The organism is Serratia sp. AR11 (assembly GCF_056376275.1).
The window spans coordinates 1440231-1901603 of record NZ_CM150739.1 but is presented as its reverse complement, the minus strand read 5'-3'; the positions used below and the strand labels follow the sequence as shown (position 1 = coordinate 1901603).

General features: G+C 53.9%; 437 protein-coding genes, 2 pseudogenes and 1 other annotated feature (2 of these 440 running past the window's edge). Of the genes and pseudogenes, 177 read left to right on the top strand and 262 right to left on the bottom strand.

Annotated features, from left to right (window positions below; all coding sequences use genetic code 11):
* The 5 genes from rpsA to ansB all read right to left on the bottom strand — a co-directional run.
* Positions 1 to 736, bottom strand: the start of a protein-coding gene (rpsA, locus tag ACSOSI_RS09055) for a 30S ribosomal protein S1 (RefSeq protein WP_012006139.1). The gene continues 944 nt to the left of window position 1, outside the view; the window shows 736 of its 1680 coding nt (coding positions 1-736); its start codon is at positions 734 to 736; its stop codon lies beyond the left edge, outside the window.
* 181 nt (positions 737 to 917) lie between these two features.
* Entirely contained in the window at positions 918 to 1607 is a 690-nt protein-coding gene (gene cmk / locus ACSOSI_RS09050) for a (d)CMP kinase (protein ID WP_012006138.1), read from the bottom strand.
* Between the two features lie 276 nt (positions 1608 to 1883).
* A complete protein-coding gene (gene aroA / locus ACSOSI_RS09045; RefSeq protein ID WP_368460423.1) occupies positions 1884 to 3170 on the bottom strand; it encodes a 3-phosphoshikimate 1-carboxyvinyltransferase in 1287 nt (428 codons plus the stop codon).
* 115 nt (positions 3171 to 3285) lie between these two features.
* Positions 3286 to 4371, bottom strand: coding sequence for a 3-phosphoserine/phosphohydroxythreonine transaminase (serC, locus tag ACSOSI_RS09040; RefSeq protein WP_017892275.1), 1086 nt, complete (start codon positions 4369 to 4371; stop codon positions 3286 to 3288).
* A gap of 282 nt (positions 4372 to 4653) precedes the next feature.
* Positions 4654 to 5700, bottom strand: coding sequence for an L-asparaginase 2 (gene ansB / locus ACSOSI_RS09035; protein ID WP_476706930.1), 1047 nt, complete (start codon positions 5698 to 5700; stop codon positions 4654 to 4656).
* A gap of 148 nt (positions 5701 to 5848) precedes the next feature.
* Here ansB and ycaO point away from each other — a divergent pair, with 148 nt between their 5' ends.
* From ycaO to pflA, 4 genes are all read left to right on the top strand, one after another.
* Positions 5849 to 7612, top strand: coding sequence for a 30S ribosomal protein S12 methylthiotransferase accessory factor YcaO (gene ycaO / locus ACSOSI_RS09030; protein WP_012006134.1), 1764 nt, complete (start codon positions 5849 to 5851; stop codon positions 7610 to 7612).
* Between the two features lie 462 nt (positions 7613 to 8074).
* Positions 8075 to 8935, top strand: coding sequence for a formate transporter FocA (focA, locus tag ACSOSI_RS09025; RefSeq protein WP_012006133.1), 861 nt, complete (start codon positions 8075 to 8077; stop codon positions 8933 to 8935).
* 54 nt (positions 8936 to 8989) lie between these two features.
* On the top strand, positions 8990 to 11272 hold the full coding sequence (gene pflB, locus ACSOSI_RS09020) for a formate C-acetyltransferase (RefSeq protein WP_017892272.1): 2283 nt from the start codon (positions 8990 to 8992) through the stop codon (positions 11270 to 11272).
* Positions 11273 to 11572: 300 nt separating this feature from the next.
* Positions 11573 to 12313, top strand: a complete 741-nt coding sequence (gene pflA, locus ACSOSI_RS09015) for a pyruvate formate lyase 1-activating protein (RefSeq protein WP_012006131.1) — start codon at positions 11573 to 11575, stop codon at positions 12311 to 12313.
* Positions 12314 to 12364: 51 nt separating this feature from the next.
* Here the strand turns inward: pflA and ACSOSI_RS09010 are convergent, their stop codons facing one another.
* The 19 genes from ACSOSI_RS09010 to lrp form a co-directional block, all read right to left on the bottom strand.
* Positions 12365 to 13510, bottom strand: a complete 1146-nt coding sequence (locus ACSOSI_RS09010; protein WP_012006130.1) for an MFS transporter — start codon at positions 13508 to 13510, stop codon at positions 12365 to 12367.
* Positions 13511 to 13725: 215 nt separating this feature from the next.
* Positions 13726 to 14652, bottom strand: coding sequence for a pseudouridine-5'-phosphate glycosidase (locus tag ACSOSI_RS09005; RefSeq protein ID WP_476706929.1), 927 nt, complete (start codon positions 14650 to 14652; stop codon positions 13726 to 13728).
* Entirely contained in the window at positions 14649 to 18485 is a 3837-nt protein-coding gene (locus tag ACSOSI_RS09000) for an amino acid adenylation domain-containing protein (RefSeq protein ID WP_476706928.1), read from the bottom strand. Before ACSOSI_RS09000 ends, ACSOSI_RS09005 begins: the two co-directional genes overlap by 4 nt.
* A gap of 382 nt (positions 18486 to 18867) precedes the next feature.
* Entirely contained in the window at positions 18868 to 19563 is a 696-nt protein-coding gene (locus tag ACSOSI_RS08995; RefSeq protein WP_261422536.1) for an HAD family hydrolase, read from the bottom strand.
* A 20-nt stretch (positions 19564 to 19583) separates the two neighbouring features.
* Positions 19584 to 19808 (bottom strand): tautomerase family protein, encoded by a 225-nt coding sequence (locus ACSOSI_RS08990; protein WP_135344442.1) that lies wholly within the window; start codon positions 19806 to 19808, stop codon positions 19584 to 19586.
* 24 nt (positions 19809 to 19832) lie between these two features.
* On the bottom strand, positions 19833 to 20483 hold the full coding sequence (gene upp / locus ACSOSI_RS08985) for a uracil phosphoribosyltransferase (RefSeq protein ID WP_476706927.1): 651 nt from the start codon (positions 20481 to 20483) through the stop codon (positions 19833 to 19835).
* Positions 20484 to 20610: 127 nt separating this feature from the next.
* On the bottom strand, positions 20611 to 21027 hold the full coding sequence (locus tag ACSOSI_RS08980) for an NUDIX hydrolase (RefSeq protein ID WP_012006124.1): 417 nt from the start codon (positions 21025 to 21027) through the stop codon (positions 20611 to 20613).
* A 12-nt stretch (positions 21028 to 21039) separates the two neighbouring features.
* Positions 21040 to 22221 carry a questin oxidase family protein gene (locus tag ACSOSI_RS08975; RefSeq protein ID WP_476706926.1) on the bottom strand — a complete coding sequence of 394 codons (1182 nt, stop codon included), beginning with the start codon at positions 22219 to 22221 and terminating at the stop codon, positions 21040 to 21042.
* Positions 22211 to 22654, bottom strand: a complete 444-nt coding sequence (locus ACSOSI_RS08970; protein ID WP_012006122.1) for a DMT family transporter — start codon at positions 22652 to 22654, stop codon at positions 22211 to 22213. Before ACSOSI_RS08970 ends, ACSOSI_RS08975 begins: the two co-directional genes overlap by 11 nt.
* 11 nt (positions 22655 to 22665) lie before the next feature.
* A complete protein-coding gene (locus ACSOSI_RS08965) occupies positions 22666 to 23124 on the bottom strand; it encodes a DMT family transporter (protein WP_012006121.1) in 459 nt (152 codons plus the stop codon).
* A gap of 296 nt (positions 23125 to 23420) precedes the next feature.
* Positions 23421 to 24038, bottom strand: coding sequence for a Tat proofreading chaperone DmsD (gene dmsD / locus ACSOSI_RS08960; RefSeq protein WP_017892264.1), 618 nt, complete (start codon positions 24036 to 24038; stop codon positions 23421 to 23423).
* A 49-nt stretch (positions 24039 to 24087) separates the two neighbouring features.
* A complete protein-coding gene (locus ACSOSI_RS08955) occupies positions 24088 to 24948 on the bottom strand; it encodes a dimethyl sulfoxide reductase anchor subunit family protein (RefSeq protein ID WP_476706925.1) in 861 nt (286 codons plus the stop codon).
* Position 24949: 1 nt separating this feature from the next.
* Entirely contained in the window at positions 24950 to 25567 is a 618-nt protein-coding gene (locus ACSOSI_RS08950) for a DMSO/selenate family reductase complex B subunit (protein WP_012006118.1), read from the bottom strand.
* A gap of 10 nt (positions 25568 to 25577) precedes the next feature.
* Complete coding sequence (gene ynfE / locus ACSOSI_RS08945) at positions 25578 to 28031, bottom strand: selenate/tellurate reductase subunit YnfE (RefSeq protein ID WP_476706924.1); 2454 nt, start codon at positions 28029 to 28031, stop codon at positions 25578 to 25580.
* 270 nt (positions 28032 to 28301) lie between these two features.
* Positions 28302 to 29594 carry a serine--tRNA ligase gene (gene serS, locus ACSOSI_RS08940; protein WP_476706923.1) on the bottom strand — a complete coding sequence of 431 codons (1293 nt, stop codon included), beginning with the start codon at positions 29592 to 29594 and terminating at the stop codon, positions 28302 to 28304.
* Positions 29595 to 29704: 110 nt separating this feature from the next.
* Complete coding sequence (locus tag ACSOSI_RS08935) at positions 29705 to 31048, bottom strand: replication-associated recombination protein A (RefSeq protein ID WP_012006115.1); 1344 nt, start codon at positions 31046 to 31048, stop codon at positions 29705 to 29707.
* Between the two features lie 7 nt (positions 31049 to 31055).
* Positions 31056 to 31667, bottom strand: a complete 612-nt coding sequence (gene lolA / locus ACSOSI_RS08930; protein ID WP_037421903.1) for an outer membrane lipoprotein periplasmic chaperone LolA — start codon at positions 31665 to 31667, stop codon at positions 31056 to 31058.
* Positions 31668 to 31865: 198 nt separating this feature from the next.
* Positions 31866 to 35381, bottom strand: coding sequence for a DNA translocase FtsK 4TM domain-containing protein (locus ACSOSI_RS08925; RefSeq protein WP_476706922.1), 3516 nt, complete (start codon positions 35379 to 35381; stop codon positions 31866 to 31868).
* Between the two features lie 120 nt (positions 35382 to 35501).
* The gene (gene lrp / locus ACSOSI_RS08920; protein ID WP_004928318.1) at positions 35502 to 35996 is read right to left on the bottom strand and encodes a leucine-responsive transcriptional regulator Lrp; all 495 of its coding nucleotides are present in this window, start codon (positions 35994 to 35996) and stop codon (positions 35502 to 35504) included.
* 666 nt (positions 35997 to 36662) lie between these two features.
* Between lrp and trxB the strand changes: the two genes are divergently transcribed.
* From trxB to infA, 7 genes are all read left to right on the top strand, one after another.
* Positions 36663 to 37634 carry a thioredoxin-disulfide reductase gene (trxB, locus tag ACSOSI_RS08915; protein WP_017892256.1) on the top strand — a complete coding sequence of 324 codons (972 nt, stop codon included), beginning with the start codon at positions 36663 to 36665 and terminating at the stop codon, positions 37632 to 37634.
* Positions 37635 to 37711: 77 nt separating this feature from the next.
* A complete protein-coding gene (locus ACSOSI_RS08910) occupies positions 37712 to 38593 on the top strand; it encodes a LysR family transcriptional regulator (RefSeq protein ID WP_261408164.1) in 882 nt (293 codons plus the stop codon).
* Between the two features lie 96 nt (positions 38594 to 38689).
* On the top strand, positions 38690 to 39307 hold the full coding sequence (gstA, locus tag ACSOSI_RS08905; protein WP_012006110.1) for a glutathione transferase GstA: 618 nt from the start codon (positions 38690 to 38692) through the stop codon (positions 39305 to 39307).
* Positions 39308 to 39483: 176 nt separating this feature from the next.
* Complete coding sequence (gene cydD / locus ACSOSI_RS08900) at positions 39484 to 41250, top strand: heme ABC transporter permease/ATP-binding protein CydD (RefSeq protein ID WP_476706921.1); 1767 nt, start codon at positions 39484 to 39486, stop codon at positions 41248 to 41250.
* A 2-nt stretch (positions 41251 to 41252) separates the two neighbouring features.
* Positions 41253 to 42989 (top strand): heme ABC transporter ATP-binding protein/permease CydC, encoded by a 1737-nt coding sequence (gene cydC / locus ACSOSI_RS08895; RefSeq protein ID WP_012006108.1) that lies wholly within the window; start codon positions 41253 to 41255, stop codon positions 42987 to 42989.
* A gap of 30 nt (positions 42990 to 43019) precedes the next feature.
* Positions 43020 to 43745 (top strand): leucyl/phenylalanyl-tRNA--protein transferase, encoded by a 726-nt coding sequence (gene aat / locus ACSOSI_RS08890; protein ID WP_012006107.1) that lies wholly within the window; start codon positions 43020 to 43022, stop codon positions 43743 to 43745.
* A gap of 106 nt (positions 43746 to 43851) precedes the next feature.
* The gene (gene infA, locus ACSOSI_RS08885; protein WP_002211347.1) at positions 43852 to 44070 is read left to right on the top strand and encodes a translation initiation factor IF-1; all 219 of its coding nucleotides are present in this window, start codon (positions 43852 to 43854) and stop codon (positions 44068 to 44070) included.
* A 206-nt stretch (positions 44071 to 44276) separates the two neighbouring features.
* On the opposite strand, the gene clpA is transcribed toward infA, so the two are convergent.
* Positions 44277 to 46556 (bottom strand): ATP-dependent Clp protease ATP-binding subunit ClpA, encoded by a 2280-nt coding sequence (gene clpA / locus ACSOSI_RS08880; RefSeq protein WP_012006106.1) that lies wholly within the window; start codon positions 46554 to 46556, stop codon positions 44277 to 44279.
* Positions 46557 to 46583: 27 nt separating this feature from the next.
* On the bottom strand, positions 46584 to 46904 hold the full coding sequence (gene clpS / locus ACSOSI_RS08875) for an ATP-dependent Clp protease adapter ClpS (RefSeq protein ID WP_004928347.1): 321 nt from the start codon (positions 46902 to 46904) through the stop codon (positions 46584 to 46586).
* 359 nt (positions 46905 to 47263) lie between these two features.
* Between clpS and cspD the strand changes: the two genes are divergently transcribed.
* Positions 47264 to 47485, top strand: coding sequence for a cold shock-like protein CspD (gene cspD, locus ACSOSI_RS08870; RefSeq protein WP_012006105.1), 222 nt, complete (start codon positions 47264 to 47266; stop codon positions 47483 to 47485).
* Between the two features lie 76 nt (positions 47486 to 47561).
* Here the strand turns inward: cspD and macB are convergent, their stop codons facing one another.
* Positions 47562 to 49508 carry a macrolide ABC transporter ATP-binding protein/permease MacB gene (gene macB, locus ACSOSI_RS08865; protein WP_112363528.1) on the bottom strand — a complete coding sequence of 649 codons (1947 nt, stop codon included), beginning with the start codon at positions 49506 to 49508 and terminating at the stop codon, positions 47562 to 47564.
* Positions 49508 to 50596 carry a macrolide transporter subunit MacA gene (gene macA / locus ACSOSI_RS08860; RefSeq protein ID WP_476707261.1) on the bottom strand — a complete coding sequence of 363 codons (1089 nt, stop codon included), beginning with the start codon at positions 50594 to 50596 and terminating at the stop codon, positions 49508 to 49510. Before macA ends, macB begins: the two co-directional genes overlap by 1 nt.
* A 227-nt stretch (positions 50597 to 50823) precedes the next feature.
* Here macA and ACSOSI_RS08855 point away from each other — a divergent pair, with 227 nt between their 5' ends.
* On the top strand, positions 50824 to 51792 hold the full coding sequence (locus ACSOSI_RS08855) for a VirK/YbjX family protein (protein WP_329906369.1): 969 nt from the start codon (positions 50824 to 50826) through the stop codon (positions 51790 to 51792).
* On the opposite strand, the gene ACSOSI_RS08850 is transcribed toward ACSOSI_RS08855, so the two are convergent.
* Complete coding sequence (locus tag ACSOSI_RS08850; RefSeq protein ID WP_012006101.1) at positions 51789 to 53453, bottom strand: ATP-dependent endonuclease; 1665 nt, start codon at positions 53451 to 53453, stop codon at positions 51789 to 51791. The genes ACSOSI_RS08855 and ACSOSI_RS08850 overlap by 4 nt on opposite strands.
* A gap of 192 nt (positions 53454 to 53645) precedes the next feature.
* Here ACSOSI_RS08850 and ACSOSI_RS08845 point away from each other — a divergent pair, with 192 nt between their 5' ends.
* The 5 genes from ACSOSI_RS08845 (at position 53646) to ltaE (ending at position 60461) form a co-directional block, all read left to right on the top strand.
* Positions 53646 to 54542: a LysO family transporter gene (locus ACSOSI_RS08845; protein ID WP_012006100.1), complete on the top strand. Its 897-nt coding sequence runs from the start codon at positions 53646 to 53648 to the stop codon at positions 54540 to 54542.
* A gap of 171 nt (positions 54543 to 54713) precedes the next feature.
* Entirely contained in the window at positions 54714 to 56363 is a 1650-nt protein-coding gene (gene hcp / locus ACSOSI_RS08840; protein WP_476706920.1) for a hydroxylamine reductase, read from the top strand.
* Positions 56364 to 56417: 54 nt separating this feature from the next.
* Complete coding sequence (gene hcr / locus ACSOSI_RS08835; protein WP_112363524.1) at positions 56418 to 57422, top strand: NADH oxidoreductase; 1005 nt, start codon at positions 56418 to 56420, stop codon at positions 57420 to 57422.
* Between the two features lie 204 nt (positions 57423 to 57626).
* On the top strand, positions 57627 to 59348 hold the full coding sequence (gene poxB / locus ACSOSI_RS08830; protein ID WP_476706919.1) for a ubiquinone-dependent pyruvate dehydrogenase: 1722 nt from the start codon (positions 57627 to 57629) through the stop codon (positions 59346 to 59348).
* A 96-nt stretch (positions 59349 to 59444) separates the two neighbouring features.
* A complete protein-coding gene (gene ltaE / locus ACSOSI_RS08825; RefSeq protein ID WP_476706918.1) occupies positions 59445 to 60461 on the top strand; it encodes a low-specificity L-threonine aldolase in 1017 nt (338 codons plus the stop codon).
* Positions 60462 to 60497: 36 nt separating this feature from the next.
* Here ltaE and ACSOSI_RS08820 read toward each other — a convergent pair whose 3' ends face one another.
* Entirely contained in the window at positions 60498 to 60845 is a 348-nt protein-coding gene (locus ACSOSI_RS08820) for a DUF1294 domain-containing protein (RefSeq protein WP_012006095.1), read from the bottom strand.
* Positions 60846 to 60998: 153 nt separating this feature from the next.
* Here ACSOSI_RS08820 and ACSOSI_RS08815 point away from each other — a divergent pair, with 153 nt between their 5' ends.
* Entirely contained in the window at positions 60999 to 62438 is a 1440-nt protein-coding gene (locus tag ACSOSI_RS08815; protein WP_476706917.1) for a DUF2867 domain-containing protein, read from the top strand.
* A gap of 168 nt (positions 62439 to 62606) precedes the next feature.
* A complete protein-coding gene (locus tag ACSOSI_RS08810; RefSeq protein WP_012006093.1) occupies positions 62607 to 63617 on the top strand; it encodes an NAD-dependent epimerase/dehydratase family protein in 1011 nt (336 codons plus the stop codon).
* Here the strand turns inward: ACSOSI_RS08810 and ACSOSI_RS08805 are convergent, their stop codons facing one another.
* Both ACSOSI_RS08805 and ACSOSI_RS08800 read right to left on the bottom strand, forming a co-directional pair.
* Positions 63618 to 64454: an N-acetylmuramoyl-L-alanine amidase gene (locus ACSOSI_RS08805; protein ID WP_476706916.1), complete on the bottom strand. Its 837-nt coding sequence runs from the start codon at positions 64452 to 64454 to the stop codon at positions 63618 to 63620. It abuts the gene before it with no gap.
* 146 nt (positions 64455 to 64600) lie between these two features.
* Positions 64601 to 64924, bottom strand: coding sequence for a heavy metal-binding domain-containing protein (locus tag ACSOSI_RS08800; RefSeq protein ID WP_012006091.1), 324 nt, complete (start codon positions 64922 to 64924; stop codon positions 64601 to 64603).
* Positions 64925 to 65084: 160 nt separating this feature from the next.
* Here ACSOSI_RS08800 and ACSOSI_RS08795 point away from each other — a divergent pair, with 160 nt between their 5' ends.
* From ACSOSI_RS08795 to ACSOSI_RS08765, 7 genes are all read left to right on the top strand, one after another.
* Complete coding sequence (locus ACSOSI_RS08795; protein ID WP_476706915.1) at positions 65085 to 65633, top strand: lipoprotein; 549 nt, start codon at positions 65085 to 65087, stop codon at positions 65631 to 65633.
* A gap of 261 nt (positions 65634 to 65894) precedes the next feature.
* Entirely contained in the window at positions 65895 to 66623 is a 729-nt protein-coding gene (gene artP / locus ACSOSI_RS08790; RefSeq protein WP_012006089.1) for an arginine ABC transporter ATP-binding protein ArtP, read from the top strand.
* A 33-nt stretch (positions 66624 to 66656) separates the two neighbouring features.
* Positions 66657 to 67388 (top strand): arginine ABC transporter substrate-binding protein, encoded by a 732-nt coding sequence (gene artJ / locus ACSOSI_RS08785; RefSeq protein WP_476706914.1) that lies wholly within the window; start codon positions 66657 to 66659, stop codon positions 67386 to 67388.
* 8 nt (positions 67389 to 67396) lie between these two features.
* On the top strand, positions 67397 to 68113 hold the full coding sequence (gene artQ, locus ACSOSI_RS08780) for an arginine ABC transporter permease ArtQ (protein ID WP_115182856.1): 717 nt from the start codon (positions 67397 to 67399) through the stop codon (positions 68111 to 68113).
* Complete coding sequence (gene artM, locus ACSOSI_RS08775; protein ID WP_012006086.1) at positions 68113 to 68781, top strand: arginine ABC transporter permease ArtM; 669 nt, start codon at positions 68113 to 68115, stop codon at positions 68779 to 68781. Before artQ ends, artM begins: the two co-directional genes overlap by 1 nt.
* A 206-nt stretch (positions 68782 to 68987) precedes the next feature.
* On the top strand, positions 68988 to 69722 hold the full coding sequence (gene artJ / locus ACSOSI_RS08770) for an arginine ABC transporter substrate-binding protein (protein WP_012006085.1): 735 nt from the start codon (positions 68988 to 68990) through the stop codon (positions 69720 to 69722).
* A gap of 91 nt (positions 69723 to 69813) precedes the next feature.
* A complete protein-coding gene (locus tag ACSOSI_RS08765) occupies positions 69814 to 70431 on the top strand; it encodes a Fic/DOC family protein (RefSeq protein WP_218216333.1) in 618 nt (205 codons plus the stop codon).
* Here ACSOSI_RS08765 and ACSOSI_RS08760 read toward each other — a convergent pair.
* From ACSOSI_RS08760 to ACSOSI_RS08715, 10 genes are all read right to left on the bottom strand, one after another.
* On the bottom strand, positions 70428 to 70595 hold the full coding sequence (locus ACSOSI_RS08760) for a hypothetical protein (protein ID WP_476706913.1): 168 nt from the start codon (positions 70593 to 70595) through the stop codon (positions 70428 to 70430). The two genes, ACSOSI_RS08765 and ACSOSI_RS08760, sit on opposite strands and share 4 nt — an antisense overlap.
* A gap of 43 nt (positions 70596 to 70638) precedes the next feature.
* Positions 70639 to 71766, bottom strand: coding sequence for a 23S rRNA (uracil(747)-C(5))-methyltransferase RlmC (gene rlmC, locus ACSOSI_RS08755; RefSeq protein ID WP_017892231.1), 1128 nt, complete (start codon positions 71764 to 71766; stop codon positions 70639 to 70641).
* 68 nt (positions 71767 to 71834) lie between these two features.
* A complete protein-coding gene (locus tag ACSOSI_RS08750; protein ID WP_041418514.1) occupies positions 71835 to 72314 on the bottom strand; it encodes a YbjO family protein in 480 nt (159 codons plus the stop codon).
* Positions 72315 to 72511: 197 nt separating this feature from the next.
* A complete protein-coding gene (potI, locus tag ACSOSI_RS08745) occupies positions 72512 to 73357 on the bottom strand; it encodes a putrescine ABC transporter permease PotI (RefSeq protein WP_012006081.1) in 846 nt (281 codons plus the stop codon).
* Positions 73354 to 74319: a putrescine ABC transporter permease PotH gene (gene potH / locus ACSOSI_RS08740; protein WP_017892230.1), complete on the bottom strand. Its 966-nt coding sequence runs from the start codon at positions 74317 to 74319 to the stop codon at positions 73354 to 73356. Before potH ends, potI begins: the two co-directional genes overlap by 4 nt.
* Before the next feature lie 25 nt (positions 74320 to 74344).
* Positions 74345 to 75478: a putrescine ABC transporter ATP-binding subunit PotG gene (gene potG / locus ACSOSI_RS08735; protein ID WP_012006079.1), complete on the bottom strand. Its 1134-nt coding sequence runs from the start codon at positions 75476 to 75478 to the stop codon at positions 74345 to 74347.
* Positions 75479 to 75613: 135 nt separating this feature from the next.
* Positions 75614 to 76723 carry a spermidine/putrescine ABC transporter substrate-binding protein PotF gene (potF, locus tag ACSOSI_RS08730; RefSeq protein WP_012006078.1) on the bottom strand — a complete coding sequence of 370 codons (1110 nt, stop codon included), beginning with the start codon at positions 76721 to 76723 and terminating at the stop codon, positions 75614 to 75616.
* Between the two features lie 408 nt (positions 76724 to 77131).
* Positions 77132 to 77611, bottom strand: coding sequence for a type III secretion system chaperone family protein (locus tag ACSOSI_RS08725; RefSeq protein WP_261408175.1), 480 nt, complete (start codon positions 77609 to 77611; stop codon positions 77132 to 77134).
* Between the two features lie 161 nt (positions 77612 to 77772).
* A complete protein-coding gene (gene rimK, locus ACSOSI_RS08720; RefSeq protein ID WP_012006076.1) occupies positions 77773 to 78675 on the bottom strand; it encodes a 30S ribosomal protein S6--L-glutamate ligase in 903 nt (300 codons plus the stop codon).
* A 57-nt stretch (positions 78676 to 78732) separates the two neighbouring features.
* Positions 78733 to 79038 carry a YbjC family protein gene (locus tag ACSOSI_RS08715; RefSeq protein WP_476706912.1) on the bottom strand — a complete coding sequence of 102 codons (306 nt, stop codon included), beginning with the start codon at positions 79036 to 79038 and terminating at the stop codon, positions 78733 to 78735.
* A gap of 241 nt (positions 79039 to 79279) precedes the next feature.
* Here ACSOSI_RS08715 and ACSOSI_RS08710 point away from each other — a divergent pair, with 241 nt between their 5' ends.
* Positions 79280 to 79543, top strand: a complete 264-nt coding sequence (locus ACSOSI_RS08710; protein ID WP_012006074.1) for a GrxA family glutaredoxin — start codon at positions 79280 to 79282, stop codon at positions 79541 to 79543.
* 51 nt (positions 79544 to 79594) lie between these two features.
* Here the strand turns inward: ACSOSI_RS08710 and ACSOSI_RS08705 are convergent, their stop codons facing one another.
* Positions 79595 to 79975, bottom strand: coding sequence for an inner membrane protein YbjM (locus tag ACSOSI_RS08705; RefSeq protein ID WP_012006073.1), 381 nt, complete (start codon positions 79973 to 79975; stop codon positions 79595 to 79597).
* 315 nt (positions 79976 to 80290) lie between these two features.
* Between ACSOSI_RS08705 and ACSOSI_RS08700 the strand changes: the two genes are divergently transcribed.
* The gene (locus tag ACSOSI_RS08700; protein ID WP_012006072.1) at positions 80291 to 81979 is read left to right on the top strand and encodes an aspartate:alanine antiporter; all 1689 of its coding nucleotides are present in this window, start codon (positions 80291 to 80293) and stop codon (positions 81977 to 81979) included.
* A 294-nt stretch (positions 81980 to 82273) separates the two neighbouring features.
* Here ACSOSI_RS08700 and ACSOSI_RS08695 read toward each other — a convergent pair whose 3' ends face one another.
* The 15 genes from ACSOSI_RS08695 to ACSOSI_RS08625 all read right to left on the bottom strand — a co-directional run bounded on the left by ACSOSI_RS08695 (position 82274) and on the right by ACSOSI_RS08625 (position 95737).
* Positions 82274 to 82492, bottom strand: coding sequence for a DNA-binding transcriptional regulator (locus ACSOSI_RS08695; protein WP_261276858.1), 219 nt, complete (start codon positions 82490 to 82492; stop codon positions 82274 to 82276).
* A 98-nt stretch (positions 82493 to 82590) separates the two neighbouring features.
* Positions 82591 to 83739 carry a phage late control D family protein gene (locus ACSOSI_RS08690; RefSeq protein WP_476706911.1) on the bottom strand — a complete coding sequence of 383 codons (1149 nt, stop codon included), beginning with the start codon at positions 83737 to 83739 and terminating at the stop codon, positions 82591 to 82593.
* Positions 83736 to 84221 carry a phage tail protein gene (locus ACSOSI_RS08685; RefSeq protein WP_476706910.1) on the bottom strand — a complete coding sequence of 162 codons (486 nt, stop codon included), beginning with the start codon at positions 84219 to 84221 and terminating at the stop codon, positions 83736 to 83738. The genes ACSOSI_RS08690 and ACSOSI_RS08685 overlap by 4 nt, the downstream gene beginning before the upstream one ends.
* Before the next feature lie 4 nt (positions 84222 to 84225).
* Positions 84226 to 87003, bottom strand: a complete 2778-nt coding sequence (locus tag ACSOSI_RS08680) for a phage tail tape measure protein (RefSeq protein WP_476706909.1) — start codon at positions 87001 to 87003, stop codon at positions 84226 to 84228.
* Positions 86996 to 87118 (bottom strand): GpE family phage tail protein, encoded by a 123-nt coding sequence (locus tag ACSOSI_RS08675; RefSeq protein WP_261096036.1) that lies wholly within the window; start codon positions 87116 to 87118, stop codon positions 86996 to 86998. Before ACSOSI_RS08675 ends, ACSOSI_RS08680 begins: the two co-directional genes overlap by 8 nt.
* Positions 87119 to 87150: 32 nt before the next feature.
* A complete protein-coding gene (locus tag ACSOSI_RS08670) occupies positions 87151 to 87432 on the bottom strand; it encodes a phage tail assembly protein (RefSeq protein ID WP_318438410.1) in 282 nt (93 codons plus the stop codon).
* A gap of 53 nt (positions 87433 to 87485) precedes the next feature.
* The gene (locus tag ACSOSI_RS08665) at positions 87486 to 87995 is read right to left on the bottom strand and encodes a phage major tail tube protein (RefSeq protein ID WP_476706908.1); all 510 of its coding nucleotides are present in this window, start codon (positions 87993 to 87995) and stop codon (positions 87486 to 87488) included.
* Between the two features lie 14 nt (positions 87996 to 88009).
* Positions 88010 to 89179: a phage tail sheath protein gene (locus ACSOSI_RS08660; RefSeq protein ID WP_476706907.1), complete on the bottom strand. Its 1170-nt coding sequence runs from the start codon at positions 89177 to 89179 to the stop codon at positions 88010 to 88012.
* Positions 89180 to 89295: 116 nt separating this feature from the next.
* Positions 89296 to 90195, bottom strand: a complete 900-nt coding sequence (locus tag ACSOSI_RS08655; protein ID WP_476706906.1) for a hypothetical protein — start codon at positions 90193 to 90195, stop codon at positions 89296 to 89298.
* 257 nt (positions 90196 to 90452) lie between these two features.
* Entirely contained in the window at positions 90453 to 90989 is a 537-nt protein-coding gene (locus ACSOSI_RS08650) for a tail fiber assembly protein (protein WP_476706905.1), read from the bottom strand.
* Positions 90989 to 93316 (bottom strand): phage tail protein, encoded by a 2328-nt coding sequence (locus ACSOSI_RS08645; RefSeq protein WP_476706904.1) that lies wholly within the window; start codon positions 93314 to 93316, stop codon positions 90989 to 90991. Before ACSOSI_RS08645 ends, ACSOSI_RS08650 begins: the two co-directional genes overlap by 1 nt.
* A gap of 9 nt (positions 93317 to 93325) precedes the next feature.
* Positions 93326 to 93856, bottom strand: a complete 531-nt coding sequence (locus ACSOSI_RS08640; RefSeq protein ID WP_476707260.1) for a phage tail protein I — start codon at positions 93854 to 93856, stop codon at positions 93326 to 93328.
* The gene (locus ACSOSI_RS08635; RefSeq protein WP_476706903.1) at positions 93846 to 94754 is read right to left on the bottom strand and encodes a baseplate assembly protein; all 909 of its coding nucleotides are present in this window, start codon (positions 94752 to 94754) and stop codon (positions 93846 to 93848) included. The genes ACSOSI_RS08640 and ACSOSI_RS08635 overlap by 11 nt, the downstream gene beginning before the upstream one ends.
* 3 nt (positions 94755 to 94757) lie before the next feature.
* On the bottom strand, positions 94758 to 95108 hold the full coding sequence (locus ACSOSI_RS08630; protein WP_261137864.1) for a GPW/gp25 family protein: 351 nt from the start codon (positions 95106 to 95108) through the stop codon (positions 94758 to 94760).
* A complete protein-coding gene (locus ACSOSI_RS08625; protein WP_476706902.1) occupies positions 95105 to 95737 on the bottom strand; it encodes a phage baseplate assembly protein V in 633 nt (210 codons plus the stop codon). The genes ACSOSI_RS08630 and ACSOSI_RS08625 overlap by 4 nt, the downstream gene beginning before the upstream one ends.
* 113 nt (positions 95738 to 95850) lie before the next feature.
* Here ACSOSI_RS08625 and ACSOSI_RS08620 point away from each other — a divergent pair, with 113 nt between their 5' ends.
* Positions 95851 to 96612, top strand: a complete 762-nt coding sequence (locus tag ACSOSI_RS08620) for a hypothetical protein (RefSeq protein WP_476706901.1) — start codon at positions 95851 to 95853, stop codon at positions 96610 to 96612.
* Positions 96613 to 96634: 22 nt separating this feature from the next.
* On the opposite strand, the gene ACSOSI_RS08615 is transcribed toward ACSOSI_RS08620, so the two are convergent.
* The 11 genes from ACSOSI_RS08615 to ACSOSI_RS08565 form a co-directional block, all read right to left on the bottom strand.
* Positions 96635 to 97081, bottom strand: a complete 447-nt coding sequence (locus ACSOSI_RS08615; protein WP_476706900.1) for a phage virion morphogenesis protein — start codon at positions 97079 to 97081, stop codon at positions 96635 to 96637.
* Positions 97068 to 97544 (bottom strand): phage tail protein, encoded by a 477-nt coding sequence (locus ACSOSI_RS08610; protein WP_476706899.1) that lies wholly within the window; start codon positions 97542 to 97544, stop codon positions 97068 to 97070. The genes ACSOSI_RS08615 and ACSOSI_RS08610 overlap by 14 nt, the downstream gene beginning before the upstream one ends.
* Positions 97516 to 97749, bottom strand: a complete 234-nt coding sequence (gene lysC, locus ACSOSI_RS08605; protein WP_476706898.1) for an Rz1-like lysis system protein LysC — start codon at positions 97747 to 97749, stop codon at positions 97516 to 97518. The genes ACSOSI_RS08610 and lysC overlap by 29 nt, the downstream gene beginning before the upstream one ends.
* A complete protein-coding gene (gene lysB, locus ACSOSI_RS08600; protein WP_476706897.1) occupies positions 97640 to 98068 on the bottom strand; it encodes an Rz-like lysis system protein LysB in 429 nt (142 codons plus the stop codon). The genes lysC and lysB overlap by 110 nt, the downstream gene beginning before the upstream one ends.
* Positions 98065 to 98577 carry a lysozyme gene (locus tag ACSOSI_RS08595; RefSeq protein WP_476706896.1) on the bottom strand — a complete coding sequence of 171 codons (513 nt, stop codon included), beginning with the start codon at positions 98575 to 98577 and terminating at the stop codon, positions 98065 to 98067. Before ACSOSI_RS08595 ends, lysB begins: the two co-directional genes overlap by 4 nt.
* Positions 98561 to 98770 carry an HP1 family phage holin gene (locus ACSOSI_RS08590; protein WP_017894084.1) on the bottom strand — a complete coding sequence of 70 codons (210 nt, stop codon included), beginning with the start codon at positions 98768 to 98770 and terminating at the stop codon, positions 98561 to 98563. Before ACSOSI_RS08590 ends, ACSOSI_RS08595 begins: the two co-directional genes overlap by 17 nt.
* A gap of 2 nt (positions 98771 to 98772) precedes the next feature.
* Positions 98773 to 98976, bottom strand: a complete 204-nt coding sequence (locus ACSOSI_RS08585; RefSeq protein ID WP_261096060.1) for a tail protein X — start codon at positions 98974 to 98976, stop codon at positions 98773 to 98775.
* Positions 98976 to 99461, bottom strand: a complete 486-nt coding sequence (locus tag ACSOSI_RS08580; RefSeq protein WP_017894086.1) for a head completion/stabilization protein — start codon at positions 99459 to 99461, stop codon at positions 98976 to 98978. The genes ACSOSI_RS08585 and ACSOSI_RS08580 overlap by 1 nt, the downstream gene beginning before the upstream one ends.
* 92 nt (positions 99462 to 99553) lie before the next feature.
* Complete coding sequence (locus tag ACSOSI_RS08575; RefSeq protein ID WP_261137838.1) at positions 99554 to 100213, bottom strand: phage terminase small subunit; 660 nt, start codon at positions 100211 to 100213, stop codon at positions 99554 to 99556.
* A 2-nt stretch (positions 100214 to 100215) separates the two neighbouring features.
* On the bottom strand, positions 100216 to 101436 hold the full coding sequence (locus tag ACSOSI_RS08570) for a phage major capsid protein, P2 family (protein WP_476706895.1): 1221 nt from the start codon (positions 101434 to 101436) through the stop codon (positions 100216 to 100218).
* 42 nt (positions 101437 to 101478) lie between these two features.
* On the bottom strand, positions 101479 to 102294 hold the full coding sequence (locus tag ACSOSI_RS08565) for a GPO family capsid scaffolding protein (RefSeq protein ID WP_476706894.1): 816 nt from the start codon (positions 102292 to 102294) through the stop codon (positions 101479 to 101481).
* 142 nt (positions 102295 to 102436) lie between these two features.
* Here ACSOSI_RS08565 and ACSOSI_RS08560 point away from each other — a divergent pair, with 142 nt between their 5' ends.
* Both ACSOSI_RS08560 and ACSOSI_RS08555 read left to right on the top strand, forming a co-directional pair.
* The gene (locus ACSOSI_RS08560; RefSeq protein ID WP_476706893.1) at positions 102437 to 104209 is read left to right on the top strand and encodes a terminase ATPase subunit family protein; all 1773 of its coding nucleotides are present in this window, start codon (positions 102437 to 102439) and stop codon (positions 104207 to 104209) included.
* Complete coding sequence (locus tag ACSOSI_RS08555; RefSeq protein WP_476706892.1) at positions 104209 to 105234, top strand: phage portal protein; 1026 nt, start codon at positions 104209 to 104211, stop codon at positions 105232 to 105234. Before ACSOSI_RS08560 ends, ACSOSI_RS08555 begins: the two co-directional genes overlap by 1 nt.
* Positions 105235 to 105320: 86 nt before the next feature.
* On the opposite strand, the gene ACSOSI_RS08550 is transcribed toward ACSOSI_RS08555, so the two are convergent.
* The 12 genes from ACSOSI_RS08550 to ACSOSI_RS08495 all read right to left on the bottom strand — a co-directional run bounded on the left by ACSOSI_RS08550 (position 105321) and on the right by ACSOSI_RS08495 (position 113118).
* Positions 105321 to 105977 carry a hypothetical protein gene (locus ACSOSI_RS08550; RefSeq protein ID WP_476706891.1) on the bottom strand — a complete coding sequence of 219 codons (657 nt, stop codon included), beginning with the start codon at positions 105975 to 105977 and terminating at the stop codon, positions 105321 to 105323.
* Positions 105952 to 107028 carry a DUF262 domain-containing protein gene (locus ACSOSI_RS08545; RefSeq protein WP_476706890.1) on the bottom strand — a complete coding sequence of 359 codons (1077 nt, stop codon included), beginning with the start codon at positions 107026 to 107028 and terminating at the stop codon, positions 105952 to 105954. Before ACSOSI_RS08545 ends, ACSOSI_RS08550 begins: the two co-directional genes overlap by 26 nt.
* Positions 107029 to 107273: 245 nt before the next feature.
* Positions 107274 to 107801, bottom strand: a complete 528-nt coding sequence (locus tag ACSOSI_RS08540) for a hypothetical protein (protein ID WP_476706889.1) — start codon at positions 107799 to 107801, stop codon at positions 107274 to 107276.
* Between the two features lie 434 nt (positions 107802 to 108235).
* A complete protein-coding gene (locus ACSOSI_RS08535) occupies positions 108236 to 108436 on the bottom strand; it encodes a hypothetical protein (protein WP_476706888.1) in 201 nt (66 codons plus the stop codon).
* Positions 108437 to 108509: 73 nt separating this feature from the next.
* Positions 108510 to 110723 carry a replication endonuclease gene (locus tag ACSOSI_RS08530; protein WP_476706887.1) on the bottom strand — a complete coding sequence of 738 codons (2214 nt, stop codon included), beginning with the start codon at positions 110721 to 110723 and terminating at the stop codon, positions 108510 to 108512.
* A gap of 183 nt (positions 110724 to 110906) precedes the next feature.
* A complete protein-coding gene (locus ACSOSI_RS08525; protein ID WP_476706886.1) occupies positions 110907 to 111185 on the bottom strand; it encodes a DUF5405 family protein in 279 nt (92 codons plus the stop codon).
* A gap of 122 nt (positions 111186 to 111307) precedes the next feature.
* The gene (locus tag ACSOSI_RS08520) at positions 111308 to 111538 is read right to left on the bottom strand and encodes a TraR/DksA family transcriptional regulator (protein WP_476706885.1); all 231 of its coding nucleotides are present in this window, start codon (positions 111536 to 111538) and stop codon (positions 111308 to 111310) included.
* Positions 111538 to 111780, bottom strand: coding sequence for a DUF2732 family protein (locus tag ACSOSI_RS08515; protein ID WP_476706884.1), 243 nt, complete (start codon positions 111778 to 111780; stop codon positions 111538 to 111540). Before ACSOSI_RS08515 ends, ACSOSI_RS08520 begins: the two co-directional genes overlap by 1 nt.
* Before the next feature lie 64 nt (positions 111781 to 111844).
* On the bottom strand, positions 111845 to 112147 hold the full coding sequence (locus ACSOSI_RS08510) for a hypothetical protein (protein WP_476706883.1): 303 nt from the start codon (positions 112145 to 112147) through the stop codon (positions 111845 to 111847).
* A gap of 11 nt (positions 112148 to 112158) precedes the next feature.
* Entirely contained in the window at positions 112159 to 112338 is a 180-nt protein-coding gene (locus tag ACSOSI_RS08505; RefSeq protein WP_017894102.1) for a phage filamentation protein Fil family protein, read from the bottom strand.
* Positions 112339 to 112348: 10 nt separating this feature from the next.
* Complete coding sequence (locus tag ACSOSI_RS08500; protein WP_476706882.1) at positions 112349 to 112858, bottom strand: phage regulatory CII family protein; 510 nt, start codon at positions 112856 to 112858, stop codon at positions 112349 to 112351.
* A 29-nt stretch (positions 112859 to 112887) separates the two neighbouring features.
* Entirely contained in the window at positions 112888 to 113118 is a 231-nt protein-coding gene (locus ACSOSI_RS08495) for a MerR family transcriptional regulator (protein ID WP_071531437.1), read from the bottom strand.
* 140 nt (positions 113119 to 113258) lie between these two features.
* On the opposite strand from ACSOSI_RS08495, the gene ACSOSI_RS08490 reads away from it, so the two are divergent.
* From ACSOSI_RS08490 to ACSOSI_RS08480, 3 genes are all read left to right on the top strand, one after another.
* The gene (locus tag ACSOSI_RS08490) at positions 113259 to 113831 is read left to right on the top strand and encodes a phage repressor protein CI (RefSeq protein WP_476706881.1); all 573 of its coding nucleotides are present in this window, start codon (positions 113259 to 113261) and stop codon (positions 113829 to 113831) included.
* Between the two features lie 49 nt (positions 113832 to 113880).
* Entirely contained in the window at positions 113881 to 115524 is a 1644-nt protein-coding gene (locus ACSOSI_RS08485) for a tetratricopeptide repeat protein (protein ID WP_476706880.1), read from the top strand.
* A 65-nt stretch (positions 115525 to 115589) separates the two neighbouring features.
* Complete coding sequence (locus ACSOSI_RS08480; protein ID WP_476706879.1) at positions 115590 to 116624, top strand: phage integrase; 1035 nt, start codon at positions 115590 to 115592, stop codon at positions 116622 to 116624.
* Positions 116625 to 116757: 133 nt separating this feature from the next.
* Here the strand turns inward: ACSOSI_RS08480 and ACSOSI_RS08475 are convergent, their stop codons facing one another.
* The 3 genes from ACSOSI_RS08475 to ACSOSI_RS08465 form a co-directional block, all read right to left on the bottom strand.
* Positions 116758 to 117726, bottom strand: coding sequence for a threonine ammonia-lyase (locus ACSOSI_RS08475; RefSeq protein WP_476706878.1), 969 nt, complete (start codon positions 117724 to 117726; stop codon positions 116758 to 116760).
* Positions 117727 to 117968: 242 nt separating this feature from the next.
* Positions 117969 to 118481, bottom strand: a complete 513-nt coding sequence (gene eco, locus ACSOSI_RS08470) for a serine protease inhibitor ecotin (protein WP_012006070.1) — start codon at positions 118479 to 118481, stop codon at positions 117969 to 117971.
* Between the two features lie 141 nt (positions 118482 to 118622).
* Positions 118623 to 119462: a 5'-methylthioadenosine/S-adenosylhomocysteine nucleosidase gene (locus ACSOSI_RS08465; protein ID WP_126501468.1), complete on the bottom strand. Its 840-nt coding sequence runs from the start codon at positions 119460 to 119462 to the stop codon at positions 118623 to 118625.
* 136 nt (positions 119463 to 119598) lie between these two features.
* Here ACSOSI_RS08465 and ACSOSI_RS08460 point away from each other — a divergent pair, with 136 nt between their 5' ends.
* Both ACSOSI_RS08460 and ybjG read left to right on the top strand, forming a co-directional pair.
* Positions 119599 to 120351 carry a phosphatase PAP2 family protein gene (locus ACSOSI_RS08460; RefSeq protein ID WP_476706877.1) on the top strand — a complete coding sequence of 251 codons (753 nt, stop codon included), beginning with the start codon at positions 119599 to 119601 and terminating at the stop codon, positions 120349 to 120351.
* A 5-nt stretch (positions 120352 to 120356) separates the two neighbouring features.
* Positions 120357 to 120962 (top strand): undecaprenyl-diphosphate phosphatase, encoded by a 606-nt coding sequence (gene ybjG, locus ACSOSI_RS08455; protein ID WP_135344461.1) that lies wholly within the window; start codon positions 120357 to 120359, stop codon positions 120960 to 120962.
* Positions 120963 to 120998: 36 nt separating this feature from the next.
* Here ybjG and ACSOSI_RS08450 read toward each other — a convergent pair whose 3' ends face one another.
* Positions 120999 to 121841, bottom strand: coding sequence for an aldose epimerase family protein (locus tag ACSOSI_RS08450; protein ID WP_476706876.1), 843 nt, complete (start codon positions 121839 to 121841; stop codon positions 120999 to 121001).
* A 214-nt stretch (positions 121842 to 122055) separates the two neighbouring features.
* Between ACSOSI_RS08450 and deoC the strand changes: the two genes are divergently transcribed.
* The 4 genes from deoC (at position 122056) to ACSOSI_RS08430 (ending at position 127372) form a co-directional block, all read left to right on the top strand.
* Positions 122056 to 122736, top strand: coding sequence for a deoxyribose-phosphate aldolase (gene deoC / locus ACSOSI_RS08445; RefSeq protein WP_012006065.1), 681 nt, complete (start codon positions 122056 to 122058; stop codon positions 122734 to 122736).
* A 145-nt stretch (positions 122737 to 122881) separates the two neighbouring features.
* Complete coding sequence (gene deoR / locus ACSOSI_RS08440) at positions 122882 to 123646, top strand: DNA-binding transcriptional repressor DeoR (protein WP_041418513.1); 765 nt, start codon at positions 122882 to 122884, stop codon at positions 123644 to 123646.
* Positions 123647 to 124617: 971 nt separating this feature from the next.
* A complete protein-coding gene (locus ACSOSI_RS08435; RefSeq protein ID WP_012006063.1) occupies positions 124618 to 125913 on the top strand; it encodes an HAAAP family serine/threonine permease in 1296 nt (431 codons plus the stop codon).
* 91 nt (positions 125914 to 126004) lie between these two features.
* Positions 126005 to 127372, top strand: a complete 1368-nt coding sequence (locus tag ACSOSI_RS08430; RefSeq protein WP_476706875.1) for an L-serine ammonia-lyase — start codon at positions 126005 to 126007, stop codon at positions 127370 to 127372.
* A gap of 63 nt (positions 127373 to 127435) precedes the next feature.
* On the opposite strand, the gene ACSOSI_RS08425 is transcribed toward ACSOSI_RS08430, so the two are convergent.
* Complete coding sequence (locus tag ACSOSI_RS08425) at positions 127436 to 128641, bottom strand: serine hydrolase (protein WP_012006061.1); 1206 nt, start codon at positions 128639 to 128641, stop codon at positions 127436 to 127438.
* A gap of 465 nt (positions 128642 to 129106) precedes the next feature.
* Between ACSOSI_RS08425 and ACSOSI_RS08420 the strand changes: the two genes are divergently transcribed.
* The gene (locus ACSOSI_RS08420; RefSeq protein WP_476706874.1) at positions 129107 to 130474 is read left to right on the top strand and encodes a pyridoxal-phosphate dependent enzyme; all 1368 of its coding nucleotides are present in this window, start codon (positions 129107 to 129109) and stop codon (positions 130472 to 130474) included.
* A gap of 13 nt (positions 130475 to 130487) precedes the next feature.
* Positions 130488 to 131633, top strand: a complete 1146-nt coding sequence (locus ACSOSI_RS08415) for a trans-sulfuration enzyme family protein (RefSeq protein WP_261136355.1) — start codon at positions 130488 to 130490, stop codon at positions 131631 to 131633.
* Positions 131634 to 131718: 85 nt separating this feature from the next.
* Here the strand turns inward: ACSOSI_RS08415 and ACSOSI_RS08410 are convergent, their stop codons facing one another.
* Both ACSOSI_RS08410 and ACSOSI_RS08405 read right to left on the bottom strand, forming a co-directional pair.
* Complete coding sequence (locus tag ACSOSI_RS08410; protein ID WP_261129948.1) at positions 131719 to 132738, bottom strand: isopenicillin N synthase family dioxygenase; 1020 nt, start codon at positions 132736 to 132738, stop codon at positions 131719 to 131721.
* Entirely contained in the window at positions 132683 to 132919 is a 237-nt protein-coding gene (locus ACSOSI_RS08405; RefSeq protein WP_071592999.1) for a hypothetical protein, read from the bottom strand. The genes ACSOSI_RS08410 and ACSOSI_RS08405 overlap by 56 nt, the downstream gene beginning before the upstream one ends.
* Before the next feature lie 112 nt (positions 132920 to 133031).
* On the opposite strand from ACSOSI_RS08405, the gene ACSOSI_RS08400 reads away from it, so the two are divergent.
* The 4 genes from ACSOSI_RS08400 (at position 133032) to ACSOSI_RS08385 (ending at position 136007) form a co-directional block, all read left to right on the top strand.
* Positions 133032 to 133688, top strand: coding sequence for an HAD family hydrolase (locus tag ACSOSI_RS08400; RefSeq protein WP_012006057.1), 657 nt, complete (start codon positions 133032 to 133034; stop codon positions 133686 to 133688).
* Positions 133689 to 133792: 104 nt separating this feature from the next.
* Positions 133793 to 134413 carry a glutathione S-transferase family protein gene (locus tag ACSOSI_RS08395; protein ID WP_476706873.1) on the top strand — a complete coding sequence of 207 codons (621 nt, stop codon included), beginning with the start codon at positions 133793 to 133795 and terminating at the stop codon, positions 134411 to 134413.
* Positions 134414 to 134595: 182 nt separating this feature from the next.
* The gene (locus ACSOSI_RS08390) at positions 134596 to 135015 is read left to right on the top strand and encodes a GNAT family N-acetyltransferase (RefSeq protein ID WP_476706872.1); all 420 of its coding nucleotides are present in this window, start codon (positions 134596 to 134598) and stop codon (positions 135013 to 135015) included.
* Between the two features lie 11 nt (positions 135016 to 135026).
* Positions 135027 to 136007, top strand: a complete 981-nt coding sequence (locus ACSOSI_RS08385) for a magnesium and cobalt transport protein CorA (protein WP_012006054.1) — start codon at positions 135027 to 135029, stop codon at positions 136005 to 136007.
* A gap of 40 nt (positions 136008 to 136047) precedes the next feature.
* Here the strand turns inward: ACSOSI_RS08385 and ACSOSI_RS08380 are convergent, their stop codons facing one another.
* Both ACSOSI_RS08380 and speB read right to left on the bottom strand, forming a co-directional pair.
* The gene (locus ACSOSI_RS08380) at positions 136048 to 137430 is read right to left on the bottom strand and encodes a sodium:solute symporter family protein (protein ID WP_012006053.1); all 1383 of its coding nucleotides are present in this window, start codon (positions 137428 to 137430) and stop codon (positions 136048 to 136050) included.
* Between the two features lie 71 nt (positions 137431 to 137501).
* Entirely contained in the window at positions 137502 to 138434 is a 933-nt protein-coding gene (speB, locus tag ACSOSI_RS08375; protein ID WP_017892214.1) for an agmatinase, read from the bottom strand.
* A 248-nt stretch (positions 138435 to 138682) separates the two neighbouring features.
* On the opposite strand from speB, the gene ACSOSI_RS08370 reads away from it, so the two are divergent.
* The gene (locus ACSOSI_RS08370; RefSeq protein ID WP_017892213.1) at positions 138683 to 139600 is read left to right on the top strand and encodes a LysR family transcriptional regulator; all 918 of its coding nucleotides are present in this window, start codon (positions 138683 to 138685) and stop codon (positions 139598 to 139600) included.
* A 55-nt stretch (positions 139601 to 139655) separates the two neighbouring features.
* Here the strand turns inward: ACSOSI_RS08370 and ACSOSI_RS08365 are convergent, their stop codons facing one another.
* Positions 139656 to 140480, bottom strand: coding sequence for an SDR family oxidoreductase (locus ACSOSI_RS08365; protein ID WP_012006050.1), 825 nt, complete (start codon positions 140478 to 140480; stop codon positions 139656 to 139658).
* A 229-nt stretch (positions 140481 to 140709) separates the two neighbouring features.
* Between ACSOSI_RS08365 and hisL the strand changes: the two genes are divergently transcribed.
* The 9 genes from hisL to hisIE all read left to right on the top strand — a co-directional run bounded on the left by hisL (position 140710) and on the right by hisIE (position 147995).
* Complete coding sequence (hisL, locus tag ACSOSI_RS08360) at positions 140710 to 140757, top strand: his operon leader peptide (RefSeq protein WP_101495319.1); 48 nt, start codon at positions 140710 to 140712, stop codon at positions 140755 to 140757.
* Positions 140733 to 140859, top strand: a sequence feature (His leader region). Its footprint overlaps the gene before it by 25 nt.
* A 70-nt stretch (positions 140860 to 140929) precedes the next feature.
* The gene (hisG, locus tag ACSOSI_RS08355) at positions 140930 to 141829 is read left to right on the top strand and encodes an ATP phosphoribosyltransferase (RefSeq protein WP_012006049.1); all 900 of its coding nucleotides are present in this window, start codon (positions 140930 to 140932) and stop codon (positions 141827 to 141829) included.
* A gap of 4 nt (positions 141830 to 141833) precedes the next feature.
* Entirely contained in the window at positions 141834 to 143141 is a 1308-nt protein-coding gene (hisD, locus tag ACSOSI_RS08350) for a histidinol dehydrogenase (RefSeq protein WP_476706871.1), read from the top strand.
* Positions 143138 to 144226 (top strand): histidinol-phosphate transaminase, encoded by a 1089-nt coding sequence (gene hisC, locus ACSOSI_RS08345; RefSeq protein WP_476706870.1) that lies wholly within the window; start codon positions 143138 to 143140, stop codon positions 144224 to 144226. The genes hisD and hisC overlap by 4 nt, the downstream gene beginning before the upstream one ends.
* On the top strand, positions 144223 to 145290 hold the full coding sequence (gene hisB, locus ACSOSI_RS08340) for a bifunctional histidinol-phosphatase/imidazoleglycerol-phosphate dehydratase HisB (RefSeq protein WP_017892209.1): 1068 nt from the start codon (positions 144223 to 144225) through the stop codon (positions 145288 to 145290). Before hisC ends, hisB begins: the two co-directional genes overlap by 4 nt.
* On the top strand, positions 145290 to 145880 hold the full coding sequence (gene hisH, locus ACSOSI_RS08335) for an imidazole glycerol phosphate synthase subunit HisH (RefSeq protein ID WP_261276808.1): 591 nt from the start codon (positions 145290 to 145292) through the stop codon (positions 145878 to 145880). The genes hisB and hisH overlap by 1 nt, the downstream gene beginning before the upstream one ends.
* 5 nt (positions 145881 to 145885) lie before the next feature.
* Positions 145886 to 146623 (top strand): 1-(5-phosphoribosyl)-5-[(5-phosphoribosylamino)methylideneamino]imidazole-4-carboxamide isomerase, encoded by a 738-nt coding sequence (gene hisA / locus ACSOSI_RS08330; protein WP_012006044.1) that lies wholly within the window; start codon positions 145886 to 145888, stop codon positions 146621 to 146623.
* A complete protein-coding gene (gene hisF, locus ACSOSI_RS08325; RefSeq protein ID WP_017892208.1) occupies positions 146605 to 147381 on the top strand; it encodes an imidazole glycerol phosphate synthase subunit HisF in 777 nt (258 codons plus the stop codon). The genes hisA and hisF overlap by 19 nt, the downstream gene beginning before the upstream one ends.
* Positions 147375 to 147995, top strand: a complete 621-nt coding sequence (hisIE, locus tag ACSOSI_RS08320; protein WP_476706869.1) for a bifunctional phosphoribosyl-AMP cyclohydrolase/phosphoribosyl-ATP diphosphatase HisIE — start codon at positions 147375 to 147377, stop codon at positions 147993 to 147995. Before hisF ends, hisIE begins: the two co-directional genes overlap by 7 nt.
* Before the next feature lie 297 nt (positions 147996 to 148292).
* On the opposite strand, the gene ACSOSI_RS08315 is transcribed toward hisIE, so the two are convergent.
* The 33 genes from ACSOSI_RS08315 to galU (ACSOSI_RS08155) all read right to left on the bottom strand — a co-directional run bounded on the left by ACSOSI_RS08315 (position 148293) and on the right by galU (ACSOSI_RS08155) (position 194478).
* A complete protein-coding gene (locus ACSOSI_RS08315; protein WP_476706868.1) occupies positions 148293 to 150338 on the bottom strand; it encodes an HAD family hydrolase in 2046 nt (681 codons plus the stop codon).
* Positions 150339 to 150347: 9 nt separating this feature from the next.
* Positions 150348 to 152237, bottom strand: coding sequence for a glycosyltransferase (locus ACSOSI_RS08310; RefSeq protein ID WP_476706867.1), 1890 nt, complete (start codon positions 152235 to 152237; stop codon positions 150348 to 150350).
* A gap of 203 nt (positions 152238 to 152440) precedes the next feature.
* Positions 152441 to 153847, bottom strand: a complete 1407-nt coding sequence (gene gndA / locus ACSOSI_RS08305; protein WP_012006041.1) for an NADP-dependent phosphogluconate dehydrogenase — start codon at positions 153845 to 153847, stop codon at positions 152441 to 152443.
* A 137-nt stretch (positions 153848 to 153984) separates the two neighbouring features.
* Positions 153985 to 155175 (bottom strand): polysaccharide pyruvyl transferase family protein, encoded by a 1191-nt coding sequence (locus tag ACSOSI_RS08300; RefSeq protein ID WP_476706866.1) that lies wholly within the window; start codon positions 155173 to 155175, stop codon positions 153985 to 153987.
* Positions 155176 to 155191: 16 nt separating this feature from the next.
* Positions 155192 to 156334, bottom strand: a complete 1143-nt coding sequence (locus ACSOSI_RS08295; RefSeq protein ID WP_476706865.1) for a glycosyltransferase family 4 protein — start codon at positions 156332 to 156334, stop codon at positions 155192 to 155194.
* A 14-nt stretch (positions 156335 to 156348) separates the two neighbouring features.
* Positions 156349 to 157245 (bottom strand): glycosyltransferase, encoded by an 897-nt coding sequence (locus ACSOSI_RS08290; protein WP_476706864.1) that lies wholly within the window; start codon positions 157243 to 157245, stop codon positions 156349 to 156351.
* On the bottom strand, positions 157242 to 158396 hold the full coding sequence (gene glf, locus ACSOSI_RS08285; protein WP_476707259.1) for a UDP-galactopyranose mutase: 1155 nt from the start codon (positions 158394 to 158396) through the stop codon (positions 157242 to 157244). The genes ACSOSI_RS08290 and glf overlap by 4 nt, the downstream gene beginning before the upstream one ends.
* Positions 158397 to 158403: 7 nt before the next feature.
* On the bottom strand, positions 158404 to 160302 hold the full coding sequence (locus tag ACSOSI_RS08280; RefSeq protein ID WP_476706863.1) for a DUF4422 domain-containing protein: 1899 nt from the start codon (positions 160300 to 160302) through the stop codon (positions 158404 to 158406).
* Positions 160303 to 160333: 31 nt separating this feature from the next.
* Positions 160334 to 161074 (bottom strand): ABC transporter ATP-binding protein, encoded by a 741-nt coding sequence (locus tag ACSOSI_RS08275; protein ID WP_112350250.1) that lies wholly within the window; start codon positions 161072 to 161074, stop codon positions 160334 to 160336.
* Positions 161074 to 161841 (bottom strand): ABC transporter permease, encoded by a 768-nt coding sequence (locus tag ACSOSI_RS08270; RefSeq protein ID WP_112350249.1) that lies wholly within the window; start codon positions 161839 to 161841, stop codon positions 161074 to 161076. Before ACSOSI_RS08270 ends, ACSOSI_RS08275 begins: the two co-directional genes overlap by 1 nt.
* A gap of 323 nt (positions 161842 to 162164) precedes the next feature.
* Positions 162165 to 163052 carry a UTP--glucose-1-phosphate uridylyltransferase GalU gene (gene galU / locus ACSOSI_RS08265; protein WP_112350248.1) on the bottom strand — a complete coding sequence of 296 codons (888 nt, stop codon included), beginning with the start codon at positions 163050 to 163052 and terminating at the stop codon, positions 162165 to 162167.
* Between the two features lie 495 nt (positions 163053 to 163547).
* On the bottom strand, positions 163548 to 164570 hold the full coding sequence (gene galE, locus ACSOSI_RS08260) for a UDP-glucose 4-epimerase GalE (protein ID WP_476706862.1): 1023 nt from the start codon (positions 164568 to 164570) through the stop codon (positions 163548 to 163550).
* A gap of 286 nt (positions 164571 to 164856) precedes the next feature.
* Positions 164857 to 166233, bottom strand: a complete 1377-nt coding sequence (locus tag ACSOSI_RS08255; protein WP_112362357.1) for a TolC family outer membrane protein — start codon at positions 166231 to 166233, stop codon at positions 164857 to 164859.
* A 2-nt stretch (positions 166234 to 166235) separates the two neighbouring features.
* Positions 166236 to 167567: an HlyD family type I secretion periplasmic adaptor subunit gene (locus tag ACSOSI_RS08250; RefSeq protein WP_012006030.1), complete on the bottom strand. Its 1332-nt coding sequence runs from the start codon at positions 167565 to 167567 to the stop codon at positions 166236 to 166238.
* A gap of 54 nt (positions 167568 to 167621) precedes the next feature.
* A complete protein-coding gene (locus ACSOSI_RS08245) occupies positions 167622 to 169388 on the bottom strand; it encodes a type I secretion system permease/ATPase (protein ID WP_261136391.1) in 1767 nt (588 codons plus the stop codon).
* 384 nt (positions 169389 to 169772) lie between these two features.
* Positions 169773 to 172742 carry a beta strand repeat-containing protein gene (locus tag ACSOSI_RS08240; protein WP_476706861.1) on the bottom strand — a complete coding sequence of 990 codons (2970 nt, stop codon included), beginning with the start codon at positions 172740 to 172742 and terminating at the stop codon, positions 169773 to 169775.
* 639 nt (positions 172743 to 173381) lie between these two features.
* On the bottom strand, positions 173382 to 174452 hold the full coding sequence (locus ACSOSI_RS08235; protein ID WP_476706860.1) for an acyltransferase family protein: 1071 nt from the start codon (positions 174450 to 174452) through the stop codon (positions 173382 to 173384).
* 102 nt (positions 174453 to 174554) lie between these two features.
* Entirely contained in the window at positions 174555 to 175901 is a 1347-nt protein-coding gene (locus ACSOSI_RS08230) for a cellulase family glycosylhydrolase (protein ID WP_476706859.1), read from the bottom strand.
* 81 nt (positions 175902 to 175982) lie between these two features.
* Complete coding sequence (gene wcaJ, locus ACSOSI_RS08225; RefSeq protein WP_476706858.1) at positions 175983 to 177377, bottom strand: undecaprenyl-phosphate glucose phosphotransferase; 1395 nt, start codon at positions 177375 to 177377, stop codon at positions 175983 to 175985.
* A 122-nt stretch (positions 177378 to 177499) separates the two neighbouring features.
* Entirely contained in the window at positions 177500 to 178873 is a 1374-nt protein-coding gene (gene cpsG, locus ACSOSI_RS08220) for a phosphomannomutase CpsG (RefSeq protein ID WP_476706857.1), read from the bottom strand.
* Positions 178874 to 178933: 60 nt separating this feature from the next.
* Positions 178934 to 180349 carry a mannose-1-phosphate guanylyltransferase/mannose-6-phosphate isomerase gene (locus ACSOSI_RS08215; protein ID WP_476706856.1) on the bottom strand — a complete coding sequence of 472 codons (1416 nt, stop codon included), beginning with the start codon at positions 180347 to 180349 and terminating at the stop codon, positions 178934 to 178936.
* Positions 180350 to 180364: 15 nt separating this feature from the next.
* Positions 180365 to 181522 (bottom strand): glycosyltransferase family 4 protein, encoded by a 1158-nt coding sequence (locus tag ACSOSI_RS08210; RefSeq protein ID WP_476706855.1) that lies wholly within the window; start codon positions 181520 to 181522, stop codon positions 180365 to 180367.
* 43 nt (positions 181523 to 181565) lie between these two features.
* Complete coding sequence (locus ACSOSI_RS08205) at positions 181566 to 182579, bottom strand: glycosyltransferase family protein (protein ID WP_476706854.1); 1014 nt, start codon at positions 182577 to 182579, stop codon at positions 181566 to 181568.
* Between the two features lie 24 nt (positions 182580 to 182603).
* Positions 182604 to 183395, bottom strand: coding sequence for a polysaccharide pyruvyl transferase family protein (locus tag ACSOSI_RS08200; protein ID WP_261413057.1), 792 nt, complete (start codon positions 183393 to 183395; stop codon positions 182604 to 182606).
* Positions 183367 to 184668, bottom strand: coding sequence for a flippase (locus tag ACSOSI_RS08195; protein ID WP_476706853.1), 1302 nt, complete (start codon positions 184666 to 184668; stop codon positions 183367 to 183369). Before ACSOSI_RS08195 ends, ACSOSI_RS08200 begins: the two co-directional genes overlap by 29 nt.
* Before the next feature lie 84 nt (positions 184669 to 184752).
* Complete coding sequence (locus ACSOSI_RS08190) at positions 184753 to 185811, bottom strand: glycosyltransferase family 4 protein (protein WP_476706852.1); 1059 nt, start codon at positions 185809 to 185811, stop codon at positions 184753 to 184755.
* 37 nt (positions 185812 to 185848) lie between these two features.
* Positions 185849 to 186886, bottom strand: a complete 1038-nt coding sequence (locus ACSOSI_RS08185) for a hypothetical protein (RefSeq protein ID WP_476706851.1) — start codon at positions 186884 to 186886, stop codon at positions 185849 to 185851.
* A gap of 286 nt (positions 186887 to 187172) precedes the next feature.
* Positions 187173 to 188309 (bottom strand): glycosyltransferase family 4 protein, encoded by a 1137-nt coding sequence (locus tag ACSOSI_RS08180; protein ID WP_476706850.1) that lies wholly within the window; start codon positions 188307 to 188309, stop codon positions 187173 to 187175.
* Positions 188310 to 188414: 105 nt separating this feature from the next.
* On the bottom strand, positions 188415 to 190592 hold the full coding sequence (gene wzc, locus ACSOSI_RS08175; RefSeq protein ID WP_476706849.1) for a tyrosine-protein kinase Wzc: 2178 nt from the start codon (positions 190590 to 190592) through the stop codon (positions 188415 to 188417).
* Positions 190593 to 190604: 12 nt separating this feature from the next.
* The gene (locus tag ACSOSI_RS08170) at positions 190605 to 191039 is read right to left on the bottom strand and encodes an arsenate reductase/protein-tyrosine-phosphatase family protein (RefSeq protein ID WP_017892181.1); all 435 of its coding nucleotides are present in this window, start codon (positions 191037 to 191039) and stop codon (positions 190605 to 190607) included.
* 11 nt (positions 191040 to 191050) lie between these two features.
* Complete coding sequence (locus ACSOSI_RS08165; protein WP_017892180.1) at positions 191051 to 192187, bottom strand: polysaccharide export protein; 1137 nt, start codon at positions 192185 to 192187, stop codon at positions 191051 to 191053.
* A gap of 452 nt (positions 192188 to 192639) precedes the next feature.
* Positions 192640 to 193533, bottom strand: a complete 894-nt coding sequence (locus tag ACSOSI_RS08160; RefSeq protein ID WP_112348278.1) for a sugar phosphate nucleotidyltransferase — start codon at positions 193531 to 193533, stop codon at positions 192640 to 192642.
* 45 nt (positions 193534 to 193578) lie between these two features.
* Positions 193579 to 194478, bottom strand: a complete 900-nt coding sequence (gene galU / locus ACSOSI_RS08155; protein WP_476707258.1) for a UTP--glucose-1-phosphate uridylyltransferase GalU — start codon at positions 194476 to 194478, stop codon at positions 193579 to 193581.
* A gap of 660 nt (positions 194479 to 195138) precedes the next feature.
* Here galU (ACSOSI_RS08155) and ACSOSI_RS08150 point away from each other — a divergent pair.
* On the top strand, positions 195139 to 196725 hold the full coding sequence (locus ACSOSI_RS08150; RefSeq protein WP_112362374.1) for a TerC family protein: 1587 nt from the start codon (positions 195139 to 195141) through the stop codon (positions 196723 to 196725).
* Between the two features lie 28 nt (positions 196726 to 196753).
* Here the strand turns inward: ACSOSI_RS08150 and dcuC are convergent, their stop codons facing one another.
* From dcuC to udk, 4 genes are all read right to left on the bottom strand, one after another.
* Complete coding sequence (dcuC, locus tag ACSOSI_RS08145; RefSeq protein ID WP_476706848.1) at positions 196754 to 198112, bottom strand: anaerobic C4-dicarboxylate transporter DcuC; 1359 nt, start codon at positions 198110 to 198112, stop codon at positions 196754 to 196756.
* A gap of 196 nt (positions 198113 to 198308) precedes the next feature.
* A complete protein-coding gene (gene asmA / locus ACSOSI_RS08140) occupies positions 198309 to 200144 on the bottom strand; it encodes an outer membrane assembly protein AsmA (RefSeq protein ID WP_476706847.1) in 1836 nt (611 codons plus the stop codon).
* 44 nt (positions 200145 to 200188) lie between these two features.
* Positions 200189 to 200770: a dCTP deaminase gene (gene dcd, locus ACSOSI_RS08135; protein WP_012006010.1), complete on the bottom strand. Its 582-nt coding sequence runs from the start codon at positions 200768 to 200770 to the stop codon at positions 200189 to 200191.
* A 126-nt stretch (positions 200771 to 200896) separates the two neighbouring features.
* A complete protein-coding gene (gene udk / locus ACSOSI_RS08130) occupies positions 200897 to 201538 on the bottom strand; it encodes a uridine kinase (RefSeq protein WP_012006009.1) in 642 nt (213 codons plus the stop codon).
* Between the two features lie 245 nt (positions 201539 to 201783).
* Here udk and ACSOSI_RS08125 point away from each other — a divergent pair, with 245 nt between their 5' ends.
* The gene (locus ACSOSI_RS08125) at positions 201784 to 202413 is read left to right on the top strand and encodes a phosphatase PAP2 family protein (RefSeq protein WP_476706846.1); all 630 of its coding nucleotides are present in this window, start codon (positions 201784 to 201786) and stop codon (positions 202411 to 202413) included.
* A 51-nt stretch (positions 202414 to 202464) separates the two neighbouring features.
* Here the strand turns inward: ACSOSI_RS08125 and apbC are convergent, their stop codons facing one another.
* The gene (gene apbC, locus ACSOSI_RS08120; RefSeq protein WP_017892171.1) at positions 202465 to 203577 is read right to left on the bottom strand and encodes an iron-sulfur cluster carrier protein ApbC; all 1113 of its coding nucleotides are present in this window, start codon (positions 203575 to 203577) and stop codon (positions 202465 to 202467) included.
* Between the two features lie 159 nt (positions 203578 to 203736).
* Here apbC and metG point away from each other — a divergent pair, with 159 nt between their 5' ends.
* Positions 203737 to 205764, top strand: a complete 2028-nt coding sequence (metG, locus tag ACSOSI_RS08115; protein WP_476706845.1) for a methionine--tRNA ligase — start codon at positions 203737 to 203739, stop codon at positions 205762 to 205764.
* Between the two features lie 158 nt (positions 205765 to 205922).
* Here metG and ACSOSI_RS08110 read toward each other — a convergent pair.
* Positions 205923 to 206255: pseudogene (locus ACSOSI_RS08110) on the bottom strand (endonuclease domain-containing protein); the annotation flags it as partial.
* A 244-nt stretch (positions 206256 to 206499) separates the two neighbouring features.
* Here ACSOSI_RS08110 and ACSOSI_RS08105 point away from each other — a divergent pair.
* The 6 genes from ACSOSI_RS08105 to sanA all read left to right on the top strand — a co-directional run bounded on the left by ACSOSI_RS08105 (position 206500) and on the right by sanA (position 212811).
* Positions 206500 to 207723, top strand: a complete 1224-nt coding sequence (locus ACSOSI_RS08105; RefSeq protein ID WP_476706844.1) for an MFS transporter — start codon at positions 206500 to 206502, stop codon at positions 207721 to 207723.
* Positions 207724 to 207859: 136 nt separating this feature from the next.
* On the top strand, positions 207860 to 208267 hold the full coding sequence (locus ACSOSI_RS08100; protein WP_012006003.1) for a CidA/LrgA family protein: 408 nt from the start codon (positions 207860 to 207862) through the stop codon (positions 208265 to 208267).
* Positions 208264 to 208959: a CidB/LrgB family autolysis modulator gene (locus tag ACSOSI_RS08095; protein ID WP_012006002.1), complete on the top strand. Its 696-nt coding sequence runs from the start codon at positions 208264 to 208266 to the stop codon at positions 208957 to 208959. The genes ACSOSI_RS08100 and ACSOSI_RS08095 overlap by 4 nt, the downstream gene beginning before the upstream one ends.
* 137 nt (positions 208960 to 209096) lie before the next feature.
* Entirely contained in the window at positions 209097 to 209981 is an 885-nt protein-coding gene (gene cdd, locus ACSOSI_RS08090; RefSeq protein ID WP_476706843.1) for a cytidine deaminase, read from the top strand.
* A 221-nt stretch (positions 209982 to 210202) separates the two neighbouring features.
* Positions 210203 to 211900: an NAD-dependent malic enzyme gene (locus ACSOSI_RS08085; protein WP_476706842.1), complete on the top strand. Its 1698-nt coding sequence runs from the start codon at positions 210203 to 210205 to the stop codon at positions 211898 to 211900.
* Between the two features lie 167 nt (positions 211901 to 212067).
* Complete coding sequence (gene sanA / locus ACSOSI_RS08080) at positions 212068 to 212811, top strand: outer membrane permeability protein SanA (protein WP_017892166.1); 744 nt, start codon at positions 212068 to 212070, stop codon at positions 212809 to 212811.
* Between the two features lie 245 nt (positions 212812 to 213056).
* Here the strand turns inward: sanA and mglC are convergent, their stop codons facing one another.
* The 7 genes from mglC to ACSOSI_RS08045 all read right to left on the bottom strand — a co-directional run bounded on the left by mglC (position 213057) and on the right by ACSOSI_RS08045 (position 221491).
* Positions 213057 to 214067, bottom strand: coding sequence for a galactose/methyl galactoside ABC transporter permease MglC (gene mglC / locus ACSOSI_RS08075; protein WP_012005998.1), 1011 nt, complete (start codon positions 214065 to 214067; stop codon positions 213057 to 213059).
* Between the two features lie 11 nt (positions 214068 to 214078).
* Entirely contained in the window at positions 214079 to 215587 is a 1509-nt protein-coding gene (gene mglA, locus ACSOSI_RS08070) for a galactose/methyl galactoside ABC transporter ATP-binding protein MglA (RefSeq protein WP_012005997.1), read from the bottom strand.
* Positions 215588 to 215752: 165 nt separating this feature from the next.
* A complete protein-coding gene (mglB, locus tag ACSOSI_RS08065) occupies positions 215753 to 216745 on the bottom strand; it encodes a galactose/glucose ABC transporter substrate-binding protein MglB (RefSeq protein WP_012005996.1) in 993 nt (330 codons plus the stop codon).
* A 256-nt stretch (positions 216746 to 217001) separates the two neighbouring features.
* Entirely contained in the window at positions 217002 to 218039 is a 1038-nt protein-coding gene (gene galS / locus ACSOSI_RS08060; RefSeq protein WP_017892165.1) for an HTH-type transcriptional regulator GalS, read from the bottom strand.
* Positions 218040 to 218168: 129 nt separating this feature from the next.
* The gene (gene yeiB / locus ACSOSI_RS08055) at positions 218169 to 219350 is read right to left on the bottom strand and encodes a DUF418 domain-containing protein YeiB (protein WP_115182891.1); all 1182 of its coding nucleotides are present in this window, start codon (positions 219348 to 219350) and stop codon (positions 218169 to 218171) included.
* Positions 219351 to 219420: 70 nt separating this feature from the next.
* The gene (gene folE, locus ACSOSI_RS08050) at positions 219421 to 220086 is read right to left on the bottom strand and encodes a GTP cyclohydrolase I FolE (protein ID WP_012005993.1); all 666 of its coding nucleotides are present in this window, start codon (positions 220084 to 220086) and stop codon (positions 219421 to 219423) included.
* A 247-nt stretch (positions 220087 to 220333) separates the two neighbouring features.
* Positions 220334 to 221491, bottom strand: coding sequence for a YbfB/YjiJ family MFS transporter (locus ACSOSI_RS08045; protein WP_012005992.1), 1158 nt, complete (start codon positions 221489 to 221491; stop codon positions 220334 to 220336).
* A gap of 106 nt (positions 221492 to 221597) precedes the next feature.
* On the opposite strand from ACSOSI_RS08045, the gene ptrR reads away from it, so the two are divergent.
* Genes ptrR through fghA form a run of 3 tightly spaced genes read left to right on the top strand, consistent with a single transcriptional unit; the run spans position 221598 to position 224526 of the window.
* Positions 221598 to 222515 (top strand): putrescine utilization regulator PtrR, encoded by a 918-nt coding sequence (ptrR, locus tag ACSOSI_RS08040; protein WP_261278591.1) that lies wholly within the window; start codon positions 221598 to 221600, stop codon positions 222513 to 222515.
* Between the two features lie 26 nt (positions 222516 to 222541).
* Positions 222542 to 223669, top strand: coding sequence for an S-(hydroxymethyl)glutathione dehydrogenase/class III alcohol dehydrogenase (locus ACSOSI_RS08035; protein ID WP_012005990.1), 1128 nt, complete (start codon positions 222542 to 222544; stop codon positions 223667 to 223669).
* 14 nt (positions 223670 to 223683) lie between these two features.
* Positions 223684 to 224526: an S-formylglutathione hydrolase gene (fghA, locus tag ACSOSI_RS08030; RefSeq protein WP_017892161.1), complete on the top strand. Its 843-nt coding sequence runs from the start codon at positions 223684 to 223686 to the stop codon at positions 224524 to 224526.
* 474 nt (positions 224527 to 225000) lie between these two features.
* Here fghA and gsiD read toward each other — a convergent pair whose 3' ends face one another.
* The 6 genes from gsiD to ACSOSI_RS08000 all read right to left on the bottom strand — a co-directional run bounded on the left by gsiD (position 225001) and on the right by ACSOSI_RS08000 (position 232242).
* Positions 225001 to 225909, bottom strand: coding sequence for a glutathione ABC transporter permease GsiD (gene gsiD / locus ACSOSI_RS08025; protein ID WP_476706841.1), 909 nt, complete (start codon positions 225907 to 225909; stop codon positions 225001 to 225003).
* Positions 225910 to 225918: 9 nt separating this feature from the next.
* Positions 225919 to 226839 carry a glutathione ABC transporter permease GsiC gene (gsiC, locus tag ACSOSI_RS08020; protein ID WP_017892158.1) on the bottom strand — a complete coding sequence of 307 codons (921 nt, stop codon included), beginning with the start codon at positions 226837 to 226839 and terminating at the stop codon, positions 225919 to 225921.
* A 50-nt stretch (positions 226840 to 226889) separates the two neighbouring features.
* Positions 226890 to 228428, bottom strand: coding sequence for a glutathione ABC transporter substrate-binding protein GsiB (gene gsiB / locus ACSOSI_RS08015; protein ID WP_115182896.1), 1539 nt, complete (start codon positions 228426 to 228428; stop codon positions 226890 to 226892).
* Positions 228429 to 228451: 23 nt separating this feature from the next.
* On the bottom strand, positions 228452 to 230329 hold the full coding sequence (locus tag ACSOSI_RS08010; protein ID WP_411227525.1) for a dipeptide ABC transporter ATP-binding protein: 1878 nt from the start codon (positions 230327 to 230329) through the stop codon (positions 228452 to 228454).
* A gap of 84 nt (positions 230330 to 230413) precedes the next feature.
* The gene (locus ACSOSI_RS08005; protein ID WP_012005982.1) at positions 230414 to 231361 is read right to left on the bottom strand and encodes an isoaspartyl peptidase/L-asparaginase family protein; all 948 of its coding nucleotides are present in this window, start codon (positions 231359 to 231361) and stop codon (positions 230414 to 230416) included.
* Between the two features lie 344 nt (positions 231362 to 231705).
* Complete coding sequence (locus ACSOSI_RS08000; protein ID WP_012005981.1) at positions 231706 to 232242, bottom strand: DUF924 family protein; 537 nt, start codon at positions 232240 to 232242, stop codon at positions 231706 to 231708.
* A gap of 94 nt (positions 232243 to 232336) precedes the next feature.
* Here ACSOSI_RS08000 and moeA point away from each other — a divergent pair, with 94 nt between their 5' ends.
* Together moeA and moeB are read left to right on the top strand one after the other, a co-directional pair.
* Positions 232337 to 233575 carry a molybdopterin molybdotransferase MoeA gene (gene moeA / locus ACSOSI_RS07995; protein ID WP_476706840.1) on the top strand — a complete coding sequence of 413 codons (1239 nt, stop codon included), beginning with the start codon at positions 232337 to 232339 and terminating at the stop codon, positions 233573 to 233575.
* A gap of 2 nt (positions 233576 to 233577) precedes the next feature.
* Positions 233578 to 234333 carry a molybdopterin-synthase adenylyltransferase MoeB gene (gene moeB, locus ACSOSI_RS07990; RefSeq protein WP_476706839.1) on the top strand — a complete coding sequence of 252 codons (756 nt, stop codon included), beginning with the start codon at positions 233578 to 233580 and terminating at the stop codon, positions 234331 to 234333.
* 56 nt (positions 234334 to 234389) lie between these two features.
* On the opposite strand, the gene ACSOSI_RS07985 is transcribed toward moeB, so the two are convergent.
* The 3 genes from ACSOSI_RS07985 to cynR form a co-directional block, all read right to left on the bottom strand.
* A complete protein-coding gene (locus ACSOSI_RS07985; RefSeq protein WP_026142274.1) occupies positions 234390 to 235982 on the bottom strand; it encodes an ABC-F family ATPase in 1593 nt (530 codons plus the stop codon).
* Positions 235983 to 236173: 191 nt separating this feature from the next.
* Positions 236174 to 236590, bottom strand: coding sequence for an MchS3 family protein (gene mchS3 / locus ACSOSI_RS07980; RefSeq protein WP_112362677.1), 417 nt, complete (start codon positions 236588 to 236590; stop codon positions 236174 to 236176).
* 24 nt (positions 236591 to 236614) lie between these two features.
* Positions 236615 to 237517 (bottom strand): transcriptional regulator CynR, encoded by a 903-nt coding sequence (gene cynR, locus ACSOSI_RS07975; RefSeq protein WP_476706838.1) that lies wholly within the window; start codon positions 237515 to 237517, stop codon positions 236615 to 236617.
* Positions 237518 to 237631: 114 nt separating this feature from the next.
* Here cynR and ACSOSI_RS07970 point away from each other — a divergent pair, with 114 nt between their 5' ends.
* The 3 genes from ACSOSI_RS07970 (at position 237632) to ACSOSI_RS07960 (ending at position 239271) form a co-directional block, all read left to right on the top strand.
* Positions 237632 to 238285 (top strand): carbonic anhydrase, encoded by a 654-nt coding sequence (locus ACSOSI_RS07970; protein ID WP_017892151.1) that lies wholly within the window; start codon positions 237632 to 237634, stop codon positions 238283 to 238285.
* Positions 238286 to 238306: 21 nt separating this feature from the next.
* Positions 238307 to 238777, top strand: coding sequence for a cyanase (gene cynS / locus ACSOSI_RS07965; RefSeq protein WP_476706837.1), 471 nt, complete (start codon positions 238307 to 238309; stop codon positions 238775 to 238777).
* 236 nt (positions 238778 to 239013) lie between these two features.
* Positions 239014 to 239271: a YjhX family toxin gene (locus ACSOSI_RS07960; RefSeq protein WP_012005965.1), complete on the top strand. Its 258-nt coding sequence runs from the start codon at positions 239014 to 239016 to the stop codon at positions 239269 to 239271.
* A 193-nt stretch (positions 239272 to 239464) separates the two neighbouring features.
* On the opposite strand, the gene ACSOSI_RS07955 is transcribed toward ACSOSI_RS07960, so the two are convergent.
* Both ACSOSI_RS07955 and ACSOSI_RS07950 read right to left on the bottom strand, forming a co-directional pair.
* Positions 239465 to 239956, bottom strand: a complete 492-nt coding sequence (locus tag ACSOSI_RS07955) for a P-loop nucleotide/nucleoside kinase family protein (RefSeq protein ID WP_476706836.1) — start codon at positions 239954 to 239956, stop codon at positions 239465 to 239467.
* A gap of 174 nt (positions 239957 to 240130) precedes the next feature.
* Positions 240131 to 240478 carry an antibiotic biosynthesis monooxygenase family protein gene (locus ACSOSI_RS07950; RefSeq protein WP_476706835.1) on the bottom strand — a complete coding sequence of 116 codons (348 nt, stop codon included), beginning with the start codon at positions 240476 to 240478 and terminating at the stop codon, positions 240131 to 240133.
* Between the two features lie 178 nt (positions 240479 to 240656).
* On the opposite strand from ACSOSI_RS07950, the gene ACSOSI_RS07945 reads away from it, so the two are divergent.
* The 3 genes from ACSOSI_RS07945 (at position 240657) to ACSOSI_RS07935 (ending at position 243682) form a co-directional block, all read left to right on the top strand.
* Positions 240657 to 241364 (top strand): glutathione S-transferase N-terminal domain-containing protein, encoded by a 708-nt coding sequence (locus ACSOSI_RS07945; RefSeq protein WP_012005962.1) that lies wholly within the window; start codon positions 240657 to 240659, stop codon positions 241362 to 241364.
* A 137-nt stretch (positions 241365 to 241501) separates the two neighbouring features.
* Positions 241502 to 242929, top strand: a complete 1428-nt coding sequence (gene phoA, locus ACSOSI_RS07940; RefSeq protein ID WP_259188162.1) for an alkaline phosphatase — start codon at positions 241502 to 241504, stop codon at positions 242927 to 242929.
* A gap of 180 nt (positions 242930 to 243109) precedes the next feature.
* Positions 243110 to 243682 (top strand): GNAT family N-acetyltransferase, encoded by a 573-nt coding sequence (locus tag ACSOSI_RS07935; protein ID WP_476706834.1) that lies wholly within the window; start codon positions 243110 to 243112, stop codon positions 243680 to 243682.
* On the opposite strand, the gene ACSOSI_RS07930 is transcribed toward ACSOSI_RS07935, so the two are convergent.
* Positions 243679 to 244305, bottom strand: a complete 627-nt coding sequence (locus ACSOSI_RS07930) for a TetR/AcrR family transcriptional regulator (protein ID WP_017892143.1) — start codon at positions 244303 to 244305, stop codon at positions 243679 to 243681. The two genes, ACSOSI_RS07935 and ACSOSI_RS07930, sit on opposite strands and share 4 nt — an antisense overlap.
* A 93-nt stretch (positions 244306 to 244398) precedes the next feature.
* Between ACSOSI_RS07930 and ACSOSI_RS07925 the strand changes: the two genes are divergently transcribed.
* The 3 genes from ACSOSI_RS07925 to ACSOSI_RS07915 all read left to right on the top strand — a co-directional run bounded on the left by ACSOSI_RS07925 (position 244399) and on the right by ACSOSI_RS07915 (position 247909).
* Positions 244399 to 245238 carry an NmrA family NAD(P)-binding protein gene (locus ACSOSI_RS07925; RefSeq protein WP_476706833.1) on the top strand — a complete coding sequence of 280 codons (840 nt, stop codon included), beginning with the start codon at positions 244399 to 244401 and terminating at the stop codon, positions 245236 to 245238.
* 433 nt (positions 245239 to 245671) lie between these two features.
* Positions 245672 to 247249, top strand: coding sequence for a malate dehydrogenase (quinone) (gene mqo / locus ACSOSI_RS07920; protein WP_012005957.1), 1578 nt, complete (start codon positions 245672 to 245674; stop codon positions 247247 to 247249).
* 201 nt (positions 247250 to 247450) lie between these two features.
* Complete coding sequence (locus ACSOSI_RS07915) at positions 247451 to 247909, top strand: helix-turn-helix domain-containing protein (protein WP_261422700.1); 459 nt, start codon at positions 247451 to 247453, stop codon at positions 247907 to 247909.
* Positions 247910 to 247972: 63 nt separating this feature from the next.
* On the opposite strand, the gene ACSOSI_RS07910 is transcribed toward ACSOSI_RS07915, so the two are convergent.
* From ACSOSI_RS07910 to ACSOSI_RS07895, 4 genes are all read right to left on the bottom strand, one after another.
* Positions 247973 to 249016, bottom strand: coding sequence for a fimbrial protein (locus ACSOSI_RS07910; protein ID WP_476706832.1), 1044 nt, complete (start codon positions 249014 to 249016; stop codon positions 247973 to 247975).
* A gap of 11 nt (positions 249017 to 249027) precedes the next feature.
* On the bottom strand, positions 249028 to 251643 hold the full coding sequence (locus tag ACSOSI_RS07905; protein ID WP_476706831.1) for a fimbria/pilus outer membrane usher protein: 2616 nt from the start codon (positions 251641 to 251643) through the stop codon (positions 249028 to 249030).
* Positions 251644 to 251671: 28 nt separating this feature from the next.
* Complete coding sequence (locus ACSOSI_RS07900; RefSeq protein ID WP_476706830.1) at positions 251672 to 252355, bottom strand: fimbrial biogenesis chaperone; 684 nt, start codon at positions 252353 to 252355, stop codon at positions 251672 to 251674.
* A gap of 71 nt (positions 252356 to 252426) precedes the next feature.
* Positions 252427 to 252954, bottom strand: a complete 528-nt coding sequence (locus ACSOSI_RS07895; RefSeq protein WP_476706829.1) for a fimbrial protein — start codon at positions 252952 to 252954, stop codon at positions 252427 to 252429.
* A gap of 515 nt (positions 252955 to 253469) precedes the next feature.
* Between ACSOSI_RS07895 and ACSOSI_RS07890 the strand changes: the two genes are divergently transcribed.
* The 3 genes from ACSOSI_RS07890 (at position 253470) to ACSOSI_RS07880 (ending at position 256602) form a co-directional block, all read left to right on the top strand.
* On the top strand, positions 253470 to 254186 hold the full coding sequence (locus ACSOSI_RS07890) for an EAL domain-containing protein (RefSeq protein WP_012005951.1): 717 nt from the start codon (positions 253470 to 253472) through the stop codon (positions 254184 to 254186).
* A 22-nt stretch (positions 254187 to 254208) separates the two neighbouring features.
* Positions 254209 to 254799 (top strand): LuxR family transcriptional regulator, encoded by a 591-nt coding sequence (locus ACSOSI_RS07885; RefSeq protein WP_153857456.1) that lies wholly within the window; start codon positions 254209 to 254211, stop codon positions 254797 to 254799.
* 180 nt (positions 254800 to 254979) lie between these two features.
* Positions 254980 to 256602 (top strand): FMN-binding glutamate synthase family protein, encoded by a 1623-nt coding sequence (locus tag ACSOSI_RS07880; RefSeq protein ID WP_017892137.1) that lies wholly within the window; start codon positions 254980 to 254982, stop codon positions 256600 to 256602.
* Between the two features lie 93 nt (positions 256603 to 256695).
* Here the strand turns inward: ACSOSI_RS07880 and betA are convergent, their stop codons facing one another.
* From betA to betI, 3 genes are all read right to left on the bottom strand, one after another.
* Positions 256696 to 258363 carry a choline dehydrogenase gene (gene betA / locus ACSOSI_RS07875; RefSeq protein WP_476706828.1) on the bottom strand — a complete coding sequence of 556 codons (1668 nt, stop codon included), beginning with the start codon at positions 258361 to 258363 and terminating at the stop codon, positions 256696 to 256698.
* Between the two features lie 226 nt (positions 258364 to 258589).
* Positions 258590 to 260062: a betaine-aldehyde dehydrogenase gene (gene betB / locus ACSOSI_RS07870; RefSeq protein WP_476706827.1), complete on the bottom strand. Its 1473-nt coding sequence runs from the start codon at positions 260060 to 260062 to the stop codon at positions 258590 to 258592.
* Between the two features lie 20 nt (positions 260063 to 260082).
* On the bottom strand, positions 260083 to 260679 hold the full coding sequence (betI, locus tag ACSOSI_RS07865; RefSeq protein ID WP_012005946.1) for a transcriptional regulator BetI: 597 nt from the start codon (positions 260677 to 260679) through the stop codon (positions 260083 to 260085).
* Between the two features lie 412 nt (positions 260680 to 261091).
* Here betI and ACSOSI_RS07860 point away from each other — a divergent pair, with 412 nt between their 5' ends.
* Positions 261092 to 263131: a choline transporter gene (locus ACSOSI_RS07860; RefSeq protein ID WP_012005945.1), complete on the top strand. Its 2040-nt coding sequence runs from the start codon at positions 261092 to 261094 to the stop codon at positions 263129 to 263131.
* Between the two features lie 204 nt (positions 263132 to 263335).
* Here the strand turns inward: ACSOSI_RS07860 and ACSOSI_RS07855 are convergent, their stop codons facing one another.
* The 3 genes from ACSOSI_RS07855 to ACSOSI_RS07845 are packed head-to-tail and all read right to left on the bottom strand — an operon-like array spanning position 263336 to position 265065.
* Positions 263336 to 263596: a pentapeptide MXKDX repeat protein gene (locus tag ACSOSI_RS07855; protein WP_476706826.1), complete on the bottom strand. Its 261-nt coding sequence runs from the start codon at positions 263594 to 263596 to the stop codon at positions 263336 to 263338.
* 58 nt (positions 263597 to 263654) lie between these two features.
* Positions 263655 to 264443: a molybdopterin-dependent oxidoreductase gene (locus ACSOSI_RS07850; protein WP_476706825.1), complete on the bottom strand. Its 789-nt coding sequence runs from the start codon at positions 264441 to 264443 to the stop codon at positions 263655 to 263657.
* A 10-nt stretch (positions 264444 to 264453) separates the two neighbouring features.
* Entirely contained in the window at positions 264454 to 265065 is a 612-nt protein-coding gene (locus ACSOSI_RS07845; protein WP_476706824.1) for a cytochrome b/b6 domain-containing protein, read from the bottom strand.
* A 147-nt stretch (positions 265066 to 265212) separates the two neighbouring features.
* On the opposite strand from ACSOSI_RS07845, the gene ACSOSI_RS07840 reads away from it, so the two are divergent.
* Positions 265213 to 265926, top strand: coding sequence for a winged helix-turn-helix domain-containing protein (locus tag ACSOSI_RS07840; protein ID WP_476706823.1), 714 nt, complete (start codon positions 265213 to 265215; stop codon positions 265924 to 265926).
* A 3-nt stretch (positions 265927 to 265929) separates the two neighbouring features.
* Positions 265930 to 267396 (top strand): sensor histidine kinase, encoded by a 1467-nt coding sequence (locus tag ACSOSI_RS07835; RefSeq protein ID WP_476706822.1) that lies wholly within the window; start codon positions 265930 to 265932, stop codon positions 267394 to 267396.
* On the opposite strand, the gene ACSOSI_RS07830 is transcribed toward ACSOSI_RS07835, so the two are convergent.
* From ACSOSI_RS07830 to ACSOSI_RS07790, 9 genes are all read right to left on the bottom strand, one after another.
* Positions 267393 to 268055, bottom strand: coding sequence for a fimbria/pilus periplasmic chaperone (locus ACSOSI_RS07830; RefSeq protein WP_112363843.1), 663 nt, complete (start codon positions 268053 to 268055; stop codon positions 267393 to 267395). The genes ACSOSI_RS07835 and ACSOSI_RS07830 overlap by 4 nt on opposite strands.
* A gap of 9 nt (positions 268056 to 268064) precedes the next feature.
* Positions 268065 to 269699 (bottom strand): fimbrial adhesin EcpD, encoded by a 1635-nt coding sequence (gene ecpD / locus ACSOSI_RS07825; RefSeq protein ID WP_115182926.1) that lies wholly within the window; start codon positions 269697 to 269699, stop codon positions 268065 to 268067.
* Positions 269689 to 272169, bottom strand: coding sequence for a CS1-pili formation C-terminal domain-containing protein (locus tag ACSOSI_RS07820; RefSeq protein ID WP_476707257.1), 2481 nt, complete (start codon positions 272167 to 272169; stop codon positions 269689 to 269691). Before ACSOSI_RS07820 ends, ecpD begins: the two co-directional genes overlap by 11 nt.
* A 96-nt stretch (positions 272170 to 272265) precedes the next feature.
* Positions 272266 to 272934 carry an EcpB family pilus assembly chaperone gene (locus tag ACSOSI_RS07815; RefSeq protein WP_112363845.1) on the bottom strand — a complete coding sequence of 223 codons (669 nt, stop codon included), beginning with the start codon at positions 272932 to 272934 and terminating at the stop codon, positions 272266 to 272268.
* An 80-nt stretch (positions 272935 to 273014) separates the two neighbouring features.
* Complete coding sequence (gene ecpA / locus ACSOSI_RS07810; RefSeq protein WP_012005935.1) at positions 273015 to 273602, bottom strand: common pilus major fimbrillin subunit EcpA; 588 nt, start codon at positions 273600 to 273602, stop codon at positions 273015 to 273017.
* Between the two features lie 435 nt (positions 273603 to 274037).
* Entirely contained in the window at positions 274038 to 274661 is a 624-nt protein-coding gene (locus tag ACSOSI_RS07805; RefSeq protein ID WP_476706821.1) for a LuxR C-terminal-related transcriptional regulator, read from the bottom strand.
* A 158-nt stretch (positions 274662 to 274819) separates the two neighbouring features.
* Positions 274820 to 275659: a winged helix-turn-helix domain-containing protein gene (locus tag ACSOSI_RS07800; protein ID WP_476706820.1), complete on the bottom strand. Its 840-nt coding sequence runs from the start codon at positions 275657 to 275659 to the stop codon at positions 274820 to 274822.
* Between the two features lie 544 nt (positions 275660 to 276203).
* The gene (locus ACSOSI_RS07795) at positions 276204 to 277628 is read right to left on the bottom strand and encodes a heavy metal sensor histidine kinase (protein ID WP_259188130.1); all 1425 of its coding nucleotides are present in this window, start codon (positions 277626 to 277628) and stop codon (positions 276204 to 276206) included.
* Positions 277625 to 278296: a heavy metal response regulator transcription factor gene (locus ACSOSI_RS07790; RefSeq protein ID WP_115182929.1), complete on the bottom strand. Its 672-nt coding sequence runs from the start codon at positions 278294 to 278296 to the stop codon at positions 277625 to 277627. Before ACSOSI_RS07790 ends, ACSOSI_RS07795 begins: the two co-directional genes overlap by 4 nt.
* Positions 278297 to 278436: 140 nt before the next feature.
* Here ACSOSI_RS07790 and ACSOSI_RS07785 point away from each other — a divergent pair, with 140 nt between their 5' ends.
* The 4 genes from ACSOSI_RS07785 to ACSOSI_RS07770 all read left to right on the top strand — a co-directional run bounded on the left by ACSOSI_RS07785 (position 278437) and on the right by ACSOSI_RS07770 (position 281046).
* Positions 278437 to 279063, top strand: coding sequence for a hypothetical protein (locus ACSOSI_RS07785; protein ID WP_012005930.1), 627 nt, complete (start codon positions 278437 to 278439; stop codon positions 279061 to 279063).
* Between the two features lie 14 nt (positions 279064 to 279077).
* Positions 279078 to 279683 (top strand): cytochrome b/b6 domain-containing protein, encoded by a 606-nt coding sequence (locus tag ACSOSI_RS07780; RefSeq protein ID WP_218216328.1) that lies wholly within the window; start codon positions 279078 to 279080, stop codon positions 279681 to 279683.
* A complete protein-coding gene (locus ACSOSI_RS07775) occupies positions 279676 to 280443 on the top strand; it encodes a molybdopterin-dependent oxidoreductase (RefSeq protein WP_115182932.1) in 768 nt (255 codons plus the stop codon). The genes ACSOSI_RS07780 and ACSOSI_RS07775 overlap by 8 nt, the downstream gene beginning before the upstream one ends.
* Positions 280444 to 280686: 243 nt before the next feature.
* A complete protein-coding gene (locus ACSOSI_RS07770) occupies positions 280687 to 281046 on the top strand; it encodes a hypothetical protein (RefSeq protein ID WP_476706819.1) in 360 nt (119 codons plus the stop codon).
* A 215-nt stretch (positions 281047 to 281261) separates the two neighbouring features.
* Here the strand turns inward: ACSOSI_RS07770 and ygbI are convergent, their stop codons facing one another.
* On the bottom strand, positions 281262 to 282026 hold the full coding sequence (gene ygbI, locus ACSOSI_RS07765) for a DNA-binding transcriptional repressor YgbI (RefSeq protein ID WP_012005926.1): 765 nt from the start codon (positions 282024 to 282026) through the stop codon (positions 281262 to 281264).
* A 280-nt stretch (positions 282027 to 282306) separates the two neighbouring features.
* Between ygbI and ltnD the strand changes: the two genes are divergently transcribed.
* The 6 genes from ltnD to ACSOSI_RS07735 all read left to right on the top strand — a co-directional run bounded on the left by ltnD (position 282307) and on the right by ACSOSI_RS07735 (position 287951).
* Positions 282307 to 283221, top strand: a complete 915-nt coding sequence (gene ltnD, locus ACSOSI_RS07760) for an L-threonate dehydrogenase (protein ID WP_476706818.1) — start codon at positions 282307 to 282309, stop codon at positions 283219 to 283221.
* Complete coding sequence (otnK, locus tag ACSOSI_RS07755; protein ID WP_476706817.1) at positions 283221 to 284483, top strand: 3-oxo-tetronate kinase; 1263 nt, start codon at positions 283221 to 283223, stop codon at positions 284481 to 284483. The genes ltnD and otnK overlap by 1 nt, the downstream gene beginning before the upstream one ends.
* Positions 284480 to 285112 carry a 3-oxo-tetronate 4-phosphate decarboxylase gene (gene otnC, locus ACSOSI_RS07750; protein WP_261413103.1) on the top strand — a complete coding sequence of 211 codons (633 nt, stop codon included), beginning with the start codon at positions 284480 to 284482 and terminating at the stop codon, positions 285110 to 285112. Before otnK ends, otnC begins: the two co-directional genes overlap by 4 nt.
* A gap of 3 nt (positions 285113 to 285115) precedes the next feature.
* Positions 285116 to 285892 carry an HPr family phosphocarrier protein gene (locus ACSOSI_RS07745; RefSeq protein ID WP_476706816.1) on the top strand — a complete coding sequence of 259 codons (777 nt, stop codon included), beginning with the start codon at positions 285116 to 285118 and terminating at the stop codon, positions 285890 to 285892.
* 106 nt (positions 285893 to 285998) lie between these two features.
* Positions 285999 to 287369, top strand: a complete 1371-nt coding sequence (locus tag ACSOSI_RS07740) for a GntP family transporter (RefSeq protein WP_476706815.1) — start codon at positions 285999 to 286001, stop codon at positions 287367 to 287369.
* Positions 287370 to 287420: 51 nt separating this feature from the next.
* Positions 287421 to 287951, top strand: a complete 531-nt coding sequence (locus ACSOSI_RS07735; protein ID WP_261098878.1) for a GNAT family N-acetyltransferase — start codon at positions 287421 to 287423, stop codon at positions 287949 to 287951.
* 9 nt (positions 287952 to 287960) lie between these two features.
* Here the strand turns inward: ACSOSI_RS07735 and ACSOSI_RS07730 are convergent, their stop codons facing one another.
* Entirely contained in the window at positions 287961 to 288836 is an 876-nt protein-coding gene (locus ACSOSI_RS07730; protein ID WP_375189388.1) for a LysR family transcriptional regulator, read from the bottom strand.
* A gap of 94 nt (positions 288837 to 288930) precedes the next feature.
* Between ACSOSI_RS07730 and ACSOSI_RS07725 the strand changes: the two genes are divergently transcribed.
* Positions 288931 to 289914: a nitrilase family protein gene (locus ACSOSI_RS07725; RefSeq protein ID WP_017892119.1), complete on the top strand. Its 984-nt coding sequence runs from the start codon at positions 288931 to 288933 to the stop codon at positions 289912 to 289914.
* Positions 289915 to 290018: 104 nt separating this feature from the next.
* Here the strand turns inward: ACSOSI_RS07725 and ompX are convergent, their stop codons facing one another.
* A complete protein-coding gene (gene ompX, locus ACSOSI_RS07720) occupies positions 290019 to 290537 on the bottom strand; it encodes an outer membrane protein OmpX (protein ID WP_012005917.1) in 519 nt (172 codons plus the stop codon).
* Between the two features lie 398 nt (positions 290538 to 290935).
* Here ompX and rhtA point away from each other — a divergent pair, with 398 nt between their 5' ends.
* The 7 genes from rhtA to ybiO all read left to right on the top strand — a co-directional run bounded on the left by rhtA (position 290936) and on the right by ybiO (position 298398).
* Positions 290936 to 291823, top strand: a complete 888-nt coding sequence (gene rhtA, locus ACSOSI_RS07715) for a threonine/homoserine exporter RhtA (RefSeq protein ID WP_012005916.1) — start codon at positions 290936 to 290938, stop codon at positions 291821 to 291823.
* A 145-nt stretch (positions 291824 to 291968) separates the two neighbouring features.
* Entirely contained in the window at positions 291969 to 292436 is a 468-nt protein-coding gene (gene nanQ, locus ACSOSI_RS07710; RefSeq protein WP_115182938.1) for an N-acetylneuraminate anomerase, read from the top strand.
* A gap of 334 nt (positions 292437 to 292770) precedes the next feature.
* Positions 292771 to 293274: a DNA starvation/stationary phase protection protein Dps gene (gene dps, locus ACSOSI_RS07705; RefSeq protein ID WP_012005914.1), complete on the top strand. Its 504-nt coding sequence runs from the start codon at positions 292771 to 292773 to the stop codon at positions 293272 to 293274.
* A gap of 528 nt (positions 293275 to 293802) precedes the next feature.
* Positions 293803 to 294546 (top strand): glutamine ABC transporter substrate-binding protein GlnH, encoded by a 744-nt coding sequence (glnH, locus tag ACSOSI_RS07700; protein ID WP_012005912.1) that lies wholly within the window; start codon positions 293803 to 293805, stop codon positions 294544 to 294546.
* 105 nt (positions 294547 to 294651) lie between these two features.
* A complete protein-coding gene (gene glnP / locus ACSOSI_RS07695) occupies positions 294652 to 295311 on the top strand; it encodes a glutamine ABC transporter permease GlnP (RefSeq protein WP_012005911.1) in 660 nt (219 codons plus the stop codon).
* The gene (gene glnQ / locus ACSOSI_RS07690; protein WP_012005910.1) at positions 295308 to 296030 is read left to right on the top strand and encodes a glutamine ABC transporter ATP-binding protein GlnQ; all 723 of its coding nucleotides are present in this window, start codon (positions 295308 to 295310) and stop codon (positions 296028 to 296030) included. The genes glnP and glnQ overlap by 4 nt, the downstream gene beginning before the upstream one ends.
* Before the next feature lie 154 nt (positions 296031 to 296184).
* Positions 296185 to 298398 carry a mechanosensitive channel protein gene (ybiO, locus tag ACSOSI_RS07685; RefSeq protein WP_476706814.1) on the top strand — a complete coding sequence of 738 codons (2214 nt, stop codon included), beginning with the start codon at positions 296185 to 296187 and terminating at the stop codon, positions 298396 to 298398.
* 6 nt (positions 298399 to 298404) lie between these two features.
* Here ybiO and ACSOSI_RS07680 read toward each other — a convergent pair whose 3' ends face one another.
* The 6 genes from ACSOSI_RS07680 to rlmF form a co-directional block, all read right to left on the bottom strand.
* A complete protein-coding gene (locus tag ACSOSI_RS07680; protein WP_476706813.1) occupies positions 298405 to 299412 on the bottom strand; it encodes an alpha/beta hydrolase family protein in 1008 nt (335 codons plus the stop codon).
* Positions 299409 to 300038 carry a GNAT family N-acetyltransferase gene (locus ACSOSI_RS07675; RefSeq protein WP_259188111.1) on the bottom strand — a complete coding sequence of 210 codons (630 nt, stop codon included), beginning with the start codon at positions 300036 to 300038 and terminating at the stop codon, positions 299409 to 299411. Before ACSOSI_RS07675 ends, ACSOSI_RS07680 begins: the two co-directional genes overlap by 4 nt.
* Positions 300039 to 300048: 10 nt before the next feature.
* Positions 300049 to 300612, bottom strand: coding sequence for a TetR/AcrR family transcriptional regulator (locus tag ACSOSI_RS07670; RefSeq protein ID WP_135344497.1), 564 nt, complete (start codon positions 300610 to 300612; stop codon positions 300049 to 300051).
* Positions 300613 to 300800: 188 nt separating this feature from the next.
* Positions 300801 to 302105, bottom strand: coding sequence for a methyl-accepting chemotaxis protein (locus ACSOSI_RS07665; protein ID WP_012005905.1), 1305 nt, complete (start codon positions 302103 to 302105; stop codon positions 300801 to 300803).
* Positions 302106 to 302427: 322 nt separating this feature from the next.
* Positions 302428 to 305436, bottom strand: a complete 3009-nt coding sequence (locus ACSOSI_RS07660; protein ID WP_476706812.1) for a DUF4214 domain-containing protein — start codon at positions 305434 to 305436, stop codon at positions 302428 to 302430.
* 220 nt (positions 305437 to 305656) lie between these two features.
* A complete protein-coding gene (rlmF, locus tag ACSOSI_RS07655) occupies positions 305657 to 306622 on the bottom strand; it encodes a 23S rRNA (adenine(1618)-N(6))-methyltransferase RlmF (RefSeq protein ID WP_017892114.1) in 966 nt (321 codons plus the stop codon).
* A gap of 120 nt (positions 306623 to 306742) precedes the next feature.
* Here rlmF and ACSOSI_RS07650 point away from each other — a divergent pair, with 120 nt between their 5' ends.
* The gene (locus tag ACSOSI_RS07650) at positions 306743 to 307381 is read left to right on the top strand and encodes a flavin reductase family protein (RefSeq protein ID WP_261413114.1); all 639 of its coding nucleotides are present in this window, start codon (positions 306743 to 306745) and stop codon (positions 307379 to 307381) included.
* A 63-nt stretch (positions 307382 to 307444) separates the two neighbouring features.
* Here the strand turns inward: ACSOSI_RS07650 and ACSOSI_RS07645 are convergent, their stop codons facing one another.
* The 4 genes from ACSOSI_RS07645 to ACSOSI_RS07630 form a co-directional block, all read right to left on the bottom strand.
* Positions 307445 to 309301, bottom strand: coding sequence for a M3 family metallopeptidase (locus tag ACSOSI_RS07645; protein WP_375189385.1), 1857 nt, complete (start codon positions 309299 to 309301; stop codon positions 307445 to 307447).
* Between the two features lie 49 nt (positions 309302 to 309350).
* Positions 309351 to 310310: a DNA-binding protein YbiB gene (gene ybiB, locus ACSOSI_RS07640; RefSeq protein WP_261098884.1), complete on the bottom strand. Its 960-nt coding sequence runs from the start codon at positions 310308 to 310310 to the stop codon at positions 309351 to 309353.
* A 39-nt stretch (positions 310311 to 310349) separates the two neighbouring features.
* Positions 310350 to 310982: an FMN-binding negative transcriptional regulator gene (locus ACSOSI_RS07635; protein ID WP_476706811.1), complete on the bottom strand. Its 633-nt coding sequence runs from the start codon at positions 310980 to 310982 to the stop codon at positions 310350 to 310352.
* 63 nt (positions 310983 to 311045) lie between these two features.
* Positions 311046 to 312467 (bottom strand): MFS transporter, encoded by a 1422-nt coding sequence (locus ACSOSI_RS07630; protein ID WP_476706810.1) that lies wholly within the window; start codon positions 312465 to 312467, stop codon positions 311046 to 311048.
* 100 nt (positions 312468 to 312567) lie between these two features.
* Between ACSOSI_RS07630 and ACSOSI_RS07625 the strand changes: the two genes are divergently transcribed.
* Entirely contained in the window at positions 312568 to 313404 is an 837-nt protein-coding gene (locus tag ACSOSI_RS07625; protein WP_375189383.1) for a helix-turn-helix transcriptional regulator, read from the top strand.
* Between the two features lie 2 nt (positions 313405 to 313406).
* Here the strand turns inward: ACSOSI_RS07625 and ACSOSI_RS07620 are convergent, their stop codons facing one another.
* Positions 313407 to 314036: a LysE family translocator gene (locus ACSOSI_RS07620; RefSeq protein WP_085115842.1), complete on the bottom strand. Its 630-nt coding sequence runs from the start codon at positions 314034 to 314036 to the stop codon at positions 313407 to 313409.
* Positions 314037 to 314106: 70 nt separating this feature from the next.
* Positions 314107 to 315021: a DMT family transporter gene (locus ACSOSI_RS07615; protein WP_476706809.1), complete on the bottom strand. Its 915-nt coding sequence runs from the start codon at positions 315019 to 315021 to the stop codon at positions 314107 to 314109.
* Between the two features lie 136 nt (positions 315022 to 315157).
* Here ACSOSI_RS07615 and ACSOSI_RS07610 point away from each other — a divergent pair, with 136 nt between their 5' ends.
* Positions 315158 to 315592, top strand: coding sequence for an Lrp/AsnC family transcriptional regulator (locus ACSOSI_RS07610; RefSeq protein ID WP_012005895.1), 435 nt, complete (start codon positions 315158 to 315160; stop codon positions 315590 to 315592).
* On the opposite strand, the gene dinG is transcribed toward ACSOSI_RS07610, so the two are convergent.
* Genes dinG through ACSOSI_RS07595 form a run of 3 tightly spaced genes read right to left on the bottom strand, consistent with a single transcriptional unit; the run spans position 315593 to position 318562 of the window.
* Entirely contained in the window at positions 315593 to 317791 is a 2199-nt protein-coding gene (dinG, locus tag ACSOSI_RS07605; protein ID WP_261130318.1) for an ATP-dependent DNA helicase DinG, read from the bottom strand.
* A gap of 14 nt (positions 317792 to 317805) precedes the next feature.
* Positions 317806 to 318240 carry a tautomerase family protein gene (locus tag ACSOSI_RS07600; RefSeq protein WP_329906496.1) on the bottom strand — a complete coding sequence of 145 codons (435 nt, stop codon included), beginning with the start codon at positions 318238 to 318240 and terminating at the stop codon, positions 317806 to 317808.
* A gap of 4 nt (positions 318241 to 318244) precedes the next feature.
* Positions 318245 to 318562, bottom strand: coding sequence for a carboxymuconolactone decarboxylase family protein (locus ACSOSI_RS07595; protein ID WP_112363919.1), 318 nt, complete (start codon positions 318560 to 318562; stop codon positions 318245 to 318247).
* A 395-nt stretch (positions 318563 to 318957) separates the two neighbouring features.
* Between ACSOSI_RS07595 and ompC the strand changes: the two genes are divergently transcribed.
* The 3 genes from ompC (at position 318958) to ACSOSI_RS07580 (ending at position 322075) form a co-directional block, all read left to right on the top strand.
* A complete protein-coding gene (gene ompC / locus ACSOSI_RS07590; protein WP_476706808.1) occupies positions 318958 to 320055 on the top strand; it encodes a porin OmpC in 1098 nt (365 codons plus the stop codon).
* Between the two features lie 316 nt (positions 320056 to 320371).
* Positions 320372 to 321223 carry a GNAT family N-acetyltransferase gene (locus ACSOSI_RS07585; RefSeq protein ID WP_476706807.1) on the top strand — a complete coding sequence of 284 codons (852 nt, stop codon included), beginning with the start codon at positions 320372 to 320374 and terminating at the stop codon, positions 321221 to 321223.
* Positions 321224 to 321244: 21 nt separating this feature from the next.
* Entirely contained in the window at positions 321245 to 322075 is an 831-nt protein-coding gene (locus ACSOSI_RS07580; protein ID WP_476706806.1) for a 5'-nucleotidase, lipoprotein e(P4) family, read from the top strand.
* Between the two features lie 64 nt (positions 322076 to 322139).
* Here the strand turns inward: ACSOSI_RS07580 and ACSOSI_RS07575 are convergent, their stop codons facing one another.
* The 3 genes from ACSOSI_RS07575 to ACSOSI_RS07565 all read right to left on the bottom strand — a co-directional run bounded on the left by ACSOSI_RS07575 (position 322140) and on the right by ACSOSI_RS07565 (position 324795).
* Positions 322140 to 322658, bottom strand: a complete 519-nt coding sequence (locus tag ACSOSI_RS07575; RefSeq protein WP_476706805.1) for an N-acetyltransferase family protein — start codon at positions 322656 to 322658, stop codon at positions 322140 to 322142.
* Positions 322659 to 322660: 2 nt separating this feature from the next.
* Positions 322661 to 323230, bottom strand: a complete 570-nt coding sequence (locus ACSOSI_RS07570) for a helix-turn-helix domain-containing protein (RefSeq protein ID WP_476706804.1) — start codon at positions 323228 to 323230, stop codon at positions 322661 to 322663.
* Positions 323231 to 323340: 110 nt separating this feature from the next.
* A complete protein-coding gene (locus ACSOSI_RS07565) occupies positions 323341 to 324795 on the bottom strand; it encodes an MFS transporter (RefSeq protein WP_218215796.1) in 1455 nt (484 codons plus the stop codon).
* Positions 324796 to 324899: 104 nt separating this feature from the next.
* Between ACSOSI_RS07565 and ACSOSI_RS07560 the strand changes: the two genes are divergently transcribed.
* The 3 genes from ACSOSI_RS07560 (at position 324900) to ACSOSI_RS07550 (ending at position 326924) form a co-directional block, all read left to right on the top strand.
* Complete coding sequence (locus ACSOSI_RS07560) at positions 324900 to 325553, top strand: helix-turn-helix transcriptional regulator (RefSeq protein WP_476706803.1); 654 nt, start codon at positions 324900 to 324902, stop codon at positions 325551 to 325553.
* A 168-nt stretch (positions 325554 to 325721) separates the two neighbouring features.
* Positions 325722 to 326645, top strand: a complete 924-nt coding sequence (gene yedA, locus ACSOSI_RS07555) for a drug/metabolite exporter YedA (RefSeq protein ID WP_012005884.1) — start codon at positions 325722 to 325724, stop codon at positions 326643 to 326645.
* Positions 326646 to 326747: 102 nt separating this feature from the next.
* Entirely contained in the window at positions 326748 to 326924 is a 177-nt protein-coding gene (locus ACSOSI_RS07550; RefSeq protein WP_012005883.1) for a hypothetical protein, read from the top strand.
* Here the strand turns inward: ACSOSI_RS07550 and ACSOSI_RS07545 are convergent.
* Positions 326912 to 327007: pseudogene (locus ACSOSI_RS07545) on the bottom strand (LysR family transcriptional regulator); the annotation flags it as partial. The gene ACSOSI_RS07550 and the pseudogene ACSOSI_RS07545 overlap by 13 nt on opposite strands.
* A 233-nt stretch (positions 327008 to 327240) precedes the next feature.
* Between ACSOSI_RS07545 and ACSOSI_RS07540 the strand changes: the two are divergent.
* Together ACSOSI_RS07540 and ACSOSI_RS07535 are read left to right on the top strand one after the other, a co-directional pair.
* Positions 327241 to 327606 carry a toxin-antitoxin system TumE family protein gene (locus ACSOSI_RS07540; RefSeq protein WP_261130343.1) on the top strand — a complete coding sequence of 122 codons (366 nt, stop codon included), beginning with the start codon at positions 327241 to 327243 and terminating at the stop codon, positions 327604 to 327606.
* Positions 327607 to 327608: 2 nt separating this feature from the next.
* The gene (locus ACSOSI_RS07535; RefSeq protein WP_476706802.1) at positions 327609 to 327986 is read left to right on the top strand and encodes an HVO_A0114 family putative DNA-binding protein; all 378 of its coding nucleotides are present in this window, start codon (positions 327609 to 327611) and stop codon (positions 327984 to 327986) included.
* Positions 327987 to 328112: 126 nt separating this feature from the next.
* Here ACSOSI_RS07535 and ACSOSI_RS07530 read toward each other — a convergent pair whose 3' ends face one another.
* Genes ACSOSI_RS07530 through ACSOSI_RS07505 form a run of 6 tightly spaced genes read right to left on the bottom strand, consistent with a single transcriptional unit; the run spans position 328113 to position 333846 of the window.
* The gene (locus tag ACSOSI_RS07530) at positions 328113 to 328892 is read right to left on the bottom strand and encodes a phosphate/phosphite/phosphonate ABC transporter substrate-binding protein (protein ID WP_476707256.1); all 780 of its coding nucleotides are present in this window, start codon (positions 328890 to 328892) and stop codon (positions 328113 to 328115) included.
* 9 nt (positions 328893 to 328901) lie between these two features.
* A complete protein-coding gene (locus ACSOSI_RS07525; RefSeq protein ID WP_112363927.1) occupies positions 328902 to 329681 on the bottom strand; it encodes an ABC transporter permease in 780 nt (259 codons plus the stop codon).
* Positions 329678 to 330613 (bottom strand): ABC transporter ATP-binding protein, encoded by a 936-nt coding sequence (locus ACSOSI_RS07520; protein WP_115182956.1) that lies wholly within the window; start codon positions 330611 to 330613, stop codon positions 329678 to 329680. The genes ACSOSI_RS07525 and ACSOSI_RS07520 overlap by 4 nt, the downstream gene beginning before the upstream one ends.
* The gene (locus ACSOSI_RS07515) at positions 330610 to 331770 is read right to left on the bottom strand and encodes an ABC transporter permease (RefSeq protein ID WP_476706801.1); all 1161 of its coding nucleotides are present in this window, start codon (positions 331768 to 331770) and stop codon (positions 330610 to 330612) included. Before ACSOSI_RS07515 ends, ACSOSI_RS07520 begins: the two co-directional genes overlap by 4 nt.
* Before the next feature lie 46 nt (positions 331771 to 331816).
* Complete coding sequence (gene osmF / locus ACSOSI_RS07510) at positions 331817 to 332749, bottom strand: glycine betaine ABC transporter substrate-binding protein OsmF (RefSeq protein WP_012005878.1); 933 nt, start codon at positions 332747 to 332749, stop codon at positions 331817 to 331819.
* 29 nt (positions 332750 to 332778) lie between these two features.
* On the bottom strand, positions 332779 to 333846 hold the full coding sequence (locus tag ACSOSI_RS07505; protein ID WP_476706800.1) for a fatty acid desaturase: 1068 nt from the start codon (positions 333844 to 333846) through the stop codon (positions 332779 to 332781).
* 474 nt (positions 333847 to 334320) lie between these two features.
* Here ACSOSI_RS07505 and ACSOSI_RS07500 point away from each other — a divergent pair, with 474 nt between their 5' ends.
* Complete coding sequence (locus tag ACSOSI_RS07500) at positions 334321 to 335802, top strand: MFS transporter (RefSeq protein ID WP_476706799.1); 1482 nt, start codon at positions 334321 to 334323, stop codon at positions 335800 to 335802.
* Positions 335803 to 335936: 134 nt separating this feature from the next.
* Here the strand turns inward: ACSOSI_RS07500 and ACSOSI_RS07495 are convergent, their stop codons facing one another.
* Positions 335937 to 337067: a Gfo/Idh/MocA family protein gene (locus tag ACSOSI_RS07495; protein WP_012005875.1), complete on the bottom strand. Its 1131-nt coding sequence runs from the start codon at positions 337065 to 337067 to the stop codon at positions 335937 to 335939.
* A 241-nt stretch (positions 337068 to 337308) separates the two neighbouring features.
* Positions 337309 to 337497, bottom strand: coding sequence for a DUF1127 domain-containing protein (locus ACSOSI_RS07490; RefSeq protein WP_476707255.1), 189 nt, complete (start codon positions 337495 to 337497; stop codon positions 337309 to 337311).
* Positions 337498 to 337674: 177 nt separating this feature from the next.
* Here ACSOSI_RS07490 and ACSOSI_RS07485 point away from each other — a divergent pair, with 177 nt between their 5' ends.
* The 4 genes from ACSOSI_RS07485 to ACSOSI_RS07470 all read left to right on the top strand — a co-directional run bounded on the left by ACSOSI_RS07485 (position 337675) and on the right by ACSOSI_RS07470 (position 340995).
* Positions 337675 to 339123: an aminotransferase-like domain-containing protein gene (locus tag ACSOSI_RS07485; RefSeq protein WP_012005873.1), complete on the top strand. Its 1449-nt coding sequence runs from the start codon at positions 337675 to 337677 to the stop codon at positions 339121 to 339123.
* A gap of 170 nt (positions 339124 to 339293) precedes the next feature.
* Positions 339294 to 340316, top strand: a complete 1023-nt coding sequence (locus tag ACSOSI_RS07480; RefSeq protein WP_012005872.1) for an AraC family transcriptional regulator — start codon at positions 339294 to 339296, stop codon at positions 340314 to 340316.
* Positions 340313 to 340480 (top strand): hypothetical protein, encoded by a 168-nt coding sequence (locus ACSOSI_RS07475; protein WP_476706798.1) that lies wholly within the window; start codon positions 340313 to 340315, stop codon positions 340478 to 340480. Before ACSOSI_RS07480 ends, ACSOSI_RS07475 begins: the two co-directional genes overlap by 4 nt.
* A 14-nt stretch (positions 340481 to 340494) precedes the next feature.
* Positions 340495 to 340995 carry a 2-thiouracil desulfurase family protein gene (locus ACSOSI_RS07470; RefSeq protein WP_476706797.1) on the top strand — a complete coding sequence of 167 codons (501 nt, stop codon included), beginning with the start codon at positions 340495 to 340497 and terminating at the stop codon, positions 340993 to 340995.
* Here the strand turns inward: ACSOSI_RS07470 and ACSOSI_RS07465 are convergent.
* Complete coding sequence (locus ACSOSI_RS07465; RefSeq protein ID WP_135344507.1) at positions 340992 to 341417, bottom strand: NUDIX hydrolase; 426 nt, start codon at positions 341415 to 341417, stop codon at positions 340992 to 340994. The genes ACSOSI_RS07470 and ACSOSI_RS07465 overlap by 4 nt on opposite strands.
* A 114-nt stretch (positions 341418 to 341531) precedes the next feature.
* Here ACSOSI_RS07465 and ACSOSI_RS07460 point away from each other — a divergent pair, with 114 nt between their 5' ends.
* From ACSOSI_RS07460 to sseA, 4 genes are read left to right on the top strand one after another with little or no spacing between them, the layout of a single operon-like run.
* Positions 341532 to 342740, top strand: coding sequence for an SrfA family protein (locus ACSOSI_RS07460; protein WP_476706796.1), 1209 nt, complete (start codon positions 341532 to 341534; stop codon positions 342738 to 342740).
* Complete coding sequence (locus ACSOSI_RS07455) at positions 342740 to 345691, top strand: virulence factor SrfB (protein ID WP_476706795.1); 2952 nt, start codon at positions 342740 to 342742, stop codon at positions 345689 to 345691. The genes ACSOSI_RS07460 and ACSOSI_RS07455 overlap by 1 nt, the downstream gene beginning before the upstream one ends.
* Positions 345688 to 347916 carry a virulence factor SrfC family protein gene (locus ACSOSI_RS07450; RefSeq protein ID WP_476706794.1) on the top strand — a complete coding sequence of 743 codons (2229 nt, stop codon included), beginning with the start codon at positions 345688 to 345690 and terminating at the stop codon, positions 347914 to 347916. The genes ACSOSI_RS07455 and ACSOSI_RS07450 overlap by 4 nt, the downstream gene beginning before the upstream one ends.
* A 42-nt stretch (positions 347917 to 347958) precedes the next feature.
* The gene (gene sseA / locus ACSOSI_RS07445; RefSeq protein ID WP_476706793.1) at positions 347959 to 348804 is read left to right on the top strand and encodes a 3-mercaptopyruvate sulfurtransferase; all 846 of its coding nucleotides are present in this window, start codon (positions 347959 to 347961) and stop codon (positions 348802 to 348804) included.
* Here sseA and ACSOSI_RS07440 read toward each other — a convergent pair.
* The gene (locus ACSOSI_RS07440) at positions 348801 to 349670 is read right to left on the bottom strand and encodes a LysR substrate-binding domain-containing protein (RefSeq protein WP_261130396.1); all 870 of its coding nucleotides are present in this window, start codon (positions 349668 to 349670) and stop codon (positions 348801 to 348803) included. The two genes, sseA and ACSOSI_RS07440, sit on opposite strands and share 4 nt — an antisense overlap.
* A 105-nt stretch (positions 349671 to 349775) precedes the next feature.
* Here ACSOSI_RS07440 and ACSOSI_RS07435 point away from each other — a divergent pair, with 105 nt between their 5' ends.
* Together ACSOSI_RS07435 and ACSOSI_RS07430 are read left to right on the top strand one after the other, a co-directional pair.
* Complete coding sequence (locus tag ACSOSI_RS07435; RefSeq protein ID WP_476706792.1) at positions 349776 to 350345, top strand: DUF4865 family protein; 570 nt, start codon at positions 349776 to 349778, stop codon at positions 350343 to 350345.
* 72 nt (positions 350346 to 350417) lie between these two features.
* On the top strand, positions 350418 to 351635 hold the full coding sequence (locus ACSOSI_RS07430) for an FAD-dependent oxidoreductase (protein WP_476706791.1): 1218 nt from the start codon (positions 350418 to 350420) through the stop codon (positions 351633 to 351635).
* A 44-nt stretch (positions 351636 to 351679) separates the two neighbouring features.
* Here ACSOSI_RS07430 and ACSOSI_RS07425 read toward each other — a convergent pair whose 3' ends face one another.
* On the bottom strand, positions 351680 to 352318 hold the full coding sequence (locus tag ACSOSI_RS07425) for an RES family NAD+ phosphorylase (RefSeq protein WP_135344513.1): 639 nt from the start codon (positions 352316 to 352318) through the stop codon (positions 351680 to 351682).
* On the bottom strand, positions 352311 to 353081 hold the full coding sequence (locus tag ACSOSI_RS07420; RefSeq protein ID WP_476706790.1) for a hypothetical protein: 771 nt from the start codon (positions 353079 to 353081) through the stop codon (positions 352311 to 352313). The genes ACSOSI_RS07425 and ACSOSI_RS07420 overlap by 8 nt, the downstream gene beginning before the upstream one ends.
* Before the next feature lie 138 nt (positions 353082 to 353219).
* On the opposite strand from ACSOSI_RS07420, the gene ACSOSI_RS07415 reads away from it, so the two are divergent.
* Positions 353220 to 353732, top strand: coding sequence for a GNAT family N-acetyltransferase (locus ACSOSI_RS07415; RefSeq protein ID WP_259188056.1), 513 nt, complete (start codon positions 353220 to 353222; stop codon positions 353730 to 353732).
* 155 nt (positions 353733 to 353887) lie between these two features.
* Here ACSOSI_RS07415 and ACSOSI_RS07410 read toward each other — a convergent pair whose 3' ends face one another.
* The 9 genes from ACSOSI_RS07410 to atzF all read right to left on the bottom strand — a co-directional run bounded on the left by ACSOSI_RS07410 (position 353888) and on the right by atzF (position 366488).
* Complete coding sequence (locus ACSOSI_RS07410; protein ID WP_476706789.1) at positions 353888 to 354400, bottom strand: DUF2165 family protein; 513 nt, start codon at positions 354398 to 354400, stop codon at positions 353888 to 353890.
* 146 nt (positions 354401 to 354546) lie between these two features.
* The gene (gene urtE, locus ACSOSI_RS07405; RefSeq protein WP_476706788.1) at positions 354547 to 355245 is read right to left on the bottom strand and encodes an urea ABC transporter ATP-binding subunit UrtE; all 699 of its coding nucleotides are present in this window, start codon (positions 355243 to 355245) and stop codon (positions 354547 to 354549) included.
* Between the two features lie 8 nt (positions 355246 to 355253).
* A complete protein-coding gene (urtD, locus tag ACSOSI_RS07400; protein ID WP_476706787.1) occupies positions 355254 to 356060 on the bottom strand; it encodes an urea ABC transporter ATP-binding protein UrtD in 807 nt (268 codons plus the stop codon).
* Positions 356057 to 357133, bottom strand: a complete 1077-nt coding sequence (urtC, locus tag ACSOSI_RS07395) for an urea ABC transporter permease subunit UrtC (RefSeq protein ID WP_476706786.1) — start codon at positions 357131 to 357133, stop codon at positions 356057 to 356059. Before urtC ends, urtD begins: the two co-directional genes overlap by 4 nt.
* Complete coding sequence (gene urtB, locus ACSOSI_RS07390) at positions 357133 to 358713, bottom strand: urea ABC transporter permease subunit UrtB (RefSeq protein ID WP_476706785.1); 1581 nt, start codon at positions 358711 to 358713, stop codon at positions 357133 to 357135. The genes urtC and urtB overlap by 1 nt, the downstream gene beginning before the upstream one ends.
* Before the next feature lie 244 nt (positions 358714 to 358957).
* Positions 358958 to 360226, bottom strand: a complete 1269-nt coding sequence (gene urtA / locus ACSOSI_RS07385; RefSeq protein ID WP_115182975.1) for an urea ABC transporter substrate-binding protein — start codon at positions 360224 to 360226, stop codon at positions 358958 to 358960.
* Positions 360227 to 360270: 44 nt separating this feature from the next.
* On the bottom strand, positions 360271 to 360981 hold the full coding sequence (locus ACSOSI_RS07380) for a GntR family transcriptional regulator (protein ID WP_012005853.1): 711 nt from the start codon (positions 360979 to 360981) through the stop codon (positions 360271 to 360273).
* A gap of 51 nt (positions 360982 to 361032) precedes the next feature.
* On the bottom strand, positions 361033 to 364656 hold the full coding sequence (gene uca, locus ACSOSI_RS07375; protein ID WP_476706784.1) for an urea carboxylase: 3624 nt from the start codon (positions 364654 to 364656) through the stop codon (positions 361033 to 361035).
* A 2-nt stretch (positions 364657 to 364658) separates the two neighbouring features.
* The gene (gene atzF / locus ACSOSI_RS07370) at positions 364659 to 366488 is read right to left on the bottom strand and encodes an allophanate hydrolase (RefSeq protein WP_476706783.1); all 1830 of its coding nucleotides are present in this window, start codon (positions 366486 to 366488) and stop codon (positions 364659 to 364661) included.
* A 617-nt stretch (positions 366489 to 367105) separates the two neighbouring features.
* Here atzF and ACSOSI_RS07365 point away from each other — a divergent pair.
* The 3 genes from ACSOSI_RS07365 to ACSOSI_RS07355 all read left to right on the top strand — a co-directional run bounded on the left by ACSOSI_RS07365 (position 367106) and on the right by ACSOSI_RS07355 (position 371353).
* On the top strand, positions 367106 to 367717 hold the full coding sequence (locus ACSOSI_RS07365) for a carbonic anhydrase (protein WP_476706782.1): 612 nt from the start codon (positions 367106 to 367108) through the stop codon (positions 367715 to 367717).
* The gene (locus ACSOSI_RS07360; RefSeq protein WP_115182979.1) at positions 367714 to 369210 is read left to right on the top strand and encodes a SulP family inorganic anion transporter; all 1497 of its coding nucleotides are present in this window, start codon (positions 367714 to 367716) and stop codon (positions 369208 to 369210) included. Before ACSOSI_RS07365 ends, ACSOSI_RS07360 begins: the two co-directional genes overlap by 4 nt.
* A 502-nt stretch (positions 369211 to 369712) precedes the next feature.
* On the top strand, positions 369713 to 371353 hold the full coding sequence (locus tag ACSOSI_RS07355) for a methyl-accepting chemotaxis protein (protein ID WP_476707254.1): 1641 nt from the start codon (positions 369713 to 369715) through the stop codon (positions 371351 to 371353).
* 306 nt (positions 371354 to 371659) lie between these two features.
* Here ACSOSI_RS07355 and ACSOSI_RS07350 read toward each other — a convergent pair whose 3' ends face one another.
* The 6 genes from ACSOSI_RS07350 to ACSOSI_RS07325 form a co-directional block, all read right to left on the bottom strand.
* Positions 371660 to 372124 (bottom strand): YehS family protein, encoded by a 465-nt coding sequence (locus ACSOSI_RS07350; protein WP_041418497.1) that lies wholly within the window; start codon positions 372122 to 372124, stop codon positions 371660 to 371662.
* A 103-nt stretch (positions 372125 to 372227) separates the two neighbouring features.
* Positions 372228 to 373127 carry a phosphonate ABC transporter, permease protein PhnE gene (gene phnE / locus ACSOSI_RS07345; RefSeq protein WP_012005846.1) on the bottom strand — a complete coding sequence of 300 codons (900 nt, stop codon included), beginning with the start codon at positions 373125 to 373127 and terminating at the stop codon, positions 372228 to 372230.
* Positions 373124 to 373987, bottom strand: a complete 864-nt coding sequence (gene phnE / locus ACSOSI_RS07340) for a phosphonate ABC transporter, permease protein PhnE (RefSeq protein ID WP_012005845.1) — start codon at positions 373985 to 373987, stop codon at positions 373124 to 373126. Before phnE (ACSOSI_RS07340) ends, phnE (ACSOSI_RS07345) begins: the two co-directional genes overlap by 4 nt.
* A 76-nt stretch (positions 373988 to 374063) precedes the next feature.
* On the bottom strand, positions 374064 to 374996 hold the full coding sequence (phnD, locus tag ACSOSI_RS07335; RefSeq protein ID WP_012005844.1) for a phosphonate ABC transporter substrate-binding protein: 933 nt from the start codon (positions 374994 to 374996) through the stop codon (positions 374064 to 374066).
* 189 nt (positions 374997 to 375185) lie between these two features.
* Positions 375186 to 376019, bottom strand: a complete 834-nt coding sequence (gene phnC / locus ACSOSI_RS07330; RefSeq protein WP_012005843.1) for a phosphonate ABC transporter ATP-binding protein — start codon at positions 376017 to 376019, stop codon at positions 375186 to 375188.
* 119 nt (positions 376020 to 376138) lie between these two features.
* Positions 376139 to 377152: a zinc-binding alcohol dehydrogenase family protein gene (locus ACSOSI_RS07325; protein ID WP_017892053.1), complete on the bottom strand. Its 1014-nt coding sequence runs from the start codon at positions 377150 to 377152 to the stop codon at positions 376139 to 376141.
* A gap of 146 nt (positions 377153 to 377298) precedes the next feature.
* Here ACSOSI_RS07325 and ACSOSI_RS07320 point away from each other — a divergent pair, with 146 nt between their 5' ends.
* Together ACSOSI_RS07320 and ACSOSI_RS07315 are read left to right on the top strand one after the other, a co-directional pair.
* Positions 377299 to 378204 (top strand): GntR family transcriptional regulator, encoded by a 906-nt coding sequence (locus ACSOSI_RS07320; protein ID WP_012005841.1) that lies wholly within the window; start codon positions 377299 to 377301, stop codon positions 378202 to 378204.
* 225 nt (positions 378205 to 378429) lie between these two features.
* On the top strand, positions 378430 to 379788 hold the full coding sequence (locus ACSOSI_RS07315; RefSeq protein WP_026142264.1) for an MFS transporter: 1359 nt from the start codon (positions 378430 to 378432) through the stop codon (positions 379786 to 379788).
* A 25-nt stretch (positions 379789 to 379813) separates the two neighbouring features.
* On the opposite strand, the gene trpS is transcribed toward ACSOSI_RS07315, so the two are convergent.
* Positions 379814 to 380821: a tryptophan--tRNA ligase gene (gene trpS, locus ACSOSI_RS07310; RefSeq protein ID WP_476706781.1), complete on the bottom strand. Its 1008-nt coding sequence runs from the start codon at positions 380819 to 380821 to the stop codon at positions 379814 to 379816.
* A gap of 184 nt (positions 380822 to 381005) precedes the next feature.
* A complete protein-coding gene (locus tag ACSOSI_RS07305) occupies positions 381006 to 381914 on the bottom strand; it encodes a LysR family transcriptional regulator (RefSeq protein WP_476706780.1) in 909 nt (302 codons plus the stop codon).
* A gap of 127 nt (positions 381915 to 382041) precedes the next feature.
* Here ACSOSI_RS07305 and ACSOSI_RS07300 point away from each other — a divergent pair, with 127 nt between their 5' ends.
* Positions 382042 to 382788 carry an SDR family NAD(P)-dependent oxidoreductase gene (locus ACSOSI_RS07300; protein WP_012005837.1) on the top strand — a complete coding sequence of 249 codons (747 nt, stop codon included), beginning with the start codon at positions 382042 to 382044 and terminating at the stop codon, positions 382786 to 382788.
* A 96-nt stretch (positions 382789 to 382884) separates the two neighbouring features.
* On the opposite strand, the gene ACSOSI_RS07295 is transcribed toward ACSOSI_RS07300, so the two are convergent.
* The 4 genes from ACSOSI_RS07295 to ACSOSI_RS07280 form a co-directional block, all read right to left on the bottom strand.
* The gene (locus ACSOSI_RS07295) at positions 382885 to 383412 is read right to left on the bottom strand and encodes a cysteine hydrolase family protein (protein ID WP_012005836.1); all 528 of its coding nucleotides are present in this window, start codon (positions 383410 to 383412) and stop codon (positions 382885 to 382887) included.
* Positions 383413 to 383439: 27 nt separating this feature from the next.
* The gene (locus ACSOSI_RS07290; protein WP_012005835.1) at positions 383440 to 384543 is read right to left on the bottom strand and encodes a suppressor of fused domain protein; all 1104 of its coding nucleotides are present in this window, start codon (positions 384541 to 384543) and stop codon (positions 383440 to 383442) included.
* 164 nt (positions 384544 to 384707) lie between these two features.
* Entirely contained in the window at positions 384708 to 385580 is an 873-nt protein-coding gene (locus ACSOSI_RS07285; protein WP_112364509.1) for an oxygenase MpaB family protein, read from the bottom strand.
* 58 nt (positions 385581 to 385638) lie between these two features.
* Positions 385639 to 386619 (bottom strand): quinone oxidoreductase family protein, encoded by a 981-nt coding sequence (locus tag ACSOSI_RS07280; protein ID WP_218215727.1) that lies wholly within the window; start codon positions 386617 to 386619, stop codon positions 385639 to 385641.
* 120 nt (positions 386620 to 386739) lie between these two features.
* On the opposite strand from ACSOSI_RS07280, the gene ACSOSI_RS07275 reads away from it, so the two are divergent.
* From ACSOSI_RS07275 to ACSOSI_RS07255, 5 genes are all read left to right on the top strand, one after another.
* Positions 386740 to 387630 carry a LysR family transcriptional regulator gene (locus tag ACSOSI_RS07275; RefSeq protein WP_261277394.1) on the top strand — a complete coding sequence of 297 codons (891 nt, stop codon included), beginning with the start codon at positions 386740 to 386742 and terminating at the stop codon, positions 387628 to 387630.
* Between the two features lie 27 nt (positions 387631 to 387657).
* The gene (locus ACSOSI_RS07270) at positions 387658 to 388101 is read left to right on the top strand and encodes an acetyltransferase (protein WP_112350174.1); all 444 of its coding nucleotides are present in this window, start codon (positions 387658 to 387660) and stop codon (positions 388099 to 388101) included.
* A 249-nt stretch (positions 388102 to 388350) separates the two neighbouring features.
* The gene (locus ACSOSI_RS07265) at positions 388351 to 389376 is read left to right on the top strand and encodes a methionine ABC transporter ATP-binding protein (RefSeq protein WP_476706779.1); all 1026 of its coding nucleotides are present in this window, start codon (positions 388351 to 388353) and stop codon (positions 389374 to 389376) included.
* Complete coding sequence (locus ACSOSI_RS07260; protein ID WP_012005829.1) at positions 389369 to 390037, top strand: methionine ABC transporter permease; 669 nt, start codon at positions 389369 to 389371, stop codon at positions 390035 to 390037. Before ACSOSI_RS07265 ends, ACSOSI_RS07260 begins: the two co-directional genes overlap by 8 nt.
* Positions 390038 to 390054: 17 nt before the next feature.
* On the top strand, positions 390055 to 390876 hold the full coding sequence (locus ACSOSI_RS07255; RefSeq protein WP_476707253.1) for a MetQ/NlpA family ABC transporter substrate-binding protein: 822 nt from the start codon (positions 390055 to 390057) through the stop codon (positions 390874 to 390876).
* Between the two features lie 52 nt (positions 390877 to 390928).
* On the opposite strand, the gene ACSOSI_RS07250 is transcribed toward ACSOSI_RS07255, so the two are convergent.
* Positions 390929 to 391573 (bottom strand): TetR/AcrR family transcriptional regulator, encoded by a 645-nt coding sequence (locus tag ACSOSI_RS07250; RefSeq protein WP_115182989.1) that lies wholly within the window; start codon positions 391571 to 391573, stop codon positions 390929 to 390931.
* 175 nt (positions 391574 to 391748) lie between these two features.
* On the opposite strand from ACSOSI_RS07250, the gene bhsA (ACSOSI_RS07245) reads away from it, so the two are divergent.
* Both bhsA (ACSOSI_RS07245) and bhsA (ACSOSI_RS07240) read left to right on the top strand, forming a co-directional pair.
* Entirely contained in the window at positions 391749 to 392006 is a 258-nt protein-coding gene (gene bhsA, locus ACSOSI_RS07245; RefSeq protein WP_476706778.1) for a multiple stress resistance protein BhsA, read from the top strand.
* Between the two features lie 204 nt (positions 392007 to 392210).
* Complete coding sequence (bhsA, locus tag ACSOSI_RS07240; protein WP_012005825.1) at positions 392211 to 392468, top strand: multiple stress resistance protein BhsA; 258 nt, start codon at positions 392211 to 392213, stop codon at positions 392466 to 392468.
* Between the two features lie 90 nt (positions 392469 to 392558).
* Here the strand turns inward: bhsA (ACSOSI_RS07240) and ACSOSI_RS07235 are convergent, their stop codons facing one another.
* The gene (locus ACSOSI_RS07235) at positions 392559 to 393482 is read right to left on the bottom strand and encodes a bifunctional helix-turn-helix transcriptional regulator/GNAT family N-acetyltransferase (RefSeq protein ID WP_012005824.1); all 924 of its coding nucleotides are present in this window, start codon (positions 393480 to 393482) and stop codon (positions 392559 to 392561) included.
* Positions 393483 to 393947: 465 nt separating this feature from the next.
* Here ACSOSI_RS07235 and ACSOSI_RS07230 point away from each other — a divergent pair, with 465 nt between their 5' ends.
* From ACSOSI_RS07230 to ACSOSI_RS07205, 6 genes are all read left to right on the top strand, one after another.
* A complete protein-coding gene (locus tag ACSOSI_RS07230; protein ID WP_476706777.1) occupies positions 393948 to 394619 on the top strand; it encodes a CsgG/HfaB family protein in 672 nt (223 codons plus the stop codon).
* Positions 394620 to 394637: 18 nt separating this feature from the next.
* The gene (locus ACSOSI_RS07225) at positions 394638 to 394994 is read left to right on the top strand and encodes a DUF4810 domain-containing protein (protein WP_012005822.1); all 357 of its coding nucleotides are present in this window, start codon (positions 394638 to 394640) and stop codon (positions 394992 to 394994) included.
* Positions 394991 to 395650, top strand: a complete 660-nt coding sequence (locus tag ACSOSI_RS07220; protein ID WP_012005821.1) for a DUF799 domain-containing protein — start codon at positions 394991 to 394993, stop codon at positions 395648 to 395650. The genes ACSOSI_RS07225 and ACSOSI_RS07220 overlap by 4 nt, the downstream gene beginning before the upstream one ends.
* A 128-nt stretch (positions 395651 to 395778) precedes the next feature.
* Complete coding sequence (gene amyA / locus ACSOSI_RS07215) at positions 395779 to 397269, top strand: alpha-amylase (protein WP_476706776.1); 1491 nt, start codon at positions 395779 to 395781, stop codon at positions 397267 to 397269.
* A gap of 123 nt (positions 397270 to 397392) precedes the next feature.
* Positions 397393 to 398241 (top strand): PA4780 family RIO1-like protein kinase, encoded by an 849-nt coding sequence (locus ACSOSI_RS07210; RefSeq protein ID WP_012005819.1) that lies wholly within the window; start codon positions 397393 to 397395, stop codon positions 398239 to 398241.
* A 143-nt stretch (positions 398242 to 398384) separates the two neighbouring features.
* On the top strand, positions 398385 to 399203 hold the full coding sequence (locus tag ACSOSI_RS07205; RefSeq protein WP_017892038.1) for an AraC family transcriptional regulator: 819 nt from the start codon (positions 398385 to 398387) through the stop codon (positions 399201 to 399203).
* Here the strand turns inward: ACSOSI_RS07205 and ACSOSI_RS07200 are convergent.
* Positions 399200 to 399811: a LysE family translocator gene (locus ACSOSI_RS07200; RefSeq protein WP_476706775.1), complete on the bottom strand. Its 612-nt coding sequence runs from the start codon at positions 399809 to 399811 to the stop codon at positions 399200 to 399202. The genes ACSOSI_RS07205 and ACSOSI_RS07200 overlap by 4 nt on opposite strands.
* A gap of 87 nt (positions 399812 to 399898) precedes the next feature.
* The gene (gene lsrG / locus ACSOSI_RS07195) at positions 399899 to 400192 is read right to left on the bottom strand and encodes a (4S)-4-hydroxy-5-phosphonooxypentane-2,3-dione isomerase (RefSeq protein WP_012005816.1); all 294 of its coding nucleotides are present in this window, start codon (positions 400190 to 400192) and stop codon (positions 399899 to 399901) included.
* Between the two features lie 193 nt (positions 400193 to 400385).
* Between lsrG and lsrK the strand changes: the two genes are divergently transcribed.
* The 7 genes from lsrK (at position 400386) to ACSOSI_RS07160 (ending at position 406444) form a co-directional block, all read left to right on the top strand.
* The gene (gene lsrK / locus ACSOSI_RS07190; protein WP_476706774.1) at positions 400386 to 401951 is read left to right on the top strand and encodes an autoinducer-2 kinase; all 1566 of its coding nucleotides are present in this window, start codon (positions 400386 to 400388) and stop codon (positions 401949 to 401951) included.
* Positions 401952 to 402186: 235 nt separating this feature from the next.
* Positions 402187 to 403371, top strand: a complete 1185-nt coding sequence (locus ACSOSI_RS07185; protein WP_112364516.1) for an MFS transporter — start codon at positions 402187 to 402189, stop codon at positions 403369 to 403371.
* Between the two features lie 60 nt (positions 403372 to 403431).
* A complete protein-coding gene (locus tag ACSOSI_RS07180) occupies positions 403432 to 404325 on the top strand; it encodes a LysR family transcriptional regulator (protein WP_012005813.1) in 894 nt (297 codons plus the stop codon).
* Positions 404326 to 404377: 52 nt separating this feature from the next.
* Positions 404378 to 404839: a GNAT family N-acetyltransferase gene (locus tag ACSOSI_RS07175; protein WP_012005812.1), complete on the top strand. Its 462-nt coding sequence runs from the start codon at positions 404378 to 404380 to the stop codon at positions 404837 to 404839.
* Between the two features lie 58 nt (positions 404840 to 404897).
* Positions 404898 to 405239 carry an HNH nuclease YajD gene (gene yajD, locus ACSOSI_RS07170; protein ID WP_004942039.1) on the top strand — a complete coding sequence of 114 codons (342 nt, stop codon included), beginning with the start codon at positions 404898 to 404900 and terminating at the stop codon, positions 405237 to 405239.
* A gap of 276 nt (positions 405240 to 405515) precedes the next feature.
* The gene (locus ACSOSI_RS07165; RefSeq protein WP_112364519.1) at positions 405516 to 406151 is read left to right on the top strand and encodes a division plane positioning ATPase MipZ; all 636 of its coding nucleotides are present in this window, start codon (positions 405516 to 405518) and stop codon (positions 406149 to 406151) included.
* A complete protein-coding gene (locus tag ACSOSI_RS07160; RefSeq protein ID WP_012005810.1) occupies positions 406148 to 406444 on the top strand; it encodes a hypothetical protein in 297 nt (98 codons plus the stop codon). Before ACSOSI_RS07165 ends, ACSOSI_RS07160 begins: the two co-directional genes overlap by 4 nt.
* A 31-nt stretch (positions 406445 to 406475) precedes the next feature.
* On the opposite strand, the gene ACSOSI_RS07155 is transcribed toward ACSOSI_RS07160, so the two are convergent.
* The 6 genes from ACSOSI_RS07155 to ACSOSI_RS07130 all read right to left on the bottom strand — a co-directional run bounded on the left by ACSOSI_RS07155 (position 406476) and on the right by ACSOSI_RS07130 (position 413530).
* Positions 406476 to 407207 (bottom strand): substrate-binding domain-containing protein, encoded by a 732-nt coding sequence (locus ACSOSI_RS07155; protein ID WP_476706773.1) that lies wholly within the window; start codon positions 407205 to 407207, stop codon positions 406476 to 406478.
* Positions 407200 to 407979: an ABC transporter ATP-binding protein gene (locus tag ACSOSI_RS07150; RefSeq protein WP_476706772.1), complete on the bottom strand. Its 780-nt coding sequence runs from the start codon at positions 407977 to 407979 to the stop codon at positions 407200 to 407202. The genes ACSOSI_RS07155 and ACSOSI_RS07150 overlap by 8 nt, the downstream gene beginning before the upstream one ends.
* The gene (locus tag ACSOSI_RS07145) at positions 407972 to 408970 is read right to left on the bottom strand and encodes a FecCD family ABC transporter permease (protein ID WP_017892032.1); all 999 of its coding nucleotides are present in this window, start codon (positions 408968 to 408970) and stop codon (positions 407972 to 407974) included. Before ACSOSI_RS07145 ends, ACSOSI_RS07150 begins: the two co-directional genes overlap by 8 nt.
* Complete coding sequence (locus ACSOSI_RS07140) at positions 408967 to 410016, bottom strand: ABC transporter substrate-binding protein (protein ID WP_476706771.1); 1050 nt, start codon at positions 410014 to 410016, stop codon at positions 408967 to 408969. The genes ACSOSI_RS07145 and ACSOSI_RS07140 overlap by 4 nt, the downstream gene beginning before the upstream one ends.
* A gap of 170 nt (positions 410017 to 410186) precedes the next feature.
* On the bottom strand, positions 410187 to 412484 hold the full coding sequence (gene bglX, locus ACSOSI_RS07135) for a beta-glucosidase BglX (RefSeq protein ID WP_476706770.1): 2298 nt from the start codon (positions 412482 to 412484) through the stop codon (positions 410187 to 410189).
* A 116-nt stretch (positions 412485 to 412600) separates the two neighbouring features.
* The gene (locus tag ACSOSI_RS07130; RefSeq protein ID WP_476706769.1) at positions 412601 to 413530 is read right to left on the bottom strand and encodes a LysR substrate-binding domain-containing protein; all 930 of its coding nucleotides are present in this window, start codon (positions 413528 to 413530) and stop codon (positions 412601 to 412603) included.
* Positions 413531 to 413750: 220 nt separating this feature from the next.
* On the opposite strand from ACSOSI_RS07130, the gene ACSOSI_RS07125 reads away from it, so the two are divergent.
* Together ACSOSI_RS07125 and ACSOSI_RS07120 are read left to right on the top strand one after the other, a co-directional pair.
* On the top strand, positions 413751 to 414905 hold the full coding sequence (locus tag ACSOSI_RS07125; protein ID WP_476706768.1) for a methionine aminotransferase: 1155 nt from the start codon (positions 413751 to 413753) through the stop codon (positions 414903 to 414905).
* Positions 414906 to 414947: 42 nt separating this feature from the next.
* Positions 414948 to 415727: an ABC transporter substrate-binding protein gene (locus ACSOSI_RS07120; protein ID WP_012005802.1), complete on the top strand. Its 780-nt coding sequence runs from the start codon at positions 414948 to 414950 to the stop codon at positions 415725 to 415727.
* Positions 415728 to 416047: 320 nt separating this feature from the next.
* On the opposite strand, the gene ddlA is transcribed toward ACSOSI_RS07120, so the two are convergent.
* Complete coding sequence (gene ddlA / locus ACSOSI_RS07115; protein ID WP_261098927.1) at positions 416048 to 417151, bottom strand: D-alanine--D-alanine ligase; 1104 nt, start codon at positions 417149 to 417151, stop codon at positions 416048 to 416050.
* 169 nt (positions 417152 to 417320) lie between these two features.
* Here ddlA and ACSOSI_RS07110 point away from each other — a divergent pair, with 169 nt between their 5' ends.
* The 3 genes from ACSOSI_RS07110 to dld all read left to right on the top strand — a co-directional run bounded on the left by ACSOSI_RS07110 (position 417321) and on the right by dld (position 420199).
* A complete protein-coding gene (locus ACSOSI_RS07110; protein WP_006324220.1) occupies positions 417321 to 417524 on the top strand; it encodes a ParD-like family protein in 204 nt (67 codons plus the stop codon).
* A complete protein-coding gene (map, locus tag ACSOSI_RS07105; protein WP_012005799.1) occupies positions 417521 to 418315 on the top strand; it encodes a type I methionyl aminopeptidase in 795 nt (264 codons plus the stop codon). Before ACSOSI_RS07110 ends, map begins: the two co-directional genes overlap by 4 nt.
* A 183-nt stretch (positions 418316 to 418498) precedes the next feature.
* Positions 418499 to 420199 carry a D-lactate dehydrogenase gene (dld, locus tag ACSOSI_RS07100; protein WP_476706767.1) on the top strand — a complete coding sequence of 567 codons (1701 nt, stop codon included), beginning with the start codon at positions 418499 to 418501 and terminating at the stop codon, positions 420197 to 420199.
* A 69-nt stretch (positions 420200 to 420268) separates the two neighbouring features.
* Here dld and ACSOSI_RS07095 read toward each other — a convergent pair whose 3' ends face one another.
* Complete coding sequence (locus tag ACSOSI_RS07095; protein WP_012005797.1) at positions 420269 to 420859, bottom strand: Yip1 family protein; 591 nt, start codon at positions 420857 to 420859, stop codon at positions 420269 to 420271.
* Positions 420860 to 421063: 204 nt separating this feature from the next.
* Here ACSOSI_RS07095 and ACSOSI_RS07090 point away from each other — a divergent pair, with 204 nt between their 5' ends.
* The 7 genes from ACSOSI_RS07090 (at position 421064) to ACSOSI_RS07060 (ending at position 426487) form a co-directional block, all read left to right on the top strand.
* Positions 421064 to 421534 carry an acyltransferase gene (locus ACSOSI_RS07090; RefSeq protein ID WP_476706766.1) on the top strand — a complete coding sequence of 157 codons (471 nt, stop codon included), beginning with the start codon at positions 421064 to 421066 and terminating at the stop codon, positions 421532 to 421534.
* Positions 421531 to 422073, top strand: coding sequence for a GNAT family N-acetyltransferase (locus ACSOSI_RS07085; protein WP_012005795.1), 543 nt, complete (start codon positions 421531 to 421533; stop codon positions 422071 to 422073). Before ACSOSI_RS07090 ends, ACSOSI_RS07085 begins: the two co-directional genes overlap by 4 nt.
* Before the next feature lie 104 nt (positions 422074 to 422177).
* Positions 422178 to 423014, top strand: a complete 837-nt coding sequence (locus tag ACSOSI_RS07080) for a DUF1460 domain-containing protein (protein WP_129939821.1) — start codon at positions 422178 to 422180, stop codon at positions 423012 to 423014.
* 134 nt (positions 423015 to 423148) lie between these two features.
* A complete protein-coding gene (locus tag ACSOSI_RS07075; protein ID WP_012005793.1) occupies positions 423149 to 423961 on the top strand; it encodes a MetQ/NlpA family lipoprotein in 813 nt (270 codons plus the stop codon).
* Positions 423962 to 424116: 155 nt separating this feature from the next.
* Entirely contained in the window at positions 424117 to 424569 is a 453-nt protein-coding gene (locus tag ACSOSI_RS07070; protein WP_476706765.1) for a type II toxin-antitoxin system PemK/MazF family toxin, read from the top strand.
* A 218-nt stretch (positions 424570 to 424787) separates the two neighbouring features.
* Positions 424788 to 425816 (top strand): MerR family transcriptional regulator, encoded by a 1029-nt coding sequence (locus ACSOSI_RS07065; protein WP_476706764.1) that lies wholly within the window; start codon positions 424788 to 424790, stop codon positions 425814 to 425816.
* A gap of 125 nt (positions 425817 to 425941) precedes the next feature.
* Positions 425942 to 426487, top strand: coding sequence for an N-acetyltransferase family protein (locus tag ACSOSI_RS07060; protein WP_476706763.1), 546 nt, complete (start codon positions 425942 to 425944; stop codon positions 426485 to 426487).
* A 32-nt stretch (positions 426488 to 426519) separates the two neighbouring features.
* On the opposite strand, the gene ACSOSI_RS07055 is transcribed toward ACSOSI_RS07060, so the two are convergent.
* From ACSOSI_RS07055 to ACSOSI_RS07035, 5 genes are all read right to left on the bottom strand, one after another.
* Positions 426520 to 427440 (bottom strand): DUF808 domain-containing protein, encoded by a 921-nt coding sequence (locus ACSOSI_RS07055; protein WP_476706762.1) that lies wholly within the window; start codon positions 427438 to 427440, stop codon positions 426520 to 426522.
* A gap of 189 nt (positions 427441 to 427629) precedes the next feature.
* Positions 427630 to 428313 carry an outer membrane protein gene (locus ACSOSI_RS07050; protein ID WP_476706761.1) on the bottom strand — a complete coding sequence of 228 codons (684 nt, stop codon included), beginning with the start codon at positions 428311 to 428313 and terminating at the stop codon, positions 427630 to 427632.
* Positions 428314 to 428345: 32 nt separating this feature from the next.
* Positions 428346 to 428843 carry a GlcG/HbpS family heme-binding protein gene (locus tag ACSOSI_RS07045; protein WP_218215687.1) on the bottom strand — a complete coding sequence of 166 codons (498 nt, stop codon included), beginning with the start codon at positions 428841 to 428843 and terminating at the stop codon, positions 428346 to 428348.
* A gap of 145 nt (positions 428844 to 428988) precedes the next feature.
* Entirely contained in the window at positions 428989 to 429609 is a 621-nt protein-coding gene (locus ACSOSI_RS07040; protein ID WP_476706760.1) for a response regulator transcription factor, read from the bottom strand.
* Positions 429606 to 430928: a sensor histidine kinase gene (locus tag ACSOSI_RS07035; protein ID WP_476706759.1), complete on the bottom strand. Its 1323-nt coding sequence runs from the start codon at positions 430926 to 430928 to the stop codon at positions 429606 to 429608. The genes ACSOSI_RS07040 and ACSOSI_RS07035 overlap by 4 nt, the downstream gene beginning before the upstream one ends.
* A 251-nt stretch (positions 430929 to 431179) precedes the next feature.
* Between ACSOSI_RS07035 and ACSOSI_RS07030 the strand changes: the two genes are divergently transcribed.
* Together ACSOSI_RS07030 and ACSOSI_RS07025 are read left to right on the top strand one after the other, a co-directional pair.
* Complete coding sequence (locus ACSOSI_RS07030; protein ID WP_017892022.1) at positions 431180 to 431404, top strand: hypothetical protein; 225 nt, start codon at positions 431180 to 431182, stop codon at positions 431402 to 431404.
* A 68-nt stretch (positions 431405 to 431472) separates the two neighbouring features.
* Positions 431473 to 432003: a sugar kinase gene (locus tag ACSOSI_RS07025; RefSeq protein WP_261130584.1), complete on the top strand. Its 531-nt coding sequence runs from the start codon at positions 431473 to 431475 to the stop codon at positions 432001 to 432003.
* A gap of 75 nt (positions 432004 to 432078) precedes the next feature.
* Here the strand turns inward: ACSOSI_RS07025 and ACSOSI_RS07020 are convergent, their stop codons facing one another.
* The 3 genes from ACSOSI_RS07020 to ACSOSI_RS07010 all read right to left on the bottom strand — a co-directional run bounded on the left by ACSOSI_RS07020 (position 432079) and on the right by ACSOSI_RS07010 (position 434845).
* Entirely contained in the window at positions 432079 to 432489 is a 411-nt protein-coding gene (locus ACSOSI_RS07020) for a VOC family protein (protein WP_012005787.1), read from the bottom strand.
* 161 nt (positions 432490 to 432650) lie between these two features.
* Complete coding sequence (gene pbpG / locus ACSOSI_RS07015) at positions 432651 to 433580, bottom strand: D-alanyl-D-alanine endopeptidase (RefSeq protein ID WP_476706758.1); 930 nt, start codon at positions 433578 to 433580, stop codon at positions 432651 to 432653.
* A gap of 161 nt (positions 433581 to 433741) precedes the next feature.
* Positions 433742 to 434845, bottom strand: a complete 1104-nt coding sequence (locus tag ACSOSI_RS07010; RefSeq protein WP_012005785.1) for an adenosylhomocysteinase — start codon at positions 434843 to 434845, stop codon at positions 433742 to 433744.
* Positions 434846 to 434940: 95 nt separating this feature from the next.
* Between ACSOSI_RS07010 and ACSOSI_RS07005 the strand changes: the two genes are divergently transcribed.
* Positions 434941 to 435504, top strand: a complete 564-nt coding sequence (locus ACSOSI_RS07005) for a DedA family protein (protein WP_476706757.1) — start codon at positions 434941 to 434943, stop codon at positions 435502 to 435504.
* Positions 435505 to 435506: 2 nt separating this feature from the next.
* Here ACSOSI_RS07005 and ACSOSI_RS07000 read toward each other — a convergent pair whose 3' ends face one another.
* Both ACSOSI_RS07000 and ACSOSI_RS06995 read right to left on the bottom strand, forming a co-directional pair.
* A complete protein-coding gene (locus ACSOSI_RS07000; protein WP_259187862.1) occupies positions 435507 to 436133 on the bottom strand; it encodes a LysE family translocator in 627 nt (208 codons plus the stop codon).
* A gap of 75 nt (positions 436134 to 436208) precedes the next feature.
* Positions 436209 to 437102 carry a LysR family transcriptional regulator gene (locus ACSOSI_RS06995; protein ID WP_261413168.1) on the bottom strand — a complete coding sequence of 298 codons (894 nt, stop codon included), beginning with the start codon at positions 437100 to 437102 and terminating at the stop codon, positions 436209 to 436211.
* Positions 437103 to 437228: 126 nt separating this feature from the next.
* On the opposite strand from ACSOSI_RS06995, the gene ACSOSI_RS06990 reads away from it, so the two are divergent.
* Positions 437229 to 437666, top strand: coding sequence for a PACE efflux transporter (locus tag ACSOSI_RS06990; protein WP_012005782.1), 438 nt, complete (start codon positions 437229 to 437231; stop codon positions 437664 to 437666).
* A 488-nt stretch (positions 437667 to 438154) separates the two neighbouring features.
* On the top strand, positions 438155 to 439618 hold the full coding sequence (gene ansP / locus ACSOSI_RS06985; protein ID WP_115183013.1) for an L-asparagine permease: 1464 nt from the start codon (positions 438155 to 438157) through the stop codon (positions 439616 to 439618).
* 227 nt (positions 439619 to 439845) lie between these two features.
* Here the strand turns inward: ansP and ACSOSI_RS06980 are convergent, their stop codons facing one another.
* Positions 439846 to 440625: a HalD/BesD family halogenase gene (locus ACSOSI_RS06980; RefSeq protein WP_476706756.1), complete on the bottom strand. Its 780-nt coding sequence runs from the start codon at positions 440623 to 440625 to the stop codon at positions 439846 to 439848.
* Positions 440626 to 440736: 111 nt separating this feature from the next.
* On the opposite strand from ACSOSI_RS06980, the gene ACSOSI_RS06975 reads away from it, so the two are divergent.
* Positions 440737 to 441639 (top strand): LysR substrate-binding domain-containing protein, encoded by a 903-nt coding sequence (locus ACSOSI_RS06975; protein ID WP_218215676.1) that lies wholly within the window; start codon positions 440737 to 440739, stop codon positions 441637 to 441639.
* A 15-nt stretch (positions 441640 to 441654) separates the two neighbouring features.
* Here ACSOSI_RS06975 and ACSOSI_RS06970 read toward each other — a convergent pair whose 3' ends face one another.
* Positions 441655 to 442509: an ATP-grasp fold amidoligase family protein gene (locus ACSOSI_RS06970; RefSeq protein ID WP_476706755.1), complete on the bottom strand. Its 855-nt coding sequence runs from the start codon at positions 442507 to 442509 to the stop codon at positions 441655 to 441657.
* A gap of 154 nt (positions 442510 to 442663) precedes the next feature.
* Here ACSOSI_RS06970 and ACSOSI_RS06965 point away from each other — a divergent pair, with 154 nt between their 5' ends.
* A complete protein-coding gene (locus ACSOSI_RS06965; RefSeq protein WP_476706754.1) occupies positions 442664 to 443962 on the top strand; it encodes an oligosaccharide flippase family protein in 1299 nt (432 codons plus the stop codon).
* On the opposite strand, the gene ACSOSI_RS06960 is transcribed toward ACSOSI_RS06965, so the two are convergent.
* The gene (locus ACSOSI_RS06960) at positions 443959 to 444540 is read right to left on the bottom strand and encodes a hypothetical protein (RefSeq protein ID WP_115183015.1); all 582 of its coding nucleotides are present in this window, start codon (positions 444538 to 444540) and stop codon (positions 443959 to 443961) included. The two genes, ACSOSI_RS06965 and ACSOSI_RS06960, sit on opposite strands and share 4 nt — an antisense overlap.
* A gap of 132 nt (positions 444541 to 444672) precedes the next feature.
* On the opposite strand from ACSOSI_RS06960, the gene ACSOSI_RS06955 reads away from it, so the two are divergent.
* Positions 444673 to 445572 carry a LysR substrate-binding domain-containing protein gene (locus tag ACSOSI_RS06955; protein WP_476706753.1) on the top strand — a complete coding sequence of 300 codons (900 nt, stop codon included), beginning with the start codon at positions 444673 to 444675 and terminating at the stop codon, positions 445570 to 445572.
* Between the two features lie 24 nt (positions 445573 to 445596).
* Here ACSOSI_RS06955 and ACSOSI_RS06950 read toward each other — a convergent pair whose 3' ends face one another.
* Positions 445597 to 446451 (bottom strand): EamA family transporter, encoded by an 855-nt coding sequence (locus ACSOSI_RS06950; RefSeq protein ID WP_476706752.1) that lies wholly within the window; start codon positions 446449 to 446451, stop codon positions 445597 to 445599.
* Between the two features lie 81 nt (positions 446452 to 446532).
* Here ACSOSI_RS06950 and ACSOSI_RS06945 point away from each other — a divergent pair, with 81 nt between their 5' ends.
* Positions 446533 to 447471, top strand: coding sequence for a LysR substrate-binding domain-containing protein (locus ACSOSI_RS06945; protein WP_476706751.1), 939 nt, complete (start codon positions 446533 to 446535; stop codon positions 447469 to 447471).
* A 75-nt stretch (positions 447472 to 447546) separates the two neighbouring features.
* Positions 447547 to 448308 (top strand): arylamine N-acetyltransferase family protein, encoded by a 762-nt coding sequence (locus ACSOSI_RS06940; RefSeq protein WP_476706750.1) that lies wholly within the window; start codon positions 447547 to 447549, stop codon positions 448306 to 448308.
* Between the two features lie 79 nt (positions 448309 to 448387).
* On the opposite strand, the gene ACSOSI_RS06935 is transcribed toward ACSOSI_RS06940, so the two are convergent.
* The 13 genes from ACSOSI_RS06935 to ACSOSI_RS06875 all read right to left on the bottom strand — a co-directional run bounded on the left by ACSOSI_RS06935 (position 448388) and on the right by ACSOSI_RS06875 (position 459717).
* Complete coding sequence (locus ACSOSI_RS06935) at positions 448388 to 448558, bottom strand: hypothetical protein (protein ID WP_181575066.1); 171 nt, start codon at positions 448556 to 448558, stop codon at positions 448388 to 448390.
* Between the two features lie 65 nt (positions 448559 to 448623).
* Positions 448624 to 449181 carry a helix-turn-helix domain-containing protein gene (locus ACSOSI_RS06930; RefSeq protein WP_256137858.1) on the bottom strand — a complete coding sequence of 186 codons (558 nt, stop codon included), beginning with the start codon at positions 449179 to 449181 and terminating at the stop codon, positions 448624 to 448626.
* Between the two features lie 65 nt (positions 449182 to 449246).
* On the bottom strand, positions 449247 to 450953 hold the full coding sequence (locus ACSOSI_RS06925; RefSeq protein ID WP_112350124.1) for a PglL family O-oligosaccharyltransferase: 1707 nt from the start codon (positions 450951 to 450953) through the stop codon (positions 449247 to 449249).
* Between the two features lie 224 nt (positions 450954 to 451177).
* Complete coding sequence (locus ACSOSI_RS06920; RefSeq protein ID WP_476706749.1) at positions 451178 to 451567, bottom strand: hypothetical protein; 390 nt, start codon at positions 451565 to 451567, stop codon at positions 451178 to 451180.
* Positions 451568 to 452010: 443 nt separating this feature from the next.
* Positions 452011 to 452988, bottom strand: coding sequence for a reverse transcriptase domain-containing protein (locus ACSOSI_RS06915; RefSeq protein WP_112350122.1), 978 nt, complete (start codon positions 452986 to 452988; stop codon positions 452011 to 452013).
* Positions 452981 to 453508, bottom strand: coding sequence for a fimbrial protein (locus ACSOSI_RS06910; protein ID WP_112350121.1), 528 nt, complete (start codon positions 453506 to 453508; stop codon positions 452981 to 452983). Before ACSOSI_RS06910 ends, ACSOSI_RS06915 begins: the two co-directional genes overlap by 8 nt.
* A gap of 14 nt (positions 453509 to 453522) precedes the next feature.
* Positions 453523 to 453999, bottom strand: coding sequence for a fimbrial protein (locus ACSOSI_RS06905; RefSeq protein ID WP_112350120.1), 477 nt, complete (start codon positions 453997 to 453999; stop codon positions 453523 to 453525).
* A 14-nt stretch (positions 454000 to 454013) separates the two neighbouring features.
* Complete coding sequence (locus ACSOSI_RS06900; RefSeq protein ID WP_476706748.1) at positions 454014 to 454511, bottom strand: fimbrial protein; 498 nt, start codon at positions 454509 to 454511, stop codon at positions 454014 to 454016.
* Between the two features lie 10 nt (positions 454512 to 454521).
* Positions 454522 to 455178, bottom strand: coding sequence for a fimbrial protein (locus ACSOSI_RS06895; RefSeq protein ID WP_218215663.1), 657 nt, complete (start codon positions 455176 to 455178; stop codon positions 454522 to 454524).
* 28 nt (positions 455179 to 455206) lie between these two features.
* Positions 455207 to 455956: a fimbria/pilus periplasmic chaperone gene (locus tag ACSOSI_RS06890; RefSeq protein WP_476706747.1), complete on the bottom strand. Its 750-nt coding sequence runs from the start codon at positions 455954 to 455956 to the stop codon at positions 455207 to 455209.
* Between the two features lie 6 nt (positions 455957 to 455962).
* Entirely contained in the window at positions 455963 to 458509 is a 2547-nt protein-coding gene (locus tag ACSOSI_RS06885; protein ID WP_476706746.1) for an outer membrane usher protein, read from the bottom strand.
* Between the two features lie 54 nt (positions 458510 to 458563).
* Positions 458564 to 459109, bottom strand: coding sequence for a fimbrial protein (locus ACSOSI_RS06880; protein ID WP_476706745.1), 546 nt, complete (start codon positions 459107 to 459109; stop codon positions 458564 to 458566).
* Between the two features lie 83 nt (positions 459110 to 459192).
* Positions 459193 to 459717 (bottom strand): fimbrial protein, encoded by a 525-nt coding sequence (locus tag ACSOSI_RS06875; protein ID WP_218215658.1) that lies wholly within the window; start codon positions 459715 to 459717, stop codon positions 459193 to 459195.
* A gap of 401 nt (positions 459718 to 460118) precedes the next feature.
* Here ACSOSI_RS06875 and ACSOSI_RS06870 point away from each other — a divergent pair, with 401 nt between their 5' ends.
* Both ACSOSI_RS06870 and ACSOSI_RS06865 read left to right on the top strand, forming a co-directional pair.
* Positions 460119 to 460934 carry a winged helix-turn-helix domain-containing protein gene (locus tag ACSOSI_RS06870; RefSeq protein WP_476706744.1) on the top strand — a complete coding sequence of 272 codons (816 nt, stop codon included), beginning with the start codon at positions 460119 to 460121 and terminating at the stop codon, positions 460932 to 460934.
* Positions 460931 to 461373, top strand: the 5' portion of a protein-coding gene (locus ACSOSI_RS06865; protein WP_218215652.1) for a hypothetical protein. It continues 22 nt past the right edge of the window; 443 of the gene's 465 nt are visible here — the first part of the coding sequence; it begins with the start codon at positions 460931 to 460933; its stop codon lies beyond the right edge, outside the window. The genes ACSOSI_RS06870 and ACSOSI_RS06865 overlap by 4 nt, the downstream gene beginning before the upstream one ends.

Below are 461373 nucleotides of genomic sequence, written 5' to 3'. Positions count from 1 at the left end.
GCACTTTAACAGTGATTTCGTCGCCAACGTTGACGATTTCGCTCGGATGCTTAACGCGTTTCCAAGCCATGTCAGTGATGTGCAGCAGGCCGTCTACGCCGCCCAGATCAACGAATGCACCGTAGTCAGTGAGGTTCTTAACGATACCTTTAACTTCCATGCCTTCCTGCAGGTTTTCCAGCAGTTGATCACGTTCTGCGCTGTTCTCTGATTCGATAACCGCACGGCGAGAAACTACAACGTTGTTGCGTTTCTGGTCCAGCTTGATGACTTTGAACTCAAGCTCTTTGCCTTCCAGGTGCAGAGTGTCACGTACTGGACGCACGTCAACCAGGGAACCTGGCAGGAACGCACGAATACCATTCAGCTCTACAGTGAAGCCACCCTTAACTTTGCCGTTGATAACACCGACGACAGTTTCAGCTTCTTCGTAAGCTTTTTCCAGCGTGATCCAAGCTTCGTGACGCTTAGCTTTCTCACGGGACAGCAGAGTTTCACCGAAGCCATCTTCAACAGCGTCCAGCGCAACATCAACTTCGTCGCCTACCTGGATTTCCAGCTCGCCCTGTGCGTTTTTGAATTGCTCAGCCGGGATGGCAGACTCAGATTTCAGACCGGCGTCAACCAGTACTACGTCTTTGTCGATAGCAACTACAACGCCACGAACGATGGAACCCGGACGGGTTTCGATTGTTTTCAGGGATTCTTCAAAGAGTTGAGCGAAAGATTCAGTCATGTTTAATCTTCAGGGTTCTATAGTTTAACGTCCATTTAGCATCCCGCCGAATGGGGTTGTTTCACATACCCCGCCATTGGCTCCATGCCGACAGGGTTTAGGTTACAGGGGTAAAATTTTACCCGATATAGTTCGATACTACCATGACAAATATGACAAAAAGCCAATAACGCCGCCGCGCTTACTGCTGCGGCAACGCTAAAACTTCATGTGCATAAGTCAGCGCACGCTGGATGACTTCGTCAATCGACATGCTGGTTGAATCCAGCACGAGGGCGTCAGAAGCAGGCACCAGTGGCGCGATAGGCCGATTACGGTCACGGTCATCCCGTTCCTTTATCTCGGCTAAAAGACGTTCAAAGTTAACATTAAAGCCCTTTTCCTGCAACTGTAGCATGCGGCGGTGCGCACGCTCCTCAGAACTGGCGTCCAGGAAAATCTTGACCGGTGCATCGGGGAACACCACCGTGCCCATGTCGCGGCCATCGGCAATCAGGCCAGGGGCCTCACGGAATGCCCGCTGGCGGCGCAACAGGGCTTCACGCACACGCGGGAAAGCCGCAGCCTGTGAAGCGGTATTGCCGACGGTTTCAGTGCGGATTTCATTGCTGACATCCTCACCTTCCAAAATAACCTGCAGTTTGCCATCCTGGGCAATAAAGCGAACATCGAGATGTGCGGCCAGTGGAACCAGCGCCTCCTCAGACGTGATATCAACCTGATGATGCAGCGCTGCCAACGCCAGTACGCGATAAATCGCGCCTGAGTCAAGCAAACGCCAACCAAGGGATTCGGCGAGCGCCTTGCACAAGGTGCCTTTGCCTGCGCCACTTGGTCCATCAACGGTTATCACTGGGGCTGTAGCCGTCATTTCTCTCTCCTTCAGGTAGAAAACCTCACAGGGACATAACCTGCCGCCAGCACAATGCGAAAGCATAATTAAAACCGTCCCTGCCGCCCGCCCAATCGGGGCAGTCACGGTGGCGCATTATACGCTGCCAAACGACGAACTGTTACCCTGGAACTGTCTGGTTGTTGAAAATAAGCGTATGACCGCGCAAAAGTATAGCGGACGGATCCAGGCTACGGGCGTTAAAAACAATAAAGGCCCAATCAAGGGCCTTAAAAGAAAGTATCTGACTGCGGATCACGCCAATTGGCTGATGCGCGCCAACTGTTCGAAATAGTCCGGGAAGGTTTTCGCGGTGCATTTAGGATCAAGAATGGTCACCGGTGTATCAGACAACGCCACCAGCGAGAAGCACATCGCCATACGGTGATCGTTGTAGGTGCCTATATCGGCAAACTTCAGCTTGGCCGGTGGGACTACGTGAATATAGTCCTCGCCTTCATCTACCTCAGCGCCCACTTTACGCAACTCTGTCGCCATCGCAGCCAGCCGATCGGTCTCTTTCACCCGCCAGTTATAAATGTTGCGAATGGTCGTTGGGCCTTCGGCAAACAGGGCCGCGGTCGCAATGGTCATCGCCGCATCAGGAATATGGTTCATATCCATGTCGATGCCGCGCAATTCACCGCGGCTGCATTCGATATAATCATCACCCCAGGTAATGCGCGCGCCCATTTTCTCCAGAACATCGGCGAACTTGGTATCGCCCTGAACACTTTTCTTGCCGATGCCGGTTACGCGCACGGTGCCGCCTTTAATCGCGGCTGCCGCCAGGAAGTAAGAGGCGGAAGAGGCATCGCCCTCGACCAGGTAGTCGCCCGGAGAACGGTAGGTCTGGCGACCATTAATGTGGAACACGCGGTAGTTGTCGTGGCTAACCTCGACGCCGAAAGTACGCATCAGGTGCAACGTGATATCAATGTACGGCTTGGAAACCAGTTCGCCCTTGATATGGATATGGGTGTCCTGTTCTGCCAAAGGGGCCGTCATCAGCAATGCGGTCAGAAACTGGCTGGAAACGCTGCCATCGACGGTGACATCGCCGCCGCGGAAACCGCCGCGCAGACGCAATGGCGGATAATCAGTCTGTTCCAGGTAATCAATCTGTGCGCCGCCCTGACGCAGAGCATCGACCAGATGACCGATCGGACGCTCTTTCATGCGCGGTTCGCCGGTCAGCACCACATCGTTGCTGCCCAGGCACAGAGCGGCTGCCAATGGGCGCATCGCGGTACCGGCATTGCCGAGGAACAGTTCAAGCGGCTGGCTGGCCACCAGCGGGCCGCCAACACCGTCCACTTTACAGGTGGTGCGATCGTCTGACAGCTGATAGCTCACGCCCAGCGCCTGCAGCGCATTTAACATATGGCGCACATCGTCGCTGTCCAGCAGGTTAGTCAGCGTTGTCGTTCCCTCCGCCAGCGCAGCCAGCAACAGAGCACGGTTGGATACGCTCTTGGAGCCGGGTAAGTTGACGGTGCCATTGACCAGGGCAACCGGTTGTAACGTCAGGGAATCCACCATGTGAACAAAAATCTCCAAAATCTGATAAACGAAACGGCCCCGGGAAAATGCCGGAGCCGCTTTAATTCAAAAAGGACAACAGCGAAGGCGGCCCGCTCAAGGCAGGCTACCCGGCTTAACCGTGACGACGTTCGAAGTCGACCATAAAGTCGGTTAATGTCTTCACGCCAGCCAACGGCATGGCATTGTAAATAGAAGCGCGCATACCGCCAACCACTCGATGGCCTTTCAACGCCTGCAAGCCAATGGCTTCAGCTTCGCTGAGAAACACCTTGTCCAGCGCGGGATCCGCCAACTGGAAAGGCACGTTCATCCAGGAACGGTTGGCAAGCGCCACCCGGCTGCGGTAAAAATCAGACTTATCGATAGTCGCATACAGCAGTTCGGCCTTGGCCTGATTGCGTTTGTGCATCTCTACCAGACCACCCTGCTCTTTCAGCCATTTGAACACCAGCCCGGACAGATACCAGGCAAAGGTCGGCGGCGTGTTGAACATCGAGTCGTTTTCGGCCAGCACGGTGTAATCGAGGATCGACGGCACTTCGCGGCGCGCCTTACCCAGCAGATCTTCACGCACAATCACCAGCGTCAGGCCGGCCGGGCCAATGTTTTTCTGGGCGCCGGCATAAATCACGCCAAAACGACTGACGTCCAGCGGACCAGATAAAATGGTAGAAGAGTAATCGCCGATCACGACTTTATCGCCAAAATCAGGTAATTCATCGATAGCCACGCCGTCGATGGTTTCATTAGGGCAATAGTGCACGTAGGCCGCATCGTCGCTCAACTGCCACTCTTTCATCGGCTTGATGCCGAGCAGGCCGTCGACGGAAGTTTTCACGTCGATGGCGTTTGGCGTGCAGTATTTTTGCGCTTCGGTGATAGCGCTGTGCGCCCAATAACCGCCGTCGATATAGTCCGCGGTAGTTTTGTCACCCAGCAGGTTCAGCGGCAGCGCGGCAAACTGTGCGCGGGCACCGCCGTGGCAGAACAGGACTTTATAATTGGAGGGGATTTTCAGCAGATCGCGCAGGTCCTGTTCGGATTGCTGAGCAACTTCGATAAACTCTTTACTGCGATGGCTGATTTCCATCACCGAGGTGCCAAGACCGTGCCAGTTGCACAGCTCCTGTTCCGCACGACGCAAAACTTCAACCGGCAGCATGGCCGGACCAGAGCTAAAATTATAAACCTGAGTCATTTCCCCTCACCACATTCACTATTCGCCAATGAAACTGGCCTACCGAAATACGCCCGAACTAACCCATCGGTTTTATCACTCGCGCCCCCTGCCTGCAATGGTTATTCGCCCGCCGCCGGGAAACGCGTTATCCCTGCAATAACAGGCTCTGCCAAATCACCGGTAATTTTTGCAATAAAACGCTGTGACAGCGGCCAATTCAGTGGGTTAACGCGGTTTTTTATGCTGTATTCAGCCGACATGGCTGGGGGCCGCGCAGGCCCCCGAAAGAAGAAAAGGCACTCAGTATTGATTAAACATCTGCTGAATTTGTTTGGCGTCTTTGGTCTGCGTCAGCGCCAATTGCAGCAGGATCCGCGCTTTCTGCGGGTTTAACGTGCCTGCGGCAACGAAGCCAAATTTAGCGTCATCCACTTCGGCATCCTCGGTAGTCGCCCCGGTGGGCACTCTGGAAGAACGCACCACGGCGACGCCGTTATGGGCAGCCGTAGCCAGTGTGTCAAACACCGTTTTATACAGGTTACCGTTACCGACTCCGGCACTGACGATGCCCTGATAACCTTCGGCAATCAACGCCTTGGCAGGCGCATCGGAGGCGTTGGCATAATTATAGATAATGCCGACTTTGGGCAACTCAGTCAGACCGGAGACGTCAAACGGCGTATCCGTGGTGTGCTTGCGTTGCGGTGAACGCTGATAGTCAACCTTGTCATTATGGATATAGCCAAGCGGGCCAAAGTTGGGCGACTGGAAAGTCTGTACCGATGTGGTGTTGGTTTTTGTCACATCGCGCCCGTCCAGCACGCTGTCGTTCATCGCCACCAGCACCCCGCGTTTGGCCGATTGCGAATCTGCCGCCGTCACTACGGCGTTATACAGATTAAACGGGCCGTCGGCGCTCATCGCCGTGGCCGGGCGCATCGCCCCGACAATCACCACCGGTTTGTCACATTTAACCGTCAGATCAAGAAAGTAGGCGGTTTCTTCCAGCGTGTCGGTGCCATGGGTGATAACAAAACCGTCCGTTTTAGCGCAGTCGGCGTTGATTTTCTTCGCCAGCTTCAGCCAAACCTCATCATTCATATCCTGCGAACCGATGTTTACCACCTGCTCACCCTGGATATTGGCGACGTTTTTCAGCTCCGGTACGGCATTCACCAGAGCATCAACGCCCAGTTTGCCCGCCGTATAGTTGGATTTTGTCGCCGACTCGCCGCCACCGGCAATGGTGCCGCCGGTCGCCAACAGGGTAATGGTGGGCAATGCCAACGCAGAACCGCTTGCCCCCGCCAGCAGTAGCGCTACAACGCTGAGTTTCACTGATTTCATTAGGTTTCTCCATGATAGATAACCCGCTGAATTATGGCCCTTATCCTCAAAAAAACTGTGACTTTGCCACCGATTTAGGAATACGTGGAGCTTGGGCGTAAAACCCCGTATCATTGCGCGTTTTTAGTACGCTCAAAAAGTGAAGACAATGACGCAAACTTTTATCCCTGGCAAAGATGCCGCGCTGGAAGACTCTATCGCCCGTTTCCAACAGAAATTAAGCGATCTGGGTTTTAATATCGAAGAGGCCTCCTGGCTGAACCCGGTGCCGCACGTATGGTCGGTTCACATCCGCGATCGCGATTGCCCGCTGTGCTTCACCAACGGTAAAGGCGCCAGCAAGAAAGCTGCGCTGGCTTCCGCTTTGGGCGAATACTTCGAACGCCTTTCTACCAACTATTTCTTTGCCGACTTCTATCTGGGCAAGCAGATTGCCGAAGGCGATTTCGTGCATTACCCGAACGAGAAATGGTTCCCGATCCCGGCCGATGATTCGCTGCCGGCCGGTATTCTCGATGAACGTCTGCATGCATTCTACAATCCGGATCAGGATGTTAACGCCAGCGATCTGATCGATCTGCAGTCCGGTAATGGCGATCGTGGCATTTGCGCCCTGCCGTTTTCCCGTCAGTCAGACCAGCAGACGGTTTATATCCCGATGAACATCATCGGTAACCTTTATGTGTCCAATGGCATGTCTGCCGGCAACACCGCCAACGAAGCTCGCGTGCAGGGCTTGTCTGAGGTGTTCGAGCGCTATGTGAAAAACCGCATCATCGCCGAATCCATCAGCCTGCCGGAGATCCCGGCGGAAGTATTGAACCGCTATCCGGGCGTGGTGGAAGCCATCGCCAAGCTGGAAGAAGAAGGTTTCCCTATCCTGTCCTACGACGCCTCACTGGGCGGCAACTATCCGGTGATCTGCGTTGTTCTGTTCAACCCGGCTAACGGCACCTGTTTCGCCTCGTTTGGTGCCCACCCTGATTTTGGCGTGGCGCTTGAGCGTACCGTGACTGAACTGCTGCAGGGCCGCAGTCTGAAGGATCTGGATGTGTTCACCGCGCCAACCTTCGACGACGAAGAAGTGGCGGAGCACACCAACCTGGAAACCCACTTTATCGATTCCAGCGGTTTGATCTCCTGGGATATGTTCAAGCAGGATGCGGATTACCCGTTTGTCGACTGGAGCTTCAGCGGCAGCACGCAGGAAGAGTTCGCCACGTTGATGAGCATCTTCGATAAAGAAGGCGCGGAAGTGTATATCGCCGACTACGAGCATCTGGACGTGTACGCCTGCCGTATCATAGTGCCGGGCATGTCAGACATCTATCCTGCGGAAGACCTGCTGCTGGCTAACAACAGCATGGGCGCACATCTGCGAGATGTTCTGCTGGCGCTGCCGGGCAGTGAGTGGGAGCCACAAGAATATCTGGCGCTGATTGAACGCTTTGACGACGAAGGCCTGGACGATTTCACCCGCGTGCGTGAGCTGTTGGGGATTGCCACCGGTAAAGACAACGCCTGGAATACCCTGCGCGTGGGCGAGCTGAAATCAATGCTGGCGCTGGCCGGCGGCGATATGGATCAGGCGCTGATCTGGGCCGAATGGACGCAGGACTTCAACGCTTCGGTGTTGAGCCCGGCACGCAGCAACTACTACCGTTGCCTGCAAACCCTGCTGTTGCTGACGCAAGAGCCAGAACGCGATCCGGCGCAGTACTACGCGGCCTTCGTGAAAATGTACGGTCAGGAAGCGGTGGATGCTGCCTCTGCGGCCATCAGCGGCGAAGAGCGCTTTAACGGCCTGTTCGCGGTCGATAGCAGTCTGAAAGCCTTGCCGGCTCATCAGGCTCTGTTAGCGGCCTACGAAAAACTGCAGAACGCCAAGCGCCGTTATTGGGCACAGGCATAATCTCAGTACCTTTTGCGCCGGTGGATCTCTGCCGGCGCTAAACCTCAAAGTCTCTTTTCAAAAATACCACCCTCTTATTTTGGCGGTTAAATAAGCGAGTTTTCTGTTTATTTTTTTCGACTCATTACGCACTTATCGGCAAACAAGACAAATAAAGCGGCAATTGTTACTGGCTGGTGAAATAATAATTAACCGATAATTAAACCCTACCACCTGAAAAGTGACAAAATGCGTTAAAATTTAACCTTATCGAGGCTGTCACAACCGTCTTTTCAAAATTATTTGCAAACATTAAAAAATAGTTTTATCATTAAATTCAATAAGTTAACTCAATAAACCTTGCGATTTATCTGGTTTTTGGCTGCTTTAGTTTCTCGCCTTATGATCCAAATCAATTTTTACCCTATACTGCTTTGTTAGTATCTTATTGCGTTGTTTTAACCCTTAAAAGCGAGAGTTAGTGTGAAAGCTGACAACCCCTTCGATCTGATATTACCTGCAGCAACGGCGAAAATCGCTGAAGATGCAGGTGTGTATAAAGCCACCAAGCATCCGCTGAAAACGTTTTATTTGGCGATCACTGCCGGCGTCTTTATTTCAATCGCATTCGTGTTTTATATCACCGCGACTACCGGCACTGCCGGTGTGCCTTTCGGCCTGGCAAAACTGGTCGGCGGCATCTGTTTCTCTCTGGGGTTAATGCTGGTGGTGGTTTCGGGCGCCGACCTGTTCACCTCCACCGTGCTGATTGTCATTGCCAAGGCCAGCGGCCGCATCAGCTGGTGCCAACTGGGCGCCAACTGGCTGAATGTCTATATTGGCAACCTGATTGGCGCACTGTTCTTTGTGGCACTCATCTGGTTCTCTGGCGAGCACATGGTCGCCAACGGTCAGTGGGGCCTGAACGTCCTGCAAACCGCGGATCACAAGCTGCATCACACCTTTGTTGAGGCCGTCTGCCTCGGCATTTTGGCTAACCTGATGGTCTGCCTGGCGGTGTGGATGAGCTACTCCGGCCGCAGCCTGATGGACAAAATGTTCGCCATGATCCTGCCGGTCGGCATGTTTGTCGCCAGCGGTTTTGAACACAGCATCGCCAACATGTTTATGATCCCTATGGGTATCGTGGTTAAAAACTTCGCCACGCCAGAATTCTGGCAAGCCGTAGGGGCAACACCTGAGCAGTTTGCTCATCTGACCGTAAGCAACTTTATCATCGACAACCTGATCCCGGTCACCATTGGCAACATCATTGGTGGCGGCCTGCTGGTTGGGTTGACTTACTGGGTAATTTATCTGCGTGGTGGTGAACAACAGCACTAAGCTGTTAGTTACCGCGCGCCGAGTTAGAACTCCACAAATAAAGGTAGGTGTATAATGACCGAACTTAACGAGAAGTTAGCCAAAGCTTGGGAAGGTTTCAGTAAGGGTGACTGGCAGAATGAAGTCAACGTTCGTGACTTCATCCAGAAAAACTACACTCCTTACGAGGGTGACGAATCCTTCCTGGCCGGCGCAACTCAGGCCACTTCCACCCTGTGGGACAAGGTTATGGAAGGGATCAAACTGGAAAACCGCACCCATGCGCCAGTTGATTTCGACACCAACGTTGCAGCTACCATCACTTCGCACGACGCAGGCTATATTGCCAAAGAGCTGGAAACCATCGTTGGTTTGCAGACTGATGCACCACTGAAACGCGCGCTGATCCCATTCGGCGGCATCAAAATGGTAGAAGGTTCTTGTAAGGTCTATGGCCGCGAACTGGATCCACAGCTGAAAAAAGTGTTCACCGAATACCGCAAAACCCACAACCAGGGCGTATTCGATGTTTACACCAAAGACATTCTGAACTGCCGTAAATCCGGCGTGCTGACCGGTCTGCCAGATGCATACGGCCGTGGCCGCATCATCGGTGACTACCGTCGCGTAGCCCTGTACGGCATCGATTTCCTGATGGCCGACAAGCTGAACCAGTTCAAGTCACTGCAGACCAAGCTGGAAAACGGCGAAGATCTGGAAATGACCATCCAGCTGCGTGAAGAAATTGCTGAACAGCATCGCGCTCTGGGTCAAATCAAAGAAATGGCGGCCAAATATGGCTGCGATATCTCTGGCCCGGCTACCACCGCGCAAGAAGCCGTACAGTGGACCTACTTCGGCTACCTGGCTGCAGTGAAATCCCAGAACGGCGCAGCCATGTCCTTCGGCCGCGTGTCCACCTTCCTTGACGTGTTTATCCAACGCGACATCGAAGCGGGCAAACTGAACGAAGAACAGGCGCAGGAACTGATTGACCACCTGGTGATGAAGCTGCGTATGGTTCGCTTCCTGCGTACCCCTGAGTATGATGAACTGTTCTCCGGTGACCCAATCTGGGCGACTGAGTCCCTGGCAGGTATGGGCGTTGACGGCCGTACCCTGGTCACCAAAAACAGCTTCCGTTTCCTGAACACCCTGTACACCATGGGGCCGTCTCCGGAACCGAACATGACCATCCTGTGGTCTGAAAAACTGCCGTTGAACTTCAAAAAATACGCTGCGAAAGTGTCTATCGACACCTCCTCCGTACAGTATGAAAACGACGACCTGATGCGTCCTGACTTCAACAACGATGACTATGCCATCGCCTGTTGTGTCAGCCCGATGATTGTCGGCAAACAAATGCAGTTCTTCGGTGCCCGTGCCAACCTGGCGAAAACCATGTTGTACGCCATCAACGGCGGCGTTGATGAAAAAATGAAAATCCAGGTTGGCCCGAAAGAAGCGCCAATGATGGATACCGTGCTGGACTATGACAAAGTCATGGAACGCATGGACCACTTTATGGATTGGCTGGCCAAGCAGTACGTGACCGCGCTGAACATCATTCACTACATGCACGACAAGTACAGCTATGAAGCTGCACTGATGGCGCTGCATGACCGTGACGTTTATCGCACCATGGCTTGCGGCATCGCCGGTCTGTCGGTGGCGGCTGACTCCCTGTCTGCTATCAAGTACGCTAAAGTGTCCACCATCCGTGACGAAGACGGCCTGGCCGTAGACTTCAAAATCGAAGGTGAATACCCGCAGTTCGGTAACAACGATGCTCGCGTAGATGACATCGCCTGTGACCTGGTAGAACGTTTCATGAAGAAAATTCAGAAACTGCGCACCTACCGTAATGCAGTAGCGACTCAGTCTGTACTGACCATCACCTCTAACGTGGTTTACGGCAAGAAAACCGGTAACACCCCAGATGGCCGCCGTGCAGGCGCTCCATTCGGTCCAGGTGCCAACCCAATGCACGGCCGTGACCAGAAAGGTGCCGTAGCTTCCCTGACCTCCGTAGCCAAACTGCCGTTTGCCTATGCGAAAGATGGGATCTCCTACACCTTCTCCATCGTGCCAAACGCGCTGGGTAAAGATGACGACGTGCGTAAAGCCAACCTGGCAGGTCTGATGGACGGTTACTTCCACCACGAAGCCTCTATCGAAGGTGGCCAGCACCTGAACGTTAACGTGATGAACCGTGAAATGCTGCTGGACGCGATGGAAAACCCTGAGAAATATCCTCAGCTGACCATCCGCGTATCCGGTTATGCCGTTCGCTTCAACTCGCTGACCAAAGAACAACAGCAAGACGTAATTACCCGTACTTTCACTCAGTCGATGTAATTGCCCCATCCGGGCGGGGTTTCCCGCCCGGTGGTTAAGCTGAAACCCGGGGCCGGATCTTTCCGGCCTTTTTAATAAATGCATTCCCCTGACTCAGCGCGAGTCTGTTTTGCCAGATGGCTATACTCAATAGAATGGCTATCCGGCAAAACAGTTAACCGGCGTAATAACCGGCCAACAGGAATCGTTCCACCCCAGTCGCCGGGCCCTGCCCGCTTGCTGCATCGCTGATCCCTGTCTGGCGGTTACAAGCCTACTTTTAGACTGCGTTTGACAGTCAATATTGGAGAAAACCCTGCAATGTCAGTAAAAGGCCGAATCCACTCCTTCGAATCCTGTGGCACCGTAGACGGCCCAGGGATCCGCTTTATCGTTTTCTTCCAGGGCTGCCTGATGCGCTGCCTGTATTGCCACAACCGTGATACCTGGGATACCCACGGCGGGAAAGAAGTCACCGTGGAAGAGCTGATGAAAGACGCCGTCTCTTATCGCCACTTTATGAACGCTTCCGGCGGCGGCGTTACCGCTTCCGGCGGCGAAGCGATTTTACAGGCCGAATTCGTCCGCGACTGGTTCCGCGCCTGCCACGAAGAAGGTATCAACACCTGTCTGGACACCAACGGTTTTGTCCGCCGTTACGATCCGGTGATCGACGAACTGCTGGATGCCACCGATCTGGTCATGCTGGATCTCAAACAGATGAACGACGACATTCACCAAAATCTGGTCGGCGTTTCCAACCACCGCACGCTGGAGTTCGCTCGCTATCTGGCGAAACGTAATCAGCGCACCTGGATCCGTTACGTCGTGGTGCCGGGTTGGTCAGATGATGACAAGTCGACGCACCTGTTGGGCGAATTCACCAAGGATATGACCAACATCGAGAAAATCGAACTGCTGCCTTACCACGAACTGGGCAAGCATAAGTGGGTGGCGATGGGGGAAGAGTACAAGCTGGACGGCGTCCATCCACCAAAAGCGGACACCATGGAACGCGTCAAAGGCATTCTGGAAAGCTACGGCCACAAAGTGATGTACTGAGGCCTTGGCTACAACAAAAAACCCGGCGCGCTATGGCCGGGTTTTTTATGCTCAGGCGGCAGCCAGCGGGGTGTGTTGCGGGTCCGGCTTTTTCAACAGCATCATCAGATAGACCAGCGCTACTGCGGCGATCATCACAAACAGCGATTGGTCGGAATAATTTTGCATCAGCAGCGCCGTCATCGACGGGCCGAGCAGGCTGCCGATGGTGTAACTCATCAACAGTGCCTGATTCATCGCCACCAGCTCATGAGGCATCGCTTTCTCACAGGCCCAGGACATCGCGACCGGGTACAGGGTAAACCCGGCACAGCCGAGAATGAATAGCGCCGGTGCCATGGCAGAGTGACTGAGCATCGCCACGCTGGCGAGGATCACCACGAATACCTGAATACGCAACACCAGCAGGCGCCCATAGCGATCAGCCAGGCGCCCTACCGGCCACTGGCCAACAATGCCTGAACTGACCAGTAATGCCATCCAGTAACCGACGTTGGCGTCGCTCATCCCCTGATGGGATAAATACAGCGGCATCAGGCCATACAACGAGCCGAGAACAATACCGGAGATAATACAACCATTGATGCCCAACCGCGCACTGCGGCGTTTCAGCATCGGCCAAACCGCGGCGTGCTGAGGTTCGTCGTGCTGGCTGTTAACCCGGGCAAACAACATCGGCAACATGGCGCTGATCACAATGGCCGTCACCCAGGGCACCACGTTCAACAGTTCGGTAGACACCATACTCAGCAGCAGTTGGCCGACCACCGTTCCCAGGTAGTAAACCATCATATAGGCCGCCAGCAGTTGGCCACGGTTGGTAAGGTTTCCGCTGCGCAATAAGGCGCTCTCAACAATCACCCAAATCCAGGCGCAGCCGATACCGGCAAAGAAACGCCAGCCCATCCAACTCCAGAAATCGAGCGACAACGCCATACCGGCGGTCGCCACGGCGAACACCACGCAGGCGAGGTGATAACTGCGGGTAAACCCAATGCGCTGGATCAGTTTGCCCGCCATCAGCGTGCCAAACAGATTGCCGGTAAAGTAAGAGGAACTTACCATTCCCACCTGCCCGGTTGACAACTGAGCATGGGTTAACCAAAGAGGAACTAACGTATTCAATACGGCAATAGAAACCGTGAGCAACAACAGGCCACAGAGCAGCAGGAGCACTGGCCGGGAATATGCGGACATAGTGAGATTGAAACCGAACGCGCAATGAGAGTGCGCGCATCATGCCACTGGCGATAAAAAAGTCAATCAGCTCTTATCAGTGGATCGCACGATTTGTTTTTTGTCACCCTAGTGCAGGGTAACATCATCAGGAAAGTGCCCCCCATTGACCGCTTAAGGCATGCGCCAATCGGGTTCCGGCGCCGCCCCTTCCCTGAGGCCAACGCCGGCTTTTCTTAGCGCGACCGGTGATAAACCATGGCCAACTGACCCGCAATTTCGGCGGTGTTCACCAATACTGCCGCATTGGCCATGGCCGAACGCCCTTGGGTCGCCTGCTCAACCGCTTTCATAATGAATTTGGTTACCTGGCTGCCAGTTACGCCTTCGGCGGCCGCATCCTCGATGGCGGCCTGGATCGCTGCCTGAACGTCACGGCTGTCAATCGCATCCTCCGGTTTGGTCGGTGCTGCCACCACCATCGCCGCACTGCCCGGCAATGCGCGGTTAATATCAATCGCCTGAGCAATCGCCTCCAGACTGTCCAGCCGTTGCGGACTGCGATAGCCGCTACTGCGACAATAGAAGGCCGGGAAATCGTCCGTCTGATAGGTCACCACGGGAACGCACTGGGTTTCCAGAAACTCCAGTGTACGCCCGATATCGAGGATATTTTTGGCACCTGCACACACCACCGTCACGTTAGTGCGGGTAAATTGGATCAAATCGGAAGAGATATCCATGCTGTCTTCTCCCCCGCGATGCACACCACCAATGCCCGCAGAGGCAAAGAAACGAATACCGGCCAGTTCGGCCAACATCAGCGACGAAGCCACCGTGGTGGCCCCCATGCCTTTTTGCGCCAGCACAAAAGGCAAATTGTTGCTGGATACTTTCGCAATGCCAGGCGTGGTGGCGAAACGTTCGATCTGTTCGCGATGCATGCCCACCAAAATTTCGCCATCGCAGATACCAATGGTCGCAGGAACCGCGCCGCTGCGGCGGACTGCCGCCTCCACCGCCAGCGCAGTCTCCACATTGGCAGGATAGTTCAGCCCGTGGGTAATGACGTTTGATTCCAGCGCAACCACCGCGTGGCGATTTTCCAGGGCGGCCTTCACTTCAGGATGAATAACCAAAGGCAGTAAATTAGCTTGCATCATGACTCACTTATCACATTAACGGAAACAGAGGGAAACAGGGCCGCTTGCAGTTGCGCGACACCTTCAGGCAGCAGCAGTTGGTAATGGTCCACCGCCAGCGAGATCACCCGCGGCGGATTGGCCTGCAGGGCCGGTGAATTTTCAAGTTGGGAATAATGGTCACCGGCCGCTTTAATAACGGTCACCGGTGCCCGAACCTGGCGTTGCTGCAGTTCCTCGAAGTTATAGCCGAAGGCATAGGTTTGCTTGACGATCTCAATGATCCGCACCACCAGTTCCACCTGAAGCTGCGGGAAACAGCGGCAAATAAAACGCACAAAGTCCCCCTCTTCACGGCACTCTGCCAGACAGCGTTCAAACAATGGCCCCTCCACCTGGCGGGCAAAAACGGAAAATAAAATCGCCACAAACACCGGATTGGTGAAGCTGACCTGCTGGTTACCCTCTTGCTCTCGGTCAAATTGCGTTTTCGGCGAACCAGGAGCAATCAGGTACAGCTCCTCCACCACCTGCCCCTCGGCCTCCAGCTGGTAGGCAGCCTCGAAAGCCACGCGTGCGCCGAAGGAGTATCCCCACAGCGTATAGGGCCCTTGGGGTTGCAAGCGTCGGATTTGCGCGATATCTGCAGCCGCCATCTGCTGAATGGACTCCAGTGGCAGCTCCCCTTCGTTAATGCCCAGCGCCTGCACGCCATAAAAGGCACGCGCCTGGCTCAGACTCTCTCCCAGCGCTTTCAGACTTAGCGGATAGCCTCCCAGACCTGGCCAGCAAAAAATCGCCGGTGCCTGCTGTCGATTAAAGGGCACCAAGCGCGACAGCTGTGGCGCGAGATAGGCATTGCGTTCTATCCAGTCGGCCAAAGCAACGATGTTCGGCGTTTGGAACAGGATCTGCATCGGCAATTTAATATCGAGCGCTTTGTTGACCTGGTTGATAAACATGACTGCGGTGAGTGAGTTACCCCCGCTCTCAAAGAAATCATCGTCCGCAGAGACCCTTTCCCACTTCATGACCCGGCACCAGATTTCGGCCAAACGCTGTTGTAATTCGCCCTCCGGCACCACGATTGGCTTTTCGGTATTCAGTTGGCAAGCATACATACGATTAAGCGCTTGTTGGTCGACCTTACCGTTGGCCATCAGCGGCAGCTTGTCCATGACCAGCACGCGGTTCGGGATCATGTATTGTGGCAACTGCGCGGCTAAATCGGCTTTCAGCATTTCAGTTGGCCCTTGCATATGCACCCGATCCTCATCCATGCCGTCATGACTCAGCTGCGACTGGCTGAGCGGGCCGCCGATACAGAAATAACAGCTCTGCATCGGCAACCCGTGGCGGGTCAACAGCGTCCGCATCGCCTTTGCAGCAGGCAAATCGTGCCCGCTTTTCGAGCTATAGCCGGCCGACATCATCCCCAGCCCCAGCGGATTGGCTTGCAGACGATGCAGCGCACGCCCCAGCATAATGTAATGCCCCTGAGCATCGGCATGGTTGTTCACCAGCATGATGCCAAAACCCGCACGCTGGTAGACTTGCTGGTTGATAGCGATAACGTGATGGCGTGCCAGGATCTCTTCATCCATAAAATGCAGCGAGCCCTGGCGATAGTGGTACAGCCCAGGTGACATATCGGCGACGCCCTGCGCATGAACCTGGACAAAAAATTCCGGGTGGTCGACAACGGCCTCCATATTGGCGGGCTGAATGCGATAATCGCCGAAATAATAGTCAGTTGCGGCTCCGTCATACCACTGTGGCAGCGCCCCCGGCTGGGCGCCGGAGGCTGCCTGCAGGCCATATTCTGGCAGCAGTTCATCGAACAGCCCCAACATATGACCGGCCTCCATCTCCAGAACCTCCTGAATATTGTTCTGATAAACCTGATCGATAGCCGCGCGTTTGCCGATAAAGTGGATTTCAAGGCTGCCCGTTGCCTGTTCAGGCAGTTCGCATACGCAATACAAACGGTGGTTTACAGGGTGGTAATAGTAGATCCCCGCCGGCCAGCCAAACATTCGGTGGAGCTCGAGATACATCTGAACCGAATACAGCGCCCCCGGTGATGCGTAGGCGTATTTGGGCAACAATCGTTTTTCACTGGCGAACTGGCCAAAGTTACGCAGCAGCGCGCCAAAATCCTCCACCGACAGCGTTTGCAGGTCGCTCGCCAACATGGCACGCGGGCTGCGCCCCAGAATTGACAATAATTGCGCCTCGGTAACCCGCGTCGTCCCTTCAAAGAAACGGTAACTTTTGCGGCTGAAAGCCCGATAGTTTTGCTGCGCCGTAGCCTGTGCGCCGGCAAGCGCGATTGCGGGCAATGCCCGGCACTCGTCCTCGCTGCGGCACCCCGCATTGGACAGCTGCGCCTTGACCTGTTGCCTGCTGGCCTTCGACTGATGATGCTCGCCGTGGACCCCCTGATCCATCAACGCCGCATGCTGTGAGTCCAACTCGACGCAGGCGATCAGGTTTTGATAATGCGTTCGCTCGTCTTCATTGACCATTACCGCCGCCCTTTTCACCCAGAGGTGACGCTCAATCGCCAGGCGAATTTCATCAAGCTCGATACGGTAACCGCGCAGTTTAATCTGGTTATCTGCCCGGCCGGCAAAGTGATAGCAGCCGAGGCTATCCCGGTAAACCACATCGCCAGTGCGATACATGCGCGCATGTTCCGCAGCAGAGTTAAATGGATTCGTCAGAAACCGTTCAGCCGTTAACTCAGGACGCAGCAAATAGCCATTGGCCACCTGCACACCGGAGATGTACAGCTCGCCTTTTTCACCCTCGGCCACCGGCTGACGGTGCGCATCAAGCACATAAAACGCGGTATCCTCCACCGGCCGACCTATCGAAACGGCGTCCGGCGACTGTTCCAGACTCTCTTTCTCAACCTCGTGCACCGACGCATTGATGGTACATTCCGTTGGGCCATACAGGTTGATCAGGCGAGCTTGCGGCAGGCACTGAAAGAATTGCTTCGCCAGGTTGCGCGTCAATATTTCGCCACCGCAAAAGACCTGCGTTAACACCTGGCAATCCTGCAACAGTGGCTGCTCGACCAGCGCTTGCAGCAGCGTCGGTACGCATTGCAGGCTGGTGATTTGATGACGCAGCAATGTCGCCACCATCATATCCGGATCGCGGTAGCAATCCTTCGGTGCTATCACCAGCGAACATCCCATCGCCGGCGCCAGGATCTCCCACTGCGCCGCATCAAAGCTCATGGGCGTTTTCTGCAAAATCTTACTCTGTGCGCCAAAAGCAAAACGATGGGACAGGTAATGCATATGACGAGAAATATTAGGGTAACTGACCATTACGCCTTTCGGTTTGCCCGAACTGCCTGAGGTGTAAATCACATAAGCCAGCCGCGCGGCATCGGAAGAATCAGCAATGTCAAAAACCGCTTTGGGCAAATCAGAAAGATAAGGGATATCATTGTCGGTAATAATCGTGACATCTGGCCCGATCAGCGTTTGCAATTTTTCTTTGAGATGATATTGGCAAAGAATAACTTTTACCTCTGAGTCGGTAATCATATAACGCAACCGCTCATCGGGATATTCTGGCGCCAACGGCAAATAAGCATAACCGCTGGCCAAAATCCCCCAGGCACCGCTGACCAGAGTAGTGGAAGGCTCGCAGAATAAACCGATACAGACTCTGTCAGTGTTAATCCACTGCCGCAAACAGGAGGAAATACTAAAAACATGATGGCAGAAGTCGCGATAACTCAGTACGCTGTCCGCGTCTTGTACCGCAATGGCTTCGGGTTGCTGGCTGTAGTGTTGAGCCAACTGTTCAAATAGTCCCGCCGAAATATCCATTTTTACTCTATGAACGCCTCACATTTGCCAGGATCCCGGTAGGGTTGTAATGACGACGTGCTTTAGCAACACTCCCCATGCAGGGAAAATGCCGGCCTTATACAATTAGGGGATATCTGTCGTTGTCATTACTGTCGTTATCCATGCAGCTTTTCGGCATTCACCCTCTTTCAGAGTTAATAGTTGCCAGTTGGCAGATGACAACTGACGTCATTTTTTCGCAGGCATGAGCCTGAGCGACTTTTGCCCATATCCTTTGGATCTATTTATTTGTCATGGCGCTAATGGCGTAAGCATGGCGATATTTATCGCCCGTAAACTTTCACCATTAAGAAATAGCGCTGTCTGCGGCCCTGAATAACCCGTAATGCTTTTGCTTTTGCTAGCCTGCTGCTGCGCGACTAACGTCTCTGTGACGGCACCAGTCAACCACGGCGGCAAAAGAGCTTACAATAATGCTGGGCTCGGCCGCGGCCAGTACCTGACGATTTTGAATACCATAATCCACCGCGATCACCTGACAGCCAACCTGATGAGCCATCAATATGTCGTGCGTAGTATCCCCCACCATCACCGCATCGATCGCCCTGACCTGATAGTGATCCAGGATTTTGTTGCCAGACTCCGGCGCCGGTTTTTTCTCCGTTACCTGGTCAGCGCAAACCACCACATCAAACAACGGGGCAATGCCCGCCGCCGCCAATAGCGAATTTGCACTGCGTGCGAACTTATTGGTGGTCACCGCCAGATGAAAACCCGCTCCTTTCAACTGTTGCAGGCCCACAGCGACGCCAGGAAATAACAGCGATGCCGCCATGGGTAAAATCAGCGTCTGAAACTGCCGTTGATACTCCGCCACGCAGTCGGTTACTGTCCGGCTATCGGCCTCCTGAGACAGCAATTGGGCAAAGGCACGCTCCAACGGCAGGCCTATCGTTTCACGAATCAGCTCATCCTCGGCCGGCTGTGGTAATTGCAGTTGTTGAAAGGTGGCACGAAAGGCAGAGACTATCGCTCTCGCCGTATCAAACAGGGTGCCGTCAAGGTCAAACATAATGACTCTGAGTTCAGATTTCATAGATGTCACCTTCTTGAGGGTCAGTAATTAGGGACTTTAATTAAGCAGTCTTTTTTATTTTCTATTTCCGGGCGATAAACCTGCGCCTGCCAATCCTCGGCAGATACCGGCTCTATTGCAATGGAGACGACGCCGGCATCGCACTGTAATGCTTGCGTAATAGCCCGCGTTATCTCCTCTGCCAGTGCATTCTTGGCAGTTTGGGAAAGTACCTGCGGAAAGTGCTGAATTTTCACGTGCGGCATGTCTTTTTCCTTTGTAGAGTTTAATTACCCGTGCCGGGTACCAAAATATCGGTCACCAAAGTCGCCGATCCCCGGTTTCATAAAGGCCTGATCCGAGAGTCCCTGTTCAATGGATGAGGTCACCAGTTGGATGGCAGGGAAGCGGGCAAACAAACGTTCGACCCCCACCGGCGATGCCAATACATTAACAACATAGATATTTTCCAGCGGCACGCCTTGCTCCAACAGAGTTTCGATTGCCATGATCAGCGAACCGCCCGTGGCCAGCATAGGTTCAAATAACAACACGGCGCGTTCGGCAATATCGTCGGGGAAATGTGAGTAGAAGTATTTGGGTAGCTTGCTTTGCGGATTGCGTTGAATAAGTATTTTGCCTATCGGCTGGCCGCTAAACATTCTGCGATACTCGCCCTCAAAACTTTCCCCGGCACGGATAACCGAAACACCGCAAATACCACGGGCAAGTTTTAGCCCCGCATAGGTTTCGCCAATGGGGGTAATCACCTCATTTTTTTCATACGGCAGTAAGGAGGCGACCTGCACCAGCAGTTGGCGCAGCAGTTGATCGCTATAATATTCAAAACAGGCATGCTCCGCCTGTTTATTACGGATTTGGGTGTGCAAATAAGTAAGATAATGACTTGGGGCTAACAGATGAATATTAGAAAGTTTCATAACCTTGTTCTTTTAACAGAGTAATAGATGCATAAGCACCGCCCTTCACCGGGTTAGGTGAAAGGAAGGCTTATATCGATTAAAAATAAAAGTCAGTCTGTAACTTATCAATATCAACAGGGAATAATCAGTCGATAAGATGCCTTTCCTTTAGCTCGCTCAATACTTTTACCGCCGCTTCGGAACAGAGATGGCAGTCCGCATGGGTCAACCAGGAAACTTCTTCTATTTCGGCACTGGCTTTGACTTCACCAATAAAGTCGGCAGTAAAACAATGTATTTTCACCATCACGTCAGCGGGTTTACCATCGGCCTGCCCATGGAATTCGCCCAATGAAATAATACTGTCATTAATTAAATCAACGGAAAGTTCTTCTTTAATTTCTCGGGTAAGAGCCTCGCGATCGCTCTCTCCGATTTCCCGTTTGCCGCCAGGAATATAAAACGTCGTCTTGTTATACGAACGAGCCATCAGGACTTTTTTATCCTGAATATATACCCAGCCTAATTTATCAATAAATTTTGTAGCAGGACGGTTATTCACTCTGTTGACCTCTCACTCCAGGTTAGGTGCATGCTCAAACGACGGCGGCAATTGGGGAGTTGTGGTGAACTGATGTGCGGTGGCGCGGTACAAGGTGCATTTGGTGCGCAACCATAGCAGTTTCATCACATAAACCAGTTTTGGGTTATGCTCCTCTTCCTCCTCCACGGCTCGCGCGGTGAGCTGCCGCCACTCGCGTTCCCATAGCGGATCGCGGATATCGTCATATTCATCGGCATAAAGATGCTGGAGAGATTGTAACTTATCGGGGTGAGCCAAACTATCGGTAGCAAACAACATGCACTGCATCCCGACCCAGTAGCTGCAAAGCACGTCGCGCGCCTCTTGCTCGGGTAAATGCCTGGCGATTTGTTCCATGGCCAACAAAGACGTCAACAGGTGCAGCAGCAGAAAATTCCCCGGCGTGGTCAGGTAGATTAATGTGACCGTCTGATAGAATTGCGCCCACACCTGCTCGAGGCTCTGTTGTGTCAGCCACTCCGGCTGGCGATAAATCTCTTCATGGCCCTGTTCCAATACGCAGGCGATGCGATATTGCAGACCGGAACGCTGTAATTCAGGATGGATACGCGCCTTGATTTCCTCAGCCGGCGTTTCAATAACCGCGCTCTGCCAGGCCAGCATCTCTTCCCGCCGTTGCTGCCAGCAGTTCGCCAAACGTAGCACAGAGTCAAAGACCCTTGGCTCCCCAAGACGTGGGTCGTATTGGGAGCGTCGATGATGGCAGGGTACGTACGAATAGGCCATATAGGCCAAGCCTTCGACGATCATCACCTCATGCTCGGCCAGCAACGCCCAACCCAGATGAATGGTGCCGTGCGTCAACGAGCCCACCCAACCGTCAATCAGTTCCGGCAGATAGCTGACAAGCACCTGTTCACGTCCCTGCTCACGTATCTGCTGCCGGAAAAAGTCGCAATAGGCGCTAAAGCTGCTTCGTTTGCCCAGCAGGCTACGCCAGTTCGCACTATCAATCTGGTACCTGGCTTTTCTTGGTGGCTCCAACCCCATGCCGTAAGGCGTCATGGCGGCATAGCGCCGGTAATACCAGGCGATACGCTCCTCAGGCACGCCCAACCCAGACAAGGCGATAACGGCATGTTTAACATGATTGGTGAGATGCCCGTTAAACTCTATGTCGTATCGCTGATCATCTAACAGTTCATTTATCATGATGATATTTCTCGAGTGTCGATAGGATGATCCCAATGGTGATCAATGCCACTCCCAATAGCTGAATGAGATGACTGCGCCCACCTTGATTAATCACATCAAACAGCACGGCCGAGAACATCTGACCGCCAATAATTAATACCGAAGTATTTAGCGCCCCCATTTTGGGGAACACGTAGCTGCTGGTTGCCACGAACAGTGCGCCACACCCGCCACCAACCCAGGCATAGGCCGGAACTTGAGCCCAATGGAACTGCCCTAGCTGTTGCCAGTAAAACGCCGCCACCAACAGGGTCAGAAATAAGAACCCCACCGAGTGATTCCATAAGGAGGTGCGAAATGCGCCAATAGAGGCACTCAGTTGGCCATTAATAACCCTGGCAGAGCTAATAATCATCCCGTTTAACAGGGCAATAAAAATAAGCGTATCCACGTCATCGCTCCCTAAAGGCTATAGATAATAAGAAAACAGCCGGAAATAATCAGAGCAGAGATATAAAGGCTACTGCGAGTCATTTTTCGTTTTTGTGAGCCGAATAAACCAAAGTGATCTGAGACAAACCCGAATAATAATTGCCCAACCAGGCCAAGAGAAATTGTGCTGGAGAGAGGAATGCCACCGTTAATTGCCATCGTAGCCAAAATGACGGTAAAGGCTCCGGGAATGCCGCCAAGATAGAGCCACCAGGATCGTTTCTGTGGTTTATTATTCGATTCCTGAGGATTTTTTTTAACAAATAATAGAATAAGCAGCAATGAACTCAACATGCCAATACCGTGAGCCACCCAAGAGGCGACGACAGAAGAGGTTTGTTCAGACAGAGCGCTGTTGGCTTGAAACATTAAGGTAAGAAAAAAACCGCTAAGTATAGCGATAAAAATATTTTTAAAATTGCCTATCATAATGTGTAACCTGCGCATTAAAAAACCACTAAGGTGATTTTACAATCCTTGTACAGCAAAGCCTAAGAACGATGCCAAGAAGCTTTTACTCATATAATCCGCAAAAAAAACTACACCCATCGATAAAGCATGTCAATGGAATGTTAAGATTGATTTAATAATTCATTAAACTTAAACATTCAGGGAATTGATGATGGAACAGAGGGGGGAGGCACTGGCGATAACCAGCCCTTTTATGGCTCGATGTGGAGGGTAAGCCAGGAACGGCCGCCAGCTTTGGCGGCCGTTCCTTTGTATCAGAAATGCAGTTCTAAAGATTCAACTTCAGCAGAGCATTCGGTAGCCCAGGCACTCAGAGTGATCTGCGCCAATTGCGCCAGCCCCTGATAGAAAGGATGTTGCGCATTCGCCTGCAGCAATTCCAGATAGCGCGGTGCCCAAGGTAGCAAATGTTTGGTCAGCAATTGCTCCACCAACCCGCCCTGACGCTCTTCGGCTAACCATGCCACCATCATCAACAAGGTGCCGATATGATCTTCCGGCTCATTGCGATCGTGTTGCGCGTCGATACCATTGGAACGCAACCACCTGCGCAGACGCAAAGTAGAATTGCCAAACAGCACGTTCTCTTTGTCCAGATACACCGAACCCCATAACGGAGCCGGTAAGGTGTCAGGCCCGACAAACAGACGTTGGTAAGCCTCTGCCAACGACTCCTCTTGTTCATCTTCAATGCCGGTGGCGATCAGTGCTGCCGCCGTCTGCAACTGCTCGGCGTCGCCATACGGCCACTCTTTGACCCACTCAGATTCAGACAAGGTTGCCAACAGCTGTTGACCGTCTTCACTTTCTGGCGGTGCATACAACAACACACCCAGCACCCGGCCCGTTAAAGCGATATTTTCAAGCGTCATAAATCAAGGATCCTATTAAGGGCACAGCGAACTGTGCCTGACTACAATATTAACCGGCTACCGCCATGCCAACGGTCATATGCAGGCCGTAGAACACACCACGGCCTACCAACTCACCGGCGATAACCAAAATCAAACCTAAAACCATCCCCATCACGCTCGCGTTACCCCGGCGCAACAGTGGACAAATCCAACAGCCTAAACCTGACACCACCAACACCAGCCGCCCAACCATTAACTGGCCATATTGCGGGATCAGCGTGGAGGCCTGCTGTACCGAGCTATTGATACTGGCCAACTCATAGCCTTGCATCATCACCGCGCACAGGCTTGCCAACAGTGCCACCACGCTAAGAATAGCCAGTGAATAGCGGGCTGATACCGCTAATCCAGCCGCACGCAGCAATAAAACGCCCAGCAACGGCCCGCAGATCAGCGTCGTCAGGAAAAAGTTCAGCGTAGTGTAACCGTTATGCCAGGTTGGCACAGTATCGATTTGATACACCCGCGTCATGGCGTAAACAAAGACCACGCCCAGAACCATGGTCACCCACAGCCACACTTTACCCAACGCCGGTGGCATTCTGCCCAGTATCGCCAGCAGCCAATAAAAACCACCGACGGCAAAGAACAACGCGCCACTGGCAATTTCGTTGCTCAACGCCGAAGCGCCAACGCGGTTTAACGAGTTGAACGCACGTAACGGTGACCCCAGGTGTAGCGTAGAAGCGACAAAAGCGATGCCCATCAGCAACCACAAACAGAACATTGAGCGATGAACTGCCCGGCCCTGCTGTTCGTTCAGATTGCCACCGATCATCGCCCCCGCCATGACCAAGGTCGCTCCCACCACTGATTGCCCCAATACGGTAAACAGCATCAGCGGCCATTCATGCCATCCCATGCCCATATTAAACCTCCTTCGGATTGGCCAAATAGCCCGTGGTATCGCCACATGGCCGGCTATTGGCATTGGGTTTCAGCACTATGCTCGGCCGGGTAAAATGCGCCGCCGGCAGCGGAGCCATCTGTGCCAGGGTGCCATGCTGCTGCCGTAATTGTTCGATTGGGCCAAAGTCCAGTGCCCGTAGCGGACAGGACTCCACGCAAATAGGCTTGTTGCCCTCCGCCACCCGTTCATGGCAACCATCGCACTTGGTCATGTGTCCTTTGGCTGCATTGTATTGTGGTGCGCCGTACGGGCAGGCCATATGGCAATAGCGGCATCCAATGCACACCTCTTCATTCACCACCACAAAACCGTCTTCCCGTTTGTGCATCGCACCGGTCGGGCACACTTTGGTACAGGCTGGATCTTCACAATGGTTGCAGGCGATCGACAAGTAATAGGCAAACACGTTTTGTTGCCAGCCTTCGCCATCCTGTTGCCAATCACCCCCGGCATATTCGTAGACGCGGCGGAAGCTAACGTCCGGCGTCAGGTTTTTATAGTCTTTGCAGGCCAGTTCGCAGGTTTTGCAGCCGGTGCAACGACTTGAATCGATAAAGAATCCATATTGCTGAGTCATTGGCTACCCCTTATACCTTTTCGATTTGGATCAGATTGGTATGCTGCGGATTCCCCTTGGCCAACGGCGAAGGCCGGTGGGTGGTCAGGGTATTCATGCAGGCACCGTGGTCGACCCGATCGCCACTCATATTGGCCTGATGCCAGGCTCCCTGCCCCATAGCGACCACACCCGGCATGATGCGCGGCGTCACCTTGGCTTCGACACGGACCTCACCACGCCCATTGAATACCCGCACCTGGTCGCCGGCGATGATGCCCCGAGAGTGAGCATCCAATGGATTGATCCACACCTCCTGGCGGCAAGCCGCCTGCAGAACATCGATATTGCCGTACGAGGAATGGGTGCGGGCCTTGTAGTGGAAACCAAACATTTGCAGCGGGTAGGTGTTACGCAGCGGATCGTCCCAACCTTCAAAGGTAGAGGCATAAACCGGTAACGGGCTTATGGTTTCGTCTTTCTCCAGTTGCCAGTCGTTGGCGATCTCGGCCAACCTGCTGGAATAGATCTCTATCTTGCCGGACGGTGTTTTTAATGGGTTCGCTTCGGGATCCTGACGGAAATTTTTGTAAGCCACGAAATGACCATTGGGATCTTTACGCTTGTAGATCCCCATGCTGCGCAACGCTTCATAACCCGGCAGCAGCGGATCCCGCGCCTGCATTTTGGCGTATAAATGCTGCAGCCACTGCGCCTGGGTACGCCCTTCGGTGAATTTCTGATGTACTTCTGGCCCTAAACGGCGCGCCACTTCACTCAGCACTTCATAAATGCCCTTACGTTCAAATTTGGCAGAGGTGGCGGGTTGAATAAAGATCAGATAACCCATGTTGCCGGCATAGTCATTGGGAATGATATCTTCCTGTTCAACCGTCATCAGATCCGGCAGCAGAATATCGGCATATTTCGCCGACGAGGTCATAAAGTTTTCCAGCACCACTATCATTTCGCACTGAGAATCGTCCTGCAAAATATCGTGGGTTTTATTGATGTCAGAGTGCTGATTGGTGATGGTGTTACCGGCATAGTTCCAGATGAACTTGATCGGCACATTCAGCTTATCCTGGCCACGCACCCCATCACGCCTGGCGGTCATCTCCGGGCCTCGTACAATGGCATCGGTCCAGCTAAAGCAGGAGATCTGCGCTTTGACCGGGTTGGTCAATACCGGCATACGCTCAATGGTAATGGTATAGGTTGATTCACGCGCGCCGCTGTTGCCGCCATTAATGCCGACATTGCCGGTCAGGATCGGCAGCATGGCGATGGCCCGCGAGGTCAGTTCACCATTGGCCTGCCGCTGTGGCCCCCAGCCCTGGCAGATATAGGCCGGTTTGGCGCTGCCGATTTCGCGCGCCAGTTTGATAATGCGCGCTGCCGGAATACCGGTAATTTTCGCCGCCCACTGCGGCGTTTTCTCCACGCCATCGTCACCCACCCCAAGAATGTAAGCTTTGTAGTGGCCATTTGTCGGGGCGTCGGCGGGTAAGGTTTTTTCGTCGTAGCCAACGCAATACCGATCCAGAAACGGCTGGTCGACCAAATTCTCGCTGATCAACACATGTGCCAGTCCGGCGACCAATGCCGCATCCGTGCCTGGGCGAATCGGGATCCATTCATCCTCACGCCCGGCGGCGGTATCGGTATAACGTGGGTCGATAACAATCATCCGCGCATTGGAACGTTCGCGCGCCTGCTCCAGATAATAGGTGATGCCGCCCCCGCTCATTCGCGTCTCGGCCGGGTTGTTACCAAACATCACCACCAGTTTGCTGTTTTCAATATCCGAAGTACTGTTGCCCAGATTGCTGCCATAGGTATAAGGCATGGCGCAGGCGATTTGCGCGGTGCTGTAAGTACCGTATTGGCTAAGGTAACCGCCATAGCAATTCATCAGACGGGCGACCAGCGAGGCATTTGGCGATGAGCGGGTAATATTGCCGCCGACAATACCTGAGGTGTAATTGATATATACCGCTTCGTTGCCGTACTGTTCGACGATACGCTTCAGATTGTTGGCGATGGCGTCATAAGCTTCGTCCCAACTGATACGTTTGAACTTACCCTCGCCGCGCTTACCGACGCGTTTCATGGGATAATTCAAGCGGTCAGGATGGTTCATGCGGCGACGAATAGAGCGGCCGCGTAAACAGGCTCGAACCTGATGGTCGCCGTATTCATCCAGACCGGTGTTATCGGTTTCGACCCAATACACTTCGTCGTCCCGCACGTGTAAACGCAAGGGGCAACGACTGCCACAGTTAACCGAACAGGCACCCCAGACCACTTTGTCCTGCGCGGCTTGCAGCACACTTTCGCTAATTGAAACCGCTAATGCGCGGCGACTAAATGGCAATGCTATGCCACCGACGGCCAGCGCCAGCCCGACGATACCGCTGGATTTTACCAACGTGCGACGACTGAATCCCCCAGACTCCTGACGGTTTGTTTTGTTTTCCGACATAACTCACTCCACGTTTTACCCTGGTATTGATAAACGTCATGCCCTTCACTCAAGGCGGCGAACAGAGGAGACAGATTCGGTGTCTGTTGATGAGCCTGAACAAAAACCCTCCTCTCTGAGTGGATATTACTCAGAAGTGGGTAGTGAACTTTGTCTGCTATCAATAAAGCGGGGGAAGTATCTGAAAGAAAAAAGGCTTTCGAGCAAAGGGGTAATAATTTTCTTATAAAAAAAGCGCCCGCAGGCGCTTTTCGTAACATAACTAACTCGTTAACCGATATATTCCAGGCCACCCATATATGGGCGTAATACTTCCGGAACCTCAATACGGCCATCAGCCTGCTGGTAGTTTTCCAGCACTGCTACCAGCGTACGACCTACTGCCAGACCAGAACCGTTCAGCGTATGCACCAGGCGCGGCTTCTTCTCGGTTTTGCTGCGGCAACGGGCCTGCATGCGGCGTGCCTGGTAATCCCACATGTTGGAGCAGGATGAGATCTCACGGTAAGTGTCCTGCGCCGGCAGCCACACTTCCAGATCGTAGGTCTTGCAAGAGCCTGCGCCCATGTCACCGGTACACAGCAACATTTTACGGTATGGCAGGTTCAGCAACTGCAGCACTTTCTCTGCATGACCGGTCAACTCTTCCAGCGTAGCCATCGAGTCTTCCGGACGGACGATCTGCACCATCTCAACTTTGTCGAACTGGTGCATGCGGATCAAACCACGGGTGTCACGGCCATAAGAACCGGCTTCGGCACGGAAACAAGGCGTATGCGCAGTCATCTTCAGCGGCAGAGATTCCTCTTCCAGGATCTCGTCGCGCACCAGGTTGGTCAATGGTACTTCTGCGGTTGGGATCAGTGCGTAGTTGCTGCTGTCGGATTCTTCTTCCAGCGGTTTGGTGTGGAACAAGTCTTCACCAAATTTCGGCAACTGGCCGGTACCGAACAGTGTGGCATGGTTAACCAGGTAAGGAACGTAAGTTTCCTGGTAGCCGTGTTGTTCGGTATGCAGATCCAGCATGAACTGGGACAACGCGCGGTGCATACGGGCAATTTGCCCTTTCATCACCACAAAGCGTGAACCGGTCAGTTTTACCGCAGCGGCAAAGTCCAGACCACCGGCCATTTCGCCCAGATCGACGTGATCGCGTACCGCGAAATCATACTGGCGCGGCTCGCCCCAGCGGCTGACTTCCAGGTTATCGCTGTCGTCTTTGCCGTCTGGTACTTCATCGTCAGGCAGGTTCGGGATCGCCAACGCATAGTCACGGATTTCAGCCTGCAGCTGATCCAGTGCGGCCTTGGCCGTGTCCAGCTTGTCACCCAGTTCGTTTACTTCGCGACGCAGCGGCTCAATGTCTTCCCCGCGCGCTTTAGCCGCGCCGATGGATTTCGATCGGGAGTTACGTTCTGCCTGCAGCGTTTCGGTTTCTACCTGCAGAACTTTGCGACGCTCTTCTTGAGAACGCAGCAGATCCAGATCGAGTTTAAAGCCTCGGCGAGCCAGTTTGACGGCGACTGCGTCTAGCTCATTACGCAGCAGATTGGGATCGAGCATGCTAATCCTGTGCTTATTGTTATTGAAAGAAAATTTGATGTTTTATTCGGCTGAATTTATAGCCGTATAAAGGAAGAGTGATACCCGCTAACCTTACCGCAACGGCAACGCTAGCGGTAGCGTTTTGTCTGGCTATTTTGATCCTGCTCAGCCAGCCATGCCAGCTTTTCACCAATTTTACCTTCCAGCCCGCGCGTGGTTGGATGATAGTAACGCGTCCTGGCCATTTCGGGTGGGAAGTAATCCTCGCCGGCGGCATAGGCATTGGGCTCATCGTGAGCGTAACGATATTCTGCACCCAGCCCCATTTCCTTCATCAGCTTGGTTGGCGCATTGCGCAGATGCTCGGGTACATCATAATCAGCCATCTCTTTGGCATCACGTATTGCCGCTTTGAAGGCCGTGTAAACCGCGTTGCTTTTTGGCGCGCAGGCCAAATAGACGATAGCCTGAGCAATCGCCCTTTCGCCTTCCGCCGGGCCGACGCGGGTAAAGCAGTCCCAGGCCGCGATGGCTACCTGCATGCCACGCGGATCGGCATTCCCCACATCTTCAGAAGCAATCGCCAGCAACCGGCGCGCCACATACAGTGGATCGCCCCCGGCGGTAATAATACGTGCATACCAGTACAACGCAGCATCCGGCGCTGAACCACGCACCGATTTATGCAGCGCCGAGATCAGATCGTAAAAGCGGTCGCCTTTATTATCGAAACGCGCACTGCGTTCGCCAGAGACCTCTTTCAGTAATTCCGGCGTCAACACGCGAATGCCTTTGGCGTTGATCTCCGCCATGTCCGCCATCATCTCCAGGCTGTTCAGCGCCCGACGAGCGTCGCCGCCAACCAGCTCCGACAACATGCGGCGCGTCTCTTCCGGCAGTTCGATATTCTGGCCGCCAAAGCCCCGGCTGCTGTCCTGCATCGCCTGATCCAGCACCTGGCTGATATCTTCGGCGGTCAGTGCCTTCAGCAAATAAACACGGGCCCGTGACAATAGCGCCGAGTTAAGCTCAAAAGACGGGTTTTCGGTGGTGGCGCCGATAAAGGTGATGGTGCCGTCTTCAATGTGCGGCAGGAAGGCATCCTGCTGGCTTTTGTTGAAGCGATGGACCTCATCGACAAACAGGATAGTGCGGCGACCGGCGTCACGGTTTTGGCGTGCACGCTCGATCGCCTCGCGGATCTCTTTGATCCCGGACGTGACGGCAGAAATACGCTCGACGTCCGCCTGACCATAACGACCGATCAATTCTGCCAGCGTCGTTTTCCCGGTGCCCGGTGGCCCCCACAGAATCATCGAGTGCAGTTGCCCCGCCTCGATTGCACGCGGCAAAGGCTTGCCGGCGGCCAGCAGATGTTGCTGGCCGATATACTGTGCCAGCGTGGTCGGCCGCATCCGCGCGGCCAACGGCTGGAATTCATTCTGGGAAAAATCGAGCGACATATTACTCACGCGGACCTCACTGGCGCTGGTCGTCCAGCGTCACCCCCTTCGGCGGGGTAAATTTAAATTTGCTGGCATCGGCAGCAACATTCTGCTGGCTTTTCAGCGTGTAAGAGCTGCGCTGACCGTCCTGCTCAACCGCGGCAAAACTGCGGATAGTGCCGCTGTTATCCACGCTGATGGCGAACTGTTTCAGGTTGCCGCTGCTGGATTTTGGCGTCAGCTCGAAATCATTACCCTTCTGTTTAACGTTGTACTGTTTCCAGTCATTGGCGTTATTGCGGGTGATCAGCATAAACGGCGTATTGCCGGTGGCATTTTTCAGCCAGGTGGCGGTCACCTGCTCAACAAAGGGGTTGTAGAACCACAGGGTCTGACCGTCTGATACCAGCACGCTCTCATCCGGCGAGGTCATGTGCCAGTTAAACAGGTTGGGACGTTTCACCCAAAGTTCACCTTCACCCTGCTGTACCGCAGCGCCATCGCTGCTGGTCACGGTCTGGGAGAAGCTGGCGTGGAAACTGTTCACTTTCGCCAGGCGACTTTGCAAATCCTGCGCGGCGTCGGCCAGCACGGAGGTGGAAGCGAATCCCGAAAGCAGACAACAGGCAACTAACAGTTTTTTCATTATTCCAGATACCTTATGAAATGCGTTAACCGCAAGGCGGTGCCGTGCGGGTCAAATGAACCCTAACACCTTCACTCTACCCGAAGCCATTCGCCGGCAGATAGGCCAATGTTCCGAGAAGCCGATGGGTTTACGCTTCTTTGCACAAGGGCCGCTAAGCGGCCCTTTTATGATTAAATAACAACGATTAAAACTTCATCAGTCATGCCGTGGCGGTGCCAGCACCTCGCGGTTGCCGTTGTGCCCCTGCTCGCTGACGATGCCCTGCGCTTCCATCTGTTCGATGATACGCGCGGCGCGGTTATAACCGATGCGGAACTGGCGCTGTACGCCGGAGATAGAGGCACGGCGCTTATCCACCACAAACTCCACCGCCTGATCAAACAGCGGATCCAGCTCTTCGTCACCGTCCAGACCGCCGCCAGTTCCACCCTCACCGTCGTCACCGGCGCTGAGGATACCCTCTTTATATTGAGGTCGCTCACGCGCTTTCCAATCCTTAACCACCGCATGCACTTCCTGATCGCGCACAAATGCACCATGCACACGGACCGGAATCGAGGAGTTAGGGGCCAGATACAGCATGTCACCCATCCCCAACAGGGATTCAGCGCCGCCCTGATCGAGGATAGTACGGGAGTCAATCTTGCTGGACACGGTAAAGGCGATACGGGTCGGGATGTTGGCCTTGATCAGGCCAGTGATCACATCCACCGACGGACGCTGGGTTGCCAGCACCAAGTGGATCCCCGCCGCACGCGCTTTCTGCGCCAGACGAGCGATCAATTCCTCAACCTTTTTACCGACCGTCATGATGAGATCGGCAAACTCGTCGACCATCACCACGATATAAGGCTCTTTCTCCAGTACCGGCGGCGTCATGTCCATGCTGTCGGTCGGTTTCCAGAACGGATCCGGGATCGGACGCCCCATGGCTTCCGCCTGATCGACGCGCTCGTTATAACCGGCCAAATTACGCACGCCCAGTGCAGACATCAGCTTGTAGCGACGCTCCATCTCGGCGACACACCAACGCAGGGCGTTAGCGGCGTCTTTCATGTCGGTTACCACATCCGTCAACAGGTGCGGAATGCCTTCATACACCGACAGTTCCAGCATTTTCGGGTCGATCATGATAAAGCGCACTTCTTTCGGCGTGGCCTTATACAAGATGCTCAGGATCATGGCATTGACCCCAACCGATTTACCGGAACCGGTGGTCCCCGCTACCAGCAAGTGTGGCATTTTCGCCAAATCGGCCACCACCGGCTCGCCGGAAATATCTTTACCCAGGACGATCGCCAATGGCGATGGATTATCGCGGAACGCCGGGCAGTCCAGCACTTCACGCAGATACACCGTCTGACGTTTGACGTTAGGCAGTTCCAACCCGACGTAAGGCTTGCCGGGGATCACTTCAACCACACGTACCGCCGAGGTTGACAGTGAACGCGCCAGGTCGCGCGACAGGTTGGAAATACGCGCAGCCTTGACGCCCGGAGCCAAATCCAGCTCGAAGCGGGTGATGACCGGGCCTGGCAAAATATCTACCACGTCGGCTTTCACCCGGTAATCGGCCAGGCTGGCTTCCACCAAACGCGCCTTTTGTTCCAACGCGAAGGAATCCACCGGCTCCACCTCTTTCGGGGCTTCGGTCAGCAAATCCAGCGTCGGCAACGGCGTGGTCGGTTTTTGCAACGGCATTTCGTTACGCATCAGGAACGGGTGGATCAGGCTGTCCATCGCCGGCTGCTGCACAGCGGCAGGCTCCGGTTGCGCCACAGGTTGCTGATAGGCAGGCTGATACGGCTGTACCGGCGGGGTCTGAGGCTGAGCCGGCGCGGCTGGCTCAAACTGACCGAACGGCACATCATCTTCACGCTCGCTTTGCAGCTCAATACGTTCTTCCATCTGCGGCGACAGGGTGAACAGTGGCTCAACCGGGCCATCATCAACCAAATCATCCATCGGTGAGAAGCCGAACGCATTGCGGGTATCTACCGGCGTAGTTGGCGCCACCGATGGCGCGGCGGCTGGCTGGCCATAGCGCTGGCTTTGCTGGTCGGCAAATGCCTGACGCAGCGCGGCCTCCTGCAGAGCAGCCTCATCATCCAGATTATCCGCCTCAGGCTCCCCGCCGTAACGCTGGCTTTGCTGCTCGGCAAACGCCTGGCGCAAGGCTGCTTCCTGCAGGGCTTCATCATCTTGATCTTGCGAAAGATTATCAGCCTGTTGCAATGGCTCGTCGTCCTCACGGGTGCGTTGTTCCTGTTCGGCCATACGCTGCGAAGGCAGCTTGATGCCGTAGGAAGCCAGTTCACGCCGGGTCGGAATGCGCACCGGGTTCGGGCGCGGCAATTCAGGGCCGAGGCCTTGTTTCACCTGCGAGTTCGCGTCACTGGTGGCGGTAAAGGCCGGCATAAAGGTATTGGCGGCAACGGCACCGGCAATTGCCGTCGCTGCGGCGGGCGCCTGAGGTTTCGCGCTGCCAAACGGTGAAACGGCAGGCTCGGCGGCACTGAAACCGGCCGGAGCACTGACATCAACATGATCACGTTGTGCGGCAGAGAAATCAAATGGAGAGCGGTCGTGCGACGGCGATACGGCCGGAGCATCCCAATTCCCCATACGAGGCTCATCGTCATCCCGGTAAGGGTCGACCGGGCGCGTCGTCTTCGGCGTTGGTGTCTCTTCAGGGATTTCAAACGAGTACAGCGGCGGCGCGGTGTTTTCCGCTACCGCGCTCATCGGATGCTGGTTCACCGAGGCCGGAGCCACCGGTGCCGCAGTAACCGACGGTGCCTGAGCGACAACAGGTGCCGCTGTGGCAGGTGCGCTGGCTGGCGCTGGCGCAACCGGTACGATATCCGCATCTTCGTCATCATGAGCCCGCAGGCCGCTGAGCAACGGATCTTCGGCATCTTCCGCCGCCATTTTCGCGGTTTCCGTGACCGAAGGCGCTGAGAACAATACGTCATCTTCCGCTGCATTGGCCGCCGTCGCTGTGGTAGCCGCAGCAAGCGCGGCTTCCTTGTCTGCAGATTCGGGTTGCTCTTCGACGTAACGGTCGTCATCGTCGTGATAACGGTCTTCACGGCGTGAACGGTTGGTCATAAAGGTCGCCGTCCCCAGCACCACGCCGCCGATACGCTCGGCGATCACCAGCCAGGACCAGCCGGTAAACAGTGTCAGCCCCGCAGCCCAAACGCACAGCAGCCCCAGGGTGGCACCAATGCCGTTGAACCAAGGTAACATGGCGTTGCTCAGCAAACTGCCGATCACACCGCCGGAGGCGAAGTAATAGAGATCGTCGACATTCAATGCCGCCAGGCCACACGAAGTGAGCACCAGCGCCAACGTGCCGATCAGGCGCAGTGAAAGCGCAAAATAATCGATGTATTCGCCGCCGCTGCGCTGACGATAAGCCACCCAGCACAACACCAGCATGATCGGCGGTATCGCATAGGCGAGTACCCCGAAGGTGAAGAACAATGTGTCGGCCATCCAGGCCCCGACGCCACCGCCCAGGTTATGAATTGGCTCATGCCACGCGGTCTGCGACCAGCTTGGGTCAGATGGATTAAAACTGACCAAGGCAGCCATGAGGTAAATGGCAAAAATGGCTACCACAATCAACACAGCTTCGAGCAAACGGCGGCCGCTGCTGAGTTTTCTCAAGGTAACTTCTTTATCTTCTGTATATTCCTGGCTCAAGAAAGGCTCTCCAGGTTCCTGTTAGCTGACATAGCAACAGCGCCGAGAAGCTTCCCCGGCGCCGAAACTGTATGAATAAACAGGAGTGTAACCAATTTAATCAGGTTTTGCACCTGCACCCTACCGTGTTTTGATAACCAGACGGTTACTCTGTTTCACTTCTTCCATTACCACGTACGTACGGGTGTCGTTAACCCCCGGCAGACGCAGCAAGGTTTCACCGAGCAACTTACGGTAAGCCGACATATCCGGCACGCGGGTTTTCAACAGATAGTCGAAATCACCGGACACCAGATGACACTCCTGAATTTCTTCAAGTTTCTGTACTGCCGAGTTGAATTGCTCAAACACATCCGGCGCACCGCGGTTCAACGTGATTTCTACGAAGACCAGCAGGGACGCATCCAGATAATGCGGGTTGAGCAAAGCGGTATAACCATGAATAAAACCCTGGCGCTCGAGGCGGCGCACACGTTCTAAACATGGGGTTGGGGATAACCCCACGCGCTTGGAAAGCTCAACGTTCGAAATACGCCCATCCTTCTGCAATTCGTTCAGGATGTTGCGGTCGATACGGTCGAGATCTTTACCCGGGCGTTTCTTATTGTCTGCCATTATTATTGTCTCTCTTATTTTCTTCCCTGCACTTGCCACACCCCAACCAACGTCAATGTGTAAGGGTTCGTTCCAAGCGAAGACCCAATGCCTGTCATATGCTTCACTACCATCATCACCCCTTGTGCAGCCTGTCTGTCAACTCTGCACCGGGTTTTTAAATGACGTTATCGCAAGAAGAATTACCCCCGCTTGCACGGTGTCCCCTCACCTGCCACACGAAGTTTCAGCAACGGCGCAAAATTCCGCACCAACGCTGTAAATACGTACGATTTACTGTAGGGACAGGGATAATTTCTTCTTCCTATGATGTTTTCGCAAATGCGCAGCGGATTGTCAAAGTAAAAGAAGCAAAATCAGAAGAACGTACCGTCATGAAAAGTTAGCACCCCGTTTTTAGTTATGAATCGCTGGCTTGAAAAGCCCGCAGTCAAGGCCCCCCAAGCCGCTAATGGGCTGTTTCCAGTCAATGGCGCAGGGAGCAGCGCTGAGTGGCTTCCATAAGTTAAATTGCTGCATTTTACGCTCGCTTTAGCAGCAATTTAATAATTAATAGGGAAAGGCTATCAAACAAATCGTTAACAACATCCCCTGACGCTTTTTTTAATGCTGCGTTTTCCCTACAATCGGATCCATTGTCCGCCATTGTGGGAAAAGAGGGTATTCATGGGCACGGCTAAACACAGCAAATTATTGATCCTGGGCTCCGGCCCGGCGGGTTATACCGCCGCAGTTTACGCAGCGCGCGCCAACCTGAGCCCGGTATTGATTACCGGTATGGAGCAAGGGGGTCAGTTGACCACCACCACCGAAGTGGAAAACTGGCCGGGTGATGCCGAAGGCCTGACCGGCCCGGCGTTGATGGAGCGTATGCGCGAGCATGCTGAAAAATTCCAGACAGAGATTGTGTTTGACCACATCAACAGCGTTGACCTGCAGAACCGTCCGTTCCGCCTGTTTGGTGACAGCGGCGAATACACCTGTGATGCACTGATTATCGCCACTGGCGCATCGGCCCGTTACCTTGGCCTGCCTAGCGAAGAAGCTTTCAAAGGCAAGGGCGTGTCTGCCTGTGCCACCTGTGACGGTTTCTTCTACCGTAATCAGAAAGTCGCGGTGGTCGGTGGTGGCAACACTGCCGTGGAAGAAGCGCTGTATTTGTCCAACATCGCGGCCGAAGTTCACCTGATTCACCGCCGTGACAGCTTCCGTTCAGAAAAGATCCTGATCAACCGGCTGATGGAGAAAGTGAAAAACGGCAACATCGTGCTGCACACCGACCATACTCTGGACGAAGTGCTGGGCGATCAAATGGGCGTTACCGGCGTACGTATCCGTAGCACCAAAGCGGAAGACCAAACGCAGGAACTTGAACTGGCCGGCGTGTTTATCGCCATCGGCCACAGCCCGAACACCAGCATTTTCGGTGGTCAGCTGGAGCTGGAAAACGGCTACATCAAGGTGCAGTCCGGTATTCACGGTAATGCCACCCAGACCACCATTCCAGGCGTGTTCGCCGCCGGCGACGTGATGGACCACATCTACCGCCAGGCGATCACCTCTGCCGGGACCGGTTGTATGGCAGCGCTGGACGCTGAGCGTTATCTGGACGGCATTGCCGGCGCAGAAGTGCTGTAACCACACACTGTCATTTTGAAAAGCGGCTATCACAGCCGCTTTTTTTGTTCCTGTAAGTTAAGTCGGACGGTGATTCGATGCACAATCTTCTCCATTGGCGTTTATTGGTTGCGGTAGCCGACAGCGGTAAAATCACCCAGGCGGCAAGCCAATGCGGCATGACCCAATCCGCCGCCAGTCAGGCCATCGCTCAGTTGGAAGATGCGCTGAATACCTTGCTGTTGGTTCGCCTGCCGCACAGCGTTGCGCTTACCCAGAGTGGTGAACAAATTGTCGTTCACGCCCGCGCCATGCTGGCCGAGCTGGAGGCAATCCAACACTACGCGCAGCGGGCACAAAGCGCGCACGCCGGAAAGATTCGCCTGGCCAGTTTCCCCTCCGCATTCTCCCTGTTACTGCCGCCGTTATTACGTAAATTCCGCCGTCGCTATCCTGCGATTGAACTGGTTCAATTGGAAGGTACCGACCAGGAAGTGGAAAACTGGTTGGCACTGGAAACCGCCGACGTCGGTGTGGTGTTGAACCCAAATAGAGAACGGCAAAGCTACCCATTGGGGCAAGACCTGTGGCTGGCCGTGACCGCCAGTCATCATCCACTGGCCAGGGGGCGGCAACCGGTGGAGTTCAGCACACTGGCCAAACAGCCGTTTGTGCTGGCTACCGGCGGCTGCAATCTCAATGCGCAACTGTTGGCACAGCAGGCCGGGTTGGTATTAACCGATGTACGTATCACCGTCAGTGACTGGAACACCGCCCTGACGCTGGTTCGGGAAGACGCCGGTGTATCGTTGATGCCAGCCTCGGTGATACCGACCGATCTCTCAGGTATTTGCGCGTTGCCTTTGGCTACGCCGCTTTATCGTCATTTTGGCCTGGTCTGTTCGTTTGGCAGCGCGGCTTCAGCGCCGGTACAGACCCTGCTGCAGTATCTACAGCAGCACCTGCCCGTCAGTAGCTGAGCTGATAACAGGTTTCTGATATTTTAATTATTCAGTGGGCAGCGCCGACGGCATTCTGACGTTCAAGCAATTTCGCTTCTTAGCGCAGGAACTGCCATGAAACTCTACTTTGCACCCGACACCTGTTCGCTCTCCCCACACATTGTTTTACGCGAGCTGGGATTGCCGTTCGAACTGATCAGAGTCAATAACCGCACCAAACGCAGCGCCGACGGCCGGGACTTTTTTCAGGTGAATCCCAAAGGCTACGTCGCCGCCCTGATGCTGGATGACGGGCGGGTGATTACCGAAGGTGCTGCCATCGTGCAATATTTGGCAGATCTGCGCCCCGACGCCGCACTGGCCCCACCTGGCGAGTCTTTCGAACGGGTGCGTTTACAGGAATGGCTGAACTTCATTACCAGCGAGATCCACTCGGGTTCCAGTCCGTTGTTCAACTCGGCACTGCCGGAAGCAACCAAAACGCTGTTTCGCGACAAACTGCGTCGCCGCCTCGATTACCTTGCCCAGGCGCTGAACGAACAACCTTTCCTGCTGGGTGAATGTTTTAGCGTAGCGGATGCCTATTTATTTACCGTGCTGCGTTGGATGTCCCAGTTTTCCATCGAACTAAAAGACTGGCCATCGTTAACCCGTTATATGGCGTTGATCGCCCGCCGCGAATCCGTACAAACCGCCCTGGCCGCGGAAGCTGCAAGTCAGGAGGTGGAATAACCCGGGAGCCGCCGTCTGTTATACCGCTATTTGACCGCTTTATTATTTTCAGTCTGCCGGGTGAAGAGGTAACATTGGCCTTCACTTGTTCGCTTCAGGTTGGGGCAAACACTTTTTTTAACAGTACGTTAACCTTACCTGTCACCACAGGCACCGGCGACGCAGACTAAAAACTGATGAAAAAAACCAGACAGCAACAGTTAACCCGTTGGCTCAAAACTCAGAGCACCCTGGCGCAGCGTTGGTTGCGCCTTTCCATGTTATTGGGGCTGATAAGCGGCATTTTGATTGTCGCACAGGCATGGCTGTTGGCCGCCCTGCTCCACGCCCTGATTATCGAACACGCCCCGCGTGAACAACTGCTCCCCTGGTTTATCTGGCTGGCTGCCACCTTCGCACTGCGAGCGGTGCTGAGTTGGCTGCGCGAACGCGTCGGTTTTATCTGCGGGCAGGTGATCCGCCAGCGTATGCGCCAACAGGTGTTGGATAAACTGCAACAGCTCGGCCCGGCCTGGATCCAGGGCAAGCCGGCCGGCAGTTGGGCCAGCATCATCGTCGAACAAATCGAAGATATGCAGGATTACTACTCCCGCTATCTGCCGCAGATGTATCTGGCGGTGTTTATCCCGGTGCTGATCCTGATTACCGTCTTCCCGATAAACTGGGCTGCCGGTCTGATCCTGTTGACCACCGCCCCGCTGATCCCGATGTTTATGGCGCTGGTCGGTATGGGTGCCGCCGATGCCAACCGTCGTAACTTTGTAGCGTTGGCACGGCTGAGCGGTAATTTCCTCGACCGCCTGCGCGGACTGGATACGCTGCGCCTGTTCAACCGGGCTGAAGCAGAAACCGCGCAGATCGCCAAATCGTCCGAAGACTTCCGCAGCCGCACCATGGAAGTGCTGCGGTTGGCGTTTCTATCATCGGCCGTATTGGAGTTCTTTGCCTCTATCTCCATCGCCGTGGTGGCGGTCTATTTTGGTTTCTCTTTCCTTGGCGAACTTAATTTTGGCAGCTACGGCACCGGCGTTACGCTATTCGCCGGTTTTCTGGTGCTGATCCTGGCGCCGGAGTTCTTCCAGCCACTGCGTGACCTGGGGGCCTTCTACCACGCCAAGGCACAGGCGGTGGGCGCAGCTGAAGCGCTGGAAACCTTCCTCAGCGCCGAAGGCGAGCAAATGGGCAACGGCACGCAAACGCTGGTTACCGATGCGCCACTGGAACTACAGGCTCAGGATTTGGAGATCCTGTCACCGAATGGCGTGCTGCTGGCCGGGCCGCTAAGCTTCACCCTGCCCGCGAACCAGCGTATTGCCCTGGTCGGGTTAAGCGGTGCCGGTAAAAGCTCGCTGCTGAATCTGCTGCTCGGCTTTCTGCCCTATCGCGGTTCATTAACCGTCAATGGGACCGAACTGCGCGAATTGGCGGCCGAAGGCTGGCGTCAGCAGCTTGGCTGGGTAGGTCAGAACCCGCACCTGCCGGCTCAGACGCTGCGGGCCAATATTCTGCTGGGGAACCCGCAGGCCAGCGAAGATCAGTTGCAACAGGCGGTGGAGCAAGCCTACGTCGGTGAGATCCTGCCGCATCTGCCGCAGGGATTAGAGACTGAGGTGGGCGATAACGCCGCACGACTGTCCGTCGGCCAGGCTCAGCGCGTGGCTGTAGCCCGGGCGCTGATCAGTCCGCGTCGTTTGCTGCTGCTGGATGAACCGGCCGCCAGTCTTGACGCCCACAGTGAACGGCGGGTGATGCAGGCGCTGAATGTCGCCTCGCACCAGCAAACCACCCTGCTGGTCACCCACCAGTTGGAAGATACCGAAGATTACGACCAGATTTGGGTGATGGAAGGTGGGCAGATCGTTCAGCAAGGCGATTACGCCACGCTGAGTGCTCAACCGGGCCTGTTTGCCAATCTGATCGCACACCGCAGTGGGGATCTCTAATCATGCGCGTTTTGCTGCCGTTTCTGGCGCTATACCGTCGTCACAGCCTGCTGATTTGTTTAGGCATCGTGCTGGCCATCGTCACGCTGCTGGCCAGCATCGGCCTGCTGGCGCTGTCCGGCTGGTTCCTCGCCGCCTCTGCCCTCGCCGGGCTGGCGGGTCTGTTTACCTTCAACTACATGCTGCCTGCTGCCGGTGTGCGGGGTGCCGCCATTTTCCGCACCGCCGGGCGCTACGCCGAACGCGTGGTCAGCCACGATGCCACTTTCCGCGTGCTGTCCCATCTGCGGGTATTTACCTTTAAAAAGATCCTGCCGCTGTCGCCGGGCGGCATTGCTCGCTTCCGCCAGGCCGATCTGCTTAACCGCCTGGTGGCGGATGTCGATACGCTGGATCATTTGTATCTGCGGGTGATCTCGCCGCTGGTCAGCGCCGCCGCGGTGATTGTGGTGGTGACCTATGGCCTGAGCTGGCTGGACACCACGCTGGCCCTGACGCTGGGCGGCATTCTGCTGTTGTTACTGCTGTTGGTGCCACCGGTGTTTTATCGTGCAGGTAAGCCGATTGGCGGTCAGTTGACCGCACTGCGCGGTCAGTACCGTACCGATTTGACCGCCTGGCTGCAGGGCCAGGCCGAGCTGGTGGTGTTCGGTGCCGTTGAAAGCTTCCGTACCCGTCTGGATGCCACCGAGCAGCGCTGGCAGCGCCGTCAATGGCAACAGGCTTCTCTGGGTGGCATGGCACAGGCGCTGATGATTTTGGCCAGTGGCCTGACGGTCACTTTGATGCTGTGGCTCACCGCGGCCGGAATCGGCGGCGACAGCCAACCCGGTGCGCTGATTGCGCTGTTCGTGTTTGCCGCGCTGGCCTCGTTTGAAGCGCTGATGCCGGTGGCCGGTGCTTTCCAGCATCTGGGTCAGGTGATCGCTTCCGCCACGCGGGTGAAGCAGGTCATCGACCGACAGCCGGAAGTGACCTTCCCGGCCCATGGCCCGGCGACCGAGAACCTTGCCACACTGAGCCTGCAGCAACTCACTTTCACTTACCCCGACCAGCCGCTGCCGGTATTGCAGGATGTCTCGCTGGAGATTGCCGCCGGTGAACACATTGCGTTGCTCGGGCGTACCGGCTGTGGCAAATCGACCCTGCTGCAGTTGCTAACCCGCGCCTGGAACGCCGACAGCGGCCAGGTGCTGCTCAATGGCCAGCCACTGAGTGCTTACGATGAAACCACGCTGCGCCAGATGACTACCGTGGTCAGCCAGCGGGTGCATATTTTCAGCGATACGCTGCGCGAAAACCTGCGCATCGCCGCGCCTGCAGCGACCGATGAACAATTGCGCGAAGTATTGCAGCAGGTCGGCCTGGACAAGCTGCTGGACAACGAAGGGCTGAACGCCTGGCTGGGAGATGGCGGTCGCCAGCTTTCCGGCGGTGAGCAGCGCCGTCTGGGCATTGCCCGTGCGTTGTTGCATCAGGCGCCGTTGTTGTTGCTCGATGAACCGACCGAAGGCCTGGACGCAGAAACCGAACAGCAGATCCTGGCGCTGCTGCGCCGGCACTGCCGGGGTAAAACGCTGATCCTGGTGACCCACCGTCTGTATGGGCTGGAGCACATGGACCGTATCTGCGTGATGGACGGCGGCCAGATTGTCGAGCAAGGCGATCATCTCACCCTGATGCGTCAACAGGGGCGTTATGCCCGGTTCCGCCAACGCATCAGTGGCATACCGCTGTAAAATGGCCTGTAGAGGACGCTGAGACCTTTTATGCGCATAGTTAAGCTGTCACCGCATTCACTGGCGTTCCCCTCTCCTGAGGGCGCGCTGCGCGATCCTAACGGTCTGCTGGCGATTGGCGGTGATTTGACCGCGCCGCGCTTGCTGGCCGCCTATGAACGCGGCATTTTCCCCTGGTTTTCACCGGGGGAAGCCATTCTGTGGTGGTCGCCGGACCCACGCGCGGTGCTGTTCCCAGCCGAGCGCCATATCAGCCGCAGTCTGAAACGCTTTCTGCGCAGTAACCCCTTTCGCGTGACGCTGAATCACGACTTTGCAGCGGTGATCGCCGCCTGCGCCGATCGACCGGAAGAAGGCACCTGGATTGGCCCGGAAGTACAGCGCGCTTATTTGCATCTGCACCGCCTTGGCTTCGCCCATTCAATCGAGGTGTGGCAGGGCGACGAACTGGTCGGCGGCATGTACGGCGTGGCTCAGGGTGCGCTGTTTTGCGGCGAATCCATGTTTAGCCGTACCACCAACGCTTCCAAGTGCGCCCTGATGACTTTTTGCCGCCATTTTGCCGCTTATGGCGGAGAATTGATTGACTGTCAGGTGCTTAACGCTCACACTGCCACGCTGGGAGCGAAAGAGATCCCCCGAAGACAATTTTTGCAGCAGCTCAGCCAACTTCAGCGCAAGCCATTAGCGCCAGAATGCTGGGCACCGCAAGTGTTACCCCCACAGCAGGTTGAACCACCCTCCCCAACAAACTAATTTTGCGGAAACGGTGCAATGTTCACCGACACTTCTTTACATAATGTGGGTTTTTCGGCATTATCTTGCCGGTTAAAAACTAAGGTAGTTAGACCTAGAGGATTCGATGGCCAAAGAAGACAATATTGAAATGCAGGGCACCGTTCTTGATACGCTGCCGAACACCATGTTCCGCGTTGAGTTAGAAAACGGGCACGTGGTAACCGCACATATCTCCGGTAAAATGCGCAAGAACTACATCCGCATCCTGACGGGCGACAAAGTCACTGTAGAGCTGACCCCGTACGACCTGAGCAAAGGCCGCATTGTCTTCCGTAGCCGTTAATCGGCTCACTCGTCGCCAGCCGATGGCGGCACCGAGGATGTAATGCCTCCGGAGCCCTTTCCGTTTACCCCCGTAGCAACGTTCAACATCGAGTTGCAGGTGCGCAGGTAAACTGAGAGGGCTCAATCATTTCTGTTGTGGTGATGATTTTCACCCATAAAAAAAGCGATGCCGAAGCATCGCTTTTTCTTTATCTGACCCCAGACTTAGTGCACCGCGCCTTCGTCCGCCTTGCGCATTGACGCGCTGATAAATTGATATGTCAGTTTCTGGTTTTCCTTGTCCAACTCGACCTTCACCGAGCCGCCGTCCACCAGCGAGCCGAACAGCAGTTCGTTAGCCAACGGTTTCTTCAGGTTTTCCTGCATCACACGCGCCATTGGACGAGCGCCCATCGCACGGTCATAGCCTTTCACTGACAGCCAGTCACGCGCTTCGTCACTCACTTCCAGCGACACGCCCTTCGCATCCAGCTGCGCCTGCAGTTCGACGATAAACTTATCGACAACCTGCTGGATCACCTCGGTCGACAGATGGTTGAACCAAAGAATATTGTCCAGACGGTTACGGAATTCCGGCGTGAACACTTTTTTGATCTCTTCCATCGCGTCGGTGCTGTTGTCCTGCTGAACCAGGCCGATCGATTTACGTTCTGTCTCGCGCACCCCGGCGTTGGTGGTCATCACCAGGATCACGTTGCGGAAGTCCGCCTTACGGCCGTTGTTGTCGGTCAGGGTCCCGTTGTCCATCACCTGCAGCAGCAGGTTGAACACGTCCGGATGCGCCTTCTCGATTTCATCGAGCAGCACGACCGAGTGCGGATGCTTGAGCACCGCGTCGGTCAGCAGACCGCCCTGGTCGTAACCGACATAGCCCGGAGGCGCGCCAATCAGACGGCTAACGGTATGACGTTCCATATACTCGGACATGTCAAAGCGCAGCAGTTTGATATCCATCGCCTTCGCCAGCTGTACCGTAACCTCGGTTTTCCCGACCCCGGTTGGCCCGGCAAACAGGAAGGAACCGACAGGCTTGCGATCGTGGCCCAGACCCGCACGGCTCATCTTGATTGCCTCGGTCAGCGCTTCAATCGCCTGATCCTGGCCAAATACCAGCATTTTCAGGCGGTCGCCCAGGCTTCTCAACACATCGCGATCGCTCGCCGACACGGTTTTTTCCGGGATACGTGCGATACGCGCCACCACCGACTCAATGTCAGAAACGTTAACGGTTTTCTTGCGCTTGCTGACCGGCATCAACCGGCTGCGAGCCCCCGCCTCGTCGATCACGTCGATAGCCTTGTCCGGCAGATGACGGTCGTTGATGTATTTCACCGACAGCTCAACCGCGGCACGCACCGCTTTCGCGGTATAACGCACATCGTGGTGCGCTTCGTACTTGGTTTTCAGGCCGTTGATGATCTGAATGGTCTCTTCCGGCGTCGGCTCGATAATGTCGATTTTCTGGAAGCGACGGGCCAAGGCGCGATCTTTTTCAAAGATGTTGCTGAATTCCTGATAGGTGGTCGAACCTATGACCCGGATCTTGCCGCTGGAAAGCAGCGGTTTGATCAGGTTGGCGGCATCTACCTGCCCACCGGAAGCCGCTCCGGCACCGATGATGGTGTGGATCTCATCGATAAACAGGATGCTGTTCTTGTCCTGCTCCAACTGTTTCAGCAGGGCCTTGAAGCGTTTCTCGAAATCGCCACGGTATTTGGTACCGGCCAGCAACGATCCTATATCCAGCGAATACAGCGTACAGTCCGCCATCACTTCCGGGACGTCGCCCTGCACGATGCGCCAGGCCAGCCCTTCGGCAATCGCGGTTTTACCCACGCCGGACTCACCCACCAACAGCGGGTTATTCTTGCGGCGACGGCACAACACCTGAATGGCACGCTCCAGCTCAGGACCACGGCCAATCAAGGGATCGATACCGCCCACCCGGGCCAGTTGGTTGAGGTTGGTGGTGAAGTTTTCCATACGGTCTTCCCCTCCGGACTGCTCTTCATTCACCGGGTTTTCCGCATTCGGCGCTTGGCCCGGCTCGTCTTTACGTGTGCCATGTGAAATGAAGTTCACTACGTCAAGACGACTGACGTCGTGTTTGCGCAGCAGGTAAGCCGCCTGCGACTCCTGCTCGCTGAAAATTGCCACCAGCACGTTGGCGCCGCTGACTTCGCTGCGGCCGGAAGATTGGACATGGAATACCGCACGCTGCAGTACGCGCTGGAAGCTGAGCGTCGGCTGAGTGTCGCGCTCTTCTTCGCTGGCGGGCAGCGTCGGCGTGGTTTGTTCGATAAAGGCTTCGAGTTCCTGGCGTAATGCGGCCAGGTCCACCGTACATGCCTCAAGCGCTTCCCGCGCGGCAGGGTTGCTGAGTAACGCCAGCAACAGGTGCTCCACGGTCATAAACTCGTGTCTGTGCTCACGCGCTCTGGCGAAAGCCATGTTGAGACTGAGTTCCAGTTCTTGATTGAGCATAAGCACCTCCCCAATAGATTGCCTTATTCAGGCTTTTTCCAGCGTACAAAGCAACGGATGCTCGTTCTCCCTGGCATAACGGTTCACATGCACGACTTTGGTTTCCGCCACCTCGGCGGTAAAAACACCGCAGATCGCCTTGCCTTGATAGTGGACCGTGAGCATCAGTTGCGTTGCGCGTTCAATATCATAAGAAAAGAACTTTTGCAGAACGTCAATCACAAATTCCATCGGTGTGTAATCGTCGTTGTTAAGTATAACTTTATACATAGACGGCGGTTTTACCGCATCGATTTGTTTTTCTTCGGCTAAGTGTTCAAAATTTAGCCAATCGTTGTTATTGCCCATCGCTGCTCATCTTCTCTGCTCTGTCCTTTTATATGGGGACAGGTTCCGGTTATTCAAAGTGGGGTATCCATACTATTTTATCATCTTCGCCAGCATCCCGCCGCACTGGAACGTGCGCAAATATCTCTGACGAATTGTTACCAAACAATGTCAATAGCGTTACCTGCTTCAAACTTTGATGAACTGCTCGCTGCCGACAAAAGCCGATCCCTTGACGTGATAATCATTTGCTCTAGAGTGTAAATTCATGGGCTGGTGGTGTTTTAACCACTTTCAGGCTCATCTGCCGCCTGCCACTGGCGGGTGCGAATTCAGTTATTCATCTCACCGAAAAATAGCGTTGCGAGGGATGTAAAAGCATGGAGACGGGTACTGTTAAATGGTTCAACAACGCCAAAGGGTTTGGGTTTATTTGTCCTGAAGGCGGTGGCGAAGACATATTCGCCCACTATTCTACGATTAAGATGGATGGGTACCGGACGCTAAAAGCTGGCCAGCAGGTCAGTTTTGACGTGCACCAGGGGCCAAAAGGGAATCATGCGAGTCTTATTGTGCCAGTGGAAAGCGAGGCGTTGGCCTAAACGCTTCCACCCAGTCAGTCTGAAACACCGAAAAAAAATGCCAGCCGCCGTATGACTGGCATTTTTTATTGGCTTGCTATTCGCGAGCCAGAGCGTCAATCGGGTTAAGCCGCGCTGCGCTGCGTGCCGGCAGATAGCCAAACACCACGCCAATGGCGGTAGAACAGACAAACGCACTCAACAACGCTGCCGGAGGGAAACTGATCTGCCAGCCCGGTAGCACCAGTTGCACCAGCAGGCCGATGGCAAACGACAGCGTAATGCCCAACGCGCCACCCACCAGGCACACCAGTACCGCTTCAATCAGAAACTGCTGCAGCACGTCCCCGGAGCGAGCGCCGACCGCCATACGAATACCGATCTCGCGAGTACGCTCCGTCACCGACACCAACATGATGTTCATCACGCCGATGCCGCCAACCACCAGTGAAATCACCGCCACCAACGTCAGAAATAGCTGCAGCGTGCGCGTGGTTTTTTCTGCGGTCTGCACCAGGCTGTCCATGTTATAGGTGAAGATGTCCTTCTTGCCATGGCGCAGCGTCAGCAAACGCGTCAACTTCTGCTCCGCTTCCTGGCTATTGTAGCCCTCGCGAATACGTACCGTGATCGAATCGAAATAGGCGTTACCCATCAGCCGGTTGGCCATGGTGCTGTAGGGCACCCAGACGTTCAGCGTCTTGCTGCTGCCGAACATTGACTGCTTCTCCTTCGCCACGCCAACCACCGTCGCCGGCATATTGCCCACCAGGATCACCTGACCTACCACGTCCTTTATATTGGGGAATAACCGGCGCTGAGTATTGGCGTCGATGACCACCGTTTGCGACTGCGATTGCACCTGCAGTTGATCGATACCGACGCCCTGGGTAAAGGTCATGCCGTAAACGCGGAAAAACTGTTCGCTGACCCCGGTAACATTGGCCGCCACATCGACATTACCCAAGCGCAACCGCATGCTGCTGGCAATCGTGGGCGACAGTGCATTGACATAAGGTTGCTCGCGCAGTGCCTCAAGATCGTCGTATTTCAGTGCCTGGCGGAAGGTCGGATCATCGTCGCCGAAGTCCTTGCCGGGGTAAATATCGACCGTATTGGTGCCGATGGACTTGATATCCGCCAGTACCATCTGTTTGGCGGCGTCGCCGATCACCAGGATCGACACCACCGAGGCAATGCCGATAATAATGCCCAACATGGTCAGCGCGGTGCGCATTTTACTTGCCGCCATCGCTCGCCAGGCCATCACCAATGCCTCACGAAAACGGCCGGTCGTTTGCTGCCAGGACGGCGCCGGTGCCACCATCTCCAGCGGTTTGGCGTTCGGGTTGCTCTGCCGTTCCGGGCGTGAATCGGCAATGATCTCTCCGTCGCGAATTTCAATGATCCGCTCAGCCTGCTGGGCCACCGCCGGATCGTGAGTGACGATAATCACCGTATGCCCCTGCTCACGCAGCTGCTTAAGGATGGTCATCACCTCCTCGCCAGAATGGCTATCGAGGGCACCGGTCGGCTCATCCGCCAGGATCACCTGCCCCCCGTTCATCAGCGCACGGGCAATACTGACCCGCTGCTGCTGGCCGCCGGAAAGCTGGCTTGGCCGGTAACCAACGCGTTCACCCAGCCCCAAACGCTGTAACAACGCAATCGCACGCTCGCGCCGCGCTGCCTTACCCAGTCCGGCATACACCGCCGGGACCTCAACGTTATGCGCCGCGCTCAGATGAGGCAGTAAATGATAACGCTGGAAGATAAAGCCGAAATGCTCACGCCGCAACCGGGCCAGCGCATCCCCATCAAGCGTCGCCACGTCCTGTCCGGCCACCCGATAAACGCCGGCGCTGGGCTTATCCAGACAGCCAAGAATATTCATCAGCGTCGACTTGCCGGAGCCGGAGGCTCCCATAATCGCCACCATTTCACCGGCATTGATGCTCAGGCTCACGTCCTTCAGCACCGCTACGGTCTGGTCGCCCGACTGATAGCTGCGGCTGATGCCGCTCAGTTCCAACAGCGCGGCCATCAGAGAGCCTCCGCGCCGCCGCGGCTGACAATCACTTCATCGCCAATGTTCAACCCGCTGAGAATTTGCACGTCGATATTATTACGCAGGCCAATGGCCACCTCGCGCTTTTCCTCCTTGCCCTGTTTCAATATCGAAACATGGTAGCGATTATCGGCGATTTGATCGCCCAACGCTGCCAGAGGAATGACCTGCACCTGGTTGACGCCCGCCAGTTGAATATGCACCTGCGCCGTCATCTGCAGTCGCAATAATCCCTCGGGATTGGGCACTTCAAAACGCGCATAGTAAAAGATGGCGTTATTGACCTTTTCCGGCGTTGGCTGAATATCTTTCAGCACGCCGTCAAAGCGTCGGTTAGGATCGCCCAACACGGTAAACCAGGCTTTTTGGCCCGGCTTGAGGCTGATGACGTCCGCTTCCGACACCTGAGCCTTCACCAGCATGGTGCTGAGATCCGCCAGCGTCAAAATGTTCGGTGCCTGCTGCGCGGCTATCACCGTCTGGCCCTGCAGCGTGGTGATTTGCACCACGTCACCGTCCATCGGTGCTTCTATACGGGTAAACGCCAGATTGATCTTGGCGGTATCCAGGCTGGCCTGATTCCTGGCGATCTGCGCCTGAATGGTCCCCACCTGCGCCTTCTTCACCGCCAACTGTGTCGCCGCCTGATCCAGATCCTGGCGTGACACCGCCTGCAGTTTGGCCAACGCCTGATTACGCTGCAGCGTTACCGCCGCCAGCTGTTGCTCAGCCTGCGCCTGTTGCAATTGGGCGTGCAGCTCACGCAACGTCGCCTCACCCTCACGGATGCTGTTTTGCGCCTGTTGCGGATCAATTACCCCAAGCAACTGGCCTTTTTTAACCCGATCGCCGATCTCGACATACAGGCTTTCCAACTGCCCACTCACCTGCGCACCCACGTCAACCTTGCGTACCGCGTCAAGCTGGCCGGTTGCCAGTACGTTTTGCTGTAGATCGCCCTTGACCACCTTCACCGTTTTAAATGGAGTCGGGGCCGGGTGGCTGAAGTGCCAGGCCGCCATCGCCACGATCGCCACGATCGCCACCAGTACGATTAGCGCCATGACCCAGCGTCGCTTATGTCCTTTAAACCACGTCAAAATAGGTTCCTGCCTGTTGCAATTCATGCTGCCAACAGCGGCAGCGGAGCTAAATTATCACGCACGATGATGAATAACTAAACCTTGGTTCAACACAATGTGGAGACACCCTTGGTTACATTCTGCATTGAACTCCCGTTTAGTGAAGGCTTGGTGAAATAGCGCCATTCAACACAGCCAAGGATTTCATCATGTCTCAGCTCAGCTATCCACTCGTATCTGCACGCCCGCTTAACGGCTGGCAATTGATGACGGCGCTGGCCAATGGCGACAAGGCACCCAGCAAAGCCTGGAAGAAAACATCATTTCGCCTGAAGTTTATCGGCCGTTCATTATTTCGCTGGCCGACCACCAGCGCTCTGCTCAATACGCTGGCATCCAACCCTTTGCTGGATGAGATCCTGAAGGCGCAGCCCAATCTGCCGTGCAAGCTGCATCGCCCGTATCTGGCGGCGAACATGAGCAAAATCGAGAGTCTGTTCGCCCTGCGCGATCATTACGATCTCAGCAAGCAACGCATGCCGATGAAAATGCTGCTCGGTCATCTGAACAAGCCCTTTTTGCTGACCCGCGCCTGCGGCAAGAGTGGTGCCGCCGTTTCACTGGAGCTGGCAGCCATCGACCATCTGAATAAGGAAGGGGAAGCCACCCTGCTGCTGCGTAATGGCAACGGGATTATGCTGGCCGAAATCACCTTTGCATTGATGCACTATCAGCAACAGCCCACGCTGTTTATTGGGGGATTGCAGGGAGCCAATCACCAGGTGCCGCACGCCGAAATACAGCAGGCCACCAAAGAGTGTCACGGGTTGTTCCCAAAACGGCTGGTGCTGGAAGGGATTTGCACTCTGGCGCGCCATTTGGGCATTCAGCAAATTGTGGCGGTCGGCAATGCCACACATATCTACCAAAACTGGCGCTATCACAGTAAAAAGAAAGACCAGCTGCATGCCGATTACGATCAATTCTGGACATCAATGGGCGGCAAGATGCTGGAAAGCGGCTATTTTCTGCTGCCGGAGCAGATCGCCCGTAAACCGATCGAAGAGGTGGCCAGCAAAAAACGTGCAGAATATCGCCGCCGCTATCAACTGCTGGACGAGCTGGAACAGGGGATGGCCGAGCATTTCAGCAACCAACCCCGTTTTGCCGGGGCCTAGTCGGCCCGGCCGCGCGCCAGCCAGATCACGCGTGAGAACATTTTTTTCAGCAATGGCGGCACCGAGTCCGTGCCCCACTCGCCCGCTTGCATCGCCACCTCAATGGCCAGGTCGGGCTTCGACGAGTGATGCACTGCCTTGAGGATCACCTTGCGTACCGGCATCTGAGCATTGCTCGGCACGGAGGCGACCCGGTAATAGACCGGGCTGAAACCTTCACGGAACATAAAGTGTTCCATATCCGGCGCCGGTAACGCGGTCAGCCGGTCACGCTCGTTATCCTCATGGTTATCCAGCATGCCGCGGACGGTGCCGGCGTATTTGCGCCCTGCCTCATCGCCATCCACCAACGCATGCCACTCAATGCCCATACGCCGGGCGAACCTCAGCAGCGGCTTCAGGCCGCACTGGGCGAATTCGATCACCCGTACCCCTTCCGCCTCAAAATGATAACCGCACTGGCGAGCCAGCTCGTTGAGCAGCCAGACTTCGGTTTCGCCTTCTACCAGCAGCCAACAACGGGCGAACAGCGACGACGGCCGGTTAAAGCGAATATGAAAAGAAATGCGTCGCCCATCTTCCGGCCCCAGCCCGCGCGGCCCAAGACGATAAGTGGCCACCCGTCCCGACTCACGCACCAACCGACAAACGTGCTCAACCGGCACCAGGGAGACCAGTTCGCTGGAGTTAGTGGTGGTGATGCGCTGCAGCGGCAGTTGGTTAAGCAACCCCCAGGCTACCGAAAGCATGATCGGATGCAGGCGCGTTTCCGGATCCTCCACCAGCAGCAGCGGCCGGGCGTGCGGATCCAATTTGACGCTGCCCTTGGCCTGTAACAGCGTAGAAAACATGCCCAGTAAAATAAGACGCATGCTGCGACTATTGGGTTCGGCCACCATACGGTTGATGCTGTCCAGTGAGCGCCATGCCTGTTGATCCTGATCTTGATCCAGCCGTTTTCGGCGCGGCCGCGTCACCTGTGACCCCTGCTCGGCAAAGTAGTGTTCCAACAGTTGCTGCATAGCCGCCAGCCCCTGGCGTAGTTCGGCGTTGGTCAACTTTTGCGGGTTGCGCACCAGCTCACGCATCAGTTGATCCAACTGCTGGGCCAACGCCTTGTTATCGGCCGGATGTTCATCATTTAACGTGCTGGGCCGCAGGCGGCGGATAAAACGTGCATCGCGCAGGCGCAGTACCGGGTGGATACGGATAATGGCGTGTGCCAGTTGCTCAATATGGTGCAACTGCATCGGATTACCGTCGGCATCCAGGAAACCGCGCCAGGTGCAAACCGTGCCGTCATCGGCCAGTTCACCTTCGCAGCGATAATAAATGCGGTTCAGGTTATCCCCGCCCTTGACCCACAGCGGCGACAGGTGGCGGTAACGCGGTAGATGAGCATGGCCGATATCTTTCTCGCAGAAGGTAAATACCACCTGCAGGTGCCGATCTTTGGCCTCTTCCTCACCCGGCGGGAAATGGAAATCGTGCGCTTCAAAACGGTACAGCTTGGGTTCCGGTGCCAACAGCAGGGTCAGCGCGTCAAGCAGGCTGGATTTACCCCAGGCATTTTCGCCGAGCAGCAGCGTGTTGTCGTCCAGCATCAGTGACAGCCGGTTAATGCCGCGGAAACCTACAATCTCGATTCGCTCTAAGAACATCTGTCGCCTCCCGTGCGCGCGGTCACCGTCCTTAATGGGGTGGCCTCCTCAGAGCATGGTCAAAAAACCCCTTGCAGGTCAAGCGGACGACGTCAAATCTGCCGCTTTACTCCGGACGTGGTTTTGGTTAGCGTGTGGAGCCTCGCCGCTCATCCAGGCGCCGCCCTCAGAACAAAGGACGCAAGCTTCACCATGTATTCAGGACTGCTGATTATTCTGTTACCGCTGATTGCCGGTTACCTCATTGCGCTACGTAGCCGGACTTTACTGCAAACCATCAACCGCCTGCTGAGCTGGATGGTCTACGTGATCCTGTTTTTCATGGGTATCAGCCTGGCGTTTCTGGAGGATCTGAGCAGCAACCTGGTGTTGATATTCCAGTATGCTTCGGTGTTTTTCCTGTGCATTCTCGCCGCCAGTTTGCTGATGCTGGCACTGCTGGAACGCAAAATGCCGTGGCACAACAGCCATAAACAGGAAAAACTGCCCTCACGCCTGCATATGGCGCTCGAATCGCTCAAGCTTTGCGGCGTAGTGCTCGGCGGTTTCCTGCTCGGCCTGACGCAGTGGCAATGGCTGCAGTTTGCCAACAAAGGCAGCGAATACGCCTTGATCTTCCTGCTGCTGCTGGTGGGCATCCAGCTGCGCAACAGCGGCATGACGCTACGCCAAATAGTGCTTAACCGACGTGGCATGATAGTCGCCGTGGTGGTGGTGATAAGTTCACTGGCCGGCGGTGCGCTGGCGGCGCAACTGCTGGGGCTGCCGATTAAGGCCGGGCTGGCCATGGCGTCCGGTTTTGGCTGGTATTCGCTTTCCGGCATTTTAATCACCGACGCCTATGGCCCGGTATTAGGCAGCGCGGCCTTCTTTAACGATCTGGCGCGTGAACTGGTAGCCATAGTGCTGATCCCGACCCTGGTACGTCGTAGCCGCTCGTCAGCGCTGGGTCTTTGCGGCGCCACCTCCATGGACTTTACCCTGCCGGTGCTGCAACGCAGCGGGGGGATGGAGATAGTGCCACCGGCCATCGTGCATGGCTTTCTGCTCAGCCTGCTGGCACCGGTACTGATCGCCCTGTTCTCTTGACCCTTCTCCGGGGGTTCGCCCCCGGAAAGCGTAATAATTCCCATCCGCACGGTAAAATTGCGCTAAATCAAACTTGCCCTTGGTAGCATCACAAAAGCCTTTTTAAGCCCCGGTTGCCGATCTATGCTCATAAACAAGCATTATAAATGCAACTTTAAAAAGGAAGCGATTATGTTTTGTGTGCAATGTGAACAAACTATCCGTACCCCGGCAGGCAACGGCTGCTCTTATGCTCAGGGTATGTGCGGCAAAACGGCGGAAACCTCCGACCTACAGGACCTGTTAGTTGCGGCGTTACAGGGGCTTTCCGCCTGGGCGCTGCAGGCCCGGGCGCTCGGGATCGTCGATCATGATATCGACAGCTTTGCCCCACGAGCTTTCTTCTCTACCCTGACCAACGTCAACTTCGATTCAGATCGCATTATCGGTTACGCACGCGAAACCATCGCCCTGCGCGAATCTCTGGCCACCCGCTGCCGTCTGCTGGACGCCAGCGTCCATGTTGAACACCCATTGGCCAGTCTGCAGCTGGCCGGCGATGATATGCCTTCGCTGCTACAGCAGGCCGCACAGTTTGCCCTCAATACCGATAAAGCCGAGGTCGGCGACGACGTACACGGCCTGCGCATGCTGTGCCTGTACGGCCTGAAAGGCGCCGCGGCCTATATGGAGCACGCTCACGTGCTGGGCCAGTCCGATGACCAGATCTACGCCGACTACCACGCCTTTATGGCCTGGCTCGGCACCCAGCCGCGCGACGTGGATACCCTGCTGAACAACGCCATGGGTATCGGCAAAATGAACTTCAACGTGATGGCGATCCTCGATCACGGCGAAACTCAGGCTTACGGCGATCCGGTGCCAAGTGCGGTGAACGTGCGTCCGGTGGCAGGCAAAGCCATTCTGATCTCCGGCCATGATCTGAAAGATCTGCGCATGCTGCTCGAGCAAACCGAAGGCCAGGGCGTGAACGTTTACACCCACGGTGAAATGCTGCCGGCGCACGGCTACCCGGAACTGAAAAAATTCAAGCATCTGGTGGGCAACTACGGCAGCGGCTGGCAGAACCAGCAGACCGAGTTCACCAAATTCCCCGGCCCGATCCTGATGACCTCTAACTGCATTATCGATCCCAATGTCGGTAACTATGGCGATCGTATCTGGACGCGCAGCATCGTCGGTTGGCCGGGCGTTAACCATCTGGAAGGGGACGATTTCAGCCAGGTGATCGCTCAGGCGCAGGGCATGAGTGGTTTCCCCTATAGCGAAATCGAACATATGATCACCGTCGGCTTTGGCCGCCAGACGCTGCTCAACGCCGCCGATACGGTGATCGACCTGGTGGCGCAAAAGAAACTGCGTCACGTCTTTTTGGTCGGCGGTTGTGACGGTAGCCGCGATGAGCGCAGCTATTTCACCGACTTCGCCCGCAGCGTGCCACAAGACTGCCTGATCATGACGCTGGCCTGCGGCAAATACCGTTTCAACAAGCTGGATTTCGGTACCCTGGAAGGCTTGCCACGCCTGTTGGACGTCGGTCAGTGTAACGACGCCTATTCCGCCATCATGCTGGCGGTCAAACTCGCCGACACCCTCGGTTGCTCGGTCAACGAACTGCCACTGAGCCTGGTGCTGTCGTGGTTTGAGCAAAAGGCGATTGTCATCCTGCTGACGTTGTTGTCATTGGGGGTTAAAAACATTGTTACCGGGCCAACCGCGCCGGGCTTCCTGACCGACAACCTGATGGCGATCCTGAACGAAAAATTCGGTATGCGCCCGATCACCACCGTAGATCAGGATCTGCAAGCCCTGCTCGGCTAATGCTGCTGTTTCCCGGGGCCGCAGATGTCGGCCCCTTTGCTTTTGAGGTGCCCAATGACCCAACCCAGCCCACTTTGCCCCAACCGCATGCAGGTGCATTCGATCCAGCAGGAAACCGCCGACGTCTGGACGCTCAACCTGATCTGCGATGTTTTTTACCCTTATCAACCCGGTCAGTTTGCGCTGGTCAGTATCCGTAATAGCGAAGACACTCTGCGCGCCTATACGCTCTCCTCTTCGCCCGGCCAGAGCCGTTTTCTCAGCATCAGTGTACGTTGCCTGCCGGACGGCGTGGGTTCGCGCTGGTTAACCGGCGAAGTCAAACCCGGCAACACGCTGTGGCTGTCCGATGCGCAAGGCGAGTTCAGCTGTGAACAACATCCGGCCGATCGTTACCTGATGCTGGCGGCCGGCTGCGGCGTAACGCCGATCATCTCCATGTGTCGCTGGCTGGTGGCCAATCGCCCGGCCTGTGATATCGCAGTGATCTTTAACGTACGCACTCCCGCCGATACCATTTTTGCCGAGCAATGGCGCGAGTTATGCGCCACGCACCCGCAACTGCGACTGACGCTGATGGCCGAACAGGACATTCAACCAGGTTATCTCAATGGGCGAATCAGTGCCGAAGTGCTGCGCCAGGCGGCGCCGGATATCACTGAGCGCACCGTGATGACCTGCGGCCCGGCCCCCTATATGGCTCAGGCAGAACGGCTTTGCCTGCAGCTGGGCGTAGCGGCCGACCGTTTCCATAAAGAGCAGTTCCATACCCCGGCAGCCACCGATGGCGAACAGGGCGAAGGATTAACCTTGCGCACCGCCCGCCCGCTGCGTGAGTTCCGCGTACCGGTCGGCAGCACATTGCTGGCGGCAATGGAAGCTCACGCGCTGCCGGTCAACGCCGCCTGCCGCGCTGGGGTGTGCGGCTCATGCAAAACCCGCATCCTCGAAGGTGACTACACCACCACCAGCAGCATGACGCTGACGGCGGCTGAAATCGCCCAGGGCTATGTGCTGGCCTGCAGTTGCCAACTGCAAGGTGACGTCACCCTCGCCTGATGCTTTCTGCCCCGTCGGCCACGATGGGGCATTTATCGGCAAGCAGGCTTTACCTTCCCCTTCTACACTTTCCCGGTTCCATGTTCGTTACTGCGTTATTTGAGAAAGACTGATAAGTCATACCCAATAGATTTCAAGTCACGGCCAGGCGGCACACGCTGTGGTTTGAAAGATAAAGGGACCTTTACAACGCTTGGGGGAATTATGAAGCAAACTATAGCCACACTGATCGCCAAAACTCTGGAACAGGCCGGTGTGAAACGCATTTGGGGCGTCACCGGCGATTCGCTCAACGGCCTCAGCGACAGCCTGCACCGTATGGGCACCATCGAATGGCTGGGAACCCGCCATGAAGAGGTCGCCGCCTTCGCCGCCGGAGCAGAAGCCCAGTTGACGGGTCAGTTGGCGGTCTGTGCCGGCTCCTGCGGCCCCGGTAACCTGCATCTGATTAACGGTCTGTTCGACTGCCACCGCAATCATGTGCCGGTATTGGCGATTGCCGCACACATTCCCTCCAGCGAAATCGGCAGTGGCTATTTCCAGGAAACCCACCCGCAAGAACTATTTCGCGAATGCAGCCACTACTGTGAACTGGTCTCTAACCCGGAACAGTTGCCCCGGGTACTGGAAATCGCCATGCGCAAGGCGATCCTCAATCGCGGCGTGTCGGTGATCGTCCTGCCGGGCGACGTGGCGCTGCGGATGGCACCGGAAGACGCCAGCATGGTGTGGCACACCCCGGCACTGCCGCTGGTTCAGCCGCCAATGAGCGAACTGAACAGGCTGGCGGAGACCCTGAACAAGGCGAAGAACATTACGCTGATGTGCGGCAGCGGTTGCGCCGGCTCCCATGACGAAGTGGTCAAGTTGGCCGAACGGTTGCAGGCTCCGGTGGTTCATGCACTGCGCGGTAAAGAGCATATCGAATGGGACAACCCCTACAGCGTCGGCATGACCGGGCTGATCGGTTTCTCTTCCGGCTACCACGCCATGATGAACGCCGACACCCTGGTATTGCTCGGTACCCAGTTCCCGTACCGTGCCTTCTATCCGACCAATGCCAATATCATTCAGATCGACATCAACCCCGGCAGCATCGGCGCACACTGCCCGGTCAATATGGCGCTGGTGGGGGATATCCATACCACCCTCACAGCCCTGCTGCCGCAGTTGGAACCCAAGAGCGACCATGCGTTCCTCGACAAGGCGCTGGAGCACTACCGCACTGCGCGCAAGGATCTCGACGGGCTGGCGACGGCCAATGACGATCAGCCGATTCACCCGCAGTATCTGGCGCAACAGCTCAGCCAATACGCCAGCGATGACGCCATCTTCACCTGCGACGTCGGCACACCCACCGTTTGGGCCGCACGCTATTTGAAGATGAACGGCAAACGTCGCCTGCTCGGGTCGTTCAATCATGGCTCGATGGCGAACGCCATGCCACAGGCGATTGGCGCACAGGCCACCGAACCGGGCAAACAGGTGATCGCCATGTGCGGCGACGGCGGCTTCACCATGCTGATGGGGGATTTCCTGTCGCTGGCGCAACTGAAACTGCCGGTCAAGATTGTGATTTTCAACAACAGCGTGCTGGGCTTCGTGGCGATGGAAATGAAGGCCGGTGGCTACCTGACTGACGGCACCGATCTGCACAATCCTGATTTTGCGGCCATTGCCAACGCCGCCGGCATCAAAGGCATTCGCGTAGAGAAAGCTTCTGATTTGGATGGTGCGCTGCAGGAAATGTTGGCGCATCCCGGCCCGGCACTGCTGGACGTCGTCACCGCCAAACAGGAACTGGCGATGCCGCCGCAGATCAAATTCGAGCAGGCCAAGGGCTTTAGCCTGTATATGCTGCGCGCCATTATCAACGGCCGCGGTGACGAAGTGGTCGAGCTGGCAAAAACCAACTGGTTGCGTTAATAATCGTGTCCTCTTTCAGCTAAAACTATCTCCAACAAATTTCAAGTTGCAGCCAATAACGCTGCGGCTTGAAAGATGAAGGGGAAAAGGATTTTTATGCTTATCGATCTACGCAGTGACACCGTGACCCGCCCCAGCGCCGCGATGCGCGATGCCATGGCCCAGGCAGAAGTGGGTGATGATGTTTACGGCGATGACCCCACGGTCAACGCTCTGGAGGCAGAAGCGGTCCGTCTGTCCGGTAAAGAGGCGGCGCTGTTCCTGCCAAGCGGCACTCAGGCCAACCTGGTGGCGTTGCTGAGCCATTGCCAGCGCGGTGACGAGTACATTGTCGGCCAGCAGGCGCATAACTATAAATACGAGGCCGGCGGCGCGGCGGTGCTCGGCAGCATCCAGCCACAGCCGATTGAAGCTAACCCGGACGGCACCCTGCCGCTCGATAAGGTCGCGGCGGCCATCAAACCCGACGATATCCACTTTGCCAAAACGCGCCTGCTGAGCCTGGAAAACACTATCAGCGGCCGTGTGCTGCCCTTGGCGTACCTGCAGCAGGCCTGGCAATTCAGCCGCGAGCATCAACTGGCGTTACACATCGACGGCGCACGTATCTTTAACGCCGCCGTCGCGCTAAATGTGCCGTTGAAAGAGATTGTGCAGTACTGCGACACCTTCACCATTTGCCTGTCGAAAGGGCTGGGCGCGCCGGTGGGTTCCTTGCTGTGCGGCAGCGAAGCCTTTATCCAGCAGGCCCTGCGCTGGCGTAAAATGACCGGCGGTGGCCTGCGGCAGGCCGGCATTCTGGCGGCGGCCGGTCTCTATGCGCTGGAGCACAATGTCGAACGGCTGCGTGAAGATCACGACAATGCCAAATGGCTGGAACAACAACTGCAACAGATTGGCGTGGAGATCGTTGAACCGGGCGCGCAGACCAACGTACTGTACCTGCGCCAGTCACCAGAGCTGGCGGCCAGGCTGGGTCCCTGGATGCGTGAGCGCGGCGTGCTGATCAACAGCGGGCCACTGACGCGCATTCTGACCCACCTTGACGTCAGCCGTCAGGATTTGCAGCAAGTGGTCGATTTATGGCAGCAGTTCCTCAGGCAGCACGCCTGAGTGCTTGTCTGTACGGGGCGTCAACGCGCCCCGCATTCAGAGTATCCAGCGGCCATAAACCCAGTACCAAATCGCCAGCGTCGCCACAATATTCAGCACCACGCTGACGATAAACCAGGTTTTGAACGGCTGTTTCTGGGTTTTATGGCGAAAGACCTGCTGCGCAACTATCGCTCCCACCCAACCGCCCACCAGCCCGAACACCAGCAGCGTGCTTTCCGGCACCCGCTGCCAGCTTCTGCGTGCAGCAAACTTATCCGCACCGTAGACCACCAGCGTCAGCAGGTTAGCCAACAACCACCACATCCAGATCGGATGCAAGAAAAACAAACTGGCGATCAGCGCCAGTCCCAACAGGGCATAACAAACAGCATTGAGTTTCATATCTTCCGGCTTAACGCAGACAAACGGCGGGTAGTGTGACGCCCCCCGTCAGCGGATGCAATGCCCGCATAACCACACAAAAAGTGCATTTAAACCACGAGTTTGGCATCCTGTGACTATGCTAAACAGACTTTCACCGCAAAGGCGGCGCTAATGACAGCTCAACGCGTACTGGTTCTTGGGGCCAGCGGCTATATCGGCCAAAACCTGATCCCCCACCTGATTGAACAGGGACATCACATTACCGCCGCCGCACGTCGTATCGAATGGCTGCAGGAACAGCACTGGCCGCAGGTTAACTGCCAATATGTCGACGTTTACCGGCCGGAAACCCTGGCCGCCGCGCTGTGGGAGATCGACGCGGTTTATTATCTGATCCACGGTATGGGCGACGGCGATGATTTTATTGAAAAGGAACGCCAGGCCGCTGAAAACCTGCGTGACGCGCTGCGCAGTTCCAGCGTCAAACAGGTCATTTTTCTCGGCGCATTGCAACCTGAGGGCGACAGCTCGCCACACCTGGTGGCACGCAAGCTGACCGGGGATATCCTGCGTCAGAGCGGTGTTCCCGTCACCGAGCTAAGAGCCAGTATTATTGTCGGCCCCGGCTCGGCCGCGTTCGAAATCATGCGCGATATGGTCTACAACCTGCCGGTGCTTACGCCGCCGCGCTGGGTACGTTCCAAATCTTCTCCGGTGGCGTTGGAAAACCTGCTGGTATATCTGGCCGATCTGTTGGCACATCCGGCGGAAGAAAACCGCATTTTTGACGTCGCCGGCCCGGAGTACATCAGTTACCAGACCATGTTTGAACGCTTTATCGCCATCAGCGGCAAGAAACGTTGGCTGATCCCGATTCCTCTGCCGACCCGATTTATCTCGGTCTGGTTTATCAGCATGATCACCTCGGTGCCCACGTCTATCGCCAACGCGCTGATCCAGGGGTTGAACCACGATCTGCCCGCCGACGGTAAACCGCTACAGGCGTTAATCCCGCAGACGCTGCAAACCTTCGATCAGGCGGTGACGGCCACCCTGCGGCGTGAGGAGGAAGTGGTCGATTCCGCCGACTGGGGTTACGATCCGGAAGCGCGGGCGCGCTGGCGGCCGGGCTATGGTTTTTATCCGAAGCAGGCGGGTTGCTCGATAGAAACCCAGGCATCCAGCCAGGCCCTGTGGCATACGGTGCAGCAACTGGGGGGCAAAGAGGGCTATTTTTACGCCAATATCCTGTGGCAGATCCGCGCACGTATGGACGATATGATTGGCAACCGCGTGGTGTATGGCCGTCCGCAGCGCGACACGCTGGAGGTTGGCGACGTCGTCGACGGCTGGAAAGTGATCACCCTCAAACCACAGCGGCTACTGGCACTGCTGTTTGGCATGAAAGCCCCCGGCCTGGGCCGCCTCGCTTTCACCATCAAGGATCACGGCGACCATCGTACCCTGGACGTACGGGCCTGGTGGCACCCCGCCGGGTTTAGCGGGCTGCTGTATTGGTTCGCCATGATGCCCGCTCATCTGTTTATTTTTCGCGGTATGGCCCGGCGTATTGCCAAACTGGCTGAAGAGCATCCGCGCAATCAGCCGTAACAGGCGGCATCCAGATGCTCAATTGTCGATCAACCGCACACTTTGCTGCTGCGGTTAGGCCCTTTCCGATTGCATAGAGCACGAAATAACGGAAGAATGGCATCTTATTTGCTGTAGCGCCGCTGAAGGCCGTCAGCATTCTGATTTTTGGTGAGAATAGAGTTTGTTATGAAGGTATTGGTCACCGGTGCAACCAGTGGGTTAGGCCGTAACGCCGTTGAATATCTGCGCCGTCAGGGCATTAAAGTGCGCGCCACCGGTCGCAACCAGGCGATGGGCAGTCTGCTGGAAAAAATGGGTGCGGAATTCATTCATGCCGATCTCACCAATCTGATCTCATCGCAGGCCAAAGCCATGCTGGCCGATGTGGACGTGCTGTGGCACTGCTCCAGTTTCACTTCCCCCTGGGGTACCGAAGAAGCCTTTGAACTGGCCAACGTGCGCGCCACCCGTCGCCTGGGCGAATGGGCGGCGGCCTACGGCGTTTCGCAGTTTATCCATATCTCTTCGCCTGCGGTTTACTTCGACTATCATCATCATCGCAATGTTACCGAAGACTTCCGCCCTGTACGCTATGCCAACGAGTTTGCCCGCAGCAAGGCCGCCGGTGAACAAGTGATCCAACAGTTGGCGCTGTCCAACCCGCAGACCCACTTCACCATCCTGCGCCCTCAGGGGTTATTCGGACCGCACGACAAGGTGATGCTGCCGCGTCTGTTACAGATGATCAAACGCTACGGCAACCTGCTGCTGCCACGCGGCGGTGCCGCGCTGGTGGACATGACCTATCTGGAGAACGCAGTGCATGCCATGTGGCTGGCGACCCAGAAAGAAAATACCCCGTCGGGCCGCGCCTACAACATCACCAACCAGCAGCCGCGTCAGCTACGCAGCGTGGTGCAGCAGTTGATCGACGAGTTGGGCATGAAGTGTCGGATCCGCTCGGTACCCTACCCAATGCTCGACATGATGGCGCGTGGCATGGAAAAGCTCGGCAGCAAAAGTGAAAAAGAGCCGGTACTGACCCACTATGGCGTCGCCAAGCTCAATTTTGATCTGACGCTGGACACCACACGTGCCCAGCAAGAACTGGACTACCGGCCGATTATTTCGCTGGATGAAGGTATCTCGCGTACCGCCCGCTGGCTGAAGGATCACGGCAAGCTGCACGGCCTGTAATTAACGGGCGGCTCCGTATTTCAGCAACAGCGCATCGACAATCGCCTCACTCTCCGCATCCGGCTCACCGCGATAATCGCTGGGCCGGAAATGCATCTGAAACGCCGCCAGCACGTTTTTTTGCTGCCTGGCATCCCAGCGCACATCCATGCCGTAACCGTAACTCGCCAGCTTGGCCATCAACGGTGCCAGCGGCACTTCGGCATGCTTATCCCGCCCGGCCAATAGTTTCTGCACCTGCCCCTCATCCGGCCAGGCACCTATGCCCGCCTGCGCCAGTTGCTGCCAGGGGAATAACGGACCGGGATCCTGCTTGCGCTGCGGCGCAATATCGCTGTGCCCCACCACGTCCGTCGGCTGAATGCCGTAGCGCTGAATAATATCGCGGCTCAGTGGGATCAACAGGGCAATTTGCTGTGGCGTATAGGGCTGCCAGTGGGTAAACAGCAGGGTTTGGTTGAACCCGCGATTGACGATCTCAATACCGATCGAGGTGTCATTGAGGTTGGTTCTGCCGCGCCAACTGCTGGCCCCGGCATGCCATGCTCGCAGAGCTTCCGGCACCAGTTGAAATGCCACCGGTTTGCCCTGAGCCAACGGCGGGTGCGCCGGCAACAGATAATGCGCACTAACGTGTTCATCCGTCAGGGTTTTCAATGAGGAGTGGAAGTCTTCGGCGGTGTAATGCATCACCAGAAAACGAATGCGCTGGTCTGCGCCCTGGGCCTGATGCAGCGTTTCTAGCTGATAGCCACCATGATCGACGATGGTGTTCTGCGGCATGCTTTGGCAGCCTGCGAGCAGCGCCACGGCAAATATCCCTGGCCAAATTTTCACGAATCCCTCCTGTGTTAGCTACGCCGAATTTGTTACCCGGATTGATTAACTTGCATCCAATAATCAAGTTATTCAATAAATGATGACAGAGATGCCAGCCTCATCATTATGACGCCCCGGCAGAAGCCGGGGCGTGAGAGAAGGGATTAACGACTGACTTTCACTGCGGTGCCGCTGACGGTCACCATCAGCATGCTGCTGTCTTTACCCACGGTTTCATAATCGATATCAATCCCGACCACTGCGTTGGCGCCCAACTCTTTTGCCTGCTCTTCCAGTTCCTTGAAGGCGATCAGACGCGCTTTACGCAGCTCTTTCTCATAGGCCCCAGAACGGCCGCCGACGATGTCACGCACGCCGGCAAAGAAATCACGGAAAATATTGGCACCCAAAATTGCCTCGCCGGTGACAACGCCGCAGTACTCGGTAATGGTAAACCCTTCCAGGGTCGGGGTGGTTGAAAGCTGCATTAAAACTCCTTGCTGATTGATTCATGGCATTTATCTGACCATCGTTTTAGCATTATGTTCTGTATTGAAATGGCACGCACTACGAATGCAAGGCCAGAAATCGCATTTATACTGTAGGCTAGTGGTCTTCATGGTAGAGACTTTCACATAAGGTAATGAGATGAAAATAAAAACGATCGCGGCTGTTTTTCCCTTAGCGCTGTTACTGAGTGCCTGCACCACCGTTGAACCGGCATTCAAGGATATCGGCACCCGTACCGGCGGTTGTGTGGAAGGCGGCCCGGATGCGGTGGCCCAGAAATTTTACGATTTGCGCCTGCAACAAGGTGCCGGTACTACCCTGCCGGACAGCAACCGTCTGGCGCAATTGCAGCCTTACCTGAGTAAAGTGCTGTACCAGGATCTGGTAACTGCTAACCAGAATCCGGGCAAACATCAGGTCACCGGCGATCTGTTTACCGGCAATGCTCAGGGGCCGACCAGCGCCACCGTCGCCAGCGCGTCGACCATTCCTAATACCGATGCCAAAAATATCCCGTTGCGCGTTCAACTCAGCTACCAGAAAGACGGTGGCAGCGCAGTCAACTGGCAGGATGAAGTGCTGATGGTGCGCGAAGGCACCTGTTGGGTCGTGGACGATATCCGCTATCTGAACGTGCCACCGCACGCCGCCAGCGGCACGCTGCGTCAGGTATTGGAAAACCAGTAAGCCAATTCAACCACCGGTGCCCTTGGGTACCGGTGGTTAGATAAATGCCTTGATTACGCGCAATATTTGTTCAATTTGAGAAATTTCGCTACCTGCCTCACAGCATGCACGACAAATCCCCCCTTCGAACCTGACTCGCGGTATCTTGTGCTATTCTTTTACTATTCTGCCGCGCAGTAATAAATTTTAACGCACAAAGATTGCATAAGTATTCTGTGGAAGTTAACATTCGCGGCATCAATATCTATTCAATTCTGGCGCATGAGCATTCAACTTAACGGTATCAATTGCTATTACGGCGCACATCAGGCGCTGTTTGACATCACGCTGGATTGCCCAGCAGGGGAAACCTTAGTGCTGCTGGGTCCAAGCGGCGCGGGGAAAAGCTCGTTATTGCGGGTGTTGAACCTGTTGGAAATGCCGCGTTCGGGCCAGTTGCAGATCGCCGGTAACCAATTCGACTTTAAGCAGGCTCCGGGCGAAAAAGCCATTCGCGAGCTGCGGCAGAACGTCGGCATGGTATTCCAGCAATACAATCTCTGGCCTCACCTCACCGTGGTGCAAAACCTGATCGAAGCGCCTTGCCGCGTGCTGGGCCTGACCAAGGCTCAGGCGATGGAGCGTGCCGACAAACTGCTCAAACGCCTGCGCCTGACCGACTTTGCCGATCGTTTCCCGCTGCACCTATCCGGTGGCCAGCAACAGCGTGTGGCCATTGCCCGTGCGCTGATGATGGAACCGCAGGTATTGCTGTTTGATGAACCGACCGCCGCGCTGGATCCTGAGATCACCGCCCAAATCGTCAGCATCATTCGCGAATTGGCCGGCACCGGGATCACCCAGGTGATCGTGACCCACGAGGTGGAAGTGGCGCGTAAAACCGCCAGCCGCGTGGTGTACATGGAAAACGGCCACGTGGTGGAACAAGGCGATGCCAGCCACTTCAAGAATCCACAGACCACCGAGTTTGCCAATTACTTATCACACTAACAATTTTACTTGCTGTAATTTGGGGAGTTTGCGATGAAAAAACTAATAATCGCCGCCGTTCTGGCCGGCATCAGCGTTTCCGCCTCTGCAGCCGAAACCATCCGTTTCGCTACCGAAGCTTCTTATCCTCCATTTGAATTTATTGACGCCGGCAACAAGATCCAGGGCTTTGATGTCGATCTGGCCAATGCGCTGTGTAAAGAGATGCAGGCCGAGTGTACCTTCACCAATCAGGCCTTTGACAGCCTCATCCCAAGCCTGAAGTTCAAGCGCTTCGACGCGGTGATGGCCGGTATGGACATCACGCCTGAGCGTGAAAAGCAGGTGCTGTTTACCAAGCCGTATTACGACAACTCCGCGCTGTTTGTTGCCCAGAAAGGCAAAGTGGCTGACGTCGCTGCGCTGAAAGGCAAGAAAGTGGGCGTGCAGAACGGCACTACCCATCAGAAATACCTGACCGATAAGCATCCGGAAATCACCACCGCGCCTTACGACAGCTATCAGAACGCCATTCTGGATCTGAAAAATGGCCGCGTTGATGCGGTATTCGGTGACACTGCGGTGGTCAACGAATGGCTGAAACAAAACGCGGCACTGGCCGCCGTGGGCGACAAAGTGACCGATAAAGACTACTTCGGTACCGGCCTGGGCATTGCCGTTCGCCAGAAAAATACCGATCTGCAGGGCAAGTTCAACGCCGCTCTGGACAAGATCAAACAGGATGGGACTTACGAAACCATCTACAAAAAATGGTTCCAGCAGTAATCACTCTGATGAATGAAATCCAACCTTTAGCAAGCGCCGCCGGGATGACCGTCGGCCTTGCCGTTTGTGCCCTTATCCTTGGGCTGATCCTGGCGATGCTGTTTGCCGTCTGGGAGTCATCACGCTGGAAAGTAGTTAGCTGGCTCGGCACCGCCTGGGTCACTCTGTTGCGCGGCCTGCCGGAAATTCTGGTGGTGCTGTTCATCTATTTCGGCTCATCGCAGCTGTTGTTGATGCTGTCCGATGGCTTCACCCTGAACCTTGGTCTGTTCCAACTGCCGATCCAACTGGCGATTGATAACTTTGAAGTCAGCCCGTTCCTGTGCGGCGTCATTGCTCTCGCCCTGCTCTATTCAGCCTATGCGTCGCAAACGCTGCGTGGCGCATTGAAGGCCGTGCCGCAGGGGCAATGGGAATCCGGTCAGGCACTGGGCATGAGCACGACGGCAATTTTCTTCCGCCTGATCATGCCGCAGATGTGGCGTCACGCGCTACCGGGCCTCGGTAACCAGTGGCTGGTATTGCTGAAGGATACCGCGCTGGTGTCACTGATTAGCGTTAACGATCTGATGCTGCAAACCAAAAGCATTGCCACCCGCACCCAGGAGCCTTTTACCTGGTACGTGATAGCGGCGGCGATTTATCTGGTGGTCACCCTGATCAGTCAGTACATCATTAAACGCATCGAACTACGCACCACGCGTTTTGAGCGGGGGCCAGCCTGATGTTTGAGTTCTTGCCGGAAATTATCAAAGGGCTGCACACCAGCCTGACGCTGACCATCACCGCGCTGATCGTGGCGCTGGTGCTGTCGCTGGTGCTGACGGTGATCCTGACGCTGAAAACGCCGATCCTGACGCCGCTGGTAAAAATCTATATCACCCTGTTCACCGGTACGCCGCTGCTGGTGCAGATCTTCCTGATCTACTACGGTCCCGGTCAGTTCCCGGCGATCCGCGAGTATCCGTGGTTATGGAACTTGCTGTCGCAACCGTGGCTGTGTGCGATGATCGCATTGGCGCTGAACAGTGCCGCCTATACCACCCAACTGTTTTACGGTGCGGTACGGGCGATACCGGCCGGTCAGTGGCAATCTTGTGAAGCACTCGGCATGTCGCGTTCGCAGTCGCTGCGTATCCTGCTGCCATTCGCCTTCAAGCGTGCGCTGTCGTCTTACTCCAACGAAGTGGTGCTGGTGTTCAAAAGTACCTCGCTGGCCTATACCATCACCCTGATGGAAGTCATGGGCTACAGCCAGCTGATGTATGGCCGAACCTACGACGTGATGGTGTTTGGTGCGGCCGGGTTGGTGTATCTGTGCGTCAACGGCCTGCTGACGCTGCTGATGCGTCTGGTCGAGCGCCGTGCATTGGCGTTTGAACGCCGCAACTGAGTCAGTAGAGCGATACTCTCAAAGCCCTGCCAGCGCGGGGCTTTTTTACACCCAGAACAAATTTTTAATCATTTATATTGCATATTAATTCATTAAATGGCAGGGTTAACACCGACCGACAGCCGCCAAAACCTCTGGGTTATTGTCAGTAAAATCAAGCGGTTACGAGATAAAAACACGCAGTCTTGCAGACAGGAGCTTTAAGCATGAAAAAACTATTGCTGGCCGCCACGGTATTAGCAGGCATCGCCTTTAACGCCAGCGCAGCCGAGACCATTCGTTTCGCCGCTTCCGCCACCTACCCGCCGTTTGAGTCGCTGGATGCCAACAACAAGATCGTGGGTTTTGATATCGATCTGGCTAACGCGCTGTGCAAACAAATGAAGGCCGAATGTACCTTCACCAACCAGGCGTTCGACAGCCTGATCGCCGCGCTTAAATTCAAGAAATACGACGCGGTGATCTCCGGTATGGACATCACGCCAGAGCGCAGCAAGCAAGTTGCCTTCACTCAGCCCTATTATGCCAACTCGGCAATTGTGATTGCCGAAAAAGGCAAATTCAGTTCGCTGGCGGATCTGAAAGGGAAAAAGGTCGGCATGGAGAACGGCACCACCCACCAGAAATACATGCAGGACAAGCACCCGGAGATTAACACCGTCTCTTACGACAGCTATCAGAACGCCATTCTCGAGTTGAAAAATGGCCGTATTGACGGCGTATTCGGTGATACCGCCGTGGTGAATGAGTGGCTGAAGAACAACCCTCAGTTGGCTCCGGTCGGTGAACACGTTACCGATGCACAATACTTCGGTACCGGTCTGGGTATTGCGGTACGGCCGGACAATCAGGCGCTGCTGGCCAAGCTCAACAGTGCGCTGGACGCCATTAAGGCCGACGGCACCTACAAAGCCATTAACGACAAGTGGTTCCCGCAGTAACAGCGGTTCAGGGCGTGGAGTACCACGCCCCACACTTATCTCTGTAGTCTATTCTGTTCATAAAGCAACCCACTTACAGGTGGCGATGATGATGAGCAAATACGATGTTTCAAACTCACAGGGGCAATTTGCCGACGGTGAACGCCAGGAAGTACTGCTCAATAAACTGGGTATAGTTCGCGTGGAAGATATCAACGATGTTGAATTGGTGCTGCTGGAGAAATTATATCACTCCGTTTTAGGCGCTGACTTCCCTCAGGGCAGGATTACCCTGGCCATGCTCAGGCAATGGCATCACCGCTGGTTGGGCAATGTCTATGACTGGGCTGGCCACGACCGCTCGGTCAATATCAGTAAGGACGGCTTTATGTTCGCACCGGCGGCGCAAATCGTTAAGCTGATGGGTCAATTTCAGTCAAACTGCCTTGATCGCTATACCCCCTGCGCCGATTTGGATGAAGCCGCATTAATTGAAGCTATCGCCATTACCCATATCGAACTGATACTGATCCATCCTTTTCGCGAGGGAAATGGTCGGTTGGCGCGTTTATTATCGGACGTGATGGCGGTTCAGGCGGGGTTTGAACCTTTGGATTATGGCTGTTGGGAAAACAATCGGCCGCAGTATATCGCCGCCATTCATCATGGGATGCTGATGGATTACCAACCTATGCAGGAATGGGTTAAACAGGCACTGACAGCTGGCTAAAGTGCCAGATGAAGATAAGCGTATTTTTCGCGTTTTTCGGCCAATGTAGCCGCCACCTGTGTTGACGCCTGCCCGGTTTCAATGGCCGTGGAAGTGGCTACGGCACGTGCAATGCGCTCTGACGACGGCTTACCGGATTGTTTCTGTGGCTGGTGCTTTTTCATGTTTTCCCCTCGCTAGTGGGTTCAGTATAACCTTAATCCTTGGTTACTGCCGAACCAGCAGCGTCAGTACTTCGTAATGGGCGGTATGCGGGAACATATCAAACAGCTGTACGCGCTCGATGCGGTAATCCGGCAACATCTCAATGTCTTTCGCCATGCTCTCGGCGTTACAGCTCGAATACAGAATATAGCCCGGTGCCATCTGGTTCAGATAGTCGCACAGTGCTTTGCCAATACCGCGTCGCGGCGGATTAACCAGCACCAGTTGCGGCACGCTGCCTTCGGCGGTAGCGAACCGGGTAGAATCCAGCGCCTGGAAATCGACGTGTTGCAAACCCAGAGTTTTCGCCGATTGGCGCGCGCAGGCAATCGCCTCGGCGCTAATTTCGATGCCGGTCAGGCGTGTCTCCGGTAGCGCGCAATGCAGGCCAAACCCACCCACACCGCAGAACAGATCCCACATACTGTCGATAGCCAGTGCCCGCACCCAGTCACGGGCGGTGGCGTAAAGCTCGGCGGCCACCTGCGGGTTGGTCTGGAAGAAACTTTGCGGGCGGATATACAACGGCACCTGGTTAAATTGCTCTTCCAGCGCCTGTTGCTCGGTCAGCGGGATCTCGCGCTCCCCTTCCATAATCGCCATATGTACCGGCTGAATATTGGCGGAAATCACCCTGAGCTGCGGCAACTGCTGTTGCAGCCACGGCAGTGCGGCACGCAGCTGCGCCAGCTTGTTGTCTGAACGAAGTACAAAGCGCAGCATTACGCCACCACTGTGGGTACTTTCAGTCAGTAACAGGTACTTCAGTTCGCCACGTTTACGCGCCACGTTGTAGGGCGTCAGGCCGGCGCGGGCGATAAAACTTTTCAGCACATCAAACATCGGCGAGAAACTGGCGGGATACAGTGGACAGGCGCTCAGATCCACCGCCGTGCCGTCACGATGCAGCATGCCCAGTAGCGGACGCTCTACGCTGCCGCTGACTACCATTTTGGCTTTATTGCGAAATGCGCTCTGCTCGCCGGCGATCGGCTCTAGCCACTGCGCAACGTCACGGTCACTCAGCAGTGATTGCAGATGATGCTGTTTGTCCGTCAGTTGCTGCGGGTACGGCTTTTCCAACCACTGACAGGAACGGCAGGTGCCCGCCGTATACAAAGCGCAATGCATGAAGATAACCCTGAGTTCGGGGTGAATAATTAAGGGCGCAGAGTTTATCACTCTACGCCGTTAAAATCTCAATTGCGCACGGCGAAATAACGGCGGCTGGTAGCGGGAACAAACAATAATGCCAGAATGACGACATCGGGGATTTTTTGCAGGATCAGCATGTGCAAGATTTGGCCGCTGGTTTCACCTTCAACGGTAAAGACCTCCGGCAGAAAACTGCCAATGGTGGCCAACAGCAGATAACCAACCACCAGGCATTGGCAGGCCACAAAACCCCAACGCCCCCAGTTGCGGCCGCGCATCACCGCAAAACCGCAACTGATTTGCAGGCACAGTAATAACAGGCCAGCCAGAAAGATCAGGGTGGAATCCCAGGCCTGTGCGCTGGTGCTGACGAACTCCTGAGCGCCATCGACCCCCAGTTCCCCCAACAGCAACAGCACGCTGATGCACTTGATAGCCACCATCGCCGTTCCGGCCACCATCACCGGCACTGGCGCATCTGAATTCATTCTTATTCCCTGCCTGCTGTTCAGCATGTCTGACATGTCCATATTCCGCAACAAAACGCCACCTGTTCAGGTTAAGGATGTACGACGTCGTTTAAGTGGGCGTTTCCCTCTCCAGTGGGAGAGGGAACAATATCAACTTAAGTGACCAGCATTAACCTATTCAAACGAGATATATAAAGTCAGGTAATCAATTGCAATACCAATAATTGCAAAAATAGCAGGTTTAATCAGACTCAGCTACGGGCAGCCTTTTGTAATTCGCGCGATCGCTGTTTTTCCGAGCGCGCCATAAACCACCATGCAATCAGGCCGATAACGCCGACTACCAGCAGGATCAAACTCGCCAGGGCGTTAATTTCCGGATTAACCCCCATTCGTACGCTGGAGAACACCAGCATCGGCAAGGTAGTCGCGCCCGGCCCGGCGACGAAACTGGCAATCACCAGGTCATCCAGCGACAGGGTAAAGGCCAGCATCCAACCGGCGATCAGCGCCGGTGCAATCATCGGCAGAGTGATCACGAAAAACACTTTCAGCGGTGTCGCGCCCAGATCCATCGCCGCCTCTTCGATAGAACGATCCAACTCACGCAGGCGCGAGCTGATCACCACCGAAACATAGGCAGTACAGAAAGTGACGTGCGCCAGCCAGATGGTAAACATCCCCCGTTCCGACGGCCAACCAAAGGCATGCCCCATCGCCACAAACAGCAGCAGCAACGACAGGCCGGTGATCACATCCGGCATAACCAGCGGTGCCGTCAGCATAAAGGCAAAACCGGTTGAACCACGAAAACGGCCAAAACGGACCATTACCACTGCCGCAATCGCCCCCAGCACCACCGCGGCAGTCGCCGAGGCGGCGGCGATAGTCAGGCTGAGCCCGACGGCGCTAATCATCGCCGAATCATGGAACAACTCGGTATACCAGCGCGTGGACCAACCGGCCCACACCGTCACCAGTTTGGAACTGTTGAACGAGTAGATCACCAGCATCAGCATCGGCGCATACAAGAAGGTGAAACCCACTACCAAAATAGCGATACGCCACGGCGAGCGCACTACCGGCAAGTTGTTCATCCCTGCCCCCCTATTTCCTTGTTCTGGTGCTTGTGGAACCAGAGAATCGGTACGATCAACAGCAGCAGCATGACGGTGGCCACTGCCGAGGCTACTGGCCAGTCACGGTTATTAAAGAACTCCTGCCACAGTACCCTGCCGATCATAATACTGTCCGGCCCGCCCAGCAGTTCCGGGATCACGAATTCGCCGACCGCCGGGATAAACACCAGCATCGAACCGGCAATAATTCCGCCGCGGGTCAGCGGCATAATCACGCTGAAAAAGGTTTTCAACGGTTTAGCGCCCAGATCCAGCGACGCCTCCACCAGTGAATAGTCCAACCGCGTCAGCGCGGTATAAATCGGCAGCACCATAAACGGCAGGTAGGAGTACACCACGCCGATATACACCGCCAGATTGGTGTGCAGGATCACCAACGGCTGATCGATCACCCCGGTCCATAACAAGAAGTTATTGAGGATGCCGTTATTTTTCAGAATGCCCATCCAGGCGTAAACGCGGATCAGGAACGAGGTCCACGACGGCAGGATCACCAACAACAGCAAAATATTACGGGTTGAGGATTTGCTGTGCGCCACCGCCCAGGCCAGCGGATAGCCGATGACCAGACAGCAAACCGTCGATACCGCCGCCACCTGCAGCGATTGCAGATAAGCGTCTATATACAGCGGATCGTCGGTCAGTTGCAGGTAGTTGGCAAAATTGAGCGCGATGTCCAGCTTACCCTCTGCCCAGCTCATCAGGTCAGTGTAGGGCGGGACCGCCAACGCCAGTTCCGCCAGGCTGATCTTGAACACGATCAGGAACGGCAGCAGGAACAGCAGCGTCAACCACAGCAGCGGCACCGCGATCACCAGCTTGCGGCCATGGGCCATCTGCAGGCGCTGGAAAAAGGCTTTTAACGGGCCGGGCCCTTTGGCCGGTGGTTCCGGTGGTGTGTGTTCAGCAAGCATTGTCATAATGATTATTCCTCACCTTCTCGACTCACACCGTCAACACGACACAGCTGTCGGCTTCCCAGCACAGGCGCACTTCGTCGCCCCAGGTCGGCATCCCTTTGCGGAAACGGTGGCCGTTTTGCAATTGGGCGCTAATAATCTGGCCGCTGAGCAACTTCACATGGTAGATAGACAGGTCGCCGAGGTAGGCGATATGTGCCACTTCCCCAACCGCAAAGTTGCAACCGTCCTGCGGAACCTCTTCGCACAGCATGATTTTTTCCGGCCTCAGCGCGACCTGGATCGGCACGCCGTCCACTACCGAGGCATCGGAGTCCACCTTTATCGCATGGCGCAAGCCGGGACTTTGCAGGATCAAGCCATCGTCATGGCGCTCTTGCAGCACACAATCAAAAACGTTCACCGAGCCGATAAATTCAGCGCTGAAACGGCTGTTCGGATGCTCGTAGATCTCTTCCGGTTCGCCGATCTGTACAAATTTGCCACGGTTCATGATGGCAATGCGCCCTGCCATGGTCATCGCCTCTTCCTGGTCATGGGTGACCATTACGCAGGTCACGCCAACCCGCTCAAGAATATCCGTCACTTCCAGTTGCATGCGGTCACGCAGTTTTTTATCCAATGCGCCCATCGGCTCATCCAGCAGCAGCAGTTTCGGCCGTTTGGCCAGGCTGCGTGCCAGTGCCACCCGCTGGCGTTGGCCACCGGATAGCTGATGCGGTTTACGCTTGGCGAATTCCTGCATGTGCACCAGCGACAGCATTTCCGCTACCCGATCGGCGATTTCCGCACGCGGCATTTTGTCCTGTTTCAGACCGAAGGCGATGTTTTGCTCTACCGTCATGTGCGGGAACAGCGCGTAGGACTGGAACATCATATTGATCGGCCGCTGGTAAGGCGGCACATGCGACATGTCCTGCCCATCGAGCACAATCTGCCCTTCCGTCGGCTGTTCAAAACCGGCCAGCATGCGCAACAGCGTCGACTTCCCGCAGCCAGATGGCCCCAGCAGAGCGAATATTTCGCCCTTATAGATGGTCAGGCTGACGTCTTCGACCGCGTTTTGGCCGTCAAAGGTTTTGGTGAGGTTACGGATTTCCAGCAGAGGGGTGAAGACCTTCTGCGACTTGGCTTGAGGACGAGGGATGACGTCGTTCAATCGGGGTGCTCTCCGGTGCAAACAGTACAAAAAACCACGGCGATTGCCATGGCCCAAAATGGCAATGCAGGCGGGGAGCACCCGCCTGCCGGTCAAAACAACCCTGAAACCGGCCCAACGGCCGCCCTCTGAGTATTAGCGTCCGCTTTTAACTTTAGTCCAGGCGCGAGTAATCACACGATCCAGCTTCGGCGACTGCACGTTCAGCGTAAACAGCTTGGCGCGCAGATCGGCCGGTGGGTACACGTTCGGATTGTTGCGGACTTCGGCATTGACCAGTGGTGTAGAGTCCTTCACCGCGTTGGCGTAATACACAAAGTTACTGATCCCCGCCATGACATCAGGCTTCATCAGGAAGTTCAGGAACTGGTAGGCAGCGTCCTTGTTTTTGGCATCCGCCGGCATGGCGAACATGTCAAAATAAGTGAGCGCCCCCTCTTTCGGGATCGCATAGGCCACGTTCACACCGTTCTTCGCTTCTTTGGCGCGATTGGCCGCCTGCATCACGTCGCCGGACCAGCCGATCGCTACGCAGATATCACCGTTTGCCAAATCGTTGATGTACTGGGAAGAGTGGAAATAACGGATGTTCGGCCGCAGCTTGAGCAACAGATCGTTGGCTGCACCGGTGTAATCTGCCGCGTTGGTGCTGTTGGGATCCTTGCCCAGGTAGTGCAGCACGGTGGCATAGACCTCACTTGGCGCATCCAGGAAGGAAACGCCGCAGCTTTTCAACTTCTCGAGATTTTCCGGTTTGAGGATCAGATCCCAGCTGTCAACCGGTGCGTCTTTGCCCAGTACCGCCTTCACCTTGTCGACGTTATAGCCGATGCCGGTGGTCACCATCAGATAAGGGATACCGTACTTGTTGTCCTTGTCATTGTGCGCCACCAGTTGCAGCATCTCGGGATCAAGGTTTTTGTAGTTCGGCATCTTGCTCTTGTCGAGCGGCTCGAAAATGCCGGCCTTCGACTGACGCTCAAGGAAATTGGATGAAGGTACCACCAGATCATAACCGGTGCTGCCCGCCATCAGTTTGCCTTCCAACACTTCGTTGGAGTCAAAGACGTCGTACACCACTTTAATGCCGGTTTCTTTCTGGAATTTGGCTAAGGTGTCCGGCGCAATATAGTCGGACCAGTTATAGATGTGCAGCGTTTTTTCCTCGGCTGACGCCGTGACGCTTGCTGCCATCAGCAGGCCGGCAACCACACCCGATAACCACTTTTTACGTAGGGTGACCATCCGTAACTTCCTCCAAAACAGGGGTGAATCATAGAATTGAACTTGTACCGCCAAACGATACAAAACCTTTCCTGATCGAGCGCAATCGTTGCAACCGCGGATTGAATGTCTATGCAGTTGATTGCATACACCTTTTTCAGTTGCCCAGCCCGCATGGTCACCAGGGGAATCGCAAGCCCTTAGCAGAATCAGCAGCATAACCGCTGTTGCCAAAACGCACCAGCCTCCGGGGATAAAACCGGCTTTTATCGATTTTTTATGCAGTTTGTCTGTATGTGATACGCCATTAATGGCATAAACGAAGAGGAATATCTGGCAGCAAAGGGTAAAACACAGAATATATTATTGCGGAAGGGAATAACGGCAGCATGCCGCCAGAGGGACGGCACGCATCATGTACAGTGGGGATCAGTGCAGCATTGGCAGGCGGTCAGCGGCAGCCGTGTTATCTTCTTCGTCACCCATAAACAGCAGATCGTTCGCCCGCGCCTCGAGGATCACCATCGAGATTTGCTCTTCCCCCTGCTGCATAAAGTGGGTGAACTGCTCCAACGTAACGCCAACGGCAATGCTCAGCGACTGACAGACGATCAGTTTTGGCAGATTGTCGTCCTGAATATCAACAAACGCCTTGATGGTCAGCGAACTGGCGTTGATCTGGCTAAGATCGGCCACCAGCGGGATCAGTGCGGTCGGCTTCACTTCGGCCAGGGCGGAGAACAGGATCACGTTGTCGACCAGATCGAGCTTGGCATCAAACACGCCATCGAAATTTTGCATGTGCGGCAGGTGCAGCGCCTGACAGGAATCGCACTCAAAGAATGAAATGCCCGATTGATCCAGCCAGCGTCGCAACAACGCCAAATCAGGGACAATGAGTGAATCCATAATACCAGCCTCACAATATTCAAAACGCGAAAAGGCGCATAGCTTACGGAATATTGCCCCACTACGCCACGATCAATGCGGCTTAATTCGCTATTAGGGTAAATATGGTCGATAAAAAGCCGCAACTCCAGCCACAGAAAGGCGAATTTTTTACGGCAAACTTATCCGCCAGATTTCAACCTGAAACCCGGCCTGCCGCGCTGCTCGATATACTCGATCATCCTGCCGGCGATATCCAACCCGGTGGTGCTTTCCACCCCTTCCAACCCCGGTGAAGCATTGACCTCCATCACCAGCGGGCCACGGGCCGCACGCAGGATATCCACCCCGGCGACATCCAGCCCCAGTGTGGTGGCGGCCTTGACCGCAATCGCCCGCTCTTTGGCAGTGATGCTTACCTTGCGGGCGGTACCACCCCGGTGCAGATTGGAACGAAACTCCCCGGGTTTGGCCTGGCGCTCAATGGCTGCGACAACCTTACTCCCCACCACCAGGCAGCGCACATCACTGCCCTGCGCCTCGCGAATATATTCTTGCACCAGAATATGAGCGTTCAGGCCACGAAAGGCATCAATCACGCTTTCTGCCGCCTGGCGAGTTTCCGCCAGTACTACACCAATGCCCTGCGTGCCTTCCACCAGTTTGACCACCAGCGGCGCACCGCCAACCAGTTCAATTAAATCGCCGGTGTCGTCGGGCGAATGGGCAAAACCGGTGATCGGCAAATCGATCCCCTGCCGTGCCAGCAACTGCAGCGAACGCAGCTTGTCGCGCGCACGAGTGATCGCCACCGACTCATTAAGCGGATAACTGCCCAACAGTTCAAACTGGCGCAGCACTGCAGTGCCATAAAAGGTCATGGCGGAGCCGATGCGCGGGATCACCGCGTCGTAACGCTCCAATTGGCGGCCGCGGTAGTGGATAGTCGGCGCGGCCGGGTTGATGTTCATATAGCAAGAGAGTGGATCGATAACTTCGATGCTGTGGCCGCGCTGTTCCGCCGCCTCCACCAAGCGTTTACATGAGTACAACGTTCCATCGCGCGAAAGAATGGCAATTTTCACTCGTCACCCCAAAAAGGCAAGCCCCTGTCTGGCAGGTATGTCTCCGGTGGCCATTATTCAGGCACGCGGCTCACTGTCGTTTTTATCTTCAGGCGTATCTGGCTTGCGCCGATCGTTCTGCGGCGGCTGACCACCGCGCATCAATGGGCCAAACACCTGCACCACCCGCCAAACCAGAAATGCCGCTGCCGGCACCATCAGCGCCACGCCGAGGAAGATCATTCCCACCGCCGCCTGCTGTGAGGCCAACCAGCCGGGTAATTGAACGTGGCTATGTATACTTAGATAAGCCAGCACCAACAACAGCATGCCCAGCCCTTCCAAAACCAGCACGGTACGCGGTAAGTCACCGAATGAACGCATATTTTCTTCTCCACAAGCTCTGCCTCCAGTGTAGTGAATTCCCATCGGCGGCGACAGCCCCGGCGGCTTAATCGGTTACATGAATCAAATTAACAGGTAATTCCTGCTTTTTTTTCGCCGACCCAACGGGCATAGTAAGCGCCATCAATGCGGGTAATGTTCAGGCTTAAGTCTTTTTCGACCGACAGAATGTCATTGCAGTTGCGATTAAATTATTGAATATCAATCTAAGGAGTGTTGCATGTTTGCAGTTATCTTCGGGCGCCCAGGCTGTCCTTATTGTGTCCGTGCGAAAGAGTTGGCGGAAAAACTGACTGAAGAACGTGACGATTTCAACTTCCGTTATGTTGATATCCACGCTGAAGGCATCACCAAGGCCGACCTGGAAAAAACCGTCGGCAAGCCGGTAGAAACCGTACCGCAGATTTTCCTCGATGAGAAACACATCGGCGGCTGCACCGATTTCGAAGCTTATGCCAAAGAAAACCTGAATCTGTTCCAGTAAGCTTCAGGCAGAACGAGAAAAAGGCGCTCATAGCGCCTTTTTTTATTGCCGTTAGCCACGATGACACTGCCGGTAGGCCTGCAACAGGCCGCGCGCAAACAAAGCCAGCAACGCCCCGAACATGCACCAGAACACCGCGCTGGTGGCATAAGCCAGTTCCTGCCACACCGAGGCAGACGGCGTTAGCCAGAAATGGCGGATGATCAGACACAGCGGCAACGCATACAACGCCCCCAGTAGCGGGCAGAGAATGCGTTTTTTGCTCGATAAGTAGCTCGCGACCACGCCGGGTATCACAAACAGCAACAGGCCGGTCTCCCCCCGGTGTTCATGATCCGTGCTGCCAAATGCCCCACTCTGCTGGCCGAGATACACCAGGCTGAACAGCAGAAAACAGCTTAATATTCCCCACCAATACCGTTCACTCGCCATGCCCCCTCCCCCTTTAACCTCATTACCACACCGTAGAAATCAGCCGTGCCACAATGCCGGTGACGCCTTGTCGTAAACCGACAACGCTAAACTGAACTTTTTCCTTGGCCTAAAGAGAGTTAAATGCTTTCGGCAGGGCATGAACCCAGCTTTATGCTGGCTGTCACGCGCCATAGCGACTAGAATAAACGCCGCCGATCGATGCTTCGAATCGCCTTTCGCTGGTTAGTTATTTATGAAGTCGCTTTTTGACTGAATTTATATCTTATATTTATCTATATCAAGCACTTACTGGTAAACAATAAGTTATCCTACGTGAACATAAACGTCGCTAGTTTGTTAAACGGTAACTACATCCTGTTACTGTTCGTGGTACTCGCGCTGGGGCTGTGCCTCGGTAAAGTCCGTCTGGGCTCCGTTCAACTCGGTAATTCCATTGGCGTTTTGGTGGTTTCGCTGTTGCTCGGCCAACAACACTTCGCCATTAACACAGAAGCGCTGAACCTCGGCTTTATGCTGTTTATTTTCTGCGTTGGCGTGGAAGCCGGACCGAACTTTTTCTCGATATTTTTCCGCGACGGCAAAAATTACCTGATGCTGGCGCTGGTGATGGTCGGTTCCGCGATGGTGATTGCCATCGGTCTGGGCAAACTGTTCCATTGGGATATCGGCCTGACCGCCGGTATGCTCGCGGGCTCAATGACCTCGACCCCGGTTCTGGTCGGCGCCGGTGATACGCTACGTAATACCATCACCAATGGCCCGGCACTGCTGGCAGCGCAGGATCATCTGAGCCTCGGCTACGCCCTGACCTACCTGATTGGTTTGGTGAGCCTGATTTTCGGCGCGCGCTACCTGCCCAAGCTGCAACACCAGGACCTCTCCACCTCCGCCCAACAGATTGCCCGCGAACGCGGCCTGGACACCGACAGCCAACGCAAGGTTTACCTGCCGGTCATCCGCGCCTATCGCGTTGGCCCCGAGCTGGTAGCCTGGGCCGATGGCAAAAATCTGCGTGAGCTGGGTATCTATCGCCAGACCGGTTGCTATATCGAACGTATCCGTCGTAACGGTATTTTGGCCAACCCGGATGGTGACGCGGTATTGCAGGTGGGCGATGAAATTTCACTGGTCGGCTATCCCGATGCCCATGCGCGACTGGACCCCAGCTTCCGCAACGGCAAAGAAGTCTTCGACCGCGACCTGCTGGATATGCGCATCGTCACCGAAGAGATCGTGGTTAAAAACAGCAATGCGGTGAACAAACGCCTGAGCCAGTTGAAGCTGACCGATCACGGCTGCTTCCTCAACCGGGTGATCCGCAGCCAGATTGAAATGCCTATCGACGACAGCATTGTGCTCAATAAAGGCGATGTGCTGCAGGTCAGCGGTGACGCCCGCCGGGTGAAAAGCGTGGCGGAGAAGATTGGCTTTATCTCGATCCACAGCCAGGTGACCGACCTGCTGGCATTCTGCGCCTTCTTTATTATCGGGTTATTGATAGGCCAGATCACCATTCAGTTCAGCAATTTCTCATTCGGCATCGGTAACGCCGCCGGTTTGCTGATGGCCGGCATCATGCTCGGCTTCTTGCGCGCCAACCACCCGACCTTCGGTTACATTCCGCAGGGTGCGCTGAACATGGTCAAAGAGTTCGGCCTGATGGTGTTTATGGCCGGTGTCGGTCTGAGCGCCGGTGCCGGTATCGGTAACAGTCTGGGAGCCGTTGGCGGCCAGATGCTGATCGCCGGGTTAATCGTCAGCCTGGTGCCGGTAGTGATTTGCTTCCTGTTCGGTGCCTACGTGCTGCGCATGAACCGCGCCCTGCTGTTCGGCGCGATTATGGGGGCCCGAACCTGCGCGCCGGCGATGGAAATTATCAGCGATACTGCGCGCAGTAACATTCCTGCGCTGGGTTATGCCGGGACCTACGCCATAGCTAACGTATTGTTAACCCTGGCGGGCTCGTTGATAGTGGTGTTGTGGCCGGGGATCCTCGGCTAACCGATAAGCAATGAAGATGAATCAGTGGCAAAAATATTTTGAAATTTTTATCCCCGGTGAGAACTTTCCTTTCGGGGGGTAGTCTTAATTAGTGCCACTGCTTTTCTTTGATGTCCCCATTTTGTGGAGCCCGTTAGTCCCGCCTATTTAGGTTCAAGACTATCGGGTTTTTTATTGCCTTTAAAAAATAATCCAATATAACAGTCAGTTACAATAAGCCACCCCACCTAATGGCGACAAAGTGGCGACAGCCGTTTTCCGGACACAAAAAAACCTGCTTTCGCAGGCTTCTTGTTAAATCCAAAGTGACCCCTGATTGCACCTAGTTGGATGCGGTGGAGCAATATCAATTTTACCCGGTGACACAATCTGCCGTTGGATAGACTCCAGCGTCACAAAAGTGCAACTGCAGTTTATGTTTTGGCACTGATGGTAGCGCTCTTTAGTATTCTCACTAAGATAGCGGCTTGTGCGGGCATGGGCGGCAGTTCGGCAAAGCGGGCAATGCATCATATTGATATCCCCTTCTTAATATCTCAATTGCCGCGATAATACCCTCCCCGATCGAGAACAAAACAACCTTTAAGTGAATTTACAAAAAATAATTCACATTACGAGACTTCATAAATCACATCAGAAAGCAAAACCTCAAACTCTAGAACCGTAGTAAAGCCGCTATTGCTCAGGCTGTGCGTGGCTTTGCTCACTATCCAAGCCTGTGCGTCGATCACTTCCTTAAACCCGCTAACGCGTACTGGCGTTTCCGGGGTGATGTTAGCGCGGCCCATAGCGAGCAGCAGTGAGAACTCAGCCGCTCCGCGCTGCAGCTTTTCCCATTTGGCTTGCGCGGCCCGCATGGCGGCAACCTTAGTGGCGTAAATCTTGGGGATCACAAACACGTTATCCTCGGCCCCTACCAGATATTCTCCTTTCTTTTCCTCCACCGGTTTACCCGTTTTTTTACTGGCGGCCGGCTTGGCTTTGGGATGCTGTAGCGCCCGTAAATGTTGTTCTTTCGGCTTACGCTGCAGCTTCACTTTCTTTGGCTTTGGCTGCTTGGTGTTGAGCCAACTCGCGGTCACCCCGGTATAGGCATCCCGATCGGCAATACTAAAGCTATGCTGATCGCCATCCTGCCGGGTGATAGTAAACACCGGCAGCGGCTTGCCGCTCACAGTAGTGCCGTTGCCCGGTCGCATAAACAGCAGACTGCCGTTCTTCACCGCAGCCACCGCGCCATTGAGGGAGGCTAACCGGGTAAGAAATGCCGCATCCGTCTCTTGAGTCTGGTCGATGTGGCTCACCTTGATAACCCCCAGACCGGCGGCAATGGTGGCCTTAAGCTTATTGCGGGCCGCCACCTTCAGCACGATATGGCTCAGCGTGGTGTCATGGTAGGACTCATCGCGGCGGGTATTCAGCGACCCACGAAAATCCGCACTCCGGGCGCGAATAGTCAGCGTGTCCGGCGTGCCCCGGTGCTCTACCTCATCCACGGTAAATAGCCCCTTTGGCGTCAGTGCCGCCCCCTTCCAGCCGAGTGACAACGCAAGCACCGCATTACGCTGTGGCATCGCCATCAGGCCGTCGCTGTCGTCCAGCTCAATATCAAGCTGATCGGCCTCAAAGCCCCGGTTATCCGTCAGCGATAAGGAAATAAGCCGTTTGCGGATGTTTTGCGTGATGTCTTTTTCCTGCAGTGATAAAGAGAAGTCCGGGGCAATCAACGCCCCGGCAGGCATAGCAACACCCGTGATCATGATAATAATCCTCCCATTGCACCGGCGGCCTGCCCGGCCATAGCGCCCGCTTTGTCGTACAGTTCCCCGGCTTGCTGGCGCAGATCGCCAAACATCGCAGACAAAGACTCATCCACCCGTTTTAAATCGAGTGTGAACTCGGTACGGCGCGGGCTGCCGTCGGCGAAAAAGTCCGAGTGGCTCTCTGATATAGACTCGATCACAAACATGCCGTAAATCGTACCGCTGCCCTCAATCAGCGGCCACGCCCGCCCCTGCTCCGCCATCAATCGCAACGTTAACAACGAAAAGCGGCCGCCGGTGATCTCCGGCAGCAACACGCCGGACAGGGTAATAGTTTCATCATCCAGCCCCAAAAACTGCGCCGCCGGACGCTGGCCTACACGCGCATTGCTCGGCCAACGGTAATCCGCCGTGCGGTTCAGGGACTGATAAGGCAGCGTTTGCAGCATAAAAACAAACAGCCCTAGCGTTAACATCATGTCGTTACCCTCCGTAATTCATGCGGCTGCGTGCGGCGGCCGCGTGTTTGCGCTGCTCGGCAGCAAGCTGGCGAGACACTTCGCGGGCAATGGCCTGCGCATCCTGTCCCGGTGCGGCATGTACCTGAATAGTGATAGGTGCCGGGGCCATCTGTACCGGCGCGGCTGGCGGTGCTGATGCCATCACCGGCGTCGACAACGACAGCATGGCAGCCGATAGCGCCGCTGTTTTCCGGCGACCGGTGACATTAACCGGGCCGCTGACCACTTCCGGGCCACGTTCGCCCACGATGCCAAACTGACCACGGGGAATGTTGCCGCCTTTGTCAAAAGCTCCCGCATAGCCCGGCCCCGGTGCCAGCATCGGCGCGGGCCGGTTGTAAGAAATGGCCGGGTTGACTTCGGTGTCACCACCGCCGAACTTCATCCAGTTCGGCAACATATCGGTAAGGCCGCTAAACTTGTCTTTCAGGGCTTGCCAGCGTTCGCTGATACCGTCAATGATGCCGTTAATCATGTCCATCCCGGCTTTTTTGAACTTGCCCGGTAAGGCTTTAGCCGACCCCACAAGGTCATTCCATTGCCCGCCCAGCCACGTTTTAAGCCCTTCCCATGCCGCCTTGGTTGACTGTTTGACACGTTCCCATGTTTCCGACGTCGCCGTGGTGATGCTGTCCCATGCACCCAGGGTGGCACTCTTGACCGTCTCCCAGACGGCTTGAAATTTTGGCCCCAGCGTTTCCCAGTTCTGCCAGATGTAAATCGCCCCCATGGCCACCAAGCTGATCACGGCCAGAATCGGGTTAGCCATCATGATGCGGCCCAACCACATCACCGCCGTGCCCACAAAACGCAGACTTTTGACCAGGCCGGCAAACGACACGCGCCCGACGATGGACATCAATCTGAGCATGCCGCCGCCCATCGTCAGCAAAGAACGCCCGACCGCGCCGCCGGTAAACTTCATTACGGGGCCAAGCCCACGCACAGCGGTGGTTATGCCCTTAAACGAAAACTTGGCGGCGAACCTGCTCAGCTTAAATAGCCCTTTAGTTAGCCCCAGCGTCGGCCCCATCAACAGGCTGAGGGCGGTGATCACCGGCCCGGCCAAAAAGCCCACAATAGCCAAGCCGCCAATCACCGCCGTAATGCCCAATGCCAGCTTAAACAGCGTGCCGGACAGCTCCGGGTTTTCCTTTGCCCACTGCCCGGCCACACCGAGCCATTTTGTGGCGCTTTGGGTAAGCTTACGCAGGCCAGAATCTTGCTTATCAAAGACCTCAATCTGAATATCCTCAAAGGCCGATGACAAGTTTTTTAAGTCGCCGTCGAGGTTATCCGTTTTCGTCTTGGCGATGTGCTCTGTCGCTCCCTTGGAATCCGTCACCGTCTGCTTTTTCGCACCCAGCTTGCCGTTGCCTGCCGCCGCAATCAGCTTGATAGCGCCTTTCATCGCCTCTTCACCAAAAATCACTTTCAGGTATTCAGCCTGCTGCGCGGTACCGAGTTTGTTCTTTTTAAACGAACGGTCGATTTTCTTCAGGATGCCTTCGATCGGCAGCATGTTGCCTTTGCCGTCTTTGGTTTTTACCCCCAACTCTGACAGTGCATCCTGTGCCTGCCCAACCGGTGCTTGCAGCCGGGTGAACATGGCACTTGTCGCCGTCCCGGCCATACTGCCCTTAATGCCGTTATCGGCCAGTACGCCCAGCAGTGCGGTGGTGTCCTCAATACTGGCCCCGGCCGCCTCGGCAATCGGGGCGACGTACTTCATCGCCTCGCCAAAATCCATCAGGTTGCTGTTTGAACTGGTAAAGCCCTTGGTCATCACATCCGCAACGCGCTGGATCTCGTCTATCGGCATGTTAAACGCCGATTGCATATTGGTGATGATGTCCGCCGCGTCGGCAATATCCAGATCGGAGGCCAACGCCAAGTTCACCGTGGATTCGGTCGATTTCAGAATGGCATCACCGTTAAAACCTGATTTCGCTAATACCGATTGCGTACGGGCGACGTCCGTCGGTGAAAATGCCGTTGTGGCCCCGATATCCCGTGCCTGCTGGCGAATAGCCGTCAGTTGTTTGTCGTTTTTCGCCAGCCCTAAGGTGGCCTGCGTGTCTGACATCTGCTTATCGAATTGCACGCCCGGTGCCATAAAGCGGCTTTCGGCATACAACCCGGCGGTAGCGACCCCCAGTCCGACGGCGCTTTGGTTGCGAACGGTTGCGCCCAGTGCTTTACCGGCCTGCGCCCGCTGTTTAATGCGGCTCAGTGATTCCTGCTTTTTACTCAACCGTCCCAGTTCAGCACGCTGTCGGTTTAGCGCTGCAGTGGCCTCACTGGCGCTGGATTTTAACCGGCGCTGCTCGGCGCTCAGGTTCTTGGTGGCGATACCGTCTGCATTGAGCGCATTGCGCTGGCGCTGCACCGACTGGCGCAAGCCATTGTATTTTGTTTGCAGCTCGGCAGCGGCGCGTTTGGAGGCTGCCAGCAATCGCGCTTGCTGCGCCGTGGGTTTTTCCGTGGCCTTGAACTGGACAGCCAGCGCGGCCACTTCCGCCTTGGCGGTTTTCAGCGCCTGCCCGGTGACAGCAAGCTGCGCTTGCTGCTTACGAAAACCCTCAATCCGGGCGGCCTGTGTGTCCAATGCCTTGAGAGTTTGTTGCGTGGTTTTGATGTCACCGGCAAGCCTTTGACTTGCCTGTTGGATACTCTTTAGCGGGCGAGTGGCTTGGTCTACGGCTTTCAGCAAGACCTGAAGCTGCAGGCTTTTACTCATCGTGATTCACTCCGCTGCGTTGTAAGGCTTTATGACGCCAGTTCAACAGCTCCGTGAGCGTCATACTGACCATTTCAGACGGCGGCCAGTGGAATATCACCGCAATGTCCGCCATCAGATCATCAACGCCCAGCCGGGCGTCAATTTCTACTCCGCCGACTTCGGCGACAAAAAACCGACAACCTGCCCGGCCAGCGCCACCAAATCCGACAACTCAAGGCGGGCGCATTCTTCTTTGGTCAGGCTCGGGAACGTGACACGCGGCAGGATCACCAGCAGCGCATCAACATCCGCATTCGCTACGGCTGCCAGACCGACGCCGCGCAGTGCGCCTGCCGTGGGTTTAATTACCTGCACATCAGTAATGGTGGTATCACCGCGTTTAATCGGGGTGTCGAGGGTGATCACGTTTTCTTTAGGTTCGTTCATCTTTGTTTTCTCTGTTGTGTTGGGAAAGGCCAGCCCGGCGGGCTGGCGCAGGTTTACAGGCCGATGGCCTTCCGGTGTTCGCCCAGACGGTCAACGCCGTCGACCTTTTCGACCATGTTCACGGTATCGACTTCGATCAGTTCTTTGCCGTCCACGGTCAGCTTGAAATAGGTACATTCGGTAGATACCTTAGTTTCGGTATCCTCGCCTTGCTTGTATTCGCCAAAGTCGAGTTCTTTGTGGCGGCCACGCATGACCACCTCCACGGCGGATACTTCGCCGGTGTCATCACGCTGGAAGGAACCGGCAAAACGCAGCGGTACGGCATCAACTGCGCCCCATTGTTTCAGCACCAGTTCATCAATGCCGCCCATCGCCCACTCAACGGCCAGCGCGTCATCGTCCAGCCCCATATCGACAGGGGCCGCGCCATTCATCCCGCCGCCCCGGTATTTCTCCAGCTTGCGGGTGAGCTTGGGCAGCGTCAGCGATGACACAATGCCCATATAGCTAAAACCGTCGTTAAACAGGTTCAGGTATTTCAGTTTTTTAGGCAGAGCCATAATTCATCCTCTCCTTAACGGTTCACGGACGCGGCGAACGTCGCCAGATAGCGATCAGTGATACGCTGGCGCAGGGTTAAATCTTCCAGCGGCGGCACCGGCGTATAGTCGTAATCGATAAACAGCTTGCCTGCTTTCAGGGTTTCTTTGTCGTTGGCGCTGTCGTCATACCAGCAATCCCCGTCAATAATCAGCCCGGCGGATTTCAGCTCACGGAATTTGGCTTTGATGCCATCAATCATGTCGCGGACAAGCGTTGGCGTGACCGGACGGTCAACCGCCCACAGGTGCGCTTCGGCCATGGTGTCCGCCAGCACCTGCGCGGTGCGGGTGTAGTTTTCGAACTGGAACAGCGGATCGTCAGAACAGGTTCGGGAACCCCAGAATTTAAAGCCGTCTTTGCGGATCAGGGTGGTGACGCAGGCTTGGTTTAACAGGTCAGCATCGGTGCCGGGTGCTTGCAAGTCCCAGAACACGCTGGCCGTGATACCGCTCACCCCATTAACGCCGACGTTAGACAGGGTTTTGTGCCAGCCGGTTTCCGTGTCGATTTTGGCACGCAGGCCCAGCGCACGTGCGGTGGCGTAGGCAATATCGCTTTTGTTGGTGGTAGTGTTCCAGCTCACAAAATCCGGCCAGACAATCATCAGCTCACGCTGGCTGAAATTGGCGCGGTACTTAATCGCATCCTGCACCGTTTTGCAGCCGTAGGCGCTGACATAGCCGAATGCACGCAACTGCTGACAGATACCGGCTAATGCGGTTGCCACTTCCAGCGTGTCATGGCCCGGCACGCCGAGAATGCGTGGTTTAACACCCAGCTCCGCCTGTGTTGATAACAGCGCTTTCATGCCGGTATAGCGGCCCTCGGCGTTAGCGCCGCCGATAATATTGGAGGTGGTTTCTTTGGCATCTTTGCCTTCGGCCACACGGACAACCACCGTGACCGGTTTTGACTGATCGGCAATCGCCAACAGTGAGGCCGCCAGCGTGCCTTTTTTACCGGCTTTGCCGGAAGCGGCCAGCACATCGGTGATCAGTACCGGGGTATTTAGCGGGAATGTTGCTGCGTCGGCATCCTCCGCCGTGCAGACCATGCCGACGATAGCCGTCGAAACGGTGGAAATAACGCGGGTGCCGTCGTTGATTTCGACAACACGCACGCCGTGATGATAGTCAGCCATATAAGCTTGCTCCGTGGTGGGTTGGTGCAAGCATGATGCCGCTAGTTTCTCCAAGGAGCACGTAATGAGGGATGGTTAATGGACGAGACAACAAGTCGAATGAGTTATATTTTTAACTAACTTAATGAGCGAAATACATTTTCCAAATTAGTTTCCACCCTAGCTTTTGTCTTATATTTATTTCTTTTCATCATATCAGCCATATGTTTTTCACACACAACCACATCACAATAACATGCAGCCATTCCGAGGCCAGCCCAATCCTCAAGATCGGTGATTTTTGCTGAATAATTTGGATTAGCCAAGACTTGACGATGCAAGTGAAGATCTAGACTCCTAGTTGGCATACTATCTATTACTGACTTCATCGAAGAAGCATCAAACGGATAATCTGATACGGAAATATTATATTTTTCAAAAACCGCATTAAAAACAGTAAGGATATCAACAGTCAAAATAGCATATAGCAAATTATCCTTGTCTACTCCTTGCGCATCGTCAAACTTCGCTCGTAAATTCTGCAAGTGATTCTTGAAGTTTTCACTATGTATTGTTCGAACAAACTGAGCTGGCTCTATACCTAGACGCTTACTTCCTACCAAAATAGCTCGTTCAATGTTTCTTGTGTGAACATTAAATTCATCAGACTCTTTGTCAGAAATTCCAAATGCATGCCCTGACCCAAACCCGATAATCCTTAGGCCACTTTCTTTTATCTTTGGTATGTACTTTCGAAGGGCGCTTTCCAATTCATATGTCAATACTTTATTTGAAGGGGCCAATGTTTTCCCTTGAGAAAAGTGCCACATCGCAGCCCCCAGTCGACTTCTCCGTTCATTATTGGATATTCTAGCCGTCTCCATATAATGAATGGCGGACAATGGAAATACTGCCGACCCTGATGTTATGACAGCATTGAACTCAGATAATATCTTATTTGCCCTAATGGAATTATCTTTACCATGATACATCCTTGCCAATTCAATCCATTTATTCTGATCAAGATAAACAATCATCAACCAGTCCTTATATAAGGGAAATTTAAAATATACTAACTGAGAATCAATCAGTAAATCAATCCATAAGAGAGCGTTTGTCGTACAAAAAGCATACTCACTTGATCGTTGCTGCCGATCAATATCAGATTATTGATCTACCTAATCAATTGGACGCAATTCAGTCTAACGGGGTAAGGTCAACAGACCAGACGCGGCAACATCAGGGAAAGCCGCAAAGCACAAAGCCCGCACTCATTACGATGCGGGCTTTTTTCTTAGGCGTCGGGGACTGGCGGCCAGTCAATCGCCGGGGCGGTTGAAATATCCAGACGATTCAACATGACACGGTACCTCTTCCAGCTTTCCAACCGGGCTATTTCTGTAGTGTTCACCATATTCAAATCTACCGCATCCTGTAGCGGCGCGATCATATTGGCGGCTGATGCAATGCGGGTTCGCTGCTCAATCCGGGCCTGTTCCTGATGCTCTTCTGACGTGTAAATCCGTTTGGCGATTTTCTTCCCATCAAACACCCAACGACCGGAAATATCCAATTGGCGCGCCATAATATTGTTAGGGACTTCTGCAACACTGAGATTAATCGGCCACAGCGCGCTAACATCTTCTGAATAAGAAAAAATAATGCCTCTTTCATCAAAAGCTATCTTTATCGTATCCTTCCCGAATAGTTTTTGGCACTGATACCAGTCCTCACCACTCTCAGACTTAAGAAATTGAACATTCAATCCGCGCAGCTCAAATGAAACAACTTTGGGTTCGTAAAGCGTAAAATTATTAAATACTAAACTCATTATAATTGACCTATGGTATACCAATTATTATTCACGTTACGCTGCAACGCTCGATAAAACAGATTAGTGTAAGTACCATCGCCTTCTTTTGTGACATCTGCACCAGTGACAACGCACCCCGCTGGCGCTCTGACGCCCCAGCGTCCCGGCCCTGTTTGAGCTTCACCGCCAAGTCTCATGTCGCGCATGAATGTTCCGTTCACATAGTCAATTGTGGCCCTGCTACCAACTTCACGGTTAAAGGTTCCCCAATCAACCCGACCATTAATGTTGTCGTTTAACCAGTTGCTTAAATACCCGTTCCACGCAGTCCCATTAATATTCCCATCGGTTTGATAAGTCGTGTTCCCTACCTTCAGGTTGCCTGCAACGTTGGCATTTCGATCAACCCATAAATCCTCGCCAATCGAAACACCTTTATCAGAACGGAAACTGCTAAGTGTTTTCAACTCACCACCGACAGATACATTGTGACCGAAATTTACATGCCCGCCTTTCACATCAATAGAAAACGGGCGCAATCCGTTAAATGTGCCGTACTGGTTTTTCGCATTCGTCACCATTAAATACAGGCTTTTGCCATCGTTACGCCAGAACGTGCCGTAATCACCGCCGATTAATCGATAATTATCAGCGGTGAGTGACTGAATTTCAGCGGAGGTTTTTACTATTCCGGTCAATTGGCCGCCGGACTTCATTAAATAACGCCCATCCGCCTCTGATTTATTCCAGGCGTTAACGTCCCCCGCCAACAAATTAACGTCGCCGGATAGTGGCTTGCCGTTGACCTTGTACGATCGCAGGGCGTATTTTTGCGCGGCTTGTGCATCCGTTAACGCTCCCACATCGGCAGCCGTTGGTTTATTACTGGTGTGATAGAGCTTTACAAAATCAGAGTATTTTTTAGCATCCGCTGACCGTAACCAAAAATTATTCGTCGCTTTTTCAGATAATAATTGAATCCCACGATGCTCAGTCGCGCTCAAATTTACCAACGTCGAATAAGGCTGCGCGGGATAACCACTGATATTTTTATCGTCAAATTCCAACGTTGATAGGCTGATCCCCTGCTTCCAGAGCGCGGGGACGTCGGTAGCCGCTCGCAACGGTTGCGTAGGTAGCACCGTTGCGCCATCAATGACAAGCGTCCCGGCCATCGTGTCGCCCGTCCGTTTCACATAACGTCCATCAGACTCGGTTTTATTCCACGCGTTAACGTCTGCCGCCAACAGATTAACATCGGCGGACAACGGTTTGCCGTTAACCTTGATAGAGCGCTGGACGTACTTTTGCACGGCCTGTGCATCAGTCAGCGCCCCCACATCGGCCGCCGTCGGCTTGTAGTCCGTGGTGTAAATGCGTGACCATCGCACCCCTTTTTCCGGCCTATTGGAATAGCCGACAAAGCCATGGCCAACACCTGACACCGCAATATAACCCGCCGACGGCGCGGCATCGCAAGGCAGGCTAATAACCCCGGCGGCAATGTTACCGCTGATCGGTGGTTTGTTTTCTGATGACACATTAACCCGGTAAATTTGCGCGATATTTGAATAAGCATCATCAAATTGCCTTCCCCCCATACCCAGCCCAAATGCACCGACGGCCATCACCTGCCCGCCCTCAACGCCGACGTTTTTCGTCGCAGCACTGCCTAAAGCCAGATTGCCACGTGCGGCAGATTTGTCGGTCAGGTCTGACAGATTGGCGCTCTTTTTGGCGCTGGCATCGTTGACAGCTTTAATAGCCTTCGGTGTGGCTGCTTTTGTTTCGTCTGCGCTGGTTGTGGCGCTACTCAGTTGCACCAACCCTTTAGCCGTGGTGCTGGCGTCCGGGTGGTTACGGGTTTTCTCATGCGTTTTGATGGCGTCCGTAACAAAATCTTTGGTTGCCAGCACGGTATCGCCACCAGCAATCACGCTGATAGCGGCGGCGCTGCTGACTATCAGGATCATGCGCAGCGTCTGCGTGCGGCCGCTGCCCTCTTCCAGTTTCGGTTTGTAGCTTTCCGCCATGTTAGCGACTGCTATCAGCGTGCCGAAATCGTCATACAGCCCCATTTCACGCAGCCAGAATCCGCCGACGCTCGCCGGGATAATAAATTCCGCAACAATATGATTTTTTATCGCCTTATCAATGGTCAACCCGTTGAGGGTGGCGCGGTATTTTTCATTGATGAGCTTGGTCTGCGCCGGGTTCGGTGTAGGTAAAGTGCCGTTACCGTCGCCGACGGCCATACGGGTGATTTTTAACTGGGTGCCGCCTGCCGACGCGGCGGCAATTTTGGCCGCCCCGGCGGTGGTAATAATCGCTTTATACTTGCTCATAATTTCCTCTTATCCGGGGTAAACGGTGATGACATCGCCGTCCACGACGGCCGCGCCGACGTAAATCAGGCCGGGAATGTCCTGCAGAATGTTGAGGCCAATCAGGTGGCGGCTCAGGGGTTTGGCATCGGCGATCAGCCGCTCCATTTCTAAATACATTTCTTCCGTGATGCCGGTTTCTAATACGCCAATATCCAGCCGAAAGGTGCCGGGCGGATCGTTACCGTGAAACCATTCAGTAACGTTAATCAGGTAGCCGAGCGGCTCGACCACACGGCGCACGGCCCCGATGGTGCCTTTATGGCGATGGATGAAAAATGCCGCTGCAACCACACCGCGCTTCACCTCTTCCGGCCATGCCTCATCCCAGCGGTCAACGGAAAATGCCCACGCCAGATAGGGCAACAAGTGCACCGGGCAGCGTACCGGGTTCCACAGTTCGCGCAGCGGTACCGGTAAACGCTCCAGCTCGGCACAGGCCGTGGCGGCGGCCACCTCCAATGGGGAAGAACCGACCGGCAATAATCGGTTATTCATCAGCACGCCCCGGATTGATGGTGAAGCCGGTGCAATAGCCCGCCTGCGTCTTATCCAGCACGATATCGGCTGCCGGTTTGATGATGTCTACATGCTCGACACCTTCCACGGTCAACACCGCATTCATGCTGGAACGCCGGATACTGCTCCCCAACCGGCGCACACCTTCCACGTAATTGCGGAGCCTTTCATTGGCAGCAGTGAGGATCGGCGCAACCTCCGGGCCGGGATGGAGGTATAACGTGGCCTCGATGGCATAGCGGGTAATTTTGGCGGATTGCACCGTCACCCGATCAGCGACCGGGCGCACATCCTCATCGTTCAGCGCCACGCTGACGACTTGCAACAGCTCAGAGCTGGCGGTACCGTCGCCGTCGCGTGACAACACGGTCACGGTCACACAGGCCGGTGATGGGCTGATGGCGGTCACATCGGCCACCTGACCATCGGCAGAGCGTGCATGAAAACGGTAAGAGCCTGCCGAACCGGCGGTGCTCATACCTTCAAAGGCATCCTGCAGGCGTAACCGATAATCGTCGTCCGACTCCATGACTGCCGGTGTCGGCGGGATGGTGGTTTCATCCGCCGGGATGATCACCAGACGCGGGGTGTTAAAATTTCCGCCAAACTGGTCAAGGTCGGCCCCGGTGGCATAAGCCAGCATCACCGCTTTGGCGGCATCATTGACACGCTGGCGTAAAATCACCTCACGATAGGCGTTCTCCTGCAACAGCTTAACGATCGGCTCTGACTCCAGCGCCAGCGTGCGGCTGATGGCCGCCCGTTCAGCCTCGGGATAAAGTGAAATTAGCGTAGCCTTACGTTCTGCCAACAGCGTTTCATAGTCCAACACCTCGACCACTGTCGGGGCGGGAAGCAGGCTTAAGTTAATCGTTGCCATGGTTCAGCTCACAGGAATAGACAGCGACAACGCGCCGGGGGTATCGGTGCGGGTGCCGGTGATATCAATCACCATCTTGCCGTCGTAGGTGGTGTTAAAGGTGATGCCGGTCAGCTTTACGCGGGGTTCCCAAGCCAGAATCGCGCTGTAACAGGCGGCCATAATTTGCAGACGCAGCGTGTCATTCTGCGGCTGGTCGAGCAGCTCAGACAGCAACGAACCATAAGCCCGGCGCATAGGACGTGAACCCTGCGGCGTGATCAGAATGTCGGCCACGGATTGCCGTATATGGTCGATATCCGTCAACATGCGGCCGGTGTCGCGGTTCATGCCGAGGTATTTCGCGTTGTTCATGCCGGTTTATCCGTGTTGCCGCCGCCGTTCTGGACGCCGCCGTGGGTATGGGTATGCATTACCACGCCGTTAGACGTGATGCTGCCGCCGCTGTGCTCAATGCTGCCGGTCATCTTCCCGCCGCTTTTCACTTCCAGCGTGCCGGTGGTCAGCTTGTTAGTGCAGATCACCTCAGGGGTATCGAGGGTGATGTTTTTTGCGGCTTTGACCATCACCACCTTGGTGCTGGCGGTGATTGACTCGGACGCCTGTACATTAGCGGTTTTAATACCGGTCACATTCAGCGCACCGCTGGCGGGTTCATACTCCATCACCGCACCATCAGGGAAAGTAATATGCAGCGCATCCGCCGACGCCGACGGGGCCGGGAAGTCATCGGAAAAGATACCCGACAGCACAAAAGCAGTATCCAGTTCGCCACCCAGCGATAGCACTAACACCTGTTCACCCTCTGACGGTGCCCACCACATGCGAGCACGGCCTGCCCGGCAGGTCATCCAGTGAAGCCAGTCAGTAAGGTTGCCGCCGGTATCGACACGGCAAAGACCGCGCTCAAGGTCGACGGCGTTCACGGTGCCAATGCGGATCATGTTGCGCAGCAGGCGCATGATGTTTGGTAAATTTTTCATGCTGAAAGGATGCCGCCCGACGCGGGTGACAGCAACGGAAAGGGGTTGGAAGATCTTAGGCACAACATACCATTGGATTTGCTACAATATTTTCAATTTATTAAAGGAGTAGTATGATGTTTGCAATAGATCAGATATTTCCCGATGGAATAAAATTATTAGTATCTCTTGGGTTTATTTCATTAATTATTTTGCGATGTGGTGGGATATCAGTTTTATTTAGATTCTTGCTAATAACCGCGGGACTTAGGTTTAATCGTGGCGTTCTAGGAAAGGCCGACGACGAAATGTTTTACACTCAAACATTTTCATTACTTAATGGTGTTAAAGTCGAAAACGTCCGAGATGCAAAGTTACTATCGAAAGGATTACTCACCGGGGAAATATCAAAAAAGCAATTTTACTTCGCTTCTCTTTTTGGCGTAGTAGGAAAAATAAAAAGTTCACGCTATGAAACCTGGTTTGTTGTTTTTATGGGGATAATCCTACTATCATTCGCATTTTTCCTGTTGAGCGACCTACCAAAGGTTGGGTATGTAAATTACCATGACGATAAATTATCCGTACAGATTTCCGAAAAAAACATTTTGGTTCCTAATGGCTTCCTTAAAGACCACACAGTGCTAAGCGAAAGCGATTGTATAGAAATAATAAAAACCCACCCCCACGATATATATCGCTCCGCATGTGAATACATATCCCTTGACGACAAAGAAAAAAAAGCAGAGTTAATCGAAGTGATTAATTCTTGGGATCACATGAGAAATGTGTCCATCCTCGCTTTCTTATCAATAATTTTTTTCTTCACAGCCCTAACAGTCGGTTCAATAAATCATAGAGCATTAAGCAATTATCTATTTCAGTTCAGAGGGTAACTTATGCCAATTGCAATAGGCCTCATTCAGATAGATGAGCGATAATAGTTTCCTCTATATACTTAACGTCATCATATGAAAAACCCAGCAGCGGACGCGCTTCATATTTCACGGGGTCACTGTTCGGCGATGGCCGGTCACGCAGGCCATAATGGTGCACATTAGCCATGCGCTTAACTCGCCCGACAAACTCCACCACAGCCTCGTCGCCGCTGCCCCTGGCTTTCATGTAACGCGCGGTGCGCAACTTGGAGAACATCGCCCGATCGCGCAGGCGCTTTGTATTGCGCAATGGCGTTTTACGCGGGGCATACGGGGTGCCGTCCGGTGCCTGCTGCCGCTTGATGTTTTGCTGTTGGCTGGCGCGTAAACGCTTGGACACGGCAACGGCCAACGATTTGCGGGACTGCGGCGACAACGCGGTAATCAGCCCGGCCAGATGGGCGTCAAAGGGGTTAAGCTCGTTCATGCCACTCACTCACTAATTCACCATGTACATAGAGCTGCAGCGGACGCGTGACGTTTTCCGGCAACGGCGGCTCCGGCAGGTGCTTAACGTGCAGCGCACCGCCGTCTTGCTCGTTGACCACCACACGCTCGGTTAACTGCAGAGACACGCTGAAATCGTAAGAGCCGTCGTTATTAAAATCCGTGGCGAAAGTAAAGCCGGTACGGCGCTTTTCTGGGGTGGCCATAATGTCCGGTTGGTTTTCTCGTAGCCACGCCTGTATCGGTACCACAATTAAATCCAGATCGCCGGTGTAATCCAGAAACAGCAGATTCAGCGTGTAGCTGTACTCATGCGACAGCGATGTAGCAAGCGTGGCGGCAATGCTTCCACTTTGAACCCGAACCTGTAGATTTTCGGGATTACGTTGCAGCCATTGAAGGCAATTTGTCAGCTCAGCGCGGAGCTGTTGCGGTTTTAACATGGTGTTGTTCCTGACAGGTTTTAATGGCGTCGACCTGCACCGCGCAGGCCGCCAAGGCGTTTTCAAGCTGGCGAATGTCGCCACTCAGATCGCCGTTATTTTTTGGGCTGCTTGCCGGTATCTGGCACGGGTTCACCGCCTGACAGCCAACGTAGATAATTTGCGGCGCCGGTGAAGCCGGGGCGCTGGTGCAGCCTTGCAACATCAGCAGGCAAAGGAGTGTTGAACCAATCACGTAAGATTTGGTTTTCATTGAGTAATCTCTGTATTTTTTGTTCGCGGGTCAGCGCCAGCCGGTGCGCATTGTTGAGGTCATTTCTCAGGCTTTTCTCTTCCTGCGCCAGTTGGCCGGCCGCTGCCTGCAACGTGGTGATCGCCGTGCGGGTGTCGGTCAGCGCCGTCGAAATCCGGCTGTTTTCCCGCTGCGCTTCATCCAACTGATCACCCAGGGCGATAACCTGCCATTTCAACCAACCGGCGGCGGCCAGCGACAGCAACAGGAACAGCGCACCGATGCGGTTCATTGCGCGGCCCCTGTCAGACAATGGGCCATCTCTGATGCCCGGCGGCGTTCCAGCCCGGCAGTTTTAACCCCATTGACATACACCCAGCGCGGCAACTGCAGGCAGGCACTGTGCCATTCTTGCCGCTTGATGAAACCGGCCAGTGTGGAGCCACACGCCGCCGTCACACCGACGTTAAAGGCAAAGGACACCACCACATCATAAACTGGCTGCGGCATCTTGACCGGCATACAGCGGCCGATGTCACGCTCTACCCGGTAAACATCAGCGACCAGATTGACGGCGGCTTGACGTTCGCTAATGACCTTGCCCGGCACTACCCCGGCGGTGTGACCGATGCCGCTCGTCCACACGTTCGCGCTGCACTGGTAAGGGGAAAGCCGACAGCCTTCAAAATCAGCCAGCAACCGCAATCCGGCCTCCGAGGTGTGCAGAGTGTTGTATTGCGGCAGCAAAGCAGCCAGCGCCAGTACGGCGGCCACGGTGCAACGTTTAGCGATTGAGTTCATCGTATACCCTCCGGCTAACACCCAATTTATTCAGTAACTGATAGCTTTTGCGGCGGTAGTACCAGTTAACAAGAAAGGTACCGACGCCCACGGCAGCCCCGACCATAAAGGCAATATCCTGCGGCGAATACTTGCCGATCCACGCGAGGAAAATAGCCACCGCGTAGGCTAAAAATGAGGTAATTCGCTCCATTGTTAATCCCATAAATTGACAGTTTCACGCTGCGGCGCGGCGGTCACATCCGGCAGCTCGACCGGCTGGCCGTGCGGCAAAATCGCCCCGGCATCGGCCAGCCCCTCATTGAGTGAGTAAACCTGTTCAACTACGCCCTGCGTGCGCCCGTAGTAGCGCCAGCAAATCGCGTCAACGGTGTCGCCCTGCAGGGCGTAGATTTTCATTACAGCAACCCGATGATGCAGTGGGCGCGGTCGGCCACATTGCTGATCGCGTTACGAGCCGAGCGCCACAGTTCATCAATGGACGCCTCGACAACATCCGCTTTGCGCCCGCCGGTGCCGGTGGTGTCCATGCTGCGGTATTGTTCCGACAAAATGGCGGTGGTCATGGTGCTGACCGCGTTGCGGTATTCACTTACCCGGATACTTTCGCCGTCAAGTTCGTCGGCGGGGACATCCTCCAGCCGCTGATAGCCGTCGGCCATCTGATCGCGGCGGTAGGTGAAAAGCTCGGCGTTGACTTCCGCCAGCGCACTTTTAATCGCCAGCCGTAGCCGTGGGGCAGTGATGGTGCCTTCAATGCGCATCACGTCGCGCACGTCTGCCGGGGTGATATCCGGGAAGAAAAAGACGTTTTTAATGATCGGCTCATCCTCCGGGCGCGGGGCTGGCGCGTCCGGGCGTGGTTTTATAATGACGGTGCTCATATGACCTCAAAAAATAGGGGGCGGTGGACGACGGCGTTGACGAGGTGAAACCTGTCGCGGCCATCGTGCCGCCCGGCGCGGGGCGCGTTCTGTTAGCGGCTGGCGGCGGTACGGATCGCCCGCTCCAGCCGTTCAATGTCCTTTTTGACGCCGCAGCCGTTATGCAACTGCAACGCACGTTTCAGGTGGTTTAACGCCAGTTCAGCCCTGCCCGTTTCACGCAAGACGTACCCGGTGATTTTGTGCAGCTTGGCGCGCACTTGGTCGGGCATGTCTTCTGCGTCGGTGAGTTCCATGGTCTGCGTGAGGTGGTCAATATTGACCGACTCCCCGGCCTCATGGGCGCGGGTGGCAGACTCGGCGACGACTTCTGCGATGAGGTACGGCGTGGAGCGGGTGAAGTTGCCCGGCGGTGCCAGCTTGTAGCGCAACGCGTAGCGGGCAATCTCCAACGCGCCGGGGATATCCCCGGCATCCAGTCGCCAAATCATGACCGTCATCAGAATGGCGTCCTGCGCACCGTTACCTTCCGCCAGCACGCCAGCAACCCAAGGGACATAGTCCGGCAGCAGTTGGCGTTTGAGTTCGGCTTTACGCTCTTGCGAGCGTATCTGCTTGAGCTTTCGCTTATCTTCATAGAGTTTAAGCATCATCAGTTCATAGCCGTTGGCATGGCGCAGCGGATCATTTTTCCGCTGCGCGGCCTCGACCGCTGACTGGCGCACAAGGTGACGGCGGGCAGGGCTGGTCATGGTTACTTACCGCCTTTTGCCGCTTTGTCGTCTACCGGCGCAACGTCGGGGCTTTTCACCTCGGCATCGGGGCCAGCCTCCGCCGGTACGGACACCGCTTTCACCGCCTCAACGATGGCACCGGCCAGCGCTTTAATATCCTCGCCGGAAGTTGGCAACGCAGCCTTAGTCTGTGGGTCGGTTGGTTTGGCAGGCAGCAGCGTGATATTTTCCACCAGTGCGCCGCAGGCGTAATCCTCCACTACGTAATCCTCGTTAATGGATTCGTAATTTTCGATGCGGTCACGCTTCGAGTTTTCCACCATATGGCGGCGTTGCGTATCTTCTTGCCAGTAGATTGACAGATTATCCATGCGGGTGATCAGCAGCGCATCTGCCGGGAAATAAGGCACGCGCACGGCAGGCAGGTTGCCGATGCGCTTCTGGCTAATAATCAGGTCAGCGGCCATCGCTTCACTGTTCGGCTGTTCCTGATTGACCAGCGGGAAGTATTTATCCGCCAGCAACTGACGGCCGCAGATCACCACCAGTTCCGGGTCTTCCTGATACCACGGCGCAATCAGGTTGTTGGTCGCGTCCATCACCAGCGCATCGAGGTTGGCGTAATCGCCACCGGTACCCACGCGGATTTTGTCAGACACCACGCTGCCGTCCTCGCCCACAATTTTATCCATCACACGGCTCGGCGCGTTCTCGCGGTACTTTTGCAGCCAGCCCGGCGCAATGTCCTGCAGCAGCGGGAACTTGATGCGGTTGGAGGTTTTCGCGCGGTGGGTGCCATTGAAGCCGATCATGATGCGGTCTAGCGCCTGACGTTTCACAATCGCATCACGCAGGCGGGTCTGGAAATCCTGATAACGCGCCCACAGGTCAAGGGTGTTGTAGCGGATGTGGAAATCGTAGTTCACCTGTTGACAGAGATAGCCTTCCGCATCCAGCGTGGCAAAGTCGGCGGTTTCGCGCTCATCGCCGCCAGCGGTGTCGGTGGTGCTGGCAATGGAGCCTGAGACATCCAACCCGATTTTTTCCCCTTTCATCTCCGGTACCGGCAAGATATTGATACGGGTCAGAAACGAGGAGGAATCCTGCACGCGGGTCATGATGGTTTGCGTGACAGACGGCTCAACGCTGAATTTTTTATCCAGATCGCCGGTGTCGACACCATTTAGCTCGGCAACGCGGGACAGAAAGGCATTAAATTTAAAACGAGTTTGCTTGCGCATTTTTATTCCTGTTTTTATTCGGTTTTATCGGGTGTGACTGCCTTAGCAGTCGGTCAACACATCCTGTGCGCCATTGCCGCCGGTGGCGTCTGGGCGTGTCGGCTGGCTAAAGCTTTCTGTGTTGGAAAGCTGCGTTTTCAGCTCACTGAAAGCACTGTTGCCGGTTTCCACCTGCTCCTTGAGGCCGGTAATCACTTCATTGAGGGCGTCGGTGGTCTGGGTAAAACGCGCCTCCGCCTCCTGCAGTTGCTCGGCCACGGTCATCACTGCGCCTTCCATCTCAGCAAACCGCACATCATCGCCAGCCTGCTTGCGGGTAAACATCGCCTTAATGCGGGAAGAGAATGTGGATTCCAGATCAGCGGCAGACTCAAAATCAAAATGGACTTCCAGCGGCGCGGAAAACTCGACGTCATCGTGGCGGCGGCTGAATTCCAGCATGTCAGTGCCAAGGCTGGCCGGGTCATCGGTAACGGCCAGCCCGATCAGGTAGGATTTGCCAGTCTTGGCAAAGTCGCGGCGGATCTCCATTGAGGTGAAAACCTTTTGGCCAGCGCCGACCATCGACACCAGATCGGCAGTCGGGGCCAGACTGGCATACAGCGCCCATTTGCCGTGTAACAGCGGTTCGCCCGGCTCGTCGATTTTCTCGGCTTTCAGCTCAACGACGCCGCCATAACGGCGAAAATAGCCATCCGGCAGAATCCCCTTGATGTGTTCCATGTTGATACGTGCGCCGAACACCTTCGGGCTGTAGCTCGCGGCCATCTGCTGAATATCCGTTGCGCCGATCTCGCGGCCGTCAACGGTGTCGCCTTCAACGCCGATGCGGAAAAATTTAGAAACTTTCTTTGCCATGTAAACGGCTCCGGTTGTGGTGGTTGGGTTCGGGGCTAGTTTCAGGGGAATGGCATCACGTCTCAACGCGTTGCGGTTGGAAGATCTAAGGCACAACAGGGACTTAAGGCGAGTTGCATCGGGCTTCCGTAGCCTTTGCAGCATGAACACGACACCGACGACAACCATCATCAGCGATCCGCGCCGACAAGCTGCCTTGCTCTACTGGCAGGGCTTCTCTGTGCGCCAAATTGCGGAAACGCTGAATGCCAAAGCACCGACCGTGCAGAGCTGGAAACTGCGCGATAAATGGGACGATATCGCGCCCATTTCCCGCGTGGAGCAGAGCATGGAAGCGCGGTTAATTCAGCTCATCATGAAAACGCAAAAGGAGGGGATCGACTTCAAAGAGATTGACCTGCTCGGCCGCCAGATTGAACGGCTGGCGCGGGTCAATCGCTATTCCATGACCGGCAACGAGGCAGATTTAAACCCGAATATCGCCAACCGTAACAAAGGCGAACGTAAGCCCGTCGAGCGCAACCTGTTCAGCGAGGCCGCCGTGGAAAAGCTGCAAAGCATCTTCATGGAAAATGCCTTCGAATATCAAATGGGGTGGTATCGCGCAGGGCTGCAGCATCGTATTCGCAACATCCTGAAATCGCGCCAGATCGGCGCTACCTTTTTCTTTGCCCGCGAGGCTCTGCTCGATGCGCTGACCACCGGCCGCAATCAGATTTTTCTGTCAGCCAGTAAGGCGCAGGCGCATGTCTTCCGCAACTACATCATTGATTTTGCTCGGCTGGTCGAGGTTGACCTAAAAGGCGATCCCATGGTGTTGCCGAATGGAGCACGCCTGATATTTCTCGGCACCAACGTGCGCACCGCGCAGAGCTACACCGGCAACCTCTATCTGGATGAGTATTTTTGGATCCCGAAATTTCAGGAGCTGCGCAAAGTCGCCAGCGGGATGTCGCTGCACAAGAAATGGCGCACCACTTACTTTTCCACGCCGTCCAGTCTGGCGCACTCCGCGTACCCGTTCTGGTCGGGTGAACTGTTCAACAAGGGCCGCCGTAGCAAGAATGACCATATTCAGCTCGACCTCAGTCACAGCCACCTTGCAGAAGGCGTGCTGTGCGGGGATAGGCAGTGGCGGCAGATTGTCACGGTAGAAGATGCGCTGACCGGCGGCTGTAATCTGTTTGACCTCAATCAGTTGTCTCTCGAATACGCACCATCAGAGTATCAAAACCTGTTGATGTGCGAATTCGTGGACGATACCGCATCTGTGTTCCCGTTCGCGGAGCTGCAGAGCTGCATGGTCGACACGCTGGAAGAGTGGGAAGACGTCAACCCCTACGCCGTGCGGCCGTTCGGCTATCGCCCGGTGTGGATTGGTTACGATCCGTCAGAGGCCAACGGCGGCGATAGCGCCGGGTGCGCGGTGATCGCGCCACCTATGGTGGCCGGTGGCAAATTCCGCGTGCTTGAGCGCCACCAATGGCAAGGCATGAACTTTGCCGATCAGGCCCAGAAAATTGCCGACCTCACGGAAAAATATTGCGTGGAATACATCGGCATTGATGCAACCACCGTCGGGCAAGGGGTTTTCCAGTTAGTGCGCGAATTCTTCCCGGCAGCGCGGGAAATCAAATACACCCCAGAAATCAAGACCGCCATGGTGCTGAAAGCCAAAGACACCATCGGGCGCGGCTGTCTGGAATACGACACCAGCCACACCGACATCACCGCCGCCTTTATGGCGATCCGCAAGACCATGACCGCCAGCGGCGCACGCTCCACCTATACCGCCAGCCGTAGCGAAGAAGCCAGCCACGCCGATGTCGCGTGGGCAATTATGCACGCCTTACTAAACGAACCACTGACCGCAGGCAGCGGCCACAGTAGCCCGAACATTTTGGAGTTTTATTAATGAGTAAACGCAAAGGCCGTAAGGCACTTACCTCCCCTACTCCCGCCACTCAAGGGCAAGACTTTGAGGCATTCTCTTTTGGCGAACCGTCGCCCGTGCTGGATAAGCGGGAAATTCTGGATTACATCGAATGCACCGGCAACGGTAAATGGTACGAGCCGCCGATCAGCTTCGACGGGCTGGCACGCAGTGTGCGTGCCGCCGTTCACCACAGCTCGCCGATGTTCGTTAAGCGCAATATTTTGGCGTCTACGTTCATCCCACACCCCATGTTAAGCCAGCAGGAATTTAGCCGTTATGCGCTGGATTATTTGGTGTTTGGCAATGGTTTTTTAGAGGAGCGGCAGAACCAGCTCGGTAAACCGCTGCAGTTGAAATGCACGCCAGCCAAGTACACGCGCCGGGGAGTTGAGCATGGTGTCTACTGGTTTGTGCAAGACTGGAAAGAAGCGCACCGCTTCAAACCCGATAGCGTTTTTCACCTTATTGAGCCGGATATTAATCAAGAGCTTTACGGCCTGCCGGAATACCTTAGCGCTCTGAATTCCGCGTGGTTGAATGAGTCGGCGACATTGTTCCGCCGTCGATATTTTGAAAACGGCTGCCATGCGGGTTATATCTTGTATATGACCGACGCAGCGCAGAGCAACAAAGATATTGAACGGATGCGCGAAGCAATGCGAAGCACCAAGGGCTTGAACAACTGTCGAAATTTGTTCATGTACGCCCCTAACGGCAAGCCGGACGGCATCAAGATTGTGCCACTATCGGAGGTCGCCACCAAGGACGACTTTTTCAATATCAAAAAAGTCAGTCGGGATGATCTGTTAAGCGCACACAGGGTGCCGCCGCAGATGATGGGCATTATCCCTGATAATTCCGGCGGGTTCGGGGATGTGAAAAAAGCCGCGCAGGTGTTTGTACGTAACGAGCTAACGCCGCTGCAGGAACGTATGAAAGAAGTCAACGAGTGGATAGGCGAAGAGGTGATCCGTTTCATCCCTTATGAACTACCGTCTGACTAATCCATATCCACGCCGTCAAATTTGTGACGGCGCATTATAGACTTCCAATCAGTTACTTCCACAAACAAGTATTGATTTGGATAATTCTACACAATCATGGCACTGGAGATTAATTGTATTTCATCCACCCATGACTTCCAAAGAAATTGATTACTTTGTGGCTCAACCCAAAAAATAACATCCGAAGGATGTCTATACTTTGTATTCGAATACCTCACTTTGGCTGCATTTATAGTTGAAATCGTATGGGGAGTTATATGAGCATTGGCATTTCTCACAGTTTGCAAGTCTTTTATCAAAACTGAACTTGCCACAGCAACTGATATATTCTGTGCATTTGGAGTATTAAGCGAGGTAAATATATGACCTAATTTACCAACATCTCCCCACGTTGCTTCGCCTTGAGGTTTCGCTGATTTTATTTGAGTGACATTCTGGTTGCATGATAATACATTTGCTATATAGAACAACTCATAGTCAGTTAACGTTGAATATTGTGGATGGGTTATATGTTGACCATGTATAGTTTCACCACCTCGAATTGAACCAAAAAGCAGGTCCTTACAAAAGGCCCCCCAAGACTGCCACATCGCTGATATTAGTCCCTCTTGAAAAGCAAACTTATCTATATTCTTTTTACCCTCAATAGATAAAAAATGCCGATCAAAAGCACAATCAAGCCGACTAATCCGCTGGACTAATATATCGTGCACAGATTTAAAATACACGGTCATGGTTATCATAGCTCACATTAATACCCAACGCTTCAAGGATCACACCCACTCTTATAGTTCTGTTTGGTGCTTTCGTTGTACTAGAACTTGTAGCCTTAACATATGTGCCATAAGGGCCGTCCAGTTCTTTTGACTCATGGGCTTGAGTTATCGCAATCAACCTTTCCCTTGCAAGAGGAATATCTACAGCAAAGCTACCTATAGGTGTGGCATCCAATTGTTCTTGTAGGTTTCCAATACCATATTTTGCTGCTATTAAAGCGGTAACTAGAGAGTGTAAAGCATAACTTTTCATCATGAAGCTTTTTCTTAATGGCTCTAACTCTGAAATAATAAATTCAAAAGCATCCATAATCTTAGCGGTATACTCTTGACGATTAACAAAAGAGGCATCGTATTTTTTATATATACCGCTTAGCTGAGTGGGGCTGAGGCTCATCATCCCATTCTCAATAGAAAGAACCAGTTCAGCCAATAACTCAGCATCTTTCATTCTTAATATTTCCCGATCGGTAAATACGCCGAACTCAATAAAAAACTCACTAAGATGATCTGACAGCTCATTTATAAAGAACTTGAACTCCCCCGTAAATGCTGAATGCCTTTTCTCAGCTTCATTCAATGGGAGTGTATAGGCGTTCATTCGCCTAAACATTTGCAGTATTTCTGGACGACTTGCAGTTCTTATAACGTCAGCTGATACTGAATAAGTCATAAATTTTTCTTGCTGTTCAGCTTCCAAGTCTTTAAAAAAACACCCTGAGAACTTACTTTCACCAATGATTCTAAATTTATTATTTATATAATTCTGAATTGTTGTTATTCGTTGTTGTCCATCGACAATTTCTCTATTTGTCTTTTTATTTTCTCGATTATAATATTCATAAAGATAAATCTTCGGGAATGGATAACCTTCTAATATTGTATCTATGAAATAACTCGCTGGTCCTGCAGGCCACAACCCGGCTCCTCTTTGATACTTGTCGTTAACGACAAGCTCTCGTCGAGATAACATTTCAACCAATTCAGAGATGCTGTAATTATTATTTAAAATTTGCATAAGTATCCTTTCTTGCTGCTTTTACGGTTTGAAGTGATTAGATAACATTTCTTGCCGGCGCGCAATGCTATCCCCGCCTCGCCTGCCCGCTTCGTGTGTCGCTTTTCATGCAGGTGCATGATCCGGTGCGATCCGCGCCAGTGCTGGCGCTAAGGGGGTATGAACCACACCGGATTATCATGCAAATTCATGCAGCTAATGCATGCATGGCTACTCTTACGGAAACCGACTGCTTCTAAGTTAAATTAATGCCGGGCTGGAGTATAAGCATCAAAACACTTCAGCATGGCCCGTTTGATTGCCTCCGACACCCCGGCAAGCTCTGTTCCCGTCGGTTTTTCACTTAAGCTTGTCTCAAACTCTCCCTCACCAACTGTCAGAGTAAAACCACTCTCTTCACGACGCAGATTTAAGCTGGTCAACACATGCATTTTTGGGAAAGAGATCGGAGATTTATCAACGGTCAAACCAACGGAAAACAACAGGCAACCAAACTCATTAAGGCTAAGCTCGTTCAAAGCTGTTTTCGCACTTCCGCCGTCTTTCATTGCAGTAATGAACACATATTCTTCCGTCTGGCCATCGCCGGGATGTTTCCAGTAAGATTGTTCAAGCTCCAGAGAATCAGAGAAATTCTGCACTACCAAGCCCGCAATACTCTGCAAAGCCTCTCGTTCTTCCCTTTGCAATTTCACAACTTCATTGTATCTATCTCTAATATCTTGAAATTTAATCATTTTAGTATCTTTGAATGGCTCATAGGCAACCAGCATTTAACCCCCTATACATATGTTTATCAAGGATTTTCACTCACCAAAGAAACCTCAACCGATCATCATGTTCGGGAGTGCGGATAATTTATTCAGTAACCTAACTCACCATAAGCCAAATCTGCGATGGATCTTCGTAGTGCCGTCGAAGACACATTCAAATTTCTAGAAGAAAGCCGAAATATTCTTCTGGCAATCTGGCGAGCAGGCATTTCGAATGTAGATTCAACAGAAAAGGCTATGGTTGCGCTAAATATAAAACCTGCGGTACTAGGCAGGAATGAAATCTTTGATGAACACATTAGGAAAGCTATCCGGAGTTGTGGCCGGAACAGTCATCAACCTTCTTAAGCTCTCGCTCAATGTGCTGTCCCAATAACTAGCCATGCGATGCTGCATGGCTGTCGCCGAACCTTAAGCAGCCTCTAAATCTCGTATCATGCGGTAAGATTAGCAAGCTGCTTGATCGCCTCAGCTTTCTCTGGGGCAATGTTAGTTTTCATCTCCCCTGCCAGTTCTGAAATCCATATCAATGCTATGTCTTTGTCCTTCGCTTGGCTCTCATAACAAACCCCCAGACGGGCAATGAGTTCAATACGTTCCAAAACAACCAATTCTTCCACTGCTGGTAAATGCACCCTGTTCCTCCGATGCTTAATCACTGTATGCATATACAGTATTAACCATAAATTTTGCTTCCGCAACTAATTATTAAAAACCAGCCCAATCATTAACCGGCTCATACTGCATTGAAATATCACCAAATTTGACTTTAGCACCGCGTGCTAGCGCTTCCAGTTCCCAGCGCTGGGCGGCAATGTCGTGCTGGGCCAAATCTGCCCGGATTCCGCTCAGCCGCTCACGTTCTGCCGGAGTCAATCTTGCTGACGGGGCCACTTCTGGCACCTGATAAGGGTCAAAACTACGTTGTGATTTCTTTATCTGCGACGGAATAGCCCGTATACGGCTCATAACAGACCGTGTAACGGTCATATCATTCCAGTCAATCGGTGTTTCCGGTGAGTGTTCCAGCACCGCCACGGCCTCTACAGGCTCACTATCCTGCGAATTTGTAGCGCCTTTGCTATCGACCAACCCACAGTTATTGACAGGACTCCGAGGCGCGCCGGAGGCGCTTTGCAAAGTCAAAGGCTCAACAGCAACGGCTTTAGCAACAATGCGCCATTGTGTTGTCCGGGTTTCATAGATGCGATCTGCGCCAATATGCGGGGCATAAATCCCCGCAATTTTCTGGACTTCTTCGTCATAGGCGTTGAGTTCGTCGGCAACCCTGCGGGCAACACGCACGGTCTGATCGTCGCGGGCAACGTTAGTGCCGCCCTGGGCCAGAATGTAAGCGGCAAAATCACCGGCATCAGCGGCAGCACGTACCGCCTCTACGTTATCGTCAAACTCGTCGGCCAGACTGATAGAACGAATTTTACGACACTCGCGCCACGCACCACGCGACGGCAGGCCAATGAATTGAAATTGAGGAATACGCCACGTTGACGCCCACGCGGTGACAGCGGCGGCCGTCTCGGTCAACAGCTCGCCGGTTTCATGGTCACGCTCGCCATCCAGCGCGTAACCGTCGATATTTTTGGCGATGTATTTGGCGATATAGCCCGCCGCGCCGCCTTTGTTCAAGTGCTTACAGTCAAAACGATTCTTAGCTGCGCCGCGTTCGTCGCCATCTTCGGCCATCGCATAGCGCCGCATGATGTCGATCACCGGTTGGCGCTGCTCTTTGGAGGTAAACAGCATCATATGCCAGTGCGGCGTTGCATCGTGATGCGGCTCGACAACGCGCACACCGTAGACCTGCAGGTCATTATCTTTAAATGCCGTGCGGATATTGCTCCACAGGTTTACAAGGTAGCGCTGGCCGTCTTTTGGCGTGTACGCCTCTTTATCCCAATTGTGGTTAAACTGCACCTTCGGGCTGTTTTTACCGATGGTACGTGTCGGGTGGTATTTGGATGGCGTAGTGATGGTGATAAACATCCCCTTATCGCCTTTAATCTCGGCAGCCTGTTGAACCCCGGCAACTATCGTCATTAGTTCCATGCGGCGGATCTCCGGGTTAGAGATGCTCGCCATTACCTTATCGATCAGGCTGAATCGTTCGCCGGTTTCGACGTTTTCCAGCTCGCGGCTGTTGAGGTAATCAAAGTTAGATTGGCGACGCGCTTTCACTTCACGGATCGCCTGCTTGCTGGCATAGGACGACGCCCCACGGTTCACATTGCCGACAGCAATCAACAGCGCCTCGCGCCAGCGCGTGCGCTGGGCCTTTAACTGGCGCTCCCACCATTCGGCATTAACCAGCCGTGACAGGCTTGCGATTGCTGACCGGGCATCTAGTTTGCCTTTGCGGTATTTGCTCCAGTGCATCGGGGTGATGTTAAAAGCGCGAACCATTGGCGCGGTATGACCATAAAAATCGGCCTGAGTGCTATCTTCCAACAGCCCTGTATTGTCTCCACCGTTGCGCTCAATGAATTCTTCACAACGGCCCTCATAGATAGACAACAGTTGACCGGCCACGCGATCCGCAAGGCGTTTCAGCTCTTTGTCATCCATACCCGGTAAGCCAGCATAATTATCAATCTCCGCCATCCAGCGCGGTGAAGCTGCAAGGTTCATCCCGTTTTTGGCGTTCACAGCCTCAATGCGAGGCCATATGCGGCGCTCAAACTGGAACACCAGCCATTTATTGGCGTCATGCAGCCCTTTGGATTTCAGCAGGTAATCATGGCGTGACAGGAAAATGGCGCTAAGAAAGCGCGGCAGGGGATGGATATTGCGTAAAACAGCTTGCCCCTGAGCATGTTCCTCACGGGTAAGCGGTCTTACCGGCCCGGCGATTGCCGGGCGCGGTGCGTTCCATGGGTAAGCGTAAGCGGGTACCGCTTGGCTCATCGAATTATTGCGCCGTTGGCGTGGATGCAATTACCGCAGTAGCGCTCGTTACATGAGGAACACGGCGAATCATCAACGATGCGCCATTTAACGCCTGCAGCATCCATAGCCCGCTCGTAGATGGTCGCCACGCGTGCGCCTGAATAGTGTTTCCAGATAGTCGGGATAACCACCACCACCGGCTTATCCATTCCGGGCCTCGCATACTGCGAAAGCTTCTTGGCATAGGTTGCTAATGCGACCAATTTCAGCCGCCAGTGAGGCAATGCTGGTTACGCTGGAATTACGCACACCATGATGAATCAGACCGTTCACCAACTGGTTAAGGGTTGGGTAATAACCAATAGCCTCATAACGTTCTTGGCCTTCGTTTTTTCCTTTTTTCCCAACCTTCACCGTATTAAGAATGAATTGCAGGCTATCGCTGGTGATAACAAATTCAGTGCCGATTTTAATTTCCATGTAATTTCCTTAATCGTAATTTTGGTTTTCTGGGCGGCGCATGAATTCTGAATCACTCAAATCGGCCGCAATAAAATGACCTGATGCCAAAAGCAGCAGGCCGAATAAAATAAAGAACCCGGTCATGAAGGCGTCGAACAAATATAAAGACGACCTTTCACCTCGCGGAGATACTGGCAGCCCACGCAGGTATAAACACCGGGAACAGCCTCACGGCGGGCGGGTGGAATCGGGGCATCACATTCTTCACACACGAACGCAGAAGGCAGTGCAGAAGATTTGCGGGCATTAGCGATCTGCGCCTCCAGCAATAGCGCCTGATTCTCCTGTGAGTAATCCATAGAGTCCGCCATCAGTGCAGTTCCTGTGCTTGGTGCTCGATGGTTTCAGCCTCTTGGCGCAGCAGTTCCACCGCTTCGGTAGCCGTTAAGCCGTTCTTAGTAATGTGAGCAGCCAAACGCACCAAACGAGCAGCGGCGAGATCGGCTTGATTCTTACGTTCATCAAGACGGGCGCTATCAAGCAATACGATCACCTGTGAGAATTCGCTCCCTTCCTTGGCCCGGTCTAACCCAATAAAAACCATATTTGACATACTTAATTCCTTATTTTAGGCAAAGCGATGCCCGGCGGGTTAACGCCAGAATTACGCAATGCGGTTAATTAGTGTTTAATTCGCAATCATCATTACTGATAAATCGCGGTAAGGTTTTTGATAAATCAATCAGGTCATTCAGCGCCCATACGATTTGTTTACGCTCTGAATAACTCATTTCTGCAAATTTCATATTTACATGCCGTTCTTTCAATCCAGCATGAAAACAAACAGTTCTGCGGATATGCCCCGGTGACTTATCAAAAGCCTCTTGAGCCACATTCTTTCTATGCGAGAACAAATCACGCTTAATCTGAGAAATGCGCTTAATGCCGATAGTTTTTTGGTCATCCGTTGCCAGTAACATATCAACCCCAATTAACGGCAGAACATACGGCGCAATAGTTGCGCAGGTTTTGCAGTAGACAGACCGCGCAGCAATGCAGCCTGATCATGACGTGGCCGCCAGCGTTTACCGCCCGGCAGTTCAATAAAGCCGTTTTCAAAATGACGCGATGGGCTTTGCTGTTTCAGTAGTGGAGCTATTGAGATAGGCACAGTGATCACCTCAGCTTAAACCAGCGACAACACTCAGGCCGCCGAGCACGTCAACGGTGGAGGCTAGCGCCGGGGTGGATTGGATACGGTTTTGAACGGTCAGGCTGATTAGCGACAAATGGCGGATCGCCGTGTTGACGCTATCGAGTAAAGCGGATTTGCGAGATGCTGTTTTGTGGTCGCCATCTACCGCCGCCGCCGCAACAGAACCTACTGCTGCCGTGGCCTTCAATGCATAGGTGGATATGTTGCCAGCACATGCCTCATTGATTGGCACTGAAGGTAAACAATTCAACTGTGCCAGTAAGGCATCTACCAAGCTGGAATCTTCTGTTGCATCAGTGATTGCCAATAGTTCAGTGCAACTCAGTTGATGCGGTTGTTCTGGATTCAGCTTATTGCGCAGCATCTGCGGCTTCATTTCAATTTGTTCAGCAACCCGCACAAGGTTTTGCCGAACAGCAAACTGGCGACACGCCATATCAAAATGTGGATGTTTCGAAACTTCAAAATCAAACATTTCTCTCCCCTTTTGCGTCTGGCAACATCTCAAACCGTTACCGAAAATTCACATTCCGAGAGAGCATTGAGAGTGAGCTTCACCATGTTGATGAGGACTTTCTCCCGTTTTGCACCAGTTCCTAAACGGTGACGGTATGATGACAAACGCCCATCAGCGAGCATGTCATCAACTGTATTTTTAGATAACCCTGTTAGTTCACAGTATTTTTCTATGGTTACGTGCGGTGTAGGAACCGTGATTGAAATGTTTTTACGCATAGTGCAAGATCCTCCGATGACCTGTGGCGGGTCGCGTTAAGTGGTGGTTAATGGTGTTTAACGCCAAAAACTCCGTTTCGAAGTAAATTTAATACCCCGAATCGGATTAGTCAACGAAATTTACTTTGTTTTGGTGGTGTATGGAATTTAATCAGGGTGCTAAAGCAGCTATCGAAAGGATGGTTGAGGCCTACGGGGTCAAGACAAAACTTGCCTTGTGTGATGCATTAGGTGTTACTGCCAGCGCTCTTTCTAACCGACAAGTCCGTGATTCTTTCCCTGCTGAGTACGTGCTGAAATGTGCTTTAGATACGGGTGCATCACTGCGGTGGTTAACATATGGTCAAGGTGAGATGTTTGAGCAAGATGTGGTAACGGCCCCATCAGCCATATCCGTTCCAAGTAAAACACTTTCTGATAGAAAGCTTTTCGAGGGGGATACTTTACTCGTAGATAAAGCATTTCTTCCAAACAATATAAAAAAACCTCTAATCATAATTAACGGAGACATAAAATATATCGCAACTCAAGTATACGATGATATTTATGATGGAACTTGGTTAATTAGCATTGATAATAACATTAGCATTCGCGACTTAGTTCGTATTCCTGGAAACAAAGTTAACATATCCGACAGGAAGCACTCCTTTGATTGTGATATTAACGAACTTGTCGTTGTCGCAAAAATACTTGTGCTCTGTACACTCGTGTAGTTAAAAAATCAACAATTACGTTATCTAATTAATAAAAGATGAAAATTATATGACTACACAAGAATTCACACTAAGCATTATCAAGATTGTTTTTGAATCTTTAAAATATATTATTTGGCCACTAGTTATACTGTTTGCTCTATTCATATTCAAAAAACCAATTTACGATCTACTATGCAGACTTAAAAATTTCAAACTCAATGCTGGCGTTGCATCTTTTGAAGCAACATCTCCGATTGAAGAGATAAAGGACAATATATTACTTAAAAAATCAACACAATCAGCAACAGAAGGAAATACGAATGCATCCAGCGAATCTAAAAACAATATCATCGAAGAAAATGATTCTAACTTAGAAGAACACTGGCTAGCCTCGCTGTCTAAAAAGCTAAAAAACAATGATATCTCTGGTGCAGAAGAAGTATTTAAGTCACAGCTATCTAAGCTTGATAACAAAGATGATATATTTAATGACACTGCGATATACTTTTATTTTACCTACTCAAGAGGCCTACTGCAAAAATCCTTAGCTGATCTTGAAAATCACATGCTAACAGCTACAAATGAGAAGCAAAAAGTTGAAGGTAGCCGATGGTACACTCTATCGTTAAAGATGACAAAGCAATATGATAAAGCAATCTCATTCTTATTAAATATGCTTAGTGAACTTAAAAACGAAAAATTAAAATCTAGTGTAATATGCAGAATTTCATCATTGTATGTAGATAATCATCAAATAAACTTAGCTAAAGAAATCATAATTGAAAGACTCAAGATATCTAGTAGCAATGAAGATCTTTCTATACTATATAAAGAACTTTCTTCTGTAGAAAGCTCTCTAGGAAACGATAAAGCGTCTGCTTTATGTTTAGACAAAGCATTGCAATATAATCCTGATGATAGAGATGAGATGTTCAATGCAGCTTATAAAGCTGGTGATAATGAATTAAAATTTATTGAAATCAGCAATTACGATATCTTATTAAGACTGGATAGGAATAATGAAGGTGCCCTTAATAACTTAGCCGTAAGAGCGGAGAGCGAGAAGCTTAATTCTATATCCAACAAACTTAACCTTAAAGCTTGCAAACTTGGACATAGTCTATCTTTAGCTAACGAAGGTGTTAAATATTGCGCCGCTGGACTGCTAGATAAAGCAGAAGAGTTTGCAACTGCAGCTTTGGAAAAAGATCCTCCTCACCCGAATGCGTATTCATTATTAAAAGACATTAACAACAAAAGAGAAAAAGAAGAAAAAGCTTGGTCTGAATTAATTGAAAAATCTAACATTTTACAAAAGAAATTCAGAGAGTACACATCACACTATTACCTACCATCTAAGCCATTAATTTCAGGCATGGATCCATATATCAATGGAAATATTCTAGCAAATTTACATCTTGACGAATCAAAAATAATCGTATCTTGGGAAACAATAAACGAGACAACCGGAGCTAAACGAAAGGTAAAAATATCAGCCGAAATGGTTAACACTAGCTTAACTGGATTTTATTCAGAAAAAAATGAAAGCGAACAAACAACTTTATTGAGATTAGCTTCCGAAAAAAATATAAAAATACTTGGATTCATAAATAATATAAAAAATGAACTACTTATTTTTTCTGAAAGCATGGAAGAAAATTTTAGCTTGATAGTTAATTTCAAAAAATCCAAGAATGTTTCACATGAATAAAACCAAACATTGACCACTGGTTTTACATACAGTTTAATACCCTCCGGATTTCAAGAGGGGTTACAATGGCAGTTCGGAAACAATCATCCGGTAAGTGGTTATGCGAGTGCTACCCTGCTGGCCGAGAAGGCCGCAGGGTACGTAAGCAGTTCGCAACCAAAGGTGAGGCAATCGCATTTGAACGCTTCACTATGGAACAGGTAGATAACAAGCCGTGGTTAGGCGAGGCAATTGATCGCCGTAAGCTGAGTGAGGTTGCCAAACTTTGGTACAACCTCCACGGTCAATCCCTCACCGCTGGCGAACGCACCTACAAAAAACTATGCCTTGTGATTGAAGCCCTAGGCGATCCCCCAGCTACCACCTTCGCTGCAAAAGACTTCGCGCATTATCGTGATAAGCGTTTGTCCGGTGAAATCTACTTTTCCGAGAAGTGGAAAAACGGCGCAGAACCTGTCACCGTCAATCTTGAGCAAAGCTACTTAAGCGGTATGTTCAGCGAGCTGGCTCGGCTTGGCGAATGGAACCAACCCAATCCGTTAGAGAACATGCGCAAGTTCACCGTCGCAGAAAAGGAAATGGCGTGGCTTACCCATGCACAAATCACAGAGCTGTTAGCAGCCTGCAGCAGAGGCGATTCTGATTTGCCACTTGTGGTCGAGGTATGTCTCAGCACCGGCGCACGTTGGCGAGAAGCGGAAAACCTCACCCGGTCACAAATAACACCGCATAAGATCACGTTCATCCGTACCAAAGGCAAAAAGAACCGCAGCGTTCCGATCAGCAAAGTACTTTATAAGAAATTGATAACGCGGGGCGATAGCCGACTGTTCAGCGAGTGTTATTTCCGCTTTATGGCAGCGCTCGAAAACACCAGTATTCAGTTACCCAAAGGCCAACTGACACACGTGTTACGCCATACTTTTGCAGCGCACTTTATGATGTCTGGCGGTAACATTCTGGTGCTGCAACGCATCCTAGGGCACCATGATATCAAAATGACAATGCGCTATGCCCACCTTGCACCGGAGCACCTCGAAACCGCCCTACAATTCAACCCATTGGCGACGATGCCAAGTGGCGACAAAGTGGCGGCATAGCTTGGCAATCCCCGTATTTCCTCACCCCACACCGTCATAACAACTTATTGATATAACAATAAGTTATTGATTTTATTATTGCTGTGAGGAAATCGGGTTTTTTATTGCCTGAATAAACCCCGCAGGAGAAAAATCACAGGGTTTGCGAGTAGCTAACCCATTTCGACATGTCCTGATGGGAGATATTTCCACCGCACACTACCATCCCAATGACGGCGTTAGCGGGAAGCTTGGGGGCAATGGCCATAGCCGCAGGTATCAGCGTCCCGGACGCCAGTTCAACCCATAATTTTGCATCTTCGCCAAAGGCCACCATTCCCTCTACCGCTGCCTTATCCGATACCACAACCACTTCTTCGATATAAGCTTGAGCATGGGCCAGCATCATTTCATCAATGACAGGCACGCCGAGGGTAGAGATAATTGAAGTCACCTCAATGTTCACCGGTTTGCCGGCGCGCAATGCCTGGTGCATCGAACTTGCCCCAGAGGTTTCAACCCCCCAAACTCTCATCTCTGGCTTTATGGCTTTTAGCGCAGTAGCCACACCAGCCAGCATACCGCCGCCGCCCACCGCAACCAGGACGTCGGTAAGTTCCGGGCAATCGGCAATGAACTCAAGTGCCAGGGTTCCGTGTCCTTCGGCAATCAGCGAGTCGTTGCAATCATCAATGACTACGTATCCCTGGTCAGCCAAAGCCTTGGCCCGCTCAAACGCAGCGTGAACATCAGATTCCACGATAACAGAGCTGCCCAGTTCACCCACCCGGTCGATGGCGGTTGCCGGGGCACTTTGCGGCATAATAATAGTGACATCAGCCCCAAAGATCTTCGCCGCCTCGGCTATCGCAATGCCAAAATTACCGCCGCTCACCGCCACAAACCGGTTATCTTTAACATTATCCGCCAGGCTCAAAAACTTGTTAAGCACGCCCCTGGCTTTAAAAGAACCCCCCAACTGAGTATTTTCAAGTTTCAGGAAAACCGGCCTCTGTAGTTTTTCAGTCAGTTTCGGTGCTGGAATAGTGGCGGTGCGAATAACTTTCCCATTGAGCCGTTCTGCTGCTTCAGTAATGGCGGTAAATTCAATTAATTTTGTCATTTTTGCCCAGTCAGGTGAATTTTATTGTTGCGCATATAAAGCTGCCATTTTAATCCTGCAGCCTTTATCGGAATACACGTCAAACTACAGACTTTTACTGCCGTTTTCTATTGCTTCACGCCAGGGTGCGATAAACAAAAAAAACCGTCCGAGGGGCAATGGCCAACGGCGCAATGCACTCTCCAGACGGGTTCATTTTCGGTTAATCACTTAGCCGTGCTAATGGTTAGCACGCATCGGTATTACTTCTGTTCTGCCTTGCTGACGGTGTCTTCGGCTTTCCACACGCGGTATTTCACTTCCACGTCTTTCGGTGCGTAGACCACGATTGGCAGGCGGCTGTTGTAACGTTGCATGGCAGCGTCACCCAGGTTGGCAGCGATAAATTTCTGCTGTTTGGTATTGTCCGGGCAAGCCATCATGGTGGAAGCCGGCTCAGACAGTTTTTCCACTACCAGGTAGTCGTAACCCCAACCGGAAAGGGTTTTGGTTTCCAGCGTACCGCCAATCATGTGGCGGTTACAGTCCACTTCCAGCGTTTTGCCAATCAGCAGTTCAACCTTGAAATTCTCTTCGTGTTCCTGCTTCGGCAGGTAAATCACCTGGCGGCTCATGCCCTTTTCGGCTTTCGGGTAAGGAGCGACCTTTTCCAGCGGCTGCTTGCTGATATCGGTGTCTTCGGACGAGGTAGCAGCAATGGCGCTGGCGGAAACGGCCATCAGCAGGCCGGAAAATACAACGGATGCCTTGTTCATGTTTATATCCCTACAATTTATTAAATGCTCCGGGCATAAGCTAATACACTACTGGCAAGCTCGCCAGTAGTTTAATCTTCTTTACAATATGCAATGACCAGTGGCAATAACCCACCAATGGCCATTAATTAGGATAAATCATTAACGAGTTGCGTTTTTGGCGATATAAGCTTTCACCACCTGATAGACATAATCCTGGCACGCCAGGCCAGTCTGCGGATCGTATTTACCCTGATTGGTAATATTGTTGGACAGCACGCGGATGCCGACAAAGGGAATATTGAAGGAAGCGGCGATCTGCGCGGCGGAGGCGGTCTCCATCTCTTCAACCGAGGTATGATAGTTTTCGTGGAAGTAACCAATACGGTCCAGTTCACTGTTCCACACATCGGCGGAACCAATAACCCCTTCAACCACCTTGCCCTGGGTATAGCTACTCTTCACACTTTCAGCTATCGCCAACAGTTTGGCGTCAGCCGGAAACTGACGGATGCTGTGGGCATTTTTATCTTCACCGGCACTGCCTTTCGAAGCCAGTAAATCCATCGGCTGCCATTGTCGCGAGTCACTGCCTTCCCCCGCCGCCTTCTTCGGTGTTTTAAATGCCCCCAGGCTGACCGAATACTTGCCTAATACGATGTCGTACACCTTCAGCGCCGGGTCGTGGCCACCGGCAGTTCCCTGATTGATAATTGCTACCGGATGAAATTGGGTTGCGGCAATAGCCGTCGCGGCCGCTGCATTCGACATGCCTTTCAGGGTTTCTGACACCACCACCGGATAGCCATCCACCGTGCCGCGCCAGAAACGCCAACCGCCAATCTGCTCTTCACGCGGGTTTTCCAGGCGTTGGGCAAAACGTTCTGCCTCTACCGGCATCGCGCCCTGCACCACAATCGGCCCGGTAACCTGCGCTGATACCAAAGGGGAAAAAACCGCACTACAGGCTGCCAACAGCGCCAAATTCAATTTTCTTGTCATCACCACATCATTCCAATAAAAAGCAAACGATTACCTTAGCCGAAAGCCAATAATCCGCCTATTGCTTTCTTAAGCTCGGTACTCTGGGCATTAAGGTTTTCTTAAGACAGAATTATTACAGTGGCAACATCCGTTAATGTCACCGAGCCTGCGCGTGAACCCAAAACCTTCATTAAATCAATCCTCAACAACACCCAAAATTAAGACTAACGCCCTTTACTCCCTGCCGGCATCCTTTTACCGTTGGCAGGTTTTGGGATTGGTAGTCAGTGGCTTGCTGTTCCTTTGGCTGTCGCGAAACGAACAATTGGACTGGGCTGTCAGCAATTACTGGTTCGATGCCAGCAGCGGACATTTCCCTTGGCAGAACGATCGCTGGCTGGACTTGATTAACCACCGTTTGCTGAAAATTGGCGTTATCACCGGTGCGGTGCTGGCGCTGTTTTGGGGCATTTACCGCCGTAACCCGCGCATGATCGTCAGCATGTTGCTGATCGGTATTGGCCCATTGGTGGTCGGCATTCTTAAAGCCACCAGCGCACATTCCTGCCCATGGGATTTGATCGAATACGGCGGCAAGGCGATGTCCTACCCGCTGTTCGGCACCATTCCGACAGTGCCCGGGCCGGGCCGTTGCTTCCCTGGTGGTCATGCCTCCAGCGGTTTTGCAGTGATGGCGCTGTTTTTCCTGTTTTATCCGCAACGCCCGCGCCTGGCCTACTGGTGCTGGTTCGGCGGTATTGCGCTCGGCATGCTGATGGGTTTTGGTCAGGTGATGCGCGGCGCACATTTTCTTACCCATAACCTGTGGGCAGGTTGGTGGGTTTGGCTCAGCCAACTGGCTGTTTATTGGATGGTGAGCGGGTATCTCCGCCGCAAGACGAGGTAAATATTATGGAGCAATTGAATTATCTTCTTTTCGCCTGGATCAACGCGACCCCGGCGTCCCCCGAGTGGATGATTGATATCGCCACCTTTTTGGCGCGCGATCTGATCGCTATCGTACCTATGCTGATCGTTGGGCTATGGCTGTGGGGGCCGCAGAATCAACTGGTGTCGCAGCGTCAAGTGGTGGCCAAGACGACAATTGCTCTGCTGTTCGCCATGCTTGCCTCCGCAACCATTGGCATGCTGCTGCCGCACGAACGGCCGTTTGTGGCCGGTGTCGGTTATACTTTCCTGGCCCATGCGCCAGACAGCTCCTTCCCCAGCGATCACGGTACCGCCATCTTCACTTTCGCTCTGGCCTTTTTGTTCTGGCATCGGGTCTGGTCAGGCATTTTATTGCTGGCTGTCGCGGCTGGCATTGCCTGGTCACGCGTCTATCTTGGCGTGCACTGGCCGCTGGATATGGTAGGCGGCTTTCTGCTCGGCCTGGTTGGCTGCCTGTTTGCTCAATTGGTCTGGAACCTGTTTGGCGATAGCATCGCCGACAAGCTGACGCGCCTGTACCGCTTCCTGTTCGCCTTCCCGATCCGCAAGGGCTGGGTGAAAGAGTAAGCCTGTATTTTGGCCGGGGCGGCATCGCCCCGGCTATCACACCACCCCGGTTGTCACGCAGAACTCACGCGTTTTCCCCGCCCCGATCATCATTCTCGAGTCTTCACTTTGCCCTTGCGGACTACAGGTGGCCGGCTGAATGAACCTGAACAGGCGCTGATTTCCCTGCTGTGTAATACGGCGCAGGCCATAATTGAACTGCTCGGTGGAGAAACGCGTAACATATCGCCTCCCCTTCGACGCCAACATATAGAACTCGGCCTGATCAACATACAGTGACAAATCGTCCGAGCACTGTAGCCCTTCTTCGGTGATGCTCCCCGGTGGCGTCAGCGCCGGCGTCGGCAGGTTCTGCCTGAACACCGCTGCGGGAATACAGCCGTAGTTAAGCTGGCAAACATAACTTAGCGGCAGGGGGCGGTCGGCAAGGTTGGTGATTTGCATATCAATGGAGAATTGAGCACTGTCCGCCGTCAAACGGACCGCCGGACGCAACCGACAATGTTGATGGGCAGATTCCCCACGGCCGTACAGCGCCAGCGTATCGCCCTCAACCTGTAACCAGACAAGCTGCATGTCTAATAATGTCCCCCCCTGAGGTGACCAAGGGGAATGAAAGGCAACACTGCCGTCCGGTTTGCCCCCGAGAGTTTTCACACTGCGACGGCCCGACTTCAACGAGTAACCATCAAAATCGGCATCCCAAATCGTCAGCGCGCGGTAAGGCAATACTCGCAGTGAGCCACGGCGGTTTGCCAGCGTCAGCATCGGCCCTGCGGCTTCACAGTTAAAAGCGGTGACTACAAAATCCGCATTGCGGAAAACTTCATACGGCTGCGCTCCGAACTGGTCTGGCGCCAAATTTATTATCATATCCATACTTTTCCCCTGGGTGTTCACGCGAGTATCCCGCGACCAACGCCTAAAATGTTACTTAAATAACATTTATCTCACCCCATGTTATACGTTAAACAGCCAAAAAACGATGATCTGGCATTCATTTTTAAACATCACTATGTTTGCCGCCAGTTAAATGTTATTATTCTAACATTACTCACATCCTGCTTTGATAAAACCTTAATAAGGAATCGAGATGACTACCGAAAACATTGATTACGCCCGCTATGTCGATCACACCCTGCTGGCGATGGATGCCACTGAAGAGCAAATCGCCAAACTGTGTGAAGAAGCGCAACAGCACAACTTCTACGCCGTCTGCGTTAACTCTGGTTACGTGCCATTGGCTGCGCACCTGCTGCAAGAAAGCGAAGTGAAAATCTGCTCGGTGATTGGTTTCCCGCTGGGTGCCGGCCTGACGGTAACCAAAGCTTTCGAAGCTAAAGCGGCAATTGCTGCCGGCGCGCAGGAAATTGACATGGTGATCAACGTGGGTTGGCTGAAAAGCGGCCTGCTGGATGAAGTTAAAGCCGACATCGCCGCAGTGCGCGAGGTTTGCGCGGCGATCCCGTTGAAGGTAATATTGGAAACCTGCCTGCTCAGCGATGCGCAGATCGTTCAGGTTTGTGAAATGTGTCGCGAACTCGATGTGGCCTTCGTTAAAACCTCTACCGGCTTCAGCACCGGCGGTGCTCGTGAAGAGCACGTCAAACTGATGCGCGCGACGGTGGGCAGTGAGATGGGCGTTAAAGCATCCGGCGCCGTGCGCGATCGCGCAACCGCCGAGAAGATGATCAAAGCAGGTGCAACGCGTATCGGCACCAGCTCTGGCGTAGCAATCGTTTCCGGTGATCAGGCCGCTGCCGGCAGCTACTGATAACCTGAGGCGTCTGGGTACCGGGCGCACGCCGTGATAATCTGATGCGGGGTAATAAGTTCAGCCGATGGCTGGGCCGCTATTACCCCGCATTTGTGTGTTCAGCCCTGATGAAACTTTCTTAACCCTGTGGGAAGACAGACAGATGGAAACGCGGCGCGAAGAACGTCTCAATCGATTAGTCCAGGCGTTAAAGCGCTCTGACAAGATCCACTTAAAAGAAGCCGCCGTCCTGTTGGGCGTGTCAGAAATGACCATTCGCCGCGATCTCAGCGCAGAACCGGCGGCCGTGGTTCTGCTGGGCGGTTACGTGGTGGCCGATCCGCGCAGTAACGGCGTGACCCACTATTTTGTTTCCGACCAAAAAGCCAAGCAGGTCACGGAAAAACGCCGTATCGGCCTGCTCGCCGCGCAGCTTATCAGCGAAAACGACACCGTATTTTTCGACTGCGGCACCACTACGCCGGCGATCATCGACGCAATCGCTGACGACCTGGTCTTCACCGCGGTCTGCCACTCACTCAATACCTTCCTGGCGTTACAGGACAAACCGAACTGCAAGGTGATCCTGTGCGGCGGCGAATTCAAGCCGAACAACTATATATTCACCGCCGTCGGCCGCCACAGCGAGCTGGATCATATCTGCCCCAATATCGCCTTTATCTCCGCCGCCGGTTTGAGCCTGCAGCATGGCGCAACCTGCTTTAACTTTGATGAACTGGAGATGAAGCACCGGGCGATAACGATGTCACAGCAAAAAATCCTGGTGGCCGACCACAGTAAATTCGGCAAAACCAAACCCGCCTGCATCGGGCCATTGACTCAATTCGACCGGGTGATCACCGATCGCCAGCCTGACCCCGAATTTGCGGAGTTTTTCAGCGAAAACGCGATCGCCATTCGTTTTTAATCTGCATCCAGCCGTCGACCCCGGTCGGCGGTGCTCTTCCCCCCCCCCCTTCTATCTCGGCAAGATTTTGGACAAATAACGTGCAATTGATTCGATTATTTTATTATCCCTACCCGAAAGCAGGTTAATAAATTGAAACAGTTTTGCAGGCTTATTCCTTCTGCGCAGATAAATCTTACGCAATATTACTTTTTCACTCTGCATAACAACGCTTTTATATGATAAATCGCAGTAGCGTCCGCGTGATAAATATCAACAATTACGCAACTAACGCGCTTTAAATATAACCAATCCAGCTTATTTATATGATGAATGATTAAGCAATTCTATCCGCTATCCACTTAACTAGTTTACCCACGTTATTAGCTGGATATTCAAAATAAATAAAATAAAAACAATATGTTAAGACAAATTTCGCTTTAAATCGCAATGTGATCTGCGTCACTAAAACCGCTTAATCCGGGTTTTTAGCTAGATCCAAACTCTCGCTTAAAATATATTGCTCGACTTGCTGACAACGGCAGCGTTTTATCTGGTTACAGATTGTTCACGCCAGATAAACCCTGAAACATTGATGAGAGCGTTTTCAGCATGAAATCTTACACAAGCGCGCAACATATGCATGAAAAACCAATATAAACGCATTTAGCCGCACACATTACGCATTTGAGAGCATGATCACGGTTGTTTCTACTGTAAATCGTTATCTTGCCGCCAACGAAAATCGGCAGGCAATGACCTTCCGGCAGCAGTCCCGATACGACGCCCTATATAGGCTAAATATCATTTGATTAGTTATCCGGCACAACTGCCAAGGGTAATTAGACTATTAAACAACCAGGGGGACGCCAACCATCCCCGCAAGCAACATCTGATTCTTACCGATGCCGCCATCTGATATTGCGTCATTCGGATTTAACCTTAAGTTTTGCCTTTAATTTTAAATTAGCGTGTTCACTTCGGAGATATTTATGGACACTACACAGACCGGCACTATAGCCTCTGCGGCTTCTGGCTCTACCAGTACCTGGCGTAAAACCGACACCATGTGGATGTTGGGCCTGTATGGCACCGCGATTGGCGCGGGCGTTTTGTTCCTGCCAATCAACGCCGGTATCGGTGGTTTGATCCCCCTGATCATCATGGCCATCATTGCGTTCCCGATGACCTTCTTTGCGCACCGTGGCCTGTGCCGCTTCGTTCTTTCCGGCAAAAACGCCGGTGAAGACATCACCGAAGTCGTTGAAGAACACTTTGGTATCAGCGCCGGTAAGCTGATCACCCTGCTCTACTTCTTTGCCATTTACCCCATTCTGTTGGTTTACAGCGTCGCCATCACCAACACTGTCGACAGCTTCATTACCCACCAACTGGGGATGGCTTCGCCGCCACGTGCCATTTTGTCGTTGATCCTGATTGTCGGCCTGATGACCATCGTGCGTTTCGGCGAGCAGGCTATCGTGAAGACCATGAGTATCCTGGTGTTCCCGTTTGTCGCCGTATTGATGCTGCTGGCTGTGTACCTGATCCCGAACTGGACCACCGCCATCTTCGATAACGTTTCTCTGTCCGGCGCAGGCACGGGTATGGGTCATGGTCTGGTTATCACCCTGTGGCTGGCGATCCCGGTGATGGTGTTCTCCTTCAACCACTCACCAATCATCTCTGCCTTTGCCGTAGCCAAGCGTGAAGAGTACGGTCAGGAAGAAGCCGAGAAGAAATGCTCCCGCATTCTGGGCTTCGCTCACATCATGATGGTGTTGACCGTAATGTTCTTCGTGTTCAGCTGCGTGCTGAGCCTGTCGCCGGAAAACCTGGCGGAAGCCAAGGCGCAGAACATCTCCATTCTGTCTTACCTGGCTAACCACTTTAATAACCCGATGATTGCCTACATCGCACCGGTTATCGCCTTTATCGCCATCACCAAATCGTTCCTCGGTCACTATCTGGGTGCACGTGAAGGCTTTAACGGTCTGATTGCCAAGTCGATGAAAAGCCGCGGTAAAACCATCAGCACCAACAAACTGAACCGTATCACCGCCCTGTTTATGCTGGTGACTACCTGGATTGTTGCGACCCTGAACCCAAGCATCCTCGGCATGATCGAGAATATGGGTGGCCCAATCATCGCCATGCTGCTGTTCCTGATGCCGATGTACGCTATCCGTAAAGTGCCGGCCATGCGCAAATACAGCGGCCACATCAGTAACGTGTTCGTGGTAGTGATGGGCCTGATCGCCATCTCCGCAATCCTGTACAGCTTCTAATCAAGCCCAGCCGGCGCTACCTTGCGCCGGCTTTTCAGCACGGCCCCCTTTCCTGCATTAACGCCTAACACCTGAAGAAGGAGGCGAGACCATGGTCAGCGTTTTCGATATTTTCAAAATTGGTATTGGCCCATCCAGCTCCCACACCGTCGGCCCGATGAAAGCCGGCAAGCTGTTTGTCGATGAATTGATTGCCAGCCAGCAGTTGATGGATACCACTCGCGTGGTGGTGGACGTCTACGGTTCGCTGTCGCTGACCGGCAAAGGTCACCACACCGATATCGCCATTATCATGGGCCTGGCGGGTAACCTACCGCACGATGTTGATATCGACGGTATCGCCGGTTTTATCCGCGACGTTGAACAACGCGGCCGCCTGTTGCTGGCCAAGGGCCACCACGAAGTGGATTTCCCGCTGCAAACCAGCATGAATTTCAACAGCGATAATTTACCGCTGCACGAAAACGGCATGCGCATCAGCGCCTTCGCCGGTGAACAACTGTTACACTGCAAAACCTATTACTCTACCGGCGGCGGTTTTATCGTCGATGAAGAAAACTTCGGCCTGGCTGCGGCCAATCCGGTTCAGGTGCCCTTCCCGTTCAACTCGGCGCGAGACTTGCAGCAACACTGTAAAGACGCCGGTTTGTCGCTATCCGGCCTGGTGATGCAAAACGAATTGGCGCTGCACAGCAAGACCGAGATCGACGCGCACTTCGCCGACGTCTGGCAGGTGATGCGCGCCGGCATCGAACGCGGTATGAACACCGAAGGTCTGTTGCCCGGCCCGATGAAGGTTCAACGCCGCGCCGCTGCCCTGCGCCGCCTGCTGGTGACCGGCGACAAGAACAATATCGATCCGATGAACGTGGTCGACTGGATCAATATGTTCGCCTTTGCCGTTAACGAAGAAAATGCTGCCGGTGGCCGTGTGGTCACCGCCCCGACCAACGGCGCCTGTGGCATCATCCCGGCGGTGCTGGCCTATTACGACCAGTTTATTCGCCCGGTAAACCCCAATTCCTACAGCCGTTATTTCCTGACGTCCGGTGTGATCGGTGCGCTGTACAAGATGAACGCTTCAATCTCCGGTGCCGAAGTGGGATGTCAGGGCGAGGTGGGCGTCGCCTGCTCAATGGCCGCAGCAGGGTTGGCAGAATTGATGGGCGGCAGCCCGGCACAGGTTTGTATCGCGGCGGAGATCGCCATGGAGCACCACCTGGGGCTAACCTGCGATCCGCTGGCCGGTCAGGTTCAGGTACCCTGTATCGAACGTAACGCGATTTCCGCGGTGAAGGCGGTCAATGCCGCACGTATGGCGCTGCGCCGCACCAGTGAGCCGCGCGTGTGCCTGGATAAGGTGATCGAAACCATGTATGAGACGGGCAAAGACATGAACGCCAAGTACCGCGAGACATCGCAAGGGGGATTGGCGATCAAGGTAGTGGCCTGTAACTGATAAAAAATGAGGGCGCAATCATCAATGACGGCGCCCTCTTCTTAAAGCTTATTGCTGTAACCCTTAACCAAACACGCTACCGAACCACTGGGTCAGCTTCATCATCACCATGTCCCAGATGCGGCTGAAGAAGTTACCTTCTTTCACTTCCTGCATCGCCACCAGCGGATACTGCTCAATGGTTTTACCGTCAAGCTGGAAATCAATGGTGCCGACCACCTGATTTTTTGCCAGCGGGGCTTCCAGCGTCGGCTGGTTCAGCTTGTAACTGGCCTTCAGGTTTTTCATCTGCCCTTTCGGGATGGTAACGGCTGCGTCTTTCGCTACGCCCAATGGCACTTCGCCGACGTCGCCAAACCACACTTTCTGGGTCACAAACGGCTTGTCCGTTTTAATTGGCGTGGCGGTTTCGTAGAAGCGGAAACCCCAGGTCAGCAGTTTTTCACTTTCACTAAAGCGGATACGGTCGCTTGGCGCCCCCAGCACTACCGAAATCAAACGCATTGGCCCGTCGGTAGCGGAGGCTACCAGGTTATGCCCGGCGCCACCGGTATAACCGGTTTTGATGCCATCAACGCTCAGGTTGGTGCTCCACAACAGACGGTTGCGGTTAACCTGACGAATTTTATTGAAGGTGAACTCTTTTTCTTTGTGCAACGCGTACTCATCCGGCACATCGCGGATCAGTGCCTGGCCGAGCAGCGCCATATCGCGTGCGGTGCTGTACTGCCCTTCCGCATCCAGGCCGTGCACCGTCAGGAAATGGGTATTCTGCAGGCCCAGGGATTTGGCGTAGTTGTTCATCAAGCCAACAAACGAATCCTGACTGCCCGCGACATAATCAGCCAACGCGATGCTGGCATCATTACCCGACTGAATGACGATGCCCTTGTTCAGTTCCATTACCGGCACCTGATCGCCCGGCTTGATAAACATCAACGAGGAGCCGCGCAGCGCCGGGTTGCCAGTTGCCCAGGCATCCTTACCCACGGTCACCATATCCTCAGGTTTAATCTTGCCGGCCTTGATCGCCTGGCCGATCACATAGCTGGACATGATCTTGGTCAGACTGGCGGGGTCAAGACGGGTGTCGGCATTGCCTTCCGCCAGGATTTTTCCGCTGTTGTAATCCATCAGCACGTAGGCCTTGGCGTCAACCTGTGGCGCGGCCGGCGCTTCGGCCGCCTGAACAACAGGTACGGCCAGCAACAGTATGCTGACGCTAAAAGTTAATTTTTTCAGAGTGCTAGGTAAGTTTCTTTTCATCATGACGTCGCCAGAGTATCCATTCAAATCATTGAAATAGCGTTAACTTTCAAACATATTCACGTTTTCAGCCAACCAGCGAGAGTGGCCCGGCACGCATTTACCAACCGCAAACTCCCTGCGGCCCCATGACGGGTGAGCGGCGCACCGAAAATGCCCTTGCTGTGAGTTTATTAGATTCATCTTATTTTTGCAGGGTTTAGCATGAATTTTCATCATTTTTACATAACTGTACGCTGTTACGCGTAATTTGGATAAAAAGCCAGCCGTAAGTATTTTTTTTATACTACCCACCGCTAAACGGCTGCACATCTAAACTGCTGAACATCTGCGCCTCCATACGTCCAAATAAGATTAATATATTCCAAAAATGCATATTGAACGGTTATTTATTCTTTTTAATGCGCTTATTGGCAGAGCTATCATCCATATAACGGCTTTTAAACCGCATTATTTTGGAGACACCCCATGGCCATACCTCATTCCGTCATCGATATGATCGGCAATACTCCGATGCTGGAACTGACCGGGTTCGATACCGGCCCCTGTCGGCTGTTCGTCAAACTGGAGAATCAAAACCCCGGCGGTTCGATCAAGGACCGAGTGGCACTATCGATGATCGAACAGGCGGAGCGTGACGGCAGCCTGCAGCCCGGCGGTACCATCATTGAAGCCACCGCCGGCAATACCGGCCTGGGGCTGGCTCTGGTGGCCGCCCTGAAGGGATACAAACTGCTGCTGGTGGTACCGGACAAAATGAGCCGGGAGAAGATTTTCCATTTGCGTGCGCTGGGTGTGGAAGTTTTGCTGACCCGTTCCGACGTGGGCAAGGGCCACCCGGCTTACTATCAGGACTACGCCAAACGCCTGGCGAGCGAGACGCCCGGCGCGTTCTATATCGATCAGTTTAACAATCCTGCCAATCCGGCGGCCCATTCCCGCACCACCGCCCCGGAACTGTGGCAACAGATGGAGCATCAGGTGGATGCTATCGTGGTCGGTGTCGGCTCCGGCGGCACGTTGGGGGGACTGAGCCACTATTTCGCAGAGGTGTCGCCGCAGACCGAATTTGTGCTGGCTGACCCGGCCGGTTCGATCCTGGCGGATTATCTCGATAATGGCCAGATAGGCGAGGCCGGCAGTTGGCTGGTGGAAGGCATAGGTGAGGATTTCGTCCCGCCGTTAAGCGATTTCAACCAGGTGCGCAACGCCTACCGCATCGGTGATGCCGAGGCCTTTACCACCGCACGCGACCTGCTGCGCAAAGAAGGTGTGCTGGCCGGCTCGTCTACCGGCACCCTGTTGGCCGCCGCGCTGCGCTATTGCCAGGCGCAGACAGAACCGAAACGGGTGGTCACCTTCGTGTGCGACAGCGGCAACAAGTACCTGTCTAAAATGTATAACGATCACTGGATGCTGGAACAGGGCCTGTTGAGCAAACCGCAGCATGGCGATCTGCGCGATCTGATCGCCTACCGCCATGACGAGGGCGCGGCAGTGTCGGTGACATCGGAAGATACTCTGGCGATCGTCCATGCCCGCATGCGGCTGTATGACATTTCGCAGTTGCCGGTGCTGGAGGGCGATCGGGTGATCGGTCTGATCGACGAGTGGGATCTGCTGAATGCCGTGCAGGCGGATGCCAAACATTTCAGCCTGCCGGCCTCCCGCGCCATGACCCATTCGGTCAAAACATTGCAAAAGGAAGCCAGCTATCAGGATTTGCTCGCCACCTTCAATCACGGCCACGTGGCGGTGGTGCTTGACGGCGAGCGTTTCCTCGGTCTGATTACCCGCACAGACGTACTTAACGCCTGGCGCCAAAAATTACGTTAATAAGGATGATTGTATGGCCAAGTTTGATACGTTGACCGTTCACGCCGGCTATACGCCGGACGCTACCGGCGCAGTGATGCCGGCCATTTATGCCACCTCCACCTATGCCCAACCGGCACCGGGGGAGCATACCGGCTATGAATATTCGCGCAGCGCCAACCCAACACGTACCGCGTTGGAGAGTGCCATCGCCGAACTGGAAGGCGGCAGCCGCGGTTACGCTTTTGCTTCTGGTCTGGCAGCCTGCTCGACGGTGCTGGAGCTGCTCGATCAGGGCAGCCACCTGGTGGCGGTTGACGATCTGTACGGCGGGACCTATCGCCTGCTGGAAAAGGTACGTAGCCGCACCGCCGGATTGCGTGTTACCTATGTTTCCCCGGCGGACATTGCCGCACTGGAGCAGGCGATCGAACCGGATACCAAAATGATCTGGGTGGAAACGCCGACCAATCCGCTGTTGAAGCTGGCGGATCTTGGCGCCATCGCAGCGATCGCCAAAAAACACGATTTAATCAGCGTGGCGGACAACACCTTCGCCTCACCTTATATTCAACGTCCGCTGGAACTCGGCTTTGACGTGGTGGTGCATTCCGCCACCAAATACCTCAATGGCCATTCCGACGTGGTGGCCGGTGTGGCCGCGGTAGGGAATAACCCGGAGTTGGCCGAACAGCTGGGCTTCCTGCAAAACGCGGTAGGCGGCATTCTCGATCCGTTCAGCAGTTTCCTGACGCTGCGCGGTATTCGCACGCTGGCGCTGCGCATGGAGCGTCACAGTAATAGCGCCTTGCGCATCGCCCAGTGGCTGGAAAGCCAACCACAGGTAGAAGAAGTCTACTATCCGGGCCTGCCGAGCCACCCGCAACACGCGCTGGCGGCCAAGCAGATGAGCAGTTTCGGCGGCATGATTTCGGTGCGTTTGAAAGGTGACGATGCCTTTGCCCGTCGGGTGATCAAGCGTTCAAAACTGTTCACCCTGGCAGAAAGTCTGGGCGGCGTGGAAAGCCTGATTAGCCAGCCGTTCAGCATGACCCATGCGTCGATCCCGCTGGAGCAGCGGCTGAAAACCGGCATCACGCCACAGTTGCTGCGTCTGTCGGTAGGCATTGAGGATGCGGATGATCTGATCGCCGATCTGCAGCAGGCGCTGGCGGAGTAATCGCAGCCCTGATGTAAAACCGTAGGGGTCGAACATGTTCGACCCGATTTAACCCATTGGGCGCTGCATGCGGCGCCCCCTTCCATTAGGCGACAACGTCCTGATAATAGCGCTGCGCCACGTCGGGATGAGAGCGAATGCGCCCCTTCAGGTAGTTAAAACCCACGTCACGCAACAGCGGATTATGCGGATCGCTGGCCGGACCACGCGCCTCGGCCGCCAGATGCGCAGGGAGCTGATACAGCGGCACCACGGCGTCCAGCCGTGCCCCGAGGAAGAAGGCAATCGACAGGCGCTCGCTGCCTGCCGGCGGCGTCTCTACCCGGTGCACCGTGGCACGCAGATAGCCGTTGGTTGCCAACTCCAGCAGTTCACCGATGTTGACCACAAAGCTTTCTTCAAGCGGTTCGGCGTCAACCCAGCGCCCTTCGTCAACTTCAACCTGCAGGCCTTTCTGCCGGTCCTGCAGCAAAAAACTGAGAAAACCGGAGTCTTTATGGGCGCCCACCCCTTGCCCGCTGTCGGTAGCTTCACGCCCCGGGTAGCGGATCAGTTTGATATGTTCATTGGGTTTGTCGCCATAGAGCGAATCAAATGCCTGCTCCGGCAACGAAAGCGCCAGCGCGAAGGCGCGCAACAGTCGCAGCGACATGGCGGTCATCGCCTGCTGCCACTGCAACAGCAACGGCTTCAGTTCGGGTAGCGCCTCAGGCCATTGGTTCGGCCCCTGCAAACGTGCCCAACGCGGAGTCTCATTGGCCAGTTGCAACGCAGGACGCTCCGCGCCGATATCGAACTGTTCACGCCAGTCCGGCTGTCCGCGCGTCAGTTCGGCCGCCGCTCGGTTATAACCGCGGAAATGCGGCGAATGCACCATCTGCACCGCCAGCTTGTCCGCTTCCGGCAGCGCAAAAAACTGCCTGGCATGCTGCTGCAGTTGTGCATTCAACCTGTTATCCACGCCGTGTCCGCGCAGATAGAAAAAACCTACGTCACGGGCGGCCTCACGCAACCCATCAAGAAATGCCTGCCGCTGTCGCCGGTCGCCGTCAAGCTGCGAAAGACTCAGTTGCGGCAGCGTCTTCAACGTCAGTGGTGGCGTCATTATCCTGTTCCTCTTCATCTCCGATAAAAACCGGACCGCTATAAAGGCGAATGATCAGCATCGTTAACTCCTGGATGGCCAGTGCATTAGCCCTATAGTTACCACCCCGCCAGAGACGCCAGCCAATATTGTTGCGTTCTAAGTTATGCAAAGATTCAACAAAGCGTCGCAAAACTGTCATCAAGGTTTCTTATGCTCTGCGCAATTTGTTTGCCGCCACTGGCTGGCGGCTTACGCTATCCGCTATTCTGTATACACCCCCATTTCACTCCCTGCCTGCTGGAGAAATACTGATGGATTTAGCCTTATTCGACCTGGATGAAACCCTGATTGATGATGACAGCGCCAGCCTGTGGATGCGCTGGTTAGTCACCGAGGGGTTTGCGCCGGCGGAACTGGAACAGCAGGAACAGCAGCTGATGCAGCTCTATTATCAGGGCAAGCTGTCGATGGAGGATTACATGCAGGCCACGCTGGCCCCGTTGGCCGGCCTGAACACCCAGACGGTGGCCGGTTGGGTGCAGCGTTATATCCGCCGCGATATTCTACCCCGTGTCTACCCCGCCGCTCGTGAACGACTGCTGTGGCACCGTGAGCGCGGCGACTGCATTTTGGTGATTTCCGCCACCGGCGAACATCTGGTCGCGCCGATTGCCGCACAGTTGGGTGCCGACGACGCACTGGCGATTGGCGTTGAGGTGCAAGACGGCCGCTTCACCGGTAACACTTACGGCACCATGACCTACCAACAGGGCAAGGTAACTCGCCTGAAGAAGTGGCTGGCTGAACACCCGGAGCTGAGCTTCGAGCACAGCCACGGTTACAGCGACTCACTCAACGACAAGGCGATGTTGGAATATGTCGACAGCGCCACGGTGATTAATCCGGACAGAGAGCTCAACGCGCTGGCGGTGGAGCACGGCTGGGAGATTTGCCGCTGGGAGCGCTGAATGTGCCGCCCGGTCGGCAAAAAATGCCTTCCGGTGTGACAACGACTCAATTGTGGCGTACGAATAACAGCTTAGGTTAATTCACCCGTATAAAGAGGCGTTCTATGCTGACCATTTGGGGTCGTGAAAATTCGAACAACGTCAGAAAAGTGCTGTGGTGCGCCGCAGAACTGGAGCTGAACTACAGCCATATCAATGCCGGTGGCGCCTTTGGCAAAGTGAACGATGAGCTCTACCGTTCATTAAACCCGAACGGCCTGGTGCCGTTGCTGCAGGACGATGACTTCGTGCTGTGGGAATCCAACACCATAGTGCGCTATCTGGCGGCAAAATTTGGCAGCGAGCCATTCTACCCGCAGGATCTACAGGCACGCGCCAGCGCTGAGAAATGGATGGACTGGACCACCGCCACCATTGTCAGCCACTTTAGCGTAGTGTTCTGGGGCCTGGTGCGCACCAAGCCGGAACTGCGCGACATGGCCAAAATTGAAGCGGCGATCGCCGCGCTGGAAAAGCACTTCAACATCGTGGAAGAAACCCTGGGCCGCCAGCCTTATCTTTCCGGCGAGTCGTTCGGTATCGGTGACATCCCGCTTGGCAGCTTTGCTTACGCCTGGTTCTCAATGCCGATTGAGCGCCAACCCCGCCCGAACATGGAACGTTGGTATCAGCAACTAACCGAACGCCCGGCCTATCAGCGTGGCGTCATGAGTGAGTTAACCTGAGTTTTCTGCGCCCCTGCCGGGGCGCTATTATTTCTCCGCCAGTTGCCGGAACATCCCCCTGAAGTCATCTGGCCCGCCGCCCCTAACGCACCCAGCGTGCTGACCCCATGTTTATATTAAATTTCAACATGTTGCCTTTTCCACGGACTGTGCTTAAGTTAAGGGTTCACCAAGGAGGAAACATGAACATCACCGTTACCGAGATACCTGACGAAGAGACCCTCAACGTGATCCGTTTGGGGTTGCGGGCCCATAATAGCCCGTATATTGACCCGACCCAACGCAAGCCCCTTGCCGTCTATAGCCAGGATGAAGCCGGTCGGGTGGTCGCAGGCCTGACCGGTGAAACCTGGGGCAACTGGTTGAGCGTGGAATGGCTGTGGGTGGATGATTCGCAGCGCGGCAGCGGGTTAGGTCGCAAGGTGGTGCTGGCGGCGGAACAGGAAGCCAGGGCGCGGGGTTGTCGTTATGTTCGCCTGGATACCTTCAGCTTTCAGGCGCGCCCCTTCTACGAGACACTCGGTTACCAACTACAGATGACGCTGCAGAATTATCCGGTAGAGCACGAATGTTACGTTCTCACCAAAACTCTTTTTGAATAGCAGGTGGCTTGATGGAAACCGCAACCATGGTTGTGAATTGCGTGGCGTACAAGGCCGGTCAACGGCTGGGTGAAGTGACCATTGATGATATCAGCGAGGTGGTCAAACAGCCGGACACCTTCGTCTGGCTCGGGTTGTGGCAGCCGGAAGACGCCTTTATGCGCAAGGTGCAGGAGGAGTTTGGCCTGCACGATCTGGCGATTGAGGATGCGCTTTGCGCCCACCAGCGGCCCAAGCTGGAAGCCTACGGCGATTCACTGTTTATCGTGGTCAAAACCGCGCAGTGGGGTCAGGGCGAAGTCGAATACGGCGAAACACACTTCTTCGTCGGCAAAAACTTCCTGGTTTCAGTGCGCCACGGCGCATCACCCAGCTATGCGCCGATCCGCGCCAAAGCCGAGGAAAACCACAGGCAAATGTGCCGTGGGCCGGGTTTTGCCTTGTATTCGGTGCTGGACTTTGTGGTGGATAACTACCGTACCGTGGTGGCGAAGTTCGAGCAGACCATCGAAGGCATCGAAGCCAACATGTTTAAATCGGAGTTTGATCAGGCCGCCATTGAGAATGTCTATACCCTGCGCCGTCACCTGCTGGCACTGCGCAATGCCGCGATGCCGATGGACGAAATCTGCAATCAACTGATTCGCCTGCATGAAGAGGTGATCCCGAAAGAGCTGCGCGCTTATGTACGCGACGTGCAGGACCATGCGCGCCAGGTGGTCAGCAACATCGACGATATGCGCGAAATGCTGACTAACGCCATGCACGTCAACCTGGCGCTGGTCACGGTTAAACAGAACGAAGTGGTAAAACGACTGGCGGGCTGGGGGGCGATCCTGGCGATCCCAACGGTAATATTCAGCCTGTACGGCATGAACTTCGCCAATATGCCGGAACTGAAATTCCCCTGGGCCTATCACACCATCCTCGGGGTGACCGGCGTCGGCTGCTTCTTCCTGTATCAAAAACTGAAGAGATCCGGCTGGCTGTAAGCGGCACTGGGGCTGCGCACGACAGCCCCGTTTTTACCCTTTACTCGGGCTGAACCTGCGGCAGCGGGCCTGGTCGGGTCAGCAGACTGCCAATCAGAAAGGCCGCCCCGCCCGCCAACAGACCCCCGTAGATTGGGCTGTTGGCCTCAATGCCGTGATAATACATCAGCACCAATACGCTCAGACTGCCGGTCAGCATGCTGGCGATAGCACCGGTGCTGGTGGCACGTTGCCAAAAAATCGCACCGATCAGCGGGATCAACATACCGCCCACCAACAGGTTATAGGCCAGCGTTAGCGCCATCATTACGTCGCGCACCACGAACGCCAGCCCCAACATAATGCAACCCATGACAAACGTCGTGAATCTCCCGGCCGCCAGCCCACCGGAGGGCCGCTTGCGGACAGCCGGCAATACATCTTCCAGCGCGATGGTTGACGATGCCAACAAACAGGCACTGGCCGTCGACATCAGCGCCGCCAACGCCGCCGCAGCCACCAGCCCGCTGACGCCCGGAGGCAGCACCGCCTGAGCAATGGCGGCAAAGGCGCCGTCGGTATTGGTCAGTTGCGGCAGTACCAACTTGCCGGCCATGCCAATCAGAGCACCGGCCACCCCATACAGCACGCAGTACACCCCAGCCCCCAACCCAGCATAGCGAGCAATATTGGTGCTGCGGGCGGTAAATACCCGCTGCCAGATATCCTGACCAATCAGAATGCCGAAGAAGTAGATCAGGAAGAACACCAGGATGGTATCAAGCCCGATCGACGACAGCTGGTAGTAGCTGTCCGGCAACAGTTGACTGAACGCCGCCCAACCCCCGGCCTTGACGATGCTCATCGGCATCAACACCAGCATCATGCCGACAGTCATGATGATAAACTGGATGATGTCGGTTAGCGTCAACGACCACATACCGCCCAGCGTGGAATAAAGCACCACCAAACCGCCGCCGAGCAGAATCGATGCGGTGAACGACAAATCAAACATCACCTGCATCACACTGCCGATAGCAATAATCGAGGTCACGGCCACCATCAGGTCATAAGCCAGCATAATGGCACCGCTGGTGACCCTGGCGGCCGGATGATAGCGCCGCGCCAGCACCTGGCTGACGGTGTAGAGCTTTAGCTTGAGCAAGGGTTTGGCCAACACCAGGCTCAACACCACAATCCCCGCCCCCAGCGCACCACACAGCCACACGCCCGAGATCCCGTAGGTGTAACCCAATTTAACGCTGCCAATGGTCGACGCCCCGCCAAGCACCACGGCGGACAGCGTGCCCAGGTACAAACAGGGCCCCAGATTGCGGCCGGCCACCAGATAATCTTCCTTGGTGGTGGCCCGGCGAACGCCAAGCCAACCCACCGCCCCTATCACCAAAAAGTAAAACACCACTACCAGCAGGTCGAGATTCATCGGTCACTCCGCATGCTTGTTATTATTCGGTATCAGGCGCAACGGCTCCGCCGATCGGGTTATCGGTCGCCTTATCGCGACGGCAGTACACACAGCATTTCAAACAATAGGTTGGCCGCCAGTAGCGCGGTGTTGCCGGAACGATCGTAAGGCGGCGAAACCTCCACCACGTCGCTGCCGACCAGGTTTAGCCCCCGGCAGCCTCTGACAATTTCCAGGCCCTGCCAGACCGACAGCCCGCCGACCTCCGGCGTGCCGGTGCCCGGTGCAAATGCCGGATCCAGGCCGTCGATGTCGAAACTGAGATAAACCGGCGCATTGCCCATCTGCTCGCGCACTTCCTCCATCAGCGGTGCCAACGAGCGGTACCAGCAGGCTTCTGCCGGTACCACGCGGAACCCCTGCTTGCGCGACCAATCGAAATCATCAGCCTCATAGCCGCTGCCGCGCAGGCCAATCTGAATGACCCGTTGTGGCTGCAATAGCCCCTCTTCAAAGGCTCGCCGGAAAGTTGTTCCGTGTGCCAACTTTTCACCAAACATCTCTTCGTTGGTGTCTGAGTGAGCATCTACGTGAATCAAGCCGACCGGGCCATATCGGCTGGCCATGGCGCGCAGCACTGGTAACGTCAGCGTGTGGTCGCCCCCCAGCGTCAGTGGAATGCAGCCGTGGGCCAGAATACCGTTGTATGCCAGCTCAATGCGGCGAACGCTGTCTTCCAGGCTGTAAGGATTGATGGCGATATCCCCCAGGTCGGCCACCTGCAGCCGTTCAAAAGGTGCGGCAGCGGTGCCCATGTTGTATGGGCGGATCATCACCGACTCCTGACGGATTTGCCGCGGCCCGTAACGCGTGCCACTGCGGTTTGAAGTGCCAATATCGAGGGGAATACCGACGAAGGCCGCATTCAGCCCCCGCGCATCGTCGGCAACGGGCAGACGCATCATGGTAGGGATACCGGCAAAGCGCGGCATATCATTGCCACTCTGGGGTTGATTCAGCATGATCTTTCCTTATTCGGCTGTCAGATAATTTCAACATTTGGATAACAAATACAGGCTACCCGCCCCCTGACAGGGCTACCATTCCATCTTTGGGATGTAAGTATTGAAAACACCGATGTTTGTTAACACATTGAAGCATTGGATTTTATTTAACATTCATGCCATAAAAAGACAGTTTTACGGCCGCCAGCTTCATTTTGGGGATGTTATGAAATGGTTAATTGCGCGCTATTACTGCGGAGGAAAGGATGCTCACCAACCTAAGCGATATTGATCTGCGGCTGCTGCGGGTCTTCGTCGCCGTCGCCGAAGCCCATGGCGTCAGCGCCGCCCAGGAAACGTTGCTGATGAACCAGTCGACCATCAGCACCCATCTCGCCACCCTGGAAACCCGGCTGGGATTTCGCCTCTGTCAGCGAGGCCGATCCGGTTTTATGCTGACACCGAAAGGCGAACGCATGCTGATCGCCTGCCGCACCCTGTTCAACGCCGCGCGTGATTTCACCCGCGTCAGTCAGTCGCTGAATGGGCTACTGACCGGTGATTTGCAGATTGGTCTGGTAGATAATCTGGTGTCGCTGCCGGGTAATCCCTTCAGCCATGCCATCAAACAATTTCAACGTCGACATCAGGATGTGCAGTTACAGTGCCGCATTTGCGCCCCCGGCGAAATAGAACAGGGACTGCTGAATCAGCAACTCGATTTGGGCATCGGTTATTTCGGTCAGCAGTTGGACGAGTTGCAGTATCAGCCCTGGATAGCAGAGACGCAGGCGGTTTATTGCAGCAGCGATCATCCGCTGTTTTCGCTGGAGCAACCGGGGCGTGAACAGATTGAAAATGCACGCTGGGTTAAACGCGGCTATTTGTTGGCACAGCAACTTTGTCCGCTGGCACCGTTAAATCTCGGCGCCGTCGCCCATCATATGGAAGGGGTCGCCCATTTGGTGCTCAGCGGCGAGTACCTCGGTTACCTGCCCACCCATTACGCTGCACGTTGGGTAGAGCAAGGCGTATTGAAACAGTTAGGGGGGCAAGCACTGTCTTATCAGGCGGCATTGAGTCTGGTGACCCGGCCGGGGTTGCCGAAGGAGGCCCTGAGCGCATTGCTGGAGGATTTGCAGCGCGCCGGAGAGATTTCAGCCGCTATGGTGTTGATGCAGTAACCCTGCGCGCTGGATAAAAAAATGCCCCGCACTTGGCAGGGCATGTTCGAAACGCTTAGTTGACCGGCATACGCGCCGGATCCGGGTACTGATATTCAAACCCCAGTTCATTGCAGATACGGCTGCCGTCCACCAGACGACCGCCCTGCTCCGTCTCGGCGGCAAACTGCGGCGGCGACAGATTTAACTGTTCAGCCAGAGCCGGGTAGAACTCACGTTTGGTGGGATGGGCCGGGGCGCACAGGTTATAAACGTGGCCGCCTTTCGGCAGTTTCAGCAACAGTTGGATCGCGCCGATCACGTCGTCCTGATGCACCAGATTGACTCCTTGCGAACCGCCTTTGACATCGACTTTGCCCGCCAGGAAACGCCCGGGATGGCGATCGCCCCCCACCAGCCCCGCCAGACGCAAAATATCCACCGAGGTGTTCGGCAGTTCATGCAGCCAACGCTCCAGCTCTGCCAGCACCAGGCCGGAAGGTGAAACCGGCTTCAGCGGCGAATCTTCGCGTACCGTGCCCGTGGTTTCCCCGTACACCGAGGTTGAACTGGTAAACAGAATGCGCGGCACACCGAAGGCCATCGCGCTGTCCACCAGCATGCGCACCGCATTAAAATAGTTTTCGCTGCCTTCGACGGTGCGGCGGGCCGGGAGTGTTATCACCAGCGCATCGACGCGCAGCAGCGCCTCCAGATCCTCCGGCTCGCAAATCAGTTCCGGCGTCAGTTCCAGCTGATAGCATTCGATCCCGCTCATCCGTGCGGCCTCGACGCCATCCGGCGTGGTTTTACTGCCAACAACGTCAAACCCACGGCTCATCAGCGACAGAGCCAGCGGCATACCCAACCAACCCAGGCCAATAATGGCTACCTTTTTCATCAGCTTCCTCTCTTGAAGACTGCAACGCTTTGCCCATTAAGGCTACGCCAGTCGGCGTAGTGATTCAATCCACCGACCTTAAGCTTAGGTAAAGTCGCGTCTTGCTAATAATTCATCCTGTTTCAATAAATTAAATTTATGACGAGAAAAAAGAGTTGCGTGAAAGACAGTGGATAGTTTAGGTTAATTAGCAATTGAGTTTGTAGCGACTTTATACAGAGAAAACATCATGACACGCATTCAGTTCAGCCACCATCATCACCATCACCCTGACTAGTCTTTCAGGCGATGTGTGCTGGAAGACGGTTTTTTAATCTTCCAGTGGCGTGCAGAATGCAAGAGAGAGCCCTCGGAAGATTTCTTCCGAGGGTTTTTTTTTGGCTCCGGACAGACAGATAAAATAATTTTCATAATAAATTCATAAAATTACAGATTAAACAGAGGTTACCATGCTGGATAAAACACGTTTACGGATAGCAATGCAGAAGTCGGGCCGCCTGAGTGATGAGTCTCAGGAATTGCTGGCGCGCTGCGGGATCAAAATCAACCTGCAGCAACAACGCCTGATCGCCTTCGCAGAGAATATGCCGATCGATATCCTGCGCGTCCGTGATGACGACATCCCGGGCCTGGTGATGGATGGCGTGGTCGACCTGGGTATTATCGGTGAGAACGTGCTGGAAGAAGAGCTGCTCACCCGCCGCGCTCAAGGCGAAGACCCACGTTATTTCACCCTGCGTCGCCTGGATTTCGGCGGTTGCCGCCTGTCGCTGGCCACCTCGCTCGACAGTGAATACACCGGCCCGCAAAGCCTGCAAGATGCCCGCATCGCCACCTCTTATCCACACCTGCTCAAGCAATACCTCGACAAACAGGGCGTGCGCTTCAAATCCTGTTTGCTGAACGGTTCGGTTGAAGTCGCGCCACGTGCCGGCCTGGCCGACGCCATCTGTGACCTGGTCTCTACCGGCGCCACGCTGGAAGCCAATGGGCTGCGTGAAGTTGAAGTGATTTACCGCTCGAAAGCCTGCCTGATCCAACGCGATGGCGAAATGCCGGAAGCCAAACAGCAATTGATCGACCGTCTGATGACCCGTATTCAGGGCGTGATCCAGGCGCGTGAATCCAAGTACATCATGCTGCACGCGCCGAGCGAGCGTCTGGACGAAATCGTCGCGCTGCTGCCGGGTGCCGAACGCCCGACCATTCTGCCATTGGCCGGGGCACAGAACCGCGTAGCCATGCACATGGTCAGTAGCGAAACCCTGTTCTGGGAAACCATGGAAAAACTGAAAGCGCTCGGTGCCAGTTCGATTCTGGTATTGCCTATTGAGAAGATGATGGAGTAACGCCATGTCGAACTTCAATACTCTGGTCAACTGGGCAGACTGCAGCGCCGAACAGCGCACGGCACTGCTGATGCGTCCGGCGATCTCCGCCTCGGACAGCATCAGCCGCACGGTGAGCGAAATCCTCGACAACGTGAAGGCCAATGGCGATCAGGCGCTGCGCGAATACAGCGCCAAATTTGATAAAACCGAAGTTGGCGCACTGCGCGTCACCGCAGAGCAAATAACGGCTGCCAGCGCGCGTCTGGGTGATGAGATCAAGCAGGCAATGGCAATTGCAGTCGCCAACGTGGAAACCTTCCACAATGCGCAAAAACTGCCGCCGGTCGATGTGGAAACCCAGCCGGGTGTGCGTTGCCAGCAGGTAATCCGTCCGATCGACTCGGTTGGGCTATATATTCCAGGCGGTTCTGCCCCGCTGTTTTCTACGGTGTTGATGCTGGCGACACCGGCACGCATCGCCGGTTGCCGCCGCGTAGTGCTGTGTTCACCGCCGCCGATTGCCGATGAGATACTGTATGCCGCGCAACTGTGTGGAGTGGAAGAGGTGTTTCAGGTTGGCGGTGCGCAGGCGATCGCCGCTATGGCATTCGGTACCGACTCGGTACCACGCGTGGCAAAAATCTTCGGGCCGGGCAATGCCTTTGTCACCGAAGCCAAACGCCAGATCAGCCAACGACTGGACGGCGCCGCCATCGATATGCCGGCCGGCCCTTCCGAAGTGCTGGTGATCGCCGACGCCGGTGCCACTCCGGCATTCGTCGCCTCGGATCTGCTGTCACAGGCAGAGCACGGACCGGACTCGCAGGTGATTTTGTTGACACCGGAAGCCGCGATGGCGCAGGCGGTACGCGATGCCGTAGAACAGCAACTGGCACAATTACCCCGCGCCGAAACTGCACGTCAGGCGCTGGCCAGTAGCCGACTGATTGTCACCAAAGATTTGGCCGAGTGCGTGGCCATCAGCAATCAGTATGGCCCGGAACACCTGATCATTCAGACCCGCGACGCCCGCGCTCTGGTCGACAGCATCACCAGCGCCGGTTCGGTGTTCCTTGGTGACTGGTCACCGGAGTCCGCCGGTGACTATGCGTCCGGCACCAACCACGTGCTGCCAACCTATGGTTACACCGCCACCTGCTCCAGTTTGGGGCTGGCGGACTTCCAAAAGCGCATGACGGTACAAGAGCTGACGCCGCAGGGCTTTATGAACCTGGCCGCCACCATTGAAACCCTGGCCGCCGCCGAGCAGTTGATTGCCCACAAAAACGCCGTGACCCTGCGCGTTGCCGCCCTGAAGGAGCAAGCATGAGCATTGAAAATCTGGCACGCGCCAACGTTCGCGATCTGACCCCTTATCAGTCGGCACGCCGCCTGGGTGGCAACGGCGACGTGTGGCTGAACGCCAACGAATACCCGATCGCCCCAGAGTTCCAACTGACCGCTCAAACCTTTAACCGTTACCCGGAGTGCCAACCGGCACTGGTGATCGAACGCTACGCCGAGTATGCCGGGGTTAAAAAGGAACAGGTGCTGGTCAGCCGTGGGGCAGACGAAGGTATCGAACTGCTGATCCGCGCATTCTGCGAACCGGGAAAAGACGCCATCCTGTTCTGCCCACCGACCTACGGCATGTATGCCGTCAGCGCCGAAACCTTTGGCGTGGAGCGTCGTACCGTGGCGGCCAAACAGGACTGGCAGCTGGATTTGCCGACCATCGCCGACAGCCTGGACAACGTAAAACTGATTTACGTCTGCAGCCCCAACAACCCGACGGGTAACCTGATCGATGCCAACGATCTGCGCAGCCTGCTGGAAATGGCCAAGGGCAAGGCAATCGTTGCGGTCGACGAGGCCTATATTGAATTCTGCCCACAGGCAAGCGTCGCCGGCTGGCTAAATGACTACCCGCACCTGGCTATCTTGCGCACCCTGTCCAAGGCCTTTGCACTGGCTGGACTGCGCTGCGGTTTTACCCTCGGCAATGAAGATTTAATCGCTCTGCTGCTGAAGGTGATCGCCCCTTACCCGCTCTCCACTCCGGTCGCCGATATCGCCGCTCAGGCGCTCAGCACCGAGGGGATCCGCATCATGCGCCAACGGGTTACCGAGATTGCTGCCAACCGTAGTTGGCTGCTGCAGGCGCTGCAAAACTGCGCGTGCGTTGAACAGGTTTTCACCAGCGACAGCAATTACCTGCTGGCACGATTCACTGCCTCCAGTAATGTGTTTAAAACCTTGTGGGATCAGGGCATCATCTTAAGAGACCAAAATAAACAACCGGGGTTATCCGGCTGCCTGCGCATCACCATAGGCACCCGTGAAGAATGCCAGCGCGTGGTTGATGCGCTGTCTGCCCTGCCCGGTGCAACCAAGACTCGCCAGGAGCCAATGTGAGCCAGAAATTCCTCTTTATTGACCGTGACGGCACGCTGATTGCTGAACCACCAGAAGATTTCCAGGTCGACCGCCTGGATAAACTGGCGCTGGAGCCGGACGTGATCCCTTGCCTGCTGGAGCTACAGCAGGCGGGTTATCAACTGGTGATGATCACCAACCAGGATGGCCTCGGCACCGCCAGTTTCCCACAGGAAACCTTCGATCCGCCGCATAACCTGATGATGCAGATCCTCAGCTCACAGGGTATTCATTTTGAAGATATTCTGATCTGCCCGCACCTGCCGGCAGACAACTGTGACTGTCGCAAGCCGAGGACCGCGCTGGTCAAAGGCTATCTGGAACCCGGCGTGATGGATACCGTTCACAGCTACGTGATCGGCGATCGTCCGACCGACGTGCAACTGGCTGAGAATATGGGTATTCAGGGGTTGCGCTATCAGCGTGGCTCTCTGGGTTGGAAAGAAATTACTCGCCAACTGACCCAGCGCGATCGTCATGCACAGGTTAACCGCGTGACCAAGGAAACGCAGATTGACGTCAACGTCTGGCTGGATCGCGAAGGCGGCAGCAAGATCAAGACCGGCGTGGGCTTCTTCGATCACATGCTGGATCAGATTGCCACCCACGGTGGCTTCCGCATGGATATCAACGTCAAAGGCGATCTGTATATCGACGATCACCACACGGTGGAAGACACCGGCCTGGCGCTCGGTGAAGCGCTGAACAAGGCTCTGGGCGACAAACGCGGCATCGCACGTTTCGGCTTTGTGCTGCCGATGGACGAGTGCCTGGCACGCTGTGCGCTGGATATTTCCGGCCGCCCACACCTGGAATACAAAGCGGAATTCAACTATCAGCGCGTCGGCGATCTGAGCACCGAAATGGTCGAGCACTTCTTCCGTTCGCTGTCCTACACCATGGGCTGCACCCTGCACCTGAAAACCAAGGGCAAAAACGACCACCACCGTGTCGAAAGCCTGTTCAAAGTGTTTGGCCGCACGCTGCGCCAGGCGATCCGCGTTGAGGGCAACACCCTCCCGAGCTCGAAAGGAGTGCTGTGATGGACGTGGTGATTCTGGACACCGGCTGCGCCAACCTCGCTTCTGTCACCTACGCGGTGCAGCGTTTGGGTTATCAGCCAGAGGTGAGCCGTGACCCGGAGATCGTACTGCGCGCCGACAAGCTTTTTCTGCCGGGGGTTGGCACCGCGCAGGCGGCGATGGATCAACTGGAACAGCGCGAACTGATTGAGTTGATCAAGGCCTGTACCCAACCGGTGCTGGGGATTTGCCTCGGCATGCAGTTGCTGGCAAAAAGCAGCGAAGAGAACGGCGGCATCGACACGCTGGGCATTATCGATACTCCGGTAACCCAGATGACCGACTTCGGCCTGCCGCTGCCGCACATGGGCTGGAATCAGGTCTCTGCGCAGGCGGGTCATCACCTGTTCCGCGGCATCGAAGACGGCGCCTACTTCTACTTCGTTCACAGCTATGCGATGCCGATATGCCCAAGCACCATCGCCCAGGCGAATTACGGCGAGCCCTTCACCGCCGCCGTGCAAAAAGACAATTTCTTCGGCGTGCAGTTTCATCCAGAGCGATCTGGCGCGGCCGGTGCGCAACTGTTGAAAAACTTTCTGGAGATGTAGGCAGCATGATTATTCCGGCTTTGGATTTGATCGACGGCAACGTAGTGCGTCTGCATCAGGGCGATTACGGCCAGCAGCGCGACTACGGTAACGATCCATTGTTACGCCTGCAGGACTATCAGCAACAGGGCGCACAGGTACTGCACCTGGTCGACCTGACCGGCGCGAAAGACCCGACCGCGCGCCAAATCCCCCTGCTGCGCAAGCTGCTGGCGGGAGTTAACGTACCGGTACAGGTTGGCGGCGGTATTCGCAATGAGCAGGACGTCGCTGCCCTGCTGGAGGCCGGCGCAACCCGCGTGGTGATCGGTTCCACCGCGGTAAAACAGCCGCAGCTGGTACAGGGCTGGTTCGAACGCTACGGCGCCGATGCCATGGTGCTGGCGTTGGACGTGCGTATTGACGCAGACGGCACCAAACGCGTGGCCATCAGCGGCTGGCAGGAAAACTCGGATGCCACGCTGGAACAGGTGGTTGAGCAGTTCTTGCCTTATGGCCTCAAACACGTGCTGTGCACCGATATTTCCCGTGACGGGACATTGGCCGGTTCCAACGTGGCGCTGTATCAGGAAATCAGCCAACGATACCCGCAGATCGCCTTTCAGGCCTCTGGCGGTATCGGCAATCTGGATGATATCGCCCAGCTGCGCGGCAGTGGCGTTGAGGGTGTGATTGTGGGGCGTGCCCTGCTGGAAGGTAAGTTTAGCGTTGAGGAGGCGATCGCATGCTGGCAAAACGGATAATCCCGTGCCTGGATGTTAAAGACGGGCAGGTAGTGAAAGGCGTGCAGTTCCGCAACCATGAAATTATCGGTGATATCGTGCCGCTGGCGCAGCGCTATGCGCAAGAAGGCGCAGACGAACTGGTGTTTTACGATATCACCGCGTCAAGCGATGGCCGGGTGGTAGATAAAAGCTGGGTATCACGCGTGGCAGAGGTGATTGATATCCCCTTCTGCGTCGCCGGCGGGATTAAAAGCCCGGAAGACGCCAGCCAGATCCTCTCTTTCGGCGCCGACAAGATTTCCATCAACTCCCCGGCGCTGGCCGATCCGACGCTGATTAGCCGCCTGGCGGATCGTTTTGGCGTACAGTGCATTGTGGTGGGTATTGATACCTGGTTCGAAGCCGAAACCGGCAAGTACCACGTTAACCAGTACACCGGAGACGAAAGCCGCACCCGCGTTACTGAGTGGGAAACCCTGGATTGGGTGAAAGAAGTGCAGAAACGCGGCGCCGGCGAAATTGTGCTGAATATGATGAATCAGGACGGCGTGCGTAACGGCTACGATTTGGAACAGCTGCGCCTGGTGCGTGAGGTGTGCAAAGTGCCATTGATCGCCTCCGGCGGCGCAGGCACCATGGAACACTTCCTGGAAGCCTTCCGCGATGCCGATGTCGATGGCGCACTGGCCGCTTCGGTGTTCCACAAACAAATCATTAATATCGGTGACCTGAAAAGGTTCTTGTCCGAACAAGGTGTGGAGATCCGCCTGTGTTAACAGAACAACAAAGAAACCTGCTGGACTGGGAAAAAACTGACCACCTGCTACCGGTAATCGTCCAGCATGCCGTATCCGGCGAAGTGCTGATGCTCGGCTATATGAATCAGGAAGCGCTGGCCGTGACCGAACAAAGCGGCAAGGTCACCTTTTTCTCACGCACCAAACAGCGCCTGTGGACCAAGGGCGAAAGCTCTGGCCACTTCCTTAACGTAGTCAGCATCACCCCGGATTGCGACAACGACACGCTGTTGATTCTGGCCAATCCAATCGGCCCCACCTGCCACCTGGGTAACACCAGTTGCTTCCACCCGGCCAGCAGCGATTGGGGTTTTCTGTATCAGCTGGAGCAACTGCTGGCAGAACGTAAAAACGCCAGCCCCGACAGCTCTTATACCGCCAGCCTGTACGCCAGCGGCACCAAGCGTATCGCGCAGAAAGTCGGGGAAGAAGGCGTGGAGACCGCACTGGCCGCCACGGTGAACGACCGCGAAGAATTGACCAACGAAGCTTCTGATCTGATTTATCACCTGCTGGTGTTGCTGCAGGATCAGGATTTGGACTTGAGCAAGGTGATTGGCCGGTTGCGCGAACGGCATAAAAAGTCAGCGTAAACAATTTAAGTAAAGCGGTAAAGCTGACCTTACACAAGCCCTCAAAAGGGGGCTATATACGAGTAATCTTTATACCCCCTATCAGCTTTGATACCTCACGTATCATCTGATAATTTTTCGTTTAGTTCATTCAGATCGAAAAAATATCTCTTTTACCGAAAATGATTGACGTATAGCTCCACAAACGTAATTTTCAATAGTTGCATATTGATAATAAAAAAGCCACTAAGCAAGTACTTAGTGGCTTTATAAATTTGAAAAACTGTTGTATGAAACTATAACGTTAGAGTTTATATTTTAGTAATAAAAACTATCAAGCCAATCGCGTCCAAGATAAGAATAGTTTGACGCAACATTGTTGAGCCACCCCCTTTCACTCGGGGCTAGTTTATTTTTCCAATAAGCCAGAATACCAGGAACCCAATAATGATGCTTTTTAAGGATGCTAAATGCCTCATCCTCATTTGTCGGAAAAGGTACATCCAACGGTACAAGACTAATGCCATTCCCAGAATGTTCAAATCCATCGAGATGCCGAATTTCTCCTAATAGCTCCAGCTCTCGCATGCTAGGTAATAAGCTTAGCTCTTCAATAACCTCATTAAAAGTACCGACACCTATCTCGTCATAACCGATTACTGATTCACCAGAAGCAATCTCACGCAAAGATTCAAATGCATAGTCTTGGATACTTTTAATGACATCTGTATAAATTTTTTCTTCCGAAGGGTTTTCTTGATAAGAAACAGATATTTTCCCATTTTCAACAAAGTAATCTCGTACAGAGCCATGTGGAGCACTATGCAAATCTTCAAGCAACGGTACGGATTGGATCAGCTTCTTTTCATCATCACCGCTATGGAAACCATTGCAAACCATACCAGCCATATAGCCCGCTTTGTGTACCTTCCCTAACGCATTTCGCCACAACCCAATATAAAATCCATTAATATCAATATTCTTCCCAGCTAATTCAAATAGTTTAGCCATGCCTAACTGCATATTACCTTGCCAACCCAAGTCGACAATAGCGCAACGATTTTGACTGTCAAAAATACCTTTCTCAGAGAAATATTGCAGTGTATTTTCTCTAAGTTCAGCACAATGCTTTAGAATTTCGTCCTTAAGATCTAAGAATAACTCTTGCATTTTACCATAAGATTCTGCAGTGCAGACAATGTCACTTGATGAGTTGAAGTAAACTTTTACTTTCTTCTCAATGTCGCCATCTACATCTATTCCTATTCTTGACAAATAATTTTCCACAGTGCGGCCAACCTCTGAACCGCTCATTAAGAAATCTAAATCTAGCTCGTTCAACTCAGTAATACAAGAAAGAAGTAAGACTCGGCGTGAAACCTGAAAATAACTGATATCAATATTATCAGGCATGAGTCCTGCATCTGCAAAAATAGACCAAGTATTCTTTAGGACATATCCATCCCGAGAAAGAAAATAAATTTTGTCTATCTTACACCTTACCGCCTGCAATGCGATCCATTTGGTATACGCTGCATACAAGATAGCCAAGTAACTTTTACCTATATATCTTGAAGTATTTAAATCATTATAATCTTCAATTCTATTCTTTTGAACTAGTCGTGAAAGTGGAATGACGTTGGTCGTAAAGTGATTGCGATTTTTCTGTTCTTTAGAAAACCATGGGAAATGGACAGTATTGATTCCTCTGCTTTCTGCTCGGGATATATCCCCCCATGCACTATCTCCAATATGGAGAATTTCTTCTCTTGCTACTCCTAAATTCTCTATAACATAATCCCATAATCTCCCACTCCCTTTAGTTTTCATTACTTCACAAGAGACAAAAAGATCTTGAAAACCGTCATATCCGCATCTAGCAAGAATGCGTTCGATCACAGTTTTAGGCAAATACATATCCGAAACGAAAATCACTCGCTTATTTTCACGAATGGCCCTGTCAAATAACTCCTTAACAGAGGAAATAGGAACGACATTCTCTATTTCAGCTTCAACTTCTATTCTCTTTATGGATTCAATCAATTCACGTTCTAATTTAAGGGATAAAGAAAGTTGCTTATATATTTCATCCAGACTGACCTCATCTCTTTTAGATGAAATTTTCGCATTTTTTCTAGCTAAGTTTTCTGCATTTATCCGATGCCAAGAGAACGCTTCTATTTTTTCTTCAGGGAAGATTTCTTTTATTCTTTTCTCGACAATAGAAAAAATATGCTTAGGCGAAGAAACTGTGCGTGTGAGTGCAGTATCAAATATATCAAAAGAAACGACTTTAACCTTTTCAAGGTTTAAATCTTTCAACTCTTTCCCACCGAGTTCTCGGTTTAATGTTTTATTTTTCATGTCCATATTTTATTTAACTCTAAAAATCTTTCTTTTTATAAAAATCACTGGCCTTGCCATTTTAGAGAGAACACTAAATATACGCAGAACTAAATTATATGTATTCTTCGATATTTCAATATGTTCCTTTTTGAAACCCATATGGTAATGCAGTAACTCATGAACATCACTTAAAACTAGCCCATTAAGTTCTTTGATTTCTCGAAGTTGATGTTCTAAATCCGTTATTCGCTTATTAAGATCATGGTTGTTTTTTGCATCATTTAATAGAATACCCGCCTGCCAAGGCGCATCTTCAAGAGACTTGCGTAATAATGCATTACGATAGAGTATATTAAAACGTTGATGCTTGTTCAAACCTTGCGTGACACTATTACCATAAGAGCTATTTTCTGTCTGAACTCGATGATGATAATAGGCTAATTTTTTAGGCAAAACAGCTATATCAGCAACAAGCAGCGCTCGGATATTAAAATCCCAATCGCCTAAAACAGGTAAATCACGATTAAACAGGCCAACTTGTGAGAACAATTCACTACGGAAAACAAAAGAAATAGGGGCAAACGTGTTTTCACCAAGAAGCCGGTATATGTCGATCTCATTATACCAACAGTTAAAGTCCATCTCCTCTATAAACCGAATACTATTGTCTGTTAGAAGCTCTCTGATCAGGGTGGTATGCGTTACTACCCCACCATAAGCTTTATTTTCCTTATCGGTTAAAAAACTAACACATTCTTTGAGGAAGTCGGGATGCCATGAGTCATCATCGTCATGCACAACTGCAAATTCAGATGTAATTTTTTCAGCAGCTTTATCACTCGCAGCTTCCATACCCAAAGCTTTTGGATTGTGAACAACTGTGATCCTGCCTTGCAAAAGTGTATCAAATGGACGGATAGATTCATTAACGATATCTGGATCACCTCCATCATTAATAACATAAAGATACCAATTCTGATAAGTTTGCTCGACAACGCTCGCAATTGCGCGAGAAAAAAGAATTGGTCTATTTTGCGTTCGCATAATAATAGAAACACATTTATCGGACTCTTTACTGTGTTCATAATTATGAGAGAAAGGAAACTCAATTGCTTCAGTTGTACGTTGCAGGCAAGCATCGTACTTATTAGAAAACTGGGAAACGTCCATATGTCCTCTGTTCTTTAACATATTTTCTTGATTTAATAATCCCGATAAATAAAAGTCTGCAATAGTGCTTTCTACTTTTTCCTGCCTTGTGTTAGCCAATAAATAGAGCTCAGGATGAACTGCTGCCATCGGCATTGAAAGAGCAGGTCTTAAAGATTCATTTTCTTCGAGCGCAGCCCCCTTTTTAGCATAAACAAAAATATTCTGTCTATACCACCATGGCAAGCTATTATCATTCCAGAATCGCGGCCGAATAAGATCAATAGGAACAAATCCATTATTAATAAATTCTATAGCCCACTTCTGTGGCCACTGCTCGGATATATGTTCAGTTCCACCTTGGAGAGGAATTGCACCTGAAAATAAAACGACATCAGAAAGTGAGCAAAGCTTGTTTATTAGATATGTTCCACGTGACTCTGATAGATGCTCAATAACCTCCAATGATATTGCTATATCAAACCTATCGTTGATAGATATATCATCTCGCTCTAAATCACAAGATTTAAAGTATCTATCATCAATTAAGAGGTTATCTCGATTAACATAGTCCCCATCCAAACCAAGCAATTTATCTGCACCAAGTTCTTGGCATACCTTTAACCAAGCACATAGGCCACTACCAATATCTACTGCAGATTTAAAATCGTGATATTGATGTATATATTCCAATATTTTCTTTGCAGCCAGATAACTACCGTCGATCTGATTCGCATAAAAGGAATCATTATATTGTGAATCACTCATAAGCAACCTTATTAAAAACTAAATTTGGCAAAAGAATCAGATTTTTTATATTACTCCCATTAAAAATAAATAACGATTTATATGACAGAGTTAAGAAACTATACGCCATACTATAAATAAAAAACCGCCTTCCTAAGAAGGCGGTCTACTATCAAGGAACAATAATGCTACAATAATTCAACGTATCTCACATTAAACACCGATCACTCCATCCATTCGGTATGGAATACGCCTTCTTTGTCGATACGTTTGTAAGTGTGAGCACCGAAGTAGTCGCGCTGCGCCTGGATCAGGTTGGCAGGCAGAACCGCTGAACGGTAGCTGTCGTAGTAGGCAATCGCCGCAGAGAAGGTCGGCGTAGGGATGCCGTTTTGCACCGCGTAGGACACCACGTCACGCAGCGCCTGCTGGTATTCATCAGCAATCTGCTTGAAGTATGGCGCCAGCAGCAGGTTAGCGATATCCGCGTCGTGTGCATAAGCGTCGGTGATTTTCTGCAGGAACTGTGCGCGGATGATACAACCGGCGCGGAAGATCTTGGCAATATCGCCGTAGTGCAGATCCCAGTTGTTTTCTTTGGAAGCGGCTTTCAGTTGAGAGAAGCCCTGTGCATAAGAAACGATTTTGCCCAGGTACAGTGCACGGCGCACTTTCTCAATAAATTCAGCCTTGTCACCGCTCACTGGGGTCGCTTTAGGACCGGTCAGCACTTTAGATGCAGCCACACGCTGGTCTTTCAGTGAGGACAGGTAGCGAGCGAACACTGACTCAGTGATCAGTGACAGCGGCTCGCCCAGATCCAGAGAGCTCTGGCTGGTCCATTTGCCGGTGCCTTTGTTGGCCGCTTCGTCCAGGATCACATCAACCAGGTATTTACCTTCTTCATCTTTCTTGGTGAAGATATCTTTGGTGATGTCGATCAGGTAGCTGTTCAGTTCGCCTTTGTTCCACTCGGCGAAGGTTTCAGCCAGCTGTTCGTTGCTCAGATTCAACGCCTGTTTCAACAGGGAGTAAGCTTCTGCGATCAGCTGCATGTCGCCGTACTCGATACCGTTGTGTACCATCTTCACATAGTGACCGGCACCGTCAGCGCCGATATAGGTCACGCAAGGCTCGCCTTCCGCTACCGCAGCGATTTTCTTCAGGATTGGCGCCACCAGCTCGTAAGCTTCTTTCTGACCGCCAGGCATGATTGAAGGCCCTTTCAGCGCGCCCTCTTCACCACCGGAAACGCCGGTACCGATGAAGTTGAAGCCTTGATCAGACAGTTCGCGGTTACGACGGATGGTGTCCTGATAGTAGGTGTTGCCACCGTCGATCAGGATGTCACCTTTATCCAGGTGCGGAGTCAGGGAAGCAATGGTCTTGTCAGTCGCTTCACCCGCTTTCACCATCAGCAAGATGCGGCGTGGTTTTTCCAGCGATTCAACGAACTCTTCGACGGTGTAGTGCGGCACCAGGTTTTTACCTGGATTCTCGGCAATAACTTCATCAGTTTTATCGCCTGAACGGTTAAAGATCGAAACGGTGTAACCACGGCTTTCGATGTTCAGTGCCAGATTGCGGCCCATTACCGCCATGCCGACAACGCCGATTTGTTGCTTGGACATTGAAGAACTCCTGTCTGAGGATGACCCTGTTAACAACTGTGGCCAACAGGTTTTGTGATGTGGCACACATGTTAACTCAGGAAGCTGCCGCGTGGGTAGTGATTGGTGCGATAGGCTTTATAACAGATAATAAACCATCAGAAATTATACAGTTGTGCCAATAAATGTTGCTTGGCTTGCTGAATCAGTTCCTTTCCCGACTGGCGGTCAATACTGACTTCTGGTGATAGCAATGGTACCAATGCCTCCAGACTGATATCCGGCCTAACCATAGGCCAGTCAGACATCGGCTGTAAACTGGCAAATTTGTTGTCGTAATAATCTGACCATGATAGCGCAATCCCCGCGATACCAAGGCTTGCAGCAATCACCTGGAAATGGAAACGTGAACTGATGCAAAAATCATTGGTGGCGAATGTTAAACCATCTTGCCAAATCTGTTCGAACTGTATGAAATTTGCCTGTGGGAATCGTTCTTGTACCTGACGGAAAAATACACCATCTGAGCCTGGACGAAACTCATAAAAATTGATCGCAGCCGCAGGATTGGTCCGACAAAAACTAGCTACCGCCTTCTGCAACAGCAGCAGCAGATTATCTGTCAGAATTCCGCCTTCGGACAGTTCAGTGTGGATACACAGATGAAGAGTGGGTTGTTCACTTTCGACAAGACGCCCGATAGGAGAACCAGGGAAAGCAAAATAATCGTCCCCAGTAAAGCTCAGGCCTGGCAGCTCGAAAGGTTTCAATACTTCGTAACTGGCTTCGTCTCGTACATCAAACTGATTAAATTGGCGGATGGAGGGGGCGAATTTAGCGGCATTTTCGGGCGAAAGCGGTTGCAATCCGAGTCCGGTTGCGTAGCTGACCAACTGATGTTTTTCGGCAAAGTAAGCCGCAAGTTCGATCAACCGCGCATTGGCTCCCCAGAGTTCATTGATGTAACCGCCCCCTAACAGATGGATACTTTCCGCCGAGATAAATGCCTCGGTCATCAAGCGCTCGCGAAGCGGCAGCTTATGAGGATCAGCAAATTTTTCCTGAACGGACCCATCGTCACCCAGTGCCTGCGCCAAGCGCCAAAGATAATCAACGCATTTAACCCCTGGGAACAACTCCGTAGCTACCACAGCATCCACAGCATCTAGATAGATAACGCTGTCAGGAAACTTTCGTTGCAATTCATTTATCCAATATCGCGTAAGCATGTCATCGCCAAAATTTGGCATACCTGCAGCTGAAACCAAATAAAATGTTTTCTTCAGTATCGATGGAGCCTGAACATCCCTATTATGCCTTTTCGTCCATAATTTCGCGAAAAAAGCCAAAATAGTGCTCCTTAAATTAATAATTCCCGGTGGCAATCGCACGCTGATAGAGTTTCAGCGTGTCATCAATAACCAGTGATGATGCGAATTTGCTCTCAATTCGCTCTCGACTACGAACGCCCATCTCTACACGTTTGTTTGGGCTGGTAAGTAATTTTTCCAACTTTTCTGTCAGAAGTTTGATGTTACGTTTCTCCACCAAACTGCCTGTGTATTCATCAATGATCAGGCTTTGGCATCCACCAACATCGTAAGCAATGCAAGCGCGCCCCACGGACGACGCCTCAAGCAAGATGCGTGGAATACCTTCAGAATAGGTAGAGGGTAGCGCCACAACGTTAGAAGCTTTGATAAGACTGTAAACATCAGAACAACGACCAAGCCAGTTTATCAACCCTTGCTGATGCCATTCTTCAATTTGCGACAATGGAATAGCATCGGGATCGTCAACGATCGAGATCCCTGCCACATTGAGCACAAAATCTACGCCTTTAAGCGCTAAACGCTTCTTCACTTCGACCAAATCACCCAGTCCTTTGCTCCACAACAAACGGCTGGCAAACAGCACAATGGGCTTTTCTCGATTGATTTCCAATGAATAGTGATAGATCTCCGGATTGATACCGGCCCCGTCGATCACTACAGTCTGGCTTTTTATGGCGTCAGTAAGGTCAATGAGCCGATCACGATCGTGCTCATGCTCAAAAGCCAACAAACATTTTTTATTCTTAAATATATGATTATAGGAATGTAATGTCAGAAAACGAATAACGTTCATCGACAACTTATCTTCCATAAATACTCGGCCCAGTCCTACAAAGCCCAAAATGATAGGCTTATTATAAAAACGGGCAAAGAAGCCCCCCATCAGGCAAGGTTTGATGGTGATACAATGCAATACATCCGGGTTAATTTTCTTAAGCAACTGCCAGACCTTAACCAATGAGCCCAAAAAATTAATTGGGTTGATGGAAAGCTCGGAAACAGAAGAGTCATGACAGATAAAACCTTTTTCTGCCAGATTTTGCTGAATGCCGTCTCCCACAAAGTGGCTGACAACATGAATTTCATAGCCAGCAGCTTTAGCTGCCAGGGCTCTTTCAACCCAGTGAAGTTCAAAGTACCAATCTGAGTTGATAAAATAACAAATCTTTTTCATTAAACTCTTACCGGCTAATGTTGTTTACCATTTTTACGTGATATACCGTCAACAATACCGCGCACTACATATTTAATATATTCTATCTTGTTAGCTTGCGAGGTAACAGAAAGTAAATATTTTGCAATACGTAACACGATAGCACCGAGTGAGTATGGCCTTTCATTTTTTTTGAACAACATCCTTGAAAGAAGCAGGTTCCTGACCAAATAGTACACCTTCCATGGTGGGTTGATCCCCCCATTGGCAGGCGGTACATCATGCAAGAACAGCAGCTCTGGTGAGTATCGAAAACGATACCCCTGTTGACTCAACCTGTAAGAGAAGTAAAGATCATCATAATAAATAAAGAGTTCCGACCAGATAGACTCTGTGTTGGCAGCTAAAACGTCTTTGCGAATTATTGCACCAACAAATGACAGCGTCACAACCTCTGACACCTCCAGTCCTGTCGGGGTATAGCGGGCAGGCCTTGCAATATAATCGAGCGTGCGCATCAGCGATGTTGGCATCTTACTGAAGGGCACATTCATTTTACAAAGTACACCCTGCTTATCCAGTACCCGACAACAATATGCTGCATGATTAGTTTGTACCAACTCGGCAAAACGCACCAGCAATTCCGCTTGAGGATAAGCATCATCGTCAAACATAAATACCCAATCAGTATCTATTTTTTGAGCAATGATTTCTGCGCCAAGCTTAAACCCACCCGCGCCGCCATTGTTTTGGTCAGCACGCAGTACATGCAAACGAGCATCCTCAATCCCGTTCAGCCAAGTTTGAGTACCATCGGTTGAAGCATTATCAACAACGACAATATGCTCAAAAGGCAGCGCGGCAGTTGCCATCCAGCACTGTTTCAATTTTTCCAGGCGATTGAAAGTAACAATTAACGCCGTGGTTTTCATCTGATACTGACCGTAAATACCGGCATGGTCATTTTTTTCTCCAGACTGGCCAGATAAATTTCAGCGGTTTTCAACGCCTCAGCAATAGTCACATCCATATCCAGATAGCGGTAGGTTCCCAAGCGCCCGATAAAGGTCATGTTATTTTCTTTTTCTGCCAAATCGACATATTTTTCCAGCAGGCTCATTTCACCGACTTGTCGAATTGGGTAGTAAGGGATATCGTTTTCCTCGCATGCGCGGCTATATTCTTTATAACAAACAGAACCTTCATGCTGCTCCCACGGCGAAAAATATTTGTGTTCAGTGATACGCGTGTAAGGTACTGATTGCTCGCAATAGTTCATTACCGCACAACCCTGGTAATCACCATCCACAGAGAATTTTTCAAAATCTAGCGTACGGTACCCTAAACGACCAAACTGGAATCCGTAGAACGCATCCAGTGGTCCGCTGTAAAACACATGGTCGTATAGCTCGCGTTCCTGCGGCTGGAATTGTACACCGAGAGATACGGAAATATTCGTATGGTCTAAAATACCTTCAACCATTTTGGTATAGCCGTCTTTCGGCATACCCTGATATTTATGATTAAAATAGTTATCATCATAATTGAAGCGAATAGGTAAACGTTTAAGGATCGATGCTGGCAGTTGAGCTGGGGACATACCCCACTGCTTAATGGTGTAGCCTTTAAAAAAGGCCTCGTAAAGCTCTTTGCCGACAAAACGCAACGCTTGTTCTTCAAACGATTGCGGTTCAGTAATACTGCTGTCGCCTTTTTCAGCGATTAATGCCTTCGCTTCCGCTGGTGAACAGGTTTTTTTAAAGAATTGGTTAATCGTATGAAGATTTATTGGCAACGAGAAAACCTGTCCGTCAACCGTCGCTTTAACCCGATTAACGTAGGGCATCATAGTGGAGTAACTATTAACAAAATTCCATACCTGTTCGTTGTCAGTATGGAAGATATGCGGACCATAGGTATGCACCATAACGTCGGTCTTCGCATCACGGGCATCGTAGCAGTTACCTGCGATATGATCCCGGCTGTCGATGATTTGAACCAAATGTCCCTGTTCAGCCAGTTGACGTCCGATTACTGCGCCAGAGAAACCTGCACCTACAATTAGGATTTTTTTGCTATTCATCATTAAGTTACCCAAGAATTACGCGTCTAACTTTGTAGTAGTATTTCGTCATAAAGTTGCGACGAGATGTGCCTATTGGTGCCCATTTATTGAAAGTTGGCATCAAAGCGCGTTTTAATTTGGTCTGCAGCAACACGGGCGTATTGTTCACAAGCTGTGCTGCAGGAGCATGTGAAACCGAGGCGCCAATCAGACGTTCATAAGCTTCTAAAGCCCATGGCGTATTCACGATATTTTTATGATAGTTATCAAAAAAATCAACGTGACGCGTATTCCACGGTTTATTCTCACCGGCGAAGTGAATCATCTTCGGTTTTCTGCGAGCCTCAAGATAATCCATGTAGGTTTTAAACGGTAAATTAGGGAAGAAGTCTTCCGTATTACCATTACCATGATATACGTTCCATTCCAATGGCAAATAGTGTACGCGGCCATGGAACACTTTATTCATTATATCCTGATCAAGGAACCAGTATGTTTTGCTTTTCATCGCATCCATTAGGTTGGAAAACGTATTTTCCTTGTTCATCAAATCAATGTTAAATACCAAAATACCGGCTTGGAAATAGCCATCAGGGTTAACCATCCCCAATGAGTTTGACAAATACTCTTTGGCTGGCATTACACCATCACTAGACTGTGACATTGCACCGAATAAGACAAAACCTTCCATGACAATGTCTTTTACTGCAGCGACCAGATTATTCCCAAGCGGGATGGTCATCAATTCAGCCAAGTCACTTTCAACAACAGTATCTGCGTCAATAAAAATAACTTTGTCAAACTCGGAAAAAAGTTTCGGAATGAACAAACGAGCATAGGTTGCCGAACTAAAATGAGCACGGGTAAAGACGCTTTTTATCTCACTAAAAGCATTAACATCAAAGAAACGAAGGCTGAAGTTTTCAACATCGGCAACTAGAGACAACAAACGACGTTTGTTTGATAAAGAAATACTATTTTCAAGGATAATCAAATCATAATTGAGTTCTGAACTTGCATGCTTAACAATAGAATTAATTAATGCGGCACCACTGATAGAATAATTGTCATCAAAGCAGATTACCACTGGGACATTTTGGGTCGCAAAGATTGGCTTTAAGGTAGCATTAAAAGTTTCTTGTTCGATGAAAGTGCGTTGTAACTCTTTCACTTTAAACGCGTGTTGTTCAATTTGGTACGCGATATAAATGTTCAGCAAACGCTCAGAGACATGACCAACAACTCGTTTTTCTTGTGAGTTATAGTTTTTGAATCGAAGTTTATCTTCTAGCCTTTCCAAAATAGTAAAGAGCCACTTGGAATAGTCATTAAAGATATCTTTTCGCATAACAAACATATTTGTGTAATAACCATCCGTAGCGTTATTAAACTTATCTGCAGCAGAACTATACTCAGGATAAATGTCAGCAAGGATTTCCAATGCAGCATCGTAATCTTCAATATGCAGGTAGTTAGAAACTTTATAATGATGATAGTTGTTCTTGCTACCTGCCGCACTGACATCCCATTTCTTTGGCAAAAGAATATCTACATCCATCAAACATAGAGAAATATCTTTATCGTTTAAACCAAACTTATCATGATATGACGCATCAATTCTTTCATAATTAACTACGCCCCAGTTATCTTCTGGAACCTGTTGATTTTTTGAGAAGTTAAAATGACGTCGATAATGCATAAAACCAACATAGTCTGCCGGTTGCGCATTCTTCCACACCCAATAATGAGCGGTCAACTCACAGTAAAACGGGTTTTTGAAAGAGATGTTATCTCCAGTATCATCACCAGGACAGCCGATCTCATTCGGGTTGTTTGCCTTACCAACGTGAATCGGTTGAATCATCGATGAATCAAGAAACGCGCTTGGTTTGTGATGACAAGTATAAATCTTAATAGAGCTCATTTGAATTACCTAATAGTCAGAATTATAAAACTCAGGCCATTGCTATTTTATATTGAGAGATAACGGAATGGGCATCTCCCATCTCTCTCATTTTATGGTTTTCAATCCAAATGACTTTGTCACAGATTTTCTCAACATCCTCAAGGTTATGACTAACAAAAAGAATTGTAACCCCTTTCTTTTTGAATTCATTAATAGTCTTCAGACATTTCCGCTGAAAAGCAATATCCCCCACAGCCAGAACCTCATCGATTATCAATATATCCGGATCTACCTGTGTTATCACTGAAAATCCTAACTTCGCCAGCATACCACTTGAATAGACCCGAATGGGTTCATCAATGAACTCACCCAATTCAGAGAACTCGATAATTTTGTCCAGACGCTGTTTTAGCTCTTTGCGACGTAACCCCAACAAGGTTGCATTAAGCCGTATATTTTCACGACCGGTGAGTTCAGGATGAAACCCTCCGCCCAACTCCAGCATAGATGCAACACGCCCAACAACGCTAACCGTACCGGACGATGGTTTCATTACACCAGCGACCAAACCAAGTGAAGTACTCTTTCCCGCGCCATTACGACCAATAAGTGCGACAGACTCCCCTTTCTGTACCTGAAAGCTAATGTCTTCAATCGCTAAATAGCTACGACCACTTAGCAAGCTTAATGCTCTACGTGGATTAAAGATCAATTCTTTGATGCCAGATCCAATATGATGATATAATGGATAGCGCTTAGTAACATGTTTAAACTCTATAGCCAAACTCATTATAGTATCTCTGCAAATCTGTACTTTAATTTATTAAATATGCTTGTACCGATGATGACAAATAAAAGTGCATATCCATAGAGCATACCAACCTGGTGGTAATCGATAACCCCATTCATGAAAAGATCGCGCCAACTGAGTATCATATTTGCCAGCGGGTTATAATCAATCAAGAAATGATACTCTTTGGGTATCATATCGCCAGAATAAAGAATTGGCGTACAATAAAACATCAGCATAATACCTAGGGTCACGAATCTTTCTAGATCACGGAAAAAAAGGTTCAACGTCGACAACATCATTGCAATGCCAAAAGTCATCAACATTTGGGCTATACCAATTAATGGAATCCCCCAAATCCAGTCAACCGAGGGACGCATACCGTATACATAGAGAAAGACAATAATCACAGGAATGGTGCATAAGAAATGCAGACACTCCATAAGTACGTTACTGAAAGGGATAACGGAACGAGGAAATACTGTTTTCTTTATTATTTGTGCATTGGCTATAAAAGAATATAGTGAATTTGTAGTTGAACTAGCAAACCATTGCCATGGGAAAAGCCCTGTAATAATAAAGATAGTATAATTTGGTATTTGAACCCTCATTACCAATTTAAAAATAAAGTAATATATCAAGGCAAAAAGCAATGGGTTTGCAATTGACCATAAATAGCCAAAAAAACTACTTTTATATCTTACTTTCAATTCTTTCTCTGTGATGACCGCAGCCAAATCCCAGAGGTAACCTAAGCTATACTTCATATGAAAACTCGATTTAAGATTAAAATTTCCTAACATAAGAAACGTAATACTTATCAACTGCGTTTGCTAGCGAGCGTCTCGCCAGGAAAGGCAAGCTTCAGGGTTCTTCACTATTTACAACCACGCTACCGCCCCTGGCATTATCGCAACCAGAGTGCAAACCAAGCAACCAATTGATTCCACTACATATTCTAAAAAAATCCAGTTTACAGGATCTTTAGGTCTTACCGCAATCACACACAGGTTGCTTGTTACGTTACATTCAGCAGCGCCGTTTTTCTCTAGGAATCGACTGGATTCCTTACATACGAAAACACGTGGTATCAGTGATTGAAAACCCCTTTCACCCACGCCGAAAAATCTTTTCCCTGCGTTGGATGCCGGAGCCCGAACTCAACAAATGCCTTCATATAACCCAATTTATCGCCGCAATCATGGGAGCGTCCAACCATAGCAAAAGCATCAACCGGTTTTTGTTCCATCAACATAGCAATCGCATCGGTTAACTGAATTTCTCCACCAGCACCGTAAGGCGTTTTCTCAAGCAACGGCCATATATCCGCAGCCAATACGTAACGGCCAACCACAGCCAAATTTGAAGGTGCTTTATCCAACTGTGGCTTTTCTACAATTGCACGCATTGGCAGGCTCTCACCTGGATGAATTTCGACACCACTGCAATCGACTACCCCGTATTTGGATACATCTTTTTCCGGCACGGGTTCTACCATGACCTGACTGCGTCCATGTTCCGCAAATCGAGCAATCATGCTAGCCAAATTATCTCTTTTAAGATCTGAGGCAACATCGTCAATTAAAACATCGGGCAGCAGTACCGCAAAACCTTCGTCACCAATCAATGGTCTCGCGCACAAGATTGCATGCCCCAAGCCTTTGGACTGACCTTGGCGTACATGCATCAACGTAACGCCTTTAGGACAGATCGATTGCACTTCTTCCAGCAGTTGGCGCTTGACGCGCGACTCCAGCATGCTTTCCAGTTCAAACGAAGTGTCAAAGTGATTCTCAATGGCATTTTTTGATGAATGTGTAACAAGAATAATTTCCGTAACACCAGCAGCAACGCATTCATTCACAATGTATTGGATGAGGGGTTTGTCTACGACCGGCAACATTTCCTTAGGAATAGCTTTGGTGGCCGGTAACATGCGGGTTCCTAGACCTGCAACGGGAATGACAGCTTTTAGCATTTTTGTGGGAACCCCCAGCAATTACAGTTTCATTACTGCAGTACATATAAAATCAGCGCAATGCCGTTGCATTGCATTGTTGCGTTATAGCACGCAGCAGAAAATGACATCAATTTATTCGGCCTGAAGTATACACCCATGTCAGAAGTTAATACATTAACCACACGTAGACAAAACGCCATTTGTCTACACAACGACCTACCTGCCTAGCAACAAAAAACGTAACAAACTGAAATTAAAGCAAAAATAAATACGCAAGTCTCTAAAAAGACCGCAATTTTTTGATATCAATTGATGAGTAACATAGCATTTATCGAACAAATACCAACCGCAATAACTAGCGTGGTTATAATAATCAATAACAATTAAAAGAAGGTGCAATCGAGAATGATTATTAATTAATGCAAGTCATATCCTTTGCAACCTACCTGTTCCTTAAAAAAAAGTCCGCAGCGTTGAACTGCGGACTTAGTCAGAATGGAGTGCTACCCCAACTCAACTTTTGCGGCTATAGCCTTGCGGGTTATTCTTTTGCCAATTCCAGGTATCGCGCATCATTTCATCGATACCGCGCCGCACTTCCCACCCCAGTTCCTTACGGGCAAGATTCGCGTCAGCCCAGAAAGCCGGCAGATCTCCGTCACGGCGCGGTAAGATCTGATATGGGATCTTCACGCCAGAAGCCTTTTCAAAAGCCTGCACCATTGCCAAAACCGAGTGCCCTACTCCTGCCCCCAGATTGTATGCTTTGAAGCCTTCGACTTTATTCAGATGATCCATCGCCATCAGATGCCCTTCGGCCAGATCCATCACATGGATGTAATCACGTTCACCGGTGCCATCTTCAGTTGGGTAATCACCACCGAAAATGCCCAACTTATCCAGTTTGCCAATTGCTACCTGAGAGATATAGGGCAACAGATTGTTTGGGATACCATTTGGATCTTCACCAATCAAACCTGACTCATGCGCACCGACCGGATTGAAGTAACGCAGGGCAATAATGGAAAACTGGGGCTCAGCCTTGGCAAAATCCTGCAAAACCTGCTCTACCATCAATTTGGAGGTCCCATATGGGCTTGTTGTTCCACCAATAGGTGTAGTTTCCACATAGGGCACAGGAGAGTTAGCGCCATAAACCGTAGCGGAAGAGCTAAAGATAAATTGGTGAACACCTGCACGGCGCATTTCATCCAGTAACACCAGCGTACCGGCAACGTTGTTTTGATAGTACTCAAGTGGCTTGCGAGTCGACTCACCTACCGCTTTCAGGCCGGCAAAATGGATAACCGAATCTATCGCATGAGCGTCGAAAATGCGCTTCAGACATTCGCCATCCTGAATGTCACCCTGGTAAAACACAGCCGCTTTGCCCGTCAACTTTTCTACACGATGCAAAGACTCTTCTGAAGAGTTCGACAGGTTATCCAATACCACCACATCCTCATCGCGCTCCAGCAAAGCCAGAACGGTATGAGAACCGATATAACCGGCTCCGCCGGTGACTAAAATCGCCATATCAACCCCTCTTCCCCAGCCTTACTGGAGGATCCTCACTGGTTAAAAATAATCTATTGGTTCAAAAAATCAGGAGAAAAATGCCAACCCAGATATCAATGCCGGCAGACATGATACAACTTACTCGACTTATCGCCAAAACGTCAGAGCAGTCAAAACGGCTCTCAACCTTCATCCACAGCAATCCAATGGCGTTGCTGTCCGCAAACATAACGTATTGAGACAAAAAAGAGCAGCTCAAGGCTGCTCTTTCGGATAAATAGTCATGATGTGTGTAACTATCTGTTCAGCGGCTCATGGAAAAGTACTGCGCCACGCGTTTTACATCTCTTTCATCAAGGGTTCCCGAATCACTCAGCAACGTAATCCAGGATTTTATGTAGGTGTACTTGGCCGAGGCCAGATCACGTTGGGCACTGTACAACTGTTGCTCAGCATTAAGCACATCGACGTTGACACGCTGCCCCGCCAGCACGCTCTGGCGTGTTGCCGTTACCTGAGTTGTCGCCGACTTCACCGCCAACTCGTAAGCCGCCAATTTGGCGCGGCTGCTAATGCACAAATTATACTGTTTGCGCAGATCGTTAAGCGTAGTGCCCACCTGCGCATCCATTTCGTACATCGCCTGTCCGTATCGTGATGCCGCCTGGCGAGTCGATGCCGAAACCCCACCGCCGGCGTAGATCGGCATACTCACCTGCACACCAATACTGTCAGTGCGATATTTTTGGTTAACCGTATTATCGCTGCTGGAGTCATTCTCAGAATGCGAGGCGTAGAGCTGCACCTGAGGCATAAAACCAGCACGATTTCTCTCCACTTCATATTTCGCCGCATCAACCCCGTGGCGAGAGGCCGCCAACATCGGATTATTCTCGAGGGCAATTTTTTGCCACTCTTCAAACTTTGATGGGATCAACGGCGCCACCTGGAATTTGCCAGGGCGTAGCAGCTGTACGTCATCAAGCTGATTGAGTGGCATACCAATAATGACTTCCAACTCGCGCTGAGCCGCGTCCAGCGCATCACGCGCCTCAATTTCCTGCGCCTCTGCCAAGCTGTAGCGCGCCTGAGTCTCGGAAACGTCGGTAATGGTACCCTCACCCGCGCTCATTAAACGATCGTTCAGCGACAACTGTTCTTTATAGGCCGCCTTTTGAGCTGAAGCTAAAGCGATTTGATCTTTCGAGTAAGCCACTTCCACATAGGCGGAGATCACCCGTACGGCCAAATCAAGAAACTTGCTGCGGTAGCGCTCATCAGACATCAGCGTCTGCGCCACGCCAGCCTTGTAGCGCGCATAAGCCTCATAATCGAACAGCGGTTGTGTCAGCGTTACCGAGCTGGAATAGCTGCGGTACTGCTGCCGTTTGGTGGTTTCAGTGACGTTGCCAAAGAAATCGCTTTGTGGGTACTTTTGCGTTTGCCAGTTTCTCGGTGAGTTCTGGTAATTAAGCGATACCTTCGGCAGCAGCCCCGCCCTGCCGATGTTTTCGTTTTCGTCTCCCGCCTCTTTCTCTTTTATAGCCGCCCTAAAGGTCGGATCTTTTTCAAGTGCCAGCGAATATGCGTCTATAATCCCTATCGAATGAACCGGCGCAGCTATCGCAAACAAGAGGGTACTGATAGCAAGGCCAGCAACCTGTCGTTTAAATTGAATCAAAATTATTCCTCGGTTAATGAAGTATGAGCGCGATCCAAAATAGGTTTAAACAGATAACTCAACAGTGAGCGCGAGCCGGTCTTCACAAACACCTCCACAGGCATCCCCGGTTTGATGTCTTCGCCACTGAGCAATTTCATGCCCTCGGGGGAAACCGTGACCTGCATTTGGTAGTAGGGTTCGCCATTGGCCTTGTCGACCAGACGGTCGGCAGAAACCAACGTCACCGTCCCCGGTATTTTCGGGGTCTTGTTTTGGTTGAAGGCGGTAAACATCAAATCCACCGGCAACCCGTTGTACACTTTATCAATCAGCTCTACCTTGAGGCGTGAATCCACCACCAATGTAGCCTGGCTGGGTACAACGTCCATCAGGTGGTCACCCGCTCCCACGACGCCCCCCTGAGTAAAGATATTTAACCCAACGACAGTCCCATCCACCGGCGAACTGATAGCGGTGTTGCCGAGGTCAAAATTCGCCATTTCCAGCTTGTTTCTAAACTCGCTGGCATCCATCTGCGTTTGCGCCAACTGAGTTCTGACTTCGCGTTGATAGTCGGCAAAGCGTTGGTCGATCCGCTGCTGAGACTCCTGCAACTGTTTTTGTACCTGGCCAATTCGCCCAACGGTTTCATCGATACTGCTGTTCACTTCCGCAAACTGACGCTGGACTTCCAGATAACGGTTGCGCGGTAAATAACCGTCCGCCGCCAGTTGCTTCATGCTGTTCATCTGTTCGCGCAGGCTGGAAAGCTGGATTTGCTTGTTGACCCTTGAGTCCTGCAGGCCCTTCAGTTGGAAACGCATGCCGTCCATTGACTGTTTATAGCCGTCAACTTCGCTTTGTAGCCCTATGCGACGGGAAGAGAATAACTGCGTTTGCAATGCGATGATCTCAGCGACCCGCGGCTGAGCCTGGATGGTTTCAAAAACAGGAGAAAAAGTGACTTTGCTTAATCCATCACGTTCAGCCAGCAAACGCCCTTCGCTGGCAAGCGTGGTGTAATATTGGTCACGAAGCGAGTCAACCTGTGCCTGGGCCTGAACCTGGCTCAACTGCACCAGCACCTCGCCCGCTTTAACCTTGTCGCCTTCTTTTACCGTGATACTTTTGATGATGCCGCTGGCCGGGGCCTGTACGGTTTTACGATTGCCGGAAACGGTCACCGAACCTGGTGACGCGACCCCTTTATCCAAAGGTGCAAACGCAGCCCAGGCGAAGAAGCCAAACAGGCCAATCCCAACCACTAACCACCCCATGCGGGTGAAACGCCGTTCATCCTGTGGGATCTGTTCTGAATACGAGTCTTGCGGCTCGCCAATGTGCGTAGACATACCAACTCCTTTGACTGCAGGCGGCATTTTGGCGCCGCCCGGCAAGTACACAGCTTAATTAATTTGAGTTTTTGGAATATTGCCTTCGTCCGGCTCGGAGTTGACTGCGCGCACCGCCTGCTGTGGAGTTTGCGCCTTCTGCGCATTGGCCAACGCTTGCAGCACCTGCTGAGTTGGTCCAAACGCATTGACGGTACCGTTCACTAACAGCAGCAGCTTGGTGGTCATCGACAACAGGTTGGTTCGATGGGTAATCAGGATCACCGTTTTATTACGCTGTTTAAGGAACAGGATCGCCTGATTCAACGCTTTTTCACCGGCATCATCCAGATTGGAATTGGGTTCATCCAATACGATCAGGGAAGGATCGCCATACAGCGCACGGGCCAGGCCAATACGCTGCTTCTGTCCGCCGGATAATCCCGCCCCGCCATTGCCAATGATCGAATCATAGCCATTAGGAAAACGCAGGATCAGCTCATGGACTCCGGCCAACTTGGCGGCTTCAATCACTTTCTCAGAATCGATGTCGTTAAAACGAGCGATGTTCTCGGCAATGCTGCCGGCGAACAGTTCGATATCCTGCGGCAGATAACCGATGAATGGCCCCAGTTCGTCTTTGTTCCATTGGTAAATGTCGGCATTATCAAGCCGCACAATACCTTCGCTGACCGGCCAGATACCTACCAACAAACGCGCCAACGTGGACTTACCGGAAGCGCTTGGCCCGATAATCCCCAGTACGTCACCCGGCTGGATCGCGAAGCTGACATTATGTAATACCGCATCGCCTTTGGAGCCCGGAGGCGTGGCAGTGACACCTTCAACAGAGATGACCCCTTCCGGCCGCGGCAAAGACATACCCATACCGCGTGGCGGATGTTTATCCAGTAATTTCACCAGGCGCTGATAGGAGAGTTTGGCAGAGCTCCAGCTCTTCCAAACGTTGATCACCTGTTCGATAGGTGCCAGTGTACGTCCCATCAGGATAGAACCGGCAATCATCATGCCGGGGGTAATATGGCCATCTATCGCCAACCAGCCACCCAGTCCCAGCACCAGGGATTGCAACGAAAGACGAACAAACTTGGTTATGGAGGTAACGGTAGTGGCACGCTCGCTGGCGACACGTTGGCTATTCAGAAATCTCTGATGCAAACCGAACCAGCGGCGCTTTAGATTAGGTAGCATGCCCAATGCCTCGATCACTTCGGCATTACGCAAATTTGTACTCGCCAAACTGCTGGACATGATCGATAACTTGCTGGCTTCTCCCAACGGTTTCTTGGAAACCATTTCGTTGACCACCGCCAACGCAACCAGCAGCAGTGAGCCAACCAGGGCGAACAATCCCAACCACGGGTTAAACAGGAAAATCACCAACAGGTAAATCGGGAACCAGGGCGCATCGAAGAACGCAAACAATGCGCTACCGGTCAGGAACTGCCGTACGGTGGTCAAATCACCCAGCATTTGCCCTGCGTCGGAAGAGCCATTTTTCAGATTGGATTCATAGGCCGCGGTGTAAACACGGGTGTTTAATCGCATATCCAACTGACTGCCGATACGGATTACAACCATGCTACGGACATACTCAAGAAGCGCCATCATGCCGAACATTCCCAGCATAATCAGCGTTAACATCAGCAAAGTGATTTCATTACGTGAAGGAAGTACCCTGTCGTAGACCTGCAACATATAGACAGAGGGAACTAACATTAATAAATTTATAAATGCGGTGAATATGCCAACGGTCCAGAAGATTTTACTGCGTGTCCGTATAACATCCGCAATTTCATTACGCGGTATAAATTGATTCACTTTCTGCCCTTACATCATGTGCACTGTCAGTCCAATCCGCATTGATTTCTTCTAAGGAAATTCTTAAAAATAATTAAAAATAAAGAAAATCCTAAAGAAGCCCCCTCAAACATGCTCGAGACTGCAGATACTTTTTTTAACTATAGGTAGAGAAAGTGGATATCGGCAAGGCGGCACACAAAAAAAACTTTGTGGCTCAAACCCAGCAAAACCAGCGAAAACAAAAAGATAAATGGCATAAAAAACGCAGGGGAATTATTGTTAGAAAGAATAAGTTAAAGACGATGACTCCGATCACAAAATAAAAAACGGGGAGATTAACCTCCCCGTATTATTTAATGACTAACAGTTTCCATGGAAACTATTTCTCTACTGAGTTTACACTCACGCGTAATGCAGAGTATCCAACAGTTGCTGATGGTTTTGCCCAGTCAGGTAAACCACGCTGTCGTTGGTATCCAATGTGTGGTTATCGTTGTTATCAATAATCACATAGGAGCTGGCATTATCACCCGAACCACCGAAGACCACAGACGCGACGCCCACTTTCGCGGTCAACGCGTTGCTGCTGCCCAGGCCAAGGATACCGCCCAACAGGCCGATAACGCCGTTGGTCAGGCCGCCAACCAGAGTCCCCAGCAGGGCATCCAGAGTATCGGAAGCACGGGTGCCGTAATCCGCTACCGCAGTACCGCTGGTATCACCAGAAATGGTCAAAGCAGAAGCAGCGTCAACAATCTTGTCTTTGGCGCTATCAAAGTCGGTAATGGTGACACCGGCCTGCGTAGTACTGGACTTCAATTCATAGGTATTCACACCGTTGCCACCGGCCAAGGTGGTGTTACCCAGAACGTTGAAGCTATCCGTAGTCCCGGTACCCTCAACAGTCAGTTGATAACCATTCAGACCCAAAGCGGTCAGTACTGGCGCCAACAGCCCCGTAGTGACCGCACTCAGTGGCAGAATGTTCAGCAACTGAACGATGATACCGTCACCGGTACCGGCATGGTTTGAGTTCAGATCCAAACCGCCAGTATTAGCAGATGCGTTAATATCACGCACGTTGCTAAAACCACTGCCCACAGTCAGATCCAGTAAGTGATCGCCTGTAACAGCAATGTTCTGTACCTGAGCATTTGTGCCAGTCAGTGACAAGATATTGTCAAAACTACCGGTACCGCCAGACGCAATGTTCAGCGTGCTCAGTGCAGTTGGCAACAACAGGCTGCTGCTGCTGTTCAGTGCCAGGGAGCCTGCATTCACATCGGTTGAGCTAACGGCATCGAAAGTGACGTTAAAGTGGTTAGTGGCATTCTGCAGGAAAGTAATTTCCACGCTGCTTGCCGCCGTCGCATTACCGGTCACTTCCAACTGCGCGGAGTTACCGCCGGCAGCATTAATCACTTTCACTGCTTCAGCCAAGCCAGACAACACAAAACCTTGTGAGCCAATGTTGGAGGTAGCAGCCTGAACGACGTTGTTGGTCAAACCGGTAGTGCTGGATTCAGAAACTGCATTACCGGTTAGCAAGCCAAAGTCAAAGGTGTGGTTTGCCGCTGTGGAGCCAGTGTTAACCGTTGCTTTGCCGATGTAGCCAGCCAGGTCAATTTTCTCAAAATTGGTGAACTGCGAAGCATTGCTGGTAATCGTCGCGGTGCGGACAATCGCGTTACCTGACATCACCACGTTTTTGGTAATGAAGTTGGCAGAAATGGTATCAATACCATCGCCGCCGTTGCCAGAAATGCCAGCGCCGACGGTGTTGGCACCGCCAACCGCCGCATTACCCAACCATTTCAGTGAGTCATTACCTGCCCCCAGATTAAAATCACCAGTAGCGGTAGCAACAGTTGCCGCAGCGGTGACCAGGACATCATCTGCACCCGAGCTGGCATTCAGAATAACGTTGCCGTTATTGACGGTAATATCGACACCCGGATTGACACCGTTGTCAGACAGGTTAACCGTCGCCGCGCTGGTGCCGTTAATGGTCAGATTCGCCAGATGATCGGCGAACTTCAGGTTAACAACGCTGGCTGCGTTAGCGGCAAGCTGAACATCAGTCAATACCGCAGTTTCGGCATTGCTAATCTGGTGTGAAGCACCGGTGTTAACAGTACCGGTGGCATTGCCGCCAGCCGCAGTGGTAGTCAGTGATGCAGCCGTTTTGTACAGCAGACTGGTACCGATATCAAATTCAAAACCGTGCTGCTGGGTTACGGTGGCAGCATCGGTCGCCGTAGAGGTACGCAGATCGTTGATAATCGCTTGAGTGATTAATGATTTATCGCTTCCAAGAGCACTATATGTCGCCAATTGTCCAGCTGTCGCCGCGACACCATGCACAGCACTGAAAACATGCTGAATGAAGTCATCGCCAGTCAGTTGACCACCTTTGCGTTGGAATTCGGCAGAACCAACCAACTTGCCAATCAAAGTACTGTAGGAGGTACCGGCGGCCATTTGTTTGCTCCAGGTATCCAGACCCGAAGCATCAACACCACGTTCGGCAACTCCCAGATAAACGGCGGCTACCTGCTCCTGGTACGACAATCCAGGAAGATGCCCTGCCTGGTAGACGGTTGTAGCGCTGTTAAAGTGCTGCTGAGCGGTTTGATCCCCAGCACCAACAGTACCTCTTAAGGCTTGAATAATATCTACCAACACATCAGCACGAGTAGCGCCACCCTGCAACAAAGAAAGATAGCTTGAAGCCTCCGCAGGCGTAGGTGCACGTTCATAACCGAATTGGAAAAGACGGGCGATAAACGCGTCATCAGTCAGCGAAGTGAGATAAGTACGGCCGCTGATGTTCGCCGCTGCAGCCTGAGTCAGAGTCATGCCAGCATTGATTTTTGCCCCGAAATAGTTCACTGCATCAGCAGTGGCGGTAGAACCGACCACATACAAAATTGCCTGAATATCCGATGCCCCCTGCCCCAAAGCACTAGTCGCCGTTGAAGGGTACAGTAGCGTATCGATTTTATTTTCAAATGCAGCTTGCTGAGACAGCAACGTCGAATCGCTGCCAGAATAATTAAGTAACTCATTGACTACATTAGAAACTGCAGAGCTCAACCCGTTAGCCGCCAGATAATCTGTCAGTTGCTGACCTGTAGCCGCAGCGCCATGCTCACGGGTATAAATAATTTGCAAAATTTCCGAGTCAGTTTTCCCGCCATACAATGCTGCCCCTGACGAAGAGCTAATAAACGCTTGTGCTAGCTGTGCAGGCGTTTTGGCACCAGTTTGAAGTTGTTGCCCATAAGTATCGATCTCGGTCAAAGAAGGAGTACGTCCCAATACCGAGTAAAAGATAGCCGCTGCCTGATGCTGAGATACTAAAGAAGCCATAAAAAACTCCTAACCTAAGTAAAATTAAGGTAAAAAATAGATCCCATACAACTCTTGAATACCAGTAATGCTAACTTAGCCACTGACTTAAAAGAGGTTTGGGCTTGCACATAGACTCAACACTGAATTAATAGCAATGAAATTAAAAACTATTTAAATAACTCCTTTAAGCGCCCATAGTTATAAAATTAGTAAAGTAGCTGAAAGCAGGTTCTGTCAAGATAAGACATGAGATTATTATTACTTCGAATAAAAACATCGGTATAGGTGTTAACATTATGGTAAGCAAGGATTTTTAACATTACTGAAAGGCGTCAATAAAAGACCACACATTCAATATATGAATAGTTAGCGATAGGGTTAACAACGCCAATCAAGCGCAAAAACCTTACTAAAAAGGCGGGTATATTGACGGGGACAACATGAAGTAGTTGACGACTTAAGATGGAGTAAATGGGTGAAGTGGCAAATTTTTTGGCTCAACAAATTATCTAGCATGACAAAAAAGCAATAACATATTGAAAAAATTATAAAAACCCGAAAATTGGCAAAAAAAAAGCACCATCGTAAAGAGATACGACGGTGCTTTTTGATATTATCATCTACCCAACTATCCAGAATACTTAACAACGAATGGAATCAAAGTTGAGCAACTTTAATCATGCTAGACTTTACACGACGCCCAAGATTGATAGAGGGCAGCTCGATAAATCTATATACCAAATATGACGCAGGCAGCGTCAGAAGAATACCGATGCTTCCCAGCAGATATCGACTGAAGTTAGAAAAATCAGCAGTGAAATGTTCGTAAACTATCAATAAACTTGGATGAATAAGATAAACTGAGTAACTGATCACCCCCAGCCAAACCATAAACTTGTTATGGATCCTAAAACGAGTCGTCAGAGCGATAAAAATTAACATGCTAAGATAATATGTCACTGTATAACGCATTGTATGGCCAGGTTCAGTTCCATAAGAAAAGAAACTCACTATTGGAATCACACAGACATAAACAGCGATGTAGTACGTAGCCAGTTTTTTGGCAATTAAATCGCCATCAAGTAGATATGAGCGCCATAAACCACCAAACATCATCAATGAGAGAGCCAAGGGCAAAGCGACAGGAAACGCTTCATCCAACTTGCGTCTGGCAATGGCTAAAGCCAAGGCAATAACCAACATGACAAGGGAAGATATGAAGTTAAACCGGACTTTATTAAGCAGGCCCAAAATGAATGAACATACGCACATGAAATAAAAAACAAGTTCGATAAAGAGAGTCCAATAAACACCCACAATATCTTTCACACGTAATGCTGTCTGGAACATCGTAATATTGGCAAAGATCTGATGCCATGGGAATTGCATACCCAAAGCGTGAGACACTACCAAATACAATAATAAGGAAAACCAATAACCTGGATAAAGCCTAAAAAATCGTGAGATAAAGAATGCCTGCACCCCACCATTTTCCCTTCTAAAACTAAAAGGTATGATAAATCCGCTGATAATAAAAAATAACACAACACCTATTTTCCCGAGATCAAACACATGGGAAAAAATAAATTTATCGTACCCGTAGATAGGCACCAGAAAATGAGCAATAACGACACTAATTGCCGCGATTCCTCGTATCGAGTCAACATAATCCAGACGAGCGGGAGTTTTATTATCAGCGGCGGTTTGCAATTTTTCAATAACCTGCATAGAAACCACCTGATTGTGAGCAAAGTGCTTCTCGGTCATATTTAAAAAAACAATAAAATAGAATGAAGAACAAAATAGTAACACCTAATTAAAAAATAAATGTCAACGTGTTGGCACAGCTATAGGCTTATCAGACAAGACTAATACAGGAGTATCACCCTGTAATGTCATTTTCTGGTTATTGATCTCAACGAGAGGATTTACATCAGGCTTTTCTGGTGACGGCCCTGTTACACTACTCATTAAGGATCTCAAGCCACTTGGTTGCTCTGAAGATTGCGCGACCTTGGACTTCTGCCAAGACAGCATCGCATACTGATTACCTTGCCCTTTAAGCGCAATGCTAATCACTCCATCAGCAGATACCTTATAATCACTCACGCTATAATCGCGTGCAACTTTGGCGATCTTTTCATAAGCCAATGCCGCTGCTTTCGGTTTCTCCTTTCTATCCAACAAGCCAAATCGATGTTCATTTATTTTTGGATTATCTCCGTCGTCAATAAGATCGTACCACCACACCCCTTTAATATAGGGGCGCGATTTTGCCAACATAGTGTATTTTACGATATATTGAGCGGCAGCGGCATTACTCAAACCACCAGGTCCATTATATGTTGGAACACCCATTTCAGTAATATATAAAGGAACTGTTTTTTTGGAGAATGCTCTTACTCTGGCTTCAAATTTATCAATGCCGGCAAGATTATCCTCGGGGTTTCTTAACGCCATATCTTCATTACGATACGAATAAGGATGCAGTGATATAGCATCGATATCATTCAGTATCCCTAATTCCATTAACTTATCAAACCAGCTAATACCCCGTTGCCCCAAAGGGTTAAGAGAACCCGCCATCACAATTGCATCGGGGTCAGCACGTTTAATAGCAGCCGATGTTTTCTTCACTAATTGTGCAAAAACCTCAGGAGGAGGAACCCCTGTTTTCTTTTTCAGCCCAGTGCCCACGGTCCACTCATTCCAAACCTCATAGTACTTTACCTTGCCCTTGAAGCGTTTGGCGGTCCAATAAGCATAGTTGGCAAACCCATCGATGGCTTCAGGAGTGGTTGGATAATCAGGAACATTGTAAGCGGCATTACCATAAGCAAGTATAAGTAATGAATTCAATCCATATTTGGAAACGCCTTGCTGGAATGCATCATCTTCTTTGATAAGAGGTCCGACAACTTTGAAATCGCCAGATGTCCTTTCAACCATTCCCCACAGGAACCCAGTGCGAAATGACGTAAACCCATAATCTTTAATAAGGGTAAGATAATTATCTGTCGGCTTAGGGTAGTTCCGTAAATGAACATTCACCCCAATCTCAAAAGCATTAGCACCCTGGTAGGATCCCAGCAGCATGATACCTGCCGCTGCCAATGCTTTAACCATTCTGGTATAACGGCCAGAAAGACAATGACCCGTGTTTGGCTGAAATATCAACTTAACCTCCTGAATAAAAAAGTACTACTCATGAGTTTTAAAAACTAAGGAGCCAGGCATTGATGTATACTCATCAGAAAACTAATAGGCCGTTTTACTGATAAATCCTTTAAATATTGTCAGGAAAACAATTTTCACGTCTAACCAAACACTCCAGTTACGGATATAATCAAGGTCAAACTCAACGCGTTTTTCCATTTTATCTAATGTATCCGTCTCGCCACGCCAACCATTTATCTGAGCCCAACCGGTAATTCCAGGTTTCATTTTGTGACGTAGCATATAACCTTTAATTAACTTGCGGTACTGTTCATTATGCGCAACGGCATGAGGACGAGGCCCAACAATTGACATATCCCCTTTCAGTACGTTAATAAATTGTGGTAACTCATCTAAAGATGTGCGGCGAAGGAAAGCACCGACAGGCGTAATCCTGACATCGCCTTTTGTTGCCTGAATGACCTTATCGCCATTCTCCATAACCTTCATTGAACGGAACTTCCATACCTCTATTGCTTTCCCGTCCATGCCATATCGACGTTGTTTGAAAATCACGGGACCATGAGAAGTGAACTTCACCATAGCAGAAATAAGCAATAAAACAGGGGAAATAAACAGAAGAATAAATATTGAAAGGACAATATCCTCTACACGCTTAATAACCTGATTAACGCCGCTCATAGGTGTATCAAACAATGATACCACCGGCACACCATTGATTTCCTCTGAACGTGACTGCAAAATATTAAAAGTGAAAATATCAGGAATCAACATTACCGAGCATGTAGTATCTGAAAGCTCAGAAACCGTATCTTTTATTAATTTCTCTTGCTCCATCGACATAGCAATATAAATACGGTCAATACGACCGCATTTTGCATCTTCAATAAGTTGTGCCAAATTACCACGTCGTTCAACCAGAGCGTTTAATGGTTCTTCGCTATCATCATAAATGCCCAGAACGCGGAACCCCATCCAGTGTGCATCACGTAACGTTTCCGCCAAACGAATCCCAACCGGCATTGATCCCATAATAGCTACATTGCGAGTGTTAAACCCCAAATTACGCATATAACCTAGCATCAAGCGGATAGTACTACGTGTGATCACCAATCCGCAGCAAACAAGCAGATACCACTGGATATAAACGATATATTCGTTACTAAAGTCGTTAACAAAAGCAACAGCACCAGAAGTCAACAATAAGCTTATCGTCCAGTTTTGCAAAATCAGCTGAATTTCTAATCCTGCACGAACACCGCGCCAAGAACGATAAAAATCAGTAATACCACCTATCATCTGGAAAATAACAATTGAAGTTAACACCATGACCCAGTGTTGCATTGAGAATCGGGTACCAGACATAAGGCAGGATAAGTAAAGCCCGCAGAAAACGATAAAAATATCTGAAAATCGTTGCAACATTGATGTCAGGGATGCATTGGTATGAAAACTCCCACGACGGAAACCATTCATAGATAACGGCCTATTCACTATCATAGTATAGATGCCTTTTGTTAGTTTTCTCTGCAAACTATATTCCTATAAAACCTGGGCAGTTCATGACCCAGGCTTTCAATATAGCGTAATTACAGAGTTTAACTGCGTAGTAAGGCAAGGATCTCTTCTGTTTTCTGCTTCATCAATAATGGGTTTGCCCGCGATTCAACGTTGAGGCGCACCACTGGTTCTGTATTGGAACTGCGAAGGTTAAAACGCCAGTCTGCAAACTCAAGACTGATACCATCGGTTTGATCGAACAATAAGGCATCAGGTTGATAACGCTCCAATACCTTTTTGATTGCCGATTGAGGGTCTTGTAACTGGCTGTTGATCTCACCAGAAGCAGGATATGCAGACATACGATCTTTAACCAGTTGCCCAAGTGTCAAATTTTTGAGGCAAACCAGTTCTGCAACCAGTAACCACGGAATCATCCCGCTGTCACAGTAAGAGAACTCACGGAAATAGTGATGGGCACTCATTTCCCCACCATAAACTGCATCTTCTTTACGCATGCGTTCCTTGATAAAGGCATGGCCCGTTTTTGACATTACTGGCACCCCACCACTAGCGGCAACTACGTCAATAGTGTTCCAACTCAAACGTGGGTCGTGAATGATTTTAGCACCGGCTTCTTTTTCCAGGAACGCGGCAGCCAATAGACCTACAATATAATAGCCCTCAATGAAGCCCCCGTTCTCATCGAACAGGAAGCAGCGATCGAAATCACCATCGAACGCGATCCCCATATCTGCTTTATGTTTACGTACAGCTTGTGCTGTATCTTCCCGACATTCAGGCAGTAGAGGATTTGGGATACCATTTGGGAAGTTGCCATCAGGCAGGTGATGTACCTTGATAAATTCGACAGGAACATTCAAGTTTTTGAACCGTGCCTCAATAGCATCAATCACATGCCCTGCAGCACCATTGCCGGAATTGATAACAAGTTTTAGCGGTTTCAGATTCTTAAAATCAACGTAGCCAAGCAAATGCTCGACATAAGCTTCTTCAATAGATATTTGTCGATAAGTACCGCGAGTGTCAGGGGTAACCGGAGTAAAACGGTTCTCTTCAGCCAGTTTCTGAATATCGCGCAATCCAGTATCACCACTGATGGGTTTCGCCTGGCTACTCACCAGTTTCATCCCATTGTAATCCATAGGATTATGGCTGGCAGTAACTTCGATTCCGCCATCAATACCTAAATGAAAAGTAGCGAAATAAATCTCTTCAGTACCGCTTAGCCCGATATCAAGCACATCAACACCAGCGTCACGCAGACCATCTGCCAGTGCAAGTTTCAATTCCTCACTGGTTAAACGGACATCGCCGCCCACCACAACTTCTTTAGGCTTTAAAAATTCGCCATATGCACGACCAATACGATAGGCAATATCTGCGTTCAGCTCTTCGCCTAATCGACCACGAATGTCGTATGCTTTAAAACAGGTTAAAATTTGAGCCATCTGAAAATCCTTACCAAAAATGTTACACATTTACGTTCTAATAATTGAGACGTAAAGCAATTAATCGTACTTTCCATTATTATCAAATCGAACAATATCATCTTCGCTCAAATAGGAGCCCGATTGGATTTCAATGAGGTCCAACGCAATTTTCCCTGGGTTTTCCAAAGAATGTTCGACGCCTAATGGAATGTAAATAGATTCGTTTTCACTCACGAATTGAACGGTACCGTTCTTGAACACTTTCGCCGTTCCAGAGACGACGACCCAGTGTTCGGAGCGATGATGATGCATTTGCAGAGATAACTTCTCACCAGGTTTGACCGTTATTTTCCGTACCTGGAAACGATCTCCCTGCGCAATTGCATCGTGTTTCCCCCAAGGGCGATACACTTCACGATGTTGTTTACTTTCAGAACGCTTGCTACGTTTCAGATGATTTACAATCTCCTTAACGTCCTGCACTTTATCCTTCTTAGCGATCAAAACAGCATCTTTGGTCTCAACCACTACCAGATTATCAACACCTACGGTCGCCACTAATTTGTGTTCAGCCCTGATATAGTTATTTGAGCAATCGTGCTGTATGACATCACCAAAAGTAGTGTTACCTGCCTGATCTTTTTCACTAATTTCCCATAGTGCTGACCATGAGCCAACATCGCTCCAACCAGCATCCAGGGGGACTACAACCGCATCTTCCGTTTGTTCCATAACTGCATAGTCAATAGACTCGTCCGGACAAGCGATAAACGCTTCGCGATCAACACGGACAAAATCCAGATCCGGAGAAGTATGTTGTAACGCCTGACGGCAAGCTGCAAGAATATCCGGACGATATTTATTTAACTCTTCAAGATAACGACTGGCTTTGAACAAGAACATGCCGCTATTCCACAAATAGTCTCCGCTTTTAATATATTCCTGCGCTGTAGCCAGATTAGGTTTTTCTACAAAGCGTGACACCTGGCACGTTACCGAACCGTCAATGCTTTCACCCTTATGGATGTAACCATAGCCAGTTTCCGGGCCCGTAGGGACAATACCGAAAGTAGCCAGCTTACCCTGGTCTGCATATGGAACCGCCTGAAGAACAGCATCACGGAACGTCTTCTCATCTTGAATAACATGATCTGCAGCCAGAACCAACAATAGAGGATCCTCTCCATTGCCAGTTGCTTGCAAAGCGGCTAACGCTATAGCAGGTGCAGTATTGCGGCCTACTGGTTCCAAAATAATGTTGTGCGATAAGCGAGTAATCTGACGCAGCTGTTCAGCAACAATGAAACGGTGTTCTTCATTACAAATAACGAGAGGATTGGATATCTCTAAGCCATCCAGACGATTCACCGTAGTTTGCAGCATAGAAAACTCGCTACACAACGTTAAAAATTGTTTAGGGAATAACTCTCTGGAAAGAGGCCATAAACGACTTCCGGTGCCGCCAGCCATGATAACAGGATAAATATTACTCATGATAAATCTCACCAATCAGTATTTTATGGTTTTGGCCGTATTAAACTCATGCCATTTGACATTTATATATTCAGCCAATTCGGCCCGAAAACGCTCTGCAGAGAATTTGCATGCCTGCGTACGGCAATCAACGGGGCTGATTTCGTCTTGAATTTTTTCAAACTGCTGCACTGCTGCCACCAAAGAAGGGACATTTTGTTCAAAGAAGAAAATACCGGTTGGATTATCCACCCCATATGGACGAACGGTTTCCAACGCCCCCCCTTTACCAAAAGTGATTACCGGTGTTCCACACGCCTGAGCCTCAACCGGCGTGATACCAAAGTCCTCTTCCGCGGCGAAAACAAAGGCCTTGGCTCGCGACATATGATCCTGCAACACTTCATTACTTTGATAACCCAGGATCTCAACATTTTTCCCAGCTTTAGACTTAATCTTGGCCATCTCAGAACCATCGCCAATCACGATGAGTTTCTTATCTGGCATTGCGCTAAACGCCTCAACGATAAGATCCATACGTTTATAGGGAACCATACGGGATGCTGTGAAATAAAAATCATCTTTATTTTCATTCAATAAAAATCGGTCAACATCAACCGGCGGGTAAATCACATCGGCTTCCCGCCCATAAACCTTTTTGATTCGGCGAGCGATAAAATGCGAATTTGCAATAAAGTGATCAACTCCATTAGCAGTGCGGTAATCCCACATCCGAATTTTGTGCAACAACCACTTTGCCAACTTACCTTTTATCCCCTTAATAAGATTTGCTTCACGAAGGTACTGATGTTGTAAATCCCAAGCATAACGAATCGGTGAATGTACGTAACTAATATGTAATTGATCTGGCCCTGTCAAGACACCTTTCGCTACAGCATGACTGCTCGACAAAACAACGTCATGGGAAGAAACATCCAGTTGCTCTATAGCCAAAGGCATCAGTGGCAAATATTTCTGATAGCTGGTTTTAGCCTTAGGCAATTTTTGTATGAAAGTAGTTTTTGCATGCTTGTTGTGAATCTGCTGCCTTGCGGCATCAGATAAGAAATCGACTACAGAATAAAGAGTGGAGTCTGGGTATATATCAATAAATTCTTTTATTACGCGCTCTGCGCCAGCATAGGTTACTAGCCAATCAGCTACAACACCTACATTCAATTTCTGTTCAGGCATACCCTCTCCCAGCATATTCTAAAATAAAAAATCACAATACATATTAAATTAATGATTTAATTTTCTCAGTGATAACAACCTGCCCAAAATTATCTTTAATTAATTTAACAACATCATGATCAAACTCCTTCACTGGAGGCAATGAACTAATTTTCTCACGTAGGTCATCGATATCTTTGAAACAAAAAACCACATTATCACCGAAAATATTGTTTGCCCAACGGAGGAAATCAGTTTCCACACAAATGATCCGACTTTTTACAGACAATGCATAGAAAAAGCTTCCGCTGACAATCATGTCTGGGTCTGCATGACAAATAATTAATCCTTGTGATGATGAAATTAATTTCTCTGCAGTAACATCATCAATATAACCAGCAAGGATTGATATATTATCGGACGAAATACTTTTTAACTTCTCAACATAGCTTTCATCATCATAGCTACCAGCAATGATTAATTTTTTGTCCAAAGGGAATTTTGTAATTAGCTCTTCCAGCTTTTTATATTTGTTGATTCGCCCAAAGAATACAAAACTATCCTTCTTATCATCACTCAATAACTCTCCTTGTATAAATTCATTATCGGTTTTATACAAAGGATGAGGAATATAATGCATATCAACAGTAGCCGCGACTGGTGAATGGACTACGCCCATTCCAGATATTTTCATTAAGAAATCAGCATAACGCTTAGCCCGAGAGCTATCTTCAATTTGAGTTCCGTGAGGGTATAAATTATGACGAACATAAATAACTTTTTTCGCCACTATCTTGAAGAGTATTATTTTCAGGATTGCCTTTACCATCAAGGAATTTCTTACCTTACCTTGATTATCGATAATGCCAGAATCAAGCCAGTTGATAAAAATCACATCATATCTATGAAATTTAAATTTAGTGAAGCGCTTAACAATGCTTTTGAACGAAACGCCCTCTACTTCACCAAATTGAGAAAGGATATGTTTAAATCTGTTACTGTAATCATTGGTTCCAGTGTTTTCCGGATAATATGCTATCTTCATTTCACAACCAACTTTATTTAGCACCGCCAACATAAGCTATCGGCGGGTGCGAATTAATTACCAGAGATCGTATGGGAATGCTTTGAAGAGACGCTTAGAAACTGTCGGCATATCAATAGGCTTTGCTGGAGTCATTGACAAAGCCTCTTCAATCGTAGCAGCAATAGGATATTCTTTTCTTCCCGTACCAAAATAGTAATCATCATACTTGAACTTGGATTCGCCGCTGTTACCATCAAGGAAAATAGCAGGAATTCCGTACGCCTCAGCAATAATAACACCGTGCAAAGAGCTGGAAATTACAAATTTACTATTCACAATAGCCTGGGTGAAGGCCAATGCACCTTGCCGTGGTGAACAGAGAACATCTGCGTACTTCTCATATTTTTTAAAATCTTCATTCATATGAGGAATAATGATCATCTCACGCTTTAAGGATTCATCAGTCAGAAGTTCTTTACTGAAAAAAGTAGGCAATAGCAATGCTGGATCGCCATACACTTCAGGAACCGAGATACCACGCTTTTGCAATAGTTCACGGGTTAGTGGTCCTCGTACAGCACGCACATCAAGATTGCTGAACTTCATTTGCTCATGACTGATCTTCCCATTAATTCCGGTCCCCCAAACACAATCCCCAGTGTTGGCAAAGTGCATAACTGAACCAATGGAAAGCAATTTGTTCTTTGCATTACTCTTATCAAGGATACCTTTATCTTTAAGAGTCAACATTTGCTCAACAATGACTTTTGCCAAATGGTCACCAGCATTATGGATGCCGTCCTTCGGCTCCCACCAAAAAACTCGCGCTCTTAATTTGTCATTTTTTGAAAAGTTTAGCTTTAACATTAACAATTAATTCCTGATAGGTATTTAGTTTTAAAAGGTCTATTAAAACCTTAAGCTTAATATTTGCATTTTTCCGTGTTTGAGGTGTAACCCATTCGATAATAAAGGCAACACAACTGTAGCTGATAATCACGGAAACTGCAGCACCAGTAGCGCCATAGTTTTTTATAAAGAAATAGTTAAGACAGATACTCAAAAGCAGACCAAACGCGTTTCGTATAATAGCAAAGCGTTCGAGTTTAAATATACTGTAATATAAGCCACTGAGGTTAACGATAACTAATACTGGCAATGAAAGCATCAATACAGCAAAAACAGGAACTGATGCACTGAACTCTTTACCCAGTAAAAATGGAATTAACCACGGAGCGGAAAATGCCAGTAGTAAACTGATAGGAATGCTGGCAAGCAGACCGTACAGATAAAGCTTCTCAAGGTACCTTTCTTTGTCTAAGGACTGACTTTTACTGATGTAAGGAAGAAAAACTCCAGCCAACAATGATGGTATGGTGAGAAGTTGCTCTACTAATTTATATGCGCCCGCATAAATACCCACACTAGCCGTACCAGCCAAAAGTGATAACATAAATTGGTCAGTTCGCATATTTAACTGAACAATAACTACTGATATCCAGAAAAACAGTGAGCGACTGAACAGGTGCTTTCTGATAACTGAACGGTAAAGCCGACTTCTCACTCTGGTAATTTTCATTTTGTGCTTGCGGGTAGCAAACACGCAAAGCAAGTTAATAATTAGATTACTGAATGCATATGTCAGCATAATATAAATTAAGTTGTTCTCACCTGTAAAACAAAGCAAAATTCTCAATAATGCCATAAGGAGAGAAACAGTAACTCTAATTTTCACCAGAGTTGCATTCTTTAAATTCGCTTCAAAATGATAGGTAAATATCTCAAATGGTGAAGCTACAAATGCCAATAAAAGCGCATAAAATTTTATATCATAATTACTGATATACAAATATAAGAAAGCAACAATGAAAAAGAAAAGAGAGCTTGCAAGCTTTATATTAAATGCTTGATTAAATATTAATGCTTCGCGGCTTGGAGACTTTAGTGATGAATAGACCCTACGAATCCCAAACTCAGATACTGTAACCGCCAGTAAATAATAAAGTTGAAAAATTGCGAGCTTACCAAAATCCTCAACGCCCAGGTAACGGATAACAATAACATTAGAAAGCAAAAGAATAAATGTCGTCGCGAATTTCTCCGTAACCAAATAGAATATATTTTTAACAAGATTACTCATTTTTCACACAACCATTGAGAAAATATTTCGAATGCGTTGGGACAAATTAATTATTTCCAAGAAACTAATTAGTTTAAAACATCATCACAACTTATTGATAATATCGTCTAATCTTTTAGCCGATTCATGCCATGAATAGTTTTGGATATTATTGTATCCGGCGTTCTTTAATTCATCGCGTAATTGTTCATCATGAGCAATCTTATCGAGAGCATTGACCATATCTTTATGGTTATAAGGATCAAAATATAATGCACTTTCCGCCAACACCTCAGGTAATGAAGCCTGGTTTGATGATACAACCGGACAACCACAAGCCTGCGCCTCAAGCGGAGGTATACCGAATCCTTCGTAAAATGAAGGGAATACAAATGCCAGAGCACTTTGATAAATACTAACTAACTCTTCATCAGTAACACGGCCTAAAAACTCAACATTAGTCATGTCAATTTCGCCGTTAGCAGAAAAGTCAATGCCTGAGAAATTTTTATTCTTGCCACCAATAATCTTCAGTTTGATGTCAGAGTTTTTTGATATGTCAGAGAACGCGGCTAATAGCCCATGAAAATTCTTATGATAATTTGGGGACGAAACCGATAATAGAAATGGTTCATCTACTAATTTACTTTCTGTTTCTCTGCGAGTAAATATTTCTGATACTGCATTAGAGATCACAAAAGTTTTTTGAGGATCATAATTATAAGCATTTGTGATTTCTTTTTTGGAGAATTCGCTCACAGTCAATAATGCACGACTATTCTTCAGCATTACCGGAATTAGTAGGTTATACATTAGCCTGAATTTCCGCGAATAACTTTCTGGAAATTTTTTATAGGTGATATCATGGTGCGTAACAATCTTGTTTTTATACCATAACGGCGCTGTATTCCCAAGGTTGACGAGCAAAGGACTTCCATTATTTTTCAAGAAAACAGGAAGATCACGCTGTTCCCACTGATGCCCTGCTCTATTACCGATGACTTTAACATTAAGTAGATCAGCAATTTTTTTATTTTTAATATCACCTGGAGAAATAAAGACAACATCGTCTCTAATTTCTTGCAATGCTAAACTGATTTGCTCTGCAAAACGTTGTACACCTGTAAGTTCCTGAGTAAGAAATCTTGCGTTAATAAAAACCATAAATACCTCAATGACGATGCCATTTTACAATATAAACTTAACGTATTTTCTCGTGGAGTTGTTTGGCATCCGCCACTTTATAAAACTCATCCTGTCGGAAGGACAGAAGCAATGCAGAAATGATTATTGAGAAAATATAACCTGGATAGTTTGTAATTGGATTATTATATACGAAATTAATCGAAATAGAGATCATCCAATAAAGAAAAACGCCAGGGAAAAAATATCCACGGCAGACCTTCATGTATAATCTTAGTAAAATCATTGAAGATGCCAGCAAGAAAATAAATATGCCTATGCCACCATAATTCGATAATAAGAAAATATAAATACTATCAAGTGGTATTGCTGCAATATCTCCGGTTGCGGCGTTGCCATTAAGACCATAGCCTGCACCAGTCAATATAGAATATGTATCACTATGCCGAACGTCCTCTATTAAGAGAATCCTTGCCAATATACTTTGTTCTGCATAGTTATTATCGCTAGAATAAAGTGATTTATATACACCTAGATCCGTCATGGTGATATAAAAGAATGTCAGTAATACTATACAAACCATCGCCACACTCGCCAAACTCAATTTCAGCGGTAAAAAACGACGTATAAAAAGATAACCAAAATAAATAACAGCCATAATCATAGCCGTTTTAGATGTAGAACAAACAATACCGGCAGTGACAATAATAATATACTTAAATCTATGTTTGTTGCTCACAAACGGGCTTAATATCAGACCGAAGAACAAAAACTCAGCCAATGTAAATGGTCCACTAAAGAGTCCAATGGCCCTAAAAAACCCACTAGCAGAACGTAAAATCAAACCATTATCTTTGCCTACCTGTGTAAATTGTAGACCTGGATTTACCCCAGCAACAGCATAAAGTATGCCTGAAAAGAAACTTTCCAAAATAGCGAAGATTGCATTGATAACTGTGACGACAATATAGACTTTTATTATTTTAAACAGCAACTGCATCCGATGTTCGCGTTCTAAACAAACAAGAAAAGCACCTACAAGTAATGCACTGTAGGTAAATAATTCAAAACGGAATTGAGTGACAATGTTACCCATTTTAAAATTATTATTGAGTATAGATATCAATACATAACTCAAAGATAGCATTACCATCCCAATAAATAGCAACAAATAGTTGCGGAAACCAGGACCTAATCTAGCCTTGTTAGCCACTAGGTATAGAAGTAAAAAAGCCGGTAATATCAGAGAGTAAATATCTTTATAGATTAATAAAAAACGCGTCGTATTATGGGCAACAATGTTCAACACACCACTGATCGAGAGAACCATCAGGTATGTAATAACGAAGTAGTCGACGATTTTTTTTGATGATAATCCCATATTAGTTTTTATAAACCTCTTTATAATCAGCAGCCAACTGCCCTACATCAAAAGGGTTCACATCAAGTGCTTCAACATGGTGATTTTTTAATGTTCTTAACTTCTCAAGTGTAAAGTCATTCAGCTCATAGATATTTTCATAATATTCAGCTACTTCTGCTACGCCACCAGCGTAGGAGGTAAAGACATGCTTTCCTGCAGAGGCGGTTTCAGCAACAACGCGACCAAAGGGTTCATTCCACATTGTCGGTAAATAGATCATATCAATTTTTGCTAAAAATGATTCAACCGGTACAAAACCGAGTAAATGAACACCAGCACGTTCCGCCTTTTCTTTTAAGTATTCACCCTCAATTGAGGCGGCCAAACGCCCGGCAGCAAAAAACTCAACTTCATTGGGTATCGTCATCTCCTGCGCTTTATCACAGAAGGCGCTGAAACCTTTATCTTCAGTTAAACGACCGATAAATCCAACACGAATTACTGTAGAAGGTTCATTGTCAACGTAAATATTTTTAATTGGATTATAAATATGCTGATGAGCTGCGTTCTGTGCAAAGCCATTATCACGGTGTAGCGCTGATATATATTTACTGATACCAACAAACCTATCTACATTTTTGCTTTTTGATTTTTTTATGACAGATGCTATTTTTATTTTTGTAGACTTTACATCCATATTCTTTCCAGATTGGAATAAAGTACAGTTGTGATGAAACAAGTAATAGTCGCGAGCTGTGTGAACCAGTTTAATATTCTTATTTTTTACAACATCCCAAATTGCTACTGAAAAACCGCTAATATTATTGGTATGAACAATATCGGGGTTAAAATCATCCAACTCTTGTTCAAAGATTTTTCCCATCATTGGGTTAAAGCTGTCAATTAAATGCCAGAGAATTTTTTTAACTCTCCCTTTTTGTACATTATTGAACGGCCAATACAAATTTTTTAGCGGGAGGTAAACTACTTCGACACCGTTCAATTCCGTTTGTTTTCTGGTTTTTTCATCATGGAGACAAACAACGCGAACTCTATCCCCTTTAGAAACCAACTCCTCAGCCAAAAGTTGTACTGACACTTCCGCACCGCCAACTTTAAAAGGTGCATATAATGTATTAACAATTAATATATTCATAATAGCCGGTTTTTTTCAGGCATTGCTGCTCTGTAATATTAAGCAATTCGGATAGAAGCGAGGTTATAAACTCTTTATAACCTCTTTTAGATAGTTGTTACAGACTTATGCGTCTTTACTGGCAGACTTGTACTCGTACTGATAGTAACCGTAGCTACCGTAATAACTGCTGGCACGACGTTCAACGGCGTTGAGAATGATACCTTTGATTTCGATCCCGTTCTGATCGAACCGGCGTACGCTGATCTCGATTTCTTTGACGGTATTCATACCAAAGCGTGCAATCATCAGTGCGGTACCTACATGATGACCGATAATCGCAGCATCTGTTACAGCAAGAATCGGTGGTGTATCAATTAGTACCAAATCATAGTTCTTGTTCGCCCACTCTACCAATTCAGTAAAACGACTGTGCATCAGCAGTTCTGATGGGTTAGGTGGGATCTGACCACGAGGAATAAAGTCCATTCCGCCAATCTGCGTCGGACGAACAGCATTACTGGCATCAATCTTGCCGGAAAGTATATCCGAGAGCCCATTTTGCCAACTGGTATCAAGCAAACTATGTGAATAGCCCTTACGCATATCAGCATCGATAACCAACACTCGTTGACCTGCCTGAGCGATCACTGCCGCCAGGTTGATACTAACAAACGTTTTACCGATATTTGGGCTGGCCCCAGAAATCATTAATACGTTGTTTTTTGCTTCCATCATCGCAAAATGCAAGCTGGTGCGCAGGCTTCGTACTGCCTCAATTGCCAAGTCAGCCGGATTACCAACAGCAAGCAAAGAATTCGCTCGCGCATTTGATTTTCGGTGACTACGTAATAATACTTCCCGGTCTTTCTTCTGTTGCCACTCGGACAACGGAATGCTGGCGTAAACGTTGATTCCACGTTGTTCCAGCTCATCTGGATTCTCGATGCCATGATGCAGCATAGTTTTGAGCATCACGATGCCCACAGAAAGCATCCCGCCCAAGACTATACAAATAAGTACAATCAATGTCTTACGAGGTTGAACTGGTTTTGGCTGAGTGACGGCAGGATCAACAATGCGCACATTACCTACGGTACTGGCCTTGGTGATACTCAACTCCTGCTGTTTGTTCAGCAGCTGCATATAAATTTCTTTGCCAGCATCAACATCACGGGTCAGACGCAAGATTTCTTGCTGAGTTTTTGGCATAACACTAATGCGTTTGTTGATCTTTTCACGCTCACCTTCCAGTGTTCCGCGTTTTTCCATCAACGCACGGTATGCTGGGTGCTCTTTGGTGTAAAGCTTCGAAATTTCAGCTTCTTTGAAGGTCAACTCATTTAATTGGGACTCGACTGAAACTACAGTATCCAGCATGGATTTAGCTTCAAGGGACAGATCGACAGAGTCATTATCCTGGCGGAACTTATTCAGCTTATCTTCAGCAACCTCCAATGAACCTTTGACCTGTGGTAATTGTTCTTTCAAGAAATCGAGGCTCTTGGCTGCTTCTTCCGATTTTCGCTCAACGTTCTGCAGTAAATAGTTTTTTGAGATACTATCGAGCGTTTTGCCTACTAATTCGGGATCGTTACCAAGTAAAGTTAATGCCAGAACGCCGGTATCCTTCCCTTTGTCTTCAACAGTCAAAGCAGAAAGAATACTGTTGATGGTCATTAAGTCACTACGTTGCGAAACGCTAAAAACTGTGCCTGGTTCAGCATCAATTTCACTGACCAGCATAGTGACGCCTTTCTGTTTGACCAACTCACCCGTTTTCCCTTTAAGGAGCTCATCGCCATCCACAATCAAAACGAAGCTGTTTTTGTCAATAACTTCTAATTCAATGTCTTTTTCATTCCAGCTATGTGGAATAGACAGGCGCGACAGTGCAATCCTACCAGGCTCATTCCCAATCAAACGATTCCAGCCTTGGCCGAAAAGAGGAAAATACTTTTGTTCAACTACCGTGTTCAAATTCAGATCTTTAACCGTCTTTCCCAGAACCATACGGGATTTGATCAGCTCTATTTCGGCAGCCGAACCAGGTTGGCCTGACGGTAGCATTTCGGAAAGGTTATTGAGGATTGAATTCCCAGAACTTTGTTCAACCTGAACTAATGCATCAGATTGATAAACCGGTGTTGCGAAAAGAGAATAGACAATGCCGATAACGGCAAATAATGTCGTAACCCCTATAATTAGCCAACGGTGATCTAATAAAGTCCCCAGTAGCCGACCCAAATCAATCTCATCATTACTTGCGCCCGCTGTGGGACCCAATTTGCTATTATCAATCATTGTCATCTCTGGTTAACGATTTAATGCTTTTGCCCATTTCTGCGCAGCTTCCGCCAGAAGGTTGTAAACGAACTCGAACGCTTCGTGGCTCTTCTTGTATGGATCTGGAACTTCGGTCTGACCTAACCAATGGGCAAAAAGCATCGTTTTCCCCCTAACTTCAGGAGCTAAGCGGCACACCGCTTCAATATGATTTTTTTCCATTACCAGTATCAATGAGTAATCACGACACATTTCCTTGGTTAATTGCTGCGCAACATGGTTGTCCAAAGAAAGACCATTTGCCTCTGCCACCGTCACAGCAGCGCCATCTGCAGCTTTACCAACCAGGGCGCCGATACCAGCAGAAGCAATTCTTTTGTGCGGCAATTGTTGTTTCAAAAGCCGCTCCCCCGTAGGAGAACGGCAAATATTGCCTACACATACGACCAAAACAGAATCAAACATGACGTATTCCTCTACGGCCAATTACGAATACGCAAAACACCTTCGGTCAGGTTGTTGAAACCGTCGATAGTTGGTACTAACTGAGATACCAAGCGATTCCAACGAGCAACCGGAGCGGCGGTTACATAGACAATGTCATAGGGTTGCAGCTGGAACTCAGTGCCCATCACCATCGCCGTCGCATCCGACATGTCCAACTGATAGATACTAGCCAACTTCTTGCCCTGTGTGCCATGCAGAGGACGAATAACAAATATCCCTGTAGAGTCGGCGCTGGTTTGAGAAACACCTTGAGTAGTACCTAATGCTTCCGTCAATGTCATACCGCTGCGATCCATTTTGAGCGTCGCTGGGGTTTTAACTTCCCCCATCACAAACACTTTCAGATCGTCGTTACGTGGAATATAAAGAATGTCTCCAGGATAGAGCAGACGGTTTTGAGTGAGATCGCCATTTTGCATCAGTTTCTGCAGCGACAGACTCTGCTCTTTCCCATTGTGGGTAAGGACAATATTACGCCAGTCTGCATTTTCCGTCAGACCACCAGCGGCATTGATAGCATCCATCACGGTCAAAGGTACGTTGGTGATGGCTTGCTGCCCCGATTTGGCGACTTCTCCGGTCACATAGGCTTTCTGAGAGCGGAAAGCAGCGATATTCACGTCAACCTGTGGACTTTCGATGTACTGGGCCAATCGGGAGGCTATTTGATCGCGAATTTGGGTAACTGTTTTACCCGCCACATTCACTTTCCCGATATAAGGATAGAAAATAGTACCATCAGAATGTACCCAGTTACCGGTGTCACTGGCGCTACGGTATTGGCCTGCTGGTGTGGTTAACTCTGGGTGATCCCAAACGGTGACGTTGAGCACATCACCCACTCCGATCCGATATTCATAAGTTAGCAGCGAGGCATCCAGCGGACCATTAGGCTGAGCAACCACTCTTGCCGGGCGGAGAGAATCTAACAATTTGGGTGTCATCGGATAGATATTGACTAACTGATCAATATCAAAATCAGCATCCTCTTGTTTTACAACATCTTTACCGCTTGTAGAAAGGTGGGTTCCTGGAAACACAGTACAACCACTGATTACGCTGATTGATATCAACAGCGGTATCATTTTCAATTGTCGTTTTGCCATCAAATTATCATCACTTTCAAAGTAAATGTATCTGCAAAGCTACAATGCTAGCCGACCATGGCTGCGTCTCTGTAACCTTACCAAAATGCCTCGGTTTATGTACCCGTCCTGAAACGGAGGAAAACCTGTTGCAATAAATCTTTAACGTTTATCTGCTGTTGATGAATACAAAGATATTATTATTAACGAAGTAAAGTATTCAGCTTATGCTCACACTGGCGACTTCCTACAAGCAATAACGGTAATTACCCTTATAAAACAGAAAGTTGCTGAGATTTTACAACCTGATTCACAAAGAAAAACCGCGCAGGCCAAACGGTAAGACAGCCTGTAATAGAATGTATACTAATATAAAAAATGAAACAGCGAAATTACCTAAGATTCAATGGGTGTGGCAAATTGCCCTGACAGCTACTGAATTCGCTGCCAGGTCACAAAATATCGCATAGATCCTAGAGTGACAATTTTTCCGCCCACTCGCGAAATGCCTTGCCTTGGGTGGGGTGACGCAGACCATAAGTAACAAACGCACGCAAATAGCCCATTTTCTCCCCGCAGTTGAACGATTCCCCAACCAACTCTGTCGCTTCGACTGGTTTGTGCTTCAACAGCTCGGCAATGGCATCTGTCAGTTGAATACGTCCCCATACGCCCGGCTCGGTTTTTTCTAAAATCGGCCAAATATCGGCAGAGAGAACATAGCGCCCTACAGCAGAATAATTAGACTTCAACGGAACTTCATGGCCCGGTTTTTCTATGATCGAAGTCATACGCGAGCTTTCACCAGGCTGCAGCTTGTTGGCTTCACACTCAACCACCGAGTAGTCGTGTAAAACATGCTCATCCGCAGCCTGAACCAGCACCTGGCTCAAACCCGTCTGTTCAAAGCGACTAATCATATGCGGCAGATTGTCTTTCTTCAGGTCGGCTTTGGCGTCGTCAAGCAAGACATCCGGCAACAGAACTACAAAAGGTGAGTCCCCTACCAGCGGCTTGGCACAAAGCACCGCATGCCCCAAGCCTTTTGGCTGCCCCTGACGAATATGCATTAGCGTTACGCCTTTCGGTGTAATAGATTGCACTTCATCGAGCAACTGGCGCTTAACGCGCGCTTCAAGCATCGCTTCCAACTCGAAGGAGGTATCAAAATGGTTTTCGATTGCATTCTTGGATGAATGCGTCACCAGGATGATCTCTTTGATCCCCGCAGCAACGCACTCATTGACAATGTATTGAATCAGCGGCTTATCAACGATCGGCAACATTTCCTTTGGAATAGCCTTGGTTGCAGGCAGCATACGCATACCCAGACCTGCAACGGGAATGACAGCTTTTAACTTGGTCATGGTAATCCTCTTGATATCTTATGATCGTCTTCTCAGCCGTAACTCTTACTTGCTGTTCAGCGTTTGTTTTAGCCACTGGGTAAAATCTTCGCCTTCGGAGGCGTGGCGCAGTCCGTATTGTACGAATGCCTTCATATAACCCAACTTATCGCCGCAGTCATGCGATTTTCCGCTCATATGAAAAGCCTCTACGGTTTCCTGCCCCATCAAGGCAGCAATGGCATCGGTCAACTGGATTTCATCGCCGGCACCCGGTAAGGTTTTTTCCAGCAGCGGCCAAATATCCGCAGACAAAACATAACGGCCAACCACCGCCAGATTTGAAGGTGCATCTTCCAGGGCCGGTTTTTCCACCACGGCGGTCATCGGGGTACTCTCACCTGCTGACAACGCCGCACCACCACAATCAACGACGCCGTATTTCGAAACATCCTGTTCCGGTACCGGTTCCACCATGATCTGGCTAAAACCGGTATCAGTGAAACGTTGAATCATTTTAGCCAGGTTTTCTTTACGCAGATCGGCAGTTGAGTCATCCAGCAACACATCGGGTAACAACACAACAAAAGGATCATCGCCGACCATCGGCTTGGCGCACAGAACCGCGTGACCCAGACCTTTAGCTTGCCCCTGGCGTACTTGCATTACTGTCACATCTGAAGGGCAAATACTCTGCACTTCTTCCAGCAACTGGCGTTTGACCCGTGATTCCAGTACCGCTTCAAGCTCAAAAGAGGTATCGAAGTGGTTCTCAATCGCATTTTTAGAAGAGTGAGTTACCAGAACAATATCTCTAATCCCAGCGGCAACACATTCATTAACGATGTATTGGATTAGTGGCTTATCGACCACGGGCAACATTTCTTTAGGGATGGCTTTTGTCGCCGGCAACATACGGGTTCCCAGACCTGCTACGGGAATGACAGCCTTCAATCTTTTTTGCATGTTTTTCATCCACATTCATTAATTATTACATAGCTGAACCAAGCCGCTCATGAAGTCGGAAACGGGATAGTTGAGACACGCTACCGCCCTTGGCTTTCAGCTACCAATGTACTGTCATCGTTCTCTATAGGCGACCAGGTTCAGTCACGTTTTAATGTATATCGAGGGACGTACTCTTTTGTTAAGCGATAGTTAGATCACAAATAAAACAAAATAAATACGTCCTTATAACCAAACGATGATACTTGTAAATGTTTATATGGCTAAGATTCTTATACTATTGCCCTATCGATACAAGCCTAAGATACCTATTGGGTACCCTTTTCAGAATAAGACTACCCACAGGGGTAGACTCAACAAAGTGTAGCAGTCAATGAAATCCATAACGGTTTGATTTTTAAAAATTATATTTACGCTGCTTTTATCAACAAACGTCTACCCCCATATGCCGGAAACTGACTTCCTTTTCAGAAAATCCCCCATTTCTCCTGGTGTCACATTCTGATCCCCTCCTGCATGGATGAATTTTTATGCATTCCTTTTGCTTGGTTTTTTCCTTTCACAGGCAACTCCCCCAGTTTTAATGTTGAATTTTCCTGGCCCAGCACCCATCATTCGTGTGCGGCATAAGCCGTCGAACTTACAGGTGAAATTGGGCGTATGGAATGGATCGCAGATCCAACAATTTGGGCCGGCCTGGCCACTCTGGTCGTGCTGGAAATCGTTCTGGGTATAGACAACCTTATCTTTATCGCCATCCTGGCGGAAAAATTACCAAAACATCAAAGAGATAAAGCCCGTATTGTAGGTTTAATGCTGGCATTGCTGATGCGCCTGGCGCTGTTGGCCTCCATCTCATGGTTGGCGACACTGACTCAACCGTTGTTTTTTGCCGGCGGACATCCCTTCAGCGGCCGCGATCTGATAATGCTGGTTGGGGGCATTTTCCTGCTGTTCAAAGCCACCATGGAACTCAACGAGCGACTCGAGGGTAAAGATGAAGAGCAACAGGGCCAGCGCAAAGGCGCCCGCTTCTGGCCAGTGGTGGCACAAATCGTGGTGCTGGATGCGGTCTTCTCGCTCGACTCGGTGATCACCGCCGTCGGCATGGTCGATCACCTGGCAGTCATGATGCTTGCGGTGTGTATCGCTATCGGACTGATGTTGCTGGCCAGCAAACCGCTGACGCGTTTCGTCAACGCCCATCCGACGATTGTCATCCTGTGTCTGAGCTTCCTGCTGATGATCGGTTTCAGTCTGGTTGCCGAAGGCTTTGGCTACCACATTCCGAAAGGTTATCTGTACGCCGCCATTGGTTTCTCAGTGATGATTGAAGCCTTGAACCAACTGTCGCAGTTCAACCGTCGCCGTTTCCTCTCGACAGCACGTCCCCTGCGCGAACGTACCGCAGAAGCCGTGCTGCGCATGTTGAGCGGCAAGCACGAAGAAGCGGAGATCGACAACCAATCGGCCAACCTGTTGGCCGATAGCGGCAATGAAAGCGGCGAAATTTTCAACCAGCAGGAACGCCATATGATAGAGCGCGTGCTGGGTATGGCGCAGCGTACGGTAAGCAGCATCATGACCTCCCGCCATGATGTGGAATACCTCGAGCTAAATGATCCACAGGAAAAGCTGACCCAATTGCTGGAGAAAAATCAGCATACGCGCATTGTGGTGGTGGAAGACAGCGCCAGCGATGAACCCCTCGGTGTCATTCATACCATTGACGTACTGAAGCAGCAGTTAACCCAGGCACCACTCGATTTACGTGCGTTGGTACTGCAGCCACTGATTTTCCCCGAGCAGTTGACCCTGCTGAGCGCCCTGGAACAATTTCGCCAGGCACAGACACATTTTGCCTTTGTCGTAGACGAATTCGGCTCGGTTGAAGGAATAGTCACGCTGACTGATGTGATGGAAACCATTGCAGGCAACCTGCCGGAAGCCGGAGAGGAAGTCGATGCCCGGCATGACATTGTGCAAAATGATGACGGAAGCTGGACCGCCAACGGTTATATGCCGCTGGAGGATCTGGTGTTGTATCTGCCATTACCGCTGGAAGACAAGCGTGAGTACCACACGTTGGCTGGCCTGCTGATGGAACACAGCCAGCGCATTCCCCAGGAAGGTGAGCAGTTGCGGATCGGTGACTACCTGTTTGAACCGCTGGAAGTCAGTAGCCACCGCATTTTGAAGGTAAAAATCACCCCGTTGTTGGTACCAGAACCAGACTACGAGGTTTAAACCGGGGCCGGGCATCGCCCGGCTGCTATCACAAATGCTGGGGAACCAGTAACTCCGTCGCCACAATCACCACGCTCAACCCAACAATCACCGGTACCGAAGTGCGTTTCACCACTTCGAACGGCGAGATTTTTGCCATGCCGGATACCGCCACCACCACCCCGGAAACCGGCGACAGAGTACGTCCCAGATTCGAAGCCTGCAGCATCGGGATCACCAGATAAGCCGGATTAACCCCCATTTGCGCCGCCAGTTTGGGAATCAGCTCTACGAAAGCATAGAACGGAGCGTTGCCTGAACCGGTGGTCATCGCCGCCAGCATGGTAATCACCACCAGCACCAGCATCATGATGATGCCGCCGGTACCGAATGACTGCGCCAGGCTGATCAGCCCGCTGATAAACCCGACGGTGCTCAGCCCCTGGGCGAACACGCCGGCAGCTACCAGCAGCATCACTACGCTGGCAAAAGCATCCGCCATACCGCGGTAAGCAACTTCCAGACCGCTAAATACCTGCTTGGCACTGAAGCTGCGCAGGAATTCAATTACCGCCGCCAGCAGCATACAGCCAACCAACACGGTGATGATATGCAGTTCCGGTCCCCATTTCCCATCAAACACCAGCACGCCAAGGATCGGGGTAAACGGCAGCACCGCGTAGAACCCCGGCGCATGAGTGGTGATTTCACTCACATCCATAATGTGATGCTGTTCATTGGCCTTCTTGTCGAGGTAACGCTGCCAAAAGAAATGCGCAACCGCCATGCAGACAATCGCCGCAATCGAGATGGGTAACGTAGTTTTAAAGGCGAAATCAACCAATGGCATTTCCGCCGCCTTGGCAGCCAGCACCACGTCACCCGAGGTTGGTGCCAGAATAATCGCCGCAGGTGAAGCACAAATCGCCGCTGCCGCACCACGGCTGATACCCACGTTGACCATCAGCGGGAAGAGCGTAGCCATCAGCAATACGCCCAGGCCAGTGGCAGACGAGACGGCCAGTGACATCAGACAGGCAACAAAATAGGCCGCTACCATCAAAAGGTAGGGGGAGTTGATCATTTGCAGCGGACGGGATGCCAGCTTGACCACCACATCATTGGCGCCAATGTGCGTCATATAGGCCGCAAATCCGCACAGCATCATAATCATCATGCCAAGATCGCCACCACGGCTCATCAGCAGAATTTTGACGTATTCAATGATGTCGGTCGCGCGCCATCCGGTAGATGTGGCGCTGGCAGGCAACAAACTTTTGCCCATCAGGGCACTGATGGCCAACAGTAACAGGCCACCCACCATCAATACGCCAGTGGCGGAGTAACCTTTGATGATATAACGGCCAACGCCTGCCGCGACGACTGCCCCGATCAGAAGCTCTATCATATTCCCTCAACTTATCATTTTCGTTTTTGACCGTACCAAAGCGTATAAATCGCTTAACTGCGCACACTCTGCACAAACTCAGGCACAGACGTCATGATATCCGTCAAAGTTACGGGAGGAAATTATTGGGAAAGGGAAATACTCTGGTGAGGTTTACTGAGAGTGCGGGCCAGGTCACCGCCCGCACTCTCAAAGATTAAAGCTTATCGAGCAGTTTTTTAAGATCCTGGCCTTCGCGCGAATCCTTGTTTTTATCGGCCCACTTGTTCAGCGCATCCTTCGCCCGATTCTGCAGCGTTTTACGCAAGATTTGATCGACCTGCAACTGGTAGTTGAGCTGGTTCCACGGGCCGTAAACCCGCAGCGGGATTGGCGTTTTCTGCAGTTGCTCAATCAGATCGTCGCGCCCTTTCCAACCGCCGGTTACGCGAACGTTAAGTTGCATATCGCACTGTTTACCCGGCATATCCACCGTACCGCCGCCGTTCAGGTTCAGCAGTGAGGAATCGGCAGCCAGCTCGGTGATTTTTACCGTACCCTGGTTCAAGCTGGCTTTAGCCGACAGTTGTTTCACTTCGGTATAACGCTGGTAATCATCCTGTCCACGCACGCTACTGTCATTACGCGCCACGGCCTGCTGAATCAACTGCTGAATATTCAGACCGTGCAACTGCGCGTCCTGCATCGCCAACTGGGCAGTGCCCTGCCAACGGCGTTCAAAAGACTGTGACGTCAGACGATCGCCGGTTAAGTTCCCTTGCATGGTTAACTTTCCGGTTAATACTTGCGGCATATCGAACGCCTTCAGAACGGTACCAAGTTCAACCTGCTTCACTAGCGGCTGCACGGCAATCACCGGCCGACGGCCACGCGCGTCCAGGGTGCCTGGTAAAGCGAAATCACCACCGGCTACCTGCCCGGAGAACGAATGCAGCGTTAACAGACCCTGTCGGTTTTCTGCCTGGGTCGAAAGATGGGAAATATTCATGCCGCGATAGGTGAGTTGATCCACGCTCAAATTGAGCTGTGCGTTAAACTCGCGCAGCACCTCAAGATTTTGCTGCGGGTCATCCATTTGACTGGCAATGACCGGCGAAGAGGTGACGTTCTGTACTTGCGATACTTGGGAACTACTGGACTGCCAGCCGCTAAACGCATCAAAATTCACCGCAGCAGACGTCAGGTTAAGCGTATAGGCCGGTATCTCACCGAACTGGATACTGGCATCACCGCTAAAGGTGCTGTCATTGACCCCCAGGCTCAGTTGGCTTAATGCAAGTTGCTGCGGCGTTTGTTGATATACCACTTTAGTGCTGCCGTCACCTTTAATGCCACCGGCAAGTATGTCAGCCCCCTCCAGTTGGTAACTGAATTGGGTGACATTGGCTGCTATGCGCCGTGGATATTGCTGCAGATCGATATCTGCGGCCAGGTTGAAGGTCAAATCGCGCTGATTGCGGTTAACCCGGCTGGAAAGCTCCATTTGCGCCTGACGTTTGGCATTTTGCTGCAGGGTGAGATTAATATCGCGGACGTTGATCTGTTCGTTATTGGCACGTTGCCAGATCAACAGGCTGTCCACTACCCGCAGATTATCGATATCAAATTTCCACGGAGTATCTACCGACTCTTCGGCATGGCCCGCAGGCGCGATAGGCGCGTCCGGTTGATTTTGTTCTTCACTGTCGGGGGTAAGGCGGATGACTGCGTTTTTCAGCATCACCTGTTTAACAAACAGCTGATGCGACAACAACGGCAGCAGTTTGACATCAAGCCGCATGTTATCCGCACTCACCACCGGCGCTTTGGCTCCGGGTGCAGTCAGCGTCATACGACCGGCCAGAATGCTGAGCTGCGGCCAGATATGCCAACGCAGATCGCCATCCAGCGTCAGATGATAACCACTCTTTTGTTCGACCTTCGTGACCATATAGGCGCGAAAATCATTCGGATTAACCAGCAGTACCAGCGCAGACATCCCCGCCACCAGCACCACCAGTAAAATCACCAAAGTCGTCAGTAATCTTCTCATGCCATCCTCTTGTCAGCGCCACACCGACCGTGCTTCCAGCGCTGTTAATCCTTGTCGATTCGACTGGCTACTGCGCCCTGCTGATCGCGGTATTTTGCATCCTGGCGGCTATTATAAGGACGTGCCGCAGGCCCGGACAGCGGTTCAAAACTCAGTGCGCCAATCAGCATGCCCGGACGCAATGCCAGTGGCAGCTTACCTGAATTATAGAACTCCAGGACAATTCGGCCCTGCCAACCTGGATCGATACGGTGCGCGGTAACATGAACCATCAATCCAAGACGCGCCAGAGAGGAACGGCCGTCCAGCCAACCGACCAGATCGTTTGGCAGCGTGACCGATTCGAGCGTAACCGCCAGCGCCAATTCCCCCGGATGCAGGAAGAAGGCCTCTCCTTCCGGCAGAACGATTTCATCACTCATCACGCGATCCAACGCGGCACTGACTTCATCTTTCGGCCCGCTAAGGTCGATAAAGGCTGCGGTATGGCCACGAAAAACGCGAAACTGATTGCCTAAACGGACATCCACTGTGGCCCCGTTAATACGCTCAATCGGCGGACGCGGTGAAATCACCAGTTTTTCACAATCCAGCCAGGCTTCTATATCACGGTCGCACAGTCTCATTTATTTATCTCCATCAAGGCGTATCACTAAAACAAAAATTGCCACACAACGGGCGAAAGGTCTACGCCGCGGCGTAAATAGTTGCCCGCCGGCCGGAAACACGGGTTTTCCGGCCATTGAACGGCATTATTCAAAGAACTGGCTGATTTTGGCTTTCAGAATATCGATCGCAATGCGGTTTTTACCCCCGCGTGGGACGATAATGTCGGCGTATTGTTTGGAAGGATCGATAAACTGCAGGAACATCGGGCGGACGGTTTTCTGATATTGCGCCATTACCGAATCCATCGAGCGGCCACGTTCATTCACATCACGCTTCATACGGCGCATCAGGCAAATATCCAGCGGCGTATCAACAAAGATCGAGAAATTCATTTCCTGACGCAGACGGATATCCGTCAACAGCAGGATCCCCTCAAGAATAATCACCTTTTTCGGTTCCAGGTGAATGGTCTCTTTCTTACGCGTGTGCTCGGTGTAACTGTACAAGGGTAACTCTATCGCCTTGCCTGATTTCAGCATCTGCAGATGCTGAAACAGCAGGTTGTGGTCCATGGCGCTTGGGTGGTCATAGTTTGTCTTGACCCTTTCTTCCATGGTCAAGTGAGTCTGGTCTTTGTAATAACTGTCTTCAGGAATAACGCCGATATGTTCATCGCCAACCTGATCGCGAAGTTCACGATACAACGTACTGGCGATAAGGCTTTTTCCGGAGGCAGATGCGCCAGCTATACCAATAATGACGCACTGATGCGGCTTGTCAGTCATAAAATTGAAGACCTGATTTCGTAGTGTGAAGGGGGGGAACTAAAACGCGTCAATTATAGGGAGTTAGTGCCCTTAGCGCCAGACTATATTGTCACCGCCAGGCCGCTATATCGGGTTATTTCACCAGAACGGGCCTGTCACGGTTTTAAGATTATTGCGTCTAGGGCAATCCCGCATGACAGGGTAAACTCCGTGGCTTGATGATTATCCTTGAAATAGGATGTTGTATTTCACCGGAGACCGACGTGCTGGACTGGTATTTTCTGACATTTTTTGGCGACAGTATGTTGCTGCTGCCGTGCTCATTGATTCTTTTTGCCGTGCTGGTCGCTCCGCGCACCACCCGGACTGCCGGCTGGCAATGGGCGCTGATCTTCGGCTGCGCCGGCGGTGTGGTATGCGCCTCAAAACTGGCCTTTATGGGCTGGGGCATTGGCATAAAAAGCTATGACTTTACCGGTTTTAGCGGCCACTCTGCGCTAGCGGCCAGTATTTGGCCAGTATTGCTCTGGACGCTGACCGGACGTTTTTCACATGCGGTTCGTAGCCTCGCACTGGTGGTAGGTTTGGTGTTGCCCCTCACTATCGGGTTATCGCGGCTGGCAATCCATGTGCATTCGCCTTCGGAAGTGGTGAGCGGCCTGGTACTTGGCTATCTGGCCAGCTCACTGTTCCTGTGGCTACAGCGTGGCAAGGCGCGCCCGCAGCTTTCCTGGTTACGGATCATTTGCGCACTGGCTTTACCGCTCGCTCTGATGGGCAACCGGCAACCGGCACCGACGCAGGGCCTGTTGGAACATATTGCCACCGCTCTGGCGCATATCGAACGCCCTTACACCCGAGCAGATTTGCACAAACATCTTACGACCCCATAAACAAAACCCCGGTACATGTCCGGGGTTATTTTCTGGCTGGCGTTAGGTTAATTACAGCGCGCGGAAAGAGATTTCCGTCGGAATAGCTTCACCCTGCCAATACATCTGCGCGGCAACGCGACCGGCAAGCTGGCGATACAGCTCGGCAAATTCACTGTCCGGGCGGCTTATCACCGTCGGCTCGCCACGATCCAAATCTTCGCGCAGTGAAATGTGCAGCGGCAGTTGGCCCAGCAGGCGGCTATGGTATTTCTTCACCAACTTCTCCGCCCCACCGGTACCGAAAATGGGTTCGTGGTGTCCGCAATTGCTGCAAATATGCACACTCATATTTTCCACAATGCCCAGTACCGGCACATGAACTTTCTCAAACATCACAATGCCCTTGGCGGCATCAAGCAGCGCGATATCCTGCGGCGTGGTGACCACCAAAGCTCCGGTAACCGGGATGTTTTGCGACAGCGTCAACTGAATATCACCGGTGCCCGGTGGCATATCCAGCACCAGATAGTCCAGATCCGGCCACAGCGTATCCTGCAGCAATTGCATTAACGCCTTACTGGCCATCGGGCCGCGCCACACCATGGCATTATCGTCAGTCACCAGATAACCGATAGAATTGGTCGCCAGACCGTGCGCCAGGATCGGTGCCATGTGTTGCCCGTCCGGCGAGGTTGGTCGCTCGTTTTCGGTCCCCAGCATGTTCGGAATTGACGGGCCATAAATGTCGGCGTCCAAAATGCCGACCTTGGCCCCTTCCGCAGCCAGCGCCAACGCCAGGTTAACCGCCGTGGTGGATTTACCCACCCCGCCCTTGCCGGAACTGATGGCGATAATATTACGCACGCCTTTGATGCCGGCCTGATCGTTGGCGCGTTTCAAAGTGGTAATGTCATGCTTCAGTTTCCAGTCGATCGCCTCAGCGCCGGTCACGCGCAGTAATTCTGCACTGACGCTGTCTTTCAGCACCTCAAAACCGCTCTGCCAGGCGAATGGCATAATCAGTTCGATATGCAACACATGATCCAACAACGCGCAGTGGTGAATGGCCTTCAGCGCGGTCAGATTATTTTTTAACGTCGGGTGTTCAAAGGCGGCCAGTACACCGGTCACCAGGGCACGCAGAACTTCGGGGTTGGTCTGCTCGGGGGATTTTGTGCTCATCCCGGCTCCTTGATTTTAATGGATAGCTTCTCGCTAAGCATATCAGAACTGCAGGCCGGTCGGCGCATGTCTGTATAAAGAAACCGCCCTAGCCGTGGCGAGCGCGATCGGGTAACATCAAAGACCCTTTTTATTCATTACAGAAACCAAGTTCTCACTATGCCTCAAGTCGCGAAAAAATTATTGGTGACGTGCGCGCTGCCGTACGCAAATGGTTCCATCCATCTCGGCCACATGCTCGAGCACATCCAGGCAGACATCTGGGTTCGTTACCAACGAATGCGCGGCAACGAGGTTCATTTCATCTGCGCGGACGACGCGCACGGCACGCCGATCATGCTGAAAGCTCAGCAGTTGGGTATCAAGCCGGAAGAAATGATCGCGGAAATGAGCCACGAGCACCAACAGGATTTCGCCGGTTTTGGCATCAGCTATGATAACTATCATTCAACCCATAGCGATGAGAACCGTGAGCTGTCGAACCTGATTTACGGCCGCCTGAAAGAAAACGGTTTCATCAAGAACCGTACCATTTCTCAGCTGTACGACCCGGAAAAAGGCATGTTCCTGCCTGACCGCTTCGTCAAAGGCACCTGCCCGAAATGCAAATCACCGGATCAATACGGCGATAACTGCGAAGTCTGTGGCGCAACCTACAGCCCGACCGAGCTGATCGATCCGAAATCCGTGGTTTCCGGTGCGACGCCGGTGCTGCGTGATTCCGAGCACTTCTTCTTTGATCTGCCGTCGTTCAGCGAAATGCTGCAGGCCTGGACACGTTCCGGCGCGCTGCAAGAGCAGGTCGCAAACAAGATGCAGGAATGGTTTGAGTCCGGTCTGCAACAGTGGGATATCTCTCGCGATGCGCCGTATTTCGGCTTTGAAATCCCGGATGCGCCAGGTAAATACTTCTATGTCTGGCTGGATGCGCCAATCGGCTACATGGGTTCATTCAAAAACCTGTGCGACAAACGTGGCGATCTGGACTTTGACGAGTTCTGGCGCAAGGACTCCACCACCGAGCTGTATCACTTTATCGGCAAGGACATCGTTTATTTCCACAGCCTGTTCTGGCCGGCAATGCTGGAAGGCAGTAACTTCCGCAAACCGACCAACCTGTTCGTACATGGTTACGTAACGGTAAACGGCGCCAAGATGTCCAAGTCTCGCGGCACCTTTATCAAGGCCGGTACCTATCTGCAACACCTGGATGCCGACTGTCTGCGTTACTACTACGCCGCCAAGTTGTCTTCACGCATTGACGATATCGACCTGAATCTGGAAGATTTCGTGCAGCGGGTAAACGCCGACATCGTGAACAAGGTGGTGAACCTGGCTTCGCGCAACGCCGGCTTTATCAGCAAGCGTTTTGGTGGTCAACTGGCCGACAAGCTGGCCGATCCGGCGCTGTACCAAACCTTCGTTGATGCAGCGCAAAGCATCGCCGAGGCCTATGCCAGCCGTGAATCCGGCCGGGCAATTCGCGAAATCATGGCGCTGGCCGATCTGGCAAACCGCTATGTGGATGAACAGGCGCCGTGGGTAGTGGCCAAACAGGAAGGCCGCGATGCGGATTTACAAGCCATTTGCTCAATGGGCATCAACCTGTTCCGCGTCCTGATGACCTACCTGAAACCGGTAATGCCGTCGCTGACTGAACGCACCGAAGCCTTCCTTAACTGTGAGCTGAGCTGGGACAGCATCCAGCAGCCGTTGCTGGGCCATCAGGTTAATCCATTCAAAGCCCTGTTCAACCGTATCGATCTGGACAAGGTAAATGAGATGGTCAGCGCCTCGAAAGAAGACATGGTGGCGGCGAAAGTGGTCACTGGTCCGCTGGCTGAGGATCCGATTCAGGACACCATTACCTTTGACGATTTCGCCAAGGTGGATATGCGCATTGCGCTGATCACCAGCGCCGACTTTGTTGATGGTTCGGACAAACTGCTGAAATTGCAGTTGGATCTGGGCGGTGAAACGCGTCAGATCTTCTCCGGCATTCGTTCCGCTTACCCGGACCCGAAAGCGCTGGAAGGCCGCCTGACCATCATGGTTGCCAACCTTGCGCCACGCAAAATGCGCTTCGGTATCTCCGAAGGCATGGTGATGGCTGCCGGCCCGGGCGGAAAAGAAATTTTCCTGCTCAGCCCGGACAGCGGCGCACAGCCAGGGATGCAGGTGAAGTAAGCTTCCTAACGAGTCCCCTCACCCTTACCCTCTCCCCAGGGAGAGGGGACCGTTATGCGATGCCATTCAGTATGATCTGGCCTAATATTCTGCTCCCCCTGCTCTGCTTTCTCCCTCTCCTGGGGGAGAGGGCCGGGGTGAGGGGGATCTTTATCCACCGTCAAATACTGCATAATAATCTCAGCCACTCCCTCCCAATGGTTTAACACTTCATCATTCCAAAAACGCAACACGGTAAATCCGCGGCTCACCAGGAAATGACTACGACGGGTGTCATAACTGACCTGTTCCATATGTTGCCCTCCGTCCAATTCAATAACCAGCTTCCGTTGCCAACAAACAAAATCAACAAAATAAGGCCCAATCGGAAACTGACGACGGAATTTCAAACCATAAAAACGGCGGTCCCTTAGTCGTAGCCATACCGTTTTTTCCGCATTGCTCATATTGGCTCGTAACCGACGCGATACGGGCGTTGATTTCCTTTTCATAAAGACCTCCGTCTACACAATAACGCCAAGCAAGGCACTGACCTTGAACCCAGTGTCGAACTTGCGCCTTGCTTCCAAAAATTTCGCCATAACGTTGGGGAAACCACGGGCAAAAACGGGCAAATAATCACGGTGTCGGAGGCTACCGACGTAGCCTCTTTTTTCAGTATCCCCTTTCTTACGGGCCAAAATAAGCTATCTTATCCATACGGGTTTAATTACTGTATGCATAAACAGGTCTGACATGAAGGGATTCCCACCGCTGATCAACACATTGCTGGCCAGCTCGCTGGTATTGACCATTGGGCGTGGCGTCACGCTACCGTTCATTACCATCTATCTCACCGGGCATTTCCACCTGCTGCCGAAAAGCGTCGGTATCATTTTGGGCATCAGCCTGATGATCGGTATTTTCGCCAGTCTGTATGGCGGTTACCTGGTCGACAAGTTCAACAAAAACACCTTGATCCTGACGGCCATTTTGCTGTTCGCCTTAAGTTTTTTCGCTATTCCGTGGATCCCGCGTCCGGGTGGGATCATCGTGGTATTGGCTATCCTGCATACCGCCTATTCGGTACTGGGCATCACCATCAAGGCCTGTTTTGCCGACTGGCTACCGGTTGCACAACGTATCAAAGCCTTTTCAATCAACTACACGCTGGTGAACGTTGGCTGGGCGGTGGGCTCATCACTGGGGGTGATGGTGGCAGGGCTGAACCCATTGTTACCCTTCTACCTTTCCGGCGGATTGGCTTTATGCACAGTGACGGCATTGAGTTTTAGCCTGCACCGACAACGCACTACGCCGCCGGCAGCGGCTGAGGCCGTGCCCTCTGCGCCGCCCAATTTCCGCCAAACGCTGACCATTCTGCGCAACGACCACCGGCTGATTTACTTTACTCTCGGCAGTACGCTTGGCGCGGTAGTTTTTGGCCAGTTCACCGGCTATTTATCGCAATACCTGATTCTGGTTTCCAACGCCGAGTTTGCCTATCAGGTCATTGGGGCGGTGATGATCGTTAATGCCTGCATCGTCATCGCGCTGCAGTATTTACTGAGCCGGGGTATGCGGCAGGAAAACATGCTGCGCTGGCTGGCGCTGGGCACCGTGTTTTTCATTCTGGGGCTGATCGGTTTTAGCCTGGCCGGGCAATCACTCTGGTTGTGGGCCATAGCTATGGCGATATTTACCCTGGGGGAAATTATCGTGATCCCGGTGGAGTATATGTTTATCGACTTTATCGCCCCACAGCATCTGAAAGGCAGTTACTACGGTGTGCAAAACCTCAGCGCTCTGGGCGGTGCCATCAACCCGGTGCTGTGCGGTTTTATCCTCAGCTATGCCGCACCGCAAATGATGTTTGTGATGCTGATTGCTGCCGCATTGTTCAGCCTGCTATTCTTTTTCCTCGGCCATCGCCTGGCACAAAAGCAGCAATACCGCGCAGGCATCATCAGTACTAAATAAAGGCGCACCGGGCTTAACTACGGCTGTCAACCTGCCTGACAGGCATGGCAGCCATAGAGAGAATTCATGGTGTGATTTGTGGCGGAGGTCACAGTTTAATTGTATGATGAATGCATCGGTTAAACGGGATTAAGTTATGGCCAAGCTATTCACTCTGTGCTGGAAATACCTGAGGGCAATTGTCCTTATCTACCTTTGCTTATTCGCTGGCAATGCAATCGCGGCGCTGCTGCCGATCGCCATTCCCGGCAGCATTATCGGCATGCTGCTGCTGTTCGCCCTGCTCTCCACGCAAATTATGCCGGCCAGGTGGGTTAAACCCGGCTGTCATCTGCTGATCCGCTATATGGTGCTATTGTTTGTGCCCATCGGCGTTGGCGTAATGAAATACTATGACCAGATCCTTGATCACCTCGGCCCGCTGGTGGTTTCCTGCATTATCAGCACCCTGATGGTGCTGGTAGTGGTGGGCTACACCTCGCATTATTTCCACCGGGAACGTCGCATCGTCGGCAAACCGGATGCCGCGGAAGGTGAAAAATGATCCATGAAATCTGGTGGTCATTGCCGTTAACGCTGGCAGTCTACTTTGCCGCACGCAAGCTGGCGCAGTGGTTGAACATGCCGCTGCTGAACCCGCTGCTGGTATCAATGGCGGTGATCATTCCCCTGCTGTTACTGACCGGCATCCCATATGAACGCTATTTTCAGGGCAGCAAAATCCTCAATGACTTATTGCAGCCCGCCGTCGTCGCGCTGGCCTACCCGCTGTATGAACAGCTGCACCAGATCCGCGCCCGTTGGAAATCCATTATCGCCGTCTGCTTTATCGGCAGTATGACGGCCATGATCAGCGGCGGTGCCATCGCTTTATTGATGGGGGCGACTCCGGAAATTGCCGCTTCCATCATGCCCAAATCGGTTACGACCCCTATCGCCATGGCAGTGGCGGAATCGCTCGGCGGCATCCCGGCAATCAGCGCCGTCTGCGTAATCTTCGTCGGTATTCTCGGCGCAGTATTCGGGCATACATTATTTAAACTATTGAAAATCACCACTCGCTCGGCGAGGGGTTTGGCCATGGGTACCGCATCTCATGCACTGGGCACGGCTCGTTGCGCGGAAATGGACTATCAGGAAGGGGCATTTGGCTCTTTGGCGTTGGTGATCTGCGGGATCATTACCTCGCTGCTGGCCCCCTTCCTGTTCCCGGTACTGTTACATATGTTCAGTTAAAACGGTTAAAACTTGCGAGACATCTCGCAATTATGCTTTTCATTGCATTGATTTCATCAATAAAGAGATTTGCATCACACTTTATTCACGCAAGGCTGCCTAGAATGTTATCCCGTTAACCTGTAGAGAGAGTTTCTATGCACCCGCGTTTTCAAACCGCTTTTGGCGAACTGCCCGCCACCTTGCAATCCGCCCTGCAGTCTTATATTGATGCGCCTGATTTCCCGGCCATGCTCAAGGCGGAACAAGTGGACGCGATCAAGCAGCGCTGCGGGCTGGATGATGATGCTCTGGCATTCGCTCTGCTGCCACTGGCGGCGGCCTGCTCGTTAGCGCCAATCTCACAATTTTATGTCGGTGCCATTGCCCGTGGGCAGAGCGGCAATCTGTATTTTGGTGCCAATATGGAATTCAGCGGCGCTCCGATGCAACAAACCATTCATGCGGAACAGTGTGCGGTGACCCACGCCTGGCTGCGCGGTGAACCCGCCCTGGCCTCCATCACCGTTAACTACACGCCTTGCGGCCACTGCCGTCAGTTTATGAACGAACTGAACAGCGGAGTCAGCCTTAAAATTCGTCTGCCCGGCCGTGAACCGGCAACGCTTGGCGATTACCTGCCGGACTCCTTCGGCCCGAAAGACCTGGATATCACCACGCTGCTGATGGACCAGGTCGATCATGGTTTCCAACTGGCGCTGACTGACGAACTGGAAAAAGCAGCGCTGGACGCTGCCAATCAGAGCCACGCGCCCTACAGCAACGCCCACAGCGGCGTCGCACTGGAGGCTGAAGACGGCACAATCTACACTGGCCGTTATGCGGAAAACGCCGCCTTCAACCCAAGTCTGCCGCCCCTGCAGGCCGCGCTGATTCTGATGAATGTTTCCGGCGACGACTGTCAAAAGGTGAAGCGCGCCGTGCTGGCTGAGCCAGAAAGTGCCATCCTCACCCAATGGGATGCTACCCGTGCCACGCTGGCTGCCCTGGGCTGCCAAAATGTCAGCCGCATTACTTTCTGATCCTGACTCTGGCGGTGCCGCCCGGCACCGCTGTTAACAGCCCCGCCAGCCAAATACAATGCCATTCACGTCTTAAAACACTTTCTTTAGTTAAATTAGGATTTGATCGTCGATAATTACGCCAATTTACCTCATGATCCGATAACAATTGCTGTACATATTTCGCCGATCTTTTAGGATCACCCTTATAAAGTTATCCGATACGTTGAAGAGCAAAAGTCATGGAACTTGAATACGAAAGCAAACGCCCTCTCTACATCCCTTATGCCGGCCCGATCCTGTTGGAATTCCCACTGCTGAATAAAGGCAGTGCCTTCACCGAAGAAGAGCGCAACCATTTCAACCTGCAAGGCTTGTTGCCCGACGCGGTGGAAACCATTGAAGAACAGGCTGAGCGCGCCTATCGCCAATATCAGGATTTCAAAAACGACAGCGATAAGCACATTTACCTGCGCAACATTCAGGACACCAACGAAACCCTGTTCTACCGCCTGCTGGACTCCCACCTGAGCGAAATGATGCCGATCATCTACACGCCAACGGTGGGTGAAGCCTGCGAGCATTTCTCCGATATTTACCGCCGGGCGCGCGGGTTGTTTATTTCCTACCCGAACCGCGATCGCATTGACGACATGCTGCAAAACGCCACCAAACAAAACGTCAAAGTGATTGTCGTCACCGACGGCGAACGTATTCTCGGCCTGGGCGACCAGGGCATTGGCGGCATGGGCATTCCTATCGGGAAACTGTCGCTGTACACCGCCTGCGGTGGTATCAGCCCGGCCTATACCCTGCCGGTAGTGCTGGACGTGGGTACCAACAACCCACAGCGCCTGAACGATCCGCTGTATATGGGCTGGCGTCATCCGCGCATTTCCGGTGATGAATACCACGCTTTCGTTGAAGAGTTTATTCAGGCGGTGAAACGCCGCTGGCCGAACGTGCTGTTGCAGTTCGAAGATTTCGCTCAGAACAACGCGACTCCGCTGCTGAACCGCTATCGTGACGAAATCTGCTGCTTTAACGACGATATTCAGGGTACCGCAGCGGTTACGCTGGGTAGCCTGATTGCCGCCAGCCGCGCTGCGGGCAGCCAATTGCGTGACCAAACCGTGACCTTCCTGGGTGCCGGTTCCGCCGGCTGCGGCATTGCCGAGCAAATTATCGCCCAGATGAAATCCGAAGGTCTGAGCGAAGACGAAGCGCGCGCCCGCGTGTTCATGGTTGACCGTTTTGGTCTGCTGACCGACAAACTGCCTAACCTGCTCGATTTCCAAAGCAAGCTGGTGCAAAAAAACGAAAACCTGACCGCATGGCAGACCCAAAGCGATGCCATCTCGCTGTTGGACGTAGTGCGTAACGCCAAGCCCACCATTTTGATCGGCGTTTCCGGCCAGCCGGGTCTATTCACCGAAGAACTGATCCGCGAAATGCACAAGCATTGCCCGCGGCCGATCGTAATGCCGCTGTCCAACCCGACTTCACGCGTGGAAGCCCGTCCGGAAGACATCATCAACTGGACCGAAGGCGCTGCGCTGGTCGCCACCGGCAGCCCGTTTGCACCGGTACACTATAAAGAGCAACAGATCCCGATTGCCCAATGCAACAACTCCTATATCTTCCCGGGGATTGGTCTGGGAGTGTTGGCCTCTGGCGCGACCCGTGTAACGGACGCGATGCTGATGGCCGCCAGCCGGGCACTGGCCGAGTGTTCGCCGCTGGCCACCGACGGGCATGGCGCACTGTTACCGGATATTGACGATATTCAGGGCGTGTCAAAATGCATCGCGATGGAAGTGGGTAAAGCGGCTCAACTGCAGGGAATGGCGGTAGTCACTTCTGAAGAAGCGCTGTCGAAAGCCATCGAACACAACTTCTGGCGACCGCAATACCGCAGCTACAAGCGCACTTCATTCTGATTTGCACAAGCAAGATGATAAAGTCCGGCTCGCCGGACTTTTTTATGGCCGAAACGCCTAAAAATGCGGCGCAATGCGTGCCAGAAGGGGGACAAGCTTGCTTCAAGTAGTCAGGTAAAGTAGCCTTGAACCATCTTTTTTGGCCACGGTGCGCGTAAGGCAATAACATGTGGAAACGCCTGATAATCGGCTTGTTTGTCATCGCTGCATTGCTGATGCTCTCGGCTATCGCGCTCGATCGTTGGATCAGCTGGAAAACGGCACCTTTCGTCTATGACGAACTGCAAGGGCTGCCCCATCGCCAGGTCGGCGTAGTACTGGGTACCGCCAAATATTACCGTACCGGCGTGATCAACCAATATTACCGCTACCGCATTCAGGGGGCGATCAACGCCTACAACAGCGGCAAAGTTAAATACCTGCTACTGAGCGGTGACAATGCCCAGCAAAGCTACAACGAACCCATGACCATGCGCCGCGATTTAATCGCCGCCGGCGTGGCGCCCAGCGATATCGTGCTGGATTACGCCGGGTTCCGCACCCTGGATTCGATCGTACGTACCCGCAAGGTGTTCGACACCAACGACTTTATCATCATCACCCAACGCTTCCACTGTGAACGTGCGCTGTTTATCGCGCTGCATATGGGGATCCAGGCGCAGTGCTACGCGGTACCTTCACCAAAAGATATGATGACAGTGCGTGTGCGCGAGATCTTCGCCCGCCTTGGCGCGCTGACCGATTTGTACATCCTCAAACGTGAACCGCGCTTCCTCGGCCCGCTGATCCCGATCTCCGCCATGCACACCATCCCGGAGGACGCCCAGGGGTATCCGGCGGTATCACCGGAACAATTGGTCGAGCTGGAACACAAGCTGGAAGCGGAAAAGCAAAAGGCCAAACAGCCTTAATTGCCCCTCAGTAAAACAAAAGGCGGCCAGGGCAGTAATGCTTGTAAGTTAAGGTGATATTGTTCCCTCTCCTTTGGGAGAGGGTTAGGGTGAGGGGATACAAACCAACGCAAAAGCCCCTCACCCCGGCCCTCTCCCTTGGGAGAGGGAGACGCCCACTTAAACAACGTCGTACATTCTTATTCAGAACTTTGCTTAACTGACCGGCATTACAGCATTTGCTGGCCGTTTTTTCGCAGAGACTTTTACTTCTTCTTGGCGTACTTCAGTGAATCCAGCGCTACCGCGAAGATAATGATGCCGCCCTTGATGATGTACTGCCAGTAAGGGTTAACACCAATGTAGGTCAGGCCGTAGTTGATGACGGTGAAGATGATCACCCCGGTCACCACTCCCAATACCGTACCGACCCCACCGGCAAAGGACACCCCACCGACCACGCAGGCAGCAATCGCATCCAACTCATACATAAAGCCGAGGTTGTTGGTGGCACTGCCGATACGGCCCGCTTCCAGCAAGCCACCAAACGCATAGAACACGCCAGACAGCGCATAAATCATGATCAGGTTCAACGGCACGTTCACGCCGGAAACCTTTGCCGCCTCAGGGTTGCCACCGATGGCGAAGATGTTTTTGCCGAAGCGGGTTTTATTCCACAGGATCCAGACAAAAATAATCGCAATAATGGCGTAGAAGGTAATGTACGACAGCTTAAAATCGCCAAAGCGCAGGAACCCCTGAGCAAAGGTGGAGAACTTGGGATCAAACCCCGCCACTGGCGATGCACCAACAGAGTCGTAATACAGCGAGTTAATGCCGTACACGATAATCATGGTACCCAAGGTGGTAATAAACGGCGTCACGTTCAGGTAGGCGATGATCAACCCGTTCACCAGACCAATCACCGCACCCACGGCACACACCAGCAGGATCACCAGCGGGATCGACCAGGTTTCCATATGCGGAAACACCTTGTTGACGTTATCCATCGACTGCAACAACGTCGCCGCGATCACCGCCGCCAACCCAACCTGACGCCCGGCGGACAGGTCCGTCCCCTGGGTAACAATCAGCCCTGCCACACCCAGTGCAATAATAATGCGCACCGAAGACTGCGTCAGAATGTTGCTCAGGTTCATTAAGCTGAGGAAAGTCGGATCCTGGATAATAATAATTGCCAGCAGCACCAGCAATACCACGTAAATGCCACCTTCCTTAAAATAGGTGAACAAAGTTTTCTTATTCAGCGCGTTCATAATTCTGATCCTTAAAGGTGCAGGGATGCGAGACGTAAAATTTCATTTTGCGAGGTCTGTTTGGTGTTAACGATGCCCGCAACCTGACCATTACTCATCACTAGTATTCTGTCGGTAATTCCCAAAAGCTCCGGCATTTCAGACGAGACAATAATGATCCCCTTGCCCTTCTTCGCCAGTTCGGTCATCAACTGATAAATTTCGAATTTGGCGCCAACGTCAATACCGCGCGTCGGTTCATCCAGCATCAATATTTCCGGTTGGGTCAGCAGCCAACGGCCGATGATCACCTTCTGCTGGTTACCGCCGGACAGCGAGCCGATGTTGGTATGATGACCCGGGGTCTTGACCCGCATTGCATCGATCACCCATTGGGTGTCGCTTTTCATTCGGGCATTATCCAGCAGGCCGATTTTGTTTTTATAGTTACGGATATTGGAGATCAGCGAGTTAAAACCGACATCCAGATAAGCGTAAATCCCGGTGGAACGGCGCTCTTCCGTCACCAGAGCAAAACCGTGGTTAATCGCTTCATTGGCGCTGTGGTTGTTGATGGCCTTGCCGTGCAGCTTGATGGTGCCCGCAATTTTTTCGCGGATGCCGAACAGCGTCTCCAGAATATCGGTACGCTTGGCCCCCACCAATCCGGCAATGCCGAGGATCTCACCCTGATGCAGATCGAAGGAGATATCGCGAATCGAAGGCTGGCGCATTGAGGTCAGGCCCTTCACCTCCAGGATCACCTCGCCCGGCGTATTTTGCCGATCGGGGAAACGCTGGCTGAGCGATCGCCCCACCATCATCGAAATGATCTTGTCCATATCCAGCCCTTCCAGCGGCTGGGTGGCGATCCATTGGCCATCGCGCAGGATGGTGATTTCGTCGCACAGTTGGAAAATCTCTTCCATTTTGTGCGAGATATAGACGATGCCGCAGCCGCGCTCTTTCAGCTTACGGATAATGGTGAACAGATGATTCACCTCTTTTTCCGTCAGCGAGGAGGTTGGCTCATCCATAATCACAATCTTGGCGTCGTAGGAGAAAGCCTTGGCAATTTCGATCATCTGCATCTGCGATACCGATAACGTGCCCACTTTATCCCGTGGGTTGATATCAATATCCAGCTCGTCGAATATCGCCTGGGTGTCCTTCAACATTTTGTCCTGATCGACAAACATGCCCTTGGTCGGGTAGCGTCCCAACCACATGTTATCCATCACGGTACGCTGCAACACCAGGTTCAACTCCTGATGCACCATTGAAACGCCGTGTTCCAGCGCCTCTTTGGAGCTTTTGAAGTCAATTTCCTGGCCCTGAAAAATAATACTGCCGGCATCTTTTTTATAAATGCCGAACAGGCATTTTAATAATGTCGATTTCCCCGCGCCGTTCTCCCCCATTAATGCATGAATGGAGTGCGGACGAACGCGCAGATTCACATTATCCAATGCCTTGACGCCGGGAAATGACTTACTGATATCGGTCATTTCCAGCAGAAATTCGCGTGGGCTGTCGGCCATAAATACACCTGGCTATGTTACCCGTCGCCTTTCAAGACTCAGCATGGCTAGCTGCAACTTGAAATTCATCAGGTATAGGCTGTGATTTGAAGAATAAATTTCCCCGCCTGCGGCTTTCCTGGTGTTGGCGCTGGGCAGCGCACCTCAGGCGGGGTCATTCAGAACTTACTTAATAAACTGAGACAGGTTGTCTTTATCTACGCCAACGTAAGCAATGCGCACCACTTTATTTTCAATCTTATATTGGGTGCCATCGGCGGCCGGTTTGCCCGCAGCCAGGTTTTTCGCCAGTTCGAAAGTGGCTTTAGCCTGATTGTCGGCATCGTTCAGTACTGTCCCTGCCATAGCGCCGGATTTCACCATCGCCAGGGCTTCAGGCAACGCATCCACACCGAATACCGGAATGCTGGACTTGTTATGCGCTTTCAGCGCTTCTACCGCGCCCATTGCCATCGCATCGTTGTTGGCAATCACCACTTCTATTTTGTTGGCATTAGGGCCGGACAGCCAGGCATCCATCTTGTCTTTGGCCTGGGCGGTGTCCCACATTGCGGTGTCCATCTGCAATGCCTGCGTCTTGATACCGTCGTCGTTCAGCGTTTTAGTCACGTAGGTGGTACGCGCTTCAGCATCCGGGTGGCCTGGCTCACCTTTGAGCAACACATACTGAATCTGACCATCTTTGTTCAGATCCCAGTTCGGGTTAGCCTTCCAGTGCTTCTCGATCAGTTTCCCCTGGATCACCCCGGACTCTTTAGAGTCGGTCCCCACGTAATAAGCTTTGTCATAGCTGTCCAGCGCTTTACGGGAAGGCTCTTTGTTGTAAAACACGATAGGGATATCGTTTGCGCGCGCCTTATCAATCACCACCGGGGCGGCTGCCGGGTCAACCAGGTTGATCGCCAGTGCTTTAACGCCCTTGGCGATCAGCACGTCAATCTGATCGTTTTGTTTGGATTGGTCATTCTGCGAGTCATTCATCAGCAGGGTGACGTCCGGAGAGGCCTTGGCGTCTTTCTCGATAGCCTTGCGTACTACCGACATAAAGTTGTCGTCATATTTATAAATTGTGACGCCAATACGGGTATCTGCATGTGCTGCGGCGCCAAACATCATGGCTGCGGCCGTCGCGGCCAGGGTGAAAACCTTCTTATTCATTGTGTGTCTCCGGTTTATGTAGGGTCTTGCTCGGTATTAGGCCAAAGGTAACCGGTGGCGAGTGCACAACCGGGCCTGGCAGTTTCCCTGTCATCCGTGAATCATGTTATTCCTGAAAAGTGTGGTGCCAGCGCGAGGTAAAGAACAGCAGCGGCAAGTGCCTTTACGCTGGAAAACGACTAGAGCATAGACGGCGTGATGTTAATAATCTGTGAATTTTCTCACAGATTGAAAACGGTTACACAAGATTAAATGTTCAGAGAGTGACCGCTGCCTCAATTTGCCACGGAGCCACAGAATGGCGGCGTACCAGAGTGGGCATAAACAAATGGCGGTCCTGCGGCTCCAGCCGCCCTGCCGCGCCCAGCAGGGCCAACTCGGTGGCCAGCGTCGCCATGGTGACAATGGGATAACGCACCGTGGTGAGCTTGGGGCTGGTATAGCGTGCAATGGGGATATCATCGAACCCCACCAGCGAGAAATTTTGCGGTACTGTGATAGCGTTTTCTTTCAGCACCGCCATGGCACCGGCGGCCATGGCATCGTTGTAAGCAAACACCGCGCTCAAATGCAGGTTACGCCCGAGTAACTCGACCATTGCCGCTTCCCCACCCTGCAAATCCGGCGAACCATAGGCACGCCAATTGTCCGGCGTAACCAACCCAGCCGCAGCCATCGCCTGCGTATAGCCCTGCTGGCGCAGCGGCCCGTCTTCTATCGGGTGGTTGGAGCCCAGATAGCCAATGCGCTGATGCCCCTGCGACAGCAGCAAACGCATTGCCATCTCCGCGCCGCTGACGTTGTCCAGGCCAACGCAGCGATGCTCATAGCCGGTAATGATACGGTTGATCAACACCATGCCCGGCACCTGGTCGAGGAAAGTCATCAATTCGGCATCACACAGCGCTTTTGCATGCACAATCAAGGCATTACAGCGCTGACGAATCAGCACTTCGATAGCGTGACGCTCTTTGTCTGCCTGATGATAACTGTTGCCGATCAGCAAATATTTGTGGTGTTGCTGCGCTACGGTGTCTACCGCTTTCACCAGCGCACCAAAGAAGGGATCGGAAACGTCCATCACCACCACCCCGAGGGTATCGCTGCTCTGGGTGGCCAGCGCCTGTGCATTGGCGTTGGGCCGATAACCCAGTTCAGCCACCGCCTTAAGCACCTGTTCACGCGTCTCTTTACTGGTCAGGGCGCTGTGGTTCAGCACGCGAGAGACGGTCGCCACGGACACGCCCGCACGCTTCGCCACGTCGCGAATGGTGGTTGGGTGAACAGAGGTCATGAAAAATCCTGAGGTCGGGGTAGTTGACAGTGGCGCTATCCTACCCCGTTTGTCATCCTCCTCTGCGTGAATTCCGTCACAGGAAAGAAAACGTTTACATACATTTTTTTAACCTACCTGCGCCAGATCTCAATTCACTCCCTTAGGCTCCGTGTTACCGGCGGCCAGAGAGGTCAGTTTGCGCCATAGCCATTCCACCGGTCCCTGGGCGAAGTAACGCAACCACAGGTTAGAAAACAACAGGTTAGCCAACCAAACCAGCGGCACAAACGCCAGCAGTTGCAGGCGATCGAACTGTTGATACAGGCCAAAGCGATAGAACAGCGTGGTACAGATCAGCGTTTGCAGCAGGTAATTGCTCAGCGCCATGCGCCCAACCTGCGTCAACCCATGCCCTATGCGCAGCCGCGACAGCGTCGGCCAGAAACCGTAACACAGTGCCAGATAGCCCATGGCCTGCAGCGGAGCGCCCAGTTCGCGCGGTACCTGCAATAAAAAGCCGCTCCAGCGGTAGTCCCAGTGAAGATGCCATTGCAACGCCACCGCCGGCAGTTGGATCAGCAATGAAAGCGGTATCAGCCAGGCGGCCTGACGGCGATAGTAACCCGGCGAATAGGTGCCACGCAGCCAACCGCTGCGCATCAGTCCGGCACCAAACAGCATCAGCCCCGCCAACTCCCAGCCATATTGCGCGCCAATCGCCAACAGGCTGGACGAGAGCAGATCGGTACGGCTACGCCAAGCCTCCATACCGCCCTGCAGCTTCCAGAATTTTTCATACTGCAGTTCCGCCACGCCAGGCTGCCAGAAACCGCCCGGCTCACCGTGCGAGATAAAGCCCAGCAACAGCAGAACCCCGACGCCGATCAGGTAGAGCACTACGCCGGTTTTCAATAGCTGATAGGTTTCTTTGGCATCGCGGATCATCCGCCAGCACACCAGCCCGATAAGGCCATAGGCCAACAGGATATCGCCGTCCCAAAGAAAAATGGCATGCGCCAAACCAAACAGCACCAACCACGACAGCCGCGCACGTATCCAGCCCTTGCCGCGCCGCAGCAGCATCTGCAGGCCGGCACCAAACAATAAGGCAAACATCGCCAGAAACTTGGCCTGGGCGAAAATATCCAACAGCGCCCAGGTCCAGGCGTCACGCGATGATGGCAGCCCCAGATAGGCAGGATTCAGGTAGGCCGCCTTCGGCAGGCCAAAGGCGCTGATATTCAGCAGCAGAATGCCAAGGATGGCGATACCGCGCACACAGTCCAGAGTGGCGATGCGTGGCAGCGGTGTGGTCGAAGGGTTGCTCATTATTTTATCGCTGTATTCCGGCCATTAAAAAGGCGCCCGCAGGCGCCTGTTCTTATTCGTTAACCCCGTATCACCCCTGGTGATGTCGCACCGCACGCAGGAATTCCTGACGGGTGTTCTGGCTGGACTTGAACAGCCCACCCAGCGAGGTGGTGGTGGTGGCGCTGGTCGCGTCGCGGATACCGCGCGCCTTAACACAATAATGGACCGCATCAATCGATACTGCCACGTTATTGGTGCCCAGCAGGGTTTGCAATGCCACCAGGATCTGTTGAGTCAGACGCTCCTGCACCTGTGGGCGCTGGGAGAAAAATTGCACGATACGGTTGATTTTCGACAGGCCGATCACCGCATCTTTCGGAATGTAGGCCACGGTCGCTTTACCGTCGATTGTCACGAAATGGTGTTCACAGGTGCTGGTCAGGGTAATGTCGCGCACCGTCACCATTTCATCTACCTTCATCTTGTTTTCGATGACGGTAATTTTTGGGAAATTCGCGTAGTCCAGGCCGGAGAAAATTTCATCGACATACATCTTGGCAATGCGATGCGGGGTTTCCGCCAGGCTATCGTCGGATAGATCGAGATTAAGCAGCTGCATGATTTCCGTCATGTGCTCTTTAATACGGCGCTTGCGCGTCTCGCGATCCAGCACTTCACCACGCAACGGGGTTTCCAGGCCACGCTCTTCGAGCGCCGCATGAACCAGAACAGCTTCTTTACTTAATGATGTCATTTCATCTCTCCAACGGACCTGAACTCGCCAATCCGGCTGCTTTACCGAGCAGACTGGTGAATTGCATACTCTCCTGACGGCAGAGGTTTCCGTCATTGGTAACGTGAACCCGGTCAAGATTTTGACCCCACTCTAGATGAGAGTGAGGGGATTATCCAGCGATTGTGCTTCATCCGCAGGTGAAATATTCGCATTTAGCACAATCAGGCCCGCTGCGGCTATTCCACGTTTTTTGTACGGAATTTAATCACAGTGCCGTCGGTTTTCGTGCCAGCTCGCGCGTCGGGGTATTCACCACCAGCAGGCCGGCAACGATCAGCGCCACCACGGCGACATATAACGCCGGTTCCAACCGATGGGTCAAGGCAGTGGACAGCGCCGACAGCGTCGGGCCGACCAACTGACCAATCGCATAGCCAGTGGTCAGCAGCCCCGCCATGTAACGCGCATGATTAGGTGCCAGTTCCCTGCCGTGCTGGATCGAAAGCTGCACTACGCTGAGGAAGCCACCGCCGGTCAACAATGCCCCCAAGGCCAGTCCGGCCACCCCAGGCACGATTTCCGCACTCAAGACCCCCAGTGCCTGTACCCACAGAGTCATGGCCAGACGCGTTTGGGTGGTCAGCTTGTGACGGGTCAGGATGCCAATGACAATCCCCAACACCGCCGCACCGCCGAAGACAGGCCAGACAAATTGCGCGAACACGCTGCCGGGAAAACGTGCGGCGGCCATTTGCGACAGAAAGGTGGCCGGCAGAATATAGCCAAAACCCGCCAGGCTGTAGCTCAATACCAGCCGCTTCAGCGCCGGAGTTAACAGCAGAGGCTCCGGTGCCACATCAGGACGATGCAATTCACCGGCCTTAGGCAGGTTAATGCTGATTGCGCCAATCAATACCAGTGCCAACACGCCATACACCAGCCAGGCCTGAGACGCCGTCAGCGCCAGGCTGTGAATGCCTACCGCCAGCATGCCGCTGATAAAAATCCCGGCCCCCGGCCCGGCGAAGACCGCCGCACTGAGCGCCGGCCGGCCATAGTGAGCCAGCCGTTCGTTGGTCCAGGCCGCCACCAGCACCATCGCCCAGCCGCTGGCCCAACCAATCAGGAAACGCACGGCACCGTGCCACCATTCGCCCTGCACCCAGGCCGAAAGCAAGGTCAAGATTACCGCCCCCCACACGCCCAGCCACAGCCGACGTTCAACATGCCGGCTGGCGCGCATTGCGTCATAGGCACCACACAGATAACCCAGGTAGTTAATGGCCGCCACCAGCCCGGCCCCGGTCAAGGTAAACTGGTGCTCGGCAATCATCAGCGGTACCTGTGGGGTAAAGGCGAAACGACCAATTCCCATGGCTACGATCAATGCAATAAAACCACTCAGGGCAATTCTTAAGGCCATGTAGAGTATCCAGACTGTTAAAAGAAAGTTGCCAGTATCATGCCGCAGTATTACACTCACAAAAACTGAATAATACTCATCAAGTTCATCACGAAAAGAGAAGATAATGGATCTCACCCAGCTCCGCATGTTCTGCAGCGTCGCCGAAACCGGCTCCGTTGCCCGTGCCGCCGAGCAGTTGCACCGCGTACCTTCGAATCTGACCACCCGCCTGCGTCAGCTCGAACAGGAACTGGGCACCGATCTGTTCATCCGCGAAAAACAGCGCCTGCGCCTTTCGCCGATGGGCCATAACTTTCTCTGCTACGCCAACCGCATTCTGGCCCTGAGTGAAGAAGCGATGAGCATCACCCATGCCGGTGAGCCGGCAGGTAACTTCGCCATGGGTTCGATGGAAAGCACCGCCGCCACCCGCTTGCCAACGTTACTGGCAGCCTATCACCAACGTTTCTCACAGGTGTCACTGTCGCTGACCACCGGTACCTCCGGCGAGATCACCGAACGGGTACGCGCCGGTACGCTGGCGGCGGCACTGGTCGATGGGCCGGTACAGTATGACGAACTCAATGGCTGTATCGCTTTCCCCGAACATATGGTGGTGATCTCATGCCTCGATCACCTGCCGATCCATAGCGCCAAAGATGCCAAGGGCGAAACGCTGTTTGCCTTCCGCGCCAGTTGCTCTTACCGCCTGCGGCTGGAGTCCTGGTTCAAGCGCGAAGGCGTATTGCCGGGCCAGGTGATGGAAATCCAGTCTTACCACGCCATGCTGGCCTGCGTCGCCAGCGGCGCCGGGCTGGCGATGATCCCGCATTCGGTGCTGAGCCTGCTGCCAGGCCATGAACGAGTAAAAGTGCATACTCTTCCGGACGACATCGCCCAAACCGCCACCTGGTTACTGTGGCGGCGTGATGCCTTCGGCCCGAACGTTCGCGCCCTGAAAGAATTAATTATTGAACAGGCAGAAACCCCCGCGGTTGAAAATACTGCCTGCGATTTACCCAATGCTATCGACATAGCCTGATTAAAAATAGACCACTGGAGACTATGATGGAAATGATCAAAACCCGTGCCGCCGTTGCCTGGGGCCCGAACCAGCCGCTGAAAATCGAAGAAGTGGATCTGATGCCGCCGCAAAAAGGCGAAGTGCTGGTGCGGATCGTCGCCACCGGCGTCTGCCATACCGACGCCTACACCCTGTCCGGTGCCGATCCTGAAGGCGTATTCCCGGCGATCCTCGGCCATGAAGGCGGCGGCGTGGTAGAAGCCATCGGTGAAGGCGTAACCAGCGTAGCGGTTGGCGATCACGTGATCCCGTTGTACACGCCGGAATGCGGCGAGTGCAAATTCTGTAAATCCGGCAAAACCAACCTGTGTCAGGCGATCCGTGCTACCCAGGGCAAAGGCCTGATGCCGGACGGCACCACCCGCTTCTTCAAAGACGGCAAGCCTATCTTCCACTACATGGGCACTTCAACCTTCTCCGAATACACCGTAGTGCCAGAAATCTCACTGGCAAAAATCAGTAAAGAAGCCCCGCTGGAAGAAGTCTGCCTGCTGGGCTGCGGCGTCACCACCGGCATGGGCGCGGTCATCAACACCGCCAAAGTGCAAAAAGGCGATACCGTGGCCATCTTCGGCCTCGGCGGCATCGGTCTGTCGGCAATCATCGGCGCACAGATGGCGGGTGCAGGCCGTATCATCGGCATCGATATCAACACCAGCAAGTTCGACCTGGCGCGCAAGCTGGGCGCCACCGATCTGATCAACCCGAAAGACTACGATAAACCTATTCAGGACGTGATCGTCGAACTGACCGACGGCGGCGTTGATTTCTCCTTCGAGTGTATCGGCAACGTCAACGTGATGCGCTCGGCGCTGGAATGCTGCCACAAAGGTTGGGGCGAATCGGTGATTATCGGCGTTGCCGGTGCCGGTCAGGAAATTTCTACCCGTCCGTTCCAACTGGTGACCGGCCGCGTATGGCGCGGTTCCGCCTTTGGTGGCGTGAAGGGCCGTTCGCAACTGCCGGGCATCGTCCAGCGTTATATGGACGGCGAGTTCGCGCTAAATGACTTTATTACCCACACCATGGGGCTGGAGCAGATTAACGAAGCGTTCGATTTGATGCACGAAGGCAAATCCATCCGTTCCGTTATTCACTTCGACAAAAAATAAGCCAGGAGGCAGAGATGACCTTGTCATTAGAACTTCTCGAAGAGCACCGTATGTTCGGCGGCTGGCAACAGCGTTATCGCCATGCGGCGCAGAGCCTGAATTGCAACATGACTTTCAGCATCTATCTGCCGCCCCCGCGCGATGATAACCCGCCGCCAGTACTGTACTGGCTGTCGGGGCTGACCTGCAATGATGAAAACTTCACGCTGAAGGCCGGCGCGCAGCGTATCGCCGCCGAGCTGGGGTTGGTGCTGGTGATGGCCGATACCAGCCCGCGTGGCGACGATGTGCCCAATGATGAAGGCTACGATTTGGGCCAGGGTGCCGGTTTTTATTTGAACGCCACCCAGGCGCCGTGGGACAAGCACTTTCGCATGTATGATTACATCAGCGACGAGCTGCCGGCGCTGATTAATCAGCATTTCAGCGTCAGCGATCGCCAGTCGATCTTCGGTCACTCAATGGGCGGCCACGGCGCACTGGTAATGGCGTTTCGCAATCCGCAGCGTTTCCGTTCAGTGTCGGCCTTTGCGCCCATCGTTAACCCCTGTCAGGTTCCATGGGGACGTAAAGCCTTTGCCGCCTATTTGGGCAATGATGAAAGCCAGTGGCTGCAGTATGACAGTTGCCACCTGCTGGCCAACGGCGCGGAAAAAATGCCGGTGCTGGTGGATCAGGGTGATGACGATCAGTTCCTGGCGGATCAACTGCAACCGGCGAAGCTAGCCGAACTGGCGCGCCAGCGCGACTGGCCGCTAACCCTGCGCATCCAGCCAGGTTACGACCACAGCTACTTCACCATCGCCAGCTTTATCGAAGACCACCTGCGCTTCCACGCCGAACATCTGTTCCGCTGATCGGCCCTAACCGCTTGCGATAGTCAGTATCGCAAGCGGTTATTCTTCCTGATAACACACTCAGTTAACGCTCTCGCCCAGTGAACCAATAATAAACATCTTCAAACCAAGTTAATAAGGCTTTGGTGCCGATCACTGTAATCACCGCGATTGCAACATCCACATAACTATTACATGGTTTCATAATTAGCAGTGATGAATACTCGATTAAAGAGAATGAAATAAATATCCAAAGGGCTATAAAAATGCAGTCTTTCATTTTCACATCCATGTAAAAAATCATAATAACACTAAGAAAAATAAGGTAGCATCACCCCATTGAAAATAAAATAAAAATAACCATTAATTATAGTGATATGACTAGAGCAATAATTATTTTAACGTATTCGGTTGATTTACCGAATACGTTAAACTGTCACAGTTAATTAAACGATTAACACTCCGCATATTAACTGCTATTAATTTTACCTTATTCTACCCTTTTAATTTCGGATCCAGCGCGTCGCGCAGCCCGTCACCCAGCAGGTTGAACGCCAGTACGGTGATGAATATTGCCAGACTGGGGAAAATCGCCACGTGCGGTGCCATCACCATGTCCGCCCGAGCCTCATTGAGCATCGCACCCCACTCCGGCGTTGGTGGCTGTGCACCCAAACCGAGGAATGACAGGCTGGCGGCGGTAATGATCGAGGTGCCGATACGCATGGTAAAATACACCACAATCGACGAAATCGTCCCCGGCAGTATATGTCGCAGGATGATGGTCCAGTCGGAAGCCCCGATGCTGCGCGCCGACTCGATATAGGTCAGGTGCTTCAATACCAGCGTATTGCCGCGCACCAGCCGGGCAAACGCCGGAATGCTGAAAATCGCCACCGCAACGATCACGTTGGACATACCGCTGCCCATAATCGCTACCACGCCAATTGCCAATAAAATACCGGGAAAGGCAAACAGCACGTCACAGATACGCATGGTGATACGGTCCCACCAGCCCTCATAATAACCGGCCAACAGGCCCAGCAGCGTGCCGATCAGCCCGCCGACCAGCACCGAGAACACCCCGGCGGCCAGCGAAATACGAGCGCCCATCAGAATGCGGCTGAAAATATCTCGCCCAAGGGAATCTACCCCCAACCAGTGCACCAGCGAAGGGCCTTCGTTCAGGCGGTCATAATCAAAGTAGTTTTCCGCATCAAACGGCACCAGGTAAGGTGCCAATAACGCAGCAACCACCAGCAACAGCACCAACAGCCCGGCGGCCAGCGCCACCCGTTGTTGGCGGAACCGCCGCCAGAACTCATGCCACGGTGTGCGCACCGCGTTAGGGTTAATCGTCGGCATCGCCTTCATTGCGGCGTTGCGTCGCCAATGCTTAATCATCCCGCGTCCTCATTTGTAGCGTATCGCCGGGTTAATTGCCGCATACAGCAGGTCCACCAACAGGTTAATCAGAATAAACTCCAGCGAGAACAGCAAAACCTCGGCCTGGATCACCGGATAGTCGCGCATCTCCACCGAGTCGACCAGCAGCCTGCCCAGCCCTGGCCAGTTGAAGACCTTTTCCACCACGATCGAGCCGCCGAGCAAAAAGCCGAACTGTAGCCCCATCATGGTGACCACCGGGATCATCGCATTGCGCAGGCCATGCTTCACCACCACCAGGGTTTCCGGCACGCCCTTGGCTCGCGCGGTGCGCATATAGTCTTCCTGCAGCACCTCAACGAACGAGGCACGGGTAAAACGCGCCATCACCGCTGCAACCGCCGCCCCCAGCGTGATGGAGGGCAAAATATAATGCCGCCAGCTGTCGGCGCCCACCGTCGGTAACCAGCCCAGATTGACCGAGAACACCTGCATCAGCAGCATACCCAGCGCAAAAGCGGGGAATGAAATGCCGGAGACCGCCAGCGCCATACCAATGCGGTCCGGCCAGCGGTTGCGCCAAACGGCAGACAACATGCCGATGCCCATGCCGAAGAGCGTCGCCCACAGCATGCTGGTCAGCGTCAGCCACAGGGTCGGCAGAAAGCGCGAGCTAATCTCTTCGCTTACCGGCCGTTTGGAAACCATCGATGTGCCAAAATCCCCCTGCAGAGCATTGACAAAAAAATGCACGAACTGCTGCGGTAGCGGCTTGTCGAGCCCCAGATCCTTACGCACCAGTTGCACCACCGCCTCGTCGGCCTCCGGCCCCGCCGCCAACCGTGCCGGATCGCCGGGCAGCAGATGGACAAACAAAAACACCAGCACCGCGACAATCAGCAGCGTCGGGATCAGGCCCAGCAGCCGTTTCAGAAAATAATTAAGCATCTCGGGTGAATCCCCTCACCCCGCCCTCAGTGAGAGCGGGGATTGGCGCCTTATTTAAGGTCAGCGTTATCAAAGTTGAACGAGGTATCCGGCATCACATAGAAACCGCTCAGCTGCTTGTTATTGGCCGACAGCAGGCGTTCGGTTGCCAGGAAGATCCATGGCGCGTCAGCCCAGATACGATCCTGCGCGTCCTTGTACAACTTCTGCTTTTCGGCGCGATCGGTGGTCGCCAGCGCGCCGGTCAGATCCTTGTCCACCTGCGGGTTACTGTAGAACGCGGTGTTGAACTGCTTGGGAGGTGCCGCCTGAGTAGAGAACAGCGGTGACAGCGCCCAGTCCGCCTCACCGGTCGACGCGGACCAGCCGGTATAGAACATGCGCACACCGGTGTCTTTCACCCCAACGCTTTCCACCTGTGCCGCACGCTGACCGGCATCCATCGCGGTCAGTGTTACTTTCACCCCAACCTGCGCCAACTGCTGTTGGGCAAACTGCAGCACTTTCTGCGCGGTACTGTGGTTATGGGACGACCATAAAGTGGTAGTGAAACCGTTCGGATAACCGGCCTCTTTCAGCAGTTCGCGCGCTTTGGCCGGATCGTATGGCCAGGGCTTATAACGCGTGGCGAAGTCAATCGCCGGCGGCACCGGGCCTTCTGCCGGTACTGCGTAGCCGGCGAACGCTACCTTGATCAGCGCATCTTTGTTGATGGCGTAGTTCAGCGCCTGGCGTACTTTCAGGTTATCAAACGGCTTCTGGGTGACATTCAGGCTGATATAGCGTTGCAAAATCGACGGCGCAGCCACCAGATCAAGCTTGGCATTACCTTCCAGCACCTTGGCCTGCTCATAAGGGATCGGGAAGGCAAAAGTGGCCTCGCCGGTCTGCAGCATCGCCGCACGGGTATTGTTATCGACGATCGGGCGCCAGGTGATGCTGTCGAGCTTCGGTAACCCCGGCTTCCAATAGCCGTCAAACTTCTTCACCTTAACGAAATCGGTCTGGTTCCAGGTCACAAACTGATAAGGGCCGGTGCCCACCGGGTGGAAACCAATCTCTTTGCCATACTGCTTTAGCGCCGCCGGGGAAATGATCGCCGCCGCCGGGTGCGCCAGGTTGTTGATAAACGCCGAGAATGGCGCTTTCAGCACGATTTTCACCGTAGTAGCATCCACCACCTCGGTTTTATCGATCATTTTGAACAGGTTGTAACGTTTGAGGTGGTTGTCCGGGTTGCTGGCGCGATCCAGGTTCACCTTCACCGCTTCGGCGTTAAACTCGGTACCGTCATGGAATTTCACCCCCGGATGCAGTTTGACGGTGTAAGTCAGACCATCCGGACTCACCTCATAGCTGTCTGCCAGCACGTTCACCAGCTTCATGTCCTTGTCGAAACCGAACAGGCCCTGATAGAAAGATTTGGCCACGGCCTGCGACAGCGTGTCGTTGGCATCATAGGGGTCAAGCGTGGTGAAGTTGGATGCGACGGCGATCACCGCATCTTTCGCCGCCCAGGCCGGGCCTGCGCCCACTGCCGCCAACAGCACGACGGCCGCCAATGCCTTACGTTTGAATGTGTGCTTCATGGTGCTTGCGTCTCCTGAGGTCATTAAAAAGCACCGGCGATCGGATGACGGGCAACAAAGTGCCCGGGGCCAACCTGCACCAGCGGTGCGGTAACGGGTTCATCGCCCAGCGCGCGTATCGGGCTGGGAATTTCATCGACCAGCAGCGGCTGGCGTTTATGCGCATGGGCCGGATCGGCCACCGGCACGGCCGCCATCAGCTTGCGGGTGTAGGCATGCTGCGGGTTATCAAACACGGCGCGGCGCGGGCCAATTTCGACAATCTGCCCAAGGTACATCACCGCAACGCGGTGACTGATGCGCTCCACCACCGCCATATCATGGGAAATAAACAGAAAGGCAATGCCAAGCTCCCGCTGTAAATCGAGCAGCAGATTGACGATTTGCGCCTGAATCGACACGTCGAGCGCCGACACCGATTCGTCGGCGATCACCACTTTAGGATTGAGTGCCAGGGCGCGCGCAATGCAGATACGCTGCCGCTGCCCGCCGGAAAACTCATGCGGGTAACGACGTGCGTGTTCGGGTTTCAGCCCGACGCGTTCCAGCAGCCAATCGACCCGCTCTTGCGCCGCCTTGCCGCGCGCCACGTTATGCACCAGCAAGGGCTCCATAATCGAAAAGCCGACGGTCAGACGCGGGTCGAGCGAAGCGTAAGGATCCTGGAAGATAAACTGGATATCCCGCCGCAGGTGCTGCAACGCCGGGCCTTTCAACTGATTAATCTGGCGGCCGTCAAAGGTAATGGTGCCGCGCTGGCTATCCACCAGCTTCAGCAAGGAACGGCCAGTGGTGGACTTGCCGCAGCCGGATTCCCCCACCAGCCCCAAAGTTTCGCCGGGGTAGAGGTCAAAACTGACGTTTTCCACCGCGTGCACCCGGCGGGTAACCCGGTTGAGGATGCCGCTACGCAGATCAAAGCGCGTCACCAAATTCTCCACCCGCAGGATCGGTGCCGCACCGGGCGGGACGGTATCCTGCGGCCCGCCATTGTCCGCACCGTTCGGCAGCGGGAATTTGGCCGGAAAGTCCTGGGTCGCCATCGAACCGAGTTTTGGTACCGCGGCCAGCAGTGCCTGGGTATAGGGCTGTTGCGGGGCGGCAAACAGCTCGCGCACCGGCCCCTGCTCCACCCGTTCCCCCTGACGCATCACCAATACCCGGTCGGCAATTTCTGCTACCACGCCCATGTCGTGGGTGATGAAAATCACCCCCATCTGCATTTCCTGCTGCAGCACGCGGATGAGCTGCAGGATCTGCGCCTGAATGGTGACGTCCAATGCGGTTGTAGGTTCGTCGGCAATCAATAGCGCCGGCTTGCAAGACAGTGCCATGGCGATCATCACTCGCTGGCGCATACCGCCAGACAGCTGATGCGGATAGCGGTTAAGCACGTCTTTGGCTTCGGGAATGCGCACCAGATCAAGCATCTGCAAAGCGGCCTGTTTGGCGGCCCGATGGTCCATCGCCTGGTGCAGGCGCAGAGATTCGGCGATCTGCTCGCCCACCGGAAACACCGGGTTCAGCGAGGTCATCGGCTCCTGAAAGATCATCGCCATATCGGCGCCGCGCACCCTGCGTAACGTACCCTGATGGGCACGAGCCAAATCGAGCACCTCGCCGTTTCGCCGACGAAAAGGCATGGTGCCGCTGACGATGTTGCCACCGCCCTGTTCGACCAGCCGCATCAACGCCAGAGAAGTGACAGACTTGCCCGAACCGGATTCACCGACGATCGCCAGCGTCTCGCCACGATCGAGATCGAATGACAGGTTGCGCACCGCATCCAGGGTCTCGCCCTGTTGTTGAAATTGGACGCTCAGATCGCGCACCGACAGCACGCGCTGCGGCGGCAATAATAGCCCGGCGTCGGCCGCAAGCGGCATTAAGGCATCGGTCATACACCCTCCTGGCGATCGGTTAGCGGTATACCCGTCATCTTTCAAGTTGCAGCGTTGTTATCTGCGCTCGCTGCAACTTGAAAGCTATAGGGTATAAATCCCTACGGACGGCGCATCGCCGACATAACCAAAACCGCGGTACATCCCCTCGCTGTTAAACGGCAGCGCCACGTTGCCCTGGCTGTCGATGGCAATCATGCCGCCGCTACCGCCCATCGCCAGCAGTTTTTCCATTACCACCCGGTCGCTGGCCTGCTGCAGGCTGAGGCCGGCGTATTCCATCAGCGCGGAAACGTCATAGGCCGATACGCCACGCATGAATATTTCGCCGGTACCGGTGCTGGACACCGCCACGGTGGCATTGTTGGCATAACAGCCGGCGCCGATGATCGGGGTATCGCCCACCCGACCGGCCTGTTTGTTGGTCATGCCACCGGTCGATGTCGCCGCCGCCAAATTGCCCAAAGCATCCAGCGCCACCGCGCCGACGGTACCAAACTTCCTGTCGGGATCGATCGGCTCAGCGCCATCGTGATCGAGCAATACTCGGCCCTGCTCCGCCTGGGCGCGGTGCAGCTGGTCAAAACGTTGTTGGGTAAAGAAGAAATCGGGGGTCACCATTTCAAGACCGTGGGCCGCGGCGAACTTCTCCGCCCCCTCACCGGCAAACAACACATGCTGGCTGTTTTCCAGCACCGCGCGTGCGGCCAGTATCGGGTTGCGTATCCGGCTGACGCCCGCCACCGCACCGGCATCACAGGTGCGCCCGTCCATCACGCAGGCGTCCAGCTCATGGGTACCCTGATGAGTAAACACCGAGCCTTTGCCGGCATTAAATAACGGGCACTCTTCCAGCAAGCGCACGGCTTCGGTCACCGCATCCAATGCGTTGCCGCCCTGGGCCAGGATCTGCTGACCTGCGGCAACAATGCCGGATAACGCCTGGATATACTCCTGTTCCTTTTCCGCACTCAGCGCCGAGCGGGTAATTGCGCCCGCGCCGCCATGAATGGCAATCACTGGTTTGCTCATATGCCTGACACCCTGTGTTAATCCCGTACCCTTCCGGGCTGATAATTAATTATTTTTTCTTTTCCCGACTATATTTAGCCCTGCATTCTATGTAAAGCATTAAGTCAACGCTCAGCATTCAGCGTAGTTCGCTTAGATTATTTCGCACATTGAAATAGCTTAATGGAATAAAAACAGAGAGTTATAACAGCATAAAAAAGCCATAAATAACGATTGGGATTTTTGGTAAAAGCAGCGAGTGGATAGACAACTATTACCCTGAGAAATAACCGATAGCTCTGAACATTTAACTTTCACAGGTTCAACCTGCTGTTTTTTAGCAGGCTGAACGCAGATGATAATATTTAGAACCCGGAACCCGGCAGCAACAGAAATGCCTCTTCTTCCGCGGTTGAGACACGACCTAATATCGCATTACGGTGCGGATAGCGGCCAAAACGGTCAATAATGGCCTTATGCCGCAATTCAAACTCCAACTGGTCGCCATTATCCAGTTCGGTATACAACGCCAGCGCCTGCTGATGGATCAACGCCGATTCCGAATGCATAAACGGCAAATAGAGAAAGCCCCGTTGTTCCTTACTGAGTTGCTCACACTGCCCGCTGCGGATCGCTTCTTGCGCCAATACCAGCGCCATGCAATCGCTGGCAAATGAACGCGGCGTGCCACGGAACAGATTGCGGCTGAACTGGTCGAGCACAATCACCTCCGCCAGTCGCCCCTCAATGGTTTCTCGCCAGTGCGCCAACTCCCCGGCAGCTGCGGCCTGCCAGATCTGGCCAAAGCGCGTATGCAGCAGGCGATCGAATTCATCATCCTTTTTGAACCACAAAGCCGGTTCGATCTCGTCAAACCAAAAGTCTAATACCTGTCTGTGCATCATTGCCTCCTGTTGTTTACATCAGCATAGCATCCTTCATAATACCCCCACATTGCCGCTATTTATCGCGCACCCTGATTACGGAGTTCCCCCGATGGATCATTGCCATACTTCCGATCTCATTTCCCTGGAGCAGGCGCTGGAGAAGATGCTCAGCCAGCTCTCCCCCCTGCAGCAGACCGAATCCATTGCCCTGACCACCGCTGAAGGCCGCATTACCGCCGCACCGGTCATTTCGCCGATTGACGTGCCGCCGTTCGCCAATTCGGCTATGGACGGTTACGCCGTGCGCCTGGCCGATTTGCAAGCCAATGCGCCGTTGCCGGTGGCGGGCAAAGCCTTTGCCGGTGCGCCATTTGATGGCAACTGGCCGGCCAATACCTGCATACGCATTATGACCGGCGCCCCTGTCCCGGTTGGCGCCGAAGCGGTGATCATGCAGGAACAGGCCGAGCTGAGTGATGCAGGCGTGCGCTTTACGGCCGAAGTACAAACCGGGCAAAATATTCGTCTGGCCGGGGAAGATATTCGCCAGGGCGCAGGCGTGTTAGCCGCAGGCATCAGGCTGGGTGCCGCGCAATTGCCGCTGCTGGCCTCGCTCGGCGTTGCCGAAGTCCAGGTGATGCGCAAACTGAAAGTCGCGGTGTTCTCTACCGGCGACGAATTACAACCGGTCGGCCAGCCGTTACAGGCTGGGCAAATCTACGATACCAATCGCTTTGCGGTGCGCCTGATGCTGGAACAGCTGGGCTGCGAGGTGATCGATCTGGGCATTATCCGCGACAATCAAGAAGCGCTGCGCGCCGCTTTCGAGCAGGCGGACAGTCAGGCCGACGTGGTGATCAGCAGCGGTGGCGTTTCGGTCGGTGAAGCCGACTACACCAAGCAGATGCTGGATGAACTGGGCGAAGTCAGCTTCTGGAAGCTGGCGATCAAACCGGGTAAGCCTTTTGCCTTCGGCAAGCTGAAACACGCCTGGTTCTGTGGCCTGCCGGGCAACCCGGTTTCTGCCGCCCTGACCTTCTACCAACTGGTGCAACCGCTGCTGGTAAAACTGGCCGGCCACAGCGACTGGCAGTTGCCACCGCGTCTGCAAGCACGCGCATTGACGCCGTTTAAGAAAGCACCGGGCCGTCTCGACTTCCAGCGCGGCGTATTCAGCAGTAACGCCCATGGCGAGTTGGAAGTCAGCAGCACCGGCCATCAAGGCTCGCACGTGTTCAGTTCATTCAGCCAGGGTAACTGTTTTATCGTACTGGAGCGCGATCGCGGTTCCGTAGCAGTGGGTGAAAAGGTGGAAATTGAGCCTTTCAACGCCCTGCTGAGGAGCTAAGCATGCTGCCGGAATTAACCGATGCCGAAGCATTGCGCTATAACCGCCAGATTATCCTGCGCGGTTTCGACTTCGACGGTCAGGAAAAGCTGAAAGCCGCACGGGTAATGATTGTTGGCCTGGGCGGTTTGGGTTGCGCCGCCGCGCCCTATTTGGCTGCCGCAGGGGTGGGGCATCTGACGCTGGTTGATTTCGACACTGTTTCGCTCTCCAACCTGCAACGCCAGATCCTGCACCGCGACGCGCGCATTGACATGGCGAAGGTTGATTCGGCGCGTATCGAACTGAGCGCCATCAATCCGCATATCCATATTGATGCCGTTGACGGGCAACTGGACGATGAACAGATGGCGGCACAGATTGCCGCCAACGATCTGGTGCTGGACTGTACCGACAACGTGGCAACGCGCGATCTGCTCAACCGCCTGTGCCATGCGCAGCGCAAACCGCTGGTGTCCGGCGCGGCGATCCGTATGGAAGGGCAACTCAGCGTCTTCACTTACCAGGCCAATGAACCTTGCTACCGCTGTCTGAGCCGGTTATTCGGTGATAACGCCCTGACCTGTGTCGAGGCCGGTGTGATGGCACCGCTGGTGGGTACCATCGGCACTCTGCAGGCTATCGAGGCCATCAAACTGCTGACGCAATACGGGCAGCCGCTCACCGGCAAACTGCTGATGTTTGACGCCATGACCATGCAGTTCCGTGAGATGAAGCTGCCGAAGGATCCGCAGTGCGAAGTGTGTGGCGGGGAATAGCAGACACAAAAAAGGCGGGAATATTCGCTCCCGCCTTTTTAATGCCGTAACAGAAGTTACACGATACCCTGGCTACGCAGATAGTCTTCGTAGTTGCCGGTAAAGTCGATAACCTTGGTCGGTGTCATTTCCAGTACGCGGGTCGCCAGCGAGCTAACGAACTCACGGTCGTGGGAAACGAAGATCAGGGTGCCTTCGTACATTTCCAACGCCATGTTCAGCGACTCGATGGATTCCATATCCAGGTGGTTAGTCGGTTCATCCATAATCAGGATGTTAGGGCGCTGCATCATCAGCTTGCCGAACAGCATGCGGCCCTTTTCACCACCAGACAGCACCTTAACTTTCTTCTTGATGTCGTCCTGGCTGAACAGTAAACGCCCCAGCACGCTGCGAACGGCCTGCTCGTCGTCCTTTTCCTGCTTCCACTGGCTCATCCAGTCGAATACCGTCAGGGTGTCATCGAACTCGTATTCATGATCCTGCGCGTAGTAACCAATCTTGGCGTTTTCAGACCATTTCACGCTGCCGCTGTCCGGCTGTGCATCGCCAACCAGGGTTTTCAGCAAGGTAGACTTACCGACACCGTTCGGGCCCAGCACCGCCACTTTCTCGCCCACTTCAACCATCAGGTTGAGCTTGCTGAACAGTGGACCGTTGTCGAAGCCTTTGGTCAGCGCCTCCACTTCCAGTGCGTTACGGAACAGTTTTTTGTCCTGATCGAAACGGATGAACGGGTTCTGACGGCTTGAAGCCTTCACTTCTTCCAGCTGGATCTTGTCTATCTGGCGGGCGCGTGAGGTGGCCTGTTTGGATTTGGAGGCGTTGGCGCTGAAGCGGCTGACGAACGACTGCAGTTCGTTAATCTGTGCCTTCTTCTTGGCGTTATCCGCCATCAGACGTTCACGCGATTGCGTGGCCGCCGTCATGTATTCGTCATAGTTACCCGGATACACGCGCAGTTCGCCGTAGTCCAGATCCGCCATGTGAGTACACACCATGTTCAGGAAGTGACGGTCGTGCGAAATGATAACCATGGTGCTGTTACGCTCGTTCAGCACCTGCTCCAGCCAGCGAATGGTATCGATGTCCAGGTTGTTCGTCGGTTCGTCGAGCAGCAGGATTTCCGGATCGGAGAACAGGGCCTGTGCCAGCAACACACGCAGCTTAAAGCCCGGCGCGATTTCGCTCATCGGGCCATAATGCTGTTCGACCGGGATGCCAACACCGAGCAGCAGCTCGCCGGCACGCGCTTCGGCGGTGTAACCGTCCATTTCGCCGTAAGCCACTTCCAGATCGGCCACTTTATAGCCGTCTTCTTCGCTCATTTCGGCCATAGCGTAAATACGGTCACGCTCTTCTTTCACTGCCCACAGTTCATGGTGGCCCATGATAACGGTGTCCAGCACGCTGTATTGCTCAAAAGCGAACTGATCCTGACGCAGTTTACCCAGACGCTCGTTCGGATCGAGGAACACGTTGCCGCCGCTCGGTACCAGATCGCCGCCCAGGATTTTCATAAAGGTGGATTTGCCGCAGCCGTTGGCCCCGATCAAACCATAGCGGTTACCGCCACCAAATTTTACAGAGATGTTTTCAAACAGCGGCTTACTGCCAAACTGCATAGTAATGTTGTTAGTGCTTAACACAGCGCTCGCTCTTCATATCATTAGGAATGTGATTTGGCGCGCATTATGCCATAACGAGGATAAGAGATCGCGGGAAGTTTTGGTGACAATTTGAGCAATGGTGCGGTGGCAGAAAAAGCCAGACACTGCGCGGAGCCTTGAGGCCGGAGGCAGTAAATCCCATCCGGCGGATTGAAGGGGAATTAATACATTCACCAGCAGCCATGTTTTAAGATATTGAAATAGACCTCTTTAAACTTTTCTGTCCTTAAAATATCCCCTTTCAATACCGAAACCGGTTTATCCCACTCTTGGGCGAAATCGGCTTCGCCGTTATTGTTATTTAGTTTTTTTAAGCCACAGGCAGCATAAAGTTTGGCTTCTGGCGTTGCCTGCGGATTTTTGGCAATACGCAAGAAAATGTCCCCCGCATCCTGATAGGTTAGGATTCTTATTAGCTCGGTCTCGCCAACGCTGCCAATGCCAACAAACCCATTCATTCCCAAAGAGAAATCGCTGACTTTGGATAAAACATTTTCTGTCTCTTCGCGGCTTTGCTCAGCGGCGTAGCCAGAGAGGGAACAGAAAGAAACAACAAGCAAAGTCACAACGCGCAAAATCATTTTCATAAAAATTTCTCTATTCAAGCGCTTTTATACCGGGTTGGCATGTGTCGACATAAAAGCCTGCTGATGTAAAACCGCAACAAACGCCTGCGATGCCGCGCTGCGGTAAGCGCTTTTGCGTTGCAGTGATACCGCCCGACGCGCTGGCAGGGCAACGGCAAGTTGTACCGACCGCAACTGCGGATCCGCCTGGGCGATCGCCGCCGGTAGAATGGTGGCAAGCTGACCACGGCGCACAATCTCGAGGATAGCACCAATCGCATTGGCTTCTACCGCCACCCACGGGCAGATACTCTGCTGGCGACAATAACCGTCGATGAACTGACGGGTAGCAAAATCTTCGCTCAGTAAAGCCAGGGGTTGCCGTTCAAGCTCTTCCGCCGTCAAAGGATGTTGCCGTTGGGCCAAAAGATGATCTGCGCCAACCACCATATTTAACGATTCACTAAACAGGTCGTTGGCCTCGATATCTGGCGACTGCGCCTGGCCAAAAGCAATACCCAAATCCAACTGATCCTCCGCCAGCAACGCCTCGATTCTGTCCTGAGTCATTTCTTGAATACTTAGCGATATCCCCGGATAACGCCGATAAAAGGCATCGATAACCGGGCCAACCAGGTAGGCGCTAAAGGTCGGCGTCATTGCCAACCTCAGATTGCCACGCTCCAGCGTCGCCACGTCATGGATCGCGCGCGCACCTTCGTCCAGATCCTGTAATGCCCGGCGGGCATAGCGCATCCAGGCCGCACCGGCATCGGTCAGGCGCACGGTTCGGCCACTGCGATCCAACAGCGGCGTACCCAGCGTTTCCTCCAGCTGTTTGATTTGCTGTGACAGCGTGGGCTGCGAAACGTGCAGCACTTCGGCAGCGCGTGTGAAGTTGCCCTGCTCGGCAACGGCCAGAAAATAACGAATATGTCGCAACAGCATAGCGCCCCTACTATTAGTAATTCCTATAGTGATCATTATAAATGGGTCTTAGACCCTATAGCCAGAGCGGCGCAAGATACGTCCATCGCTTAACAGCACCCAGATGGAGGCAGTATGAAAGAGGTTATTGAAGGCTTTTTGAAGTTCCAGCGTGAGGCGTTTGTCGAACGCACGGCACTGTTCCAGCGGCTGGCGACCCAGCAGAGCCCACGCACCCTGTTTATCTCCTGTTCCGACAGCCGTCTGGTGCCGGAACTGATTACCCAGCGCGAACCGGGCGACCTGTTTGTGATCCGCAATGCCGGCAATATCGTGCCTTCGTTCGGCCCGGAGCCGGGTGGCGTCTCCGCATCAGTAGAATATGCCGTCTCTGCACTCGGCGTTGAAGATATCGTGATCTGCGGGCATTCCGACTGTGGCGCAATGACCGCCATCGCCACCTGCCAGTGTCTGCAACATATGCCGACCGTGGCTAACTGGCTGCGCTATGCCGACTCAGCCAAGGTGGTCAATCAGGCTTATCAGCATGCATCCGAAAGTGAGAAAGTCAGTTCGATGGTGCGTGAGAACGTCATCGCACAGCTGAACAATATCAAGACCCACCCGTCGGTGGCACTGGCGCTTGAACAAGGCCGGTTGAAGCTGCACGGTTGGGTGTATGACATCGCCAGCGGCGGCATTGAAGCGCTGGATGGCGAAACCCGCCGTTTTATTCCGCTGGCAACCAATCCTGAGGTCACGGCAACCCCTGCCGTATCTCGCTTTTAATTTCATTTATAAGGAAACAATATGACTCAGTCACTGCACTACTCATCCCCGCGCGAAACCCTGACCGACACCATTATGATGGCCAAGATCCGCAAAAACCTGACCTTCGAAGCGATTAACCAGGGTACTGGCCTGAGTCTGGCGTTCGTCACCGCCGCCCTGCTGGGCCAGCATCCGCTGCCGGAACAGGCCGCCCGCGTGGTGGCTGAGAAGCTGGATCTGGATGAAGATGCCATTCGCCTGCTACAAACCATTCCGCTGCGCGGCAGCATCCCCGGCGGCGTGCCGACCGACCCGACCATTTATCGTTTCTACGAAATGGTGCAAATCTACGGATCCACGCTGAAAGCCCTGGTGCATGAGCAGTTTGGCGACGGCATTATCAGCGCGATCAACTTCAAGCTGGATATCAAAAAAGTGCCGGATCCAGAGGGTGGCGAACGCGCGGTGATCTCCCTCGACGGTAAGTACCTGCCGACCAAACCTTTCTGATAACCCGATTGCCGATGGCTTTACCGCCGTCGGCAAATTGACAACCTCATAATCCTTGGCTAAATTAACTGCGCTTTAACGCCTTTCTGGCGTTTATCACTACCCGAGGCCTGTATGTTGGAGATTGTAGCAACCCGATAGTCACTTCCTTGCCATTTTGGCTGGAGGTTCTGACGTATCAGACACGCATTTGCGTGGGGATGCGCGTATCTGGGTTTACTGCAGGATTTTCCAACATGAACATTTCCAAAGCGGAACAACGCGTGCTGCACGTGTTGGCCAAAGGCGGCTATATCGCATTCACCCGTGATGACGCGGGGCGTGTGACCCACGTTCAATGCTTGACCCGCGAAGGGTTAGGTCTGGCCGATTGCTCCCTGGCCGTCTTCACCAAGCTCAAAACCAAGCGCCTGATCCTTTCCCGCCAGGGACGCCCTTATCGCGTCACTATCGACGGGCTTAAGGCCGTACGCGCGCAATTGGATAACCGCTAATCATTTTTATCGGCCGGGTTTATGCTCGGCCTATTTCATCCTTATTTATTTGGATACCGCTATTTCCAGGTACTGCCATTCGGCGGCGGCAGGCTACCTCAGGGCACGGTCGCCTTCCACCCTGCATTTGACGCTACAGAATAAAGCTAACCAAGGCAGCGCCCAAATAAGGGCCTGCCTTATTACGGAATGCTCAGGAATAGCGGATAACGGCCAAACACTCTTCTTCTGAGGGGGGAACAAAATACTGAGTAAGCAGATCGAATGTCTCTTCGCTTAACGTAAAGGGATGGTCGCCCTGCTCATTTCTGAGCTTTATCCGGCTTTTGCATAACGCATCACTGACATCGATAAAATGCAGACAGTGGTCAACGCCAGCCAGCTCGGCTAATTGCCTTGCCCACAGCCGCCGATCGGGCGTATTCATCGGAAAATCCAACACCACCGACAGCCCATGACCCAACAGTTGTACAATATGCTCACTCAACGCTTGGCGCAGTCGGGCTGAATAACGCACGTAGTCTTGCAGAGTCGTCATCTGCTGTTCATACAATGTCGCCAGCCAACTGTCTTCAGCCAGTAACAATGTGTGGGGTTGCTGCGAAAGGTTCTTCGCCAATGTCGACTTGCCGGAACCGGCTTTACCGCACATCAAGTGTAAAACGGCGGGGGGATGGTTCTTCATAAGTGCCTCCTGGGGATATTGCCAGTCGGAGGACCTTTTTACCCCGCCTGACTGGCGGGGTTTCGCTTAAAACAGACGCGCTATCCCACCACTCTGTGAATGGTGATAATAATCTGCGCGAATGCAAAACGGTTTCTGTTCATCTGTTATCAATAAGATAAACCCCAGGGGATGTCAATCGGCGTGATAGCCGCGGCTGTCCTGCGGCACCTGATCCCGCTGATCCAGACCATAATCCCGTACCACCTCCGCTACCCGCAGGCGGTACTGTGCCAACACCCCATGGCGACCACGCTGTTGTGCGGCGCGGTGCTGTTCGATGTTCCGCCACTGCTGCACTGCGGCTTCATCACGCCAAAAAGACAGTGACAGCAGCCGCTGCGGATCGGCCAGGCTTTGGAAGCGTTCAATGGAAATAAACCCGTCAATTTCTGCCAACAGCGGCTTCAATTCGGCCGCCAATTCAAGATAGGTTTCGCGCTGGCCGTCGGCGGCCTGCAATTCAAAAATAACGGCAATCATAGGAAGCTCCTGTCAGAGGGATATCACCTATCCTAACGCTAACCCTGTTGCCATGCTTCGTCTAATTGCCGCCGGGAAGAAAGCGCTGAAAGCACATTTTGACCTCACGGTTTAACCTCACAACAGGTTAGTTTTGGTGCAATACTCAATAGGCAAACCGTCAACCCGAGGACTCGTCATGCTCGACCAAACCCAATTTCCGATCGTCAAACGCTGGCCCGCTCAGCACCCGGAAAGACTACAACTTTACTCATTGCCAACGCCCAACGGTGTCAAGGTCTCCATCATGCTGGAAGAAATAGGCCTGGCTTATGAACCGCACCTGATCGATATCGGCAACAACGAAACCTGGACGCCGGAATTTCTGTCACTGAACCCGAACGGCAAGATCCCCTCGATCATCGATCCCAACGGCCCGGACGGTAAGCCGCTGGCGCTGTTTGAATCCGGCGCTATCCTGCTGTACCTGGCGGAAAAAAGCGGCAAATTCCTGCCGCAGGATCCTGCCCTGCGCTACGAAACCATCCAGTGGGTATTTTTCCAGATGGCGGCGGTGGGCCCGATGTTCGGTCAAGTCGGCTTCTTCCACAAATTCGCCGGTCGCGAATATGAGGATAAACGTCCGCTGGAACGCTATAAAAATGAATCCAAACGCCTGCTCGGCGTGCTGGAAACCCGGCTTGAAGGCCGTGACTGGATCATGGGGCAGGATTACAGCATCGCCGATATTTCATTGCTGGGCTGGGTACGTAACCTGATCGGCTTTTACGAAGCCCGTGAGTTGGTCGAGTTCGATAGTTTCCCGCGGGTAGGACAATGGCTGGAGCGCGGTCTGGCTCGTCCGGCAGTACAACGCGGTCTGAATATTCCCGCCCGCAGCGAATAATGGATAGCCTAGGATAGCCGCCCGGCTATCCTTTTATCCCCAATTACCGTCATAAAAGTGTCACACCTCTGCACTACTCTCCCTGCGTAACAAACTGATGCTATTTATATTTTTTTATTACGACAAGGAGCTTTCCCATGCTGCAGCCAGTTTCTTTGATCGCCGGCGCCGTGTTATCCGCCTTACTCTGTTCCGCCGCCTTCGCCGATGAAACCCCGGTCAATACCGCCAGCCTTTACGAACGTGCGGCACGCGGCAACATCGTGGAGCCCGGTGGCGCACGCCGTCTGAGTGGCGATCAAACGGCCGCGTTGAAGGCTTCTTTGTCTGACAAAACGGTCAAAAACGTGATTTTATTGATCGGCGATGGCATGGGTGATTCGGAAATCACCTCGGCGCGTAACTACGCCGAAGGGGCGGGCGGCTATTTTAAAGGCATTGATGCCCTGCCGCTAACCGGCCAATACACTCATTACTCGCTGGACAAGAAAACCCACAAACCGGATTACGTCACCGACTCCGCCGCCTCGGCGACCGCATGGTCAACCGGCGTAAAAACCTATAACGGCGCGCTGGGCGTTGACGTCAATGGCAAAGACCAGCCGACACTGCTGGAAATCGCCAAGGCCGCGGGTAAAGCCACCGGGAATGTGTCCACCGCCGAGCTGCAGGACGCCACGCCGGCAGCGCAAATTTCCCATGTCACCTCGCGCAAATGTTACGGCCCGGAAGAAACCAGCGAAAAATGTGCCACCAACGCGCTGGAAAACGGCGGCCGTGGCTCCATCAGTGAGCAGTTGCTGAAGGCTCGCGCCGACGTCACGCTGGGCGGTGGGGCAAAATCCTTTAATCAGCTGGCAAAAAGCGGCGAATGGCAGGGAAAATCGCTGAAAGAACAGGCAGCCGCTCTGGGTTATCAGTGGGTCGAAAACCTCGATGCCCTGAACGCCGTCAGCGTGGCCAATCAGCAAAAGCCGCTGCTCGGGCTGTTTGCCGCCGGTAATATGCCAGTGCGCTGGCAAGGGCCGAAAGCCACTTATCACGGCAATATCGACCAGCCGGCGGTGACCTGTGAAAATAATCCGGCACGCACTGCGGATATCCCGACGCTGGCGGCGATGACTGAAAAAGCCATCGACCTGCTGAAAACCAACCAAAACGGCTTCTTCCTGCAGATTGAAGGCGCGTCGATCGACAAACAGGATCATGCTGCCAACCCGTGCGGCCAGTTTGGCGAGACCGTCGATCTGGATGAAGCGGTTCAGAAAGCCCTGGCATTCGCCCGCGCAGATGGCAACACCCTGGTGATAGTCACCGCCGACCATGCCCATTCCAGCCAGATTATCGCCGCCGACGCCAAGGCCCCAGGCCTGACGCAAACGCTGACCACCAAAGATGGCGCACCGATGACCATCAGCTACGGCAATTCAGAAGAAGATTCACAGGGGCACACCGGGACTCAATTGCGGGTGGCGGCTTACGGCCCACATGCCGCCAACGTGGTTGGCCTGACCGATCAGACGGATCTGTTCTATACCATGCGTGATGCGATGGCGATTAAGTAAGTTAATAACCTGGCAACTGATTAAGCCGACCCTATTCATCCCTGCTCTTGCAAGTGATGAATAGGGTTTTCACCGCTTCGCCCAAAACTGCTATATTGAAGAGCTCGTACTTACCGCAATAACTCTCTGTCCCACCCGTTGAGAAACCAATGTAAACCCAGCCAAAACAAGGATGAGCACTTGCATTTGATTACCCTGCCCTTCACCACCGAACGTCTGCACCTACGCCGCTTTACGTCTGCCGATCTCGATGCGTATGCGGATTATCATCGCATACCGGAGGTCTATCGCTATCTGTACGCACCCACACCGGACGAAGCACAGTTGACCTCCCTGTTTTCCCAGGCGATAACCTCGCGCTTCACTGAGGACGGCGACATACTTTATTGTGCCGTTACCTTGAAAAACAGTGGGGAGTTGATCGGTGAAGTGTTGCTAAAACTGGCCAACGGCGCAGCATTGCAGGGGGAGATTGGCTACATTTTCAACCCGGCGTACGCCGGAAAGGGCTATGCCGCGGAAGCCGTAAAATCGGTACTGGATCGCGGGTTTGCCGAATCGGGTTTTCATCGCATATTTGCCCGTCTTGATGCCGCCAACCAGGGTTCGATCGGCGTGGTCGAACGCCTGGGAATGCGTAAAGAGGCGCACCTGCGGCAAAACGATCGTTTCAACGGCGAATGGGGCGATGAATTGATTTATGCCCTGCTGCAAGAAGAGTGGCGTCAGACACGGGAGCAAGAGCGCCTCTAGGCTTCCGCCAGCATCCTGGCCGCCATTTGCTTATAGCTCGCGACCAGATCGCGGCCCTCATCCGGGCCGGTACTCACCGCCAGTCGCATGGTCGCTTCCCCCAAATGCATCAACAGGAAAGCGGCATTTTCCACCGCCGCCGGGTCCGACTGCGGCCGTAACCGGCGTATTGTCGCTGCCAGCAATGCACCGTTCAACCGGCTTTCCGCCACTTCTTCTTCACGCAGCGTTTTATTGGCCTGGGTCGCCGCCCAGATATCCCGCATCACCGGCTCAGCCATAAACAAGGCGTAATATTCGTCAATCAGGCAGTTAAAAGCCTCGATCAACTGCGGTAACGTCTGCACCTGAATCAACCCTTGCTCGATGCATTCACGCGCCTCCTGGTTATAACGTTGCGCCAGCACACGCACGATAGCGGTTTTATCCGGGAAGTACTGGTACAGCGCTCCAATCGAAATACCGGCATTTTGCGCCACTTCACTCATACGCATCGCGTCACTGCCCTGCTGGGCTATCAGCGCAGTTGCGCAGTCCAGGATCAGCTTCACTTTCTCACGGCTACGCGTCTGGCTGGGTTTACGCCGCAAGGCGGCAATATTTTTTTGCTTATCATTCATCATGCATCGTCCTTTGAACAAAAACCGCCTTGACAATAATACGAGGGTTTATCATATTTACAAAACATGAGTAACACTCACATTTGGAGCGACGCTATGAGCAGCAACGAAAAGGGTTCACCCATTCTGGTTTTAGGCGCTACCGGAAAAACCGGTAGCCGTGTGGCAGCACGTTTACAACAGCAGGGCATGCCGGTACGCGCCGGACATCGTAGTGCCGCCATCCCTTTCGACTGGCAGGACAGCACCACCTGGCAACCTGCCTTGCAGGATGTGGAGAAACTTTATCTCAGCTTTCAACCCGACCTGGCCGTTCCGGGCGCCACCGAAATCGTTGAACGTTTTTGCCGACAGGCGGTAACTGGCGGCGTGCAAAAAATAGTGTTGCTCAGCGGACGCGGCGAAGACGAGGCCCGTCAGGCGGAAGAGGTGGTTGAACGCAGTGGGGCAGACTGGACGATATTGCGCGCCAGTTGGTTTATGCAAAACTTCAGCGAGAGTTTTATTCTTGATGAATTGCTAAACGGCGCAGTCTATTTACCACCGGGCGAGATCCCAGAACCTTTTATTGATGCGGAAGATATTGCCGATATTGCGGTTGCCGCCCTCACACAGCCCGGCCACAGCAATACGCATTATGAATTGACCGGCCCACGTCTGATGACCTTTGAACAGGCCATTGGCGAGATTGCCGCCGCCGCTGGGCGTGAGATCCACTATCAGCAGGTGCCGGTGGCAGATTACGTCGGATACCTGCGCGAGGCGCAACTGCCGGCGGAAATGGTCACGCTGCTGGAGTATCTATTCAGCACGGTGCTGGACGGACGCAACGCGTCATTGACCGATGATGTCCAGCGTAGTCTCGGGCGCGCACCGCGCGATTTCAGCACTTACATCGCCGACACCCTCCCCAGCGGAGTTTGGCAAACGCGTTGACCGGTTAATGGTCGCCCTGCGCGGCGGCCATTTTCTTTTTGTTACCGAGGACATTTGCAATTGTTCTATAAATATTGTGTGATAGCTGAATATCGTTTAAATCCGCGGCAATTAAACCCTTTAAATATAGCGGTTATATTTAGATAAAAATAACAAATGAATTATTCCTGCCTTTAATCCGCTTTTTTTAATTACAAAAGTAGTTTTTAACAATATTGCAAACAATAATATCCCCTCAGTAACCAGAGTTGAACAATCTGTCCCCAGGCAGCCTGTAATAATCCACTTTTCGTTAAAAAAATGATTAACAAAAAGACATTATCACTGCAATCCGGTTTTGCCGGGCGGATTGATTTCACTTATTTCCAGGGTAACTCCCGATAAATTCTTTCACCTGCAATGAGTAGAATTTACATACAAGAGAATTGATTTAATGAGAAAAATACTCGTCCTGATTTTCTGTCTGAACCTGTTTGGCGTCACGCAACAGGCAGCAGCAGAAGAGAATAAGACCGTTGATGTGGTTCTGATCGGCGGGGGCATCATGAGCGCCACTTTGGGGACTTACCTGCATGAGCTGGAGCCAAACTGGTCCATCGACATGTATGAACGCATGAATGGCGTAGCGGAAGAAAGCTCCAACGGCTGGAATAACGCCGGTACCGGCCACTCCGCCTTCGCCGAAATGAACTACACCCCAGAAAAAAAAGACGGCAGCATTGATATCAGCAAAGCCGTGGTGGTGAACGAGTCTTTTGAAATCTCTCGTCAATTCTGGTCTTATCAGGTTAAAAATAACGTCCTGAAAGATCCAAAATCCTTTATCAACAGCGTGCCGCACATGAGTTTTGTTTGGGGTGACGATAACGTTAACTTCCTGCGCAAACGCTATGCGGCGCTGCAGCACAGCACCCTGTTCCGTGGTATGGAGTACTCAGAGGACGCCAACCAGATTAAACAGTGGGCACCGCTGGTCATGGACGGTCGCGATCCGAAGCAAAAAATTGCCGCTACCCGCATGCCGCTGGGTACCGACGTTAACTTTGGCGTGATCACCCACCAACTGGTGGATACGCTGACCAAAAATCCAAACTTCAAGCTGAACCTGAGCCATGAAGTGCGCGATATCAAACGCAACGACGACAATACCTGGCGCGTAACCGTGGCCGATCTGACCCGTGACGGTAAAGAAACCACCGTTAATGCCAAGTTCGTGTTTATCGGCGCGGGCGGTGCTTCACTGACGCTGCTGCAGAAAACCGGCATTCCTGAAGCCGAAGGTTACGGCGCCTTCCCGGTCGGCGGTCAGTTCCTGGTGACCACCAACCCGGAAATCGCCAACCAGCATCTGGCCAAGGTTTATGGCCTGGCCAGCGTAGGTTCACCACCGATGTCGGTTCCGCACCTGGATACCCGCATGCTGGATGGCAAACGCGTTCTGCTGTTCGGGCCATTCGCTACCTTCTCCGGCAAGTTCCTGAAAAACGGTTCACTGTTCGATCTGCTGCATTCCCTGAGCACTTCCAACCTGATGCCAATGACTCACGTCGGCCTGGATAACTTCGACCTGGTGAAATACCTGGTGGGCCAGTTGATGATGAACGACGACGACCGTTTCGCCGCGCTGAAAGAGTATTTCCCTGAAGCCAAACAGGCTGACTGGAAGCTGTGGACTGCCGGCCAACGCGTGCAAATCATCAAGAAAGACGATGAAAAAGGTGGCCTGCTGCAGTTCGGTACCGAAGTGGTCAGCGCTAAAGATGGCAGCATTGCCGCCCTGCTGGGCGCATCACCGGGCGCATCTACTGCCGCACCAATCATGCTGCACCTGATGGAAACCGTGTTCAAAGATAAAGTGGCGACGCCGGAATGGCAGAGCAAGCTGAAAGAGATCATTCCGTCTTACGGCCACAAGCTGAACGGCGATATTGAAATGACCAACAAGATCCGTGGCTACACCAGCAGCGTGTTGCAGTTGGACTATATCGAAGTGAAGCCGGAAACTAACTGATAGCCGTTTCCCCACTCGCTTTAAGGCCGCCTCGTGCGGCCTTTTTCATTTCTGCGCGACGGTAAGAGCACTTTTAGCCACCTTTAGCACCCTAGTTAACACTTGCGTAACCCGGTGTTGCGGCCTATTATCAAAGCACAAGCTTGGATAATTACTCTTACCTACACTGACCTGAATGTCGTACTGCGGGAGAACTCAAACATGGATCGCGTCAATATCATTCACGATTTGCTGGACTGGATTGAAAATCATCTGGATCAACCCTTGCTGTTAGACAATGTGGCAGCCAAGTCAGGCTACTCCAAATGGCACTTGCAAAGGATGTTCCGCAGCACCACCGGCCACGCGCTGGGCAGCTATATCCGCGAGCGTCGTCTTTCGCAGGCGGCACAGGCGCTGCGTTCAAGCCCTCGTCCTATTCTCGACATCGCCCTGCAGTTCCATTTTGATTCCCAACCGTCATTTTCACGCGCGTTCAAAAAACAGTTCGGCAAAACGCCGGCGGTGTATCGCCGCACTACCCGCTGGGATGTCGCAGAAATGCGCCCGCAGGCTATCGAACCGCTGAACGGACATCGCCATGAGTCGCCGGGCGTGCATCTGTGGTATGCGGGTAAATCTCTGGACGGGATCTGCACCAACTGGGTTGGCCAGCACTGAGATAAATAGGCATTAAAAAAGGGGTTCAGCCTGCGCTGAACCCCTTTTTTTTACTGCCAGCTATTACTTAAAGGTGACGTCGATATTTGCCGATGCGGTGAATGGCCCAACCTGTGGATTGGTATTCAGCCATTTCAGGCTAGCCAAAAAGTTCTTTTCAACGATGGTACCGTTGACCAGGCCCAGATCAACCGGGGAGTTCATCATGATAGGCGTGTTTGGCGTTGCTGCCTGCGAAATCAAAATACCGAAGCCGCTGTTGCTGGTTGGCATAATAACGCTGTTATCCTGCAATGGATAAGTCGTGCTGAAACTGGCCTGCAGGGTTTCGCCTTTACAGTCCTGACCCGTGGTTGGATCCGACATATTTGCGCTAACCGAGAATGGCACCTGCTTTTCGATTTTGCCGGCCACCGCATTTTGACGCGGTATGGTGCCAAAGTTTACGGTAGAACCGTTGTTAGCCACCACGGTGATTTTCGGGTTACAGGAGATAAACTGAATATTGCCCAATCCGGAAATATAGGCGTTAAAGTTACTGTTAGGACGGCTATTCAAACCACCAACCCCATCTACCTGGAATACCGAATAGGAATTGCTGTCGTTGATCTTGCCGCCGGCCGGCGGCGTCTTGCCGGTGGCCTTAATGTAAATGGCGTAAGAAACTGTCACCGACAACGATTTTGCCGGAGCCTGACAACGGTTGCCGGAACGGCGGCACTCAGTGCCTGGACCGACGTCTTGTCTCACGTTCTTAACGGGTTTGATATCAACGCCCTTATAAGTCACGCCAACTTCAATCGAGTTATGAATCAGACTCATACGAGCCTGAGGATCCCAATACAAAAACGCATTCTCGCCGTTTGGCATGTTATCGGTATCAGTACATTGGAAAGTCGAAGTAAAGGTCTGTGAACGCCACAGCAATGCCCCAGGGGCAGTATTGGCCGTCGATACCTTGATCGCCTTATCCAACACGATATCCTGACGAATGTTGCCATTCTGCTTACAAGACAGCGCAAAGCTGCTCTGTGAGAACGTCCCCAGTGTGACCAGCAGCCCTGCCGCCAACCCGAGTTTTTTATGTTTTAACAACAAAGAAGACATATTCATTCCTTTTACGGTTTTCCGCAGGTCAGCGAAAGTTCCTGATAGCCCATCAGCTGTTCGGTCGCCGATTTCAGTTCCGGCACCACTAATGAACAGCTGTCGCCGGCATCGCTGCCCCATTTAACCAACAGGCGATCCCCTGCGGATGCCCCGGAGATATAAATATCCCCATTGGTACCTACGGTACCGTTGTTCTTGCCGTCAGCGCTGAACACGTTGGCGCCGATTGGCGGTACGCCGCCGTCCAACATTTTGCTGTGTACCAGCAGGCTTTGACCGGTATGCGTTTCAAACTTCACGCGGGTAATTGCGCCGTATGTCGGTACCACATCACGGGCTGCCATCGGGATATCCAGGCCGTTGCCGATATCTTCGGTACGCAGCGCCACACGGTTGTGACGGTATGGCGACGCAGAAGTCATCACCGCGTAACCAAAGCGGTCAATAGCCACACCCGGTTGGTTTTCCAGACGAACGCCTTTGGCGTCTTTGGCTTCAACCAGCACGAAAGTGTTCTGTAATGGCTGAGTCAACGTCACACCACCGGAGTGCGCCACGATACCGCCCGATACGCCCAACGAAGACTGCTGGTAATCATTGCTGTAGCTGTAACCGGCATTCACCGTACCCATGCTGCCCTGATAACCCACGTTAGCCGAGGTGGTTTGCCCAGCGTAACGATCGTGACCGCTCTGCACCGCGTAGTTCAGACGGTTATCGTCCAATGCGGTACCGCTCAGGCCGGCGCTATAGGTATTACCGCTCTGCTTGCTGTGCCCGGCGTTGAAGCTGGCCGTCATATCAGAGGAGTCTCTGCTGAAGAAGCTGAACGGAATAGATACAGTCATGTTAATACTGCGATCTTTATAACCGTAGTTGCTGCGGCTGTCTTGATAGAACACGCCGTAGCTGATGTTTTTATAGCTGCTGTTAAAGCCGGTTTGAACCGTACGATCCTGGCCAGAACCGCCCCAGTATGACTGGTTGCTGACGTTGGTATACAGCGTTGAGTTACCGGCAATACGCTGATTGATCGACAATTCTACACGCTGGCGTTTATTGTTGAACTTGCTGGTGTAATAAGTCCGGCGACGTGATTCAGCCCAGTCAGGTACACCCAGATTACGGTCATTTTCATCGTAGTAATCATTGCGGTAGTAGCCGTTTTCATAGCGATCGCGTTCCGCAACCGCATCTGAGAAATCATAGTAACCGGAGGTCGAATAACGGTAGCCGGCGATCTGGAATTCAGTACCCCAGTCGTTGAGCGACTTGGAGTACAGGAAGCGGAAGCTCTCACCCTGCTTGTCATCACCGTTGACCAGGTTGGTGTCGGAATAGGACATGTCAAAAGAAACCGCCCCCCAAACACCCATGTTTTTACCCATACCCAGCACCGCAGAACGATAGTTTTCTGCCACCAGCACGCCGCCGTAAGGCGTAATGTCATACCCCATACCGTGGGACAAGGTACCTTGCACAAATTTTGGCTGGTATTTGGTCGTGCCGTCATGATACTTACCGGCAGTCATCTGATAGTCCCAGATCCCTTCACGCAGCATGTTCGGCACGGAAGAGAATGGCACCACGAAAGTGGTTCTCGAACCGTTGGCCTCAATGACCGTTACGTTCAGGTTACCGCTCAGGGTACTTGGGAAAATATCCGTCAGCGCAAACGGGCCAGGCGGCACGTTGGTGCTGTATATGGTGTAGCCGTTTTGGCGGATCTCGACGCGGGCGTTGGTCGACGCCACGCCACGCACTACCGGCGCATAGCCGCGCTGGCTTTCCGGCAGCATGTCGTTGGCGCTGGAAATCTGCACGCCGCGGAACTGGATGCTGTCGAACACGTTGTTGTTGGTGTTGGTCTGGCCAATCACCATGCGGCTACGCAGGGAAACAATGTCAGTTTCTGCCCAGCTCGAAACGGTATTCCAATGAGTACCGGCACCCGACTGCTGGTTCAGCGTCGAGTTATTGCGCAAACGCCAATTACCAATGTTGAGACCGTTGTTCAGGCTCAGGAAGTAATAGTCTGATGTTTTATCGTTGGCGTTATTGCTGTAATTATTGTGGTTGCCGCTGAAGTTATAGTTAACGAAGCCGGCGTTAATCCCGCGATCGTAAACCTTCGGCGAAATAGCCCCTTGCGGACGCGGCTCCAGAAACACCTGCGGCACTTCCAGATCCATACGCTGTATAGCGGCGTCATAGCTCAGCTTGGCACCCGAGATTTGCTGGGACAGCGCATAACACTGCGCGGCACCTTCGGTTTTCATATCGCCTGGCAGTTTAACGCCGTAATCCTGGTAATCCTGCGCTGTCAGGCAAGGCATTACCGGCGTGTCTTTGGCATCTTTTTTGAATTCGATTTCGCGGTGATCGATACGCTGACCATTCAGGTAAATATCAAACGGATATTTGCCTGGCAAGATATCATCGCCGCTGGACAACGCTGCCACCTGGGAAATGTTGTCGTCGCCATGGATGAAGGAGGTGTTGAACTGCTCCTCCGCCATGGCCATATGAGAGAATGAAAATGGCACCGCAGAAAAATAAATTACACCATTAATCAGCCTGACCAAACGTTTTGGCGTGAGGGTTGTTATTCTTTTATGTGCCATTTCTTGTTCATTCCTTGAAGGGCTTAAATCAATTTAATGCAACGTTCTTAATCTCGGTGTGGCCGCCGTAATCGTTGATATAGGTAAACGACATACTGCCGGCCGACTGCGCGCCCTGTGGCAGAGCAATTTTCAGGCTATCTTGCGGTTTCACCATATCGGCATTCACTTTCCAGCTCTTGCCACCGCTTTTCAGCGTCAGAACGCCCAGCGTCACATACAGCGGACCGTTGTTGGTGACCACCAGATTGCCGCCCTGACGCTGCCATTTCAGCGCTTCAGCCTGCTGTTGCAGGTTGGCCTTCAAGGCTTCAGGACGGTAGAACAGTTTGATACGGGTACGGATCGCCACCTGCAGCACGTTATCTTGCTTAGGCGTTGGCGGTATTTCCTGTACGTTTACCCAGAGCAGACTTTCTCTGTCCTGCGGTAACCCGCTGCCGGAATAGATAAAACGCAGAATGGCGTCTTTCTTGGCAGCCAGTTTTAAAATAGGTGGAGTGACCACGATCGGTAAATTCTTCGGCATCTGGCTTGAATCACCAGTATCCAGCCAGGTTTGCACCATATAGATGTCGTCGCTGTCATTGCTGATTGAGAGCGATGCGGATTTACTTCCGCTGTTATAAATTACGCGCGTTGAATCAACTTGAATGCCGGCAAAAGCATTAACGGAAAACGCGAGTAAAATACAAGAAAGCACTTTTTTCATCGGAATATCTCAACTCTCAGAATTTAGCCGTCCATGGCCAATAGCTCTATCTATCCTGCCAGCGAATTAAATTATTTGTATTCGATGGTGAAGGTAGCGTTAGAGTTTGCCTGACCCGCAGTTACCAGATCCTGGTAAGATTTATAACGAGCGCGCAGGTTGAAAGTCGCAGAACCTGGGTTGTCGCCATCAGCAGCAACAGAAACGGTAGCTGGAGTAGCAACTTCCTGAGAGATTGGCAGAGTTGCGCCGTTGTTATCCAGGATTTCAACGCCAACGCCGTTAGCGCCGCCAGTTACAGCCAACAGCTCTGGGTGACCAGCTGGGGTGTTACCGTCGAAACGCAGGGTGTAGTTACCTGCTTCACATTTCTCCAGGCTAATATCGAAAGCTTTAGCACCGCTGGTAGAACCAGAAGTTGGGAATGCGGTAGTAGGATATTTACCCAGGATAACTACTTTATTCTGGTCTTTATCAACTACTTTACAGGTAGACTGTACGATTTCACCGGTGAATTGAACGTTGCCGCTTGCAGCAGTAGCGTTATAAGCAGTAGCAGACAATACCAGCGCGGCCAAAGGCAATAATACTTTTTTCATTTCCAGCTCCATAGAAAAACAATAAAATAATCGATTCAGTGACAGATGAATATATACCGACCCGGCACTGAGCATACACTCAGCGATAGCACTCCTTGCTTAAAAGGAATGTTGCCTCGATGAACCCATTGCCGGACGAAATATAGACTAAGCGCATTCTTATTGTTAAATCGTTTAAAACATTCATAAGCCCTCTCTTGATAGGAATAAACTATCAACAAATACCTATCGATCGATGTTGACGATTTAATCGAATAGGAATAATCTGTGTTTGGGAAAGCCCTGTAGTTGGACATTTTGACTTAAGGCCTGATTAACAGCACATTATTCTAAATATTTACACTTTGTTACCTTTTGAGTGATTTAGACTTCGCAACAAATTGCACGTTTAATGGTCTGTAAGCGGCATTGCTCTTCCTGACTGCATTAAATAAGATTCTTACCTATAAACAGACTGATTTTATTTTATTTTCGTTATAAAACAGCTATTTGTATATCAATCAAAGGATTGAGGAATGCACAGTTCTTTTAGAGAGCAAAATAACGGAATTAATTATGTTTTCCAGCCAATGTTCGCAAAATCCGGACAATTGCTGGCCGTTGAGTGCCTGTCACGATTCACTTTTAATAGTGAATATGCACATTTCTCTCCTGAACAGTTCTTTCGCTCTGCTGATAGCGCCACCCGGATTGAGATTCTGTTAGAGCAGGTCAGTCTGATAGAAAAATATAATCACTGGTTTCGTAAGAATCAGGTTATAGCCACATTAAATGTGGACGATCATTCGCTGAGGTCTTTGGCTAATAGCCATTTTGCAGAAAGAATTAACGCTACTCGCTGTATTCATTTTGAAATCAGCGAGAACTCAACCCGATTGGTAAAGGATCGCGTCCACGGCGATCCCTCTCTCAAGAGTTATTCATTTTGGCTCGATGATTTTGGTTCTGGCTATGCGGGTTTTTCCGCATTGTATAACAGTCAATTTCGCTTCGTTAAATTGGACCGTTTTTTACTATGGGACTTTATGAAAAAGTCCGGCGGTGAAGGTTTAATGCGCGCTTTATTGCGCTTTTTTCACCTTAATCATTACAAGGTGATTATCGAAGGAGTAGAAACTCCCGAACATAAAAAATGGCTGGACGAAATGCCATATTACGCACTGCAGGGAAAGCTGTGGAAGGAATCCGACATCAAGGATTTGAACTCGCTTCTTACAGCTGAATACTTTTAACTCATTATGGGTGTTTGCCATTATGTCTAAAAACAATGTCCTTGTTATTAGTGAGTGTAAGTACAGCTATGTCGGCCTTTCGGTATTACTGAAAAAACATTACGGCAAGTACGATATCAGACTGTTTTCGGATTTTATGCACGGTGGCGCCAAGGCGGAGAAAATAATCAAGCACGACATCGCGTTGATTTTCACCTCACAAAATCTGGAACAAAGCGTCAATGTCATTGAAAGCCTGGTGTCTTTGCATCAGCAATACAACTCAAAAACACGCCTGCTGGTGTTTTATGACGATGAGCGCGTAGTGAAACTGTTGTCGATTCTGGGCATTTCCGTTGAGCTGGTCTCTACCCGTATCCCTCTTTATTCACTACAGGAAAAGATACAAACCCTGTTGGAAAGCAAAGAGCCGGGCGGGATAAAAATGCAGAAAACCCGGGAGCTCAGCCCAGCGGAAAGTGACGTTATTTTCAATTTGCTGCGTGGCGATAGCCTGCTGCACATTGCCCAAAAACGCGGCACTCACCCCAAAACCATATTTTCTCAGAAGTACAGTGCGATGAAAAAGCTGCGTTTGCGCAGCATGAGTACCATCTTCGTCGCCGGTAAGTAACCTTTCAGGCCGCCGCCCGGCGGCCTGCATTTCGCTCGTCACGTTAAATAAATGTAACAATGAGCGATAAAGCAGTAACAGCCACATAACACTCCGGCCTATTGGTTAGGATCCAACTACGGAAATTTCCCGTGAGTCATGTCGTCTGGATCAAAATCAAAAAAAACATCAGGAGATGTTATGAAGTCGTCCTTATTCAGCCGTTATACCTGCTTTGTGTTGAGTCTCTTGTTGACGCTGACATCATTGGTACTGTTGTCGCACCACCCCTGGTTTTGGCTGCCGGCGATCATTTTTGGCGGGCTGAGCGCACTGGGGATTTACGATTTGACCCAGCAGCGCCACGCCATCTGCCGCAACTACCCCATCATCGGCCGCCTGCGCTTCTTCTTCGAATTTATCCGCCCGGAAATACGCCAGTATTTATTGGAAGAAGATAACGCTCAGATCCCGTTCTCCCGTACTCAACGCACGCTGGTCTATCGCCGCGCCAAAAACGAGATGGGTGACAAACCCTTCGGCACTCAGCTGGACGTCTATCAAACCGGCTATGAATGCATCGGCCATTCCATGTGTCCGGTCGCGGTATCCGATCCGACCAGCTTCCGCGTGGCGATCGGCGGCCCCGGCTGCAGCCAGCCCTACTCCGCTTCTATCTTCAATATCTCCGCCATGAGTTTCGGCGCGCTGTCGGCCAATGCCATTCGTGCCCTCAATCTGGGCGCGGCCAAGGGCAATTTCTATCATGACACCGGTGAGGGCAGCATCAGCCGCTATCACCGTGAGAACGGCGGCGATCTGGTGTGGGAACTGGGAAGCGGCTATTTTGGTTGCCGCACCAGCGATGGCCATTTTGATCCGCAGCGCTTTGCCGAGCAGGCTAAAAACCCGCAGGTCAAAATGATTGAAATCAAACTCAGTCAGGGTGCCAAGCCGGGCCATGGCGGCATTCTGCCGGCGAAAAAAGTGGATGCGGAAATTGCCGCGACGCGTGGTGTACCAGAAGGGATCGACTGTATTTCACCGGCCTCACACAGTGCCTTTAGCACCCCAGTAGAAATGATGCACTTCATCCAGCAATTGCGCGAGCTGTCTGGTGGCAAACCCGTGGGCTTCAAACTGTGTATCGGCCACCCCTGGGAGTTTGTCGCCATCGCCAAGGCCATGTTGCAGACCCAAATATTGCCGGATTTTATCGTGGTGGACGGCAAAGAAGGCGGCACCGGGGCGGCTCCGCTGGAGTTGTCCAACTATATGGGCATGCCACTGCGCGAAGGGCTGTTGTTCGTACATAACACTCTGGTTGGCTGTGGATTGCGTGACCAAATCAAAATAGGCGCCAGCGGCAAGATTATCAGCGCCTTCGACATCGCCAGCGTATTGGTACTGGGTGCCGACTGGGTGAATTCAGCGCGCGGCTTTATGTTCGCCGTAGGCTGCATTCAATCGCAGAGTTGCCACACCAACCACTGCCCGACCGGCGTCGCCACCCAGGATCCGCTACGGCAGAAAGCGCTGGTGGTGCCAAACAAGGCAGAACGCGTCTATCATTTTCACCAGAACACGGTGAAAGCGCTGGCGGAAATGTTGGCAGCGGCCGGGGTCAGTCGTCCGGAACAACTGACTTCACACCATATGCTGCGCCGCATTACCTCAACGGAAATCAAGGTCTATGCCGACATCTATTACTACCTGAAACCTGGGGCACTGTTGCAAAAAGAGATTGAAAGCGATTTCTATGCGCGCATGTGGCGTATGGCGACACCAAACAGTTTCGATCAGGCGATCGCCCTGCCGGTTTAAGCGGTGGATTGTCCCCTCGCCTCAGGGAAGGACTTTGGAGAGGGGTTGCTTGCTACAGCAGCCCTCCCCCTCGGCGGCGAGAGGACATGTTGGTTACTGTTTACGCGCCGGGGCGTCACCGGCCACGTAGTATTCTGCGGTGCTGCGCGGCAGCGGTGAGCGCTGGCGGATACGGTCGGCGATTTTCTCGGCGATCATGATAGTGGTGGCATTCAGATTACCGGTAATGATCAACGGCATAATTGACGCATCCACCACCCGCAGCCCTTCCAGGCCGTGCACCCGGCCCTGACCATCCACCACCGCCATTTCGTCTTCACCCATTTTGCATGAGCAGGAAGGATGGAAGGCGGTTTCGGCATGTTCACGAACAAAAGCGTCCAACTGCTCGTCGGTCTGCACTTCCGGCCCTGGGCTTATCTCACGACCACGGTATTCATCCAACGCCGGCTGCGCCATGATTTCACGTGTGATACGGATAGCATCACGGAACTCCTGCCAGTCCTGCTCGGTCGCCATATAGTTGAACAAGATGCTCGGGTGCTGGCGCGGATCTTTGGATTTGACCTGCACCCGGCCACGGCTCGGGGAGCGCATCGAACCGACGTGTGCCTGGAAACCGTGCTCTTTCACCGCATTACTGCCGTTGTAGTTAATCGCTACCGGCAGGAAATGATACTGAATGTTCGGCCAGGCAAACTCTTCACGGCTGCGGATAAAACCACCGGCTTCAAACTGGTTACTGGCACCAATACCGCTACCATTGAATAGCCATTCCGCACCGATTTTAGGCTGGTTAAACCATTGCAACGCCGGGTACAGCGACACCGGTTTTTTACAGGCGTACTGCAGGTACATTTCCAGATGATCTTGCAGGTTTTCACCCACCCCCGGCAGTTCGTGTACCAGATCAATATCCAGACGGTTCAGCAAGGCGGCCGGCCCCACGCCGGAGCGCTGCAGGATCTGTGGCGAGGCGATCGCCCCGGCGCACAGCAGCACTTCCCGACGCGCACGGGCACTGGTGACATCCTTTGCTTCACCCTGCAAGTAGTCAACGCCCACCGCCCGCTTGCCGTCGAAGCGGATGCGATCGGTCAGCGCGTGGGTCACAATCTTCAAATTAGGGCGAGAACGCGCCTGATCCAGATAACCGCGAGCGGTGCTGGCACGACGACCTTTCGGCGTGACGGTGCGATCCATCGGGCCGAAGCCTTCCTGCTGGTAGCCGTTCAGATCCTCGGTACGCGGGTAGCCTGCCTGAACGCCAGCCTCCACCATCGCGTGGAATAATTCGTTGTTACCGGCTTTCGGCGTGGTAACGCTGACCGGGCCATCGCCGCCGTGAAAATCGTTCGGCCCGATATCGCGGGTTTCCGCCTTGCGGAAATACGGCAGACAATCCAGGTAGCTCCAGTCTTCCAGACCCGGTGCCTTCGCCCAGTTATCGAAATCCATCGCGTTGCCGCGGATGTAGCACATGCCGTTTATCAGCGACGAACCACCCAGTCCCTTACCACGGCCACATTCCATGCGGCGATTGTTCATGTGCGGCTCAGGGTCGGTTTCATAGGCCCAGTTGTAACGGCGGCCCTGCAGCGGGAATGCCAACGCCGCCGGCATCTGTGTGCGAAAATCCATCCGATAATCCGGGCCGCCGGCTTCCAGCAGCAGCACGCTGACGTCAGCATCTTCGGTTAAGCGGGTGGCTAATACGTTACCGGCCGAGCCGGCCCCGATAATGATGTAATCGTATTCCATCGATTATCCCCTTAATATTTGTATGCCTTAATAATGCAAATGGCCTGAAGGTCAGCATGCTGAATAAACCAAGGCAGTTTTGGATGCAAAAAAGGATATATCCCCTATGGATTTCGAGTTACAGCTAGGCGGCAAGGGCGCAGAGCCCCAGGAGCTTACTCAAGTAAGTGACTGGGGTCTGCGCTCGCAGCCAACAACGCTGTAGCTTGAAAGACGACGGGGATAATTAAAATATGGAGGCGTATTCGCCTAACTCGACCTGCACTGATTTGATCTGGGTGTAGTGCTCCAGCGTCATCAGGCCGTTTTCTCGACCGACGCCGGACTGCTTGTAACCGCCAACCGGCATTTCCGCCGCCGATTCGCCCCAGGTATTAATCCAGCAAATGCCGGCTTCCAACTGGTGGATCACCCGATGGGCGCGGGTCAGATCATTGGTCACGACACCCGCGGCCAGGCCGAAGGTGGTGTCGTTGGCGCGGCGTACAACTTCGTCTTCACTTTGATAGCTGAGGATGCTCATGACCGGCCCGAAGATCTCTTCGCGCACAATTTCCATCTCGTCACGACAATCGGTAAACACCGTCGGCGCCACATAAGCGCCCTTGGCAAATTCACCTTCAGTGACACGCTTGCCACCGCACAGCAGACGCGCACCGCTGTTCTTGCCGCTTTCGATAAAGCGCAGCACCGACTCCATATGCGCGAAGCTAACCAGCGGACCAAAGTTGGTTTGCGGATCGGTTGGGTCGCCCAGACGGATACGTTTTACACGCTCGAGGATTTTGGCTTCAAATTGTGCCTGCAACGCTGCGGGAACAAATACGCGGGTGCCGTTGGTACACACCTGGCCGGAACTGTAGAAGTTGGCCATCATGGCGATATCAGCGGCGCGATCCAAATCGGCGTCGTCAAAGATAATCAGCGGCGATTTGCCACCCAGTTCCATGGTGACTTCTTTCAGCGTCGAGCCGGAGGCATTAGCCATCACTTTCTTGCCGGTTTTCACTCCGCCGGTGAACGACACCTTGGCGATACCAGGATGATCGGTCAGGTACTGGCCCACTTCTGCGCCGCTGCCGGTGACCACGTTGAATACGCCGTCCGGCAGGCCCGCTTCGGTGTAGATCTCTGCCAGTTTCAGCGCCGTCAAAGAAGTCACTTCACTGGGTTTGAAAATCATGGCGTTGCCTGCCGCCAATGCGGGGGCAGACTTCCATAAGGCGATTTGAATCGGGTAGTTCCAGGCGCCGATACCGGCCACCACACCCAAGGGTTCGCGGCGGGTATAAACAAAGGAGGTATCGCGCAGCGGGATCTGCTGCCCCTCGATGGACGGGATCAGGCCAGCGTAATACTCCAGCACGTCGGCACCGGTGACAATATCTACCGCCGTGGTTTCCGACATCGCCTTACCGGTATCCAGCGTTTCCAACGCGGCCAGTTCGTCGTTACGTTCGCGCAGGATATCTACTGCACGACGCAAAATGCGAGAACGCGCCATCGCCGTCATTGCCGCCCACACCTTCTGTCCGCTGGCTGCGCTGGCCACCGCACGGTTGACGTCTTCAGCGCTGGCGGACTGGATTTCGGCAAGGACTTCGCCGTTCGCCGGGTTCACTGCGTTGAAGGTTTTTCCATCGGTACTGTCTACATAGGCGCCATTAATATAGAGCTTCTGTAAGCCAAAACGGGACATAGGTTCTCCTTGGGTTGTCCTCAGGGTGGCGTGTGCCCCCGGAGTTGAAACGTAATGTAATCGGTAGTGAGCGCTATCGCCTGCGCCTGATTAAATGCCGCACCGCGCAACGCGCTGCGCAACCACAGGCCGTCGATCAACGCCGCCAGCCCTTTGGCTGCCAGCCGTGCCTCCGCCTGCGGCAACACCCGGCTAAATTCAGCGCACAGGTTGGAATACAGACGGCGACCATTCACCTGCTGCAGCCGATTGAGCTGCGGCTGGTGCAGGCTGCTGGCCCAAAAGGCCAACCAGGTTTTCATCGCCGCGCTGTTGATCTGGCTGTCGTCGAAGTTGCCGGCGACGATCGCCTGCAGCCGCGATGCCGGGCTGTGGTCGCTCAGCGCCTGCAGCCTTAGCTTCACCGCTTCGCCCAGATGGCTAATCAAATAGCGCATCGTGGCCTCCAGCAGGCCGTTCTTGTCCTTGAAATAGTGGCTGATGATGCCGTTGGAAACCCCCGCCCGCCGCGCTATCTGCGCAATGGTGGCATCATGCATTCCAACTTCATTAACTGCGGCCAGCGTGGCATCTATCAACTGCTGCCTTCTGATCGGCTGCATCCCTACCTTTGGCATAATTCGACTCTCACAAAACCGACTTCGGCCTCGTCTCAGCGGCGGAATTTCACTGCCTTTCCACCTGCTGAACTTGGTCTTCATGCTAACTATTAAACTTTTTTTTGATTGAACGTTCAATAAAAATTGAATATATTTTATTGCCGATTGGTTATAAATATGTATTTTTCGGTTGTGGAACTGGCTGATTTTTGTGAGGTATTTAACGAATCTGACCAAAATCAGTGTCTGTAAGCGGTTCCCACCACGAAGCGATTTTCCGCTTCGTAAACAAGCAAAGCGGCGATCTTTGGCAAGCAATAGTGATTGCCGCGGCATTCTTATCCGCACTGTTTCCGGGCGACACCCGCGTGTCGTTCAGGCTGGTGTGTGGGCACGATTTTACTCAGTTGTTAAAAAACAGAGGAAGACGATGACAACACGCGAAACCTCCTCAAAACCGCAAAAGGATGGCCTTAATCCTGTGGTTTTCTTTACCTCGGCAGGGCTGATTTTGGCCTTCTCGCTGATGACCATCTTTTTTACCGATTTCTCCGGGCGATGGATCACCCGCACCCTGAATTGGGTTTCAACCACCTTCGGCTGGTACTATCTGCTGGCCGCCACCCTGTACATCGTATTTGTGGTGTTTATCGCCGCTTCGCGCTTTGGTTCGATCAAGCTCGGGCCTGAACAATCAAAACCCGAATTCAGCCTGATGAGCTGGGCGGCGATGCTGTTCGCCGCCGGTATCGGCATCGATCTGATGTTCTTCTCGGTCGCCGAACCGGTGACACAATATATGATGCCGCCGGAAGGCCAGGGTCAGACGCTGGAAGCCGCACGCCAGGCAATGGTCTGGACGCTGTTCCACTACGGCCTGACCGGCTGGTCGATGTACGCGTTGATGGGTATCGCCCTCGGCTATTTCAGCTACCGCTATAACCTGCCGCTGACCATCCGCTCTGCCCTGTACCCGATTTTCGGTAAACGCATCAATGGCCCGATTGGCCACAGCGTAGATATCGCCGCGGTGCTGGGTACCATCTTCGGTATCGCTACCACGCTCGGTATTGGCGTAGTGCAGTTGAACTACGGGCTGAAAGTGCTGTTCCACATACCGGAAAACCTGACGGTTCAGGCTGCGTTGATCCTGCTTTCGGTGATCATGGCCACCATTTCGGTGACTTCCGGCGTCAATAAGGGCATCCGTATTCTGTCCGAGCTCAACGTGCTGTTGGCACTGGGGCTGATACTGTTCGTGTTGTTCTTCGGCGACACCGAGTTCCTGCTCAATGCGCTGGTGCTTAACGTCGGTGATTACGTCAACCGCTTTATGGGCATGACGCTCAACAGTTTCGCCTTCGATCGCCCGGTGGAATGGATGAACAACTGGACCCTGTTCTTCTGGGCATGGTGGGTGGCCTGGGCGCCGTTTGTCGGCCTGTTCCTGGCGCGAATTTCACGCGGGCGTACCATTCGCCAGTTTGTGGTCGGCACGCTGATTATTCCTTTCGTGTTTACCCTGCTGTGGCTGTCAATCTTCGGTAACAGCGCGCTGTACCAGATTATTCACGGCAACGCCGCCTTCGCGCAGGAAGTGATGCAGTACCCGGAACGGGGATTCTACAGCCTGCTGGCGCAGTATCCGGGCTTTACCTTCAGCGCTTCGGTGGCGACCATCACTGGGCTGCTGTTCTACGTCACCTCGGCGGATTCAGGCTCGCTGGTGCTGGGTAACTTCACCTCACGCCTGAGTGATATCAATAATGACGCCCCCAACTGGCTGCGTATTTTCTGGTCGGTAGCGATTGGCCTGCTGACCATAGGTATGTTGATGACCGACGGCGTGCCTGCCCTGCAGAAAACCACGGTGATCATGGGCCTGCCGTTCAGTTTTGTGATCTTCTTCGTGATGGCCGGGCTATATAAATCGCTACGGGTGGAGGATTACCGCAAGGCCAGCGCGCTGAACACCAATGCGCCCATGCCGGTTTCCAGCAATGACGTGCTGAACTGGAAACAACGCCTGTCGCGGGTAATGAATTATCCGGGCAGCCAATACACACAGAAAATGATGGATACCCGCTGTCGGCCGGCGATGCAGGAAGTGGCGCGTGAGCTGGAATTACGCGGCGCCAAAGTGGAGTTCAGTGAAGTGCCGCCAACCGAAGATGAGCGTTTAAACCATCTGGAGTTGCTGGTGCATTTAGGCGAGGAGCAGAACTTTATCTATCAGATCTGGCCGCAGCGTTACTCGGTGCCGGGCTTTACCTATCGCGCCCGCTCCGGCAAGTCACACTACTACCGGCTGGAAACCTTCCTGATGGAAGGCACCCAGGGCAATGACCTGATGGACTACAGCAAAGAACAGGTGATCGGCGATATCCTCGATCAGTACGAGAAACACCTGAACTTTGTGCATATCCACCGCGAGGCACCGGGTAACACCCTGACCTTCCCGGATATGTAACACCAAAGGCTACATCACTTGTCCACAGCCGGCTGACAAAGCCTGTTATTAGGGAGAGCGTGCCGAAGGGGTCGTAGCGGCTTGCCCGCCGGAGCGCCCCTCGGTGCGCTAGGCCCGGGTATCTAGGGTACAAAGGCAACTTTTATCAAATTCAGGCCACATTACGTGGCCTTTGGTTTTCAGGGTAGCCGGAGTCTGAGCCGCTTATTTCCCCATGGTGTCCTTTTTCATTTCATCTTTCTTCATGCCGTCTTTGGCCATGCTGTCTTTTTTCATGCAATCCTTGCCCATGCAGTCTTTCTTCATGGCGTCTTTTTTCATGCCGTCTTTAGCCATGCCGTCATGAGACATCTGGCCCATATTGTCCTTTTTCATCGCGTCTTTGCTCATGCTGTCTGCAGCATTGGCACCGATAGAACCCAACATCAACGCGCTGCACATCATCACTGCGAATAACTTTTTCATGGTATTTCCTTCTCTTATTTAAAAAGCACCTGTGTGCCGGGGATAGTTGTGGCCGCCTTTAGCTGCCGCCAAACCAGTTGTAACCTTGATCTTCCCAGTAACCGCCGGGAAAGCGGTTGGTGACTTCAATCACCTGAATATGTTTCGGATTCTTGTAACCGAGCTTGGTCGGCATACGCAGCTTCATCGGATAGCCGTATTTTCGCGGCAGGATCTGGCCGTCGTAGGTCAGCGCCATAATGGTTTGTGGATGCAGCGCCGTGGCCATATCGATGCTGGTGTAGTAATCGTCGGCGCATTTGAAACTGACATATTTGGCGCTCAGGTCCGCACCGATCGCCTGGAGAAATTCCGCGAACGGCACCCCGCCCCACTTGCCGATCGCACTCCAACCCTCTACGCAGATATGGCGCGTCACCTGACTGATTTGCGTCATCTTGTGCAATTGCGGCAGCGTCCAGGGCTGCTTATTCAGCACCAGTCCGTTGACCTCCAGCCGGTAGTCGTCGCCATTGATCTCCGGTGCCTGCTCCTCGGCATAAAACGCGTTGAACGGGAACGGACGAGTGATCATCGACTCGGCATACACCGGCGCCAGATGGTCGGCATTGAACAGCCAGCCCTGTACCCGGTCGTTAAAGCGTGAGATGCGGCTCAGCGCCTGTTCGACATTGGTGTTGTCGCTGATGTCACACCCGGTGAGCATGGCGATCCCCCCCAGCGTCAGCCCGTTGCGCAGGAAGCGCCGCCGCGAAGAAGACTCCAGCTGGCGTGCCAGCAGTTGCTGCGCCTCTCTGACGATCTCTTGCCCTTCACTCAGGCTTATTGGCTGTTTCTGTGCTTTCATCAGGCTCTCCTTAACGTCCACGCAGCATGGCCAACAGCGTGCGTGGCACCAACGCCACCATCACCAGATGCACCACCACAAAACCCACCAGCCCCGACATGACGAAAAAGTGGATATAACGCGCCGCTTCATAGCCACCGAGCAGTTCACGCAACAGTGGAAATTGCACCGACTTCCACAGCACCAGGCCGGAAAGCACCATCACCACGCCCACCACCATCACAAACAGGTAGGCTGCCCGCTGCACCATGTTGTAATGGCGTAAATCGTTATGGCCGAGCTTGCCCCGCAGCGCCGCCAGCAAATCGCCGAGCAAGGCTTTCGGGCTGAGCGGCCAGAATTTGCGTTTCAGCCGGCCACTGAAAATATTAATCAGCAGATAACACAGACCGTTAATGCCAAACAGCCACATGCCGGCAAAGTGCCACTGCAACGCGCCGCCCAACCAACCGCCCAGCGTCAGCTCATTGATAAAACTGAAGTTAAACAACGGCGAAGCGTTGTAGATGCGCCAGCCGCTGGTGACCATAATCAGCATCGCCAGCGCATTCAGCCAGTGCGTCAGGCGCAGCCACAGCGGATGGATCAGCACCGGTTTCTCCGGTGTAATGGACATGGCCATGAGGCTTTCCTTGGGTGGCGTTTCGATGCGCTGAGTATCCGCCTGATTTGTTCCCCAAGACCTCACGCAAAGTTAAATAAAATGTGATAACTCCGGCACTGAGGGTTGTGTAGACTTCAATCAGGTCTGGCAATAGCGGTGAGAAGAGTGGAAAAGCCAAAGAAAATTTTAATCGTCGAGGACGACGGCAATATCGCCGAGCTGCTGCAATTACATCTGCGCGATGAAGGTTATGACATCAGCCATGCCGCCGATGGCAATCTGGGCATGGCGATGCTGGAACAGGGTGGCTGGGATGCACTGATCCTCGACCTGATGCTGCCGGGCATTGACGGGCTGGAGATCTGCCGCCGCGCCCGCAATATGACGCGCTACACGCCAATCATTATTACCAGCGCGCGTTCCAGCGAAGTGCATCGCGTCCTGGGGCTGGAGCTGGGGGCGGACGACTACCTCGCCAAGCCCTTCTCGATGCTGGAACTGGTGGCCAGGGTCAAGGCGCTGTTTCGCCGCCAGGAGGCGATGAGCCGCAACCTGCGGATGGACGCCGGCACGCTCAGTTTTGACGGGTTGACCATCGACCCGATTGCCCGTGAGGTACATTTGAACCAACAGACCATCGATCTGACGCCGCGCGAATTTGACCTGCTGTATTTTTTTGCCAAACACCCTGGCAAGGTGTTTTCCCGCCTCAGCCTGCTCAATCAGGTGTGGGGTTATCAGCACGAAGGCTACGAGCACACCGTGAATACTCACATCAACCGGCTGCGTATCAAGATCGAAACCAATCCGGCGGACCCCGAGCGCATCCTCACCGTGTGGGGCATGGGCTATAAATTCGCGGCAGCGCCGCAAGAGTGAATCATGAAAAACCTTACGCTAACGCAACGCCTGACCCTGATCTTCGCCCTGTTGATGGTGATCAGCTGCGCCATTTTCGGCTGGATGCAGGTGCGCAGTAGCACCCAGTACAGCCAGGCGGTGATCCAACGGTTGTCCGGTAATCTGGCGCAGCACATTGCCGACAGTAACCCGCTGTTGGGGCAGAACGGGCCGAACGCAAAATCGGTGCAAAACCTGTTCGATCAATTAATGGCGGTGAATCCCAGCGTTGAGGTTTATCTGCTCGATAAGCAGGGCGAGATTATCGGCAACGCCGCACCGGCCGGTCACCTGAAACGCCAGAAGGTCGATCTGCTGCCGCTGCAGGCGCTCTTCAATGGTGCAAATATGCCGGTGTACGGCGATGACCCGCGTAATCCGGATGCCAAAAAAGTGTTCAGCGCCGCGCCCCTGAAGGTCAACGGTCAGGTTGAGGGCTACCTGTACGTGGTGTTGCTGGGTGAGGATTACGACGCGTTAACCAGTCATGCTTTGCATAACTCCGCGGTCTCCATGGCGCTGTGGACCTCGGGCCTGATGGTGCTATTTAGTCTGGTTGCCGGTGGTTTTGCGTTTTATTGGGTGACCCGACCTATCCGCCGTTTGACACGTCAGGTCAGTGAGTTGGACAGCGGTGGCATCGCGGCGGTACAAGCCTATGCCATGCTGCCAGCCGACAGCGGCGGTCGCGATGAAGTCAGCCGACTGCAGCAGGCATTCCGCAGCATGGCGCAGCGTATCGCCGAACAGTGGCAGACGCTTTCGCAGCAGGATCAGCAACGCCGCGAGTTTATTGCCAATATCTCGCACGATCTGCGCACTCCACTGACGTCGTTGCACGGCTACCTGGAAACCTTGTCGGTTAAATCGGCCAGCCTGAGCGACAACGATCGCCAACGCTATCTGGAGATTGCACTGGCGCAGAGCCGTAAGGTCGGCCGATTGGCGCAGGAACTGTTCGAGCTGGCGCGACTGGAGTATGGCGTGGTGAAACCGCAGAAGGAGCCGTTCTCACTCAGCGAATTGGTGCAGGACGTGTTCCAGAAGTTCGAATTGGCAGCAGAGGCTCGCCAGCAAAGGCTGCTGGCGGATATTACCCCCGGCATTCCGTTGGTGTTTGCCGATGTCAGTATGATTGAGCGGGTACTGACCAACCTGCTGGACAACGCCATCCGCCACACGCCGCAGGGCGGTGAGATTGAAGTGCGCCTGTGGCAACAGGCAGGCAAGGTGCTGGTGCAGGTTAATGACAGCGGCCCGGGCATCCCGCAGGAACTACGCGCCGACCTGTTCGTGCGCCCTTCGATTCTGAGCAGCGCCCGCCGCCATGCCAGCGGGCTGGGATTGATGATCGTTCGGCGCATTTTGCTGCTGCACGACAGCGATATCCAACTGGTCGAGCGGGCGCAAACCGGTGCCTGTTTCCGCTTTTCGATCCCGCTGCGTTAGTTAATGCAGCTTTTATCGACGCTGATAAATTTGTCGTTATAAATAATAAATTTCTGCCCTTTCAGCCGAATGCCTGCATGGGTCAGCGTATCACCCGGGCGCAGGTATTCGGTGATCCCCTCCTCGTCGGTACTGTCACAACCGGGCTTGAGCAGGAACTTGAAGTAGGTGTTGCCGGTATTAGTGAGCGTGCCACGCTGCGGATCCAACCGATAGGCGAAATGACTCTGGCGTGGGCGCACCACCAAAATGGTGTCCATCACCACTATCGGCTCCAGATTGACGCCGGCAGTTTGACGCTGCGCCGGGTCGAAAAGGCGGGTGGGAATTTCGCGAAATGATACCCGGTAATAACGCTCGCGATCGTCCTGCGGGCCACGGTAGAAGAACTTGTAATATTCGCCCTGCCCGGCCTGCAGTTGCAGCTGGCGCGGGGCAAACAGCAGTTCACCGTCCGCCGGGCGGCTGCGTGTTTCTTTCTCCCCCGGTCTGTCGATGGCGCGCACAGTCACCTGATAAATACGCGCGCTGCGGTTGTTGTTCAGCACCCGCTTGGCGGTGAACGATTGATCCTGATCCATCGCAAACGTCAGGGTGCCGACGTTTATCGCCGTCGCGCCAAATGGCCAACACAGTAGCCAGAACAGCCAGCTTCTCATGGGTTGTTCCTAGTTAATGTTGCGCCAGGTGGCTTCAACGTGGATCTCCCCGGCGGCGCTAACGTCGCCATACCAGCCGTTACCCGCGACCGTTTTCAATGAGATCGGGTTATTCATCGGGATGCTGAACTTGACCCGGGTTTTGTTCAGCACCCCTACCTCACCGGAGATGTCATTCCACGGCGTGCTGCTCCATAACGCATTGGTCATGTCATGCCACTGTCCGTCGCAGCCTGCGTCATAGCTTTGTTGGCCGTTGGTGCTGGTAGTGATACTGAGCATGGCCGGGAAAGGCACCTGACTTTGGTTATCCGCCGAGGAAAAAATGCAGTAATTAATCCCGTTGATGACCTGCGTTGGGCCGGTGGCCATCACTCGCACCTGGTCGGCGGCGGTCTTGCCGCTGGTGGTGACGATATAACCAAACTCCAGCGAAGGCTCCGCCGGGCCGACGTAACCTTCGCGGTGTGGCTGGTTATCGTAGTCGTCGGAGATAATGCTGATGCTGAAATCACGCGGTTTGATAATCAGTTGGTTGGAGGTGGAAAACTCGTACCAGCCGGACTCGGGTGAGGTGGTGTTCTGGAAGCGGAAGTTGATCAGGTCGCGAGTGCCGCTGTCGGAAATCCCCAGTTTCACCATTTGCTTGAAAAAGTTGCTGGCGAAGAACACGTAAATCACATTACTGCTCTTCAGTTGATTAAAGGTGTAATAGCTGCCGGTTCCCGAGGTGTTTTTCCAGCTATTGCCATCCAGGCTGAACTGCAAATCGGCGGCGTTGGTCGCCGACGTTAACGCCGCATGGTTGATCGCCGGGAACACGTGAATCGAGGTATTGCTGACGCTGCCGTCGGTCTGCAGATCGTAACTGACCATTTTACAGGTGATGCCAGAGCGTGAACCGATAGTCTGGTTTTTACAGTCGGCATTGCCCTCACCGATGATCGGTACGCCATCACTGTTAACAAACACTTCCGACACCGCGTTGGTGTTGATAAAACGCAGATGCGCCGCCTTGCTGTGGGTTACGGTGCGTTTATACCAGCTACCTCTGCTCTGATTCTGACAGCGCCCCCCGCTACTGGCATCGTAGACATCCGCGGTTTGGCAGGCATTAATCTGCATGCTGAATGCGCTGCCTGGGGCCATTTGCTGCAAGTATTGATAGAAACTCGGCGACATCATGCCGTGCATCCATTTAGCCCCACCCGAAGTCACCACCGCACCGTAAAAGCCTTTCTCGTCGGTAGCCTGCGGCAAAATCAGGCTGGTATCCATATTGCAGCCGCCATACCAGTTAATGCAGCGCAGCCCGAGAAACGGGTTCTTGATCGGCGTATTTTCCAGCCACATGTCAAAACGATTGTTGGCTGACAGGCCGGTATTGTAGCCGTTATCCACATAGCCGAGGCTTTGTTGATAGATGGTGCCGGAGCCGCCGTATTTTAGCCCAGTCCACTTATTGGCGCCGGTCATGCGCGGATCCAGCCCACCGGCCGGCGTAACAAAAAAGTTGTCATCGGCGTTATTCTCGACAAACACGAACTTCATCGTCGCGGCATCCGGCCAGTTGGTGACGCTCACCGCCGCGCGCAGCGGCAAGGTAACCCACAGCATCAGCAGCAGCGTAAACTTAGCCTTCATTGGTCGTCTCTCCTGTCTGCAGGTTACCCGCGTAGGTTTGCAGTCCGCTACAAATCACGTCGCCGACCCATATCGCCCCCTGTGCCTTACTCAGGTCCAGACTCACTTCACAGCTCTGGTTACCCCTGTAGGTGAAGTCGATCACCGGGAACTTCTTATCGACGTCCATAATGAATTCGCCTTTTTCATCGGTGCGGGTGCGGCCGATATGGTTTTTGATATAGGCGTTGGCCAGCAGTGTGCCGTCTTCCGCCTTGATGCGGCCAAATACCGTCACCATCTGTTTAATTTCCGGCGTGATCACCGCCACATTGCCCGGATACAGCGTTAACTTGCTCTTGCGCCTGGTGACGATATCGAAGCTTTCCGCCGAGTTTTTATTGTTCATCAACTCAACTTCGTACTGGCCATACGGCGACAACGGCACATAGTTTTTATTGCCGGTCAGCTTGACCGTCCGGCCATCAACCCGGGCGGTCAGCATGCCGTCATTTTCAATGCCGGTGTTAAAGATGATGCCCGCATTGCCCTCATCTCTGCCGCTGGCGGCAATATCACGCCCCTGCCAACCTACGCTGCCGCTGGCGGTCAGGCTGGTGTTAACGTAACCGTCGGCAGAGCTGCTGACGTTGACCGTACCGGCGGAATATTTGGTGTCAAAGCGCGCATAGGCCCCTCCGTTCATACTGTTGTCGCCCTTGGTGTCACCGGAGATCGCCCGTGACAGGTTGGCACCCAGGGTGCGGATGGGCCCGTCTTGAATGTCTTTACGCGCGGCCAGGTTGGCCGTGGTATAGCCGTTCTGGTTTGAAACCCCGGCGCTGAGCCAGTTGCCCATCGGCAGTGAGAAATCGAGTGCGATGTATTTGCCGGTATTCGAACTGTAGCCACCGTTGTTGTAGCGCTGTACGCCAGCACGCACGCCAAGCGTGCCAAAACGACCGGTGAAAATATTTTGGTAATAATCAGCGTTGTAATAGTGACTGCCGTTCTTTTTATCGTCGTTATAACTGAGGCTTAAACTCCCCAACGGTGACCAAAGCGCGCCAAAATTCATCGTGCCGCCGATGGCGCGGTTATGCGCATCGTTTTGCAGCAGTTTGTCGCCGATCACCGTTTTTTCCTGATTGACCCACAGGCTGCTGAAACCGCCGGGCAGCGCGGCACTGACGCTGTTGACCAGGCTCCAGGAATGGTCAGATGCCACCATGTTCTGCACGTTGAACTGAATCGACTGACTGAGTGGCACGCTGATACGGCTTTCACCCACCGCGTTGCTGTCAAACGAGTAACCAGACAGCGCCCAGTTCAGCGTCTGCAGGTTACCGGTGGCCGACGCGCCGATCAGGTAAGAATCCTTGGCCTGCCGCTGGCGTTGATCATCACCGCGCCAGTCATCCATGCGGATCATGCCGCCCCAAAATTGCCAGGCCAGCGGCGCATTGGCGCCGCGGTTGGGGCTGAACAGCTTGTTCACCCGCTGCATGCGTTTATCCACCACCCGACCGTTGACCACCACCTCAACCTCAACGTCATAAATGCCGTAAGGCAAGTTGCCGGTATCCACCTCATGGTTGCCCATGGCAAAGTTCTGCACGCTCAGCAATCGTCCCTCGCGCGACAGATGCACCTCCCCCGCAGAGGGGAAGAACGCCACGATCGGCGTCAGCGATTGGCTGTTATCAAATACGGTGGAGTTGGCGCGGTTACCATAAGACAGACCATAGATCTTGCTGGAGTTGATGGTAGTGACCGGCCCCAGCGACTGTAGGTTCCAGCTGTCCAGCATGCCGGCGGCAAAGCGACGGCCAGCAAAGTCACGTTCGTACATTGCCTTATACAGCGTGGCGTTCTCATCGCCGCTGCCGATGCCATAAACGGAACCGTTAACTTCCACATGATGCTCACGTAGGGCAGTGACGCTGTTGAGCGACAGGTAGCTGGAAGTATTGCCTTCGCTGGCCCGGGTGCGGTTATCATAAACCCCGAGGTTATAATCCAGCGTACTGCTGACGGCATCCACGCTGGAAACGCCGATGTCGCTGGAGCGAGCACGCAGCAGGGTCCCCATCGCCGCCTCCTTCACCACCAGCTGCAAATTAAGCTGGCGGAAATCCAGCGCCAGCCAGGCGTCATCCGTCAGTGCAATGCGCTGTTGCTGGTCAAACTTAGCCTCCTGCAACGCCTGCAATTGCCTGATGGTCTCTGCGGTCAGCGGCGTGCCATCGTCCCCGTCTTCCAGCGTGATCTGGCGGATTTTCAGCCGATCGTTATCCAGATATAAAAAAGCGTGCCCAATGCGGCTGTCATCTTTTACACCGCTGTTTTTTTCAAAGTGCAGCAGCAGTGGAATACTCATGCCTTCGCGCAGCGCCAGGCTGAAGGTCTGCGGGATCAACACACCGTCAATTTGGGTCAGCCCGGCAGCGATCGCCGCCTGGCCCGGTAGCAACACCGCAGGGATCGCCATCACCCCGCCGGCCAGCAGCGTTTTCAACAGCACAGCCTTCACATGCCACTCCTTGCTTTAATGTGGTGCATTCCGTTTCATTGCAGACAAGCTGCTCTATTTCACCGGGATAAACTGGTCGCCATGCCATAACGCCACGCGACCTTTCTTGTCGTTGACGTCTACTTTGCTGAACCCCCGCGCCTTGCCCGGCATCACGAAATAGTTTTCCTTGCAGTCATTGCCGTCTTTCTTGTTACGACAGTTGCCGTAGGCCACCACCTTGAAAGTGGCGTTACCGGTGTTTTTGATCTGGCCGGCGGCAAACTGGTAATTGAATTGATCCTGCCGGGGAGCCACCACCAAAATGGTGCCGATTCGTGCAGAGGTGGTCGCGACGGCATTGCGCTTGGCCGAGTTTTGCCCCACGTCGCTCAGTGCCTGATCGAACCAGACGATGCGGTAGTAGCGCTCCTGGCCATCAGTTGGCCCTTTGTAATAAAAGCGAATCACATCGCTGGCGTTGGCCGGCAATATCAGGCTGGCCGGTGATAGCAACATTTCATCTTTGCTGCCCATCGGCACCACCGCACCCGATTCCAGCGGGCTGGAGATACGCTCGATTTTGATGTTCACCAGGCGACCACTGTCGGTGGTGTTCTTGATTTCTTTACTCAGACGCGCGCTATCGCTGTGCATGAACGAACTGATCTCACCGACATCAAGCGCGAAAACAGGGTAAGACAGCGATAACAGCAGGAGGGCGGCGAGAGAGAAAGGTTTCATGACGGTATTCCAGTAGCGTTCTTCAGTAGCGGTGAATAACAGGGGGTTACCCCCCTGTTTTACAGCGGTCACTCAGGGGATTAGGCGGTCCAGGTGGCGTTGAACTCAACGCTCACATCACCGCTCCAGATCCCTTCCGGTAAGGTGCTAAAATCAGTCACTGCGGTGGTGCCGTCAGAGGTGGCGCCAATGATGGTGAAGGTGAACTGGTCTTGTGCACTGGTACGAACGGCCTTGTTATAGGCGTTAGACAGCGCGCTCAGGTTGCCACCCAGAATGCCGGCAGAGGTATCAATCATGGTGGTCTCGGCGGTTTTCTCTACGGCCTCGCCGTTGTAGTTCACACCCACGTTCAGGGTAGAACCAGAGGTGTCGAGCTGAGTCAGGGTGTTGGAAACCAGTTTGGAAGTCAGTTTGAATGCGGTAGCGGTGGCATCCCCTTCCACAGTCACGTCAAACAGACCTTTCTGGCTGTTAAAGCCCTTGATGCCTTCCGCGTAGTTGAAGGACAGGCTGCCGATAGGGGTAACAACCAGTTTGCTGGTGGTGTCTTTCTTTGCGGTAGCAGACCAGGTGGCCAACGCCTGAGCGGTGACGTCGGCGGCTTGTGCAGTGCTAACCGCAGCGAAGGCTGAAATAATGGCCAGTGCCAGTGTAATTTTCTTCATGGTAAAACTCCCTTCAACTTTAAATATGATTGTGCGTCCATTAGCGTGACCTGCTTTAGCCAGTCTGCTTGACGAGAAGGAGAGTAACCGCATCAAATCAAAAAAGAACCATTAACTACCAACACCTAAATATTTAGTTTTTAATTCCACAATTAACGTTTACTCAACCAGATTTAAGCTTTAAAACCCAGAGCATGCCCACAGCAAGAACAAAATCCCTATTATTTTCCATACCAATAAAACGGCCAAAACAGCATATGAAACGCTCAATTACGCCAGGCGTAAATGCGGCCATTTGAATTATTTTTGTAGGATATTTAAATTGATCTAAATCAATTCTGGCGAAATGGTAAGTGGCGAGAAAAATAAGCGATCTGAGGAGGTTTTATTAAGCCGCCGATCTGACTGGTAACAAGACGGACCGACGGTTGATTTTCAGGCAGGATGCTGAATGCGGAAGGCCAGAATCAGACGCATAAACCCTGCCTGATTAAGGCCAAGTTTGCGCATGATATTCAACTTATGGGTACTCACCGTTTTGTAACTGCGATGGGTGACACGGGCGATGCGCCGCGGATCGCTGTCGGTAATCATCATCGCCAGTATAAGCCATTCGCTGCGTGAAAGAAGCTCCACGGGCTGGGTCAGCGCCGCCTGAATACCCGGGCTGCGAAACCCCACTCCCGTGTCGGCAACGGCTTCGAGCAGACAATCCAGCGGATCGCCTTTTGCCACCAGGGATAAATGCGTCTCTGCCGCCAGCATCGCCAGTATGCTGGCGTTAGTCACTTCAGTAAATATGATCAGCGGTGTCTTCGGCCAGAAATCATTAATCGTCAGAATGAAGCGTAATACATCATACAAATTCTCACTTTCATTATACAACTCCATAATGAGGAGTTGTTTCTCATTCTCCTTCAGCACAGCCTCTATTTCTCTGATGCTGTAGACAAATTGGTAGCGCGTTGGCTCGGGTTCAATAAGTGCCCGTAATCCTTTTCTTACCCAGGGATTGGGTTCAAAAAAGAGAATAGCCTCTTTGAAAGGAATATTCGTCATAATCTATTACCGTAATTTAGGTATAAAAATAGCGATTGAGGCGGAAATGCTGCATTAGTAGCCAAAAGGCAAAGCTTAAGTTATTAATATCAAGGTGATAATATTGGCGGCATATTCCTTTCCCCCGGGGTGGTGTTCATCCTGACACCGAGTAATGATTAATTGATAATTGCTGCTTTGTCGCTTTCAAGACCAGAACAAATTTCGACCCTGTGCTCACGCAAAATGCGACAACGCAGGAAAAATAGCCGGGAAATACCGGAAATGTAGGAGCGCACCTGGTTACTACGCACCACCAACAAGAACTCGTCGCCGCTACACTCTGCCGTCTGCGGGGCGGCATAGGCCAGAATGTCACGACTCAGGCCGGCACTGACGGCAACCGCAGCGCCGGGCATCGACATAAAAACCTTACAGCTGTTGGCCTTACCCAAATAAATCTCCTGCCGGGAAACCGAGCCGGTGAGGTAACAGCTAATCGCCACCACCAGCATAATCACCCCCAGTGCGACGATGCCGGCTATCGTCCACCAACGTCGGGAATAGCCGGCATACACTGTCCCGACGCCCCCCGGCTTTCCGGCCGATGATGCTATTTCCGGTTGAACAGAGGCATGCGGAATAACAGACGTTTCTTCGTCGGTGAAGCTGTTTTCCGGCCCGTTACAGTGTTCAACTATTATTTCATAGCGCAGCATAAAACCGACCTTGGGTACGGTGGCGATCACCTCTTCCTCAATGCCCAGGTTTTTAATTACCCGACGTAGCTTGCTCACGCACTGGTTAAGATTATTGTTACCAGAAACCATGCCATAATCGTCCCAAACCTTCTTGAATATCACTTCCCGGCCAACTGCCTCACCATGATGGGTAATCAATAGCAGCAGTAGTCGCTTTGAAGGATTGGAAATAGGGATGGGGTCATCAGAGAACTCCGTTAGGCTCAGGGTGCCCGTATCCACATCAAAAATGATGTGATCGTTTAATCTATATTTCATTTTTTAGAGGTCACTCTAGTGATTATTTATCGCCGTCGTTAAATGTTAATAAAATATTAAGCAATATTTAATCAGGTTAATCAGTAATTCCAGTCTCCAATCGCAATGAAAATCAATTAACGCCACAGAATGGATGTTTCTCGCCTTACTGTTTTCGATATAAGATTTTTCTCATAAACCATAACCAAAGATTATACAAACATCACAATCATTGATATATTTATATGTAAAAGTTCTTAAAGTTAGTTTTTTGTTTTGTAAATTATCGCCTTTAAGCTAAAAATCCTTCCTGCTCATTTAATGCAAGCATTTTTAATGAAAAAATAATAATGCATAATTTTTGATGACACTATATTTAACCAAAAATCAAAGGGTAAAGCGTAAAATAGACGCAATTTACGGCAGGATTAATCTTTTGATTCGGGGGTTATAGAGACAATAACGGGGAAAATGAAAGTAAATGGTTACGAATACATTTGCGCCAATAATACCCTGCGTCACTATATTAGTGATGCAAAGATTAGTCTCAAACGGCGGGATTAAATTAATCTGCGGCGGGAAATATCAGGCTAAAGGTGATCCGGGCGGAGTTATTCCCTCCGGAGCAGTGGGCACGAGTGACACCGCCGTGCAGCGTCATGATTGCGCGGACGATCGCCAATCCCAGCCCGCTGGCATGGCTGCCGGAACTGCGGGCAGCATCCGCGCGGTAGAAACGGTCGAACAACTTATCAAGATGGGCTGGAGCAATAGCCGGCCCCTGATTAACCACCTGTACAACCACTTCCCCAGTCTGCTGAGTGAGGGTCTGGAGTAATATCTGGCTGTTCTCATCGGCATAACGCACCGCATTGGCCACCAGATTGCTCAGTGCACGTTGGAACAACATGGCATCCGCCAGCAATTGCCCTCTGCCTGCGCAAACCAGCGTAATACCGCGCTCTTCCGCCAGGCCTTCAAAATAATCCGCCACCCGTTGCAGCTCTTGCGCCATATCAAGGCGACTGACGTTCAGCACCGCTTGCCCTTCGCCGGCACGCGCCAGAAACAGAATATTTTCTACCATGCGCGAAATGCGTTCCAGTTCATCCATGTTGTTCGACAACAGGGTTTCATACTCCTCCACGCTGCGTGACTGATACAGCGCCACCTGACATTGCCCCATTAACGCGCCCACCGGAGTGCGGATCTCGTGCGCCAGATCGGCGGAAAACTGCGTCAGCCGTTGATAGCCTTCGTTCAGGCGATCGAGCATGGCATTAAACGAACGAGTCAGTTGCTGCAATTCCTTCGGCGCCCCCTGCTCGCTCAGGCGAGTCGACAGCGTATTCGGTGTGATCACCGCCGCCTGCGCTGCCATACGCCATAATGGCTGTAAGCCACGGCGCATCACCCAATAACCCAGCAATGCGATCAGCACAAACGCCACTATCACCGCAGCGACAATTCGCCAAAGATAACGCGCCAGCATCTTCTGTTCATTGAACATCACATGGGCCGCCGAGATCTGCAGCAGGTTGCCGTCCTCCAGTCTGACCAGCGCCGAGGCGGCTCGCAATGGCACGCCTTGCGCCGTCTGCCCGCTCTGTACCGCACTCAACCGCTGCGGTGTGCCAACCGGCGTCGGGATCATCGGCGGCAGGCTCACCCTGGCCGGGTTAACGTTGATTAACGACTTTTGCCCAGATTGCTGAAAAATCAGCACGTCCTGCTCGTTCCCCAGCATATTTTCAAACAGGCCAGTGTTCGCCATCAGCTGCTCGAGGGGAAAACGCCGGCTCAGTAAATTACGGTAATACTCCACCCGACCGGTGACCTGCAAATCGCTGCGGAAGGTCATCTCCTGACGCATTGCGTCGTACAGGTACCATCCCGCACCGCTGACGACCAACGCCGCCACCAGCGCAAACAGCATAGCGCTGCGCAGCGTCAACGACAGCGCACGCCAACGCTGGACCAGAGCCTTCATGAACGCGGCTCGCAAACGTAGCCGATACCGCGCACGCTGTGGATCAGCTTGACGTCAAAGGGCCGATCAATCTTGGCACGCAACCGCTTGATCGCCACATCCACCACATTGGTATCGCTGTCAAAGTTCATGTCCCAGACCTGCGAGGCGATCATGGTGCGTGACAACACTTCCCCTTCACGACGCACCAACAGATGCAACAACATGAACTCTTTGTTGGTCAGCGGGATCACCTGCTCCTGCCGTACCGCTTTGCGGCGCAGAACGTCGAGCTGCAGATCGGCAATAGCATAGTGGTCGGCCTCACGTACCGTGCCGCGCCGCAATAAGGTGCGCAATCGCAACACCAGTTCAGTGAAGGAAAAAGGTTTGATCAAATAATCATCTGCCCCCAGCTCCAGGCCATGAATACGATCCTGCACCCCGTCGCGGGCGGTCAGAAACAGGATCGGCACATCGCTTTTCTTGCGCAGTACCTCAATGATCTGCCAGCCATCCAGCCCTGGCAGCATCACGTCGAGCACAATGGCGTCGTAAGCATCCTCAAGAGCCCGAAACAGGCCGTCGGTGCCGTTACGCGCCAAATCGACGCTGTATCCGGCCTCGCCCAGCCCTTTCTTCAGGTAATCACCCGTACTGATGTCGTCTTCAACTACCAATATCCGCATTGTCGCCACCTCATTACACCTGCGGAAATACTAGCAGCTTCGGCAGACATGCTTGATGACATTAATGTCATTAAATCGACATGGTGCTGTCCCTGTTGTTCAACCATGCTTAACCGGCAACCTAAACAGAGGAGAACATTATGATTACCCGTCATCGTTTTGCCGGTTTACTGCTGTCCACCCTGATGCTGTGCAGCGGAGCCGCCGCTGCGGCTCAAACGCCAGGGAAAGTTATTGCTCCACTGCGCGGCACTATCAGTCAGGTGACCGACAGCAGCCTGCAAATTACCGACCGTAAAGGGGAAACGGTCAATGTGAAACTCAACGACCAGACGAAGGTGCTGAGCGTTTCAAAAGGCACGCTGGACGACATTAAACCGGACAGCTTTATCGGCACCGCCGCGGTCCCCCAAGCGGACGGCAGCCTGAAAGCGCTGGAAGTCCACGTGTTCGCAGCCAGCCTGCGCGGCACCGGTGAGGGCCATTCGGCCTGGGAATCTGCCGACGGCAAGGTGGATACCATGACCAACGGCACCGTCGGTAAACTGGTTAACTCCAACGGCCGCACTCTGACCGTGACCTACGGCAACCAGCAGAAAACCGTTAACGTGCCGGAAGATGTGCCGATCGTGACTCTTGATCCCGGCGATCGCAGCCTGCTCAAACCCGGTGCGCACATCGTGTTGTTCTCCGCCACTGACGATAAGGGCGAACGCGTCGCCACCCGTATTTCTGCCGGCAAAGACGGCACCGTTCCGCCGATGTAACTCGGGAGTCGATGATGAAAACCAACGCGCCACGGCCGGTGCACCGCTGGCCGGTACGCATTACCCATTGGATTAACCTGTTTGCCATGGTCTGCATGTTCATGAGCGGCTGGGAAATCTACAACGCCTCACCGCTGTTCGGCTTTCGCTTCCCGCCGCAGGTCACGCTCGGCGGTTGGCTGGGGGGCGCAATTGGTTGGCATCTGGCGGTCATGTGGCTGCTGGCAGGCAACGCGCTGTGCTATTTCCTGTGGAGCCTGTTCAGCGGCCATTTCCGGCAGGATCTGCTGCCGCTCACCGCCGGTACGTTAAGACGCGATATCTGGCAGGCGTTAACGCTGCGGCTAAAACATCAGCACGGCCGTTATAACGCCATTCAAAAGCTAATGTATCTCGGCGTACTGATTCTCGGGCTGTTGCTGGTGCTCTCCGGGCTGGCAATCTGGAAACCGGTGCAGCTACAAGGGTTGGTAAGCCTGTTTGGCGGTTTTGATATCGCGCGTTATGTGCACTTTTTCGCTATGTCCGGCATTGGTTTATTTGTGGTGATCCACCTGCTGATGGTGATGATCGTGCCGCGCACGCTGTGGGCAATGATTACGGGTGGCAAGCATGAATGATAAAAAACAGCGCCCTGCGGCACCGACGCTGGAGCCGGCGCAAAAGAAACAATTGGTCAATCTGCAGCGCCGCCTGATGTTGCGTTCCGGCCTGACGCTGGGCGGCATCGCCATGCTGAGCGGCTGCAACCTGCAGGACGGCGATCAGGTCGATAAAGTGTTGTGGGCAATGTCGCGCTGGAACGATCGGGTGCAGGCCTGGCTGTTCAGTGGCCAGAAGCTGGCACAAACCTATCGCCCGGACCAAATCACCAATCCCTTCCCGTTTAACGCGTTTTACCCCGAGTACAACGTGCCGGAAGTGGATCTGGCCAGCTATCAACTGGAAGTCTCCGGCAAGGTAGAGAGAAAAGCGCCCTGGACGCTGGAACAGCTGCAGCGCCTGCCGCAGCAAAGCCAGATCACCCGCTTGATCTGTATCGAAGGCTGGAGCGCCATCGGCCAATGGGGCGGCGTGCCGCTGCGTAACTTCCTGCAGCACGTCGGAGCGGATCTGAACGCGCGCTATGTTGGCTTCAAATGCGCGGACCGCTATTACTCCAGCATCGATATGGCCACCGCGCTGCATCCACAGACCATTCTGGCGCTGGATTTCGGCGGCAAGGCGCTGCCAGCGGATTACGGCTACCCGCTAAGGCTGCGGGTACCCACCAAGCTGGGGTTCAAGAACGCCAAACATATCGCCGCTATTTTTGTCAGCGATACCAACCCCGGCGGCTACTGGGAAGATCAGGGTTATAACTGGTTCAGCGGAATTTAGTTTTCTGCGCAGCACTGCGCAGGATCCCCGCGGACGGCTGGCACAGATATCCCGTCGCTGCTAATAATTCACCATTAACAAGGAAGATAACTATTGGAAAAGTAATAATAAAAAGGATTTTATCATGGAGATTGATGCTATGGAGCGCTATACGCTACGGGCGGGTGAATTCAGATAACAGTAAGCAAAAGTGACGAAAAAACTGCAGAATATTATCTGGATTTCAAAAAGATCACTCAAGAAATGCGAGCATGGTTTGCGCATGTTTATACCGACCCAGACTTTTTAGATAACGCTTATGCCATAGAGTTTTATGATATCAAAGCACTAAGTCTTGCCACCAGACAAGGACGCTCCGCATTCGATACCTATACCCCCATGGGGTATACATTTTCTGAACGTGAGCGCCTGTTCGTCGATGGGATAGGTAAAACTATTATCGTCTTCGTTACCCAATATCAGGCAAAGCTCGTTTTTAGCGTACCTTTAAGACCCGCCCTGGCCAAAATCTATGATTCACTATTGAAAAAACATGCTCAAAGAGTACAGTATTTATACAAAATGGAATTCATAAAGGACGGTTTATATGTCATCGAAATCTAACGTCTTGGATCAATCACAGGAGCAAAGCTCGAATTTTTTGAGTATTAAAGAACAGCGCTTGCAGGCCTTACAAGCTTTCCATGATGCCTGGTGGGAACAAAGATGCCAGGAGTGGCGTGAACGAGGTTGCCTCGGTACGCCAGGGCGGGTCATCAGCCGCTACCGTTCCAACGAAACGTCATAATCCCCATTTGGGGGTTTTCTGTTTTAGCCAATCACTCCCCGGTCGTCATCAGCGTAATATCCGCCTGCTGGATAGCCTCGCGCGCGGCGGCTGGCAGGTTGTTATCGGTAATAATCGCGTCAAATGCCGTTATCGGCAGTGCCAGATAAGTGGCAACTTTACCGTATTTAGAGGTATCGCTGAGTAGAATGCAGCGGCGGCTGGCATCCACAATGGCTTTCTTCACCATCACCTTGTCTTCGTTCGGCGTCGACAGCCCACGCATGCCCCATGACGAAGCGGAAATAAACGCCAGATCGATAAACAGCCCGCGCAATGCCTGCGCTGCCGCTTCCCCCACGCAGGAGCGATTCTCACGGCAGACGGTGCCGCCGGTGTGAATGATTTTGCACTGGCTGTGTTCAATCAGGTAACCCGCAATCACGAAATCATTGGTGACCACCGTCAGGTCATCGCGATCGCTAATGTGCCTGGCCAGCGCCAGCGTCGTGGTACCCGCATCCAGATAGATACAGCTGTCAGCGGGGATCTGCCGGGCAGCCAACTGACCGATGGCCGCTTTCTGCTGGCTGTACATCCCTTCCTTGTCCTGATGCGAAGGCTCAATCGCCACCCGTTCTGCCGACTGCACGCCACCCGATACCGCCAGTACCGCGCCCTGCTCCTCGAGCTTTTGCAGATCGCGGCGAATGGTCATGTGCGACACCCCCAGCCGTTCGGTCAACTCAGCAATGCTGACCACCCCGCGTTCTGATACCAGCGCTAAAATTTGTTGATGGCGTTCTACAGGTATCACGGTTCCCTCTCTTTACCGCAGTGATAATAATTGTGATTTTACGTCAATTTTCGTTCGGTGAAAGCCTGCTGTTTTCAGGCCGTGAAGTCGCTCATGTTATCGGTTATTTTATTTTAATTTTTTAAAACAAATAGATAGAGAAAATTTATATTATTGGCTGATGTGAACCTTATTCACCCACTGTTAATAATTGTGACAACGATCGCTGATGACACACGACAAAGCGCTTATATTTAACACAACAAAACAAATTATCACTAAAATTAACAAGAGGTGCGCTATGACACAGCCAGCGGATTTTGCAGTTTGCATCGTAGGATTAGGTTCAATGGGCATGGGAGCGGCGAAGTCGTGCATTAATGCCGGACTGACCACTTACGGTGTCGATCTTAACCCGCAGGCGCTGGCCACCTTGCAACAGGCCGGAGCAAAACAGGCGGCGACCCGCGCAGACGACTTTGCAGCCGAACTCGATGCCTTGCTGCTGCTGGTGGTCAACGCCGCGCAGGTGAAACAGATCCTGTTTGGTGACAACGGCCTGGCCGCGAAGCTGAAGCCAAATACGCCGGTGATGGTGTCTTCCACCATTTCCGCGGCCGATGCCAAACAGATCGAACAGCAGTTACTGGCCCTGGGTCTGAACATGTTGGACGCCCCGGTTTCCGGTGGTGCCGCCAAGGCTGCCGAGGGCAAGATGACGGTGATGGCCTCCGGTGCCGAATCCACTTTCCGGCAGTTGCAACCGGTGCTGGACGCCATTGCCGGCAAGGTCTATCGCATTGGCGAAGAGATTGGCCTGGGGGCTACGGTGAAAATCATCCATCAACTGCTGGCCGGGGTACATATCGCCGCCGGGGCCGAGGCCATGGCGCTGGCCGCCCGCGCCGGCATCCCGCTGGACGTTATGTACGATGTCGTCACCCACGCCGCCGGTAACTCATGGATGTTCGAGAACCGCATGCGCCACGTGGTCGACGGTGACTATGCACCTAAATCGGCGGTTGATATCTTCGTGAAGGATCTGGGGTTGGTGGCGGATACTGCCAAAGCGCTGCATTTCCCACTGCCGCTGGCCTCAACCGCCTTCAATATGTTCACCGCCGCCAGTAATGCCGGTTTCGGTAAAGAGGACGACAGTGCGGTGATCAAGATCTTCGCCGGTATCGACCTGCCGCAAAAGAAGGAGAACGCATAATGCTGCTCGGCGTCATTGCAGATGATTTTACCGGAGCCACCGATATTGCCAGCTTTCTGGTAGAAAACAGCCTGCCGACGGTGCAGTTGAACGGCGTGCCGCGGGATGACCTGCCGGTCGAAGCGCAGGCGGTGGTTATCAGCCTGAAGTCACGCTCCTGCCCGGTGGCGCAGGCCATTGAGCAGTCGTTGCAGGCGTTGGCCTGGCTACAGCGCCAGGGTTGCCGGCAATTTTACTTCAAATATTGTTCGACCTTTGACAGCACCGCGCAGGGCAATATCGGCCCGGTGACCGACGCCCTGCTTGATGCGTTGGGTGAAAGCCAGACGGTGATTTCACCCGCGTTGCCAGTTAACGGCCGCACCGTATATCAGGGCTATCTGTTCGTGTCGGATCAGTTGCTGGCAGAGTCCGGCATGCGCCACCATCCGGTAACGCCAATGACCGACAGTAACCTGCTGCGGCTGATGGAAGCACAGGCTCAGGGACGTTGTGGGCTGGTGAACGCCGCAGAAATGGATCGCGGTGCCGGGGCGGTGGCTGAAAAACTACGGCAATTGGCACTGCTGGGCATGCGTTACGCCGTGCTCGATACCCTGAATGAACAGCATTTGCTGACCCAGGGTGCGGCGCTGAAAGATATGAAGCTGGTGACCGGTGGCTCCGGCCTGGCGATTGGCCTGGCACGCCAATGGGCGCAACCGGGGCAAGGCAGTCCACAGGCCGCAGGAGCGCCGCAAGGAGCAAAAGCCGTGGTGTTGTCCGGTTCCTGTTCCACTATGACTAATCAACAGGTGGCACGTTACCGTCAACAGGCGGCCGCTATGGCGGTCGACGTGGCGCGGTGCCTGAATGATGCCGAGCGCACGGCCTATATCACCGAGCTGGCCGACTGGGTGCAACAGCAGGCGAGTGCCCCGCTGGCCCCTCTGCTGTACGCCACCGCAGAGCCGGAAAAACTGCAGCAGGTGCAACAGCAGTACGGTATGGCCGCCGCCAGCCAGGCGGTAGAGTCGCTGTTCGCCGGGGTGGTCAAACAGCTCCAGCAGCGGGGTTTCAGCCGCTTTATCGTCGCCGGTGGCGAAACCTCTGGCGTGGTAACGCAGGCTCTGGGTATTCGCGGTTTCCACATTGGCCCCTGTATTTCTCCCGGCGTGCCCTGGGTGCGTGCCATCGATCAGTCTATTTCACTGGCCCTGAAATCGGGCAATTTTGGCGACGAGAACTTTTTCGCCCGGGCGCAAACGGAGTTCCCCCTATGACACTGACCACCGAACAGCAGGCGCGTGAAGAAATGGTACGTCTGGGGGCCTCGTTCTTTCAGCGTGGCTACGCCACCGGGTCTGCCGGTAATCTTTCGCTGCTATTGGCGGACGGCACGCTACTGGCCACCCCCACCGGATCCTGTCTGGGTGAACTGCAGGCCGATCGGTTGTCGAAAGTCAGCCTGAGCGGCGAATGGTTGTCCGGGGATAAACCGTCAAAAGAGATCAGTTTCCACCGCGCGCTGTATCTGAACAACCCGGAATGCAAAGCGGTGGTGCACCTGCACTGTACCTATCTCACCGCCCTGTCCTGCCTGCAGGGGTTGGACGTGGAGAATGCCATCAAACCCTTCACCCCTTATGTGGTGATGCGCGTCGGCAAGGTGCCGGTGGTGCCTTACTATCGTCCCGGTGATTTGCGACTGGCGGAGGATCTGGCCAAGCTGGCACCGACGCACCGTGCTTTTTTGCTGGCCAATCACGGCCCGGTGGTTACAGGTAATAGCCTGCGCGCCGCGGCGGACAACACCGAAGAGATGGAGGATGCGGCGAAGCTGATTTTCACCCTCGGCGAACGCCCGATTCGTTATTTGACCGATGATGAGATTGCCGAGCTACGGAGCTGAATCATGCCAAAATTTGCTGCCAATTTATCGATGATGTTTACCGAACTGCCGTTTCTGGAGCGATTCGAGGCTGCGGCCGTCGAAGGGTTCACCGCGGTGGAGTTCCTGTTCCCCTATGACTATCCGGCCGAGTTACTGGCGGAAAAGCTGCGCCGCCACGGCCTGCAGCAGGTGCTGTTTAATACCGCCCCCGGTAATGCCGATGCCGGAGAATGGGGGCTGGCGGCGGTTCCTGGCCGCGAACAGGCCGCGCGTGCCGATATCGACAAAGCTCTGGCCTATACCATCGCGCTGAACTGCCCCAGCGTACACGTCATGGCCGGTGTGGTTCCGCCCGGCGAAGATTGGCAACGCTACCGCGATACCTTTATCGGTAATATCCGCTACGCCGCCGACAGCTTCGCCCAACACGGCATCAAGGTACTGATCGAAGCGCTCAGCCCGCAGGTTAAGCCCAATTATCTGTTCTCCAGCCAGCATCAGGCAGCAAAACTGGTCGAAGCCGTCGATCGCCCGAATGTGTTTATCCAGTTCGATTTTTTCCATGCGCAGTTGGTCGACGGCAATATCAGCGGTCTGATGGCTGCACTGGCCGGGCGCTATGCCCATATTCAGATAGCTTCAGTACCAGAACGCCATGAACCGGACGACGGCGAACTCAATTATCCCTGGCTGTTCGCCCAACTGGACCGCCTCGGTTATACCGGCTGGATTGGCTGCGAGTACAAACCGCGTGGCGATACCCGGGCCGGTCTGGGGTGGATAAGGCCTTATCTGTAACAGGCCGATCCTGCGTACCTGACAGCAACAATATAAAAATTAAACGCACCCGTATCGCCAGCCGGCGATCGCGGTGCCTGACTCTTACCCGATTAAAGGCAATCCCATGTCCACTTCTCTGCTTTTGATAATTGCCGCATTAGGCGTAGTGCTGCTTCTGCTGATGGTGATCAAGGCCAAGATCCAGCCATTTGTCGCCCTGCTGGTGGTTAGCCTGCTGGTGGCGCTGGCCAGCGGTATTCCGACCGGCGAAGTGATGAAAGTGATGACCGCCGGAATGGGCGGCGTGCTGGGCTCGGTCACCATTATTATCGGTCTGGGCGCGATGCTTGGCAGAATGATCGAGCATTCCGGCGGGGCCGAGTCGCTGGCCCATCGTTTCAGCCAGGCTTTAGGGCCAAAACGTACCATCGCCGCGCTAACCATCGCTGCGTTTATTCTCGGTATTCCAGTGTTCTTCGACGTCGGCTTTATCATTTTGGCGCCGATCATCTACGGCTTTGCCAAGGTGGCCAAAGTTTCCCCGCTGAAATTTGGCCTGCCGATGGCTGGCGTAATGCTGACGGTGCACGTCGCGCTGCCGCCGCACCCTGGCCCGGTGGCTGCTGCCGGGTTACTGAACGCCGACATCGGCTGGCTGACCATTATCGGCCTGGCTATCTGCATTCCGGTCGGGGTTATCGGCTACTTCGCGGCTAAATGGCTGAACCGTAAGCCCTACCCGTTGTCGATTGAAGTGCTGGAGCAGTTGCAGCTGGCGGCCCCCGAGCCGGCTCCTGCAGGCAAAGCGCCGTTAAGCGATCGCATCAACCCTCCGGGGGCCGGGCTGGTGGCCGCGCTGATCGTCATTCCTATCGCGATCATCATGCTGGGTACCGTTTCCGCCACCCTGCTTGAGCCAGGTTCGGTACTGCGTGACACTTTATCGCTGATCGGTTCCCCTGCGGTGGCGCTGATGATCGCCCTGCTGTTGGCGTTCTATTTCCTGGCCATCCGCCGCGGCTGGAGCCTGCAACACACCAGCGACGTAATGGGTGGCGCGCTGCCCACTGCCGCGGTAGTGATCCTGGTAACCGGTGCCGGTGGCGTGTTCGGCAAAGTGCTGGTGGAGTCTGGCGTGGGCAAGGCATTGGCGGATGTTCTGACCACCATTGGCCTGCCGTTAATCCCGGCGGCGTTTATTATCTCACTGGCTCTGCGTGCCTCACAGGGGTCCGCCACCGTGGCAATCCTGACAACCGGAGGGTTACTGTCGGAAGCGGTCAGCGGACTGAATCATCTGCAATTGGTACTGGTTACCCTCGCCACCTGCTTCGGCGGGCTGGGGCTGTCGCACGTGAATGATTCCGGCTTCTGGATCGTCACCAAATATCTCGGTCTTTCAGTGGCTGATGGGTTGAAAACCTGGACGGTGCTGACCACTATCCTCGGCCTCAGTGGTTTCCTGTTCACCTGGTTGCTGTGGCTGGCGGTGTAATTTCTCTGGCATACTGCACAGACCCTTTTGGCTCTGTGCAGGAAAAAAATAATGCCCCTTATCACCACCGCCCCGCAGTTGCTTACCGAACGTTTACGCCTGGATGCCCATACGCTGGACGACTTTGACTCATTGGCCGCCATGTGGGCCGATCCTGAAGTGGTGCGCTATATCGGCGGCACGCCGAGAGATCGGGAAGACTCCTGGGGCCGACTGATGCGTTACGTGGGGCACTGGGCGCTATTAGGTTATGGGTACTGGGCGGTGCGCGATAAAGTCAGCGGCGCTTACCTCGGTGGCATCGGCTTTTCTGACTTCCAGCGGCAGATCACCCCGGCGCTCGACGCCCCGGAAATGGGCTGGACATTAGTGACATCGGCGCAGGGCAAAGGCTATGCCACCGAAGCGTTGCGTGCGGCCCTGGCCTGGGGAAAAGAGCATTTACCGGGCGATAAGGCGGTCTGTATTATTTCACCGGAAAACCAGCCTTCAGTGGCGTTGGCGAAGAAGGTCGGTTTTAGCGAAAGCCACCGCAGCGAATACCATCAGAACCCGATACTGGTAATGCACTGCCCGTTGTAAACCGGGCGGTTAACTTACCGACGCCGCGGCCAACGCAACCTGGATAAAATTATCCCGCAGCGCATCAGCCTGCTGCGGGTTCCAGGCAATGCCGACCTGCCACTCGGTCTGTTCACCGCTGAGCGGCAGAATATCGATACCCGCCGGAATAATATGGCTGACGCTGTGCGGCAACAGGGCAACGCCAATGCCGGCGGCAACCAACGCCAACAGCGTCTGGATATCCCCCGCCTGTTGCACCACATTCGGCACCAGTTGATGGGCGGCAATAAAACGTAGCGACTGTTCACTCAGGCCGCGTCCGCGTTTTGGCGTCAGCTGCAGCAGCGGCAGGGTGTTGAATTGCCCGATGATCGCCTCCGCCTTTAGCGCCAACGCTGCGGGTGCCGCCAGCACCAACCGATCGCTCAGCAGCGCGCTGGCCCGCAGCGGTTTGCTGACCGGCAACCGCACGAACCCCACCTGCAGCTCTCCTTGCAATAACAACTGATACTGCCGCTCCGAAGGCAAATCCTCCAGCCCCACGGCAACCTCGGGAAAACGCTGGCGGAAGGCGGCAACCAGTTGCGGTGCCAGGTGAAAACTGGACAGCCCGAATCCAATTGCCAACCGCCCCGCCTCGCCTTGCACGATCCTCAAAGCACGCTGTTGAAACTGTAAATGCTGCCCCACCAGCGCCTGTGCCTCGGGGTAGAGTCGCTGTCCGCTGGCGGTGAGCTGTGCCCCCTGGCGACCACGGTTAAACAACCGGGCGCCCAGCAGCGCTTCCAGCGCCTGGATCTGTTTGCTCAGTGCCGGCTGGGTGATACACAGCCGTTCTGCCGCCAGGTGATAATTGCCCTGTTCGGCCAGCACCACAAAGGCGCGCAGTTGTCGAATATCCATTCCGTTTGGTTATCAAATTAAGAATTTAATTGATTATACAGTAATCAATAGCTTTGCTGTAATCAATGCCAGACAAATGGCCAAAGGTAACCTTATGACAAACTCTCTGCGTGCCGCGACGGTGCAGTTCCAGCATCGCGCCAACGATAAAAATTACAACCTGTCGGTGATCGAGGGCTTTATCACTCGCGCCGCCGCCGAACAAATCCAGCTGCTGACCTTCCCGGAGATGTGCATTACCGGCTATTGGCACGTGCGACACCTCAGCGCCGGCGAAATTGGCGCGCTGGCCGAACCCATTGCCACCAGCCCTTCGCTGGCGCGTATTCGTCCACTGGCGGAGCGCTACAACATGGCGATCGGTGTTGGGCTCATCGAACAGGGTGAAGACGGCAAATATTACAATGCCTACGCGGTTTGCCTGCCCGACGGCAAGCTTCACGTACACCGAAAATTGCACGCCTTTGAGCACCCGGCGATAGCCAGCGGCGACAGCTTCACCGTGTTTGACACCCCATGGGGGGTTCGGATGGGAGTGTTGATCTGCTGGGACAATAACCTGGTAGAGAATGTACGTGCGACCGCTTTGCTGGGGGCTGAAGTCCTGCTGGCTCCGCATCAAACGGGCGGCACCCATTCCCGTAGCCCGCATGGTATGAAGCCAATACCGTTGGAAGTCTGGCAGCAGCGGCAGACAAATCCGGCGGCGATAGAGGCAGCATTTCGTGGCGAACATGGCCGCGGCTGGCTGTTGCGCTGGTTACCGGCTCGCGCTCATGACAATGGCCTTTTTGTTCTGTTCAGCAATGGTGTGGGCCGCGATGACGACGAGGTCCGCACCGGCAATGCGATGATCCTCGACCCCTATGGCCGTATTTTGGCGGAAACCTGGGCGGCGGAAAATCAGATGGTCACGGCGGAACTGGATCTGTCGCTGATCCCGCTCAGTACCGGACGCCGCTGGATCCACGGCCGTCGGCCCGCGCTGTACGGTATTCTCACCCAGCCACAGGGCTATGAGCGAGATGCCCGCAGCGCACGCTTTTCGTCAGAGCCGGCACAGAAACTGGGTAAGTAGCCACCCGCGCCGAATGACAGGCAAAAAAAATCCGCCCGAGGGCGGATTTTTATCTGATGCGGCCAATTGCGCCACACGCTCACACCCGTAGGCGTGGAGAAATCTTAGAAACGGTAGCCTACGCCAACGCTCCAGATGCCAACGTCAACGCTGCGGATACGGCTCTGCTCGTAACCCACGTCCAGAGCTACGTCCTGGATTGGGTTGAACTGCAGGCCAGCACCGTAGGTGAAGCCGTAGTCGCTGCTGCCGTTACGGTCAGAACCGTTTTGGGCGTTGTCGATGTTTTTGCCGTAGCCAACACCAACTACACCGTAGATGCTTGCCCAGTCGTTGAAGCGGTAAGCTGGACCAGCAGTGATAGAGTTGTACTGAGCTTTACCGTAGTAACCGTTCTCAGAACCGTTCTTTTCCACGTGGGTAAAGGAACCGATCACACCCAGTGGGTTGTTGTCGAACTCGTAACGGTACTTCAGGTTGAAACCGTCGGCTTTGTTGGCAACGCCTTGGAGATCACCCTGCGCATAGCCTGCGGATACGGTGCTCTGGCCAGCGAATGCGGTACCTGCGGTTACTGCTAATACACAGGCTGCTACTGCGGAAAGACATGCAATTTTTTTCATAACCACCTCAAACGCGTTATATTTTTAAGTAAATCCATTTGTTCATGCATTGAAAATATAACAAAAATTAGCGTGAAACTCTGCCTTAAAATGAGTGTCTAATGCTTTATATCGTGTAACATTAGATTTCAAGAACAGTGTATCTTCTTCTTTTCGCTCTATTTTCGAGCCGTATTCTACGCGTTTCTGTGACAATAATCACCTATTTAAAATCCAGATGATTCTTAAAAAAAGCGCACTTTTTGAGCATAAAACCTAGTCGGCCGTCCTAAATCTGGCGCTTTTCTCCGTTGCGAACGCTTTTCTCAGACACATTTACCTCATTTCATTTACACTGCCATCATCCGAATATCGACGGTCTTCCCTGGTAGTGGGAAACCCATAAAAGGCTCTTAAGGATGTCCTCGTCTGCAACCGCTAAAGCGTCTTCCACGCTGGTGCCTGTCTGTTTATTAATTATTGCCATGGTGTCGATTCAGACCGGTGCCTCACTGGCTAAAAGCCTTTTCCCGCTGGTCGGCGCTGAAGGCATCACCACGCTGCGCCTGAGTATCGGCACGCTGATCCTGTTCATTATCTTCCGCCCATGGCGCATGCGTTTCGCCGCCGGCAGCCGTCTGCCACTGTTTATCTACGGCCTGACGCTGGGTGCGATGAATTATCTGTTCTATCTTTCTTTGCGCACCCTGCCGCTTGGCATCGCTGTCGCCCTGGAGTTCACCGGGCCGCTGGCGGTCGCCATGTTCTCGTCACGCCGTCCGATCGACTTTCTATGGGTCGCATTGGCGATTGCCGGATTATGGTTCCTGTTACCGCTGGGTCATGACATGGGCAGTATCGATCCCATTGGAGCGGCCTGTGCGTTGGGTGCCGGTGCCTGTTGGGCGGTCTATATTATCTGCGGCCAAAAAGCAGGTGGCGACCATGGCCCCGGCACCGTGGCAGTAGGTTCCCTGATCGCCGCCGTGGTGTTCTGCCCGATAGGTGCCTGGCAAACCGGCAGCGCGTTGCTGAATGTCGACATCCTGCCCATTGCATTAGCTGTAGCCATTTTGTCTACGGCGCTACCCTATTCCCTGGAAATTATTGCATTGCCGAAAATTCCGGCTCGCACCTTCGGCACCCTGATGAGCCTGGAGCCTGCACTGGCAGCCCTTTCCGGCATGTTATTCCTTAATGAGCACCTGACAACGGTACAATGGCTGGCACTGGCAGCGATCATCGCGGCCTCGATGGGCGCCACCCTAACCATCAAGCCAAAACCGCAAATCGAAAAGCTGTCCTGAGGATCGGCTACGCCTGCATTTGCCAAAAGCGGAATGCAGGCGGGTTAACTGTTTTCACAATGGCAAACAGGCATACTTTTCCGCGCAATATCCCCACGTTTTTATGGAAACGAACCCGACAGGGTTCAACACATGGAGAATTAAAGTGATTTATAACACTCTGTTTAACCCACGCTATGGCCGTGGGCTGTCACCGATACTGAATGAAACCCTCACCGCCCTTCGTCAATACGATCTGCCTGAGCTGGCACTGGGTCGGCATGAGATTGACGGTGAAAAAATTTTTATGGAAGTGATGACGCTAACCACCGGGTTGGCAGAAACGCGACGTGCAGTGCTGCATCAGGAATATGCCGAAATACATCTGTTAATCAGCGGTGAGGAACGTATTGATTACGGCATGCTGGGGGACTGGCAAAGCGAATTGCCCTATGACGAAGCTCAGGATCTGCAACTGTTGGACATCATCCGTCATCGCCAGACGCTGACGATGTTTCCGGGCATGTACGCCATCTTTTTCCCTCATGAACCGCATCAGGTCGGATGCCAGTTGAATGCGCCGATGCCGATCAAAAAAGCGGTGGTCAAGATGCATTACACCCTGTTGCTGTGACCGGCTCTCTCGTCACTCTATTGAGAGCTGCAACACTGGAATTTAAATTTAAAAAACAGATTCATCCGAATAAAATAAAAGTGAACAAAGTAATAAATCACATTTATAAATTATTACACCCGAAAACAGTTGGTAAAACAATAAAATCAACTTAAATCAATATATTATATACAACACAATTTTATACCTGTTAACCCACCATTATTATTTTTCATTTTCAACTCGTTATTCCCTATTTATCCAATAGCCATTTTCGGCCTGAAAAAATTCATATCATTGCTATAATTAATCCCGTACAAAAATAGGACTACGCCACAACAAGAGGAGATCTGATATGAGTACCGCTAAACTGGTTAAAACGAAATCTTCTGAGCTGCTTTACACTCGCAATGACATGGACGAAAAAACCAAGCTGGACGCCATCAAGGCGCTGAACCGCCAGGTTATCCAGTTTATCGATCTGTCGTTGATCACCAAACAGGCCCACTGGAACATGCGCGGCGCCAACTTTATTGCCGTTCATGAAATGCTGGACGGGTTCCGTACGGCCATCATCGATCATCAGGATACTTTTGCTGAACGCATCGTACAGTTGGGCGGCGTCGCCTTGGGCACCGTGCAGGTTGTGAACGATAAGACCCCATTGAAAAGCTATCCGACCAATATCCACAGCGTGCAGGAACATCTGAAAGCGCTGGCCGATCGTTACGGTGCCGTGGCCAATGACATTCGCAAGGCCATTACTGAAGTGGCGGATGAAGATACCGCGGATATGTTCACTGCCGCATCCCGCGATCTGGACAAGTTCCTGTGGTTTATCGAGTCCAACATCGAATAAACCCGATAGTACCAATCAAAACGGCCCGCATCGCGGGACTCAGCAGGCTGCGGGCTTTCACCCCGGCCTGTTTTTCTTTTCACGTGGCTTGAATTGCTCAAAAAACCGCCCATAGTAGATAAAACAGGCGATGGGCAGCTTATATAACCGCCGCGGCAGCAAAGACAGCCAGCTGCGTTAACAACGTACCACCCCAAAGCCCTTTCAGTGAACACTCCTGCACCAGATGCAACAGCCTTGCGGCACAAAAGTTAGAGTTAGTTATCAGTATTGAAGCGAAACTGTTAACTATCGGTTGTTTCAGCCCCGTTATTTGGTTAATGATAGGCCAATGCACCAACAGGCAACCCAGGGCACCATTTTGGGGCCTCAATTTGGTGCATGAAAATAATAATTCGATCTTCAAACACAACATCACAGCATAACTCTTTGTTTTTATAGTAGTTGAAAAGATGGCACGATTCTTTCATGGCACCAACTGCAATATAAAAAATGGGTAATCCGCAACCTGTACAGGAAATTCCTCTCATGAAGTCAATTTTTAAAGTCTCCCTGGCCGCCCTTTCGCTGGCCTTTGCCGTTAGCTCCCACGCAGCAGATAAACTGGTCGTCGCTACCGATACCGCATTCGTTCCTTTTGAGTTCAAGCAAGGCGACAAATATGTCGGCTTCGATATCGACCTGTGGGCCGCTATCGCCAAAGAACTGAAACTGGATTACACCCTGAAACCAATGGATTTCAGCGGCATCATCCCGGCACTGCAAACCAAAAACATCGATCTGGCGCTGGCCGGTATCACCATTACTGAAGAACGTAAAAAAGCCATCGAATTCTCCGACGGCTACTACAAAAGCGGCCTGCTGGTGATGGTTAATGCCAACGACAACAACATCAAGGGCATTGACGATCTGAACGGTAAAGTGGTGGCGGTGAAGAGCGGCACCGGTTCCGTTGATTACGCCAAACAACACATCAAAACCAAAGACCTGCGTCAGTTCCCGAACATCGATAACGCCTATATGGAACTGGGCACCAAGCGTGCAGATGCGGTACTGCACGACACGCCAAACATCCTGTACTTCATCAAAACTGCCGGCGCCGGCAAGTTCAAAACCGTGGGTGAATCACTGGAAGCTCAGCAATACGGCATCGCCTTCCCGAAAGGCAGTGACGAGCTGCGCGTGAAGGTCAATGGCGCGCTGAAAACGCTGCGCGACAACGGCACCTACAACGAAATCTACAAAAAATGGTTCGGTACCGAACCTAAATAACGGATGAAGTCAGTCACTGATTCACTTGAGCACAGGGGTGGTGTCTTAGCCCCTGCGCTTTGTTGCATCTGATTCCCACGTTTGGGATCACCGGGAGAAAACACCATGCAGTTCGACTGGAGCGCCATCTGGCCCGCCATCCCCATCCTGTTAGAAGGCGCCAAAATGACCCTGTGGATTTCGGTCCTCGGTCTGATTGGCGGCCTGATCATCGGCCTGGTTGCCGGCTTTGCCCGTACCTACGGCGGTTGGATTGCCAACCACGTGGCTCTGGTATTCATCGAAGTTATTCGCGGTACGCCAATCGTGGTGCAGGTGATGTTTATCTACTTCGCCCTGCCGATGGCGTTCAGCGATTTACGCATCGATCCTTTCAGCGCGGCGGTGGTCACCATCATGATCAACTCCGGGGCCTATATTGCGGAAATTACCCGTGGTGCCGTGCTGTCGATTCATAGCGGCTTCCGCGAGGCCGGCCTGGCATTAGGCCTGTCACGCCGTGAAACCATCCGTTATGTCATTATGCCGCTGGCGCTGCGCCGCATGCTGCCACCGCTGGGTAACCAGTGGATCATCAGCATTAAGGACACCTCGCTGTTTATCGTGATCGGCGTGGCGGAACTGACCCGTCAGGGGCAGGAGATTATTGCCGGTAACTTCCGCGCGCTGGAAATCTGGAGCGCCGTGGCGGTTATTTATCTGATTATTACCCTGGTGCTGAGCTTCGTTCTGCGTCGTCTGGAAAGAAGGATGAAAATCCTGTGATTGAATTTAAAAACGTCTCCAAGCATTTTGGGCAAACCCAGGTGCTGCACAACATCGATCTGAAGATTAACCAGGGTGAAGTTGTGGTGATTATCGGGCCTTCCGGCTCCGGTAAATCTACGCTGCTGCGTTGCATCAACAAGCTCGAAGAGATCACCAGCGGCGATCTGATCGTCGACGGGCTGAAAGCTAACGATCCCAAGGTTGACGATCGGTTGATCCGTCAGGAAGCCGGCATGGTGTTCCAACAGTTTTACCTGTTCCCACACCTGACCGCGTTGGAAAACGTCGCCTTTGGCCCTATCCGCGTGCGCGGACTGAAAAAGTCGGATGCGGAAAAGCTGGCACGCGACCTGCTGGCCAAAGTTGGCCTGGCTGAACGTGCGCACCACTATCCTTCAGAGCTTTCCGGTGGCCAGCAACAGCGCGTGGCTATCGCCCGTGCGCTGGCGGTGAAGCCGAAAATGATGCTGTTCGATGAGCCAACCTCTGCGCTTGATCCGGAACTGCGCCATGAAGTGCTGAAGGTGATGCAGGATCTGGCGGAAGAAGGCATGACCATGGTGATCGTCACCCACGAAGTCGGCTTTGCCGAAAAAGTGGCGTCACGGCTGATCTTTATTGATAAGGGACGGATTGCGGAAGACGGCAACCCTCACGAGTTGATCAACAACCCGCCAAGCCCGCGTTTGAAAGAGTTCCTGCAGCACGTTTCCTGATTTATCCTGTTCAACGGCGGGCGCACTCAGCGCTCGCCGTTTCTATTTAGCACGCGTTCCCACTCCCCGCCTCGTATCATTTCCTACTATATTGCTTGTTTTTATTAACATTTGTCTTTAATCCGCCGATTTACAGAGCCCCAAGAGAGGATAAATGCCCGCAACCGCATACTCCCGATTAGGTTCTCATCTGCGAGAACGCTGGTTTCCCCTGTTACTGCTGCTGATAGCCTGCACAGTTTCCCCATTGGCGATGGCGCAATCCGCGCAGAAAACCGCCCCCGTTGACCAAAGCCAACAGCAAAAAGCCTCTTACGCCGCACTGGCGGATATTCTGCAAGACGATAAGGCCCGCGCCGCGCTGATCGGCCACCTCAGACAGGCAGCAGATCAATCTGCCAACGGCCCGCCGAAAACAGAAGCGTCAGAAACACCAGAGTCGCTGAGCGACAATCTGAGCAATCTGGCACAAGGGGGCATCAGCAGCGTTAACCAAAGGCTGAACTCGCTGCAAAAGCTGATCGACTCGGGGCCAAAACGCAGTTTTAATCCCGACAGTTTTTTCCGCGCCCTGGGCTACTTTCTGCTGACGGTCGCGGTGACCTTCGCCATCTTCCATCTGATCCGTCGGCTGGTCCACCCGCTGTACAAACGCATGGGCAGTTGGGGACATAACGCCAAATTGCAGCAGGGGCCGTGGTATAAATTGCCGACGGCCATCCTCGGCGCTTTCGCCGTCGATCTGCTGGTATTGCTGCTGGCGCTGGCGGCGGGCAACCTGTTTGCGCGCCATGTTAATGCCGACAGCGCGACCATCCTGCGCTTGCAAACCCTGTTTCTTAGCGCCTTTGCGGTTATCGAATTCTTCAAGGCGATACTGCGGTTGATTTTCTCGCCCAACTTCGATTATCTGCGCCCCTTCCCGTTTAGCGATGCCAGCGCCCACTACTGGAACCAGCGTCTCGCCTGGCTGAGCGGCCTGATTGGCTACGGTCTGATGGTGGTGGTGCCGGTAGTGGCGACGCAAATCAGCTATCCGGCTGCGGCGGCCGCCAATCTGATTATCATGCTGGCCCTGACGCTGTATGCGGTGGCACTGATCCTGCGTAACCGCAAACCGATACAACGGCAAATCAACCTGCTGGCCGAGCGATCCATGGCATTTTTCAGCATTATTTTGCGCGGTCTGGGCCACGTCTGGCACCTGCTGGCGATCGCCTATTTCCTGGTGTTATTTGCGCTGTCGCAGTTTGATATCGGCAACAGCCTGCGCTTTATGATGACCGCGACGGTGAAAAGCCTGGTAGTTGTTGGCCTCGGCGCCCTGCTTTCCGGCATGCTGACCCGTTGGATTTTCCGACGTATCTCACTGCCGGATGACGTCAACCGACGCTACCCGATGCTGGAACGACGCATTAACTCCTATATTCCCAATGGGTTGAAAATACTGCGGGTGATAGTGGTGTTGGCGGTGACGCTGCTGTTGTTTGATGCCTGGCATCTGATCAATTTGTACCAGTGGGCCGGCAGCGAAAACGGCGAAAAAATCATTGGCGGGCTGGTGCATATCCTGCTGATTGTGGTGATTGCCGTGTTCAGCTGGACGCTGATGGCCAGTATTATCGAACACCGCCTGGCATTGGAACTGAGCAACGGTATTCGCCCGAGCGCGCGTGAACGTACCTTATTGACGCTGTTTCGCAACGTACTGGCGATAGTGATCAGCACCATTACCATCATGATTGTGCTGTCACAGGTGGGGATTAACATTGCGCCCCTGCTGGCCGGTGCCGGAGCACTGGGGCTGGCTATCAGCTTTGGGGCGCAAACGCTGGTGAAAGATGTGATTACCGGCGTATTCATCCAATTCGAAAACGGCATGAATACCGGCGAATATGTCACCGTCAGCGGTATTACCGGCACGGTGGAGCGCATGACTATCCGTTCAATCGGTCTGCGGGACGACTACGGCGTGTATCACATCGTTCCCTTTTCTTCGATCACCACGCTGGCCAACTATGCCCGCGAATTTGGCGTCTACCGAGCCAATTACAGCGTTAGCCGCGACGAAGACATCGATCATGTCCATCAAGTGCTGCATCAGGCCGTTGATGCATTGAAACAAGACGATCAGGTGAAACATTTTCTGGTCGGCGAACCGGTATTCAACGGCGTGGTCGCGCTGGGTGACCGTTCCTTCACCACCCGGGTCACCGTTCGCACCCAGGCGTTGAAACAGTGGGTGGTGCAGTACGCGCTCGATCGCCTGGTAAAAATGCATTTTGACCAGGCCGATATCGCCATGCCACAACAGGCCATGCAGCTTTCTTATGCTCCGAACGCGGGAACGCCGCCGGAAACGTCCTGACAATCATCACCGCGGCGTGCAGGGGTGGGCGGCAAGAAACGCCACCACATCCTGCAGGTAAGCGTCATACTGTATCGATCGCGGCGCAAACAGGCCGACAATATTGATCAACGACGGGTAACGGACAAACAGCGGTTTGACCATGGCGTGGTCAGCCTGCTCGATGCGCATCACCGTCAACAGATCGGCGGAGATGACTTGCCGGTAAACGCGTTCAGTTTCGTTCGCGTCAACGTTAATGTCACGTCCCCCCACCATCAGGTGTACCGGTGTTTTGTAATGGCTCAACCCCGCAGTGGCATCACTGGCCATGTTGGCTCGAATAAACTGCCAGCGATCGGCACTCAAGGCCGCCGCAACACCATACTCTCTGCGGTACTGCGTGTAACCGTCCGGCTGTTTTAACAAGGACAGCACGCGCCTCCCCTGTGCTTCGCGTTCCTGAATTCGTTGCTCATCAATACCTGCAGCCTCCATTTCCGCTCGGGTGTTATATTGCCCTTGCGTTAACCAGTTGATCGCCGGAGACATCACCAACGTAAAAACGATATCGGGCCGCAGTCGTGCAACTTCTGGCATCACCCAACCCGCCTGGCTTGCGCCCCACAACCCGACACATTGCGGGTTAAAGCGTCCGTCTTTTCTGGCCCAGTCAATAATGTCCGCCGTTTCTTTTGCCCGGTCATTCATGGTTTGGTGCAACCAATTGCCAGAAGAGCCGCCGACACCCGGTTTATCAAAAGATAAAACGGCATAGCCCTGTTCAGCCATGCTTTCCCAAATACTGTAGTAGGCTTCGTCACGGCTGGCATTGGCAGGGCCATCACCATGAACAAAGACAATCACCCCCGGCTTCCCCTGCATGTTCTTCGGCAGCACCAGCGTACCGGCAAGTGAGTTCCCACCAGCGGCCAACCGAACCGGTTCTGTGACATATTGATAGTCATTGACGTTGAGAACCCAGCCTAACGCCACCACAAACAGTGCCAGTAAAGAAACGACTATTTTTTTCATCGTGTTTCCCCGATGCGCTTCTCCATGAGCAGCCAGTTTGCCTGGCGAAACAGCAACCACAGCGAAGCATGTCTCTCCCGCCGACCGATGTTGAAACCACATTGTTGATACAGCCGCCGTGCGCCGGTATTTTGTTGGCTCACGTGCAAACGTAGCCAACGGTTAGGCCGCTGTGCCGCCGCATACTCCGTTATCCATTGGATCAACATTTTCCCCACGCCTTTGCCCCGCTGCTTTTCATCCACCGCCAGGTAGGAGAGATACAGTTCACCACCAGCAGGATCATGCTGTAACGTCACGATTTGCAGGTACATGCGCCAAAAGTTCAGCATGCCGTAACGGCGACACAAACGCAGGATTGGCAACGGGCGTTCCCTTAACGCAGAATTACCCAGTCGCCCCGCTGACTTGAGCCCAAATGCTGCCACTACCTTACCCGCTCGCCTAACGACAAAGCTCTGTTCCTGACTGGTGCTCTGTTTCCAGCTCCACAGCCAGTAAAACAACCGCCATTGTTGACGTGCGCTCAGCCTGCACTGGCGTTGAAATTTGTCATCGAAGGCAGAGTAAATCAACGCTGCCGTCTGTAATCGGCAGGATTCGCGGTAAGGTTGTATATCAAGCATTTTGCCCCCATTACCCTTGCGTGAAAATCAACTGTTCCAGCAAGTGATTGGCCACCGTCGACGCCTTGCGAGGGAAAATCGCCTGCCGCCAGGCCTGGCCTTCAATCACGTCCAGAATCAGTTGGGCAAGCTCGCGCGGATCCAACGCTACCGCAATCTCGTCAGCCTGCTGCGCCAGAACGATAACCTGCACCAGTGCATCCATCAGTTGCTGCTGGTTGGCATCAAATCGCTCCGCCAGGGTGGGATTACGCGCAACCTCCGCCACAATCTCTGCCGACAATTGCACGCTGTCCGGTGAAGACACAAAAGCGTGATAAGCGTTGAAAAAGTCGGACAGCGCCTGCTTTGGTCGATGTTTCCCTGCGGTCAACTGTGCGGCAAACTCGCTGAAAAACGCATTCTCCAGCAACGCGATTTCACCAATCAAATCATCCTTACCAGCAAAATGATTGTAAAGATTGCCCACGCTGACGCCCGCTGCCAGTGCGATATCTCGCATACTGGTCTGGTGAAACCCCTTGTGGGTAAAGCTATGCAATGCGGCATCAACAATTTTTTCTCGGTTTCCCATGGTTCTGTCTCGCGGTTGAAATGTGGCTAGCGATGTTCAAAACAACTAAAAGTGAACGAACGTTCGTTCATTTTTAGTTGTAGCATACAGAATGTCAAACCGGCGAGTTTGAACCAAAGATAAACAATCAGGAGAATAGTAAAGCGATAAAGGCGCTAACCCCGTTGCCAGGGCTAGCGCAGGGGCGATCAGTGCAATGCACCTTCTTGTTTAACCGACGTGAAAGTCTGCATAAGTTTCACCACGTCCTGCATGCCCACATTCACCTGATTGATCACCTCACCGGCATCATGCGTCAGGGCAACGCCACCGCCCGCTTGCTCCACACAAACCGCCATTCCGGCAATCGCCGCCGCCACGCCCTGTTGAATCGCTTTGGTAATCCTTTCGATTTCTGTCGCCGCCTGGCGGGACTGTTCTGCCAGAGTACGCACTTCGTTGGCGACCACGGCAAAACCGCGCCCGTGTTCCCCCGCGTGCGCGGCCTCAATAGAAGCATTGATTGCCAGCAAATTGGTTTGAGAAGCAATTTTACGGATTGACTCCACCATGGCACCAATTTGCTGTGACCCTTTGCCCAGTTCGCTGACCACGGCGGAAGTATCGCGTGCGGCCGCTTCCACCTGCTGCATGCCCGCCACCGCCTGCTGCACGATCACCGCCCCCTGCGCCGCGGTTCTGTCGGTATCCAAAGAAAGATGGTGCGCGTTGCGTACCATCTCTTCCTCGTGCTGCTGCTGGATCATCAGCCGGGTAATGTCCTGGGCAATCTTCACCACTTTCACCAGCCGCCCATCTTCGTTGAGGATCGGGTTATAACTGGCCTCCAGCCAGACTCGCTCCCCACGACGATTTACCCGCTCAAAACGCCCGGTGATAAACTCACCGCGTGCCAAACGCTGCCAGTGCTGACGGTAATCGTCAGAGGCGGCAAATTCTGGCGGGCAGAGCACCGCATGCGACTGTCCGCGCGCCTCCTCCAGCCGATAACCCATCAGATTCAACATATTGTCATTAGCGTCGAGGATCTTTCCCTGTGCGTTGAAAGTGATCATCGCCATAGATCGATTTAACGCTGCCAGTAAACTTTGATGTTCCTGTGCCTGGGTAATACGTTCGGTCACCACGCTGGCAATCTTGACGATCTCCATCACCCGCCCCTGCTTGTTCAATACCGGTGTATAGGTACCCTGCAGCCATACAACTTCACCGTCTTTGCGAATGCGCTTTATATTGTCGGTAATCGGCTTGCCATGATTTAACATTTCCCAGTGCTTACGGTATGCCGTACTCGTAACATATTGCGGGTCACAAAAAATACGGTGATGTTGGCCGATGACTTCCTGGCGCTGGAATCCCATAGTTTGCAGAAATAAATCATTGGCTCGCAGCACGGTGCCGTCGGGTTTAAATACAATCATGGCAACGGCATTTTCTATCGCGTTCAATTCCGCACGACTGTGGGTATTTAACTGACTGAATCGTAACAGCATAGGGTAAAAATCCTTCTGGCAGATGATTTAGCGAACAATGGCTTCTCATTTTATTTTTACACACGCCGCGCCCACACGCAGGCGCGCATCAACCAGAGAAACAGGCAGGCCTAATTCTCCAGACAGATAACGCTAACCGGGATAAATATATCAATTCAGTAAAGTAACTATTAATTTTTGAATAAATAATTAAATCAGGATTTTTATTATGGTAACCGCATTGAGAATAACGCAAGTTGAAGAAATTGAAAGGAAAACGCGAAGTATTATTGGCGCCGGTTAAATAACCGGCGCCTGCGGACATTAATACGACAGCCGAGACTCAGGCGACCAGTAATTCCTCCGTCGAAGCCGTAGCGGTGATAGTAACCTCCGGTGGGAGATAGCGCAGCTCACTGAGCAGCATCTGGTGATCCTGGCCCAACAGCAGGATCACGCTGTCAGCCGCATCCAGCCGGTGATCGTCGTTATTGTCGACAATAATATAACTGCTGTTTTGATCGGCCAATACGCTGCTCACCCCCACCTTAGCGCTGAGAGCCCCCGGTCTGCCCAGATCCAGCAGTGCCGCCAGCAGTTGGCTGGCGCTGCCCATCTGTTCATCCCCCAGCACACCAATCCGGGCTTCGATATTTTGGCCGTCGCTGGTGCCGTAATCCGCTAATGAGCGACCTCCGGCATCATGGGATAAGCGCACTCCGGACAAAACGTCAGTAATGCTGTCTTGCTGCAGTGAAAAACCCTTGAGTGTGACGCCGGAAGCCGCCGTGCTTGATTGCAGAGTTACGCTGTTCTGCCCTGCACCTGCGATTAGCGTGGTATCTCCCTTGATGTTGAACTGGTCATTGCCCCCTCCACCTTTGACTAACAGTTGCTCACCCACCAGCCCCAATTCGGCCAATAACGGATCCAATTTGGCCTGGCTGGCACCGCTGAGCGGCAGTAAATCCAGCATCTGGATCAGCGTACCGTTTCCGCTGCCGCCATGGGCCGAATTCAGGGTGAACGCATTACCGGCAAAGGCGGAAGCGTCAATCAGCCCCACCTTGTGGTAGCCCTCCTCCAGCGTCAGGTTAAAACTCGCTCGCCCCGAAAGCACAATGTCATGCACCTGGTCATTGCTGCCGGTCAACGTCAGTGCGCTACGGCCCCAACCCGCGGCATTGATGGCAATCAGCTCCAGCGGATTTTCACTGCCGTGAGAATCCAGCGCCAAAGACCCGACGTTTCCGCTGCCGGAAAATAACAGATCGACGCGGTGAGTGGCATTCGCCAGAAAATCGATTGCGAGGCGGCTGTCCGCCTGATCGCCCACGCTGCTGATTTCAAGCCGTGCAGCAGTCGCATTAGCGTTAATCACTTTGACATTATCCGCCCGATCGGAAAGCAACAGTCCCCCGCTACCCAGATCGTTCGCAGCCCGATCCTGGACAACATACCCACCCCGTGTTCCCTCTACCGTCGCGTGACCATTTAGCACGCCATAGTCAAAAACGTGGGCTTCAGTCGCCAGTTTTTCTGTCTTAATCCCACTCCAACTGACCTTATTCAGAGTCGCTTCAGCCTGGCCGATATAACCAGCCAGATCGAGCTGTTCAAAATGGCTGAAGTTGGCAGCGTTGCTGCTCACCGTGCTAACACGCATTCCCCAAAGATCGAGTGTAGAAGTGAGTTTGACGATCAGGTTAGCAGACAAGATGTCCATGCCCGCACCGCCGTCGGCTCTCAGCCCCCAACCGACATGGTTTGCCCCTCCAGTGGAGTTCCCGGCCCACAACAGGCTGTCATTGCCCTCATTGAGATTAAAATTCCCGCTGGCGGCAGCCACATCGGCCAGCGCCGTTAACTGTACCTGATCGCTACCGTAGGTACCGTCGAGAGTGACGTTGGCGTTATTTACGGTCACCGCCACGCCATATTTAACGTTCGGGTTATGATGCAACTGAATGGCCGCAGCCCCATCCCCATTGATAGTCAAATAGGAAAGCTGGGAGGCATAGCTCAGATCCACAGAGACATCCTTATCTGCATTGAGGAAAACCCGGAACAGTACGGCAGTTTCCGCGTTGCTCAGCGAGTGTCCGACATGGGTGTTTACCGTCCCGTAAGCATTTCCACCCTCTTCGCTAGTGCCAAGTGAAGCCGTGGTTTTATAGGCCAGGCTTTGGCCAATCTCACGGGCAAACGCCCATTGCTCACTCTGAGTCACTCCGCCAGTGACGTCGTTAGTCATCAGATCCTCAACTACCGCCTGCGTAATCACCCCCTTGTCGTCACCCAAAGTCCGATAATGTGCCAGTTGCTGCTCATCCGCGGCTCTGCCATGAACGGCCTGATACACGTGTTGAATAAAAGCATCCCCCTGCAAATCACCAATCTGTCCCTGAAACTCGGGGGTTGCCAACAGGGCAGCGACCAACTCCGGATAACTCAGGGTGCCGGAGGCCAGGGTTTTGCTCCAGGTTTCCAGTGACGCGGCATCAATACTCCGTTCAGGAATAGCGCGAAACAGCGCTGCCACTTGCTCCAAATAAACCGGGGCAGGCAGTTCCCCCGACGGATATTGATAACCGGCATCATTGAAATGCTGCTGCGCAACCTGATCTTCCGGTGCCACTTCGCCACGTAATTGCTCAATCATGGCAACCAGCAGATCGCCACGCGTCGCCCCTTCCGCCAGTTGATTTTGATAATCGGTCAGCTCAGACGCCGTTGGCGGGCGCTCAAAACCCTGTTCGAACAACTGCAAAATAAAGTCGCCGTCAGAAAGGTTGTTGATTGGCAACGTCTCTATTTTTTCCTGCGCCAGAACGCCCAGGTCGGCCCCCTGATTAAGCTGACGGCCATAAGAATTGATTTCGTCAGTCAGCCAAGGGGCTTTCAGTAGGTAGAACATGGCGATGGCATCAGCGGCCCCTCCGACAGCATCATCGGCAACAGAAGGGAATAGCCCCTCGGCAATCCTTTGATCCAATGCGTCACGCTGCGCGAGGATAGCCGGATCGTCCCCCAGATAATTAAAAAGACTGATGACCACACTGGCGATCGCGCTATTGAAATGGCCCTGCATAAGCAGCTCGTTGATATAATCCGGGTCGGGGTAGGCGTTATAAACCGAAAGGTAGACTGAGGTGAGAATATCGTATTCGCTCTGGCCGTTCATCCAGTCGGCATCAGGCTGACTCATTAAAATACTGGCCATGTAAGCCGGTGGCTGGCTGCTGATATCAAATTGACTGTCGTAATAGTCAATTTCAGAAACCGTCGGCAGACGTCCGAAAATCCCGATGATCAGAGCGCCGACTTCTTGTTGCGTAGATAAAGGAATCATAATAACTCCCACTAATGTGTCGAATGAAAGATACGGCACATCAGTGCCGCAACCTGTCTCCAACTGCATGGAGAGAGACGATGCACACTGCTGGGATAGCTATTATTGGTATGGCTACAGTTAAGGAACCTTAATGGGATATGTCAAGAAAGGGTGTCAAGCCTAAAGTCGGTATGGGAGCTGCCTCCCATACCGGCAAAAATCTGTGCAAACTCCGAAATTAGCGCCAGCGTTCTGCCGCCCAGGCGGCCTGTTGCTCGGCGTCATGGAAAGTCCAGGCGACAAAGCGGCTGATCTTTTGCCCCTGCGCCATCTCGATAGTGCGCACTTCCGCCACCCCGGCCAACTTCGCCGCGTGATAAATCGACGGCAAGGTGGTGTGTTTGGATATCAAAGAAGTGAACCACAGGCAGTTCTGCGCCTTGCTGACGCTTTCTTCGACCATTTTACGCACGAAGGCTTCTTCGCCGCCTTCACACCACAGTTCGTTATTCTTGCCGCCAAAGTTCTGTACCGGCTTGTCGGCCACTTCGCCCTTGCCCAACTTGTGCAGTTTGCGGCGGGTGCTGGCCTGCGCTTCCTGCTCGGAGCCGTGGAATGGCGGGTTGCACAGCGTAGCGTCAAACTTCTCTGCCACACCGATGATGCCGTTAAAGATAAACTCCGGCTGTTTTTGCAGGCGCAGGCGCACGCTGTTTCTTAGCGTCGGGTTCATTTCGACGATCATTTTGGCCGAATTGAGCGACACCGGGTCAATCTCTGAACCGGTAAAACGCCAGCCGTATTCGCGCAGGCCTACGATCGGATAAATGCAGTTGGCACCAATCCCCACGTCAAGGATCGCCACGCCTTTGCCACGCGGGATCTCACCGTCGTTGCTGGTCGCCAGCAGATCGGCCAGATGGTGCAGGTAATCGGCGCGCCCCGGGATTGGCGGGCACAGGTAATCGGCGGGAATATCCCAGTGCTCGATACCATAGAAGTGTTGCAGCAACGCACGGTTGAGCATTTTAACCGCCGCCGGATCGGCAAAATCTACCGAGATATCGCCCCAGGCGTTCGGCTTGACGAACGGCTCCAACGCCGGGCAGCTGGCGATCAGCGCCGGAAAGTCATAGCGTGAGCGATGACGGTTACGCGGGTGCAGTCCGCTTTTCTGCTGCGGGAAGCTTTTCTTTTTTTCCACCGTGACGGGCTCTCTTAAAGGTATTTCTGGCGCGTAAGATACCATAAAGCGAAGACAAACTTGCAGGCGGCGGGAAACACGTCAAAATATTAGCTCTGTTTCCCCTATCTCAGGCCACCTATGAGCAGTGAGTCCCGTTATTACTATGAACCCGCCGCCGGCCATGGTTTGCCGCACGATCCGTTGAATGCCATTGTCGGCCCGCGCCCGATAGGCTGGATTTCCTCGGTCAGCGTCACCGGCCAACGTAACCTGGCACCCTACAGTTTTTTTAATTGCTTCAATTATCGTCCGCCGATCATCGGCTTCGCCAGCAGCGGCTGGAAAGACAGCGTGGCGAACATCGTCGAAACCGGGGAATTTGTCTGGAATCTGGCGACGCGTCCACTGGCCAATGCCATGAATAACAGTTCCGCCAGCCTGGCGCGCGGTGAAGATGAATTTGCCTTTGCCGGCGTGACACCGCTGCCCAGCCGCCGGGTGAAGGCCGAACGCGTAGCGGAAAGCCCGGTTAACTTTGAATGCCGCCTGTCGCAGTGCATTCAATTGCAAAGCGCCGCGGGTGACAAGGTGGATACCTGGCTGGTGTTGGGGGAAGTGGTGGCGGTGCATATCGATCCGGCGCTGCTGGACGAACATGGCATCTATCAGACTGCCGCCGCCGAACCAATTCTGCGTGCCGGTGGGCCGAGCGCCTACTATGGCATCTCCGAACAGCACCGTTTCGACATGACCCGCCCGGATGCGCAAAAGCGCTGATCGCTCACGGGTGGTGATAAAAGGCCCGCCGGTGCAGACACGCGACGGGCTTGTTCAGCGGTTTCAGGCCAGACGTGCGTTAATCGCTGCGGCGAAGTCACGGCACATCTTTTCATCGCCCTCGGCGTTATCCGCCAGCACCTGCTCGCCATCCACCACGCGGATATGCGCCGCCAGGTCGAAGTCCGCCGCCGGTTGCGGCCGGGCAGCGGCAGCAGCGATGGTCTGCTGAGCATCCTGCCACGCCTGCGCCACCGTCTGGTTACAGGCCTGCGCCAGATAGTCCGGGTTAAAGCCTTCGCCGGTCAGGCTGCGTAGCGTCTCATCATGGCTGACACCGTTACCCGGTAGCCAGTAGTGGTGCGCCAGATCCGGGCCAATCGCCGGGTTATCGGTAAGATAGCCGTCACGCTGCAGGAAGAAATGGCGCGTCTGTTCGACCGCCATCAGTGCCAGCAGATACCCCTGATAGGAACAGGCCGACTCCAGCGACAACAAATGCGGGATCGCCAGCGTCGGACGCGGGCTACCGCTAATGCCCAGAATTTTGTGCTCAACCTCGCGCGCCAGTGCGGTAATCGCCTCTGGTGTCAGCTGTTGCTCATCCCACTGATACAGCGCCCATTCAAAGTAAGGCACCAGCAGAATATGACGTTCATTGAACGCACGCATCGGCTGGCGTGCCGCAATACTGGCCTCAATCAATGCATCCGGCACCGGCTCACCGGCGGCGTTTTTCGCATAGCGTTTCAGCCAATCGGCGTCGTCCAGCAGGCTGTCACAGAACATCGACTGGGTTTCCGCATAGGCCATTGAGGTCGGCGGGAACTCCTGCGAGAAGCAGGGCGCGTTCTGGCAGATATTGGCAAAGTGCGCGGCATGGCCGCCCTCGTGGAACAGCGTATTGAGCCCATGAGCGCCACTGCCCACCTGATCCGGCTGCGCCAGGCTGGTGAAGTTAATCCGCGCCGGCAGCCATTTCCCCTGCTGGATAAACGGCGGTACCGGGCCGTGCATAAAGCCGTTTTCATACTTGCCCTGACGCACCAACAGATCGAGATCCATCTGCGCGCCACGAAAACCGATGTGCAACCTTTTGAAGCTGTTGATCCAACGTTCAAGCGACTGGGCAAACGGGAAGTAAGGATCCAGTTGTCGGGTCACGTCACCGGCGCTGGCGAAGCGCACGTTCCAGGGTTGCAGCGCCTGCTCGCCCTTTTGCGCCGCCAACTGCTGCAGACTGCGTGAATTGGCCTCACGGGTTTGCTGCTCAAAACGATCCAGAATGGTGAACAACTGCTCCGGCGTCATGCGCTCGGTCTTGTTGACCTTGTAGTCGAAATAGTTGCGAAACCCCATCTGGCGCGCAAAGCGGTTACGCAGGCTAATCAGCTCCGGCAAACCGTTGTGCAATAGCCACTGTTCCAGCTCACGCAGCGCATTCTGCGAACTGCGGCGGTAGTCTTCATTTTCATTGGTGGCCTGGTTGGTCAGCAACTCACCGAGCGAGGCGTTCACCCGCTGCCCGGCGGCATTCAGATGGCTAACCGGGTTGGCCTTGCGCCGGGTATACAAGTCCGCCTCGGCACTGATGATTTGATCCAGCAGCGTCTGGGCCTCGGCATCTTCAATGGCGTTACAGTCAAAGAAACGCAGCCAACCATTCAGCCCATGTTGCAGCGCATCGCGCTGTGCGTCCTGCGGCAGAACTTCCAGCCCAGCCAGCAACTGACGAATTTCCGCCAATCGACGCGGTTCGGCGATAAAGCGTTTATAAGCGCTTTCCGCCGCCGAAAAACGTGCTGAAACATCGTCACCACCGGTGCCCATATAGTTGTGCCAGAACAGATCTTCTTTGGTGCGGTGAACCTCAAGATAATCCTGATTCAATTGATTGAAGTAATCGAGAGCCTGTTGCATAACCATCCTTTCAGCCGAATAGCGAAGTGTTCCAGTATAGCCAAGGGATTTACGCGCTGCGTAAACGTTCCAAACCCTGTTCCAGGGTATCAACCTCACCGGCGGCCAGCAGGCAGCAGGCAATCTGGCGTTGGATCGCCAGCGGGATCGCCACCTCACCCGCCAGGCAACGTTCAGTCCAACGCGCGGTGGTCTCGGCATCTTTTGCCGCCGGCAGCTCGGGAATTTCATCCTGCGCCGGTCGTTCCAGCAGCACCTGCTGCTCGCCGTTAACCATGTAATGGATCTGTGGGCATCGCTGCGGGTTGGCATAGGCCTCGCCTTCGGTACCGTGCATCAGTAGCCCACGAGCGCCGATTTGGCGGAAAAACGAGGCCACACGGCCGACGTATTCCGGGTGCGACACGCTGGCAATACGCAGCACATCCTGCTCGGCGAACGGGGTGGCCAGTTTGGCCAGGGTATGGGCGCTGTTACGCACCCCCATGCGCCAGCGCAGGCCAAGTTGACGCTCCAGAGGGGCAGACAAGGTGGAAACCGGGATAAACACGACTTCACCTGCATCCAGGCGCTGCTGCGCATGAGCAACATCTTGCGACCAGGGCAGACCCAACGCCTGGAAGGTTTCGGCGCTGGTGACGCGGGTGCTGTCATCGAGCACGCCATGTACCACCACCGGCAGACCGACGCGTTTGAGCAACAGCGCCAGTAGCGGCGTCAGGTTCGCCTGTTTGCGCGCGCCGTTATAGCTCGGCAACACTACCGGCATCGGTCGCCCAGACGGAGCCTGCAGGCGGATCACCTGCTGTTGCATCGCCTGATAAAAGCCGAGCATTTCCTCTTCGGCTTCGCCTTTAATCCGCATGGCAATCAGGATGCCGCCCAGTTCCAATTCGCCAACCTCATCGGCCAGCATCTTTTGATAGAGCTGAAAGGCGGTTTCCCGATCCAGATCGCGCGCATGGTTCTTGCCACGGCCGATCTCTTTAATGATTTTGGTGTAATCCATGGTCTGCTTTCCCCTGATTCAGTCTGGAGCCAGCATACCTTATCCACGCCGCCGCTCAACCTCATCTGCCAGTTGCTGCTGGTCAACATCACCGGCTCGCAGCGCGGCGATCACCCCCTCGACATCTTCGGTGTTGCGGTTCTGGCTCATCTTCCATTTGCCTTCGCGGTGAGTCACGGCGATCTCGATACCGACAATGCCCCGGATCTGTGCAGCGATATAATTGGCCGGAGCATCGCCGATATGCCAGGGTTCAGGCTGGCGGCCTTCCTGCAACGCCGTCAACCCGTCCAGCTGTTGTCGCAACCAGCCCGCGTCCTCCGTTACCCGCGGTACACCGCGCAGTTGCACCACGCTATAATTCCAGGTCGGTACCGCCTTGCCGGTCTGACGCTTGGTTTCATACCAGCTCGGCGAGACATAGCCCTCACGCCCCTGAAACACTACCAGGCACTCCTGCAGGGTCTGTAGCAAGGACCAATGGGGATTGATGCGGGACAGGTGCGCCCGCAACACAATATTGCCCTGCTCATCGGCGTCAATCAAAAACGGCAGCGGATCCGCTACCAGTCCCTGTTCACCGTAGCTGATTAACATGCCCAGCGGGTGGGCACGTACCAGAGCAATTTGACTTTCCAGGCTGTCATCGCGAAATGAGGCGGGTTGGTACATGACGTCAGGCATCCTTCAACGTTATCGGGTGGATGAATAGCAATAACACCCGCCACAGCTTTACTAAAGATCCACTTTGCGCTGTTGTTGGATGATCCACCTCAGCAGCCCCAGGGCAACGGCCATCGCCAGCAGGTTGTAAACCATGGCCCCGGCAAACGCCCGCCCATAACCCTCTGCGCCCGCGCCGCCCGCCAACAAGGGAACAAAAAACGCGCCGCTGGCGGCAATCCCCAACGCCCCACCCACCTGTTGCACGGTGGAAATCACCCCGGCCGCCATCCCCGCCTGTTGTTCTTTTGCCAGTCCGAGCACCAGGTTAAGCAGCGGTGTCATACTCAGTGCCTGACCAAAACCCAGAACAACCAGCCCCGGCAACAGCCACAGTGGCTGAACCAGCGCCGCGCCCCACAGCACCTGCGCCACCAGCAGTGCCATCCCGGTGGCGTAAATCACCACGCCAAGCGCCAGCACGCCATTGCCCCAGCGCTGTACCAGCGTCGGTGCCAGCAATGAAGCCAGCATAAAAGCCACGCTGGCGGGTGCAAACAGGCTGCCGGCCTGAAACGGCGTCAGGCCAATGCCCGCCTGCAACAGCAGGGCAAAACACAAAAAGAACGAAGAGGCGGTCGAGTAAATCACCAGCACCACTGCCACGCCCGGGGTAAAACTCCCCTGCCGCAACAATGCCGGATCCAGTACCGCGTCCCCCGCACGCTGCGCCAACCGCCGTTCCCAGCGGATAAAGGCCCACAGTACCGCTACGCCCAGCGCCAGCGTAGGCAACACCCACCAGGGCCAGCCACGCGACGGCCCTTCCAGCAGCGGAACCAGCAGCAACAACAGCCCGGTTGCCGCCAACAGCAGGCCAACGCCATCCAGCCGCTGCGCCTGTTCGAGGCGTGATTCGGGAATACGCCGCGCCGCCAGCATGGCCAGCGCTCCCACCGGCAGATTGATCAGAAAAATCATTCGCCAACCGCTGCCGAAGATATCGGCTTCGATAATAAAGCCACCGAAAATCTGACCAAAAATCGCCGCCAGCCCCAGCGTCATGCCCAGCCAGGCAAAGGCCCGCCGCCGCTGCTGCGGGCCATACAACACGCGCAGCAACACATAGATCTGCGGGAACAACAGCGCCGCCGTCGCCCCCTGCAAAAAGCGCGCTACGATCAACATGCTCAGAGAGGTCGCCAAGCCACACAGCGCAGACGTTAACGTAAAGCCCAACATGCCGAGACTGAACATGCGACGACGACCAAAGCGATCGCCCAACCGCCCGCCGGCAATAAGTAACACACCGAATGCCAACTCATAACCGGCAATAATCAGACCCAGACCGGCAAAATCAGCGGCGAATTGTTGCTGGATCACCGGCGCTGCCACGTTCACCACAAACAGGTCGAACACCGTGACAAAACCGCCCAGCAACAACACCGGCAACCCCGACAGACGACGATCGTCTCCCGCTAATGACTGTTCCATAATGACCTCCAGAGATTGGGATGGCGGCAGTATGGAACATGTCTTAAACTGTTACTATATAGCCATTTATACTATTACTAACAGCAACAGGACAGCCACTATGCCACCGCGTACCCTCAACCGCACCCGCCAGGATCTGGCGGATTTTCTGCGTCAAAAGCGCGAGAAATTATCGCCGCAGGCGGTAGGTCTGCCGAGTGGTACCCGGCGCAGAACTCCGGGGCTGCGACGGGAAGAAGTGGCCGCTCTGGCAGGCGTGGGTCTCACCTGGTATACCTGGCTGGAACAGGGGCGGGAAATCAATGCCTCGGTGGATTTTCTGGAGAATCTGGCACGGGTGCTGAAGCTGGACGCGACCGGGCGCTACCATCTGTTTTTGCTGGCGCATCAACGCCCGCCGGTACCGGTCGGTCATCAGTGGTGTCAGGTTTCGCCGCTGGTGCGCCGCCTGCTGGACGACCTGCAACTGCGGCCGGCTTACGTCATGAACCTGAGCTGGGACATCATCGCCTGGAACCCGGCGGCGGATTTGCTGTTCGCCATCGGCGATCGCCCGGCGGAGCAGCGCAACATGCTGTGGATGCTGTTCGCCGATCCGCAACTCAACCAGCGCCTGGTGGAATGGCAAGCACAGGCGCCTCAGGTTCTGGCCAGCTTTCGCCGCGACTACGCCCGCGCGCCGGAAGACGCCGTCATGCAGCAACGGGTGCAGGCACTGGAGCAGGTTTCGCCGCAGTTCCGCCAACTGTGGCAGCAGCATGATATTCACGGTCGTTGCCAGGGGCAGCGTACTTTCAAGGTGCCGGAGGTCGGCCAGGTGACTTTTGAACATGCTTCGTTCATTGTCGATGAGGAAAATCATTTACGACTGGTGATGTACAGCGCGCTGGCGCAATGCCCGGCCAGCGCGGCGTTTGAGGCGTTGTTGCAGGAGTAAGGCTATTTACGACTGTCAAAAATCAGCTTGCAGGCCAGCCCGGCAAACACGCCACTCAGCAGGTAGTTTGGCCAACGCGCACTGAAGCGACGGCCAACAAAGCGACTTTTCATACTGCTGACCGCCATAATCAACCCGCCGTTAATCAGCAGTCCCACAAGGTTCAGCACGGTCGCCAGTAACAGCATTTGCACCACCAACGAACCTGCCTGAGGATCGATAAACTGCGGGAACAATGCCAGAACGAACAGCGCCATTTTGGGATTGAGGATATTGGTAAACAGCCCCTGCCGGAAAATCCGCATGGCAGGTACCGCCGCTAACCCGGCGGAAGCCTGCAAACTGCTGCCGGTTCGTAGCGTTTTCCAGGCCAGATACAGCAAATAGGCCGCCCCTAACATACGCACCGCGTCATAGGCCAGCGGCACCGCGACGAACAGTTGTGACAAACCTAACGCTGCCGCCAAAGCGTGGCAATAGGTGCCGAGCTGGATCCCCGCCAGCGACGCGAAACCCGCGCGACGCCCCTGACTGACACTGCGCGAAGCAATCAGCAGCATATCCGGACCGGGGGTAACCGTCAGCGCCAGACAGGCACCGGAAAACAACAAAAGTGTGGAAGCATCAACCATAAATCACCTGGTACACCGTAGCGGGAAACAGGCTTTATCATAGCTCTGCCGCAGCCGTTTTCCAGCTCTGTCACTGTTCGGGAGCCTGCTTGCCGCCTGGCGCAGCCGTTAGCCGCACGCGGCGCTCACCCAGCAGGTTCATGCCTGCGGCTGCCAGCAGGATAATGGCCGCACCGGCAAACTGCAGCGCCACCAAGCGATGGCCAAACGCCAGCCGGTCTACCAGCATGGCGGCAATCGGATAAATAAACGACAGCGAGCCGATCAGGTTGGTCGGCAGCTTTTGGATCGCGCCGTACAGCAACACGTACATGAACCCGGTGTGCAATACCCCGAGCGTCAGCAGTATGCCCCATTGCCCGGCATTGGCCGATGCATGGAAATCCACCAGCGGCAGCAGCATCACTACGCCGACCGTCACCTGGATCAGCGCAATCAGATGTGGCGGCGTTCCTTTCAGCCGTTTGGCGGCCAGCGCCATCAGGGCATAGAAAAACGCCGCCCCCAGCGCCAACAGAATACCCATCAGGTAGTTGTTCTGTCCGCCCGCCTGCTTCGGCTGCGCCAACACCACCAGCATCATGCCGATAAACGCCAGCACCAGCCATAACAGTTTACGGGCAGTCAGTTTCTCACCGAGGAACAACGCGCCCAGCGCCACCAGCATAAACGGCTGGGTGTTGTACACCGCGGTAGCGATGGAGATTGACGTATAGGAATAAGCGGCAAACAGCAGCAGCCAGTTGACCACCAGCGCAATGCCACCGGCAACCGCCACCAATAGCGTGGTGCGGGTCAAACTGTCACGCCGCAGTTGGCCCAGCGCCGCGCAAATACCCAGCAATACCAGCGCCCCCACCGCACAGCGCCAGAACACCACATTCACTACCGATTGGCCCGACATCAGTACAAACCAACCAATGGTGCCGGAAATCAGCATCGCGGCAACCATCTCCAGCGAGCCGCGTTTTATCTCTGCGTTCATCGTTGTTTCCTCAGGATAACTCAATACGCTTAGCTTGCGACTTTCTCGTGCCGGTTTCTATGGCATAAAAAAGGCCAACATGCTTAACTGCCTTTTTATTTAAGGCATAAATCAAAATTAACCTAATGAGGAACTTATGGATGATATCGATCGCCAAATACTGACCCTGCTGGCGGAAGACGCACGGGTGTCACTGAAAACGCTCAGCGCCAGAGCCGGGCTGTCTTCACCCAGTACTTCAGAGCGCCTGCGGCGGCTGGAAGAAAATGGTGTGATCCAGGGTTATACCCTGAACGTCAACTTACAGGCATTGGGCTACGCTTTTCAGTCGCTGGTGCGCATCAAACCGCTGCCGGGCATGCTCAAGAAGGTCGAACAGTTGATCCAGGATATCCCGGAGGTGATTGAATGTGACAAGGTGACCGGCGAGGACTGTTTTATCGTGCGGTTGGTGGCGCACTCGATGGAGCAACTCGACCAGATCCTCGATCGGCTGGCCGAGCGCGCGCAGAGCAACACTTCCATCGTCAAAACCACGCCGGTGAAGCGCCGCCTGCCCCCGCTGCTTTGATTAACGCGTACGTCGGCGGGTAAACGGACTCTTGCGTTTTTTGTCTTTTTTCTCCGCCGCAGCGGCAGATTTAATGGCGGCCAGGTGTGCCTTGTCGGCCTCCGGTACTTCGCGCTGTTCGATAGGAAATACCGGCAGTGACGCCAGCAAACGCGAACCGTAGCTTTTGGTCAGCAGGCGGCGATCGTAAATCACGATCTCGCCGTGGCATTCATTACTGCGGATCAGTCGCCCCACCTGTTGGATCAGGTTGAACGAGGCGCTTGGCAGGCTCTGCACTTCAAACGGATAACGCTTCAGCGATTTTAGCCATTCCCCCTCGGTCAGGATCACCGGACTATCAATGGGCGGGAAGGCAATCTTGTGGATATGCACCTGGGTCAGCAGTTCACCTTTTAGATCCAGCCCTTCGGCAAACGACTGCAGGCCGATTAACACGCTGGCCGTGCCCTTTTCGACCCGTTTACGGTGTTCTTCCACCAGCCGGTAGCGCGGCTGATCGCCCTGTACCAGCAGCATCAGGCGCAGATCGGTCACATAGCTGAGGAAGGTCTGCATCGCCCGGTGGCTGCTGAACAGGATCAGCATCCCTTTGTGCTTGCCAGTGGCCTGCTCGGCGCGGAAAAAGCGCGCCATCTCTTCCAGATGTTCGGCTTCATTGGCCATTGCCGGCTCAAAGCGCATGTTCGGAATAACAATTTTGCCCTGTTCCACATGATTGAAGGGGGAAGACAGGGATTCAAAACGATCGCCGGCCTTTTCACTCAGGCCGCTCATTTCCTGCAGGCGCGCAAAGCTGTTCAGCGAGCGCAGCGTCGCCGAGGTGATCACCACGTGCGGCACCTTGCGCCATAGCAGCTTTTCCAACTGATCGCTGACGCGAATGCCCACACAATGCAGGTACAGGTGGGTCACGTTATCACGCAGATCGCGCGTGACCCATTTGGAGATCGGTGCGTTGGAGGATTTATCCAGCGCGGCCAGCCGCCACAGTTTACTCATCGCCTCCAGATAGCCCAGGGTGCGGCTCATCTGAATGATCGAACGGTGCAGCCGCACAATGTCGTGCTTGCCGGTCTGTTCGCTGAGATCGTTGACGATAAACTCCGCCAGCCCGCGCAAGGCGTCGGTAAGCTTGAATAATCGTGCGCAGGTTTCTACCATCTCCGTCGGCAGTTCCCCCATTTCAAATCGATGTTCGGCGATGACCGTATCGGTCGGCAGATAGGCGCTGACCTGATGCTCGAAGATTTGGATCAGTTCGCGCAGTTCTTCACAGTGGTTCTTCAAACGTTCGTCGTTTGCCAACCCCGGCGGGCTTTTCGGCCGGTATTGCGTCATGCACAGCTCAACCTGGCGCACGATCATGTCCAACTGCAGATTGGTCGACAAGGCGGTGATTTCACCTTCAATCTCCAGCGCGTCACGCGCTACCTCCGGCAGATGATGCCCTTCGTCCAGCACCAGCAGCAGCTCTTTCGGGTTCGGCAGTACCGACTCGGTTTCCAGCGCCGCCATCACCAACGCATGGTTAGCCACCACCACGTCGGCGGTTTCAATCTCTTTACGCGCGATATAAAACGGGCATTCACGAATGTAATGGCAGTTACGGCCCAGGCAGTTGGCTTTATCGGTGCTGAGCTTGATCCACAGCGGATCGTCAATCGACTGTTGATAATGGTCACGCAGCCCGTCCCACTCATGGCGGCCAAGCGCCTTGCTCAGTTTTTGACACAGCGCCTGTTCTTCACCGCTCGAAGGCGCAAGTTCGTCACCCAGAAACAGCATCAGGTCGCCCTGCTCGCTGACGTCAGTGCAGAGCGCCGCCAGGTTACGCGGGCAAACATAGCGCCCGCGGCCAAAGGCACCGGTAAATTTCAGATCGGGAATGATCTTCTTCAGCAGCGGCAAATCCTTGCTGTAGATCTGATCCTGCAGTGCCACGTTGGCGGTGCTGACCACCAGAGGTTTACTCTCTGCGCGGCCGACGGCGATCCCCGGGATCAGGTACGACAAGGTTTTGCCTACGCCGGTTGGAGCCTCAATCGCCAGATGGCGCGGATAATCACCGGCCAGCGTTTTTGCCACTTCGGCGATCATCTGCCGTTGCGGTGCACGGGAAATAAAATCCGGTATTTGCTGCTGCAGGGCTTTGTACCACTGGCCAATCTGATCTTTAACTGCGGGGGAGAGCGCCATTCAACTCTATATCTCTACGAAATGATGGCGCTATTGTCCCACAGACCGTCGGCCACGTCAGCCTGGCCTTCAATCATTGAGGCGCGTCCCGCACTGAACGACCACTCATCCAATTGAGTGGTGGTGATCACCACCATCACATCCTGCGGACGCAACTGGAGATTCTCCGCCAGCAACGCCGCCAGCCGTTGATAAAAACGCTGCTTGGTGGCGGTATCACGCGGACGGCCTATGGTGATGTAGAACAGCACATAGTCCGCTGAACGCGGGCCGCCAAAATAGTCGCGATCGTAAATCAATTCGCCGGGGCGATATTGATCGATGGCCTGAAACTTATCGGCTGCCGGGACATTGAAGGTTTCGACCAGCGCCTGGTGCAGACTGTCAGACAGGGTTTTCAGGTATTGCGCTGATTTACCCTGGTGCAAAGCGATGCGGCTGAATGGCATGAGACTACTCCTGTTTCAGTTCACGCAGGCGCGCCACGGCAGAGGCCGCCGCAGGCCAGCCGGCATAGAACGCCAAATGGGTGATCAACTCGGCAAGCTGTTCGACGTTAACGCCATTGCGTTGGGCCAGTTGCAGATGAAACGGCAATTGCTCCACACGATTAAGCGCCACCAACGCCGCCACGGTGATCAGGCTGCGCTCACGCGGAGTCAGTATTGGCCGCTGCCACACGTCGTCGAATAATACGCTGTCGCTAAGTTGCGCCAGCTTGGGGGCGATGTCGCCGAACGCCTGCTGCCCGGCCTGTTGGGAAGGTTGCATCATTTTCTCCTGTCGATTTACCAATAGCCTGAAACTACCCGCAATCACGGCAGGTAAAAATCGGGATTTTTGATATTGAAGGTCCACAAAAACAGGATGGTTAAAGCAGAGTAACGGCGCGCAAGGTAGCCCAATGTATAAATCTCACACATGATTCCTCCAGAAACCTGGCACGTTGTCGGTAGCGATAATTCCGGTTACCGACAGTTGTCCGAAGAAGAAATTCATTCTTTCCGCAACTTTTTTAATCGTTCGACATGGAAATGAATATTTTGTCATAAATAGATCACATAACTACGGTAAAAAACCTGCGCTGCAAACAAAACGGGCGGCACAGTGAAACAGCAGTACAACTGATGATAAGCGTCTTTCAATCGAATAAAGCAGGGTAAATCATGAAACGTAATCTTCTGGCCGTTATTATTCCGACACTTTTAATTGCGCAGACAGCACAGGCAGCAGAAATCTATAATAAAGACGGCAACAAACTTGATTTTTACGGCCGCGTAAAAGCACTGCACTATTTCTCTGACGATGCCGGTAATGATGGCGATAAAACCTATGTGCGTATCGGTTTTAAAGGCGCTACTCAAATTAACGATATGCTGACTGGTTATGGCCAGTGGGAATATCAGATTTCAGCTAACCATTCTGAATCCGACAGCGCGAAAGACACCAAGACTCGTCTGGGCTTCGCCGGTCTGAAATATAAAGATATCGGTTCATTCGACTACGGCCGCAACTACGGCATTATCTATGACGTCGGCGCCTGGACGGATATGCTGCCTGAGTTCGGTGATGATGCCTACGTCAAGACCGACAACTTTATGAACGGCCGTACCAACGGCGTAGCCACCTACCGTAACAACGACTTCTTCGGCCTGGTTGAAGGTCTGAAATTCGCGGTTCAGTACCAGGGCAAAAACGAAAACGACGGCCGCGCCAACAGCAAGGCGAACGGCGACGGTTGGGGCCTGTCTTCCAGCTATGAAATCATCGACGGCCTGAGCGTCGGTGCTGCCTACGCCTCTTCCAACCGTACCGCCGGCCAAAAAGCAGGCACCTTCGGTAAAGGCGATAAAGCGGATATCTGGGCCGGCGGCCTGAAATACGACAATAACGACGTTTATTTGGCAGCGACCTACTCGCAAAGCCGTAATATCGCGCCTATTTCCGGCACCGCGACCATCAATAATACTTCTACCTCAGTTAGCGGCTTTGCTAATAAGGCGGAAGGTCTGGAATTGGTTGCGCAATATCAATTCGACTTCGGTCTGCGTCCATCGCTGGGTTATGTTCAGCAGAAAGGCAAAGATATTGAAGGCATCGGCGACGCCGACCTGGTGAAATATATCGACGTTGGCGCTTACTACTATTTCAACAAGAACATGTCGACCTACGTCGATTATAAAATCAACCAACTCGACGGCGATAATAAGCTGGGTCTGAAAGACGACAACGTCATCGCCGTCGCCCTGACCTACCAGTTCTGATGTGATGAATAACCACCACTGCAAACCTTAGCTTCACTTGATACCCAGAGTCATTTCGCCGGGCGGCAACGCCCGGTTTTTTCATTTGGTGCCCTGGCCGCCCTTCGCCTCTCATCGCCGCATCAGGAAACTTGCCTTACAAAACAAACGGGTCTACATCTATATACCCTATGGGTTTCAAGTTGCAGCTAGGCGACCAGCTCGTTCATCCCCAGGCGCTTACTTAAGTAAGTAACTGGGGTGAGCGAGTGCAGGTAACAACGCTGCGGCTTGAAAGACGACGGGTATACTTGCGCAAATCAACCTGGACGACTTCATGCCAAACACTTCCCCATTCGAATACCACTCAGCGTTGCGCTACAGCAGTGATGAGCTGGCGCAGATCCTTTGCCACTGTTTTGAAAACTACATCGTGCGCTTCGTCATTGACGGTGCCACCTTCGCCCGCCGCTTTGGCGCCGAAGACCTTAGCCTGAATGACAGCATTATCGTCACGCACCAACAGCAACCGGTGGCGCTGGCGTTGATTAGCCGCCGTGGTTTGCACAGCCGGGTATCGGCGCTGTCCATCCGACCGGAAATGCGTGGTAAAGGGTTGGGAAAAGCGCTGATGAAACGCATTGTCGCCGATGCGCGTGAGCGCGGCGATCGCCAACTGTCGCTGGAGGTGATCGAAGGCAATGACCCCGCGATTGCGCTGTACCATCAGGCTGGGCTGCAAATCGTCCGCACGCTGACCGGGCATCTGGCCGGCCCGCAGATAGCCACCGAAGTTGCAGAACTGCAAGAGGTCGATCCGCTGTTCGTCTCCCACCGCCTGATTGCCGATGGCGCCACCGACCTGCCTTGGCTAATCGCCCCGGAATCGCTGTTCAAACTGCCCGGCAAGCCCTATGCCTTTGCCCTGGAACAACACCAGGCCTATGCGGTGGTGCAGGTCGGCGCGGATAAGTGCTTTTTACGCATGATTTACGTCCCGCCGCAGCACCGTTTCCAGGGCCATGCCCGGGCGATGCTGGCCGCGTTACAGACGAAATTCGCGTCGCTACCGCTGACGGCCAACGTTTACGTTCCCGAAGTGGCTGCCCCCTTCTTCGACCGGCTCGGCTGGCAGCAGGACGCGTTACGCCAGTTTGAAATGACGATGACCTTAGGCACACCACAATAACAAGCAGAGAGTGATTCATTTATGGCAGGAATAAATAAACAGAAAATGGCCCTTGGCACGGCGATCGGTATGGCGCTACTGACTCTGGCCGGCTGCGCGCAGCCACCAAAAACCGATCTGCAGGCCCAGCAACGCCTGGCAGATCAGTCGGTGCTGGCACTGAACTGGTTCCAGCAGTCCGGAGAATATCAGGCGCTGTCACACCAGGCGTTCAACAGCGCCAAACTGGCCTTTGATCAGGCCAAGGCCACGCCGGGCAAAAAGAAAGCCGTGGTGGTAGATCTGGACGAAACCATGCTGGACAACAGCCCGTATTCCGGCTGGCAGGCGCAGCAGGGCCAGCCTTTCGCCGCAGCCACCTGGGCCAAATGGTCGCAGGCAGAGCAAGCCGGTGCGGTTCCGGGTGCCGTGCAATTTGCCCGTTACGTCAACAGCCATCAGGGCACCATGTTCTACGTTTCCAACCGCAAGCAGTCTGAATACGCCGCCACGGTGGCTAATATGCAGAAACTGGGCTTTACCGGCATGTCGGAAAAAACCGTGCTGCTCAGTGGTGATACCTCCAACAAGCAGCCACGCTTCGACACCATCAAAAACGCGGGTTACGATATTGTGGTCTACGCCGGTGACAACCTGAACGACTTCGGGGCCGCGACCTACCACAAGGATAACGCACAGCGCCGCGCGTTTGTCGCCGACAACCAGGGCAAGTTCGGCACCGAATACATCGTGCTGCCGAACCCGCTGTACGGCGACTGGGAAAGTGGCATGGCGCCGGACTATAACAAGCTGACGCCGGAGCAAAAACTGCAGATACGCCAACAGGCTATCAAGGCCTGGAACGGGCAGTAATCCCTGCTCACCCGCTAATCTTGTAGGGGCCCCGGTATTCGCCCCCTACGGACGACGGGGAAAGTTACAGCAACTTATACATATAACTGGTGGCATCCAGCGCACTGCCGTTGCTGGCGAGGGCGTATTGCGGAATGCTACCCGCCAGTTGGAAACCCAACAGGCGATACATGCCCTCCGCCGTATCGCCGGTCAGGGTATCGAGCACCAATAAGTGCCGCTGCTGCTCAAGTGCGCTTTGCTGCACCTGCAACATCAGGCTACGGGCAATACCCCGGCGGCGAGCGTCCGGGTGCACCATCAGTTTTAGCACCTCAGCCCGGTGGCGGCCGTTGTCCGGCATCGCCAGCAGCAGTTGCACCGTACCCACCACTCGCCCGGCATCGTATGCCACCAACAGCAACCTTTCCCCACGCTCAATCGCCGGTAGCAAGCCACGCCAGAACGCCTGTGCCTGCTCCAGTGTGAACGGCATGATAAAACCAATGCTCGCCCCCTGGGAGACGCTGGCTTGCAGCATTTCGGCCAGTTCCGGGATCGCGTTTTGTGCCGCTTCGGCATTCAGTTGCTGTATCTCAATCATGATTAAGGCCTGCTGATAACAAGGGTGTAGTGGGCCGGCTCAGGGCCGGAGGCATGAAATTTTGAAGCGCCGAACAGCCGATAACGCAGGCAGTCACCCGGCTCAAGCTGGAAGGTGCGCCCCTCCAGCGTCAGTTCTAGCCGCCCTGCCAGCAGCCACAAATGGTGCTCAAGCGCATGTATCGAGGGCGCGTCATAGGCAATCACCGCCCCGGCCTCGAGTGTGCATTCAATAAACTCGGCCTTATACAAGGCAGCAGGCGGTGATACCGAACGGCGATGAAAACCGCTTGCGCGATCCACCCATACCGTCTGCTGCTCACGATGCAGCAACTCCGGCGGCTCGTCCTCAACCTCGCTCAGCAGCCGCGACATGGTCAACCCATAGGCCGAGCACAGTTTGTTTAACAATGAAGCGGTCGGGCTGGTTTCAGCGCGTTCGACCCGCGACAACGTCGCCCGGCTGATGCCGGTTTGCTGAGCCAATTCCTCCAGCGACCAGCCCTGCTGCTGGCGTAAATCAGACAGTCGCTGCGCCAGTCTGAGATCGGCACTTTCCATTCCGTTATCCATGATTAAGTCTCTGATACAAAAAATCCCATATAAGAGAAATAATCTCAAATACGGGATTCGTCAACCAGATTTTTAACTGGCACTACAACTTGGCGAAAAGTCTTTCGCTGTTATGACGGCAGAGCCGACGACTCTGGTACCTGCTTGTCGCTGTCAGCAACCGGCGGTGCGATCGCCGCGCAACGCCAGGCACTGAACACCGCCAGCAGCGGCGCCAATGCAAACAGCAGGAACAGCCAGCGAGCAGCGGAGGCTGCGCCCTGCGCACCACCCGGCACATTTAACCCGGCCAGGTTGGCAATCATCCCGGCCAACGCAGCCCCAAAGGCGGTTGCAAACAGTTGCACCGTGGTGATCGACGCCCCGGCAATATCCTTATCGGCCTCAGGCGAAACCTGCAGAATACGCGTCAACAGATGCGGCCAGCCGAAACCAATACCAAAGCCCACCAGCGTCAGCGCAATCACAATCGGCGTCAGCCCTGCCCAATGGCCGCCAGAAGGTATCGGCATCAGCAGGCCCAATGCCAGTAGCCCCACCAACACCAACATCGGCCCGCTGATAATGGCCCGGCGGATGCCCGCACTGCGCCAGCCGGAACTGAGGATTTCCGATAACGTCCACCCCGCAGCCATAGTGGCCGCGATATAACCGGAAATCAGCGGGGACTGGCCGTGCAGGGTTTGCAGAAAATAAGGCACGAAGATTTCACTGGTCATGCCCACCACCAGCAGAGAGACGGTGATATACAACGAGGCCAGCGGCGAACCGCGGCGCAAAGCCCCCTTCGGCAGCAATCGGGCGCGGGAGTGCGCTTCACGCTGTATCAGCCAGGCCATCATCAGCACGGCCAACGCAATGCCGCCAAGATTGACCCACGCGCTATCCGCCAGGCTACCGGCGGACACCACCATTACCGCCGTCGCCAACAACAGCAGCTGAGCCAGCGGCAGCGGTGCCGCCTGTTGCTGCGGTTTGCCTTTTGGCAGGATCAGGAAGGTAAATCCGGCGTACAGCACCATCACCGGCAACAGGATGCCAAAGGCCCAGCGCCAGGCATTCAGTTCGGCAAAAATGCCGCCCACCGCCGGCCCTACCAGGGTCGCGATGCCCCACATTGCCGAGATCAACGCCATCGCCCGCGGCCATAGTTTTTGCTCAAATACCAGATTGATCATGGCGTACGAAAGCGCGAAAATCAGCCCGCCGCCGAAGCCTTGCACGGTTCGGCCGAGCAACATCACCGGCATTGACGGCGCCAACGCGCACAGCATCGCCCCGGCAATAAAGAACAGTGACGCCACCACGTAGGCACTGCGAGCCCCGTAACCGCTGAGTAAACGAGCCGATAATGCCGAACCCAGAATCGACGCCACCACAAACAGCGTCGTATTCCAGGCATACAGACTCAGCCCGCCGATATCCTGCACCACCGAGGGCAGAATGGTGGTAGCGACCAGAATATTGATTGCATGCAGCGCTACGCCGAGTGAGAGCGCGATCGCACTGGCACCATTTTTGCCGGAAAATAGATCGGCCCAGCGGCTATCATCGTTGGTTATCACAGTTGTCGTCCTGTTTTCAGAGGAATGGCATTGAGTTAAGAGTGATATTGCGTTAAATTTAACAAGAATTATCTTGGAATAAGAGTAGGGCGAGGCGGAGAAATATGTCAAGAATAAACTTGGAAAATGGCGGTAGCCCCGCACAATCGGTCAGTGACCGTTTGCTGACACTATTGAAAACCCGCGGCCCACAGCAAGCGTCTGATGCAGGAAAAGTCCTTGGTACTACCGGCGAGGCCGCGCGCCAGCAGTTCGTCAAGCTGGCGAAAGATGGGCTGGTTGAAGCCGTGGCGGAAACCCGTGGTGTCGGCCGACCAGTGCAGCTCTGGCACCTGACTGCCGCAGGCAATGCACGCTTTCCGGACACCCATTCCGAACTGACGGTACAACTGCTGCGCACCGTTCGCGACAAGCTGGGCGAACAGGCCATCAAACTGTTGATCGACACCCGCGAGCAGGAAACGCGCATTAACTACAAGCAGGCGATGGTCGGCGCCACCGATTTGCAGGAACGCGTAGCGCGCCTGACGGCGATCCGTTGTCGCGAAGGCTACATGGCCGAATCGCACCTGCAGGAAGATGGTTCTTTTCTGCTGGTAGAAAACCACTGCCCTATTTGCGCCGCCGCCACCGTTTGCCAGGGATTCTGCCGCGCGGAACTGAGTGTTTTTACCGAGGTGCTTCAGGCTCAGGTTGAACGCTCAGAGCATATTCTGGCCGGTGCGCGCCGCTGCGCCTACCGTATTTCACTGCTGTAACCGACATCCGGCACAAGGCAGCCCACAGGCTGGCGTCATCCGATGAGTCACCACCGGAAAGCCAGCCCATTGTTCGCTTAAAAAAGTACTGAAAAGCGTTGCTTATCCTCTGCCCAATCGGGTTTACTGAACCCTCTAATAATAACCTTCCCTGCAGAATTAAAATCCATGCTAAGCCAAAGTAGCCGTAACGTCCTGCCGTTAATCGGGGCGCTGTTCACGTTATATATTGTCTGGGGTTCGACCTACTTCGTTATTCGTCTGGGCGTAGAGAGCTGGCCGCCGCTGATGATGGCCGGCATCCGCTTTCTGGTCGCCGGTATTGTGCTGTTTGGCTTTTTAGCACTGCGCGGCCACGCATTGCCGACGGCAAAACAGTGGCTGGCTGCCGGCACCATTGGCATTTTGTTGTTGGCGGTAGGTAACGGCCTGGTAACCGTGGCAGAGCATCAGCACGTGCCCTCCGGCATTGCCGCTGTGATGGTAGCGACGGTGCCGCTGTTCACCCTGTGCTTCAGCCTGCTGTGGGGCATGCGTAATACCAAACTGGAATGGGCAGGTATCGGGCTGGGACTGGTGGGGATCGTGCTGCTGAACACCGGCAATAATCTGGTCGGCAACCCTACCGGCGCACTGCTGATCCTGCTGGCCTCCGCCAGTTGGGCTTTTGGTTCGGTACTGGGATCGCGTATTTCTCTGCCGGCCGGGCCAATGGCCGGGGCAGCCGAAATGCTGGTGGCCGGTGTGGTGCTGCTGGTTGTCAGCCAGCTCAGCGGTGAGCGTTTGACGCAAATGCCCAGCGCCAAAGGCTTCTTCGCACTGGGTTATCTGATTGTCTTCGGTTCGATGCTGGCGATTAGCGCCTATATGTTTTTGCTGAAAAACGTGCGCCCGGCGGTGGCAACCAGCTACGCCTACGTCAATCCGGTGGTGGCAGTGCTGCTCGGCATCGGCTTTGCCGGCGAGTCGCTGGCCCCGCGTGAATGGGCAGCATTGGTGATTATCGTCGCGGCGGTGGTGCTGGTGACGCTGGGCAAATTCCTGTTTACGCGTCCGACCAAAGTTCAGCCGGTCGGCAGCATTAAAGAGTGACCAAAATGGCGGTCTGCGGGCCGCCATTCAAAACGATTCTTGTTTCGTCCGTTGAAGAGACTATAATTCCCGCTGTTCCGGGCAACCTGCGAAATTATCCCAATGCTTAAAAAATCGTTCATTATCGTTATCTTTCTGTGTGCCTTTGGTTCACTCGGCGGCGTCTTCCTAGCCGGGCTGAACATGTACACCCGCTCCACCACGCCAAGCGAAGAAACCACCACCTCCAACGAAGCCGCCGCTACTGCTACTCCAGCAGAGAACATTCAGGCCAAGTGATGCGCCATCCAGCTCTGACAGCGCTGCTGTAAAAAGCGCTGTAGTAACCTGACGCGCTCCGACACCTGCGAGCGGTGCGGACAGCCGCCGCCGGCGTAATATCCAGCGAGCGCACCGCCGTTGAAAAGATGCCGCCCTCCACCGTCCTGACAAACACATCAAGGTCGATAAAGGATGTCATGGGTTATTCCTGCGGCTGGATAAAATCTGCAAATCTCTCCTATCTTACCGCGCCAGATACTTACCGCCATGAATTAACATTGATCATAAAGCAACCATTAGTTATGCTTAGGTCATAACTTTATGGAGCACCAAGATGGATGAAAACAATGGACTGGACTACATCCTTAGCCTTCATGGCACCCGGGTCAGCCGTGAAGATGGATACTGGTGGAAAATAGAAGCATGGAAGGTCACCAAAACGGCATTTATTCCCCATGGCATACGCTACAACCTGACGTTACACGATAAATACAACACCCGGGTGTTTGGCATCGACAATGCCCATGCAATTAAAGCCCCTCGAAAAGGGAAATTTTCGGGCAGAGTACTTTATGACCACCAGCACCAAACCCCTACGGATAAAGGCTCTCCCTATGAGTTCCATTCCGCGTTTCAGTTGGTGGAAGACTTTTTCACTAGAATCGATGAAGTAATAAGCAAGAGAGAAAACCGAGGTTGAAGATGAAAGCACTGATTGGCGTAATGCCTGAAGAGTTGATCCGTAAACGGATCCTGGCGATTGCAAAAGGTGAATATCAGCCACAGGAGTGTGAACCGCTAATCTGGTTCACCTCGATGATTGCTTTGGCTCAGGTGCTCAGCAATGAGAACATCGCCTTGCTGCGGCTGATTGATGCTGAAAAACCGGAGACCCTGAGTCAGTTGGCTGAGCTCTCCGATCGGCAATTAAGCAACCTTTCTACCACGTTGAAAACGCTTAGCGGCCACGGTTTGGTTACACTCGAAAAATATGGCCGAACGGTCAGACCCAAAGCCTTGTTTACCGACTTCGAGATCATTGTTGATCAGAAACTGAATGCTCGTTTTAGTGCGGCCTGAACGCGCATCTATTATTAAAATAATTTAACAAGTGTTTGCCATTTAGGCCAATGTGGTGTTGGCCTCCCGTCGTGTCGGTAGCATGTAGCAATACCAACCTGCCGACGGCGGCGGGCGGCTATAAGCTTAAAGCGACGTCACCCCAAGCGCGGCGGCCTGTTGTTCCAACCCGGCGATTTTTTGGTATGCCGAACGCGGCACCAGGCTGAAATCACCGATCAACAGGCTATCGCTCACCGCTTCACCCAGCATCGCCCTGGCCCCGGCGCGCAGTATCTCCAGCTGTTCCGGCGGGGTTTGTCGCGAGGTAATCAGCGGCAACCCCGGTACGCTGGCCGTTCGCCCAATAATTTTTAGCCCCGCCAGCGCCTGCGGCTGTGCCCGTTTCAACAGTTCCAGACTGACACAGTCAACGGCAGCAATATCCACCTGCCGATTCTGGATCAGCTTAATCGACTGATAATGCGCACCAGAGGCAATGGCGGCGCGGAAGAATTTTCCCTCCTGAGCCAGGGGGGCAATCAACGCCCGCAGGCTGTTATGGCCTGACTGCGAGTCGGAACTGTTATAGGCCGCAACCCGGCCGCGGAAATCCTCCAGCCGTTCGCCGGGCTCATCATCGCGCACCACCAGCCAACTGCTGTACTCCGGCCCTGTGCAACCCTCAACGCGATAATGATAGGTGCCAACCAGTTGCACCTGCGGCAGGCTGATGGCCAGCGGATAGCCACAGGTTTGGCTGAGCAACAAGTCATCGCGCTGCCAGTGTTGTGCCAGATCCTGTGGCCAACTGAGCGACTCGGGCGCTTGCGGTAATCCCAGTTGCAACAACTTGCCGCGCAGCACCTGCCAGAAGGCTTCCGCCGGTTGATGTGTCACGCCGTACATCGGTAAAGATACCTGCATCATGTTCCCTTATCCGGCAGAAGAAGAAGTCACCAGCGCCTGCTGACGCCAGGCGGTGAGATGGCGTACCCAACGCTCAAACAGCATATCGGTAATGATCGCCAACAGGGCCACCACCACCGCGCCCTGGATCACATAGGCAGTATTAAAGCCGCTCAGGCCAATAATAATCGGCGATCCCAGGGTTTTGGTACCAACGGTAGAAGCTATCGCCGCTGTACCAATATTAATGATCACCGAGGTACGAATGCCGGCGACGATCACCGGCGCCGCCAGCGGCAGTTCGACGCGCCACAGGATCTGCCGGGGGCTCATCCCTACTCCCTGCGCAATCTCGCGGGTAGCGCTGGGCACAGACTCAATCCCCGCCAGCGTGCCCTGCAAGATCGGCAGTAAACCGTACAGCACCAGCGCGATGATCGCCGGCTGCTCACTAAAGCCCATCACCGGCACTGCGATCGCCAGTACCGCCACCGGCGGAAATGTCTGCCCCACCGCCACCAGGGTTTCCACCAATGAGCGGAACTCCTTACCGGCGCGGCGCGTTACAGCGACGCCGGCGCTGACGCCAATCACCACGGCAACCAGGCTGGAAACCGCCACCAGCAACAGATGCGCCCACACCAGTGAGATAAAGCTGTCCTGCTGATACACCGGCCGCTCCAGTTCGGGAAACCAGGCGGCAAACAGGCCGTGTAAATGATTCATGCCGAACACCAGTGCCAACAACAGGGCAAAGGTCCAGGGCAGCGGATCGCGCAGCCAGCGCAGGGCCCGAAGCGCACTCATGACAGCGCCTTTTGGACAATCAGATCGCTGAAATGCAGCACGCCGAGCGCTTCGCCCTGTTCACCCGTCACCGGCAAACATTCGCAGCCGCGTGCCACAAACACCGACAGCGCTTCGCGCAGGCTCATGGCGGCGGCAATAGGCTCCCCTTCCACATGGCCAGGCCGCACCCGTTGCGCTACCGTTTCCAGCGACAGCAGCTTGATACCGCGATCGCTGCGGCCAAAGAAATCACGCACAAAATCGTTGGCCGGTGCGGTCAACAGTTCCAGCGGCGTGCCCTGTTGCACGATGCGGCCCTGATCGAGCAGCACGATGCGGTCCGCCAGTGCCAACGCTTCATCGATGTCGTGCGTCACCAGTACGATGGTGCGTCCGGAAAGATGGTGGATACGTGCAATCTCCGTCTGCAGTGCCGCACGGGTCACCGGATCCAGTGCGCCAAAAGGCTCGTCCATCAACAGCACTTCTGGGTCGGCGGCCAACGCACGCGCCACCCCAACCCGCTGCTGCTGCCCACCAGAAAGCTGGTGCGGGTATCGACGGCGAAACAAATCCGGCTCCAGATGCAGCAGCTCCAGCAACTCGGTCACCCGATCGCGAATGCGCGCACGCGGCCATTTCAGCAGTTGTGGCACGGTGGCAATGTTCTCTTCCACCGTCCAGTGCGGGAACAGGCCGATCGACTGAATGGCGTACCCCATGCGGCGGCGCAGATCCTGGGGTTTGAACTTCTGGATCTCTTCATCGGCAAAGTAAATTTTGCCCCGATCGTGCTCGATCAGTCGGTTGATCATTTTTAACGTGGTGGACTTCCCTGAGCCAGAGGTGCCGATCAACACGGCAAATTCGCCCTTGGCAATCCGCAGCGTAAGATCGTCCACCGCCGGCTTGCCCTGAAAAATCTTGCTGACCTGATTAAACTGAATCATCGGCGTGACACTTCCAAAATTGAAACCAAAAATTTAAACAGCGAATCGACGATTACCGCCATCACGATCACCGGGATCACCCCCAGTAGCACCAGATCCAACGCGCTGCTAAGCAGGCCCTGGAAGACGATGGCACCAAAACCTCCGGCACCAATCAGCGCCGCCACCACCGCCATGCCGACGGTCTGCACCGCCAAAATGCGCACGCCAGTCAGGAACAACGGCAACGCCAATGGCAGCTGCACGCGCAAGAAAATCTGCCCACGCGTCAGCCCCATGCCACTGGCGGATTCAATCACGCTGGCCGGCACGCTCTGCAATCCGGCCACTACGCTGCGCACCAGCGGCAACAGCGCATACAACACCAGGGCGACAATCGCCGGAGCCATGCCAATACCGCTGACGCCGTGTTCTGCCAGCCAGGGCAGCGCCTTCGCCAGCCCGGCTAATGGCGCGATCAGCAAGCCGAACAGCGCAATCGACGGCACGGTCTGGATAATGTTCAGAGTAGAAAATATCGGTGTTTGTAAGCGCACAGAGCGAAAGCACAGCACCCCGAGCGGAATGCCAATCACCAACGCCGGCACCAGCGTGGCCAGCAAGATGGTCAAGTGCTGCAACAGTGTGGCGTCAAATACGTCCTGCCGGTTGTAGTACTCTTTCAGCAGCGAAAGCTGATCCAGCTGATGGCTAAACAACAGCACCAACGCAGGCAGCACGACCAGCAGGTTGCCCAGAATGCGCCACAAATGCGAGGCGGTAACGCGGGTCAGGGCGTCGGCGGCCATCAACAGGCTCAGCGCCAGTATCAACCAGCAGCCACTGCCCCAGGAAGTGCGTGCCAGTCTGGATCCCTCCGACGCCAACTGTTGGGCCGCATGCCCACTCAACCAGAAGGTCAATGCCAGCAACACCGAAGCCGTCAACGCGGTAAGCAACGCATTGCGCCTGACGGGTGCCAACAGGCTGAGTACCGCCAGCACCAGCATGGGCACCAGCAGCCACAGCGCCGGGCCGTGCAACAGGGAAATCAGGGAAATGCTCTTGCCCGACAACAGGCGATTGGGGGCATAGCTGAGAAACGGCAGGCCAAATGCGGCCAGCAGCAACAGAATAAGCAGCGTCAGTAATACGCGGTTTTTTACGGCAATAATCAAAGAAACTCTCCAGCTCCATTTTGGCCCCCAACGGGGGCCAGCGGCGTTACCCCTTAACCAACCCTTTCTCTTTCAGATAGGCGGCCGCCACCTGTTTGGCGTCCTGGCCTTCCACTGCAATCTGCGCATTGAGTTTTTGCAGCGTTGGGCCGTCAAGTGTTGCAAATACCGGCTTCAGCAGTTCGGCGATGTTGGCATGCTGTTTCAGCGTTGCCTCGCGGATAATCGGTGCCGGTGCGTAAATCGGCTGTACCCCTTTTGGATCTTCCAGCGTTATCAACCCCAGCGCCGCCACCGGGCCATCGGTACCGTAGGCCATGGCCGCGTTGACGCCAGAAGTTTGCTCCGCCGCCGCCTTGATGGTCACCGCCGTATCACCGCCGGCCAGTGACAGCAACTGGTCCTGGTTCAGCTTAAAGCCGTAAGCGTTCTGGAACGCAGGCAGCGCATCCGGGCGTTCGATAAACTCCGCCGAGGCTGCCAACTTGAACTTGCCGCCGCCGTTGATCCACTTGCCCAAATCGGCCAGCGTTTTCAGGTGATTGGTCTCCGCCACGTCCTGACGGATAGCAATGGTCCAGGTGTTGTTGGCCGGAGCCGCATCCAGCCAGACAATTTTGTTCTTGTCATAATCGAGCTTCTTCACCTTTTCGAAACCGGCCTGGGCATTTTTCCACGCCGGGTCTTTTTCATCAGAGAAGAAAAATGCGCCGTTGCCGGTGTATTCCGGATAGACGTCAATTTCGCCGGAGGTGATCGCCCCACGCAGCACCTTGGTGGTGCCGAGCTGTAATTTATTGGTGGTTTTGATGCCGTTGGATTCCAGCACCTGCACGATAATATTGCCGAGCAACGAGCCTTCGGTATCGATTTTGGAGCCAACGCGCACCGTGTCAGCCGCCTGTGCCACGCCGATGCTGGCAGCGAGTAAGCTCAGTGCCAAAGCTAATACGCGACCACGTGAGGGGGTGATTGCCATATTTTTTCCTCTTGTTGTGTATTTCCCGGCTATTTGGCCAGATCGATTGGAAAATCTTGAGAAGCGCGCTTCCATCGCACAATAAATGTCTCTGCCGGCCAGGCTTCATTTTCGCCCTGTGTTTCCCCTGGCAGCACGCCGGCATTGAACGGATGAACCTCAACGGCAACCGGGGTAAACGCGTATTCACTTACCCACTGGCCATAGCCTGCCACCACAAATCCCTGGCTGCGCTGCTGGTATTCATCACGCTCCGCCAGATACACCTGCCGTAAACCGTACCACGGTAAGCCGGGGAGATCATGGTGAACTAAATGATAGTTCAGATTAAGAAACAGCAGCCGCCACGGCCAGGCTGCCTCATTAATAATAGAACGTGCCTGCGGAGCTTCAACGGCACGATGCTCAAAAAACGATCTCACCTTGGTCAGTGCCAACGCCGGATAGCTGATGGCCAGCAGGTAAAACGCCACGCCAATGCCGTGCTGTTGTAGCCAGCTCAATACCCCCGCCAGCAGCAGCAAATGCACCAGCCACATCGTCAGAGTGCGTAATTCACCGGCGGCAATCGCTTTGGCCGCATTAGCCCCGGTGGCGACGATATCCAGTGCCGGGCCTAACAGCACGCGCCCGCTCAACGTATTGCGTACCCTGGCCAACAACGGGTACAGCCGTGGGAAACGCTGCCATTGCGCCTGGCTGAAGTAATAGCTTTCGGGATCTTCATGCGGAATGGTCAGATGTTCATTGCGATGGTGCTGAATATGCGTATCGCGATACAGGCCGTAGGGGTACCACACCGCCAACGGCAGCAGGCCGAATAACTGATTGAGCCGCGGCCAGCGCGTGGGATGACCGTGGATCAGCTCGTGTTGCAGCGACATATACCAGGTGGTCAGCAGGATTAGCAATGGCGTGCCCAACCACGGCCCCAGCGTCTGCCAGTACTGCACCACGCCAAACCAGCCGCCGTAAACCGCCGCCATAATGCCCCAGGTCGGCAGCTCCAGCCGCCAGTACCAACGCTGGTTAAGCTGCTGTATCCAGAGGCGTTGGGCAGGATGCAAATAGTGGCTGTGGCTTTTGGCTGAGGACATGCTCTGGCTCGCTGTATGATATTTTCCTCAGTATCAGCGAGCGGCAGGAGCGCTCAAAATAACGAAAGCGGCATAGCAAAGTTAAAAATCAGCTAGTTGCATCAACGGCCGGCGACACCACGATGAAACTTTCTCAGGATCGGCGGTTTTTCATCGCGTTCTGGGGTGACACCGTGCCGCCAAGAGGTATTCGTTACCTAATTAAAGCGCGGTGCGGCGATGTTTTCCGTTCGAGAAACCGTTGTCGTTTTCCCCGTTCAACGCTGCGCCCCTTACGCCAACCCAGGCAGTGGTGGGCTGAATGATAAAAGTGACGTGACTCCTTCACTAACCCACACTGAATGAATAGTTAAACAGCCCTTAACATGATGATTTTTCAACAACCTTGGGTTGTATGCTTATAACCAGAAAGAATTGGTGAGCGCCTGTTACCCGCCGTTATGCTCAGATTTTTGCTTATTAAGTAGAAATATCATGTCCAGTTATATTGCGGCCTCTGACGCCGCTAATTCGGCAGGGAATACTGATTTACCGACCGGTGAAGTCGTCACCCTGCGCAGCGCTGCCGACGTCTCCACGCTGGTCAATGGCGGTGCAGCCAAAAGCAACAATGCCCGCATTGTCGTAGCGATTGCACTCGGCGGCGTCTTTCTCGACGCCTACGATCTGGGTGCACTGGCTTTCGGCATCAAAGATGTGGCGCGCGAATTCAATCTGTCGCCAACCGGCACCGGATTGATCGCCTCTGCCATTACCTTCGGCGCGATTATCGGTGCATTTATTGGCGGCTACCTGACCGATAAAATCGGCCGTTACCGGGTATTTATGGCCGATATGTTCTTCTTCGTGATAGCCGCCTTCGCCTGCGCCTTTGCCCCCAACGAGTGGGTGCTGGGCGGCGCGCGCTTTGTAATGGGGCTGGGAGTCGGCATCGATTTACCGGTGGCCATGGCGTTTTTGGCCGAATTTTCCAAACTGTCAGGTCGTGGTAATAAAGCAGCACGTATCGCCATGTGGTGCCCCACCTGGTATGCCGCAATCAGTATCTCTTATTTGCTGGTGTTGCTGCTGTATGCGGTACTGCCAGAGAGCCACACCGACTGGCTGTGGCGGCTGATCCTCGGCTTCGGAGCCGTTCCGGCGCTGGTGATCATCGTCATTCGCAGTCGCTATATGAGCGAATCTCCAGTGTGGGCCGCCAATCAGGGCGACCTCGACGGCGCTGCTGCCATTTTACGCCGTTCCTATAATATCAACGCCGTGGTGGCGAAAGATGCCGAACGGGGTAAACCGATGCAGGCGCGGCGTGCCTCATGGCGCAACTACGGCACGCTGCTGCAAGGGGTTTATCTGCGGCGCACGGTACTGGCCACCGTTATCGCCGTCGCCTCGTCGTTCGCCTATAACGCCGTGGCGTTCGGGTTGCCGGTGATCCTATCGAGTTTTCTGGCGCAGTCGATGCTCAGCACGATTCTGGTATCGCTGGCGCTGAACCTGTTGTTCGCCTTTGTCGGCGGGCTAATTGCTGTGCGACTGGTGCCGACGTACGGCGCGTGGAAGATGACGGTGCTGGGTTACGCTTTTCAACTGGCGGCGCTGTTGGGGTTGGCGCTGATTGGTCGGCCGGACAGCGGCACAGAGGCGGCGGTCTCCATCGGTATGTTGGCGCTGTTCCTGCTGGGCCAGGGATTCGGGCCGGGGTCGCACAGTATGACCTTCGCCTCGCTCAGTTACCCCACCTCGCTGCGTGGGGTAGGTGTCGGCTTCAACCAAACGCTGATGCGTTCCAGTTCGACCCTGTCACTGTTTTTGTTCCCGGTGCTGTCCGCCGCACTGGGTACCGGCGTTTTTTGGGTGATTGCCATTGCCCCGCTCGCCGGGCTGATTGCGCTGTTGTCGATTCGCTGGGAGCCGTCGGGCTACGATGTGGATGCAGAAGACTTCCAGCCGTGTTAAGTAAAACGGGCTTCGTCATGAAGCCCGCTGTCCGCGCTACAGCCGGCCAGCAACTTATTTAGTTATTAAGTTACTAGCTTGGCAAGTTAATAGGTTATGACGTTCTCAGCTTGTGGGCACCAAAGCCCCTCGCCTCAGTCGCGATTGATTTCCAGCCAGCGGCGCTGTTCGGCGGAAGCGGCAATCGCATCCAGCACGCAGGAGACTTTCCAGCCTTCTTCAAAGTCCGGCCACATAGGGTCACCGGCGGCAATGCCGTTGACCAGGTCACGGATCTCTACCGTTTTCTGATCGTTAAAACCGATGCCATGCCCGGCGCTAATACAAAAAGCGGCATAATCCGGGTGCTTTGGCCCTACCAGCAAGGTTTTAAAGCCCTGGCGTTCTGCCGGTTCATCATGACGATACAGCTTCAGTTCCGCCATCCGCTCCTGGGTGTAACTCAGCGTGCCCTTGGTGCCGGTGACCACATAGGTCAGCCCCATTTTGCGCCCACAGGCAATACGTGAGGTTTCGATGGTGCCCATCGCCCCGCCGGCAAAGCGAACCAGCGCACTGGCCTGATCTTCATTTTCCACCTGATGCATCAGCGTGGGGTCTTTCGCATCCGGACGCTGCTTAATAATGGTCTGCATATCGCCGGAGACGGCAACAATGTCCCCCACCAGATAGTGCGCCATATTCACGATGTGCGCCGCCAGATCGCCCAGTGCCCCCAACCCGGCCGTGGCCTTGCGGCAGTGCCAGTCGATCGCTGTACGCGGGTCGGCGAGATAATCCTCGTTGTGGGTACCGTAGAAATGCACCACTTCGCCTATCTCGCCATTGGCAATAATTTCACGCGCCAACTGGCTGGTCGGGTTCTTCATATAGTTGAAGCCCACCAGCGTTTTGACCCCTTTGGCCCGCGCGGCCTGCACCATTTCGGCGGCGTCTTTGGCGTCCAGCGCCAGCGGTTTTTCGGAATAGACATGTTTGCCGTGGCGGATCGCCTCCAACGCCATCTCTTTATGCAGGAAGTTGGGGGCGCAGATATCCACCACGTCTATCGACGGATCGGCCACCAGTTGACGCCAGTCACCGGTAGAACGCGAGAAACCAAATTCTGCCGCGCGCTGTTGCGCCAGCTCCGGCGTCACCTCCGCCAGCATTTCCAGCACCAGTTCCCCTTTCAGTGGAAATACCGTGGCTGCCTGCGCATAAGCAATAGCGTGGCAGCGCCCAATGTAGCCGGTGCCAATTAAACCAACGCGTACCTGTTTCATTACTCCCCTCCCCGTTACCGATCCCATAACCTGCCAGTGCGCACAATGAAACACACCATCTGATAAATGTTTATATGGAATATAAATTTCAATAACAAGTAGGGGACAAAATAAAGATGATATTCGTGATAGCGTTCATAAAAGCTTGCAGGCTTGGATGAAACGATAAAAGGCCAGGCAGGCATCAACCGACCCAGCGGGGGTAAATGAATTTTTTATTCTAAAAAAACACCATCCGTGTTTAGCCTCGCCAGAAAGGCTTGCACCCTTCTCGCCATGCCTGTGTCCGTGTCAGGCCTACATCCGCCAACTGCTCGTCATCCAACAACAACAAGGATTGGCGGGTAAGATAACGCTGCCAATAAAGTCGCCAAAGGAGAATTAATCGGGTCTGACGGGGTCCCGGTACGTCGCCAACAAGAACAGTCATCATTCAATCTCCTTCGATTTAGCCTGAGGTCAATGATGCTGCACAGGCGAAAAACAATACAGATTCAAGCCGGCAGTATTTTTTCCATACAAAAACTGTCTCCGCCCGTCTGAATGGTCTAATTTAACTTCATCTGTACCGGTCTTTTCCTCACTCACTCTTATTTGAGGCATCTGTATGACACGCTACGCCACGCTGGCCGCCATCCTCAGCCAACGCATTGAACAGGGGCTTTATCCGGCAGGCGATCGCCTGCCTTCGGTGCGCATGCTAAGCCAGGAGCACGGCGTCAGCATCAGCACGGTGCAGCAGGCTTACCGTCTGCTGGAAGAGGGACAACTGGTAGAGGCGCGGCCGAAGTCGGGTTATTTTGTACAGACGCGGCGGACTTTGGCCGAACTGCCCACCGTGACCCGCCCGGTGCAGCGACCGGTGGATATTTCGCAGTGGGAGCAGGTACTGGAGCTGATCCGCAACAAGCCGCGCGAAGACCTGATTCAACTGGGCCGAGGCATGCCGGATATCAGTGAACCCACGCTGAAACCCCTGATGAAAGCGCTGGGGCACACGGGCCGCCACGGCGACTTGCGTAGCCTGCACTACGACAGCATTCAGGGCGTGCTGGGGTTGCGTGAGCAAATCGCCCGCCTGCTGCTGGATTCCGGTTGCCAGATTGATGCCGACCAGTTGGTGATCACCACCGGTTGTCACGAAGCGCTGTCCGCCGGGCTGCGCGCCGTCTGCCAACCAGGGGATATTGTGGCGGTTGACTCCCCCTGTTTTCACGGCACCATGCAGACCTTGAAAGGCTTGGGCATGAGAGCGCTGGAGATCCCCACAGATCCGCTGACCGGCATCAGCCTGGAGGCGCTGGAATTGGCGCTGGAACAGTGGCCGGTCAAAACCATCCTGTTGACCCCCAACTGCAATAACCCGCTGGGTTACATCATGCCGGAGGCGCGCAAAAAGCGTTTGCTGACGCTGGCACAGCGCTTTGACGTGACGATCATTGAAGATGACGTGTATGGGGATATCGCCTATCAATATCCTCGCCCACGCACCATCAAATCTTTCGACGAAGATGGCCGGGTGCTGCTGTGCAGCTCCTTTTCAAAAACGCTGGCACCCGGTCTGCGCATCGGCTGGATCGCCCCCGGGCGCTATCTGGAGCGCGTGCTGCACATGAAATATATCGGTACCGGCTCCACGGCTACCCAGCCGCAGCTGGCGATTGCCGAATTTATTCGTCACGGCCACTACCTGCAACACCTGCGGCGTATGCGTTCCCGCTACCAACAAAACCGCGACGTGATGACCGGTTGGATTATGAAATATTTTCCGCCCGGTACCCGCGTCAGCCAACCCCGCGGCGGCTTTATGCTGTGGATTGAGCTGGATGAAGAGTTCGATACCCTGCGGCTGAACCGTCATCTGGAGAAGCAGGGTGTACAGATCGCGGTCGGTAGTATTTTTTCCGCCTCCGGCAAGTACCGTAACTGTCTGCGCATCAATTATGCCTATGCACCTAAACTGATGCCCGAGATTGAACAAGCGGTATTGCGGGTCGGCGCAACCATCCAACAGTTAATGCTGACGTTCGAAAACACATTGGCGCAATCGGATTAACAGTTGGCGGGATCGGATTATCCGCACAGCATCTAACCTTCTAGAGTGAGACCTCACCCCATGAACAGGTAAGAAAGGTTTTATGTCGCAATCTCAGGTGTGGTTAATCACTGGCAGTTCACGCGGTCTGGGCTGGCTCGTCGATAACCGGTAAATCATAAGGAGTAATAATGAGCAGCGATCAGATAGCCCTGCCCAGCGCCCTGTCGGCCCGTCTGCGGACGCTGGGGGTGGATATCGAACGGGTCGGCCAGTTGGCCGGCTTGCCTGAAGGGTTACTCAGCGAGCGACATGAGAAGGTCAAGCTGTCCACCCGGCAGTTTTTCGATATCTGGCGTGCCCTCGCCCAGGTGAGCGACACCAGCTTCGGCCTGCGTCTGGGCGGCGAGGTGCCATCAGAGCATTATGATATTGCTTCGGTCGCTGCGCTGCACTCCGCCACCCTCGGCGACGCGTTGCAAAAGGTTGCCCGGTACAAACGTCTGCTGTGTCCGGAAGAACTGATGCTGGTAGAGGATGGCGACAGTATCCGCCTGTACACCCGCTGGACCATGGCCAAAAGCCATGCGCCGGAATTGCTGATTGATGCCATGTTTGCCTCGATTATTACCCTGTGCCGCCGTGGCACCGGTCAGGCGATACACCCACGAGCAATCGAACTGACCCGGCGGCCGGATCCCTCCTCACCGCTGCCGCACTACTTCGGTTGCCCGGTGCATTTCAATGCCCCGCTGGATGTGCTGGTGTTTGACCGTGCGCTGATGCACCAACCCTTTATCACCTACAATCAGGACATGCTGACGGTACTGTTGCCGGGGCTGGAAGTCGAACTGGCCAGATCATTGCAGGGCGACAGTCTGCCGAACCAGGTGATGGCGATCCTGGGCCGCAGCATGCGCGGCCAGCGTCCGAGCGTTAACAGCGTGGCCGCCGAGCTGTATGTCAGCCCGCGCACCCTGCAGCGTCGCTTGCAACAGCATGGCTACAGCTACCAGCAATTGCTGGATAAAACCCGCCACCGTACCGCCTGCCAACTGTTGGCAGACACCAGTCTGGAGCTGGGGGAAATCGCCTTCGTGCTCGGATTTGAAGAATTGAATTCGTTCAGCCGCGCCTTTATGCAGTGGGAAGCGCAAACGCCAAACCGCTGGCGCAACCAACGCCTTACCGGCCCCAGGGAAAACAGAGCATGAAAGCCATTATATTGGGCGCCAGCGGCATGGTCGGCCAGGGCGCGCTGCGCGAATGCCCGCGTGACTCGCAGCCTTTAATCGCCTGGCGCTGCCATCGGCGGGATGATTCTGCTATGTTAAAGCCGCGCGCGTGGGCCGCCTGCCCCACGCTTTCGCCACTGTGACAGAGACAGACTTCATGCCGTCAAAGATTTTATTCAGCGCCTGCCTGGCCGGTTTTAAAGTTCGCTACAACGCATCCGACAAACCTTTGCTCAACGCCACCTTGCAGCGCTGGCAGCGCGAAGGCCGCCTGGTGGTTTGCTGCCCGGAGCTGGCCGCCGGTTTTTCCACCCCACGCCCCTCGGCAGAAATCACGCCAGCCGCTGAAGGCGCCACGGTACTGGCCCAACGGGCAAGAGTGATTGAAGTCAGCGGCGGCGACGTCACCGCCGGCTATCTGCTCGGCGCCCATCTGGCGCTGGAGACCGCACAACGGCACGACTGCCGCTTTGCCCTGCTCACCGACGGCAGCCCCTCCTGCGGCAGCCAGTTTATCTACGACGGCTCTTTCAGCGGTCAAACCAAGCCCGGCAGCGGCGTCACCGCCGAACTGCTGCGCCAGAATGGCATTGAAGTGTTTTCCGACCGTCAGATCGACGCGCTGATCGCCCGGATTGAAGCGGTGGAACAGACCTAGCGCTGCAGATGCTGCGCCAACCGTTGCTGCAGGTGCGAAATGCCCTGCGGATGCTGAATAAAGCGCTCGATGGCCATCATCTGCCAACGCTGCCCTTCTTCGCCAAAGCAAATGGCGGCTATCTGCTCCGGCGTGATGTGGCCCAGCATAAACCAGGTCGGCGGGTAGCCGGGAAAAATCCCTTGGTAACGCTGCCGTAAACTCACCTGCCGTGCGTCAATCTGCAAACCGAACTCTTCCAGCGTTTCCCGCTGCACGCATTGCAGCGGCGTCTCATCCCCTTCGCGCCCGCCTCCCGGCAAATCCCAGCAGCCCGGCCAGGGAATATCCGCCTTGTCATCACGCTGGTAGGTCAGCAAGTGGTTACCGCACAACAGCGCGATTTTCGCGCCGCCAAAGTATGAGTCATCAATCTGTGACATCTTGAACCTCTTAAAGAACGGCATTTTACACCTGTCCTTACCCGTTTGACTCTTCTGGTCACGGGTTACCATGGCCGATTATTTGTTTAGCCGAACAGGACAAGGTTTTTTGCCGTGGTGAAACCCTTTTTACGCAGTGGCAGTTTAGATGATGTGCTTGCATTGGGCGAAAATGGGCAACCGGTTTACGCCTGCGCACTGCAATTGCGAGAAACATTGCGCATTCGCCAACAGCAACAGGCGGCCGACTGCCTGGCTGTCCCGCAGCCGAACGAAACGGGTACCCGCATTGATTGGTATTCCCCTTTCCCGGGGAAAGTGACCTCCTGGCTGGCAGCGAGTGATGCCCAACGCGCGCAGGCCGTACAGTTGCTGGAACAAAGTCTGGCGACATTTCGTGATCTGGTCGCACAGACGCAGGCCAACCCACACCCCAGCCACCGTCTGTTTGGCGCATTGCTGGCCAGGGCAATGCAAATCCCTGACCCAAACCATATTTATCTGGTCGATGGCAAACCGGTATTGACCTTCTGGGGCTTTATCAAGCCGTCGGCTCAGTGTCAGGATGACCCGCTGGCATGCCTGCGCCCGGCCGAAGAAAAAAAACCGACGCCTATCGCTGCCGCGCCGCGTCCGGCGGTTATTCCTACAGCCAAACCCCTACCAGAGCCGGTGATTAAGCCGCCTGCTGCCACTACGCCGGTGCAAGCACCTCGCCAATGGCGCCGCTATCGCTGGATGTTGCCTGTGCTGATGCTGATTGCCCTGCTGGTTACCTGGCTGAGCCGCCCAACCGCCCCACTTGCTGAGCCTGTTGTCGCACCGCCACCGGCGTCGGCGCAACGCGCTGTAGCACCCGCATTCAAACTGCAACTGCCGTTAGCACCGGCAACGCTGATGCCACCCGCTCCGCTCCCCATTGTCATGCCGCCGGCGGACAAACATGCGCTGGTGCTACCCGCCGACTCGGTCAAAGCCGGTTCAGTTCGTTTTCTGAACGGTAAATGGCGTGCCACTGTGGCACTCAAAGATCTGCCAACCGGTAAACGTCCCAGCCTGCAATACCGCATCAAGGAAGGCAAAGGCACTGCAAGCATTACTTACGGGGATGGCATCACCTGCCGGGTGCCGATCGAAGCCGGGCTGATGCAGTCCGGCAATCTGGTGATTAACAGTCGCACCAAAGCACGCTGCAGCGACGGCAGCCGCTACCAAATGCCGGAAATTACCTGTACGCAAAATGAAACCGGCCCGGCAACATGCAGCGGCCGCTACGATACAGATACCCTCTATCCCATGATGTTAAAGCGCGAGAGTAAATAATGCTGGCCCCCCTAACCGATTACCCACGCAGCATGACGCTGGTTCAGGATAGTGGCATTCAATTTTTGGACTTCGCCCTGACGCCGATTCTGGATGATGAGTTTCCGGGCAAGTTTGTTCGCCAGACCGCCAGCGGCCCGCTACTGCGCCTGCAATGGGATGCCGACAGTGGCAAATACCTGTTGCCCGCCCAACCGGGGCAGAGTGCTGAAGTGGTTCGGCCGGAGTTCAGCCATTCTCTGCAACAATCGCTGCAACTGCTGAATAAAACCTGGCTGCCGCTGCCTTTCTTTCGTTGTACTTCATCAGGGGTATTTTTATCAGGGCCGGATAACTGGGCCCGCATGCAGACGCTGTTACTCGATAGCCCCGACCAGGACGGCAACCTGCTGCGGGTGGTCCTGGCCTTTGATACCCGGCTCGCCGCCGCAGGCCAGGAGGCACTCGCCCCAGGCGAAAGCGATATCAATACCGGGATCGGCTTCTCGCTGGGCCATCAAAACCATGAGCTGGGCGAGTTTCTTGATCTGACCTGGGTAGACAGTTGGCTACGTGAAGTCTTTAGCCAATCCGCGAGCAGCCTGGAACTACGCAGCGAAATGGAAATAAGCGCCGGGCTGAAAACCTTCGAATATCAGGCGCACTACCTCAACCTGTTGAACCTGCTCGGCAGCCAATTAACGCTGCCGCAGATAAAAATCATCGGGGAGACGCCGCAACAGCCCGCGATCAACGTAGATCTGATTTTGGATGTCGGCAATTCGCACACCTGCGGGGTGATGGTCGAAGATCATCCGCAAGAAAATAATGGCCTGAAACAGACTAATGAACTGCAGTTACGTTCGCTATCTGCGCCGCATTGCGTTTACAACGAGTTATTTGAAAGCCGGGTAGAGTTTGCCCAGGCGTCATTTGGCAAACCCCACCTCTCATACCAAAGCGGGCATGATGATGCCTTTGTCTGGCCTTCCATCGTCCGCGTGGGCCGGGAAGCCGCGCAACTGGCGCTGCGGCGGGAAGGTACCGAAGGCACCACCGGCATTTCCAGCCCACGCCGTTACCTGTGGGACGAAGAACGCTATGCGCCCGGCTGGCGTTTTAACAGCCAACAAGAACCCATGGCTGCCGCCGCGCCATTAAGCTCACTGCTCAACGACGAGGGTGTCCCCCTGTCTGCGCTGCCGGTAGAAGAGCGGTTGCCGGTTTTTTCCGCCCACTATAGTCGTAGCGCGGTCATGGCCCTGATGCTAACCGAGCTGCTGGCGCAGGCATTGATGCAAATCAACAGCGCAGCCCAACGCACCAGGATGCCGAACACTGCGGCCCCACGGCGTCTGCGTACCATCATCCTGACTTTGCCTTCGGCGATGCCCAAGCCGGAGCGTGAAATTTTCCGCCGCCGCATGCAGGAGGCGATTGGCCTGATATGGAAAGCCATGGGCTGGCACCCGCTGGATGCCCCGTTCAGCGCTGAGCAAGCCCGTATGCCAGTGCCACTGGTGCATATGGAATGGGACGAAGCCACCTGCGGCCAGATGGTTTATCTGTATAACGAAACTCAGGTCAATTTTGCCGGCCGCACCGATGCCTTTTTCGCTGCCATGGCCAGGCCGGACCGACCGCCAGTACCGGGAGAACAACCGGGAAAATCACTGCGTATCGCTTCAATCGATATCGGCGGCGGCACTACCGATCTGGCGATTACTCAATACCGGCTGGATGATGGCGTAGGCAACAACATCAAAATCAATCCGCGTCTGTTGTTCCGTGAAGGATTTAAGCTCGCCGGCGACGACATTTTGCTGGATGTCATCGGGCAATTTATCTTGCCCGCCGTACAGCAGGCGTTCGAACAGGCCGGAGTCAACGCCAGCGCCACAGCGGCGACCATGGACAAGCTGTTTGGCAACCAGGGGCGTATGGATGGGTTTTCCACCCTGCGCCAGCAGGCCACGCTGCAGATTTTCATGCCCGCGGGGCGTGCGCTGCTTAGTGCCTATGAGGATTACGATCCGCTGGACAGCCATGCAGAAATCGCCGCCACGCTGGGCGAACTACTGCCACAGATGCCCACCTTGCAGGTACTGGCATTTATCAACGATGAGGTTCAGCGCGGATCCGGCAACGCCGCCTTCGACATTCTGCAGACCCCGCTGGTCATCCGGCTGGGTGCCGTGCATGCCGCTTTCCTGTCCGATCGGATCGGCATCAGTCACTGCCTGCGCCTATTGTGCGAAGTGGTGGCGTTGTATAGCTGCGATGTGTTGTTACTCACCGGCCGCCCTGCCTGTTTCCCGGGCGTTCAGGCGCTGTTGCGCCACCTGCAACCCTTGCCCGCAAGCCGAATTTTGCCGCTTGAGGGTTATCACACCCGCAGTTGGTACCCGTTTAACCAAGGCGGACGCATTGACAATCCCAAATCAACCGCCGCCGTGGGCGCCATGCTGTGCCTGTTGGCTATCGACCTGCGGCTGGAGAGTTTTTATTTTAACGTCGGCGACTTCCAACCCTATTCCACGATTCGTCATCTGGGCATGCTGGACAGCAATAACATGCTGGCAGACGATAATGTCTACTATCGCGATATCGATCTGGACTGCGCAGACTTTGCGCTGGATCCCGACAGCTATTTCCAGCTACGTGGCCCGCTGCGTCTGGGTTTCCGTCAGTTGGATAACCCGCGCTGGCCGGCATCGCCACTCTACACCCTGACTATTACCGATGCCGCTCTGGCGCGCAAACTGGCAGGCGATGCAGTCATCAGCCTGCGTTTGGCCATCACCGGCAATGATGAGCAAGGAGCCGAAGGCGTCAGCATTGCCGAAGCCCGCCTGGCCGACGGCACGCCGGTACCCGCAGATAGCCTGCAACTAAAACTCAATACCTTGGCTGCCAGCGCCTCTGGCGCAACCCATTATTGGATTGACAGCGGGAGCATTTATCAGCAATGAAACCTATCACCTCCGACCGGCCCGAGCCGATAAACAGCCTTGGAAACATCATTGCGCAGGCGATTGACTGGGTGGCGGCCACCCGGCAGCAGTCCACTCGGCTAAACCGGGAAGCCGATAACCTGACTGTCCGTCTGCGCCGCAGCTATAACCGGGCCAGGCAGTTGGACAGCGCCATGCATCAGCCTCTGGCCATCGGCCTCTATGGCCATAACGCCGCGGCCAAGGCCCACTTGTTGGCCGCACTGGCACCCGGTGCCAGGCTATTGAGCGAAGATGCCACGCTGGCGGTACGCTACAGCCGTTGTGACACCCAAAATCCTCCGTCTTACCCTGTTGCCGTTTCCCTGCTGGATGAGGCGCAGTTGGTTGCCATGATGATCGGCAGCGCATTGATGGGCGGTTTTCGTCCGGATTGGAATGCCGGTGCCATGGCCGCACATTCGCACGCACTGGAGCGTCTCCGCCAACCGATGGCTATCGACGGGCTGGACAGCAACGCGATGGTAGCGCTGTGGGACCACCTTGGTCATCAGGGCGGTAAATGGCAAACGCCGCTGGCGAGACACTTCTGGCCACATGCCATCTCACTGGCACCCTATTTGAGCGTTGACGACCGTGCCAGGCTGTTCGCACCGCTTTGGGGCGAGGACCCGGCACTGACAAGTTGTTATCGCCAGTTGGCGCATACCCTACACGCCCTGGGCCACTGCGAGCGCCTGTATGCTCCCCACCAGGTATTGAGCCAGGATGAGGGGATTGTGCATGCCCAGGCAATCCATGCATCGGCCGCGGAAAAACTGACCGTGCTGACAGAAAATGGCGTCGAGGTAGCGATCGCGCTGGCCGATCTGGCGTGGTTGGCGGCCTCGGTCACGACAACCTTGCCAGCGAGGGGAAACCTCGGGTTACCGAACAACATCGAACTGCTAGACCTGCCGGCCGCCAACCCATGCCCGGGTGCTGGGCTGATACAGCGCATGCAGCAGGCAAAACGCGCCAATCTGCTGACTCTTGCTGCCGATGGCCTGCACGCCAGTCTGTTACTGGTAAGCGATGCGGCCCTTACGCCACAAGATGCCGGCCGTACGGGCAACGCGCTGGCCTACTGGGTCAGACAAACCCAGGGGGAAACCGTGGAACTACGCAGCCGCCGCAAACCGGGTTTAATCTGGGCAATCACCGCGTTCGACTCACGTCAGGAAGGGAAACCGCGCCCCGACGACGCCGTTCAACGCTATGTCGGCGAACCGGGCGAAAGTTGGGCCACCCTGCTGGCGATCGATGAAAGCGACTGCCAGCGCATGGTGGCCTGGTTGGCGACGCAGGCGTCCCCGACATTGAAGCAGGATCGCATCCTTGAACAACAGCAGGAACTGCAACGCGAACTGACTGAGAGCCTGCTCGGCAACTGGCTGCACGCCGCGGACACGCCGTTAACGCAGCAGCGCACCCAACAGTTACTGCGCAAATTGCAGGCACAGGCAGGAATACACGGCGAACTGCTCGAGTGGCTGCTGCCGCAGTGCGATACCCTGCGCCAGCTGTATAGCCAACACAGTAACTTGTCCGCACCGGTGGTCGCTGCCCCGGCGTTTGATGTTGAGATCGATCTGTTTGACGAGGGAGATATGGCCTGCGTGGCCCCCATCGGGCAAAACAATGATTCGTTTGCCCAGCGGGTATTTGCCGATTGGATAAACCATCTGCGCAGCCTGCCGGACAATAACCAACTGCTGACATTGCTGGGTGTCGGCAAGCAGCATCTGGAGATGCTGGTCGACGCGCTAATCACCGCTGCCTGCCGCCTGGAAATTGCCGAATCACTGGAGCGCGCATTGTCTGCCGGAGCACTGCCTGAACAGGCTGAAGACAGGCAGGTCAGCCAGGCGTTAGCGATATTGGGCGATTTCGTCACCTGGTTGGGCTTCCAGCAGCGCGAGGCGAGGTTACGCCCCGCCAGCCGAATCAATCACGGCCAACCCATATTTACCCCTCCACCGCAGCCCGCCGTGGACTGGAGTAGCCAGCAACGGTTAACCAAACTGGCACCGACCCCGGCGAGAAATACCGCGTTTTATATCTATGACTGGTTGGTTGGCCTGCAGGCGCTGTTGGCGGAGAATGTGGCAACCGGGGCAGAAGGCACAATCGATGAAGCTGCACATCGGGCTTTGGCCGCCATTGTCGCCCCCCTGAACGCCGAGGCAACGCCAATTATTTAAGGTATAGTGAAAAACCGTTTTCACCACAGGCGAATAATAACGATGAACTCTCCGTTTCTGGTTACTCCGCAATGGCTTGCGCAGCATATCAACGATGAAAACCTGGTAGTGGTTGATGTCAGGATGTCCCCGGTCGGCCTGGTGCCGAAAAAAGACATGCTCGCCGAATTTGAACGTGGCCATATCCCCGGCGCGGTGTATTTTGACATCGATGACGTCGCGGATAAAAACACCGCATTGCCGCATATGCTGCCGACGGCAGAGGAATTCAGTGCGGCGGTGGGTAAATTGGGCATCAGCGAACAACAGACCATCGTGTTTTATGACGAAGGCAACCAGTTCTCGGCCCCGCGCGGTTGGTGGACCTTCCGCAACTTTGGCGCGCAGCAGGTGTATGTGTTGGACGAAGGCCTGAACGGCTGGACAGCTCTGGGCCAACCACTTGTTACCGGCGCGGCTCAGCGCACGCCGCAAACCTTCAACGCCCGCTTTAATGCGGACGCGGTAGTCAATCTGCAGCAGGTGGAACAGGCGCTGAACAGCGAAGTGCAAATCCTTGATGCGCGCGCCGCACCGCGTTTTTACGCCGAAGCACCAGAACCGCGCCCCGGTCTGCACCGCGGCCATATTCCCGGCAGTATCAATATTCCTTACGGCGAACTGCTGGAAAACGGCCGTTTCAAATCGCTGGAAGCACTGAAGCAAACCTTCAGCGACAAGGGCGTGAGTCTCGACGGACCCATCATCACCAGTTGCGGTTCCGGCGTCACGGCAGCGGTGCTGGCTTTCGGCCTGCTGTCACTCGGTGCACCGCAGGTGAAACTGTATGACGGTGCCTGGACCGAATGGGGTGCGTTAAGCGGTAAGCAGCCGATCGAGCAGGACTAGCTGTTGATCCGATCGGCGACGATCTGCGCCAGACGCTGGATCGCCGCCGAGGGGGTTTCTTCGGCACGGTGCAGCACCACAGCTAACGGGTTTAGCGCCGGCAAAGCGTCGGGTGGCAAAAGGGACAGCCCCGCCGGCAACCCGGCGTCGGTACGCACCGTTACCCCCAATCCGGCGCTGACCGCCGCCCATACGCCATTCAGGCTGCGACTGGTGAAGACGACACGCCAGGCAATACCGGCACGATCCAGCGCCTGAGTCGCGGCGCTGCGCATCAGACAAGGGGCATCAAACATCACCAGCGGCAGAGGTTCATCCCCCTGGCGCCAGGAGGCCAGTTCAAAATGCGGGGAGGCGATCCAGTGCATCTGCCGTTGCCCCAGCGCCTGATAAAACGGCGTGCTGATACCACCGTCCCACGCCAGCGACAAATCCAGTTGTCCTTTCAACACCCACTCGATCAGTTCGGCATTACGGGCAATACGCGCTTCAATACGCACGCGCGGATGCGCTCGGGCAAAACTGCCCAAGACCTGTGGCAAAAAGGTTTCACCGAAGTCCTCCTGTAGTCCTAACCGCACAATGCCCTGTAGATCCAAGCCGCGCACTGCGGTCGCGGCCTCATCATTGAGCTCCAGCAAGCGACGCGCGTAGCCCAACAGCGTTTCGCCGGCTTCGGTCATTACCATGCCGCGCCCGGACTTGCGCAGGATGGGGCTGCCAACCTGCTGTTCCAGCTTTTTCAGATGCGCGCTGACCGCCGAGGTGGATCGCCCCAGCCGCTCTGCCGCTTTAGCGAAACTGCCCAGCTCAATGCCTGTCACGTAACTGCGCAGATCGTCGAGATCGAAGGTGACTCGCCCCATACTAACCATCCCGTTTTTAAGAACCATCAGTCAAAATAATGCCGATATTACTCACAAAGATGGCGTGTCATGCTCAGCCGGTCAATCGCTTTCAGGAGAATCACCATGCTTGCCATGCAATACAGTTTCACCCTGCCCGCCGATTACGATATGGCTATTATTCAGGATCGCATCAGCCGTTTCGGCCATCTGCTGGACAATGCCCCACAGTTGCTGATTAAAGCCTATCTCTACGCACAGAAAGGGGAGTACAGCGAGGAAAATCTGTACGCACCATTTTATCTGTGGAACAGCAGCGCCGGCATGAGTGACTTTCTGATCGGTGAAGGTTTTAAAGGCCTCAGCCGGGCCTTTGGCTGGCCACAAGTCAGGCAATGGCTGCCCTGGGTGACGCATTTTGACCGCCTGCAACTCTCTCAAGCTACCTGCGCCACTCGCCAAACATGGCCGATTGCGCCCTATAGCGATCTGAACGTACTGCAACAACGACAGTGGGTGGCTCCCGGTGCTCTGGCCAGCATCGTTGCGTTTGACCCTACCTTCTGGCAGTTAGTACGGCTGGATTTATGGCAAGCACTACCGACAGAGATCGCGCCAAACGCCCAGTGTTACCGTATTGGCCACCTTTCCACCCCCTTTGACCACACAGCGCCGCGGGTTGACAGCCAGACTTGATATTGATAATCATTATCAATATTGAGTTTTCAATCAGGATCGGCAGGATGCGGATCCTTAAGGCCAACCGCTATGTCACAGCCACCGATCACACCTTACACCACCGCCTGCTGCATCGTTGGCGGCGGCCCCGCCGGGCTGATGCTCGGCTATCTGCTGGCCCGGGCGGGGATAGAGGTCATAGTGCTGGAAAAGCACGCCGATTTCCTGCGCGACTTTCGCGGCGATACCATTCACCCTTCAACGTTGGAAATCATGCATCAGCTTGGCCTGCTGGAGGAGTTGCTGGCACTGCCGCACCAGCGCGCAGAAACGCTGCATGCCGAAATCGCCGGGCGTGACATTACGCTTGCCGACTTCACCCACCTGCCGACGCGCTGCAAATTTATCGCCTTTATGCCGCAGTGGGAGTTCCTTAACTTTCTGGCGGAAAAAGCCGCCGCCTTTCCTGCGTTCAGCCTGATCAAATCGGCGCAGGTACACCAATTATTGTACGATCGCGGCCAGGTCTGCGGGGTGCTGGCAGATACGCCGGAGGGTCCAATCCGCGTCCGCTGCCAACTGGTAATCGGCACTGACGGACGTAACTCGGTGGTACGCGAACAGGCGGCACTCAGCAGTCACAGTTTTGGTTCGCCGCGCGATGTGCTGTGGATGAAGATCGCTAAAAAACCCGGCGATCCAGCCTGGTCGATGGGGCATACCGGGCCAAAACAAAACTTCATCATGATCGACCGGGGTGAATACTGGCAGTGTGGCTATTCAGTCGACAAGGGCAGTTTCGAGGCGATCCAACAGGATGGGCTGGAAAAGTTTTTGCTGCAGATCGCCGAGGTCGCCCCCTTCCAGGACCACCGCCTGCAGGAGATCCTCAGTTGGGATCAGGTGAAGTTATTGAGTATTCGTATCGCTCGACTGGATCAATGGGCCAAACCGGGCGTGCTGTGCATTGGCGACGCAGCACACGCCATGTCGCCGATCGGCGGTGTCGGGGTGAATCTGGCGATTCAGGATGCGGTTGCTACCGCCAACGTGATTATCCCTCCGTTACGCAGCCACAGTTTGCAGCTCAAACACCTGTTACGCGTGCAAAAACGCCGTAATTTCCCCACCAAAGCCACTCAGTTTCTGCAAATAAAAATGAGCCAGCGCAGACCGAAAAAACGCCGAGGTGGCAGCGGATCCAGTCTGATGACCCGCGTCGGTAACAGCCGCTGGCTGCCACGCTTATTTGGTCGGATTATCGGGCTGGGATTCCGGCGGGAATCACCGAAACATCTTGCAGAGTGAGGGTTTGCTGCGGTCAAAAATACGTAATGGGCAGAATCGATACATTAATCATCTTCCAGCAGGGTAATACCCATTTTATCCGCCAGTTCAAACAAATGTATTAAAACACTTTTATCTGTTACTGATACCGTTTTAGCAGTAATAGATAACTCGTTTCCATTCAAACGGTCGCCAAACAAAACATAGGCATTACCGGGATGTTGTTTTGACGGCCAAATCAGCCCCTGAACATCTGGATGTTGCGCATAAACTGCTTCAGCCCACTTGCGCGTTACCTGATAGTGAGCAGCATCACAATGCACGACCTTTTTAGAGGCCCTCATCTTCGCCAGGCCGGGTTGATCTAATGCAGCAAGCTGCAATTCGGTATTCACCAGCAGTTCGGTATGAACCAAACCCGAAAGTCGTCTGACGTTGAACCCAACATATTGTTTTGTGAAATCGACATCGTGCAAAGGGACTTCACACAACGCCACCTTGGTATTATCACCGGCATAAATAGTGGCGATCACGTTACTGTATTGATCAATAATCGGGCTAAATCGTGCATCGCCCCCAAGGTTATTATTAAAAGCATCGCCAGCGTACTTTTCTCGATGAATACGATAGAGTGGCGTCCCTGCCTTAACAATGTGCTTGTTAATATTGACCTTTCCTACCGGGGGCAGTAAGTCATCATCCATGCTGCGCTCCCGCCTTTTCTATAAGAGCGGCATGTAACACCGCAGCAGGATCTTGCTTCATCAGATCTTTGGGTTTTTTACCCTCCAACCAGCTATTGGCCGTGCCCATCCAGCTCGCAATCGACCAGGCGCTGGTGCTGTCACCAAAAACGGTCAATATGTCTTTGAGGATTTTTAGCGGCTGGTAAGCCTCATCCAATGCATAAGCCGGATAGCGATCGTGCCCCTCAACGTTGATCGCAAAAATCTTCCCGCGCTGCTTCCAACCGTTTGGGCCTGCGCTACGGTTGCGATTTTTAAAACCTGCCCGGTCAGAGAGTTCGGTAGATGTCAGCCAGTTGGCATCTGCCAGAAGGTACTGGCGAAGGCCCTGTTTCCTTTCTTCATTGCGGGCCTGAAACTCGGGAAAACCGGCAAAGATACTGGCGGCAGGCATAGCGTTATCGACATCCACTCGGGCCGCCGGTATCTTCCCTGTCGCAGACTTGGCGACCCTATCCCAGGCAATCTCCAGCATTTGCATCGCCGCTTTGGGATCTACTGCAGGATCATTGATCATGTCAGTAAGCTTTTTTCTCAGGGCGCTATTGCCGGCGTCATTGTTACGATCCGAATCGGTGGTATGAGCATCGGGATCAATTTCAATCACCAAAAATCGCGCCGAAGGCTTACTTGGCTTAAGCTGTTGCAGCTGATCGGCAGTAAGCATTTGCATAACAGTACGATGTCCCTGACGACGATGGGTTTGCTGTTTGAATGTCATACTTCCTCCGGCATGCAGATATTGCGTATATTGAGTATATTGAGTATATCTCGTATGCATTGGGTTGTCTAAATCTTCACCAGTGGTGGTTCCCTTTCAGGTTGGCCGCCGTTTCTCATTTCTTACCAAGAGGTCCCTATGTTCAGTATCCGCCAGGCTTTGAGCGGTGATTTAGCGCAGGTTCGTGATGTGGGCATTCGCACCTATCAGGCCCATTTTGGCGAACTTTGGCACCATAAAGAGGAGTTGGACGCTTTTCTGGCGCAAGATTTTGCGGTTGAGGCATTGGAACAGACGCTGCAGGACGCGGACGTGTGCTGGCTACTGGCTTATGAAAATGACAATTTGGTGGGCTACGCACGGCTGAATTTCAACAGCCTGCTGGCGCCGACTCAAACAACCGGTGCCGAACTGCAGAAAATCTATTTCCTGCCGGAATATGCCGGCCGAGGTTATGGCCAGCACTTTTTTGAGCACGTACAGCAACGGGCGATCGAACGTAAGCAACAAACGCTGTGGCTGGAAGTGTTGCAGCGCAATACCAGCGCCCAGCGTTTTTACCAACGCCAGGGGCTGAGTATTTGCGGTGAAACCTGCTACACCAGCGCCCAGGGTTCCATCGGCATCTGGTATATGTCAAAACCGCTGTAACCGCTAGCCCGGAAACTCCAGCGCACCGCCATCGCTTTTTCTACCCCAGGGAAATTGGCAAACAGGTTATTGAAGCTGCGATTTTCGGCGTAGATCACCACCACATTTTTCACATGACGCCGCAGTTTTATTAAAAAATCCTGCGGCTTTATCGGTTAGCGGACGTCGCGTTGCAGCATCAAAAATATCAGCGCCAGCGTATTGGGCACCATATACAGCATCGCACCCAGTTGCACCGCCAGCGGGTTTTCCTTTGCCTGCCAGGCCATAAACCAGTCGCCTGCGACTACCATAAAACCGAGGCCCCATACCGCGATCGCACAGAGCGCGCCCAGCATGGCCCAGGCTTTCCCCCTGGCAAAAGCCGCGTAAGAATGGCCCAGATGTTTCAACATCAGCACCACGCCAAAGGCCGCGGCAATGCCGGCCACAGACTCCAGCAAAGTGATCGTCACCAGCCCAACCTGCCCGGCCCATTCAACGTTGATAGCACGCCACATTAATCCAGGAGCCTGATAGGTATCCTGCATGGCCAGCAGCGGGGCCACGGCATGTTGGGCAGTTCCGGAAAAATCGGCGGTATTGTTCAGCAGACTGAAGATCCCCCAAAGAGCCGGGAACAGTGACAGGACGATACAACCCAGACGTGACATAGTGATTTCGTTCATAATTATCCCTAATTTATGGTGATGTATAACCCTGGATTCCTTGTATTGCAGCAGTTTAACTCAGGGTAGCTAAACGGCGACTACCGTTCCACCCAACAAAGTGTTCTGAGAATCATTGCCCTTTCACTACCCAGCCTTATTGAGCCTTATATCGCCACCAGCCCGCGCACGCCGTCTTGCTCCATCGCGCTGCCTGCACCGCGCTGGACAATACTGCCGCGCGACATCACCAGATAGCGGTCCGCCAGCTCGGCGGCAAAATCATAAAACTGTTCCACCAGCAGGATCGCCATATCCCCCTGGGCCGCCAACTGTTTAATCACTGCACCGATCTCTTTGATCACCGAAGGTTGGATCCCCTCCGTCGGCTCATCAAGGATCAACAGCTGCGGTCGGCAGGCCAGCGCACGCCCAATCGCCAACTGCTGTTGTTGGCCGCCGGAGAGATCGCCGCCGCGCCGATCTTTCATCTGCAACAGCACCGGGAACAGTTCATAGATATGAGCCGGTACCTTGCGCGCCTGGCTGCCGGAAAAACGTGCCAGCCCCATCAGCAGATTTTCTTCCACCGTCAGGCGACCAAAGATCTCACGCCCCTGCGGCACATAGGCCACCCCGGCCTGCACCCGTTGGTGTGGTTTTCTGCCGTTAAGGCTTTCACCCTGCCAACTGATGCCACCGCTCCTGGCCGGGATCAGCCCCATCAGGCATTTCAGCAACGTGGTTTTCCCCACGCCGTTGCGCCCCAACAGGCAGGTCACTTCGCCGATATGAGCTTCAAACGACAGGCCGCGCAAAATGTGGCTGCCACCGTAATATTGATTCAGTTCATTCACTTGCAACATAGCTGCTCCTAGCGTCCTAAATACACTTCGATCACCTGCTCTTCGGCCTGTACCTGCGCCAATGAGCCTTCCGCCAACACCTGGCCCTGATGCAGCACCGTGACGTGGTCGGCAATGGTTTCGACAAACCCCATGTCGTGCTCCACCACCATCAGCGAATGCTTGCCCGCCAGCGAGCGGAACAGTTCGGCGGTGTACTCGGTTTCCGCGTCGGTCATACCGGCCGCCGGTTCATCGAGCAGCAGCAGGTGCGGTTCCTGCACCAATAGCATGCCAATTTCGAGAAACTGTTTTTGCCCGTGGGACAGCAGCCCGGCGGGACGATAGCGTTCATGGCCCAGCCGCAGGGTTTTCAGCATTTCATCGATACGGTCGCGTTGTTCGCTGCTCAGTTTGGCGCGCAGGCAGGCCCATACCGACTTCTGAGTTTTCTGGGCGATCTCCAGATTTTCGAACACCGTCAGCGCCTCAAACACCGTGGGCTTTTGGAACTTGCGACCGATGCCGGCCTGGGCGATCTGCATCGGATCCAGCGCGGTCAGATCGACGGTTTGATCGTAAAACACCCTGCCGCTGTCCGGCCGGGTTTTGCCGGTGATCACATCCATCAGCGTGGTTTTCCCCGCGCCGTTTGGCCCGATCACGCAGCGCAGTTCACCCACACCGATCTGCAACGACAGATCGCTCAGAGCACGAAAACCGTCAAAACTGACGTTGATCTTGTCGAGCAGCAGCACCGGATCGGTTTGCTGACGATATTTATCGGCCGGCAGCGGCTGGGTGAACAGCTCTTCGGTCATTTGCAGCGAATTCATTGTGATTTCCCTCTGCGCAGCAGGCCGATAACCCCTTTCGGCAGGAACAGCGTAACGACGATAAACATCAGGCCAAGAAAGAACTGCCAGTATTCCGGAATGGCCATGGTGAACCAGCTCTTGGCGCCGTTGACGATACCCGCCCCCAGCAGCGGCCCCACCAGCGTGCCGCGTCCGCCGAGCGCCACCCAGATGGCGGCTTCGATCGAGTTGGTCGGCGACATTTCGCCCGGGTTGATAATGCCCACCTGCGGCACATACAGCGCCCCGGCCAGCCCGCATAGCACCGCCGATAGCGTCCAGACAAACAGTTTGAAGCCTTTCGGATCGTAGCCGCAGAACGTCAGGCGGTTTTCCGCATCGCGCACCGCCGTTAGCACCCGGCCGAATTTGCTGCGGGCCAGAGCAAAGCCGATTGCCAGACTGGCGGCCAGCAGCAGCACCGTCGTCACGAACAGCGCCACCCGCGTGCCGGTCGCGGTGATCGGAAAGCCCAGCAGGGTGGTGAAACCGGTAAAGCCATTGTTGCCACCAAAGCCGGTTTCGTTACGAAAGAACAGCAACATACCGGCGTAGGTCAACGCCTGAGTCATGATGGAGAAATACACCCCTTTGATCTTTGAGCGGAAGGCGAAGTAACCGAAGACGAAGGCCAGCACGCCGGGCACTAACACGATCAAACACAGCGCCCAGGCGAAGTACTGGGTGCCGCTCCAGAACCACGGCAATTCATTCCACGAAAGAAACGACATAAACGCCGGCAGGCCATCGCCCGCCGCCTGGCGCATCAGGTACATGCCCATGGCGTAGCCGCCGAGGGCGAAAAACAGCCCGTGCCCCAACGACAGCAGCCCGGCGTAACCCCACACCAGATCAAGCGCCACTGCCACTACCGCATAACACAAGATTTTACCCACCAGCGTCAGGGTATAAGTGGAGATCGCCAGCGGATGGTCTGCCGGCAACAATGCCAGAAACGGCATGATCAGCAGTAGCAGCAACGCCAGCCCGCCGATGCCCAGCGCCAGTCGGGGTGCCTTCTGCAGGCCGGTTACAGTCAATGGTTGGCTCATCAGTCAATCACCCTGCCCTTGAAGGCGAACAGTCCCTGAGGACGTTTTTGAATAAACAACACGATCAGCGCCAGGATCAGGATTTTACCCAGCACGGCCCCAATCTGCGGTTCAAGGATTTTGTTAAGAATACCCAGGCCAAAGGCCGCCACCACGGTCCCGGCCAGTTGGCCAACGCCGCCGAGCACCACCACCAGGAACGAGTCGATGATATAACCCTGGCCCAGCTCCGGCCCGACGTTGCCCAGCTGCGACAACGCCACTCCGCCCAGCCCGGCAATGCCGGAACCCAGGCCGAACGCCAGCATATCGACGCGGCCGGTGGGTACGCCGCAGCAGGCGGCCATGGCGCGATTTTGCGTCACGGCGCGCACGTTCATACCCAGGCGGGTTTTATTCAGCAGCAACCAGGTGAGCACCAGTACCAGCACCACAAACAGGATCACCGCGATCCGGTTCCACGGCAGCACCAGATTGGGCAGTAACTGAATGCCGCCCGACAGCCAGGCCGGGTTGGCAACCTCCACGTTTTGCGCGCCGAATAGCACCCGAACACATTGGATCAGCACCAGGCTGATGCCCCAGGTCGCCAGCAGGGTTTCCAACGGCCGCCCATACAGATGGCGGATCACCGTGCGCTCCAGCGCCATACCTATGCAGGCGGTGATGCCAAACGCCACCGGCAACGCCACCAGCGGATACAGTGCCAGCCACTGCGGTGCAAACTGCTGAAACAGCCCCTGCACCAGATAAGCCGAGTAGGCACCGAGCATCAGCATTTCGCCGTGCGCCATGTTGATCACCCCCAGCAGGCCGTAGGTGATCGCCAGTCCAAGCGCCGCCAACAGCAGGATCGAGCCAAGCGACAGGCCGGTAAACGCCTGGCCAATCAGATCGCCGATCATCAGCCGGTGTTTCACGCTGGTCAGGCTTTTCAACGCCTCGGCTCGCACGGCGGTGTCCGGTTCATGAGCGGCGTCGGTCATCGCCTGCAGCCGGGTTTGGGTTTCCGCTGCCCCCGAACTGCCGAGCAGCCGCACCGCATTGAGACGCACTTTGGCATCGGCGTCGCCCAGTTGCAGATTGGCCAGCGCGATGCTCAACGCCTCATGCACCCGGTCGTCTTTTTCCTGCGCCAGGCGCTGGGTCAACAGCGGCAATTGATCATTTTTCGCCTCCTGCTGCAGGGCCTGCGCCGCCTGTAAACGCAGCGCCGGATCTTCACTGACCAGCTGCTGTGCCGACAACGCGTTGGCAATCAGGATCCGCAGCCGGTTATTCAGCCAAAGCTTCTTCGGCGTACCGACCGGGGCAGCGCTACCCTCCAGTGACTGATAGCGATCGCCCTGCTGGATAAAGGCATGTTTGGCCTCGTCGGTCACCAGGTTTTCCTGCTTTAACGCCTGCAGTAACGGCAAACGCGCAGCGTCCGGCGCGGTCGCCCACGCCTGCAATAATTTGGCCTGCTGCGTACGGTTGGCCGCAGCAAAATCATCGGCCGGCCCCGCCTGCGCGAACATGGGCAGGCAGCACAGCAATAACCACAGATGCCTGAGATGGCTTAAAGATAAAAGTTTCATCAAATGTCTCGTCGCAATAGGGCATGGCTCAGTCAGCCCCCACCGTAACGGGGGCTGGGCATTCTTGCCTAATGCTTGTCAGTTAAGGTGATCATGTTCCCTCTCCTTTGGGAGAGGGTTAGGGTGAGGGGATGCACTCCGACACTAGCCCCTCACCCCGGCCCTCTCCCAAAGGAGAGGGGGACGCCCACTTAAACAATGTCATACATTTTTAGAACTTTGCTTAACTGACCGGCATTAGGTGTTACTTGCCGCCTTTTACCGGGCTTTCCGACTTTTTGTCGTTGCCGGCAATGTACGGGCTCCACGGCTGGGCGCGTACCGGAGCATCGGTTTGCCACACCACGTTGAACTGGCCGTTGCCTTCAATCTCGCCAATCATCACCGGTTTGTGCAGGTGATGGTTGGTAGCATCCATAGTCAGGGTAAAGCCCGACGGCGCGGCGAAGGTCTGCCCGGCCATCGCCGCACGAACCTTGTCAACGTCAGTGGTTCCGGCCTTCTCTACCGCCTGCGCCCACATGTGGATGCCGACATAGGTGGCTTCCATCGGGTCATTGGTCACGGCGGTAGCATAGTTCGGCAGGTTGTGCGCCTTGGCATAAGCGCGCCATTCGCTGACGAACTGCTTGTTGGTTGGGTTATCCACCGATTCGAAGTAGTTCCAGGCCGCCAGGTTACCCACCAGCGGTTTGGTGTCGATGCCGCGCAGCTCCTCTTCCCCTACCGAGAAGGCGATCACCGGCACGTCGGTGGCCTTGATGCCCTGATTGGCCAGCTCTTTGTAGAAGGGGACGTTGGAATCACCGTTGATGGTGGAGATCACCGCCGTTTTGCCACCGGCAGAGAATTTCTTGATGTTGGCGACAATGGTCTGGTAGTCGCTGTAACCAAACGGCGTATAGACCTCTTCGATGTCTTTATCCTGAATGCCTTTCGAGTGCAGGAAGGCGCGCAGGATCTTGTTGGTGGTACGCGGATAAACGTAGTCAGTGCCCAGCAGGAAGAAGCGTTTCGCCGATCCGCCGTCTTCGCTCAGCAGGTATTCCACCGCCGGGATCGCCTGCTGATTAGGGGCCGCACCGGTATAGAACACATTGGGCGACATCTCTTCCCCTTCGTATTGCACCGGGTAGAACAACAAACCGTTCAACTCTTCAAACACCGGCAACACGGATTTACGCGATACCGAAGTCCAGCAGCCAAACACCGCCGCCACCTTGTCCTGGCTCAGCAACTGACGCGCCTTTTCGGCGAACAGCGGCCAGTTGGAGGCCGGATCCACCACCACCGGTTCGAGTTTTTTACCCAATACGCCGCCCTTGGCATTGATGTCATCTATGGTCATCAGTGCCACGTCCTTGAGCGGCGTTTCAGAAATGGCCATGGTGCCGGACAGCGAACTCAGGATGCCGACCTTGATGGTATCGGCGGCCTGCACGCTCCAGGCCATCCCCATACCGATCATGCTGGCAGACAGCGCGAAAGCTTTTATAAAGTGACGACGTTGCATAGTTCAAACTCCTGATGTGTGTTGGAAAACAGGTTCAGAAAAACTCACGTAGGACTGTCTGGTAGCTGGAGGCGTGCTTGATGCAACATATGCAGGGTTATTTTTCTGACCTCAGCCTTACTGACGGCAATATGGTTACTGAGCAGCGTTTGCGCCTCCCCGGTTTGCTGTTGCAGGATCGCCCGCAAAATGGCGGCGTGTTCGTTATAGGTCGCCTCCACCCGGCTGCCCTGGGTGAAATCCAACCGACGAATGATGCGAATTTTCTCGGTCAGGTCGCGATGAATGCGTGCCATTTCGCCGTTGCCCGCCGCCGCCACCAGCGCCATATGGAACTGTTCGTCGTGCAGCGAAACAGTTTTGCCGTCTTCCAACCGTGGCTCGTCGATCCAGAAACTGCCGAGCGCCTCCAGTTGCAACGGCACTTCATCCATTGGCCGCGCGCACAGCCGTTTAACCGCCTCACACTCCAGCACGATACGCAGGTCATACAGCTCCTCGAAGTAGGCAAAATCGAACGGTCGCACCTGCCAACCGCTACGGAAATGCACTTCGACATACCCCTCGCGCTCCAGCCAAAACAAAGCCTGACGTACCGGCGTGCGGCTGACGTCCATGCGCAGCGCCACTTCGTTTTCGCTAAAGCGGTCGCCCGGCAGCAGCTGAAAATCAAAAATATCGTCCTTGAGCTGCAGGTAGATGCGCTCCGCCAGCCCCTCCGGCCGCGCCTTGTTGCGGTTATTGGTGATTTGCATCGCATTCCTCTCTGCGGGCGCAGCCTGCCGCGCCCCGACGATTAAACAGGGTTAACTGGCGTGCTCCAGCCACAGCAGGGCGTCGCCCGGCCCGACCGGCCGCCCCTGCTGACAACTGATGCGTTTGATGATCCCGGCGCGCGGCGCGGTGACCGCCAGCTCCATTTTCATTGCCTCAACCACGATCAGTGGCTGGCCGGCTTCGACCTGCTGCCCTGGCGTCACCAGGATCTTCCACACGCTGCCGTTCAGGTCGGCGCTGACCAGATAACCATCAACCTCTTCTTCATCATCCTGTGGCGGCAGCAACTGGGCCTCGGCTTCGCCCTCCTCTTCCTGCCAGCGCGTCACTTCATGGCTGAACGCCTGCTGTTGGCGCTGCTGGAAGGCACTGATATCTTCGGCGTTGTCCGCCAGGAAACGGCTGTATTCGGCAAAATCAAACTCGCTGTTCTCAATACGGACCTGCGCGCGCCCTTCGCGGAACGCCTCGCGCTGCTCATCCAGCTCCTGTTCGCTGACCGGATAGAAACGCACCTGATCAAAGAAGTGCAGCAGCCAGGGCTCACCGGCGCTGAACTGCGGATTCTTGAGGAATTTGTTCCAGATCGGCAGCGTGCGGCCGACCAACTGGTAGCCCCCCGGTGAGTCCATGCCATAGATGCACATGTACATGCCGCCGATACCGACCGTGCCTTCGGCGGTATGGGTGCGGGCCGGGTTATATTTGGAACTGAGTAGCCGGTGACGCGGGTCAATCGGTACTGCGCAGGGTGCGCCGAGGTAAACATCGCCCAGCCCGAGGATCAGGTAACTGGCATCAAAAATGATGTCGCGCACCTGCTCACGCGTGCTGAGCCCGTTGATACGTTGAATAAAATCGACGTTGTTTGGCAGCCAGGGCGCGGACGAACGCACCGTCTGTTGATAGCGTTCCACCGCCCCCAGAGTGGCAGAGTCTTCAAACGCCATTGGCAGATAAACCGTGCGCGTCGGCACCTTCAGTTGGCTGACATCGCCCAATGCCTGTTCGCGTGCCAGCAAGCGCGCCAATAAATCGGCCTGGCCCAGAACGCGGCTGTCATAGCGGATCTGCAGCGATCGCACGCCGGGTGCCAGCTCCTCGACGCCGGGGATCGCGTCCTGCTTGAGCGACTGCATCAGCAGATGAATGCGTAGTCGCAGCGCCAGACTGAGCACGTTGTCGCCATATTCCAGTAAAATGTAGCCGTCACCGGCCTGGCGATAGACCACTGCCGGGCGGCTGTCGGTCGCCGGCAGTGCCGCCAGGATAGCGGCAGAAACCGTGGCACCCGGCGTCAGATCCGGTGCCGGCAAGGTGATGGCCTTCACCGCCGCCAGCGCTTCGATACTGCCAAGCTGCGCCTGTTCCAGCGATTGCGCCTGTTTGAAACCAATCGGATGGAAGCGAATGCGATCGCCTGGTTTCACCTGGCCGACTTTCCACAGCTCGGCCCTGGCGATGGTCACCGGGCAGACGAAACCACCGAGGCTCGGGCCGTCACGGGTGAGGATCACCGGGAAGTCGCCGGTGAAGTTAATGGCACCGATGGCGTATTCGCAGTCGTGTACGTTGGACGGATGCAGCCCGGCCTCGCCGCCGTCCTGCCGCGCCCACTCCGGTTTTGGCCCGGACAGGCGCACGCCCAGCCGGTTGGAGTTGTAATGCACCTGCCATTCGGTGGCGAAGAAACTGTCGATCGACTCTGGGGTAAAGAAGTCCGGTGCGCCGTGCGGCCCATACAGCACGCCGATGTTCCACAGATTGCCATACTCTGGGATCAGGCTTTCATCCATCGCCTGCGGCGCGGCAATCGGTGCCGGCGTGGTGGTCGCGGCCAATGCCGGTTGCGACACCGCCAGCATATCCGCCACCCGCAGGGTCCGTCCGGCGTGACCGCCAAACTGTCCCAGGGCAAAGGTCGAACGGCTGCCCAGATAGACAGGGACATCGAAACCATTGCGCACCGCCAGATAGGTGCGGCATCCGTGCCGGGCGCGGCCCATCGTCAGTACCTGCCCGGCCCGAACCGCCACCGGCTGCCAGTAATTTAGCGCTTCGCCATCCAAATCTGCCGGGCAGTCCGCACCGGTCAGCGCAACAGTGGCGTCGCAATGAAAACGCAGGGTTGGCCCCTGCAGGGTAAACTCCAGTCCGGCGGCGCTGGGATGATTGCCGACAATGCGGTTGGCCAGCCGGAAAGCAAAGTCGTCCATCGGCCCGGACGGCGGCACGCCAATATCCCAATAGCCGACGCGGCCGGGATAATCCTGCACGCTGCTGTAAGTGCCCGGTTGCAGCACTTCAATACTGCTGGGCTGGAAGCGGAAACTGTCCAGCATGCGGGTCCACACGCTACCGGTCTGGAACTCCGCAGTGGCAATCACCTGCCGCAGGTAATCCAGATTCGTCGCGATGCCGTGCAGCCGGGTGGCATCCAGCGCCAGGCGCATTTTCTCCAGCGCCTGTTGGCGATCCTCGCCGTGAACAATCAACTTGGCGATCATCGGGTCGTAAAATGCCGACACTTCACTGCCGGTGGCGACCCAACCGTCCACCCGTACCCCATCAGGGAAATGCACCTCGGTCAGTACGCCCGGGCTGGGCTGGAAGTTTTTCAGCGGATCTTCGGCATAGATACGCACCTCAATCGATGCCCCCTGCGGTGGGCGTTGCAGCGCCGCCCAGTCCAGCGCATCCCCCGCCGCCACCTGCAGCATGCATTCGATCAGGTCCAGCCCGGTCACACTTTCAGTCACCGGATGCTCAACCTGCAGACGGGTGTTCACTTCGAGGAAATAAAACTCGTCGCGCGCGCCGTCGTAGATAAACTCCACGGTACCGGCACTGCGATAATTAACCGACGCCCCCAGTGCCACTGCCGCCTGATGCAGCGCCTGACGGGTGGCCGTCGGCAGGTTCGGTGCCGGGGTCTCTTCCACCACTTTCTGGTTGCGGCGCTGCAATGAGCAGTCGCGTTCGCCGAGGGCCACCACCCAGCCCTGACCATCACCAAAGATCTGCACTTCGACATGACGGGCCTGATCGACAAAGCGCTCGATAAAGGCCCCTGAATCGCGGAAGAACTGCTCACCCAGCCGTTTCACGCTGTCGTAGGCTTCACGCAGGGCGGCTTCGTCATCGCAGCGCGTCAGGCCAATGCCGCCACCGCCGGCAGTGCTTTTCAGCATCACCGGATAGCCAATCTGTCTGGCGGCGTTGACCGCCTGCTCAACGCTGTCCAGCAGGCCAGTGCCCGGCGTCATCGGCACCTGCGCCAGCGCCGCCAGCTCACGCGCCCGGTGTTTCAGGCCGAACTCGCGAATTTGTGCCGCCGTCGGGCCGATAAAAGCGATGCCCGCCGCTTCGCAGGCGTCGGCAAACTCAGCGCTCTCGGAAAGGAACCCGTAGCCGGGGTAGATCGCCTGCGCGCCGGTTTCTGCCGCCGCCGCCAGGATCTTGTCGATACACAGGTAACTGTCGCTGGGTTTTTCACCGCCCAGCGACACCGCCAAATCGGCTGCGGTGACGTGCGGTGCATTGCGGTCGGCGTCGGAATAAACCGCCACGCTGGTCACTCCCAGGCGTTTCAGGGTGCGGATGGCGCGGCAGGCAATTTCGCCACGGTTGGCAATCAGTACGGTAGAAAACATGATCAAGCCCCCTTCAGGCTGGCGACATAATTGCGCCAGCCGCCAAATTCAGTGATATCCGTGGCCCCCTGCAGCGCCCAGGGTTCGCAGATAAAGCCTTTCACCCGGCGACCATCCGCCAGTAACAGCGTGCCGATACCCAGCGGCGCCGGGATCTCCGCCACCAATTCGCCAAAACGCGCCAACGGGATTTCCCACAGTTCCACGCGGATTGCGGCACCCTGCTCGGTTTTGACCAGCCCCGGTTTTGGCGGCTGAGTATTGGCCAGCGCGTACAGCCGGTAGCAGGGTGCGGTGGTGGTTTGCTCCAGCAAAATCGCGGCACGCTGAGTGAGCTGGAAATTCAGCGGCATCCCGCTGAGGTGAGCGCCGACTACCGCTACCTGCACGTGCTGAGCCGACGGCGTCAGAGAATTCAGCGGCGGTAGCGCGCGGCCGGTCGCGCCCAACGGCAGAGCCTGAGCCTGTTGCCAGCGCAGACCGAAGGCCGCCAGCGCCCGATCGTGCCAGGCCGGAGCAACCAACGTGATACCGGCAGGCAGGCCGTCGTCGCGCATCGGCGCAGGCAGTGCCAGCGCGCTCAGATCGGCCAGGTTGGTGAAATTGGTGTAGGTGCCAAACTGCGAGTTGAACAACACCGGCTCCTGCTCCATTTCCGCCAGTGTGCGAATGGTCGGTGAGGTCGGCACCACCAGTGCGTCGAAGGGAGCCAGCCGTTGTTCAATCTGCCGCGCCAGCTCGGCACGCAGATATTCCGCTTTGTAGGCGTCACAGGCGCTGTACTTCAGGCCGTTATTGACGATGCCGCGCACCACCGGATTAATCGCCTGTGGATTGGTACTCAATATCTTCTCTACCGCCACGGTGCGTTCCGCCACCCAGGGGCCGTAATAGAGCTGATCTGCCAGAACGCGGAACGGGGTAAAATCGAGGGTTTCCAGCGTTACGCCGCAGCTTTGCAACTGCTCCAGCGCCCGTTGAAATGCCTGCTCGGCCTGGGTATCGCCGAAAAACTCGAGCTGCGCCGGTACTGCAAAGCGGGGGGCCGCGGGAAGACTCGCCGGGGCGGTATGGGGATTGATGCGGGAATAGGCATCGGCTGCGTCATAGCCGCCGGCCAGTTCGGCCACCAGCGCAGCGTCTGCCACCGTCAGGGCGAATACCGACACCGTGTCATTGAGCCGACAGGCGGGTACCACGCCACGGTTCGACAGCCAGCCCTTGGTCGGTTTCAGGCCGACAATATTGTTGAATCCGGCCGGGACGCGCCCTGAACCTGCGGTATCGGTTCCCAATGAGAACGGCGTCAGGCCGCGCGCCACCACCGAGGCCGAGCCGGAGCTGGAGCCGCCGCTGACATAGCGACTGTCGAAACTGTTCACCACCGCGCCGTGCGGCGAACGGGTGCCGACCAGGCCGGTAGCGAACTGATCGAGATTGGTTTTACCGATCACCAGCGCACCGGCGGCGCGCAAATTGGCGACGACGGCTGCATCTGCCGTCGCCTGATAGGCAAACTCCGGGCAGGCGGCGGTAGTCGGCCAACCGCCGACATCGATATTGTCTTTGACCGCAAAAGGCACACCAAACAGCGGCAGGCGGCTGATGTCCCCGGCGACGGCTTCAAGCCGTTGGGCCAGTTGTTGGTACTGCCCCTCCAGTTGTTCAGCGCTGGCAAGGTACAGCCAGGCATTGTCATCCGCTGGCAAATTGGCCAGCAAGGCAACCAGCGTGGTACGCACGCAGCCCATGCGCTCGCCGGCCGGGTGGGTATGATAATGATGCTGCCATTCGCTGAGGGTGAAACCGCGTAGGCTAACGGACTGAGTCATTGGCAAAATTCCATCTGGTACACAAGATGGGATTCATAGAGCAACCGGCGTGCCAATTTTTAATCGGCTGATTTCAATAAAATATAAGAAAAACTTATAGCAAAACGGCAAAAACCTGCACCAACCGTGGGCAAATGGCGAACAAAAAAGGTGCACTAAATAGCATTATGGCGATATGCCAAAATGGATCTCATTAATTAACCCTAAACTCTATGCGTATAATGGAATACCCATTTACGATTAATCAGAAATCATTAGCCTGTGGATATAATAAATTATTTAGTTACTAAACAATGTGATTGTCTGATTATTCACACAAAAACACAAAAGGATAATGAATTGAATCACTCACCAAAAACAATAATTAAACACCAATAAAAATCAATAATGCAAAATTAAAAACCAATAAATAGCGGTTATATATTTATAGCATAATGGAATTAAAAGGCATTACCATCAACCCGGCCACCTTAATATAGAAAACTTTACACAAACACTGCTTATCATTGGCAAAGTGATTGGACTAACCTTGGACAGGAGTTTTTTGCTAGTGGCGACGGCCTGCACGTCAGCGCCGAACTTTCTCGCTGCCAAATCCCCTGACCCAAGGAGCTTTCATGACAACGATTAATCATCTGCTGGTAAAAAACCGCAGTTGGGCAACTCAGCAACAATCCCGCGATCCCAATTTCTTCCCGCAGTTGGCACTGGCGCAGAAACCGCACATTCTGTGGATTGGCTGCTCCGACAGCCGGGTTCCCGCCGAAACTATTGTGCGTGCACAACCCGGCGAGCTGTTTGTACACCGCAATATCGCCAACGTGGTCGAGGAGCAGGATGATAATTTGATGAGCGTGGTGCAATACGCGGTCGAACATCTGGAGGTTGGGGCCATCGTGATTTGCGGGCATTACGGTTGCGGTGGGATCCAGGCGGCCCTGAGCAGCCGTAACACCCCCAGTAAGGACTCACTCACACGCCGTCTCAATTCGCTGCGTACCAAACTGGTGCCACATTTGCCGGCTGAGACCGATACCCATGACGACGACCTGAATAAAGCAGCCCACGCCAACGTACAGCTCCAGCTCAATACCCTCAGCAAAACCCAGTTAATACAACGCGCCTGGCGACACAATGCCGGGTTGACGCTGGTCGGTTGTATTTACGACATGCATACCGGATTTTTAAACGTACTGGAACAGCGCAACGCTGCCGGGAGGATGACATGAATCGTGCCGATCTGCGTTTTGACCTGCCCGCCGGGCTGGTGGTGTTTCTGGTCGCCCTACCGCTCAGTCTGGGCATTGCACAAGCCAGCGGCGTACCGCCGTTCGTGGGCCTATTGACCGGAGTGATCGGCGGTATTGTCGTCACCCTGCTCAGCCCTTCCCCCTTTTCGGTCAGCGGCCCGGCCGCCGGACTGGTGACCATTGTCACCGGTGCCATGTTGACGCTGGGCGACTTTTCCACCTTCTTATTCGCCCTGCTATTGGCCGGTATACTGCAACTGGCTTTCGGCCTGCTGCGCGGCGGCAAACTGGCAGCACTGATCCCCGGAGCCGTGATCCACGGCATGTTGGCCGCCATCGGCATTTTACTGATCCTGCAACAGTTGCCGCTGGCAATGGGTTATCCGTCCGGGCATGGTCTGAGTGAAACCCCCTCCACCGAGCAACTACGTGGGGATATTGCCCCAGCGGCGGTCATGCTTACGCTGGGTGCACTGCTACTGATTGTTTTTTGGGGGAAGTCATCGCTCAAACAGCGCCTGCGACTGACGGCATTGCCTGGCCCGCTGGTCGCGGTGCTGTGGGGTTGTCTGTTTGTCTGGCTGGGCCAGAAGATTTGGCCCGCCATCGGCACGCTGCCACGAATTGAATTACCGGCGGTCGACAGCGTCGAAGCGCTGCAAGGGCAATTTTCACTGCCCAACTGGCAGGCATGGCGTAACCCGGCGGTCTATCTGGTAGCCATAACTCTGGCGATTGTTGCCAGTCTGGAAACCCTGCTGAGCCAGGAAGCGTTGAAAAAGATGGCGCCGATGATGCCGGAACCGTCGCCCGATAAAGAATTGCGCGCGCAGGGGGTGGGGAACTGCATTAGCGGGCTGCTGGGCGGCCTGCCGATTACCGCCGTCATTGTGCGTAGCTCTGCCAACGTGCAGGCCGGTGCGCGCAGCCGGGTATCTATTCTGCTGCATGGCGTGCTGTTGTTGCTCAGCGCCTTGCTGTTTGCCGAACTGCTCAACAGCATTCCATTAGCCAGTCTGGCTGCAATCCTGATCTACACCGGTTTTAAGCTGGCGCACCCGCGTATTTTTATCACTCTGTGGCGTCAGGGACTGCAACAGTTCGTCCCCTTTGCCGCCACCCTCGGCGGTATTCTGGCGTTTGGCATGCTGGCGGGTATAGCCATCGGCCTGGTCGCGCAGCTGCTGTGGAGCCTGTATCAAAGTAATCGTCACGCCCTGCGCCTGACCCGCTACGACGACCATTACCTGCTGCAGTGCCAGCAAAATCTGACCTTCCTCAATAAGATGCGGTTGAAGCATTTGCTGGGGCAGATTGAGCACAACAGCACGGTGATTATCGATTGCGAGGGGATTAATTATCTGGACGACGATATCCGCGCGATGCTCAACGATTATCGTCAAACGGCGGCGGATAAACAGATCAACATCAGTCTGCATCCACCGAGCAACATTCTGGTACGCAATATCTAAGCTAAAACGGCGCCGGGGATAAACCCGGCGCCATAACCCGAAATCGGCAATACGACTGAACTGGTCTGTTCGATAAAATACAGTTTGGAACGCAGATCCCATTGATTAAACGGCTTGGTTTGGGCGACATAATCAGTCATTTTCTTTTAAACTGAGATGATATTTCCGCAACGGTATAACCAACCGTCCTTAAATTTACGCTCACCGAGCATCACACTCTGATAACAGGCGGCATAAAATAGCAACGGGAAAATACATTCTCTTTAGCACAAGGATCACTGTTACGTTATCAATGACCTTTGTAACACAGGAACCAGAACATGTTATATTTGTGTTTAAATTAAAAACGTGAAGTTAAAAACACCGATAATATCGACATCAGAATCAAACAAAAATTAATCGCTAAAGTTTTAGCGCAGCCTGCCGAAAACAAACAGCACTTCTCGCGGCAAAAAAATGCTATTTGCCGCACTGGCATCTCATTGAAATTTCAGGTTGCACTATGTTTGAACGATTAAAAATCTCCCACGGATTAATGGGGATTTTAACCCTGTTCTGTATTATTCAGATATTCTCCGGCGCGTGGAGCATTCTGGATGCCTCCGGTACCAATAACCGCCTTACACAAATATCCTCCGGCTTTAATCAAATCATGGCAATGGATAATGCCTACGCTTCCGTTACCGAACTCCGCGAAGAAGTGCTTAAAGACGCACTGATGTTCACCACGCAGCCACAAAGTAACGATACCAAAAAGTCCCTTGGTGAACTTCGTCAGCGCCTCGCAGAGGTGGATAAACTGATGGAAAAATTTTATCGACTGTCGCTGTCTGAGCAGAGTGAAAACGAGCGCACCAAGAACGTCAAAAATCTGTATGAAAAAGCGCGCGGCGATCTGCTTCAATTAATTGTCAGCCTGGAAGATGGCGATATCCCCCGTTTCCAGTCAATTATGCACAATAGCTCGTCAACATATTTTATGTCTGCGCTTGATGATACTTCGGCCTACGTTGCCAACGATATTATTACTCCAGCAGCCGCTGCGGCGCAGACCAGCTATCGCCAAATGGTGCCTTTATCGCTCGCGTTCATTTTCATCTTTATTCTGCTGACCGGTGCGGTTCTGGTGTGGATCAGAAAATATGTGCTGAACAAGATAAACCAGATTATCGACTATCAGGCCGAAATTTCGAACAGGAATTTGGATATTGAAATTAATGCCGGTGGAAATAACGAAATAGGCCGACTGATTAACGGTCTCGTCAATATGCGTAATGAGCTGGCTAATACCGTCTGCACCGTCCGGGCAGGAACGCAAAACATTTATACCGGCGTGCAGGAAATTGCAGCAGGTAACAATGACCTTTCAAGCCGCACAGAAGAACAGGCGAGTTCGCTGGAAGAAACGGCGGCCAGCATGGAGCAACTCTCTGCTACGGTGAAAAACAACGCAGACAGCGCCGCTGCTGCCACCTCATTGGTGAAACGCGCTTCGCAGAGTGCAATCAACGGCGGTGAGATCACGCGCAAAATGGTCGTCACCATGAGCGATATCGCCGATAGCTCACGCAAAATTGGTGATATCACCAGCGTCATCGACGGCATCGCCTTCCAAACCAATATTTTGGCACTGAATGCCGCGGTGGAAGCAGCTCGCGCTGGTGAACAAGGCCGCGGCTTTGCCGTTGTCGCCGGCGAAGTGCGTAACCTTGCTCAGCGCAGCGCTCAGGCGGCCAAAGAGATTAAAACGCTGATTGATACATCGGTGCAGCGTGTCGATCAGGGCAACGATCTGGTGGAAAACGTGAGCGGAGCCATGACGGAAATTGTTACCGCCATCGGTCAGGTAACGGAAACCATGCAAGAAATCTCAAGTGCTTCTGAAGAGCAGAGCCGTGGAATTGCACAAATTGCGCAGGCAGTTAACGAAATGGATAAGGTGACCCAGCAGAACGCCGCGCTGGTCGAACAATCGGCTTCCGCCGCCAGTGCGCTGGAAGATCAGGCCAATCACTTGAATCAAACCGTCTCCCTTTTCAAACTCGCCACACACGCGTCCGCCGGGGCCCACGTTCAGCCACAGGCGATAGCCGCACCGAAAGTGGTTGCTGATGATAACGGTGAGAATTGGAGCCGTTTTTGAGGCGCTAATAGATAAGATTTGAGTTTGATTTGTTGGCACCGTGCAGGTTTCGTTTACCTGCCCCGCCTAACGGCACTGATGGGTTAACGTCGCTGGTAGAGCAACGCCAACAGAATGTTGGCGTCAGATTGCTGACAAAGTTCTTTGCGCTTAAAAGTCTTGATTTGGGGGCTAATAAAAACAAAGGATTATGTCTTCTGATTTACCCCAAACATCCGAAAACCACGTTTTTCGGGTGTTTGTCATCAGACTAACGCCAACAGAATGTTGGCGTTGGAAAGCCGGTGCCATAAAGAGCGGCGTGACTTATGCGCCGCGCAGGCGTTGCGCTAACCCTTTGAGGAAATAGCGCAGCATCTGATCGCCACAAGGACGGAAGTTTTTGGTGCCTTCTTTGCGGAACAGCGCGCTCAGTTCCGGCTTGGAAATACGGAATTCCACGGCGGTGAAGATCTGGTGCATGTCGGTGTCTTTCAACTCGAAGGCCACACGCAGTTTTTTCAACACCAGATTGTTGGTGATTGGCAGTTCCACTTCCGGCGCCGGGAACTTGTCGTCCTTGCCACGTTTGAAGAACACCAGACCGTTCAGGAAGTGCGCCATCACTTCGTCAGGGCAGTTTTCGAACCCCGGCTCGCCTTCCTTGATGACGTAAGTGCTCATTGCCGAGACCGCAACGTCGAAATTATCCAGCTTGATAATCTCAACCATTTTCGCGTCGTTGATACCCAGCATGTAGCGCACGCTGCGCAGCACGTCATTGTTGATCATAGAATTGCCTTTAGCTTGTAAACCGGAAGGCGCGCACATTGTAATACCCTATACTGCTACGCCTTGAATATGTGCGGCAGTATAGGGATCAGAGCGGGGTTTCTCAATCGATTTGGCTTTTTTGCTGATACAGCGGGATGTCTTCGCCAATAATGTATTTATTGCGCAGGATGGATGACACTTTATCCATTATCATCACCACCACCACCAGGATCAGGGTGATAAACATCACCACGTCCCAGTTCCACAGCCGCATGTTCTCCGCATACACCAGGCCGATACCGCCGGCACCGACAAAGCCCAGCACCGCCGCAGAACGGGTGTTGGATTCAATCTGGTACAGGCTGAGCGCCAGAAAAGTGGGGAACGACTGGGTAAAGATACCGTAACGGTGCTTTTGCAGGCCGTTGGCACCGACCGCCGTCAGGCCGCGGCTCGGGGATTTATCCACCGCTTCATGCCCTTCGGCATAGAGTTTGCCGAGTAGCCCGACGTCCTGCATGACAATAGCCAATACCCCGGCCAACGGCCCCATGCCGACGGCACGAACGAAAATCAGCCCCCAAATGGCCATGTCGATACCGCGCAGGATATCCAGCAAACGGCGCACCAGCACCGAAATCGGCCTCAACAACGGCGTCGACATCACGTTGCGTGCGGCAAAGAACGACAGCGGCAAGGCAATCAACGAAGCGGTAATGGTGCCGGCAAACACGATGCCGATGGTGATAAATATCTGCTGGAAATAGTACATAAACGGCCAGTTAACGAAATCATGCCAAACAAACATACGCATGAAATAACGGCCAAGCTGATGACAGCCGTTAATAAACTGCGGCCAGGCTATGCCAAAGAACTGGAAGAAGAACAGGTAATACAGTGCGATAGCCGCTGCCACAATGCCGATGGTGCGCAGGTAGCGGCGTTGCTGTGAGAAGATCTCCGGGTGCTGCTGTTTGAGCGTTTGCAGCTTTTCCGTCGAAATAGTGGGTGCCGTTATCATTTTTTCCCCTCCACGACGCGTTTGCGCAATTCACCTGAGGTGTAATCCAGCAGCGAAACTACCAGGATAATCAGCAGCAACGTCATGCTGACCTGATCGTAGCGATCGAGCTTGATATTGGTCATCAGCTCCTGACCAATACCGCCCGCCCCCACCAACCCCAGAATGGTCGACTGGCGGAAGTTGATTTCCAGGCGCATAAAACTGTACGAAAGAAACACCGGTTTCACCTGTGGCCACATGCCAAAACGCATGCGCTGTAACGGTGTCGCTCCGCAGGCCGTCAGCCCGCGCACCGGCTTGTTGGAGGCGGTTTCAATCGACTCATAAAACAGTTTGGTCAGGCTGCCAATGGTGTGCAGCGCCAATGCCAGAAAGCCCGGAATGGCCCCGATACCGAAAGCCATCACGAACATCACCGCCCACGCCAGCTCCGGCATGGTGCGTAAAAAGGCTACCAGCGTGCGGATCGCCATGCGCAACGTTGCCGGGCTGTGGGTGTTGTTGGCCGCCAGAAACGCCAGAACGCCCGCCACCAGCACCGAAAGAAGGGTCGCCGCCAGCGCCAGTTGCAGCGTTTCCCAGATCAGCGGCAGTTGAATGTTCAGCCGGTAACCCCAGTAGGCCAATGACCCCTCGGTGTGCCCGTCAGCGAACAGTAAGCGCCAGTGTAATGTCGGGATGGTTTCTGCCAGATAATCAAAGAAATGAGGGATCGACAGCCACACGGTGTGCAGGTTGAACTCGGCGATATTGCCGGCGCCCAGGTAGAGCGCCACCAGACCGAGCGACCAGATCAGCGTCTCACGCTTTTGTTTGCTGCGGACCTGCTGGTAATAGTGCGCAAAATCTTTATTCAAAATAGATTTCCATCTTATGGAACAAGGGGTTCAGCACGCTGAACCCCTTTGGATCGATCAGGACGTAATCCGATGATTAACGGTCGCCTTTGGTCAGCTCACGCTTCATATCGATGATGTTCTGGTATTCCGCCAGGGTGGTCTCGCCGATATGCTGTTTGCCGCCCATCGCTTTGATAAAGCACTGGTGATCGTCCTTATCCAGCTTCTTGATCGCGGTGACGACTTTGGCTTTAAACTCTGCCGGCAGCGCGTTGCTCACCAGGATTGGACCGTTCGGGATCAGCGGCGACTGCCAGATAATGCGGATCTGCTTCATCAGGTCCGGGTGATCCATACGGATCATGCGGGTGAACGCGCCGCTGGTATAACCGGTGTTGTAGTCGCCGATCATCGACGCCCAGGTCACTGCACCTTCGAACTGACCGTTCAGTACGCCGAGGACGTCCTGCTCATGGCCACCGGAGAAGGTCACGCTGGAGAAAGTATTGTTGTATTTGTTGTCTACCGTGCCGCCAAACAGTTTCTTGAATTCCTGGTTCGGGATCAGGAAGCCGGAAGTAGAATCCGGATCGGCGAAGCCCACGGCCTTGCCTTTCAGGTCTTCCAGCTTTTTATATGGACTACCGGCTTTAACGATCACCACCGAGTGGTAACCACGGGATTGGTCGACGTCATCAACCGCGATGCCGACGATATCCACCGCTTTCGGATCCTTGATGTACACCGAGGCAAACGACGACGGTGACATGCTCAACACCAGGTCGATCTTGCCGCCCAACAGGCCCTGAATGACGCCGGAATAGTCGGAGGAGTTACGCAGCTTGGTGTCAACGCCAAGTTCCTTGTCCAGGAACTGTTTAACGCATTGGTTATCACCAATTTGCTGGGTAGCGTTTTGCCCGCCGAGAATACCCAGATTCAATACTTTGGGTGCGTCCGCTGCAGTAGCGTTAAATACCATCATCGCGCCGGCCATCAGGGTGGTCAGACTCAATACTTTTTTCATTACGCTGCCTTGTGTGTAAAGGTAAAAGTGAAAATAAGGGTTTCAATCAGACTGATAACTAACCTCAACAGATGATTGGAGCATCAGGGTTCACCAACCAAAAAAACCAGTAAAATCAATTTATTGATTTTCGGCTGATAACCACAACGTGGGGAAAAACCACGCTTTTTCCCCACGTTGTCAAAAGTTTCAATGGATTTGATTGGCTTCCTCGCCATACAGCTGGTGCAGTATCCGTTCGTTCAGTTGCGACGGATGACCGTCAAACACAATTTTGCCCTGGGCAATACCAATCACCCGGGTGCAATATTCTTTCACCAGCTCGACCGAGTGCAGATTCACCATCACCGCAATGTCGTTTTCACTGACTTTTTGCAGCGCATCCATAATGCGACGGGTGTTTTTCGGATCGAGTGATGCCACCGGCTCATCGGCCAGCAGAATTTTGGGGTTTTGCATCAGCGCACGGCAAATCGCCACGCGCTGCATCTGACCACCGGACAGGTTCTCGGCGCGCTGCAACGCATGCGGCAGCATATTGAGCCATTGCAACAGTTCGATGGCGCGGGCGCGGTCGGCGTCATCAAACAGTTTGAAGAAGGATTTCAGGGTGGAAGTGTGGCTCAGACGGCCCAACAGCACGTTGGTTATCACGTCCAACCGCGGTACCAGGCAGAAGTCCTGGAAGATCATGCCGCAACGGGCACGCCACTGGCGCATTTGGCGGGCGCTCAGTTGTGCGATGTCCTGTGCCACACCGTCATCTTCAAAGTGCAGCATCTCGCCGCAGCTCGAAGGAATGGTGCCGTTCAGGGTGTGCAGCAGAGTAGATTTACCGGCGCCGGAACGGCCGATCACCGCCACGAATTCGCCAACGTGCAGGTCGAAATTGATATCGTCCAGCACTCGTTGCTGTGATTTATAAGCTTTGCCCAAGCCTTTTACCGATAACACCTTGCGGGATGATAGCGGTTGTTGCCCTGGAAAGTCGGTGGTTGCTAGTTTTAACTGTGCCTGACCCATATGATTTCTCTGGTTTCAGTGGCTAATCATTATGGGCACCTATTAACGAATAACTTTGTGACAACGGGATGATGGTTTTATGGCCGGGAAATGACGAATGCCGTCATTTCCCGCCGGGGTTAAAAGCGAATAAGGCCTTTAATCAGCTGCTGGTTATTGATCACCTGTTCTTCATAATGCTGCGCCAGGCTGTCGAAGTCGAACTGGTGGGACAGCATCATCCGGGCGGTGATCGCCCCCGCCGCCATCAAACGGCCGACCTTGGCGAAATCCTCTTCGGTCGCATTGCGACTGCCCATCAGGGTGGTTTCTTTTTTATGGAACTCGGGGTCCGAGAATTGCAAATCCCCCTTGAACAGCCCAACAAAAACGATGCTGCCGCCGTGACGGATCAGGTTGACGGCATTGTTCATAGCCTGTCGGCTGCCGGTGGCGTCGATCACTTTCGCCGCCAGCATACCGCCAAACTGGCCACGCAGTTGGGCTTCAAACTGCCCGTCCTGCGGATCGAGCGTCGGCAGTTGCAGCACCTGCTCGACATGCCGCCGCCGTTCGGCGCTGGTATCAACCACCACCACCTGCGCCCCGTCAGCCTTGGCGATCGCCGCCACGCCCAGGCCGATAGGCCCGGCCCCCACCACCAATAACGGATCGTCCGGCGCTATGGCCGCACGGCGAACCGCATGAGCGCTGATGGCAAACGGCTCAATCAGGGCCGCGGCCTCTGGCGCCACGTCGTCCACCGCCAGCAGGTTGCTGACCGGCACGCTGAGATACTCGCAAAAGCCGCCGTCCTGATGTACGCCAATCACCGAAATATTCTCGCAGCAGTTGGTTTTGCCACTCTGGCAGGCACCGCAATGATGGCAGGCAAGATAGGGCATCACCGTCACGCGCTGCCCTACCTGCCAGCCGGCCGTCTGACTGCCGAGACTGACAATTTCGCCGCATATTTCATGGCCCAGGACCCGCGGGTAACTAAAGAAAGGTTGCTGACCGGACCAGGCGTGAATATCCGTGCCGCAAATGCCCACGGTAATCATTTTGATCACCGCTTCGGCCTGCGCAGGAATAGGTGCCGGACGCTGCTGATAAATTAATTTCGTTGGTTGCTCGAGAACTAATACTTTCATTTTTTTATAACCTCCCCTTTATTTATGGGAAGAGTTATTAAATAAAAGCGCCGCCAGGCATGAAGTCGGAAGCGAGATCTGTGAAGCAGTACAAAATAAACCGATTTAAATTGGTTTTAAATAGATAAAAAACATCCGAGGCTCGCATGAGCAGAACCCAGAACCTGCGCCACAATGTGGTTAACCAGATGATTGACGGTATCAATAATAACCACCTGCGCTCGCCGCTGCCGTCCCAGGCCGCTTTGGCCGAAATGTACAATATCAGCCGCACCACGGTGCGTCATACGCTGACACATCTGTTCCAACGCGGCGTGCTGGAAAAGGTCGGCGACGACTATGTGATTTTACGCCAGCCACAGCCGGAAGACGGCTTCGACTGCCAAAGCCCTTCCCTGGACGAGCAGGGAAAAAGGTTCGAAAAAGCGTTCTACCAGATGATTAATCAGAAACAGCTGCGCGCCGGGGACAGCTTCAGCGAGCTGCAACTGGCGCGCGCGGTCAATGTAAGCCCGGTGGTGGTGCGGGAATTTCTGCTGCACTTCAGCCGTTACAATCTGATCGAAAGCAGCAAGCGCGGGCAATGGCGTATGAAGCAGTTTGACCAGCGTTATGCCGAACAGCTGTTCGAGCTGCGCCAGATGCTGGAAACGCACGCCCTGTCCCACTTTATCAATCTGCCGGCGCATGACCCACGCTGGCTGCAGGCCAGGGAACTGCTGAGCCGCCACCGCCAATTACGGGAAGATATCAGCGACAATTATCGCCTGTTTTCCCAGTTGGATCGCGACTTCCACCTGCTGATCCTTTCCGCCGCCAATAACCCTTTTTTCAATCAGTCGCTGGAGATCATTTCGGTGATTTTCCACTTCCATTATCAGTGGGATGAGACCGATCTTAAACAGCGTAATATCATTGCCATTGAAGAACACATGACCATTCTCAGCGCGCTTATTTGCCGTAACGATCAGGAAGCCATCAACGCGCTGCACCGCCATTTGGATACCGCCAAACAGTCGATGATCCGCTCACTCAATCAGACCATCGCCTGAGCCGCAGGGTGTTTTTAATCGATAAAAAACACCCTACCGTCATTTAAAACCGATAAAAAGCAGCAAAATACTGGCTGTCGCACGGAACCGTAACAAAACCCACCGCCTAAAATATTTCGCCCTCTAGGCTTACTGCCGACCACCTGCTAATACCTTCATTAAGACACCACCCAGGGGAATACCCGGAATAATAAATATTATTAATGCGAAATTCTGGAGGATGAAATGGAAAGAAGTCATACGATTAATACCGGGAAGGAACAGGGTGAACCCTATTCCGATCACATAATTCCGATGCCGCCGGAGGGAATGCTGGTTCGTTCGGCCAGAATTAAAAAAATTCAAACCACGGCCATGTTGTTGTTATTTTTGGCAGCCATAATCAACTTTCTTGACCGCAGTTCGCTCTCGGTGGCGAACTCCACCATCCGGCAAGAAATGGGGCTGAGCGGTACCGAAATCGGCTTGTTGCTGTCGGCATTCTCCCTGGCCTATGGCATCGCCCAATTGCCCTGCGGCCTGCTGCTGGATCGTAAAGGTCCACGCATCATGCTGGGGATCGGCATGTTTGTCTGGTCGGTATTCCAGACGCTGTCCGGCATGATCCACAGCTTTACCCAATTTATCTGGGTACGTATCGGGCTGGGAATTGGCGAAGCCCCCATGAACCCGTGCGGCGTAAAGGTGATCAACGACTGGTTCAATATCAAGGATCGCGGCATGCCGATGGGTATTTTTAATGCCGCTTCGACCATCGGGCTGGCGATCAGCCCACCGATCCTCACCGCCATGATGCTGGCCTTCGGTTGGCGCGGCATGTTTATCACCATCGGCGTATTGGGTATCGCACTGTCCATCGGCTGGTACATGCTGTACCGCAACCGACAGGACGTCAGCCTGAGCGCTCAGGAACAGGCCTATTTGAATGCCGGTAGCGTCAGCGCCCGACCTGAACCAATGAACTTTCGCGAGTGGCGTGCGCTATTCAGGAACCGTACCATGTGGGGCATGATGATTGGCTTCAGCGGCATTAACTACACCGCCTGGCTGTACCTGGCCTGGCTGCCGGGTTATCTGCAGACCACTTACCATCTGGATCTGAAAAGCACCGGACTGCTGAGTGCCATTCCGTTCCTGTTTGGCGCCGCCGGCATGTTGTCGAACGGCTTCGTCACCGACTTTTTGGTACGTCGCGGCATGGCACCACTGAAAAGCCGCAAAATTTGCATCGTCGCCGGTATGTTACTGTCCGCTTCCTTTACTGCCGTGGTCCCTCAGGCCACCACCACCTACAGCGCGGTATTGTTGATCGGCATGGCGCTGTTTTGCATTCACTTTGCGGGGACCTCCTGCTGGGGCCTGATCCACGTGGCGGTGAATTCACGCATGACCGCTTCGGTCGGCAGCATTCAAAACTTCGCCAGCTTTATCTTTGCCTCATTCGCGCCAGTGGTCACCGGTTGGATCCTGGATACCACCCACTCTTTCAGCCTGGCCCTTACCCTCTGCTCCTGCTTTACCGTCATCGGCGCGCTGTCGTATATCTTCGTGGTTAAACACCCGATCGTTGACAGCGCCGCCTGACGCTCACCCAACAGAGGGCCGGCACTCAATTGAGGGTAAAGAAATCCAGCCCCAATGCGGCCTTCACCTGCCCCAGCGTTTGCCGACTGACCTGGTCGGCGCGTTGGGTACCCTGACGCAGAATGCGCAACAGCTCGCCCTTGTCGGCCAGGTATTGCGCCCGACGCGTGCGGATCGGCTCCAGCAGGCTTTGCAGGCAATCTTCCAACAGGCGTTTGATTTTCATGTCGCCCAACCCACCACGGCGATAGTGCGCCTTCAGATCCGCCACCAGCGCGGCGTCCTCGCAGAAAGCATCCAGATAGGTGAACACCATGTTGCCCTCCACCTGACCGGGATCGTTGATATTCAAGTGGCCCGGATCGGTAAACATGCTCATCACCGCCTTATGCACCTGATCGGCGTCGGCGCCCAGGGTGATGGTGTTACCGCGTGACTTCGACATCTTGCCCTGCCCGTCCAGCCCCGGCAGACGGCTGACGTGACTTAACAACGGCTGGCACTCCGTCAAGACCTGTCGGCCGACAATGTGATTGAAACGCCGCACAATCTCGTTGGTTTGCTCCAGCATCGGCAGTTGGTCGTCGCCGACCGGCACGTGGGTGGCGCCAAAGGCAGTAATGTCCGCCGCCTGGCTAACCGGGTAGACCAGAAAGCCGGCCGGCAGGCTGCGGGAAAAGTCTTTTTCGATGATTTCACTTTTCACCGTCGGATTGCGTTCCAGCCGCGCCACGCTGACCAGGTTGAGATAATACATGGTCAGTTCGGCCAGCGCCGGCAGCGCGGATTGCAGGCAAATCGTGGTCTTCTGCGGACAGATACCGACCGCCAGATAGTCGGCGACCAGATTAAGCACGTTGGTGCTGATTTTTTGCGGATTATTGCCGTTATCGGTCAGCCCCTGCAGGTCCGCCACCAGCACCGTTTGCTGATGGTGTTGTTGCAGCTCAACGCGCTGGCGCAGTGACCCGACGTAGTGACCTAAATGCAGGGAGCCGGTGGGACGATCGCCGGTCAGAATGGTATAGCTCATTGCCTTGCTCCTGAAAGTAAATACACCACCGGATCAACGCAATAAAAATGCCGCCAGAACCGGCGGCATTGAAAAGAGGTGTGAATACCCGTGCCGCCTTCAGAAGAGGCGCCACCAAGACTGATTAAGTGTGGATTGCATCGGTATATTCATGCTTTTAAGGTATCCCCCAGTATGGGCGTTGTCAATCACCGCTGGTTGCCAAATTCAGCGCCTGTTCAGCGGCAATACGACAAAAAGCGTCAGTCAGCGGTGAAGCCGTGCGCCACGCCAGCGCCAGCGTATAGGCTACCGGGCTGCCTGTACCGCTCAGTTCACGGAACACCACGCCGGGGGATTGCAGTCTTGCAAACAGGGCCGGCATCAACGCGATCCCCACACCGCCCGCCACCAGCCCGCCGATGGTCTGCATCTGCCGTGCCTCCTGCACGATACGCGGACTGAATCCCGCCACCGCACAGGCCTGCAGGATCGCCGTGTGCATACCGGGGCCGTAATGCGCCGGAAACAGCACCCAGGGTTGATCGGCCAGGCTGCTCAACGTCACTTGCTGCTGCGTCGCCAGCGGGTGGTTTTCCGGCAATGCCAACACCATGCGATCGAACAGGAAAGGCAAGATCTGCAAGCCCTCTTGCGGCGTCACCGGCAGCACCACCATGCCCATGTCGGCGCGGTCATCGCGCAGTGCGATCAATTGCTCGGCAGTGGTTGCCTCCTGCAAATGAAACTCCGCCTGTGGATGCGCCTGACGAAACTGCCGCAGGATGCCCGGCAACAGAGCGTTTACCGTGCTGTCGACGAAGGTCAGGCGCAGCGATTCCGTCAGGCCGCGTGCCGCACGGCGGGTATTGCCGAGGGTGCGCTCAAACTGCGCCAGCGTTCGCCGCGCCTCAATCAGAAACACTTGCCCCGCTTCGGTGATCCTGGTGACGCGGTTGCCGCGCTCCAGCAGCAGCACGCCCAGCTCCTGCTCAATCTTTCGGATAGCGGCAGTCAGCGGGGGTTGTGCCATATGCAAGCGCTCGGCGGCGCGGTGAAAGCTCATTTCTTCCGCGACGGCAATAAATTGCCGCAGTTGGCGTAGTTCAATCACGCAATACCTTTTTCGTATTTTGAAAGCATAAATAGAGTATTGGATGTATCAATAGCAAAAGCCAATACTTTCCCGACCGCACAGTGCTGCGCCATTCCGGTGCACCCGGCGAGAAAGGAGAGCAGTTATGACGCAACGTACAGCGATTGTTACCGGCGGTTCCAGCGGTATTGGGCTGGCCATCGCTCAACAACTGGCGCAACAGGATTACCGCATCGCCATCGTGGCGCGCGACCCGCAACGCCTGCAGCAGGCGGCGCAGCAAATTGGCCCCGCTACCCGCTACTATTCGGCGGACCTGAGCCGCCGTGGGCCGGTGGAAGACGTCGTCGCCCAGTTGGCAGCCGATCTCGGCACGGTGGATGTCCTGATTAACAACGCCGGATTTACCCGGGTGATTGCCGCCGATACGCCGTTGGCGCAGGCCGAACAAGAATGGGACGCGGTGATCGAAGGGAACCTGAAAAGTACCTTCCTGTTTACCCTCGCGATGTTGCCACACCTGAGCAAACCGGGCGGCCGCATCATTAATCTGAGCTCTATTGCCGCCCAATGCGGCAGCGGCAGCGCGGGTGCATTAGGTTATTCCGCCGCCAAAGCCGGGGTGCAGGGTTTTACCCTCAGTCTGGCACGCGAACTTGGCGAATTGGGGATTACCGTCAACGCCATTGCGCCGGGGTTTATCGCCGATACTCGCTTCTTCGGCGCCGGGCTACCGCAGGATCGCATTGACGCCATTGCCGCTGAAACACCGATGGGCCGCACCGGCCGGGTGGAAGACATCGCCAGCGCCGCACTGTGGCTGGCGTCAAAAGAAGCCTCTTTCGTCACCGGAACCATCACCTCGATTAACGGCGGTGCGCGGGTCGGTTAAGAAAGCAGAGCTGGCCAAAGTGGCAGCACGCAGGGCGGGATTGAAATAACGTTAGCGGGCCCAACGCATATATCGGGCCCGTTTTTTATCTGGCGATCAGAAGTGAATTTCCGCCGTCGGCAGCGCGTTGATCAACACGCCGTAGCTTCCAATATTCGATAGTGTGGCGTTGTGATGGGCGCGGATCTGCAAGCCAGTCGCGTGGGCTTTGTCATGACTGGTATGGGCGTCGGCGGCCAGCGTCACCGGATAGCCTAACCCGGCGGCACGACGAGTGGTGGTGTCGACGCAAAACTCGCTGGAGTAGCCGCAAACCACCAGGTGCGAAACAGCGTTAGCCACCAGTAACGGCCCCAGTCCGGTCCGCAGGAAGGAGTCCGGCGTGGTTTTCTCCACCCGATGATCGCCGTCTTTGACTTGCAAACGGCCGTCAATCTGCCAGGCATCGCTGCCGTGCGCCAGCTCATCGTCCGGAGTCTGGTGCTGGATAAAAATCACCGGTACTCCAGCCCGACGGGCAGCAGTGCTCAAACTGTTAATGCGATCAATCGTCGCTTCGGCGTCGGCCGGCGGCGGCGTAAATAACCCTTGCTGCACATCAATAATTAATAGAGCGGACGTCATGATAACTCCCGTGAATTTAATCGGCGATCAGCATAGCGGTTGGCGCGGACGGAAGATATGGTCAACGCCCTGCTCACGCAGTTTATTCACCAGATCGTGACCACCATTCGGCGTAGCGTGCGCCAGCAGGCGCTCGGCCTCAAATACCGGGCTGGCCCAGAAGATATTCACCGGGTCGCCATACTGTTTCGGCAGGTTCAGGTGCTCGCTATACGGGTAAAACGACGAGGAAAGCACGTAGCCCTCATAACCCTGCGGAGCCACCTCAGATTCCAGAGTATGACCTTCGCCAAACCAGGTAATCTTAGCCCATGGCGCATGGGCGAACCCGGCCAGTGCGCTGGCCATCTGCACCGCGTTCTCTTCGGTCATGTACTGCCCGTCGATGGCGATGCCCATTTCCATGCGGCGGTAACGGGAAGCGTCGTCGTTAAACAGGATCTCTACCCACGGCATTGGGCGGATACTGACGCCCATGGTGAGAAAATAGTAGATGCCGTCGCGCTCATGTTGGGTGATGGCCATTGGTGGCCACTTGCCCTGATCGATCGCGTAGTATTTCACCGAAGGGCCAAAATGCTGATCGTAAATCGCCTGATAGTCGTTCTGCATTTTTGGCCATGGGTTACCCTCTTCCCGCTGCCAACTGCGCCAGAACTGGCGGGTGTTTTCCGCCAGCGCATACTGGGTATTGGTGGAGGCGGATCCCAGCGGATAAGCCAATGGACTTTCCTTGATGCAACTGGCGGAATAGCACACCGAGTGGTCGATATACAGGCTCCAGCCGGGGATCACCGCCAGCAGTTGGCCGTAATACCACAGCGCCGCACCGTCGTCGCTTTCCGTCCAGACTACCATCAGCCCTTCCGGGTTCAGTGGCGCTTCCCCCTCCAGATTGCGGCAAAACTCGGCTGCCAGCATCGGCGGCTGTCCCAGTGCCAATGCCGCACTGTCTTCCTGCTGCGGCGCGGCCGCCAGGTTACGCAGCCAGCAAGCACGCACCTGAAAACGTTCGCTATTTTCTTCTGAAGGATAAATATAAAAATAGGCAGCCCGACTATCTTGCTGAACCACCGCCACCAGCGTCTGGTTCTCATTACTGACTTCAGCAAGTACCTGTGACTCGTTCATATAACCTCAAATAGGGTCAAGGCGCAGAATAACGCTGCACGCTAAATAAAATGGAAATTGGCTTTTGCCCAGTGTAAAGCGCATTAGCGGTCGGATCACCCGTAAAAGTCTCAAAAGTGTCCCTAAACATTGGGTTATTGGTAAGAATTATAGCGTGCGCGGATTCAGACTGATCGGCCAATTCGCCGTAGTGCACGTTGATAGGAGCCGTTGCGCATCGAGGCTCGCAACACTTTACCTACGCCACCGACACCGGCGCGCACCAGTTTTTGCCGCAGGACGCCGGGAGAAAAACCAAACTGCTGCTGCGCCCACTCCGGTAGCAGATCTATGCCCGCCTGCATCACCAATATGCCAAAAGGTCGTGCCAGCACGCTCGGTGCCGGGGCCGCCAACAGAATACGAGCCACTTCCTGCGTGCGCTCATCGCACACCAACTGCGACCGCATGCGCTGCAGGTAATCCTCAACCGCCGCGCAAGAGATAGGGATATCGCGTGCCCCCAGTGCAGCGGCGACTCGCGCCGTCTCACGGTAATAGCCGTCCTGCTGTTCGCGAGAAAGATGCGGATTGCGGTAGCGTAAATGGCTGGCTAAAAAGCAGCTGCTTTCCACCACGTGCACCCAGGTGAGCAAGTCAGGATCGCTGGCGGCATAAGGCCTGCCGTCGCTGCTGACGCCGTTGACCCGCAGGTGAATGGCTTTGACTTTGGCGATCAGCCGTTCGGCCTCGGCGGTGGGGCCAAAGGTGGTGACGGAGACAAACTGGCTGGTGCGGCGCAGGCGGCCGAGCATATCGTCGCGGAAATTGGAATGATCCCAGACGCCGGCCAGCGCCAACGGGTGCAGCATTTGCAGCAGTAAGGCACTGACGCCCCCGCACAGCATGGTGGTGAAATCACTGTGTACCTGCCAAATGACCGACTGCGGCCCATACAGGCCCGGATCGCCCGGCGGGTTTTCAAAATCAACATCGCCAAGCGCCAGCCCGGTCAGGCCGATCACCTGTTTTTCTATCGCTGCACGTATCACTTCCATCCTGACTGACCCCCTTTATCGCCTGGCGGCCAGTGTAACATGCAGCGGAAGGCCGCTTTTAACTCTGCGGGTCGCGATCGCCCAGCAGCACAATCTTGCCGGCAAAGCTGCGATCCTCCAGCCGGCGGTGAGCGGCCGCCCCTTCACTGAGCGGGAAGGTTTCGATATGGGGCACGGCAAACTCGCCGTTCTGCCAACTGCTGAACAGACGCTCGGCCCTTTCTCGCCTTGCCCCGGCGCTATTAAGGTAGGTCCAGAGGTCGCCACCGACCACGCCTTTGGAATCCATCATCAGGTCGTAGGCGGAAATAGCGGGTGCTTCGCCACCTGCCATACCGAAAGTGACCACCCGACCGCCGGGACGCAGCGCGTCGATGCTCTGTTGCAGCGTGATGCCCACCGAGTCAAAACCGTACTCAACGCCACCGTCGGTCAGGGCGGCAATTTGCGCGACCCAATCCTGCTGATAAGTGAAGGCTGCCGCTGCGCCGTTGTTCAGTGCGATCTGCTGTTTGTGCGCCGAAGACACCACGGCGTAAACCTGTGCGCCACGCGCCACCAGCATACGCGTCAGAATTTGTCCGACACCGCCCGCCGCTGCATGCACTAAAGCGCGATCGCCCGCTTTCACCTGCACGCTGTCATTAATCAGGTACTGCGCCGTTAGTCCCTGCAACAAAATTGAAGCTGCTTCGACGTCGCTCAGTGCCTGTGGCAGCCGCAGTGCATGCTCCACCGGCACGTTGATTCGCGTGGCGTGGCAGAATGGGACATCAGCGAAACCAATTCGCTCCCCCAACTGCCAGCCATCGACCCCTTCGCCCACGGCGATAATGGTTCCCACACCTTCGTAACCGCCGATATGTGGCGGGTTGCCGTGCAGCACGTAATTGCCCTTGCGGCGGTAGATATCAGCGAAATTCAGCCCGGCGGCCCCCATGCGCACCTGCACCGCACCCGCCGGTACCGCAGGCGTCGGCAGCTCAAGGTATTCGAGCACGTCCGGCCCGCCAAAATGTTTAAACGCTAATGCGTGCATGTTGCTGCTCCGAAAAGTTTCCGCCAATAACACACTGACGGTCGATAGAATGATTATCGCAAAGCGCTATAATCAGGAGAAGTGGCCCGCAGAGCATTCAGAAAACACCAGGGGTTTATAATGGACCGATTAACCAGCATGGCGGTGTTTGTGCGGGTGGTGGAAAAAGGCAGTTTCGTTGCCGCCGCTGAGGAGATGGCAATCTCCCCGACCATGGTCGGCAAACACATCCGCTACCTGGAGCAACGGCTGAATGCGCCGCTGCTGAACCGTACTACCCGCAGACAAGGGCTGACCGAGACCGGGCGGGTGTTCTACGAACGTTGCCGTCGCCTGCTGGCCGACGCCGATGCCGCCGAAGCCAGTGCCCGGGCGCTATTGAGCTCTCCCAGCGGCCTGCTGCGCATCAGTGCCCCCGTCACTTTCGGCAACCGCGTACTGACGCCGATCCTCACCGAGTTCCTGCAGCGGCACCCGGAGGTAGAAGCGGAAGTGGTGCTGTCGGACCGCAAGGTAGACTTGATTGAAGAAGGCTACGAGGCGGCGTTTCGCATCGGGCCGGTGGCAGACGATGGCCTGGTGGCCCGCGCCCTGCCCGATTACCGCATGACGCTGGCCGCCTCACCGGACTATCTGGCCCTGCAGGGTGTGCCAACCCAGCCGGAGCAACTCAGCGCACACAGCTGCTTTGGTTTTAGTCAGTGGGACGGCAACCATTTCTGGCGCTTGCAGGGACCAACGGGGGAAGTCAGCGTGCCGGTCAGGCCGCGGCTGCGGATGGACTCTGGCGAAGGGGTACGTCGGGCGGCGCTGGCCGGTTTCGGTATCGCGCTGCATGCCTGCATGCTGCTGGATGAAGATATTGCCAGCGGCCGATTGGTCCGGGTGCTGCCGGATTATTCACCGCTATCGCGGCCAATGCATCTGGTCTATCTGCCCGAACGACGGCAGTCACCCAAGCTGGAAGCTTTTATCGCCCTGACCGTCGCCAGACTCTGGGGTCGCGTTTAAAATAAGTAAATCAACACAGGAGTTTCCATGATCACTATCCGAGCACGCGCAGCACAAGACAATGCGCAACTGGCGGAGATTTGGCAGCGTTCGGTACGCGCCACCCACCATTTTCTCACCGAAGAGAATATCGCCCAACTCTACCCGTTGGTGCTTAACGACTATTTGCCGGCGGTTGACGTTTGGGTTGCGGAAGACCGGCCCGGTCATCCCTGCGGTTTTATCGGGCTAAGCGGCAATAAGGTAGAAATGCTGTTTATCGATGCTGAGCAGCGTGGCAAAGGCGTCGGCAGAGCGCTGCTGGCCCACGCCGAAACGCTGCATGATGAGTTGCAGTTGGATGTTAATGAACAGAACCCGCAGGCCAGCGGTTTTTACCGCCACTACGGTTTTGAAATTACCGGCCGTTCGGCACTCGACGGTCAGGGCAATCCTTTCCCACTGCTGCACATGAAGCTCGACAAGCGTTAAATGCAATAAAGCGGCCAAAGCCCCGTTGGCCGCGGTTTCACCATCACCTCTGCTCATCACTTTATATATCAAATAAGAATATCTAATAGAATCTATATTCTTCCTGTCACTATAAACCCCCGGTAGGATTGCCCTGTATTCACCAGCAACAGATATCCCGCCTGCCCTTATTCCAGGAAGCCGAACACTGCCTGGCGTTACGCACCCTGGGCGGAATTCTGTGACGTATTAATAAGGATCAACTTCGCTATGATCGTTCTTTCGAACGTTTGCAAAACTTTTGACAGTGCACAGGGCCGCGTCGTCGCGGTGGATGATGTCAGTCTGGCCGTTGAAGCCGGGCAAATCTACGGCATTATCGGCTACAGCGGAGCGGGTAAAAGCACCCTGATCCGTTTGCTTAACGGGCTGGAGGCACCCACCAGCGGCAACATTCAGGTCGAGGGGTTCAATATCGCCGGAGCCAGGGGCGACCAGTTACGCCAGGCACGCCTGAAAATCAGCATGGTGTTTCAGCATTTCAACCTGCTGTGGTCACGCACCGTCAGCCAGAATATTGCCTTCTCGATGCAAATAGCCGGCGTGCCCAAAGCGCAAATAAACCCACGCGTGGCCGAGCTTATCGCACTGGTTGGCCTGCAGGGGCGTGAGGATGCTTATCCTTCGCAGCTCAGCGGCGGACAGAAACAGCGCGTCGGCATCGCCCGCGCCCTGGCCAATAACCCTGGGGTATTACTGTGTGATGAGGCCACCTCAGCGCTCGATCCCCAGACCACCGACTCGATTTTGGATCTGCTGCTGGATATCAACCGCAAACTGAACCTGACCATCGTGCTGATCACCCATGAGATGCACGTAGTGCGCAAAATTTGCCACCGCGTGGCGGTGATGGAAAACGGCCGCATCGTCGAAGAAGGCCCGGTGATCGATGTTTTCACCCGGCCGCAGCAGCCGATTACCCAGCAGTTCGTTAAACAGGTTTCGCAATATCAGGAAACCGAGGAAAACTTTAATCCTTTACTGGCTCAGCATCTGCCGGGCGCAATTTTCAAGCTGACCTTTGTCGGTGTGCAAACCCATCAGGCGGTGATTTCCGACGTGATCCTGCGCTACAAGGTGAGCATTAACATTCTGCACGGCAAAATCAGCCAGACGCTGAACGGCTCCTTTGGCGAGCTGTATATCCACGTCGAAGGCAACGACCTGCAAATCGACAGCATGCTGAAATTATTGAGAGAACAACAAATCGCCGTTGAGGTGATTAAACATGATTGAGTCATGGTTCCCTCATCTGCGTATTGACCAGTTGCTGAACGCCACCTGGGAAACCCTGTACATGACCGGCATCGCCGGGTTGGCCACGCTGGTGCTTGGCATCGTACTGGGCGTATTGCTGTTCCTGACCTCTCGCGGCCAACTGTTGCAAAACCGCGCCGTCTATTCGCTGATTTCAGTGCTGGTCAACGTATTCCGCTCCATCCCCTTCATCATTCTGATCGTGCTGCTGATCCCGTTCACCAAGACGCTGATCGGCACCATTTTGGGGGCCGATGCCGCGCTGCCGGCGCTGATTGTCGGCGCCGCGCCCTTCTACGCCCGGCTGGTTGAAATTGGCCTGCGCGAGGTGGACAAGGGAGTCATAGAGGCGGCACGTTCCATGGGAGCCAAAACCAGCACCATTATTTTCCGCGTGCTGCTGCCGGAGTCTTCCCCGGCGCTGGTTTCCGGAATTACCGTCACCCTGATAGCACTGGTGAGCTACACCGCCATGGCCGGAGTGATCGGCGCTGGCGGGCTGGGTAATCTGGCCTATCTGGAAGGTTTTCAACGCAATCACGGTGACGTGACGCTGGTGGCGACGCTGACGATCCTGCTGATCGTTTTCGTTATCCAGTTCATCGGCGACACCATTACAACAACGCTCGATAAACGATAAATAACCAGGGAATAATGATGATGAAAAAGCAAATAATGATGCTGGCTTTCGCCTCACTGACCGCGTTGAGCTCCTTTGGCGCCGCCGCGGAAACTAAACTGGTGGTTGGCGCGTCCAACGTGCCGCACGCGGAGATCCTCGAGCAGGCCAAGCCGATTCTGGCGAAGGAAGGCATCGATCTGGTGATCAAACCTTTCCAGGACTACATCCTGCCGAACACCGCGCTGGCCAGTCACGATATTGACGCCAACTATTTCCAGCACGTGCCCTACCTGAATTCGGTGCTGAAGGACCATGCCGGCGATAAGAATTACGACTTTGTCAGCGCCGGGGCCATCCATATCGAGCCGATCGGCATTTACTCCAAGAAATATAAAAGCCTGAAAGATCTGCCGGACAACGGCAAAATCATCATGCGTGATGCAGTGGCGGAAGAAGGACGCATTCTGTCTATCTTTGAAAAGGAAGGCGTAATTAAGCTGAAACCGGGCGTGAGCAAGGTCGATGCTCGCATTTCTGACGTGGTGGATAACCCGAAACACCTGAAGTTCCTGGCGAACGTGGAAGGCGCGCTACTGCCGCAGATGTACAACAACGATGAAGGCGACGCGGTGGTGATTAACGCCAACTACGCCATCGATGCCGGACTGAACCCGACTAAAGATCCGATCGCGGTCGAAAGCGGTGAAAACAACCCGTATGCCAACATTATCACCGTGCATAAGGCCGACGTGAACAAGCCGGAAATCGTAGCGCTGGTAAAAGTGCTGCACTCTAAGGCAATTCAGGACTTCATCCGCCAAAAATACCAGGGCGCGGTGATCCCGGTTAACCAGTAATGCCCACTCAGGCCGCAGCAATGCGGCCTGATTTCCTGCCGAGTGCCCTGCCCTAGACTTTATTGCCCACCTGACTCAGCCGCGGCCAAACCAGCATCAATGCATCGAGCAAGCGATATAAATCCTCGCGGCTGGCTCCTTCACGTGCCTGAACCGACATCCCTTCAATGGTACAGACGATATATTTCGCCAACAGCGCGGTATCGGTTTTCGCCAATAACTCCCCCTGCTGTACCTTGCGGTCAAAACAGGCTCGCAGGCTGGCTTCATTCGAATGATGTTTTTTACGCAGCATCTCGGCCACTTCATCGGAAGACGAAGACAGCGCCGCAGAGGCGCAGACCATAAAGCAGCCGGACGGCGTATCCGGATCGGTAAACACCTCCGCTGAAGAGCGAACGTAGGCCTCAACGATTTCCGCTATCGGCAAATCCCGCTCCAACAATTGATTGGTGCAGGTGGTGTATTTTTGCAGATATCGCTCCACCGCCGCGCGGAACAGCCCTTCCTTGTTACCAAACTCGGCATACAGCGTTGGCGCTTTGGCACCGGTGACTTCTACCAGATCGGCCAGCGACGTAGAGTCATAACCGTGCCGCCAGAACAGATCGAGCGCGCTGTCCAGCGCACGGTCGCGATCAAACTGCTTCGGTCTGCCACGCGTTTTTTTGGCGCAGACTTCTTCATTGATACTCATAGACCCTCTCTTATCCCGCTCCGCAGCAGGGCTTGGCAATTAAATTAACGATCATTATAAAAAAATATTGCGCTGCCGTCGAGAAGCGATTAACATTTAGTTATCGATCGTTAAGTAATTATGACGACAGAGATTAACCAACCCAATTTACGCTTCTGATATAGGAATTAACATCATGAAAAACTTAAAAATTACTCTTGCAGCTATCGCACTGGCCTCTGCTTCTTTCGGTAGCTTCGCCGCTGACCTGGTTCACAACCAACCGGCAGATCAGCAAAAACTCGGCGTGATCACCGTCAGCGGTGCTTCCGATATCAGCTCGCTGGAAGCCGATTTGGCAGCCAAAGCAGATGCAGCCGGTGCAAAATCATTCCGCATCATTGGTGCCGGTGGCAACAATCAACTGCATGGCACTGCTGTAATCTATAAATAACAATAAGTTAATCGTCAATTATCCGGCTGGTAGTGAACGTTACTCCTCCGGTTAACGACTAGAATAAAAAAATTAATTAACGAACACTAAAAAAATAGTTGCAAAGCGCCGAAGTGGCGTCTAACATTAAATTATCGATCGTTAATTAATTTAACGACCCCAATAAAAAACTTTGTACAGAATACCAAGATAGGAAATAAGACTATGAAAAACCTGAAAATCACCATCGCCGCCATCGCACTGGCTTCTGCTTCATTCGGTAGTTTCGCCGCCGATCTGGTTAACGCCCAGCCGGCCAATCTGCAAAAAGTCGGTGTGGTTACCGTTAGCGGGGCTTCCGACCTGACCAGCCTGGAAAATCATCTGGCTGCCAAAGCGGATGCCGCAGGTGCCAAATCATTCCAGATCATCTCAACTACCGGTGACAACAAGCTGCACGGTACTGCGATCATCTACAATTAATTGCTGAATCAGCAATTGTGCAAAGAGGCGGCCCTGGCCGCCTTTTGTTTTATTGCCCCGCCGAAAATCGTTCTGCTCCACAAGTAGTATTCAGTCGTTTTGCAAATCTTTCAGCATATAGATATCGCAGCCGTGGTGGCCGGTATTGCCACGCTTTTCCGTCAGCAAAGTGAAACCCAGCGCATGATATAACCCCAACGCTTCTTTGAGTTGCTCGGTGGTTTCCAGATAGCAGTAACGGAACCCCGCCGCACGTGCTGCTTTCAGCGCCTGCACTACCATATAGCGCGCCATTCCCAACCCCCGTACACAGGGTTTAAAAAACAGTTTTTGCAATTCACAGTATCCGGCATCTCCCCCCTTCAGAGGTGCAATGCCTACGCCCCCCACCACCTCCCCATGTTGTTCCAGTACCCAATACTTACCGCCGTTATCCTGGTAAACACCGGTCAGGCGATCCAGATCGGGATCATGCAGACTGACGCCTTCCATTTTATCCATAGCGTACTCGCGAAATACGCTACAAATAATGCCGGCCATCGCGGCGTCATCACTCTGGGTTATCGGGCGTACCAGCAAAGCGGCATCGCGCTGCTTGCGTGCGCTGCGTAATGCCGCAGTCATCTTTTTCATTGCCGCTGTCGTTGCGGCCAATTCATCGTCGTCCAGCTGCGCCAACGCGTCTTGCATAAAACCGTCGGCGTTGGCTTCAATTGCCGCCAGCGTTTTGCGTCCCAACTTGGTCAGTTGATTCAGGTTATGCCGTTTGTCATGCGGATAATCCACCGCTTCAACCATGCCTGCGGCAACCAGGCTGCGTACCGCCCGACTGGCGCTGGCCTTATCGATGCACAGTCGGGCCGCCAGTTCGGTAATGCCCAGCGGCAATCCATTGACCTCAATCAGAATGTGGATCTGCAACGGCGAAAAACGAGTCCCGTTACTTTGTTTATTCAACATGCCCAGTTCTCTGACCAGGTTGCGCGACAATGCTCTGAAATCTCTGATGTTCACAATCGATGTCCCCGTTGGTACCAGCGCTGAAACACATCACTTAGTTGATAGTGTTACCTAATATTCATTACCATAACGGATTTTTAAGCGGCGTGAAATCTCAACCTGACGAGACACCTGCAGCAATCTGTCGCCTCATGCAGAATTACATTCTTTACTGAATTAAATTTACAAAATAAAAAACCACAAAATATATACTTTATAAATAATAAACCCATCAAAAAACGGATAATTCAGCAAACCAGATAAAATACGAATGATATCCTTACACAATCCATTGTATTTGAATGAGTTATTTAATCCCCAATAGCGCCAATTATGTCGATATTCAGTTGTATTTTGTTACATATCCATGGCAGGATTGCCCCGTTTAAATAGCACCTATTATTTCCCCTGCTGTTTAAATTCCTGGCGCAAAACGGTCTGTCTTGCGCGCTTTTATAATCATGGAGAGATTGTATTCCGATGAAAAAATCACTCGTTGTCTGCTCAGTCGCCCTTTCTGTCAGCATGCTGGCGGGCTGTGCCACCGAATCCTCACGTTCTCTGGAAGTGCCTAAAGTAGCGTCCTACAACACCAATTACCAAGGCCAGCGCAGCCCTATCTCCGTCGGCAAGTTCGATAACCGCTCCAGCTATATGAACGGCATCTTCTCCGATGGCGTCGATCGCCTGGGTAACCAGTCCAAAACCATCCTGATCACCCATCTGCAGCAAACCGGCCGCTTCAACGTGCTGGATCGCGCCAATATGGATGAGTTGAAAACCGAAGCCGGCATTAAAGGCAAAACCCAGTCGCTGAAAGGTGCCAACTATGTGATCACCGGTGATGTTACCGAGTTCGGTCGTAAAGAAGTGGGGGATCACCAGCTGTGGGGCATTCTGGGACGCGGTAAAACGCAGGTGGCCTATGCCAAGGTCAATTTGAATGTGGTCAACGTACAGACCTCAGAAGTGGTTTACTCCACCCAAGGTGCCGGCGAGTACCAACTCTCCAACCGTGAAATCATCGGCTTCGGCGGCACCGCCAGCTACGATTCCACCCTCAACGGCAAAGTGTTGGATCTGGCCGTACGCGAAGCGGTCAATAACCTGGTTGCCGGTATCGAAAGTGGCGCATGGCGCCCTGCTAACTAACGGAATAGAAGCAGCAATATGATAACTAAAAAAATGGGTGGGGCGCTGTTCGCAGCGACCCTGCTGGCCGGCTGCGCCGCGCCAAAAACGATCTACAACTGGGATGGCTACCAAACCTCGATTTACCAATATTACCAACAGGATGGTCAAAGCCCTGAACAACAGATTTTGACGCTAAAAGAAATTGCCGAAAAATCTCGCGCCAAGAATAAAGCCGTGCCACCGGGCCTGCATGCACAACTGGGGTTGCTATACAGCAAAACCGGCAATACCGGCCAGGCAATGACCGAGTTCAATACAGAGAAAACGCTGTTCCCGGAATCAGCGCCGTTTATGAATTTCCTGATGGCCAAGGATAAAGGGAGTTTTAAATGAAGCGTGCATTAGCTTTCTTCAGTATTGCTGTCACCCTGCTGCTGAGCGGTTGCGCCAAACAAACTGCTTACGATTATGCGGCGTTCCACGAGAGCAAACCGAAATCAATCCTGGTGCTGCCACCGGTCAATCAATCGCCGGATGTCAAAGCCAGCCACAGCGTCCTTGCCAGCACCACGCTACCGCTGGCTGAAGCTGGCTACTATGTGCTGCCGGTCGCCGTGGTTGAGGAAACATTCCAGCAAAACGGTTTGACCAATGCCAATGATATCCGCGCCGTCAGCATCCAAAAGTTGCATAAGATCTTCGGCGCTGACGCAGTACTGTATCTGGACGTCACGCAATATGGCACCAGCTATATAGTGATTAACAGCGAAACACGCGTCACCGTAAAAGCCAGGTTGGTCGATCTGCGCAACGGCAAGCAGCTTTGGGCCGGTAGCGCCACGGCATCCAGCAACGAAAATAACAACAACTCCGGCGGCGGTCTGCTGAGTATGGTGATCAGCGCCGCTATCGCGCAAATCGCCGATACCATCAGCGACAAGGGCTTCGATGTCGGCGCTATCGCCAATACCCGCCTGTTATCGGCAAACGGTCAGAACGGCGCCATTTTGTATGGCCCGCGCTCGCCGCATTACGCCAGTCAGCGTTAATCCTCCAGGGCGGCACATGCGCCGCCCAAACCGAGTTTCCCTTTTGTCAAAACTAGCCCATGCTGTAACAGGATGGATGAGCCACGGCTCATTTCGCACCTCTTTCTGGCAAATAGGGCGGCTTGCTCATGACGAAAAAAACTACCTTGCTGCAGTTTTTCCATTGGTATTACCCGGATGGCGGTCAGTTATGGCCAGAGGCAGCCGAACGCGCCGCGCAAATTGCGCAGTTGGGCATCACCGATGTGTGGCTGCCCCCCGCCTATAAGGGCGCTTCCGGCGGCTATTCGGTGGGTTACGACAGTTATGATCTGTTCGATCTGGGCGAGTTTGATCAAAAAGGCAGCCGTGCCACCAAATACGGTGACAAAGAAGCTTTGGCAAACGCCGTGACTACGCTACGCGACAACGGCGTGCGGGTGATTTATGACGTGGTTTTCAACCATAAGCTAGGTGCCGACGAAAAAGAGCAGGTGCATGTCTACAAGGCGGACGCTAACAACCGCAACGATATTAATGACCAGGGCTTCGACGCCCTGGCCTACACCCGCTTCACTTTCCCCGGCAGACAAGGCACCTATTCCAAATTCATTTGGGATTACAAATGCTTTGGCGGGGTTGATTACGTTGAGCAGCCCGATGAAAAAGGCGTGTTCAAAATCGCCAATGACTACGGTGACGACGGCTGGAACGATCAGGTCGGTGATGAGAAAGGCAACTACGATTATCTGATGGGGGCCGACGTCGAATTCCGCAACCCGGCGGTGGTGGAAGAGCTGAAATACTGGGCGCGCTGGCTGCTGGAAACCCTGCCCTGCGATGGCTTCCGGTTGGATGCCGCCAAACACATTCCGGCCTGGTTCTTTAAAGAGTGGGCTGACCACGTGCGTGACAGTGCGCAGCGCGATCTGTTTATTGTCGCCGAATACTGGTCGCACGATTTGGCCGCGTTACAACAGTATATTGACCTGGTCGAGGGCAAGGTGATGCTGTTCGACGTAGCCTTGCACCTGAAGTTTCATCAGGCATCGAAACAGGGAGACGGGTTCGACATGGCGCAGATTTTCACCGATACCCTGACCGCGGCCGATCCGGCCCATTCGGTCACGCTGGTCGCCAACCACGACACGCAGCCGTTACAATCGCTGGAAGCACCGGTCGAACCCTGGTTCAAGCCGCTGGCCTACGCCCTGATCCTGTTGCGCGAACAAGGCGTGCCCTGCGTGTTCTATCCTGACCTGTACGGTGCCAGCTATAAAGATAAAGGCAGCGACGGCCAGGAATACCAGATTGATATGCCGGTCATCCCTGAGCTGGAAAAGTTGATTCAGGCGCGACAACGCTTTGCCAACGGCGTGCAAACCGATTATTTTGATGATAAAAACTGCGTGGCCTTCAGCCGCAGCGGTACCGCCGACGCCCCTGGTTGCGTAGTGGTGCTCACCAACGGGGCTGAAAGTGGCAAAGCGGTTTCGCTGGGCACTGAACTGGCACATAAAAACTGGCGCGACCTGCTCGGTAACCGTCAGGATGAGGTCACCACCGACGAACAGGGGAATGCCACTTTCCCGGTTAACGGCGGCAGCGTCAGCGTTTGGGTACTGGCAGAAACCCTGTAGCGGGTGCGCCGTTGCGATCATGGATCGCAGCGGCGGCAAACTAAATTTTGCCTTTCGGGTCTAAATTGAGGTAACACCTTAGCAAACCATTCACACCGGAGCCTAAATAGGGTACAAGGCTGCATGAAAATTCCAAAACGACTCCAGCCATTGGTAGATGATGGTTTAATCGACGACGTCATTCGCCGTTTGAAAAGTGGCAAAGAAGCCGACGTCTTTATCGTGCGCTGCGGCGAAGAGATCCGCTGCGCCAAAGTTTACAAAGAAGCAGACAAGCGTAACTTCAAGCAGGCAGTGAACTATCAGGAAGGCCGCAAGGTGCGTAACAGCCGCGATGCGCGTGCCATGAGCAAAGGGTCGAAATTCGGTCGCCAGCAGCAGGAAGAAGCCTGGCAGAACACCGAGGTCGACGCGTTGTACCTGCTCGCCAAAGCGGGCGTGCGCGTGCCGCAACCGGATATCTGTCTCGATGGCGTGCTGCTGATGGAACTGATCACCGACGAAGAAGGCCTGGTAGCTCCACGTCTGAGCGATGTTACCCTGACGCCGGAACAGGCACGGGCCGATCACGCACTGATGATGAATTACGCAGTGCGCATGCTGTGTGCCGGTCTGGTACATGGTGACTTGTCGGAGTTCAACGTGTTGATGGACAAAGATGGGCCGGTGATTATCGATCTGCCACAGGTGGTGGATGCCGCAGCCAACAACCACGCCAAAAGCATGTTCGAACGTGATATCAACAACATGTCGCATTTTTACGGCCAGTACGCGCCGGAACTGCTGGGCAGCAAATACGCCAAAGAGATTTGGGCGCTGTATCAGGAAGGTAACCTGACGCCGGCTAGCGTGTTGACCGGCAAGTTTGTCGAAAGCAACAAACACGCCGATGTCGGTTCAGTGCTGGAGGAAATCCAGGCGGCCAGCGAAGAGCACCAACGCCAGTTGATGGCCCGCAACGAAGAAGATTAAAAGCCCCCCGGTCATCTCTACGTGGCCGGGGCTTATTCAATCCTGAAGACAGCCAAACACATTAAAAATCATCATCCGCATTCCCTCCCACGCTCATTTTACGCTATAACAAGCTAGCCCTGTCGTCTTTGAAAGGAAAGTTCATGACCGCTACCGCGCCGCAATTCTGGCGTGATCCGCAGCTCCCTTTTGTGGAAGCTCGCGCCATTGAAGATGGCCGCAAAGTTTGTTACGCCCTGCATAGCCATGAAATTTTCTCCATCGGTGCTATCACCGGCGGTACCAGCATTTATATTAACGGCCACCAACAGCGGCAGGTCAGTACCGGCGACGTGGTGATCATTAACCCGCAGCAGGCCCACGCCTGCAACCCCATCGGCGACCAGCGCTGGTCATATATCATGTTTTATATTGATGCCACCTGGCTGGGTAAACTGCAGCAGGAGATCGCCGGTGGCGACGGTGGTTTTATCCCATTTGATCAGGTCATCAGCCGTGACCCTGCCCTGTTCAATGGCCTGAACCGGCTTTATTCCCTTTTGATCGACCCGCAGCACTGCCAGTTGGAAAAACAAATCGCCCTGGTGGAATACTTTACCGAGCTACAAATCTGTCAGGACGATGTTCGCCTGCCTGCCGCCGAAGCCGAGCATCCGAGACTCAAGGCGGCGGCGACCTTTATCAGCCAACATTGCACTCAACCACTGACGCTGGAAGCCATCTGCCAGGCGGCAGCGCTCTCACCCTCCTACTTGATTCGCGCCTTTAAGCGACGTTACGGCATGACGCCGCACGCCTACCTGGTCAATCAGCGCATTCAGTTCGGCCATCGTCTGCTGAAACGGGGCTATCCGATCGCCGCGGTTGCCAGCGAAAGCGGCTTTGCCGATCAGGCGCACTTTCAACGCACCTTCAAACTGCTACTGGCTGCCACCCCTGGCCAGTACCAAAACCCGCGCTAAACGCCGTCGGCCAGCAGATAGCAGGCACTGGCCGCCAACAGCAACGCCATCAAACGATTAAAACGCTGCACATTGCGAGCCTGTTGCAATACCCCGCTCAGCATCGCACCGGTGTAGGCCCAGCAGGCCACCGAGGCATAGCAGGCCACCGAGGCATAGCAGATGACAAAATAAATCACCGCGAACTGCCATAACAGCAAGCGGTCACCGTCGGCGACAAACGCCCCCAGACTGGCCACCGATGCCAACCAGGCTTTAGGGTTCAGCCACTGCAACAAGGCGCCATACCAGAACGAAGGCGCTTGCGACGGGCTGCCATTGCCCAGCCGTCCGTCGTCAAAGGCCAGTTGATAAGCCAAAAACAGTAAAAACGCGATACCTGCCCACTGGATCACCTGAGTCAGCACCGGCCACAGCGTCAGTAACTGGTGCAGCCCCAGCCCAATCAGAATCAATAGCAGGGTAAAACCCAGCGTGGCACCAAAAACATGCCGCAGGGTAGCGTTAAAACCGAATTGCGCCCCGGCGCTCAGCGCCACGATATTGACCGGGCCGGGGGTGATGGAGGAGGCCAGCGCAAAAGCGGCCATCGAAAGATAAATATTCATTACGGGCACCTGAGAAAGAGTTCACAGATGCCAGACTGACGGCCAGAGTAAGCAATGTATTGAATAAAATTACCCTGGCGTACTGGCCTAACCCGGCATCAGGCCGATAAAGCTGGTTTTCTTGCGCGGCCCGGTCATCAACGCCTCCAGTTTTTCCACGCATTGCAGATAGTGCGGCGTCTTTTTGTGGGCGGCGACGGCCTGCTCGTCCCGGTAGGCTTCATAGATATAAAAACGCGTCGGGATGGTTTCATCCTGCAACACGTCAAAACGCAGATTGCCCGGCTCTTCGATCGCCCCCAGATGATTGGCGCGGAAGACCTCAATAAACTCGTCGATTTTGTCCTGTTTAACGTTAATTTCTACCAGAGTGACGTGCATGGTGGCTCCTTGTTTCACCTTGAAGGTCTATACCCTATAGCTTTCCAACCATAGGTTTATTCCCGCTGATTTACCCCCCGCAACGGCAATTTTGCAGCACAGTTCACAAATCCTGCCGGCCTCGCCGTTTCCCCCATCAGTACAAAGTACAGGCCATCTATAGTTAAGATCCCAACCCCAGAGAGTGTGAGCTATGGATAACTATTTGATGGCGCTGGACGCAGGCACCGGTAGCATTCGCGCGGTCATCTTCGATCTAGCAGGCAATCAGATCGCTCAGGGCCAGGCGGAATGGCGGCATCTGGCGGTGCCGGGGGTGCCCGGCTCGATGGAGTTTGACCTGGCCCATAACTGGCAACTGACCTGCCAGTGCATTCGCCAGGCGCTGCAAAACGCCGGTATTTCCGGTCAGGCGATCCGCTCCATCGCCTGTTGCTCAATGCGCGAGGGCATAGTGCTTTACGATCGCGACGGCACGCCGATCTGGGCCTGCGCCAACGTTGACGCGCGCGCCAGCGAGGAGGTCAGCGAGCTGAAAGAGCTGCATAACCATAATTTCGAACGTGAGGTTTACCAATATTCAGGCCAAACGTTGGCGTTAAGCGCCATGCCGCGCCTGTTGTGGCTGGCGCATCACCGGCCGGATATTTACCGTCAGGCCGCGACGCTGACCATGATCAGTGACTGGCTGGCGAACATGCTGAGTGGTGAACTGGCGGTCGATCCTTCCAACGCCGGGACTACCGGCATGCTGGATTTGGTCAGCCGTGACTGGCGACCGGCGTTGCTCGACATGGCCGGGCTACGCGCCGATATGCTGTCACCGGTGAAAGAAACCGGCACTGTACTGGGGCACGTCACCGAACAGGCGGCCCAACAAAGTGGCCTGCTGCACGGTACGCCGGTAGTGATGGGCGGCGGCGATGTGCAACTGGGTAGCCTTGGGTTGGGGGTAGTGCATGCCGGGCAAACTGCGGTATTGGGGGGTACCTTCTGGCAACAAATCGTCAATCTGCCAGAACCGGCCACCGATCCGGAGATGAACATCCGTATCAATCCGCATGTGATCCCGGGTATGGCGCAAGCAGAGTCGATCAGCTTCTTCACCGGATTGACCATGCGTTGGTTCCGCGATGCCTTCTGCGCCGAAGAAAAACTGATGGCAGAACGGCTGGGCGTGGATGCCTACAGCCTGATGGAAGAGATGGCTGCACGTGTCCCCCCGGGGGCCTACGGAGTGATGCCAATCTTCTCCGATGCCATGCACTTCAAGACCTGGTACCACGCCGCGCCTTCGTTTATCAATCTGTCGCTCGACCCGGAACGCTGCAACAAACAAACGCTGTTTCGTGCCCTGGAAGAGAACGCCGCGATTGTTTCGGCTTGCAATCTGGAGCAGATCGCCCGTTTTTCCGGCGTACAGGCACGTTCACTGGTGTTCGCCGGCGGTGGGTCGAAGGGCAAGCTGTGGAGCCAAATTCTCAGCGACGTGACTGGCCTGACGGTGCGCGTGCCGGTGGTGAAAGAAGCCACTGCGCTGGGCTGTGCGATTGCTGCCGGCGTGGGAGCCGGGCTGTATGAGTCGCTGGCACAAACCGGCGAGCAATTGGTGCGCTGGGAGCGTGAGTATCAGCCGGATATGGCCAATCATCAGCTGTACCAACAACAAAAAGAAACCTGGCAGCAGGTCTATGCCGACCAGCTAACCCTGGTAGACCATGGCCTGACCACTTCGATGTGGAAGGCGCCGGGATTGTGAATCTGGTTTGGGCACAGCCTGCTGCGCCCATCACATAAGCTTATGCCAATTAAGCATTTTACCGGCCGATTGGCTGCCAACCGCCGCTATGCTTGCCTCGCGTGATTATTCCCCCACAGAAACAGTGTAACTACCGTAAACGGATTTATCCGCCGCCAATGCCTGCGTAAATTGTGATCTCTGTCACTCCGCGCCCTGAGCGCGGTTTACACCTTGAACTGGGACGAGCGGTATTATGCTGAATAATAATGATAAACCTGCACCATCAGCCTGGCTGGCGATTTTCTCACTGACGGTCGCCTGCTTTGTGATGGTCACCACCGAGTTTCTGCCGATCGGCCTGCTAACCAACATCGCGCCGTCGCTGGATGTCAGCACCGGCAGAGCCGGCCTGATGGTGACCGTGCCCGGCATTATCGCGGCGATCGCCGCACCGGCACTGAGCCTGGCAGCCGGTCGGCTCGATCGTCGCCTGCTGATGCTGGCGCTGAGCGTACTGCTGGCCATCTCCAATCTGGTTTCCGCCCTGGCGGTTAACTTCCCCATGATGCTGCTGGGCCGCGTGTTACTGGGTATCTGCGTCGGCGGCTTTTGGGCTTTCGCCGCCAACTATGGCCGCCATCTGGTGCCGGAAGCCAGCCAGGGACGCGCCACCGCGCTGATCCTCAGCGGTATTTCGGTGGGTGCCGTATGCGGCGTCCCCGCCGGGGCCTTGATTGGTGACCTGTTCGGCTGGCGTGCCGCCTTCTTTGGCAGCGCGGTGCTGGCAGTCGGGGTATTGCTGGCGCAACTGCGCCTTTTGACCTCGGTCCCCCCTACTCGCCCGGTCACCGCACGCGATCTGCTGTTACCGCTGCGCCTGCCGATGGCACGTACCGGGCTGATTGCCATCGTGCTGTTGTTTATCGGCCATTTTGCCGCCTATACCTACCTGAAACCGCTGCTGCAACAGGTGTTTGTCCTCAGCCCGTCGGCGATATCACTGCAACTGCTGGCCTACGGTGCCATTGGCCTGCTGGGCACCTTCCTGGGTGAACGACTGGCTGAACGCAGCCTGCGTGCCACCTTTATCCTGATCACCGCCATGTTGGCGGCTATCCTGATTGTCTCGCCGTTCCTTAGCGGTATCGCCGGTGCCACGCTGATGGTGATGGTGTGGGGGTTGGCGTTTGGCGCCGTGCCGGTCTGCGCCACCAACTGGATGTTCGCCGCCGTGCCACAGGCACCGGAAGCCGGTCAGGCACTGCTGGTCTGCGTGATCCAGATTGCGCTGGCCTCCGGTGCGCTACTGGGGGGTGAAGTGGTCGACTGGCAGGGCGTCAGCAGCGCCATGCTGTTTGGCGGCGCACTCACGCTGTCCGCCGCGCTGGTTTTCGGCCTGACCTTGCGTTCCGGCATGATTGGCGCTAAACAGTCATAACCATTATTTATCTACAGAAACACACCCCGGCCTCTGCCGGGGTTTTGCACTGAGAGCGCTATGGATCATCATTTACTCGCTATCCGGGTGTTTAACCGCGTGGTGGAAACCGGCGGTTTCACCCGCGCCGCAGACTCGTTGCGGATGCCCAAGGCCACCGTCACCAAGCTTATCCAGAGTTTGGAAGATCATCTGCAAACCAAGCTGTTCCAGCGCACCACCCGCAGCGTGTCGGTCACTGCCGAGGGCGAATGCTATTACCAGCGGACGGTAAAGTGGTTGGCGGAGCTGGAGCAGATGGAAGGCAGCATGACCGAGTCGCAGAGTGCGCCGCAGGGCGTGCTGCGTATTGATGTCGGCGGATCCACCGCACGCCAACTGCTGCTGCCGGCGCTGCCGGACTTTATTGCGCGCTACCCGCAAATCCAAATTGATCTGGGCGTAGGCGACCGACTCATCGACCTGATTAACGACAGCGCCGACTGCGTGATCCGCAGCGGCCCGCTGGCCGATTCCAGCCTGATTGCCCGCCGGCTGTTCGAACTTGAATGGGTCACCTGCGCCACCCCAGCCTATCTGGCGCGCCACGGCACGCCGCAACACCCGTGCGATCTGGAACAGGGTTATCCGTTGGCGCACTACCGCCATGCGCTGAACGATCGCATCCAGCCGCTGCACTTTGTCGATCGGGGCAAAGAGATTGATATCCAGCACCGCTACCACGTCAGCGTCAACGAGAGCAATGCGCTGCTGGCGGCGGCATTGGCCGGGCTGGGCATGATCCAGACCTTCCGCTTTATGGCGCAGCCGCATCTGGACAACGGCGAACTGGTCAGCCTGCTGCACGACTGGCAACCACCCTCGGAACAGATGTACGTGGTCTATCCCTCCAACCGCCATCTTAGTGCCAAGATGCGCGTGTTTATCGATTGGGCGATCGAGACCTTCAAATAAGCGAAAACTGCCGCTATAGTTGGCTGTCATTGGGCAAAAAACGAACCGAATCATGCATATTGAACAACTTTCTGCGTATCGCCAGCGCATTGATGAACTGGCTGCATTACTGCATCAGGAGTGGCAGGATTTTCCCCCGTGGAGCTGCCGCGAAAAAATCAGCCGGCGTCTTGAACAGCGTTGCGAACCGCAGCACCCTGGCATGGCGCTGTTGGCTCTGTCGCCGCAACAAGAGATCCTCGGCACTGCCAGCCTGATCGTTTACGAATTGGCGGATAAACCGGAGCGAAAGTTCTGGCTGGGTGAAGTCTTTACTTCCCCCCAGCACCGCGGTCAGGGGGTGGCTCGCCGCCTGATCGATCACTGCGTCGCCCACTGCCGCCAGCAACAAATCGCCGAATTGTATCTCTACACTCCCGATCAACAGTTGCTGTATCAAAAACTGGGCTGGCAACCGGTTGAGTTGCGGGAGGTTTGTGGCGAAGACGTGACGGTGATGTGCCGCACGCTGTAACCCGGCACGTTGTGGTATTATTTAGCGTATTATTGTTATCACCCGACGGGCAAACACCATGGCATATATCCCCAAAAACTACGCGAGGCTGGAGACCGGCTACCGCGAAAAAGCATTGAAAATCTTCCCCTGGGTCTGCGGGCGTTGCTCGCGTGAGTTTGTTTACTCCAACCTGCGCGAACTGACGGTCCACCATATCGATCACGACCACAGCAACAACCCGGAAGACGGCAGTAACTGGGAAATGCTATGCCTGTATTGCCACGACCATGAGCACTCCAAATACACCGAAGCCGATCAGTATGGCTCCACGGTGATTGCCGGTGAAGACGCGCAAAAAGACGTCGGGGTAGCCACCCATAACCCGTTCGCCAATCTGAAGTCGATGTTGAAAAAGTAACCTTTTCCGCTCAATCATCATTAGCAGTTTAATAACTTATTAAGCTGCTAAATTAAAAAAACTCTCTCCGCGCAGCCACTTCCCAGAGCATTCCTACTTACCCAGCTACTAAGTTAGCAGCAAAATAAGCTGTAAAGTTAACCGCATACTGGCTTGGCAAGCCGCCGTCGTTGGTGCATATTGTTCAAGCGTTGTTATTGTTAACCTGTTTAATTACCAACCCAATAAGTTGTTAACTTAATAAGCTATCAACTTAATAACTTGAGAGATGGCAGCATGATTGTTTTGATTGGCTCGCAAAAAGGTGGCGTAGGGAAATCGACCAAGGCGGTCAATATCGCCGGATATCTGATCCTCAAACAGGGCAAAACTGCCATCATCGTTGATGCTGACGATCAGAAATCAATCATGACCTGGTACAACGACCGTCAGAATGTCGAAGGCCTGCCGCATATCCCGGTGGTGGCTGCCTCGGGCAAAATCAAAGAGACGCTGTTGGAACTGGATCGCCATTACGATTACGTGATTGTCGATACCGCCGGCCGCGACAGCGCCGAGCTGCGTTCCGGTCTGCTGGCCGCCGATCTGTTCCTCTCCCCCCTGCGCCCATCACAGATGGATCTGGACACCGTCGGCTATCTGTCGGAAATGTTTGCCACCGCGCAGGAATATAACGAGAAGGTGAAAGGCTACATTGTGCTGAACATGTGCCCGACCAATATCTTTATTAATGAAGCTAACGAAGCGGCGCAGGTGCTCGGCGAATATCCGGAGTTGCAGCTGGTCAGCAACCGTCTGTGCGACCGCAAGATTTACCGCGATGCCTGGGGTGAAGCCATCACCGTGCATGAGGCGAATAACCTAAAAGCGCAGGCGGAAATCGAAAGCCTGGTGAAGGAGGTGATCCTGTGAAAAAACGCACCCCAAGCCAGCGTATGTCGGAAGACGAGTTCATCAACAGCGCCACTTCCCACACCTTGCTGGCCCCCGCGCCGGAAGCCAAGCCGCAGGGCCGCAAACGTACTTATAAAGCTATTTCGGTCAGCCTGACCGATAACCACGTTGACGCCATTGATGAAATCATTGTGCAGGCAGCACGAAACGGCGTGGTGCGCATTACCCGCTCCGACATTATCAAGCTGGCGATCGACGGCCTGGCCGAGAAGAGCGAAGACCACCTGCTGCAACTGCTGAAAAAACTGTAATAGCCTCACAACCTGCCAACTTGATAAGCTACTAACCTATTCTGTTGGCAGGTAAAAAGCCCTGTTCCCTCAGTATCTCCTGCCCCTGCTCCGCCAGAATAAATTCGGCCAAGGGCTGCGCTCGCGCATCCAGCAGGCACAGGCCATAGTCCGCTTCTATCGCCAGTGGCGTGGGTAACTGGCGCACCAACAATTCGGGATAGCACGCCAACGCTGCACCATAGCTGGCATAGCCGAGGAAAATATCTGCCTGTCCGCTATTGAGCAGGTACTCTGCCGCCAGTCGATGCGGCGGCAGCGGCGCGGAGTCGGGCCCGCCTACCAACGCCAAAGCCCGCTGCTGCAAAGCGACGCCCAGCCCCGGTGCCAACAGCTCAATACGCTCGAACAGTTGCTGCGCATAGTCGCCGGAAGGGTCAGCGCCCGGCGTTGACGTCGCCACCCGCCACCGCGAGTCCCGCAACACTTCCAACAGTGGCGGTTCAGTTAACCCGGCAATATTGCGCACCGTGGCACACAGCCGATTACGGGCAAAAAGTTGCACCTGTGACGATAAGCGCAAATCCACCAATCGCTGCGGATGCGCTAGATTGGCCGAGGCGAAAATATGCGGTCGCTCCCCGGTTTCGATTCGCTGGCGCAACAGGCCCGCCGGGCCAAATACCGTCTCCACCGCTGCACCGGTTTGCACCTGAAACGCGGCCAGCAACGGACCCAATGCCCCGCGCAGGCTGCCTGCGGCGAACAATAAAATATTACTCACATCCACGCTCCCGTTGGCTGCGATACACCGGCACCAACGTTTCGAACTGCCGACCGTCAATTTGCAATGCCACTCGCTTAATCGCCAAATCAAACAGCGGTGACAGGCTTTCGGCCGTCAGCATCCTGGCGCAAGGCCCAATCTGATGCTGTCCTGCGGCCCCTAACAACAGGGCGCGATCGGCCACTGCGTGAGCGTGGTTGGGCTGATGGGTAGAGAACATCACCGCCATCTGCCGCTCCCGCGCCAGCTGCGAAATCAGGCTCAACACCCGGTCCTGATGATGTAAATCCAATGCCGAGGTCGGCTCGTCCAGCATCAACACTTCGCAACTCATCGCCAGTGCGCGAGCTATTAATACCAATTGCCGCTGCCCGCCGGACAGGCTGCCAAATTCGCGATCGGCAAAGCCCAGCATATCCAGCGAATGCAGCGCCTCTTTCGCCAGTCGGTGATCCTCCGCCGACGGGGTACGGAACAGACCCACGTAACGTGCCCGCCCCATCAGCACAATATCCAGCACCCGATAAGCAAAGGGAGCGCTGAAATGCTGTGGCACAAAGCCGATGCCGCTACCACGCTCAACCGCCCCCTGCTGTAGGGGTAAGGTGCCGAGCAGCAACTGCATCAAAGTGCTCTTGCCACGCCCGTTGGGGCCAAGCACCGCCAGCACCTCACCACGCTGTAACTGCAGATCCAACCGGTTAAACAACGGGGCCTGACCGGGCCAGCCAAAGCTCAAATCCCTGACCGTCAATAGCGTCTCAGCCATGCCAACCTCTCAGTTGCGCCCGGCGCAACAGCAACGCAAACAACGGCGCACCAATCAGCGCAGTCAGGATCCCCAATGGGATTTCGCTGCTGCTCAAGGTACGCGCCAAATCGTCTATCAACACCATATACAGCGCCCCCAGGCACATAGAGGCAGGCAGCAGGCGACGATGATCCGGGCCGACCAACAACCGGGCAACATGCGGTATCACCAACCCGACCCAGCCTATGCTGCCACTGACCGCCACCTGTGCCGCGACAATGGCGGCACACAGCGTCAAAATCAGCCAGCGGGTTCGTTCGACATTGATGCCCAATCCTGCGGCGTCCTCATCTCCCAGCGACAACAAATTAATACGCCAGCGCAACGCCATCAGTAACCCACCGGCCAGCAGCAACGGCAGGAACAGCATCAACAGTTTGTTATCGTCGGCGGTCGCGAAGCTGCCCAGCAACCAGAACACGATGCTCGGCAGTTTCTCTTCGGTATCGGCCAGATATTGCAGCAGGCTGACGCAGGCGGAGAAAAAGCCACTGAGGATCACGCCGGCCAGCACCAGCGACAGAATATTGCGCCGGGCAATGGCGCTGGTAATGGCAAAAATCAGCAGCAGGGCCGCCATGCCGAACACGAAAGCAGACAGCAACAGCGCCACCATCGGCAGGCTGAGTAATATCGCCAGCGTGCCGCCAAATGCCGCACCGGAGGAGACGCCGATAATATGCGGATCCACCAATGGGTTGCGAAACACGCCCTGCAGCGCCGCGCCGCACAGGGCCAATGCCGCCCCGGCACCCATCGCCAACAGCACCCTGGGCACGCGCACCCCGAGGATCACCTGACGTTGTACCTCATCAATGCCACCGTGCGGACCGGTCAGCGGCTCCAGCAGGATCATCACGCTGTGAGTCGCCGATACCGGGTAGCGACCAATGCCCAATGACAGCAATGCGCAGAGCAACGTCAGCAGGATAAGCCAGCCCAGCCTCATGGCTCACTCTGGCAGCAGCTACTGCGGTAATACTGCCGGTAGTAGGCATCCACTCGCTGTTGCAAATTAACGTCGCTGAACCGCTGCGGATAAAGCTTTTTAGCCATCCACAATTCGCCCAGCGCCAGCGCTTCCGGCATCGGGTAACCCCAGGCCTTGGCGTATTCCGGCATCAGATAGACGCGCTTATTTTTCACCGCATCAATCCCCTGCCACTGCGGCGAATTGAGGATTTGCTCCACCACCTCGGGGTAGCGTTCCTGTACGAAAATCACCGCCGGGTTCCACTTCAGCACGTCCTCAATCGACACCTGCTTAAAACCTTTAATCTCCTTCGCCGCCACGTTGAGCGCCCCGGCATGCTGCATCATCAGCCCGGTGTATTTACCCGACCCGTAGGTGGTTAAGTCAGGGTTAGCCATATAGACCCGCACCCGCTGATCCTCCGGCAGGTCGCGCAGCCGGTCCGTCACCAGCGCCCGCTGCTGGAACACGTCCTGGATCAGCGCCTCGGCCTGCGGCTGGTGGCCCATTACGCTGGCGATCAGGCGAATGCCATCCTGCAAGCCCAGGTTATAAGCCTGATCTTCATCTTTCAGCACCGGGTTCATTTTCCCCGCCTGATCCGCCGCTTCGCGGCGCAGTGAAATAGCCACCACCGGGATACCGGCCCTTTCAATCTGGGCAATCATTTCCGGCGGCGCATAGTTGGCGACAAACACCACCTGTGGATGCAGGCTAAGCAAACTTTCGATATTTACCGAGGTAAGATCGCCCGGCATCGGCATGTTCGCCAACCCAGGTGCCAGGCGCAGATAATTCGGGCCCAGTTGCTTCTTCCAACTGCTGAGCACGCCAACCACCTGCGGCAGAGCGTCGAGCTGCACCAGCAGGTTCAGCGTCTGGTGTTGCAACACCACCGCGCGGGTGATGGTATCGGGCAGCGTGACCTGTCGGTTGAGTTGGTCGGTCACCTGACGATCCGCCTGCGCGGCACAAGAGAAAAGGACAAAAAGCAGCAACAGCCGTGGGAAGCGTCTGAACATAGGGAGGTTTCCGGTGGGTTATCGTTATATACAAAATAATATAGCGATAGCCATGGCGAAACAATCAGCGGGATCAACGATTGAGGAAATGAGGGGAGATAAACAAGAAGTGTTGGCCTTGCGCGCCAACAAAGCCCTCCCCCGCGGTAGCGAGAGAGGGTCATCAGATATTACTTCAGCGTAAAGCTCTGCGCCTGTACGTCGTCGGAATCCAGGCCGACAAACACATTAAACTTGCCCGGTTCCGCGCCCCATTTCAGGCTGGCGTTATAGAACTTGAGATCCTCTTCGGTAATAGGCAACTCCACCTTCTGCGCCTGCCCCGCTTTCAACATCACCTTTTTAAAGTTACGCAGCTCTTTCACCGGGCGGCTGACCGAAGCGGTCACGTCCTGCAGATACAGCTGCACCACGGTGGCGCCATCATATTTACCGGTGTTCTTGAGCGTGACGCTGGCGGTGATCTTGCCGTTGCGCGCCATCGTCGGGCTGGAGAGTTTCAGATCCGACAGGCTAAAGCTGGTGTAGCTCAGGCCATAACCAAACGGATACAGCGGGCCGTTCGGTGAGTCGAAGTAGCGGGAGGTATATTTACCCGGGTTTTCCTTGCCGAACGGACGGCCGGTATTCAGGTGGTTGTAGTACATCGGGATCTGCCCGACCGAACGCGGGAAGGTCATCGGCAGCTTGCCCGACGGGTTGTAGTCGCCAAACAGTACGTCGGCCACCGCATTGCCGCCCTCGGTGCCGCTGTACCAGGTTTCCAGCATCGCATCCGCCTGCTGACTTTCCCAGCTCAGCGCCAGCGGTCGGCCATTCATCAGCACCAGCACCAGCGGTTTGCCGGTTGCTTTCAGCGCGGCGATTAGGTCACGTTGGCTTTGTGGAATGGTAATGTCGGCGCGGCTGGAAGCCTCGTGAGCCATGCCCTGCGATTCCCCCACCACCGCCACCACTACGTCGGCTTTCTTCGCCGCCTGCACCGCTTCGTCAATCATCTGCTGCGGTGGACGAGTATCAAACGCCACCGCCGGCTCATATTCATTCAGATAGTTGATAATGCTCTTGTCCTGAGTGACGTTGGCGCCCTTGGCGTAGAGGATTTTAGCCTTGTCGCCCACCGCACGTTCCAGACCCTCGCGCAGGGTGACCGACTGTTTAATCACCCCGGCCGCCGACCAACTGCCCATCACATCACGCTGGCTGTCGGCCATCGGCCCGACCAGCGCAATGGTCGCCTGCTTGCTGAGCGGCAGCGTCTGCTTGTCATTCTTCAACAGCACCATGGTTTTACGCGCAACTACGCGCGCTTCGGCACGATGCAAACGGCTTTCGGCGTTAGTGTCCTGCGGATCGGAACCGACCGGGCCAAGATGGGTGTAAGGGTCTTTAAACAGGCCCATATCATATTTGGTATTCAGCACGTCGCGACAGGCACGGTCGATGTCACTTTCCGATACCAGCCCGTCCTTCACCAGCCCCGGTAGGTATTGGTCGTAATATTCGTCGCTCATGCTCATATCGACGCCGGAGGTAATCGCCAGGCGCACCGCATCGCGCGCATCTGCGGCCACGCCGTGTTTGATCAACTCTTTAATCGCACCGTGGTCACTGATGGTGATGCCCTTGAAGCCCCACTGGTCGCGCAGCAAATCTTTCAGCAACCAGGGGTTAGCGGTAGCCGGAATGCCGTTTATCGAGTTGAGCGAGACCATCACCCCACCGCTGCCGGCGTCAACTGCGGCCTTATAAGGCGGCAGGTAGTCCTGGTACATTCTCAGTGGACTCATATCGACGGTATTGTAATCGCGGCCGCCCTCGGTGGCACCGTACAGCGCGAAGTGCTTCACGCTGGTCATGATTGAACCGGGCTTGGACGGGTCGCCGTTTTGATAGGCATCCACCATCACTTTGGCGATTTTGGACACCAGCCAGGTATCTTCGCCGAAGCCTTCCGAAACCCGGCCCCAGCGTGGGTCGCGGGTGATGTCGACCATCGGCGAGAAGGTCATGTTCAGGCCGTCGTCGCTGGCCTCCTGCGCAGAAACCCGGCCACTGAGAGCGATGGCTTCGAGATCAAAACTGGCCGCCAGCCCAAGGCTGATCGGGAACACGGTGCGTTGGCCGTGCACCACGTCGTAGGCAAAGAACAACGGAATTTTCAGGCGGCTGAGCTGCATCGCCTGATCCTGCATGGCGCGAATATCCGGCCGGGTGACGGTATTGAAGATGGCGCCAATCTGCCCCTTGCTGATGCCGTCGCGGATCGCCTCTTTCGGGTTATCCGGCCCGACGCTGATTAAACGCAACTGGCCGATTTTTTCGGCCAGCGTCATCTGTTTCATCAGGTTGCTGACAAAGGCGTCGCGCTGCTGGGCATTAACGCCCTGGATCACGGCGCTTTCCTGCGCAAAAACCGGGCTGATGGCCAGACCGGACAACATACTCACCACACAAAGCCATTTCATATTTTTTAATCTCAGGCATGTTCCCGCCGCAGGCGGCGACGGAGATGATTTATCAATGTGAAAAGGCAGTGTGCCATACTCCTTTTCGGCGCAGAAATAATTTGTAATGTTAAAAGTTACAAGCTGTTAGCGGAGGCTGCTCGATAATTTTGCAGCCGGCTACGGCTTTGCGCCGCTTCATCGCTGAGGAAATTTACCAGTTCGGTTAATGCCTGCGGCACCACCGCCCGTTCAGGATAGACCAAATAATAGGCTGCGCCGCTGACCACGCTGAGCGGGAACGGCGTGACGATACGCCGCGCCTGGATATCCTCCTCCAGCAGACACAGGTCGCCGATGGCGATGCCAAAGCCTTGCAGCGCGGCGCTCATCGCCAGATCCAGCGTATCGAAATGCTGCGCCTTGCCAGATGGCAACGCCTCCTGCCCCACCGCCTTCAACCACAGTAACCAGTCGCGTCGATCGCGCGTGGGGTGCAGCAGGGTTTTATCCGCCAAATCGGCCGGCGTGGGTGGACGTGACAAGTCGGGCAGGTAAGACGGCGTGCAGATCGGCGTAAGAATTTCATCGAACAGGTGATGCACCCGCAATTTTTTGCCCTGTGGCTGACCGAATACCACCGCGGCATCAAAATGTTCGGCGCCAAAATCCAGCCCGTGCAATACCGAGGCGGTTAGCTCAATATGCATTTCCGGCCGTTCATTTTGCAGCCGGATAATGCGCGGCAGCACCCAACGCATGGCGCAGGTCGGGCACTTGATGCGCAGAGTGCCCGGTTGCGCCCCAACCCGAGCCAGTGCCTCGTCCAGTTGCCCCAGCGCCTGCTGTACCGGCACCAGCAACATCGCGCCCTGCGGGGTGAGCGTCAGGCCGCGTGCCCGCCGGCTGAACAACGGGTAACCCAGTTGCTGTTCCAGCCCGAGGATCTGCCGACTGACGGCGCCCTGCGTCAGATGCAGACTCTGGGCGGCATGGGTGAAATTAAGCCGCTGGGCCACCACCACAAAGGTTTTCAACACGTCGAGCGAAGGTAAGGATAACGACATAGTTAGCTCCTTTAGATGCCAGAAAATGGTCGGGACGAATATATGCGTCCCCTACGGCGATCCCGCATGGTAGGGGCGCTGCATGCTGCGCCCGTGGCGATGAGCAGAAGATAACAGCCATGATCTCTGTGCATGGCGAGTATGACAAACTTTCCCTTGTTGGCCTACCCTCCGTGATGCTTAATCAAGCGATATCTCCCCCATTCCCCTGGAGCTACTCATGCAGAGCGCCTGCTCACACCGCTCGAAGTTGCCGGACGTCGGCACCACTATTTTCACCGTTATCGGCCAGCTTAGCGCCGAACATCAGGCGTTGAACCTGTCGCAGGGCGCACCGAACTTCGCCTGTGAACCGCAGTTGGTTGAAGCGGTGGCGCAAGCCATGCGCAACGGTCATAACCAGTACGCACCGATGAGCGGCGTGGCGGCATTACGCACTGCACTGGCGGATAAAGTTGAACGTTTGTATGGCGCACGCTATGACGCCGACGAAGAAATCACGGTGATTGCCAGTGCCAGTGAAGGATTGTATTCCGCCATCAGCGCGCTGGTGCATCCGGGCGATGAGGTGATTTATTTTGAGCCGGCGTTCGACAGCTATGCGCCGATTGTACGTCTGCAAGGCGCTACGCCGGTCGCCATCAAACTGTCGCTGCAGGATCTGCATATTGACTGGGACGAAGTCGCCGCCGCCATCAACAGCAAAACGCGGATGATCATCGTTAACAGTCCGCACAACCCGACCGGCAGCGTGTTTGGCGAGCATGACATCGAACGACTGACCGCCCTGACGCGCAACACCGATATCGTCATCCTGTCCGACGAGGTTTATGAACACGTGGTGTTCGATGACGATATCCACCACAGCATGGCGCGCCACCCACTGCTGGCCGAACGCAGCGTGATTGTGTCGTCATTTGGCAAAACCTATCACGTGACCGGCTGGCGTGTCGGTTACTGCATGGCGCCGGCAGCGTTGATGGACGAGATCCGCAAGGTGCATCAGTTTATGGTGTTCTCCGCCGATACGCCGATGCAGTACGCCTTCGCCGAGGCGCTGGGCAATCCGCAAAGTTATCTGGGTCTGGCAGACTTCTATCAACAAAAGCGTGATTTACTGGCGAGCGCGCTGCAGGATTCGCGCTTTGAATTACTGCCCAGCCGTGGCAGTTTCTTTATGCTGGCCCGCTTTAGCGGTTTCAGTAACGAAAGCGACAACGATTTTGCGGTGCGCCTGATCCGCGAAGCCAAAGTTGCGACGATCCCGCTGTCGGCGTTTTACAGCGACGGCACCAACACCGGCATCATTCGACTGAGTTTTGCAAAAGACAATGAGACCCTGCTGGAGGGCGCACGCCGTCTGTGTCAGGTATAAGAAATTTATTTTTGCTTTGACCATGGGAAAAGGGCTCCAACTATGAAATCACTGAAAACGTTGATCGCCGCAGGCTGCCTGCTGGCCGCCGGTTCCACGCTGGCGGCGGAAAACACCCTGCGCTTCGGGCTGGAAGCGCTGTACCCACCGTTCGAATCCAAATCGGCCAGCGGCAAGCTGGAAGGTTTTGATATCGATCTGGGCAACGCGGTGTGTGCCGCCGCCCAGTTAAAATGCAGTTGGGTCGAGACCTCGTTCGACAGCCTGATCCCGGCGCTGAAGGCGCGCAAGTTCGACGCCATCAATTCGGCGATGAACGTCACCGACCAGCGTCGTCAGGCAATAGACTTTACCGATTCAATCTATCAGGTACCAAATCGCCTGATCGCCAAGGCCGACAGCGGTTTGTTGCCAAACGCCACCTCGCTGGCGGGCAAGCATGTCGGCGTGCTGCAAGGCTCGATTCAGGAAACCTACGCCAAGGCCCACTGGGCGCCGCAGGGTGTGGACGTGGTGTCCTATCAGGATCAGAACCAGGCTTATCTTGACCTAACCGCCGGGCGGCTCGACGCAACGCTGGTCATGGCACCGTCAGGCCAAAGCGGTTTCCTGGCGCACCCGGACGGTAAGGGTTTCGCCTTTGTCGGTGATGCGGTCAGCGACGACAAAATCCTCGGTGAGGGCATTGCCTTCGGCCTGCGTAAGGGTGATGACGCGCTGAAGAAAAAGCTGAATGAGGCGATCGTCAAAGTGAAGCAGCAAGGCACCGTGAGCGAGCTGGCGAAGAAGTATTTTGGCGATATTGACGTGACGGTGAAGTAAGAAACCAGCTTCAAAAAAGAGCTGAGTGGTTAACTCAGCTCTTGAAGTACATGCAGCACACCTTTGGGTGGGAGCAAACCGGACGGCACCACCCGTATCCAGTCGGGACCAATGGAAATCGTTTGTGATTCACCACCCGCCTTGTACTACTCCGACACACCTGTCATCGCCATTGACTATAAAACAGACTGAGCGGTTTGTAATCAAACAAAACACCGGGTACACTGAAAAAAGGATGACAAGTATGTGCGACACAGCTCTCTTTTAGAGCCGATAATAGAAGAACCAGGCCACCAACCTGGTTCTTTTTTTATGCCCGCTTACCGGTCAAACACCGAGCTGTTCAAAGCGCGATCCTGCTGATGGCGTTCCAGCGCCAGCTCAATCAGCCGAGTGATCAATTGGCTATAGCTGACACCGCTGGCGGCCCACAGTTTGGGATACATGCTGATATTGGTAAAGCCCGGCAGCGTGTTGATTTCGTTGATCACCACGTTGTTGTCCGGCGTCAGAAATACATCGACGCGCGCCAGCCCGAAACACTCCAGCGCCCGAAAGGCTTTTAGCGCCACGTCGCGGATTTTATCGCTCACCTCCGGTTCTATCGCCGCCGGCACTATCACCTGAGCACCCTGCTCATTGATGTATTTGGTGTCGTAAGAGTAGAAGGCGTCACTCAGCACGATTTCGCCGCACAGGCTGGCCTGAGGTTCGTCGTTGCCCAATACCGCGCATTCAATCTCACGACCGACAATCGCCGACTCCACCAGCACCTTATGATCGAAGCTGAACGCCAGCGCCACCGCAGCCTCAAAACCGGCGCGGTCCTGTACCTTGCTGACTCCCACCGAAGAGCCCTGGTTGGCCGGTTTAACAAACAGCGGCAGCCCCAGACGTTCGCTAAGCTGCTCAAAATCGAATTTGGCGCGATTGCTGCGGGTCAGCGTCACAAACGGCGCTATCGCCAGCCCGGCATCACGCAGCAGGCGTTTGGTCACGTCTTTATCCATGCTGACCGCCGAACCCAACACGCCGGCACCGACGAACGGCAGATTAGCCATTCGCAACAGCCCCTGCAGCGAACCGTCCTCACCCAATGTGCCGTGTACGATCGGGAATATTACATCCAACTGGCCCAGTGCGCCCTGGCTGCCCGACTCGATCAGCTGCTGTTTCTCCTGACCGGGGATCAGCGCCACATTTTTATTTGAGCGGTTCAGCGCGATCAGCGCCGGGTTTTCCGCATTCAGCAGGTAATTGGACGCATCGTTAATGTGCCATTGCCCCTGCTTGTCGATCCCCAGCAGCGTGACGTCAAACTTCTCTTTGTCGATTGCATCCACAATGTTTTTTGCCGACTGAAGCGAAACTTCATGCTCCGCCGATTTACCGCCAAAGATCACCCCAACACGTAATTTGCTCACGCCCTAAATCCTTCTGAAAAATCAGTGCAAAAAAGTCGTTTATCACAATAAACGCATTGCCGGGCGGCGACAATCATTGTGACCAAGAATATTCCCATGCCACAGAAAGCAAAATTTGCAGCATCCAAACCATATACACTCCGTATATAAATCACTAATGGAACAGACGATGGGCATTGTGAAAATTTCTGACGCGCTGCATGACGATCTGCGCCTCGCCAGCCTGACGATGACGCGTTCGATCAACGCGCAGGCGGAATACTGGATCAAGATTGGCATGTTGGCGGAGTTCCATCCGGAACTGACCTATCCCCAACTGGTAAAAAAAATGATGAAAGATAACGCGCTGACGTTGAAGGAGATTGTCGGGTGAAAGAGATTGTGATCAAAACGCCGGAACAGATTGCCAAAATGCGCCACTCTGGCGCCCTACTGGCGCAGGTGTTTGCTATGCTCGATCAGGTGATTGTCGAGGGCATCTCCACCATGGAGATCAACGACCGCGCCGAGGCCTTTATTGTCAATGAGCTGAAATCGCGCCCGGCCAGCAAAGGGCAGTACGATTTCCCTTATGTGCTCAATACCTCAATTGACGACGTTATCTGCCACGGCATTCCGTCGGTCAGCAAAATCTTGCGTTCCGGCATGATTGTTAACGTCGATATTACGCTGGAAAACGACGGCTACATTGCCGACTCCAGCAAGATGTACTGCATCGGCCAGACCACGCCGGTCGCCAAGCGCCTGGTGAACAACGTGTATGAGTCGTTGTGGCAAGGCATCCGGGCAGTAAAACCGGGGGCGACGCTGGGTGATATCGGCCATGCAATTCAGCAGCACGCCGAACAGGCCGGCTACAGTATTGTGCGTGAGTACTGCGGTCACGGTATCGGCCGGGATATGCACGAAGAGCCGGCGGTGCTGCACTTTGGCCAACCGGGAACCGGTATGGTGTTGCAGGAAGGCATGGTGTTTACCATCGAACCGATGATTAACCAGGGCGACCACCGGATTAAACAGAAGAAAGACGGTTGGACGGTGGTAACGCGCGACAAGAAACTTTCGGCCCAATGGGAACACACCGTGGCAGTCACCGCCGACGGCGTGGAGATCCTGACGCTGCGGGACGAAGAACGCCAGGCCGGTTTTGCAGAGCGTTACTAAGCCACCAGGCTAGCAACCTAATAAGTTAGTAATTCAATTCATACCCTATAGCTTTCAAGTTGTAGCTAGGCGGCCAACTCGCTCATCCCCAGGCGCTTACTCGAGTAAGTAACTGGGGTGAGCGAGTGCAGATAACAACGCTGCAGCTTGAAAGATGACGGGTATATTCGAAGGGAGATCGGCATGACGCAGTCCAACCAGGCATTCCTCAATCAGTTGAAAAGCATCGTCGGCGGCCCGCAGTTGCTGACCGGCGAACGCAGCACCGAACGCTACCGCAAAGGCTTCCGCTCCGGCGCTGGCCAGGCACTGGCGGTGGTGTTTCCGACCAGCCTGTTGCAGCTCTGGCAACTGCTGGAGGCCTGCGTCGCTGCTGACAAAATTGTCATCATGCAGGCGGCCAACACCGGCCTGACCGAAGGCTCAACCCCCAGCGGCAACGACTATGACCGCGATGTCGTCATTATCAGCACCCTGCGACTCAACCACGTGCAGGTGCTGGATAACGGTAAACAGGTGGTCGGTTTCCCCGGCAGCACCCTCAATCAGCTGGAAAAATTGCTCAAACCTTATGGCCGCGAGCCGCATTCGGTAATCGGTTCCTCCTGTATCGGTGCGTCGGTGATCGGTGGCGTGTGTAATAACTCCGGCGGTTCGCTGGTCAAGCGCGGCCCGGCCTACACCGAGATGGCACTGTACGCCCAGTTGGGGGAAGACGGCCAACTGCGGCTGGTAAACCATTTGGGGATTAACCTCGGCGATACACCGGAGGAGATCCTCACTCGCTTAGAGAAAGGCGACTACCGGCCGGAGGATGTCGAGCACGGCGAACTGCGTGCTTCCGATAACGAATATGCCAGCCGGGTGCGCGACGTCGATGCCGATACGCCTTCCCGGTTTAATGCCGACAAGCGCCGCCTGTACGAGGCCTCCGGCTGTGCCGGCAAGCTGGCGGTGTTTGCGGTACGGTTGGACACCTTCGAGAAAGAAGGCAAGGAACAGGTATTTTATATCGGTACCAACGATACCGCCGTGTTGACCGAACTGCGCCGCCATATGCTGAGCCAGTTCGACAACCTGCCGGTGGCCGGAGAGTATATGCACCGGGATATTTTTGATATTGCCGAAGTGTACGGCAAAGATACCTTTATGATGATCGACAAGCTCGGCACCGACCAGATGCCAAGCTTCTTCACCCTGAAAGGCCGTATGGATGCCAGCCTTAACAAGCTGCCATTACTGCCGCACAACCTGACCGACCGGCTGATGCAAGGCCTGAGCCATCTGGCCCCCAGCCACCTGCCGAAACGGATGAAAGACTACCGCGAACGCTTTGAACATCACCTGCTACTGAAAATGGCCGGTCCGGGCGTTGAAGAAGCGCAGCAGTACCTGAAACAGTACTTTGCCCAGGCCGACGGCGAGTTTTTCACCTGCACCCCGGACGAGGGCAAGAAAGCCTTCCTGCACCGCTTTGCCGCCGCCGGTGCCGCCGTGCGTTACCATGCGGTGCATGCCGACAAGGTAGAAGATATTCTGGCGTTGGATATCGCGTTGCGCCGTAACGACACCGACTGGTTCGAAACCCTGCCGCCGGAAATCGACAGCCAACTGGTGCACAAGCTGTATTACGGCCACTTTATGTGCCACGTATTCCATCAGGATTATGTGGTGAAAAAAGGCGTCGACAGCCACGCATTGAAAGAGAAAATGCTGGCGATCCTCGACCAGCGCGGCGCAGAGTACCCGGCGGAACATAACGTCGGCCACCTGTACCCGGCCAAGCCCGACCTGCAGGCGTTCTACCGCAGCGCCGACCCGACCAACAGCTTTAATCCGGGCCTGGGTAAAACCAGCAAGCGGAAAAACTGGGCCGACAATTAACTTCGTCAGGCCTAAAAAGCAAAAGCCCCCCACGCCAGAGCGGCGTGAGGGGCAATATCAAAACAGAGTTTAGAATAACCAGGAACCATACCCCCACAGCAATACCGTTACCCCCAGCAGCAGCTCAAGCAGCAAGATGCCGATGGCAAAGGTAGAGCTGGAGAAGATAAACCCTTCTTTACTGTCGATATTCAGGAAGTGCGGGATACCCAGATTCAGCAGATAGCCCGAATAGCACAGGCCAATCACGCCGACAAACAGGCACAGCCACACGACGGGATACAGTGCCACGATACCGCTGAGGAACATAGGGGTAGCGATATAGCCGGCAAACACCATGCAGCGATGCAGACTCGGACGCACTTCATAACGCCGTGCCATCCAGTGGATCACTTTCCCCATGATCGCCACACCCGCCAACATCAGCAGGTAGAAAGCCACCGCGGTATAAGATGCGGTGAACATATCGAGCCGGATAGCCTGTCCTTCGCCGGAGAGCCAGCCCAGTTGGGTGGTACCGATAAAGGCGCAGACAACCGGAATCAACGCCAGCAGCAGTACATGATGGGTGTAAAGGTGCGAGACGCTTTCATTCTCGCTTTTGATCTGTTCGAACTCGGTGCTTGGATGCGCCAGAAGTCCCCAAACATGACTAACCATGAGACACCTCCTCCATCGCCGTAGGTCGCGCTCGGCGAACGAATTTACCCCTCTGACGGATTGCTACCCGTACGAGGATTGCGGCCACGGGGCTCTCTCCCCTGTACTAATTATAGTCTTTCGCTGAAAAAACGTTCGGAAAGCACAGACGTGGCGACGGTTTGTCTTATAATTCCTCCCTGCGTCACTGCCGTGAGGAATGTCATGTCATCCGCCATTCGTGTTCTTCAGGCCGGTATTGTCGATGTCGATGCCGGTCAAAATGTCACCCTGGTCCAGCCCTGCAATCTGTATGGCTGCCGACTCGGCGATGGGGTGTTCGTCGGGCCATTTGTCGAGATCCAAAAAAACGTCAGCATTGGCGCCCGCAGCAAAATTCAGTCACACAGTTTTATCTGTGAATATGTCACTATTGGCGCGGACTGCTTTATCGGCCACAACGTCACCTTTGCCAACGATCTGTTTAAAGATGGCGCGCCCAATGCCGATGCCGCCAGTTGGGGCCGCACGCAAATTGGCGATGGTGTTTCCATCGGCTCCGGTGCCACGGTGCTGGCGGTGGAAATCTGCAGCGGTGCGGTGATCGGTGCCGGTTCAGTGGTCACCAAAAACATCACCCGTAAAGGGATCTATGCCGGTAACCCGGCGCGTTTGCTGAGGGAGCTTGCACCATGAGCCAGGCGATCCAAATTGCCCCGGTCAGCCGTTTACCCGACGGCTACCTGACCAGTTGCGACTTTAGCTTTCACATCGCCCACTACGCCCAGCCGGTTTTTGATGCGCCGGTCGACAGTTGGCCATTGCTGCCGGTTACCCCCTTTCGCAAGAACTACCCGCTGGCCCCGTTCGTCAACGATGAAAGCGACACATTTCTGGCCCGTCATCGCGGCGAGCCGGTCGGCCATATCACGCTGAGCAATAACTGGAACGGCTATGCGCTGATTGAAGAAATCGTGGTCAGCGCCCACGTGCGCCGCCTGGGGGTTGCCAGCGCATTACTGGAAACCGCCCGACACTGGGCGCAACGTCACGAAACCGCCGGGCTGATGCTGGAAACGCAAAACACCAATCTGCCCGCCTGCCACTGTTATCAACACTTTGGTTTTATCCTTGGCGGCATCGACCACCTGCTGTATCGCGCCCAACCGGACATCGCCGATCACGAAATCGCCCTGTTCTGGTACCTGCCGTTCAACAGTGAAATCGGTTATTAAGTGTTAACCGAACGTTGAGGCTATGTTTAAGCATTGCCCCTCCAGGCGATAGTGAGAGCTGTTATCATTTTCGCCATCACGTGCCAAAACCATCGGAGGGGAAAATGTACAAGGTTGTTTCATTGATATTGGCTATTGCGCTCAGCGGCTGTGCAGATAAAATTCCCGTTGGGCAAACGCCTGAAGCCATTATTACCCCACCCGCAGATCTCAAGGCCAGCATGGATAACCAGACGTTAAACAAACTCAATCAGCTTCTCGCCCTGCGTGCCGCCGCGCCGACAGAGCAGCAGCAGGATAGCGGCCAGATGATCGATCTGCTGTCCCGGCCCTTCCTCGGTACGCCTTATGTGGCCAACATGCTGATTGGCTCGCAGAATACGCCGGAAAAACTGGTGATCGACTTCCGTGGTTTGGACTGTTTTACCTATATCGATTACGTCGATGCCCTGCGCCAGGCGAGCAGCCAGGCAGATTTTGTCCAGCGGCTGACGCATATCCGTTATGCCAGTGGCGAAATCAGCTTCCTGCAACGCAAGCATTTCTTTAGCGATTGGTCACACCAGGCCAAAACCAACGTCACGGATATCACCGCCACACTCAGCCCGCATACCGTAACGCTGGTGAAAAACCTGAACCAAAAGTCAGACGGCAGCAGCTATCTGCCGGGGCTGAAAAACGTTCAGCGCAGTATCACCTACCTGCCCAGCGATTTTATTGACGACAAGGTACTGGCCCAGTTGCACACCGGCGATTACATCGGCATTTATACCCATTTGGCCGGGCTGGACGTCACCCATACCGGCATCTATATCATGACCGAAAACGGCCCGGTACTGCGTAACGCCTCTTCACGCAAAGAAAATATGCAGGTGGTGGACTCGCCCTTTATGGATTACGTGCTGGCCACGCCGGGCATCGTGGTATTTCGCGCCAAATAATAAGGGTGCGCTAAAACTTCCTGTTATTAGTTAGAAGCCTTTGTGCTGAGCAGGTGTTTGACTTCCCCACGGGTTCAGGCTTAGCTAGCAGCACAAAACCAACTGATTTCATTGTTTTTTTCAGGGAGAAGTCGATGTCCAAAAACTGGCGTTATACCCCACTGCTGGCGGCGTTCGCCGCCGTACTGGCGCTACAAGGCTGCGACCAAAAAACCGATCAGAATCATATCAAGGTCGGGGTCATCAATGGTGCAGAGCAAGACGTGGCGGAGGTGGCCAAACAGGTGGCCAAAGAGAAGTACGGTCTGGAGGTTGAACTGGTCGGTTTCAGCGGTTCGCTGCTGCCCAACGACGCTACCGATAAAGGCGAACTGGACGCCAACGTCTTCCAGCACCGGCCGTTCCTCGAACAGCAGAATAAAGATCACGGCTACAAGCTGGTGGCCGTGGGCAATACCTTCGTATTCCCGATGGCCGGCTATTCGAAAAAAATCAAATCACTGAAAGAACTGCAGGACGGTGCGGTGATTGCCATCCCGCTGGATCCCACCAACCTCGGCCGCGCACTGCTGCTGCTGGAGAAAACCGGCCTGATCACGCTGAAACCGGGCAAAGGGCTGCTGCCAACCTCGCTGGATATCAGCGCCAACCCGCATAACTACAAGATTATGGAACTGGAGGGCGCACAGCTGCCGCAGGTGCTCGATGACCCTAAAGTCACCATCGCCGTCATCAGCACCACTTACATCAACCAGACCGGTCTGACGCCAACCAAAGACGGCATCTTTATCGAAGACAAGAATTCGCCGTACACCAATATCATCGTGACGCGTGAAGACAACAAGGATGCGCCGAACGTGCAAAACTTCATCAAGGCCTACGAGTCGGATGAAGTCGCCAAGGCCGCCGAGAAAATCTTTAATGGCGGCGCGGTAAAAGGCTGGTAACTCAGCAGGTTGTTTGCGAGCTCTTGCGTAGGAGCTCGCATTTTTAATCTTCTCCTCCCATAGACTCCTACCAATACCTTTCTCCGGCCTGGCAACAGACTCATTATTACCATTCAGTTCGGTCAGATAGTTTTTTCGTAACAAGGAGAGTTTACATGCCCATCAATTTTGCCCCTAAGGTCGGGGAAATACTCGAATGCAACTATGGGAATTATCCTGCACCTATTGTCCCTACGCATCTGCCTCATTTTTATAATGGCCGCATTCCACCAGAAATGGTGAAGAATCGACTTATCGTCGTACTCAATGGCAAAATCAATGGTAACGCCTGTATCGTTGTACCTCTGTCGACCACCAAAGATATAAACAAACTTAATCTGGGTATGCATATTGAGATCGCCGATGCAGTCATTGAAGATATGAGGTTCTTTCACCCACAAACGCGTTGGGCCAAGGGCGATTTGGTGCAACAGGTGAGCCGCCAACGCCTGAGCAGGCCGCGTAAACAACGCGGATTTCTCGTTCAATGTTTACACCGTGACCTGGTTGCCGAGATACAACGAACGGTAATCAAATCAATTAATGCGCGAACCCTGCTGCCGATATAACACCCAATGTGTTGACAAAACAAACAAATCGGGCAACACTGCTGCCGTAGCCGAAAAAGGCCCTATGCTATACCTTCCCTTTAAGGGATCCGCAAAGCCCAGCCATAGCGCTGGGCTTTTGCCATTCAGAACTTCCGCCGAAAATATCCCCCCCCTATTGACCCTCACGCCACGTCAGGCTTTAGTATTCCTGCACGCACAAGGGAGGAGTACACCATATGTTATTGAAAGTTGGCGAACTGGCCCGCCGTTCCGGCATCACCGTCAGGACGCTGCATTATTACGACAGCATTGGTTTGCTGGTTCCTTCTGCGCGTTCCGATGCCGGCTATCGCTTATATAATCGGGCTGATATTAGCCGCTTGCACCATATTCAGGCGCTGCGCCGAATGGGGATCCCGCTGGCGGAAGTCGGGGCAATTCTGGCACGTTCGGGGATGACGCTAACGACGGTGATTGAGCAGCAAATTGCCATGCTGGAGCAGCAACTGGCCCAGACAGCCGCACTGCGCGATCGTTTACAACAGATGCATGCACAACTCACCGCCGGAGATGAGCCGGAAGTGAACGACTGGCTGACGACATTGGAGTTAATGACCATGTACGACAAATATTTTACCGCAGACGAACTGGCGCAATTGCCTTTCTATCAGGCCGATCCCATGCGCAATCAGGAATGGGGCGATCTGGTCGCTAGCATGCGCCAGTTGATCGAAAGCGGCGTCACGCCGCAAGCACTGGAGGCGCAGACTCTGGCCCGGCGCTGGATGCAGATGCTGGAACGTGATACCGCAGGCAACCCGGCGTTTCTCACCCGGCTTAACGCCATGCATGCCGACGAACCCTCCATGCGCGAACAAACCGGCATCACTCCGGCGATGACCGACTACGTGACCCGGGCCTTTGCCGAAACCAAGTTATCAATTTATCAAAAATACCTGTCGGAGGATGAATACGCCCATGTGCGCCAACACTATTTTACCCGCTTGCAGGAATGGCCGGCGCTGATCGCCCGGTTCCATCAGGCGCTGAATGACGGCGTAGCGCCTGAGTCAGGGCAGGCGAAACAGCTGGCGGCGCAATGGCTTGAGCTGTTCCAGTCCTATGCCGGTACCGATCCTGCAACCCAGATGAAAATTCGCCAGGCGATGGAACGGGAACCCACGCTGACCGAGGGCACCTGGCTGACCCCGCCACTGTTAAGCTATCTGCAGCAGGCGGTGGCGCAGTTGATGCGCGGTGCATGACAAACCCAGATGGCAAGACCATAGGTTTTTCTTATATTCAGCATAAGAAAGCCCAATTTACCTTGTCGGCGGGCGCGGCGCATAATGCGCTTATTTTCTGATTTTCAAGGTAAACAGGAACCGTTATGACCCTTTCCGCCCCGTTAATGCTCACCGATGCCACGGCAGACGACATGGCCGTCGTGCAACAGATTTACACCCATCATGTGTTGTACGGCGCGGCGTCGTTTGAAGAAACGCCACCGACGTTGGAAGAAATGCAGCAGCGTCTCAGCAAGGTACAGGAAGCGGGTTTACCCTGGCTGGTCGCCAAGCAAGCCGATCTCGTGGTGGGCTATTGCTATGCCACGCCTTATCGGCCGCGCCCAGCCTACCGGTTTACTGTGGAAAACTCCGTCTATATCGCCGAGGGTCAGCAAGGGAAAGGTATCGGTAAAGCGTTGTTGTCCGCACTGATCGCACGCTGCGAACTTGGCCCTTGGCGTCAAATGCTGGCTACCGTTGGCAATGCCAAAGAGAATCAGGGTTCGCTGGCCTTGCATAAGAAACTGGGGTTTAGCAGCGTAGGCACGCTCAAGGCGGTGGGTTTTAAATTGGGCGAGTGGCGCGACACCCACATAATGCAACGCACCCTGGGCGAAGGTAGTGATGGGCTGCCGCACAATGGATAAACCGGGTGCAGAAGATGCACCCGGTGAAATTATCAGGCTTTTAAACGGCCACGAATGGCACCGAGAGCCGAAACCACCAGCAGCACCACGCCGCCGGCAATCAGACCAAACACCACGTTGAGCAAAGCAGGAATAACCCCTTGCAGGATCTGGCCGAAGGTCGGCACCACGGTGGCATAGGACGCCCAGTCCTCAAACAGATGATGTACCGGCGGCAGCCCGTGGGTCAGAATACCGCCACCGACCATAAACATGGCGATGGTGCCAACCACTGACAGGGTCTTCATCAGGTAAGGCGCGGCGCTGACGATGCCGCTGCCGACAGAACGGGCTAACGCGCTGCTTTTACGGCTCAGATACAGCCCCAGATCGTCGAGTTTGACGATGCCGGCCACAATGCCGTAAACCCCTACAGTCATTACAATGGCGATGCCGCACAGCACGATCACCTGCTGGCTGAAGCTCGCTCCCGCCACGGTGCCCAGCGTAATGGCAATAATCTCGGCGGACAGCACGAAGTCGGTGCGGATAGCGCCCTTCACCTTACGTTGCTCATAGGCCGCCACATCTTCGTTGGCGTCCAGCGCCTCTTTCTTCTCTTCCCCAGCCTGCTTTTTGTGGGTCAGGCTGTGAAACACTTTCTCAAAGCCTTCGTAGCACAGGTAGGCGCCGCCCACCATCAACAGCGGCGTAATTGCCCAGGGGGCGAATGCACTGATCAGCAATGCCAGCGGCACCAGGATCGCCTTGTTGATAAACGACCCTTTGGCCACGCTCCACACCACCGGCAGCTCGCGATCGGCCTTTACCCCAGACACCTGTTGCGCATTGAGCGCCAGATCGTCCCCCAGTACCCCGGCGGTTTTTTTCGCCGCCATTTTGGTCATCAGCGAGACATCGTCCAGCAGCGAGGCGATATCGTCGATTAAAGTCAGTAAGCTACTTCCGGCCAAAGCGGTTCATCCTTTTCATATTCACGGGTCTGGGTCTGTTTGCAGAGCCCCATTCTACGACATTAACGATTGTCGATTTCCAAATGAATATTTTAGCGGAGAATCGCCGATTGCGGGTAGCGGCAGACGGATAAGAAGAAGGGCTGGGTTATCGACCTTATCGTTTTGGCCAATTAACCCAGCTCAGGTTTAGAACCGATAACGCATACCCAGGGTGAATTCGTTAGACACCAGGCGAGCTTTCATTTGCTCATCCTTCAGCCCACGAGCATTGGCGAAATCGTTATAGCCGCTCTCAATTTTCCCCATATCGACGTAGCGATAACCCAGGTCGATGTTAATGCGCTCAATCGGCGTATAGCTAACCCCTGCGCCTATGGCATAGGTCAGGTTGCTTTGCGTGCTTGAAGCATATTCACGCGCCGGGTTGCCCTGCCAGCCACCCGCCTTGATTTTACTGACGCCAAGCCCGGCAGTGCCATAAAGTGAAATATTATAGCCCAGCGCATAGTCGCGATAGACATTGAACATCAGCCGTTGAACGTCGGTTTGCATATGGTTAAAACTGCCGGCGAAAGTCGTAGATCCGCTGGTGTATTCCGTTTTCTGTTTGAAGGTATATTCGCCTTCTGTCCGCCAGCCATTGCCGAACTGATAGCCTGCGGCAATCGCCGCGCCTCCCAGATGTTCTTTCTCCTTACCGCTGACAAACTGCCCAACTGCCGGGCGGCTGCTGGTGTTCATTTCTTTGGCGCGTTGTTCAATTTGCAGATATTTCGCCGAGCCGTAATAGCCCGCCAGAAAATCGTCCGCCATCACGCTGCCGGCCGTCAGGATCAGCGGCACCGCCAATAAAACAGGTTTAATGTTCATAGGTTTCTCGTCGAAGAAGGGTCGCTAAAAAATCAGCCGGCGCTCAGGCTACTCTGGTTGTTTTTCAATGCCTCAAGCGCGCATTGCTGGTCAAGATCGCCACCCGGCGCGCCACCGACGCCGATAGCGCCAATGGTCGCGTCGCCGACCTTCACCGGTACGCCGCCCGCCAGTAACAAGAACCCTGGAATGTCACTCAGGTTGGCCGCCCCGGCGTTGGCCTGGGCAGTCTTCATCACGTTTTCCGTGGGGTTTTTGGTGCTAACGGCGGTAAACGCCTTCATGCGGCTGGCTTCCACCGTATGTGGACCGGCGTTATCCATTTTTTTGATGACGAGGGGAATACCGGCGCGATCAACCAAGGTAACGGCGACGTTATAATTTTTCGCGCTACAGGCCTGAATGGTGCTCTGCGCCAATTTATCGGCCAGTTCGAGGGAAAGGTTTTTTTCGGTCAGAACACCGCTGGCCATGCTGGTGAACGACGCCATGCTACTGAGTAAAATGACGTTTGAAATGATACGTTTCATACTGATGTGCTCCTTGCTTATCCCTTGTGGATATCAGGGATAGTAAAAGGCGCAGCAACAGCAAACTATTGGCTTGATTACCTATTTTACTAGGTGTTTATACCTAGTATTCCTGCAGCCCCTCATTGCAGAGGTGAAAACGGCCTCACGTTTTTTTCAATAACGCCAACTCACCATACTCACTCATCAGTTTGGGTAGTGAATTGACGTCCAGTTTGGCAAAAATATTGGCACGATGCGCCTCGACGGTGCGTGGGGACAGCGAAAAAGTCCGGGCAATCTCCTTGCTTGAACTCCCCTGCATGATCTGCTCAAAAATTTCATTCTCGCGTGCGGTCAAGGTAGCGAGACGGCCCTGCATCAGCCGTAATTTCATTTGCCGATCCTGCAATTTCTCCTGCAATTCCAATGCACTTCCGACTGCTTCAAACAATAAATCGGCGTCGATGGGTTTGGTCAGAAATTCGAAGGCGCCATTTTTGAAGGCCCGGCGGCATAAATCAATGTTGGCATGACCGGTCATGATGATCACCGGGATAACCAGCCCCTGTCGTTGCCATTCATCGAGCAGCGTCAGCCCGGTTTTACCCGGCATTCGGATATCCAGCAGCATGCAGCCGGTTAAGCCATGCAATTCACCGACGCTTTGTTGAAAAGCCAGCGCACTGTTATAGGTTTTGATCTGCCAACCGACGGTACCCAACAGGGCGCTGAGCGAAGAGAGAATGGCCGGTTCGTCATCAATAAGATAAATAGTTTGGTTCATCCTTGCTCCTGAGATTGTATCGGCAGCCAGAGTCTGAAACAGGCCCCCCGCCCAACGATATTCGATACCTCAATGGTGCCGTTGAGACGCTGGATCAGCGTGTCCGTCAGGGCCATGCCCAGTCCAATACCGTTGGCGCGCGTAGTGAAAAACGGCATGAAGACATACTGCAAGGCTTGTTCCGTCAACCCTGGGCCACCGTCGGTGAAGGTCAGTGAAATACCCTCATTGGTGGCGGAGGCCTCCAGGTTTATCCAGGCCGTACCGGTCGCGTTGTCATGTTGCGCCTGAATCGCGTTACTGGCGATGTTATGCAGGATCTGTTCTATCCATAACGGCGGGGCAAACAACGGAGGCAAACTGTCCGGGATACGGTTGCTGACCTTGACCTTTTCGCCTCTGATTTCATGGTCCAGCAGCGTCATCACGCGGGCCCAGAGCGCCCCTAAGGCGACAGGCTGATACTCGACCCGTTCGCTGGTCAGCCTCTGGCGAAACTGCTGCAATAACGCATCGGTGCGCTTAATCTGCACCACGGCGGCTTCAAGCAGTTGCGGTAACTGCTCGGTGTTTTGTTGCCGTAGCAACAGCAGAGCGGTTTGGTTATAGCTTAAAATCGCGGTGAGGGGTTGGTTTAGCTCATGGACGATACCGGCGGTCAGTTCCCCCAGAGTATTGAGCCTGGTGAGTTCGGCATAATGGGCACGCAAATCGGCAATATCACGCCGGCGGCGGTTGGCACGATATTGGTTGATCAGATACAACACCAGTCCCCAAAAAATCGCGGGGGAAAGGATTACGGGCCAGGGCAGCGCAGCCCAATTTGGGTTGTCACCGGCGCCGAGCACAAAAGGCTGCGACGAGCTGGCAATCGCCTTGTCCCACTGCCAATAGTAGGCTGTCTCCGCCATGCCCTGTTCAAATAACGTGCGGCCTTCCCAGCGCAGCACCAGGTGCCGGAACTCGCTTTCCCCTACCAGGCCGCTCATCAATTTGTTCAGGTCGATCAGTAACGATTGCTTACCGGCATTAAGCCAGTAACGCCCGTGCTGCTCAACCACGATAGTCCGCCGCGGCGCGATGCCGGGATGCGAGCGCCAGTGAATAATTTGCGGAAAGACTCTCTGAACCTCCCGGCTATATTGGCTGGCCGGTAATAATGGGATAATGGCATCATGCTGCGACAGTTTCACCGTCACATCGCGATAAAGAATGCGAAAATCAGCGCTTTTTTCCTCGTATTGCTGCTGTAAAAAATAAGCAGCCAAACCGCCGCTGGAGAGCAGTGTCAGCAATAACCACCCCATTATCTTGAACATAGCCAATCCGTCCCCCGTACCAATCCTATGAACGCTTAATAACACAAAAGAGTTCGCGCGGGTATCGCCGTCCCCCGAGGATCAACATCATTCCTCGTTGCGCAGAACACGACCGCAGGTCCAAATTCGGACCCCGTTTTTGATGAAACAGCGACCCGTTGCTGCTTCAATATCCATCATTCCCCCGCAGACTTGCCCTGCTGCGACCAAACCTGCAGGGAAAATTGACTCAGCCCAAAAGAGGATGACTTATGTTCTGTAAAACAACGATCCGAACACTGGCCCTGATCATTGGCTTGTTGAGCGTTATTGCCACCGCGGCGATGGGATTTGGTTCCGCCGTCGAAACCTATGGCTGGGCGTTCAACCAAGGATACAACCCGGTTCACCTTGAACATTGCCCGATGATTGCCGGCACGGCACTGCTGTTGGCCACTTTCGCGTTCACCCTGTTCAATAGCCGAAGAATGCAATGATCGCGTGGCGAAAACAAAAAAGGTGGGCTATAGATAAACCACCCTAATGAACCAGAATTCAAGGATGTATGATGATAAAAAGAATAGTTTTAATCACTGTCTCGACATTGTTATTTTCATGCCATGTTTTTGCTCAGGACAATGTTATTCCCGGAGTTGAAAAACAATTCATTAATGTCGTGAACAGTGCAGCGACCAAAGCGAACACAACGCATAATAATGTGTATCGCGCTAATACAAAATTAGCTCGTGATAATTCAATCTGCCAAACGCTGAACGGCCAACCCATTAAACAGTGGGTCGGTCAGGTGGAAAGCAGCCAAATTAATGGCCATGAAGATGATTTCATACGGATAAAACTCGCCGACCACATAACCGTTCAATCGGCCAAAATACCGACATCATCAGGTAAGCTGGAGAATACGCTACCGCAAAACATTGCAGCCGAAAAACTTAAAATAGGTGACAAAGTGACCTTTTCCGGAAAATTTGCCCCGGGAACCAATGCCTGCATCTGGGAAACCAGCGTCACTTTGGATGGCGGCTTGTTTAACCCTAACTTTGCCTTCAAGTTCGACAATATTTCCGCAGTGCCATAAACACCAAAAATATGCCTCGGGTTAATATTGATTTAATTTTAAAATTAATAATAAACCCCGAGGCTTTTATCCTGATCAAACCACATCCCCTGCCGGTACATTAAGCTGCCAGGACAAACCGAATCGATCGTTTAGCCAACCGAAGCGTGCGCTGAAGCCATAATCATCAATCGGCATCAGCACCTTGCCGCCTTCTGCCAGACGGGTGAAAACCCGGTCAAGTTCGGCTTCATTGGCCAGATTAACAAACAGGGATATTGCCGGGGTGAAGCTGAAATCATGGCTGATTGGGCTATCGGTAAATACCAGACTCTGCCGATCAAAGTCGATGAACGCCTGCCTGATCCGCAGTGGCCCATCATTACTGTCATCATAATGTTGCACCTGCTGAACCTTGAAACCGGCGAACAACTCACTATAAAGATCAATAGCCTGTTGGGCATGGGCATTACCCTGGAACATGACAAAAGTGGAAACCTTGCTCATGGGATGCTGTCCTCACGACGATAGAGTATTCATTAATGATAGCGGATGGATTAGCACCGCGGCTCTACCCAAGGTAATTGGAGATGTTGCTGACGGCAAGGACAAGGCGGCTTTAGGGAGAGACGCGGCCTGCAGAAAAACTCCGCAGGCCGCAGAGCGGGTTATTCGGTTTCGTTCTTCGCCAAACGGGCATCTTTCTGACGGCGGTAATCACGGGCCGCCGCAGGGATCGGCGTCACCTTACCGGTTTCGATCCAGGTGCGCAGGCGGTTGGCATCGGCGAAATGGGTGTACTTGCCAAAGGCGTCCAGCACCACCAGCGAGACCGAACGGCTACCGATCATGGTACGCATCGCCAGGCAGTGTCCCGCTTCGTTGGTAAAGCCGGTCTTGGTCAACTGGATATTCCATTTCTGGTTATATACCAGATGGTTGGTGTTGCGGAACGGCAGCGTGTAGTTCGGATCCTTAAAACTCGCCATGCGTTCGGTAGTGGTGCTGAGCTGGCCAATCAGCGGATATTGCTTGGTGGCAATCAACAGCTTGGTCAGGTCGCGTGCGGTCGAAACGTTATGAATCGACAGCCCGGTCGGCTCCACGTAACGCGTGTTGGTCATCCCCAGCGATTTGGCTTTGGCATTCATCGCTTTGATAAAGGCGCCGTAACCGCCCGGATAATGATGCGCCAGACTGGCGGCCGCACGGTTTTCCGACGACATCAATGCCAATAGCAGCATATCTTTACGGCTGATTTCACTGTTCAGACGAACGCGCGAGTAGATCCCTTTCATCTCCGGTGTCTGATGTATGTCCACCGACAACATTTCATCCAGCGGCAGATGGGCGTCCAGCGTGACCATCGCGGTCATCAGCTTGGTGATCGAAGCGATCGGCACCACTTCATCCGGGTTACGCGCATACATCACCTTGTGGGTCTGCATATCCACCACCATGGCACTGCCGGAAGCCAGTTCAGGCTCGGTGGCACGGGTGACCGCGTTATTTTCGCTGGCTAGCGCGCGCGGCGCGATGCCTGCTCCTGCCTGCAAAGCGAGCAGGGTTAGTACCAAAACACGTATTTTCACATGCATTACTCTGTGACGAAGAAGATGAAGGTCTTATTTGGCCGAATTATATGTGAGGGATCTGAAGTTGGCACTGGGATTGTGCAAGCCGATTTGTGACAAATTCTGTCGAACAGAAAATTGCGCAAACCGCGAGCGCTCTGGGATAAGCGCCCGCGAGAGAAAAGTTACAGCGCCGGCTGCCAGGCCGACTGCGGCAACAGATATAAACCGGGCTGCTGCCGGGCACCATCACCGACAATATGGCCAATGCCCGCCGCCATCACCGCCAGCGTCACGTCAAAGGCATTCAGGCTGTCACCGTAGCCCGCCGTCAGGTTGAACATCGAGCCGTTGGCCAGTAAATACAGGGTTTTATCTTCCAGTTGGTAGGCGTTTACAAACGGCATAGGCTCGCTGTGCGGCAGGTTTTGCAGGAAGCCAACGTCAATTTCCGCCGTCACATGACCCACATTGAGAATGAACACCCCGTCCTTCGCCTGCTGCAGATGCCGCGCCGACAGCACGTTTTTTGCCCCGGTGGCGGTAGCAATCACATCGGCCTGGCTCACCGCACTGGCAAGACTGACCACTGCCCAGCCGTCATAGCGTGCCTGCAGCGCCCGCGCCGGATCGATTTCCGCCACGATCACCTGCCCGCCGTAGGCTTTCGCCGCCGCCGCGACGCCCTGCCCAACCAAACCATAACCGATCACCAGCACGCATTTTTCATGCAGCGTCAAATGGGTGGTCTGGAAGAAAGTGTGCCAGGCGGTCAGGCCGACCATATGGCGGTTATGCAGCCCTTCTTTTACCGGCAGGTCATCCCAGTTGAAGATCGGATAGCGCGGCGCCATGCCGTTTAACCTACTGATGCCGGAACCGGTGGCCTCCAGCCCGGCGATAATTTGCGGGCCATCGACTGACTGATGCAGGCGGGTGGTCAAATCCGCCCCCATTTCGCACAGGTGGGTCGGCCCCCAGGCCAATGCGCGGTCGAACGATGCCGACCAGTCGGCGTCGCTCATGTCACGCCAGGCGTGAGCCTGTGCTCCGCGGCGCTCCAGCCAGGCCACCACGTCATCCTGCACCGTGGTCGGGTTGCAGGTGGTCAGATAAATCGCCGCGCCCTTGTCCAGCAGGCCAGCCACCAGCGGTGCCATTTTCAAATCCAGATGCATATTGCACGCCAGCCGTACGCCGCTTAAATCCGGCAACGCCGCTACCGCTGCCCGGGTGCGTGGCATATGGCGCATCGCCCAGTCCAGTTCGCTCTCAAAATCCTGATACATCTGTTGCTCCTCTACGGCTGCGTCGCGCCGACAGGGCGCGGCTGACTGACAGAGAGTATACTGACCCTTATGTATTAAAGACATAGGGGATCAGGATGGCGGATTTGGCCCACTACATTACGGATTACGGCTACTGGGCGCTGTTTATCGGCTGCCTGGCCGAAGGCGAAACCATCACTCTGCTGGGGGGGATTGCGGCGCACCAGGGGTTACTGCATCTGCCCTGGGTGATTGCGGTGGTGGCATTGGGGGGCACATTAGGGGATCAGATCCTGTATTTCCTCGGTCGGCGCTTCGGCGGAAAGGTGATTTCACGCATGAAGAGCCAGGAAAAGCGCATTGAACGCGCCAGGAAGCTGATTGCCCGCCACCCGATGCTGTTCGTGATTGGCGTGCGGTTTATGTATGGTTTTCGCATAATTGGCCCGGTGTTAATCGGTGCCAGCAAACTGCCGCCGTCGCGCTTTGTCCCGTTGAATATTCTGGGCGCCATCCTGTGGGCAACAATCTTTGTGTTGCTGGGTTATTTCGGCGGTGAAGCGATCGCCAGGTTTATCTTGGGCTTCGACAAACGGCTGACCAGCGTGCTGTTCTGCGCACTGGTGATCGCCGTTATCTTGCTGCTGCGATTTTGGTGGCGTCGCCGCCATGCCGACTAGGATTATCGGTTTAACATCAATTTCAGGCCGAGCAAGGCCAGCACTCCGCCGCCCAACCGATCAAACCAGGCTTTAAACCGCAGATAGGTGCGGCGCGGGCGCGGTGACGACAGCACAAAGGCCACAAAGGCGTACCACAGCACATCGATAGTCAGCGCGATCAGCGGTAACACAAGGTACATCACCGGTGAGATTTTGTGGCTGAGCAACGCGGCAAACACGCTGCCGAACACAATGGCAGTGTTGGGGTTGCCCAGTTGAGTCAACAGGCCGGTGGTAAACGCCTTGCGAAAGCCCAGATGCTGCTCTCCGACCGCTTCCACATTCAGCGGCTGAGTGGCCCCGCGCAGCATTTTGCAAGCCAGATAGACAAGATAAGCGCCTCCCAGCACTTTTAACGTGGTGTAAAGCCACGGCAGCGCCAGCAGCAAAGATTGCAGCCCCAACAGGGCAATGAGCGCAAAGATAAAGCAGCCGACGCCCATACCCAACGCAACCGCCATACCGTCGCGACGCGAAGAGGCCACCGCGGTACGCGCAACCAGAATAAAGCTTTGCCCTGGACTCATTGCCCCCAGCGTAATCGCCCCGCTAATGCTCAGTACCGATAATGCCGTCTCGCTTAACATGCTAGCTGCCCCCATAGTGATCCCATCACTCAAAGTAGCTCAGCGAAGAAAATAAAAGCAATGCAATAGCGGGGATTATTCCGTTTGCGGCCTGTCCCGCATTAACGCCACCAGTTCATGGGCGGCCTTCTCCAGCGGCCTGTTTTTCAGCCAGATCAGGTGCATCGGCAGGCGCAGTTCGTTTTTGGTGTTTTTGAATTTCAACCTGACCAGCCGTTGCTGCGCCAACAAGGGCGCGGTCAACGACAGCGGGAAATTCCCCCAGCCCAAACCGGCCTCCACCATGCTCAGCGCCATCGGCAGGCTGTCGGTACGCCAGTAGGATTCCGCCACCTGCGGCCGCAAATCGGTAATCGGCAAATCGCGGCTGGCCACCATAATCTGCCGTACGTTAACCAGATCTTCGAGAAACAGCTCGTCTGCCGCCCCGTTCAGCGCCGGGTGCGAAGGTGAGAGCGTAGCAACCAGTGATTCAGCGCCGACAAAGTGGAACTGCTCCTGGCTGTTGATATTGAGCCCGCCGAACGCCAGAGCAACGCCAATCCTGCCCTGATGCAGCATATGCAACACGTCGTCCTGCGGGGCGGTCAGCACTTCGATATTCAGCAACGGGTAGCGTTCCGCCAGCGTTTTGACCGCAGCCAACAGGCCGCTGCTGTTGATGTCCGAGGCGACACCGACCGACAGAGTGCTTTCCAGCCCCTGGGATAATTCGATGGCGTGGTTCTGTAGTTGTTTTAGTTGATCGGCGATCAGCCGCGCATGCGGCGCCAGTGCCAACGCCAGCGGGGTGGGCAACGGTTCCCGGTGTGAGCGATCAAACAACTGAAACCCCAGTTCCGCCTCCATGTTGGCGATCCCCATGCTGACCGCCGAAGGGACACGCCGCAGCGAGCGGGCAGCAGCGGAAAACGACCCGCGATCCAGTACCGCCAGAAACAGCTCAATGTTATCGCTGGAAAAGTTCATTGCATCACCTGTCAGCAAAACTGACAGCTCCTGACTTTTTCTATCAATATGATTGACGGTATCTTACTCGTCAGACGGCAAAAGGTCACCCGACCACCAAGCCAAAAATCAGTCAGGAGATGAGTAATGCAAGGCGTTAAACGCAAACTGGTGTATGTCACCGCCTATGAAATTATCGGTATGGCGATCTCCGCACTCGGGCTGGCATTGCTTTCCGGCACCGCCCCCAGCAGTACCGGGCCGTTGGCGGTGATCATCACCACCATCGCAGTCAGCTGGAACTTCATCTATAACTCACTGTTTGAGCTGTGGGAAAGCCGCCAGGCAACGCGTGGCCGTACGCTCAAGCGTCGTATTTTGCATGCCATAGGCTTTCAACTGACGCTGGTGATGTACCTGATCCCGCTGATCGCCTGGTGGATGGGAATTACGCTGTGGCAGGCGCTGCTGCTGGATATGGCGCTGATCGTCATTATCCCGTGCTACACCTTTGTGTTTAACTGGGCGTTCGACAAAATATTCGGTTTGCCTGCGTCGGCCCTGCCGGTCGGGGAATCAGCCTAAAATCGCCCCCTTCCCATGATGTTCCTCGCCTGTGGCAATATCGCCGCAGGCGAAGTGAAGTTTATTACCCCCACCTTTTTTCTCATCGCGAATAAATAAGCAAAATCCCCTGTAGTTTGCACGGTAATTATTATTCTGTGATTTTCATCACCTTTTATTACTCGTTATTTCCGTCTTGATAAAAACAATCATCTTATTGAATAATATGTTCTTTTGTATATGGAACAAAAAATAAACACACTTGTTCACGATTTATACGCAGGATTTTTTGCCACATTTCCAGAGAAAAGGTAGCATGCCTCGCCGTTATTTAACGGCAGCTGTTCATATAATATACGCTATGAATTTCATTGCTGAAGATCGAAACACGACGGGTATAAACAACAGAATGATGCCATGACCTCATTCTCATCACGGTTGGTAGTAGCAATCGTTTGCTCCGAAGCTGGAGCAGGATAATTTTACAGACGGGTAAAACAGGACGAACGATGCAATCACAAAAAAAATCGGCGCATGAGCAACATGCAGCCAGAAGACGATGGTTAGACTCCCACGAATCCGGTTATCACAAAAGTATGGGCAACCGGCAGATTCAAATGATCGCCATCGGCGGTTCAATAGGTACCGGCCTGTTCCTCGGCACCGGCGGCCGGCTGGAACTGGCGGGGCCAGCGCTGGCGCTGGTGTATCTGGTCTGCGGTATCTTCTCTTTCTTCATTCTGCGGGCATTGGGCGAACTGGTTTTACACCGCCCTACCAGCGGCAGCTTTGTTTCTTACGCCCGCGAGTTCCTCGGTGAAAAAGCCTCTTACGTCGCCGGCTGGATGTATTTCCTCAACTGGGCGATGACCGGTATCGTCGACATCACGGCAGTAGCGCTGTATATGCACTATTGGGGTACCTTTGCCGATGTGCCGCAGTGGTTGTTTGCCCTCTGCGCCCTCGGGGTGGTCGCCACCATGAACATGATCGGCGTGAAGTGGTTCGCCGAAATGGAGTTCTGGTTCGCCCTGATCAAAGTGGTCGCCATCGCGCTGTTCCTGGTGGTCGGCGTGGTGTTACTCGGCACCGGCACCCCGGTGGCGGGCAACACCACCGGCCTGCACCTGATTACCGAAAACGGCGGCATGTTCCCGCATGGTCTGCTGCCTGCGTTGGTGCTGGTACAAGGGGTGATCTTCGCCTTTGCCGGGATTGAGCTGATCGGCACCGCCGCCGGCGAGTGCAAGGATCCGGCCAAAATGCTGCCGAAGGCTATCAACAGCGTTATTTGGCGCATCGGCCTGTTCTACGTTGGCTCGGTGGTGCTGCTGGTGTTGCTGCTGCCGTGGAACGCCTACCAGGCGGGCCAAAGCCCGTTCGTCACCTTCTTCAGCAAGCTGGGCGTGCCCTATATCGGCACCATCATGAACATCGTGGTGTTAACTGCCGCGCTCTCCAGCCTGAACTCGGGCCTGTACTCCACCGGCCGTATTCTGCGTTCGCTGTCGATGGGTGGCTCGGCGCCGAAATTTATGGCCAAAATGAGCGGCCAGCAGGTGCCTTACGCCGGGATCCTGGTGACCTGCGGTATCTACGTGATCGGGGTGGTATTGAACTATCTGGTGCCTTCACAGGTGTTTGAAATAGTGCTGAACATCGCTTCGCTGGGCATTATCAGCTCCTGGGCATTTATCATCGTCTGCCAGATGCGTCTGCGTAAGGCGGTGCGTGAAGGCCGTGCCAAGCCGGTTACCTTCAAGATGCCTGGCGCACCGGTCACCTCCTGGCTGACGTTGGCGTTCCTGCTGGCGGTGGTGGTCATGATGGCGTTTGACTACCCGAACGGCACCTGGACCATCGCAACCATTCCTGTGCTGGTCGTGCTGCTGGTGCTGGGCTGGTTTGGCCTGCGCAAGCGCGCGCAGGAAGTGAAACTAGAACAGCAGGCGCACGAAGAAGCCCATCACTGAGTTTTTAAACTGCCCCAACCGGGGTAATGCTTGTAAGTTAAGGTGATATGGTTCCCTCTCCTTTGGGAGAGGGTTAGGGTGAGGGGATACATACCAACGCGAAAGCCCCTCACCCCGGCCCTCTCCCTCGGGAGAGGGGGTCGCCCACTTAAACAACGTCGTACATTCTTATTCAGAACTTTGCTTAACTGATCGGCATTCCCCCAACCGGGGCAGTTTTATTCTCCTTACACCCGGCCGTAAAAGGTCATTCTGGCGCTTTCCGACAGCGCGATATCCGGTTGTGCATTATAAGCCAGCACCACCAGCATGCGGGTGATGTCACCTTCGGTCGGCGTGACCCGATGCATGGCGTTGCGGCCACGGAACAGCACCAAATCCCCCTCTTCCATCGCCAACGGCTTCACCGCTCGTTCACCGTCCAGCACCTGAGAAACCCCGGCGTAATTCATCTCGCCGCGGTCGGCATCGCGCAGGTTTTCCACATATTCAAAGCGTCCACCGGCCTGCGGTTTTTGGATCAACAGCGTGATGGCGAACGACGAGTTGTCGAAATGCCAACCCAGTTCCTGCCCGCGATGGGCATAGTGCAGATTGATCGACGACAGGCGATCGGCGTAGGGATACAGACACTGTTCTTCCAGCACCGCGCAGAGAAAATCGCGGAACGGCTGCGCATCATACAGTGTGCGCAGCGGTGATTGCTGTGGGATCTCCTCATCGGTAATGCAGCCCTTGGACGAGACCACCAGCCGGTTGCGTGCATGATCGGCCGGCAGCGTTTCATCCTGCGGCCTGAGGTAGACGTTATGCTTGCTGGCGGCATAAAACGCCGCATGGCTGTGCTCCGCCCCTTCCAGACGGATAGTCGCCAGCGCCGCCGCCGTCAGAAAGCCCGGCAGCACCAGCGCGCCCGCCGTATCCAGCGTAGCTTTGCATTGCGCCCGAAAGACAGGATCACCAATCGGGTTGGCGGTTAAATCAACGATATGAGCAAGTGGCTGCATCAGAGACTCCTTAGGCATAGCGGCCGGATAACCCACTGTAGCGAATGCCGGATTGCCGTAATAACAAAAATACGTTAAGGATGAGCTAACCATTTCTTAGCGATAAGCGCCATGAGCCCAACTTCCCGTCCCCGGCTGCCCAAACTGAACGCCATTCTGGCGTTTGAAACCGCCGCCCGCACCGGCAGCCTGGCCAAAGCGGCAGACCACCTGGCATTGACCGCCGCCGCCGTCAGCCAACAGATCCGCCAGCTTGAGCAGCAGCTGGGTATTGTGCTGTTTATCCGCGCTAAAAGCGGCGTGACGCTGACCGAGCAGGGAGCGGACTACCTGGCCTACGTACAACAGGCCTTCGAAACGTTGCGCGTGGCACAACAGCATGTCGATCGCCAGCGGGGCAAGGAAACGCTGACGGTATTCGCCTTGCCAGCATTGGCGTCAAAATGGCTGAATCCGGCGATCGGCGATTGGCTGGCCCGGCATCCACAGGTGGATATCCGCCTGCACGCCACCCATGCCGAAGTCGATTTCGCCGGGTCAGCGGCGGACTTTGCCCTGTGTTTTGGCGATCAGGACTACCCGCTGTTGGAAAAAGTGCGGCTGTTTCAGGACTGTGTGCAGCCGGTTTGCAGCCCGCAATTGCAGGCCGGCGGCGACTGGACCCAACGGCCGCTGATCCATGTAGATTGGGGCAAGGAAAGTCAGTTCCTGCCAGGCTGGCATGACTGGTTCAGCGCCGCCGGGTTGCCGCCGCCACAGCGGCGTGGCCTGACCTATAACCTGACCTCACTGGCGATTGACGCCGCGGTCGAGGGCCACGGCATTTTGCTCGGCCAGCAGCGGTTGATCCAGCGCGAACTGGCCAGGGGGACGCTGGTGCCGCTGGCAGAACCGGCACTGCCGCTCAGCAAGCCCTACTACCTGGTTTATCCGCAACGCACGCTGGACAAACCCAAAGCGGCGGAGTTTCTCAGATGGTTGCAAAGCATTGCGCCAGTGGACAGTGACCGCTAAAGGCTGCAGCAGCCACTACCCGGCTTTGGACATCATCTCGCCCAGCAGCAGGTTGGTCGCACGCGGCAGGTAAACCTCGTTGCCCGCGCCGGGGGTCAGCGTCAGTTCACCAATGTAGATTTGCTCGCGGGTGAGATAGAAGTCGACGCGGCAATAGTCCAAATCTGCCGCAACGGCTTTCGCCACCCGGATCATTTCATCCCAGAACGCCGGTTTTTCATACAGAGTATTGACCTGCGGGATATCCGCCTGGGTAAAGAAACAGTGATGCGCATGCTCGTCCAAAAACTCCAGTGAAGTCGGCTCAGGCCCGCCACGTAACAGCTCTACGAATAAATAAGCGTGCTGGCCGTTAAAAACATGCACCTTGTAGTCAATCAATTCACCTGCCGTTTCTATATCCAATAGCTGTTCGACGATAATTTTCTGCGGGATATTGTCGTAGTGTTTTTCTCGAAACCTTTTCCAATAGGTTATTTCAGACCATTCATTAAGAATCTTCGCAATATCGGAGAAAGTAACTTCGTTTTTATCTTTGACTATCTTGACCTGTTGCGATGCATTATTGGTTTTGATAACAAACGATTGAGGCAATGAAAGGTAATCTTTTTCGGTGAAATTATCGCTAATCATAATGATGGGGGTTAGGTACTTTTCCGATACCCGCTGTGAAATATAGTCTCTGACTGCCACCTTGTCCGCTAACATACTGAAATCATGGCATGGATAGCGCATGCGCCGATAAATTTTCTCTGAAAATGTCTTGGGGGATTTGAAGTTAATCCAGGCGCCATGGGCAAGATAGTGGCTGACTTGATAATAGATAAAATCGGGCGCGGCCCGATAGAGTCGTTTTGCGAGTTTTCTCATTCTTCTCTTTCTTCCATGAATCTAGCATAGGGATAAATGCTGCTGACATTCCGATTATTGCATCTTAATTATAAAACCCTGTGGGTCATTCCTTACAGAGGGTAAGGAAATAATCGGATGATTCCTATTATAAGATGCGACAGGGAAAGTCCCCATGAAATTAAAATTCATAGATATCAATATCGTGAGAAATGCGTTTTGGATGATATCCGAAAAAATGGTGTCTATCCTTGGCGTCATTTTTATCACCGCCTATATGGCGAGATATATCGGCCCGGAAAGCTTTGGCAAAATCACCTTTGCCACCGCGATTTTCGCCATTACTCAAACACTGGCGCTGCTGGGCTCTGATACCGTGCTGTTCAAGCGGATTAGCCGCAACCCAGCCTCGGGAACGGCATTGATGTTTTCCACCAACCGGCTGCGTCAGGGCTGCTTTGTGCTGTTCTCTGCGGCAATATTGATTTACACCGGGCTACGGGAAGATTTCATTACCTTCTACTTTTGCGCCGCCACCTTTGTCGCCAGCTTCTTCTCACTCAGGGACGTTTTCACCATCTATCATGATGCCCGGCTGGAATCGCGCTTCAATACGCTGGCCAACGTCAGCGGGCTGGGCAGTGCGCTGCTGGTGCGTTATCTGATCGTTTATTTTGACCTGCACCTGTATTACCTGGCGATCCCTATCGTGATGGTTTATTTGATCCCCTACCTGATCCGCCACCATATCTATCACCGCCGTAATCCGCGCTTTGCCGCACCAGGGCGCGTTCGCCGCAAATACGTGCGCTATCTGCTCGCCAGCGGCCTGCCCCTGGCGGTCTCCAATGTCTCCATCGCCATCTACACCCGGCTGGCACAGTTGTTTCTGATGTGGTTCGTCTCCGCCGAAGCGCTGGGAATTTACTCCGTTGCCATTACGCTGGCCACCGCCTGGATGTTTGTCACCGATGCGGTGATCACCTCGTTTTTCGCTAAAATATTCGCTTATCAACGTGATGACGCCATGCGCACCGCCGCCAAACTCAATGGGCTGGTGCTGGCGATTGCCGCCGCGATCGTCGCCGGCATCTTTTTGCTCGGCAAACCGGTGATTGTGCTGCTGTACGGCGAGCAGTATTTAGCGGCTTACCCGGCGATGGGGGTGTTGGCGGTTGCCACCCTGCTTTCCGCCCTGGGCACCCTGGCCTACAAATACATTGTGATTTTCTCCGGCTACGGCTTCTTGTCGAAGAAGATGTTCCTGGTATTTATCATCAATATTCCGCTGTCATACTGCCTGATCCGCCAATACGGCATGATGGGCGCGGCCTACAGCACCCTGCTGACCGAATTGTTGTCGCTGACCCTCCTCAACTACTTCTTCCGCCGTGGCACCGTATTGCAGATGCACCTGCGCTCGCTCAATCCTTTGACCTATATCCGGCGACCGGTTAGTCGCATCAACGGCTAGCTCTCCAGCTCGACCACCCTTACGTACAGGGCCGCAAGTAGCGACAGGTCAATCAACATGGCAAAAGCGTAGGGAAAACCCGTTATTCCGCTAAAACTCGATTGGATCAGCAGGACAGCCGCAACCGCGAGGATACTCCCTGCAATCAGCAGCGCGCGTCGGCGCAATCCATGGCCGTCGTTGTGGGTGCCTCGACGTATCGCGGCGCTGTAAACCATCCCCTGACCCAAACCGCAAATAGCCATTGCAGAAAACAGCTGCAGGTCATTTGGCAGACCATGCAATACCAGGATCAGCAGCAAGGTGCCGACGGCACTGATGACAAACCCATGGCGTACCAGGCTGAGGCGACTTTTGCTCTGGAACACTTTCAGCTGCATTAAAAATACGGCCAAAACAAAGGCAATACTCAAGCAGGCCAGCAAAGCGATCAGCAGCAGCGGGTTCTCCAGCGCATAGAGTTTCAGTAACAGTGCAACTTGCGCTACCAGCCCACTGACTAAAAGAATACCGGCATTGGTTTGCGCCTGCTGTTGCGCAGACGCGGCAAAAGGGACGGATAAAGGAGACGTGCTCATAATGATCCTCACTATATAAAAGCGGCGATAGAAAATTTATTTCATCCTTACAAGGAGGTATGTTGAGCCTATCGCATATATAATCAGGCAATCAAAGTCAGAGTTTTCACCCATGGATGAAAATAACTCATCATGCAATCTTCCCGTTTACCGCCGCTGGGTGCACTACGCGCCTTCCATGCGGTTGCCGATTGCCTTAGCTTCAAGCAGGCTGCCGGGCAACTGAATGTCAGCGCCACCGCTGTCAGCCATCAAATCCGTTTGATTGAATCCATGTTGGAATGCCGCGTGTTCGAACGCAACGCGCAGGGGGTGAAACTGACCGAGGCCGGACACTTGCTGTATACGGGCACGCAATCCGCTTTTACCGCCCTGGAAGAGTCGGTAAAAAAAATTGATCAGGCCAGACAACCTCCGGCGCTGACCATCACCACCACCTCGAACTTTTTGACCAATTGGCTGGTGCTACGCCTTGAAAGCTTTAAGGCGCAATTTCCCGAGATTGATTTACACCTGCATACCAGCGTGCAAAGCGTCGACTTAACGCAGCGTACCGTCGACGTAGCCATACGTTATCGTGAAACCGCTGAAATAGGCCTTCACAGTACCTTGCTGTATGAGGATCGGTTTATCGTGGTTGCCAGCCCGGCACTGGCCTTGAATACCCTGAGCGACCTGCACCGCACGACGCTGTTTCACGTCGAGAACAGGCATGTTCCTGCCGAAAGTCCTGACTGGAAACACTGGCAGCAAGGTTACGGGCCGGAGAACCTGAATATTGCCAGAGGCCTGTATTTCAGCGATGAAACCCATGCGTTGCAGGCCGCCGTGGCAGGGCAAGGGGTGGTTATTGCCAGTAAGTTGCTGGCAGAGGATTTAATAAAACGCAAAATGCTGGTGGCACCGTTCGATCTGTCTTTACCCGGCGCGAATTATTATCTGGTGACGCTGGAGGACACTGCCGATCGCCCCGACGTCGTGTCATTACGCAATTGGATGCAGAAAAATATGCACCCCGGCCCGCTGGAGTGAGGACTTATTGACTGAGCCTGGAGCTTAATGCCAATGCAGCACCACGGCACCGGCCAATACCGTTAACACGCCCAGCCACTGTAGGGCGGCAAGGCGCTCACGCAGCAGCAAAGCGCCCAGCAGCGCGGCAATACCGCCAGACAGGGTGCTAAGCACCGTTACCACCGCCACCGATCCGCCACCGGCCCCTACGGCAAAGGCGCTAAAGCCCCCCAGGTTGAGCAAACTGGCGGCCAGCAGTAGCCCGCCCTGCCGCCAGCCTGGGCGTGCCACCAACGCACGCCGGTTAGTACTCAGCGCCAGCAGAGCCGTCAGCCCGAGCGTATAGCCGAGCCACAGGCTGACACTCGGCCCCAGTACCGGCAGAGTGTATTTCCCCTGCAGCCAAAAACCGGTGCCGTAACAGCACGCGGCGATCAGCGCGAAGGCTATCGCCGGTAAGGTCGACGAAGAGTTTTCCGGCTGCCGCGCAGGGCTGACGGCGGTCAGCATCACCCCCAGCAAACAAATAACCAGCCCCGTAAGGGTAAGCCCCGCCAAAGGTTCGCCACTTAGCCACGACAACAGCGTAGTAACCGCACCGTAGCTGGTGACCAGAGGGGCCACCATCGCAGCCTTGCCAATAGCGAAGGCCTGTGACAGCGCCAATGAACCGCCTACGATCAGGGCAGCGGCCAGCAATGCCAGCCCCCAAACCACGCCGGAAGTCGCAAAGACAGGAACCACCGTTGCCGGTAATAAGACAGTAAAAATCACAAAGCCAATCGCCTGCGAAAAAAAAACCGCCCTGCGCACCCCCACCGATCGGGCGTTGATACCGACCAAAAAATCCGTGCCGCCCCAGCACAGCGCGGCGGCCAGTCCCATAACAATGTCCACGCGATACTCCCGTCGAATATTTGCCCTAAAAGTAAGCAAAAAATCACTTGTGGAACATCGATAGATTGGCAATATGGTTGAATGAAACTCAAGCTGAACGCTCAACCTCGCTTGCCCTCCCTGAAAGCCTTGCATACTTTCGAGGTGGCGGCGCGTTGCGCCAGTTTTACCGAGGCAGCGGAAGAGTTGAACGTCACGCTCGGGGCGGTCAGCCGCCAGATACGTCACCTGGAAAATGAACTGGGCGTTGAGCTGTTTCATCGCAAAGGCAACGCGGTGGAGCTCAACGACACCGGCAAACGGTTGGCTATCGACGTAACCCGCGCACTGACGCTACTGCAAAAAGCCAGCGATCGCGTCCGGCCAGAGCAACAGCAAACGCTGAGGCTGACCTGCACGCTGGGGATCGCCAGCCACTGGCTGGCAGCTCGCCTGCCGGCATTGCGCCGTGCCGAGCCTGATGTTTCGCTGGTGCTGGACACCAACGAAAGCCTGCGCGATTTAGCCAGCGGCGAAGCGGATATCGCCATCCGTTACAGCCCCACCGCCAACCCGCCGCCGCATTCCCGCGAACTGTTGGCCGATGCCTTTGCGCCGCTGGCGAGCCCCGCCTTTCTCTCCGCGCATCCTGAGCTCGCCGCCCCCGCTGATTTGGCGTTATCGCAGTTGATTCATTCCCCGTGGAAAGATGGGCAGAAAATGGGCGTTGCCGGTTGGCAAGACTGGTTCGTGGCCTTTGGTGAAGGTGTTACGGCCCCACGGGGTATCCTCACCTTTAACAGCGTCGGTCATGCATTGCAGGAAGCCATAGAAGGCCAGGGCATTGTGCTCGGCAGCCTGGCCGTGGCGCAGGATGCTCTGACCAGCGGCAAGCTGGTACGGCTGTTTGACGAAAGCCGACAACTGCCCGCAACCCACCAATATCGCCTGTGCTGGGCGGACAGCGCCTTCGTTAGCGCCACCACCCGCCGCTGGGTGAATCTGTTGCTGCAGGCCGCAGGCAAACCCTCTGCGTTCTGACATAGCACTTATTGCCCTCACAACTTTGCCAAACCCAACTATTTTATGTTCAATTTTTCTGCTGTGAGACAAAACGTGGACAGACAACGCTACCTGCAACACATTGGATTCGCAGGCATCCCCAAACCCGACCTCCTGACGCTGCAACAGTTACACCGTGGCCATATGCTGAAGGTTCCCTTTGAGAACCTGAGCATTATTTATCACCAGGGTATCCATCTGGAGGAGGAAGCGCTGTTCAGTAAAATTGTCGAACATAACCGCGGCGGCTTTTGCTATGAGTTAAACCGGTTGTTTGCCCTGCTGTTGAAGGACATCGGCTTTAACGTGCTGTTTATTTCCGGCGAGATCCGCGCCCGCGATGGCAGTTTCGGCGCGCCCTTCGACCATATGGCGCTGATGGTGGAGCTGAATCAGCCGTATCTGGTGGACGTGGGGTTTGGCGATTCGTTCCTGACGCCACTGAAGATCACCACCACCGAGCAGCAACCGCAGACCAGCGGCACCTTCCATTTAGAGCAGGAAGGCGAGACCTATTACCTGGAACGCAGAAACGGCGATAATCGCTCGCATGCCAAAACCCTTTACCGTTTCACTCTGCAGCCCCGCGAGCCAGGTGAGTTCGACGGCATGTGTCACTACCACAGCACCTCGCCGCAGTCGCATTTTACCCAGCGGCTGGTGTGCTCGCGGCCAACGGAAAATGGCCGGGTGACTATCAGCGAGAACAAACTGATTATCACCGAAGATCACCAACGCCATGAATCGACGCTGCATTCCGAAGACGAACGGCGTGCTGCGCTGATGCGGTATTTTGGTATTGATCTGGAAAGTTGAGAATATCACCGTGGCGGATGAAGCACTTCATCTGCTAAATAGCGGCGCCTAATAGTGCTACAGAGGAAGAGTGTTCAGGTTATGCACCAGGCTTTCCATTCTGTTCAGCTAATAAAATGCGCGCAAACACGCTTTCCATTTCACTCACTTTCTTTATAAACTCTTCCGGTGAATACACTACCCCGGCGTGTGCAATATAATGCAGAGCCATTTCACGAGATTTTTGCGTCACCCATTGATTTCTTAACATACTCATATCCTTCAATAATAAAATTCTATCCACCGACACTCAGACAGCAGACTTTCGGTATAAAATTAATTAAATAACTTCGACAGCTTAACCAACGAGTAAGGGGTGTTATCTAAACCCAACTTCCTCAGTGCGTTGATTTTTTGGCTGCTGATGGTTTTTATGCTCTTGCTTTTTCTGAAGGCAATTGCCGTTGGACTCAAGCCTGATAAGGTAAGTTTCAGAACGTTATATTCTATAAAAGATAAAATCTCGCGTTTCCCTTCAATGCCAGAAAACGCCTCTCCCTCTATGACTTCGCGCTCAAACACCCCAACGTTCGCCTCCTCCTCAATAAACCTAAGCGTTTTCATGGATAAATACTCCATAATTGCGATAACCCGCTTTTGCGCAATGAAAATGATATCCCGATGTCCGTAAAAATGCGCATTCCTCAGCAAGGGTAAAATGGTTGGGTAGTCGTCATCTGTAATATGAATTAAAACTATCGCCTGAGCAATATTACCCCCGCTAAAATAATCCGGCCCAACAAACGCCATTTCATAGCCTGTTTTATTTTCAAAAACGGCTTTTAATGCCAGCCTGGTGAACTGGCATTGACTCATCAATAATATTTTTTTCATTTCGACCAATACGCTAAAGAGTAAAAAAGTTTTCTGGAATAGACAGTGCTTTATACCCATTTCCGTCAGAAGCTTGAGCGCGCAAACCGCCTGTCATTAGGAAACAATAACGCCGCCTCGCACCGCAATTCATCGGCCCGAACATATTGTTGCTGTTGATACAAGATAACCAACAGGTTGGCGTAAACATTTTTATCAATACGGTGATTCAGATAACGCTGCGCCCATTGGGCATAAGTTTCCAGCCGCTGCTCGTCACGCGTTCGGTTAAAGGCGAGCAAACCCGCCAATTGACGATCAAACTGCAGGCGATCGTCATGCATCCATCTGGCCCAGACCGGCAAGGCGTCCACCTGCCGCATATCCTGCAACTCGCCGCGCTCCGCCTGGGTCAATACCAACCCGCTGTAAAACCCAGTCGCCATAACGAATAGCGCCACCAGTGACAGGGCCAGCATCGGCAGTCGCCAAGGTTTTAACCCGCAGCCGGTGCCAAGGCGCGGACTGACCAGCCGATCGAGCATTGCCAGCAACAACAGGAACACCAGCCAGTGCAGTGCCGACAGGTAAAACGGGTATTCAGTTTGGCTATGCAATGCAATCGGTAGCAACGCCACGCATAGAGCCAGCGCCTCACCCGCCGATGATTTACCGCAGGCAAAAGCCCGCTTGTCTTGCCAGTGGGCGCGGGCCAGCAGTTTGATGCCCGCCCGCACCAAGAGCAGCGTACCCAGCAGCGCGACCACGCCCCCTTCCACCCACCACAGCAGCAATTCGTTATGCGGATGACGGGCGATTTCAGTCACCACCGTGGGCGGCGTTTGGTTTATACGAAAATGCTGAAAACTGTACTCAAAACCGCCGTAGCCCCAGCCAAGCAGCGGCTTTTCGGCGATCATCGCCAGCGTATCGCGCAGCATGGTATAGCGCGCATGGTTGGAACCGGTATGGCTGGCGTAGCGCAACGCACCGCCCAACTCACTCCCCCACCACAGCACCAGCGCCGCCGCCACGCTGCCGCCGGCAACCAGCAATGACGCAATGGCGACAGCCTGCGGATGACGGCGGCAAAAACACAGGACAAACAGCCCCAGCACCAGGGCACCCGCCAGCCAGCCGGTGCGGGATTGCACCCACACCAACACCATCGGCAGCAGCACCAACGCCGCGGCCAGGGCGCGGCGACGCCAGCTTTCTACTCGCGGATCCAGTCGCTGGAAGCCAGGCAGCACATACGCCGCCAACGCCAGCGCCAACCCGGTGGCGATAAAACTCGCCAGCACGTTAGGCTGCTGGAATATGCCGAAGGCGCGCGAGCTGCCGGAGGGGATCCAGGATTGTGCAATTGCTGGCGCAAACAGCTGCAACAACACAATTAATGCCTGAACCACCACCGCCGATAAAATCAAATACAACACCGCATGGCGCTGGCGTGCGGTCATGCGCACCTGCAGCCAGGTGAAATAGAACGCCGCTCCGGCAAATAACCCAGCCAGCCGCCAAACGGCGGCGCTTTGCCATTCGGGCCGAGTAAATATAACCGGCAGCACCAACAACAAACCGGCGGCTATTATAGCGCGACAGGTCGGCGTTATCACAATTCGGCACAGCGGTGTTGCCCGCCAGCAAACACCCATTAATAGAGCCGCGCCGCCGTAGACCAGAAAATTAAATGGCAGCGACAATCCACTCCCGCCGGGGTTGGGGATATATATCGCCAGCGGAATAAAAAGCAAAAATATAAATAAGAAAAAAATACGATCGAAGTTCATTGGCATTACCGTATTAAAAATTGGCGAAAACCTAGCATGCATAATTCGGATTTTGAGTTTGATTCCCCCGTGTCTATTTCAGCCAACCCCGGGTACCGGGCGGTATGTGCCCATCAGTTCGGGCAGCATATCGGTGTCCGAGGACACCGCCGGGTGCCATATCCCTGGTGGGGTCAGTGACATCCAAGTCCGCACAATATTGTGGTGGCCCCATGTGTAAGTGATTAGTTGTACGACACGTTGACTATCGCGCTGCCCGTAAATTGACCGGCACCAAGCAAATCGAGACCTACGCCCTGTACACGCAGCGGGAGTTTCTCAGCGACGTTGCGGCGCGCCTTGACGGTTTTGGGTTTCCCAAATCCGGCGCCCCAGTCGAGGAGCGCATAGGAGTCCGAAGACCCACCCAGGGGGATCCTTTCCCCGGAATTCGTCTCGATCAACACAGAGGCGTCGGCGGTGCAGGTCAGGGTGACGTTGTTTACGTTCACCGTAGGCGCGGTACCCCCCAGTGCGACATCCAGAGCCACGTTGATGTTGTTTGGTTTTACGTCACAGGTATTAGCCTGTACGATCCCCTTTGCGCAATTTGATACGATCGTCCCCTCCATCATCGAGTTTATGTTACCAGCTGCTATCACTACACACGGGGTGTCCCCCTGTCCTTGCGGAAGGTAGTCCTTTCCTACCCGGTTTTTGTCAGTCACCGAGGCCCACCATGAGCTGAGAGACTGGTATGTGTTAGCCGGTTGTGGTGTTTGGAACCCTACGTCATCCGAAGTGCTGTAATTTTGCAGTCCGCCGGGAAGCCAACTTTCATCGATCGTATAGAAGCCAATACGGCATGATGGTGCTCGTTCCCAGCAGGGGTTAGGCTGACCCGGACTAGGCCCACCCGCGACAGTCGCGTAGAAATACCCGTTACCAGTCTCGGGGGCGGTGACGACGGATACGGTCATTGCCGCTTCGAGACACATGGGGGATAAAAAAAGAAGGGTCAGGAGCAAAGGGTTCTTCATAAGTAAGTCTCTGTATTTTCTCTATCCGGCAGATACCACTAAATATCATCCAATGGATGACCCAGCATGCGTTCTGCCCATAATGTCCACCGTGCCTCGTACGTTCGCACTCGTTCCGCAGTGTCTGTCGATGACAGCCCCTGTCGGCGAGCCTGCTCGTAAAGCCGCGCGCGTCGTGCACGATGGTTTTCCAGCGCTCTGGGCGCTATGGTGGACCCCGTGGGGGTAAACCATACCCCCAGCCAGTCAAAACCCTGTGCAATCCTGCCCAGTTGGGTTTTGTCCGGGTGGGCTTCAAAGCCCCCCAGGTTAAAAAATTCGTGCAGCCGTTTAACACAGCGCCGCAGTTGCCAGCGGGTGCGGGTAAGCACCAGAAAATCATCCATGTATCTTGCATAAAAGGTTCTTTCCTGCGTATTAAAATAGCTGTCAACGTGGTGCAACAGGCTGCCGCCAATCAACGGGCTCAGCGCACAACCGCGGCAGATGCCGCTGGGTGGGGTATAAAACTCACCGCCGTCTTCTACGCTGTAATGCACGTATTGCTGAATCACATCAAACAACACCGGGTCGGCCACATGCCATTTCAGCTGATTGATCACCTGATGCTTACGGATATGCCGGTAGTAACCGCGAATGTCCGTTCGGTAGACAAAGGCGTATTCTCCGCTAGCCAGGGCTGCCTGCACTTCCGCTACCGAAACCACGCTACCGCCATGCCCGCGCAAGTGCATGCAACGGGCAGGTTTTGGCAGCAGCGGCTCCGCCAGCAGCGCAGCCCACTTCAATATCAGCGCATCCTGCGCGCACCACTGCACCCAACTGCGGCTACCACGCCGCAATACCTGCATCGGTGCCAGCCGGTAATCCCCACTTTGCAGTTGCTGATACAGCCGGTCGTCCTGCTGCGCCCAGTGAAAGCGCAAATGCCAAATGTCGGCATTGGGTGGCGCGTGGCGGCGACGTTGGCACAGCCAGCGCCAGGCGGCTTGCCATGCCGCCGCGCGGTTATTCATATTCCAGGCTAAAGGTGGCTATCGCACTAAAGGGCCCGCGCTCAATGGCCTTATTCGCCAGCGCCTCTGGCTCACCCTGCACATAAGCATGCGCCGTCAGGATATTAGCTCCGCTCACCAGCGCCTGCGTCTTGCCTGGCTGGTTAATCGGCAAAGGGGTGCCCTGCGGGGTTTCCATGCCGATGGCGATGCCGCTGGCCTGGCTGGCACCGTTTAGCGCCAGCAACCCCGGCAGCGCGGTGCTTTCATTACCGCTGAAGGTCACCCTGACCGTTTTGCCCAGGCTGAGATCGCACTGCGCCAGATGCAGCTTGAACGCTTGGCCGTGGGTGCGGGTGTTCAGATACAGGTACTTGTCGATTACCGTGTCAAAATCCAGCACCACCGTTTCATCGCCCGGCGGGATCACGCAGGGTTCGGCCACCAGCGCGCCATGCAGGCGCATATTGTCCGCCGCCAGACTCAACTGGCTGCACAGCAGCAGCGCCGCAGTTGCGCACCAACCTGCTTTATTCACCATGGTTCTTCTCCGGCTCATTGGTACACCGCCAGCAGGGTGGCAGTGGCCTCAAATGCTCCTTCCTTCAGCGCTGCGCCCGGCCGTTTGACCGGCACTGCTTCCAGTGTGGGCGGCGCGTTCAGCTTGATGGGGATCGGTTGATTCAACGTAAACCGCTTGCCGTTTTGCAGCAGGCGAACGGCCAGATCGTCCACGTTGCTCTCGATCGCCGCCTCGTCGTAATCCGCCGGGGTGCCGACCACTGCCAGCGTCATGCTCCATGCCCCGGCACCGGGGCCGCAGGTGATCCGGTAGTTCACCGGTTGCAGGTAGTTAACGCCATCCACCTTGGTGACCCCGACTCGGTTGCCGAAATCAACATCCACCTCACCGCCGTCGTTGATGGTGCAGGGTGGCGGTTCGATTAGGGTGCCGGAGAAACGCATGTTGTCCGCCGCCACAGCCGGGCCACCCAGGGCCATTAACAGAAAAATGCTGCCATATCGCGCCATTGCCTCAGCCCCTTTCACTGGTATTCCACCTTCATGGTCGCCCCGGCAGAGAACGCCCCGCCGCTCAACGTCGCCCCGGCCTGCTTGACCGGCACCACCTCAAACTTTGGCAGAGTGGGGTAGGTAAAATTCACCCAAGTGTTGATCGGCTGCCGATTACCGTTGCGCAGCAGCGCAACCCCCAGATCGTCCTTGTTGGTTTGCAGCACATCGGTGTCAAAGCCGGCACCGGTCCCCTGGATCTGCATTTTCATCGCATTGTTCGGTGGGTTCTTACACTCCACCGAATACACTACCGGCTGTTTCTTGTAACTACCGTCTATCTTGGTCGTCATCACGTCGTTGCCGAAACTCACTTCGATCAGGTTATTGTTGTTAATCACGCACGGCGGTGGCGCAACGATGGTCACCGTCACTTTTATCGTCGCGACTGCCTGCACCTGCGGGCCGTACAACAACACCAAGGCCGCCAGTCCACAGACGGGCAAACACTGTCTAAACTTTGCCTTCATGCCCATTCCCTTAGTCATAGCTGAGCTGGAAATCCACCACCGCCGCGTAGGCTCCTGGCAATAACCGCGCACGGGTGCGCTCCGGCGTAATGCGGTAATTCAGCGCGTTCTGTCCCACGGCCAGGGCCAACGGCGCACCCCGGCTACCAAGGCGGATATCCCCCCCGCGCTCATCACTAATGCGCAACGCCAGCCCGGAAGCGCCGTGCACCTTCACCAGTTCCGGGTTGTCAGCATCCGCCGGGGCGATAAAACTGACCGACACCGCCGGCTGCTGGGTGCTCCATAACAGGTTGCCGGTACGCTGATCCCGGTTGACGGCCGGGCTCCGCAGGCAGTCGCGCAGCTGCAATTGCACGCTCACTGGCGCACCGCGATCGCCCGCCCTCGCCAGTTGCGCCGTAGCGGTATTGCCCAGCCAAACCGTCTGATACGCGCTCGCCATCTCCAGCCGACAGGCGCTTTCGGTCAGTTCGCCGCGTACATGCAGCACGCCATGGGCGCCTTCCACCTGCCAGTTATTCGCCGCGATGGCTGACGGCAGCAGCCATAACATTGCGCAGACGCACAATGGCACCATCAACGCCGCCGCGGTAATCACCAGGGCATACAACCATTCATGGCGGTGGTAACCGCCGCCGTTCCATCGCCGGGATTTTGTTCGCATCGCTTATCCACCTGTTTTTCAGTGAGCCTTATTTGCTGCCCGCCACCGCCTGGCAGCTCGCGCCGTTACAGTTAAAACTCAGCTGTGGGCGGCCGCCGTAGTCGTTGACGTAGGTCAGTACCGGCGTATTCCCCAGAGCAGAGGCGGCGACCTTCAGCGGCGCACTGCCCTTGGGCGCCACCATCAAGGGTTCGAAGCCCGGCGCGCTGACACCGTCTTTTTTGCTGCTGGCGTCAACCAGCGTCACGTAATACGGCGTCGGGTTATTCACCTGGTAGCTGTCACCCTGTTTGGTCAGGGTCAGTTTTTCCTGCCACGGCGCGCTGGCTTCCGGGTTGGCTATCGCAATCGCCTTCGGCCGGTAGAACAGCTTGATGCGGGTTTGCAGCGCCAGTTGCAGCGTGTTGGGCTTGTCGCTCTTCGGCGGGATCTCGCGCAGGTTGAAGTAGAACAGCGTTTCGCGGTCCTGCGGCAGCGTATTGGCGGCCGGCAACCCCTGCACTTTCACCTGGCTTTTGGCCCCCGGCTCCAGGCGCTGCACCGGCGGCAATACCGTCAATGGGCTGGTGATTTTTTTGCCGTTAGCGTCTTCGATCCAGCCCTGCGCCAGGTAAGGCAGCTGCTTGTTCTCGTTGCTGATGCTCATGCTCACCGACTTGTCGTCGCCGCTGAAAATCACCCGGGTGCGGTCCAGCGCGATGGCGGCCGTTACCTGTTGGGCGCACAGCAGGCCCGCCAGGCCGCCGGCAATTAGTGTCACTAGATTATTGGTTTTCATTGCTCTCTACTCTTTAACAGTGTTTAACGCCTTGCCGTTGGCCACCGGGCCGCAAGGCAGTAACAGATTGGTTAATTGGCTCGGCGACAGCGTCTGCGGCAGGGTAAGGCCGCACTGCTCCGCGCCGCCCCAGCTCACGCTCATGGCTTCCCCGGCATTAATACCGCTCAGGTACACTTCGCCGTTGTCATTGATAATGCCGACCTCCTGCCGCTTGCCGTTGCGCACCGTGGCACCAAACGGTGGGGCAGAGCCATCCGCCAGCCGTACGACCGCCATCGCCTTCTCGCCGGCAATCACCTCAAAACGTCGGTAGCCGATGGCACCTTCGGTCAGGGTGGCCTGCGCCACGCTCTGGCTGACTTCGGCGTTTTCCGGCAACGCGTTCAGATCGATACTGAACTGGTTGCGGTAGTAACTGCCGACGTCCACCACCACCGCTTTGCCGAACGCATTGGTCAACGTCGGTGAGCTGTAACCGCGGATCGGGATCCCCGGCACGCCGTCGGTATCCAGCAACATGCGGGTGCCCCCACTGATGCTGCTGCGGTGCAACGCCGCCCCTTTCAGGGTGGCGGTCGCGCCGCCCTGCATCGACAGCCCCAGCGAGCTGTACTGCCCGGCCTGGTAGCTGGCGCTGGCGTTCACCTGGCTGAGATCGCCGCTGTGGCTGTAGTAGCCGCTGGCGGTCGCGCCGCTGCGCGCAGTGCCGGCGCTCACCTGGTAGGTGTCGCGCTCATTGAGCCGGTCGTAATACCCCACCTGATGGGTGTTATCGTTGCGGTTGTAGCTGCCGCTGTAGCTCAGTGAGCCATTGCTGCCCCACGGCAGCGACAGCGACAGGTACATGCCGTCGTCGTTGGTGCTGTTATATTTATTGCGATAGCCGGTCAGCGACAGGCTGATATTCCGGAAACGCCCCAGATCGAAATAGCGCGACAGCGTCAGGTTGTAACGGTCGTTCGCCGGCCGGTCCCAGTAGGTCTGGTGGTTGTAGTTGAGATACGCACTCAACCCCAGGTCACGGAACTGCTGGTTAAAGGTGATGGTGTACATCTCCTTGCTGCTGTTGGTTCGCGTGCCGTCGCGGCGGGCATCCAGGTATTCGCCCATCGACATATAGTTGCGCTCCGAGAAGCGGTAGCCGGCAAAGGTCACCTGGCTGTCATAGTCGTCAAAGCGCTTGGAATAGCTCAGGCGGTATGAACCGCCGCTCAGCGTGCCCTGTTGCGGCAGGTTGGCGCGCGACTGGGTGGCGTCGAACGACAGTGCGCCGAACATCATCAGGTCGCGCCCCACCCCCAGCGCCAGCGCGTTGTAATCGCCGCCCGCCACGCCGCCGCCGTACAGCGACCAGCCGTTGCTCACGCCCCAGGAAAACTCGCCGGTGCCGAACATCGGCCCGTCGCTGTGGTGTTCCCAGTCCGCCGGCCGACCGGCCGCCACCTTGTAACGTACCGAACCGGGCCGGGTCAGGTACGGGATGCTGGCGGTGTCCATCTTGAACTCCTGCACGCTGCCGTCCTGCTCTTCCACCCGCACGTCCAGCTGGCCGCTGACCGCGTCGTTGATGTCCTGAATGCGGAACGGTCCCGCCGCCACCTGGGTTTCATACAGCACTCGCCCTTGCTGGCGAATAATCACTTTGGCGTTGCTGCGCGCCACGCCAGTCACCTCCGGCGCATAGCCACGCAGGTTGGGCGGCAGCATGTTGTCGTCGGTCACCAGGCTCGCGCCAGCAAAACGCACGCTGTCGAAGATGTCGGAGTTTAAATAGTCCTCGCCCATCGTCAGCCTGGCGCCCAGCTTTGGCAGTGCGCGGTAGGCGTAGTAACGGCTCCAGTCCCAGCTGGTGCGGGTCGGCTCACCGGAACCGCCCTGGCGATCCAGCCGCGATTGCCAGTCAGCCCGCAGCCGCCAGGCCCCCAGATTGCCGCCCACCGTGCCGTTGCCGCTGAGGTTATAGCTCTGCGTGCCCTGCTTTTGCTGACGCTGGCTTTGCGCATTCAGGTTGTAATCAAACAGCAAACCGGGAATACCCTCGTCCCAGCGCGAAGGCGGGTCCCAGTTTTCTGCGGTGTATTCCAGGTACGCCTGCGGAATATTCAGGTACAGCGCCGCCGCGCCTAAATCGCCGCGCACTTCCATCCCCTCCAGGCTATGGGGATCCAGACACTGGTTTTGGTGCCACCAGGTCAATTTCAGTAATGCAGATTCTTTTAACCCCAGTTGTTCAACCAACTGCGGCGTAATACAGGCTTCACTGCCTTTGGCATCGTCATCCGGCGGATAAAACGCCACCGGCTGATCGGTTAATGTCTGTTTATTAATGTGCACGGCAAACAGATAATCGCCGGGCATAATAAAGTTGCCGCGAGAAAACTGCTCCAGGTCAATATTGGCGCGATCCGTCACATCCAGTACGTCGGTATTGAATTCAATATCAGCAGCTACGGCACAGGCAGCATTCCCCGCCAGAATAAAGGAGATCAACAGCCCCAGGATTCGCGGTCGTATTTTCCCTATACAGCCATATGACGGAGTAGTTGTCATCCGCAGACCCTTATCAATAATTATTTAATTCGCAGTTACCACGTTCAGACAGGTTTAGTAGTAATCCATTTTAAAGCGCACGGTGGAGTAATAACTCCCGGCCTTCATTACCTGATTATTTCCCATCAACCGAAGACCATAATTAAATTCCATGGTGCCGGGTTGTAATTCATTTTTTTCCATAGGCATACCCGGTGAGGCGACATTCCCCTGACTATCGGATATTTGCAGGGCAATACCCTTGGCGTTGCCATCAATACCAAATAGCCCGGCATCTTCTCTGCCATCAAATGTCACGGCAAAATATCGCCAGTCATCCAACGCAGGATTGAATTTCTCCAACGTGCAGTTCACCAGTTTAATATTGAACTCATGCAGCTCACCCTGGCCATCACGAATAATCTGGCTGACGGGCAATGTCGCCATGGTAATGGTTTGATCAACGCTCTCGGTATCAATGGCGCAGGCGGAGGCGATAATTCTGCCGTTCAGGGTAACCTCGCCACGCCCCTGGTTGGCGGCGTGCGCCAAAGAGGAACACAGCAACAGATTAACTAACACCGCAATGTGCAATGTCCTTTTGCCATACTGTGAATGCATATCCGTTCCCAACATAACAAGTTAATAAGCAGCATGCGGGTTGCCCCGCATGCAATTAACTGTGCGAATTAATCGCCGTGGGCTTATTGGTACGCCAGGGTAAAGTCGGCAACAGAGTTGAATTCGCCCGGGGTGATGGCAGCAGAAGCACCGTCGCCCTGCAGGTGAGCGCTGAAGCGCAGAGTCGCCTGGCCGTCTTCAATTTTTTGTGCCTTGCTGGTTTTGGTCAGCGGCAGCAGTTTACCGTCGATGTCGTTGATGGCGATGCTAGCGCCACGTGCGGAGCCTTTCATTGCCAACAGGCCAGGAACCGCTTCAGACTCGGTACCGCTGAAGGTGGTGGTCACGTCTTTAGCAGTTTCCACATCACAACCGACCAGTTTGATCAGAATATCCTGTGGCGTAGACTTGCCGCCGTTTTTCAGCTGTACAGAAGCGATATCGCCCAGCTTCACGGTTTGATCCAGAGTACCCGGGTCGATAGAGCATGGTGCATCAATGATAGAACCTTTAAAGGTCACGGAGCCGGAACCCTGGTTTGCGGCGTTAGCCATAGAGATAGTACCCAGAGTCATTACGGCTGCCAGCATGATTTTGTTCAGTTTCATTGTGTTAATTCCATATATACAATTAATTTAATAAAGAAAGAGTCCTTGTGCTTGCGCAGCCACTCTTTATTTGTTCACGTTCGCCACTACAGAGAATCTTGCTACCCTCTGTTTTGGCGATGTGAAAATGATACCCCCACCAGAAACGAACTAGCAAAATAAACTAAATAAACGTCAATTTACGATATTAAAACCCAGCAAATACTAATAAATTATATTTTTACACCAAAAATTATTAAAATAATGGCTACAACGAGATTATTACACCAGAATAAAAACAATAAATTAGCGTCGCTGGAATTTTCTTATGATGGCAATGAGATTTTTCTTGAAAACAGAATAATTTGCGTTAGGATATCGGCTAACAACAACACCTGCTCATCTACATAAAACTTATAAATATGAAATACATAATAAACAAAATCGTTGTTTTCAACTCTGACGAATTGACACTATTTCTTTACGAGAATAACCAGGTTGTTACCAGACTGACTAAACCGGCAAGCCGCTTATTGCTGGAGTTAATACAGAACAACAAGAAAAATATTGCCAGAGATGACCTCCTGGAAAGGATATGGACCACCTATGGTTTCACCGCCTCTAATGCCGGTTTAAATAATTACATCAGCGAACTGCGTAAGGCATTCGCGCTTTTTGGGCTAGTGAATGAAATTCTCGTGACAATTCCTAAACTGGGATTTCGCTTTGAAGGTGATATTGATCTGATGGAGAACACAATAACCACACCTGCAGAGCCTGTTATTGTTGATGAACTAACGCCGCCTCACTCTGCTGATATAGGTGATGAGTTACCCTCAGAAAAAAAACGCTCCAAGGCATCGGTATTATTTTCACGTTGGAATTTTCTATTGGTGGTTACAGCGGGGACTATCATTGTCATTCTGGCAGGTACGGATTTAATCAACGGAGAAAGTAGTGAAAGCCATTCATATCATAAAATATCAAAAATTGACAAATGTGAAATATTTACAGTAAGTAAAGTAGTTAACACCACAGATATGAAGTTAAAAATAGAGGGTATTCTTAAGCGAGAGGAAGTTGACTGCTTACATAATTCAGCTGATATTTTTTACATGGAAGACAGGTTCAACAAGGAAACGGTGCGAGCTGATTTAGTCTCCATTTGCAGCAAAAATAAAGATAACCATTACGACACCTGTTTTAACATTAAAAGCCAGAGAAACAATTTTGAATGAAAAAAAATCTGAACATACTCAACGGGTTACTATTTTTACTGTTTCTTCCATTCAGCATGCATGCAGAAGAACCCTTCAAATGCACATCTCAGTATAAAACTTTGGTAGAGAAGGATAATGACTATACACTGTTAGACGGTCGTCTCACCCTCTTCCTGAAAGATGAACATGAGGGTTTTTTTAGCCTGTACGGAAAGGTTTCAACCAAAGAAAAAAATTACCTGCTGGCCAGGAAAGGCTATTTTACCTTCGCCCAGCATGAGGTTAATCAGGTCAAACAGGCGACGATCACCAAGGTGATAAAACACCCTAGTGATACCACGCCAGACCCTCTTTGGCTGACCGATATTTTACCGGACCTACCGGGGATAGATTTTCATATAGAAATATGGCACCTAAAGGATAACCTTATGATGGTGAAGTCCATCAATACCGGGTA

What these genes read in the sequence shown, in the direction of transcription:
- urtB (WP_476706785.1), bottom strand. Translation starts at nt 358,713, where the DNA reads ATGAAACTTTTATCTTTAAGCCATCTCAGGCATCTGTGGTTATTGCTG.
- ACSOSI_RS07485 (WP_012005873.1), top strand. Translation starts at nt 337,675, where the DNA reads ATGACACGCTACGCCACGCTGGCCGCCATCCTCAGCCAACGCATTGAA.
- ACSOSI_RS08205 (WP_476706854.1), bottom strand. Translation starts at nt 182,579, where the DNA reads ATGTTGGCGGTGCTAAATAAAGTTGGTTGTGAAATGAAGATAGCATAT.
- ACSOSI_RS07900 (WP_476706830.1), bottom strand. Translation starts at nt 252,355, where the DNA reads ATGAAAAAAGTGCTTTCTTGTATTTTACTCGCGTTTTCCGTTAATGCT.
- bhsA (WP_012005825.1), top strand. Translation starts at nt 392,211, where the DNA reads ATGAAAAACCTGAAAATCACCATCGCCGCCATCGCACTGGCTTCTGCT.
- ACSOSI_RS08705 (WP_012006073.1), bottom strand. Translation starts at nt 79,975, where the DNA reads ATGGCGAGTGAACGGTATTGGTGGGGAATATTAAGCTGTTTTCTGCTG.
- ACSOSI_RS06900 (WP_476706748.1), bottom strand. Translation starts at nt 454,511, where the DNA reads ATGAAGGCAAAGTTTAGACAGTGTTTGCCCGTCTGTGGACTGGCGGCC.
- ACSOSI_RS07410 (WP_476706789.1), bottom strand. Translation starts at nt 354,400, where the DNA reads ATGAACGAAATCACTATGTCACGTCTGGGTTGTATCGTCCTGTCACTG.
- ACSOSI_RS08660 (WP_476706907.1), bottom strand. Translation starts at nt 89,179, where the DNA reads ATGGCTGACTATCATCACGGCGTGCGTGTTGTCGAAATCAACGACGGC.
- ACSOSI_RS07470 (WP_476706797.1), top strand. Translation starts at nt 340,495, where the DNA reads ATGCCGTCAAAGATTTTATTCAGCGCCTGCCTGGCCGGTTTTAAAGTT.
- eco (WP_012006070.1), bottom strand. Translation starts at nt 118,481, where the DNA reads ATGAACAAGGCATCCGTTGTATTTTCCGGCCTGCTGATGGCCGTTTCC.
- poxB (WP_476706919.1), top strand. Translation starts at nt 57,627, where the DNA reads ATGAAGCAAACTATAGCCACACTGATCGCCAAAACTCTGGAACAGGCC.
- ACSOSI_RS08200 (WP_261413057.1), bottom strand. Translation starts at nt 183,395, where the DNA reads ATGTTAAAGCTAAACTTTTCAAAAAATGACAAATTAAGAGCGCGAGTT.
- ACSOSI_RS08820 (WP_012006095.1), bottom strand. Translation starts at nt 60,845, where the DNA reads ATGAAACTCAATGCTGTTTGTTATGCCCTGTTGGGACTGGCGCTGATC.
- ACSOSI_RS08635 (WP_476706903.1), bottom strand. Translation starts at nt 94,754, where the DNA reads ATGGCAACGATTAACTTAAGCCTGCTTCCCGCCCCGACAGTGGTCGAG.
- dmsD (WP_017892264.1), bottom strand. Translation starts at nt 24,038, where the DNA reads ATGACGCTTGAAAATATCGCTTTAACGGGCCGGGTGCTGGGTGTGTTG.
- urtE (WP_476706788.1), bottom strand. Translation starts at nt 355,245, where the DNA reads ATGTTGCAAGTGAATGAACTGAATCAATATTACGGTGGCAGCCACATT.
- pflA (WP_012006131.1), top strand. Translation starts at nt 11,573, where the DNA reads ATGTCAGTAAAAGGCCGAATCCACTCCTTCGAATCCTGTGGCACCGTA.
- ACSOSI_RS07280 (WP_218215727.1), bottom strand. Translation starts at nt 386,619, where the DNA reads ATGCACGCATTAGCGTTTAAACATTTTGGCGGGCCGGACGTGCTCGAA.
- ACSOSI_RS06910 (WP_112350121.1), bottom strand. Translation starts at nt 453,508, where the DNA reads ATGGTGAATAAAGCAGGTTGGTGCGCAACTGCGGCGCTGCTGCTGTGC.
- infA (WP_002211347.1), top strand. Translation starts at nt 43,852, where the DNA reads ATGGCCAAAGAAGACAATATTGAAATGCAGGGCACCGTTCTTGATACG.
- ACSOSI_RS07580 (WP_476706806.1), top strand. Translation starts at nt 321,245, where the DNA reads ATGGCAGGAATAAATAAACAGAAAATGGCCCTTGGCACGGCGATCGGT.
- ACSOSI_RS07085 (WP_012005795.1), top strand. Translation starts at nt 421,531, where the DNA reads ATGAGCCAGGCGATCCAAATTGCCCCGGTCAGCCGTTTACCCGACGGC.
- ACSOSI_RS07205 (WP_017892038.1), top strand. Translation starts at nt 398,385, where the DNA reads ATGACCGCTACCGCGCCGCAATTCTGGCGTGATCCGCAGCTCCCTTTT.
- moeA (WP_476706840.1), top strand. Translation starts at nt 232,337, where the DNA reads ATGGATCATTGCCATACTTCCGATCTCATTTCCCTGGAGCAGGCGCTG.
- ACSOSI_RS08085 (WP_476706842.1), top strand. Translation starts at nt 210,203, where the DNA reads ATGGAACTTGAATACGAAAGCAAACGCCCTCTCTACATCCCTTATGCC.
- ACSOSI_RS08950 (WP_012006118.1), bottom strand. Translation starts at nt 25,567, where the DNA reads ATGACTCAGCAATATGGATTCTTTATCGATTCAAGTCGTTGCACCGGC.
- ACSOSI_RS08150 (WP_112362374.1), top strand. Translation starts at nt 195,139, where the DNA reads ATGGAATGGATCGCAGATCCAACAATTTGGGCCGGCCTGGCCACTCTG.
- ACSOSI_RS07885 (WP_153857456.1), top strand. Translation starts at nt 254,209, where the DNA reads ATGTCTAAAAACAATGTCCTTGTTATTAGTGAGTGTAAGTACAGCTAT.
- macA (WP_476707261.1), bottom strand. Translation starts at nt 50,596, where the DNA reads ATGGCGCTAATCGTACTGGTGGCGATCGTGGCGATCGTGGCGATGGCG.
- otnK (WP_476706817.1), top strand. Translation starts at nt 283,221, where the DNA reads ATGCTGCTCGGCGTCATTGCAGATGATTTTACCGGAGCCACCGATATT.
- clpS (WP_004928347.1), bottom strand. Translation starts at nt 46,904, where the DNA reads ATGGGCAATAACAACGATTGGCTAAATTTTGAACACTTAGCCGAAGAA.
- ACSOSI_RS07850 (WP_476706825.1), bottom strand. Translation starts at nt 264,443, where the DNA reads ATGAAAGCACAGAAACAGCCAATAAGCCTGAGTGAAGGGCAAGAGATC.
- ACSOSI_RS08625 (WP_476706902.1), bottom strand. Translation starts at nt 95,737, where the DNA reads ATGAAAAATTTACCAAACATCATGCGCCTGCTGCGCAACATGATCCGC.
- galS (WP_017892165.1), bottom strand. Translation starts at nt 218,039, where the DNA reads ATGACCTCTGTTCACCCAACCACCATTCGCGACGTGGCGAAGCGTGCG.
- ACSOSI_RS08710 (WP_012006074.1), top strand. Translation starts at nt 79,280, where the DNA reads ATGTTTGCAGTTATCTTCGGGCGCCCAGGCTGTCCTTATTGTGTCCGT.
- ACSOSI_RS08850 (WP_012006101.1), bottom strand. Translation starts at nt 53,453, where the DNA reads ATGTTCTTAGAGCGAATCGAGATTGTAGGTTTCCGCGGCATTAACCGG.
- ACSOSI_RS07585 (WP_476706807.1), top strand. Translation starts at nt 320,372, where the DNA reads ATGCCAAACACTTCCCCATTCGAATACCACTCAGCGTTGCGCTACAGC.
- phnE (WP_012005846.1), bottom strand. Translation starts at nt 373,127, where the DNA reads ATGATAACGGCACCCACTATTTCGACGGAAAAGCTGCAAACGCTCAAA.
- ACSOSI_RS08570 (WP_476706895.1), bottom strand. Translation starts at nt 101,436, where the DNA reads ATGCGCAAGCAAACTCGTTTTAAATTTAATGCCTTTCTGTCCCGCGTT.
- ACSOSI_RS07225 (WP_012005822.1), top strand. Translation starts at nt 394,638, where the DNA reads ATGATAACTAAAAAAATGGGTGGGGCGCTGTTCGCAGCGACCCTGCTG.
- pflB (WP_017892272.1), top strand. Translation starts at nt 8,990, where the DNA reads ATGACCGAACTTAACGAGAAGTTAGCCAAAGCTTGGGAAGGTTTCAGT.
- ACSOSI_RS07060 (WP_476706763.1), top strand. Translation starts at nt 425,942, where the DNA reads ATGACCCTTTCCGCCCCGTTAATGCTCACCGATGCCACGGCAGACGAC.
- ACSOSI_RS07770 (WP_476706819.1), top strand. Translation starts at nt 280,687, where the DNA reads ATGCGAGCATGGTTTGCGCATGTTTATACCGACCCAGACTTTTTAGAT.
- ACSOSI_RS08795 (WP_476706915.1), top strand. Translation starts at nt 65,085, where the DNA reads ATGAAAATAAAAACGATCGCGGCTGTTTTTCCCTTAGCGCTGTTACTG.
- ltaE (WP_476706918.1), top strand. Translation starts at nt 59,445, where the DNA reads ATGCTTATCGATCTACGCAGTGACACCGTGACCCGCCCCAGCGCCGCG.
- ACSOSI_RS07775 (WP_115182932.1), top strand. Translation starts at nt 279,676, where the DNA reads ATGAATGATAAAAAACAGCGCCCTGCGGCACCGACGCTGGAGCCGGCG.
- ltnD (WP_476706818.1), top strand. Translation starts at nt 282,307, where the DNA reads ATGACACAGCCAGCGGATTTTGCAGTTTGCATCGTAGGATTAGGTTCA.
- ACSOSI_RS08620 (WP_476706901.1), top strand. Translation starts at nt 95,851, where the DNA reads ATGATGTTTGCAATAGATCAGATATTTCCCGATGGAATAAAATTATTA.
- ACSOSI_RS08645 (WP_476706904.1), bottom strand. Translation starts at nt 93,316, where the DNA reads ATGAGCAAGTATAAAGCGATTATTACCACCGCCGGGGCGGCCAAAATT.
- ACSOSI_RS07435 (WP_476706792.1), top strand. Translation starts at nt 349,776, where the DNA reads ATGCTTGCCATGCAATACAGTTTCACCCTGCCCGCCGATTACGATATG.
- ACSOSI_RS07290 (WP_012005835.1), bottom strand. Translation starts at nt 384,543, where the DNA reads ATGAACGAGTCACAGGTACTTGCTGAAGTCAGTAATGAGAACCAGACG.
- ACSOSI_RS08650 (WP_476706905.1), bottom strand. Translation starts at nt 90,989, where the DNA reads ATGAGTTTAGTATTTAATAATTTTACGCTTTACGAACCCAAAGTTGTT.
- ACSOSI_RS07830 (WP_112363843.1), bottom strand. Translation starts at nt 268,055, where the DNA reads ATGAGAAGCTGGCTGTTCTGGCTACTGTGTTGGCCATTTGGCGCGACG.
- amyA (WP_476706776.1), top strand. Translation starts at nt 395,779, where the DNA reads ATGACGAAAAAAACTACCTTGCTGCAGTTTTTCCATTGGTATTACCCG.
- ACSOSI_RS07220 (WP_012005821.1), top strand. Translation starts at nt 394,991, where the DNA reads ATGAAGCGTGCATTAGCTTTCTTCAGTATTGCTGTCACCCTGCTGCTG.
- urtA (WP_115182975.1), bottom strand. Translation starts at nt 360,226, where the DNA reads ATGCAACGTCGTCACTTTATAAAAGCTTTCGCGCTGTCTGCCAGCATG.
- serC (WP_017892275.1), bottom strand. Translation starts at nt 4,371, where the DNA reads ATGACTCAGGTTTATAATTTTAGCTCTGGTCCGGCCATGCTGCCGGTT.
- wzc (WP_476706849.1), bottom strand. Translation starts at nt 190,592, where the DNA reads ATGATTGATAATAGCAAATTGGGTCCCACAGCGGGCGCAAGTAATGAT.
- potF (WP_012006078.1), bottom strand. Translation starts at nt 76,723, where the DNA reads ATGGTCACCCTACGTAAAAAGTGGTTATCGGGTGTGGTTGCCGGCCTG.
- ACSOSI_RS07285 (WP_112364509.1), bottom strand. Translation starts at nt 385,580, where the DNA reads ATGGAAGTGATACGTGCAGCGATAGAAAAACAGGTGATCGGCCTGACC.
- ACSOSI_RS07930 (WP_017892143.1), bottom strand. Translation starts at nt 244,305, where the DNA reads ATGATGAATGATAAGCAAAAAAATATTGCCGCCTTGCGGCGTAAACCC.
- ACSOSI_RS08100 (WP_012006003.1), top strand. Translation starts at nt 207,860, where the DNA reads ATGGCCAAGCTATTCACTCTGTGCTGGAAATACCTGAGGGCAATTGTC.
- ACSOSI_RS08485 (WP_476706880.1), top strand. Translation starts at nt 113,881, where the DNA reads ATGACTACACAAGAATTCACACTAAGCATTATCAAGATTGTTTTTGAA.
- ACSOSI_RS08280 (WP_476706863.1), bottom strand. Translation starts at nt 160,302, where the DNA reads ATGAGCTCTATTAAGATTTATACTTGTCATCACAAACCAAGCGCGTTT.
- ACSOSI_RS08550 (WP_476706891.1), bottom strand. Translation starts at nt 105,977, where the DNA reads ATGATAACCATGACCGTGTATTTTAAATCTGTGCACGATATATTAGTC.
- ACSOSI_RS07495 (WP_012005875.1), bottom strand. Translation starts at nt 337,067, where the DNA reads ATGAAACAGGTACGCGTTGGTTTAATTGGCACCGGCTACATTGGGCGC.
- ACSOSI_RS07540 (WP_261130343.1), top strand. Translation starts at nt 327,241, where the DNA reads ATGGATGAAAACAATGGACTGGACTACATCCTTAGCCTTCATGGCACC.
- fghA (WP_017892161.1), top strand. Translation starts at nt 223,684, where the DNA reads ATGACCTTGTCATTAGAACTTCTCGAAGAGCACCGTATGTTCGGCGGC.
- hisF (WP_017892208.1), top strand. Translation starts at nt 146,605, where the DNA reads ATGCTGGCAAAACGGATAATCCCGTGCCTGGATGTTAAAGACGGGCAG.
- ACSOSI_RS06990 (WP_012005782.1), top strand. Translation starts at nt 437,229, where the DNA reads ATGCAAGGCGTTAAACGCAAACTGGTGTATGTCACCGCCTATGAAATT.
- gsiB (WP_115182896.1), bottom strand. Translation starts at nt 228,428, where the DNA reads ATGAAGCACACATTCAAACGTAAGGCATTGGCGGCCGTCGTGCTGTTG.
- ACSOSI_RS07725 (WP_017892119.1), top strand. Translation starts at nt 288,931, where the DNA reads ATGACAAACTCTCTGCGTGCCGCGACGGTGCAGTTCCAGCATCGCGCC.
- ACSOSI_RS08515 (WP_476706884.1), bottom strand. Translation starts at nt 111,780, where the DNA reads ATGTCAAATATGGTTTTTATTGGGTTAGACCGGGCCAAGGAAGGGAGC.
- ACSOSI_RS08390 (WP_476706872.1), top strand. Translation starts at nt 134,596, where the DNA reads ATGAACATCACCGTTACCGAGATACCTGACGAAGAGACCCTCAACGTG.
- ACSOSI_RS07945 (WP_012005962.1), top strand. Translation starts at nt 240,657, where the DNA reads ATGCTCGACCAAACCCAATTTCCGATCGTCAAACGCTGGCCCGCTCAG.
- macB (WP_112363528.1), bottom strand. Translation starts at nt 49,508, where the DNA reads ATGGCCGCGCTGTTGGAACTGAGCGGCATCAGCCGCAGCTATCAGTCG.
- ACSOSI_RS08510 (WP_476706883.1), bottom strand. Translation starts at nt 112,147, where the DNA reads ATGTTACTGGCAACGGATGACCAAAAAACTATCGGCATTAAGCGCATT.
- deoR (WP_041418513.1), top strand. Translation starts at nt 122,882, where the DNA reads ATGGAAACGCGGCGCGAAGAACGTCTCAATCGATTAGTCCAGGCGTTA.
- ACSOSI_RS08715 (WP_476706912.1), bottom strand. Translation starts at nt 79,038, where the DNA reads ATGCGTTCATTCGGTGACTTACCGCGTACCGTGCTGGTTTTGGAAGGG.
- gsiD (WP_476706841.1), bottom strand. Translation starts at nt 225,909, where the DNA reads ATGATTAAGCATTGGCGACGCAACGCCGCAATGAAGGCGATGCCGACG.
- rlmC (WP_017892231.1), bottom strand. Translation starts at nt 71,766, where the DNA reads ATGCATTGCGCTTTGTATACGGCGGGCACCTGCCGTTCCTGTCAGTGG.
- ACSOSI_RS07050 (WP_476706761.1), bottom strand. Translation starts at nt 428,313, where the DNA reads ATGAACATTAAACCTGTTTTATTGGCGGTGCCGCTGATCCTGACGGCC.
- ACSOSI_RS08460 (WP_476706877.1), top strand. Translation starts at nt 119,599, where the DNA reads ATGTCACCGAGCCTGCGCGTGAACCCAAAACCTTCATTAAATCAATCC.
- ACSOSI_RS08610 (WP_476706899.1), bottom strand. Translation starts at nt 97,544, where the DNA reads ATGTTAAAACCGCAACAGCTCCGCGCTGAGCTGACAAATTGCCTTCAA.
- urtD (WP_476706787.1), bottom strand. Translation starts at nt 356,060, where the DNA reads ATGAATTCGCTGCAAATGACCGAAGAGCTGTTCACCCAGCCGCTGCCG.
- ACSOSI_RS07500 (WP_476706799.1), top strand. Translation starts at nt 334,321, where the DNA reads ATGTCCAGTTATATTGCGGCCTCTGACGCCGCTAATTCGGCAGGGAAT.
- ACSOSI_RS07735 (WP_261098878.1), top strand. Translation starts at nt 287,421, where the DNA reads ATGCCCCTTATCACCACCGCCCCGCAGTTGCTTACCGAACGTTTACGC.
- mglA (WP_012005997.1), bottom strand. Translation starts at nt 215,587, where the DNA reads ATGGCCGACAGCCCACGCGAATTTCTGCTGGAAATGACCGATATCAGT.
- ansB (WP_476706930.1), bottom strand. Translation starts at nt 5,700, where the DNA reads ATGAAATCAGTGAAACTCAGCGTTGTAGCGCTACTGCTGGCGGGGGCA.
- ACSOSI_RS07255 (WP_476707253.1), top strand. Translation starts at nt 390,055, where the DNA reads ATGATGAAAAAGCAAATAATGATGCTGGCTTTCGCCTCACTGACCGCG.
- ACSOSI_RS07270 (WP_112350174.1), top strand. Translation starts at nt 387,658, where the DNA reads ATGATCACTATCCGAGCACGCGCAGCACAAGACAATGCGCAACTGGCG.
- ACSOSI_RS08670 (WP_318438410.1), bottom strand. Translation starts at nt 87,432, where the DNA reads ATGAACGAACCTAAAGAAAACGTGATCACCCTCGACACCCCGATTAAA.
- ACSOSI_RS07530 (WP_476707256.1), bottom strand. Translation starts at nt 328,892, where the DNA reads ATGCAGGTATCTTTACCGATGTACGGCGTGACACATCAACCGGCGGAA.
- betB (WP_476706827.1), bottom strand. Translation starts at nt 260,062, where the DNA reads ATGTCCCGTTTTGGCTTACAGAAGCTCTATATTAATGGCGCCTATGTA.
- ACSOSI_RS07075 (WP_012005793.1), top strand. Translation starts at nt 423,149, where the DNA reads ATGTCCAAAAACTGGCGTTATACCCCACTGCTGGCGGCGTTCGCCGCC.
- ACSOSI_RS06980 (WP_476706756.1), bottom strand. Translation starts at nt 440,625, where the DNA reads ATGCAGCCACTTGCTCATATCGTTGATTTAACCGCCAACCCGATTGGT.
- phoA (WP_259188162.1), top strand. Translation starts at nt 241,502, where the DNA reads ATGCTGCAGCCAGTTTCTTTGATCGCCGGCGCCGTGTTATCCGCCTTA.
- lolA (WP_037421903.1), bottom strand. Translation starts at nt 31,667, where the DNA reads ATGAAAAAACTGTTAGTTGCCTGTTGTCTGCTTTCGGGATTCGCTTCC.
- upp (WP_476706927.1), bottom strand. Translation starts at nt 20,483, where the DNA reads ATGAAACTTTCTAATATTCATCTGTTAGCCCCAAGTCATTATCTTACT.
- dps (WP_012005914.1), top strand. Translation starts at nt 292,771, where the DNA reads ATGAGTACCGCTAAACTGGTTAAAACGAAATCTTCTGAGCTGCTTTAC.
- ACSOSI_RS08180 (WP_476706850.1), bottom strand. Translation starts at nt 188,309, where the DNA reads ATGAATATATTAATTGTTAATACATTATATGCACCTTTTAAAGTTGGC.
- ACSOSI_RS07125 (WP_476706768.1), top strand. Translation starts at nt 413,751, where the DNA reads ATGCAGAGCGCCTGCTCACACCGCTCGAAGTTGCCGGACGTCGGCACC.
- ACSOSI_RS07780 (WP_218216328.1), top strand. Translation starts at nt 279,078, where the DNA reads ATGAAAACCAACGCGCCACGGCCGGTGCACCGCTGGCCGGTACGCATT.
- ACSOSI_RS07490 (WP_476707255.1), bottom strand. Translation starts at nt 337,497, where the DNA reads ATGACTGTTCTTGTTGGCGACGTACCGGGACCCCGTCAGACCCGATTA.
- urtC (WP_476706786.1), bottom strand. Translation starts at nt 357,133, where the DNA reads ATGAGCCAACCATTGACTGTAACCGGCCTGCAGAAGGCACCCCGACTG.
- bglX (WP_476706770.1), bottom strand. Translation starts at nt 412,484, where the DNA reads ATGAAATGGCTTTGTGTGGTGAGTATGTTGTCCGGTCTGGCCATCAGC.
- ACSOSI_RS08585 (WP_261096060.1), bottom strand. Translation starts at nt 98,976, where the DNA reads ATGAAAATCTACGCCCTGCAGGGCGACACCGTTGACGCGATTTGCTGG.
- ecpA (WP_012005935.1), bottom strand. Translation starts at nt 273,602, where the DNA reads ATGAAGAAAATTACACTGGCACTGGCCATTATTTCAGCCTTCGCTGCG.
- ACSOSI_RS07785 (WP_012005930.1), top strand. Translation starts at nt 278,437, where the DNA reads ATGATTACCCGTCATCGTTTTGCCGGTTTACTGCTGTCCACCCTGATG.
- serS (WP_476706923.1), bottom strand. Translation starts at nt 29,594, where the DNA reads ATGCTCGATCCCAATCTGCTGCGTAATGAGCTAGACGCAGTCGCCGTC.
- ACSOSI_RS07890 (WP_012005951.1), top strand. Translation starts at nt 253,470, where the DNA reads ATGCACAGTTCTTTTAGAGAGCAAAATAACGGAATTAATTATGTTTTC.
- ACSOSI_RS07425 (WP_135344513.1), bottom strand. Translation starts at nt 352,318, where the DNA reads ATGGATGATGACTTACTGCCCCCGGTAGGAAAGGTCAATATTAACAAG.
- ACSOSI_RS08250 (WP_012006030.1), bottom strand. Translation starts at nt 167,567, where the DNA reads ATGTCTACGCACATTGGCGAGCCGCAAGACTCGTATTCAGAACAGATC.
- ACSOSI_RS08475 (WP_476706878.1), bottom strand. Translation starts at nt 117,726, where the DNA reads ATGACAAAATTAATTGAATTTACCGCCATTACTGAAGCAGCAGAACGG.
- ACSOSI_RS07740 (WP_476706815.1), top strand. Translation starts at nt 285,999, where the DNA reads ATGTCCACTTCTCTGCTTTTGATAATTGCCGCATTAGGCGTAGTGCTG.
- ACSOSI_RS07130 (WP_476706769.1), bottom strand. Translation starts at nt 413,530, where the DNA reads ATGTCGTTATCCTTACCTTCGCTCGACGTGTTGAAAACCTTTGTGGTG.
- ACSOSI_RS07065 (WP_476706764.1), top strand. Translation starts at nt 424,788, where the DNA reads ATGTTATTGAAAGTTGGCGAACTGGCCCGCCGTTCCGGCATCACCGTC.
- ACSOSI_RS07905 (WP_476706831.1), bottom strand. Translation starts at nt 251,643, where the DNA reads ATGGCACATAAAAGAATAACAACCCTCACGCCAAAACGTTTGGTCAGG.
- ACSOSI_RS08990 (WP_135344442.1), bottom strand. Translation starts at nt 19,808, where the DNA reads ATGCCGCACGTGAAAATTCAGCACTTTCCGCAGGTACTTTCCCAAACT.
- hisG (WP_012006049.1), top strand. Translation starts at nt 140,930, where the DNA reads ATGCTGGATAAAACACGTTTACGGATAGCAATGCAGAAGTCGGGCCGC.
- ACSOSI_RS07175 (WP_012005812.1), top strand. Translation starts at nt 404,378, where the DNA reads ATGCATATTGAACAACTTTCTGCGTATCGCCAGCGCATTGATGAACTG.
- ACSOSI_RS07120 (WP_012005802.1), top strand. Translation starts at nt 414,948, where the DNA reads ATGAAATCACTGAAAACGTTGATCGCCGCAGGCTGCCTGCTGGCCGCC.
- artP (WP_012006089.1), top strand. Translation starts at nt 65,895, where the DNA reads ATGAGCATTCAACTTAACGGTATCAATTGCTATTACGGCGCACATCAG.
- ACSOSI_RS07080 (WP_129939821.1), top strand. Translation starts at nt 422,178, where the DNA reads ATGTACAAGGTTGTTTCATTGATATTGGCTATTGCGCTCAGCGGCTGT.
- ACSOSI_RS09010 (WP_012006130.1), bottom strand. Translation starts at nt 13,510, where the DNA reads ATGTCCGCATATTCCCGGCCAGTGCTCCTGCTGCTCTGTGGCCTGTTG.
- ACSOSI_RS07090 (WP_476706766.1), top strand. Translation starts at nt 421,064, where the DNA reads ATGTCATCCGCCATTCGTGTTCTTCAGGCCGGTATTGTCGATGTCGAT.
- ACSOSI_RS08815 (WP_476706917.1), top strand. Translation starts at nt 60,999, where the DNA reads ATGACAGCTCAACGCGTACTGGTTCTTGGGGCCAGCGGCTATATCGGC.
- ACSOSI_RS08695 (WP_261276858.1), bottom strand. Translation starts at nt 82,492, where the DNA reads ATGATGCATTGCCCGCTTTGCCGAACTGCCGCCCATGCCCGCACAAGC.
- dld (WP_476706767.1), top strand. Translation starts at nt 418,499, where the DNA reads ATGACGCAGTCCAACCAGGCATTCCTCAATCAGTTGAAAAGCATCGTC.
- ynfE (WP_476706924.1), bottom strand. Translation starts at nt 28,031, where the DNA reads ATGTCGGAAAACAAAACAAACCGTCAGGAGTCTGGGGGATTCAGTCGT.
- ACSOSI_RS07535 (WP_476706802.1), top strand. Translation starts at nt 327,609, where the DNA reads ATGAAAGCACTGATTGGCGTAATGCCTGAAGAGTTGATCCGTAAACGG.
- ACSOSI_RS06870 (WP_476706744.1), top strand. Translation starts at nt 460,119, where the DNA reads ATGAAATACATAATAAACAAAATCGTTGTTTTCAACTCTGACGAATTG.
- ACSOSI_RS07095 (WP_012005797.1), bottom strand. Translation starts at nt 420,859, where the DNA reads ATGGTTAGTCATGTTTGGGGACTTCTGGCGCATCCAAGCACCGAGTTC.
- ACSOSI_RS07525 (WP_112363927.1), bottom strand. Translation starts at nt 329,681, where the DNA reads ATGAGTGCGCTTCGGGCCCTGCGCTGGCTGCGCGATCCGCTGCCCTGG.
- ACSOSI_RS07315 (WP_026142264.1), top strand. Translation starts at nt 378,430, where the DNA reads ATGGAAAGAAGTCATACGATTAATACCGGGAAGGAACAGGGTGAACCC.
- ACSOSI_RS06930 (WP_256137858.1), bottom strand. Translation starts at nt 449,181, where the DNA reads ATGAAAAAAATATTATTGATGAGTCAATGCCAGTTCACCAGGCTGGCA.
- ACSOSI_RS07680 (WP_476706813.1), bottom strand. Translation starts at nt 299,412, where the DNA reads ATGAAAAAAATAGTCGTTTCTTTACTGGCACTGTTTGTGGTGGCGTTA.
- ACSOSI_RS07040 (WP_476706760.1), bottom strand. Translation starts at nt 429,609, where the DNA reads ATGAACCAAACTATTTATCTTATTGATGACGAACCGGCCATTCTCTCT.
- aat (WP_012006107.1), top strand. Translation starts at nt 43,020, where the DNA reads ATGCGCATAGTTAAGCTGTCACCGCATTCACTGGCGTTCCCCTCTCCT.
- ACSOSI_RS07800 (WP_476706820.1), bottom strand. Translation starts at nt 275,659, where the DNA reads ATGAAATATAGATTAAACGATCACATCATTTTTGATGTGGATACGGGC.
- ACSOSI_RS06890 (WP_476706747.1), bottom strand. Translation starts at nt 455,956, where the DNA reads ATGAAAACCAATAATCTAGTGACACTAATTGCCGGCGGCCTGGCGGGC.
- ACSOSI_RS07380 (WP_012005853.1), bottom strand. Translation starts at nt 360,981, where the DNA reads ATGCAAATCACCAATAACCGCAACAAGGCGCGGCCGGAGGGGCTGGCG.
- ACSOSI_RS08810 (WP_012006093.1), top strand. Translation starts at nt 62,607, where the DNA reads ATGAAGGTATTGGTCACCGGTGCAACCAGTGGGTTAGGCCGTAACGCC.
- hcr (WP_112363524.1), top strand. Translation starts at nt 56,418, where the DNA reads ATGACCCAACCCAGCCCACTTTGCCCCAACCGCATGCAGGTGCATTCG.
- ACSOSI_RS08000 (WP_012005981.1), bottom strand. Translation starts at nt 232,242, where the DNA reads ATGCACAGACAGGTATTAGACTTTTGGTTTGACGAGATCGAACCGGCT.
- galE (WP_476706862.1), bottom strand. Translation starts at nt 164,570, where the DNA reads ATGGCGATTTTAGTCACCGGCGGAGCCGGTTATATCGGTTCTCATACC.
- ACSOSI_RS06955 (WP_476706753.1), top strand. Translation starts at nt 444,673, where the DNA reads ATGCAATCTTCCCGTTTACCGCCGCTGGGTGCACTACGCGCCTTCCAT.
- ACSOSI_RS08385 (WP_012006054.1), top strand. Translation starts at nt 135,027, where the DNA reads ATGGAAACCGCAACCATGGTTGTGAATTGCGTGGCGTACAAGGCCGGT.
- ACSOSI_RS08010 (WP_411227525.1), bottom strand. Translation starts at nt 230,329, where the DNA reads ATGACCGATGCCTTAATGCCGCTTGCGGCCGACGCCGGGCTATTATTG.
- artJ (WP_476706914.1), top strand. Translation starts at nt 66,657, where the DNA reads ATGAAAAAACTAATAATCGCCGCCGTTCTGGCCGGCATCAGCGTTTCC.
- lsrK (WP_476706774.1), top strand. Translation starts at nt 400,386, where the DNA reads ATGGATAACTATTTGATGGCGCTGGACGCAGGCACCGGTAGCATTCGC.
- ACSOSI_RS08365 (WP_012006050.1), bottom strand. Translation starts at nt 140,480, where the DNA reads ATGAAAAAGGTAGCCATTATTGGCCTGGGTTGGTTGGGTATGCCGCTG.
- ACSOSI_RS07020 (WP_012005787.1), bottom strand. Translation starts at nt 432,489, where the DNA reads ATGAGCAAGGTTTCCACTTTTGTCATGTTCCAGGGTAATGCCCATGCC.
- ACSOSI_RS08165 (WP_017892180.1), bottom strand. Translation starts at nt 192,187, where the DNA reads ATGGCAAAACGACAATTGAAAATGATACCGCTGTTGATATCAATCAGC.
- ACSOSI_RS07260 (WP_012005829.1), top strand. Translation starts at nt 389,369, where the DNA reads ATGATTGAGTCATGGTTCCCTCATCTGCGTATTGACCAGTTGCTGAAC.
- ACSOSI_RS08965 (WP_012006121.1), bottom strand. Translation starts at nt 23,124, where the DNA reads ATGATAGGCAATTTTAAAAATATTTTTATCGCTATACTTAGCGGTTTT.
- ACSOSI_RS06915 (WP_112350122.1), bottom strand. Translation starts at nt 452,988, where the DNA reads ATGAATAACCGCGCGGCGGCATGGCAAGCCGCCTGGCGCTGGCTGTGC.
- ACSOSI_RS07925 (WP_476706833.1), top strand. Translation starts at nt 244,399, where the DNA reads ATGAGCAGCAACGAAAAGGGTTCACCCATTCTGGTTTTAGGCGCTACC.
- ACSOSI_RS06920 (WP_476706749.1), bottom strand. Translation starts at nt 451,567, where the DNA reads ATGATGGAGGGGACGATCGTATCAAATTGCGCAAAGGGGATCGTACAG.
- ACSOSI_RS07855 (WP_476706826.1), bottom strand. Translation starts at nt 263,596, where the DNA reads ATGAAAAAGTTATTCGCAGTGATGATGTGCAGCGCGTTGATGTTGGGT.
- atzF (WP_476706783.1), bottom strand. Translation starts at nt 366,488, where the DNA reads ATGACTCAGTCCGTTAGCCTACGCGGTTTCACCCTCAGCGAATGGCAG.
- ACSOSI_RS07910 (WP_476706832.1), bottom strand. Translation starts at nt 249,016, where the DNA reads ATGTCTTCTTTGTTGTTAAAACATAAAAAACTCGGGTTGGCGGCAGGG.
- ACSOSI_RS07845 (WP_476706824.1), bottom strand. Translation starts at nt 265,065, where the DNA reads ATGGCCATGTCCATTACACCGGAGAAACCGGTGCTGATCCATCCGCTG.
- ACSOSI_RS07570 (WP_476706804.1), bottom strand. Translation starts at nt 323,230, where the DNA reads ATGGATAACGGAATGGAAAGTGCCGATCTCAGACTGGCGCAGCGACTG.
- ACSOSI_RS07300 (WP_012005837.1), top strand. Translation starts at nt 382,042, where the DNA reads ATGACGCAACGTACAGCGATTGTTACCGGCGGTTCCAGCGGTATTGGG.
- lysC (WP_476706898.1), bottom strand. Translation starts at nt 97,749, where the DNA reads ATGTTGCAAGGCTGCACCAGCGCCCCGGCTTCACCGGCGCCGCAAATT.
- ACSOSI_RS08215 (WP_476706856.1), bottom strand. Translation starts at nt 180,349, where the DNA reads ATGAGTAATATTTATCCTGTTATCATGGCTGGCGGCACCGGAAGTCGT.
- ACSOSI_RS08095 (WP_012006002.1), top strand. Translation starts at nt 208,264, where the DNA reads ATGATCCATGAAATCTGGTGGTCATTGCCGTTAACGCTGGCAGTCTAC.
- ACSOSI_RS08435 (WP_012006063.1), top strand. Translation starts at nt 124,618, where the DNA reads ATGGACACTACACAGACCGGCACTATAGCCTCTGCGGCTTCTGGCTCT.
- ACSOSI_RS08430 (WP_476706875.1), top strand. Translation starts at nt 126,005, where the DNA reads ATGGTCAGCGTTTTCGATATTTTCAAAATTGGTATTGGCCCATCCAGC.
- ACSOSI_RS07475 (WP_476706798.1), top strand. Translation starts at nt 340,313, where the DNA reads ATGAAAGCCATTATATTGGGCGCCAGCGGCATGGTCGGCCAGGGCGCG.
- ecpD (WP_115182926.1), bottom strand. Translation starts at nt 269,699, where the DNA reads ATGAAGGCTAAGTTTACGCTGCTGCTGATGCTGTGGGTTACCTTGCCG.
- ACSOSI_RS08240 (WP_476706861.1), bottom strand. Translation starts at nt 172,742, where the DNA reads ATGGCTTCTTTAGTATCTCAGCATCAGGCAGCGGCTATCTTTTACTCG.
- ACSOSI_RS07960 (WP_012005965.1), top strand. Translation starts at nt 239,014, where the DNA reads ATGAACATTTCCAAAGCGGAACAACGCGTGCTGCACGTGTTGGCCAAA.
- ACSOSI_RS08590 (WP_017894084.1), bottom strand. Translation starts at nt 98,770, where the DNA reads ATGGAGCGAATTACCTCATTTTTAGCCTACGCGGTGGCTATTTTCCTC.
- galU (WP_112350248.1), bottom strand. Translation starts at nt 163,052, where the DNA reads ATGCTAAAAGCTGTCATTCCCGTTGCAGGTCTAGGAACCCGCATGTTA.
- ACSOSI_RS08845 (WP_012006100.1), top strand. Translation starts at nt 53,646, where the DNA reads ATGTATTCAGGACTGCTGATTATTCTGTTACCGCTGATTGCCGGTTAC.
- ACSOSI_RS07320 (WP_012005841.1), top strand. Translation starts at nt 377,299, where the DNA reads ATGAGCAGAACCCAGAACCTGCGCCACAATGTGGTTAACCAGATGATT.
- ACSOSI_RS06960 (WP_115183015.1), bottom strand. Translation starts at nt 444,540, where the DNA reads ATGAGCACGTCTCCTTTATCCGTCCCTTTTGCCGCGTCTGCGCAACAG.
- ACSOSI_RS07560 (WP_476706803.1), top strand. Translation starts at nt 324,900, where the DNA reads ATGTCAAGAATAAACTTGGAAAATGGCGGTAGCCCCGCACAATCGGTC.
- aroA (WP_368460423.1), bottom strand. Translation starts at nt 3,170, where the DNA reads ATGGTGGATTCCCTGACGTTACAACCGGTTGCCCTGGTCAATGGCACC.
- ycaO (WP_012006134.1), top strand. Translation starts at nt 5,849, where the DNA reads ATGACGCAAACTTTTATCCCTGGCAAAGATGCCGCGCTGGAAGACTCT.
- trpS (WP_476706781.1), bottom strand. Translation starts at nt 380,821, where the DNA reads ATGAGCTATACCATTCTGACCGGCGATCGTCCCACCGGCTCCCTGCAT.
- ACSOSI_RS08580 (WP_017894086.1), bottom strand. Translation starts at nt 99,461, where the DNA reads ATGAGCACCGTCATTATAAAACCACGCCCGGACGCGCCAGCCCCGCGC.
- ACSOSI_RS07350 (WP_041418497.1), bottom strand. Translation starts at nt 372,124, where the DNA reads ATGATCAACAATGACGTGCTGCGCAGCGTGCGCTACATGCTGGGTATC.
- ACSOSI_RS08560 (WP_476706893.1), top strand. Translation starts at nt 102,437, where the DNA reads ATGAACACGACACCGACGACAACCATCATCAGCGATCCGCGCCGACAA.
- yeiB (WP_115182891.1), bottom strand. Translation starts at nt 219,350, where the DNA reads ATGAGCAACCCTTCGACCACACCGCTGCCACGCATCGCCACTCTGGAC.
- ACSOSI_RS09000 (WP_476706928.1), bottom strand. Translation starts at nt 18,485, where the DNA reads ATGGATATTTCGGCGGGACTATTTGAACAGTTGGCTCAACACTACAGC.
- mglB (WP_012005996.1), bottom strand. Translation starts at nt 216,745, where the DNA reads ATGAATAAGAAGGTTTTCACCCTGGCCGCGACGGCCGCAGCCATGATG.
- ACSOSI_RS08750 (WP_041418514.1), bottom strand. Translation starts at nt 72,314, where the DNA reads ATGTCAGACATGCTGAACAGCAGGCAGGGAATAAGAATGAATTCAGAT.
- ACSOSI_RS08520 (WP_476706885.1), bottom strand. Translation starts at nt 111,538, where the DNA reads ATGGCGGACTCTATGGATTACTCACAGGAGAATCAGGCGCTATTGCTG.
- apbC (WP_017892171.1), bottom strand. Translation starts at nt 203,577, where the DNA reads ATGAGCACAAAATCCCCCGAGCAGACCAACCCCGAAGTTCTGCGTGCC.
- ACSOSI_RS07895 (WP_476706829.1), bottom strand. Translation starts at nt 252,954, where the DNA reads ATGAAAAAAGTATTATTGCCTTTGGCCGCGCTGGTATTGTCTGCTACT.
- ACSOSI_RS08190 (WP_476706852.1), bottom strand. Translation starts at nt 185,811, where the DNA reads ATGGTTTTTATTAACGCAAGATTTCTTACTCAGGAACTTACAGGTGTA.
- yajD (WP_004942039.1), top strand. Translation starts at nt 404,898, where the DNA reads ATGGCATATATCCCCAAAAACTACGCGAGGCTGGAGACCGGCTACCGC.
- ACSOSI_RS08565 (WP_476706894.1), bottom strand. Translation starts at nt 102,294, where the DNA reads ATGGCAAAGAAAGTTTCTAAATTTTTCCGCATCGGCGTTGAAGGCGAC.
- betA (WP_476706828.1), bottom strand. Translation starts at nt 258,363, where the DNA reads ATGGAATACGATTACATCATTATCGGGGCCGGCTCGGCCGGTAACGTA.
- ACSOSI_RS08170 (WP_017892181.1), bottom strand. Translation starts at nt 191,039, where the DNA reads ATGTTTGATTCTGTTTTGGTCGTATGTGTAGGCAATATTTGCCGTTCT.
- ACSOSI_RS07180 (WP_012005813.1), top strand. Translation starts at nt 403,432, where the DNA reads ATGGATCATCATTTACTCGCTATCCGGGTGTTTAACCGCGTGGTGGAA.
- gsiC (WP_017892158.1), bottom strand. Translation starts at nt 226,839, where the DNA reads ATGCTTAATTATTTTCTGAAACGGCTGCTGGGCCTGATCCCGACGCTG.
- ACSOSI_RS06875 (WP_218215658.1), bottom strand. Translation starts at nt 459,717, where the DNA reads ATGAAACTGAACAAAATCATGCTGGCAGCCGTAATGACTCTGGGTACT.
- udk (WP_012006009.1), bottom strand. Translation starts at nt 201,538, where the DNA reads ATGACTGACAAGCCGCATCAGTGCGTCATTATTGGTATAGCTGGCGCA.
- otnC (WP_261413103.1), top strand. Translation starts at nt 284,480, where the DNA reads ATGACACTGACCACCGAACAGCAGGCGCGTGAAGAAATGGTACGTCTG.
- ACSOSI_RS07415 (WP_259188056.1), top strand. Translation starts at nt 353,220, where the DNA reads ATGTTCAGTATCCGCCAGGCTTTGAGCGGTGATTTAGCGCAGGTTCGT.
- ACSOSI_RS08725 (WP_261408175.1), bottom strand. Translation starts at nt 77,611, where the DNA reads ATGGATTCACTCATTGTCCCTGATTTGGCGTTGTTGCGACGCTGGCTG.
- ACSOSI_RS07010 (WP_012005785.1), bottom strand. Translation starts at nt 434,845, where the DNA reads ATGTATCAGGATTTTGAGAGCGAACTGGACTGGGCGATGCGCCATATG.
- ACSOSI_RS08420 (WP_476706874.1), top strand. Translation starts at nt 129,107, where the DNA reads ATGGCCATACCTCATTCCGTCATCGATATGATCGGCAATACTCCGATG.
- ACSOSI_RS08575 (WP_261137838.1), bottom strand. Translation starts at nt 100,213, where the DNA reads ATGACCAGCCCTGCCCGCCGTCACCTTGTGCGCCAGTCAGCGGTCGAG.
- glnP (WP_012005911.1), top strand. Translation starts at nt 294,652, where the DNA reads ATGCAGTTCGACTGGAGCGCCATCTGGCCCGCCATCCCCATCCTGTTA.
- ACSOSI_RS08530 (WP_476706887.1), bottom strand. Translation starts at nt 110,723, where the DNA reads ATGAGCCAAGCGGTACCCGCTTACGCTTACCCATGGAACGCACCGCGC.
- speB (WP_017892214.1), bottom strand. Translation starts at nt 138,434, where the DNA reads ATGCTGAATCAACCCCAGAGTGGCAATGATATGCCGCGCTTTGCCGGT.
- ACSOSI_RS07025 (WP_261130584.1), top strand. Translation starts at nt 431,473, where the DNA reads ATGATGATAAAAAGAATAGTTTTAATCACTGTCTCGACATTGTTATTT.
- ACSOSI_RS07110 (WP_006324220.1), top strand. Translation starts at nt 417,321, where the DNA reads ATGGGCATTGTGAAAATTTCTGACGCGCTGCATGACGATCTGCGCCTC.
- mqo (WP_012005957.1), top strand. Translation starts at nt 245,672, where the DNA reads ATGAGAAAAATACTCGTCCTGATTTTCTGTCTGAACCTGTTTGGCGTC.
- yedA (WP_012005884.1), top strand. Translation starts at nt 325,722, where the DNA reads ATGCTAAGCCAAAGTAGCCGTAACGTCCTGCCGTTAATCGGGGCGCTG.
- ACSOSI_RS08690 (WP_476706911.1), bottom strand. Translation starts at nt 83,739, where the DNA reads ATGATCACGGGTGTTGCTATGCCTGCCGGGGCGTTGATTGCCCCGGAC.
- ACSOSI_RS06965 (WP_476706754.1), top strand. Translation starts at nt 442,664, where the DNA reads ATGAAATTAAAATTCATAGATATCAATATCGTGAGAAATGCGTTTTGG.
- cydD (WP_476706921.1), top strand. Translation starts at nt 39,484, where the DNA reads ATGAAAAAAACCAGACAGCAACAGTTAACCCGTTGGCTCAAAACTCAG.
- artJ (WP_012006085.1), top strand. Translation starts at nt 68,988, where the DNA reads ATGAAAAAACTATTGCTGGCCGCCACGGTATTAGCAGGCATCGCCTTT.
- ACSOSI_RS08540 (WP_476706889.1), bottom strand. Translation starts at nt 107,801, where the DNA reads ATGCTGGTTGCCTATGAGCCATTCAAAGATACTAAAATGATTAAATTT.
- ACSOSI_RS07795 (WP_259188130.1), bottom strand. Translation starts at nt 277,628, where the DNA reads ATGAAGGCTCTGGTCCAGCGTTGGCGTGCGCTGTCGTTGACGCTGCGC.
- ACSOSI_RS07625 (WP_375189383.1), top strand. Translation starts at nt 312,568, where the DNA reads ATGCCACCGCGTACCCTCAACCGCACCCGCCAGGATCTGGCGGATTTT.
- ACSOSI_RS08425 (WP_012006061.1), bottom strand. Translation starts at nt 128,641, where the DNA reads ATGATGAAAAGAAACTTACCTAGCACTCTGAAAAAATTAACTTTTAGC.
- ACSOSI_RS07210 (WP_012005819.1), top strand. Translation starts at nt 397,393, where the DNA reads ATGAAAATTCCAAAACGACTCCAGCCATTGGTAGATGATGGTTTAATC.
- ACSOSI_RS08765 (WP_218216333.1), top strand. Translation starts at nt 69,814, where the DNA reads ATGAGCAAATACGATGTTTCAAACTCACAGGGGCAATTTGCCGACGGT.
- glnH (WP_012005912.1), top strand. Translation starts at nt 293,803, where the DNA reads ATGAAGTCAATTTTTAAAGTCTCCCTGGCCGCCCTTTCGCTGGCCTTT.
- ACSOSI_RS07805 (WP_476706821.1), bottom strand. Translation starts at nt 274,661, where the DNA reads ATGACGAATATTCCTTTCAAAGAGGCTATTCTCTTTTTTGAACCCAAT.
- ACSOSI_RS08555 (WP_476706892.1), top strand. Translation starts at nt 104,209, where the DNA reads ATGAGTAAACGCAAAGGCCGTAAGGCACTTACCTCCCCTACTCCCGCC.
- ACSOSI_RS06880 (WP_476706745.1), bottom strand. Translation starts at nt 459,109, where the DNA reads ATGCATTCACAGTATGGCAAAAGGACATTGCACATTGCGGTGTTAGTT.
- ACSOSI_RS07970 (WP_017892151.1), top strand. Translation starts at nt 237,632, where the DNA reads ATGAAAGAGGTTATTGAAGGCTTTTTGAAGTTCCAGCGTGAGGCGTTT.
- ACSOSI_RS07595 (WP_112363919.1), bottom strand. Translation starts at nt 318,562, where the DNA reads ATGCAACCTTCCCAACAGGCCGGGCAGCAGGCGTTCGGCGACATCGCC.
- ACSOSI_RS08760 (WP_476706913.1), bottom strand. Translation starts at nt 70,595, where the DNA reads ATGAAAAAGCACCAGCCACAGAAACAATCCGGTAAGCCGTCGTCAGAG.
- ACSOSI_RS07325 (WP_017892053.1), bottom strand. Translation starts at nt 377,152, where the DNA reads ATGAAAGTATTAGTTCTCGAGCAACCAACGAAATTAATTTATCAGCAG.
- ybjG (WP_135344461.1), top strand. Translation starts at nt 120,357, where the DNA reads ATGGAGCAATTGAATTATCTTCTTTTCGCCTGGATCAACGCGACCCCG.
- ACSOSI_RS07860 (WP_012005945.1), top strand. Translation starts at nt 261,092, where the DNA reads ATGACAACACGCGAAACCTCCTCAAAACCGCAAAAGGATGGCCTTAAT.
- ACSOSI_RS07250 (WP_115182989.1), bottom strand. Translation starts at nt 391,573, where the DNA reads ATGAGTATCAATGAAGAAGTCTGCGCCAAAAAAACGCGTGGCAGACCG.
- moeB (WP_476706839.1), top strand. Translation starts at nt 233,578, where the DNA reads ATGCTGCCGGAATTAACCGATGCCGAAGCATTGCGCTATAACCGCCAG.
- dinG (WP_261130318.1), bottom strand. Translation starts at nt 317,791, where the DNA reads ATGGCGCTCTCCCCCGCAGTTAAAGATCAGATTGGCCAGTGGTACAAA.
- ACSOSI_RS07955 (WP_476706836.1), bottom strand. Translation starts at nt 239,956, where the DNA reads ATGAAGAACCATCCCCCCGCCGTTTTACACTTGATGTGCGGTAAAGCC.
- cpsG (WP_476706857.1), bottom strand. Translation starts at nt 178,873, where the DNA reads ATGGCTCAAATTTTAACCTGTTTTAAAGCATACGACATTCGTGGTCGA.
- ACSOSI_RS08370 (WP_017892213.1), top strand. Translation starts at nt 138,683, where the DNA reads ATGCTCACCAACCTAAGCGATATTGATCTGCGGCTGCTGCGGGTCTTC.
- ACSOSI_RS07675 (WP_259188111.1), bottom strand. Translation starts at nt 300,038, where the DNA reads ATGCTTGATATACAACCTTACCGCGAATCCTGCCGATTACAGACGGCA.
- ACSOSI_RS08400 (WP_012006057.1), top strand. Translation starts at nt 133,032, where the DNA reads ATGGATTTAGCCTTATTCGACCTGGATGAAACCCTGATTGATGATGAC.
- ACSOSI_RS08450 (WP_476706876.1), bottom strand. Translation starts at nt 121,841, where the DNA reads ATGGATATGATAATAAATTTGGCGCCAGACCAGTTCGGAGCGCAGCCG.
- ACSOSI_RS07045 (WP_218215687.1), bottom strand. Translation starts at nt 428,843, where the DNA reads ATGAAACGTATCATTTCAAACGTCATTTTACTCAGTAGCATGGCGTCG.
- ACSOSI_RS06975 (WP_218215676.1), top strand. Translation starts at nt 440,737, where the DNA reads ATGAGCCCAACTTCCCGTCCCCGGCTGCCCAAACTGAACGCCATTCTG.
- ACSOSI_RS07465 (WP_135344507.1), bottom strand. Translation starts at nt 341,417, where the DNA reads ATGTCACAGATTGATGACTCATACTTTGGCGGCGCGAAAATCGCGCTG.
- ACSOSI_RS08185 (WP_476706851.1), bottom strand. Translation starts at nt 186,886, where the DNA reads ATGGGTAACATTGTCACTCAATTCCGTTTTGAATTATTTACCTACAGT.
- ybiO (WP_476706814.1), top strand. Translation starts at nt 296,185, where the DNA reads ATGCCCGCAACCGCATACTCCCGATTAGGTTCTCATCTGCGAGAACGC.
- cmk (WP_012006138.1), bottom strand. Translation starts at nt 1,607, where the DNA reads ATGACGGCTACAGCCCCAGTGATAACCGTTGATGGACCAAGTGGCGCA.
- ACSOSI_RS07915 (WP_261422700.1), top strand. Translation starts at nt 247,451, where the DNA reads ATGGATCGCGTCAATATCATTCACGATTTGCTGGACTGGATTGAAAAT.
- ACSOSI_RS06885 (WP_476706746.1), bottom strand. Translation starts at nt 458,509, where the DNA reads ATGACAACTACTCCGTCATATGGCTGTATAGGGAAAATACGACCGCGA.
- hisD (WP_476706871.1), top strand. Translation starts at nt 141,834, where the DNA reads ATGTCGAACTTCAATACTCTGGTCAACTGGGCAGACTGCAGCGCCGAA.
- sanA (WP_017892166.1), top strand. Translation starts at nt 212,068, where the DNA reads ATGTGGAAACGCCTGATAATCGGCTTGTTTGTCATCGCTGCATTGCTG.
- hisH (WP_261276808.1), top strand. Translation starts at nt 145,290, where the DNA reads ATGGACGTGGTGATTCTGGACACCGGCTGCGCCAACCTCGCTTCTGTC.
- ACSOSI_RS08665 (WP_476706908.1), bottom strand. Translation starts at nt 87,995, where the DNA reads ATGGCTCTGCCTAAAAAACTGAAATACCTGAACCTGTTTAACGACGGT.
- ACSOSI_RS07070 (WP_476706765.1), top strand. Translation starts at nt 424,117, where the DNA reads ATGCCCATCAATTTTGCCCCTAAGGTCGGGGAAATACTCGAATGCAAC.
- ACSOSI_RS08500 (WP_476706882.1), bottom strand. Translation starts at nt 112,858, where the DNA reads ATGTTTGATTTTGAAGTTTCGAAACATCCACATTTTGATATGGCGTGT.
- ACSOSI_RS08395 (WP_476706873.1), top strand. Translation starts at nt 133,793, where the DNA reads ATGCTGACCATTTGGGGTCGTGAAAATTCGAACAACGTCAGAAAAGTG.
- ACSOSI_RS07000 (WP_259187862.1), bottom strand. Translation starts at nt 436,133, where the DNA reads ATGTTAAGCGAGACGGCATTATCGGTACTGAGCATTAGCGGGGCGATT.
- ACSOSI_RS07670 (WP_135344497.1), bottom strand. Translation starts at nt 300,612, where the DNA reads ATGGGAAACCGAGAAAAAATTGTTGATGCCGCATTGCATAGCTTTACC.
- ACSOSI_RS06970 (WP_476706755.1), bottom strand. Translation starts at nt 442,509, where the DNA reads ATGAGAAAACTCGCAAAACGACTCTATCGGGCCGCGCCCGATTTTATC.
- ACSOSI_RS07480 (WP_012005872.1), top strand. Translation starts at nt 339,294, where the DNA reads ATGAGCAGCGATCAGATAGCCCTGCCCAGCGCCCTGTCGGCCCGTCTG.
- lsrG (WP_012005816.1), bottom strand. Translation starts at nt 400,192, where the DNA reads ATGCACGTCACTCTGGTAGAAATTAACGTTAAACAGGACAAAATCGAC.
- ACSOSI_RS08800 (WP_012006091.1), bottom strand. Translation starts at nt 64,924, where the DNA reads ATGCAGCTTTCAACCACCCCGACCCTGGAAGGGTTTACCATTACCGAG.
- ACSOSI_RS07600 (WP_329906496.1), bottom strand. Translation starts at nt 318,240, where the DNA reads ATGCCATTCAGCCGCATCGCTTTGCACCAGGGTAAATCAGCGCAATAC.
- ACSOSI_RS07355 (WP_476707254.1), top strand. Translation starts at nt 369,713, where the DNA reads ATGTTTGAACGATTAAAAATCTCCCACGGATTAATGGGGATTTTAACC.
- artQ (WP_115182856.1), top strand. Translation starts at nt 67,397, where the DNA reads ATGAATGAAATCCAACCTTTAGCAAGCGCCGCCGGGATGACCGTCGGC.
- ACSOSI_RS08680 (WP_476706909.1), bottom strand. Translation starts at nt 87,003, where the DNA reads ATGAGTAAAAGCCTGCAGCTTCAGGTCTTGCTGAAAGCCGTAGACCAA.
- ACSOSI_RS07145 (WP_017892032.1), bottom strand. Translation starts at nt 408,970, where the DNA reads ATGAGGCTGGGCTGGCTTATCCTGCTGACGTTGCTCTGCGCATTGCTG.
- ACSOSI_RS06945 (WP_476706751.1), top strand. Translation starts at nt 446,533, where the DNA reads ATGAAACTCAAGCTGAACGCTCAACCTCGCTTGCCCTCCCTGAAAGCC.
- ACSOSI_RS07615 (WP_476706809.1), bottom strand. Translation starts at nt 315,021, where the DNA reads ATGAACGCAGAGATAAAACGCGGCTCGCTGGAGATGGTTGCCGCGATG.
- cdd (WP_476706843.1), top strand. Translation starts at nt 209,097, where the DNA reads ATGCACCCGCGTTTTCAAACCGCTTTTGGCGAACTGCCCGCCACCTTG.
- folE (WP_012005993.1), bottom strand. Translation starts at nt 220,086, where the DNA reads ATGACATCATTAAGTAAAGAAGCTGTTCTGGTTCATGCGGCGCTCGAA.
- ACSOSI_RS07360 (WP_115182979.1), top strand. Translation starts at nt 367,714, where the DNA reads ATGAATCGTGCCGATCTGCGTTTTGACCTGCCCGCCGGGCTGGTGGTG.
- ACSOSI_RS09005 (WP_476706929.1), bottom strand. Translation starts at nt 14,652, where the DNA reads ATGATGCAAGCTAATTTACTGCCTTTGGTTATTCATCCTGAAGTGAAG.
- lrp (WP_004928318.1), bottom strand. Translation starts at nt 35,996, where the DNA reads ATGGCAGACAATAAGAAACGCCCGGGTAAAGATCTCGACCGTATCGAC.
- hcp (WP_476706920.1), top strand. Translation starts at nt 54,714, where the DNA reads ATGTTTTGTGTGCAATGTGAACAAACTATCCGTACCCCGGCAGGCAAC.
- potI (WP_012006081.1), bottom strand. Translation starts at nt 73,357, where the DNA reads ATGAACAACTTGCCGGTAGTGCGCTCGCCGTGGCGTATCGCTATTTTG.
- trxB (WP_017892256.1), top strand. Translation starts at nt 36,663, where the DNA reads ATGGGCACGGCTAAACACAGCAAATTATTGATCCTGGGCTCCGGCCCG.
- ACSOSI_RS07200 (WP_476706775.1), bottom strand. Translation starts at nt 399,811, where the DNA reads ATGAATATTTATCTTTCGATGGCCGCTTTTGCGCTGGCCTCCTCCATC.
- ACSOSI_RS07815 (WP_112363845.1), bottom strand. Translation starts at nt 272,934, where the DNA reads ATGAAACCTTTCTCTCTCGCCGCCCTCCTGCTGTTATCGCTGTCTTAC.
- ACSOSI_RS08490 (WP_476706881.1), top strand. Translation starts at nt 113,259, where the DNA reads ATGGAATTTAATCAGGGTGCTAAAGCAGCTATCGAAAGGATGGTTGAG.
- cynS (WP_476706837.1), top strand. Translation starts at nt 238,307, where the DNA reads ATGACTCAGTCACTGCACTACTCATCCCCGCGCGAAACCCTGACCGAC.
- ACSOSI_RS06905 (WP_112350120.1), bottom strand. Translation starts at nt 453,999, where the DNA reads ATGGCGCGATATGGCAGCATTTTTCTGTTAATGGCCCTGGGTGGCCCG.
- ACSOSI_RS08910 (WP_261408164.1), top strand. Translation starts at nt 37,712, where the DNA reads ATGCACAATCTTCTCCATTGGCGTTTATTGGTTGCGGTAGCCGACAGC.
- clpA (WP_012006106.1), bottom strand. Translation starts at nt 46,556, where the DNA reads ATGCTCAATCAAGAACTGGAACTCAGTCTCAACATGGCTTTCGCCAGA.
- ACSOSI_RS08045 (WP_012005992.1), bottom strand. Translation starts at nt 221,491, where the DNA reads ATGGCCTTAAGAATTGCCCTGAGTGGTTTTATTGCATTGATCGTAGCC.
- ACSOSI_RS08160 (WP_112348278.1), bottom strand. Translation starts at nt 193,533, where the DNA reads ATGACCAAGTTAAAAGCTGTCATTCCCGTTGCAGGTCTGGGTATGCGT.
- ACSOSI_RS08495 (WP_071531437.1), bottom strand. Translation starts at nt 113,118, where the DNA reads ATGCGTAAAAACATTTCAATCACGGTTCCTACACCGCACGTAACCATA.
- ACSOSI_RS07450 (WP_476706794.1), top strand. Translation starts at nt 345,688, where the DNA reads ATGAAACCTATCACCTCCGACCGGCCCGAGCCGATAAACAGCCTTGGA.
- ACSOSI_RS07150 (WP_476706772.1), bottom strand. Translation starts at nt 407,979, where the DNA reads ATGGCTGAGACGCTATTGACGGTCAGGGATTTGAGCTTTGGCTGGCCC.
- phnC (WP_012005843.1), bottom strand. Translation starts at nt 376,019, where the DNA reads ATGGGTCAGGCACAGTTAAAACTAGCAACCACCGACTTTCCAGGGCAA.
- ACSOSI_RS08615 (WP_476706900.1), bottom strand. Translation starts at nt 97,081, where the DNA reads ATGAACGAGCTTAACCCCTTTGACGCCCATCTGGCCGGGCTGATTACC.
- ACSOSI_RS07950 (WP_476706835.1), bottom strand. Translation starts at nt 240,478, where the DNA reads ATGATTGCCGTTATTTTTGAATTGCAGGCCGCCGACGGCCAGCGCGAA.
- ACSOSI_RS08595 (WP_476706896.1), bottom strand. Translation starts at nt 98,577, where the DNA reads ATGAACTCAATCGCTAAACGTTGCACCGTGGCCGCCGTACTGGCGCTG.
- ACSOSI_RS08270 (WP_112350249.1), bottom strand. Translation starts at nt 161,841, where the DNA reads ATGAAGTATAGCTTAGGTTACCTCTGGGATTTGGCTGCGGTCATCACA.
- ACSOSI_RS08290 (WP_476706864.1), bottom strand. Translation starts at nt 157,245, where the DNA reads ATGAAAACCACGGCGTTAATTGTTACTTTCAATCGCCTGGAAAAATTG.
- asmA (WP_476706847.1), bottom strand. Translation starts at nt 200,144, where the DNA reads ATGAGAAGATTACTGACGACTTTGGTGATTTTACTGGTGGTGCTGGTG.
- ptrR (WP_261278591.1), top strand. Translation starts at nt 221,598, where the DNA reads ATGGATCTCACCCAGCTCCGCATGTTCTGCAGCGTCGCCGAAACCGGC.
- ACSOSI_RS08210 (WP_476706855.1), bottom strand. Translation starts at nt 181,522, where the DNA reads ATGCCTGAACAGAAATTGAATGTAGGTGTTGTAGCTGATTGGCTAGTA.
- ACSOSI_RS07550 (WP_012005883.1), top strand. Translation starts at nt 326,748, where the DNA reads ATGCTTAAAAAATCGTTCATTATCGTTATCTTTCTGTGTGCCTTTGGT.
- ompX (WP_012005917.1), bottom strand. Translation starts at nt 290,537, where the DNA reads ATGAAAAAAATTGCATGTCTTTCCGCAGTAGCAGCCTGTGTATTAGCA.
- ACSOSI_RS07440 (WP_261130396.1), bottom strand. Translation starts at nt 349,670, where the DNA reads ATGGGGCGAGTCACCTTCGATCTCGACGATCTGCGCAGTTACGTGACA.
- uca (WP_476706784.1), bottom strand. Translation starts at nt 364,656, where the DNA reads ATGTTTTCTACCGTACTGATTGCCAACCGTGGCGAAATTGCCTGCCGC.
- ACSOSI_RS08415 (WP_261136355.1), top strand. Translation starts at nt 130,488, where the DNA reads ATGGCCAAGTTTGATACGTTGACCGTTCACGCCGGCTATACGCCGGAC.
- ACSOSI_RS07230 (WP_476706777.1), top strand. Translation starts at nt 393,948, where the DNA reads ATGAAAAAATCACTCGTTGTCTGCTCAGTCGCCCTTTCTGTCAGCATG.
- metG (WP_476706845.1), top strand. Translation starts at nt 203,737, where the DNA reads ATGCCTCAAGTCGCGAAAAAATTATTGGTGACGTGCGCGCTGCCGTAC.
- ybiB (WP_261098884.1), bottom strand. Translation starts at nt 310,310, where the DNA reads ATGGATTACACCAAAATCATTAAAGAGATCGGCCGTGGCAAGAACCAT.
- galU (WP_476707258.1), bottom strand. Translation starts at nt 194,478, where the DNA reads ATGCAAAAAAGATTGAAGGCTGTCATTCCCGTAGCAGGTCTGGGAACC.
- ACSOSI_RS07650 (WP_261413114.1), top strand. Translation starts at nt 306,743, where the DNA reads ATGAGCAGTGAGTCCCGTTATTACTATGAACCCGCCGCCGGCCATGGT.
- cydC (WP_012006108.1), top strand. Translation starts at nt 41,253, where the DNA reads ATGCGCGTTTTGCTGCCGTTTCTGGCGCTATACCGTCGTCACAGCCTG.
- ACSOSI_RS07635 (WP_476706811.1), bottom strand. Translation starts at nt 310,982, where the DNA reads ATGTACCAACCCGCCTCATTTCGCGATGACAGCCTGGAAAGTCAAATT.
- gstA (WP_012006110.1), top strand. Translation starts at nt 38,690, where the DNA reads ATGAAACTCTACTTTGCACCCGACACCTGTTCGCTCTCCCCACACATT.
- ACSOSI_RS07030 (WP_017892022.1), top strand. Translation starts at nt 431,180, where the DNA reads ATGTTCTGTAAAACAACGATCCGAACACTGGCCCTGATCATTGGCTTG.
- ACSOSI_RS08655 (WP_476706906.1), bottom strand. Translation starts at nt 90,195, where the DNA reads ATGATTGTTTATCTTGATCAGAATAAATGGATTGAATTGGCAAGGATG.
- ACSOSI_RS07165 (WP_112364519.1), top strand. Translation starts at nt 405,516, where the DNA reads ATGATTGTTTTGATTGGCTCGCAAAAAGGTGGCGTAGGGAAATCGACC.
- ACSOSI_RS08855 (WP_329906369.1), top strand. Translation starts at nt 50,824, where the DNA reads ATGTCTCAGCTCAGCTATCCACTCGTATCTGCACGCCCGCTTAACGGC.
- ACSOSI_RS07645 (WP_375189385.1), bottom strand. Translation starts at nt 309,301, where the DNA reads ATGCAACAGGCTCTCGATTACTTCAATCAATTGAATCAGGATTATCTT.
- ACSOSI_RS06995 (WP_261413168.1), bottom strand. Translation starts at nt 437,102, where the DNA reads ATGAACTTTTCCAGCGATAACATTGAGCTGTTTCTGGCGGTACTGGAT.
- pbpG (WP_476706758.1), bottom strand. Translation starts at nt 433,580, where the DNA reads ATGCATGTGAAAATACGTGTTTTGGTACTAACCCTGCTCGCTTTGCAG.
- ACSOSI_RS08105 (WP_476706844.1), top strand. Translation starts at nt 206,500, where the DNA reads ATGAAGGGATTCCCACCGCTGATCAACACATTGCTGGCCAGCTCGCTG.
- potH (WP_017892230.1), bottom strand. Translation starts at nt 74,319, where the DNA reads ATGACAATGCTTGCTGAACACACACCACCGGAACCACCGGCCAAAGGG.
- ACSOSI_RS08380 (WP_012006053.1), bottom strand. Translation starts at nt 137,430, where the DNA reads ATGAATCTCGACCTGCTGGTAGTGGTGTTTTACTTTTTGGTGATAGGG.
- ACSOSI_RS07820 (WP_476707257.1), bottom strand. Translation starts at nt 272,169, where the DNA reads ATGGCGATCCCTGCGGTGTTGCTACCGGGCCAGGCGGCGATCGCTGCC.
- artM (WP_012006086.1), top strand. Translation starts at nt 68,113, where the DNA reads ATGTTTGAGTTCTTGCCGGAAATTATCAAAGGGCTGCACACCAGCCTG.
- ACSOSI_RS08480 (WP_476706879.1), top strand. Translation starts at nt 115,590, where the DNA reads ATGGCAGTTCGGAAACAATCATCCGGTAAGTGGTTATGCGAGTGCTAC.
- ACSOSI_RS07575 (WP_476706805.1), bottom strand. Translation starts at nt 322,658, where the DNA reads ATGATTGAGATACAGCAACTGAATGCCGAAGCGGCACAAAACGCGATC.
- ACSOSI_RS07790 (WP_115182929.1), bottom strand. Translation starts at nt 278,296, where the DNA reads ATGCGGATATTGGTAGTTGAAGACGACATCAGTACGGGTGATTACCTG.
- ACSOSI_RS08545 (WP_476706890.1), bottom strand. Translation starts at nt 107,028, where the DNA reads ATGCAAATTTTAAATAATAATTACAGCATCTCTGAATTGGTTGAAATG.
- ansP (WP_115183013.1), top strand. Translation starts at nt 438,155, where the DNA reads ATGCAATCACAAAAAAAATCGGCGCATGAGCAACATGCAGCCAGAAGA.
- cynR (WP_476706838.1), bottom strand. Translation starts at nt 237,517, where the DNA reads ATGCTGTTGCGACATATTCGTTATTTTCTGGCCGTTGCCGAGCAGGGC.
- ACSOSI_RS07630 (WP_476706810.1), bottom strand. Translation starts at nt 312,467, where the DNA reads ATGGAACAGTCATTAGCGGGAGACGATCGTCGTCTGTCGGGGTTGCCG.
- ompC (WP_476706808.1), top strand. Translation starts at nt 318,958, where the DNA reads ATGAAACGTAATCTTCTGGCCGTTATTATTCCGACACTTTTAATTGCG.
- ACSOSI_RS07365 (WP_476706782.1), top strand. Translation starts at nt 367,106, where the DNA reads ATGACAACGATTAATCATCTGCTGGTAAAAAACCGCAGTTGGGCAACT.
- ACSOSI_RS08975 (WP_476706926.1), bottom strand. Translation starts at nt 22,221, where the DNA reads ATGATAAATGAACTGTTAGATGATCAGCGATACGACATAGAGTTTAAC.
- ACSOSI_RS08630 (WP_261137864.1), bottom strand. Translation starts at nt 95,108, where the DNA reads ATGAACAACGCGAAATACCTCGGCATGAACCGCGACACCGGCCGCATG.
- ACSOSI_RS07140 (WP_476706771.1), bottom strand. Translation starts at nt 410,016, where the DNA reads ATGTTCAGACGCTTCCCACGGCTGTTGCTGCTTTTTGTCCTTTTCTCT.
- hisC (WP_476706870.1), top strand. Translation starts at nt 143,138, where the DNA reads ATGAGCATTGAAAATCTGGCACGCGCCAACGTTCGCGATCTGACCCCT.
- osmF (WP_012005878.1), bottom strand. Translation starts at nt 332,749, where the DNA reads ATGGCAATCACCCCCTCACGTGGTCGCGTATTAGCTTTGGCACTGAGC.
- ACSOSI_RS08525 (WP_476706886.1), bottom strand. Translation starts at nt 111,185, where the DNA reads ATGGAAATTAAAATCGGCACTGAATTTGTTATCACCAGCGATAGCCTG.
- ACSOSI_RS07265 (WP_476706779.1), top strand. Translation starts at nt 388,351, where the DNA reads ATGATCGTTCTTTCGAACGTTTGCAAAACTTTTGACAGTGCACAGGGC.
- deoC (WP_012006065.1), top strand. Translation starts at nt 122,056, where the DNA reads ATGACTACCGAAAACATTGATTACGCCCGCTATGTCGATCACACCCTG.
- ACSOSI_RS08405 (WP_071592999.1), bottom strand. Translation starts at nt 132,919, where the DNA reads ATGACAGTTTTGCGACGCTTTGTTGAATCTTTGCATAACTTAGAACGC.
- ACSOSI_RS08310 (WP_476706867.1), bottom strand. Translation starts at nt 152,237, where the DNA reads ATGAGTGATTCACAATATAATGATTCCTTTTATGCGAATCAGATCGAC.
- ACSOSI_RS07005 (WP_476706757.1), top strand. Translation starts at nt 434,941, where the DNA reads ATGGCGGATTTGGCCCACTACATTACGGATTACGGCTACTGGGCGCTG.
- ACSOSI_RS06925 (WP_112350124.1), bottom strand. Translation starts at nt 450,953, where the DNA reads ATGAACTTCGATCGTATTTTTTTCTTATTTATATTTTTGCTTTTTATT.
- ACSOSI_RS08410 (WP_261129948.1), bottom strand. Translation starts at nt 132,738, where the DNA reads ATGACGCCACCACTGACGTTGAAGACGCTGCCGCAACTGAGTCTTTCG.
- ACSOSI_RS07035 (WP_476706759.1), bottom strand. Translation starts at nt 430,928, where the DNA reads ATGTTCAAGATAATGGGGTGGTTATTGCTGACACTGCTCTCCAGCGGC.
- ACSOSI_RS08315 (WP_476706868.1), bottom strand. Translation starts at nt 150,338, where the DNA reads ATGAAAAATAAAACATTAAACCGAGAACTCGGTGGGAAAGAGTTGAAA.
- ACSOSI_RS07505 (WP_476706800.1), bottom strand. Translation starts at nt 333,846, where the DNA reads ATGTCCTCAGCCAAAAGCCACAGCCACTATTTGCATCCTGCCCAACGC.
- ACSOSI_RS07665 (WP_012005905.1), bottom strand. Translation starts at nt 302,105, where the DNA reads ATGCTGTTACGATTCAGTCAGTTAAATACCCACAGTCGTGCGGAATTG.
- ACSOSI_RS07745 (WP_476706816.1), top strand. Translation starts at nt 285,116, where the DNA reads ATGCCAAAATTTGCTGCCAATTTATCGATGATGTTTACCGAACTGCCG.
- ACSOSI_RS08685 (WP_476706910.1), bottom strand. Translation starts at nt 84,221, where the DNA reads ATGATGTTAACGCTAGGGCTGTTTGTTTTTATGCTGCAAACGCTGCCT.
- ACSOSI_RS08675 (WP_261096036.1), bottom strand. Translation starts at nt 87,118, where the DNA reads ATGGCGGACATTGCGGTGATATTCCACTGGCCGCCGTCTGAAATGGTC.
- ACSOSI_RS08295 (WP_476706865.1), bottom strand. Translation starts at nt 156,334, where the DNA reads ATGAAAAAGATTTGTTATTTTATCAACTCAGATTGGTACTTTGAACTT.
- ACSOSI_RS07880 (WP_017892137.1), top strand. Translation starts at nt 254,980, where the DNA reads ATGAAGTCGTCCTTATTCAGCCGTTATACCTGCTTTGTGTTGAGTCTC.
- ACSOSI_RS06895 (WP_218215663.1), bottom strand. Translation starts at nt 455,178, where the DNA reads ATGCGAACAAAATCCCGGCGATGGAACGGCGGCGGTTACCACCGCCAT.
- ACSOSI_RS07520 (WP_115182956.1), bottom strand. Translation starts at nt 330,613, where the DNA reads ATGATTCAGTTTAATCAGGTCAGCAAGATTTTTCAGGGCAAGCCGGCG.
- gndA (WP_012006041.1), bottom strand. Translation starts at nt 153,847, where the DNA reads ATGTCCAAGCAACAAATCGGCGTTGTCGGCATGGCGGTAATGGGCCGC.
- cspD (WP_012006105.1), top strand. Translation starts at nt 47,264, where the DNA reads ATGGAGACGGGTACTGTTAAATGGTTCAACAACGCCAAAGGGTTTGGG.
- mglC (WP_012005998.1), bottom strand. Translation starts at nt 214,067, where the DNA reads ATGAACGCGCTGAATAAGAAAACTTTGTTCACCTATTTTAAGGAAGGT.
- ACSOSI_RS07455 (WP_476706795.1), top strand. Translation starts at nt 342,740, where the DNA reads ATGCTGGCCCCCCTAACCGATTACCCACGCAGCATGACGCTGGTTCAG.
- glf (WP_476707259.1), bottom strand. Translation starts at nt 158,396, where the DNA reads ATGAATAGCAAAAAAATCCTAATTGTAGGTGCAGGTTTCTCTGGCGCA.
- dcd (WP_012006010.1), bottom strand. Translation starts at nt 200,770, where the DNA reads ATGAGACTGTGCGACCGTGATATAGAAGCCTGGCTGGATTGTGAAAAA.
- ACSOSI_RS07610 (WP_012005895.1), top strand. Translation starts at nt 315,158, where the DNA reads ATGGATGATATCGATCGCCAAATACTGACCCTGCTGGCGGAAGACGCA.
- ACSOSI_RS08465 (WP_126501468.1), bottom strand. Translation starts at nt 119,462, where the DNA reads ATGACAAGAAAATTGAATTTGGCGCTGTTGGCAGCCTGTAGTGCGGTT.
- ACSOSI_RS07660 (WP_476706812.1), bottom strand. Translation starts at nt 305,436, where the DNA reads ATGATTCCTTTATCTACGCAACAAGAAGTCGGCGCTCTGATCATCGGG.
- lysB (WP_476706897.1), bottom strand. Translation starts at nt 98,068, where the DNA reads ATGAACCGCATCGGTGCGCTGTTCCTGTTGCTGTCGCTGGCCGCCGCC.
- bhsA (WP_476706778.1), top strand. Translation starts at nt 391,749, where the DNA reads ATGAAAAACTTAAAAATTACTCTTGCAGCTATCGCACTGGCCTCTGCT.
- hisA (WP_012006044.1), top strand. Translation starts at nt 145,886, where the DNA reads ATGATTATTCCGGCTTTGGATTTGATCGACGGCAACGTAGTGCGTCTG.
- ACSOSI_RS08235 (WP_476706860.1), bottom strand. Translation starts at nt 174,452, where the DNA reads ATGCAGGTTATTGAAAAATTGCAAACCGCCGCTGATAATAAAACTCCC.
- ACSOSI_RS06935 (WP_181575066.1), bottom strand. Translation starts at nt 448,558, where the DNA reads ATGTTAAGAAATCAATGGGTGACGCAAAAATCTCGTGAAATGGCTCTG.
- wcaJ (WP_476706858.1), bottom strand. Translation starts at nt 177,377, where the DNA reads ATGAATGGTTTCCGTCGTGGGAGTTTTCATACCAATGCATCCCTGACA.
- ACSOSI_RS07185 (WP_112364516.1), top strand. Translation starts at nt 402,187, where the DNA reads ATGCTGAATAATAATGATAAACCTGCACCATCAGCCTGGCTGGCGATT.
- mchS3 (WP_112362677.1), bottom strand. Translation starts at nt 236,590, where the DNA reads ATGAAAATGATTTTGCGCGTTGTGACTTTGCTTGTTGTTTCTTTCTGT.
- ACSOSI_RS07835 (WP_476706822.1), top strand. Translation starts at nt 265,930, where the DNA reads ATGAAAAACCTTACGCTAACGCAACGCCTGACCCTGATCTTCGCCCTG.
- ACSOSI_RS08995 (WP_261422536.1), bottom strand. Translation starts at nt 19,563, where the DNA reads ATGAAATCTGAACTCAGAGTCATTATGTTTGACCTTGACGGCACCCTG.
- ACSOSI_RS07730 (WP_375189388.1), bottom strand. Translation starts at nt 288,836, where the DNA reads ATGGATATTCGACAACTGCGCGCCTTTGTGGTGCTGGCCGAACAGGGC.
- ACSOSI_RS08955 (WP_476706925.1), bottom strand. Translation starts at nt 24,948, where the DNA reads ATGGGCATGGGATGGCATGAATGGCCGCTGATGCTGTTTACCGTATTG.
- ACSOSI_RS07420 (WP_476706790.1), bottom strand. Translation starts at nt 353,081, where the DNA reads ATGACATTCAAACAGCAAACCCATCGTCGTCAGGGACATCGTACTGTT.
- phnD (WP_012005844.1), bottom strand. Translation starts at nt 374,996, where the DNA reads ATGAAAAAAGTATTGAGTCTGACCACCCTGATGGCCGGCGCGATGATG.
- ACSOSI_RS07295 (WP_012005836.1), bottom strand. Translation starts at nt 383,412, where the DNA reads ATGACGTCCGCTCTATTAATTATTGATGTGCAGCAAGGGTTATTTACG.
- ACSOSI_RS08035 (WP_012005990.1), top strand. Translation starts at nt 222,542, where the DNA reads ATGGAAATGATCAAAACCCGTGCCGCCGTTGCCTGGGGCCCGAACCAG.
- betI (WP_012005946.1), bottom strand. Translation starts at nt 260,679, where the DNA reads ATGCCAAAGGTAGGGATGCAGCCGATCAGAAGGCAGCAGTTGATAGAT.
- ACSOSI_RS07620 (WP_085115842.1), bottom strand. Translation starts at nt 314,036, where the DNA reads ATGGTTGATGCTTCCACACTTTTGTTGTTTTCCGGTGCCTGTCTGGCG.
- dcuC (WP_476706848.1), bottom strand. Translation starts at nt 198,112, where the DNA reads ATGATAGAGCTTCTGATCGGGGCAGTCGTCGCGGCAGGCGTTGGCCGT.
- ACSOSI_RS08275 (WP_112350250.1), bottom strand. Translation starts at nt 161,074, where the DNA reads ATGAGTTTGGCTATAGAGTTTAAACATGTTACTAAGCGCTATCCATTA.
- ACSOSI_RS08195 (WP_476706853.1), bottom strand. Translation starts at nt 184,668, where the DNA reads ATGAGTAATCTTGTTAAAAATATATTCTATTTGGTTACGGAGAAATTC.
- sseA (WP_476706793.1), top strand. Translation starts at nt 347,959, where the DNA reads ATGAACTCTCCGTTTCTGGTTACTCCGCAATGGCTTGCGCAGCATATC.
- ACSOSI_RS08005 (WP_012005982.1), bottom strand. Translation starts at nt 231,361, where the DNA reads ATGAGCAAACCAGTGATTGCCATTCATGGCGGCGCGGGCGCAATTACC.
- ACSOSI_RS07430 (WP_476706791.1), top strand. Translation starts at nt 350,418, where the DNA reads ATGTCACAGCCACCGATCACACCTTACACCACCGCCTGCTGCATCGTT.
- rhtA (WP_012005916.1), top strand. Translation starts at nt 290,936, where the DNA reads ATGTCCTCGTCTGCAACCGCTAAAGCGTCTTCCACGCTGGTGCCTGTC.
- ACSOSI_RS07275 (WP_261277394.1), top strand. Translation starts at nt 386,740, where the DNA reads ATGGACCGATTAACCAGCATGGCGGTGTTTGTGCGGGTGGTGGAAAAA.